A 461373-nucleotide genomic window follows, 5' to 3' on the forward strand; every position below is an offset into this window, starting at 1 on the left:
CTTTTCTTTACTCTTTTCATATATTTCTTTCATGGTTGTGTCGCAAGTCCTCAGCTATATTATCCGTCCCCTCATTCCTTTAATAGGAAGCATTGTTGATTGGAGCGGAGAGCGGCGACTCCAGCGGGAATAGCGCGAGCTGAAGACCCTGGACTGAGCGTAGCGAAGGAAGCGGCTGAAGCCGTGCCCGCGGAAAGCGTCCGCTCGCAGCGGAGATTAACATTTCTAGCTTTATCTCTTAAAGGAAAAAAGACTGTAGGCAAAACACCAAAATTCATGGTGTTTGTCTACAGTCTGAAGGACTCTACTATGTAGCAGTCCTTTTGAGGCTCTCATTAATCACGGAACGTATGATATGTAGGGAGCTCCATTCACCCATGGAGAAGCGAGTGATGGGATATTTCTTCGGAAAAATAATATGGGTTATTTCTTCTTCACGTTTACCCTCCGCATGAAGCTGCAAAATACGGTCCTGTATCTCTAATAAATAATGTAACTTTCTTTCGAGTTGTCTTCTACCCTTCTCTAAGTAGCCTGCATGGCAGCAATAAACTTCATCAAAATCATACATAAGAACTCGCTGTAGGGACTCTATTAATGTCGGGATGCTTTCCTCTCGAAGTACGACCTTCGTTCGTTCCTGGCAATAGAGATCTCCTGTAAACAATTGCCCGGTCTGTCGATTAAGAAATGCTAAATGGTCCTCGGCGTGTCCAGGTGTAGGAATGACGTCCCATGTGGCGGATTTGGAAGTAAACGTCTCGCCAATCGGCTCTGCTTTAAACGGCTGCCTCTTCCCCCAAAATAGCCTGCGATAGAGAGGATAGTCGGCTTTCTTTTCGCAACAATCTATATAAAGCTCGTTCATATAGATTGTTTTACCTTGATTTTGTAGATAAGAAGCACAGCCAGTATGATCCTCATGATAATGAGTAATCATTACTTGATTTACTTCCTGCTGGAGAAAAAATGGTTTAAATTCCTTTTCGAGAGATTGTGACCCTGTATCTATTAAAACGCCATCCACTACAAAACAATGGACATTTAGTTTAACACTCTGAAAGGATACCTTCCCGTTTCCCATTACCACACCATTTTTAGTGGAAACATCAAATTCCTTTTTAAAAAGCATACGTTCTCCCCTTTTAAAAATTTTCTTTAGAAAAGAATACCATAAAATGAATGACTATTCACTATTTTAAAACTTCCCTAAGTACTGGTGCTTAGCTATTCATTATATAAAGTATAAGATAATTATTTATTCTGTTTTACAGGATTAGGGAAATACTTTGAGATATCTTAAGTACTTTACTGGACAAATGAGAAGTTACGTTATATACTGAGTTCAATAGTTAAATTGCTTCATCAAAACATTGAATTCACATATTACAAAAAGTGATCGTGAAATGTTTGTCGATACTCTTTGTAATATGTGAATTTTTTTATCTGTTGAAAGATTTATATTATTTAATTTATTTTATGGAGGTTTTTTACATGACACAAGGTACAGTAAAATGGTTTAACGCAGAAAAAGGTTTCGGATTTATCGAGGTTGAAGGCGGAAGCGACGTATTCGCTCATTTCTCAGCTATTCAAGGTGAAGGATTCAAATCTCTTGACGAAGGTCAAAAAGTTGAATTTGATATCGAAGAAGGTAACCGCGGACCACAAGCAGTTAACATCGTAAAACTTTAATTCTTCGGAATTAACTTGATAAAAGCCGTACACTCGAAGTAATTCGAATGTACGGCTTTTTATTTTTGATATTTATTACTACCTGGTAGCTGTTTGATAGCATTCCAAGCATCGATTGCATCCTGACGTGTTTTTTCTTTATTGTTAGGATCGGCAAAAAAGTCTTGAGTGAAACGGTTATATTCAAATTGAGGTGCAATCTCTCTTTTATAGGTTGGATCTTTTTTACGTTCTTCTTCCTCTTTCCAAGCATTCACTGCATCACGGTATGTTTTTCCAACGTTATTTTTAAAATAGTCCTGAATATAGGTAGAAAAATGAAATTTTGGTCCAATGGTTTGCTGAAAAAATGCTCTTACTTGTTGGCTACAGCGATGTCCCTCATTTATAACAGTATCTAAAGACAGCACTGCATCTGCTTTAACCTGTTTAGTCCTCCTGACTGGTTGAAGTATTTCACCTGAGCGCAGAAAAACCTCTATTCGATTGGCGATTTCTATTTTAGAGCCAGAGGGACTAATACTGTGTTCTCTACAAAACTTTTGAAGTTCTTCCTTTAACCAATAGTACTGTTGAAATTCCTCTATGCTTAAATTTTTTGTTAGATTAGGTCTCATTTTTTGTTCCTCCAAGTAATTGTTCCATTTTCTTGTCTGCACGGAGCAACACTTCTTTTATTTGTATAATCTGTTCTTCTTTTTGTATCATTTCCCGATATTTTTCTTGAAATAAATTTCTTAGCAATTGTAATTTATCTGTTTCTACCTCAGTTAATTCACTATCTTTATCTACATGTTCAGTCCACTCAAAGAGTAATTTTATTTCATTTAATGTAAAACCATTCTGTTTTAGCTTAATAATTACTTGGATAGACAGTATATCCTCTTCTGTGTAATCTCGGTGATAGCACTCTATGTTTGGCTTTAATAGTTTTATCTTTTCATAATACCGAATAGTATCCTTGCTAACCCCGGTCTGGGAAGCAAATTCTCCAATTTTCACAATATCACCCCTATTACAATTAGCATATGAAAAACAAACCGAAAACCATGGTGACTATAGCTGATCCTTCCCTTTGTCTGAATTCCTTCCCAGATTGCTAGCAAATGTAGACTTATAAAACAGACTACTATTAAATACAACGTCCAGTTTGGAATGAACGAGCTTACAACCAATGCAAGCGAAGTTAACACAAATAATAAGGATCGTATAGAAAAGCCCTTTTCCTTCCATTGTACCACTCCAGCTACTAATGTTAATAATCCATACATACAAACTAAACTATGAACAACTATTTCCATCTCCACCACCTCCTCTTTGACTTTAAATCGTGGAGTTAACTCCATGTCAACAATGTTTTTAAGCTACTTTAGACTATTTTTATTAAATTTTTATCAATAAATTCCTTTTAGTAATAATTTTTCATTAGCCTACTTCAAATGACATTACTAATAGTCGATAAATACGAAGTGATTATATTTATTGGAAAGAAGGCAGCTTATGAGTATCGGCAAAAAGTTAAACATCGCATTTATCACTATTCTAGTTTTGTTATTAATCTCTACTGGAACATTTATGCTTACATCTGCTAATGTGGAAAGTAAAGTGGATGAGGCTCTCGACTATAGAGTCACTCAATTACGAATAATCGACGAGATTCGTTTTGGGATTGGAATGCAGGGTCAATATTCACAGGAACTGTTAATTGATAATTCTCCAGAGACGAAGGAGCAGTTAGAATACTATATCCAGTATGTCGACAACAAAATTGCTGAAATTGCATCTCTTGCCCACTCCAAAACTATGAAGGAATATGTTGAAGAGATTTACGTTTATAAAAATGAATTCAATGAGGCATCTGGAATATACTTGGAGTATGCTAAAACAGGTAGCATGAGCTCTGGAACAAGAATTTTAAAGGATCGTATTACTCCTGCAAATGCTGGTATTTTAGATGTTGCAAAAAAAATGCTCGATTATCAGGATAAGGAACTGAATAAAATATCGGAAGATACGGATAACGCTATGATTCTGTCTAACATTGTAGCAATTGTTATGTTAGTCATTATTCTGATAAACGGTTGTTTTGTTATGTGGTTCACTCGTAAGCAAATCTCTAATCCGTTAAAAGAAATGGTGAGCGTGTCCGAAACCATTGCGACTGGAGATTTATCGGTGGATGATTTGAAATACGTATCTAAGGATGAAATAGGAAAGCTCTCTTCTGCTACTAATCAAATGAAAAACAATCTTCAAACGTTACTCAAACGCATACATGAGAATTCGGAGCATTTAAGCGCAGCTGCTGAGGAGCTGTCTGCTAGCACAGAAGAGGTAACCGCCTCTACAAATGAGATGGCCAATCGTGCTAATGACACTCTAGAATCTTCCGCTTCTGCTGCCCAGTCAGCCAACGAAAGTTCGCGCGCTATGGATGAAACTGCAACGGGAGTTCAAAGAATTGCCGAATCAACACAGAGCTTACATGACAATTCGAACGAGACGTATCAAGCAGCACTCGCTGGAGGTAAAATTATTCAACAGGCTAGCGAGCAGATGAATACGATTAACCATTCTTCCGAGATGATGAATGATTTAGTACAAAAGCTTAGCAAACAAACAATTGAAATTGAAAATATCACTAATGTGATTACGAATATCACAGAGCAGACTAATCTCTTAGCTCTAAACGCTGCAATCGAAGCAGCAAGAGCAGGAGAACATGGAAAAGGATTTGCAGTTGTTGCTGATGAGGTTCGCAAGCTTGCAGAAGAATCTAGACAATCCGCAAATCAAATAGTGAATTTGATTAAGGAGATAAAATTAGATACAAGCAATGTAGAGAAAGCTGCTGAGGACTCCCTCACTTCTGTTACAGAAGGTGTAAAAATTATTGGAGAAGCAGGCCAAGCTTTTGAGGAAATTGTCACTGCTGTAGAGCAGATGAACATTCAAATTGAGGAAATTTCAGCTACTTCTGAGGAAATTTCAGCTTCTGCAGAACAGGTTTCCGCCTCTGCAATGGAAATCGCTAACGGAGCAGCAAATGCTTCCTCTAACGTAGAAAGTATTGCAGCAGCTATCGAGGAGCAAACAGCTAGTATGGAGCAAGTCAGTGGTGTGGCGGTTGAGCTGTCACAGAATGCTCAGGACTTACAAGAAGAAATAAATAAATTCAAACTAGCATAAAAATATCTCCATTTTACTCTTTTTCGCAAGCTACAGACCTACAGACCTATAGTCCATTCAATACCGAATAATTTTTAGGAGGATGATCGCACTTCATGATCGTCCTCCTATTTTAATATTTATCGATCACCTCAATTAAAAGTGAGCGCCTATAGCAATACATTTTTATAAAAAAACAGCTACCAAAGTTTATGACTCTGGCAGCTGTTTTGAGGGATAAGAAAAGCATATAGACAGGCGGGGAGGTAGACAGCTAAGGCCATTCCAAATGACGTGTAAGCGACGCGACAGGGCCAGCTTTTTCACTCCCCCACCAGAAAGCGCCCGCTTAAAGCGGAAATATCTTAAAACCATCTTTTAAGAATCACTTATATCTATTCTTCCTCATTAATAATCACTTGTTTCCCTCTAGCCTTTAATATAAGAGGGACTAACAACCAAGCAGCTGCCGCAATTATGAAAACTAATGATAATGGTTTCGTAAAGAAGATACTAAAGTCTCCGTTAGAAATGGTCAGTGCACGGCGCATGTTATTTTCGATCATAGGACCTAACACAAGTGCAAGCACTAATGGGGCAACTGGGAAATCATTTTTAGATAAGAGATACCCAAGTATTCCACAGCCTAATAATAAAAACAAATCGAAGGTTGTGTACTGTACAGCGTACACTCCGAAAAATGAAATGGCTATAATCATTGGTAGCAAATATTTTTTAGGTGTTTCAATAATTTTTGCAAACACTCTAACTAATGGCATATTCAACACAAGCAGCATCAAATTCCCAATGAACATACTAGCAATCAAACCCCATGCAACCTCTGGATGCTCATCAAATAATAACGGGCCTGGCTGAATATTATACATAATAAGTGCTCCCATAAGGATCGCTGTTGTTCCAGATCCAGGTATACCTAGTGTCAAAAGTGGAATCATCGCTCCACCTGAAGCTGCATTGTTTGCTGATTCTGGACCAGCCACTCCTGCAATATTCCCCTTCCCGAAAGTTTCAGGCTTTTTGCTAAATTTCTTCTCTGTAGTGTAGGAAAAGAAGGATGCAAGTGTAGCCCCTGCTCCTGGTAAGACTCCAATAAAGAAGCCAAGTAAAGAACCTCGGACAATAGGTACAGAGCTGTCCTTGATATCCTGTTTAGTGGGTAGTATGCGGTTTATCTTTGCTATATTACCCGTCTCTTCATCTTTCTCCAATATCGTTTTAAATACCTCACCTAGTGCAAATAATCCTACAGCGATTGTTAAAAACTCTAGGCCAGAATAAAGAATCGGTTGGTCATATGTAAAGCGAGCAATACCGGAAACTGCATCAATACCAATCGTTCCTAGCATGAGTCCTAAAACAGTCATTATTAATGCCTTGGTCATAGACTTTCCTGCGAGCCCACTAACGGCAGCTAGCCCCAGCAGCATTAAAGAAAAGTACTCAGCTGGTCCGAATTTAATGGCGACATTAGAAAGAGGCTCGGCTAGCAGCACTAGACCGAGAAGGGCAACAATTCCTGCCACGAATGATCCGATAGCAGCGATGGATAAAGCAGCTCCTGCTCTGCCCTGCTGTGCCATTTGGTATCCGTCTAATGTAGTTACAACGGATGAGGACTCTCCCGGTGTATTCAATAATATAGATGTCGTTGAACCCCCATACATAGCACCATAATAAACCCCTGCTAACAATATAATAGAGCTAGCTGCTGCAGCTTCTGTTGGCATCCCCGACGTGATAGTTGCAGTTACCGGAATTAGGAGAGCCACACCGCTCATAGGTCCAATCCCAGGTAAAACGCCAACAGCGGTTCCAATAATTACACCTACAAATGCAAATAATATATTTTGCCATTGGAAGGCAACACTAAATCCATCCATTAAAAACTGTAATGTACTCATCGCTTGATGTCTCCCTCCTTATAGCAGTGGAAATCCTGGTAACGAACCTCCGAGCAGCTCTGAGAATAAGTAATAAACCCCGACTGAAAATACGGCAGATATGATGACCGAGTAAATAACTTTTCCACGTTCAACTGTTTGAAAAGCAACAAGCAGAAAGAGAAAAGTAGAAATAACATAACCAATCTTTTCGAGTAAAAAGGCGTAAAGTAAGGCACTAACAAAAATTATGATAAATTTCTTATATTGAAGCTTTTCTTTGCCAGATTCCTCTGATTTATATTTAAACGTTTCATATATTAAGCGAATACTAAGAAGCATTAATATAATTCCAAGCCACATCGGAAAGATTTTTGGTCCTACTGAGGAGCCATATGCGCTATCAGAAATTTTTTGACTCTCCACCAAAAAAATTATTCCTACCAATAAAAAGCCAATACCAGCAAAGCGGTCAAAGCTTTTATTCATCTATCTATCCCTCCCACCAAAAGGAAAAGGCGACTTTACTAGTCGCCTCACCTGATTATTTCTGCATACCAAGAGCTGTTAGCAATTCTACAATTACTTCATCTTGCTCTTCTAAATAAGCGGTAAAGTCTTCTGAGTTACGATATTCACTAGCCCAGCCGTTTCTCTCAAGCTCTGCTTTCCACTCGTCTGTCTCCGTCATCTTTTCCAGCTTTTCTGACCAATAGGTTACAGCACCTTCAGACATTTCCTTAGGGCCAAAAATTCCACGCCAAATAGTGAATTCTGCATCAATTCCGGATTCCTTGAATGTTGGAACTTCAGCAAGCTCTCCCTCTAATCGTTCACTAGAGCTAACTGCCAAAACTCTCACATCTCCAGACTTCACATAAGTTGCGATAGTAGAAGCATCTGTAGCTATCACATCAGCATTTCCACCAAGAAGGGCAGCAACTGCTTCTCCCCCTCCGTCATAGGACACATACTTTACAGACTTAGGGTCGATTCCCGCTTCATGTGCTGGTAGTACTCCAACTAAATGATCCATAGAGCCCGGTGCTGACCCTCCAGCTAAAGTAACTGCTTTCGGATCTGCTTTAATAGCGTCTAGCACGTCTTGAAGTGATTCAAACTTAGAATCATTTTTTACTACGATTGCGCCATAATCACGAGTAAGCTGTGCTAAAGGAGTAGTATCCTTGTAGCCATATGGACTATTCCCTTCAGCCTTGTTGTTATTAATAAGAATTGGTGGTGATTTAACCATTAGGACATGATCATTTTTTACTTCTTTCGTAGCGAATTCTGCCATGTATACAGCTCCACCACCACCTGGTTTATTCTCCACTGTAATTGGCTTCTCCACCAATTTTGTATCGTTTAATGTTTTTGCAATGGCACGTGCTGTAAGATCCCAGCCACCACCTGCTCCAGAAGGAGCAACAAGTGTAATGTTATTCTTTGGATACTCCGATGCTTTAACACCTCCATCATCCGATGAACACGCTGCAAGACCTAATGTAAGTGTTGCGACTAAAGCGATAGGAGCAAATTTTTTCATCCACATCTAACTTTCCCTCCTTATAACCTATTTTATGAGAGCGTTTTCATACGCTTTCTATTAATTTATCAAAACATTTTATATATTCAATGTTTGTGGTTATAAGTTCAATAAGGAACATAAAAATCATTTTGTTCATATTGTTCACGACTGATTTATAAAGTATCTTCTCTCTGGTCTTCCTACTGAACCGTAAATAAGCTCTGTATAAACGATTCGTTCCGATACTAAATACTCTAGATATCGCCGTGCAGTTGAGCGACTAACACCAATATCCATTCCAAGTCCCTCTGCTGTAATCCCATCCTTAATTTGTTTAATATGATTGACTACCTTTTCCTTTGTAATTGGATCTATCCCTTTAGGAGGTATTGCTTCCTTTTCTAACGTACCGTTAGTTGTACTGTTTCCCCAAAGAGATTTGATGATGCTTTCCTGGACTTGGCCTTCTTCTTCTAGAATGTCTCTTTTTGCCTTGTACGCAAGTAAGCTTTCTTTAAATCTTTCAAAGGTAAGTGGCTTTAAGATATAGTCTGCTACACCGCTTCGGAATGCTTTTTTTACAATATTAGATTCAGAGGCAGCTGTGATGAAGATAATGTCTGTTTCTGGACTATATTCCTGAATGACTTTTAGTAGCTCTGTCCCTTTCGTATCAGGTAGGTACACATCTAGTAAAATCAGATCCGGCTTATATGAAATAATCCAATCCTTCGCCTCTTCTCCCGTGAAGGCTGCACCAATCATTTGGAATCCTTCAATTTTCTCTATAAATCTACGATGAATATCAGAAATTCGTCTGTCATCCTCTATGATTAAAACTTCAATTTCCTTTGTCATGCAAGTAACCTCCTTTTGGTATAGACACGATAAACAATGCCCCACCCAAATCTCCTCGTTCAATGGAAATCTTTCCAGCTAAATCATTTAAACTATCCTTTACCTTAACCAATCCGTATCCATGATCTCCCTCACTTTTTGTGGATATCTTTTCAGTTAGTACAATATCTAATAGCCCATTCGGCATTCCATCTCCAGAATCCTCGACTTCTATAATAATTTCTTCTCCATTATCAAAAATATATATCCGAACATTTCGTCCTGCTTCTGGTTTAGATTCGACCGCCTCAAAGGCATTTGTCACTAAATTTCCTATAATAGAGACAAATAAATGCTTTTGTAAATGACTTGGAATCTTTTCTAAGTAACTATCCTCATCTAAGATAAAGCGCACCTTCAACTCCTTGGCACGATTTAAAAAGCCAATCACAATTCCCCCTAAAAAAGGGTCCTGCAGTCTTCTAGTCATAAATTGAATAAGCGACTGATGCTCTGCTGTCTCTAACTGTATTAACTCAATCGCATCCTCGTAGGAATGAAGCTGTATTAAGCCAGAAATTGTGTAAAGAAAATTGTGATACTCATGAGTTTGTGCTCTTAGGGCTTCTGTGTACTGCTTTACCTGTGAAAGCTCCTCCGACAGCTTGTCTATGTCAGATTGAAGACGAAAGCTTGAAACTGCTCCTATAATTTCCTCACCGACACGTATTGGAATTCGATTAACAATAGCCTTTTTCCCTTTAATCTCCATAGGTCGGTCTAAATGCTGCTCCCCAGTCTCCATAACCTGCAGGAGGTATGTATTAGGGATAACCTCCCAAATGTTCCTCCCAACCAATTGGGCTTCCGTAGGTAAAGAGAGAACTTCATGAGCTGCCGTATTAATCATGGTAATGATTCCCTTAGCATCGACCATTATGACTCCCTCCCGTATCGACTCTATTAAAGCATTTCGCTCCATGAACAAGTTAGCAATTTCCGAGGGTTCTAGATTAAAGAGCTCCTTTTTAATAGTCCGTGCCAAAATACTAGAGCCAATAATTCCAATGGCTATTGCAATCAAAACAATATATGCAATATTATCAATATACCTTGCAAAGATAAGACTCATGTCTTCCTTTAAAAACCCTACCGAAATAATCCCGACTATTTCCCCTTGTTCATCCAAAACAGGAGCCTTTCCTCTTAACGCAGATCCCAATGTCCCAGTCGCCTCGGAAACGTAGGATTTCCCATAAACTAATGCTTGCTCATTGTCATCGCCAACCATTTTTTCTCCTATTCTGTCCTCTACTGGGTGGGCGTAACGATAGCCTTCCTCGTCTCCAATAACAATATATTCCGCTCCGGTTAAACCCTGAATCTCTAGAGCTATTGGCTGTAGGAGCTCAGTAGGATTTTCTGACTGAAAGCCCGCCAAAATATCCGGTCGCTCCGCTGTCGTCTTGGCTATACTGAGTGCCCTTTCTCCAATTTCATCTTCTATTGCATGAGACATTGTAAAATAAAGAGAGACACCGATAATAATTGCAACTAATGACACAAAGATTGCACCAAACCCAAATATTCTTTTTTGCAATGAACGTTTCTGCTTCTTCATCTCATCCCCACCATATATTCGATAAATAAATGACAACTGTTACTGTTAGGCAGCTAACAACGGTTGAAAACAATACTATTTGTGCTGCTAGGTTTGGCTCCACATCATATTCTAGTGCCAAGGTTGAACTGTTTCTAGAAGTCGGAAAAGCGCTTGCGATAAACAAAGACTGAGCAACGACTCCATCCAATTCCATTAAAGTGATTAATCCAAAGGCAAGCAATGGGCCTATTATTAAGCGACCAAATGTGCTAAACAAAATGAGCTTGTTGAAAATAGTCTTTATATTGAGCTGCGCCAATTGTGCGCCCAGTGTAATAAGCGCAATTGATATAAATGCATTAGCTAAATAGTCGATTGGAATTCTCAATGATATAGGAATGCCAATATTCCAGTAATTCATCAATGCCCCTATTATCAGCGCATGTACCAATGGGAGACGAAATAAACTTTTCAATATGTCCAGTCCAGATTTTGTAGTAGATATCAAATTATAAAGTCCATATGTATAGGTCATGATATTTTGAAAGATAACAATAATGATTTGAATAGAAGTTCCCAGTGGATTGGCATAGAAAAGCATTTGACTGACCGGAATCCCATAGTTTCCAGAATTGATCAGCACGATACTATTACTAAAAATAGCTGACTGCTTCTTCTCTAGCTTTAAAAGTTTTCCAAGCAGCCAGCTAACCACCATTAAGCAAGCACTAAAAATAAGCAGATATAGCGTAATGCTTCCTAATATTTCTGCATTAACTTCAGTCTCATAAATGTTAATAAACACAGCGGCTGGCATTAGACAATAGGTGATTAGGTTAGATAACGCTTTCAGGTTAAACGAAAACTTCCATTGTAGCCATGCACCAATCATCAACATGATTAAAATAGGTGCTACTACCTGTAAAAAAACCATACTTAAATATTCCATATCCCCTTCTCCTTTCATAATTTTTCCCCCGTAAAATTTTTAGATGTTATTTAACTTTTTAAATTTTCTGCTATATCATTATATAGAAAAACCACCAGTTAATGGTGGTTCTCCTGTATTTCATTAATTTTTTCAATAAAGCTAATCATTTTCCACAGCATTTTTTATATTTTTTACCGCTGCCACACGGACATGGATCATTTCTACCTATTTTTTCGCTTACTACTGGTTGGGAAGCCTGTGCTTGTTGCTCTTGTTCAAACTCTATGGCGTTTTGCTCCGCAATTTGCTTCCATTCTCCCAACGAATCATGTGAACGTCCCATTACTGTATAGAAAGCGTAAAGTGTTTGTTCTAAATCAATCATACCGCCATGGTAGCCATTACTAAGGTAATCCTCTATTAAAGGAAATGCTTGCTCTGTTAAGTGAGCTGTTATAGACTCAATAACAGTCTCTTTTCCAGTCTCATCTAACTTATCATAGCTTTTTATTAGTACTTCTATTGCTTTGTCCGTTTTCGTTTCTTTTAAAATACTGGTCGCATAAATACACGTTTCATTCTTCATCGCATAGGGAGCAACTGCTTCCACTACATCATCTAATTGAAAGCTACTAAGTGCAACTGCCACTTCTTCTAATAGAATATCTTCTTCTCTATCTAATAGGGTAGCAAGCGAAGGTATATATTCATTTAACTGTAGGATACCAACTGCTCTTACAGCTAAAATGCCAGCGACCGAGAAATGCTTTTCTCCTATCTCTTGCTCCAGAATTTTCTTCACTTCTTGAGGGCCATAGCTGTCCTTCTCAATCATTCGTCCAAGTATCTTTTTAGATTTTTGAAATTCTAGCGCGTTGAATCCATCACGGTTAACATTCCCAACAACCTCCTCATACGTTTTCCAAAGCGCATCCTTGCTTGCCTCCAATAATAATTGATTGAATTCAATGTACTCCGTTCCAATATAAGGAGTAAGCTGATCTGCTTTGTCCACCAGAACCTGAGAAGGTAGATTCATGACATATTGAAGGACTAAATGTCTCTTCGACTTTGTTACCTTTTGGAGGAGCTTCATCAGAATCGGGAACGTTTCTTCTGTTACATTATTCTCCTGTCCCCAGACTAGAATGGAATCCCTTTCTTGTACGTCAGCATTTAGGGAATTCGTTAGTTGTTCATTTACCGTCTCACTTGGCGTAAATGGAAATTCATTCAGTACATACGATGCAAATTCTCTGACCAGTCTTTCCTCATGATTAATCATGGGAGTTACTTTGTTTAAGAATGCTTGATTCATTTGAATTCCTCCTTTAATACTCTCAATATACTTCCTTTTAGTAGACAATTGCAACTTGCCTATAAATTTATGTAAGTTACCTCCTCCAACTTACCACTTACCGAAATACAGAAGAATGCAAAGCAGAATCATCATACACTTGGTTTATAAATAAAACGGGAGGGATTATTTTGCATATTATTGAAGTTCAAAATTTGAAAAAATCTTATGGGGATAAGGAGGTACTAAAAGGTTTAGATTTTCAAGCTGCAACGGGGGAAATCATCGGGGTGATTGGAAAAAATGGAGCAGGTAAATCTACTTTTTTAGAAATTCTCATGACTATCAAGCAATTTGATGCTGGAAGTGTCCTAGTACTAGAAGAAAATATCCGTACCATTTCCATGCAGCGCTTAGAAGAGCTTCGAAAACAAATTGCGGTTGTTCTTCAACCGACTCAATTTTATCGTACGTTAAAGGTAGAGGAATTATTAAAGCTATTTAAGTCCTATTATAGGTCCTCCATTGATATAGAAAAAATTATGGGAGACTTTAAATTAGAGCCACATCGCAAAAAATATTTTGATAAATTATCTGGTGGCTGGAAACAAATTGTTAGCCTAGCTATTGCATTTTTGTCCGAGCCCAAGCTGCTTATTTTAGATGAGCCAACCACTGGTTTAGATCCACATATGCGTAATATGCTGTGGTCCTATATAACTCAATACAATGAACGCACCGGAGGCACCGTCATTTTGACTACCCACAATATGGATGAGGTAGAGCTGTACTGTGACAAGGTATTGCTAATCAACAATGGTACAAACGATGTTTTTGCTACAACCGATGAAATTTTAGCTTTAGGCCACCGCTCCATCAATGACTTTTACCTTCAGAAAGTATCTATCTAAGGGGGGGACTTATCATGTTAGCTACACAATTAAAATATGATTTACTTATGTTTTCTAGAGAAATTTTTTACCTTGTCTTTGCCATTGTTATACCACCAATCACGTATATCTTTATGGGCCTATTATATGGTGAAATGACGTATGATCATGGATTAAATTATGCACAATCTTATACACCATCCTTTATTTTACTTATAACATTCACCGTTGTCTTTTTTGCTTTTGGGTTTGATCAGGTCACTCATCGAACAACTGGTGTTGAAAAACGAATTCGCCTATCTCCTGTACCCAAAAATATTTTACTAACTTCAAGCATTTTACGGGCGATTATTATTACAACCATAGGCTACCTTATGATATTTGGCATTGGATTAGTTATGTATGATTTGTCCTTTGATTTAATGAACGTTCTTGCTTCCTATGGTTTTTTTATACTTATGAACGTTGCATTATTAATCATGGCGGATGCTATTTACTCCTTTTTCAAGAATATGAACAGTGCTCTTGTATTTTCTATCGTTATCATGCAAGTTGTCATTTTTACCGGGGGTTTTGCACAGCCGATTAACTTAATGCCAAAGTTTGTGCAGGTAATTGCAGAGCTAAACCCTCTCTATCATATGAATAACATGTTTAAGGCAGTGTGGAATGGTCAGCTTTCTTTGTCTAATGAAGCACTGATTTCTCTTAGCTATATTGGAGGGATTCTGATTATATCTATCCTCGTTATTCGTTTCATGCACAAGCGGAAAATCTAAAGACAATTATTATTTGAAGGTTTACACTATTGATAAGAGAGGTGCTGTAAATGAAAGTATCGTTAACTATTGATAGTGAATTTAAAGAGACGAAAGTCAAAATTGAAACGCCTAAGCTAAGTGAATCAGTGCAGGAATTATTAGAGTTTATAAAAGGCAGAGAAACTGAATTTTTAGTTGGTAAAATAGGTGAAATGCAGCATATTCTAAAGCCAGAGGATATTCATTATTTTCATACAGAAAAGGAGGCTGTTATTGCAGTAACCTCAACTGGATCGTATAGATTGAAGGAAAAGTTATATGAGCTAGAGGAAATCTTACCATCAAGCAAATTTATACGTTTATCTAAATCTGTAATAGCTAACCTCTATGAACTCAATCGTTTTGAGGCTTCTTTCAATGGGACGCTATGTGTTTACTTTAAATCTGGAGCAAAAGAATATGTCTCTAGAACGTACGTCAATCATATTAAGGAGGCCCTAAAGATGAACAGGAGGAAAAGCGAATGAAAACTTTTTTGTTTAGAAGCATGATTGGTATCTTTTTCGGTGCATTTATAGCTGTCCTATTAACAAATGGTGTCGTTCTCTTTAGTGACAGAGAAACATTAAACGGGCCGCTATTCTTGAAAAATTCATTAGGTTCTATATTTTGCGGTTGGTTATTCACAGTAACTCCACTCTACTTCGAGAATATGCGTTTTACAATGATGCAAGCAACTGTCCTCCATTTTCTAACTGTTTTTGTAGCATATTTTATCTTTGCCTTCTTTATAGGCTGGATTCCTTTTACCTTGTTAAGTTTTGGAACTGCACTTGCCATTTTCGTTGTTGTTTATACCTTACATTGGCTAGCCTTCTACTACTATTTCCGTATACAAGCAAAAAAACTAAACAAAGAACTAAACTCTATATAAGAAAAGTGTAGGAAATCTGTGGAGGTAGTTCGCAGATTCCTATTTCCTAACACAAGAATAATAGGTTATGAGGAAAACTCGCAACCTATTATTTATGTATTGGTACATATCCTGTTTTTTCAACTAGTTCCTGCCCTTGCGGAGAAAGAATCCATTCGATGAGTTCATCTACATAGGGATTTTTAGTATTGGTTGTTATTACATAAAACTCTGATGCAATTGGATATTGGTTGTTTCGAATATTCTCTTTCGTAGGTGCTATCCCGTTTATGTTTAATAGTTTAATCTGGTCGTTTTTCACCATTTCATTCGAATAATAACGAAAGGTGTAACCAATAGCATTTTTATAATTTTTATATTGGGCTACCTCTTCAATAATTCCATCCATGGCATTCACAATATCCTCAGTCGGAGCTTCCATTAAAGGAGTTTCTCCCATTAAATTTTGTAAAGCTGTTTGACTCCCACTACCCTCAGGTCGTTGGAATGCTCGTATAGAATCGTCACTTCCTCCAACATTCTGCCAATTTTTAATGCTCCCTGAGTAAATATCCTGGATTTGCTTAATACTGAGCCCGTCTACTTCATTTTTTTGGTGGACAAAAAACACAAATGCTTCTCTCCCAATCGGTGTAAGTTTAAGCTCTACACCATTACGCTTTGCGTGATTGATTTGCTCCTGAGAAGGCTGCGCAACAAAAATCATATCTACCTTACCTTGGATTAAATTATTGTATGCATCGGGAGTTGTATTCACCATGACTTCACTGGAACCTGGCTCATATGTTTTTTCTGGGTAAACCGCCTGAGCAAAAGAAGCATACAAAGGATATAAAGCAGTCGCTCCGTCCATCTTAGGTAGATTATCTGTAATTTTGAGCGACGCCTCTTCTTCTAGCGTTGCAATCTTTAAAGGCTCAATGAATGGCTGATACTCCCAAATATCTAATTCTGCCCCCACTGTTGGAATACTATTCTCGTACATCTTTTTAACAGGAGTAATTGCACTAATTGCTAGAGCTATTCCCATGATTCCTAAAAACCATTTTGTCCTTTTTTTAGTAGTAAAAAAATTAAACAATCGGAAAATGAAAAATAAGTACAGGGCAATTGCTCCAGTTATTAATGTCGCTATATAATAAATGTTTCCAGTCAATGCAAGTACTACGAGAATGAAAAATGTTATCATGCTTAAGCCTATTAAACTAAAAAATGCATAGAATATTTTTGCTCTTAGTGACTCTTTTCGTTCATCCATTCTATTACCCCCTAATACTTTGCAGAAGTTGTCAGCATAGGCTCATACATCATTATCGCGTGATTTTGCGTAATGAACTCATCATCAATTAACCCACCCTGCAAATCATATACTCTTCTATAAATACTGTTGTGTCTAACATAGCCTCCCCAATATTCCTTCGAAATTAAATGGTCCTTCTCGTACACCTCATATCTACTAGTAGCAGGGTTGTCTGCTCTCCATTCTCCTACTAAATGGGTATCCGTTAGATATAATATTAATTGATAGGGCTGACTTGTTTCATTCGTAATCTGCAGATCCAAGTAATTGTATGCACAGGTAGCCCCGCTTCCAAATGGTTGACTGCGATTAGAATCGGGGAATACATCATAACTATGGCGATATCGCTCCGTTACCTTAAGCGGTGTATGCAATGTAATCCAATAGATCAGGTTTGATAATTGGCACAGGCCACCTCCGACTCCTACCGTTACCTTTCCATAGTGTAAAATCATGCCTTCGACGTAACCCTTTCTCTTACTCGTATTTCCGATTAATCGCCAATATGAGAGCGTTTCTCCAGGTTGAACGATGACACCACTTATTTGCTTAGCAGCAATTTTAAGATTCCTAATCTTGTTATGCTGTAGCCACATTTCTACATCTTGTAATTCGCGGAGTAGAAGCGTTTGATGAGAGGCAATAACCTTTGGCTTTCTATTCTCTACCTTCTCTAAAGCATATTTTTTCTTTCCAGCATACCAATCAACATAACGCTTCATACGAAAATACTTTTTTCCAAAGTAAATGCGTAATTGACTTCTATCTATCGGCTTCAGTGATTCCACTACTTGTCCCTCCTGTTCTGAATTAGACATATAGCTCAATAATAGACCAACTTTTCAGAAATAAGAAGCATCACTTTGATAATATTGACAAAATAGGAGTTAACTCCCTTGTAATAGAGGAGCATAAATTAGACAAGTTATTTGACATAAAAAAACACTACCCATACAGGTAGTGGCTTAGTTCATCTTATTCGTTAATAAATAAATCAAATACATCCTTGAAGTCTTTTTTCAAGTATTTGTCTTTTTGCTCTAGCATCCAATTCGAAGAGAATTGAGTAATTGCTTCGAATGAAGACAATGGAGTAGTATCTTTACTTTCCATTTTGCCGACGGACTGAGCCGCATAGCCTAAGCTGTTTTGAGCAATTTCATATTTCTTTTTGTTGTCTATCGTTTGAATTGAAATGGTATGGATTGCCTTATACAAATCTTTAATTTCTGTCGCAAACTTTTTGTGAATATCAATGCTTAATGGAACATTACCAATCGTGAATTTAATCTCCATATCAAGATCAATGGTGCCTGCAGTTTCGAGCGCTACATCAGTAATCGGATTGTACGCATAGTCATAGCGGCGTAATGTTCTTTTCTTGCTAATAGCATTTTCCCCGTCTACATGAATCAGAGCTTTGTTGGTAAAGCAATATTCATCAGATTTTGTTTTAATGAGAAAATAAACTATCTCACCTGCTTCGTGCATGACAAAGTCATCCGATTCTGTCTTATCAAAATCTGCTTTAGACACAACAACTCCGATATCTGAAATTCCTAAAGCATCTGACGCAAGCTTTTTAAACATATAATTGACCTCCTTAAGTTTCCTTCATCTTATAATATTCCCTATTTCCCGTAAAGAAAAGTGGTAATAATTATTATTTTTTGATAATATTAATTTCTACATAGTATGAAAGGAATGTGATACATGAAAAGAATCACAAAGGCGCTAACTCTATCCCTTCTGGTAGGACTTGCTCTTGCAGGCTGTACTGACAAAGAGGTAAAAGAGGACGCTGATAAAGTAAAAGATGGTTTAATCGATAATATTTCAGATGAGTATTTATCATCAGTTGATGTAAATTATGCCTACGAATTTACTAAAAGCTTAGAAGAATTTAAAACAAATGAAAAGCTTGGATACCGAACTGCTGGTTCTGTGGCTGAACTAAAAACCGGTGAAAAAATTGGACAAGAGATGGAGAAAATAGGCCTTACCGAAGTAACGAAGGATGAGTTTTCTTTAGATACTTGGACATTTGAAAAAGCCGATTTAACGTTCACCGATGAAAACGGGAAGGAACATTTAGCTGTTCTTGGTGGGTATCAGGTTAATTTCAATACAAATGGTATGAAGGAATATGATATTGTTTACGGTGGAAAAGCAACTGCAGAGGATTTAGAAGGCCTCGACATCGAAGGCAAGCTCGTTTTAATAGATATTAATCAGCGTGAGGAATGGTGGATAAATTATCCTGCTTATCAAGCCCATGTAAAAGGTGCTGCAGGTGTTATAGCCGTACAAGAAGCTGGTTATGGCGAAGCATCCCCAGATGCACTGAATGCTCAGGATATTTGTGGACCAGATGATGCCCCTGCATTTTCAATGTCCCAAACTGATGGAAATAATCTTAAAAAAGCATTGGAAGCTAGTGAGACTGGCTCCATTAAAGTAAAATTTGATGCAAAATCTACTGTTGAAATGGATGGTAAATCCTATAACTACTACGGAAAAATAGTAGGAAAGGATCCCGAGTCCTATATTATCCTATCTGCCCATTATGACTCCTACTTCACAGGTTTTCAGGATGACAATGCAGCAATTGGATTGATGATGGGTGTTGCAAAAGGGTTAGTCGACAGTGGCTATCAGCCGGAAAAAACAATTATCTTTAATGCCTTGGCAGCTGAGGAATGGGGAGTTTCTAACTCTCGTTATGACTGGTCAACTGGAGCATACAATCAAATCTTTAAAATCCATCCAGAATGGGTTGGAAAAGCATTTGCCAATATGAATTTTGAATTACCTGCTTATGAGCATACTACACAGGATGAAATTCGAGCTACTTACGAATTGAATAATTATCTTACAGAGTTCTCTAAAGATGTTCCTACTGTAGAAGGAGTTTATAAAGACGGAATTTCTGTTGTATCTCCATTACGTACTTGGTCAGATGATTTTTCCTTTAATATTGCTGGCGTCCCTGCCCTACGTAATGATTTCCAAGATAGCAATTATATGCGTACTCATTACCATTCTCAGTTCGATACAGAGGAGCAGTATAATGAGGATGCATTTAAATTCCACTTAAACTTGTATGGACTTTTAACCATGCATTATGACAAAACTGCTGTTGTACCTTTAGATTTTACAACCCGTCTAAACGCTATGAAAGAAACATTAGATGAAAATATCTTTGAACAAGCTGAGGTATCTTCGGACAAGCTAATAGAAGAAATTGATCACGTACTTAAAGTGGCAAAAAACGTAAATAAGAAGGTGGCAAAGATTAATGAAGATTACTTAAATGCCCTTTCTAAGGATGATCATGCCACTGCTAAAAAGCTTTATAATCAAAGCCGTCAGCTCAACAGTGACTTGCTATCTGCATTTAAGCATACAGAGGACAGCTTCACTCGCCTTACTTGGGAGGATGCAGTTATATTCCCATTTGAGCATCCGCAAAACAACATTAATAACTTAACTCTATCAATTGAAGCATTAAAGGATGGAGATATCGCTACACCATTAGATGAATACCTTTGGAATATTGATAATAATTGGTATGCCTATGACTTCGACCAAGAAGTATTTGATTACTTCACAGCCTACGTCCTAGATGCGCCAGCCGATAAGCTAATGTGGGGAGAGGGACGAATCGTTGGACACGAAAATCTGTACACATTAATCCACTCTCTTAAAGAAAAAAGGGATACAGAAAATCCAGACCTATCAGAAGAAATTGCAGTTCTGGATCGAGTATTAAAATCTCAAAAAGCATTATTGAAAACAACTACTTCTGAGCAAATTGCTGACTTGCGAGAGCTTGGCAGACAGCTTGAACAATTGAAATAAGGTAAGTAAAAGGGGCACAAGACTACAATTAGTCTTGTGCCCCTTCTTTTTTGACCCTGTGAGTCAGCTCAGCACAAATCAGTCGGTTCTACTCCTGGTGTCTCATCTAGCTTTAATTTATTTTACGGATAGCTTCTCCTTTTAGAAAAGCTGCAATGTCCTCAACTGCTTCTTTAAAGTAGGTACTGTAGTTAATCTCACTCACATAGCCTAAATGCGGAGTTGCTAGCACATTATTTAGTGTGCGGTATGAGTGATTTTCTGGTAGTGGCTCTTCATCGAATACATCTAAGCCTGCTCCTGCAATCCACTTTTCACGTAAGGCTTTTATTAACATTTCCTGGTCTACAATAGCAGCGCGAGAAGTATTGATCAGATAGGCGGTACTTTTCATCTGCTGTAATTCCTGTTTTCCTATTAGCCCTCTTGTTCGGTCGCTTAATACTAAATGAACAGAGACAAAATCACTTGTTACTAGAAGCTCTTCCTTTGAATTTGCAAGACGAACACCATATTGGTCGGTTTGCTCCTTCGTTAAGTTTTGGCTCCATGCGATAACATTCATCCCAAATGCCTTTGCAATTATAGCCATACGACTACCGATTTTACCTAATCCAAGCAATCCTAAAGTTCTACCGTGTAGATCTGTTCCTACGGTGCTCTGCCATGCACCATTTTCTCTTAATGATCTATTCTCCTCTGTAACTTTTCTGGCAAGGTTTAAGATTAGAGCCCATGTCAGCTCAGTCGGTGGCTCTGAAGAGCTCGCTGTTCCACATACAGTTACTCCATGTGCAGCTGCAGCTGCTAAATCTATAGAAGCGTTCCTCATTCCTGAGGTTATTAAGAGCTTTAGCTTGGGTAACTTTTCAAAAAGTGATGCTGTAAAGGGGGTCCGCTCTCGCATGATAACAATAATTTCACAATGGTTAATTGCTTTTAATAGTTCCTCTTCCTTTTCAAAATGCTGAGAGAAGGATTGTACATCTACCTGCTCCTTCACAGTTGACCAGTCGGCCATTTCCATAGCTACATGCTGGTAGTCATCTAAAATTGCACAATGTAATTTCATATAACCTCTCCTTTCCTATTACTTTATATAATCAATTACTATTTGCACTATCAACAAAACTGTTACTACCCGTAGAAGTGGCGTTATGTGCTTAGATTTTAATTTGCGCGCTAGCCTTACTCCTAGCTGCGCTCCAATAATTGCTCCTAACATAAGCGCTAGAGTAACTGGCCACAAAATTTTCCCAGTGGATATATACGTAATAGAGGCTCCAAAACAGCTAGCAAATACACCGATTCTAGCTAGCCCTACCGCTCGGATATAGGCAATTTTCTCACTAGCATACAAGTATAATGCCAGTGTACTACTTCCGGGTCCGAACATTCCATCATACATTCCAATCCCCACTAAGGAAGGAATCGTTTTTTTATTCAGCTGGAAGGTTGAAGTTCCATCAAAATTACCTTTTCCCATAAAGGAGTTAATAAATGCAAAGCTTAATAACACAATCGCAAGGATCATCAACGTCTCTCCGCTTAGGAACGACGCAGTGAGTCCCCCTAATATTCCTCCCCCTAAACAAAATATTAATACAGAAAGTGCTTCCTTCGCTGACACTTCCTTTTTAGAAAAAATGACCAGAAAACTTGATAAAGAGCTAACTGTATTTGATACCTTGTTCGCACCGATTGCTGAATGTATCGGTAAGCCCATAAGCAGCATCAATGGCAGACTGATAAGTCCTCCGCCCCCTACTAGCGTTCCTACCGTATTCCCTGCTATTCCAATTATAAAAAAAATTAGAAATTCCATTGTCTAGCCTTCTTTCTTAACTCTTCTGTAAATTCAGCATACCCTCCCTCTTATGATAAGTAAATTCGATAGAATCTATCGATTATCATTTGTAAAACTTATTGTCTTAGGCAGGATTATGCTTTTCTTTAATAGAAGTACTAACTGGAGGAGGTTTTTATATGAAAAGACTCATACTATTATCACTTATTTTATTCGGATGCTCTCAGGAGGCAATTGAACCTGAAAAAGAAATTGCAGAAAAAGTTGCGACCAATTTAGATATTCCATGGTCAATCAACCAGCAGGATGGCATCTTTTATATATCTGAGAGAGTTGGTACCATAGCTGTTATTGATGGAGCAACTGTTACTCACGAGGAGGTCTTGCTTTCGGATAAGCTATCCTCCGCTTCCGAGGCAGGGCTACTTGGCTTTGTACTTAAACCAGACTTTCAAGAAACTAAGGAGGCTTTTGCCTACTATACGTACGACCTAAATGGTGAATCTTTTAATCGTGTAGTTACTTTAAAGCGAGAAAACAAGAAATGGAATGAAATAGAAATACACATCGATAAAATAAAGACTGGTAATATCCATCATGGCGGAAGACTAGAAATAGGACCTGATGGAAAACTCTATGTAACTATTGGTGATGCAGGTGACCCTAATAATTCTCAGGATGACACATCAATGAACGGAAAAATTGTACGAATGGAGGACAATGGCTCTTTCAAAATTTTCTCCACTGGTCATCGCAATCCTCAGGGACTTGCATGGCATGAAAATGGTACACTTTTCGAGGCAGAGCATGGCCAATCAGCTAACGATGAGATTAATATAATTGAACAGGGCAAGAATTATGGCTATCCCATTATTGAAGGGAATGAGACAAAGGATGGCTTTGTGACCCCAATCATTACTTCGGGCAGTAGTGAGACATGGGCACCTTCCGGCATCACCTTTCACAAGGGCAAGCTATATGTAGCCTCTCTTCGCGGAGAAGCAGTAAAGGTGATGAATGTAGAAACGGGCAATGTAGAACAGTCCATCACTGGCTTTGGACGTGTACGTGATGTCTTTTCAGATGGTGAAGCACTCTATTTTGTCACTAATAATACAGATGGTCGTGGTAATCCAAGCGAGGACGATGATATTTTATATAAGCTAAAATAGGAAAATTGCACGAATAGATAAATAAATTTAACAAAGCATATATTTTTAAAACATAAAAAAAGCATCTGGTCCAGATGCTTTTCTTCTATTTATATATTTCGTTTATATCTTAAGGAAATGGCTTGATCCTCTGGCTTGCTCTCATAGGATTGCTGCTCATGCTGAAATTTAAATCCTCGTGCCTCATAAAAAGGAATTCCAAGCATATTGTCTTTCGTTACCGACACCCATTGTTCATGTGCACCGTATTTACTTCGTTGAACATCTGTTAGATAGCTCAGCAGCCTTGTTCCAATTCCTTTGTTCCTTTTCTCTGGATCCAAGTAAAGGACATATACCTCTGAAATTCCTTTATCATCTACTCCACCGCCAATTGCACCAACGATTTCATTGTTGAGAAGCGCTACAAAGTATCCATTCCAATCACGATTAGTTTCCCCAATTTCCTTTTGGATTCTCTCTACCGTGTAAAACTTTTGAATAACACCTTCTATGTACTCCTTAGAATATAAATCATTATATGTGTTCCATTGTGCAGCTACACATACATCAACTATCCCCTGCTCATCCCCTTGCTGAGCTTTACGTACTAGTAATTTATTTACCTTAAGACACATAGCTATTTGAAATCCTGAACGCCCTAAGTATCTGCGCCCCTCATCTATGAATCCATTCTTTAAATAGACAGCCTGGGCAGCCTTATTGGCTTCGTTGACCCCGAGCACAATTTGCTTTATATCTGGGAAATGCTCTTTTACAAATGAAGGCAGAAGCTTAATAGAGGCTTTAGCTATTCCTCTCCCTTGATAATTGGGATGAATGGAATATCCTCTTAGTAAAATACTTTCTGGTATATCGGTGTAATGTAGCTTGTCATCTCCTATGTCTAATACAAAAAAGCCCGCTACTTGTTCCCCTTCTAATATAACTATTGGAGTGTAGGTAGGATTTGTTTCACTTTTTTTCAACATTTCTATTGGATGACCTGTGAAGGCTAGGTGTTCCTCAGACAATGTGTAATTGTCCAATGCCTCTCGATAGTTTGGTTCATATTTTGCTAATGCAATCATGTTTCTCCCTCCCCTTTTTATTAGCATAACATAAATTTTCTGCTAGACTAGATGTTATTAAGGAGGATGGTTAACGTGAAAATTTCCATAATTGGTGGCGGTATTGGAGGACTTTGTGCAGCAGTGACTCTCCAAAATCAAGGTCAAGAAGTACAAGTTTTTGAGTCTGCTAAAGCCTTTCAACCGGTTGGAGCAGGAATAGGAATCGGCTCCAATGCTTTGCAGGCTCTAATGGGAATCGGTGTAGGAGAAGAAATTTTCAATAACGGCTACGTGCTGCATACACAAGTTTTTCAAGATGTGCATGGAAAAACGTTAAACACCATCGACTTCTCCGTCCTAAAAAAAATGTATGGACAAGAGAATATCACCATACACCGTGCTGACCTCCACCGAACCTTTTTAGAGGCTCTCAAACCAAATACCATTCAGTATAATAAAAAATGCATTCACATTCGACAAGATGAAAATGGGATTACAGCTTTTTTCGAAGACGGATCTACAGCTGAAGCAGAGCTTCTAATAGCAGCTGATGGTATTTATTCTCCTATCCGCCAACAGCTTTTACCTAATACCACACCCAGATATTCTGGCTATACTTGTTGGAGAGGTATAACAGAGAACAAAGGAAGGGTAGAAGAATACACTTCCAAAGAGCTTTGGTCCACAAGAGGCAGGTTCGGCATGGCACCAATGAGAGGCGGGCTTATTTATTGGTTTGCTTGTATTAACACCACTCCTAGAAATCCTGCCTATCAACAGCTAAAGCCTCAAGAAGTGGCAACTATCTTCACTCATTTTCCTAGCGTAGCATCCGATATTATTGCTACTACTCCTGCGGAAAATCTTCTCCATCATGACATTTACGATATTAAGCCTCTTCAAAATTTTGTGTTTGATCGAGTTGTCTTATTAGGAGATGCTGCCCACGCAACCACACCGAATATGGGACAAGGCGCTGGACAGGCAATCGAAGACTCAATTGTACTAGGAAACGGATTTAAACAATTCAAAGATGTAAATAAAGTATTGGCACATTATGAGAAGAAGCGAGTAGCCCGTACAGCTAAAGTAATTCGCCTCTCTAGACAAATTGGGGAAACTGCTCAAATTTCCTCACGTCCTATCGCCGCTGCTCGAGACTTTCTATTCCCTCTTCTCCCATCTAAAGCATTACTATGGCGTCTCAAGTTTTTATTTGATGTGAGGCTATAAAAAAAAGCGCCTGCATTAAGCAGGCACTTATTATTTATTACTTATTTTTTCTAAAATTTCAATGAGGCGATCGTTTTGTCTCTCTATATTTTTTAATCTCTTTTCAATTGTACTAGAAGAGATTAAAACGATTAATAATAGTGCAATGCCTATAAATAAACCCAAATTATTCCACTCCTAATTAATAAATTTGCAAACCTAATGGATCATCTATTTCTATATGTTTCGGAACCTTTAGGTGAATATATGTGACGCCTCTTACATTTTCATACGAAAACACTTCATTACTATCATCCGGGAGAATCGTTAAACTGTTAGAAAACTTATTAAATTCGACTTTTTGTCCCGTTATCTCCTTCGCAACTAGGTGGTTCCCAGACCAATATATCATATGAAGAGGTATTTTTTCTTCCATAGGTATGCCAAATATAAGGGTGTTAGTTCTATAAACTTTACCTTCTACGACTTGATCGCTAGAGTCCGTCCATTCCACCACAAACCTAGTCGAGTAAGTGTCAATTCCTTCATATCCAATAGATAGATTCGTTCCACTTAATTCCTGTGTCCACTCTTCAATCAGAAATTTTTCAGTAAGACTATTTGTCTCAGAGTTTTTTAAAGCTTCTTCTAATGCTTTATTTTCTGCTTCTAGATCTTGAACCTCTTCCTTTTTTAGAAGATTTGAATGATTACTTGGGATAAGCTCAAAAACAAGCGTTGCCATTAAGAGAATCACAATATAAGTAAAAATAATATACTTCTTAAGCTTAAAGGAGCCATTGAAGGACCTTTTACGCTTTTTAAACAGTTGTATTAAAATTAAAGCTACTACTATTATTAAAACAATTGGGAGAAAGGCTACTAGGAATACAAACATGCTACTCATGCTCTTACCTCCCATCTATTTGCGGCTACAAGTGAAATGATAAAGAAGATTACAGTTACACCAAGTACTTTTAGCATAAAGCTCCACAAGTCTCCATTTACTATAAAGAAATATTGTATAATATTTTGCCCCAAGGAGGTAATCACTAGCCCTACAAAGAGTAAAGGAAGTAATATTATAAATCTCTTATGCTTTTGGACTAATGCTCCAAGCAAGTACCCAAAAGAGGTCAACATCCAAATAAGGATGAACAATAAAAGAAGAGTCATGACTGTTTCCCCTGGCTCGTTCAATATTCCTGGGCTTTTTATAAACTCTACTTTACTAAACACTACTTGGTATAAACGCAACAGGTAGGTCGATAAAAAGGTAGTGACCGCTGCAATTATACTTACAATCATCAGTACAATTATATTGGCTATATTACTGCTTAGTCGAGTAGAGACAAACGAAAAATCATCATAACGATACGCCTTAGTAGTGATTAAATTCCCGACAAATACGGCCCATATTGCTACAAATACAAAGACACCATCAAGTGTAAAAATGTTAAAACTGATTTCTGTGCCATTAAAGCTGGTTCCGCTCGTTCCAGTACTACTAGTAAGTAGCAGTGCTAACACTTGGATGAATATTAATGAAAGAAAAGATCCAATAAAAGCCTGTAGCTTAAATTTCACCTGTGCTTTCACTACGCTTGCTAAACTGACATTACTTAAAAACATCATCAATACCCTCCTTAGTATCACTAGTCACGTACATGCACACATCGCTTGCCGACAATGACTGAATACTAGCACCTTCTGCACAAGCCTTTTCAATGGTAGAAGTGTTTTTCACTACTACGTATTTTCTCTCACTATCAATCTGCTTTGAGTAATAAATTTCTTCCCCTGCTGTCCATTTATCTAAATCAGCTGTCGTCCATTGAAGTCCCACAGCATAATCTCTTATTTCATCAAGTGATTGATGTAATATTACCTTCCCTTGATGAACCAATAAAATATCCTCTAACAAGTGCTCTATTTCCGCTAAGTGGTGACTAGAGATCAAGATGGAACGTGGATGTGCTATATAATCCTTCAGTAATGCTCGGTAGAAATCAGTCCTCACTGCTTCATCCATCCCATTCATCGGTTCATCCAGCATAGTTAGCTCACAGTGCGTAGAAAGTCCAAAAATCAGATTAAATGTAGCAGATGCCCCTTTGGACAAATTAGAATACTTAAGCTTTGGATTTATTTTAAAATAATTTAGTAAGCGTTTGGCAAGCTCAGCATCCCATTTTTTATAAAAGGTTGGTGCTAGGTTTAAAATTTCTTCTAGATTCAGAGAGTCTGGAAAAGTCATCTGATCATCTACTAATATACTGTTCGCAGATACTAATAAGTCATTATAGGGATTTCTCCCAAAGACACATACTTCCCCTGAGCTAGGCATGATAAAACCAGTTAATATTTTCAATAATGTTGTTTTACCTGCCCCATTGCGACCGATAAGGCCTGTAATTTTCTGATCACTTAGCTCGAAGGTTATATCCTCTAAAGCATTCATATTACTATATTTTTTTTTGACTTCTCGACATTCAATTGTCTTCATCAATTTTCCCCCTCGCATTTATGAATCAGTTGAATTAACTCCTCTTTTGTCACTGACAACCTTTTAGCTTCTAATACCAGATCTGTTACCATTTTTGTAAGTGTCTCATTTCTTCGTTTATCTAGAATCATCGTCTTGGCTTCTGTCGCAACAAACATCCCAAGTCCCCTTTTCTTATATAACGTATTTTCCTCTACTAATATTGTAAGTCCCTTAGCTGCAGTCGCAGGATTAATATTAAATAGTTCTGCCAGCTGATATTGGGAATATACCTTTTCGTCACTTTTAAACCGCTCGGCTATTATTTCATTCTCTAGCCATTCCGCAATTTGTACATAGATGGGCTTTGCACTATCCGTATTTAAAATCATTGCGGTAAATCCCCTCTCAATTGAAGTTAGTACATTAGTGTTGTAATGTAGTATATAATAATTAAACGAAATTGTCTATAAAATTTAGGCAATAAAAACCACACCTTTAAGATGTGGTTTTTTATTTGATTTGAAAGAATGTATTTCCGAAAAAAACCATAAAGGTTATAATGAGTAGAAAAACGACCTTATAAAAAGGTATCCCTGATATTCATTTGTCTACTCTAACTCCAGATCAAAATTTAAATTAACTGGTTCAGCCGGCATACTATCAGGAGTATTTAAGTTTGTTGTAGGAGTTTTATCATCCACTTCTTCAAAAGCAAACTCGTCCATCCATATACTCCCTGAGCCTTGCAATAAAACACCGAAGTAAATCACTCCTGCATTTGGAGGTACATCTAGTACAACGCTATAATGATTCCATCCAGTGGTCCCTTTAATAGGACGATTGCTCATATTATCAAATTGAAGTGTGTCGCCGTCCTTGGCGTCAATCCGCATCCAAAGACCAGCAAACCCATCTATATTCATAGACTTTATAAAACAAGATAGCTTTAATCGTTTACCGCAGTATTTACTTGCCTGAAACTGTTGCATGACAGTGCCGAATTCTTCATCTTTTGTAGCCATTACAGAACGCAAATAGCCTGAAGCATTTCCCTTATGCACCTCTTGAAAATCTCTACCCATTTCATAGCTCTGTGGGTTCGTACCACTTATAAACCAACCTTTCATAACCTCTACCTCCTTTGGATTTTCTAGTAAGGTACGCATGAGCATTCTATACTCCCCTGGTGGCAACCCATGTGCCTTACGAAAGGCTCTAGTAAATGCTTCCTGCGATTCAAATTGATAAGTAAACGCAATGTCTAGAATACGTTCATTTGTATATATCAATCGCTGTGCTGCTATCGTAAGTCTTCTGTTACGAACATATTCATGTAACGACATTCCAACCTTTTGCTGAAACAATCGATGAAAATGATAAAAAGAATAGCCAGTAACTTGTACTACTTCCTCGTTACGAACTGGTTCCTCTAGTTTATTTTCCAACCAGTTAATTGTTTGTTGAATTATATTCATTCGCTCATGCACCTCCTATTAATTACAGTTTATATGGTAGAAGTTAGGATGTTTTGATATTTTTTGCGGATTTTTCGTTGGAAAGGTAAATTATAGACATAAAATAACGGCAGTTAGGAAGAATCTCTGGATTTATGACCGTTCGTGGAGATTTATGACCGGATAGAAAAATTTATGACCGGATAGAGTCATTTTATAACCGGATAGATTTTTTTCTGACCGGATAAATTATTTTATGACCGTTCAATATTTCCTCTTCTTATCAGTTACTCTATCCTCGTCAAATCCTTTCAATTTGATTTTTTGCAAACATATTATTCCAATTAAATTTATGCCTAAAATAATACTAAATCAGATACGCTTTTACTTAAAGGATTAAATTATTTTCTTTCTGTCATATTTCGTTCCTATTTCCCGGGAAATGTCATTTCAAGGAAATAATCGATAATTTTGTTCGACATAATAAATACCCCTCTTAAAATGATGACGAAAGATGCACTTATAAAGATTTCATTTAATTTAGCATTGGAGAAACAATAGCATCATGGACATTCCTTCTTTGGAAGAGAAGCTTACTTTCGACTTTACTTCTTTAATAATAACAAACAAAAAAGCCGTCACCGATTTCTCGGTAACGACTTCCTATAGTGCCCAGCGACGTCCTACTCTTGCAGGGGTAACCCCCAACTACCATCGGCGCGGCTGCGAAACCAGATGGACGGCAGATTTCTTCGTCAGCCGCAGTCGATCGGTTCTCGCGTATGCTATACGCTCCGAGCCTCTCTTCCTTGCTTCCTCGAACTCTTTGCCCCTCTGCTTTCTCGCACACTTGCTTAGATAGAAATGGTTAGTGCCTTCGACGCTTCTAATTTCTTTATAGAACAAACAAAAAAGCCGCCACCGATTTCTCGGTAACGACTTTTTCCAATGCCCAGCGACGTCCTACTCTTGCAGGGGGAGACCCCCAACTACCATCGGCGCTGAAGAGCTTAACTTCCGTGTTCGGTATGGGAACGGGTGTGACCTCTTCGCCATCATCACTAGACTTGTCGGCTTTCAATACAAGTTGTATGGAAACCCTACTGAGTTGTTCACTCAAAACTGGATAAAAGACATCATTAATGGAAACAAACAATTTGGTTAAGTCCTCGATCGATTAGTATTCGTCAGCTGCACGTGTCGCCACGCTTCCACCCCGAACCTATCTACCTCATCGTCTTTGAGGGATCTTACTTACTTGCGTAATGGGAAATCTCATCTTGAGGGGGGCTTCGTGCTTAGATGCTTTCAGCACTTATCCCGTCCACACATAGCTACCCAGCGATGCCCTTGGCAGAACAACTGGTACACCAGCGGTGTGTCCATCCCGGTCCTCTCGTACTAAGGACAGCTCCTCTCAAATTTCCTACGCCCACGACGGATAGGGACCGAACTGTCTCACGACGTTCTGAACCCAGCTCGCGTACCGCTTTAATGGGCGAACAGCCCAACCCTTGGGACCGACTACAGCCCCAGGATGCGATGAGCCGACATCGAGGTGCCAAACCTCCCCGTCGATGTGGACTCTTGGGGGAGATAAGCCTGTTATCCCCGGGGTAGCTTTTATCCGTTGAGCGATGGCCCTTCCATGCGGAACCACCGGATCACTAAGCCCGTCTTTCGACCCTGCTCGACTTGTAGGTCTCGCAGTCAAGCTCCCTTCTGCCTTTACACTCTTCGAATGATTTCCAACCATTCTGAGGGAACCTTTGGGCGCCTCCGTTACACTTTAGGAGGCGACCGCCCCAGTCAAACTGCCCGCCTGACACTGTCTCCTACCCGGGTTACGGGTATGGGTTAGAATTTCAATACAACCAGGGTAGTATCCCACCGACGCCTCCTCCGAAGCTGGCGCTCCGGGCTCTAAGGCTCCTACCTATCCTGTACAAGTTGCACCAAAATTCAATATCAAGCTACAGTAAAGCTCCACGGGGTCTTTCCGTCCTGTCGCGGGTAACCTGCATCTTCACAGGTACTATAATTTCACCGAGTCTCTCGTTGAGACAGTGCCCAGATCGTTACGCCTTTCGTGCGGGTCGGAACTTACCCGACAAGGAATTTCGCTACCTTAGGACCGTTATAGTTACGGCCGCCGTTTACTGGGGCTTCAATTCGCACCTTCGCTTGCGCTAAGCACTCCTCTTAACCTTCCAGCACCGGGCAGGCGTCAGCCCCTATACTTCACCTTACGGTTTTGCAGAGACCTGTGTTTTTGCTAAACAGTCGCCTGGGCCTATTCACTGCGGCTCTTCTAGGCTATACACCCAAAAGAGCACCCCTTCTCCCGAAGTTACGGGGTCATTTTGCCGAGTTCCTTAACGAGAGTTCTCTCGCTCACCTTAGGATTCTCTCCTCGACTACCTGTGTCGGTTTGCGGTACGGGCACCTCCCACCTCGTTAGAGGCTTTTCTTGGCAGTGTGAAATCAGGAACTTCGGACTAAGTCCTCGCCATCACAGCTCAATGTTACAGAGTGCGGATTTGCCTACACTCACACCTCACTGCTTGGACGTGCATAACCAACAGCACGCTTACCCTATCCTACTGCGTCCCCCCATCACTCAAACGGTGGGGTGGTGGTACAGGAATATCAACCTGTTGTCCATCGTCTACGCCTATCGGCCTCGACTTAGGTCCCGACTAACCCTGAGCGGACGAGCCTTCCTCAGGAAACCTTAGTCATACGGTGGATGGGATTCTCACCCATCTTTCGCTACTCATACCGGCATTCTCACTTCTAAGCGCTCCACCAGTCCTTCCGGTCTGACTTCAACGCCCTTAGAACGCTCTCCTACCACTGATACCAAAGGTATCAATCCACAGCTTCGGTGATTTGTTTAGCCCCGATACATTTTCGGCGCAGCGTCACTCGACCAGTGAGCTATTACGCACTCTTTAAATGATGGCTGCTTCTAAGCCAACATCCTGGTTGTCTAAGCAACGCCACATCCTTTTCCACTTAACAAATACTTTGGGACCTTAGCTGGTGGTCTGGGCTGTTTCCCTCTTGACTACGGATCTTATCACTCGCAGTCTGACTCCCAAACATAAATCATTGGCATTCGGAGTTTGTCTGAATTCGGTAACCCGGGATGGGCCCCTAGTCCAAACAGTGCTCTACCTCCAAGATTCTAACGTTTGAGGCTAGCCCTAAAGCTATTTCGGAGAGAACCAGCTATCTCCAGGTTCGATTGGAATTTCTCCGCTACCCACACCTCATCCCCGCACTTTTCAACGTGCGTGGGTTCGGACCTCCAGTAAGTGTTACCTTACCTTCATCCTGGACATGGGTAGATCACCTGGTTTCGGGTCTACGACCACATACTCATTCGCCCTATTCAGACTCGCTTTCGCTGCGGCTCCGTCTTCTCAACTTAACCTCGCATGTAATCGTAACTCGCCGGTTCATTCTACAAAAGGCACGCCATCACCCGTTAACGGGCTTTGACTATTTGTAGGCACACGGTTTCAGGGTCTATTTCACTCCCCTTCCGGGGTGCTTTTCACCTTTCCCTCACGGTACTGGTTCACTATCGGTCACTAGGTAGTATTTAGCCTTGGGAGATGGTCCTCCCGGATTCCGACGGAATTTCACGTGTTCCGCCGTACTCAGGATACACTCTGGAGGGAATGAATTTTGGACTACGGGGCTTTTACCCTATCCTGCGGACCTTTCCAGGTCGCTTCATCTAACTCATTCTTTTGTAACTCCGTATAGAGTGTCCTACAACCCCAAGAGGCAAGCCTCTTGGTTTGGGCTCTTCCCGTTTCGCTCGCCGCTACTCAGGGAATCGAATTTTCTTTCTCTTCCTCCAGGTACTTAGATGTTTCAGTTCCCTGGGTGTGTCTCAGATGCGCTATGTATTCACGCAAATGTACTGCCCCATTACGGGCAGTGGGTTTCCCCATTCGGAAATCTCCGGATCGAAGCTCACTTACAGCTCCCCGAAGCATATCGGTGTTAGTGCCGTCCTTCGTCGACTCCTAGTGCCAAGGCATCCACCGTGCGCCCTTATTAACTTAACCTAAAAGTTAAAAGTACTACACTTGCAATCACGTAAGTGATCACAATTTGAATATCTTGCGTTTGTTTCTTTTTTTGATGTCGTTTTATCCAGTTTTCAAAGAACAATTTAAATGTTCATCATAAAAATGAACACTCAAAACTGAACTGCAAAACGTTAAGATACAGATAAAGATCTGTATTCCGAATATATCCTTAGAAAGGAGGTGATCCAGCCGCACCTTCCGATACGGCTACCTTGTTACGACTTCACCCCAATCATCTGTCCCACCTTCGGCGGCTGGCTCCCAAAAGGGTTACCCCACCGACTTCGGGTGTTACAAACTCTCGTGGTGTGACGGGCGGTGTGTACAAGGCCCGGGAACGTATTCACCGTGGCATGCTGATCCACGATTACTAGCGATTCCGGCTTCATGTAGGCGAGTTGCAGCCTACAATCCGAACTGAGAACGGTTTTATGGGATTAGCTCACCCTCGCGGGGTTGCGACCCTCTGTACCGTCCATTGTAGCACGTGTGTAGCCCAGGTCATAAGGGGCATGATGATTTGACGTCATCCCCACCTTCCTCCGGTTTATCACCGGCAGTCACCTTAGAGTGCCCAACTGAATGCTGGCAACTAAGATCAAGGGTTGCGCTCGTTGCGGGACTTAACCCAACATCTCACGACACGAGCTGACGACAACCATGCACCACCTGTCACCGCTGTCCCCGAAGGGAAAAGCCTATCTCTAGGCCGGTCAGCGGGATGTCAAGACCTGGTAAGGTTCTTCGCGTTGCTTCGAATTAAACCACATGCTCCACCGCTTGTGCGGGCCCCCGTCAATTCCTTTGAGTTTCAGTCTTGCGACCGTACTCCCCAGGCGGAGTGCTTAATGCGTTAGCTGCAGCACTAAGGGGCGGAAACCCCCTAACACTTAGCACTCATCGTTTACGGCGTGGACTACCAGGGTATCTAATCCTGTTTGCTCCCCACGCTTTCGCGCCTCAGCGTCAGTTACAGACCAGAAAGCCGCCTTCGCCACTGGTGTTCCTCCAAATCTCTACGCATTTCACCGCTACACTTGGAATTCCGCTTTCCTCTTCTGCACTCAAGTCCCCCAGTTTCCAATGACCCTCCACGGTTGAGCCGTGGGCTTTCACATCAGACTTAAAGGACCGCCTGCGCGCGCTTTACGCCCAATAATTCCGGACAACGCTTGCCACCTACGTATTACCGCGGCTGCTGGCACGTAGTTAGCCGTGGCTTTCTAATGAGGTACCGTCAAGGTACGAGCAGTTACTCTCGTACTTGTTCTTCCCTCACAACAGAGTTTTACGATCCGAAAACCTTCTTCACTCACGCGGCGTTGCTCCATCAGACTTTCGTCCATTGTGGAAGATTCCCTACTGCTGCCTCCCGTAGGAGTCTGGGCCGTGTCTCAGTCCCAGTGTGGCCGATCACCCTCTCAGGTCGGCTACGCATCGTCGCCTTGGTGAGCCGTTACCTCACCAACTAGCTAATGCGCCGCGGGCCCATCCTGTAGTGACAGCCGAGACCGTCTTTTAACATTTCCTCATGTGAGGTAATGGATTATTCGGTATTAGCCCCGGTTTCCCGGAGTTATCCCAATCTACAGGGCAGGTTGCCCACGTGTTACTCACCCGTCCGCCGCTAAATCAGAAGAAGCAAGCTTCTTCATCATTCGCTCGACTTGCATGTATTAGGCACGCCGCCAGCGTTCGTCCTGAGCCAGGATCAAACTCTCCATAATAGAGAACTTAAAAAGCTCATTTTGTTTTGCTGGCATCATCATTAAATGATGTCAAAAATTGTTTTGCGTCAATACAACTTAAGTTGTTTGATGCTATATGTCTTAACGTTTTGCATGTTCAGTTTTCAATGTTCATGTTTTGCTATAGTTAAATTGGAGCGGGTGAAGAGAATCGAACTCTCATCATCAGCTTGGAAGGCTGAGGTTTTACCACTAAACTACACCCGCATATATAATTTATTAAATAATTGTTTTATTGGCGCGCCCGGCAGGAGTCGAACCCACAACCTTCTGATCCGTAGTCAGACGCTCTATCCAATTGAGCTACGGGCGCTTAGTAAGAGACATTGCTTGGTGCGGCCGAGAGGACTTGAACCTCCACGGGGTTATCCCCCACTAGGCCCTCAACCTAGCGCGTCTGCCGTTCCGCCACGACCGCTTAGTTATAAAATGGGACGAACTCTATTATAACTCACTCGCAAGAGTCTGTCAACAATTATTGTAATAATGATGAGCCATGAAGGACTCGAACCTTCGACCCTCTGATTAAAAGTCAGATGCTCTACCAACTGAGCTAATGGCTCACGAAACGAAATGGCTGGGGTACCTGGATTCGAACCAGGGCATGACGGAATCAAAATCCGTTGCCTTACCGCTTGGCTATACCCCAACATGGCGGTCCCGACCGGGATCGAACCGGCGATCTCCTGCGTGACAGGCAGGCATGTTAACCGCTACACCACGGGACCTATGTATCTTTTATTAAATTTAAATGGTGACCCCTACGGGATTCGAACCCGTGTTACCGCCGTGAAAGGGCGGTGTCTTAACCGCTTGACCAAGGGGCCTATGTAAGTTATATGGCTCCGAAGGTAGGACTCGAACCTACGACCGATCGGTTAACAGCCGATTGCTCTACCACTGAGCTACTTCGGAATAATTTTTGTCGTTTTGTTTTACTCGACTTTTTCTATTATAGAGAGGGTTTGGACAAACGTCAACACTTTTCATCAAATTTCTTATATTTTTTTTGAAGAGCTTAAAACTAAGTCGCCAAAACACTTGCCACACTTGAATTTGTGAGTATTTACTCGAATTTTCCGTCTATATAACAACCCACATTTTGAGCATTTATACATGTAAACTTTAGTACGTGGTTGCCTTTTAGGCTCTACTAAAGTGGAACAAAATCTGGGGGAATCTGTTTGTTTTAGAAGCTGGCGAAAATCTGCATCTCGATGTTTGTAGCCTTTTGCTTCTATATGTAAATGATAATGACATAACTCATGCTTGATCACTCCTATTAATTCTTTCATTCCATGCTTTTCTAGAACAAGAGGATTTATTTCAATTATATGAGTTCTTAACATATACCTGCCTCCAGTACTGCGGAGTCTTTTATTAAAACAGGCTTTATGTCGAAATTCTTTCCCAAAAATCTCTTTTGAGATTTTACTTACTAATTCACTCAATTGTTCATCTGTCATATTACCTCTCCTAAATAAAAGAGTTTGTCCAATGATTCTCATCATTGGACACTCTTATTATTACACTTGTTGTTCCGGCGGAAGCATAGTTAATGCGATTCTACCTTTGTTAGCATCGAACTGTTCTACCCAAACTGTAACGATATCTCCAAGGGAAACTACATCTAGGGGATGTTTTACAAATCCTTTTTTAAGCTTGGATATATGTACAAGTCCGTCCTGTTTAACACCAATATCTACAAAGGCTCCAAAGTCTACTACGTTACGAACAGTTCCTTGAAGCTCCATTCCAGCCTTTAAATCCTCTAACTTCAAGACATCTTTCTTTAGTATAGGCTGTGGGAAAGCTTCGCGTGGATCACGTGCAGGCTTAATAAGTGCATCTAAAATATCCTTCAAAGTAATTTCGCCGATTCCTAATTCCTTACTAGTTTCTTCTATAGAAATGTTATTTAATGCTTCTTCTGCTACCTTAGAACCTATTTGGCCTTTCTTCAATCCTACAATTTCTAGGACCTGTTCAGCTGCCTTATAGCTTTCTGGGTGAATTCCTGTTGCATCAAAAGGATTTTTTGCATCTGGTACACGCAGGAAACCAATTGCCTGCTCATATGTTTTGGCTCCAAGACGCGGAATTTTTTTAAGCTGAGCTCTTGAAGTAAAGCGCCCTTGTTCATTGCGCATATTCACCACATTTTCAGCAACCGTTTTAGAAAGACCAGAAACATATTGCAGTAAGGAGGCTGACGCTGTGTTTACATTGACCCCTACCTGGTTAACAGCAGTTTCTACTATAAAAGAAAGTGATTCCGAGAGTTTTTTTTGTGAAACATCATGCTGGTATTGCCCTACCCCTACTGCCTTTGGATCTATTTTTACTAACTCCGCTAAAGGATCTTGAAGTCTTCTGGCAATAGAGACTGCACTTCGTTGCTCCACTTGAAGGTCTGGAAACTCATTTCGCGCTGTTTCGGAAGCTGAATAAACAGAAGCACCTGCTTCGTTGACAATAACATATGCTACTTCACCCTCTACTTCTTTCAGGCAATCTACTATAAATTGCTCTGTTTCACGAGAAGCTGTACCATTTCCTATTGCAATTAAAGTAATTGGATATTTTTTAAGATAAGAAAGTACCTTTCTTTTCGAGCCTTCCACATCCATTTTTGGTGCATGTGGATAAATAGCCGATACCTCTAGTAATTTACCTGTATCGTCTACAACTGCTAGTTTGCAACCTGTTCGGTATGCAGGATCCACTCCTAGAACAACTTTCCCCTTTAACGGAGGCTGAAGCAATAAGTTTCGTAGATTCTCAGAGAAAATATGAATAGCTTGTGTTTCTGCTTTTTCAGTAAGTTCTGCTCTGATTTCTCTTTCTACTGAAGGCTGTATTAACCGTTTATAGGAATCCTCGATTGCTTGCTTTACCTGCTCTGTAGCACTGCTAGATATATTATTAGGAATCCATTGAGTTTCCATTACTCTTAAAATCTTTTCAAGTGGTACCTGGAGACCAACTTTTAATACATCCTCTTTTTCTCCACGATTCAATGCAAGAATACGGTGAGGCACAATTTTCTTCACTGGTTCATCATATTCATAGTACATTTCATAGACATTTTTTTCATCAAGCTCTGCTTTCTTTAGCGCAGTAACAATTTTCCCGTCCATACGGGATAGATTTCGAATCTGTTCGCGTATTTTCGCATCATCAGCAAATTGTTCTGCGAGAATGTCACGAGCCCCTTGGAGTGCATCCTCCGTCGTCAATACTTCTAGCTCTTCATTAATATAGGCTTGTGCTAAATCATAGATAGATGCTTTAGGGAAGGTTAATAGTTCATCTGCTAAAGGCTCAAGTCCTTTCTCCTTTGCTATCGTCGCCTTTGTTCTTCGTTTTTGTTTATAAGGGCGATATAAATCCTCTACTCGCTGAAGCACCGTAGCATTTTGAATGGAAGTAGTAAGCTCTTCCGTCAGCTTTCCTTGTTCATCTATTAAACGCAGTACTTCCTCTTTGCGTTGTTCAAGCTGTTGTATATATTGATACCGATCTTCTACTGCTTTTATTTGGACCTCATCTAAAGATCCTGTTTGTTCTTTACGATAACGAGCTATAAAAGGAACGGTGTTTCCTTCTTCTAAAAGTTTTATTACTTGTTCGGCTTGCGTATTTTTTATGCCAGTTTCTTTAGAAACAAGCTGAAGCATTTTCTTTAGTTCCAACACAAATTCACCCTTTCCATATACCCTTTATTTTAACATATTTAGCTCTGCCCCCTAAATGAAGACAGTAAAAAAACTTACCCTTGTATTATGAGAGTAAGCTTCCTACAATAAACGTGGCATCATCACCATGCTCTATTTCCTTATATACAGTTTCGTACAAACATTTTGCAGAGCCAGATTCCTTAATAGTAGACTTCGGGCTATTCATCACAACACCATCTGAGTGAAGAAGAAATAGATCATCTTTTGCGCAGGCATACGTTTGGGTATTAATTTTTTGCTTTCTTCCAGAAAGATAGCCCATCACTGGCAAAGGATAAATCATCTTTCCTGTTGCTCTCTGATACATGTAAAATTTGATATTGCCAACACAGCTATAAGAGATAGTTTGTGTTTTGTAATCTATTTTCACAAGAGCAACCGCTGCTCCTCGTTTTTGAACCATCAACTCATTGCATTTCAACAATAAATTATCCAACGTCTCCTCAGGGTATTGTTCTAAAATTGCAGGTATCACATCTGCAGATTCCTTTGCTACAGGACCGTTACCTAGTCCGTCAGCAATGGCACAGAGCATAAAGTTCTCATGCTTTGATACATAGTATGTATCTCCAGATTCTGCGTTTCCTGATTTTGCTTCCTGAAATACTAGCAACTCAACTTTTTCATCTGAGTAATTTATCAATTTACTAAACCACCTGACGATAATATTGCCTCTTGCAATTTTTTTATAGCCTTACGTTGTATTCTCGATACATGCATTTGAGAGATGCCAAGACGATCTCCAGCTTCCTTCTGACTCAGTTGCTCCATGTATGTAAGTTTAATAATTTCTTTTTCTCTTTCAGATAAAACATTGAAAGCTTCGGCTACAAGTAAGCGCTGGTCTGTTTTTTCAAATTCTCCATCGGTTTGGCCAATCACATCAAATAATGTAATAGTACTTCCATCTGCATCCGATTCTAAAGAATGGTCCATAGATAAGGCTTGATAGCTTTTCCCCATCTCCATCGCCTCTAATACATCCTCTACCTCTACATCAAGATAATCCGCGATTTCTGGCACAAGTGGGGATCTTTGGAATTCTGTTGTTAACACTTCAACAGCTGATCTTATACGCGGACCTAATTCTTTAATTCTTCTTGGTACATGTACTGCCCATGTTTTATCTCTTAGAAACCGCTTAATCTCCCCAATTATAGTTGGGATAGCAAAAGCCTCAAAGTTCTTACCGAATGAAGGATCATATCTTCTAATAGCCCCTAGAAGGCCAAGCATACCTACTTGTACTATATCCTCATGATGAGATTTACCATTAGAATATTTACGGGCAATAGACTCAACCAAACGCTCGTAGTTTAATACTAGATTGGTTTGAGCCTCTTCGCTTTCTGTGCTTTGATATTCTTTTATCCATTCTAGAATCTGTTCTTTTGACTCCTTAGGAAGAGATGTGTTCGACATTTTCATCCACCTGCTTTACTCCGACATGCTTCGTCATAAATACAGTTACACCCTCTTGGTGATGGACCTTCACCTCATCCATTAAAGTTTCAATTAGATATAGGCCAAGGCCACCTTCACGTAAGAACGATCCCTCCTCCAAATCATGGTAAGGTCCCACTTGCGCTTTTGTTTCCTCAAAATTAAAACTTTTCCCATGGTCAGCAATCATAATTTCTATTTTGTCATTATATAAAGCGCAGCCAATTACTACTTCGCCATCCTCATCCTCTGTGTAAGCATGTTGAACTGCGTTAGTAATTGCTTCACTTGTTACAATTTTTAAATCTTCAATATCATCATAAGAAAAGCCCATACGATTCGCTAATCCAGAAATTGTAAGACGTGCTACACTAACATATTGAGGCTTTGCTGGTAAACGAATCTCAACATAATCAAACGGTTTCATCTATTTTCACCTCTTCGCTCGCTTGGATGTCCATGATATCTCCTAAACCGGTTATGTCGAACAATCGTTTTAGTCGAGATGATAGCCCTGTTAATTCCATGTGAACGTTGGACTCTTTAGCACTTTTATAAAATCCTACGAATACGCCTAAACCAGTACTATCCATGTAAGTTACGTCTGTTAAGTCTAACTCTACACGTAAGTTTTCCTTTAAATTAATTTCTGATAGCTTTTCTCTTAAAAGAGGTGCTGTAAAAGCATCAATTTCACCTTTTATAATTCCTTTGACGCGTTTATCTTCTTCGTATAATTCTACTGATATATTCATTATCAATTATCCCCCGTTTTCGCTATATATAGTGTATCTATACCACGTTTGAGCCAACGCTAAACATGTTCACAGTGATTTTTTGAAAATGACAAGAGTAAAATCATCACGCTGTTCAAATTCCTGCAATTCTTCTAGCTTATGGAATACATACTCAACCATTTCTTGAGCTGGTTTATCCTTAACGCTTTCTATAATACTCAGGATTATTTTTTGGTCGATAAAGCCTTCCTTTGAACGACATTCGGTTACTCCGTCAGTCATCATCACGATAAAGTCATCTTTTTCAAGAACTATTGAATGTTGCTCATATCTTACATTAGGAATAACCCCTAGCAACAGACCTTTTGCCTGAAGTTCTTTAAACTCGCCTGATTTAGCACAATAAAAAAGAGGTGGCTCGTGCCCAGCTGAAGCATAAGTGAATTCACTTAAAGCTGAATCATATGTGCCATAAAACATGGATATAAACATTGAATCGCTAACACTTTTCTCAACAATTCGGTTAATAATATCCAATACTACGACAGGATCTGTTTCTGGACCATCTAAACTATCCATTCCATATTTAATCATGGACATGCATAGAGCCGCTGGTATCCCTTTTCCGATAACATCAGCAACAGCGATTCCTATTGCATTCTCGTTACTCAAAAAGTGAGTGTAATCCCCGTTCATCTCTTTAGCAGGAACAGAAATAATCCCAATGTCCAAGCCATTCATATTTGGAATTTTAGTTTTTAGCAATGTTTGTTGGACATTTGTAGCCAAATCCATTTCCATTTTAAAATTTTGTTGTTTCTCAATTAGGGTTTGGTGCTCTTTTAAAGCTAAGCCATATCTAATCATCACTTCAATTAAAAAATCAAACGAGTGTAAAACTTCCTCCGGTAAGCCTGGTATAATCTCTTCAAGAGAGGCTTTATGTATACTAATAACTTCCTCCGGAGAGATGCTTTTTTGAATAAGCTGTCTACTAACGTTTTGACCTTCATATAAATTATGCTCTGTTTGACTTAATGTATACTGTTTTAAAATTTCCTTATACTGCTTTTTAAACTCTTGAGGCACTTATTTTACCCCCTATCTCAACCACTTTGTGGCAATGATTGTTGTACCATCTCCGACTACAGTCTCAATTTTAAAGTCGTCCATTAGACGCTTTACCCCTGGCAATCCTGCTCCTAGGCCTCCAGATGTAGTATATCCGTCTTCCATTACTTTACGGACATCAGAAATACCTGGCCCTTCGTCAGAAGCTATAACCAAAATGCCTTTGAGATTTCCTTCTACAATCTGTTTTATTTCTATATTACCTTTTCCTGCATATAAATATATATTTCTAGCGAGCTCGCTAATAGCAGTTGTAATTCTAGCTTGGTCTACTGTGCCAAAACCAGCATCTTTTGCTTCGTTTCTTCCAAGCTGCCTAGCAGCAACTATATCCCACTCACTTATTATGTCAACAGAAGACTTCATATTCATAATGGATTAGTCCTCCAATTCTCGTTCAAGTTTTTCCAATCCATTTTCTAAGTCTAAAGCTGTTGCTACATTTTCAAGTCTTATTCCTAGCTCAATTAATGTTATAGCAACAGCTGGCTGTATTCCTGTTATTACTACCTTAGCTCCCATTAAGCCTGACATATTGATAACGTCTCCTAAAACTTTAGCGATAAACGAATCAATAAAGTCTATTGGCGTTAAATCCAAAACTACTCCTCTAGCAGCAGTGGTATGAAGCTTGTCCAATAAATCCTCTTGAAATGCTAATGCTGTCTGATCGTCCAGTTCCCATTGAATAGATACAATTAAACAATCTCTTAACTTTAAGATTGGAATTCTCGTCATCATTATGAGTTCACCTCTACTATCGCTCGATTTGTTAGTGCTAACGCCTGTTCAACTCCACGTTGTAACGTACTAGTTGTCGTAAAGTCATTAAGATTAATGCCAAGTGTAACGATTGTTTGTGCAATTTCTGGACGAATACCTACTAAGAAACATTTAGCTCCAACAAGGCGAACTGCATCAGCTGCTTGAATAATATGATGAGCGACCATTGTATCAACTACAGGAACTCCAGTTATATCTAACAATACAACCTCTGCACGGTGTTTCACTACACCTTGCAGTAAGTTTTCCATTATAAGCTTTGCACGTTCCGTGTCAATTGTTCCGACTAAAGGCATTACAGATATTTTCTCAAAAACAGGGATAAGGGATGCTGAAAGCTCTTGTAAAGCAATTTTTTGTAGATTCACTGTCTTTTCCCATACTTTCGCGTAGGCTTCAACGATCGTATGAGTAACAGGTGTTAACCAGTTATTTAAAATAGTACGGTAAGATTTGTAATTACTTTCATTTAAGTGTCCTGCAATTTCCATATTTTCGTAAATAACCTCTGTAAAGTTATTTAATGCTTTTAACACAAAGGATATGGACCAGCCGTAACGAACAATTTGAACAGAAAAGTCATTTAGCTTTCCAGTATAAGTTTCATGATCCTCTGTAAGACTTGAAATCATTAACTCCCCAAATTCACGAGCAGTATGATCAATTACTTGTTCTGACATTATTTGAAAAAAACGATCGTCTTTTTCATCTTCCATTTTCTCTTTCCATTTTTCTAATATTTCATCGATGTCATCGTGAATGTACGTAGCTATTTGTTTGTTCATTTGGGTATACCCAACTCCTCACAAAATTAATGGTAATTATATTGTAACGAATCTTAAAGAAATTTACATCTTTTATAATTTCCGAAAGATTCTTTTTCACATTTAGTTGATAGAGAAACACTATTATATCTTCAACAATGATTCTACCCGTTATGCAGAATACAGTAACATATATTTTGGGGAAATCCATTTAACATTAAATGGATTAAAATATTTAGATGAAGAATAAATGGAATAAATCTAGAAACAAAAAAACACAATGCGTATTTGTCGGCTACACATTGCGTTTTGTCTATGTATTTAAAATTTTACGATTCCTAAGCTGATGCCTAGTGCATGATCGACTTCTTCCATCACATCTTCATCTAAGTGTGTGATTTTATCCGTAAGCCTTGACTTATCAATAGTTCGTAACTGTTCTAATAATATAACTGAATCACGTTCAAAATCATACTCTTTTGCACTGATTTCTACATGTGTCGGCAATTTCGCTTTTTGTATCTGAGCGGTAATCGCTGCCACAATTACAGTCGGACTAAACCGATTTCCGATATCATTTTGTATCACCAGTACGGGCCTAGTTCCACCTTGTTCAGACCCGACTACTGGTGATAAATCTGCAAAAAAAACGTCCCCACGTTTTACGATCAAGTTTTCATCCTCCACTTACGAGTCGCTCTGTCGTATGTTGGGCTTCATATTCCGCATGTAGACATTCCATACATATGGATAAGTTAATATGAGACATCTCAACATAACCTTTCATCATCGCTTCTCTTATAAGATTTGCCTGGCCTTTCTTCATATATTCATTTGCATGTACACGAGCAACGCTTTCCCTACCAGTTAATGATTTAGAAGTTTGCACTCCCTCACTAACCATTTGCATTGGAATCTCTATAAGCGCTTCTTTTTTCTTTTTATCACTTACCACAGCAAACACCTCCGACAAAACATTTCCCTATCTGACAATATACTTCATCTTACCATTACTAGAGGTGAAATAAAAGACATAATAAGAAATGGTTAGACAAATTATGCATGAAGAACTACGTTTTGTCGACATTTTACTTGTGATAAATTCTAGGTATTCTAGTAGATAGAGTACAGCATACCTCATATGGAATTGTTTGAAGCGTAGTTGCCCATTCTTCAACCTTAATTTCCTCATTTCCTTGTCTTCCCAGTAAAACAACTTTCTCTCCTATATCCACCGGTCCATTTAAACGAATCATACATTGATCCATACAAATTTTCCCTACAATAGGCACCCTTTTTCCTTCTACTAATACTTTTTGTGTGTGGAGTTTTCGAAGCAAGCCATCGGCATACCCGATTGGCAATGTGCCAATCCATTCTTCTGTTTCCGCTGTATAGGCAGCCCCGTAACCAATAGAGTCTCCCTTATTAACCTTTTTGATGTGCACAATTTCTGTATGCAAGGAAAGAGATTTCTCCAAAGAGAAAGGTAGATGATCATTTAAATAGGGGGAAGGGGCTATTCCATACATTGAAATCCCAAAGCGAACGGCATCCCAACTTTGACTTGGATGCTGTAGAGCAGCGGCGCTATTGGAAGTATGAATCATTTTAGGCTTTTCTTTAAATACTTCTAAAAAGCTTTCAAACCTACTCACTTGTTTTTCAAAATACTCCGTATTCACATCATCTGCAGTTGCAAAATGTGTGTAAACTCCCGTTATTTCTAGAGAATTTGGCTCCTCATTTAAAAACTTTAAAGCTGTCAGGAGGTCCTGGGTGCTTGAAAAACCAATCCTCCCCATACCACTATCAATTTTTATATGCACTTTAACTGGTTTTTCGTTTCCCTTAGTGGCAAAAAACCAGTCAAGTGAATATGCTGTTAAAGTAATATTTTGGGCACTTGCTTCAGGTAAAAAGGAAACTGGTACGGCCCCTAAGACGAGAATCTCTTCTTTTATATCAAAATCTCTTAAATGCAAAGCTTCCTCTGGAGTTGCTACAGCTAGCATGGATACACCTGCTTGAATGGCAGCACGAGCAACCTCAATATCGCCATGTCCATAAGCGTTTGCTTTTACTACTGCAATTACCTCTGTTGAAGAAGGCAGCATCTCTTTGAGTCGAGCAATATTTGTTTGTATTGACTGTAAATTAACTTCTACAAAAGTCGGTCTATATAATTTTTGTGACATTGCTGAACCTCTTCTTCCAATTCTTTATCATAATTATGCTCCTCAGAAGAAGAGGTCGTCAACTAATAATCATTTTAATTCAGAAACTGTCATAGATGCTGCAACCTCGATCATTTCCTCTTTCGTTAAGCTAGATGAAGCAATGAAGAAGGACATACCATCTTGTTCCCAACTGATGGAATGATCAGTTACTGCTCCAATAGCAACACCTAAATCTACTGGATCTCCAGGTGCAAACACAGGGATAGAGGAAGATACATTTGGATCGCTTAATTCTTGAATCACAGTGAAGCCTTTATCTCCACCAAAAGTTAAAACTACACGTTTTTGGTCTTCTAATTTAATCACTTTTTCCTCTACTAGAGGGGTGTTTTCCCATTTAACTACTGGATAATGTGTTTCGAACTCCTTGCTTTCTAACTCAGCAGACGTTTCAACCTTTTCTCCCTCTTCCATTGCAGCTGGTGTTTGTTCAATTTTATAATCTCCAGCAGCACGAGTCTTACCTAGAGAGACTTTGTTAAACTTAATATGAATCTGCTCTTCTTTGTTCTCATTTAATATAGAAACGTCTGTTGGTAACAACGTCTTTTTATCTATATAGATTTTTTGAGAAGGAAGCATATTTTTGTGATTATTAGTTGTTTTTGCTTCAAATACATATTTGTCTCCTTCTTCTTTAAAAGTAGCAGATTTATCTTTTTTAATATCCTCTGCCAACGAACCAATTAGATAAGCTTGGCTATTTTCTGAAGGCCACTTACTTTGGAATTTATAAGTTTTGTTAAGGGCTGGTGTTACGACGAAAACTCCCTCAGCGTTACGAACGATCATTTGAGTATTTTCTGCGTTAGCATCGGAGACCTTTACACGATAAAACTCAGGTTTAGTATGCCAAACTTCTACATCATAAACTCTTGGTTCTGCACCCGTTAGAATACTCATTTCTGCGGTAAGCTCATATCCTTTTGCGTCACTCCATTTGTTACTTAGTTTTTTCACTACGTCTTCCTTCGATTCAGCTCCACATGCAGATAGTACCAGGATCATTGCAAATAAAACTACCAGTTTAGCCACTAGGCTCTTCAATTTTGTCCACCCTTTCTATTATCACTGCCTTCGTTCATTGTATGTAGGTGGACGACCGGTTATGATTGAAGAATTACTTGTGCGGCAGCATAATCTTTTGTGTGAGTGATTGAAACAAAGCCATTTAGAGGCTTTTCCTTAAAATATAGTACAGGTTTACCATTACTTTCTTTTAAAATTTCTATATCCTGAAAGCTACAACTTTTTCCTATTCCAGTGCCTAAAGCCTTGGAAAATGCTTCTTTTGCTGCAAATCTCCCTGCTACAAATTCTAATTGCCTTGAGGATGATAAAGTCTCCATTATTTCTATTTCTTTTTTCGTTAAAACTCGTGGAATAAATTTAGAGGTTTTTAATAAAATGGACTCTATTTTTTTTATTTCTGTTATATCTAACCCTATACCGATAATCATAATTGTTCTTCCTTTCAAATATGGCCTTTTCAAGATATACTATATAGTAAGAAATCCGAGGTGACAGTATGTTTTCAAGAAGAGAAAGTTTTAAAGAATACATAAAATTATATCCTGTTGTATCTACATTATTGGCTATAAATATTATTATTTTCCTGTTAACTATTATACCGGTTTATGGAATATATTTGCGTTATTTTGGAATGGGTGTCAACCTCCTCATTGCAGAAGGAGAGTATTGGAGACTGATCACTCCAATGTTCCTGCATTCAGGTTTTGCTCACCTACTATTTAATATGTTCTCTTTATATATATTTGGCCCGGAATTAGAGCAGCTTTCAGGAAAGGCAAGATTTTTAACAATTTACTTCCTTTCTGGTTTTATCGGAAATGTGGCCACTTATTTGATTCATGACTGGAACTACGCAAGTCTTGGTGCCAGTGGGGCAATCTATGGAATTTTAGGCGCGTTTGCGGCATTAGTCCATTACACGAAGCACTTGTTACCACAGCTTAGACAAATCATTATTCCAATCATCGTTATCGGTGTCATACTCTCGTTCCTACAGCCGAATGTAGGTGTGACCGCACATATTGGTGGATTAATCACTGGTTTTATCCTAGGAATGGTTTTCTTTCATCCTAAGCGAATTGGCTCTTGGAAGAAGAAAAAGAAAAATCCGTATACAGTAGTATAGTAAATCATAAAAAATCTCATAAGATGAAATGAAAAGAACAGCCCTTATTCGGACTGTTCTTTTTCTATGATTGTTTTAGATTTTCGTGTTGGTTCATACCAGTTTAATAGTTTTTCCGAATCCACTTTTTCTATGTGGGGAATCACTGTTTCTGCCCCTCCAACTCCAGATTTAATGGTCACCACTATAGATGCAACATCTGATTTCTTTTGAAAATATGTTGTTCGAGCAGTCATAGACTGAATTCGTCTCTTTTCCATCCAAACGGTCACTCTACTAAATAATCGATATTGAGCGACTAACTGTGTTTCCTCTATATAAAAGCCGGCAGTTTTCTTTTGCCAAACTCCTAAGCCAAAACTAGCAGGTATTAATAGCAGAGATAATAATCCATATGGATAAAAGAAGTAAATGACTGCAGCGGCTATAGGTATAATCCACAGCAAGTCTAAGCGATAGAAAAACTTTCTAGATTTGTTTGGAACTCTTTGAAAGCTAGGCTGTAGCTGAAATTCCGGAAAAATCTCTTCTAAAATAGGATTTATTTCTGTTTTTTTTATTAATGGAAGCAGACGAATCGTTTCGTCTTTTTCTGCCATTGATCCTCCCGCGCTATCTACAGTTACCGTGGCATATCCAGTGAGCTGACGAAGGGGATTTTCTATTAAGCGTATTCCTTGTATGCGCGTTAAAGGAATGGTGATTTTCTTTTTCTCTAGAAGCCCTCTAGTAATAATAATCTCCTCATCCTCTATTCTAATTGTAAAATCATAATAGTTGATGAAAGTTAGCAAGACAGAAACTGCCCATGCAACGAGTAAAACAGAGAAAACAACTAATGCTACCATGAGTACACCAAATTTAATGAAAATCATAATCTCATTATAAATTCTCTCGTAAGGTATCAATTCAGAGAACTGGGATGCAAATACTGCAAGACCAGAAAAGAATACACCTACTCCACCTGAGGTACTTGCTAGAACCAACAGTTCCTTTGTAGACATACGAAAGATTGGCTTTTTTTCTTCCTTCATGGTTTCTGTAATCTCTATTCCCTCTTCTAGAATTGGAGTTTCTTGACTTTTAGCCAGCATTATCTCTTTTTTTATTTGTTCTGCAGCTTCCTTACTAATCGCAGTGAGCTCAGCGTCGGCCTCCTTTGTTGGCCCTCCTCCTGCAGTTTCTACTTTTACCTTAACCAATCCAAAAGGTCTATGGAAAATACCTTCTGTATAGTTGAGGCTTTGAATGCGGTCAAAAGGGATATAACGCTTTTTCTTTACAAAAAGTCCATATTCTATTCTGAGTTCTCCATCTTCAAACCAATAGCGGAATCTCTTCCACTTGATAATTCCACTCACTAACATGAATAAAAGTACTATTGCATAAATTCCATATGTGAAAAGTCCAGACCAAAAGTTTGAATCGTCTCCAAAACCATTCACCACCAATAAAACGATTAATGGAAGAATCATTTCCTTTAACACTTTTACAAAATTAATCAAGGCTGAAATCGGATGAAGCTTATACTTTTCTTTAGACATCTTCTTCCGCCACCCTTGCAAGCACTGATATTCTTCCGCGCAATTCATCTGCTTCCTCCGTTATTAACGCGGGGATAGTGTGACTTGTTGCTGCTGTAGAAATTGTGATAGAAGCTAAACCATACTTTCGTAAAATTGGTCCTTGCTCAGTATCTACATGTTGCACCCTAACCATTGGTACCAGTGTTCTCTTTACTACAAACAATCCGTGCTGCAGCTCGATTTCCTGATCTCTTACTTCGTATCTCCATCTACTCCATCTTACCTTTGGAAATAAGTAAATTAATAAATATCCGACAAGCAATACTACTGCTCCTGCCACTATGTATAGCCATATATAATTTCCGGTAAAGTAGTTGATAACTCCTGTCCCTATCCCTAATAACAAAACAATTAGGGTCTGGATTATGCCATAAATTCTCCAAACTCTTAAACCTTTTACGGAAATTCGGTTAATCGGTTCTCTTCGCATTCTTATGCACCTCTTCTCTTGTCATTGTATACGAAAGTGAAAGGGAAATGTTTCATTTTATCATACATTGAGTTCATAATTTTTCTTTATTTATAAATACAAGATAAAGCATTAATGAATTCTGCTTTTATCAAATGACGCGTTTCGTGGTATTAGGATGTTGCAATACTGCTTATGTATAAAAAAAGGTGAATCCAATAAATTGGATTCACCTTTATATTTTTTAGAATTAGCCTTCGTTACGTGGTGAACGAGTTCTTGTGCTACGTTGAGTAGAACCGTCACGTGGTCCGCTGCTACGACGGCCGCTTGGACGTGAACTGCCACCTGTACGAGAAGATCCGCGATCACTTCCACGACTTGATGAACTACGTCCTCCGCCGCTACGGTTACCTTTGTATCCGCCGCCACCGCTGCGTCCGCCACCACTGCGCTCTCTACGAGCAGGTAATGGGCGTTCTTCAGAAAGTGAGATTGGTGTATCGTCTGGCTCTTTTGTCATTGATTTAATTGCTGCTGCAACTACATCAATAGCTTCGTGCTTTTCAAGCATTTCTGCTGCAAGTGTACGATAGTCACCTAAGTCATTTTTGTTAATAATTTCAGTAAGAGCTTCAATTGCTACACGTTGCTGTCCAACTAATGCTTCATCTGAGCTTGGTGGACGAAGAGCTGTCATACGCTTTTTCGTAGTGTCTTCTACAATGCGCAGGTAGCCCATTTCTCTTGGAGTAACAAATGTTACGGCAATACCACTTTTACCAGCACGACCTGTACGACCGATACGGTGAACATAGCTTTCTGGATCTTGTGGAATATCAAAGTTATAAACGTGAGTAACGCCTGAGATATCTAATCCACGAGCAGCTACATCTGTTGCAACAAGTATGTCAATTTTGTTTGATTTGAACTGCTTCAATACAGACATACGCTTCGCTTGGCTTAAATCTCCGTGAATTCCTTCAGCTAAGTAGCCACGAATACTTAAGGCATTTGCAAGCTCGTCTACACGACGTTTAGTGCGTCCAAAAATAATTGCAAGCTCTGGTTGGTGAACGTTCAAGATTCTTGAAAGGAAATCAAATTTTTCACGCTCTGTAGCTTTTACATAGAACTGCTCAATATTTTCAACAGTCATTTCTTTTGATTTAATCTTTACTTCAACTGGATCTTTCATGAATTTATCAGCAATTTTACGAATTGGTCCCGGCATAGTCGCAGAGAACAATAAAGTTTGACGATTGTCTGGAACACTTTCTAAAATTGTATTGATATCATCAATGAAGCCCATGTTTAACATTTCATCAGCTTCGTCCAAGATTAATGTTTCTACTTGATCAAGCTTTAAAGTACGACGGTTAATATGGTCAAGGATACGACCAGGTGTACCAACGATTACTTGTGGCTTGTTTTTAAGTGCACGGATTTGACGGCCAATTTCTTGTCCTCCGTATACAGAAAGTAAACGAACTTTTTTATCATAGCCCAATTTATATAGCTCTTCAGAAACTTGAATTGCAAGTTCACGTGTTGGAGCAATGATTAAAGATTGGATATTAGGGTTTTTAGGGTCAATTTTTTCAATCATCGGAATACCGAAAGCGGCAGTTTTACCAGTACCTGTTTGTGCTTGGCCAATAATATCGCGGCCTTCCATAGCATGAGTAATAGTACCTTCTTGGATTGGTGTAGCTTCTTCAAATCCCATTCGTTGTACGGATTTTAGTGTAGAAGCGCTAATATTTAATTCTGAAAAATTTGTCAAAATTTTAATCTCCTTTTTGTTCTGTTTTGACAAATGGTTACATTTTCAGATGAAATTGGCAAATTCGAGCCTATACGAGGAACGTTTCCGTTACTTAAAATTCTCTGTGGTTTTAGATCAGAGGGGTCTTATATAAAGGGAAAGCCCGGTCTTTTGCCGAGCGGTTCGTTAATTCTTGCGTAAACAAACCGTTATGTTCAAAAAAAAGTACTCTTCAATAAACGCTGAAGAGTCTTCACACAAAATGTATCCATTGTTCTAAACGTAGTATAGCATGCAATTTTGCTAGTTGCAATGAATTCGAATTTATATCCAGTAGTTAACAAATCTTTTCCTGCACTTCTTCCCTTAAAAATGCAAGAGCTTGTGGAAACCAATTCTGACAATCATCGCTATAGCAAATATGATGCTTTCCGCTATCCGAAAAGATTAGCTGCTTGTTTGTAGATTTAATGTGGTCAAATAAGAAGGGCGCTGCCGTATAAGGAACTATACCATCCTTTTTCCCTTGGACTAGACATACAGGGATAGTAATTTGCTCATAATAGGGTTCTACCATCTTAACCAGGCGTACAAATTCTAAAGCTGCTGGAATAGGGGTTGCACGTAGCTTTTTACTATAGATTTGGAAAAGTGTATTTTCTTCAGACTTACCTTCCACTATTTTTTTTGCTACGTCCCCTATATCATGTAACAGCTGTGCTGGATTTATGTATTTTGCGGCAGCACTTAATAAAACCATTTTATCAATTTTATAGCGCAGAGCTAAATAAATGGCAATAATTCCGCCCATAGAAAAGCCAACTACATACACACGATCTACTTCCTTTTGAAGCATACGCAGTGCCTGTTCGGCAGCCATCATCCACGATTCGGCGGTTAAGCTTTTTAATTCTAAAATTTCTCCATGACCAGGAAGAGTAGGAACTACAATTTGCCAGTCTGTATTTGCTTCCAAGTAGTCCACGAAAGGCTGCACCTCGTATGGACCTCCAGTAAAACCATGTATGCAAAGTATTCCTGTTTTCATGTAAGACCTACTCTCCTATAGCTACTATTTTTGAAAGGGTTCAATAACCTTTTCTAATCTCATTCCCCTTGAACCCTTCACTAAAACAATAGAATCCTTCTTAATGTTTGAATTTAAAAAAGATATAAGCGATTCATAATCATCTTCCACCCATTTTAGCTGTTGTTCACTGAATTTATCTGCCAGCTGGTCATATAACCATTTCATACGTGGACCAAATAAACAAATACCAGAGAATACCTCATTGGAAATCGAATGACTAATTTCTTCATGGAATGATTTTTCATTTGGACCAAGCTCTAGCATATCCCCTAGCACTAACCACTTATCTGGTTTAATAGTCGATTTTTCTAGAAAGTGAATGGCAGCTTTCATAGAAGTTGGCGCCGCATTATAGGCATCGTTTATAAAGATACTGCCATTCTTTGCTTCGATGACCTGCATTCGCATATCTGTTAGTACGATTTGCTTTAATGCCTCACGCATTTGCTGGGCAGACAGTCCAATTTCCTTCCCAATCAGTATAGCTGCCAAGGTGTTTTTCACCTGATGCTCCCCAAGAACAGGTATAGTCATTTCTTCGTTTAGCTCACCACTTACCATAAAACTACTTCCCTGTTCTGTAAAAGTCACCTGTTCAATACGTAAATCATTTAACTCATCAGTGCCAAAGGATTTAGTGTTTAGATCGGGAACATTTGATATGAATGGTTTCAAAAGCGGTTCATCACCATCATAAACAAGTAGTCCGTCCTTGGCTAAACCAGAAATAATTTCAAATTTTGCTTTTGCAATACCTTCACGAGAACCTAGATCTTGCATATGTGCCTCTCCGATGTTAGTTATAACTGCGTATGTCGGTTTTGCCATATTAGAAAGGAACTCTATTTCTCCGAAAGAGCTCATACCCATCTCAAGTACTGCATACTCGGTATCTTCCTCTAAAGAAAGAATAGTAAGAGGAAGACCTAGCTCATTGTTAAAATTTCCTTCTGTTTTCTTCACTCGGAAGTAAGGGGTAAGCATACCTGCTAGCAAGTCCTTTGTGGAAGTTTTACCGTTAGAGCCCGTGATTCCTATAAATACCGTAGAAAGCTCAGACCGATAAGCTCGAGCCATCTGCTGAAGTGCCTCTTCACTACTTTCTACAAAGAGTAAGGGAACATCCTTCGGAGGATTCGGCTCATCCTTTAACCAAAATGCTGCAGCTGCTCCATTTTCAAATGCAGCCTCTACAAATTTATGACCATTCACATTCTCACCACGAAAGGGAATAAATAAATCTCCTGGTCTTAATGTGCGTGTATTAATAGATACCCCTGTAACTACAGGGTTACTAGTTGGCTGTTCTAATCCTAACCACTTTGCAATTTGTGCTAATGTCTTTTTCAACTTAGTCACTCTCCGTCCTTTGAATGCTCAAGCTGCTGTTTTTCCTCATAGCGTTCGATAGCTAGTGATATTAACTCCTCGATTAGGTCTGAGTATGATAAGCCAGAAGCCATCCAAAGCTTTGGATACATGCTAATTGGTGTGAAGCCAGGCATCGTGTTCACTTCATTGATTAATACCTCTTCTGTATCCGTAACAAAGAAATCTGCGCGAACCAATCCAGAGCAGTCTAACACTTTGAATGCACGAATTGCAGCATCCTCTAATGATTTTTGCAATCTATCCGATACTTTTGCTGGAATAGCATAGTTTGTAGTGCCATCTATATATTTTGCAGAGTAATCATAGAAGTCTTTCGTTGGTAATACTTCTCCAGCAACCGAACATCTTGGCGTGTCATTTCCTAAAACACTCATTTCTATTTCACGAGCTACAATACCTTGTTCTACTAGGATTTTACGATCATATTTAAAAGCAAGGTCGATTGCCTTTATTAGTTCCTCACGATTATTTGCTTTCGTTATCCCAACACTAGAGCCTAGATTAGCTGGCTTGACAAATAATGGCCACTTCAAGCTGCTCTCAATCTTTTCAAGTAATAACGCTTGATTGTTTTTCCACTCTTTACGGATGAAATGTACAAAAGGAACCTGCTTTAAACCTGCTTGTGCAAAAAGTTGCTTCATAACTACTTTATCCATTCCAGCAGCTGAAGCTAATACTCCATTTCCCACATATGGCAAGTTCAATACTTCTAGTAATCCCTGAACGGTACCATCCTCTCCATTTGGGCCGTGAAGCAACGGGAATATCACATCTAATCCTTCATTACCAGTCGATGCATCAAGCTCTTGTGAAGAGTTCTCCGCCGGCAGGAAGCTAGTTATGTCATTCGCTTTCCCTGTATCATCCCCAAATTGAAGTGTTTCTACTGTTTCCACAGGACCTAATAGCTTTTGACCCTTTCTCCATTCTCCTTCCTTTGAGATAAAGACGGGGTATACTTCATATTTATCAAAATCAATTGCTTGAGAAACTGCTCTTGCTGTTAATAAAGAAACCTCATGTTCTGCAGATTTCCCACCATATAATAATCCTAATTTCAATTTCATCACTTGTTACCTCCACGTTTTGGATATTTCTATTTTATCACTTCTAATATTAATACATGAACCATTAGCCAAAAAGTTTAAGACCTACGACTCCAAATATAATACAGCTTAAAAAGAATAATTTCAGACGGCTCTTCTTTTCGTTAAAGAAGTACATACCGACTAACACACTTCCCGCTGCTCCTATTCCAGTCCACACTGCATATCCTGTACCCACAGAAATATCCCTTAAAGCCAACGATAGTAAAAAGAAACTTAAAGAAGCAGAAATAATGGTAAGGGCTGTAAATTTTTTGTTTGTAAAGCCATTGGAGAGCTTCATGCAAATAACAAAGGCCACCTCAAATAATCCCGCAGCAATTAGTGTAATCCATTCCATTATTCCACCTCCTCGGTATCACTTAGCTTCAGACCTATAATGCCGAAGAGTAATATACATAAAAACACAATTTTCCCTATACTAACTGGTTCATTAAACCAAAGAATTCCGACAATCGCCGTGCCGGCAGCTCCTATTCCGGTAAATATAGCATATGCAGTTCCTATTGGAATCGTCTTCATCGCCCTCGCGAATAAAAAAAAGCTTATTATAAGAAATAATATTGTGATGATGGACGGGACTAGCTCTGTGAAGCCATGCGCTTCCTTTAAACCGATCGCCCATATGATTTCAGTTAATCCTGCAATTACTAGTAGAATCCAAGCCAATCTCAATCACCTCATATACATAATAAACGCTTTTGCAACGAAATGTAGCAAAAGCGTTCCCTTATACTTCTATTATGAAATCATATGGTCTTTTTATATGGTGCTTAATATCCTCTAGCACCTCATCCGGGAAAATATTTTCCGGTAAGCAACGTATCTCAATCCCATAATTGGTTTTATCACTTCGGAATAAAGACATAATTACTCCGTCCTCATAAAAGTCTGTATACCTCTCCACTGTGGTAGAGGAAAGCTCTGGCAATATAACGTTATTCTTTTTTCTCCAAAATGCAGTAGATTTTGTTTTATCTTTAATCTGTTGGTTAAACCAGTCAGCAATTAAATAATAAAAATCTTCATGATCTCTAAAGTATATTTTAGTAATATGCTGATCCTCATCAGTCATATAAACAAATCGATTTTGAAGATGATGATAGAATGGTGAGCGAAAAGCTTCCTTCTTGTGAGCTATATATAAAAGTTCAGCTTGTTCCTGTGGCGTTAGCATATTTAATTTTCGTTCATCCGAGAAATCTAATAAACACAGCGAAAAGGACTTTTCAGCCATTTCCTTTAAAAAGTGTGCATATTGATTTTTTCCTATGAACTCCATTTGCGTATGCATATTAAAAGAAGAATCTTCATATCGATGCTTTAACAATAATAGGAAGGGCAAATCAGTAAACTTCAAAAATTGTTGAACTGAAATCCCACTAAATAATGCAAAATGCTCTATCTCATTTGTATGAACATATAGATGAGCTAAATAATCATCTATATCTCTCTCTTTTTTAGCCACTGAATTCACTCCTCATATAAGATATATATTAGCATAATTTCATTTAAACGAAACAACTGTTTTTGTAATATCGTCTATATTACTCACAAGCAAAAAGCGAGTATTTAGGCTATAATAGAAAAAGTGTGTTTCCCTCGATTTAAGAGAGGGAAAATGTAACAAAAATTTGTAATTAGAAAGAAATCTAGGTGATTTTTATGGAAAATAAAAAAGGCTTCGCTGATCGCTTCGATTGGACATTAGCTTTTATCATATTATTATTTTTAATTGTTAGCTTGTTAGCTATTTCTTCAGCTCAGACTACAGGTCAATATGCAAGCTATAACTTTGTATCGAAGCAGCTTTTTTGGTATTTAGTTGGTTGCGTTATTATTGGATTAGTTATGTTTTTTGAGCCTGAGCAATATAAAAAGATGGCTTGGTATATATTCGGAATAGGAGTTTTCCTATTAGCCCTTCTCGCTATACTTCCAGACAGCTTGTCATTAGTAGAACCGCGGAATGGAGCAAAAAGCTGGTTTCATTTACCGATAGGAGACATTCAGCCAGCCGAATTTATGAAGACCTTTTATATTTTAGGATTAGCTCGCCTTATAACCTATCATCATGAACAGTATGCGATGAAAACAATTAAAACAGACTTTATTTTGTTGGGGAAAATAGGAATAACCTTAATAATACCTTTAGCTTTTATCATGCTTCAGCCCGATTTAGGTACATCCTTAGTTTTCTTAGCCATTACCGCTGCGTTAATCGTCGTAGCAGGAATCTCATGGAAAATTATTTTACCTTTATTTTTAGGTGGAGCTAGCATTGGCGGATTTTTGTTGTGGATGGCCTTGTATGCGCAGGATTTCCTTGCCAAGCATTTCAACTTCGAACCTTACCAATTTGCTCGTATCTATTCTTGGATAGATCCATATTCATATGCTTCTAATGAAGGAATGCATCTAATAAGCGCATTGAATGCTATTGGATCAGGAGAAGTTTTCGGTAAAGGATATGGTGGTCGGGTAGTATATGTACCTGAAAATCATACAGACTTTATCTTTGCCGTTATCGGAGAAGAATATGGCTTTGTCGGTGCCAGTGTCGTAATCAGTCTTTACTTTTTACTTATCTATCATCTAACGAAAATTACTTTACAGCTTAAGGATATGTACAGCACGTATGTGTGTGCAGGAATTATTGCGATGATTACTTTCCATGTTTTCGAGAATATCGGCATGACAATTCAACTGCTACCTATAACTGGGATACCTTTACCATTTATAAGCTATGGTGGTAGTTCGCTTATGGGTAATATGCTCGCCATTGGTTTAGTATTTAGTATGAAGTTCCATCATAAAACTTATATGTTCGCTAAAAACGAGGATGAATAAATTACAGAGGAGGCTCGCTGCATACTGCGGTGTTAGCCTCCTCTTTCCACATAAAAAAAGAGACTTGAGCGTTCGTTTTAAACGAATTTACAAGTCTCTCTTTTTTTAGGAGTGCACATGTGGACTTTGTGCTGGTGGTGATAAAGCCTTAAGCATTTCAAGTCTAGATTTTGTCATTGTAACAGTCACACCAAGTTTCGATAGATTACTTACAATTTTCTTTAAATCAACTTCCTTAGCCAATCCACCTCAGTCCCTTCCAATTATTATTACGAATTTATATTTAAAAAGTTTCTTTTATTTTTATTTATTCTTACCTTATCATACCACTTTTTACATAGTCTAAACCTTTCATTTTTATTACATATTTTACGCAATTGTAAACCATCCTAACCTTTAAAGGAGTGATATCGATGATTGTACAAGATGTAATGAGCAAGCAAGTGATTACGTGTAGTCCCCAAGATTACGTGAACGAAGTTGCCGAGCAAATGCGTTCATTGGATATCGGTTGTTTACCCGTAGTAAGCAAAAACAAACTCGTTGGGATGATAACTGACCGCGATATTGTAACCCGAGCTGTTGCTAAAGACGTTAAATGTAAAGTGGAAGAAGTCATGACTAAATCAGTCATTTCTGTTTCACCACAGGATACTACAGTAGATGCTTCTAATGTGATGGGTGAAAATCAGGTTCGTCGACTCCCCGTTGTGGAGGATGGGACTTTAGTAGGCTTTGTATCCCTTGCAGATTTAGCCTTTCCTTTTCCTCATATTCAAGAAGTTTCCGAAGCTATACAAAGTATATCCGAACCAAGAAGTTATTAAACAGGTGGAGCTATCCTTGTAAAAATAGGGTAGCTTTTTTGATAATACCGCATTTTCTCTGCACCATTTCGAGATGAAAAATCCTGAAGAAAGATGTAATATAAAGGATATGGTTTGAGAAAGCAGGTTTTACAATGAAAAAATCTCTCTTTATATTAATGTCAGTCCAATTTTTGGTCTATCTTGGTTTCGGGCTTATTATCCCCGTATTACCTGAGGTTATACTCCAAGAAAACTACAACGAGGTGCATGTAGGAGGATTACTGACAGTCTACGCTTTGGCGTCCTTTTTCACAGCTCCTTTATGGGGAATGCTATCTGACCGAATTGGACGTAAAATGCTCATTTTAATAGGTTTAGTTGGTTTTAGTTTAAGCTTTTGGTTATTTTCCTTATTTTTTGATTCATTGTTCATGCTCTACCTCTCTCGTGTAGTAGGTGGATTATTTTCAGGGGCGCTTTATACAGCAGTAACTGGTTTTATAGCAGATTTATCGGATGAAGAAAATCGTAATAAGTATATGGGATTCATGGGAATGTCTATTGGATTAGGGTTTATCTTTGGACCAGCAATTGGAGGAGTTTTAGGACATATAAGCTTAGAAACTCCGTTTATCGTCTCCGCTATTCTATTGTTAGTTATTTTTGTTTATGCTTTGATAATTTTAAAAGAACCTACACGTACTGGTGAAGCTAACAAACGCGCGTTACTTCCTAAGGGAGCTTTAAGTTTGTGGTCCTATCGCATTAAATACTTATTCCTATTCTCCTTCATGGTTACTTTCCTGCTAGCAGGCTTAGAGGCAACCTTTCAGTTATTTCAAATTGAAAGAGTCTCTATAACACCTTTACAAATTGGCTATCTATTCATGTTCAGTGGATTTGTCGATGCAGCAATTCAAGGAGGAGTCGTTCGACGGATCAAGAATGGAACGGAGACAACCTGGTTGATATATGCACAAATCGTTACGGCTATCGGATTAGTTATGACAGTGTTTACAACTAATATTTTTTGGGCAGGGTTTTCCCTTTGCGTATTCACCGCAGGTAACGCCCTTGCAAGAACTACTATTGTATCGCTGACCTCTAAGGAATCTGGTGGTCGATATGGAACAGCAGCTGGAATGACTTACTCAATGGATAATCTGGGACGCATTATCGGTCCGCTTTTATTCGCATGGTTATTCACTAAACAGCCGGATAATATTTATGTTTTATCTGGTATTCTCGCGATTCTAGCAATTGGTTTAATTTTTGGTTATCGCAAATCAACTAAAACATTAAAAAGAACAGTATAGGAAAATGCCAAGGAGTTATTTCCCTTGGCATTTTTTATTTTAAAAGAAGCTGATTCTATTTATGTGAGAAAACACTACTAATGAAGAGCGAATAATGATTTCCGGCGAGCGAAAGCCATCATCGAAACTCGCGACCAGTTAATAATGGCTTATCTTCCTCACTCTCCCACAGGAGTCGCCGCCTGCCGTTCCAATCAACAGACTTACAAATATTCGTGTTTCCCAGCTTCGCACCTTGCCCATATCACGGCTGTCAATTTCTTACTCCGGCTGAGGTTCTGGAGAAGCGTCTTCTCTACCTTTCGAAAGCTCAGGATGTGCTAATTTAATGACGGTCGGTCTTGCAAGCACTAATACAATCGCTATTAGGAGGATGCTTGACACGATTAAGATAAGCTCTGCCGCTAGCACATCATACAGAAACCCAAAGATAACCATCCCAAGTGGCATTAACGCCATGGATCCTGTTTCTAAAATAGAAAATACTCTCCCTTTGTAATCGTCATCAATCGTTTTTTGCATCATGACCATTATTGGCGTATTGGTGACAATCATAGAAACCCCGAAAGCAAATAGAACTATGATGTAAAATAGAGTGGTCACAAAATATGACATATTAACCAATAGTGGCGTAGCAATGGCCCCTAATAAAATTCCAGTTGCAACTATACTCCACTTCGATACAAGAAATGGATATTTTAACTCCTTTGTGCTGGAGAAGTAAATAGACATTAGCAGCATTCCAATGGCAAAGGCCATTTCTGTATAACCAAAATGGACAGGGTCAAGCTTTAATTTTTCGATTAGAATAAACGAATATCCCACTTGAAATGCTCCAAACAAAAAGTTAACGATCAATGAGATGAAAATCATAATTTTTAATATAGGCTGCTTCATAAGATAAGAAAATCCTTCTTTGATGCTTTGTAACATGGATTCCTTTGGTGCCCCTTCTACTACTTCTTTTCTTGTAGCAAATAATTTAAAGTTCATCGTGGATTCTAAAATCACAGCTATAATAGACGCAGCTAAATAAATTTGTAGAAAAACCGGCATAGACACTGTACCGTATAATATACCTCCTACCGCTGGACTTCCGATTGCTGCAAAGGAAATCGACATTTGGTTTAGAGACATTGCTTTTTGAATTCTTGATTCATCTACTAACCCTGTCATAGAAGAACTAAATGTTACTCCAGAAAACGTGGATGTTATGGATAAAATAACCGTTGTCGTGTAAATTGCAAACAATGATAACTCAGTTGTTAAACTGACGATTAATAATCCACCTATTGCAAGTGATGCAGCGATTTGAGCACCAATTATAATGGCCTTTCTAGAATATTTATCGGCTGCATAGCCTGCAAATGGAGCCAACAGAGTTCTTGGTAAAATACTACAGATTAGATTGGCTGCAAAGCTAGTTGCAGATCCGGTTAACTGCAGAATGTAAAAACTGATAGCAAATGCATATACTTGTGCACCAAAAGTCGATAGGAGCTTGCTAATGGTAAATGTCCACAAATGATACGTCGCTTTTTTTAACTTTAATACCTCTTCCATAACTATTTCCCCTTTGTTTAGCCTTTTCAATTTCACCCTAAATAGTTCTGAAAAACTAAAAGTTTAATTTTATTAAACAAATAATATCATATTCATTCTTCCATTACAACAAAAAGTTTAATATAATTAAACTAACGATAAATGAGGTGAAGCTATGCAGACGCTTGGAGAGCGAATACGTACATTAAGAAAACAACAAAAGATGACTCTAGAGGCTCTTGCAGGTACTGAGTTAACAAAAGGAATGCTCAGTCTAATTGAAAATAATAAGGCAAAGCCTTCCATGGAAAGCCTACAATACATTGCGAATCAATTGAATGTGGAAGTATCTGAGTTATTAGAAGAAGTAAGTGGTCATGAATTACGAGAAGTTTTAGAGAAGGCTGAAATACTTTTCAATACAAACTATGATGTTCTATCCGATGAATATGAGCAATTAATACATTTAGTCGAGCCTTATTTGCCCAAGCTAGGTCAGGGATATGAATCTGCTCGTTTACTAGAAATGTATAGCCGCTGTAAACACCAAGCACACAAAAAAGACTGGGAAGAACCGTTGAACCAGGCTGCAGAAATATATGAAAAGTTAAATATCACTGCTAGGAGAGCTAAAATTGGAATCGTACGAACGGCAGTTAAATTCCAAGAACATAAATATCAGGAAGCCTTAAACATCCTTCAAGAAGAACGTGCTGATTTAGAGAAAAAAGGAATTTGGATGGACCCCGTCTCTCGACTTGACTTTGACTATGTAGAAACAGCGCTTTACTACGCAATAGGCGACCATGAATCCGCATTAAAGCTTATGGATCAAGCAATTGAGTATTCTAAAGAAAATAAAACATTTTACCACTTAGATGACCTTTATAGAATCGCGGCAGCCCATGCCATGATGAGCAGGGATGAGGAAAAAATAGAATACTATTTAAAAAAAATAGAAGCTTATGGAGTTTTTGCAGACGACATAGATGCAGAACGTTTCTCCTTTTTTGTAAAAACCCATTACCTGAATTCTTATAAGAAGCAATATGAAGAAGCAGACAAATTATTTAAAACGTATAATTTAGAAAAAGACAAGTTGTTTACTCACTACTTTCTATTAGAAAGAGGAAAAACCTTTTACGGTTTAAAACAATTTGAAGAAGCAATCGAACAACTGGAGCAGGTAGTAATACAGGATGTTATTAACCATCCTATTGATTTATCAATTTTTTATGAAAAGGATGCTTATCTAGCCTTATGCTATACAGCAATTGGTCAAACAGAGAAAGCAAAAGCATTTGCCCAAAAAGCACTCGATCTTATAAAAGAAATGCCTGACACTCCTTACAAAACTTTCATACAGGAAACTTACAAACAAATCGTAACAGATTAAAAAATTACTCCTATCCTCCTGTTGTGCTATGCGACAAATAAAGAAAAAGGCCGGCTTTCATAGAGAAGAGCCGGCCTTTTCATTGAACGGTCATAATTTTTTTTATGCAATCATAACTCCACTCTATCCGACAATAAATTTTTCTACCCGGTCATAACTCCGTGCTATCCGGTCATAAATTTTTCTATCCGGTCATAACCCACGCTATCCGGTCATAAATTTTTCTATCCGGTCATAACTCCACGCTATCCGGTCATAAACACACCCAAAAGAGTCATATCTGAATAAAACATCTCAATTCAGGCTGCTTTGTTGTTCACTATCATGATATAAACGATAATTAGCGAACCATTTTACAAACTTAGTCCAAGCAAGCTCGAAATCAGGCTGGATACAAGAGATTTGTATAAGTCCCTTTTCCTTTAGATAATCACTTCTGTAGTGCAGGTCGAAGCCGGACATTCTAGCATCCTCGGCAAGGTATGGGAATTCCTTTTCCTGGATAGTGAAAATCATTGGATAGTTATGATTTGTAAAAAGTTCTATGTCGAGCCTTTCTATTTCTTCCTCGATAAACATCCAGCGTTTATGTAATAGCTTATATCTTTGTCCATTATCATAGGCCATTAATGCATTTTCTAGGCTAAGGATGAATTGAGATGGCATTGTAAAAGGAATAGCAGAATTTGTTGTTAAACCTATGTCCAAGTAAGTTGGAATTCGCTCACAGGATACTATTTCTGAGTTAGCAAATACAAATGACAAGCCACTCATAGAACCTATCGCTTTTCCACTAACTCCAGTTGCCAAATATACCCCTTCCATTGAAAACGGTAGAGAACCAAATGAACTCACACAATCTGCACACAGCAACACGTTATAGCGTTTACAGATTACTTGTAGTTCATCTAAATTATTTAGCATTCCTGTGGAAGTTTCACCATGAGCCATGAGTAACCAACTATAATTGCCGGAAGATAGTTTTCTTTCAATTGTTTCTAGATGATAGGTCTGTCCCCATTCATAGCTCAACACATTATATTCTAGTCCCCATCGCATCGCCTGCTTTTCAAGACGCTCTCCAAAAGCCCCGTTCGTCAAAATCAAGCCTTTTTCATCTAATACCTTCAATTGAGCTATCATCGCTTCATTCGCTAATGTACCACTGCCCACTAGTAAATGAGCATGTTTAGTGCCACTCATTTGACAAAGTCTGCTTTTCACACGTTCGAGCATAACTTCATATTCATGAGAACGGTGAGTAATTGGATCTTCTTGAAAAGCCATTTGGATTGGTGCAGTTAGATGAACTGGGCCAGGATAAAAGGAATGCCTTTTCTGCTTAAAGCGCGCAGCTACCGAATTATCAAAACGCTCTCTTGTCAAAACCATTGGTACATAGAGAGCACCCTCCGCTCCTACTGGGTCAGCAAACGGTTCGAAGCCTAATTGGTTGTAAAGCTTTTGCTCCCTTACCGTACCAGATATAACAGCCGCACCATACCCATTCTCATATGCATAGTCAGATAACGCCCTAGCTAAATAATAAAACACACGCCCATTGCGATGTTTTTTATCTACTGCCAGTAAACGAACCTCGCAAAGCATTCCTTGAAGCGCATCTTCCGGCAGAATATTCTCCACCGGTCCTAGCTTCTTGTCTAAAGAAAATGGTCGCTCCGCTCTAAAGGCGACCATTCCAGCAAGCTCTTGATCTTTTAACACAATCACGTACACATTTTCATGATGAAATGGATCAACTCTCATCCCACTTGGATTTGGTTCATGCTGTGGAATCTCTTCTACAAATGTTTCATAATTTAATCTAGCTATAGCTTCAAATTCTTTTTCTGATCTTGCTATTTTACACCAGTACATACCCATCCTCCTTTTTACTCAATTGAATGGCCACGTTCTGATTTCTTTTCTAAAAGATATATTGCTCCCGATATTAACGTAGCCGCAAGTAGTAGCATCATCCATAAGTACGTCGAAACAGCACCTAAGGTTTCCCCATATATGGTAATTCTTTTTAATGCTTCCATTGCATAGTAGATTGGAGAGAGCCATTTCATGGCCAAAAGACCTTCCGATTGTACTATTTCAAGGGGCCAATAAGCACCTCCTATCATGGCAAAGGCAACTGCCAGTAACGAGATAATTACTCCGCTTTGGCTAACTGTTTTGACGAGAGAAATGATTAGCAATGATACAGCTAAAACTAATAATACATAAATACTCGTTATAAGAATTACTTCCAAAAGTGCTCCGTACATATTGGTTCCTACCACAAATCGAAAAACCAAAATAACTAAAAGCATTTGCAGAAGCCCAATTATAAAGCTAAAGGATAAATGCCCAAAATACAATTGGAATCTACTAATAGATGCTAGCTTTAAGCGATTCCATACGCCAGTTCGCTTATCCTCCAATATAAATTGAACATTAGTAGAAATCGTGTAAAACACAAAAAAGAGCATATATCCGAATAGACTTTGAAGTGCTCCGTCATATCGAAAAACCTGTGCTTCATCCATCGCACTTGTGTTCATCTGAAAGGCTTCTTGTTTACTTAGATTCTCTTTTACCTCGAGCCATTTAAGTTCTCCACCAATCTCTATTATTTTTTGTTGGAAGGCATTTTCGCTATATGCAGATTCGATAGCAAGCGAGATTTCCCTTACAGAGTCTGTCTCAGTACCCGTCAGAACTGTATAGGCTGTTTGAGTCAGATGGACGCCGATTAAGTCTGGATCTTGTTCCACTTTTTCATAAAGAACATCCTTTGTTACCTCTTTTATAGAATACTCCTCAAATGTATTTAACTCGTCTAAAACTTCCTTACTTGTAGATGTATCATCTAAAGCAATTAAGATCGGTGTTTGGCTCCCTAATCCTCCACTAAGAACGTAGGCAAGCACTAAGGTCATGAGTGTCATCATTATAAGTACTAATGGTTTTCTTTTTAAATTCTGAAGCCTTGCAATCCAAATTCCCTTCACGAATTAGCACCTCTTCTCGGAAATAGAATTATGGAAAGTAATACACATATAAAAATTCCAATATAAAGTACATTCAGATGAATCCATATTCCGCTAAGCTTTTCCCCAGATTGAATAGAGAGTATTGCTTTCATCTTTGCACCATTGGGTGTATAACTCCCTATGTTCGCTAGTGTTTCCGATATATCGCTTATTTTGAAAAAGGAACCGCCTAAGAAGGAGAAAATAGTAATGACCAATCCATTAAATACATTAGCAACTCCTTCTGTTCCAGTCTTAAATTGAAGGGTAGTGAGTAGAGCGGAAAGTCCCCCAATAAACAAACTAAAGCTTAGAACAATAACGGCCATCGATGGCCAGCCAATCCAATCAATACCTAATGCCAAACTGCCATACAGTAAGACTAAAGCTTGCTGTATAAGCGCCACAATTGTTCCAGTGATTAAAATAGATAGTACATATAAGGTGCGAGATACTCCTGCCAAAATAATTCGATCATACACCTTCCACTGTACTTCCTGTAAAGCAAAGCCCGCCAGAAAAGATGGTATATAAAGTGCAAACATCACAAGCATTCCGATTGAATAATATATAGAGGACGGAACTGTTCGCTCGCCCTTTGGCAATACGTGTTCTATTTTTATTACTTGCTCCGTTGCTCCCATAACTTTATTTGGAGGTATTCCAGCTTTCGTAAGGGCTAAGGACTGGCTATATCCTCTTTGCCACTCCTCAATAATTGATTGGACAATGGAGGCTCTGATTTCACTGTTTTGGTTTAAAAACAATTCAAATTTCGGTTCTTCACCCGTGTTGAAATAAGCATATTTTATATACTCTAATCGAAAATTTGCAGGAAAAGATAAAATGCCATCGATTTGTTCATTCTTTCGAAGGCTTCCTAGGTCTTCAGCTTTTCCGTTTTCTACCTTTAGATATTTTTCTATTTCTGTGGAAGAAAGAATCGAGTTTTGTAAAACAAAAATAGGATCATTTTCTTCCAATGTTTGAAGAAGAGAATCTTGCGCCGGTCCTGCTAACCCCTCATTCTCTAAAAATAATTTTATTTCCTCACTTTCCTGCTCCCAGCTGGATGAATCAACTATTACTAAATCTGCTTGAATAGCCACCTCTGCTGTACGGTTCATAACGCCTGCCAGAGCAGAGGATAAAATAGTGATGAGAACAATCGGCATTACCAATAAAATAATAAGTGGTTGCTTATTTCGAACAAGCATTTTTAGCTGCTTACTAATTAGGCTCAATAACATTCCTATCTTCCTCCTAATCTCTCAATGCTCTGCCTGTTAAATGTAAAAAGACATCCTCGAGAGAAGGCACCTTAACTATAGCTGAAGTAATGGTCACCCCATTCTCAGCAGCAATTGCAAAAATACGCGGTAGTGGTTCTTCCTCTTTGGCTAAGGCAAGTAAGAGAGATTCCTCCTCGCGGTATACGGTAGCTGCAGGAAAATGCTTCTGAAGTGACTCTTCAAATAAAACTGGCAATGTATGACCCTTTAGTTCAATTGTTTGGTTTCCGGAGACAAGAGATTTTAGTTCTTCCTTTGTTCCAAATGCAATAATTTCTCCTTCATCCATGATGTAAATTCGATCACAAAGTAACTCAACCTCTTCGATATAGTGACTTGTGTAAAGCAAAGTCATACCTTCCTCTACTAGTCGTTTGACTGTATTTAAGATATAGGCTCTAGATTGAGGATCAATTCCAACGGTAGGTTCATCCATGATTAACAACGATGGGAGGTGTAGCAGAGCAGCCCCGATATTGAGTCTACGTTTCATCCCTCCTGAAAAAGTCTTGACTTGATCCTTCTCCCTCTCCTTCAACCCTATTTTAACTAGAACATCTTCTACTCTGTGCTCTAGAATTTGACCTTTAAGACCATATATCCGTCCAAAAAATTTCAGGTTTTCCTTAGCAGTAAGCTCCGGATATAAAGAAATTTCCTGAGGAACTACTCCTAATGTTTTACGAAGTGCTTCTGGATTATCCTTAATGGAAACATTATTCCACAGTACATCTCCACTAGTTGGTTGAACTAAAGAAGACAACATAGATATAGTTGTAGATTTCCCTGCTCCATTTGGACCTAATAACCCTACTGATTCTCCTGCACCGAGCTCCAAATTTATCTTTTTAACAACTTCCTTTGTTTTAAATTTCTTTTGAAGGTTTCTCGCCTGTAGCATAATCCCATCTCCTTAAGTCAAAATCCCTATTTAATTATATCAAATAATTCAAACTTCTTTTCCTGGAAATTCACTAATATTAATCACTTATGCTTATGGGTTTACTAAATATGTTACATTTCTTCTTTCTTTTAACTAAATCGGATATACTAGAGAAGAAAGACATGTATGATTTGGGGGTGCAATTTTGGCTGCAAGTATTTATGGGTTTATCGTTTCTGGAATACTAATTTTGAATATCTCGCTAGCGATTGCCTTAATATTTTTAGAGAGACGAGATGCTTCCTCCACCTGGGCTTGGATATTAGTTCTCTTCTTTATCCCCATTCTAGGATTTGGAATATATTTATTGTTCGGGAGAAAGCTGCGACGTAAAACACTTTTCCGTTGGGAAGGAAAAAATAAAATCGGCATTGACAAACTAATTGATTTTCAAATGGAAGCCATTGAGGATGAATCATTTGATTTTCGTTTAGATGACGCCAGCCATTACAAGGAATTAATCGTTATGCATCTGCATAACAATCATGCTGTTCTGACACAAGACAACAAATTGGAGATTTACTCGGATGGGCGAGAAAAATTTGATGCACTTTTAGAGGACATGAACAATGCGAAAGACCATATTCATATCCAATATTATATTTTCCGTTTGGATAATTTAGGACGAGAAATATATAATGTCTTATTGGCTAAAGCCAAGCAAGGCGTAAAAGTACGTATACTATATGATGACACAGGATCTCGATCATTAAGAAAGAGGCATTTTAAAGAATTAGTTGAGCTAGGTGGTCGCGTCGAGTCCTTTTTCCCTTCTATTCTTCCTCTGATTAATCCACGAATGAACTATCGTAATCACCGTAAAATAGTTGTAATTGATGGGCGTATTGGGTATATCGGTGGCTTCAATGTGGGAGATGAATATTTAGGAAAGAAAAAGAAATTTGGTTACTGGAGGGACACTCATCTTCGGATAGAAGGAAGCTCAGTACATCCATTGCAAACTCGCTTTATATTGGACTGGAACCAAGCCTCTGCAGATCATGATATTGAATACTCAGATCATTTTTTCCCTGCTATTCCTATGAAGGGCTCTGTTGGACTACAAATCGTATCCAGTGGACCAGACTCGGAATGGGAACAAATTAAAAATGGATATCTTAAACTAATAATGATGGCTAAAAAGTATATATATATCCAAACTCCTTATTTCATTCCGGATGCAAGCTTTATGGACACTCTTCGTATCGCCTGTCTATCAGGAATTGACGTACGGATTATGATTCCTAATAAGCCTGACCATATGTTTGTATATTGGGCAACTTATTCATATGTAGGAGAGCTTATCAGAGCAGGTGCTAAGATATACATTTATGAAAATGGCTTCTTGCATACAAAAATGATTGTCATTGATGACGAAGCCTCTACTGTAGGTACCGCCAATATTGATGTTAGAAGTTTTAAGTTAAATTTCGAGGTGAATGCATTTATCTATGATCGAGAAACTTCCCATCAGTTAGCAGAGCTATTCGAAGAAGACATGAAGCTCTCTACCGAATTGACTTGGGAACTTTACGAACAACGCACATCTTTAATTAAGTTTAAGGAATCACTTTCTCGATTGATTTCTCCTATTTTATAGGATGAACAATTAGCTACCAACATTAAATACGAGATCCCAATGAATAACTGGAATCTCGTATTTTTATATACCTAAATATTCTTCTAAAGTAGTGTTAGCTTCGTATATTTTTGTTGCATGATCTACGCCAACATATCGGAAATGCCATGGCTCAAACATATAGCCAGTAATTTTCTCTTTTCCATTAGGATAACGCATGATAAAACCATATTTGTGAGCATTAGCTGCCAACCATTGGCCGGCTGGTGTCTCTCCAAAACTTTCTCTGGCAAAATGTTGCTCAAAATGTAGTTCACCTATATCAAACGCAAGACCGGTTTGGTGCTCAGAATATCCAGGACGGGCACTATATCGGTCCGCTGCATCTACTCCGTCATTGCTCACATATCTATCATAAAGCTGCTGTTGATAGTCAAATGATCGATATGTACTAAATGCTACTAATTCGTAATCAGATAGCTTTGCTTCTGCTGCCAATGCCTCAAAGGCTTCTCTAGCTTCTGCACTTTCTCCTGGTGCAAAAGTAGAAGGTAAAGGGTACCTCTTACTTGCTATTAATATTCCATCTACATAAGTAGGCTCTGCAGGTAGAGTTTCATTGCCCACGTAGCCTTTTGCACCCGAACGATCCACTTCTTCTGCAGGTTCCTCAACTACGGGCTCTTCCATTGGTGGTTCTTCCACTTCATCTATTGACTCTGTTGGTTCCTCTACTATTTCTACCTCTTTATCTTCCTTAGTTGGAATTCCTAATGATTCTAAGCTCTTATTTATATTCCAATCATTTATACCAATCCATGCAACGACACTAACAACTATTAAACCCGCGACTATACCCGAAACAATTTTCGGCCATTTTTTCTTTTTCTTTTGCTTCATAAAGCTAAATCTAGATTGCATCCCTTGCTCTTCCTTCTTTCCAATTTACGATACTATTAGTTTAACATTTTTTAATGAACTAATCCCTAATCAATTCAAAATGCATTATAATATATTAGATAAATATACGAAAGCAATGAGGTCGGCTATGAAATCCCAAAAATGGTTATCTATCAACTTCTTTACTTTTTTCTTTACGTGGGGCGTGTTTATGCCGTATTGGACAGGCTATCTAACAAATGCAAAAGGTTTAAGTGTTACCTCTGCAAGTATTGTAATGGGAGCAGGGATGCTAGCAAGAGCCTTCTCCACCTTTGTTTTATTTCCCAAAGCAACGGGTCTTTTTAGCATGCAGAGAGTTCTACGATTGCTTGCACTGTTCTCTTTTGCAGCTATAGTTTTATACATACCTTTTAATTCTTTTTATTCTCTCTTAGCCATTACTGTTACTTTTAGCTTAATATATCCAAATCTTTTACCTGCCATGGAGAGCAGTGCCTCCATACTTATGCAGAAGGACAAAATCCACTACGGGAAGAGTCGTTCCTTTGGATCTGTGGGATTCATGGTCGCCTTATTATTTATAGGTGGAGTAACCGCTATTTGGGACGAGCAAGCGATACTATGGACGATGTTAGGAGCACTTGCCGTCATTATGATAACTTATTCCAAGCCAATGCCTGCTTCTTTGAGCGAATTACCTCACCAGGTAACTAAAGACAACACAGGCAATTGGAAAAACCTATTTACCTCTAAGCAATTTATCGTTATTTTAATCTTAACTATTCTTATTCAAGGCTCACATGCCTCTTATAATAATTATGGATTTATCTATCTGCAGGATATTGGAGTAAACAGCCTTTATATTGGGATTGTTTTAAACGTTGCAGTAATCTTTGAAATTGTATTCTTTCTATTTGCAGACAAGCTATTTTCCAATAAAAAAGTATCCTGGATGCTATTGTTAGCCGGAATTGGCGCAACGGTCAGATGGATTAGTATTTACCTATTTCCTTCCGTCTGGATATTCATCCTAACTCAAGTTCTACATTCCGTTTCATTTGGTATTGCCCATTACGCTTTTATCCAATATATTTCTCGAACGCTGGACAAAAGCCTTATACCTGCAGCCCAAGGAATTTATGCCGCATTATCTATGAGTCTAAGCAGTGCATTCCTAACTTTCGTTGGCGGTTACTTATATGATGTTGAGCCAAGACTTGCATTTTTAGGAATGGCCTTCTGTACAATTCCAGCTATCGTAATACTTCTCCTATCTAGAAAAAAATATGCCTACTAACTACGTATAATTCCATAAAAAAACATTACCTACGAAAGGTAATGTTTTTTAATTTATTATTAAAACTAAGACTAGTACAAAAAGGATGGTGAAAACTATTGCCATCGTTCTCATCCACTTTGCTTCACGGATATGCCCTTTTTCCTTAAAAACAATTGCCCGATAGCCATTACTTAAAATAAAAATAACTGTCATGAATAAAACAGCGAGATTAATGTTCCCTTTAATAATAAATACTAAAGATGCGATACTCGCAGCAACAATCAAAATACCAAATATCCAATTTCGTTTCATTTTATCACCTCATAACTTAGTAAAACGCAAACGCCTATGTCTGCCCCGACTAGCAAATGGAGAAAAGCGAGGAGGCAGTTTCTAGCCAAAAAAAAGAAGCTCTTTTTGCAAAAAGCTTCTCCTTGTTTTATACAGACTTTTCTGCTTTTTCAGGATGATTTGAGTAGAATTTACGTCCTAAATATGTTTGGAATATCAACAAAATCCCACCAACAGCCCAATATAACGGTAGCGCTGCCATAGAACTAAATGAGATAAACATAATCATAATAGGTGAAATATAAACCATCATTTTCATTTGCTGCTGTTGTTGCTCTGGAACTGTCCATAGAGACACTTTTGCTTGTGCAAAGTACACCGCTCCTGCAATAAGTGTCATAGCAATATCAGGAGATCCCAGGTTATACCATAAGAATTCATGAGACTTAATATCTGCAGAATACAATATTGCAAAATAGAGTCCCATAACGATTGGCATTTGAATAATCATTGGCAAGCAACCCATATTTAAAGGATTAACGCCATGTTTACGATATAAGCCCATCATTTCTTGTTGTAGAGCCATTTGCTCTTCTTTTGACTTAGTTTCTTTTAGTTTCTTTTGGATTGAATCCATTTCTGGTTTTAGCTTGTCCATTTTTTCTTTCATACCTTGTTGATTCTTATAATTTTTAAGCATTAAAGGCATGAGAGCTAAACGAATAATAATGGTAATAGCAATAATTGCTAACCCATAGCTACCGTTAAAAATGTCCCCAAAAAATTCTATTAAAAATTCAAAAGGTCGAACAAATATATTGTAAAAAGTTCCTTCTTTGTTTTCTACTCCTGAACAACCACTCAGTAAAACTGCTGCAAAAACAAGAATAGAGAGTAAACTAATTTTCTTCTTCATCGTTTCACCTACAATTTTCAAACTATAAAGAGTATACCCTCTATGAAGCTATTTTTCAAATATTACTTAGATGAAAAATCAATAAGTTTTGGGCTCTTTTGGAAAATTATACTTAAAGTTCGGGTGTTCCTGATGATCCCTAAATTGTTTCGGAGTAAGCCCTGTATACTTTTTAAAGATACGAGTAAAATAGCTTTGATTACAAAAGTGAAAAGAATTCGAAATTTCCGAGATAGCTTTGTTTGTATGGCGCAAAAAGTATTGACATTCTTCTACTTTACGAATATTTAAATATTCTACTAATGTTACTCCAGTATGTTCTCTAAAAATTCTAGATAGATGGCTAGTGCTAATATTAAATTGCTTTGCAATGTCTTCTACAGTTAAGTTTGTTTCTATTTCGTCATTAATATAGAGAATGACCTTGTTTACCGTTTGGTGACCAAAAGAAGGCTTCTTTCTTTCTGTTATAACCATTACAAAGAACTCAACGAGTTCATCGGCACATTGTAAAAATTGTGCATCACTCATTTTGGTATCAATAATTTCCACACTCGCATTATTAAACGCCATAACTTTATCTAATGGAACCTGGCTTTCATACAACTTTCTAGCCATGACAGCTGATAATTGTATGTAGTAGTATTTTACGTTTTGAATCATTTGTTTATTATTAGTCGCTATAATTAAATCAATAATCTCTCTCAGCACTGTTTTTGCTCGTTCAATCTCGAAAGAATACATATCTAAGAATAACTTTTTTTCTAATTCAAAAAATTGATCGAGACCTTTAACTCTATTAGTAATACCCATTTCCTTGGCATAGGCTTTTGTGAAGTAATCTAAGAATATTTTTTCTGTATTATCCATAAGAACCTCATCTTTCTAATCAGTTTTATAGTTCTTTAGTAACCTTATGTTTATAGGGATGTAGAATCATTTTATAACATTTAATTGTAAAAAACTAGCCTTTTTCATTTATTTAGATTTTTTTAGGCAAAAGCATATTTAAATGCTTTGGAAGAACCTGGATATCAAGAGGAGTACAGTCTCCCTGATCACCATCTACATTGCAAAATAACGTTCGGTTCGAGTCAATGTGTAATCTTTCTGTTTTAAAAGTTTCTACACCTTCGTCTTTACCTAATGTGCCTAGCATTACTTTAGCACCCATACGCGCAATTGAAGTAAAGCCTGCCTGTTTAATAATAAAAACATGTAGCTTCCCATCATTAATTTTAGCAGAATTAACCAGATCCTCGAATCCACCTACAGAATTGGTTAGAGCAACTAAAACTAATATAGAAGTACCCTTCCAAGTACCCTGATCATGCTCTATAGTCATTTTCACTTCTTCATTGGAGAGTAAGGCTTTTGCGCCAGCTACTAAGTAGGCCATAGAACCATATCTGGTTTTTTGCTCAACCGGAGTATCTGCAACCTTACTTGCAATATCTCCTATTGCTACCACGTTCACAAAATATTTATCCCCGATACGTCCTACGTCTACTTGTTCTGTATTAGTCATTTTTAACGCTTCAATTGCTATATCTGGCTCAAGAGGAATACCTAAAGCTCTAGCAAAATCATTTACAGTTCCAAGCGGAACAAAAGAAAACAATGGTCGATTTTCTTGTTCTGCGAGACCGTTCACTACCTCGCTAATAGTCCCGTCCCCGCCCATAGCCAAAAGAAAATCCATCTTTCTTTCACAGGCTAATTTAGCGAAATGGGTAGCATCATCTTGCTTCTGAGTTTCCTTTTCCATAACCTCATATCCTAAATTAGTTAAAACCTCTATTGCTCTATCCTTAAATTGACTAGCTTCTTCTCTTCCGGAAGAAGGATTATAAATTAACATGGCCTTTTTCACTTTTGCATCCTCCTTTAGAATATAATCGTCTCTTTTTCGTACCCTAAATATCCTACCTTGAAACTGCATAAGTATTAAAAAAATGCTAAATCAATAATATAGACGATATAGAAATGAGATTAGTTTTATTTGAGTAAATAATGGAAATACCTGCTCCCCTTATTACTCTCTAACTTAACAGGTATTTTTTAGAAATTATACAGTAATATCTATATATGTAAAATAAAAAAGGTGCCCGAAGGCACCTTTTTAGAAAAGTTTATTTTTCTCCCGCTTTAGCATCATTGTCGGGAGTAGTTTTTATATCATCTTTTACTTGTTCTTCCTCATTATAATACTGAACGCTTGTCATCGCACCCTCATCCACCATTCTGTTATCTTCTTCATGATATGGATTTGGGTTACCTGTATTTTCATTACTAGTATCTTGCTGCTTTTGAGCTTCCATAAAGGAATTTACTTTATTTTTCGTATTATTAAATGCTTCCATTGCTTTATCACGATTTTCCTTTTTCCTAAAGTAAGCATAAGCCCCTGCTGCAAGCCCTGCTAACAAAAGAGATTTATTTTTTGCCATCTCTATTACCTCCAATATTCTTATTGATAAACTATATATACCCTAATACATACAATATAACCCTTTTTTAATTTGTAGACCTCATCATATACACATGTGGTATACCGTCTTCCTCGAACTCATTCGAGATAGTATGAAATCCTACTGAATAATAGAATTTTTGCAAATGACTCTGTGCACAGATTCTAATGCTTGGAACATTCCAAGTCCTCTCTGCTTTCTCAATAGCTTCTAACATAAGAATACGAGCTAAGCCTCTTCCTCTAGCATGCTCCTTCACAATAACTCTTCCAATAGAGCATTCTTCATATTTATGTCCACCAGGGATAATACGGCAATAAGCAATAATTTCATTGTTCTCTTTATAACTTAGATGAAGGGCATGCTGATCATAGTTATCTAGCTCTGGATATGGACAATTTTGTTCGACGACAAAAACTTCTACACGAAGCTTTAGTATTTCATATAAATAATTAATATCTAATTCACTAAATTTCTTCAAATCCCAGGACATGTTTGCCTCCTATGTAAAAATGTTTATTTTCAATATTTTTCTATTTAATTATAGAAGATTGACAGAAATTTTGTTATGATTACAAAAAGCTGAAGAGGTGATTTCAAATGATAAGGGCGACTACGTTAAAAGATATTACTACTATTCAACAGATCGCTAGGATCAGTTGGAATGATACTTATAAAGATATAATACCAGAAAATGTTCAGGAAATATTTTTGGAAAAAGCTTACTCTCCTATGATGCTAGCCAAACGAATAGAAAAAACAATTTTTTTAGTTGCGGAATATAAAGATGAAACTATCGGCTTTGCTAACTTCACTTATGTTGATGAAGATGGTGATGCTGAGCTCACCGCAATTTATGTGCTTCCCGAGTTCCAAAAAATGGGATACGGTAGAAAGCTGTTAGAAGCAGGTGTGAATCATATGTCTGTGGGAAAACAATTATTTGTTTATGTAGAGAGCAAAAATGAAAGCGCTCGTATTTTTTATGAACGGTATGGATTTGAATGTCTAGAAGAATTTGATGAGTATTTCGAGGGTCACCCTCTATCTACCGCAAAATATTTATATCCATTAAAAACACCGGCCTATTAGGCCGGTGTTTTTTTAATAAGTTTGTTCAGTTGAATATTCTTCTTCAAATTTAACTGGTGTTTTGCGTACGAAGCACATAATTGCAGCAACATATAAAACGATGGATGTTAATGAGATAATTCCTGCAAAAACTCCCCCTACAATAAACATGATTCCTGCTAATTTTGGCTTTTTGTTTTTCGAAACGAATACAATTCCTAAAATATTAAATACTAAGCTAATAACAAACGTTATAACAGCCGCCCAGCCAAAAACGCCAAACAAGTCTACAAATACTTCCATAAATTCCGTAGCTGCAGCAGCTTCTTCAGCAGTTAGTGCTGGATCGCTATAAATGTCTTCTTCAAAGACTTGTGTGAACCCTTCCTCCTGCATTACCGAACTACCATTAATGACAATCAATGAAACTAGTATAATTGCTATTACATTAAAAACAGCTCCAACTACGCCTAAAACAACTTCTCCTGTACGTGAAATCATTTTTTTACCCCCTATTATTAATTGATATAGCTATTTTACGAAAACATAGCCAAAAGGTTTCATCAATCTCTGATTTCCCTGCAATATTTTTTATAAACCTGTTTGAGTCTACTAATAACAGGGTAATTTAATAATAAGACCAAAATAGAAAGGAAGATTTACATGGAAAAGAAACTTATCTTTAATCAAACCGACTTCTTATATACACTGGCAGGTGCATCAGCATTAACTGGAATTCTAGTTCTGTTTACTTCTATTTAATCATTAAAACGTAAAAGGCAATCCACTTTATATTAAAGAGGATTGCCTTTTATTATGCCTTTATATCATCATATTCGTTAGATTTAGCAAATGCATCTACTACGTATGAGCAAACTGGCTCCATTTTCAATTCATTTTCTCTTGCATAGGAAGCGGCGCTGTCTAATAACTTTTTCGCAATCCCCTGGCCTCTTAGCTTACTCGAAACATAGGTATGGTCCATAACCATTACATCACCTAGTAATGTCCATGTAATTTCTCCAAGTCTTTCCCCATCTTCTATTACTTGATAGGCAAATACATCATTGCCAAGTTCTTTATATTGAAAATCCATTAACACACACTCCTTTTTTAGAATCTTAACATAACAATCATTTAATTGACAACGGACGGAGCTTCGCTTCAATTTCTTTTCGCTTCGGCTCTAAAAATGGTGGTAGGGCTAACTTTTCACCAAGCTTTGCTAAATCCTCATCTGTATCAAATCCCGGCTCGTCAGTAGAAAGCTCAAACAACACTCCATTTGGTTCTCTAAAATAAATAGCTTTGAAGTAGTGACGATCGACGAGACCAGACGTTGTAAATCCGTTTGCTCTTAACATTTCCTCCCATTTAGGATAATCCTCCATGTTTGGAATACGGAAAGCCACATGATGTACACTACCTCTACCAGGTCTTTCCCTCGGTAAGTCTTTTCGAGTTTCAATATGCACCTCGCCAGCTGGTCCTCCATCCCCAGTTGAATAAACCTTAATATCTGGAGCATCTGTAACAACTGAAGGATAGGAGCCGATAAAAACAAAGCCTAATATATGCTCTAAAACCTGTTCAGTAGCACTTGGATCCTTTAACGTTAAAGTAACAGGACCTAAACCAACGATAGCATTTTCTGCAGAAATCTCTTCTTTTATCCAAGGCTTTCCAAAAGGAATACCCTTACCATCATCTACAACTAACATCATTCTAGACCCTTCAAAGTCTTCAAAATAGAGTGTTTTTCTGCCAAACCTTTCGACTATCTTATCATGAGGAACTCCGAAATCATGCAATCTTCTTTCCCAAAATTGTAGAGCTTCTTCACTCTTCACTCTAAAACCCGTATTACTAATACTCGACACTCCAGGATATGTTCTGCCAGCCATTGGTATGTCAAAGTAGGTCATGTCTGTACCAGGAGTACCTTCTGCATCTGCATAAAATAGATGGTATGTGGATGGGCTATCCTGATTTACACTCTTTTTCACTAACCGCATTCCCAATATTCTCGTAAAGAAATCATGATTCTTATTTATATCTGCAGTAATAGCGGATACATGATGAATTCCTGCTAATTTCATTTGATTTTCCTCCACTCATTTATCTCGAATTCGAGATAAATTATTTTATTTTATCTTATCAAATAATCTTCTCCACTTCAAATAATTTATCCTCGCTATTAACAAAAGAAAATCTACCTGAATTTACAGGTAGATTTATCATTTAACTAAAGATAGATCGAATGGAATCGATTAGATTGTTAAAGAAATCTTTAACACTTTGCCAAAATCCTTCATTATCTTTTATTTGGTTAAATTTATCTTCGATTGTTTTACTAAAATCATTTAACTGATCAGACCATTTACTAAAATCTATATCTAGTTGACGAATTCGATCCATCAAATCAATCAGTAGTTGACGATCCTTATCGGAAAGTTCAATTTTAAGCTTAGATAGCTGTTCTGAAACAATTTTTTCAACTTCTTCACGGGATGCTGGGTTTTGCTCAGCAATTTGCTTTTTAATTTCTGTTAAAAGCTCTGTTACCTTTTCTTCATCTACCCCACCTTGTTTTGACAGGATAGTTGCGACAGATAGCTCATCGTTTGCTACATCTGTACGTTCCGGGTCTAGTTCTCCTCCTGTAACCTCATATGCTTTATAAATACCTACCAGGGCGGAGTGTCCTGTTACAGGCTTAGGAGCTGCAATATCTACTACCGCGTCTTCTATTCCCGCAGTAAGCATAGCGTTAGCATACATATCTGCCGTAACTTCAGTAATGTTATCTGGAGTTACGATGTTAATAATTAGACCTGATCCAGCATCTTTTCGGGTAATTTTAGCAGAAGAGAACATTCTAGCCGATGCGTCTCCATCATTTAGATAGGTTGCTAGGTCCTTACCTGTAACTACAATTTCTTGTATATCTGATTTATCTGTAACTTTTAAACTCTCTTTTACACTATTTTTTTGATCGTCAGTTAGGTTACCTCCATAAACAACAATAGGCGCCCCAAACTTTTCATTTACAACTTCAGTTTCAGTTTCCCCATTTGTATCAGCTAAAGCTACAATAGGACTTACTAGTACTCCAATGACAAGTAAAAATGCTAAGTACACTTGTACCATTTTTTTCATTCCATTAAAACCCCTTTCTATTGGTTGGTACTATCATTAGTACGTGAAAAGGAGTAAAAAGTTCCGATGGTCATCGATGCTTCTTACTCCTTTTTATCTAATCTTATTGCTTTAACTCAGTCCATCCGTCCTGTTGGTTAATTTTTTTCTCTTTCATCAGCTTCCCTAAAGCACGCTTGAAGGCAGCCTTACTCATCGAAAACATTTCTTGAATTTCCTCAGGTGTAGATTTGTCTGTGAATGGCATTTTCCCACCGACATCATTTAAATAGCGATAAATTGATTCGGCGTCGTCGCCCATACGTTCATGCTTTCTAGGGAGAAGAGAGCCGTTGAGAGACCCATCATCCTTCGTATCAATAATACGCACGGTTAAGTCTTGTCCTAATCTAGGTTCCTCAACTCGCTCTGATTCATGAACGAAAATACGATAATTTTCGGGAACGCTAAGCAAGAAGGTTCCTACAGGAAGTAGTCTGTACGGTCTTGCCAGTAAATTTTTGTTTAAAAGTGTGGTTGGCGCATCTATATATAATTCCTCTACACGATCCTCCGTGGCAAGACGGCCAAATAATTCGCCCTCACGATCTGTTCGAAGTGTCATATATAAATGGTCTCCTTGAGTTGGCCATAACTCTTTGATCTTTGGCAAATCCTCGGCTTTCACTTGCACTTCTTTAGAAGTACCAATGTCTACAAAGGCTCCTTCTTTATCTGAAACTTTTATAACTCTTGCCCATCCGTAAGTTCCCTTTTGTATGGTAGGGAGTTGTGTAGTAGCAGAAAGATTACCTCTTCTATCTACGAACAAAAATACCTCTAGTGTATCGTCGACTTGTAATTCTTCTGGAGCCTCGGAAGCATTTAAAGATATCTCCATATCCTTGTGCTGAAGAATCCATTTCGATCCTTCCCTCATTTTCACTTGTAATTTTACTATTTCTCCTGATGCTAATTCTGTCAAAGTTACCGCTCTCCTTCTGACCATATATGAAATTGGTCGTTACCTTTTGTTTTAGTATATCTAGTGCACTATCTACTCGTTCTAATAAAAAATTTTTGCACTTTTTAGGCGTCAATTAGTATACTTTTCGATTCATTGTGCTTCCGAATCATTTGCTACTTCCCTTATAACCGATTCATCCTCATTATAAACAACTAGGCATATCCTTCTTATAGTAATCACTTGTTGGGATATTCTGTACTTTAGAATTTTTTTATTTAATTATAGTTACCATTATTATGCCCATTTTTTTTTGCATACTTGCTTAAAATTTTCGCCAAGTGACCTATGTACAATAGAAGTTTGACTCAGCTAATAATATGTATTTATACATTGGGAAAAAATTTCTGAGAGATTCTTTTCACAATTTCCCTAGTCTCATCCATTTGATTAGTCATAGCATTGTCAACCTTAAGAATATCAACGTATTTCTAGCAACTCCTGCCAAAAACTATATAGCAAGACTTTGCATGACATTCTATTCTATTCCATTCCTACAAATACTTACTCACTTAAGTCTTTTCTTAACTCTAAAAGTTGTGTCTGTATAGAGGCATTATCTTCTAAGAGTAAGACCAAATCTGCAATTCGATCAATGGAGTTCCAGCTAAGATGATGTTCGATTCCTTCCACATCCGCATAGATATTTTCTTCCTCCACTCCTATAAGGCGTAAAAATTCCTCTAACAGTTCGTGTCGTTTCACTAGCTTCTTTCCTAGCTTCATTCCTTTAGTCGTTAAAGTAAGCCCACGATATTTTTCATATATTAAAAAGCCATCCTTATCCAATTTTTGCACCATTTTGGTTACGGAAGATGGCAGTACAGATAATGCTTCTGCAATGTCAGACACACGTGCATAGCCTTTCTGCTCGATTAGTATATAAATTTGTTCGATATGGTCTTCCATGCTTGGTGTTGGCATATTTATCTTCCTTTCATCACTTCTTATATTTTACTACAACAGACCTACCATCTCAATTCATGTTAGTATTGCCCTAGCTTTTACAATAGTTTCACTTTATGAACATTATAATAGCAGCAAAAATTGGATAATAGCATCATGCAAGCGTAGATATAAATTCTAAGTTCTTTTTTAGAATTCTCCGAGCAATAAAGTATAAAAGAACCTTATCGAATGACAAGGCTCCTTTTCTATCTATGAGGATATTTTCCAACGACATGAATGGAATGGATGATTCTTTTATTAATCCACTCTAAATTTTCTAAAGTATTCATACGTTCAAAAACAGCCTTTCTTCCTTTTTCGGTTGTAACATAGTGGGTTGGAAGAGTATTTAAGCTTAGGGCAATTATATCTAATTCACATTGAGGACACTTACAGAAAGTTTGATACTCTGTTCCTCTCATCAGCACTCTCACAAGGCTTTGAACGATTTCTTCCATTACATTTGTTAACAATTCTATCCTTCTTTCATTATTCAAAAATATCAAAAATGTTTAACCCTTAGTATATAGGGGTAACTTTCTAATAATAACACGTATCAACAATTTTAAGAAGAAAGGATGACTAATAATGGGTAAAATTTTATGGGGTATAGTAGTAGTTCTTATCGTACTATGGTTGTTAGGACTACTTCTTGACTTTGGCGGAGGATTAATCCACACGCTATTAATTATTGCAGGTATTATTTTCGTTATTCAACTTGTCACTGGTAGACGAGCTGTCTGACAAAAGGGGTTGCCATTAGGCAACCCCTTTACTTTTGGTTTTAGCATAAATACACGTATCTCTTAAACTCTTACCATCAGCAGACAAAGAATCATGATGGAGAGTCCCCTCTAGAGTATAGCCAAGTCTTTCAGCAACAGATCGACTTCGGACATTCTCACTATCACAACGAATCTCAACTCGATTAGCTTTTAGCTCCTCAAAGGCAAAGGTTGTAATGCGTTCGACTGCCTCTGTCATCAAGCCTTTACCCTCAAATTTACTATCAATCCAATAGCCAATTTCAAATTTTCGGACATCCCAGTCTATACGATGGAGTCCAGAACATCCTACGAATTCTCCTGTTTCCTTTAAAAATAAATGAAGTCGTAGATCCTTTCGCGTGATGAAATCTGCTACTGCTTGACGAAGATTTCGCACTCTTTGTTCAATGGATTCCTTTTCTTGTGCCCAAGGCATCCAGTCTTTTAAAGCATCTTGAGAAGCAACTACCGCTCTTTGCACTGCTTCTGCATCCTCAACTTTAGGAGCTCGGATGATTAATCGCTCCGTATAAAATTCCTCTGGAAAAACTAATTCCTCTTTTACTTTTTCAATTATATGAAAGTCATCATCCCACTTAACCGGGGTTGAGGTACCCTTCATAAAATCGTCTCTCGTCATTCCATATGTAACAGCATCGTAGTATGAACTTTCTTTTGGAGAAAACCATGCTTGTCGGAGCTGTGCCTCTTTGACAAAGCCTGCACGCTCAAACGTTTTTCGCATTGCAAAATTATCTTGGCGTGTATGACCTTCTAAGCGAATTTTACCCTCCGGTAGATTAAAAACATATTCCGTAATCTTTTTTAGCGCAAGTGGGCCATACCCTCTACCTCGAGCCTCGTCTGCAATACGCAAATCGAAAAGAGGAATATCATCCTGCAGATCATAAATCTTCACAATGCCCACTTTTTCATCTTCGTCATTCTCAACCCAGAAGGTTTTCACTTCATCTGATTGATAACCGCCCTCTTCAATTGTTTTTTCAATCAACTCTCGTACAGGGTGCGAATTTCCGTGATATGGCCATGTATTCGTTGTCATGAAATGGATCAGCTGCTCCTGCTCCTCCATTGTCCATTCTGTAAGCTTCATTGATAACCCTCCGAACCTAATGAATAAATATATTCTGTTCTAAATATTCTCTCCCTGTCCTGTAGTCTGGACAGGGATTTATCAAACAATATGTTGAAAGTGTTATTTCCAAGGGCTGTTATCTTGACTGAATGTAGTTAATAACCGTAAGGAATTTAGAACTACCAGTAATGTAGCACCCATATCAGCAAAGATGGCAATCCATAATGTTAACCATCCCGGAATGATAAGAAGTAGCGCAATAATCTTTAACCCTAATGCAAACATAATATTTTCTTTAATAATATGCAATGCTTTTCTGCTTAAACGTATTGTATATGGTAATTTTTCTAAGTCGTCAGCCATCAAAGCTATGTCAGCAGTCTCTAAAGCTGCATCTGTACCAGCCCCACCCATAGCTATTCCGACATTTGCAGCTGCTAAGGCCGGAGAATCATTGACACCATCTCCTACCATGGCCACTGCTCCGTATTTTTCTTTTAAGCTTTGAATGGCAGTTAGCTTTTGCTCTGGCATTAGACCTGCATTTACATCAGTCATTCCCAATCTACTAGCAATGGCAGTAGCTGTTTTTGGGTCATCACCCGTTAGCATAACAGTATGCTTAATCCCATTATTTTTTAAGCTTTGTAACACTTTTTTGCTAGTGGATCTTATTGGATCTGCAATGGCAATAAAGCCTCTATAATTCCCTTCTTCTGTTGCAAGAATTACTGTATTTCCTTCCGTTTGTAGCTTTTCAACTGCTTGCAGAACCTCTTCTGAAATAGAACTAATGGTTTTTATCCAGGTAACGCTCCCTACAGACCATTTTATACCATTAATAACTGCTTCGGCACCTTTTCCAGTTATTGATTGAAACTCTTCTACTTCTATCGGATGAATATGCTCCTTAGCCCCATACTGAACAATAGCTTGAGCAAGCGGGTGCTGTGAATAGGCCTCTATAGACATTATATTTCGTATAAAATCTTTCTCAGAAGCTGCCTGTACATAGGTTACTTCTGGATAGCCTTTTGTAAGAGTGCCGGTTTTATCAAATGCAATTGCCTCGATACGACCAATCTCCTCCAAATGAATACCACCCTTTATCAAAACTCCCTGCTTTGCTGCGTTTCCAATAGCTGTTACGATAGCAACTGGAGTAGATACGACCAAAGCACAAGGACATCCTACAACTAAGACAGCTAGCCCCTGGTAAATCCAAGTCTGCCAGTCTTCACCTAGAAGTGGCGGTATAATTGCTACTAAAAAAGCAATACCAATAATGGCTGGTGTGTAATACTTCGCAAACTTGTCTACAAAACGTTGAGAAGGAGATTTTTCTGCCTGTGCCTCTTCCACTAAATGAATGATTTTAGCAATTGTAGTATCCTCTACACGCTTTGTCACTTGTATTTCCAAGGATCCCTCTTCGTTTAACGTCCCGGCGAAAACCTCCTCGCCTTTCTTTTTGACTACGGGTACAGATTCTCCAGTAATGGATGCTTGGTTAACTGTCGAGCTGCCTTTTAAAACAATGCCGTCCATTGCAATTTTTTGTCCCGGCTTCACGACAAGTACGTCTCCAATTTGAATAAACTCCGTATCTAATTCAATTAACTCATTGCTACGTCTTACGGTTGCTGTAGGCGGGGCAATGTCCATCAATTCACTAATAGATTGTCTAGCCTTGTTCATGGAGTATGCCTCTAATGCCTCACTCACTGCAAACAAGAATACTACAACTGCGCCTTCTCTCCATTCGCCAATTATAGCTGCACCTATAATAGCAATCGTCATAAGTGTCTTCATATCGAAATAGAAGCGAGAAAGGTTAATAAGACCACCCTTAAACAACTCAAATCCACCAATTAAGATAGATAAAACAAATAAGGAGAGAGCTGCAGGATGAGACTCCTCATAAACAAAGGAAGCAATGATTCCTCCTATTAGAAAAACAAATGAAATCATTGTCACAACGTTTTCATGCCGTTTAAAAAATGGGGTCTTTTCTATTTTTCTTTGCTTAACAGGCACGACTTTAATTCCATCAAATGCACCTGCTTTTTCTATATCACCAACGGATACATCGCCTATGATAGAAACTTTAGAAGCACCAAAGTTAACAATCGCTTCCTGCACAGTTGGAAGACTCTTAATATTTTTTTCGAATTTCATAGCACAGTTGGCGCATGATAGGTTTTCTAAGCGGTACTCTTTTTTATCTAAGTTGTTCAATTGAACCCAGCTCCTCTTCAACCGAATGCTCATATGCGATTTTAACTAATTCATTCACGTGATGATCAGCTAAAGAATAATAAACTAATTTTCCCTTGCGACGAGATTTTGCTAGAGATAGATCTCTGAGAAAACGAAGATGATGGGAAGCTGTTGCCACTGATGATCCAATTATTTCACTCACATCACATACACATAGTTCTTCTTCAATTGTTAATGCGTATGCAATCTTAAGCCTTGTTTCGTCAGCTAATGCTTTAAAGAGAGGTACAACCTTTGTTAAATCCGGAAGCTGTTGCTTCACCTCTCCTACTATTTTTTCATTTACTTTTGTTACCTCACATATATCCTTTGATTGCATATGGGCACCTCATTCAAATAGTCGTTTGATTATTACCCTCATTATATGTTCAGATAATTCGAAAAGCAACTATATTCAAATACAAATTTGAATGTAATTTGATTTTGTAAGGATATTGAACAATCCTTCAGATTATGACTAACAAATCGGGAAGAAAGTAAAATTTTTATAAAGTAACTTTTAGATTGCGGATTTCCGCTTTAGGCGAACGCTTTCCGCGGGAGGAGCATTAAGCCATCACCGTCGCATTCGCTCCGTTTGTGATGTCTTAGCTGTCTCCCTAATCCCGTCGGAGTCGTCGCCTGCCGCTACAATCATAGGCTGTGTCGGAATGGTATGTTTCATATAAATGCAGGTGCTCTGAATATTTTTCACTAAAAAAGGAACCGAGAGAAAAATTCTCGGTTCCCTAGCTGTCTTTCCATCTTCTAATTAGCTTTTAATATCAATTCAAAGCCTTCATCTATATCTCCATCAATTACCGTGGTGTGATAATTACCATCTGCCCAGTCTCTTACCTGGCTGTGATACCAATCAGATTTAACATGACCAACTTGGCCCGGACCTACAATATGGTACGCCTCTGAAAGGTCAGACAAATCGGCAACAAACCTCCAAGAGGCACCGTGATCTACACTACCATCTTCACCATAGCCTGCAGCTTGAACGGTAATATTAGACCCTCCAATAGGCACCGGCTTAGGATTTAAGAAATAGGCAAGTATTGGAGAGGCACTTGAGATTGGGTGATCGAAGGTTAATTGGTGGAAATCTCCCCATTTCCATTTGTCTTCATTTTCACCAAAATCCTCTTCTATCTCTTTCACAGTAATCACAAAGGAATCGTAGACCCATTTATCAATCCCACCATACTCTTCTAACCAAGCACTGGCTTCGTTTTGATAACCCTTTCTTAATAATTGATCAGAAATATTACCCTTGCCCGGTAACATTGCATAGACGTCCTCGGGCATTTGCCCTTCAAATAAAGTTTTTGGAAGCTGTTTCATCCATTTGTGGAAAACTAATGGGGCGGACTGATCTTTATCGTCCACTTGGTCCCAATTCTTTAACATGACTAATACATCCTTGTATTGCTCATTGCTATCTTGTTTTTCCACCGACTCTACCATCGAAGCTAAAAATTCCCTTGCATATAAGTTTTCTTGGTCCATCTGAAGGTCCATCATATCTTCTTTAGTAACGTCATCCTTGCCCTCAAGCACTTCGGCAATTCTTTCGTAGCGATAGGATTGAGCCCAAAAATCAGTTATATGATATGGATAAGAGTCATCTACTACCTCATTATTCGCTGTTGCGATAAAACCTTTCTCCGGGTTTACAACCGTGGGTAACTCATTGTAAGGAACATATCCAGTCCATCCGAATTCATTTGAATCTCCTGGAACCGGTAGCTGTCCATCCCCTGTTTTACGTAATGGAATTCTACCATTTGCTTTATAAGCAATTGTTCCGTCCTTCGCAGCAAATACAAAGTTTTGTGCAGGGGCATGAAAATCTTCTAGTGCATTCTCAAACTCATCCCAATTAGATGACTTATTCATCCTCAATATTGCCTGTAATTCTAAAGTAGGCTCTAGCGCTGTCCACTGCATAGAGAATAGACCTGAAGCTTCCTCCTCCTTGAACAGCACATCAGAGATGATTGGTCCATGCCGAGTCACTACAACCTCAAATGGCACATCCTCTTCTCCCTTTACTTTTATGTTCGTTTTCCGTATATCTGCTTTCTCCCATTTACCTTCATACATAAATTCCGTACGATTGTCAGGGTTCGGTGTTTCTATATATAAGTCCTGTACATCTGGACCTACATTCGTAACTCCCCATGCAACCTCTTCGTTATGGCCCAATATAATACCAGGGATTCCTGCAAAAATTACTCCGCTCACATTTTGGTTTGGTGATTCTAAATGCATTTGGTACCATATGGATGGTGTGCTAAGCCCTAAATGTGGGTCATCCGCTAAAAGCGGCATTCCGCTAGCAGTCTTCTCACCACTTACTACCCAGTTATTACTGCCATTAAATTCATTCGGCAGTACAGTAGCATCAAAACGGCCACTAACAGTAACTGGGTTCTTCAGATTTGCTTCAATAATAGATGGTGAATCCTCAGGATAAGTTATAAAAAGCTCTTCTGCTTTCTCTTGCTCGAACTCATTGATTGCCCAATGCCTGATTGCTAAGCTTGACCAGTTACCACCTAAATCATAAGCCATAAACTTTCCAATTGTTAAGGAATCAACCGGAGACCATTCTCTCGGCTCATAGCCTAGTAATTTAAATTCATAACTAAGCTTGCCCTCTTTTATCGCATAATCAATGAATTCATTTACTCCTTCTGAATACCAATCCAGCACTTGCTTTGCCTCATCACTATAGCCTGCATAGGATTTTTCTGCTGCATCTCGTAGGCTAAAAGTCAAAAAGAATTTATCTGTATCCAACGCGCCTTTGCCCACTACCTCAGCAAGCTGACCACTTGCCTGTCGTCTAGCTAAATCCATTTGAAACAAACGATCTTGCGCCTGAACAAATCCTTGAGCGCGATAAAGATCTGCATCGCTCTGCGCTTTAAGATGAGGAACCCCATCCTGATCCCTTGTTACCTTCACTTCTTCATCCAACACATCTACAGCCAGCTCACCACGAATAATAGGTTTAGTGTTAGACAAAAAAACATTTAAACCAACCACCCCCACAATTACAATAGTTACTAGAATCCCAATTATCCAGACAGCTACCTTCCAACCCTTTTTCAAATAATTACCCCCTTTATCTATCTATGACATAATTCGACGAAATGCATTTAACCCCTGCTCATCCGTTCAATTTCTTATAAAATAATCTAATGTAAGTCTCTAAATGAAAATAAAACAGGTTCTATGAATTATGTATATTCATAGAACCTGTTTTATATTATTTACTGTTCTCACCAACGATTTTAACTTCTAGTTCTAGTTCCACCCCGAAGTTGTCACGCACCGCTTTTTGAACCATTTCGATTGTATTAATATAATCTGTTGCTGTTGCATTGTTTTTGTTGACGATAAAACCTGCATGCTTGGTAGATACTTCTGCTCCACCAAACCCTTTACCCTGCATCCCGCTATCTTGAATTAGCTTACCTGCAAAATATCCTGGTGGTCTTTTGAAGACACTTCCTGCAGAAGGATACTCTAATGGTTGTTTAGATTCGCGTTGAAAGGTTAAATCAGCGATTTTTGCATTTACTTCCTCTGGATTTCCTTGTTTCAGCTCAAATTCCGCCGATAACACATAGTAGCCCTCTTTCGTAATGATGCTTTTACGATACTCTAACTCCAGCTCATCTTTTGAAAGAATAAGTTTTTCTCCGCTAGGTGTAAGAACGGTACATTGCAAGATTATATCCTTGATTTCTCCGCCATAAGCTCCAGCATTCATAGCCATTGCTCCACCAACTGTTCCCGGAATACCGCACGCAAATTCTAATCCTGCTAATGATTCCTTCGCAGCTGCTTTAGAAACATCAATAATAGCAGCACCACTTTCAGCATATACATGATTAGCTTCAATAATGATTTTATTCAGCTTTTCTAAGGAAAGAACAATGCCACGTACTCCCCCATCTCTTACAACCATATTAGAACCATTGCCTAACAATAACAGAGGAATTTTATTTTTATGAGTGTAATCAACTATGAAAGCTGCTTCATCCTCATTTTCAGGTGTAACAAATAAGTCAGCCATGCCACCCATACGTGTCATCGTGTGTACATGAAGTGATTCATCTATTTTTACATTATTTGGGTCTAGCTTTGTAATTAAGTCTTGGTACCATACTTGTTTGTTCAAAAAAGACAATCCTTTCTTCTTTAACCTGTCACCTTACATAGTATGCGTTTTCCTATATAAATTTTCAAGTTTATTATTATAACCAATCCTTGGACCAATTTTCAATCCCAGTTATAACATTTTTAAGGGCCATTCCTTTGTCAGTTAGGTTATATTCTACTCGAACTGGCACCTCAGAAAAAAGAGTTCTCTGAACAATACCTTCTCTCTCAAGCTCTTTTAATCGTTCAGACAACAAACGTCCACTAATAGGAAGAGAAGACTCTATTTCATTAAATCTTTTAGAGCCATCTAATAATTGATAAATAATTAAAGTTGTCCATCTTTTACCTAACAACTCCATAGCCTTGGAAAGTCGCGGACACAATGATAATTCTTTCATATAATTCACCTCTATCACTACGCATTATACGCCTTTTCATATTTTTTGTAAAACCAAAGTAATTAAATTACTTGACGTAATCATATTATTAAATTATAGTTACTTACATAAAGTAACTTGTAGCAAGTTGCTCACGACTCTCAAATATAAAATATTTGAGTCCACATCCATCTTTTAGATGATGGAGCCATAAAAATAGATTTATAGGAGGAAATGAAAATGACAAAATTTAACTTGGACGCAGCACATTCTAGTATCGATTTTTCTGTAAAACACATGATGGTTTCTAAGGTAAAAGGAAGCTTTACTAACTTCACTGCTGATTTAGAAGGAACTGCTGAAGACTTAACAGGTGCAGAAATTAATTTTAATATTGACGTTAATTCCATTAATACTAATCATGAGGATCGTGATAATCATTTACGATCAGAAGATTTCTTCGATGCTGAAAAGTATCCAAATATTAAATTTGTAGCAACAGATATTAAAACTACTGACGTAGGCGAATACGATGTAACAGGTGACATTACGATTAAAGACGTAACTAAGCCAGTTACATTCGAGGTTGAGTATGGTGGTAAAGGCAAAAATCCTTGGGGGCAAGAAGTAGTTGCTTTCTCGGCAGAGACTAAGATAAACCGCAAAGACTTTGGCTTAGTTTGGAACCAAGCACTTGAAACAGGCGGCGTATTAGTTGGAGAAGATATTAAAATTACAGTAGAGTTAGAACTGAATCCTGCTGAATAAAAAAATTTATGAAAAAAGGGCATTCCATAAGAAATGGAAATGCCTTTTTTTATATTTCTCAATGAAAACACTTACATAATTTTATTAATAAATTAATTATTCTGAAATATATTATATACTTTATTCCGATAAAGTTTTATGTTAATGTATTGATTATTCTTTATTGTCAGAAAGGACGGAAAATTATGCCGCAAATGCTTGCTTTAGTTATAGTTATTGCTATTTTATTTATTGGAGAATTGGTCTCCACTCGAACAAAGGCCTGGATCCCCTCTGTTTTTGTTTCAGCCGTCCTTTTCATCATTGGCTATTGGACCTTTTTCCCTAAGGAAATCGTATCTATAGCAGGAGTACCACCTGTAGTTGCAACTATGATGATTTACCTGCTAATCACTAATATGGGAACACTTCTTTCTCTTCAACAGCTAAAGGAACAATGGAAAACTATTTTAATATCATTAGCTGGTATTTTAGGTATAATTGTCGCTCTATTCACGATTGGAATTCTATTGTTTGATTTTGAAACTGTTGTGGTAGCTATCCCTCCATTAGTTGGTGGCGTTGTATCTGCATTAATCATGTCAGAAGGTGCGGCAAATGCAGGACTTACAACTTTGTCTGTATTTGCAATCGTTATCTACGTTATGCAGGGATTTGCAGGGTATCCCCTCACCTCAATTGTTCTCAAAAAAGAAGGAAAGGATCTACTTAACAAGTTCCGTCAAGGAAAATTAACTATTGCTGGGCAACTAGAAAATTCAACTGAGGATTCAAAAGAAGAACTTAAAATGTTTAAAAATTTACCTACCAAATACAATTCAGATTACTTCAAGCTATTTAGATTAGCGTTTGTCGGGTTCCTTGCATATGGAGTTTCTACTCTTTTAAATCCTATTGTAGAAATTAGTCCCTTTGTTCTCTGCTTATTATTTGGCATTATTGCTGGAAGTGTCGGATTCTTAGAACGTAACGTACTTCAAAAGGCAAATAGCTTTGGTATTTGTATTCTTGTTTTAATGCTATTTGTTTTCGATGCTTTAAAAAATGCTACACCTTCCATGATCATGGAAATTCTTTATCCTTTGGTGGGGACAATCGTTCTAGGTGTAATTGGAATGTACATATTCTCCTTTATCATCGGGAAAATTTTAAAGGTAAGCAAAAACATGGCATTTGCTGTTTCTTTAACTGCTTTATACGGTTTCCCTGCTGATTACATCATTACAAATGAAGTTATAAAGGCTTTAACAGAGGACGAGAAGGAAAAGGAAGTTTTAACTAGTCACATGCTTCCTCCAATGCTAGTAGGAGGATTCATCAGTGTAACTGTTGTATCTGTTATTCTAGCTGGTATTTTCGTAGGATTTTTATAAGGAGTGATAGAATGATAGCCAATCAGCAAAGAATTGAACAGCATATTAACCTATTAAGTGAATATACAGCAACTCCTGGAGCTGGAGTGACTAGACTTACATATTCAAAGGATGACTTAGATGCTAGAAACTATATTAAAGATAAAATGAAAGAATATAACCTCTCTGTATCGGAGGATGGCTTAGGTAACATATTTGGTAAATTAGTAGGCTCTAACCCTGAAGCCCCCTCTGTTTTAGTTGGCTCTCATTTCGACTCCGTGCCAAACGGAGGGGCTTATGACGGAGCTGCTGGTGTAATAGTAGGATTAGAGGTCGCAGCTCTTTATCAGGAACAGCAAATCCAACCAGTTAACTCGCTTGAGATTATTGCCATGGTTGAGGAGGAAGGAACTCGCTATGGTGGAGGATTAATGGGCTCAAGGGGAATGATGGGATTATTGTCAGAGGAAGATTTTCAAGCCCTCGTTGATAAAGACGGTATTTCTATAAAAGAAGCTATGACTAGTATTGGCTTGGATTGTACAAAGGAAAAATACCGTGACCCAAAATCAATTAAAGCCTTCTTGGAACTACATATTGAGCAAGGCCCTATTCTGGAGGAAAAAAATATATCCATTGGAGTAGTTGATGCAGTCGTGGGGCTGACCCAGCTAGAAGTCACTGTCCAAGGCATGGCCGGCCATGCAGGTACTACCCCTATGGACAGAAGGGCAGATGCATTAGTAATAGCAGCCGAAATAATATCAACATTTCCAAAGCTAGCTGAGGAAATTGGACATGGAACAGTTATTACAACAGGTCAGCTAGAAGTTTTCCCTAACGGTTCCAATGTGATTCCAAACAAAGTGATTTTTTCAGTAGACATTCGTTCTGGAGATGAAAAAAATGTTCAGTACTCGATTAGTAAAGTGAGGCAACTGATTGAATCTAAGACCACCCCAACCATACGAACTACTATAGAGCAGTTGCTTTATACTACTCCAAAAATGATGGACGAAAATATTGGTACTATTTTAACTGAAACCTGCGAGAAACTTGACATTCCCTATTGTCATATCAACAGTGGTGCAGGACATGATGCTATGATTTTCTCCGATTACACAGCTTGTGGAATGATTTTCATCCCTAGCAGAGATGGATTAAGCCATTGCCCAGAGGAATGGTCCGATGTAAACGATCTTGCTAAAGGGGCAACTATTTTATATGAAACAGCATTACGACTAACGGAGGGACAGCATGATAAACAATCAAATTAAAGAATCTATAAAAAACAATAGTAAGGAACTAGTCCAATTACGCAGAACATTGCATAGTGAGCCTGAATTGTCATTTGAAGAGTTTAAAACGACGGAATTTGTTTGTGATTATTTAGAAAAACTAGGAATCTCCTATCGAAAAACCAATCCGACTGGTGTTATAGCAGAGATTAAAGGAAATCCCGCTGGAAAGACAGTGGCTCTTCGAGGTGACATGGATGCATTATCCATCCAGCAGCTAAATGACGTCCCTTACGCTTCTAAGACAGATGGAAAAATGCATGCTTGTGGACACGATGCTCATACGTCCATGCTATTAATCGCTGCCAAGGCTTTATCAGTGGTGAAGGATCAGCTGCCAGGGAATGTTCGGTTATTTTTTCAACCTGCCGAAGAGGTCGCTCAGGGTGCTAAAGCTATGGTAGCACAGGGTGCTATGGAAGGCGTGGACAATGTTTTCGGTATACATATCTGGTCACAAATGCCGACCAACAAAGTATCCTGCACACCTGGCCCTTCGTTTGCAGCAGCAGATCTTTTCACAGTTAAATTTAAAGGACGCGGTGGACATGGGGCGATACCTGAGGCATGTATTGATGCTGCTCTTGTAGCTTCTTCCTTTGTGATGAATGTTCAGACAGTCGTATCGCGGACAATCGACCCGCAAAGCCCGGCAGTACTAACAATTGGAAAGATGGTGGTTGGTACGAGGTTCAATGTAATTGCAGAAAATGCAGAGATTGAGGGAACTGTTCGTACCTTCCATCCCGAAACTCGTGATTTTATTGAAAAATCCCTTACCCAGTATGCTGAAAACGTGGCGGCTATTTACGGAGCGACAGCAGAGGTAGAATACACACGTGGAACTGATGCGGTAGATAACGAGGAAGAAAGCGCAAAACTTGTTCAACAGGTTGCGGCTGAAGCATTTGGCCCTGATTCAGTTTATAACGAAAAGCCTACTATGGGCGGAGAGGATTTCTCAGCATTTTTAACAAAGGCACCTGGAAGCTTTGCCCTTGTAGGAAGTGGAAATCCAGAAAAGGATACAGAATGGGCCCACCACCACGGAAACTTTAATATCGATGAGGATGCACTTGCAACAGGAGCAGAGCTTTATGCTCAATACGCTTGGGCCTACCTAAATAAATAGAAAATCTTGAAAAGCTATTCTAATGGTCGATACACACCTAATAGAATAGCTTTTCCTTTTTTTGAAATTACTTTACTAATTGGAAACTATTTTCTTTATTTTTCGTATATACTAGGGAAAAAGAAATAGGAGGAAATAACATGGAAGACTTTTTTGGACTTTTTATTGGATTCGTTGCTGTAGTGATGGTTTTTTCAATCCCTTTAACCGCAATTTGGACAACCCATTTACGCAAAATGCAATCTATGAAATCTAAAGTAATCAAGGACGAAATTGAACTAGAAAAATTAAGATATGACAATTTCCTATTAGAAACGGAAAAAATGCGATTAGAATTGCAAAACAAACAAGCTAGTCTGTTAGAAATGTCTGCGGATCCGCTAGTTGTAGAACTACAAAAGAGACCTAAAGCAGAGACTAAGGCATTATAAGTATCGTGCAACTCACTGTTTGCACGATTTTTTTCTTTAAAAATTTACAAAGAAGAAAGGAGTGTTTAGGATGTCCTCATCCACTAAAAACTTTTTTCAATTACTGAAGAGTTTAAAATGGCCAATCAAAATGGCTATTTTAGCAATAGTCCTTTCCTTATTGAGCACTGTCATTAGTCTAGTTGTACCTTTAGTAACTAAAACCTTGGTTGATTCTTTAACCTCTGCTTCCTTCAACTGGACACTTATTCTCATATTATTGGGTGTATTTATATTGCAGGCGGTATTCGGAGGGTTCTCCTATTATCTCTTATCTTACATTGGTGAGTTTGTAGTTGCTGATTTAAGAAGGAAACTGTGGAGTAAGGTTCTCCATCTACCCGTCCCTTATTATGATCGCCATGAAAGCGGTGAGACAATGAGTCGTATCACACAGGACACGACCACATTAAAATCATTGGTTACCGACCATTTAGTCAATTTTGTGTCAGGCATAATAACGATAATTGGTTCAGTTATTATTTTATTTTTCATCGATTGGAAAATGACACTGATTATGCTGATTAGCGTACCATTAAGCATGGCAATTATGATTCCTCTTGGCTCCAAGATGCATAAGGTAGCTAAGGCTACTCAAAAAGAAATGGCCTCTTTTTCTGGATTGCTTGGCAGAGTACTTTCTGAGATAAGACTCGTTAAATCATATCGTGCAGAACGTACCGAAACAGCTAGTGGCGGAGAAGCCATTCATAGCTTATATCGATTCGGTTTAAAGGAAGCAAAAATCCAGGCATTCATATCCCCTTTAATGACACTTATAATGATGGGAATTTTAGTGGTCATATTAGGCTATGGAGGCTTACAGGTCTCTAATGGCAATCTCTCCGCTGGAGATCTTGTTGCTATTATCTTCTATCTTGTCCAAATTATATTTCCTTTTGCTCAAATGGCCACTTTCTTTACCTCCTTTCAGAAGGCGGTTGGAGCAACAGAACGTATTCAAGAGATATTTAAAATGGAAAGTGAGCCTATTGAACAAGAGGCAAACAAACCATTGGAGGATGGTGTTATAACATTCCTGGATGTTCATTTTTCGTATGGAGAAGACAAAAAAGTCATTAACGGAGTTTCGTTTGAAGCTAAACCAGGTACAGTTACCGCCTTTGTAGGTCCAAGTGGTGGAGGTAAAACAACTATATTTTCTTTACTTGAAAGGTTTTATGAGCCAAACGATGGTGTTATCTATTTTAACAACTCTCCTATCCAAGAACTTTCTTTAAGAGATTGGCGTTCGAAGATGGCTTACGTCTCACAGGAGAGTCCTTTAATGAGTGGAACGATTTTGTCCAATATGACTTATGGAATGACCGATATTCCCTCCATGGAAAAAATTAAAGCTGCAGCAGAATCGGCAAATGCCTCTTCCTTTATCGAAGAGTTACCAGACAAATACGATACATTGGTAGGCGAACGAGGTATGAAGCTTTCAGGTGGACAAAGACAACGAATTGCTATTGCGAGAGCCCTTTTACATGATCCTAAGATACTACTGTTGGATGAGGCTACCTCAAACTTAGATAGTGGATCAGAAACTTTTGTTCAAGAAGCTTTAGAACGGCTGATGAAAGGTCGCACCACTCTAATCATCGCTCACCGTTTAGCTACTATTATCCATGCAGATCAAATATTCTTCTTAGAACAAGGGAAAATTACAGGCAAAGGTACACACGAGGAATTAATAAATCACCATGAGTTGTATAGAGAATTCACTCAAGGCCAAGGGTTGTCTTGATAATCACATAAACACCATCAGTAATATTTTTAGTAGATTGTGAATAAAATTACTTAACCCTCAAAATTCACCTAAAAAAACAAAATTATAATGTAAATATTTTACTTTGAAGTCTCTAAACTACTATCTTAGTAAAGAAACACTGTAGTAAAATTAATTCAATTTAAATCCAATTAATAACAAAATTTAAAAGAAACATAACTATTTTATGAAAGTAAACGAAGAAAACCTCACTTTTTTGACCTATTTCGCTGTTCACTTTCATAATAATTCAATTCTATACTTTTTTCAGTTTTTTTATGCTATCTTTATTATAGTATCTGATTTTGTTTCCTATTAAGATCCTACTCGAGGGGGGTTGAATTAGGTGAATATAGGGCAGCTAATCAAATTAGAACGCCAAAGACAAAATATGAAGCAGGAGTATCTAGCTTCAGGTATTTGCGTTCCTTCTTACTTAAGTAGAATAGAAAATGGGTTAGTTATCCCTAGTGAGGATATACAGCAACACTTATTAAAACGATTAAACGTGCCTTTAGATGCATTAAATAATGATGGTGATGAAGCAAAATTATCGTACTTCAAATCACTTTTTAAATCAGTCATAAACTCTCGAGATAAACAAAAAGCAAAAAGTCTATATCAAGATGTCCATATTTACATAGAGGAACATCCATTTGAACCTAATAGACTTACTCTTCTAGTAATGGAAACAAGACTGATGCTTATGTTACCTAATTGCGCTAACGAAATTCATACAAATTTAGCAATCTTAGAAGAATTTAAAAAAGAAATGGATACTGAACAACTTTTTTATCTTTCAACAATTCAAGGTATTATAGCTTATCAAAACAATCAATTTCGACAGGCATCAGAGACACTGACACAAATTTTTACCCTTATCAAAAGCTATCGCATGGAAGATTGGGAAATGGCAGAATTGTATTATATTACTAGCTTAGCGGTCCTTTCTGAGTCAAGATATATATTAGCAATTGACTATGTAAAATCAGCCTTATCCTACTTTAATCAAGAAATACTAATTGAACGATCTATAGAGTGTTTAATTATCCTTGGTATAGCCCAAAAACATACTGGAGTCATTAAAGAAGCTGTTTTAACTTTTGAAAAAGCTAAAGACATCAGCTCTAAAATTGAATCTTCGAAGTTTAAAAGAAAATTAGAACATAATCTTGGTGCATGCCACTCTCTCTTAAAAAACCACAAGCAAGCCTTAATACATTTCCAAAATAGCTTAAATGAAAATTCAAACCCAGATGATAATATAGTAACAATTTTAACTATATTGAAAGAATATAATAAGACTTCTGATATAGAAAACGCTATTAAATGGTTGGAAAAAGGACTTAAATTGGTTGAATTATTGTCCGAAAAGAATAAAATATTTTATTATAATCATTTTGTAGTGTATAGAACTATTTTATATAAAGAAAAAGATTATATTAATACTTTTAAATCTATTTTAAAATATTTTGAAACAAATCAAGAATATAAATACTGTTTTATTTATGCTAATGTTTTTGCAAAAAAACTTGCTGAAGACAAACAATATAAATTAGCTACTGTATACTATCAGACTGCTTTTAATTATCAACTTAAACAATTAAATATTACCAGTTGGGAGGAATTATCATGAAAAAATTTATCATTGGTGTATTGTGCCTTTTAGGCCTTTTTACTGCAACAGTTTCCATCACTGCAGAAGTTGCAGTAGACGTTAAACCAGAAATCACTTCAATCAAACCTGGATTTAAGGCACTATAATATAACTTAAAGGTCCCCAGTTCTCTGAACTGGGGACCTTTTTTGATAATCTATTCAATAGGTTCTATCTAATTGTACTGCTTCGTCTAAAATAATATGGTGACTGTAGACTTCCGCAAATTCTAATGATTCTTCGATTTTATCAACCATTTCGAAAACATCAAGAATCATCACTAATTTTATTACTGTCTTTTCTCCAAAGGCATTGGTATAAGTGACGTCTTTAAAATGTTCCTTTACTAAACGATCTACATCTTCGAATCGAGGTGCTCGAACGATGTTTATCGTTTCTTCAAATGTTTTATTAGGCATAGATTCAGGCGAGGAAATATGTTCAAATAATAGTTTGACTGAAAACGTTCTCTCCATTTTTTTCACCTCTATTCCTTTTTTTTCTTATCTTAATTATTGTATATTTTTATGTTAAAAGCCATATCTTTAAGTTGTGAAAGTACCTTCTGAAAATAGCACTTAAACGTGAAAAATTATCGCTACTTTCATACTAATATTCCTTTCTTTTTTTATATAATTCGACTTATATTTTACTTTACCACCCTAAAGTTGCTAGTACTAAATTACTTTTATTTTAAAAAAGTCCTCTGAGGCCATTGACAATCCCCAGAGAACTTTTCCTTTTATATATTAAATTGACTTTCATATAGCTCAAAATAAAAGCCTTTTTTCAGCAATAATTCCTGGTGAGTCCCTGATTCAATAAGCTCACCTTGATGAATTACTAAGATTCTGTCTGCATTTTCAATTGTTTTTAGCCTATGCGCTATTACAAAGCTAGTTCGTCCTTCTGATAATCTATTTAGTCCACGTTGTATTTCAATCTCTGTTTTCGTATCTATACTAGAAGTAGCCTCATCTAATATTAGTATATCGGAATCAGCCAAAATCACTCGAGCGATAGCCAGTAGCTGTCTTTGGCCTTGGCTTAAGCTCGATCCACCTGATGTAATGAGTGTTTCATACTGCTCCGGCAAATGCTTGATAAACCCATGTGCTGATGCTAGCTTAGCAGCCTCAACTACTTCGTCATCAGAAGCATCTAATCGCCCATATCGGATATTCTCCATAATCGTACCTGAAAACAAGAATGTATCCTGAAGCACAATCCCGATTTTTTCACGTAGCTTGTTAACTTTATAGTCTTGTATATCAATTCCATCTATCTCAATTTTTCCAGAATCAATACCGTAAAAGCGCATTAGTAAATTTATAATGGTTGTTTTACCAGAACCAGTCGGACCAACTAGCGCAATCTTCTCTCCTGCTTTTGCTTGGAAGCTAATGTTCCTTAAGATAGATTCTCCCTTTTCATAGGAGAAATTCACATGAGAAAATTCTACAGTACCCTTCAATGATTCTATTTCTATGGCATTTGTCTTATCCACCATGTCTGGGGATTCATCCATAATCTCAAATACCCTCTCTGCCCCAGCAATTGCGGATTGAAAAGTATTTAGTAAGTTAGATAATTGGTTAATCGGACGGAAGAACTGTCGGGAATAGGTAACAAAAGCTGCAATGATCCCAACGGTAGCCATTTCCTGAACAGTCATAAGCGCACCAACCCCAATAATAAGGGCCAACCCAAGATTATTTATAAAGTTATTAATAGGCCCAAGAAAACCTGATACTGTATCCGCAGCCATTGCTGATCCTCTCAAACGCTCATTCACTACGGAAAATTTATTAAATGTATTTTCTTCTTGACCAAACAGGGTAATTACCTCATTACCTGAAATTGACTCCTCGATGAAACCATTTAACTCTCCTAAATCACGCTGTCTCTTAATGAAGTTACTACTGCTATATTTTATTATTTTCTTCGTTGTAAATATGATAAGCGGTATGATTAGTAGTGCTACTATAGCTAATAACCAGTTCAAAGCAAACATAGCAATCGTAACGCCGGCTACCATCAGAACAGATGAAAATATTTGAATAACGCTTTGACTCAATGCATTATTAAGACTCTCTATATCATTCGTGACTCGACTCATGAGATCTCCATGTGTCCGTTTATCAAAAAAGCGCAATGATAACGTTTGGAACTTGTTAAACAAATCTTGTCGAAGTGTTTGAATAGTTTTTAGCGATACACGTACCATTAAAAATGTTTGGAGCCATGTGAAAACGGAAGAAGCAATGTATACTATTCCTAAAAATATTAAGAATCGAATAGTGCCATCTAAATCCTTTGGAATAATATAATCATCGATAATTACCCCTATCAAATATGGGGCCAGCAAATTCAGCAAGGTCGAAATAATGACAAGGCCACTGGCTGCTATCAATGCTATTTTTTGCTTTTCCATATAGCGCCATATTCGTTTGATCGTACCCTTGCTATCCTTTGCTTTAACAACTGGTCCTCCGAATCCTCTCGGCCCTCTCGCTCGGCCCATGGCATTTGGTGGTGGAGTAGATGCTTTATTCATCTGATAGAACCCCCTTCCCACTTTGTGTCTCATAAATATCTCTATACACCTGGCTCGTTTGAAGAAGCTCTTCATGCGTACCAGCTGCTTCAATCATTCCATCATCTATCACTAGTATTTGGTCGGCATCCATAATGGAAGATACCTTTGAAGAAATGATAAAAACTGTTGTTTCTCCATAGTGATCTCTTAACGTTTTTTGAATAGCAGCTTCCGATAATGCATCTACAGCTGAAGTTGAATCATCAAAAACAAGTATTTTAGGATGGCGGATGAATGCTCGAGCCATAGAAAGACGCTGTTTTTGCCCACCAGATAGATTGGTTGCACCCTGCATGAGTTCATGATTGAATCCTTTATCCAATCTCTCGATAAACTCATATGCTGCCGCTGAACGAGCAGCTAACTCCATTTCATCTGGATTTGCATTTTCTTTCCCATAGCTTAAATTTTCCTCAATCGTACCAGAGAACAAGGTTGCTTTTTGAGGAACAAAACCTATTAAAGTTCGCAATTCCTCCAGCGAGTAATCCTTTAAATCTTTTCCACTTATTCGAATGGTACCCGTGTCTGGATCATATAACCGGGATATAAGTTTTACTAATGTAGACTTACCACTTCCTGTTGAACCAATAATACCGATTGTATCTCCAGCGCCAGCATAGAAGGAAATGTTTTTTAAGACATACTCTCCATTTTTACTATAGCTAAAGTTAACTTGGTCAAATTCTACCGAACCCTTTATGTCGCTAGTATGTATTGGATTTAATGGTTCTTGAATATCTACTACCGTTTCTAACACTTGTTGAATACGATTAGCAGAAGTAAAGGAACGGGTGATTTGCATTAATACATGGCTACTAGATATAAGGCCATTCATAATAATGTTAAGGTAATTGATAAAAGCAAGTATGACCCCAACCTGCATAGTCCCTTCATCGACTTTTATAGCACCCATCCACATACCAAAAACGACCCCAACATTAACTACAAATAACATTACGGGCATAAGGGATAGAATGACTTGTTCCGCCGCCATGTTTCTTTTTGTTAAAGTGTCATTAACATCCTTAAAGGAATCCATTTCATAATTCTTCCGATTGAATGCCTTAATTACTCGAATTCCAGAGAAGGTCTCCTGCAGCTTAGTATTCACCTTATCCATAGCTTTTTGGACCTTTACGAAGAGCTTTCCAGTTTTAGAAGAAAAGAAATAAATGAATGCCATCAAAATAGGAATGGTTACAAGTAAGACCGGGAATAACTCTCTTGCTGTGACCCATACGATAATAACGGAGCCTATGAACAAAAGTGGGCCCCTTACAAATACGCGAAGTGTCATCATTAAAGCTTGTTGGACAGAAGTGACATCATTTGTCACAATCGTGATTAACTTTCCTGCCCTATATGTGTCAGTATTTCTGCTAGAAAACTGCTGTGTTTTTCGAAAAACATCTCTTCGAATATCTGCAGCAAAATTGACTGCAGCCTTAGAGCTATAAACCGTACACCCAGCTCCACCTATTAAACCTACAAATGCAGTGACGAGCATCAATAATCCCATCTGGATAACATAAGCATTGTCACTCTGTGCAATCCCGTTATCTATGATATGCTGCATAATTGTAGGTTGAAGTAAGTCCATTGCCACTTCTATACACATTAGGAGAGGGGCTAATATGGCAAAAAGAGTATATGGCTTTAAATATTGAAGTAGCTTTTGTAGAGACTTCATGTTTCCTCTCCTTTCTTTTGTATTTCTTTTTGTAATTGTTTTGTCGTATCTTGAATAAATTCAATAAGCCTGGAAGTACTATCTTTATCCTTCCTTGAGGCTTTAATCGCCTTTCTTAGTTCATTTTCCCATTGATCGATCACTTCTTTTAGTTGGGTTGCTTCCTCTGAATTTTGCCATTCCCATCTAGCCTTCCAGTCTTCCCAAAAATCACTCTTTTTTTTATTGGAATGTTCGGTTAGGCGAGTTCTGCCTCTGACCCCTAGAGAATATATCTTCTTACCTGTATCAGGTAGTAACTCAATCATTTCCTGCTCCATCAACTCCTGTAATGCAGGATAGACTGTTCCGGCACTTGCCGAATAAAAGCCACCAGAGCGATATTCTAATTCCTTCATTATTTGATATCCATGCTTCGGCTCTTCATCAAGCAAATGAAGGATAGCCAGCTGCACGAAACCTCTTCTCCTTTTCATATCATTCACACCCTTCATGTATATCGATAATTTTAATCGATATACTTTAGGAAGACAATAGGTGAAAGTTAAAAAGACAAAAAAAGCCGAGAAAGTATGGTTCCTCTTTCTCGACTTTTAAGCTAGTTTCCGACGCTCTTAGAAACAGCTAATTTAATTTTTCTAATGGTTCAAACGCAGGTCCCTCTAACACTTCACCCTTGTAATTAAAACGGGAACCATGACATGGACAATCCCACGAGCTTTCTGCATTGTTAAAAGCTACATCACATCCCATGTGTGTACATACAGGCTTTACTAAATACACTTTTCCATCCTGGTCCTTGTAGGCTCCTACCTTTTTCCCGTCTACTTTTACAATATCTCCTGTGCCTTCTTTTAAATCCTCTAGCTGAAGATCTACTTTTTCTGTCTTGCCTTTAACAAACTCCTTCGCTACACTAGCGTTGGCTTTTGTAAATTTAGTAATATCTTCTTTTTTCATTTTAGATCTTGTAGGTGAAAAAAATTCTGAGAACCCATTTTCTTTCGATAATACGTTATCTACCATAATTTTAGCGGCGACTATACTATTAGTCATTCCCCATTTGCGATATCCTGTTGCAACTAATACATTTGGCTTGCTTGAAGTCATTGCACCTATATATGGAACCTTGTCTAATGACTCCAAATCCTGTGCAGACCATCGATAATTGTACTGTTCAAAATTAAATTTTTCACGTCCGAAAGCTGCTAATGCCTCATAGTTCGCAGTGGTGTCTCCCTCATTTCTACCGGTTACGTGACCTTCACCTCCTAAAAGAATATATCTTCTACCGTCAGAACCAAGCGTAGAGCGTATCGATCTAGTTGGTTGTTCTACGTTAATGTACATCCCTTTTGGAAACTTTTTATCGGCAGGAGCAGCTACTACGTAGGATCTATTTGATTCTAAACGTGTAAAATACAAACCGTTTTCATCATTAAAAGGAAAGTGACTGCAAACGAGAATTTTTTTCGCCTTAATCTTGTGACCATCAACCGTTTCTACTACATTTTCTAAATTAAGGTCTTTGGCTCGTGTCTCCTCAAAAAAATGGACACCATTCTCGATAGAAAAGTCCACTAATGCCTTTGCAAACTTTACTGGATGAAATTGCCCTTGATTTTCTAGTTTGAGGGCTTCCTTTACTTCATAAGGAAGCTCTGTTTCTTTTGTTAATGAAGCAGGACCAATCCCTATCTTCTGATAGGCATCCATTTCTTTTCTTACAATTTCTACCCCTTTTTCGGTATCCGCATATATGTAAGCAGGTACTTTTTCATAATCACATTTAATATTTAAATCGGAAACAGTTTGTTCTATGAAATTAAGTGCCTCATTTTGTGCAGTATAATATAGTCGTGCTTTCTCAACATCAAAAGTATCAATAAGCTGTTGATAAACATGTCCATGCTGGGTTGTTACCTTAGCGGTAGTAAAACCTGTTGTACCATTTAAAATTTTACTTCCCTCAATAACAGCTACTGATTTTCCACTCTTGCTTAATAGATATGCTGCTGTTACTCCTGTTAAACCTGCTCCCACAATCAGCACATCAACTTCTATATTTTCATTTAGTTTTGGAAAAAACGGAAGATCATTGGTAGATAGCCAATAGGACTCTGAGTTCCCGGGTAAAATTGTTTTTGTCATCATTTTTCCTCCTTGTTACTAGTTTCTATCTATTCAGCAAACTTTATTCAACTAAAACGAATATAAAATGGAAAGAGATGTTTATTTAGTTGTTTTTTATACTGCTTGTAGGTCTTTTACGTTCTCATTTTGGTCAATGCTAGATAAAGGTAAAGGTACATTAATTCTCTTAAACTTTTTGTACCCGCACATACTAGAACAAAACGTGTCGTTAAGATAGTTGATAAGGAATGTAGAATGTTACTTGCTACTTCCCTAGCTTGTACGATACAAAAAAGCCTGCTTCCCTTAAGGAAAAGCAGACTTATTCTTTATCTATCTTCCTCTTCCCAGCATTCTGTGTTTTTCAGACCTGGAATTGTTTTTGCATAAAATGTTGGATCCTGTCCTTTTTTTCGTTGCCTTGTAAAGTCATCCAATACTTTAAAGGCTACTTTACCTAAAAGTATAATGACTACTATATTCATTGTGGCCATTAAACCCATAAATAAATCTGCTAGGGTCCAAACAAGCTGAACGTGTGCAAGGGAGCCGAACATTACCATTCCTAATACAAGAAAACGATAGGCAGTAAGCCAGCCCTTGCCAGCATTCATAAATTCTATATTAGTTTCTCCGTAGTAATAGTTCCCCATAACAGAGCTATAGGCAAAGAAAATAATTGCTATGGCCACAAAATAAGGAGCCCATTCACCTACATGTACTGCCAAGGAATTTTGAGTCAGGATGACACCGTCATCCTCCCCAGTACTATAGAGCCCAGCTAAAATGATAATAAATGCGGTTGCTGAACAGATAATAATGGTATCGAAGAATACCCCTAAACTTTGAACAAGCCCTTGTTTTGCCGGATGAGATACACTTGCTGTCGCTGCAGCATTTGGTACACTACCCATACCTGCTTCATTCGAAAATAATCCTCGTCTAACCCCTTGCATGATTGCAGCACCAATTGTTCCTCCTACTGCTTCCTCTAGGCCAAACGCATGTGTAATAATTAGTTTGAATACTGCTGGAATTTCTGAAATATTAGTAATAACTACAAAAAGTGTTATAGCCAAATAGAATACTGCCATTACAGGTACCACTATTTGGGTGACACTGACAATTCTATGTACTCCGCCAAAAATTATAATTGCTGTTAGTAACACTAATACTATCCCGATAATGTATGGAGGAATGTTAAATACATCCCCTACTGAAGCAGCTATTGTATTAGACTGCACTGCATTAAATATGAAGCCAAAACACAAGATTAATAGGATACTAAAAACTATTCCAAGTTTACGACTACCTAATGCCTTTTCAATATAATAAGCAGGACCACCTCGGAAGCTATCTCCATCCCTTACCTTATATACTTGCGCTAAAGTACTTTCTATAAAAGCCGTAGCCATTCCGATAATAGCTATGACCCACATCCAAAAAACAGCCCCAGGTCCTCCTATACCAATTGCTAAAGCTACCCCGGTAATATTACCAGTACCTACGCGGGATGCTGTGCTAATTGTAAATGCCTGAAAGGGAGAAACTCCACTTTTATCTTCTTTTTTTTCTGTGATTAAGCGAAACATCTCACCAAATAAACGAAATTGCACAAACCTCGTACTAATTGTAAAATACAACCCTGCTCCAATGAGCAAAGCAATCAATATATAAGTCCATAACACATTGTTTAATCCATCCACAATGGTTTCAATCCAACTCATATTTCTTACCTCCAATTTTTATACTCTATGGTATATACCCTATTCGAACTATAAATAACAATTATCCTTCGATTAATTTATTTTCTTCCTAAAATGATTTGTTACCTAGAAGAAAATAATTATAAAAAAAACTTCCTAGTAAATTTACTAGGAAGTTTTTATATTTTAATTTATTCAGCTAAAGCCTCTGTTAACGCTGGTACTACTTGCTTCTTACGAGATACCACGCCTTTTAAAAGCGCAACATTATTAACAAATGTTACATTAAATGCAGTCTCTGCTTTTAGCGCCATTTTACCTAAAGCTAAAGCAACAGAGTCGTTATTTAATATGTCTGTTACAACGAAGAAGAAGAGGTCTAATTCTTTTTCTTGAATTTCAAGGTTAATTAATTCCTCTAATTGTCCCTGACGTCCCATCACATCATTTACATCGACAGCGTTCACTTGAGCAATGATTACTTTATGCTCTCCCATACTAAATTCTTTTGCATCCAGGGAAAGTAGGTCTTCTAGGCTCTTATCGCTAAGGTCAGCCCCTGCTTTTAGCATAGCTAGTCCATACTCCTCAACGTTTACTCCTGCCATTTTTTCTAGCTCGCGTGCAGCTGTAATATCTTCTTCTGTGCATGTTGGTGATTTAAATAATAATGTGTCCGAAACGATAGCTGATAACATCAATCCTGCAATATTAGATGGAATATCGACACCTTTTTCTTTAAATATTTTATTGATTATCGTAGCTGTACACCCTACTGGCTCTGCACGATAATATAAAGGATCTGCCGTTTCAAAATTAGCAATACGATGATGATCAATAACCTCTGTAATTTGAACTTCTTCTATTCCAATAGCACTTTGCTGTTTTTCATTGTGATCTACTAGAATTACTTTTGTTGCTTCAGTTTCTACATTTTTTATCAATCGTGGAGCTTCAAACCCAAACTTTTCAAGCGCATATTTAGTTTCGTTATTTAATTCACCTAAACGAACTGCCTCTGCCTCTACCCCAATAGCATTCTTTAAATAAGCGTATACAATCGCAGAAGTAATTGTGTCTGTATCTGGATTTTGATGTCCAAAAACTAATACTTTTTCCATAAGTAATCCTCCTAAAAATCTATTTCCGAACTTATTTTATCATATATCTTGTCTATCATTAAAAAGTAAATTTGCTAATACATCCTTGTTATTGAGAAAGTCCGCTAATGTATATTCATCTAGTACCATTAGATACGCCTTGAGGGCTCTATTTAGTGCTCTACGTAACCCGCAAGCTGGAGTAATCACACACCGGTTTGCCTGACAGTCAAAGCATTCTACTAGATGGAAATCATCCTCCGTCTTCCTTACAACTTGTCCTATATTAATATCCTCTGGCCTCATAGCCAAACGGATACCTCCACCTCTGCCACGAATCGTTTCGATATATCCAAGTTTTCCTAAGTCATAGGTCACTTTCATTAAATGGTTTTTAGAAATACCATATGCTTCTGAAATATCTTTAATAGTTGAAAGTTCCCCTTTGTCTTTAGCTCCTAAATAGATCAATACTCTAAGGGAAAAGTCTGTATACATTGTCATTCTCATACTAACACCGCCATTCACTCCATTATACCTACTATGACAAACTCGTGAAAGAAATGTGACTGTTTATTTACAAAAAATAAAAGAAGTATTTTAGATATTGCTTTTAATTTTTAAGAGGAGTATGGTGAACTTATAAAAACAAAGCGCTAATATTTCAATTGATTAAACATTGATAGCGCTAAATACTAAAAGGATGTGCAAACGCATATGTTATCACAAAAAACTATTGATATAGTCAAATCTACCGTTCCAGTCCTAGAAGTTCACGGAGTAGCAATTACTACTACATTCTATCGAAATCTTTTTGAAGCCCATCCAGAGCTATTAAATATTTTCAACCACGCAAACCAAGAAAAAGGTCGCCAGCAAAATGCTCTAGCTAATACTGTTTATGCTGCAGCTGTTCACATTGATAACTTAGCTGCCATTATCCCAGTAGTTAAACAAATTGGGCAAAAGCATGTCAGCCTAGGGATTAAGCCTGAACACTATCCAATTGTCGGGCAATATTTATTGAAAGCGATTAAAGAAGTTTTAGGTGATGCGGCTACTGATGAAATTATTAACGCATGGGCTGAAGCATATGGAGTTATAGCTGATGCTTTTATAGGAATTGAAGAAGAAATGTACGTAGCGGCCGAAACTCAAGAAGGAGGCTGGAGATTTTTTAAAGACTTTATCATTATAGACAAAGTAAAGGAAAGCAATAACATTACATCATTCTATTTACAGCCTGCAGATGGGTCTGTCTTACCTTCATATGAGCCTGGTCAGTATATTACAGTTCGTGTAAATATCCCAGGTGAACAATATTTGTTAAATAGACAATATAGTTTGTCCCAAGCCGCTGACTTGAAATCATTCCGAATTTCAGTAAAAAAAGAAGATGAAAACAATCCCGAAGGTAAAGTATCAGTACATCTGCATCAAAATTTAAATATCGGAGATAAGGTAGAGGTAAGCGCTCCTGCTGGGGAGTTTACACTTAGTAAAGAAAGAAATACTCCAGTTACTTTCATCAGCGGAGGTGTTGGAATCACACCTATGATGAGTATGCTTGAAACAGTTGCCAAAAGTCAGCCAGAACGTGCAGTTTCCTTTATCTATAGTGCTCGTACGAAAAATTTACATCCCTTTGACCAAGATATTCGCTCTTTAATGGAATCTTTGGAAAATGGCACTTATAAAACTCTCTATTCAGAAGAAGGAGATGGATATATAACGAAAGAAATCATTCAAGAGTATGCGCATCTAGATGGAGATGTGTATGTATGTGGTCCTGTCGGTTTTATGGAAGCGATGATTAATCATTTACTCGATATTGGCTTAGCAAAAGATAATATTCACTATGAGTTCTTTGGACCTGCGCTAAATTTAAATTTAAAAGAAGTTTAATAAAACCAATATGAAAAGGTGCTACTCCCTAGTGAAGTAGCACCTTTTTTAGGTATTATTTTACCAATTAACATGCTTTTAGATATATGCTTAGTCAAAAAGGAGTGCTATAATTAGCCTATATTTATTTTAAAAATAGAAATGGGTGATAAATTTATAATGGTTAAACAATTTGAAAGTAAGTATATTCCCCTATCTAACTACTTTAAAAAGTGTATTAAAAAAGAATTTATTCTTACATATGAAGAAATTGAGGCTATCATCGGTCAAGCGCTACCAAATGCAGCTTACTTAAGTAGTAGTTGGTGGAAAAAAACAAAACCCCCTGCTTTACACTATTTTGCATGGATAGATAACGGATATTCTGTTAAGGACGTTGAGCTAGGAAAGTCGGTCATTTTTCATTCGAGCAAAGAGATAGAAGATGAAGAGGATGACAAAGAACAAGATATATTAGTTATTCGAGAAGCAGAGCTGGAAGATGCTCGACCATTCATCAATCTCCAGGAAGCTATTTTTTCTGAAACAGACTTCATGCTATATGGAGAATCTGACTTTCAAATGACCGTTCAGCAAATAAGAAAAAGGATGACCTCTTGGAAAACCTCGTCTAATTCTATTCTTTTTCTGGCCATTATGAATGGACAGATTGCAGGCTTTATATTACTTCAAGGTACGCATGCTCCACGAGCAAGACATCGCGCCTCCTTGGTAGTAGGAGTAAAAAAGCAATTTTCTAGAAAAGGTATTGCTACTTCTCTTATTAATAGGGCGTTTCTGTGGGCAAAGGAAGTAGGAGTTACTAAGCTGGAGCTCTCCGTTATCAAAGAGAATGCTATTGCCCACAAACTCTATCAAAAGGCAGGCTTTGAAAAGGAAGGAACAAGAAAAAACTCCTTACTGATTAACGGCCAATACGTAGATGAATACTATATGGGTAGAATAATAGAATAAGAAAAGCATGTCTCCTAGTGAGTGATCTCCGCTCTAGGCGGACGCGTTCCGCGGGGGAGCGATAAACCATCACCGTCGTTTGTGATGTCTTATCTGCCTCCCTTATCCCGCAGGAGTCGCCGCATTCCGCTACAATCAAATATGGAATGATAAAGTAATTTGGCTAAATTAACTTAATCTAAATTATATAGTCTGTCAGAGGTAAGGAAACTCTGAAAAAATTGTAACTAAAAAAGCCGACCACATTTGTGATCGGTCTTTTACTTACTCTTTTTTTAACGCATTTTCGATACATATGGGTTGTCAGTTTCCCAAAAGCGATAAGGATAATGTACTGCTTCTCCACTATTATCTATACCAATTCTTGGACCGGTAGAGATAGATATAGCCTTCTCTCCCTCTGTCATATACAAGGGCTTTTTGCTCCAATGATGCCCGTAATACTCCATTGTAATCGCCATTGCCTTCGTTAACTTTCCAGGGCCATTCGTCCATTGCTTCATCGGAAGATCACGCCGATTTTCCTTCATCTGTTCTAACCCTTCTACAGGCTCTACAGCGCGTATTAAAATCGCATGAGGGGTGCCTAACGGGGCTGCCACCACATTAATCAGCGTATGGGTATGCATTTGATAAGTATAAATATGGCCTGGCTCTCCGAACATTACTTCCGTTCGCTTAGTTCTACGATTACCGAAGCTATGAGCTGCTTGATCCTCTGCCCCCATATACGCTTCGGTTTCAACTATCTTACCAATCAGAAGACCACTTTCATGCTCATGAACTATATACTTTCCTATTAAATCCCTTGCCAATTCTAAAGTAGGTTGATGAAAAAAAGATGGCTCGATTGGCTTCATATTAGATAAACCCCATTTTTTTCGCTTCGAATGTTAGTTCTTCTCGGAATTTAGGGTGAGCAATTGCTATTAATTGCTCTGCTCGCTTAGAAATTGGCTGACCGAACATACTAGCTACACCGTATTCCGTTACAATCATATCGATATCGTTTTTAGAAGTCGTTACTATGGAGCCCGGTGACAGTGAAAGCTTAATACGAGAAATTTCATCATTCTTTGCGGTGGATGTCATACATACAAAGCCTTTTCCCTCTTTGGAAAACCTTACACCTCTTGCAAAATCAGCTTGTCCTCCAGAAGATGAATAATATTTGCCAGCTACAGTTTCAGAGGCACATTGCCCATAAAGGTCAACCTCGGTAGTTGCATTTATAGAGACAATTCGTTCCTCCTTAGCAATTTCCCTTGGATCGTTGACTACACTAACTGGTAGGAATTCTACCGAAGGATTGTTATCTAGGAAGTCGTATAGCTTCTTGGATCCATGAGCAAAGGTCGCCACTATTTTTCCTTTATTCGTGAACTTCTGTGTACCATCAATTGCACCAGCTTCCACTAAATCGACTATACCATCTACAAACATTTCTGTATGAATTCCTAAATGTCGATGATTTTTAAGTAAGCTGACAACTGCATTCGGTATAGAACCAATCCCGATTTGTAAGGTGTCCCCATTACTAATCATTTCTGTAACATACTCAGCAATTTTAATATCCTTTTCTACAATTGGCGGAGCTACATCTTCGAACAAAGGACGATCATTCTCTACATAACCAAGTATTTGACTAATGTGGATTTGATTTTGACCAAATGTTCGAGGCATATGCTTGTTAACCTCTAATATGAAAGGTACCGACCCAATAAATTCGCTCACTATATCCGCCTGGGTCCCGAGTGAAAAATAACCGAATTCGTCCATAGGAGATGCAACAGCCATTATCATGGAAAGATTAGTAGATGTTTTTAAAATCCTCGGCATCTCATGAAAGTTGTTTGGTACTAGGTCTACCAGGCCCTGATGAAAGTTCTTTCTTGTTGCTCCACTCAAAAAGTAGGAAACATGCTTTAACTTATCAGGAAAAGCCCCTTCCATATAGGGACGTTGCTTTAATGACAGTAGCTGATGCACCTTCACGTTTATTAAATCATTTGCATTCTCTTCTAATATATCTAAAAGTTTATGTGGTTCTCCGTTAGTTAAAGGCAGAATAATATCTGCATTTGGAGGAATAAACTCGATTATTTGCCTGTCACTTAATATTTTGTCTTTCATTAGTATGCACCCCTATTATATTTTCATTTGTTGTCCGAGCAGTGTCTAAAAAGGCCTTTACTTCCTTAGGGTTCCTTAAGATACATATGTCTCTTTGAGTGGACGCATCTTCTAAGACATTTAATATTGCAGGTCGCACTTTCTTAGGGAAGCTCCATACAAATCGGAGAAATTCCCAATCTAGCTTTTCATTGCATCCTAAAGCCATATCGTCTCTAGTCTTCCCTCGATGCATCCATACTCGCTTTAATACTCGATACGTACAGAGTGTTCGTTGGAAATCCAAAAATATGATTAAATCAGCATACTCTGTTCTCCACTCAAGCGTAGACTTAAAGTTCCCATCCATTATCCACTGTTCTTCTTCCAGCTTATCTTTTACTATTTCTATAAACTCATCTTTTGGAGTAGGAACCCACCCCTCGTTCCAATAAAGGGAATCTAAATGAATTAATGGCAAATTCCACTTTTTTGCTAACTGTTTAGAAAAAGTCGACTTACCCGCTCCACTAGAACCAATTATTAATACCTTTTTATGTCTAGATCGTTCCATTTATAATTCCCCTTTCCTGAGTCATATTTATTGTACTATGTTTTAACTCGGAGACAAATAAAAAGCTGCTCCCTAGGGAGCAGCTTTACTCTTATTCTAATTCTATTTGTTTTGTCTCAGTACCTAAGAATATAACTGCGATTACTCCAATAACGATAGCGATACAAAAAATACCGAATATCCAGCCAATTTCATAGCCTGCAGTCACTAATGTACCAACTAGCAATGGTCCAAGAATACCTCCTATACGACCGACTGAAGCAGCCATCCCCGATCCAGTTGCTCGAATAACTGTAGGATATTGTTCAGGAGAGTATGCATATAAAGCTCCCCAAGCACCTAAGTTAAAGAAGGATAGCAGCATTCCTGATGCGATTAAGATAGCAGTCGACTCTGCTGAACCAAAAACAAATGCACTTGCTGCAGTACCTAATAAGTAAGTAACCAATACAAATTTACGTCCTGCTTTTTCAATGAGCCACGCGGCAGAAAAATAACCAGGCAATTGAGCCAAAGTCATAATGAGTACATATTCAAAGCTTTGGATAAGTGAAAAACCCTTCATGACCATTACACTTGGAAGCCACAAAAACATACCATAGTAGGAGAACACCACCGTAAACCATACAATCCATAGCATTAAAGTTGCCTTAGCAAACTTCTTTGACCAGACATCTTTCATATTTTGGATTATTGATCTAGTCTCCGTATTCTTTGATGTAAATTGTGGTGAATCAGGTAACTTCAAACGCAGATAAATAGCATAAAAGGCTGGTAAAGCAGTTATCAATAGTGCAACTCTCCAGCCATATTCAGGAATTATAAAATAGGCAATTACTGCTGAAACAATCCAACCTGCTGCCCAGAAGCTTTCAAGAAGAACAACTACACGTCCTCTCTCCTTTGCTGCTACACTTTCTGATACTAGAGTAGATGCTACAGGTAGTTCTCCACCAAGCCCCATACCTACAAGAAAACGTAATGCCATAAATGCAAATAACGTGGTAGTTAAAGCAGATAGCCCACTAGCTACTGAGAACAAAATTAATGTAATCATAAATATTTTCTTACGGCCTACCTTGTCAGCAAATACTCCAAATACAAGAGCACCTACAGCCATCCCAATGGAGTTTACACTACCTATCCATCCCATCTCGTTTGGTGTTAATGCCCATTCACTTGCCAATGCAGCAATAACGAATGAGAGAATTCCCACATCCATTGCATCAAACATCCACGCAAGTCCTGCTATACCAAGCAATTTATTTTTAGATAATGGTTTTTCTACCTTCTTTGTATTTTTTTCTAGAACTGCTGTCATAATTATCCCCTGTCTTTACACCTGTAATGTTTTTTGTTTACATCAATAGTATACTTATAGAACTGTAAACTTACAACAGAAATTTTCCCTTGTATTTTTCGATTATTTAGAGTAAAATGTCCTTTATATAAATACAGTTGTTTATCTAAGGAGAACAGAAGGGCGGAAATCACATGGCTTGGCAAGGACTAATTGAACAATATAAAGAATTCTTACCTGTAACTGAAAACACACCAAAACTTACATTATTAGAGGGCAATACCCCTCTCATTAAATTAGAAAACCTGTCCAATGAACTAGGCATTGAATTATATGCGAAAATTGAAGGAGCAAATCCAACAGGATCCTTCAAAGATAGAGGAATGGTCTTTGCGGTAGCTAAAGCGAAGGAGGAAGGTAGTAAGGCAGTTATATGTGCTTCTACAGGAAACACTTCTGCTGCAGCTGCAGCTTATGCAGCCCGAGCTGGGATGCGTGCAGTAATTGTAATTCCTGAGGGCAAGGTAGCTGCGGGGAAGCTTGCTCAAGCTTATATGTATGGAGCAGAGGTCATTCAAATAGAAGGCAACTTCGATGTGGCGTTAGAAATGGTTCGTGCTATTAGCGAATCCTCACCTATTACTCTCGTAAACTCTGTAAATCCTTATAGAATAGAAGGACAAAAAACAGCATCATTTGAAATTTGTGATGTACTAGGCTCTGCCCCAGATTACTTAGCCATTCCAGTTGGGAACGCTGGCAATATCACAGCATATTGGAAAGGCTTCAAAGAATATAATGAGAAAAAACAAACTGGTCTACCTAAAATATATGGATTCGAAGCAGAAGGGGCAGCGGCTATCGTTCAAGGTAAGCCGATTGAATTCCCTGAAACAATTGCTACAGCCATCCGAATCGGTAATCCAGCTAGCTGGGATTACGCAGTAGCTGCCCGTGATGAGTCACAAGGACTGATTGAAGCTGTATCAGACGATGAAATGCTTGATGCATATAAACTAATCGCTAGTAGAGAGGGCATTTTTGCAGAGCCAGCATCCTGTGCTTCTATCGCCGGCGTTATAAGATCAGTCAAAGAAGGCAAGATAATACCCGGTAGCAAGGTCGTTGCAGTTCTAACTGGAAATGGATTAAAAGATCCACAGACTGCAATAGATGTAAAAGTGGCACCACCACATAAAATTGAAAGTAATGCCCCTGCACTAAGCGCATTTATAGAGGGGGTGCTTGCATAATGACATGGTCTATTTCCATACCTTCAAGCACTGCAAACTTAGGTCCAGGTTTTGACTCGATAGGTATTGCATTAGACAAATATCTAGAACTAGAGGTGGAGCTTGCCTCCCAACTTTCAATCGAAAACTTGACTGAAAATCTGCCTTTTGTCCCTAATCCGGCTGATCATTTAATTGTACAGTCCGCGGTAAAAACGGCGGCTATGCATGGACTAGAATTACCTGCTTGTACATTGAAGTTAAAAAGTGAGATTCCTCTGGCCCGCGGTATGGGTAGTAGTGCATCCGCTATCGTTGCAGGTATAGAGCTAGCCAATCAATTGCTTGAACTCAAACTGACTGCTCACGATAAGCTAAAAATTGCTACGATGATGGAGGGTCATCCCGATAATGCCGCTGCCTCTATTTTTGGAGGATTTACTATCTCTTCTAGTACAGATAACGGTGAAATCCACGTATTTCATTCGTATCACATAGAAGCTAGCTTTGTTTTATCTATTCCTCAATTTGAATTGAAGACAGAAAAAGCTAGAAATGTCTTGCCTGATCATTACACACGATCAATCGCAGCTCAGGCTAGCGCCTCCGCCAATTTATTGGTAGCCGCATTTCTATCACAGTCTTTTGAACAGGCAGGTATCTATATGGAAGAGGATTTGTTTCATGAGCCATATCGCTTAGGTCTTATCCCACAAAGCAAGGAGCTAAAGATTGCAGCTAAAAAAGCTGGAGCATTTGGTACTTGTATTAGTGGGGCTGGTCCAACTCTATTATCACTTGTCCAAAAGGGCAAGGAACAGGAGTTTATCTCCCAAATGAAAGATAAATTCCCAAGCTTTGATCTTGTTCCAGTTTCTATCAACAAGACAGGAATCATTGCAACTAAAAACAGGATAAACCCGAGCTCCTCCTATGCCTACTCCGACACACAAATAGGGAAAAGCGAGATATCAGATTCACAGCTATCTCCCATTTGATCTCTAAAGCTTCGGGAATGACTTGTTTCTATCATATAGGAAGAATTTAAGAGAGGATGGTCAGTGACCCAAGTCACGACCATCCTCCTTTTGCGTTAATAATAGGTTTTTTGCCAATCCGTGATTAACCTTACAGCTTCCACATTAATGATTGGAGCAGCAAGACGGCGACTCCTGAGGGAGGAAGGAGACAGATAAGACATCGCATCCGACGCGTTAGCGGCGGCGATGGCTTATCACTCCCCCGCGGAAAGCGCCCGACTAGAGCGGAAATCAACCATTAATTGTTCATGTAATTCCTGTGAATTTTTTTGAGTTAATTTATCCCTACTAGTGTGCCGTGTTTGATTGAAGCAGCAGGCGGCGACTCCTGCGGGAGGAGGGAGACAGATAAGACATCGCATCCGACGCGTTAGCGACGGCGATGGCTTATCGCTCCCCCCGCGGAAAGCGTCCGACTAGAGCGGAAATCAACCTATAATTCATACATTCCCTGTTAAGGATATATTCATCTAACCATACAATTTATATACTTTCTCGCATTTCTAAGTAACCGACAAGTAAAAGAGCTCAAAAAAGCAGTGCACTCCCCTCTTATTAAGGAGAACTGCACTGCCTTCTCTTTATGCCATTAACACTAAACTTAAAGCCATCACAAGCATCCCAGCCACTACTCCATACATAGAAGAATGAGTCTCATCGTATTTCTTAGCTGCTGGCAGTAGTTCATCCAATGATATAAACACCATGATACCTGCTACTGCTGCAAAAATTACTCCGAACATAATCCCATTTAAAAATGGCATCAATATTAAAAAGGCAACTAAAGCGCCTACTGGTTCTGCAAGCCCTGATAAAAACGACAATTTAAATGCTTTCATTCTACTGCCCGTAGCATAAAATATAGGAACAGCTACCGCAATCCCCTCTGGAATATTATGAATAGCTACCGCAATAGCAATTGCTATACCAAGATTAGGATCCTGTAATGCTGAAGCAAAAGTGGCAATCCCCTCTGGAAAATTATGAATACCAATAGCAAGTGCAGTGAACATACCCATTTTCATTAAACGAGCATCTTCTGCATTAGCTGGCTTGAGTTTCATATCCTCAACACTTTTTACTTCATGCGGATTTTCATGTGAAGGAATCAATCGGTCTATTAAGGCTATGAAAATCATTCCTCCGAAAAAACCTGCTAATGTAGCCCAATAGCCATTAGTAGATCCTAGTTCTTCTACTAAGGAGTCTTTTGCCTTAACGAAAATCTCCACGAGCGAAACATAGATCATTACTCCCGCTGAAAATCCAAGAGCTACAGATAAGAATTTTTTGTTTGTTCTACTAGTAAGTAAAGACAACAAACTCCCTATCCCAGTAGCAAGGCCAGCAAACAAAGTAAGTAATAATGCAAAAACTACATTTCCATCCATTGACCCATCTTCTTTCTCTCTAATATAAACTTATTATACTTAAAAAGTTTCCTTCAAGCAACTTTATTCAACAAAAGAAGATATCATAATATTTGGCTTTTAATATATTCACCGATTTTTATCCAATCTTCTTCTAAAAAATCTCGATTAGATGGACGATAGAATACTGAAGCAGGATGATAGGTTGGGATAATGGTATAGGTTTCAGTGGACCACACAAATTCTGATGAGTTTAGCGACTGTAGAAATTGAACAGGCTTTTGTAGTAATTGCCCATGTAATTTAGAAACCGTTGCTTCTCTTCCTAGTAATCGCTGTAATCCTACATTTCCTAAAGTAACAATTAGTAAGGGTGAAATATTTGTTATTTCGTAGTCCAAAATAGGGGCATGTGCAATAATTTCTTTTTGAGTAGGCGGTCGATTATATTTTTTTCTTACTGCTTCTCCGTTTCTTTCCTTTTTCTCTCTCCAAACGAAGGGACGACTTCTTACGGCACTTGTCATATATACGTCTTCCCTTGTTAAACCTATACTGGCTAGGGATTTTTTCAATTCCTCACCTGCTCTTCCGATAAAAGGAATACCCTGAATGGCTTCATTTTCTCCAGGCGCCTCTCCAATTAGCATAAGAGTAGGCTTTCTTGGACCTTTCCCTTTTACAAAACCCTCAACCGGATAACCCTCTATTCTTTTTATGCATAAATCCATTAAATGGTTCGGTATCTCAAACAAAAAATTTCCTCCTTACAAAAAATCCCCTCCGTTAATTGGAAAGGATTTATAATTTATTCTTTTTACTTTTTCTGTTACGTTTTCTAAGCTCGTACCAAATAGCAACTAGTATAAACCATGTATACCCTGCCATCCACCCAGCAAACACGTCTGATGCATAGTGACGTGATTCCGCTATTCGCGAAAGACCTATCATAATGGTCATTAATATGGCTCCTGACCAAATAGTTAACGAAATTTTTTTGTTTGTCTGATGCTCAGTAGCTAAAGAAGCAATTGTAAACAAATAGAGCAAGCCTACCATCGCATGTCCAGATGGAAAGCTAAACGTTTCTAATTGATTGGATACATCAGGACGTTCTCGCTGAATCACTTTTTTTAGTAGTTGGTTTAAAGCATTCCCTACCCCAACTGTAAACAAAACAAATAACATGCCACGATAATTATGGGATCGAATCCACAACAATAATATGATTAATAGTGCGATAAGCAATATAAATTTTGTATCTCCAAAATAGTGAAATGCCGTGATGAATTGACTGCCACCAAGTAGGTTAGACATTTTGTGGTCTAATGACACCACTTCATCTTTTGTAATGTTTAAATACAGCATTGCAAACCCTAGTAATGTAACAAGTCCAAGTGGATAGAACCATTTCTTCACAGTATCCCTCCTATTAGTTATAAAAATTATAAGCTAGATAACTTATAAGTACAAAGAATTAGAGAATTACAGTTTATAAAAATATGTAGTGAGCAATATAAAAGGACTTTTCTAGTCCCTTCATTCAATACCTAATGAAATAGGTAAATTATTATCTAACCTTGGAACAGACTATTCTATGTGATAAAACTTTATGAAGGATGGTCATGACTCATTTCAAGGCCATCCTTCATAAAGTTATATATGCTTTAAAATATTTAGAAACGCTCTTCTGTTAAATCTGTGTTAATAGATACTGCTGCTTTATTTCCATCTGCAGCCGCAATCATTAGTGATGAGGGAATAGGCTTTCTTGTTTCTCCAGCCACATAAACATTTTTTTGAGATGCACGACATCGAGGATCTGTCATTACCCTTCCCTTTTCATCTATTTCGCACCCTAATTTTTCTGCAAAATAATTTGGACGATAATATGTGGGCGCAACAAATCCCTGAGTTCTATTTATAATTTCTCCAGATTCTAACTTTACTCCCTTTAGATAACCCGCTTCTCCTATAAGCTCATCTATTTTCTCAATCTTTATTTCAATATTATGTTTAGCCAACTCTTGCATACCTTCGTGAGATAATTCTTTTCCATTGGTTAGAACCATCAAGTCATTTGACCAATTATAAATTAGCTTAACCATATGAAGAACGTGTTCTTCTTTCTCCGCTAAAATTAAAAGAGGCTTATCGCGCAATTCCCATCCATCACAATACGGACAGCTAAATAGACTTTTTCCATAAAAGCTTCGAATACTTTCAATTGTAAACATTTCTTGGATGCCAGTAGCTAGTAAGAGCTTCTCTGAAACGTATTCTTCATTATCTCTTGTTCTAACGATAAAATTACCTTCTTTTCCTTCTCTTCCAATTTCAATAATCGTTTTATTGAAATAAGAGACATTCGGATAGTTCTCTAGCTCTTTAAGTCCTATACCTTTGAATTCATGAGGTTTTATCCCATCCCGAGTGATAAATCCATGCGATTCATGGGTCACTCTGTTTCGATTTGTTCCATCGTCAAACAAGGCAACTTTTCTTCTTGCTCTTCCTAACGTTAAACCTGCACCCAGCCCCGCTGGACCGCCTCCAATAATAATACAATCATACATGCTTAGTGCCTCCTTACATTAGACCAGCAACCATCCAATTTGCTTTAAGTAATTTTCTTCATTAGTGTTCCCTATTTTTTTCTTTTACTAACATTACTTTTCTAAGTAAGTAATTAAAATATTCAAGCATACATGCAATATAATCTTTTTTTACAAAAAAACACGAGGAATTTCTCCTCGCGCTCAGTAGTTAAGTCTAACTGTTCTATACCTAATACAGTTACCAGATATTCTTCTGGAACAGGTAAACGATTTTTTGCATTCTTTATCGCATTTAACTTGTGCACCAAAGTAGTTCTCTATTTCTTTATAAATTTATTACTAAACAAAAAGTCTGCATGTAATTGTCATATACCTAACAATTACATGCAGACTTGAAAAATTTAAATTAGATTAGATAGCTACAGCATTATCAATAACTTCTTGTGGAATCTCGATTTTATCGACTCCATTAAAGTTAGAGAAATCTGTCTTTAAATCTTGTTTCATATTAATAGACTCGCCTTCTGCTTCCATGTCCATATCTACAATTACATCGTATTTAGTAGTTTGGAAGCTTTCTTTATCAATATGAATTAAATAGTTAATTGAGTTAATTTTAACGTCTAGTTGAACATCTTCTCCAGCCTGTGCCATGCTTTGCATTGTTTCATCTATTTGTGCTTGTACTAAGTCGTTAAATTTGTCCCCTGATGCATCAAGTGTCAAAATATAATTTTTATCATCTTGCTCAAATTTAAAGTCTTTTAAATATTCTTCAATTTCAGCTAGTGAATTAGCAGGATTTGCAGAATTTGTTTGTGCCATGACGTCACCCATTGCTTCTTGTGGTAACTTCATCCACTGCTGCGTTGTTCCTTCATACATATACAAATCAGTATCATTGAAGTATATTTCTGTATCCATTGTTTCGTTCATAGAACCATCTTCAGACTTCATAGAAGTAGTTCCTTTTTGATAAATCTGCATAGGTTCTATTATTAAATTCATGTCCATAGCAGTGCTAATATCTACATTCATCTCTTCGCTCGGTATATGCATCTTTTGTGCTAAGTCTACTTTAGCAGAGACACTTTTCAATTCCTCAGACACTGCCATTGATTTGTTATACACTTCTTCTAAAGTCATCTCACTAGTTTCTTTTACGTTCTTGTTTGCTGGTGTGGCAGTTTCATTACACGCGGCTAAACCAAAAGTAAGTGTAGTAACTGCTAAAAGCGTTTTCCATTTTTTCACTTTATTCCCATCCCTTCTTTGTTTCACAACATAACTTACGAACAAATTAACGAAAGGTTTCACTTTTTAAGAAAATTAACGAATACCGCGCATGTATTTTTGGATTAGTGGTGTCATTACATATAGGATTAACCCCAATCCTATCGCTATTGCACCAATTACTCCAAAGTACATAATCTCCGTTTCAGGCTTATACAATTTAACAACCTGAGCATTGATTGCTTGTGCCGAAGCATTTGTCATAAACCATAAGCTCATTGTTTGAGCAGCAAAGGCTGCCGGTGCTAGCTTTGTAGTTGCAGACAAACCAACAGGTGAAAGAAGTAATTCACCAAGTACTACTAAGAAGAAGCTTAGAACTAGCCACATCGGGTTAGCTAACGTATCAGTACCATTAAAGTAAGCAGGGAAAATCATCACAACAAAAGACAAACCTGCAAAGAATAATCCATATGCAAACTTACGAGGAGTAGACGGCTGTCTATTTCCAAGTTTCACCCATAGCCAAGCAAAGAGTGGAGCGAGTGCAATGATGAATAATGGATTCAACGATTGGAACCAGGCTGGTGAAATTTCAAAAGAGCCAAGTGTTAAATCTACTCGCTCATCAGCATATTGGGCTAAAATATTGGAACCCTGTTCTTGAATTGCCCAGAACATCATAGCTGCTACGAAAAGTGGAATATAAGCAAGTAAACGAGACTTTTCGTCTGCTGTTGACTTATCACTTCTATACATAACTATGAAGTATAGGGTTGGTATAAGAATACCCAATATGGAAATAGTCATTGTGAAAACATCAATCGTCATAATACCAGCTTGGATTAAATAGAAACCAAGGGCGGCAATAATCACAACACCAATTGCTAATCTAGTAAAGAATTTTTTCTTTCCTTCACTAGAAAGTGGGTTTGGTACATAAGAGCCTGCCAAACCTAAATATTTTTTCTTCGTAGTTAAAAAGACTACTAAACCTATTGCCATACCTACTGCTGCAAGTCCAAATCCTAAATGGAAATTGTACTCTAAACCAATTGTTCCTACGATTAATGGTGCAACGAACGCTCCCATGTTAATACCCATGTAGAACAAGCTGAATCCTGAGTCTCTACGAGCATCATCCGCTGAATACAAATCACCAACTATAGTAGAAATATTAGTTTTCAATAGACCTGTACCAATGATGATAAACGCCATCGATAAAAATAAGGTAGTTAATCCTCCAGGAAATGCCAGTATTATATGACCAATCATGATTAATACTCCGCCATAGAACACTGTTCTAGTAGTACCGAATAACCTATCAGCTATCCAACCACCGATAATCCCAGACATATATACTAATGAACCATAAACGGCCATAATAGAGTTAGCTGTTGATCGTTCTAGCCCTAAACCGCCTTGGGTCACTTCGTAGTACATATAATAGATTAAAATCGCTCTCATACCGTAGTATGAAAAACGCTCCCAAAACTCCGTGAAAAATAAGGATAGAAGACCCTTAGGTTGGCCAAAAAACCCTGTTTGAGGTACAGATTTTACTATTTCTTCTTTCGATAACATCTTATTACGCCTCGTTTCTACAAAAAATATAATTAAATATTCCCTAATTTTTCAAAAAAGAAACATTATAATATTTCGACAACTGAAATTATTAGTTATAATAGTCGTTATGACAATGAAAAGGGAGTTACGAGATGCTTAAAAATTTTTTTTCATTTTACAAACCACATAAACGATTATTTATTATTGATTTCAGCAGTGCCGTTTTTGTTGCAATTTTAGAACTAGCATTCCCAGTAGCTGTGCAATGGTTTATAGACGATCTTCTTCCTACCGGTAATTGGGCTACAATTGTTCGAGTTAGTATTGTGCTCTTATTCGTTTACATTATTAGTACCGTTCTCCAATATGTCGTGAGTTATTTGGGGCATAAGCTAGGTATTAATATTGAGACTGATATGAGACAAAAACTGTTTAACCACGTGCAACGACAATCATTTCGATTTTTTGATAACACCAAAACGGGCCACATTATGAGTAGAATCACAAATGACCTATTTGATATAGGAGAACTAGCACATCACGGACCAGAAGACCTATTTATCGCTATTATGACGATTATAGGTGCCTTCACTATTATGTTCAACATAAATCCTGAGCTGGCTGTTATCGCTATTATTATGGTTCCTTTTTTATCCATCGTTGCAACCTATGGAAATATAATGATGAATAAAGCATGGAAGAATATGTACGGCAAAATCGCTGACGTAAATGCAAGAGTGGAAGACAGCGTTTCCGGAGCCCGTGTGGTCCAATCCTTTACAAATGAAAATTTTGAAATTTCAAGATTCAAAGAGGACAATTCACAATTCCGATTAGCAAAGCTAGCAGCTTACAAAGTCATGGCAGGTACTCATTCTAGCATTTATATGATGACAAGGCTAGTAACTTTAGTTGTACTAGTAGTAGGAGCCTGGTTCTCTTACCAAGATTACATAACCTCTGGAGAGCTAGTAAGTTTTATTTTATATGTAAATGTACTAATTAAGCCAGTGGATAAAATTACCGCTTTATTGGAATTATATCCAAAAGGAATGGCTGGTTTTAAACGCTTCCTAGAATTAATAGAGCAAGAGCCAGAAATTGTAGACAAGCCAAATGCCCTTCAAGTCCAGCATTTAAAAGGAGATATTTCCTTTGACCATGTTAGCTTCCGATATGATGATCACCAATCTGTGTTAAAAGACATTAATCTATCTATTCAAGCTGGTGAAACAGTTGCGTTTGTAGGACCTTCTGGAGCAGGGAAAACAACCATTTGTTCCTTAATCCCTAGATTTTATGATGTAAATGAAGGAGCAATTTCCATTGATGGGCTAAATATTCAAGATTTAGCACTTCACTCCCTTCGTTCCCAAATTGGAATTGTACAGCAGGATGTCTTTTTGTTCACTGGCACCATTCGTGAAAATATCGCTTACGGCAAAAGAGACGCTACCGATGAGGAAATTCATAGTGCTGCTAAAAAAGCTCATTTAGAAAGCTTAATAGCTTCACTCCCTGATGGATATGAGACGCAAATTGGTGAACGAGGTCTGAAGCTATCTGGTGGACAGAAGCAAAGACTTGCAATTGCTCGTATGTTTTTAAAGAATCCACCTATTCTAATTTTGGATGAAGCAACATCCGCTCTCGACACAGAAACAGAGAAAATTATACAACATTCCTTAATGGAACTCGCGGAAAATCGAACTACACTTATAATTGCCCACCGTTTGGCAACAATTCGTGATGCAGATCGGGTAATTGTAGTGACAGAAGAAGGAATTGCCGAGGATGGTTCATATAATGAGCTTGTGGCTAAAGATGGAATATTCGCTAGACTTCATAATATACAATTTCAACAAATTTAGTTTATTTTAGCAGAACATAAATTAATGTTATGTTCTGCTTTTTTATGGATTGACTTGATAATAAACACATGTAACTGTTAGTATATTTTTTCTCAAAAGTAATGAATGTCTACTTTAAACAGCTTTAAATCTAAAAACAAATGCATGTTGGAGCGACGGTGATAGCTAATCGCTCCCCCGCGGAATGCGTCCGGCTAGAGCGGAAATCACTTAGTAATTGTTTACTCATTTATATAAATGGGAATTAATATATTTTCTTCCCTTTCAAAAAAGCTGCCAGTTATGGCAGCTTTTCCTTTTTATAATTGATATACATATTCTTCAAAGCGATTATAATCTGATTTTTTGAGCTCTACATGCACTAAGGTCCCTTCTTCCTCATAGGAGGTAGATTTGACCGAAGCGTTCTCATTTAGATAGGAGACAATATCTCCACGGTCAAAGGGTATTAACAAGTTACATTGAACGTAGTCTGAGAAAATATATTTCTTAATAATCTCTAGCAGCTCATCTAGACCTTTTCCCTCTTTGGCAGATATCCAGATATTATTTCCCGATATATATGGATACTTCAACTCTGCCAAGTCTGATTTGTTATAAACATAGATAGTTGGTACGTCCTCCACCCCGACATCCAGTAAGGTATGATTTGTGACATCCATCATATATCGGTGTTCCTCGTTCGATACATCCACTACATGAAGCAATAGATTTGCATCTCTTGCCTCCTCCAAAGTTGAACGGAAGGCTTTTACTAGATGATGGGGTAATTTGCTGACAAACCCAACTGTGTCAGTGAGTAAAAATTCTTTTTGATCCGATAATTTTATTTGTCTCACGGATGTTTCCAAAGTAGCAAATAGCATATCTTTTTCAAAAACTTGTTTAGATTGCTCTTGCCCAACTTTATTTAATAGCTGATTCATGATAGTCGACTTTCCAGCATTAGTATAACCGACTAAGGAAACTACTGGAATATTGTTTTTCTTACGTTGCTTTCTTTGTGTTTCCCGCTGGTCCTTAATTAGTTCTAATTCTTTTTTTAGCTTCGATATTTGGTCTTCAATTTTACGACGATCCAGTTCTAGCTTGGTTTCACCAGCACCACGGTTCTTGAATCCTCCACCAGTTCCTCCACCTTGACGACCAAGAGACGCCCTAAGACCAACTAATCGCGGAAGCATATATTGAAGCTGTGCAAGCTCTACCTGCATTTGTGCTTCATTAGACTTTGCACGTCGAGCAAAAATATCCAAAATCAGCATGGTACGATCTATTACCTTGCATTCTAAATCCCGTTCTAAATTTCTAATTTGAGATGGAGAAAGCTCATCATTAAAAATGACTAAGTTAGCATCCATTGCGTCAAAAAGATTTTTAATCTCCTCTACCTTTCCTGTTCCTACATAATGGGAGGATGTAACTCGTTCTAGATTTTGCGTCATTTCACCGACTACTTCCACATTTAAAGCTTCGGCTAAGTTATAAAGCTCCTCTAGTTCATAATCAAAATGCTCGTCCTTTTGTAGCTTTACTGCCACTACTATGGCTTTTTCCACTAACTCTTCCATTCAAAATCCTCCTCATAATTTAAAACGATATTCTCCTTGTTCGTAAATAATAGCTTCTTGTCTGGAGTCGCCTTTGATTTGCACACGTATTAGCCTTTCTTTTGTTCCATCTTCAAGTTGTTTAAATACTAATTTCGTATTTGGTAGCAATAGTGTTTGATCATCATATTGCTCTACATTCAAGTATTTTTCCCATTTTTTTATTATTTCCCTAGGTTTTTTAACATGAAACTCACAACTTTCAATGGACAGCTGAAGATTGCTTTCCACAATTGTTCCATCTTTTTTTAGCAACTCATACCTATCCTCATCTGTTTCCTGCCATTCAATGAAAAAAGGCATTGGTAATTGGTCGCTTACTTCCTCTCGGATAAACAGCATCTTCCATTTACGTCCAAATCCACTGGTTGTCTTTCTCTCAGCATATAAGACTCCGGAGGTTTCTATACCTTTCTCTTCAAGTTCTTGTTTCAATACGTCAATTTTAGATGTCCGAATGCAAATGGTCCCAAATCCCGGACTTTTCTTTAAATCATGTAACATCAAACTGATTAAAGGATGATCTGTATTTTGAGCAATATGCTCATCTTCAATTGACAGCCATTCTATATAACTATTTTTTGTATAAAGAAGCGCATTATACGTTCCCCAGTTTATATGTTGCCCTCCAACTACAGCATGAAGCCCTTGCTGTTGCCAATCCTCAGCTATTTCTAATGGATTTTTTTCTACAAAATGAACTATATGGTCTAGATACATGCTTTCACCTCTTATCCTAAAATTATGTTCCATTTCCTTCATTTTAGTATACAGGGAAAACAGAAAAAAGCACCGATTGTAATCTCGGTGCTTAAAGAGTAAACAATCTCTTAATATAAGGATGCTCTATGACGCTTTTGTTAAGCTTTATACTTTTTTGTCGATTTCCCAGGAAATAAACCTTTTATACCTCCACTCTCTTTTTCGACATTTCTCTGAGCAGAAACTTTTGAATTTTCCCAGAAGCGGTCATTGGGTATGCATCAATGAATTCAATATACTTCGGTATTTTATGATAAGATATTTTCCCCTTACAATATTCCCTTAAAGCCTCCGGAGTAAGATTTTCACCAGACTTTAAAATAACCCATGCCATAAGTTCCTCACCATATCTTTGGTCTGGGACTCCTACTACCTGTACATCTTGTATAGATGGGTGCTGATAAAGAAATTCCTCTACTTCTTTAGGATAGATATTTTCACCACCTCGAATTACCATATCTTTAATTCTACCCGTTATGTCGATATAACCCTCATCATCCATTACCGCAATGTCACCAGTGTGCAGCCACCCATTGTCATCAATTGTCGAATTTGTAGCCTCTTCATTTTTGTAATAGCCCTGCATGACTAAATATCCTCTTGTGCAGAGCTCGCCAGGCACTCCTGCGGGGATATCTTCTCCAGTTGCTGGGTCAATAATTTTCACTTCTACTCCCGGATGAGCCTTACCAACAGAAGATACGCGTTTTTCAATTGCATCGTCTGTTTTAGTTTGCGTAATAACTGGAGATGTTTCGGTTTGTCCGTAAGCAATGGTTATTTCGGAAGCACCCATGTCTTCTATCACTTTTTTCATGACCTCAATTGGACAAATCGAGCCAGCCATGATTCCAGTACGTAAGGAAGACAGATCAAATTGTTTAAAATCTGGGTGGTTTAACTCCGCTATGAACATCGTAGGTACTCCGTGCAAGGCAGTGCATTTCTCATCCTGTACCATTTTCAATACTTTCCCTGCATCAAACTGTTCAATTATAACCATCGTTGTGCCATGCGTTACCGAAGCAATCGTACCCATTACACATCCAAAGCAATGAAAGAAAGGAACAGGAATACATAAACGATCATGTTCTGTAAGATGTATGTAGTCCCCAACGAGTTGACCGTTATTAACAATGTTTTTATGGGACAGCATTACTCCCTTTGGAAATCCAGTAGTACCGGATGTATATTGAATATTAATCACGTCATCATTGTGAAGCGCTTCCAAATACTCATCTAAAGCCTCATCAGACACTTTATTTGCAAATGCAACAAACTCTGACCATTTATATATCCCTGGATAGTCATTTTCACTCATTACGATTACTCTCTTAAAATGAGGGAGCTTTTCAGATTGGATGTTTCCTTTTTCAGACGTAATAATTTCAGGACAAATTGCTCGAATAATATCGAGATAAGAAGTAGATTTAAAGGATTCACATAAAATAAGGGTAGTAGAATCAGATTGCTGCAAGAGATATTCAAGTTCTTTCTCCTGATAGTTAGTATTGACGGTTACTAAAACGGCTCCCATTTTGCCAGTGGCAAATTGGCTTAGTAGCCACTCTCTTTTATTGTCTGACCAAATGGCTATATGTTCCCCTTTTTGAATACCCATTCCAATGAAGGCTTTTGCAAGCTCATCTGTTTCAGCATCAAACTCTTTATACGTTTTACGAATCCCATGCTCTGGGTACACATAGGCCTCTCTATTAGGAAACAAACTCGCTGCTTCCTTAACAATCTCTCCAATCGTTTTTTCATTTAACAAACCAATCTCCCCTTTCGATTGACTACTTATTATTTATATTATCATAAAATTCTGATAGTATAAAAGAGTATTAAGTGTTTTCTCTCGTCTCATAAAGGAACTTCTTTACCTACGTAATATCTCGTTGTGATACACTATTTTCAAGTATCTTACGAAAAAGAAGGCGATATTAATGGAATTCCTAGAAATGAAAGAAAAGGTATTAGACCAAATTTTATCTAAACAGCTTATTCAGGCGACTGTTAGTCAACCAAGGGCTAAATCAAATGAAATTAAACGTGTAAAATTAAAACCTATTGAGATAAAAAATATGTATCATATCCAATTAGAATACCAGTACGAACGTATTTTAAAGCACGAAAATATTCTATTAGAAGAGTTTCCTGCTATATGGGAGAAGTTACTGGAGGATTTCCGTCAATTCCATGCTGATTTTCTTGAGGAAAAGTTTCAAATACAACTCTCTAAGAAAAATAAAGTTATGTTTAAAGCTGAAAAAACAGCTTCTGTTAAACAAGTGAATTTGTCTCATAACCGCAAAAAAAATTATTTGTTAGACGAGCACACACCTTATCCTTTTTTAATTCGTTTAGGGGTACAAACTGCTGAAGGAAAAGTGAAAAAACAAAAGTATGATAAATTTAAACAAATTAATCGCTTTATTGAATTCATTGATGATACCCTTGTTTACTTACCAAAGGATAAAACGGTTAGAATCCTCGATTTTGGCTCTGGTAAATCCTATTTAACGTTTGCGCTATACCACTACTTAAAAATTGAAAAGGGCTTAGACATTCGTGTCACCGGGCTTGACTTGAAGAAGGAAGTCATTGAGGAATGTTCGCAAATAGCTAAAGACTTAGACTATGATCAGCTTGAATTTTTAGTAGGAGATATAAATGATTACAACGAAGAAACTGCCGTAGATATGGTTGTCACCTTACATGCCTGTGATGTAGCGACAGATATGGCACTAGCGCGTGCAGTCAAATGGAATGCGAGTGTCATATTAAGTGTTCCTTGTTGTCAGCACGAATTGAACAAACAGCTCGAAGCACCTAATTTAGATATCATGTTGAAGCATGGTCTCATTAAAGAACGCTTTTCAGCACTAGCAACAGATTCTATTCGAGCGGAAATCTTAAATATGGTAGGATATGAGGCTCAATTAGTGGAATTTATAGATTTAGAAAACACACCAAAGAATATTTTAATACGTGCTTATAGAACAGGACATAAGCCAACCTCTAAACAAATGGAAGCCTATCAACAATTTAAACAGATGCTAAATGCTCAGCCATTTTTAGAAAATGAATTAAAGGAATACTTGAAGACGAACTAACCACTTCATTTCAAGGAGAGAAAATAGTGAAAGATCCTACTTACCAAAAAGTTGCCTATGGCATCGTTATGGCTATTGCAGTGATTATTGTCCATTTCTTAAATGTAAGAATTTATCCACTCCACCCGATTCTGTCTTTTGTCATGGCCATTTTAATAATATACGCAGGCATTACAGCAGTTAAAAAATCAGGGAAATTTGAGCAGACGATTTCAAGAATGAGATATAATTTATTAAATATGATTGTAGTATTTGTACTATTCATCGCATATTTTACTATTGCCGCATCCTAACACGAAATGCGCAAGCGCCTATGTTTGCCCCGACAAGCAAATGGGGGAATGCAAGGTGGCTGCTCTTCGGCCACCGCTGCTTTACTCCATTTGACCTCGAGGGGCAAGGCGCTGGAGCTAGACAAACACGAAATGCGCAAGCGCCTATGGCTGCCCCGACAAGCAAATGGGGCAATGTGCTGGAACTGGAACAAAAAAGTGAACAGATACCGTAATGGTACCTGTTCACTCTTTTTTGTCTTATAGTTCTTGTCTTAAGGCTTGAATTACGTCAATTTTAGTTGCTTTCTTAGCTGGTCTCCAGCCGGAAATCATTGCTACGCCTATACTTATGAAAGAAGCAATTGCAACAAGCTGCCAAGGAATTAATGAAAAAGTAAGTGCCATGCCCTCAATACTCTCTTCCTCTAATGCCATTCCAACTACGATTGGCAGTACCCAATTTGCTAAAAAGCTTACTGCATAAGAGATAATGACCGCCAGCACAGTCCCTATAATTCCAATCCAGGCACTTTCCATCAGGAAAAGGCGTCTAACTAGTTTAGGACTTGCTCCTATTGCTTTCATAACACCAATTTCTCTTGTTCTCTCCGTTACTGCCATTGTCATAGTATTGAAGATACCAATAGATGAAATTAAAACTGCGATAGTACCGATAAATATAAGACCTATTTTAAATACCATGAAAAACACGTCTAACTGCTCTAGCTGTTCAGATACAGAGTAAACGCTGTAACCCATTTCTTTTAACTCTTCCGTCACTGCTTTCACATGCTCTAGGCTTGCCGTATAAATGGTAGTTCTAGTATATAAAAAGTTCTCTGGTATCTCTCCAACATTCGTCTTATATGCTGCTACTAACTCGTCCATCCAACTATTGTCTATAAGTATATTTTGGTCCACTATCCAGTCTCTTGCTGGTTGAGCTGCAACCCCTACAATCGTAAACGTCCATTGCTCTGGGAATACTTCCTCTTGATCATATGGCTGTAAGGATAAGGTGACTTCCTTGCCTAGAATGGAGCCCTCATATCCTTTGGGCATATCACCTTCTTCTCCTCCCTTTTCTTCCCATGTTGATCGCTCTTGTTCGGTCCATAAATTTTCTGCAAAATGATAACCAACTACAATTTCCTTATCATTTGTAGGCATTCTACCTTCAGATAGTTTAAGATTTGATTTTTTTTCTTCCTCAAAGTCTGTCATCAGGGCATTCCCGTATATTGTTCTATCATCTAGTTGAAACAAGTTTTGTGTTTCTATACTGGTTCTTTGAACAACTGCACCAATAGACTCTATATTTTTTATTTCCTCATAGTCAATGCCATCTTCCTTTTCATATACTTCTATCTCCGTGATAGCTTGGTCCTGGAGAATTTCAGTACGCATCATATCCTGTACCCCAAACCCGATTGATGCTAACACGATTAAAAATGCGCACCCCATTGTCGCTGCAAGTACAGTCATAAATACTCTTAGTTTATTTTTCTTAATATGCTGGCTCACAAATTCTAATTGATCTTTAAATAACATGAGACATGTCCTCCTTTTTCAACTCTCCATCGTGCATCTTAAATTTACGGTGAGCAATGCTTGCTACTTCATCGTCATGTGTAATAATGACAAAAGTTACCCCCATAGTCTGATTTAAGTCCTGGATGAGCAGCAGGATGTCTTGTTCTGTTTCTGAATCCAGGCTACCTGTTGGTTCATCTGCCAATAAAATAGGCGGGTTGGTTATCAAGGCACGAGCAATACTTACTCGTTGCTGCTGACCACCGGACAACTCATTAGGATAATGATCAGACACAGATTCCAACCCAACCTTTTTCATAAGTTGGAGGACACTAACTTTGCGTTTTTTAGGTGATACCCCCTTCAGCTTTAAAGGAAGCTCAATATTTTCGAAAGCAGTCAATCCTGGCATAAGTTGAAAGCTTTGAAAAATAAAGCCAAAATTGTTTAAACGAAATTCTGCTCTTTCTGTTTCATTTAATGCAGCCGTTTCTTGCCCATTAATAATAATGGATCCTTGTTCTGGACTCATAAATCCTGCTATTGTGTTTAATAAGGTAGATTTACCAGAACCACTCTTTCCTACAACCGCTACTATTTCTCCCTCTTGCACATTAAAGGTTAGCCCTTTTAGTACCGGTACCTTCTTTTCCTTTCCTTTCTTTCCTATTAAAAATGTATGATTAACATTATTTACGTGTATCATGCCTATTCCCCTTTCATATTTTGCTATACACTCATTCTAGCCAGCCTTTCTTAACATTTAAGAAGGATAAAGATGAAGAATTTCTTAAGATTGTATATAACTTTATGTAGATAGGGTATTTTCGACACAATCCCATGTCACTTATAAGCAAATAACAGATAGTAACGATAAAGTAATGGCCATCTGATTTTGTGGAAACCGACGACCGATTGTTAGAAAGTAATACTGCATCAACAAGCAAACACTCCCTTTTCTCATTTTCAGGGGACTTTCAAGATAAGTCTTTAAGGGGTCAATGTGCTAAGACAAAAAAACTGCTCCCCTCTCACTGTTAATGAGATAGGAGCAGTACTATTTTAAGATGGCATAGGTGTGTCTGTTGGTTTTGCATAGCCTTCTTTATATGCTTCGTCTATGGCTTCGCGAATTTCAGTAAGTGACTTACCTTCTTGAACCATTTTGATAGACGTAACGGCTGTTTCTAAACAAGCGGCACAGCGTGTACCATGGTCATCCCAGACTACTTCGCCATTTTCTTTAATTTTATCGACGAAACAGTTGAAATTGCTTTTATGGCCAGCACTATCGCCACATCCGCAGTAGCAAGGCATCCATTTAAGGACATCATTTGCTTTTGCAGCTGCCTGATAGATTAGTTGCATATCTTCAGATTGTTCATTCAAAAACTCTGGAAGCACGTCTGTAGACGACGTGGTTTCTTGAATATCGCCGTTATCTAAATGAGTCACATGGTCGTGCTCCATGTGTTCTTTCTCTTCTTTACTCTCTTCTTTTTGACTGCATGCGGCAAGAACCAATATAGAACAACATAATATAAATAGAATTTTTTTCATATTAACCTCGATTAAATCATTTTTTCTGGTCGTACAATTTCATCAAACTTGTCAGCAGTTAAAAGCTCTAGCTCAATTGCTGCTTCTTTTAAAGTAGTGCCATTTTTGTGGGCATGCTTAGCAATTTTCGCAGCATTCTCATATCCAATGTATGGATTTAAAGCAGTTACAAGCATTAAAGAATTGTTTACGTGATGTTTAATTGTTTCTAAGTTCGGTTCGATTCCAACTGCACAGTTGTTATTAAAGCTAATGATTGCATCACTTAATAATCGCACAGATTGTAGGAAATTGTGAATGATTACAGGTTTAAATACATTTAACTGGTAGTTACCTTGACTCGCCGCAAAACTGATGGATGTATCATTCCCCATAACTTGAGCAACAACCATAGTCATCGCTTCACTTTGAGTTGGGTTAACTTTACCAGGCATAATAGAGCTTCCTGGTTCATTTTCAGGAATTGAGATTTCCCCAATACCAGAACGGGGACCACTTGCAAGTAAGCGGACATCATTAGCAATTTTCATTAGGTCCGCTGCAAGAGCCTTAACTGCACCATGTACATAAACAACATCATCATAGCTTGTTAAAGCGTGGAATTTATTTTTTGCTGAAGTAAATTCAATTCCTAGTGCCTTGGATATTTCGGCTGCCACTAGGTCACCAAAACCTTTTGGGGCGTTCAAGCCAGTACCTACCGCTGTCCCTCCAACAGCAAGCTCTTTCATATCTGCCACAGCTGTTGTAATCATTTTAGAAGATTTCTCTAGCATTCTGTGCCAGCCACTAAATTCTTGACCGAGGGAAAGGGGTGTTGCATCTTGTAAATGTGTACGTCCAATTTTAACAATATCCATGAACTGTTCAGATTTTTTACCTAACGTCTCTTGTAGAACATCAATTGCAGGTAAAAGATCTTTTTCGACAGCAAGAACACCTGCAATATGAAGTGCAGTTGGGAATGTATCATTTGAGCTTTGTGATTTGTTTACATCATCATTAGGGTGAAGTCTCTCTTCACTACCTTTTTCTTCTAATAGTTGATTGCCTCGATTGGCAATCACTTCGTTAACGTTCATATTAGACTGTGTACCACTACCAGTTTGCCAAACAACTAATGGGAAGTGATTGTCTAATTTTCCTGCAAGTATTTCATCTGCTGCTGCTGCTATAGCATCTTTCTTTACTTCTGATAAATTACCAAGAGAGTGGCTAACGATTGCTGCAGATTTTTTTAATAGAGCTAGTCCATGTACGACACCAATCGGCATTTTTTCTGTGCCAATTTTAAAGTTTTCTTTAGATCTTTGTGTTTGTGCTCCCCAAAGACTGTCTTGTGGAACTTTAATTTCTCCCATAGAATCATGCTCAATACGATAAGACATTTTTTCTCGCTCCTTTTCTTTACCATTGATTATTGTGTTCTTCTAACATTTTAAGAAATTCATCTAGAACCTTTGGGTTAAATTGAGTTCCCCTACCATCCTTCATTTCCTGAATGGCTTCTTCAAAGGTCATTGCACCCCGATAGACCCGGTTAGTTGTCATTGCATCAAACGCATCTACAACCGAAACTATAGATGATTCCAAGGAAATTTCATTACCCAGCAGTCCATAGGGATACCCTTTTCCATCATACCTCTCATGATGCTCTTCGACAATAAAAGCAGCTTCACGAATACGTGGAATTTCATGATTCCTCATTATTTCTGCCCCTAATGTCGTATGCATTTTTATAATTTTCCATTCTTCCTCTGTAAGCTTTCCAGCCTTATTAAGGATTTCAATGGGAATTGCTAATTTGCCTATATCATGAAAATAGGAGCCTAAACTTAATCTATCCACCCCTTCACCATTTGGCCTCATTCTTTTCCAAAGCTCGATGGAGTAATCTCTAATTCTTGCACAATGGTGATAAGTATATCCATCCACCTCCTGAATGCGCAGAGCATCCCGATGAATTATACTTCTTTCTGAAAAATTTCTTTCAAAATAGTTAGATGTCATTTCGATTAAAATCTCAACTATATCCTTTGCATGACACGTTATGAGTGCATCATAAAATTTTGGTTCAATTACATCACCAGGGCTCAAAATTACTTGTTCGTCACACCAATTTATTTTTAATCTACCAGTTATGATAGTATATTTCTCTATATAATTCTTAGTATTATTTTGTTTACTGTATATCCATGAGGTACTTGCAGGCGTCAGTGTATAAAGGGCATATGAAATATTATTAGAACTACCAATATAAGTAGTCACCGTTTTGTCTGTGATTACTTTTGGTAGACTTTGCTTTTCTTTAATATCTTGAAGTTGCTCTCTTGTAAGTATCATTATTCCTCCGGAGTCCAACAAAATTCGACATTCTTAACCTCAATTATACAATTAGTTACCTACAAAGGAAATATATACATAAAAAAAGAAGGTTCTCCAGTCATTGAGAACCTTCTTTTAAATACTAATATTGTTAGAAATATTATTTAACTTCTTGAACTTCACGTACTTCCTGTTCATCCTTGGATTTTTTTACTTCCTGAGTTAATTGTTCAATGCTTGGGCGAATATTTCCTTTCCCCGCATAACTCTCGAGCATCTCCTTCACATCGATTCCGGAGGAAGCCTTTAAAGTTTCTTGAAGTGTAGACATCAAATTAGTAGCGTAAGAGGTAACCTTGTTAGCACCGCCGCCTTCTCCACCACCAGTGTCTACTACAGTTATTTTATCAATATTCGAAAGTGGGCTAGCAATTTGTTTTGCATATTCAGGCAACATATCTACAACCATATCCAAAACTGCGGCCTGACCGTACAGATCAAACGCTTCAGCAATTTTTCGTTTTGCTTCCGCCTCTGCAAGACCTTTAAGTCGAATAATATCTGCCTCAGACTCCCCTTGTGCACGCTGAGCGTCTGCTTTAGCTAAACCATCCAAACGAACTTTTTCCGCATCTGCTTTTGCCTTTGCTTCAATTCGATATTTTTCTGCATCGGCTTCGGCAATTTCACGTGATTTGGATGCAGCTGCATTTTGTTCGATAGCATAGCGATCTGCATCCGCTTTTTTCTTAACCTCTGAATCATATTGCTTTTCACGACGTAGTATCTCTTTTTCTTCCAACTCAATTTGCTTTTGACGTTCGATAATTTGAATTTGCATTTCCTGCTCGGTTACTTCCTGCTTAGACCTAGCTGTTTCTAACTCGTAGGCTTGGTCTGCACGTGCCTTCGCAATATCTTGCTCACGTCTATATTCAGCAACCTTTAACTGGTTGTCTTTTTCCGCCTCTGCTATTTCTGTCGCTCGCTCAATTTCTGCCTTTTGAGCATCCTTGGAAGCCTCTGCTCGCTTGATGCGCGTCTCTTTTTCTGCCTCAGCTGTTGCGATATCCGCATCACGCTTAACTTGTGCGATTCTTGGTTTCCCTAGTGAATCCAGGTAGCCATTTTTATCGCGAACATCTTTAATCGTAAATGAAACAATGACTAATCCCATTTTCGCTAAATCTTGTGAAGCTACCCGTTGTACTTCCTGAGAGAACTTATCTCTATTTTTGTAAATTTCTTCTACTGTCATAGACCCTAGAATAGAACGTAAATGACCTTCCAGTACTTCTTTTGCTTCATTTTCTCTATCCTGCTTTGATTTCCCTAAAAACTGCTCAGCTGCTGTAGCAATTTCTGAAATTGAACCACCAATTTTTATAATAGCTGTCCCGTCAGCCATAACTGGAACTCCTTGTTCAGTATAAACTTCTGGGGTGGTTACTTCCAATTTGCTTGATAAAAGACTAAGTGGCTCGCCTTGCTGGAATACTGGAAATACAAATGTACCTCCACCGCGAATAATTTTAATGCGATTACCCGAATCATCTGTATGGACGTTTTTCGAACCCAAATAGCTGCCTGTAACTATTAGTGCCTCATCTGGCCCAACTGTTCTATATTTTGTTACGTAGACTGCCAACATTATTAATAGAACAAATACAACTACTCCTATAACTATTAACATTTCCATTCCCACTATAATTCCCCCTTTTTATTTTATAAAAGGCACATATTCTTTGACTAAAAAAGTGCCATCTTTCACTTCAATTATTAAAACCTGTTTATCATAATTTATTTCTTCATTGTCAAAACCTGTTGCTCTTTTTGCAATTAAACCGTTAACTGTCTCAATAATGATTTCACCATACCCATTTGAGGGTATAGGAACAATAACCTTTGCGACTTGCCCTTGTAAAGATTCGTTTGTATAGGCTGTGGATACTTCTGCAGAAGCAAGGGGTAAAAGGACAAAAAAGTAAAGCAAAAAGGTTAAAAGGACTGATATGACAACAGAAACAGCGATTATTACAATTTCACTCCAATTAGTTAGCTTCATAAGAATGAATCCAGCAGCACAAATAAATAATAGGAAGGAGAGTACCGTTGTCGGATTAAAAAATCCCATTTCCAAGCCATCTATTGCATCTGCAAATAACACATAAAGAATAGTAAGAAGACCAATTACAATTAAGCCGTATAAGAAAATTTGATCTATTTTTCTCACCCCTTTACCAGTTTATTGATTGCTTACTAGTTATACGTATCTAATACAAAGAAGTTTCAAAATTTAACAATAATTGATTGGTTATTTTTACAAGTTATTACCGTCAAAGTTCGTCAAAATTAGGCTTTTTCGCCTTTTATTCCCCCTTTATCTACACTGAAATGTTACAGAATTGTAAATTTCGCAAATTTCAAGTAAAAAGTGTGTAGATTTTGCATTTTTTTTGGTATGCTATTTGAGGTAAATTCATAGCAACAATACATTCTCAAAGTCTAGGAGGCTTTTATGATTAGTTCAAAAAAACCAGATCCTTTTTTCTTGTCCCTGTTAAAAATTGCAGAAAATGTACGTGAAGCCACTCATTACGCAGATGATTTCCGTATTAATAATGCTTCAGATTTAAAAGAAATTAGCTTACACCTTAAGAATTACGAAACAGCTGGGGATACATTAATTCATGAATTAATCGTTATGTTGAACAAATCCTTCATGACACCGATTGAACGTGAAGATATTCTGGAATTAGCAATCCGAATGGACGATATTTTAGATGGAATCGACAATTTCACTGCGCATCTGGAGATGTTTACTTTAGTTGAAATCGATGATTCAATGCGTACCTTCTTAGGGTATATCGTTAAGAGTACTGACGAAATTGTTAAAGCGATGGAGCTTTTAGCTCAGAAAAAATTACTTAAAATGCATGAGCATTCCATTCTCATTAAAGATTATGAGCGCAAATGTGATGAGGTACTTCGCTCTTCCATTAAGCAATTGTTCTTAAACGAAAAAAATCCAATTCGCATTATTCAATTTAAAGATATATATGAACAATTAGAAGATATCGCAGATTATTGTCAAAACGTAGCTAATACGCTTGAAACAATTATTATGCGTAACGCGTAGGAGTTTCAGTAATGGATACTATTTTTATACTAACAATACTAGTTGTATTTTTTGCACTTGCCTTTGATTTTATTAATGGTTTCCATGATACCGCAAACGCAATTGCTACTTCAGTTTCTACAAGAGCTTTAAAGCCTAGAGTTGCTGTTTTAATGGCAGCTATTATGAATTTTGTAGGAGCTTTAACTTTTACAGGAGTTGCTAAAACAATTACAAAAGATATAGTCGATCCTTTTACTCTTCAAAACGGATCGTTAATCATTTTAGCGGCTCTTCTTTCAGCGATTATTTGGAACTTAGTTACTTGGTATTATGGAATTCCATCTAGTTCGTCCCATACTTTAATAGGTTCTATTGCTGGAGCAGCTATTTCTGCTGCTGGGTTTGGGGTTTTGAACTATAATGGTTTTACCAATATCTTAATCGCATTAGTTTTATCCCCATTCCTTGCTTTAGCAATCGGATTTTTAATGATGTCTCTATTTAAAGTCATTTTTAAAAAGGGAAGCTTGTATGGGACAAACAAAAGATTTCGGATTTTTCAAATTGGTACAGCGGCATTACAATCGTTTACTCATGGTACAAATGATGCCCAAAAAGCAATGGGTATTATAACAATGGCTCTAATTGCTGCCCAATGGCAGGCTACAGATGATATCCAACTTTGGGTTCGTATTGCTGCAGCAACCGCAATGGGTCTTGGTACTTCTATCGGAGGATACAAAATCATCAAAACAGTTGGTGGTAAAATCATGAAGATTCGTCCTATTAACGGGGCGGCAGCTGACTTATCATCTGCTATGATTATTTTTGGTGCAACAACTATTCATTTGCCAGTGTCTACAACACACGTTATTTCATCCGCTATTATGGGGGTTGGAGCAGCACAACGTGTGAAAGGCGTTAAATGGGGAGTTGCTAAAAAAATTGTATTAACTTGGATTATCACTTTACCTATTTCTGCTCTAGTAGCAGCTATCATCTTCCAAATCTTAAATTTATTCTTTTAAATAATTAAAACCTCGTAATTGAATACGAGGTTTTTTCTTTTACTCTTTTATGATTACTCCTAACGATTTGGCAAAGCCTATCGCTTGCTCCATGGACACAGTGCATCCCTTAAGGTCCTCCATTGATACTATTAGATTTTCATAAGTTGAGGTACTTAAGTCAATTCCATTCAATGAGGTATCTGTAAAGTTTGCCTCGTTTAGTTCACAGTTTTCTAGCTCTACCTGTTGAAAGGTTGAATCTACAAAATCTGCATGATTCAATATGCACTTAGTAAAAGACACCTTTTTTAACTTAGAAAAACTTAAATTTAAGTAGTTTGCGAGGTTCTCCACCAGCCTGACATCTGTTAGTCTGCCGTCAGTAATGTTAGCTCCAAAAAGCTTACACTCGATAAATTCCACTCTGTGGAATAGTGCTTGGTCCATTACTACATTAGATAGATCACACTTTTCAAAAATACAATCAATAAACTCTACCTGGTAAAAATGTAAGCTCTCAAATGATGCTTGCTGGAAATGAATTTGATCAAAAACGACTCTTTCCTCCCACTCGGTAATCCCCTCCAGTGAGCTAATAGTTCCGTTAGATATATAGTAATCCTCCTCTAAAGCATCTTTTATGTTAATAGCCTCTAATTCTTCTCTACATTTTGGAGCTGTAATTTTCAAGGTTACTCCTCCTTCAAAAGTTTACTCTTATCATAGCATTATATTAGCAGTTGAACTTACTTTCTATTACAATAAAAAGGAAACTCTACCACTTTGATCTTACTGTTTAAATTGTAAGCTATATATTATTTGGCTTTACCTAAGGAGGAAATATATGAAGTTTTTAGCTAACCTAGTGACACGTCACTATAAAGTCACTTTGGGAATATGGATCATCCTGTTTGCCGCTCTCGCCTTTTTTGCCCTACGTCTTCCGGGTTTATTGGAGGGCGACGGTTTTAATATTGATGGAGAACATCAGAAAGTAATGGATGAGCTTACGGAAACCTTTGACCTTCCAGCAGAGACGCTCTTTGTTGTATTTGAAAAAACATCGGAACAACAAATCGAGGAAACGTTAAATGATATAGAAGATTTGAAGATTGTAAAGGACATTCAATCACCATTAGAGGATCCTTCTCTACATAAGGAAAATGTATCCTATGCAATGCTGCATTTTAACAATGATACTGAAAGTATGTCTGAAGTAGTAGATGAAATTCGTCAATCTATCGGCAACCAAGAGGGCATCACCTTAACCGGTGCAGCTGCCATCAATAAAGATATTAATACCGCAAGTCAAAAGGATTTAGCTAGTGCCGAAGCCATAGGTCTTCCAATTGCCCTAGTCGTTCTGCTCCTTGCATTTGGAAGTGTAGTAGCTGCTTTGGTTCCAATTGCTATTGGTATTGTAACGGTAGTTTCCGCACTTGGAGTCCTGACATTCTTTGGTGGATCCCTAGACTTATCTATTTTCGTTTTGAACATAGTCCCAATGCTAGGGCTAGCACTTAGTATTGATTTTGCATTATTGCTCATCAATCGTTATAAGGAAGAGCTCGCCGAAAATTCTGTTATAGAAGCAGTACAAATTTCTGTAAAAACAGCGGGTCGCTCTATTATTTTTTCTGCTCTTTGTGTATTTATTGGCTTAGGAGCAATGTTTGTTTTAGAAGTAGAAATCTTTCAAAATATTGCTCTTGGTGGAATGTTAGTTGTTGCTTTAGCAGTTTTAGGCTCGATTACACTCCTACCTGCCTTACTCATGGTATTAGGGGAGCGCATCAATAAATGGACCCTTCTTCGTGTGAAGCCTGGTGCTACTACTAAATGGAGAAATTTTGCCTCCTTCGTTATGAAGCGACCGGTCACCTTAATAATTGTTGCTTTGGTATTGCTAGGAATTGGTATAATTCCAGTTAAAGAGATGACGTTAACAATTCCATCTGTCGATTCTCTTCCAGAGGACTATGATTCGCGACAAGCGTATGAATTGATGGAGGATGAGTTTGATATGGGGGACCAGTCTACGATTTATGTAATTGCTGATCGTCCAGATGGTTGGGAAAGTACAGATGGACTAAATTCTATTAAGGATTTAGAAAAGCAATTGTTGAACGATCCTGATGTAAAATCGGTAGATACGATTTTCACAGCCAGTGAGATATCGACAGTCGAACAATGGGAGCAAAGCATGACGGTTCCTGAAGTTTCTAGTCAGCTTACTCCACTAGTAGAGACATTTATACAAGAAAACAAATTAATGATTCCTGTCACATTAGGGCTTAATGGCTCATCCGATGAAGCACAGGATTGGGCAAGGGAATGGGCCGACAAAGATATTGGTACAGATATTTTAATAGGCGGTCAACCGAAGTTCAACCAAGAAATATTCGATGAAATATTTGATAAGGTTGGGATTCTCCTAGCGATAATACTTGGCTCTACCTTTGTCATATTAACTGTTGCATTCCGTTCAGTGCTAATTCCTTTAAAAGCTATCATCATGAATGTTATTGGTTTGGCTTCGACGTTTGGCATACTGGTTTATATATTTCAATATGGTCATTTTGGTTTAGAGGAAACGACTATTGCTTTAATTATTCCGGTAATTGTCTTCAGTCTAGTGTTTGGGCTAAGTATGGATTATGAGGTATTCTTGATATCACGCATTCAAGAGGAGTACTTGAAGCATCACAACAATACTAAGGCAACAGTAGATGGATTGACCTCTACTAGCAAAATTATTACCTCTGCTGCATTAATCATGATTGTCATTACTGGAGCATTTGCCTTCACAGAAGTAATGCCTGTTAAGCAAATCGGTATCGGTATAGCTATTGCAGTGGCTATAGATGCTTCCATCATACGCTTGCTTCTAGTACCAAGCCTGATGAAGCTCTTTGGTAATTGGAACTGGTGGTTGCCTTTTAGAAAAGGACCTTACAAAGCAAAGAACTTTCATTAAGTTGTAGTTACAAACTAATAGTAAAACATCATGGTTTAAGTGAATGATGCAATTGCCATTTCTTAAATAAACACGAAACAATAAAAAAAGCCTAGTAGATATTCTTAATCTACTAGGCCTTTTTATGCTTTATCGTGAGCTGAACAATTCTTCTTTATAAGTTCTTTTTATACCATTCCTTAGCGGCTTGCACTTCGTCTTGCGTCAATTGGTGACCATATTCATGCCAATATAGTTCTACGTTTGCTCCTGAATCCTGCAATATATCTCTCAGTTCTTGGGATTCTGTTGCTGGACACATAAAATCATTCTTCCCTGCCCCGATGAACACAGGCGTACCAGGCATAGTTGGAACCTCTACTCCGTGTCGTGGCACCATTGGGTGATGGAGAATCGCACCCTTGAAGACATCTTTATATTCAAACAAAAGGTTTCCTGCAATATTGGCTCCATTTGAATAACCAATTACAACTACTTTATCACGGTCAAATTTGTAATTATTAGCCGCTTCGTCGATGAAGTTTTTTAACTCCTCTGTACGGGCTTGTAAGTCCTCAAGATCAAATACGCCTTCCGCAAGACGTTTAAAAAATCGCGGCATTCCATTTTCTAATACATTCCCACGTACACTCAGAATATTCGCAGAGCTGTCTATTTCCTTTCCTAATCCCACTAGGTCATGCTCATTTCCACCTGTACCATGCAGTAATAATAAGGTCGGTTTCGAAGAATCCTCACCTTGCATATATAAATGCTTCATAACAATAGCTCCTCTTTTATCTCGAATTTGAGATAATTATAGCCAAGTTGTAATCTCACGTCAAATAATGTGTTTTACTGCACTTTTAATAGTTCCATCAGCTTCGTCGGTTCATCTACACGGATGGCGAATTGTGTCACCCTTTTTTCCTTGCCCATGAACATAGTCGCCTCTACAGGCTCCTGTAAGTGTATTATTGCCTGAGGCTCTAGTGGTTCAAAATCACGATACATAAATTGAAGGACATTTTTATCTGGTAAGGCTGCACCCCACTCTACTTCTTTTATCAGATGAAGAGGGACAATTATTCGGGCACTAAGTCCTTGTGTCACATACAATTTTTCGTTTTTTATCTCCGCTGGGTGTAGTCGAGTCACTTGAATATCAGCTAAGAAATAGAAAACACTATAAATATTTAAAGCTAATAGGACCAATGACAAAATAACAGATTTATCATGTAGCCACCAATGAAGACCAATTGTTTCAATAACAATTGCATGAATAAGCATTATATTAAAAGCTATATAGCTTGTTTTTTTATGCAGGGTAATTACATTCGGATGACTCGGGGCCTCCTTTTTCCAAGTAAAAATTGCATAATAAAACATTAAAAATTCTGAAATGATAATACGGATAAGAATATTTTTTGTAACTACTTCCTTAACAGAAGGTATCAAGCTATATAGTGCCGAAGTCTTCATATCAATCATATGTGATCTAATCTTTGAGATTTTGTAAATGACTAGAAAAACTAGGCTTAACTCTGCCAAAATTAACAATACTTCAAAAGCAATACCAATATAAAGCAACCCCGAAAACGGAGCAAATAATTCAAAAGGTATAAAAAATCTAGCTATGAACACACCACCAACCATAAGACCGATTACTTGTTTGATAGAAATTTTAAAGGTGGCATAGACTAATAAAGGTGATACAATAGCTAAATCAATAAGAGACCCTATTGCTACGCCACTGTGAAGTTGAAGTGAAAAGAAGTCCTGCACTTGTGGGCGATACAATAGAAAATTAGATAGAAGCACGAGCAAAAGAAAGGCTAATGCTATATTGGCGGCCTGTGTTTTTCGATAAATCATCTCTATTCCCCCTGTACGATTATAATTTCATTATAACTTTCCTTATACTCGCAGTTCTACTATAATTAGTAAATTATTCAGAAAAGGAGCACGACTTTGTGAACATTAATCCAAAGCAATTAAAAGATAGAATTCTTGTTTCCCAAGGGAAAGCAATAGCTGATTTTATTCTTCGAAATGCAAAGGTGGCAGATGTCTATTCTTTAGAATGGAGATTAGCAGATATTGTAGTATCCAGCGGAAATATAGTAGCTGTTGATACAACAAACACTTTTGAAGCGAAGTCTGAGGAAGATGCAAAAGGTAAATATGTCATTCCAGGTCTAATAGATGCTCATATACACATTGAATCTTCTATGGTAACTCCATCTGCATTTAGTGATATTCTCCTTCCGCGCGGCGTTACAACAGTTATTACTGATCCACATGAGATAGCTAATGTCTCAGGAGCTGAAGGGATCCAATTTATGCTAGATGATGCTCAAAAAAGTGAAATGGATATTTTTATGATGCTGCCCTCTAGTGTTCCATCTACTCCTTTCGAGAATTCCGGAGCTATCTTAAAAGCTGAAGACTTACAACCATTTTTAAGCAAAGAAAAGGTTCTAGGCTTAGCTGAAGTAATGGACTTTCCTGCAGTGCTTTCCGGTGAGCCTGATATGCTAGACAAGCTTATAATGGCCCTCGAAGCCAATGTCCAAATAGATGGTCACGGAGCTGGGCTTAAATCAAATCAAATTAGGGGCTACCGAGTGGCAGGAATCCAAACTGATCATGAATGTGTAACTGCCGAGGAAGCATTGGATAGGATTTCACAGGGCATGTATGTTTTGATAAGAGAAGGGTCTGCTGCCAAAAACTTAAAAGATGTTCTACCTGCTGTAAATGCGCACAACGCTCGTCGATTTATGTTTTGTACTGATGACAAACATTTGGATGAGCTAATAAAAGAAGGAAGTATTGACCATTCCATCCGTCTAGCTATTAACGAAGGTATGGAGCCCTTACAGGCAATTCAACTAGCAACCTTAAATGCAGCAGAATGCTATAAACTGCACAACAAAGGGGCAATAGCTCCAGGTTTTAACGCCGACTTTTTTATGATAGATAATCTAGAATCATTTCGTGCAGTTTCTGTATGGAAGAATGGGCAAAAAATTGCAGAAAATAACGAGATTTTAAAAAAAGAACCTTTCCAAAACTACCTTTCCAAAGAAATTACAGAGACCGTTCACCTACCTAGACTTTCTGTTTCTGATTTTTCCATTCCTATTACGAACAATGGAACGGCCAATGTAATAGAAATAATGCCCAATCAAATCACTACTCGCAAAAAAATTGTCAAAGTTCCTGTTTCCGATGGTCTGTTTACTCCTTGTACAGAGAAAGATTTACTTAAACTTGCAGTGATTGAACGTCATCAAGCAACTGGAAATATTGGTCTCGGAATTGTAAACGGATTTGGCCTTCAGAAGGGGGCAATAGCAACTACTGTTGCTCATGATTCCCATAACATGATTGTACTTGGGACAAATGATGAGGATATGCTTGCAGCCTGTAAGTACTTGGAAAGTATACAGGGAGGATTTGTAATTATGGATGAAGGAAAGGTAATGGCTTCCCTCGCCTTGCCTATAGCAGGGCTGATGTCAGATAAACCTGCAAATCAAACCGTCGAGGAGTTAGAGGCTTTACACGGTGCACTACACTTAATACATCCTCATTTAGACTTTCATTTGTTTTTAACTTTATCGTTCGTAAGCCTACCAGTCATACCAGAATTAAAGCTCACTGACACAGGACTTTTTGATGTCGTGAATTTCAAGCACATACCCATACAGGCATAATGCAAAATAAAAGAGCTCCCTTAATACAACTATATCTTAACCATTATTACAGCATATAGGATTGAATCGTCCGTCTAAAGTAGAAATCAACCTTCTATTGTTGATGCTTTTCCTGTAACTTTGTATTTAGTTATTTATCCAAGCGACTTTCTCATTTCTATACAACTTATGATTGAAGCGACAGACGGCGACTCCGGTGGAATGAGGGAGACAGATAAGACATCACAAACCGCCCAAGCGACGGTGATGGCATATCGCTCACCCACGGAAAGCGCCCTTCTAAAGCGGAATCAGCCTTCTATGGATGCTTTTCCTGTAATTTAGTATTGAGTTATTTATCCAAGCAACTTTCTCATTTCTATACAACTTATGATTGAAGCGACAGGCGGCGACTCCGGTGGGATGAGGGAGACAGATAAGACATCGCAAACGACGCGTAAGCAACGGTGATGGCATATCGCTCACCCACGGAAAGCTCCCGTCTAAAGCGGAATCAGCCTTCTCTTGCTGATTTTGAGTTAGAAAAAAAATCTCCATAGCGATAATCACTAAGGAGATTTGTATTCATTCATCTAACTTTTCAATTGTTTTAGCTTCACCTGAAGCTGGATGAGATTCTTGTAAAGACTCATATCCAACTTTAACTAGGTCATATAACTCGAAATCGTTGCGCTGAGCCATCGAAATTCTAAACCAAGTGGCATTTGTCCCAGCTTCTATCGCTTCTTCTACCGTTAACTGTGTTGCTTCCTCTTCAGTTAAATCTCCTACAACAAGGATACCGCTATCCTCCGTATCAATAATAATTCCAGTAGTATAGCCTATCGGCTGTGTTTGTGTAGGATTATTCTCGAAAAAGTTCATGATGAAGTAAAATGTAGCTCCGATAGCTACGAGTAAAATCGCTATAATAATTGCTACAGTCGATTTTCCCTTCATATGAAAACCTCCTTATCTTTTTCCACGTCGGAAGCCTTCTTCTAAAAGATAAGCTTTTGCTTCATCATAGGAGCCAAAACTTTCTTCTAGGTTGTATCCATGATAAATATTCCAAAGAGTATCCTCTTGTAAAAGAGTCAATTTAGAGCTTTCTTTGTTTGTCCACTCCTCTTCTACTTCTTCATCAAAGGCTTCTTCCTCCTCCGTTGCCAAGTAGTCAATAGAGTCTTTAATCATTTTACGAAGCTCATCTGCTGATACTTCTCGAATATTCACTAATCCTTTTTCTTTTGCTTCATATTGAGGAAGATCTCCAACATAAACAAAACCATTTCCGTTTGGATGTAAATGGTAGATTACTGTAGTTTTATCGTATAAGCTCTCTTCATAATGGTAGTTAACTCGCTTCATGGATACTTCCTTACGAGTTAGTTCCGGAAATTCTTGAATAATTGCTTCTTTTTCTTCAAATGTTAGCATATGATTCCTCTTTCTTTTCTTATCATTAGTATATTATTATACCATAAACTCTATCCTCTTCGCGTCCACCACTCTGCTACTATAACAAAACAAATGACAACAGCAATTGCTACTGCAAAAAACCAGTCTGGTAAGCTGCCCAAGTTATAATCCTCCTAGCACATCCACATATCTTACAATTGTGAATACTATTTTCTAAACCAGTTGAGGAAAATAACTTCTCCCCATCTTTCCTAGTGTCACTCTACCCTTTTTAGCATAATGCTTCTAACTATACATCTTTTTAAAGATCCTTATCTCTGTTGCTAAATTACCTTCGTACCTCGTAAGTTTAATCCTGCCTCTTTCGAATAGATATTACCGCTCCAATGTGATAAACTAAGGGACAGACAATAAGAGGACGTGAGAGAAATGATTAAAATCGAATTACCAAAACCAACTGTAACAATTACTCAACGTAAGCAAGCACTAAATGAAGGAGAAGTTGAAATACCATCAATCTACGGATTTATCGACTTCCACCAAATTCCTAGAGATAAAGGCGGCATTTTTATGTTTTATAACAAAAATGATGAGCTATTATTCGTAGGAAAAGCACGTAAAATTCGTCAACGCATTAAAAAACACTTTGAAGATAATGTTTCTCCAATGATTAAGCATCGTGAAGAAGTGTATAAAATTAGTGTTTGTGTAGTTGAAGAGCCAATGGATCGTGAAATATATGAAACATATGCGATCAATACATTAAAAGCAAAATATAACATCGATAAAGTATTTTACAAATAAAAATCTCATGCCTCCTAATAGAGGCATGGGATTTTTATTTGGATTCTTCAAAAAGACTGGTACTATGTTTTGGCTGCACTCGTGCTTTTGGGTCTATGAAGGCTTTAATATGACTGATTGCATTAGGGACTTCTCCAAATCCAACAGCTATTAGCTTTACTTTCCCAGCATGTGTACACACATCACCCGCAGCATATATTCCTTCTACACTTGTTTCCATCTTTTCATTAACTACTACTGAGTTCTTTTCCATCTCGAGGCCCCAGCTTTTGAGTGGTCCAAGCGAGGCAACATTTCCGTAGTTGACTAGCACATGATCTACCGGGATGTTTTCCTCTACCTTGTCCTTACTTACCACTACAACTTCTTGAACACGTTCTCCATCGCCTATTAATTCTTTGATTGCATACGAGGTTTTAACAACTACCTTTGAATTATCTAACTGCTGAACAGATTTTTCATGCGCCGTAAATTGCTCTCGTCGATGACAAATGGTCACACTGGAAGCTATGTCCTCTAGCATTAACGACCAATCTAATGCGGAATCCCCGCCACCCAAAACTAATACGTTGGAATTTTGAAAGTCATTTAAATCCCTGACTTTATAATGAAGGTTTTTTCCTTCATATTCCTTGGCTCCAGGCACAGTTAATTTCCGTGGTTGGAAAGAACCAACCCCTGATGTCAGGAGAATTGTTTTTGAATAATGAACCCCTTTATCCGTTTTCAATATAAAATACTCATCCTGCTTTTCAAGCTCGTTCGCAGTTTCCTCTAAACATATTGTAGGATTGCTGTAGGCAGCCTGTTCAACTAAATTAGCTACTAAATCTTTTGCCAAGATTTTAGGCAAACCCCCAATATCATATATATACTTATCCGGATAAAGTTCCATCAATTGACCGCCTAGCTCTGGAAGGCTGTCAATAATCTTAACCTTTAAATCACGGAGTCCAGCATAAAAGGAAGCAAATAAACCTGTAGGTCCTCCCCCTATAATTGTTACATCAAAAACTTCTTGCTTCATGTAATCAATCACCTCATCAATCTATTATTTACTTTTATAAAAAACGGCTTCGTACTTCTGGAGAAGGAAGCATACAACTATCCTTTTGACCAAACCATTTATATCTATTCTTTGCGATAAATTTGTAAATACTATTTCTAATTGGTCTTGGAACAAATATAAAAATATACATGTATCTCCATATTCCTTCTAAATTTCTACATACCCTTAGCGCACCATCAGAAAATTTATAGACTTTCCCGTCTTCTATGAGGATAAAACTGTCTATATTATGTGAAATACTGTATTGTTCTTTTAATTTCATTCCGGCATCGCTTTGAAGCGCAGCAAATTGAAAATAACCTTTAGAGTCTCTTTTGATTATAAATTGAACACTGGAATCACAAAAATTACACACACCATCAAACATTACGATAGCTTCTGTCATTTTAAATTCCTCCTTGCCTCTAGTGTATCAGAAAGAATTCAGGCTGTTAAATGAGAGTGGTTGATATTTCTTAAGACTTTTGACTGATGCTAAAAAAGACATTATTTCAACTTTCTACATAAAGTAAATACTAAAAAATAAAAATGATGCCCAATACCGTATTGGAATTGGCATCATTTTTATCATTTATCCTGCGGTGTATCTGATGATCCAAAGGCTTCCACATCTTCAAAGCTATTTTCAAAATCCCTGATTTCTCTTGCTTCTTTATCTACTGGATGATCAGTATCAGCATTTAGTCTATCCTCTTCTACAGGTCGAAGATCATTTACCTCTTGCTGCGCATGATCTACACAGGTTAGAGTTGTCGGAACAGCTTCTAATCGTTCAATAGGGATTTGCTTGTCACATACACTACATTTTCCATAAGTACCCTCATCTAAAGCCTGTAAGGCATCTTTAATATCTTCTATCTCTTCTTCTGCATGCTTTCGCAGAGCCAATCTCGTATGTTGGTCAGTTAAATCAGTGGCATTATCAGCAGGATGATTGTCGTAATTAGACAACTCTGTTGTTTCAAATTCCTCATCATTATTTAAGCTTTCCTCTAGTTCGTTAAACCGATCAAGTAAATTTTCTTTTAACTTTTCATATTTCGCCATATCAATTCCTCCTTAACGTTAGTATTAGGATTACCCCAATGAAGGGAAAATAAAACTAATTAGAATTCTTGGAAGTTTCCACTACATGAATTTCGGCTATTTAGGTAATATAGAAGAAAGGAGTGATTAACAATGGGTATCCATCGTTTTTTTATGAGCATGAATGACTTAGAAAGAATCATTCGAGCACCAGGCAGGTTTAAATACGAGGAACATAACGTTGCTGCACATTCATGGAAGGTAGCTCAGTATGCTATGTTCTTTGGAACCATTGAAGAAAATAATGGTGCAGTGATTAACTGGAAATCCCTGTACGAAAAAACCATTAACCATGACTTTGCAGAGATTTTTATCGGAGATATTAAAACTCCAGTCAAACACGCTTCCCCGGAATTAAAGCAAATGCTTTCCCATGTCGAAGAAAAGATGATGGAAAAGTTTATATTAGATGAGATACCTGAAGAATTCCGTCCCGTCTTTTTCGACAGAATGAAAGAAGGTAAGGACGAAACAATAGAGGGTCGTCTACTAGAACTGGCAGATAAAATGGACCAGGTATACGAAGCCTTTACAGAACTCCAACATGGAAATACCGATCCTGAATTTATTAAGATGTACGAGACAGCCTTACGAAAAATATTACATTTGCCATTAGAAAAGAGTGTGGCCTACTTTAAAGAAATAATGCTTCAGGACATTATGGCAGAGGAATCTGTAATTGACGTTAAAAGTATTACGCTAAAAATTTTAGTAGAATAAGGAAATCTTTCAATAAAAACTGCGATATATTGTATAATATAGTGTATAATATGATTCAACTAGGAAAATATAAGGAGGCTGTCTCATGCCTATACCAGTCGATCATACTAAACCAGTTCGTACTACAGCGAAACTTCATGCATTTAATCAGCTTCAACAATGGATTATAGATGGTACTCTACAACCGGACGAAAAGTTAAACGATATAGAGCTAGCCCAAGCTTTAGGAGTTAGCCGGACACCCATTAGAGAATCTCTTCAGTTACTGGAATCGCAGGGCTTTGTAACGATGCAACCAGGCAGAGCAACACAGGTTACGCCAGTGGAGCCAGAAGATATCTATAACCTGCTTCCTCCATTGTCTGTATTACAAGCACTTGCAGCTGAACTAGCAACACCTAATATGGATGAAGAAACATTAAACCTGTTAGAACAAAAAAACAATGAATTTGCAGAAGCTCTGCATGCACAGAATTTTACAAAAGCATTAAAATTAGATGAGGAATTTCATCAGCTGATTGTGGATCGTGCTAATAATCCATACATATTCTCTATGGTAGAAATGCTTCAAGCACATGTTCGTAGACTTTACTATTATGAAAAAATTAACTTAAGGGAATATTCCATTGAACAGCATAAGGAATTAATACGATTATTCAAGGAAAAGGATATTCCAAAGCTAGCTGAAGTAATGCGTGCTAACTGGATTTATACCATTGAAAAATTCTAAAATTAAATAGTAAATAAGGGTGCACGTGATAGAGAATGCTACTTCCTATAAGATTTCACACTTAACTACAAAAGCCTATCGACAAAATTAGTCGATAGGCTTTTGAATATTAACTATTTAATGGTACTGGTCTCTTCCCATTTATTCGAGCTATAACACCTGTTATAAGAGTAATAATCACGAAAGGAACTATCCAACCAAGACCTACATCGTAAAATGGTAATACATTGTCATAGAAATCTAGGATGGATTCTAACCAACCAAAGTATTCGATTTCTAAAGAATCACATAGTGCTTTTAAGCCGTCAATTATGCTTATTAGGAATGTACAAATCATAACCGCTACGTACACAAATCGTGCATGATAAAACAACGGCGACAAGAAAGCTAGCAATATCAAAACAATAGCCAATGGATATAAAAGCATTAGTACAGGTACTGAGTAAGTGATAATATTCGATAAACCAAAATTAGCAATCACACATGTAAATACACTAAAAATGACTACAAATGCTTTATAGCTAATGGAAGGAATTAACGTATGAAAGTACTCTGCACAAGCAGTAGTTAATCCAATGCTTGTTGTTAGACATGCTAGAATAATTACAATTGCTAATAGAATAGCTCCAAAGGATCCAAAGTAATGCTCCGAGGCAGCGCTTAAAACTGGTCCACCATTTTCCATTATTCCGAACAAATCAACAGAAGTAGCTCCTAAGTAACCAATACCAGCGTATATTATTCCTAAAAAGAAGATAGCTATAGCACCAGACTTGGCAGTGGCCGCTAAGATGCCCTTCTTAGAAGTTACACCCATAGAGCGAACTGCATTTATCACAATAATACCGAATACTAATGAAGCTAACGCGTCCATTGTATTGTATCCTTCTGTGAATCCTGTCATAAAAGCATTATCAATGTAACTGCCCTGTGGCGTACTAAATTCACCCATAGGTTTAAAGATTACAAACCCCAATAAGATTAAGAGCCCTATTAAAATCCCTGGTGAAAGGTATTTCCCTACATTATCTACAATCTTGGATGGGTTCAAGGAAAGCCATAAAGTAAGACCAAAGAAAACGACAGTAAATATCAATAAACCGATTTGTGTATATTCTGAATTTACAAAAGGCATAATCCCAATTTCATATGAAACAGCTCCGGTTCTCGGTAAAGCGAAGAAAGGTCCAATTGTTAAATATAGCAAAGAAGTAAAAATCACAGCAAAAGTCGGATGTACTCTACTAGATAGTTCCTGTAAGTTTTTACTTCCTGAGAAGCCCATTGCTAAAGTTCCTAAGAATGGAAGACCGATACCAGTTATTAAAAAGCCTATTATAGCAAACCATAAGCTTGTACCTGCGTTTTGACCCAGACTTGCTGGAAAAATTAAGTTACCTGCTCCAAAAAACAAAGCAAATAACATTACTCCAATAACCAAATAACTTGAAAAAGATAATTTATTGTCCATTGTACTTGCCCCCTGTGATATAAAAAAATAATCATTACTTTTTATTTTGTTCTAGTTGTATTAAATACATGTGCTAAATGATTATTCATCATCACTTAATTGCTAATAACAATCATGATAATACTATGAATTTATACAGAATGCAATATATTATATAAAATTAATAGAACATTTATTTAATTTAAAACATAAAAAAATAGCTAGCTAATAAAAAATTTATTAGCTAGCTATTTTTCGCGTTTTCATCTTCTTCTTCAAATAGGATTTCCGTTAAAGAATTGTCGGAAGAATTATCTGCTAATTCTACATTTGACCGATAAGCAGCTCTTGTTAAAAGGTGACCCGCAACAGGAGCAGTTAAAAAAACAAATAGTATTCCTAATATCAAACGTACACTTACGAAGCCATCATGTACCCAGAAATAGATAAACGCACCTGAAAGGGTTAGTAATACTGCAACCGTAGAGCTTTTAGTTGCAGCATGTGAGCGAGTATAAACATCGGGAAGTCTAACAATTCCAATAGCGCTAATAACACTCATTATGCTTCCTAAAAGGACAATTACAGCAGCGATTAGCTCAATTATCTGACTTACGCTCAATGATAACCCCCCTTTCAATATATCGGGCAATAGCAATTGTACTGATAAAAGCTAAAATTCCTAAAATAAGAATTGCCTCCAGAAATGCCTTTGTCTTAAGTACAATAGAAACTATGGCTATTATAGATATTAGGTTAACTCCTATCATATCTAATGCTACTGCTCTATCTGGCATTGAAGGACCCTTTATAATTCGAAAAAGTGCGATTCCTATGGAGATTGCAAACAAAGAAAGTGAAAGTACTAATATTTTTTCTACCATTAGCGAGTCACCTCCATAATTGCTTTTTCGAACTTAGTTAAGGAACGCAAAACATCTGCTTTTGAAGCTTCCATATCCATCGCATGAATATAAAAGGTATCTCCCTCTGGATTTACTTCCATTACGACAGAACCAGGAGTTAAAGTAAGCAATAACGCAAGCGTCGTAATTTCCCATTCACTAGACAACTTCGTTCTATAAGTAAATATCCCTGGCTTAATCTTTAGCTTAGGACTTAATATTTGTTTACTAATAACTATACTAGATGTAGCCAATTCTCTGATAAAGATAAATATCAATTTAATAATTGCAAATAGACGCTTTAAATAAAATTGTGTTCCAAAAAATCTATGCATAAGGAATACAATCCCGATTCCTACGAAGAACCCACTTACAAAAGTTTGTAATTGTAACTCCTCAGTGTCCATGAGCAGAGTCCACAAAAACGCTATAAATAAATTAAGTAGAAATTGTGCTGGCATTGTTAATCACCTCTCCCATTACTCTTCTCCGCCTAATATCGCATCAATATATATGGCAGGATTAGACAGCGTATTTGCTGCATCAGTAACATATCCGGAAATTACCTCTGCTCCTAGTCCTAGCGCAAGCGTTCCAATACCTAATAGGAAAATTGGAAAAATCATACTAAACTTCATAGGAGTTTCATCCTCTAAGCTGATGATTGTTTCACCGAAAATAGAGTTTAAGAATATACGAAGTAAAGAATACAGAACTACTATACTGGAGAGGAATGCCAAAGCCAATAAAATATATGATCCTGACTCAATCGCCCCTTGTCCTACTAAAATTTTCCCTACGAAACCACTAAGTGGTGGAATCCCAGCTAAAGAACAAGTAACAACAAAGAACAGCCAACCAAGTAAAGGATAGTTTTTTATTAATCCACTAATTTCATTAATCTTTGTTTTCCCTGTTAAAGAAATCATCGTACCCACCAATAAAAATAGCATTGCTTTAGCAATCATGTCGTGCACTATATAATAAATTGATCCCTCAATGGCTACAGGAGTTCCTATCGCTAAACCTACAAGCATAAATCCTACTGCAATCACTACATTATAGGAGGCTATTAATCGTAAATCCTTATAAGCGATTGCTCCCATACAGCCTACGACGAGTGTAATTCCGGCCATAACACCAATAATCGTGTGAGTTACTAGCGTATCGTGATAAAAAATAATCGTAAAGGTACGGAACAATGCATAGATACCTACCTTTGTTAAAAGAGCTCCAAATAAGGCAGCGATTGCCATAGGAGGCGCACTATATGAACCTGGCAACCAAAAGAATAGTAGAAGCCCTGCTTTTATACTAAATACGACTAAAAATAGTATACCTATAGTTGTTAGCAAGGGATCTTGCCCTGCTTCAGCTACTCTTTCTGAAAGGTGTGCCATATTGAGCGTTCCAAGAGAACCATATAAATAGGCAAGCGCTAGTAGGAAGAACCATGAAGCAATTACATTAATCACCACATATTTAATAGATTCTCTTAGCTGGCGTTTTGTACCACCCAATGTTATTAGCACATAAGATGCCAGAAGCGTAACTTCGAAACACACAAATAGGTTAAACATATCACCAGTTAAAAACGATCCGTTTACTCCAGCTAATAGGAACAACACAAACGGATAAAAGTACATCTTCTCGTGTCTTTCTCCAATGGAAGAGAAAGCATACATAACACAAAGTGCAGTTACAATGCTTGCAGTAAGCACTAGTAGCACTGAAAACGAATCAGCAACAAATAGAATTCCAAACGGAGGCTTCCACCCACCAAAATCCAATCGAAGAATTCCTTCTAATTGAATCTTATTTAAGATAAATACACTAATCCCGGTGATTGATAACACCGTCAATAAAGTAATGATACGTTGCAGCTTAATATATCGATTAAAGAATACTAATAATACTCCTATCATTATAGGAATTATTAAAGGCAAGACAATTATATTATTCATCATTTGTTCCTCTCAATGCATCCAGGTCATCTGTGCCAATATCCTGATACGCTCGGTATGCAAGAACAAGTATGAAAGCTGTTACTGCAAAGCTTATTACAATAGCAGTTAATATCAAGGCTTGTGGCAACGCATCTGTATAAGGACCATCTGCTTCCTTTAACAAAGGCACATTCCCTCTTTTTAAATCTCCCATAGTCAATATGAGTAAATGAGCTGCATGTGATAACACCGCAGTCCCTAAAATTACTCGAATAATATTACGTGAAAGGATTAGATAAGTAGCAACGGCAACTAAAATACCGATCAATATAACCATAATTGTTTCCATTAGCTATCATCCTCACTTATGCTTAAAATTATTGTAACTAGCACCCCAACTACCGTTAAAGCCACTCCTGCTTCAAAGATTGTGACGGTTGTAAGCTCTGTTTTACCGAAAATAGGCAAATCAAAATAGGCAAATGATTGTGACATAAATGGCACCCCAAATATCAATGAACCAAAACCGGTTGCTGTTGCTAATAGCACTCCCACAGCAGCTACTAGCTTAAAGTCTAAGGGAAGACTATTATGAACCTTTTCTATGCCATTCGATAAGTACAGCAGAACAAATGCTGAGGCTAATACTAAGCCTCCGATGAAGCCTCCTCCCGGCGTGTTATGACCTGAAAGAAATAAATAAACCCCAAAGGTTAAAATAATAAACACACCTATTTTAGCAACATTTCGAAGAATAACATCATTAATTTTCACTATCGGTATCCTCCTTTTTTGCTCTAAGCTTAATCATGGTATATACACCTAAGCCAGCTATAAAGAGAACGACTACTTCTAACATAGTATCAAAGCCACGGAAATCCCCTAATATAGCATTAACAATATTAGTTCCTCCAGCTAAATTATAAGCATCTTCAAATAGGTAAGAAATCCTTTCAAACTGGTCATAATTTAACACAGACAAACCAACTAAAACTACTACTAGCCCTACCCCGATTGATATAATGGCATTCATGTTCTTGGTTTTCAAGGATACTTTTTCTTTTTTCCAATCTGGTAAATGAGAGAACGCCAATAGGAAAAGTGCAGTGGTTACTGACTCAACTACCAATTGTGTCAATGCGAGATCAGGAGCTCTGAATATTACAAAGAAAATAGCTACGGTATAACCTAAAACTCCATTGAGTAAAGTTGCAGTAATTCTCGATTTAGCACGTAGCATGGCCAAGCTAGCAATTACCATAATAATCACCAAAATAATCTCATATGCACTAAACTTAGCACTTGGGGTTGTATCAACTGAAAATGCTCCTGAAATTATTAAATAGCCACCAACTGTCACAATAAAGAATATATAAATATATAGAAGATAGTCTCTTAAATAACCTGTCATATAACTTTTCGTTGTAACTGTAGACTGCTTCTCTGAAAAATTTAAAAAGTTGGTATATAAAGCATTAAAGGAATATTTCTGTGGTAATATGCTATAAATTGGTCTCCAATATTTTAAAATCTTAAAAAGAAGAAAACCGACAACTATTACTCCAACTGTCATCTGTAGCTCCGTATTAAAACCATGCCATGCGTAAATAGAGGGTGTTAGTTTCTCCGGATCACCAAAAGTTGGATAGATACTAGCCATTGCTGGCTTCAATATATAATTCCCTAATATATTTGGAAAGAAAAATATACCTACAACAAAAACGCTTAATATGATTGGCGATATAAGCATACCAATCGGTGCTTCATGAATCGGTTTATCCAGTTTTTCCGGCTGTGCATCACCCAGAAAGGTTTTAAAGATGAAAATCATACAATATACAAACGTTAGCACACTCCCTATCCATGCGATGACCGGGAAAATAATACCCCAATTTTGCAAGGAGAAGACATCTGCCTCCATTATATAAACGGTAGCCGTAAAAAACATTTCCTTACTTAAAAATCCATTAAATGGCGGCAATCCTGCCATTGATAAGCTACCAATTGTCCCTACTGTAAAAGTAATCGGCATTAAAGTCATTAACCCGCCTAATCTTCGAATATCCCGTGTTCCAAGCTCGTGGTCAAGGATACCAACAACCATAAACAGAGCACCCTTAAATGTGGAATGATTAATCATATGGAATAGTGCTGCAAAGGTGGCCTGAGTATAAATAACCGAATCCTCAGAGTAACCATATTGTAATGCAACTGAACCAAGACCTAGTAAACTCATAATTAGGCCAAGCTGACTAACTGTGGAGAAAGCAAGTAATGCCTTTAAATCTGTTTGCTTAACTGCATTAAAGGACCCCCAGAACATGGTGATCATCCCAACAATACTAACTGTCCAAAACCATATTTGGTCTACTCCAAATATTGGTGTAAAACGCGCCACCAAATATATTCCTGCTTTAACCATAGTTGCTGAATGTAAGTAAGCACTAACTGGTGTCGGCGCTTCCATCGCATCTGGTAACCATATGTGGAATGGAAACTGAGCAGATTTAGTGAATGCACCCAACAGGATTAAAATCATGGCAGGTACGAATAAATGATGATTCGTAATTTCCAATACCATCGGAATGATTTCTCGAATACTGAAGGTGCCAGTCATTGTATGCAGCATGATAAATCCTACTAGCATTGCTATACCACCGCTGACAGTAATAAGCATAGCCTTTTGAGCCCCACGTCTAGAAGCATTACGATGGCTCCAGAAGGCTATTAATAAGAAAGAGGAAACACTCGTTAGTTCCCAAAACACATATAAAACCATCAGGTTATCAGAAAACACTACACCTAGCATGGCTCCCATAAATAACAAGAGGTAACAATAAAAATGATGTAAAGATTCCTTAGTGGAAAGATAAAAAATAGAATATAGTATAACTAAACTACCTACACCAGTAATAAGTAAACCTAATATTATACTTAGACCATCTAAATAAGTAGTGAAGTTTATATCTAATGAGGGGATCCAGCTATATGTGTGAGAGTATGTTTTTCCACTTGCAATTGAGGGAATATAGCTTGCAAGCATTGCAAACAAGATGGTCGGTACTAGCAACACAAACCAACCAATATGTATTTTTTTAAAATTCCTATAAAAAATCGGTATAATTGCGGCTACTATAAAAGGTAAAATAATAGCAAAGTTAACAGAAAACAAATTGTAACCTCCTATTTCCATATATTGAGGGTATTTTCTATATAGAAAGATTTATTTCATTTGAAAGAGAGACTTGACTATAAGGGTAACTAGTTGCATAATAGGATTCCATATGGGGTTCCAATAAGAGCATTAGTTGAAACAGGGGTGTTTACCATTGCTGAATTTAAGCTAACTTGTTTGGTGTGATTTATAACGAAATGAGTGGCTACAAAACGTATAGACAAGGACAGTTAATAGTCCTATTTATAGAGGGTATGTCCAATGCATAAGAGGTTAGGAGCAAAACAATCCTCTATGCAAATTTTAATAGTGAATCAAAGACAATTTTTTTAAAACATTTAGAGCATATGGTAAATCTTTAGAACTCCTTAAAAATAATTAATAGTATTTTCATGATTTTCCTAAGTAAATTATACACTAAATGATGCATCTCTGCACTTCTGGTGTTTACAATAGCTTATAATTTGCAATATTTTATACATGTTACTAGAATAGATGAGACTATAATAAATGAGGTGTAGACAACCGTGAAACGCGTAAAAGGTAGAATGGACGAAAGTATACTTGTCTGCGTATACTATGGACCAAATGGTGAACGACTCATTAGAAGAGGACACAAGATGGCAAGTATTATGGACTGTCCACTCTATATCTTAACTGTGGATCCACTTCCGTACGATGCTTTCGATGCGGAAAAATCAGGATACGTAGAGCAGTGGAGATCTTTAGCAGATGAACTAGACGTGGAAGAATTTATCATCCGTGATAATGAAAAGCGTCCTTCTCCTAAAGTGATTAAGGAAGTAGCACATCAATTTAATATCACCCAGATTATTATCGGACAAACAGCTCAGAGCAGATGGGAAGAAATTACGAAAGGCTCCTTTATGAATGTACTATTAAAGGAAATCCCATTTGTAGATTTCCATGTGGTTTCGGTGGAACGTGCGATAAAAGAAGAAGAAGAAGGAATATTTGAAAAAGGTGTAAGAGCCTATTTGGTGAATGATGGAGATACTTATAAAGTATCCTTTACCTGTGCAAAGAATATGTGTCAGGAAGGAATTTTCTTTAAAGAAATTGGTACAGATTTTGATAATGGGATATTCAAATTTATGCATAATAACAAAATGCAGCAAGTTCATATCCAAGACAATCTAGTAACTGATCCATCTCAAGTTCCAGCTGATTGTAGACTAAAAGCAAGATAATATATAAGAGCAATCCTTTATGGATTGCTCTTTTTTTGTAAATATGAAAGCTCGGCGCTGCTCCTGCGTAAGCTCGCTACAAACAAGAGCGTTTGGAATGACTAAGGAACTGTCCCTTCACTTTTCTCCATTTAACTGACACAGGCGCTTGCGCTTTTCTTATGCCGCAACCTTCCCATCCTTTGGTAGAGCAAAAGCTACTAATCCTAATATAGGAAGAAGCGACACAACCACCATAGTTGAATACACTCCTATGTAATCCATAAGAATACCAATAACTACTGCTCCTATAGCTCCCATTCCAAACGCCAATCCAACCGTAAGACCAGCCATTGTTCCAATTTTGTTCGGAACTAGCTCTTGTGCGTAAACAACTGTCACGGAAAAACTGAGCATGATTGAAAATCCAATAGCAGTTAGTAGTATTAAAATAGCCCAAACAGGCACATAAGGTAATACAAGACACAATGGTATTGGTACAATGGTTGAAATGACAATCACTTTTTTTCTTCCAATCCTATCAGCCATCGGACCTCCAAAAAACGTCCCCACTGCCCCCATAGCTAAAAACAAGAAAATAATTAGTTGGCCTTTATCTGTTACGAAGTTATAGTTTTCCGTCAAATGAAAAATATAAAAGCTAGTAATATTCGTAACATAAAAAGAGCGCACAAAAATAATTATCATTAAAAGCCCTAGTGCAATCCCTACCTGTTTCTTAGTCAATACAGGCAAAGAAGATATAAATGCTTTTTTCTTAGCACCTAAACCCGCTTCTCTTAGTTGTTCCTTATACCATCTAGAAATTTTACTCAATATAAAAATACCTATCGCAGCAACGATTAAAAATAACGCAGCTCCTCTTTGTCCAAGCGGAAGTAGTATGAATCCACTAATAAGAGGGGCTAAAGCTTGTCCAGAATTCCCTCCAACCTGATAAATCGATTGAGATAGTCCTCTTTTATTCCCCGCTGCCATATAAGAAACCCTAGACCCCTCCGGATGGAATACTGCTGATCCCAAGCCTAAAAATATAACAGCTACGAGTATTATCCAGTAATCTGGTGCAAAAGCTAATCCTGCCACACCGATAAAAGAACTTACCATTCCTAGAGGAAGAGCATATGGCATTGGCTTTTTATCACTTATAAAGCCAACCACTGGCTGTAGTATAGAAGCAACTATATTAAGGGAAAATGTTATAAATCCTAACTGAGTAAAGGTTAATCCAAGTTCACCTCTAAATATTGGAAACATAGCTGGGACAACAGATTGTAAAGTGTCATTAAAAAGATGACATATTCCCATAGCCACCATAATAGGATAGACAGGATTCCCCTGCCTATTCAGAGTTTCTGTTTGCGACAATTTACCACACCTCCCTATAAAAATAGTTTTTGGATCAATTTTATAATTGCTATCTATATGAAAAACACGAACAAAAAAAGAATATAAATGATTTCCACTTTAATCGGTCATTTCTCATTTAGCTGGTATCGTCGCAGCTTTTACAATCAAAAAGTTATAAATATTCATGTTTAATAGTAAGTGCAATTTATGAAAATAACCCAATTTAGTTATTATATCGCAAAATCATTGAATTTATAAAATTTTCCTAAAAGAGAATAGTTAGATGCTAGTGGGTCACAATACATAGAAGTATATTAAAAGGAGTATTGATCACAATGGCTGATATAAGTTTTTGGGAAATGATTTGGAGAACTACCATCTCATTTGCAGTTTTGCTTTTTTTAGCACGCATAATGGGAAAGAAGCAGATAAGCCAATTAACTTTCTTTCATTACATTACAGGAATAACTATAGGATCTATCGCTTCGGAAATTGCTTCACAAAAAGAAACTCCCTTTGTGGACGGAATTATATCACTAATATGGTGGGCAGTACTTACAATCCTTATGACATATCTTTCACAGCTTTCCCCTAAGTTGCGTCTGCTTTTAGATGATGAGCCAACAATTATCATTAAAGATGGAAGAATATCTCTAAAATCCTTAAAATCTTCTCGCATGAACATGGATGATGTAATGATGTTATTAAGAGAACAATCCATCTTTTCTATAGACGATGTCCAGTATGCAGTATTAGAAACAAATGGAGAGCTAAGTGTGTTTAAAAAACCTGCAGAACAAAATGCAACAAAACAAGATGTGAAGGCAGACGTTTCCATGCCCACTTATATTCCAACCGAAATTATATCAGACGGTAAAATTGTACGGAAAAATCTAAAAGAATTGAAACTAGACGAAGAATGGGTAATGAAGAAGTTGCGCAAGCACGGGGTTCAGTCAGTCGATGAGGTATACTTTGCACAATTACAAACAAATGGATCCCTTTCGGTTAACCTAAAAAATAATAGTCTATAAAATAACCATGAAGACAACAAAAGGTATGGGGAATTTTTCCCCATACCTTTTTACTTCCTTTTAAATAGGAAGCTTTTGCTATTTTAAAATATTATTTGTTAATTCTTCAGCTAAATTATTTAGTTCATTTACATTAATAGAAGAAAGTTGATCGTTGCTTAGTTGATATTTCTCCTTTAACTGAAGAATACGTTCCACGCTCCGATCAATTTGTTCTACCTTTATTTCTTCATTTTGTACGGCCTCTAAAATAGCTTGAATGGCTCTTTGCACTTTTTCATAGTCATGTGCGATTAATACAATATCATTACCAGCCTTGACAGCTTCAACTGCCGCCTCTCCTATTTCATAATTATCCAAAATGGCCTTCATCGTCATATCATCCGTCATGACGACTCCTTCATATTTCAGCTGCTCTCGTAGTATTTTCGTAATGACCACATTTGAAATGGATGATGGCTTATTAGCATCTATTTCTGGTAATAATATATGACCAATCATGACCACATCTGCTCCACTTTTTAAAGCATTTTGAAAGGGAATGAATTCTAAAGCCTGAAGCTCTTTCATATTCTTACTTACTATTGGAAGTTCAATATGAGAATCTACTTCTGTATCCCCGTGACCAGGAAAATGCTTAATAACTGAAATAACATTTTCACTTTGCAAGCCCTTCATAGTAGAAATACCAAGCTCACTCACCAATTTAGGGTCACTTCCAAAAGAACGATCTCCAATAACAGGATTATTAGGATTACTGTCAACATCAAGTACAGGTGCAAAATCCAAATTAAATCCAAACGCATTCAGCTGCTTGCCTAATAATTCTCCCAATTGAAATGCTAATGCTGGATTGTCCTTTTTACCAATTTGTTTATTGGTCGGAAGATTGTTGAGCTCTGGAATCCTTGTCACTCTTCCTCCCTCTTGGTCTATCCCTAAAAACAGCGGATATTGCTGTTGCATATTCTCAGCCTTAATGGAATTTAGTAATGTCACTATCTGATTTTCATTTACCAGGTTATCTTTAAAGAAAATGATTCCTCCAACCTTATCCTCACGAATCATTTCCCTACTTTTCTCCGATAATTCTACTCCTTCAATTCCTCCAAAAATCATTTGGCCCACTTTTTCTTCTAAGGACATACTATCCACTGGGGAAGTTGTCACCGGTGAGTCTACCTCCTTTAAGTCCGTATAAACCGAAATATGATGAACGTTAGGATTCGGATCATTTTCCGTAGGCTTTGGTAGGATCCATTTTAATTGTATATTCGGGAGAATTTCATAAACTAAAATAGTTTCTTCTTTCCCTTCATCCTGATAGCTACGTATAATATCTGGCTCTCCTGCAACCGAATGGATGTCTTCCAATTGAACCTCTTGTATATATGTCGAGTTAGTTCGGATATCAAAAACAGTTCCTGAATGATGTCCAACAGTTGCGTTTCGAGATAGATAGGTGTCATAAATATCATTCGAAAGATTGCTGCTCTCATCAGGTACTCCCCATAGCTCGTACAATTGTTCTGTATCTGTTTCGCCAACTATAAAGGGTACATTTATAACCTGTCCTTTTTCAGCTAGCTCAAAAACAAGCGAAACAACTGCCTGTCCTTCGTTAGCTGCTTCTTCTTCACTTATAAACTCTTTTGATTTCTCTTCTTTGTTAGTTGTTAAGACCGCTTCTATTATAGTAAACATAAAAATTACTACTATGATAATTCCAATTTTTTTAATCATTTTAAAGGCCCCCGAATGATCGTCTACCCTATTGTATTTCAATTAGTACCGACACTATACCTTTTTTTGTATTTTAATTTTAATAATCAATCATTTTCAAATGTCCTAACTAAATTATTTAAACCAATTTGCACAACAAATAATTAACTTAATACAGAACGAATCATAATCTCGAATTCAAGCAACGTATCTCTACGTTACTCACTCTGTACTTAATTTCCACAAAAAAATCCCCAAACGGGGATTGGAAATTATGCCTGTGATTTATGGCGGAATGGACATTTCCCTTGAATTGGCTCACTATCATCACCAATAAAGGATTGCTTCCATTCGTTATGTGTCGGGTCGCCGAAGTGGCCTATGTCTGGATGCTTAGGTAGCTGATCCCACACTTCTACACGTTTACGAACTTTTTCACGTGACATAATGCCACCTTTTTCAGTTCCTTCTAACCCTTCAAAAATTTTGCGAGGTTGGAATCCAAGAACCATCGCATTTCCTAGATGACGTGTCTTTCGCTTCTTGTATGCAGGAGCATTTCCAAACACAAAAATTGGCTCACCATTGAATCGGAAATCCCATAAATAGTGCTCTGGGTCGCGTGGACTGTCTTCGGGCCATTCTACTTCATCAACTTCATGTAAGTATTGGAGGATATCCCAAAACTGCTTTCGGTAATCTTCAATAGAACCCTCTTGCTCAAAAGGCTCCACAAATACAAAAAGACCGTGTCTCTTGTAATTTGGTAATTTAAATAAATTTAGAAATTCTTCTACTGCAGAAGGTAGATTACTCCAGTCATCTTGATTGATATAAGCATAGCGGAGCTCGCCTTTTAATTCGCCACTCATTCCAAAAAAACATGGAAACGTTTTATCTGTTACTGTGTTATGAAAGGTTTCGTATTCTTTATAAAGCCAACTAGGCAAGTCAGTTCTAGTATGAAAATCTTCTTTTGTTAATAATGCTTGTTCCTTTGTAATCATACGATCTCCTCCACCATCTTCATTCTTACATCTATTATGTCTATTCTTTACTTTAACTAATGTACATATTCTTTACCCCATTCTAAAATTCTTGAAACAACTAGGTACAAAAGGAAATAAATTTCACAAATAGGTTATGAAATGAAAAATTAAGGGAATACAAAAGTAATGAGTGAAGAAAATGGAGGATTACTTATGGTGAAAATAATTCAAGATAAATCTCAAATACATTGTAAAAGTGAATATGGAACGCTTCAAAAAGTAGTCTTATGTGAACCACAATTCATGGAAATTAGAGAAGTGATTAATGACGTACAAAAAAAATATATAAATGATAATATAGACCGTTCACTTGCCATTTCGCAACATCAAAAGTTTGAACAGACTTTAAGGAATGCAGGGGTGGAAGTGATAAAACTACAACCAAGCAAAGACCACCCTGAACAGGTCTTCACTAGAGATATTGGGTTTACTTTGGGCAACCGTTTATTTATATCCGAAATGGCGAATCCTATTCGTCAAGGCGAAGAGAAAGTATTGGCAACTTGGATGAATGAACATGACATTTCGTATAAGAAGCTTTCCACGCATTCCATTGAAGGTGGCGATGTAATCGTGGATGGCAATCGTGTGTTTATTGGCATTAGCCATCGTACATGTAAGGATGCTGTTCAAGCTTTACAAAAAGAATTGCCGGATTTTGAAATTATACCTATCCCTTTTAATCCAAAATATTTGCATCTAGACTGTGTGTTCAATATCCTTTCCTCAAAAGATGCATTAATTTATCCTGATGCGCTCGATCCTAAAATTGTAGAAAATTTATCGAGCATGTATCATTTAATCGAAGTGAGCGAAAGTGAGCAATTCTCAATGGGTACGAATGTGTTGTCTATAGGGCAAAACCGAGTGCTAAGTTTGCCAACAAATCAGGATGTTAATAACCAGCTGAGACAGCATGGTTATCAAGTATTGGAAATCGAATTCTCAGAAATCATTAAATCAGGTGGATCGTTCCGATGCTGTTCAATGCCTATTCTGCGCGGATAAGAAAAGAGTAATTGGCATCTTAAGTAAGTATTCTATTGGTAAATGAGCTTGGAAATGTAATTCCAAGCTCATTTTTTAATTTGAATCAGTATAATCATTCCAGGCACTTAGAGTAACTCAATCGAATATTAGACAAAATTAAAAGACCTCGGTTTCACACCGAAGTCATCTTTATTGCTACTATGTCATTTACTGAACTGATACATCATTTAAAGATAGCGTTTTGGCTAATCGATTAATTCGGAATTATCTCATACGCAAGCTTTCGAATAATGAACTCATGCTCCGGATAATTCTCTAAAAGTTCATCCCGAGTGAAAAGCTCAAAATCTTCATATTCAAATCCAGGAGCAACCATGCAGCCCACTAAAGAAAACTCTCCGCCCTCTAAAACTGAGGAGCCGAAGATAGAATTTTTAGGAACGATTGCTTGTGGCATTTCTCCGTTGGCTATATCTAACCCAAGCTTATATTCATGGTAGTTTCCTTTTGGGTCAATTACATGAACAACTAATGGGTCTCCACCATGAAAATACCATAACTCATCTGACTTTAAACGATGAAAGTGGGAGATATCTTTCTCTCCAAGTAAAAAATAAATGCTTGTATATAGATTTCTAGATGACCCAGATACATCTAGAGTTTCTGTCGAGGCAAATGAAGACTTAAAGTAACCACCCTCTGGATGAGGTTCTAAGCCTAAAAACTCAATATAATAGGAAGCATCCTTTTTCATTATACTTCCCTCTTCTCTAAATGCTTCATACAATTAAATAGATGACAGTGGTTTGCCTCGTCTTGCAGCTCAACCATGGTCAAAGAGGTATTTCCTATGTCTGTAGAGAATTCTCCATCCGGAATAAGCGCATATAAAATTCTTGCAAGAAATCCTCCGTGGCTAACAACTAAAATCTTTTTACCTTGGTGTGCTTTTTTTATGTCCTCAATGAAGGACATCCCTCTAGAGATAATAACTTCTTCCTTCTCGAAGCCCATTTCCTGCTCTCTCCAATTTGGTCCCCATTTCGCAACTCGTTCATTTTCGGTAGTTCCCTCTATTATACCGCCACCAATTTCACCTAAGCGCTTATCTACTCGAAAATCAATACTAGGCTGCTTTTCTGCTATAATTTCTGCAGTCCGCTTTGCCCGAATAAGATGGCTAGTGTATATGATATCCCACTGTTCCTTCTCCATCCGCTCAGCAACTCGCTCTGCCATTTGTATCCCTTCATCATCTAAAGGTACGTCTGTTGTACCCTGTGCTCGTCCTTCTTTGTTCCAGGCGGTAACACCATGTCTAATAAATCCTATTGTAGTCATTTAAAATCCCCCTTTGTTCAAAGATAAAATAGAATTTCCTTTTCGTAAAGTAATTGTCCATAAGCCTTGTAAAAATGTCTGAGTAGATTTAAATAATATCACTTGACCTTTACGCTACGTGAACCCTTAGACTATTTATAACAGGAGGTGAAGAAATGGAATACACGATTCAAAAGCTTGGGGAACTTGCAGGAATTAGTACTCGTACTTTACGCTATTACGATGAAATCGACTTACTGAAACCAGCCCGATTCAGTGAGGTAGGCTACAGAATTTATAGTTCAGCCGAAGTAAGCCGACTCCAACAAATATTGTTCTATCGAGAGTTGGGGATAAACTTAGTACGAATAAAAGAAATCATCTCTTCTCCAAGCTTTGACAGTACTTCTGCATTAAAGCAGCACAAAGAAAAACTACTTCAAAAAAGGGTCCAGCTTGATTTGTTAATAAATAATGTGGATAAATCGATTCAAGAAAAAGAAAGGGGACTTAAAATGACAGATAATGAAAAATTTGAAGGCTTTAAACAACAGCTTGTGGACAACAATGAGGATAAGTATGGTGAAGAAATTCGAAATAAATACGGAAATCAAACAGTAGATCAATCCAACTCTAAGCTAAAAGATATGACACAGGAACAATATGAGGAGATAGTTAAATTAGAACAAGAAGTATTAGATAGTTTAAAAGAAGCTATGACAGCTGGCGATCCAACAAGTGACCTGGGACAAAAGACAGCAAGCCTGCATAAGCAGTGGATAAGTTTCTATTGGCCAAAATATTCGAAGGAAGCTCACGCGGGTCTAGCCGAAATGTATGTGGCAGACGAACGTTTTGCAGCTTATTATAATAAAGTTCAGGCTGGGGCAGCTCAATTTTTACGAGATGCTATTCGTGAATATACTAAAAACTAGAAGGCTTGCCTTCTAGTTTTTTAAAAGTTGCTCAAGTATGTGGATATCATCGGGATAAGCTAGTGGCAATCTCTTAATATCGTCCAATGACTTCCAAGCAATTTCGTGGATAAATTCATCTGGATCATGGATTGTCAATTCTCCACTAACAAAGTTCACCACAAAGTATTCTACATAATACGAAATACCATAATCACTTAGTAAACCATTCTTTTGATGTACCTTTTCACTCGGATGAACAGTTAAACCTGTTTCCTCCCAAAATTCTCGGACACAGCATTCTTCAAATGTTTCTCCCTCTTCCAACGTACCTGATGGAACTGTCCACAGCTTATCCTCTCCTGGTGCAGCCTGTAAAACCATCAACACTTCATTTCGCTCATTAAAACAAATACCAGCTGCCCCTTGCCACTTGAACATATTTCCCATTCCCCTCTTCTGCCACATATCATTTTGCTTTAATTATACCGCACCCCAAAAAATCGGTGAAGTAGCGGGATACACCCGCAAGTATGGGAAAGAGTCCCTAAGTTAATGATTAACCTATATTTCTAGAGGATTCGCACGTAAACAGTAGTAGAAAGTGTCACCTAAATCAAAGATGCACACCCCTATTTACTAAGTTTTCGCCCCTAAACCACATACAAATGTATCCTAAAGTCGCCGAATTCGCCCATAATCAGTAAAAAATGGCACCTAAATCGAAGATGTGCCCATATTTACTATGTTTTCGCCCCTAAACCACATACAAATGTCTCCTAAAGTGTCGGTATCCGCTCCTAAACTACCTGATTTTCACCCGTAAATGAAAGAAAAAGCAATCCAATAATTTATTTTTTTCACAGTACCTTGCAATGTATAATAGCATGTGATATATTACTTTCAACGGTACTGTTTATTGAATAGTAGCTAAGGGAGTGAAAGAAAAGTGAATATACAGTTTAAAAAGGGTGTTTTAAATCTGTGCGTCCTTGTCTTGTTGGATAAACAAGATCGATATGGTTACGAGCTGGTACAAAAAATATCTGATCAAATATCAATTTCTGAAGGCTCGGTTTACCCACTCCTTAGACGGTTAACTAAGGAAGGCTACTTCACAACTTATTTACAGGAATCAACGGAAGGTCCCCCACGTAAATATTACAAGCTGACGGACCTCGGTAGAACATATCTTCATGAGCAATTAAATGAATGGAAAAGCTTTACGGATGGTGTAAATAATCTAATCGAAGAGGGTGTAAATAATGACTGAGCAACAATTTATTAAGGAATTGGAACTTGCATTACATCAAATGACTACTGACGAGCGCAGTGAAATTATTTCGGATATTCGAGAATATTTCTCTAATGCACGGGAAGATGGAAAAACGGACAGCGAAATATCTGCCTCACTTGGTTCACCAAAGATTATTGCGCAGGAGCTTCTTGAGAATTATGTTCCAGAGAAATCCCAGCCAAAAGCGTTTACAAGCGATAAGTTGATACGCATTCCGGAGCCTAACTTTTCTAATGTGTTAGTAGATCTTGATTATGGTTCTCTAAACGTTTTTCCGTCTGAAACGGATGAAACTACTGTAGAACTGATTGGGGATAATGAAAAGCTTTCCTTTGTAGTCGAAGTGATAAATGATACTCTCTCCATTAATTTGAAATCTAAAAAAATGAGCTTCTTTACTTTTATCTTTCAGGTGAAAGAACTAAAAGTAAATGTCGCTCTACCAAAAAAACTTTATTCAACTATTATTATGAAAACTGATGATGGTCGTATTCGAGTAGAGAAATTGCTTGGTAAAAATGTGAAGATTACTTCTGACAACGGCTCCATTGCACTTCAAGAAATAGCTGCTACTATTATGGAGGTTAACACAGACAATGGTCGAATTGAGTTAGATCGAGTACAGGCTGACAAGCTAACTACTACGACCGACAATGGCAGAATTGAACTCCGCAATGTGGATACAGAGAAAACTTGTGCAGAAACAGACAATGGCCGCATAACGATGCAATATGTAAGTGGGGATATCCTGGGGAAAACCGACAATGGACGAATCGAACTGTTAACAACTAGCATTGATCGAATGATTGATCTAAAAACAGACAATGGCAGTATCATGATTGAAACCGAATCCGAGCCTAAAGATGTATCTATTTACGCTAAAGTGGACTGGGGTAAAATAGACATTTTTGGAGAACGTAATTCCAAAACTGTTTACGGTGCAGGAACGAATCAAGTAAAGTTAACCTCTGACAATGGCAGATTAACTGTAGCAAAACGGATAATATCCGGGATTACTAACTAATGGTACCTAACTTAACCTAGCACAAGATCCAAACACCTTTTTTCCTCTTTTCTCATAGACTAGGTAAGGACTATAACAAAAGGGGAAATGTATGAATAATACCGAAAACTACAACCAACAGATGTATGCCCAACAGGCTTATCAGCAATCGTTAACATTAATAGCCGAAGCCGTACAAGGAGAAAAGGAAGATCAAGTTTTTTATGACTACCTAATCTCCTTAGCTCCTAATCAAGAACAAATAGAAATAATCACGTCTATCCGAAACGATGAGATAAAGCATAATCAGTGGTTCAGAGAAATGTATAAAGCATTGACTGGTAATGATGTGGTGGTTACGACAGAAGAGCAATTCGTTTCTCCTGCCAATTATGAGGCCGGTATTAAGAAAGCTTTTTTCGGAGAGTTAAAAGCAATGGAAAAATACAGAGTAATACGAGCAGGACTACCCTACCGCGAATACAGAGATATTGTTTTCGAAATTTTGACAGACGAAATGAAACATGCTCAACTATATAATTATATTTTAACGGAAAATATTTCAAAAAATGTACCGGAAAGCATGCTAGAAAATACTTCAGCAAATACTTCTTGGAACAAGCCTGAGCCTGTTGGCTTCCCTGACCAGTGGATTCAATATACACAATACCTTGTAAATGAAGCTCTCAGTGATGTGGAAAGAGGCGTTAATTTAAAGCATATTCTCCAGGAATTTATACTCATGGGTGTCCTCGTTGGTAAAGGATATACCCCAGAGCAAGCATATGAAACAGTAGAGAATTGGGAACTCTCAGGCGAATCTCAGTTACTCTACCAAAGTAAAAATATTAAGTAACACAACGCTGCGTATAATACGCGGCTTTTTTTTATGCCCAATTATTGTAATTCTCATGTTACTCTAAAATAAATATTTCATTTTTTGAGAAAAATTTAAAATTTGTGCGTTATATAGAGTGTAAAAGCTTTTACAAATACCAAAAGGAGCTATTGTAGATGAAATCAACTGAATCTAATTTTATCCACAGGCTAAAATCAGAAAAAGAAGACGCACTGGAATATGTTGTGGATAATTACTTACCATTAATAAAAGGCGTTTCCTACAAGGTTCTTTCTCCTCTAAAAAATGATGGGATGATAGATGAATGCATAAACGATATCTTTTTATCTATTTGGCATCATGCAAAGGATTTTAATGGCGACACAACTGATTTTAAAAAATGGATTTGTATAATCGCTAAATTCAAAGCTATCGATTACTACCGAAAAGCAACTCGTAATATGGAGGTTTCTAGTGAACAGATGGAACTTCAGCCAGCTGACTCTATAGAAAAAAGTTTGATTCTAACAGAAAATCGAAATGAACTAATGCAATTAATCCATAAACTAGATCCAATCGATCAACAGATCTTCATCATGCGTTTTTTTCTTGGCGAAAGTACAGAAGCCATCGCTAAGAAGCTAGGGAAAACAAAAGCATCTGTTGATAATCGTATATACAGAGGAAAAAAGAGGCTAAATGGACAGGTTAAGAAATTTCTTCTAGGAGGTAGCTATGTATGAAAGATCTTTACAAGCAATTTAATAATATTGAAATAGATGTAGACGAATTTGAAGAGATGGAAGTAAGCGAATTTGAGCGAGCGAAGGTAAAAAAAGAATTAAAAAATAAAATCAACACATCTAAACAAAGGAAAAGTAAAAAGTTTTTAGCTGCCGCTTCCCTTGCCGTAGGACTGAGCGTCTCAGCTATAGTAGGACTATCTTTCACTGCCTACGCGGACAATATCCCAGTAATCAGCAATATTTATAAATTCTTTTATGAAACTAGTGGTGTCAAAGGAGATTTTTACGCGGGGTACGCAGATGTGTCTACTCCTATTAATTTAACCGCAACAAGCAATGGAATTAATATAACAGTAAATGATGCCATTTATGATGGTGAATCTATGATTGTCACCTATACTATTGATGCCAATAGAGATTTAGGATATCCAGTAGTAATTAGGGGAATTCCACACCTTCAAAATTCTCCGAAAACGGGAAGTCATGAAGCAAGTAAAGTATCAGAGAGCGAAAACAAATATGTAGGTATTTTCACTATGAAAATGGACGAAGAGGATACCTCTTTACCAATAGAATGGAACATAGATTATTTACGTCCAGGAAGAACCATTAATAATGACCCTATTGAAGGTGATTGGAAATTTAACTTTACTTTAAATAAGGCAGATATATCTATCTATAATATAGATAAAAAGCTTGAACAAGACGATCTTACAATCCATCTTCAAAAGCTTACGATATCTCCAAATTCGTTTCACTTTCTTTATGAACAAATTCCCTCCGATAAATTGCAAGAAGAATGGGATAGTATCGCAGTCGACTTAATAGTACGTGATGATTTAGGTAATCTTTATTCGCTGGAAGAGCAAAGTGGAAGTGGTGGTTCTTCTTTAAAGAATAACGAGAATAATATTAAATGGGGCGCTATATATGAGAAAATTAACCCTGAGGCTACTCAACTCATAATAACTCCTGACGTAGAATTATATGATTATGATATCATTAGATATAGCGAGGGTGGTTCAATTATTGGTCGTGGCCGCTCCTATAATAGCACCGCGGATCAAAAACAATACAAAATGGATGACATAATCATCGATTTAAAATAAACGAATTCTTGTTTAACCTTAGCTAAGCCCATTAAAAATGAGCTTAGCTTTTTTCCTTTATAAAGGCAATATCTACTTAATACAAAGGTAATTTAATAGAAACAGTTGCTCCGCCGTCTTCGTTATTAAAAGCTTGGATAGTTCCATCGTGTTTATCAATAATTGTCTTTGCTATATACAGACCAAGGCCAGCATGTCCGTTTCTGCGGCTTTCTCCAGTTATACCTTGATAAAAGGATTCGAATACTTTCGCTTCCTTTCCTTTTTCAAACCCTTGGCCATTATCCACCATTTTTATATATAACCAGTCATCCGTCATAAGTACATTTAGGCTAATCTCTCCTTTTTGTACGAATCTAAGACTATTGGTGAAGAGATTATCCAGTACCTGCGATATTCTATTGGAATCAGCGAAAATATCGATTTTCTTACTTCTTTCGTCTTTAAGATTACCTGTAAATACAACTTGTTCTTTCATACACCAGTGTTCATATTCCTCCATCTTCCCCTGTAAGAAATAAATGGGATCAAATTCTTTTTTGTCTAACTGAAAAAAATCGTTTTCTAGAAGAGTCGTTTGATTTAAGTCGTAAACTAGCTTAACTGCACGCTGAATATTTGACTTAATCACAATTAGGTATCTATCAAAACGATCAATTCCTTTTTTCTTTGCTTCTTCTAAGCCTTCTACATGACCCTGGATAATAGTAAGTGGTGTTCGTAAATCGTGTGCCAGGGCAGCAACAGCCTCCTTACGTTCTTTTTGAAGCTTCCACTCACGTTGTAGAGAATCACTCAGCTCGCTTTGCATATTTTCAAAAGCTTCTATTAAAAGCTGTATTTCTCTTATTTTTTCATACTTATTTATGTTGAAATTTAAATCCTTTTTACGTACAAAGCTTGTCGCAATCATTAGTTGCTCTAGAGGTAATTTTATCTCTCTGCTAAGTCTTCGTACAAATATAATAGTGAATAAAATAATATAGAAAAAAGGTGTAAGCAGAATTAATGGGATTCCCACTTTTAGCAACAGAGTATCAGAGGATTCGATTGGTGTAACCTTCAGTTGATAATAAAGCATAACTACTCCTTGCAAGTTTTCGTTGGCATCAATTATAGGGATATATTTAACAAAGTAATTTTTCTCACTGTAATCCACAATATTTAATCTTTCATATAGTTGTTTGACATCTATGTCTAATTGATCCTCATGGCTGCCGTATTTATATGTACCCGTTATATCGATAACCTTATATTTAAAACCTTCGGATGGAATAATCATATCTAACTTGTTTTTTTGAGAAACTTCTAAGATTGAGTCTTTTTCTAATCGAATTTTCGATTCTATTTTAGGAATCATTTGTTCATAAAAGCTGGCCTCACGCATTTTTGATTCTCCGATATATATCAAAACACTCCATGTAAGAATTGTACTTAGAAGGCTGCATAATAAAATGTAGACAATTAATCGATGAAGTCTCTTATTAAGAGTTGTTGTTTTTACCCCCATCTATAGCCTACTCCCCATACAGTTTGTATATATGTATTGTCCTCCTTGATTGCTTGAAATTTTGCTCTTATTTTCTTTATATGTTCGGTAACTGTGGAATCCTCTCCATTAGCTTCTAATCCCCATACTCGCTCATAAATATGTGATTTAGAAAAAACTTGTCCTTTATTCTCTGCAAGTAACCAAACAATATCAAACTGTTTGTTTGTTAAGTCTATATTCACTCCATTTATATGGATCATTCTACCTTTGTAATCAATGGTTACTTCCCCATATTGTTTTACTTCATAAGCATAGCTTTCGATTCTTCTTTTTTCTCTTCTTATATGCGCATATACTCTAGCTTTAAGCTCCGTAAGACTAAATGGTTTAATGAGATAGTCATCCCCTCCAACTAACAAGCCTTTAATTCTATTAGATTCCTCCTGACAAGCACTAAGAAAAATAATAGGACCAGAGAGATTGGATCTTATTTTTTCACATACCTCAAATCCATCTATCCCATCCATCATTACATCGAGTAAAACTAAGTGTGGATTCTGTTTAGCTAATTGAATAGCATCGTATCCATTGTGAGCAGTTAAGATTTCATAACCCTCGTCCTCCAGAGAATCCTTCATAAAAGAAACTATATCCACTTCATCGTCCACAATTAGGATTTTTTCTTTGAGCAATATGGCACACCTCCCCTTTTACTCATACTATTTCATACTTATAACAAAAGTATAAACTTTTTACTTATTATTTTATTATATTTCATTTCTATTCTTATTCTTATAACAAGTTAAGGAGGAATTAGTTTGAAAAGAATTGAAGTTATTGATGCTTTAAGAGGTTTTGCATTATTAGGGATTTTGTTAGTGAATATACATTTTTTTAACGAATCACTTCAAGCAATTAGTTTGGGAGGAGTTCCTATAGAAGGTAAGCTCAACGAGTCGATTGACTTTTTTACTGCACTTTTAGTTGAAGGAAAGTTTATGCTACTATTTTCTTTTCTCTTTGGGTATGGCGCCACCATTTTGTACATGAAATCTACTACACAAGGGATAAAATTTACCCCTTTATACTTAAAAAGGATGTTTGCCTTATTCATCTTCGGATTGATCCATGGCTTGTTGCTTTGGTATGGCGATATTTTAACCACTTACGCAATAGTTGGCATTGTACTGTTATTTTTCTTAAAACGAAAGTCTAAGACAATACTTATTTGGTCTCTTGTATTACTTTCTATTGTCCCACTTCTACTTGGTATATCTACCGGATTGACCTCTGGAACAGGGAACTATTCTTCTATTGATTTTTCCGAAGAGATTAAATTATCTCAAGAAATAGATAAGCAAATTTATGCGGAAGGAACTTTTTCTGAAATAGTAGCAAAACGTTCTATGGACTTTGTTATGAGCTTTTTCAATATGATATTATTTTTCCCCCAAATTTTAGGGATATTTTTACTTGGAGTATTTTTTGGAAAAAAAAGTATATTAGAGAACCTTCATGAGAAAAAGCATTCTTTCCTTGTTATTGGACTAATTGCCACATTGTCTGGAGTTATCTTAGAGTTACCTATGTTATTGGCAAACTCCTCGAATCTTATGTTGGAAATGATAGGTGTATTTATAGCAGGTCCATTACTGATGCTAGGCTATCTTTGTTTCTTCTGTCTTGCTTTCCTAAAATATAAAGAACAACTATTATTCTTTTCTTACATTGGAAAGCTTGGTTTTAGTATGTATATTTTACAATCCGTGATTTGTAGCCTCTTATTTTATAGCTATGGTCTGGGCTTATTTGGAGAAATTCAGCTTTGGCAAACCACTATCATCGCTATATCCATTTATATATTTCAGTTTTTACTTAGCTATCTTTGGATTAAACATTTAAAGTTTCAATCAGGTCCCTTAGAATTTATTTGGAGGTTATTTTACAGAGGTAAAGGGTTCCAACATAAGGCTAACAAGTAAGAAGCTTTGGAGAAATTCCCACTGTCAGCAAGACAGTGGGGTTTTTCTACATCTGCTCCGGAGCATCTATCCCAAGTAAACTTAACCCTTCCTTTAAAACTATGGCAACCGCATAACAAAGCGTCAGCTTCGATTGCTTTGTTTCATTATCAACTAATATTTTTGTATTCGCATAATATTTATTGAAATGGCGAGATAGCGTTAGGCAATATTTTGCGATAAGTGATGGATCTGCCTGTTCAAAGGATTTCTGGATAACCTGTGGAAAGCCTTGAAGTGTCATTATCGTTGGCCATGCAGGTTCGCCTAGTCCTTCAAAACTCATGTCATTAATCTCAAACTTACCTTTTTGAAGGAGTGAGTTTATGCGTGCGTGAGTGTACTGAATATAGGGTCCAGTCTCACCCTCGAAGTTAAGCATTTGCTCCAGAGAAAATTCTACGTCATTCATACGATGATTTTTTAAATCATGGAAGATGACAGCCCCTACTCCAACTGATTTAGCAACCTCCTCTTTGTGAAGAAGTGAAGGATTTTTCTCCTCAATACTTTTTTTCGCCTCCTCGATAGATTCATTTAAGACTTCTTTTAATAAGATCACTTTTCCTTTACGAGTCGACATCTTCTTACCATCCTTAAGCATCATCCCAAAAGGTACATGCTGACAGTCCTTTGCCCACGCATAGCCCATTTTTTGAAGCACACTGAAAAGCTGTTTAAAGTGAAGTGATTGTTCGTTGCCGACTACATAAAATGCTTTAGTAAAGGCATAGTTATTTTGACGATACAAGGCTGCAGCTAAATCTCTCGTTGCGTATAGAGTAGCTCCATCGGTTTTTTTGATCAAACATGGTGGCATATTCTCTAACTCGACTACTAACGCCCCGTCAGATTCCACGAGCAAACCCTTTTCTTCTATTTCTTTGACGACCGGTTCCATTTTGTCATTATAGAATGCTTCTCCATTAAAGGAATCAAACTGAATTCCTAGTAATTCATAGATATATTGAAATTCTTTAAGAGAGGCTTCCTTGAACCATTTCCAAAGCTGTAGTGCCTCTTCGTTACCCTGCTCTAGACTCTTGAAGGCAGCTCTTGCCTCAACATTGAGCTCTTCATCCACTTCAGCCTTTTCATGGAATTTTACATAGATTTTCAATAATTCCACTATTGGGGAGGCTTCAATTTTTTCTTTGTCTCCCCATAGCTTATAAGCAACGATCAGCTTTCCAAATTGAGTTCCCCAATCACCTAAATGATTAATACGAACAGCTTTGTAGCCATTTTTCTCAGAAATATTGGCAAGAGCATTTCCGATTACAGTTGAACGTAAATGTCCCATAGAGAATGGCTTAGCAATATTTGGTGAGGAAAGGTCTATAGTAACTTGTTCGTCTTTCATTGGTAGCTGGCCATAATTGTTTTGATTTTTAAGTATTTCCCCTAACACTTCTTTCGCAATAGTTTTCTGGTCATAAAAGATGTTCAAATAGCCCCCTACTGCCTCTACATTAGCAATAAGTGAACTCTTCACCTGTTTTGCCAATTCAGAAGCGATAAGCTGTGGTGATTTTTTATATAATTTCGCTAACGTAAAACAAGGAAATGCTAAATCTCCTAATTCAATGTTCTTTGGTTTTTCTAAAAGCATTTGTATTTCTTTCACTGTTAACTTACTTTCTATCTCAGTCTCAATCGAAATAGCAATTTGCTTTAATAGTTCCATATATATTCACCCTCCATTTTGTTTTTCCATATAAAAAAGCTCTCATCTCTATGAAGAGACGAGAGCTGAAATTCCCGTGGTACCACTCTAGTTGTCACATATTGTGACCGCTTTAACGTTATTAACGAGGACTTCCCCGATCTTTTCTACTCTAGTTCAAAAAGCTTCTCCAAAGTGCGTTTCTCTGAAAAGTCCTGTATCAGGCTCTCACTACCCCTGACTCGCTAATCATTATCTCATCAGATACTCTCTTTATCATCGAATTGTGTATGAATTTTCACTAATTTTAATGGAATCAAATACTAAAGTCAATATGTGAATAAATGTCTCCTTATCTATCTAACATTTACTATCTCATTTATTCCCCAGCTTTAAATGAACTGAATCCATCAACTTTTGATAACCAATTTCTTGATATATTTTGTTGGATGTGGGATTTAACATATCGGTATATAAAACACAGAAGTCATATTCCTTTAAAAGCTCCTTGCTGCAGGCTGCTACCATTGTTCTTGCATAACCTTTGCGTCGCTTTTCTTTAGGAGTAAATACCATAGAAACAGTCACTCCATGAGTTGATGGTCTAGCCTTCTTCATCATAGACACAATCTCTCCATCGTCCTCCCATAAGAAAACCTCCTGTCCATTCAACATAGCAGTCACTCTCTGGGCTATTTCCTCTTTAACAGTACTAGGAAGTCCAGTATCTTCTTCAAATTGGCTATACCATGATTCTATTAATGGAGCATCATCGTTATTAGCAAATCTCCAAGATCCTGGGCTATTTTCTAGCGTATCATCCACTTTATTTAATCGATATAATCCCTGGTCCATTAATAGTGAATTTGCTTGTCCCGTTTTCTCTTCCCATTTTGACGCGAAGCGAATAGCCCATTCCTTTACACTTATGATCGAATTTATATGTATACCACGTTGTAAAATCTCTTCAATACATAAATCGATTGACGCTTCGATTTTATTTAAATCGACAAAAATAACATTAAGTGGATGTGGTGGAGTCATCTGGAAAAGTGCCAATAACTCTCCATCCTCCTCAATAGTAGCCATCAGTGGATCCTCATATCCTCCCACTCTAATTCTTTCAAGCACACCTAAAAATAAGCTAAATTTGTCCTCGTTTTGCTTTAAAAAAGGTTTTGCAATATCGTAAAACTTCTCTGCACTTTCATAGATTTGAAATCTCATTTTTACATCCCCTTTGTAACGTTTTATGTTAATATAACGTAAAACGTTGCATGATGGGAGATATTTATGAAAATTATTTCTATTCGGGATATTCATATTGGGGAAGGACTACCAAAAATTATTGTTCCACTAGTCGGAAAAAATAAAGAAGCCCTTTTTAAGGAGCTACAATTAGTTAAGGATGCTTCTCCTGATGTAGTCGAATGGAGAGTAGATTTATTAATGGAAGTTGAAAGCTTAGAATCTGTCAAAGACACCCTTTCATACATACGAGGTTATTTATATCCTACCCCCCTTTTGTTTACTTTTAGAAGTCACAAGGAAGGCGGCAATAAAGTTATTGAACCTGATTATTATAAGCAACTTTTACGTGAAGTGATCCAGACAAAGGAAATAGATTTAATTGATATTGAGCTTTTCTCAGAGGAAGTTGAGGAGCTAGTTTCTTTAGCTAAGGATAATCATATTTCTGTGGTGATGTCCAACCATGATTTTAATGGAACTCCCTCAAAAGAGGTAATAATAGAACGCTTAACAGCTATGCAAAGACTAGGTGCAGATATTCCTAAAATTGCTGTTATGCCTAATAGTCCAGCCGATGTTATTACCCTCCTGGATGCTACCTATACGATGTATTCTACATATGCGGATCGTCCGATTATTACAATGTCTATGGCTAAATCAGGTATTATCAGTCGTTTATCTGGAGAAATTTTCGGTTCAGCAGCTACCTTTGGTTCAGTAGTATCAGCTTCCGCTCCAGGACAAATTGAAGCAAAAGAATTAAAGAAAGTGTTAGGACTTTTACATAACGCATAGTAATAACTGCTCCCAATCATTATTCGGGGGGCAGTTTTAATGTTTAAGGCTGAGGAAATTCGCATTCTAATTGGCAAAATTAAACATTATAATTATTAAAAACAAAAGATATACATAAATGAGCTAGGAAATATATATCCCAGCTCATTGTATTTTCACTAAATAGATCATTAGTTAAAGTAAAATAATTTACTTTAGAATTACCTTACTTTAAACCTGTTTCCTTTTCATATAGCTTGATATGATCACCACTCACGCCGTACACAACGCCATTATTTTTCCACCCGTATTTTTCATAATAGCCTTCAAGATCTGTGGACAAATAAAGCTTATCATATCCTTTTCTTGCTGCTTCTTTCAGGCTGTGTTGTAGCAGCATTGAGCCTATTTCTCTACCTCTATATTCTTCTTTCACGAATAAGCAGGCAAGCCATGGGCAAAGGTCTTGGCGACTATTAAGGTCATTTCTTAATAACGCATAAGTTCCAATGATCTCCTCCTCTTCAATCATCACATAAAATCTTGGAATATCTGAAAAACAACAAGAATGAATCATAGCATCTTCATAAAATTTATAATTGTGCTCATTTCCCCATTCTTTCCAAAATACTTGAATTGCTTTTTCGAATAGGTTATTCCTTTCCTGTAACTCAATAATTTGCATTATCTTTCCCCCAATCTAGCATAACCTGCTACGTTCGTCGAAACACACCTCTATTAAGTAATGATACGCTTAGAGCTTTCTTATTTTTCTGTGGATAAAATCCTCTCTAGTCGTATCATATCCACACAAGGAATGCCGTTTTCCACAATCTCTTCGGGATAATTAATTTTAAAAAAATCCTTATCCACAGAAATAATTCTGAATCCACACTTTTGATAGAGTGCAAGCTGATTTATGCTGGAGTTTCCTGTACCTACTTCTATTTTTTGATAACCAAGCTCTTTTGATTTCTGTATGGCATCGAGAACTAATTCTTTTCCTATTCCTTTTCCTTGATGTTGTTCATGTACAGCTATATTTTTAAGCTCCACAGTCTGGTTATTCAAAGGCACTAAGACATATACGCCAATTATTTTATTTCCTGCTTTCGTTATATAGCATTGACCCTTATCTAAATAAGCTTTAACTAATTCCTCTGCGGGATCTGCTAACAACAACAAATCCATTGGAAAATCGCTGTCTATTTTGTATACATTCATTTACTTTCCCCCCTGGAATATTTCTCTATATAAATTGTACCAAAAGAAAAGCCGTCCTTCTCTATATGAGCGGACGACATATTCTTTAAGACTCTGGAACAAGAATTTCTAAAATATCCTCAGACACATAGGTTTTCTTGTTGTGCAGAACGGGTGTCTCTTGAAATTCTCTTATACTTCTGTTGTATCCATACTTCAGCTCTCCCCTAGTAATGGAAAATGAGCTATTGCCAAGCTTTAAGTACACACTATTACGTTTTGGATGGGACATTACTTCATATCCTAAATACTGAGCCACCTTACGTATAGGAATCATCTTAACTCCATTTTGAATTAAATGGTCATTCTCTATTATTTTGTTGAGCTCTTTTTGAACAGGTTCAATATATTCTAGTGCAATAATTTTTGATGGAGTCGTAAGTTTTTGATTGTTCTTAGGTGAACTATAAAATACGATTAACTCCTTGTTTGTTAAATCGTTCTTGGAAATTTTCTTTCCCTTTTCATCCACCAATTCTGTTTTGTTGGTAATTTGAAGTTTCAGCTCTTTATCTAGACTAACAAATTGCTTATCGAATTTTGACACTTTCACTAGGCCACTCTTTTCTTCATGAGCAACAATGATTTCTGGAGAGATTCTTGGTGGATAAATTAAAATCATTGGTTTATTTTTATCGTAATAGGCATCAATTTTCATCCCCTTTTTAAAGGAATCAATAGAAATCGCTTTTGTAGAAGCGCTATTAAGAGCTATTACATCTTTATTTAATACTAAAATAGAAATCTGAGGCTCTTTCTCATTCGTTTCTACAGTTAAGGTTACTTCTTTATTATTTTTAGAAACTTCCTTAATAGTACCGGAGAATTTCATAAAGTTGCTGGCATCTTTTTCTTCTAAAACAACTACTTTGTTCGGTATTGTTTGAGCAGGAATACTTCTTGTCGAGGTTTTATAAAAGACAATCAGCTCATTACCCATTAAATTTTTTTGATCGATACTTTCTCCATCCTTATTAACAACAAGCGTTTCCTTAGAGAGATTCAGCTTTAATTGGTTGTCCTCACTTGTTAACTTTTCATCGAAGACTCCAACCTTTGTATAGCCTACATTTTGGTCATCATGAGCAATTATTAACTCTGGCGAAATTTGGGCTGGATAGATCATAGTCCTAGCTTTTGTTTTATCATAGTAGGCTTCTATTCTTTGCCCTTTGACAAATTCTTTTTTTTCTATTTCCTTGGCTGTGCCGCTATTATATAAAAGCGTCTCGTTTGTGATTGTAAAAACAGTGACAATCGGTTCTTTTTGCTCTGTTTCAACAGTAAGTATGACATTGTCTTCCTTATTTACGACTTCTTTAACGATACCAGTAAATCTCTCCAGTTTAGAGTTTTCTTTAACCATGGTATCCTCTCCCTCCTTCGCCAAAACAAATGTAGGTGTGAGAAGAAGACAGATTGCTATAAAGCTGAACGAAAGATAGTGTAATTTTTTCATTTCTGATCATCCCCTTTGTTTTCATCAGTGAATTAGACGGAACACCATGATAAACGTTTCAAAATTTTTTGAAACATTTATTATTCTAATGCGTATAAAGTAGTACGAAAAAATACTTAGGAATGGAGCTTAAACATGGCGTTAGTAATTAATGAAGTAACCAAACGTTATCAAGATTTTACTGCAGTTGACCATCTCTCCTTCACCATAGAAAAAGGTGAAATATTTGGTTTAATCGGTCAAAATGGTGCCGGTAAAACTACGACCTTTCGGATGATACTAGATTTACAGGAAACTACGGAAGGAACCATCACATGGGATGGTACAAATATCAATAATATTAATAGAGATCTTTTAGGTTATTTACCCGAGGAGAGAGGTATTTTCCCTGCTATGAAAGTGGAGGATCAGCTTTACTTCTTTGGAGAGCTTCGTGGTAAATCCCGTAAGGAGCTAAAAAAAGAAGTGGATTACTGGATTGATCGTTTTGAATTAGAGGACAAACGAAAAGCGAAAGCTGAAACACTGTCCAAAGGAAACCAGCAAAAGGTGCAATTGATCGCAAGCTTCATTCACCAGCCAGCATTTCTTATACTAGACGAACCATTTAGTGGACTGGATCCAGTAAATAAGGATTTGTTGAAGGGTGCCATTTTAGAGCTAAAAGACAAGGGCACAACTATATTATTTTCTAGCCATCAGATGGAAAATGTAGAAGAGCTTTGTGATCATTTATGTCTTTTAAAACGTGGTGTCTCTTTGTATGCTGGAAGCCTGCTAGACTTAAAGAAACAATATGGAAAAACAAAACTTACTATTCGTACGGAGCTTTCAAAGGAGACACTTGAAAGCATGGAGGGCGTTAAGTATGTCCATGTTGGAAAAGACCAGTATATCCTTACACTAGCAGATGAAAAATATGCGCAAGCAATCTTTGACTCTATTTTTGATGGCAAGTATATTGAGAAATTTAGCTTAGATTATTTGTCATTAGATGAAATCTTCAAGGATAAGGTAGGTGGCAAGAATGTCTAAATTTTGGTTGTTAGTCAAACAGTTATATACTCAAAAAATAAAAGCAAAATCTTTTATAATCATGCTTGCCATCTATGTTGGTGTTATTTCCATCGTAATGTTTTGGTCAGATATAAAGGCTGCATTCTTTGAAAGTGAAGCATTAGAAATTGCAGTTATAAATGAGACAGAGGCTGATATAGAGGCTTTATTCCAATCTAATAATGATTTAGCATTTTCGTTCCCTACTTCTCCAAATGATGAGGTAGAAAAAGAAGTCATTGACGGAGACTATGCAGCTGCCATTTTTATCAAAGATGAAGAGAATTCTCTTAACGCGGAAATAGCAACATATGAGCCATTAGCATTTACTGATCAGCTCAGTCTATCTTCCACTCTTCAATATGCTGGGAAATTGTATGAGGTACAGCAGCTGAACCTCACAGCCGAAGAAGCAGATAAAATTCTACAGTCCGAAACCATCATTACAATGAAAAATTTAGATGAAGCCTCTGCTGGGGGCAAGAGTGAGGATGAGAAGGCGGTAGGAATCGTCGCTTCTATGCTCATCGGCTCCTTAATTTATGGTTTCTTAATATCCTTTTTATCTATGATAACAACAGATGTGGCTTCTGAAAAAGGTTCTCGTGTTTTAGAGGTTCTTCTTGCAAGTGTTAAACCATCTACTCATTTAATAGCTAAATTAACAGGTACATTTCTCTTGGCAATTACACAAATTGGAGCTTTGATAATTTTGTTAGCAGTTATTTTTATGACAGTTGATGGAGGCTCTAAAATAGATAGTTTACAGCCTATGATTGAGGAGCTTTCCTATTCTTATATTGGTTATGCCCTGGCATTTTTAATCATGACCATTGTGCTAAATTTAATCATTGGTGCATTATTAGGCTCACTCGTATCTAAAGTAGAGGAAGCTGGTCAGGCAGTTATGCCAATGACTATCATCGGAATCATAGGATTTTATGTATTAATTTTCGGAGCGCAAAGTCCAGACACCATGCTAGTAAAGGTATTCTCTTACATACCATTTACATCGGGTATGGTAATGCCATTACGCATTGGTGCAACTGACATCGGGGCATTTGAGCCGATGCTAGCTTTACTAATACTAACCGTTACCTCTATCGTAGCATTCATCATCAGCCTGTCCTTCTATAAACGAAGCGTTCTTACTTATAGCTCAGGCGGTATTATCCAAAAGATTAAAACTGTATTAAAGGTAACAACATAATCCTAAATGAAAGTACCACGAACCTCACATGTTCGTGGTACTTTTACTTATTTCGGTCACTTATCTCTCGTCACTTTTTCAGCACTTTTTTGCATATACTATGGGGGTGAAAGAAGGGATGCGAATTATATGTGTGGAATAACCGGATGGGTTGATTTTAGAAAAGATTTACGGGGGTATTCTCCTGTTGTGGAGAAAATGGCAGAGAGTTTAAAAAAGCGGGGACCAGATGATCATAATGTGTGGAGTGCGGTCCATGCTCTCTTCGGTCATCGAAGATTGACTGTTGTTGATCCCGTTGGAGGCAAACAGCCAATGAGCAAAAGCTATCAATCTAGGAATTATACGCTTTGCTATAATGGAGAGCTTTATAATACGGAAGATTTACGAAAGGAATTATTAAGTAGAGGGCATTCATTCTCAGGGCATTCAGATACAGAGGTATTATTAACCTCTTATATTGAATGGAAGGAAAAGTGTGTTGATTACTTCAATGGAATTTTTGCTTTTGCCATTTGGGATGAAGAAGAGCAAAAGGTTTTTATAGCAAGAGACCGCTTAGGAGTAAAGCCATTGTTTTTTACGGAAAGAAATGATGGATTGCTATTCGGATCTGAATTAAAGGCATTGCTTGCACACCCAGGTGTTCCAACAGAGATTGATCAGAATGGATTATCAGAGATTATTGGGCTTGGGCCTTCCCGCACTCCTGGATTCGGTGTATATAAAGGGATAAAGGAGCTTAGACCAGCACATGCATTAACTTTTTCGAAAAACGGCCTGCGTATGTGGCGGTATTGGAACGTGGAAAGTAAAGAGCATACCGACACATTAGAGGAAACGGTAGAAAAAGTACGTTACTTAGTAACAGATGCGGTAGAAAGACAGCTTGTATCCGATGTGCCTTTATGTACATTCCTTTCGGGAGGAATAGATTCTAGTGCTATTTCTGCAATTGCTGCAAATGCTTATAAAAGAGATGGAATACCCCCTCTTCATACTTACTCGATTGATTATGAAAACAATAATGTCCACTTCAAGGGAAATGAATTTCAGCCTAGCGAGGACTTCCCTTTCATCCAAAAAGTCTCTAGCTCTCTTCATACTACTCACCACTTTTCAGTCATTACACAGGATGATCTAGCTCAATTTTTAACGGAGGCAGTCCATGTACGTGATTTACCTGGAATGGCAGATATAGACTCCTCTTTACTATGGTTCTGTAAAGAAATAAAAAAGGATTTTACCGTAGGATTGTCCGGAGAATGTGCGGATGAGATATTTGGGGGCTATCCTTGGTTTCATAAGGTTGGAAATGCAGAAACAGGCTTCCCTTGGATTCGATCCAAGCATGAAAGACACTCCTTGCTAAACGATAGCTGGCAACAAAAATTGAAAATAGAAGATTATGTACAAAACGCATATGATATAAGCGTAGCAGAAACACCTCAGCTGATTGGCGAGTCCTCCTTAGAAGCAGAACGAAGAAATCTCTTTTATATGAATATGATTTGGTTTATGTCCACACTTTTGGAACGAAAAGACCGGATGAGCATGGGAGCAAGCTTAGAAGTGCGTGTCCCCTTTGCAGACCATCGTCTTGTAGAGTATGCGTGGAATATTCCGTGGGATTTTAAAATGGTTGGAAACCAAGAAAAAGGCATTCTTAGAAAGGCATTAGAGGGAATTCTTCCAAACGAAGTGCTCTATCGTAAAAAGAGCCCTTATCCAAAAACCCATAATCCGGTCTATGCAGCAAAGGTTCAGCTCATGCTGAAGGAGCAACTGCTAGATAAGAATTCTATATTGCATGAACTATTTGACCCTAGAAGTCTTCAAACATTAATCGAATCTAATGGAGAGGCCTTTAAGATTCCTTGGTTTGGACAATTAATGACTGGTCCCCAGCTATTAGCTTACTTAGCTCAAACGCATATTTGGTTTAAAGATTATAATGTTCAATTGGTGGATTAATAAATGTTAGAGGGTGGCGGTGACAAATCACTTTCACCCTCTTTATTGTTCAGCTATTTTTTTACTCCAATATACAATAGGTGAGAAGATATCCCTAAAATATAAGGGTCATTGGCTTTTTCAATCAGCAGGTCAATTAGCTTTTTGTATTCCTGCTCACCTTTGTCTTTCCAGTAGTTCCAATTTTCCTTATTCAATATTGAAGCGACATTTGAGCCTATTAATTCTAAGCTTTCAAATCCATGTGCTTCCATGAACGGCTTTATCTCTTCGATATTAAAATAATACGCTCCTGTAAAACGCCCAGCTTCTTGGTGATTAAAGCTGCCTGTGTCGTTAAATTGTTGAATGCTTTTCATCTGGTTATTTGGCTTCCAATTTTCAGGGTACATGAGAGAAGTAAGTATGTGCTTAATCCTAGGCATAAACGCAATAAAAACAAGCCCATTCTTTTTGGTTACTCTATGTAATTCACGTATTGCTTTTATCCGGTCGGCTTCTTCCTGTAAATGATACATAGGTCCAAGCATAAGAGCCGCATCAAACTGCTCATCTTTGATCTCGGATAAGTCTCTTGCATCTGCTACAAGAAAATCTGAGAAGTGATTTTCCAGATGAAATTCTTCTGCTTTTTCTTTCGCTATCTCTACTAGTTTCGGTGTAAGGTCAGTTAGGGTTACACTATAGCCCTCCATTGCTAGCTTGATTGAATATTTCCCCGGTCCCGCCCCGTTATCGAGTACATTCCCAGCAGGAGGAAGATATCTCTTTATGTAATGCCAATTCACTTGAAATTCAATTGGTTCTCTTTCAAGTCTACCCCACTCATCAAATTGGTTGTAATAACTAATAATGTCACTCATAACAAGCACCTACATTCTTCATCAATTTTAATATTAGTTCTATTTGCGATAGGATAATTCCTGCTAGATGAAATAACTTATACTGTTTTCAATTATTAAATAGAAATAGTTTACCCGGCAAGTATGAATATAGATGGCAAATTTCCGCTCTCGGCGGGCGCTTTCCGTGGGGTGAGCGATAAGCCACCACCGTCGCTAGCGCGCACGTTGTGATGTCTTATCTGTCTCACTCATCCCACTGCAGTCGCCGCCTGTCGCTCCAATTATTAGATTGAGAGTAATTAGAGGGGAATAACTTATACTGTTATATTCAGCCATCAAATAGAATCAGATGAAGCGAAAAGCATGTGTAATAGATAGTATGATTTTGCTAAAATTACCTCCATTTTCAAAAAAATTCAATCCTACTCTAAAGGCAATAAATCAGAAGACTTTATTGTTTCTTAGAAAAAAAAGACAGAGATTCATCATCTCTGTCCAGTCTATTTGCTTGTAAGTGTTCTGAAGTATTTGTCTACAAAAGGAACGAGATAGTCTAAAACCTTTTCACTTGGATTCATCTTCGCATGGTGAAGTCCAAAAGGAGAATCGACACCAGCCCAGAATAACATGCCTGGTATGTCCTTTAAGAAATAGCCAAAATCCTCGCCTGTCATCGCGGCCTCACAGTGGATGGCGTTGGTTGCTTCATGCTGCTCTGCAAAAGCTAGAAAATCATTGGCGATAACCTCATTGTTATATACCTGATAATAAGAAGACCCATAATCGATTTTCACGTCACAATCAAATGCTATTTCAGTGGCATGGCAGAATGCTTCTATTTTTTCTTTAATGAGTGTCATTGTAGAAGCATCCATTGTCCGAATAGTTCCCTCTAAACGAGCATGACCAGAAATAATATTTTGGACAGTTCCCGATGAAAACTTTCCAATAGTTAAAACTGCAGGCTTCATTGGATTGACTACTCGGCTAACGATAGACTGCAACTGTAGCAAAAGAGTCGCGGCCGCAATCGACATATCCTTTGCTTGGTGTGGATAGGCAGCATGGCCCTCCTTCCCTACTAAGTCTATATAGAGCTCAGAGGTATTGGCAAATAGTAAGCCAGGGCGAGTAGCTATCGTACCAACTGGATATTCTGGAGCTACGTGATAAGCAAATATCTTGTCTGGCATAAGCTCGGGCTGTTCTTCCTTTAGCCAATGTAACATCGGAAGAGCACCACCTGGACTTTCCTCTGCTGGTTGAAACAAGAACACCATATGATCGTTTAATGGTGACTCTACTATTTTTTGAAGCAAACCGAGCGCAACGGTCATATGCATATCGTGCCCGCAGGCATGCATTCTACCAGGGTGCTCAGATGAAAAGGCAACATCGGTAGCCTCCGTGATTGGGAGACCGTCAATATCAGTCCTCCAGCCAATCGTTTGAGTTGGCTGGAGTCCTTCTACTTTCACGACAATTCCTGTCTTCCATGTAACAATCGTTAATCGATCCTGTGGAAGCGAATGGATTTGCTCCAATAAGTAAACCTGCGTTTTCACCTCTTTAAATCCAAGCTCCGGTATACGATGCAAATCGCGACGAATATCAAGTAAGGTTTTCATGTGTCACCTTCTTAAATTTGACGTAGTTCTTGCATAATTTCTGTTTTAGATTTTGTTTGTGCATCGATATCTTTAATTACCTTAGCTGGTGTGCCCGCAACTACTGTATATGGCGGTACATCTTTTGTTACAACTGCTCCAGCCGCAACAACTGCTCCTTTGCCAACTCGGCACCCCTCTAAAACTACAGCATTAGCACCGATTAATACGTCGTCTTCAATTATTACTGGAGTTGCAGAAGGTGGCTCAATAACACCTGCAAGCACTGCTCCAGCTCCAATGTGACAGTTATCTCCCACTGTTGCACGACCACCAAGGATTGCTCCCATGTCGATCATTGTACCTTTACCAATGACTGCGCCAATGTTGATTACAGCACCTAGCATGATAATTGCATTATCACCAATGCTCACTTGATCACGAATAACTGCACCTGGCTCAATTCTTGCATTAATACCTTTTAAATCTAATAAAGGTATTGCAGAGTTTCTGCTTTCATTTTCAACTACTATATCTTCAATTTGTGCTTTATATTCATCTAATGTCGGTTGAATTTCAGACCATTCTCCAAATAGAATAAGAGAATTCCCTTGTCCAAAAACCTTTGTATTTTCTCCGAAAGAAAGTTGGTCAATCCCAGTTCCTTTTATGTATACCTTCACTTGCGTAGATTTTTTTGCGTGTTGAATGTAAGAAATAATCTCATGTGCATCTAACTGTTTCATGTTCTCATTACCTCCTCAAATATGTGCTTATTGTACAGTAATTTTTATTAAAAATCACGAATTTAAATACATTTTCAAATAATTAATTATCTTATCTACATATTAAAAGGGATTGTTGCAGGATTATTACAGGTGCCTGGCACCTGTAATAATCCTGCAACCCTTTATAAAAAATCAGAAAATACTGATATTTGGTTGTAAAATTATAGATTAAAAGTATAATATTAATAATCATCTATTTGATATGCCAACTGGCTTATTTTTTTACAACATAATGGAAGCGCTATCATTTGGGTGAAAAATAAACCTTGGGGGAGAGAAATTGATAAAAAAGAGTCTTAGTCTTGTCTTGTTAATGGTTTTGGCACTTTTGGTTGCAGCGTGTAGTGGAGGGAAGCCAAATATTGCTATCGGCCCTCCAGCTAGTGAGACTAGCTCCGTCTCTAAGCTAATTTTAGATGCCTATGGAATTACTGATGATGATTACAAAGCTTATCAGGAGGGCTTTGGCGATGCTGCTGATGGTGTGCAGGATGGAAATATTGATATTTCTATAGGTATCCTTGGGCTCCCGGCTGCAAGTATCGAAAGCTTGCAAAATTCTGCAGGAGATGTTGTGATGATGAGCTTATCTGATGATGCAATCTCTTATATTGAAGAGAATAGCGGATATAGACGTCACACTATTCCTAAGGATACGTATGACTTTTTAGATTCAGATGTGGAAACTGTGACTGCCTACGCTATTTTAATGGGAAGTACAGATACGATCGATGATGAGCTTGGTTATGAGCTAGCAAAGATAATGATTGAAAACGCAAGTGAAAATACACATGCTCAAGCAAAGCAGATGATTTTAGAAAACGCACTAAACGGGGCTGAGGGGCTTCCTATTCATCCTGGCGCAAAGCGTTATTATGAGGAACAGGGTCTCACTATTGACAACCCAGTAGCAGAGCTTACTGCTGACAAAAGCAACCGCAAGAATGATTTTATACTCGGAACTGGAAGTCAAGGCGGCACTTATTATCCACTAGGGGGAGAGATGGCAAGTATTTGGAATAAACATATCGAAGGATTTAACTTAACAAACACAGAAACTGGCGCATCTGTAGAAAACCTATCTAGTATTCGAGATGGAAACATGGATTTAGGTATGTCTGTACATGTACCAGCATTACAAGCAGTCAATGGCGAGGCAGCATTTGAAGGACATGAAGTTCCAAACGCCGCATTTATTGGTCATATTTATCCAGAGGTTATTCAAATTGTTACGCGTAAAAGCTCTGACATTAAAAGCTTGGACGATGTGAAATAAAATCGAGGTATAAAATCCAATTAAAAATGAGGTGAGACAATGAAAGATCAGCAACCAATAAATGCACAAGATATACTAGAGAAATATGATAAGGAAAATCAGTTTCGATCAAATATTGGAAAATGGGCATGGGTTGTTACCTTTTTAGGGGTGGCCTTAACCGTATTCCATTTATACACGGCCTATTTTGGAACCCTGCCAACTCAAAAACAAGGTGCCGTTCATGTAGGAACTGCTCTCGGTGTCATTTTTCTATTGTACCCATTAAAAAGAGACCTACTTAAAACACAAAAGAAAATACCTTGGTATGACATCGTGCTTGCCTTTACCGCCATGTATGTAACCTATCATAAAATAATCTTTTTTGATTCTATTCTACAGAGCAGAATTTCCGGATATAGCATACCTGACATAATCATCTCCGTCCTTGGGATTCTTCTTGTCCTAGAAGCGACCAGAAGAACGGTTGGCTTACCAATCGTCATAGTGGCTTTAGTAGCCATACTTTATGCTATCTTCGGAAATTTTGTCCCTACTCAAATCCTTTCCCATCCTGGATTTTCTTTAGAGCGAACCGCTACTGCACTTTGGTACAAAGAAAGTGGAATATTCGGCACCCCTGTTCAAATTTCAGCAAAGTTTATATTCCTCTTCCTATTCTTTGGCGTAATGCTCGTACAAACAAATGTAGGGAAGTTCTTCAATGATTTAGCCTTTTCTTTAACCGGAAGATATACAGGAGGTACTGCAAAAACAGCTGTTGTAGCAAGTGCATTGCAAGGGACTATATCAGGTAGCTCCGTTGGTAATACAGTCGCAACAGGGTCCTTTACTATCCCTATGATGAAAAAAGCAGGTTTTAAGCCTGAATTTGCTGGCGCAACCGAAGCTGCTGCATCTACCGGAGGACAAATTATGCCTCCAATGATGGGCGCCGCGGCCTTTATCATGATGGAAATTTTGGGTGTATCGTATGGAACTATTATGATGGCGGCGATTATACCAGCGATATTGTATTTCACAGGTATCTTTATCGGCACTCATTTTGAAGCAAAAAAACTGAAAATACTTGGGCTCCCAAAGTCTCAATTGCCTTCTTTTAGAAAGACTATGAAACGAAATTGGTATATGCTTTTACCTCTCTTCGTTATTACTGGGACGATAATTTATGGTTTTACCCCACAACGTGCTGCACTTTTTGGAATAGTCGCTGCATTTTTAGTAAGCTTAATACGCAAAGAAACAAGGATGTCCTTTAAGCAAACTATAAATGTATTAGAACAAGGTACAAGAGTCGCTCTACCGGTTATAGCAGCCGTTGCCACAGCTGGTGTCATAGCTGGAATTGTTAGTATGACTGGCCTTGGCTCCAAATTTGCTGCTGGAGTTATAGCTCTATCAAACGGATATCTCATTCTCGCTCTAATATTTACCATGATTGCTTGTATTGTATTGGGGATGGGATTACCCACTACAGCAAACTATGTAGTCACAGCTACTATTGCCGCTCCAGTTTTAATAAATGAATTCGGAGTAGCTCCAATTGCTGCCCATATGTTTGTATTCTATTTTGGTATAGTCGCAGATATCACTCCACCTGTCTGTCTTGCAGCTTATGCCGGGGCAGGTATTGCAGGAGCAAACCCTTTTAAAACAGGTATGAACGCCGTCAAACTAGCCATCGCTGCCTTTATCGTTCCGTTTATCTTTATCTATAATCCAATCTTAGTAATGGTAGATGTAGAACCAGTAATGCTTATCATCTCTGTTACTGCTTCCTTAGTAGGAATGGTAGCTGTCAGCAGTTCCATGATTGGCTATTTTATAAGGTACTCTAAGGTCTGGGAACGATTCATCTTATTTGTGGCTGGGTTAATGCTTATTGTTCCAGAAATTTTAAGTAGTGTACTTGGGATTGTACTCATACTAGGAATTTGGTTCATACAAAAAAGAAGAACAGACGATGAGCTTGGAATAGAGGGCCCTAGGTCGAGTCAAGCATTGTATTAATTACCTCTTTAATTTTCAGAAGAATATGTTATATTATATAGTAACTAATATCGAAGGGACGATGGGTGGACAATGATTTTATAATCTTATTTCTCGCTTAATATTACTGCTTCATGCAGAAAAATATTTTTAGCTTTGACGGAAATAGGATTAGTCTGCCCATTTTTCAAATTGAGATAATAAATTACTACAGGCATATATATTTGTAGTTATTTTTTGTCGTACACTAAATGGCCAGTAAAATCCTTCCGTCTAAATCGGAGGGATTTTTTTTATCTCTCCAAGGGAGGTAATACAATGACTTTACAAGGAAGATTAACGAACATCAGCATAACCCATGGTGACAAAGAGATCATTAACAATATAAAAACCGATATACATTTAGGGGCTGTAATAGGAATTGTCGGTAGAAATGGTGAAGGAAAATCTTCTCTTCTTTCCATTCTTTCAGGTGAAAGCTCTCCCACTTCCGGACAAATCGAATGGATAGGGACTACTCCCACCATCAGCTATTTCAAGCAAGAAGATGAGCATTTCCATTCAAATGTAGAGGAAAAAGATGAACGGACCTATATCAGTAAGTGGTCTGTCCCTAATAATCGTCCTTACGATGCATTAAGTGGCGGAGAAAAAATGAAAAAAAGACTGTCTAAGGATTTTGCAGAAAGTTCTCAGTTACTTTTACTTGATGAGCCTACTAATCATTTAGATCAAAGTAGTCTATCCTTCTTAAAAGAAGAAATAGCTACCTATTCTGGAACGATTATATTAGTATCACATGATCGATACTTTTTAGATGAAGTATCAAATTATATTTGGGAAATTGAAAATAAAAACCTAACCGTCTATACAGGAAATTATTCTACCTATCGTAAAAGAAAAGAAGAAAAACTTATCACTCATCAAAGAGAATATGATGCACAACAATCAAAAATCCGACAAGTTGAAAAGCAAATGGAAGTATTGAAAAATTGGTCCAACAAAGCACATGAAGAATCGACAAAAAAAGACGGTGCAAAAGAGTATTTTCGTATGAAGGCTAAGAAAAAGGATGTTCAAATTCGCTCCAAGCAAAAACGACTAGAGCTAGAGCTTTCCAAATATCAAGTAGAACGTCCAGTAGAGGAAAAGGAAATCAATTTCTCTATTGAAGGTAATAAGAAAAAAGGGAAACGCGTTATAGAAGCTAAAAATTTAAGCAAATCTTTTAACGAAGAAATTCTATTTCAAAAAGCTTCCTTTACTATCCAAGCTAAAGAACGTGTTGGAATCCTCGGATCAAATGGTAGTGGTAAAACAACCTTTTTCCGAATGCTGACTGGAGAAGAAACATTTGAAGGTGAGCTTTGGAAAACCGAATCAATGAACATCGGCTTTTTACGCCAAACAGTATTCGATCTTCCAGAAGATCAAACCCCCTCTGACTTTTTTGCAACTACCGATTATGATACAAGGGGTGTAATTCAAACCTTAATGAACAATTTGGGCTTCTCTAAGGATCATTGGTTAAGACCAATTTCTACAATGAGTATGGGAGAAAGAGTAAAACTAAAGTTAATGGAGTTCATGGTAGATCAAAAGGATGTACTCATTTTAGATGAGCCTACGAACCATCTCGATTTGCCTTCTCGAGAACAGCTAGAAAGGACACTGTCTACGTATCCCGGTACTATTTTACTCGTAACCCATGACCGTTATTTTTTAGAAAGGCTAACAAACAAGCTTCTTATATTTGATAAAAATAGAATTCAAAAGCTTGAGATGAATTATACTGATTGGCTTAGTAGAAGCGAAGAAAACGACAATAACAAGTTACTTCTAGCTCTAGAAACAGAGCGACAAGCTGTACTAGGTCAATTAAGCTATCTTCCATCTAAAGATTCCAAGTACATGGAATTAGATGAACAATTTAAAATGCTAACCCAAAAGATAAATCAACTAAAAAATAAGTAAACAAAATGGCTGCTCAAAATCCCAGAGCAGCCATTTGTCGTTAGGAGCATAAAAATGTCGATTTCCCGGGAAATAGGTCAACGGATTCAATTTTTTTACATTCTATTAGAATCAACATATAATATAATAAATCCAATCAGAAAAGTATGTTTTATCATGAAGACAATTCCGAAGCCTCTCGTTATGGTCAATCAATGGACAATTGTAATCTCTGTCGTCATCGCGCTTATCACTCAATCAGCATGGATTCTGCTCATTCCGTTAATTGCCAATTTATCTAGTTTATTATTTGGTTTTCATCCCATTTTAGTTGTAGCCAAAAGATTTCTAAAGAAGCCTAGTAAGAAATATATTCAAGAAGATTATGCTCAGCTAAGGTTTAATCAATGGTTGGCAGTTGGCTTTTTACTTATAGCTAGTATTAGCTTCTTTTTGAAGTGGAGTATTTCATTTAATATTGCAACTGTTATGGTCGGTTTAGCTGCATTTATTGCTATACTAGGATTTTGTATAGGCTGCTTCTTTCGTTTCCAATACCAGCAATGGAAGTATCGAAGAAATAACTCTGCAACACATTAAGATTTTCTACAACTAGAAAAGAGAAGAACTGTTTGTAATCATAGTTCTCCCTTGTTTTTTCAATCTTTTCTTTTTAAGGCTCTAAACTATAGCAATAAGTAATTATATGGCTGCTCAAATCATTTAGAGCGGCCATTCTTAAGTCATTATATAAGGTTTTCCCCATTGCACTAGTCACCGTAATAGGTTCTGGTGTTTCTCCTTCATTTAATCGTTCTTCCTCTCCCTTACCGAAAAATACACTACAACTGTAAATACAGCTACAAATAAAATTCCAATTATAAAAAACGGTGAATCGGGATCCCAAAATGCATATCTGTTCCCCCCATATGGACCTCCTCGCTCAGCCACTCTATAAGTCCCTGAGGAAACTTCTACTGCAATTGCCTCCTTACTACTAACTTCCTTTACTTCATAATATTTAGTTCCTCTTGGGTAAGCATTAGAAAAATTCCCTGAGTAAGACCCTTCTAGATCGGAGTATTTTGTAACATGACCAATTTCCTTACCAATTTCATTGACCTCTTCATCTTGCAGAACATAAACATATCCATCCCATACTACGAAGGGATATGCCCAGTCAGCCATTGTTTTGATAGGGCTTGCTATGAATAAAATAACTAAACATGTAGCAAAAAAACTTCTCATCCTATTCCCCCTTTCTACATTTGACGCATCACAAAACAAACAGTTTCTTGAGTCCTAATTTATATATAAAAGTATTGTTTATAATTAGCCTATAGCAAAAAACTAACATCTATTATTCATGTTTTTTAAGTAGATAGATTACTTTCTACTCAAAAAAAATCCCATCTACAGCTTCCTGTAAATGAGACTTTTACTTTCCTATATTTATGCTAAATCTACATTATGATAAACCTGCTGAACATCCTCTAAATCTTCGATAGCATCAATCATTTTTTCAAATTGGGCTTGTGCATCTGCATCTAACGCAATATCGTTTTGTGCAAGCATTGTTAGTTCAGAAATTGTAAATTCTTCAACTCCCGCAGCTCTTAAAGCTTCTTGCACCACATGGAATTGGTCAGGCTCAGCGTAAACGATGACTGCATCTTCTTCTTCTAAAATGTCACGAGCATCTACGTCTGCTTCCATCAGGATTTCCAACACCTCATCGGCAGTTTTGCCTTCTAAACCTATAACTGCTGTTGCATCAAACATATAAGACACAGAACCACTAACTCCCATGTTGCCGCCATTTTTACCAAATGCAGCACGAACATCAGAAGCAGTACGGTTTACGTTATTTGTTAATGCATCTACAATAACCATTGATCCTCCTGGACCAAATCCTTCATAGCGAAGCTCATCATAGCTTTCCTCTGATCCACCTTTTGCTTTTTCAATCGCTTTATCAATAATATGCTTTGGCACACTGTAAGTTTTTGCACGCTCTAATACGACCTTTAAAGCTTGGTTAGAGACAGGATCTGGCTCACCTTGTCTTGCTGCAACATATATTTCACGACCAAATTTAGCATAGATACGGCTAGTATTAGCATCTTTGGAAGCTTTCTTTTCCTTAATATTATTCCACTTACGACCCATAAAAGTCCCACTCTCTTTCACATATTGTTTTCGTACTCTAGAATTCTACTGTGTTATTATACATTAGAACCAGTATAAGTAGCAAAAATAAATACATTAACTTCCATTCAATTCTCGTTCGGATACAATTTTTGTAAAAAAATGATAGATTGAGAAATTATTTCTTTAAGAACTTCTATATTGATATCCTCTACTTTATTGATATAAACACATGCCTTACCTGAAGTATGTTTTCCTAATCTACTTAACAATTCCGTGCGATCTGAATCTCCGGTAGCAAAATACAAACTAATCTTTGCCTTTCTTGGTGAAAACCCAACAAGAGGAGCATCCCCTTCATGACCGGATGCATATTTGTAATGGTAAGAACCAAATCCAATAATACTTGGCCCCCACATTTTCGCTTGATAGCCAGTAGATTCTTCAAAAATCTCTAGAAGTGTATATGCATCCTCCCTTTTCTTTAAGCTATCGACTCCTTCTATAAACTCTGTCACATCCTGATTAGTTTCTAAGGTCTTCGGTTTATATTTAGACATTTAAACGCTCCCTTATATCAAGTTAGAAAAAAAGCCTCTCCATGATTGGACAAGACTCTTTCCTTATTTTTGTTTATCATTAGATTTTATTGTGAAGTATAATCCCACGTTATTTCTAGATATCTAAAATTCAGTTCACATAAAAAGCAGGAACAAGAGGGGGATTTCCGCTTTAGTCGAACGCTTTCCGCGGGGTGAGCGATAAGCTATCCCACTGGAGTCGCTAACCTGCCACTCCCATCTTAAGTTGGTTATCCTTCTTCTATAATGTTACGAACAGCGTTCCTTAAGTTTATAGTAACAGTTTGCAAGCTTTCTAGATTATTTCGTTCGAAAGGTTGCTCTTGATAGAACTCTGCAAACTGTTGTCCCTCATATCTAGGGACAACGTGCATATGATAATGAGTCAATTCACTAAACACTCCACCATTTTGGCAAATCGTAATCCCATCTGGTGCGTATAATTGTTTAATGGCCTTGGAGATAAGTCTGGAAGCATCCATTATAGAATAGGCAACCTCTACATCTAAGTCATCCACATCCTCATAATGTCTTTTGGGAAGTATAAGTACGTGCCCATTATTAAAAGGTTCATGATCTAGAAAACATGTGATATGGTCATTTTCAAAAATAACGAAAACATTTTGTTCCTTATTAGCTAACATACAACCTAAGCATTCAGTCATGTAAAATCCTCCCTATAGCATTTTTTCTAACACGATTTTATGCTTCCCCTTATCACTAGTGAAAGTTTCCTTTATATCAAAACCAAACTTTATATTTAAGATAAGCATCTCTCTTTTTTCATTGCGCGAAATAGTACGAGCCTTTGTATAACCCATGGATTTTACTAGTTCATGCTGTCTACTCATCAGCTCTTTTGCTATCCCTTTTCCTCGGTAGTCCTTGTGAACCCCACCAAGCCAGCTATAGAATGTACGATTTCCGTAATCATATCCAATTTTAAATCCAATCACTCGTTCATGATCTTTAGCTACGAATACTATCAAATTACTTTTTTCTTTCAACTTTTCAGTTTCCAACTCGGAACCCTCGAATACATGCTTATGAAGCTCCAAGACTCCTGAAAGTGTTTGAGTATCGGGAACACCTTGAAAATACATATAATCCATTCCAATTTCCTCCTATGATTGAAGCAGCTCTTTATGGTCACTCTTTACTTTGTTTAGTAGTGCTTCACAGCCTTCTACTACCAAATCGTAGGTTTCCTGAAAATCACCTGTGAAATAAGGGTCTGGCACATCTTTTTTGTGAATGGTTAAATCTAAAAATCGAATAATTTTTGGATGATTCGGTTGACCAAGCATCTTACGTATATCTCTAATATTATTTTCATCCATCCCAACGATATAGTCAAATTCTTCAAAATCTTCCTCTTTAAGTTGGCGTCCAGCCATGCCCTTCGTTGAAATGTTATATTCTTTTAGCTTAGCTATTGTCCCTTTATGTGGTGGATTTCCAATATGCCATCCACTTGTTGCCGCTGAATCTACTTGTATATATTGTTCTAATTTTTCATTTTGAATTAGATGCTTAAATACAGCCTCTGCCATAGGAGAACGACAAATGTTGCCAAGGCAGACAAACAAAACATTAACCATTTTTATCATCCTTTCTAAGCCTTCTGTTTTTGAAATACTTCAATTACTTTCTCTACATTTCTTCATACTTTTTTAATACCTGTTTAATTCACTTGCTAAATCAATCAGATTTTCTTTGTTATAAAAGCACCAATACCAATTAACATAAATAAAATCATCATGTAAACAATGAGCATTCCAGTTTCAATTGTCTCCACACCAATTGCAAATAAGATCAACAATATAACACCACTCCCAAACAGGACAAAATACAGGACAGTAGAGAAATACTTTTTCATCATTACAGCTGTACGCTCGTCCATATCAGGAATTTTGCCATTCTTTTTTTGACGCAACCATCCAAATAGAAAAAAGCCTATAAAGCCCCCTAATGATCCAACTACCATCGGTAAAAACAGTCCCCAATCAAAAATGCCTTCCTCTTTACCTGCAATATACACCCCTAAAAAGGCACCAACAATGATACATCCACTAATAATTCCGTACAGTAAAATTCTATAGCTTTTTGTCATTTTCATCCCCCTCAAGATAAAATAATTCTTCTATGGGTACTTCAAAGTAACGCACTAGTTTAAGTGCCAGCACTAAGCTGGGATTGTATTTATTGTTCTCAATCGCAGTAATCGTTTGTCGGGTAATTTGTAAATCACCAGCCATTTGTACCTGTGTGATTCCCTTTTTTAAACGTATCTCTCTTATATGATTAATGACCTTTGTCATCTGTTTCCTCCTTGCAACCAATGTAAATATATCTTTACATAAGGATAATCTAAAACCATATTCATGTAAAGAAATCTTTACATGAAATTTAAATAACTTATGAACGTCAATTATTGTTATAATTTTCAAAAAGGTACAGGAAGGGAGTTCAAATGAGAAATAGAGGAGCCACTATTATTTTAGAGAAGGATAGAGTTGCACTAATTAAAAGGACAAAGCCACATACTACCTATTATGTATTTCCAGGTGGTGGTATTGAGACCGGGGAAACCCCTGAGGAAGCTGCTATTCGAGAGACATATGAGGAGATAGGCGTGCATGTTAAAATCCAACGTCTTTTAAAAGTATTACCCTATAGCGGAAAGCAATATTATTATTTAGCTGAAATTATTGGCGGTACCTTTGGTGCAGGTACCGGGGATGAATATAAAAATCCTTCTATAAAAAAAGGAAGCTATGAACCCATTTGGATTAACCTTAAGGACCTAACCTCCTTAGATGTTCGTCCTAAAGAAATAGTAGAAGCAATCTTGGCAGATTAAACAGTCCAAGGAAAGCACAAAAAGACAGGAGTATTTAACGTAAGTATTTAAGGATAAATGTAAGGAGTGTTAACCATTGGGATGGGTAGAATCTATTCAACAAGCAAAGTTATTCAACTATATATTACTTAACTAAAAAAACACCCAATTATTTCAATTGGACGTTTTTGTATCATAGTTAGTATAAGAGGATAATCTTTTATCGTTTATCCTCAGCAATAATCATTTGTCCTGTAATAGGATGCTTAAACTGTACCTTGAATGCATGTATTTCATACGTTTTTGTAGGTGATTGCAGGGCATTCGGTTCATGATGAACAACCTGAAATTTACACAAAGATATTAGAAGTATTTATAAAGACTGTGCAAGTTTCTTAGAAATCCAAAAGAGTAGTTGAAAATTTGAGGATGAATCCATATATTAAAAAACTGCTACCTTCTTTTGATGGAAAGAAGATAGCAGTTTTTAAGTTGTTGGCTAATTCTATGAATAGAAATTATTTGTTATAGTTAAGCAGATATTATTTGTTTATTTAGAAGCGTCTCGTTTTTAAACTAAAGATCCGCCAGTTTTTAAGTATTTTTCAATACCTTCTGCAGCGCGATATGCTAGTGCTCCAACTGTGCCAGTTGGGTTGTAACCTGAGTTTTGAGCAAAAGCACTTGCACCTGGTACAAATACGTTTTCACAATCCCACATTTGTAGATAGCTGTTTAAAGCACTTGTTTCTGGATCAGAGCCCATAATTACTCCACCAGTATTGTGAGTAGATTGGTAGTTACGAATATCGTAATCTCCGACTTCGCCACCATTAATTTTGATATCTTTTGCACCCATTTTTTTCATGATCTCAGCTGATTTTTCGCCCATAAATTTCATTAGTTGACGATCTTGATCTTTCCAATTAAACGTCATACGGAGTAATGGATCACCGAATGCATCTTTATAAGTTGGATCTAGATCGATGTAATTATCTTGCCAAGGAAGGGAAGCCCCTTGTGCTTTAACAATAAGAGCACGGTTTGCATTTGTAACAGAAGCGTCTTTAAATTCTTTCCCCCAAGTTGGAACACCTGCTGGAACCTGATTGTTTGCAATAGGACGATCCCCTAATTGGGTAATTTGAATTGTCGCACCATGTAAGAAATCTAAGTCAGTGTGATCAAAGAAGTCTCCGTTGAAGTCATCAATTTGGGCTCCTAGAGATCCTGCACCACCGTATAAATTGAACTCTTCATCGAAGAAACCTACAGCAGTCCCCAGAATTGTTTGGTATGCATAGTTTCTACCAATGACTCCTGTACCAGTAACTGGATCATATGGACGGCCAAGTTGAGAGTTTAATAAAAGTTTAATATTATTCATTTGATAGGCTGATACTACAACTACATCTGCCTCTTGGATAAACTCTTCACCAGTACGTATATCTACGTATAATACGCCAGTAGCTTTTCCATTTGTGTGTAGAACTTTACGTACAACAGAATGAGTACGTACTTCGAAGTTACCAGTTTCTTTAGCTACAGGTAATACTGTAACTACTGGTGATGCTTTTGCTCCATATTCGCAACCAAAACGCTCACAAAAACCGCAATATTGACAAGCGCCACGAGAAATGCCATCTGGATTAGTATAAGATTGCGATAGATTATTAGAAGGCAGATGGTATGGATGATATCCAAGATCTTTCGCTGCACTTTTGAATAATTTTATAGCAGGTGTTTCCAACATCGGCGGGTTAGGGTATTTTATTTGTGGAGAACCAGGTAGTGGATTCGCCTCACCGCTAATACCAGTCATAGCGTCAAATTTATCGAAGTATGGTTCTAACTCTTCGTATGTTATACCCCAGTCTTGAAGCATCATCCCTTTAGGGATTTTACCTTTTCCGTAACGTTTAACAGTTTCTGAATAGATCTCGAAATCGTATGGCAGGAAGCGGTAAGTTTGACCATTCCAATGCTCTCCTGAACCACCTGTTCCTTCTCCTATCAGGAAGCTACCCCATTCACGGTAAGGTAATGCTCGTTGTGTCATATTGTGACGGAATGTAATTGTTTCTTTAGAAAGATCTTGCATCATTTCTTTACGCTCTGCGTAACGTAGTTCATCGTGAGCCATAAAGTAATCTTCAGTTGAACGTTCTTTACCACGTTCGATACCTACTACTTTGTATCCTTTTTTTGTAAGTTCTGCTGCGATAATACCGCCTACCCAACCTACCCCTACTAATACTATATCTGTTTTTGGTAATTTAGTTGCCAAAGTTGTTCACCCTTTCTATTGGTGTATATTAGTGTTGATGCTGAGAGTTTAAGCTCATAGGATCTATTTTCACGAATTCATCTTTTTCTAATACATTAGTATAACTCGATTGATGTCCAGGGAAATTCTTCATTTTCCAACCAGCCATATCTTTGTTACCGCCGTACATAGGGTCAGCATATACTCCTTCAATTGTTACTTTTCTAAGTAAAGAGAAGAAAAAGGATGAACTAACAGCTCCATTTAATTTAACTTTATCAGCTTCAAAATCTTTTAAGATTTCGATTTGTTGTTCTTCTGTTAAACTGGCGAATTTAGGTTTATCATCAGATTTCTTTGCAGCCTCTGCATTTAAAGCTGTAATTCCAAGATTAAACACTTGCTGACGATTCAAATGTGTTTGGTACCCTTGTTGTGGAACTGCTTCTGCTGGGAAGAAAGGACCGGTCATATATTCTTTTGAGTTCAGGCCAAAGCTCCCTGCTAGTTGGTGATCGATATAATATGCAACAAGTAATTCTTTCGCACCGGGTCCTACCTCAGTTTTAGGGAAAATTTGCTCTGCTGCAGCATCTATCGTATCAAATTGTGCTTTGTCAAAATACATCAGTGCCTGGTTGAAGTTAACCCCAGTAGCTGCTGAATGAACCCCAGTCTCGTTAGTTTTAGTTGTTGAGTCTTTACCTAGTAAAGAACCGAGTGCTCCACCTAGTACAACTCCACCAACTGTTAATCCAGAATTTTTGATAAAAGTACGTCTAGATGAACGTTTATCTAAGTATGGAGCCTTTTTTTCCTGTTCTGACATAATATAACCTCCAACGTAAATTAGTAAAAAATAGCTTAAATTGTTTATTCAGGTAAACAATGAGTCGAAAATATTCTTATTAATGAAAAACTGCATGCCAGTTATAAACTAATGAGAATAGGATAGTATAAACCAATAAAAATGAGATAAAGTATATATATTTTTTTCCAGTCCAGCAAAGAACAATAATAGCTAGTCCAATACTTGAACCTATTAACGCGAACCAAGGAAACTCATTATTATAGTAAAAGAGGCCAAGAGCTAAATCTGCTACTATAAATAAAGCGAAAATTACTTGATTCAACAGTTTTAATTCTTCTAAGTTATATTGCGTCACTTTTATTCTCCTTTAACATAGTTCACTCAACTATGAAAATGTAATTTTTATACATAACAAAACAACCGTTTAACAGTTTACTCCTTTTATTTCTTCAATACTACATATTTATTTCGGATTACAAAATATAATTTTATTCTGAAAAAACATTAAATTCACATAAAAATTGCAAATTAATAGTAAAAACTCTTCTATTATCGGTATAAAATAACTAGTGTTTTGTGGTTGAAAAACGCTAAAGGACTAGTTGTATAAACAAAGTTATAGAAAGTTATAGAAGGGAAAAAGAGAGTTTTATATCGAAGAGACTTTTCCAACTCACACAATTTGATCATTATTAATACCAAAGTATTTACAAATTTAAACGTAGGAGTATAATGTGTTATTGATACAAAACAACCAATTTTTTTTAGATTAACTACTATTGCAAAAACCACGTGAAAATATATAGAAACAGTATGGGAGAGATTATAATGCCAAATATTGGAATACCAGGTTTAATCATTATATTAATTATTGCTTTAATCGTGTTCGGTCCTAAAAAATTACCTCAATTGGGTAGAGCAGTTGGAGAGACGTTAAAAGAATTTAAAAACTCAACTAAAGATATAGTAGACGATGTTGCAGAAGAATTTAGAATAGAAGACAAAGAAACAGAAACTAAAAAAAATATCTAATGCAAAAAGCCACCTGTTTCTATAATTGGTGGCTTTTTGTATCTGTTAATACACGTTGCTAGATTAATCTATAAGAATCTATACAAGAGCTTGTTGTTTCATTATTTCTTTAAATAACGAAGAAATAAAAGGTGCTCTTGGTGTTTGTGTGATGGGAGAAAATTTTAAAGTCGACAGTATGATGGATTATTGGATAGGGGTCAGTTATATAGGCGACACACTAGAAAATCTGGTGACATTAGAAATACCAGCATCAAAGTGGGTAATCTTTGAGGTTCACGGAGCGATGCCCAATGCTATGCAAAATACATGGTAACAAATTTACTCAGAATGGTTTCCCTCTAACTCCTACAAACAGGCAGGAACACCAGAGATGGAAGTGTATACAGATGATGACCCATCTGATTCAAACTGTTATTCAGAAATTTGGATTCCTGTAATATAAAAAAGTTGAACTAGTTCAGTTTACTAAACGATTGTAAATGAAATCATGCTACGAAGGGTAACTAGCCTTTGTAGCATTTTATATATATGCGCCTTCATATTCCACTTCTGTTACAATCATTTCCTCTTCTGAGTAAGCCTTAAGTAATTCCCTTGCTATATACGATGGTGCTCCTAATGATTCAACTATTGCTTTCTCAGTTTGTCCCTCTCTTAACAAATCACAAAAATACTTTTGGAAATCTCTAACTATTGCTTGGCGTTCCTTTGTATTCAACATATAAAGCTCTTTTTCTAACGTCTCAATATAAATATTCGCTGTCATGTCTCTCTCTCCCTCGGTACTATTCATTAGATAGTACTATACCATAACACTATTATTCATTGCAAGGTACCAGTTTTAAAACAAAAGAAGTTGGTCTCCTCAAAACGAGACCAACTTCTACTTTATTCAAATATCTCTGGATAAACGGTTTTAGCTACTAGTTCTACAGCTTCACCAATTCGTGGTCCTGGGCGAGACATAATGTCCTGATCTAATTGGAAAATGGCGTTGTTTTGCACTGCCTCCAACTGATTCCAGCCTGGACGAGCCTTAATCTCACCAATTGGATCTTCTACATAATTTACGGTAGTCAAGATAATCGGAGGATTTTTCTTAATGACATCTTCCTCAGATAATTTAATCCATCCCTCTTGGTCTCCAAAAATATTTACAACTGTAGCTTTACTCAAAACTTCTTGTTGGAAAGTATTTTTTCCTGTTGTAAAAATTTCTGGAGATGGGCTTATTTCAAAGTAGACGTGTTTCTGATCGCTTACACCTGATACTTTGTCCTGAACACTTTGAATAGTAGTTTTAATAGAGTCAACAAGATCGGTTCCTTTATCCTCTACTCCCATTACTGCGGCCAACTGTTCAATATCTCCATAGACGTCTTCAAATGATAGCGCCGATTGAATGACAAAAACATCTAACCCCGCGTCTTCCAACACTTTAAGCTCTTCCTCAGATCCAGTTGTATAAGCAATTACAACATCTGGATTTATCTCTAAAATACGTTCTGCGTTGAACTTCATAGAATCGGAAACTCGTTCAATTTCTAGTGCCTCTTCTGGATAGGTATCGTATTCTGTAGCTCCAACAATTTTATCTCCTACACCAAGGGCAAACAGGATTTCTGTGTTACTTGGTTGTAGAGACACAATCGTTTCCGGAACTTCTTCGAATGTAACTTCTTTCCCCATATCATCCGTTACAGTATATTCTTTTACTTCTTGTACAGAATCTGTTTCAACAGCTGTATTTTTTTCAGCCTCTTGGCAGCCTACAAGCAAGATAGAAAGTATTAGTACCGCTAACCAATTCCTTAATTGTTTATTCATTTGTTAATCCTCCACTTTTTTCTTTTTTCTCATCGGATATGATTTACTGACAAATTGAATCTCTTCTACTCCATGATGCTTATTTACATATACCGCCATTGCAAACAATACATTTGCTAATAGCTGTGTGTAATCAAACAAAATCTCTGGTACTTCTCTTTCTAATGAAACTTTATGTAAAGCCCTTACAGATTTTTTTGCTTCACTACGACACACGTGTAATTCACATGCAGCTGTTGAGCCTTGTGGAAGTACGAATATATCTACTCTTCCTTCCACTTCACTTACGTAGAAATCATACATATCACTTAGAATTTGTAAATCCTTTTCATTGATTGCTAGCTTCCCTCTAACAGAACCATTTACGTGATATGCCATCGGTGCCAGATACATTAAATCCTCGTAAACTCTTGGAATATCTTTTGTTAAAGATGCGGCCAATCCAATACGTGTGGTCAATGAGTCTGTTCGAATCTCAAAGTCTACTGTAGACGGCTTTTCTCTCATAAATGGATAACAAATATATCGCATGTCTTTTTTCAATGCTCTGCCCCCTTTCCAAGTTATTTGTGAATTTTCGGCAATACAATACTCGACTTCTTACAGCACAAAAAAACGCCACCCTAAAAAAGGGCGGCGCAATACCTATTTATCGTTAGAAATTTAATCGAAAATAGAAACGTGCCGTACAACCCCTTAACTTCCGAAGAGTATTTATACGTTCAAGAAAAGGCCGGTCTCCTGGCTCATGCATCATTTTACTCTAAGAACCTTCCCATTGGCTTTTAGCCAACAGTGGTATTTTTCTTATTTCATCAGCATTTACAGTTGCGGATACAGCTTCGGTTTTTCACCGAATTCCCTAATTAAGCTGACAAGTCAGCACCTTTTCCCTGCAAAAATTATTCACTTATCGTAAGTGTACCATAGCCTTTCAATTGGTGATAGAAGCTTGTGAAACAACCAGCTTTTTACTCTTTTATTAGCTATAAAGTCTGCAATTATTTTGTTTCTCATTCAATTTATGCTACTGTTTTTATATGAAAAAATTTATTCCACTTTTACTTTTACTTGTCTTTGTATTTATAGCCTCCGGGCAGACTTCCGAGCAACAGTCTTTGGTAGCCGTGCTTAAAGAATGGCTTCCAAACAAGCCATTGGAGTCTTTTTTATCATTATTTCATATTCCTTATTGGGGATTCTATGTCTCTGTCGAGGAACGTGGCTACTATGCATTTGTCGAATTCTTAATAAGAAAAGGAGTCCACTTTTTTTATTTTGGTTTGATTAGTTTAGCTATTTATATTGCTTTGCCGAAGAGGAAGTATCGAAAACTTACTGCAATAATGATTACCTTTCTTCTAGCAGTCGCAGATGAATTCCATCAATCCTTTACGAGTGGACGATCTGCCCTTTTTCAGGATGTTCTATTAGATACAGGCGGGGCTATTTTTGTCATGCTTCTGCTAACGTTTGTTCAATGGTTGAAGCATAGAAAAAACGCTAACCTTTAGAAGGAAGCGTTCTTTCCCTATCTATTTACATCTTTTTCTCAACAAGAAAACAATCCCTAGCGTGACTACTGAAAAAACAGTAAGTATTTGATTAAACGGAAGGACAGGCTTGAATTTAACTTCCTCCGCAGTGATTTCATATATTCCAACCGGTTTTATCGAAAAGGCACCACCGCCTCCTTCTCCTTGACCTGTAGAATTTTCTTCATCTGAAATCGTGTTACCTCCACCTCCGCCTCCACCTACAAAATAATTAACTTTGGCAACAGGTAAGATCCTTTTGTTCTCCAATACAATTGGTTCTCCGTATATAAGAGACACATCTTTTTCTCTGGAAAACTTTTCGAAAATGGAACGGACTGGGGATTGAAACAATGGTAGCTTTCCCCCTTGTTTTTCTAGGTTACTTGATTTTTCCTCCATTAAATTATCTCCTTTAATTTAGAATAAGTGTCATGTGATGTTCTTCGTAATAGACGTCTCTATCCTTTAAAGCCATTTCTTCTACTCCAAATACCTTAAAACCTAATTGTAAATATAAATTTTTTGCGGATTCATTATTCGACACAACAGATAGATTAATCTTTTCTATTTCATTAGTTTCTATTGCCTGGTTAATGGCTCGCTCCATTAGGGCCTTTCCTACACCTTTTCTTCTTCCCTTTGAGCTTACATACATTGCAAAAATATTTGCTCTATGCTTCATTTTTAAGGAACTCTCTTGTGCTAGAGTAACCATACCAATTAATTTATCTTCTTCAAACGCACCGAACGTGTAATTGCCATTTACCTTAAAATTACCTTTTACTCGTTCAATTGGATTTTCTCTTTGAAGAGCTTCTTCATAGCTTGTTCCAAACGCTTCTGGACTGTTTTGCAGAGCCTCTAGCCTTAGTTCCCAATAAGCAATGGCATCTACATCTGTTAATCTTCTAATATCCATTCCTAAACCTCCAAAAAATAACCTTCATTACATATTTCGTGTGTGTATAATATAAAATCTTTGCAGGTTTCTGCACGAGAGCTTTCTGTGTCGAATAGTGAGGGGAGCTGCTCTGATGACCGAATCCTCATCCCTTCTTTTAGTAAAGTATGCCATCGAAAAGGTAATATAACTAATCCCTTTTCTAGTGCTTCTTTTTTTGAAATGATTTGTTGGAACTTTAGAGAATAAAGAATTCTACAAATAGTAGTTGTAACAAACTCCACCATATCATCAGGCACTGAATTAGGTATTTCTTTTGATTTCTTATACCAATATTCGTTGATGTTATATTTTAACGTTCCTAAGACATCCTCCCATTTAGTAGAAATGTTTAACTCATGAATTGGTCTTCCTTGTAATGCAATCCCATGTTTCTTTAAAATCCACCAAGTAACATGATTGATATCCCAATGACCAATTTTTACTTCACCATCTGAGCAATAAGGATACGGCAGGAGAATATCATTTGTTTTACCCAGGTCAGCTGTTTGAATATACATTCCATCCATCCGAGCCCCTAATTTCTCTTTAGATATTTGAAAATGGATCTCTTTTATAATTTCTACTTCTTGTTCATTTGCCGATCTTTTTAATAAAACGATAAAGTCTACATCACTCTTCTTTTCATCAAAAGCTCCTAACGCAATAGAACCATACATATAAACACCTTCAATAAAGGCACTTGGTAAGGAGGCATTTAATGCCTGTAAATATTTTTGCATTATGTCATGAACAGGATGCGGCAATACATATCCCACTGTTGTTTCCTCCTTCTAAATATGTTCAAAATATGTCCCAGGTTCCGAAATTTCGACAAAACATGACAAGTAACACTATTCCAATAAATAAGACTAGGTTACATTAGCGCTAACAAATTAATTTTTAGTGAGGAGATTATCAAACTGTGAATAAAAAAGTTGCTTGGATAACTGATACTGCTGCTTTATTGGAACAATCATTTATAGAAAAACATAATATACATGTCTTGCCATTAAATATTGTTTTTGAAGAGGGTGCATTCAAAGAAACAATTGATATGACACACGATGAATTCTACGACAAATTAAGAACCGCCAAAGTTCATCCTAAAACATCTCAGCCTCCGATTGGTGAGATGGTACAATTGTATAAAGACTTGAAAGCACAAGGATACGAATGTGCTATTGCTGTCCACACTTCCAGTGAGTTGTCAGGAACCTACAACAGTTCACAAACCGCCTCTAAAATGGCAAATTTTAAAGTGTATTCAATAGACTCTAAGATAGGCTCTTATCCGATGGTCAAAATGCTCGAAGTCGGAAAAAGCATGGTAGAGGCAGGCCATGACGTAGCGGAAGTCGTGAATCATATTGAAAACATGACATTAAACTCCGAATTGTCCTTTATTCCATCTAGCTTAACTCAGCTCCATAAAAGTGGCCGTGTATCTGGCACTAAAGCCTTTCTGAGTAATCTATTAAATATAAAAGTGGTCATTTCCTTTGATAACGGAAAAGTTGTTATGAAAGCAAAAGTACGTGCTGATAAAAGAGCTAAGAATTATGTAATGGACTTACTTCGAAATGATATGAAAAAAGCTGAAATTCCAGAAGTCGCAGTGATTAATTGCAACAATATAAAAGATGCTAAAACCTGGAGAGAAGAAATTCTGCAGGAATTCCCTAAGCTAAAGGTAATTGTTATCCCGTTGAGCGCCTGTGTAGGAGTTCACGCAGGGGAAGGTACAACTGGACTAAGCTGGGTAAAATATTAATATATAAAGTGGAGGGTTTGCTGCTATTTCGCAAACTCTTCTTTTAATAAGGAGCAAATAGCAGCATCACAAAACCGGCCTTTTTCAAATGCTGATTTTCTTAATGTCCCCTCGTATACAAATCCTGCCTTTTCTAAAGTTCTTCTCGAAGCAATATTCTCCGGGTCATATAGTGCTTCAATTCTATGCAGATCCATTTTTTCAAAACCATGTTTTAAAATTGGCTCTAAAACCTCTGTCATTACTCCAGTTCTCCAAAACTCTGGCGTAACCTCAAAACCGATTTCCGCCTTAAAATGTTCTTTTTCCCAATTATGATAGCCGCAGCTTCCTATAATCTTATTGTCTTTCTTAGTTGCTATTCCCCAACGTAACCCCTCATTTTTATGGTACCTTTTTTGCCAGTTATCAATTATTTTTCTTGCTTCGCTAATATCCTTTAAGACATCTAAATCATAATATTTCATGACCTCGTCCTGTGAAAAATAATGGAATACCTCTTGCGCATCGCTTGCTTCTATTTGGCGCAATAAAAATCGTTCTGTTTCCATCCTCGGAAACCTCTTCTTACGTAGATCATAGCCCAATAATATAAAGAATTGAGCAATCGCAAGAATTCCTACTAATGCGCTAACAAAGATGCTAATCCAAACATGTGCAGAAAATTTCACATCGCCTAGAGGCCCTACTTTTGGCTGATACATGTCGTATACACCATAAATATTACCTCCTAATAAAACAATTCCTGCAAACAATACAAGCCATTTCATCTTGCTATACCCCCTCTTTAGCATTTATTCGAGATAGAAGCTTTAAAATCCTTTTCTCTGCGAAACTTGGGAGCTTAACTGCTCTAGGTGACCCCGTTTACGACAATCCCCACGGTTTTTACGACAATCTGGCCATGCTTTACGACAATAACGCGGCAGTTTACTACAATCTACGCATTTCTCACTCGTTTTGACCCCGTTTACGACAATCCTCACTATTATTACTACAATCTAGACATGCTTTACGACAATGTCGCGGTAGTTTACTACAATCCACGCATTTCTCACTCGTTTTGACCCCGTTTACGACAATCCTCACTATTATTACTACAATCTAGACATGCTTTACGACAATGTCGCGGTAGTTTACTACAATCCACGCATTTCTCACTCGTATTCACCAGATTTACGACAATCTCCACGGTTTTTACGACAATCCCGCCATGCTTTACGACAATGCCGCGGTAGTTTACTACAATCCACGCATTACTCATTCGTTTTGACCCCGTTTACGACAATCCCCACGGTTTTTACGACAATCCCGCCATGCTTTACGACAATGTCGCGGTAGTTTACTACAATCCACGCATTGCTTACTCGTTTTGACCAGATTTGCGACAATCCTCACTATTATTACTACAATCTAGACATGTTTTACTACATCCAGGCATTACTTACTCGCTTTGACCAACTTCGCGATTTATTGTCCTAGCTGCTGTTCAATAAAAGCTTCCACTTTCATTTCACCAAGACTTCCAGCTTTATGCTTCCTAACGGAAACAATCTGCTTCTCCATTTCTTGGTCTCCGATAATCAGCATGTAAGGATGCTTTTGCATTGCCGCCTCTCTTATTTTTAGTCCTATTTTTTCTACACGGTCATCTATCTCCACTCGGTATCCCTTCTGCTCTAGCTGTTGCTTTACATCTTCTGCATAAGCGACATGTGCATCTGCAATGGGTAAGACTTTTACTTGTACTGGTGCTAGCCAGAGAGGGAAACTGCCTTGAAAGTGTTCTAATAAAATAGCCATAAAACGTTCTATAGAGCCATAGATGGCACGATGAATCATGATAGGCTGACGCAATTGGTTATTCTCATCGACATACTGACAATTGAATTTTTCAGGCATTTGAAAATCAAGTTGTACTGTTCCACACTGCCAACTTCGTCCAAGCGAATCAAGTATATGAAAGTCGATCTTAGGACCATAAAAGGCTCCATCTCCTTCGTTTACTTGATAATCGACTTGTTTGCTTTTTAGTACAGATTCTAGTGCTTCTTCTGCCTGATCCCATGCCTCTACGGAGCCCATAAAATCTTCCGGACGAGTCGATAGCTCTACCTTATAGCTAAAGCCAAACTCCTTATAGAATTCATCTACTAGATCTATCACCTTAGCAAGCTCACTCTCAATCTGATCTTCCAGAACAAATAAATGTGCATCATCCTGAGTAAATGCTCTAACACGTAATAGTCCATTCAGTGACCCCGAAAGCTCATGGCGATGTACTAATCCTAGCTCAGCATATCGTATAGGCAGCTCTCGATACCCTCTTCTTTTACTATTAAAAATTAATACTGCTCCAGGACAATTCATTGGCTTTATAGCATATTTTTGTTCATCTACATCTGCAAAATACATATTTTCATGGTAATGGTCCCAGTGACCTGATTTTTCCCAGAGTTCCTGCTTCATCATAATAGGAGTTTTTATCTCCTGGTAGCCTGCTCGCTGATGCTTCTCTCTCCAAATTTTTTCAAGCTCATTTCGTAAAATCATTCCTTTCGGCAAATAAAATGGCATACCCGGCGCTTCCTCCATGGACATAAATAATTCTAATTGCTGACCCAATTTTTGGTGACTTAATCTTTCCTCTGCTTTTACTGACATAATAAATTCCTCCTATTTTTTAAATAAAATCAAAAAGACCACACCCGTCCCGGTCAAGGGACGAGTGTGGTCGTGGTTCCACCCTATTTTGTCGTACTTAATAAAAATACGACTCTCATAAAAGATAACGGTTTCCCGATTACGGATACTAGCAGTAATAGCGTTCCCCCTAATAGCTCTAAGGTGGTAAACCATTCTACTTTCTCGCAGGGCTTTCAGCCGGTGACCCTGCTCTCTAAATAGAAAATATTGAATGATTCGTGTCCTTTTCACAGCTCAAATATAAAATTACTCATGCAAAAAACCACACCCGTCCTGGTAAAGGGACGAGTGTGGTCGTGGTTCCACCCTAATTTTGCAATTCTTAAAGTGAATTGCCTCAAAATGAAGATAACGGTTCCCCGATTATGGATACTTACTGTTCACCATAATAGCTCCAAGGTGGTAAATCATTCGTTTTTCCTACAGGGATTTCAGCCGACGACCCTGCTCTCTAATAAGAAATTATCTAAATGACTCATGTCCTTTTCTTTGCCTAAAAAAGTTAAATTGATTTTTAATAGTATATTCAACAAGTTTTGAATAGTCAACTATTTTTTTAAACCATACTTCTACCCATTACAACGGTATGATAATATTCCCCTTCAGCTAGCATTTTATCGTTTTTTAAAATTCCTTCTACTTCGAAACCATATTTTTGATATAGGGCAATTGCCTTCTCGTTCGTATGTAATACGCTTAACGCAATCTTTTTAATATCATTGGCATCTGCCCAAGCAATAGATTCCTTTAAAAAATTTGTTCCAATTCTTAATCCCCAGTATTCTTTCAAGACGCAGACTCCAAACTCTACTTTATGGGCAAATCGTTTTAAATCGCTTCCCTCACACCTTGAGAATCCAACAATCTGATGATTCACTTCAGCTACTAAAAAAAGATTTTTATCAGATTGGGAATCATTTTCTATTAATTCTTTAAATCCTTCTTTATCTATAAACGCTTCCCCTTGTTCTCTATCTAGGTTTTGTGTTTCTCCATCTATTTGCAGCCTTACCTTAGACAGTTGGTCGGCATCTAATTGACTCGCAGATCTGACTGTATAGGAGATACCCCTAATATTAAATCCCTTTGACTCTATTAGCATTTCCTGTTTCCCACTTTTCTTTATTTATTCTTATCAAAATTCCTTTTAGCCAGCTGCTGTATAGGATCCCAAACCCCGTTAAACGGAGGGGCATACGCTAAGTCCAAATCTAATAAGTCAGGAAGCTTCATGCTATGGTATAGCGCAGTAGCTAAAACATCGGTACGCTTATCTACCCCATGTCCACCCACGATCTGTCCACCTAGAAGCAACTGATCTTCTTTACGATAAAGCAATTTAATCGTCATTAACTCTTTACCAGGATAATACCCTGCAATATCTGTTGCCTCCAGCGTACTTGTTTCAAAGGGAATGTCTAATTCCTTTACTTCTTTTTCTGATAGTCCTGTTCTACCAATTGACAATTCGAAGAACTTCATAATAGAGGTGCCGACAATACCTTTAAAAGGTATTTTATTACCAACCATATTGAACCCAGCTAGTCTGCCTTGTTTATTGGCAGTAGTACCCAAAGGGATATAATCGTTTTTTTGTTTGATACGATTATAATGTGTAGCACAATCACCTGCAGCGTATATATATGGGATGCTTGTTTCCATATATTCGTTTACGATAATAGCTCCATTTGAAAGAGTTTCTATTCCCGTATTCTTTAGGAAAAAGGTTGAAGGTTTTATTCCAATTGCTATCAACACTAAATCTGTCGAATAAGTCCCTTTGTCAGTCACTACAGATTGTACTCGTCCCTTCCCAGTAAATGATCGAACTTCCTCATTTAGTTTAAGCTCCACTTGTTTTTCCTTTGCTTTTTGATGTAGCATATCTGCCATCTCAGGATCAAGGATTGGCATTAACTGTTCTCCTCGTTGGATAATTCGAACCTCTTTACCAATTTCCTTTATATTTTCTGCCATTTCTAAGCCGATATATCCTCCACCTATGATGGTTACATGTTCTACTTCTTTTAAATCGGCTATTAACGCCTCCGTTTGAGGAATTGTTTTAAACGTATGTATCCCATCTAATTGTGTACCCTCCCAGTCAGGTACAACTGAACTAGCCCCTGTAGCTACTAATAGACGATCATATTTAATCTCAAAGCTTTCTCCGCTTCCTAAGACATTACCAGTAACTGTTTGGTTTACAGGGTTTACTTTGGTCACTTCATGTCCAATTTTTGCATCTATCTTGTATTTGGTCCGGAACATCTCCACACTGCGTGCTATAACATCTGTTGTTGAAAACACCTTTTTACCAACAACGTAAGGTAACCCACATTGACCGTACGAATAAATATTTCCTTTTTCAAGTGTGGTAATTTGAGCGTCTGGATCATTACGGACAATCTCCATAGCAGCACTCATCCCCGCTGCATCCCCACCAATGATTACATAATGCATACACTTTTCCTCCTTTTAGTACCTCTAGTACTTCTCTTTTCAATAATGGTATTCCTTCTTATGTAAGCAATGCCCTTATATACGCCATTTAAATACAAAATTTTATGTATTTCTCTTTTTTTTAGTAAAGTGAAATGTAATTTATTTTAAAAAGGTATGCCCTTTATCATCGGACATACCTTTTCATTAATTACTATTGTTACTATAACTTTATTAAACAGCTCGATCCCAGAAGCGGTGTTTCGCCACTGCATCAATGAAAGTGTCAACAAAGTGTGTTTTGTCATTTGCAAATACACCAATTTGACCTACAAGTCCCATCTCTTCTAAAATTTCGTCTCCACTAAAAGTAGATCCAATAGGTTTATAGTGTGTAAACGCTTCTTGTACAAACAACATAGCATTCTTCTTAAACGTTGGAGTTTTTCCATCTCCACTAGCCACATAAATTGCGTCAAATAAAACAGAATCCTCGGTTAAGAATGTATGATCGACAGGTAAGCTTGTACCATTTGCTCCAGTCACACTGCCATGATGATCACTAACAATTAGCGGGAGAGCTCCTTTTGCTTTTATGCCATCTATAATGCTCAATAGCTCCTCATCGAAGCCATCGCCTACTAGTATAGCTATTTTTCTAGTATCTGGCTTCATCACTGTATTTAGCTGGCTTAACGCTGGCGAGGATTTAGTTACTGTATTGGCAGCTGTCCCTTGAACAACCATACCAAGATTTTCTGCTACCTTGCTCGCCATTTCTAAATCTACATGAGCAAACATTTCTAATACTTGCGCACGGACAGACTTCTCTACACATTTACCAAGTTCAAAGCTAAATGCATCAATGATGTGTTCCTTTTCAGGTTGACTCATACTATTCCAGAACATCGTTGCCTGAGAGAAATGATCCTTAAAGCTTTCACTACGAGCTCTTACTTTGTGTGCATCTATTTTTTCTTGATAGTGTGTATATCCACCTTCGGCCTCACTAACTGGTGTTGGAGTATTGTTAGCTAGTGAGTTTTTATGATAGCTAACTTGTCCAACGTTTATCGTTTGTCGACCATATCCATCTCGCTGATTGTTATGGAACGGACAAACTGGACGGTTAATAGGTAGCTCGTGGAAATTAGGTCCACCTAGTCTGATAAGCTGTGTATCTGTATAAGAGAACAATCTTCCTTGTAAAAGAGGGTCATTTGTAAAATCAATTCCTGGCACAACATTACCAGGGTGGAATGCAACCTGTTCCGTTTCTGCAAATACATTATCTACATTACGATTTAATGTCATTTTTCCAATTCTCTTAACCGGCACATCCTCCTCCGGCCAAATTTTAGTAGGATCTAATATATCAAAGTCAAAGGCAAACTCGTCCTCTTCTGCAATAATTTGTACACCAAACTCGTATTCTGGATAGTCACCCATTTCTATAGATTGATAGAGGTCACGGCGGTGGAAATCCGGATCCTTACCATTAATTTTTTGGGCTTCATCCCATACTACTGAGTGAGTTCCTAGCAATGGCTTCCAATGGAATTTTACAAAATGAGCTTTTCCTTCTTCATTTACGAATCGGAAAGTATGTACGCCAAAACCTTCCATCATACGATAACTACGTGGAATTGCTCGGTCCGACATTGCCCACATAATCATATGTGCAGATTCCTGATTGTTCGCTATAAAATCCCAAAATGTATCATGTGCTGTAGCCGCTTGAGGCATCTCGTTATGAGGCTCTGGCTTCATGGCATGGACTAGATCCGGGAACTTAATAGCGTCTTGGATGAAGAAGACAGGAATATTATTGGCTACTAAATCGTAGTTTCCTTCTTCAGTATAGAACTTGGTTGAGAATCCTCGAGCATCACGTGCTAGCTCACCAGAGCCACGCGATCCTGCTACTGTCGAAAACCTTACAAATACAGGGGTCTTAGAGCCAGGTGTTTGTAAGAACTTCGCTTTTGTATAAGGCTTCATGGATTCATAAAGTTCAAATTCTCCATGAGCACCGTACCCTCTTGCATGCACGATTCGCTCTGGGATTCGTTCATGATCAAAGTGTGTCATTTTTTCTCTAAAATGAAAGTCCTCCATAAGAGTAGGACCACGCTCACCAGCTTTTAAAGAAAATTCATCCTCTGAAACTTTTAAACCATGATTAGTTGTCATAGCTTTGTCTTTATCTACAACACGAAATTGTTCTAATTGTTCATTCTTACTATTTTCATTTATCTTTTTATCCAAGTTTACTCCTCCTCTTATCTAATTCGACTCTATTAGTGTAAATACCCGAAATTGTATTTAGAAAACTTCTTTTTTATAATCTTTATTAATAAGTAATAACTTTATAAGTTTTAAATATTTATGAAATTTCGCTAGCCATCGACTTTTAAGCTATTCTCTCTCCCCGATTTCTAGCAATGTTGACGGCTTATCGCTCACCCTCTAAAAAGCGTTCGCCTAAAGCGGAAATCAGCTATTATGAGTCGGACTTTTCATGTGTTTATAGCTTTTAAGATAGAATATTAAACAACTAATTTATATAGTTGAGTCAACCTTCATCTGCACTTACCCCCATTTACAACACACTTGGGATTGTAGCGACAGGCGACGACTCCGGCGGGAGCAAGGAGACAGATAAGCCATCACAAACGACGCGCAAGCGACGGTGATGGCTTATCGCTCCCCCGCTAAAATGCGTTCGCCTAAAGCGGAAATCAGCTATTATGAGTCATGCTTTTCATGAAATTGTATTTTATCGAGGGCAATGTGCGAGAATCTGGACAAATAAAAAAACTGTAGTTGAATAATACCAACTACAGTTCAATAAATTATTTATCCCATAATATTATATCCAGAATCTACGTACACAATTTCCCCTGTGACACCTCTAGATAGGTTGCTAAGAAGAGCCACTGTCATATCGCCAACTTCTTCTTGTGTTACATTTCTTTGTAAAGGAGCAGTTTCTTCTATTTTGTGTAAAATTGTGTTGAAGGAAGATATACCTTTTGCTGCTAAAGTTCGAATTGCCCCTGCCGAAATCGCATTGACTCGAACATTTTGCTTACCTAAATCTAGTGCAAGATATTTTACCGAAGCCTCTAATGATGCTTTAGCTATTCCCATAACGTTGTATCCTTCTAAAACACGTTCTGCTCCTAAGTATGTCATCGTTACAATTGATCCGCCCTCTGTCATAAAAGGTGCTGCTTCTCTTGCTGCAGCTATTAAGGAATACGCACTAGTGTCTTGCGCAAATGCATAACCCTCTCTAGACGTTTTAATGAAATCATCCTTTAAATCTTCCGCATGGGCGAATGCAACAGAGTGTACAACTCCATGAATGACTCCTACTTCCTTGCCTATCATTTCGAATGCTGACTTAACGCTTTCATCACTATTAACATCGCATTCTACTACTAGCTTAGCTTCCAAGTCGTTAGCACTTAATAATTTTTGAATTTTACCTAATGATCTCTCTTTACGATAAGTAAAAATAACATTAGCCCCTACTTCATATAAGGATTTTGCAACTCCCCAAGCGAGACTTCGCTCATTTGCCACACCCATTACGACAATGTTTTTATTTTTTAATTGTATTAAGTCCTTCATAAGAACCTCCCGTTTTCACCTGTTATTAGTACCTGTTACTAACTTTAATCATACCATACGCAGCTAATTTTGTACTATGGATTTTGTTTTTTTGTCGGAGTGGTTTATTATTATTTTCATAAAGATATCGGGCGTAGGAGGAAATAACTTGAAGTTATTAATAATTGAGGACGATATTCGTTTGGCCGAAAGTATTCGAGACCTAGTGAGTGACACCTTTGAAGCCCGTATGGCTCACAACGGTGAAGATGGTTTGTTCATGGCTGAGCAAGGAATCGAAGATGTTCTAATTTTGGATATCATGATGCCAGATATGAACGGCTATGAAGTATTAGCAGCTCTAAGAGAAAAAAACATTATGACCCCCGTTCTTATGCTTACTGCGAAGGATGGAATCTCCGATAAGGTCAAGGGCTTTCATCTTGGTGCAGATGATTATTTAGTTAAACCCTTTCATAGGGACGAACTACTGGTCAGACTGAATGCTCTTGTTAGAAGATCTAATAAACAAGTCAGAGACCACACCCTTTCTTTTCAGGATTTACAATTAAATTTAATAAATAAGATGACCTCCATTAATGGAGAGTCTGTGCAACTAAACGGTCGTCAATTTGATGTACTGGAGTTTTTAGTAAAGAACCAGGGAACCATTGTGACAAAGGAACAATTATTCGACCGAGTGTGGGGCTTCGATTCAGAGACATCTCAAACGGTAGTAGAGGTTTATGTTAGCCACATTAGAAAAAAACTTAAGCCTTTTGGTTATGATCAATACTTTAAAACCTTTCGGGGCCTTGGATATATGTTAAGTATTGGTGAAAAAAATGTATAGAAAAAACATACTGAAGAAACAACAAAATAAATTAGTGTTACTTAATTTTATTGCATTCAGTCTAATCTTCTCCATTTTTTCTTTCATCATTTATCAGCTAGTCGAAGAGACATTGTATTCCTCCGTAGACAATGAATTATTACGAGCCAAAGAGATGAGTGAACGTCCAAACAACAGAATGCCAGTTCCATTCAACCCACGAATGATTGTGCTGCTTCGAGATGCAGAAGGCGCAATATTAAATGAGGAACAAATTGGGACAAGGTTTATCAATGAATTTTCTGAGGACCTCCCTTTCTCTCTTGAGACTATAGAGACGATACAGACAACAAAATTAGCAAATGACTATGTGTTTCGTTCCTTAATGTATCCAAATAGTAATGGAAGCTATACTGAATTATTAATAAGTGTGGAAGCTGAACAAAGTATAGTTAATAACTTTATAAAGATTCTATTTATCTGTACCATCATTTTTGTTTTACTTTCGATAACAGCAAGTTATTTTTTAGCCAAAAGATCGATGAACCCCATTATTAATTCTTGGGGCAAGCAATCTGAGTTTGTAGAGAATGCCTCCCATGAGCTTCGTACACCTTTAACTATTGTACAAAGCAAGTTGGAGCACCTGCTAACTAAGCCTGAAGATACAATTATGAATCAATTTGAAAGTATTGGCCTAAGCTTATCGGAGATTCGCAGGATGAATATAATGACCACCCATCTCCTCACTTTAGCTAGAGCAGATTCGTTGGAGCAGCAACTACAAAAAGAGACAGTAAACTTAGGTAATTTAGTTAATGAAGTTATTCATCCCTTCTACGAATTAGCAGAGCTAGAACAAAAAGAAATTATTACCCAAATACACAGCAAACGAACAATTTCTATTGATAAAAACCGAATTCATCAACTTCTTGTCATTCTTTTAGACAATGCCCTTAAGTACACAAGACCGCAAGACAAGATTCACGTGGTATTAAGAGAAGATCCAGAGTACCTAACCATAGATGTGAGTGATACGGGTATTGGTATAAGGGAAGAAAATATAAAGCGAGTGTTTGATCGGTTTTACAGAGAGGATAAAGCTAGAATTAAGGAAACAGGTGGCACCGGACTAGGATTATCTATCGCACAATGGATAGTAGAAAGTCATAACGGTACAATTAGAGTTTCTTCCAAACCATCTAGCGGAACTACCTTTCAAGTAAAGCTTCCATATAAATAATTTTTACGCCTCAAATTCAAAATAAGAATTTGAGGCTTTTTTTTATATGAAATTATTTAGATTTTAAAACTAGTTTAAGGTTTCTTTAAGGTTTGCTTTTTATACTTTGTACAGATAGGAAAGGAGGATGACATATGAACGGTAGACATGAATTGAAGCATGAAATGACAAAGGCAGATTGCTATCTCCTTAAACATAAACTCCAGCATGTCATGTCTAAGGATTCACATGCGGGACCAGATGGAAAGTACTTCATTCGAAGCATCTATTTTGATAATTTTTCAAATAAGATTCTTACAGAGAAGAAGGAGGGCTTTTACCGAAGACAGAAATTCAGAGTAAGGTTGTACAACCATAAATTCGATTACTTAAATTTAGAAAAAAAATCGAAGATCAATAACATGACATATAAAGAAAAATGCCAAATCACCCCTGAAGAGTATGAAAGAATCCGTCTTGGTGACATCGATTGGTTGCAAGCAGATGAACGAAAATTATTGAACGAGCTTCATCTACATATGACGCTTTATCAAATAAGACCAGTCAGTATCATTGATTACACGAGGGAAGTCTTCATTAAAGAAGAAGGCAACGTCCGTATTACATTTGACAGTGATGTAAAAACAAGTTTTCATAACACGGACCTATTAAATCCCCATACACCAATGATAGACGTGTTAGATTATGGAACAGTCATAGTCGAGGTTAAATATGATGGATTCTTGCCGGATGTTATAAAAAAATTACTACAGGTTAGTGATAGACAGGCTAGTGCTTTTTCTAAATACCAATTAGGCCGAATGTTTGGCTAATTTATTATTTAATAATGGAGGAAATTGAAATGAATAATAATACAACTACATTTTCAGATATTTTCAAGTCTAGCTTTTTAGACCAAACTGCTAGTTTTTCACTTGTCGATTCCTTGATAGGATTGCTCGTTTCGTTTGTCATTGGATTGTTTATATATGTTATCTACAAAAAAACATTTTCAGGCGTCATTTACTCTCACTCTTTTAATATTGCATTGATTGCCATCACAATGATTACTTCTCTTATCATTATGGGTATTTCCACAAATGTCCTATTGTCTCTTGGTATGGTTGGGGCTTTATCAATTGTTCGTTTTCGTACGCCAATTAAGGACCCAATGGATTTAATATATCTTTTCTGGGCAATTGTTGTAGGAATTTTATGTGGTGCAGGCTTTATCCCACTTGTTATTTTAGGCTCTGTCTTGATTGGAGTCGTGTTAGTATTGTTTGTCAATAAGATATCTATTGAAGACCCATACTTATTAGTAGTAAAGTACGACAATATTCATACAGAAAAGACATTAGAAAAATTAGTTGGCAATTTATCGAAAAAGCATTCTGTAAAATCTAAGTCAGCTGTTGGAAAGCAATACTTTGAAATAACATATGAGGTTCAGTTGAAAAAAGAAGAACAAAATATCGTTAATATCATTGCAGATGTAGAAGGAGTTTCTTCGGCTGTAATGCTTAGCTATGATGGCAATTTCACAGCATAAAAAGGAGGATACAACATGAAGAAATCACATGTATTCTTAGTGTTTATCATCCTAATATGCCTCTTTCTAAGCTTTCTATATTTATATCCGAAATTAGGATTGGAGTCTGCTGATAGAGGTTATCAATACATGAATACAGTTTTCAATCAGGAACAAGTCACTAACGTTGACATAGAAATGGCTGACAGTGATTTTGATTCAATGATTAAAAATGCATCGGATGAAGAAATATTCGAGGCAAACGTCACTGTTAATGGGACTACTGTAAATAACGTAGGGATTCGTACGAAAGGAAATCTATCACTTCGTTCCGTCGTACAAATGGATGATTCCGAAAGATATAGCTTTAAGATTGATTTCGATTACTATGACAGCACGAAAAGCTTAGACGGATTAAAAAAATTAAATTTAAATAATAATTACAGTGACGCATCGCAAATGCGTGAATACATGTCCTATAAATTAATGGAGCAATTTGGAATCGCCACTCCAGGCTACTCCTACATGTACGTCTCCATCAATGGTGAAGAGCGAGGGTTATACCTCGGAGTTGAAGCAATAGAAGAAACATTCCTAGCACGTAATTTCGATAAAGGCTCAGACTCCTTATATAAACCTGATGGTGCAGGAAGCGACCTTCAGTATATTTCGGAGAACTATGAGGATTATTCTGGCATCGGGGCAAAGACATCTATTAGCGATCAGGATGAGAAAGAGTTTCTGAAATTTATCAGTGCTATTAATGAGGAAGGTTCCAACTTAGGATCCGTATTAGATATCGATGAGATGCTTCGATACTTTGCTGCCAATACAGCCCTTGTTAATATGGATAGCTACCAAGGAAATATGAAGCACAACTACTATCTATACGAAGAGGAAGGGATTTTCTCTATATTGCCTTGGGATTATAATATGTCCTTTGGAGGCTTTGGTGCTGGAGGAGCCCCTGGTGGTGGCGGAAAAACTGGATTCCTGGGTCAAGGAAATGAACGAGCGGAAGCTGACGAAAACCACTCCTCTCCTGCTGTCGCCCCCGAAACAAATGAAGCTACTCTGCCACAAGGTGCAGAAGACACAAACTCAAACCTGGAGAATAGACCACAAAATCGTGGACAAATGGGCATGGGAATGATGGGTGGTAATGCTGTTTCAGAAGAAAACATTAACTTAAGCATTTATGAGCCCGTTAGCGGAGTTACAATGGAGGATCGTCCTCTTGTTAATGCGCTTCTAACTGATGAAGAGAACATTACTATATATGAAGATTATTTAAATGAGATAGCAACTACCTTTTTAGACAAGGATTCATTTACTTCTATGGTAGATGAAATTCATACAATGATTAAACCATACGTAGAGAAAGATCCTACAGCTTTTTTCAGCGTGGATGAATTCGAGGAAGACGTATATGGTGAAACAGGAATTATAGAATTTGCAAGCCAAAGAAGTGATTCTATATTAGCTCAGCTATCAGGTGAATTAGTCGTTCAAAATAACACCACCTCCCTTGAACAAGCTAATCCTTCCGAGGAAGGAAATCTAGCATCCGAAGGGATGGAGCCTCCTAATGGTGGGCAAATGCCAGAAGGTTTTGAAGCGCCGGAGGGGATGGAGCCTCCTAATGGTGGGCAAAAGTCTAATAATGCTATGTCTGGATTTGGTCGAAAAGGATCTTCAGAGAGCCAGTCAACAGGCTACTCCAATGTATTTGTAATAACTTCCGCAGCTGGGATTGTTATACTCTTAGCTTTAATCTTTATAGTGAATCGTTTTAAACGTAGAAGATCATAACTAAAATAAAGCTTCTCTCGAGTTTGGAGAGAAGCTTTATTTATTATATCGGAATAATAAGAAAGCATACAAACCGATGAAAATAGATAAATACTTATATTTGTAATTATGCCCTCCTCTCTATTAATAATATCTTTCCTCCATTCAATAACATTTTAATATTAGGATTGTTTATTACTAGTCCCCCTCTATAAACCGCTATACTATGCCAATATAACCAATTAATTATTTTTTCTGAATATAAAAACTTTTTAAAATGAGTAGATTTTATGACAAATAAGAGTAAAATTGAGGACGGTTATTTTTTTAGATTATTAAGTGATAATTTTTATAAAAGAAAGAGGAAAAGATGTGTCAGCTTACAATTTAGCAGAATTAAAAATATTAAACCAAGTACTTTTTGCATTATTTATAGTAGCAGATTTAGCACTTGCTTTATTTTTCTATAACTCTTCATTTCCTTGGTTTGCTTTACTAGGCTCTGGAGTCGGGCTAGCAATTATAGTTCTTTGTTGGACTGGTAAAAAACATGGATATTTTATAGGTTCCCTTTTAGTGTTTACAGTTTTATTTTCGTTAGTATACAACTGGAGTAATCTTATTCACTAATGAAAGTAGTTAACAAATTTTTTTATCCAGATATTTACTTAAGTAAATAGTTACATGAATTTTCAATCATTTTATGTTGGAGGTATTTATATGTCAGAACAGGAAACAAAAAATCAATTTCTAGAAAAACGTTCTTCTAGACGTAAATTTATAAAGAATTCAGGATTAACAGTAGGTGGAGTAGTTTTAGGTGGTGCTCTTGGGAGTCTATTAGGAAAAGACTCCACTGAAGTAACTAAAGAATCTCATGTTGCATCTAAATCTTCTACAAACTACAATCAAGCACTTATGTATTTTGATCAAGCTCAATTCGCTACAATCGAAGCGGCGACAGAACAAATCTTCCCAAAAACGGATGCAGGCCCTGGAGCAAAAGAATTACTGGTTACTTACTACATCGATCATCAATTGGCGGGAAACTGGGGACTTAACGCTAAGGAATACATGAGCGGTCCTTTCTATCCTGCGGAGGCTACAGCTTTATTTGGACATCAAACTCACTTAAATAGACAACAAATATTTGACTTAGGTATTGAAGCATTAAATGCAGAAGCAAAAAAACAATATGATAAAAAATTTGCTGAGGTTAGTGATGAAGAGCAAATAGCTATTCTAACAGCTATGGAAGCTGGAGAAATTACTTTAAATGGCGCAGTTAGTTCTAGTTATTTCTTTAAACTACTGAAAAGTGCAACCATCGAGGGTGTTTATTCAGATCCTTTATACGGCGGAAACAAGGATATGCAAGGCTGGAAAATGAAAAACTTCCCTGGCCATCAAATGAGCTATACAGACATTATTGAAAAAGAAGAGTTCGTCACTTTCGAACCTAAGAGTTTAAATTCACAACACAATCATTAATTTAAGGGAGTAAATAATTATGGCTAAAAAATTACCAAAAACAGATATAGTTTTAGTTGGAGTCGGCTGGACTGGAGGTATAGTCGCTGCCGAATTAACTAAAAAAGGTTACAAGGTAGTAGGTTTAGAACGAGGAAAATCTCGTTCTACCGAAGACTATATGATGGTGCATGATGAGTTAAGATATCAACAAAGAAATGAAATGATGCAAGACCTTTCGAAGGAAACTGTAACAGTACGTCATAATCCTTCACAAAGAGCATTGCCTTATCGCCAACACGGTTCATTTTTAATCGGTGATGGTGTGGGTGGTTCCGGGGAACACTGGAATGGTTTAACTTACCGTTTCTTTCCATATGACTTCGAAATTTATACAAAAACGGTAGAACGTTACGGAAAAGATAAAATTCCTGCAGATATGCCACTTCAAGACTGGGGTATCACTTATGATGAGCTAGTACCTTATTTTGAGAAGTTCGAGGCAATGGCAGGTATTTCAGGTGAAGAAAACCCACATCCAGATGTTCCAAAGGTAAAATATCCAACTGTACCATTAAAAGAAACGCCATCTATGAAAATGTTCAGAGAAGCTGCAAAGGGATTAGGATATCATCCTTATATTGCACCAGCTGCCACTCTTTCTGAAAGCTATACTAATCCTGATGGAATATCACGTGGCGCTTGTCAATATTGTGGTTTCTGCGAAAGATTCGGATGTGAGTATGGATCTAAAGCATCTCCTGTAGTAACAGTGTTACCAGTAGCAAAAGAAACTGGTAATTTTGAAGTCCGTACGTTCTCTGTTGTTCGTCGAGTACTTCATACGAACGGAAAAGCAACTGGAGTATTATACGTTGATACCCGCACTGGAGAAGAGTATATACAAGAGGCTGATGTAGTCGTGGTTTCTGCATATGCACTAAACAACATTAAAATCTTATTGAACTCTAAACTTGGTCGTCCTTACAATCCTGAAACTGGTACTGGAGTTATTGGAAAAAACTATGCATACCAAATGACTTCTGCTGCTTCTACTGGTTTCTTTAAAGATAGAGAATTTAACCTTTATGCAGGTACAGGTTCACTTGCTGGAGTAATAGACGATTTCAATGGCGATAATTTTGACCACACTGATTTGGACTTCATTCATGGCGGTAACATTGCACTAGGGCATTATGGTAAACGTCCTATTTCAAATAATACTGTACCAAAAGATACTCCAGGCTGGGGTAAAGAATATAAAGATGCGAGTATTTTCTGGGCAAATCGCAGTTTATCAGTAGGTTCCCAAGGCTCTGTAATGCCTCATAAAGATAACTATATTGACTTGGATCCAACTTATAAGGATGCATTTGGTGATCCACTTATTCGTATGACGTTTAACTATCATGATAATGAAAAAAATCAGCAAAAATATATTAAAGAAGTAACAGCTAAGATTCTTGAAGAAATGGGAGCAGAAATGATTTCAGTTCCTGGAGATCAAGGAGATTGGGATACTACCAAATATCAAACTACGCACAACACTGGCGGAGTAATTATGGGCGCAAATCCTGAGACAAGTGCCCTAAACAACTACCTACAAATGTGGGATTGTGAAAATGTCTTCGTACCAGGGGCATCCGCATTCCCTCATAACTCAGGAATGAACCCTACAGGTACAGTCGGAGCATTAGCTTACCGTACAGCAGAAGGTATTGAAAAATATTTAAAAACAGGCGGATTATTAGTCTAATAATATAATATTTTTTTCTTAATAGAATTAGCCAACCACTTAAAAAGCTACTTGTTTTCCCTTATAGGAAAGCAAGTAGCTTTTTTAATTAATCACTTCTTCTAGTGAATTGGCTAAGCTTATATTTTTAAGATTTTTGCAGGCAAAATATTGCATAGAGCCTGGACCACCTATATAAAATTTAGTTTCCTTATGCTGTTCAGCAAACTGATCCAAACTTGCTAGTAATTTAGGATTTCGTTCAAAGGGAATGCTTGTCGAAGCAGACATTAATACTTTTTGTGGCTTTAGTTTCTCAACCATCGACTCAATTGCTCCAGGTGCAGGTGATGCGCCTATTAATACCGACTTCCACCCCTTCATCATAAATTGCAACAACAGAATATGAACGGGTATTTCATGTGTTTCATGAGGAAGACAGCATCCTAACACTAGAGGCGCATCATCCCTGTAATGAAAATTACGACGAATTTGTACTAGAAAATCGCGGACCATCATACTAGAGACAGCTTCCTGGTATTCATCCCATTCTTCCTTTTCCCAACGATTTCCCACTTCATGGAGAAAGGGCAATACGACCTTATTCAAAAAATTATCTAATCCATAGTGAAAGTACGCTTGCTGTAAAGCATAATTAAGTTCTATCTCGTCACAAGCAGTCCCGTACTCTAACAGCTTAAAAACGAAATCATTAAACTCCGGATAAGATTCTTCCTGTGCAAAGGGTAGCTCACTTTCCATTTGAACTATCTCATCTTCCTCCAAAACCTGTGCCACAGCTTGCTTTAATGAGTATCCCTTTTCTGATAAAGTCTTAACTTTTAATAGTTTTTTTACATCCTCTTCACTGTAAATCCGGTAACCGTTGTCTAATCGTTCAGGCTGTATAAGTTCATAGCGCTCTTCCCATTTTCGGATAACTTGCTTAGACAAACCTGTTACATTGGACACCTGCTGAATATTATAATTCCCACTTGGGCGAGATTGCATCATTCATATTCATCCTTTCAGCCTCATTATAAAAGCTGCTATTGCTCATTATAGCTAACCAACAGTATAACATTCAACCGTTAACATTATACAACAATTCTACGAAAAAGAAAATTCCTTCTGTCTTTATTGTATAAACACCATTATACAATAGCTTTTTATATAAGCCTTTTATCTCCTACAAGAATTATTTTTTGTATAACTTTTAATGAAATAAATTATACAAACATTTGACAAAGAGTGTACTTCCTGTTAATAATAGGTGTATAAGATAACCCACTTACACTCATACATTAAAGTTGTTCACAAGGAGAGATTAAATTGGTATTACCTTTTACAAGAAAACGAGTTAAAGAACCAGAGGATAAAACAACTTTAAAAGAACCGGTTATACAACTGGATCGTTATCCAGAATTACAGAAGCAAATGAAACTTATTGGATTGACGACAGAAGACTTAAGGCAAATTATTACGTTTCAGCCATATGTGGAAAAGGGTATTAACGATATTGTCTCTGTTTTTTATCAGCAAGTCCTTTCAGTTCCTTCCTTACGAAAAATTATTGAAGATAGAACTCAAGTTGATCGTTTAAAGAAAACCGTTGGTAGTTATATTATTGAAATGTTTAGTGGTGAATTCACCGAGAATACCATTGAGAGAAAACGAAAACTTGCTCAAATGCACTTCAAAATTGGATTAGAGCCTAAATGGTACATGGGAACCTTCCACCAAATCCAATCTATTATCATTTCTTTAGTAAACGAGGAAATAAAAGTGCTTGATGAGAAAGAAAAAACTTCACTTACTATTTCCAAGCTCATTAACTTAGAAATGCAAATTGTTCTAGAGGAATATGAAAAAGAAAATGTGAAGCTGCGCCAGCAACAGTATGACATTGTTAAAACAGAGTTGAAAAGCAAAATTTCCTCTATAAGTGAAGACTTAGCTAACTTAACTGAGGAGACCACCACTTCTATTGAACACGTAGAATCGAATACATCTAGAATTCGTGAAAGTGTTCAGGCTAATATAGATAGCGTAAAACAAATTCAGTCAGACGCTAATGATGGCAACAAGCTAATAGAGCTTCTTCAAACTCAAATGGAGCTTGTCACTGGTAATACAGAAGAAATGGCTATGATTATTGGAGATTTAAAACAATCCTCCGATGAAATTTTTCAAATTGTCGGCTTAGTAAAGCAAATAGCTGAACAAACAAATCTTCTTGCATTAAACGCCTCTATTGAGGCCGCACGTGCCGGTGAGCATGGAAAAGGCTTTGCCGTTGTAGCACAAGAGGTAAAAAAACTAGCAGAGCAATCCAAAAGTTCTGTAGAAGAAATTACATACCTTGTTCAAACCTCTACTAAGCTAACAAACAAAGCGGTTTCTACCATTTCTGATATGGAAAAGAGCGTTGAATTAGGATTGGAAAGCTCAATGGATACTAACCGTAAATTCAACAAAATTCTTCTATCAATAGATGAAAATAATAACCATATAGACCAAGTAGAAATACAAGTCTCTAACCTCGTACAAGTAATTAGAGACATATCAAACGATACAAAGACAGTTGCCGTTACTGCAGACAGTCTCTATCAAACAGCAGTACAGCTTTAAAAATTTAGATAGGAAGTGAAAGAATGTTTTTAGCATGGAATGAAATTAAAAAAAATAAACTACGCTTTTTCCTAATCGTAGGTGTCCTAATGCTAGTTGCATATCTTGTGTTTTTTCTTTCAGGTCTCGCTACTGGATTAGCAAACCTGAATAGAGAGGCAGTAGATAAATGGAATGCAACAGCCATTGTATTAACCGAAGAATCGGATAAAAGTCTTCCTCAATCATTTATTAGCACTGAAGAGCTAGATAATATCGAAGCAAAAGATAAGGCAATTCTGGGACAAATAAGTGCTATCGCAACAAATGGGGATACTAAACAAAATGTATCTATATTCGGCATAGATAAGGAAGAGTTTCTAATGCCCAGCGTTAGCGAAGGAGAAGAATTCTCTAGCGAAAATGAAGTAGTAGCAAGCGACAATTTAAAAGATGAGGGATTTAAAATCGGGGATGAACTAGAGCTGTCCTCTTCTGATGAAACATTAACTATAGTCGGCTTTACAGAAAGCTCTCGCTTTAATGGAGCGCCCGTACTTTATGGTGAGCTAGCAACTTTTCATAAAGTAAAATTTGGAGAAGCTGCTGAAGCCAACGAAGATAAGATTAATGGGGTAGTAGTTTCAGACGACAGTCTATCCTCTATTGAAACTTCCAACAAAGATTTACAAGTTACTGAAATTGAAAACTTTATTGAGAATCTGCCTGGTTATACCGAGCAGTCACTTACCTTAAACTTTATGATTTATTTTCTATTTGGTATTTCCTCTGTAATCGTTGCAATTTTCTTGTACGTATTAACAGTACAAAAAATAAGTATGTTTGGTGTAATGAAGGCACAAGGAATTTCGAATGGTTATCTATCTGTATCAGTAATTGCTCAAACCTTCCTCCTAGCATTCATAGGGGTTCTTGTAGGGTTTGGATTAACAATTTTAACAGGACAGTTTTTACCAAGTGCAGTTCCTGTTTCCTTTGATCTGACAACAATGTTAATCTACGGAGCAGTATTAATTGTTGTTGCAATTTTAGGTGCAGTGTTTTCAGTGTTAACCATTGTAAAAATAGATCCACTAAAAGCGATTGGAGGATAAGAAAATGGCAATTTTAAAGTTAGACAAAGTAAAGAAAACATTTGGTTCCGGTCATAAACAGGTAGATGCTTTAAAGGAAACAGATTTTGTAGCAGACAAAGGAGAACTGATTGCAGTTATAGGCCCTTCAGGTTCAGGCAAGAGTACCTTCCTTACAATTGCCGGGGGCCTGCAATCCCCTTCTAGCGGAGAAATTATAGTAAACAATCAAAACCTTTCTAATCTAAATGAAAAAAAGCGTTCCAAGGTCAGACTTAGGGAGATAGGCTTTATCCTCCAAGCCTCCAATCTAGTCCCGTTCCTTACAGTAGATAAACAAATGAAGCTGCTCGATAATGTTAAAAAGGACAATATGACAAAAGAAGAGCTAGAGGCTTTATATGAAAACTTAGGAATTACTGAATTACGAAAAAAATATCCTTCAGATCTATCTGGAGGAGAACGTCAGCGAGTTGCTATTGCCAAGGCGCTTTATAGCAAGCCTTCTATACTATTAGCTGATGAACCAACAGCTTCTTTAGATTCTGACCGTGCCTACGAAGTCATGAAGCTATTAAAAAAAGAAACAGAAAACAATGGTACTACTACTATAGTGGTTACCCATGACACTCGTTTGATCGAATACTGCGATAAAGTATATGTCATGACAGATGGTGTATTAGAGGAAAAGAGCAAGAAAGAGGTAGAAAAAACAGATCCTCTTTCTCACTAGCATCTCCGATATGGAAAAAAGAGGACTGTGGTTTAACCACAGTCCTCTTTTTAGAAAAATTGTGCTATATTCTTTTAAAACTTTACATCCTTCCTCTCTAAATAAAATAAATAAAATGAGTAGCATTTTGGATGGGTAGACATAGAAGCTAATAACCTTGGTTTCTTCTAGTATAAAATGATTATTAGGAGAACATTAAATTTTAAGTGTCTAGTTATAACACTGCTTAATTCGACTATATTCTACCTTAATTGAGTAACAACACATCCTATTTAAGCAAAAACCTTTATTCCGTAACAGTAATTTTTCAATGTTTTTTCACAATATTAATATAATTTGTGTTATGATGATACATAAAAATTTATTAATTGTTTGTAAGGGAGTGCGCTTATTAATGAATATCCAACCGTCTACTAAAATGTCCTTATTTGAGCCCGCGATTTTTGGAGAGTTAAAAGCAGCCGCAGCTAGGAAAAGAGATGCAGGCTTTGAGTTATATGACCTAAGCTTAGGAAGTCCCGATATACCACCAAGTGAGGCAGCTAGGAAAGTATTGTCTGACTTGAGCTACTCAGCTGATTCTTATGGATATACATTAAGTGGAACTAAACGTTTTTATGAGGCAGTAGCTAATTACTATGAACGTCGCTATAACGTTTTACTAGATCCAACTACAGATATTGTTCAAACAATGGGCTCTCAAGAAGGTTTAGTGCACCTCCCCCTTGCCTTTTGCAATGAGGGAGATATTATTCTTACTACTAACCCCGGTTATGTGGCATATGACGCTGGTATCAAACTAGCAGGAGCAGTGCCTTACTATATGGATTTGTTAGAAGAGAATGACTATTTACCTGATTTAGGAGCAATTCCTACAGAAATTGCTCAAAAAGCCAAGCTTATGATATTAAATTTACCTGGAAATCCAGTCCCCGCTATGCCAAACAAGGAATTTTTCCGCCAGGTAGTTGCTTTTGCTAACACTTATAATGTCATTATTCTACATGATGCAGCATACTCTGAATTTTACTTTACTGGCGACTCTCCTAGCAGCTTCCTTTCTACACCTGGGGCTCTTGAAGTAGGTATGGAGATTAACTCCCTATCTAAAAGCTTTAGTCTAGCAGGGACTCGCATTGCTTATATAGCAGGAAATACTAAGATGATTGAGATTATGAAGCAATTAAAATCTAATCTTGATTTTGGGATTTACGGCCCAATTCAGGAAGCAGGAATTGTGGCATTAGATCACGCAGAGGAAATTACCGACGCTTTACGAAAAACATTTTCAGAGAGACACAAGGTTCTAATGGATGGTTTAAAGAATCTCGGTTGGACAGTAGCTCCCTCTAATGGTGGAATGTTTGTCTGGGCCAAGTACCCTTACGAAATAGATGATAAGGAATTCGTATTTGAAGTCATCGCTCAAACTGGGGTAGTAATGGTACCCGGGACAGTCTTTGGATCAGCTGGAGCAGGCTACGTTAGAGTAGCATTAGTACAAGATACAGAAATACTTAAAAAAGCTGTCGAACAATTAAAGAAATTACATTTTCCTTCATTAGTTCGATAACATTCTTATTATTACAAAAAAACCATCGACACTTTGCTGTCGATGGTTTTTTAGTAAGAAGTACTTTCGTTAATATAATACATATTTTTCCCTGCTTTTTTAGCTGTGTACATTGCGTCATCTACCATTTTAAGTAAAGAGGAAGCTGTAAAAGTAGCTTCTTTAATATGTACCACACCAATGCTACTCGTTATAGAAATGAGTGACCCTTCTATTAACCAGGGTTCTTTTATAGCTTTTTGAATTCGTTTTACCTTTTCTATAATTAGTGGGATTTCCTTAATATTCGGTAGCAAGATGATGAACTCATCTCCCCCTAATCGTGCAACAAAGTCTGAATCGTCTAGGGAGTATTTTAGACGTTTTGCAAATTCATGAATCACTTCGTCCCCTGTCTCATGCCCAAACGTATCATTAATATACTTAAAGTTATCAATATCTAGCATGACGACCGCAAACTCTTCTAATCCTGCTTTTATCTTAGCCAGCGCCTCAGATAACTGATTCCTAAAGAATCGCCTGTTGGGAAGGCTTGTTAAAGAATCATGGTACGCAAAGTATTCTAACTGACTTTCATTCTCTTTTTGCAAAGAAATATCACGAGCTATTAGCACCATATGTCGAAAGTTATGAAAAGCATCGTAGACTGGATTACCATTAATTTCAGTCCATATCCATCCTCTTTCCCCATGCATCGCCTTTAACTCTATAGTAAAAGAGCTTCCTTCTGAAACTGAATGCTGAAACTTCTGCTCTAGTAAGGAAACATAATCAGGATGAATATTAAAAAACGGTGCCTTTTTATTAATTTTTGTATTATCAAATCCAAAGACTTTTTTACTGGAAGGAGAAACATACAGATACTCTTTGTCATGATTCATCAAAATGACAACATCCTGTACATTTTCAGCTATTATTCGGAAATTCTTTTCACTTTGGATATACTGACCTAATAGTTTGTCTATTTCACGCATGTCTTTAACGATTGCAAATATGCCTAATATTTCTTCTCTATTTTTAATCGGTGCAAAATGGATTAAGCAGCTTATTTTTTCACCTGTTTGTTGAAGTAAGCGAATGCGATGGCTTTTTAAATCACCTGTAAAAGCCAGGCTAAATGCATCAGAAATCTTTTCTCTGTATTTGTAATCCAACAGCTCTGTGAAATTTTCACCTTTTAATTCTTTTACAGTTCTACCACTCACAGCTTGAATCATTGGATTACCATCTTGAATAACTCCTTCAAGGTCTAAAGAAAATATAGCATCTCCGTTATAGTCAAATAATGAACGGTATTCAGATTTTGTTTCTTCTAATAATTGTAGATTTTCTTCAAACTCTATCTTTACGCTTTTCTCTTCCGTAATATTTTTCGCAATTGCAACAATATGGGTACATTCATTATTAGAATTTAATATTGGAGTGAGTGTTGTTTCCGCATATCCATTTTCAGGAGAAAAATGAGGAACTCTGATCTCAAATTTAATAATCTTTTTAGTGGTATAGGCTTCGGCAAAATGATTTTCTAAGATTTCTGCAATCTCTTCAGGTAAAACTTCGCGAAAACTTTTTCCGACAGCATATTTCCCTATAATGCTATTCGCTGCATTGTTAACAAACTCATAAAGGAATCTTTGTTCTTCCTCGACCCGCATAATAAAAACTACTTCTTGAATCCCTTCTGTTAATGCTTTTACTAAAGAAAGCTTAGAAGATTCATACATTTACCACACCACCATTACAAAATATTGGTTGTCTTAATTTAAGCATAGATATAAGTGCTTGGAAACCTAAACCTTTAACCTTTCTACCAATCCATAGAATTTGTACTATATAAAAAGGCTAAAAAGCCAAACAATTAAACTGTTTGGCTTTCCAAATCGGAGTTATCCTTTTTTTTATGAACAAGTGCATACTTTTCCCATTTTCTACTTTTCCATCTAAAGAACATGATAATACCACGAAGCCACTCATCTGCTGCTATAGCCAACCAAATACCTGGTAGTCCTAAATCTAATACAAAAACAAATAAATATCCTAACGGCACACTCATCATGACCATAGACAAGGCTCCCATGATTACTGGGAAGGTCGCGTCTCCTGCTGCACGCAATGAATTTATAATTACGATATTTAACGTTCGACCCGTTTCGAGAATGATACTTAATACAAGAACCGATGCTCCAATTTTAATAATTTGCTCATTATCCGTAAATAAGCCCATTAGTGGATAGCGGAATATGATTACAAGGGCAACCATTGCCAACGTAAAAATGAATGCTCTTTTTACACTATACCAAACTGATTTATAGGCTTCCTCTTTCTCATCTGCACCCACAAATCGCCCGACAATAATCGCAGTTCCCATACCAATTGCGACAGCAAATAAATAAGTGAACATAGATATATTAACGGCATACTGCCTTGCAGCCAAAGACTCAGTCCCTAAATAAGTTGCATAATACAAGAAGATAATTTGACATCCTTGGTATAAAATTTGTTCAAAGGCAGAAGGGAGTCCAATCTTGAGGATTTTCTTGATGTATTCTTTCGAAATAGTAAAGTAATAACTTACTTGAACACGATATTCCATTACTTGATATAATAGCCAAAAGAAAACAACTAGTGCTATAAACCGACTTATAACAGATGATATTGCTGCACCCTGAACTCCAAGCTCAGGAAAACCAAACTTACCAAAGATTAAAGCATAATTACCTACTACGTGGAAGATATTCATCCCTAACGATACAAACATAGTTTGCTTTGTATAACCATGTACACGAATAATGGCCGCTAAAGCATTAATAAGTGCCTGAAGAAAAATCCCTCCACCAACAATCATTAAATACTGATTAGCAAAAGCAAGTACCTCCCCATCTAGGTTCATGGCAGCCATAATATTTTTTGAAAATATGACAAATCCTATGCTTAAAAGTATCCCTACTCCTAAATTTAAAGTTACCGCTAAACCTGAAATTTTAGATGCCTCCACATATCTTCTGGATCCTAGATATTGTGAGACTACGATAGCAGCACCATTGCCTACTACCTCTAATATTAATATCGCAATATGGATATATTGATTGGCTGCTCCTACACCAGAAACCGCATTATCAGACACAGCACTAAGCATAAATGTATCTGCTGTACCCATTAACATAAACAAAAATACTTCTAAAAAGATCGGCCAAGTTAAGTGAAATAAGCTTAGCTTTTCTCCTAAATCCTTCTTCTTTCTAATCGCCAATTTTATTCCTTCTTTACATATACATTTTTTCACCAAAAGAATCTTACCACAGAAACTTCCATTCTACTATAAGATAATTTTCACAACATATAGATTCTTTTATTCATTCAATTATCAAATCAACTTTTACCAATTAAACACAGACAGCTCTTCTTTGTTGATTGTAATGGCAGGCGGCGACTCCGGCGGGATGATTGAGTCAGATTAGACACCACAACTCATTGGACCTTTCTTGGTTGTTTGTATTTTTCATAAAACTGGAATTATAATATTATTTTACTTATTAAACTATTGCAAAAAATGCAAGATTAAAGAGGATAAGTATGGGTAGAAATAGAATATAATACTCGTGCAAATCTAAAATAGGAGGTCTATTGCAAATGTCTCACTTTATCTCCCGTATCGCCACCGTAGAAATTCCTGTCAGTAATTTAGAACGCTCTATGGATTTTTATATGTCTGTTCTTGGAGTTCATGTTGAATCTAAAGGAGACAAGGCCGCCATGCTTTCCTTTCATACAAAAGGAGTTCCTACAATGTATTTAGTAGAAACAAAGGAAGTTAGACCTTTGTTTTTTACTAATACACACTCAAATGTGGTCCATAGCGTAATTGATTTCTATACGCCTCTGCTAAAAGACTTTTATCATTGGCTAAAGAAAAATAAAGTGGAGGTTGGTCCACTGAATGTTAACGAGGAAGGCTTGGGAGGATTTGGTTTTAAAGATCCTGATGGGAATAATTTAAGTGCAAGCAATATTGAACATTTTGGTCAGTAATTGCCATAATAATATAAAATACGTCTAACTCCGCAGAGATAGACGTATATTATACTTAATGGATAGATGGGTGCTCGATACCTATGTTTTCGTGGATATATTGCTTGAGAGCCGGCTCGGATAACTCTATCTCGTTGATTTGTAAACTATCCTTCACGTATGCAAGCTTATTTCTTTCAGTAGCATATGATTGAATGTGTAGTGTATTGTCGATATACAATATTCCTTCATTTGTAATCATTTTATCCTCTTTGCTTAATAGACCTTTCTTTGTAAGCTCCTCTTGCACAACGGAAAGACGGTCCCCCAATCCATCCTTTAATACTTTTGCTAAGCTAATCTCAGATCCTTTTTCAAGAAAATTACATACATAATAGGCCAGTAATGTCTGTTCCTTTACCGTTAATCTCTCCATATTATTTCCCCATTTCGACTCTTTTTATCTTTTATTCCTTTTTCTCCTTATCCTTAAACATAAAGGACCTAAATCTTTTATGATTAGGTCCTTTATGTTTATTCATTTAATAATTTTTTTATGTCTTCATCAAATTCGGTTGGATTGTCAGTTGGCGCATATCTTTTAACAATGTTACCATCTTTGTCGATTAAAAACTTTGTAAAATTCCATTTTATTTTTTTGGAAAGTAATCCTTTGCTGTTTGTCGTTAAGTAATCAAATAATGGATGAGCTTCACTGCCATTTACTTTCACCATCTCGTGCATTGGAAAGGTCACCCCATAGCTCATGCGACAAGCCTGTTCTGCATCGGCTCCATTTCCTGGTTCTTGAAAAAATTGATTGGAAGGAAAACCGAGTACAACCAGTCCTTCATCTTTGTACTTTTTATAGAGACTTTCTAAGCTATCAAATTGGTTACTAAGTCCACACTTCGTTGCAGTGTTAACAATTAGCATGGGTTTGCCCTTGTACTCACTTAAATCGTATTCTGTTCCATCTGCTTTTTGTACTTTAATGTCATAAATACTCATTTTCATCATTCCTCCATTTTTGATAAAAAAGCATTTAGTTCTTTTAATTGAGACATGAGTGTAATAGCATTCACGTCTAAGATATTACAGCTTGTAATTTTCTTTATAATAGATAGCTCAATTTCTTTTTCTGCATTTTTAGCCTTCTCCGTTAAAGAGATAATAGAAGCTCGTTTGTCCTCCATGGATTGTTTCTTTTCTAACCATCCGCGTTCCATCATTCGATTGATGATAGGATTCAACGTACCAATCCCAAGCTCTAAACGATTTCCAATATCCTTCGACTGCAAATGATCCTCTTCCCATAAAGCCAATAATACTAAATATTGAGGAAACGTTAATTGATAAGGTTCTAGGGTTTTAGCATATAACTTAGCAAAATTACTAGAGGCCTTGTATACCTCAAAACACAGCTGTTGCTCTAATTTAGAGGGTTTTTCTTTACCCATGTCCTACTCTCCTAACAATAAATACATCGTACACGATGCATTTATATAATATCCCATTTTATAGAAAAAGTAAAAGAATTTAATTTCTAAATGTTCGTATTAGTAAAATCCTCATCAAAAAAACTTTGCAATTGCTCAAAAAAAGAGCTCTGCAAAGTTTAATAAATCAACCGCCAATATATAAAGTACATTGGCTAATCGCAATAAAAAAAGCTGGATTTTGAATAGGAGAGTCATCGGATATTTCAAGCTCAATCAAGAACTCCTCTTCAAGCTTTGCTCTCCATCTAGCAATTTCCTTACCCTCCCAAAGATAGCGTGTCCAATCTTCTAGTTCCTTATCAATCACTATATTTAGGTCCTTCCCTATTATTAAAAGGTCTGCGACTAGCTCCTTCCATTTGTCGTATGTAATCGTGTAATGCTCTTTTGTTTCATAGTCATAAGCCTGATAATAAACTCTTCCCTTTTTCGATACTTTCTTACATGTGAAAATGATTTGGTCATTTAAATCATATATATCGTAACGAAGGAAATATCGATATTCCATAGCTCTATCCAGCAATCTCTTCAAATTATTAGAATAATACCGTTGAAAAGTGCATACTTTTTCTCCATTTGTTTTATAGACTATAGATTTAGGGGTAATATCAATTGCTAATGGTTGTGTGTAGTGATAAATGGGCATTTGTTTTCTCCTTTTAAAGCTTTAAAGCATTAATTTTAATATATCATCTTTTAAACTGTATCAAAATATTTTAAGCTTCTGCTTATTACTATTATATGTAAATTAGTGTATAATTTTGTTATTTTAAAAAGTGAACTATCAAGTTTTAAACTAGGGGGGATTAAAGGTATGGCAGAAAAAAATAATACTCAAACTTGGGCAATCTTGTTGTTTTCTATTGGAGTTTTTATGGCTGCCCTCGACAATGGGATAATCAGTGCTGCTTTGACAACCATCAACAGTTCTTTTGATGTTACTCCAAACTGGGGGGCTTGGGGAATAACTCTTTATACTCTTGGTTTAGCGGTTAGCGTACCAATTGTAGGTAAGCTTTCTGACCGTTATGGGCGAAAGCGTCTTTTCATTGTAGAAATTGCTATTTTCGGTATTGGGTCCTTATTAGTTGCATTAAGTCCTAACTTTACCTTTTATTTAATAGCACGTTTCATTCAAGCCTTAGGTGGCGGTGGTATCTTTATTATCGGAAGCTCTCACATTTTAAGTACACTTCCCGTTGAAAAACAAGGAAAAGCCTTGGGAATGCTAGGTGGAATGAACGGTATCGCTGCCGTATTGGGACCAAACCTAGGTAGCGTGTTATTAGACCTTACAGGAAGTTGGCATTTTTTATTCCTCATTAATGTTCCCATTGCAATCGCCCTTGTCATACTTGGCTTTTTAAAACTAGAGGAAACAAAGGATGCAACCGGAGGAAAATTAGACTTACTCGGAACTATATTACTTTCAATGGCAATCCTAGGTATTATGTATGTATGGATTGACGAATATTGAAGGAGTCAACTTCTTTAAGAGCTTACTAGACTTAAAGGTGTATGGATATGTTCTAGCAGGTATTATTCTCTTACTAGTGCTATTATTTCACGAAAGTCGATTAGAAAAACGTGGTGGTGATCCCATTCTTCCATTACGTTTACTATCAAAGTCTTCTTACTTATTAACTCTATTAATTGGTGCGTTCTCAGGGGCACTCTTGGCGGGCATGATTTTTATCCCTGCGTTTTCAGAGCAAGTACTTGGGATTGCCCAAGAAAATGCTGGATATTGGTTGACCCCTCTTGCCCTTGCAGCTGGTATGGGTGCAGCAATGGGTGGTATGTTTGTCGATAAAAAAGGTCCTATTTTTGCTGTATTATTATCAGGTATTATATCAGCAATTGGCTTTCTACTGTTCCCTATGTGGATTGAAGCAAAATGGCAATTCATCATCGCATCCTCTGTAGCAGGATTTGGGATGGGAATTATTCTTGGAGCTCCACTGAATATATTGGCAACGGAGAAGCTAGAATCTGATAAGGGAACTGCATTAGCCACTCTTTCCTTAAGCAGACAAATTGGGATGACCATTGCTCCGACTATTTACGCGGGATTTATCGCTAGAGGTTTCAATCAAATACCAACCATTTTTCAAAATGACTTTCCAAAAATCTTGCAGGATAATATACGAGAGGCAAATATTAGTGAAGCAGGTCTGATGGAATTTCAGTCACTTTCTGCTCAAGTGACATCTGCTGGGGAAATTATTTCCCAGGAAACTATGTCACAGGCTTTAACTCAGATACAAGACCAAGAACTTTTAGAGGTTATCCAAACAAGCGTCAATCAAGTCACCACTGTTGCTGCACAGGATGGCTACGGGGGACTATTTTATTCCGCAGTTGTTATTGCGAGTTTAATTATAATAACTACACTTATACTAATACCCATCCGGAAACGTAGCTTACAGGGATAAATAAAAAAAGATGGCCATGACTTATACATGGCCACCTTTTTTAATGAAGCTGATCGAGTCCCCGATTTGTTTCTCCTAATAAAGTGAATTAAAGGTTAAATGGATTGGTCGATTCGAGCAAGTAGAATTGATTTCCGCTTTAGGCAGGCGCTTTCCGCGGGGGGAGCGATAAGCCATCCCCGTCGCTAACGCGCGCGTATGGGATGTCTTATCTGTCTCCCTCCTCCCGCTGGAGTCGCCACCTGTCGCTACAATCAACAAATAATATATATAATATATATAATATATAAATGAAAAACAATTACTTATTAAGTTTAACTCTATTTAAAGGTCGTTCAGCTTGAAGAAAAACAGACTAACCTCGAGGTTTGACTAAGCTTCTATTCCTCCTGGTCCTTGTTGCTTATTTGGTTTTATTAAGGTATAAATGATACCTCCGAAAATTAGTAGGATTCCTAGGGACTGTAGAAGTGTTGGTCGGAAATCTAAGATTAGCGTGTCGAGCAATATAGCCACTACAGGGTCTATAAAGACTAGTGCTGAAATAACACCAGTAGTTAATTTTCTTAAGCTATCAAAAAATAAATAATAAACAAATCCAGTATGTATCAGGCCAGTGCCAATTATATATAGCCAGTTGGTTGTCGTTAATCCTTGAAATAAAGTGAAATTCAGAAAAGGCAGTAGGATTAGTATACCTATAGATGTTTGTACAAAGGTCATCGCATAGGCACTTAACTGATTAACGCCCTTACCTAGAAGCATCGTCATAGCATAACAAAAAGCAGAGAGAAGCGCCCAGACGAAGCCCGACCCAAGAAAATCGGAAATAGATTGGACCGTATTAATCCCTACAATCAGCATGCTTCCAAGGAAGCAAATCAGGACAGCTATAAGAGAGTTCCAAGTCATCCTCTCTTTTAAAAATAATGTTCCTAGTAGCAATACAAAGATGGGAGCCAAATTATATATAGTAATAGCAATCGTGATAGATGTCACCTCAAATGCTTTGAAAAGAAACACCCAATTTAAAACTAAGAAAATCCCACATAAAAGAATTTGCACTATCTCTTTCTTTTCCCATATCTCCGTCTTATGCTGACCAGTAATTACCCATAACGCCCCGAGAAAAAGAGTGGCACAGATGCAGCGTACAAATACTAATTCTATGGCTGGTATACCGGTCTTCCCTGTAAAGAAACCGATAGAACCAAAAATGGCCATAGACAATGTCATTTTTAGCATTGCCGCTTTGTTCATACAAGATCAACCTTTCCTTGCTTTATTTACTTTCTTATATCCACTTATTTGTTGCATGAGGAAGAAAAATACGCCAACCAATACTATTAACCCGCCAATTATCTGCCATGCAACTATACGTTCACCTAAAATAATTACAGCTAAAATAGTTGCTCCAACAGGCTCCCCAAGAATGCTCATCGATATAGTAGTTGCATTGACATAGTTTAACAGCCAATTATTTATCAAATGCGAAATAGTAGGAACAACGGCCAATAAAACAAAAATCCCCCACTCCTTTGCATCATAACCTGTGAATGTAACCGAAGTGATGACATTATAGAAAACTAATGCAACGGCTGCAAAGCTAAACACGCAGAAGCTATAAATCCAATGAGAGACTTTTTTTACAGCACTTTGTCCAATCAGCAAATATCCTACTACTGCAATGACACTTAAAAACGAAAGAATATCTCCTAGTATGGCACTTTTACTAAGTCCGAAATCTCCCCAACCTACCATTACAGCTCCTATAACTGCAATACCCATAGTCAGCAACGCACTAGAGGTTGTTCTTTCTTTAAAAAGAATCATTCCACCGATTAGGGCGATAATTGGTTGTAGCGCTAGGATAATAGTAGAGCTAGCCACAGTAGTTAGCTTCAAAGAACCGAACCAAAGGGCAAAATGCAATGCAAGAAACATTCCAGAGAAAAACAACAAATACCATTCTCTTTTAGAAATTTTCTTAAATTCATTTCTCTTTAACCAGACAACAGGCAACAGCAATAAGCTCGCCAGAATCATTCGGTACATACTTAAAATAGTTGCAGGTGCGCTTGACCATTTAACAAAAATTGCAGCAAACGAAATAGCTACAATCGAAACAATTAACGGTAACACAATCGACTTAGATGTTTTTTCTTGATTCACAATCTTACCCCATTTATTTTCTTTTCTTATATCCTTTATTATCCTACAATTTATTACTTTATCAATAAAAGAAAAACATTCATTTAAATAAGTGCCTATTCAGCTTATTTTCTGCAAACTTTAGTACAGGCCTATTATTACGGGATATATATAATTGTTTCATATAAATAAGCAAAAAAATAATCCCCTTATCTGGGGATTATCCTAGCCTGTCTCTTTTCCATTTTCTATATTTATTTAACATGCCTTTCCCACCAGTGCTCACAAGTAAAGCAATAGCTAAACCAATTCCACTTAATGCAGTAACAAGAGAAATCCATTCAAAGAACGAATATCCAGGTACTTTAGACCAATCCGTGAATCCCTTCCAGTCCTCTATTACTAAGTTCATACCATAAATTCCGGAAATAGTTGTATAGATAGTTAGCATGAACAATAACATATTATGACGATTGTTTGTTTGATTTTCCTGAGCACGGTATAAATCATCTAGCGTCTTCTTAACTTCTATAAAAAGATGATTCAAGTTAAAGGTTTCTCTGAGTAAATGGGTAAGTTCCTTCCCCTCCTGCCTGGCTGAAACCTGTCCAAAGTAATATCTTGAATAGAATTTTGAAATAAGCTCAATAAGCTCCTTTACATAATCTTTGTCCTTAGACCAGCTGACCTCACTATGCTCGAACGATAGCTTTAATAGCATAATTTTATAGTAATAATGCAGCAATAAATTGTAATACATAGTCCCCATAAATTCTTCCATATCTTTTCTATAAGTTTGTTCTTCGTTATTTGTTACTGTCGCCTGTACGTTCTCAGAAGTAATAGTATATGTATTAGGCGCATAACGATCATATAGACGCTCTTTTACAAAACGTTCTATATAATCGGAGTTAGTACTTGAAATATATGGCTCACCCTCTACTCTTCCATCAACCTGAGCCACACGATATAAATGCTCCTGTAAAATTTCTTCGTCCTTTTTAACAACTAAAAAGATGGAGGACATCATTCTTGCATCTTCAAAAAATGGAAGACTTCCGTAATACCCTTCTAAATGCTCGTTTCTTATGATAAATGGCTTAACAGATGGACATAAATAATCCAATACTAATTGATTAGTTGTTTCAAAAACATAAGAATCGTTAGATATTTTAACTCCCTTTTCCTCCTCCAGCTTAGGCTCCAAAACCCTAAAATGAGAAAGGAAATGCAAAAAGTCTGAAAGAGTTTCTTGATCTTCCCCTAAAGTACGGATTGTAATAACTCCAATACCAAATGGACAAAGAGTAATATCTACACTATTAATAGCAAAATTACTTTTTTGTGCTCTTAGCTTCCAAACAAATTTCTCGTTAATTTCTTTGGAATATCTCAAAAACCCTCTATTCTTTGTTGTTTTTGGAAACAGTTTATCTTCAATATAAGGCAAGAAAAATTGACTGAGACGTTCATGACGAATCTTTACTCCTTCTCCATAGTAGCCTGTTTGGAGTTCCTTATTATTAAGCTCAAAAAATCTAAAGTGATGTCTTTCTAAAGTTTCCATCAATTTCTGTCTCTGTTTCTCATGAAAGGAGAAAGGAAACATATAGGTAACATACGATTTGTTTATCTCTAATTCCTTTATGTTATTCATCCTTAATCCTCCTCCAATACCTAACCTTAAGATACCACCAACTGCTTTATTTAAACCAAAAAGCAACTTTACCAAAAAGGGTAAAGTTGCTTTTGTTAACTTAATTAAAAGTTATTGTTATTTTCGTTATTATTGTTTTTGTTATTGTTGTTATTATTGTTATTACGATTGTTGTTACGGTTGTTTCTGTCGTTGTTGTTATTATTGTTATTATTATTTAAATTTTCGAAGTTGAATTCATCACCGAATTCGTTGTTTTGATTGTTATTGTTGTTGTTATTACGATTATTGTTATTACGGTTGTTGTTTGCCATTTTCTTTACCTCCCCTCTTACCTTTTTAGAATGGGCAAGTAGGGATGAAATATACGTTTTTCTTTTACTTTTTCTGAAAATCCTCTTTACTAAACGCTCTTGCAAATTCCAATTGTGTATCTGTTCGTTGGTAATATCCTGCTTTGTCTCTTGGATTCATTATTCTAGGCTCCCAAATATGCAGCTTAATGTATTGATGTAAATACATCTCACCGACCATCAATAGAAGAGAAATTATAAAAGCAGCTCTGCCTACTGGCACAGAAGGGTCGAATAAGTAAATGCCCATTAACCAAACTAACCCAAGTGCAAGTATAAAGTCACCTATTGTCGCTAATATATTACCTAGCCTAGGCATTAAGAATATATCTCCTATAAAACCTAAAACCGTCAAAACGATGCTTATAATGAAGACTCCCAATAGATTAGCCCCATAATACCCGCCCAGTACGATCCAAATGATAGCAGTCGTCATAATTAACTTAATGAGAAACGTTTTGAAATACAACTATTCCACAGCCTTTCATTTAAGTAGATTTTTGACTATATGTTTTAGGATCCTTCGCTTGTTTTGCTATTAATTCATTTAATTCATTGTAGGATAAACCAGAATTGGCGTTTTTCCTCTTTACTTCTTCAATATCAGTTCCAACCACTGTATATTTTGCGTTATTCCCCTTCATATTAGCTCCTCTTTTCCATTTATAGGTTTAGGATTAATTATCTCAACTTTAGGACGAGTTTGTTTAAACCAATGGTAATAAAGAATGATAATTAATCCTATCTCAATAGCGTCCCCACCGTAATACATAATCATGCCTCCTATTTCCGCTTCTACTTTGGAAATACCAACCGGAGGATTTGCATAAATAAATTTGGACAGGATTGCATGACCAGCTAGAGCAAATATAAAGACTACAGAACGGTAAATATAGCTTTTTCTATGCGGTGTTGGGTCAATATAAAGGATAGAAATTGTAAAAAGATATCCAGCTAGGAAAATGTGTATATGAATGACGATATGGAGCAATATATTTTCATGCATCAGTTCAAATAAACGTGTAGTGTATAATAACCAAAGCCCACCAATATTTAATATAGAGGTAACAATAGGATTTTGAAAAAAGTGAACAAATTTCGTTCGCAGTAAGCTAGTTATTTTTCTTGAAGCCTTTACAGGTAGGGTTCTTAGTAACAGTGTCATTGGTGCTGCTAATGCTATCAATAACGGGGATAGCATCCCTAAAAACAAATGACCAATCATATGCACTACAAAGTCCGTATGCGCCCGCTCTGCAAGTGGCCCTGTTACTGATAGAAGAGCAAGAATAATTCCCGTGATCAATAACAATGTTCGACGTCTCGGCCATCGTTTTTTACTTTTATTGGATTTATATACAGCGACTAAATATAAAAGCAGGAGAAGTACAAAAGGAGCTCCAAGTATTATTTGAGCAAAATCTAAACTAGTTTGATGAGGATGATCATGCAATACTATTCACCTCTACTTTTTTTACTCGTTTGCTTTAACAGAACTATACCTACTACAATCATTAAAACTGCCGTTATATTCCACACTAAGTCGTAAGGTAAAATATCCACGTTATATCGAATTTGATGTAAGCCCATGAGCTTGTGTTGAATGGTACCATCATACAGTTGAAAAACACCTGCCCCCAAGAATATCCCTCCTAGCCATCTTTTTGGCCAAAATGCTTGGCGGCGATGAAGATCTGCCATAAGAAAAGCTGAGCCCACGGTAGCAAAGAAACTAAAAGCGTGAAATATGCCATCTGAGACAAGTCCAATGTCTGTGGTAGATTTATCATAAAAGTGATGCCAATGTAAAAGTTGATGGAAAATTACTTCGTCTATAAAGGCAACTACCCCTAATCCAAATAGTATTCCCGTCCACATATTCTTGATAGAATAATGCCTTTGATTTTCCTTATTAAGCGCATTACTTTTTAGCGTGGCCATAGCGTCCTCCTTTTAGTTTGAAAAGTTTAATTTAGTTTAAGTTTTTCCCTGAAAAGTAGTTCTTAAACAAACTGCTTGTCAAAGCTCACTCAGTTTCCCTTCAAGTGTCTTGAACATTAAGCCGCATACTTTTTGTCACACCAAAAAAGATGTGAATGCTATTTCATTCACATCTTTGCTTTTATTTAACTTAAACTACCTACAAACTTTAACTCTTCAACGCTTACTTGATCTTGTTTTCCTTCTAAAATCATTTCGACATCATTTAGAGTTTGCTCTATTGAAACAGCTTTTCCTGGACCCGTGAATTTTTCGGCAACATAGAATGGCTGAGTAAAATATGCCTCTAACCTTTCTCCGCGTTCATATGTTGCTAGTTCACCTTCTGGAAGCTTTTGAATTCCATGCACAGCGACAATAGAACGTAATTCTCTATAGCGTCTCAGTAGCTTTTGTGCACGCTGTCTTAAACCAAAATGACGTTGGTCAACATCTGTCCCCTCCATTACGGATGAGGTCGAATAGATAGGATGTAGAGCAGGATACATATGACGAGTTGCAAGATCTGCATCTAGCTGCCACACTGTTTCCAAAGGTCCAAAAGGCATCTCTTCATCTACTACTTCTCCTGATAAATCCACTAAAATTGTTGTAATTCCATCTATATTCTCTGAAATAATTTTTTCCTGTAAATCCAATAGTTCTCCAGAGATAATATAGCTTCTATCTGTGATAAAGATAATATCTCCTGTTAATTCTGAAAGTTTTTCATATGCGTCATCAACAGAAGTAGTTATATAATCCGCTAGCTCTTTTGTCCCTTCTAGCTCACTATGCTCTTTTTGTGGTAATAAAAACACAGAAGTGTGATTACTTTCCTTAAAACGATGCATTAGCTCTGCTAGTATTACTAGCTGTCCCATCCCCGGTCTAGCTACTATTCCAATTGTCCCTTCCTTTACTAGTGGTGCAAAAAAGTCCAATGCTTTAATTTGTGTCTCAATCATATGTTTCTTCTCCCCCCGTATGATCAATTCATCTACCGTGCAATTAGCCAATGAAGCTAAACCAACAAGTGTTTTAACCTCCGCCTTCCCCAAATCAATCTTCCCTGTACATAAATTAGAAACCGTAGCAGGACGAATCCCAATGGATTTAGCAGCTGTCGTCAAGTTAGGCACTTTTCTTCTAAGCAAAGCGACATTCAATCTTATCTCTTCCATATCATCCCTCCTCGATTACTTTATATGGTAAACTAAATTACTCTTAAAAGCAATTATTTTATTTTTGAAAGTAATTATTTTTACTCCAAAATAAAATGAGTACCAGGTTGATCAACAAATTCAGTTGTTGATCAACCTGGTACTCGCTATCTCATTATATTTGTATTTGAACAAGCGATTTGTTTAGCATATATAAAATGGTCTCATTAAATAGCGAAGGACAAATACGAGACATTTCATCTATTGTCTTATATTGGATTTCAGCGAAATGTGGATGCTTTTCAATTCCACGAAGAATACTTCTCATGGCATCTGCTGCCTTTGGATTCATTAATATATCGGAAAATGTACTATTTATCGAAAACACACCATTTGGGATTTTCACCTCTTCCACTGTAACATTTTGTACACTCGGCATTGCAAACCAATCCGTGATAGAATAAACATCCACAATCACAAGCTCTGCCTCTATAGCCTTAACTTCAGCTTTAGGCTGTTCCGTTTTTTCTGATATAGCAGCCTCACCGGTACCGTCCTTCTCAGGGGTTACAACAGGAGGAGTGGGTTGCGGTAAATTTTCTTTACCTTCGTTACTTGGAGCTGGTGTTGTTTGAATTGGACTAGAAGCTTCTCCTGGAGGTATAACTGGAACTGGCAACAACTTTAACTCCGATGCCTGACCATCCATTTGAGCCTTGGCTTGAGCAACGATTGTGTCGATATTTGCTAGGATAGCAGCTTCCTGTTCCGAATTGTCTATTTTCAAACTAGATTTTAAATCTTGTGCGTATGACTGCAATGCAGCAATACGGCTCTCTTTTTGAGTTTTGGTGAAATTTACTAAGTCTTGTTGAGCTTTAGTCATTTCTTTCTCTAAATCTTCTCCAAGTCCTCTCATCAGTCGATCTGTTTCAGAAGCGACAGCACCTTCAATGTCTTTTACAGACTCATTTTGCTTCTCATTGAACCAATTGGTTAATAACGTTTGTACATCTAAATCCGCTAAAGCTTTATTTAGCCCTGTTCCAAATGTAAGAACTAAAAATAGAGCCGCTACTATTAAAACACTTTTTCTAATTCGTCTCTTTTTCTTATACTTCTCTACTCTACTCACCATGTTGATGCCTCCATTTTGAAGAATAAGAACCTCTTGAGAAAGAGGTTCCTATAGTTTGTTATCAAATCCCGTCAACTAGTGCTGCCATATCAGCTTTAGCATCCTGTTCAAATTTCTTTGCAGCTGCCTCAATTAAGTCTGTTTGCTCTTGTGCTGAAAAGTTAGCCATTCCTTGAGCCCAAAGAAGGAAGTCTTTAACCTCTTGATCTACTACTTTCTTAAGATCAGCAGTTTTAGCCTCTACATTGCTATTCAAATTACCCTGCAAATTAGATTTAGCTGCTTCAATTGCTGCTTCTAAATCGTCAATTGCTCTTTCTGTAGTAGCTTCGAGTTCCGTATTTAATGTAGCTAGAGCCGTTTTTCCTTTTTCTGACGTGTGTGCATCCATATCAGATTGCGCTTGTCTTGCTGCCTGTACACCAAGATCATGGAGTTTTTTCTTTTCCGCCTCAAAAATTTTATTGAATTCTGTGTTAGTATAATTTACTAATTCTTTTCTTTTATTTTCTAAAGCATCTTTGTGCTCTTTTAGGTCTTTATCAATATTAGCATTCGCTGTAGCAGTTGAAGTTTTACGCTCATTCTCAATTGTAGTGGTAGTTCCAGCCTTCATCGCATTATATTTTGGCAATGTCTCAGCTACCTTTGTTCCTACATAGCCATTTACATTAGTACTTAAATCAGCTTTTGATTGGTTAAATTGCCCTGTAAACCAACCACCTAGTTTAGTTCCAGCATCTGAAGCTCCAAATGCTGCTCCTGCTCCTGCTCCTGCAAATAATGTTACTGCGATTGTTCCTACCATTACTTTACCTTTAACTGATTTCAATAATTTCATTTTAATATCTCCTTTAGTTTTTATAGTTTTTTGTGAATATATAAATTAACAGGATTATGTCAATCTGCTTACTTTTCGTTAATTAGCTCTTTTACACGCGCTTCTAACTTCAATTTAGAAGCCACCTCTAGTTCTGCCGCTTTATTGTTAATAGCTGCTTGATGAGTTGCAACTAATTGCTCTGTTTTAGCAGTAATCAAACCAATTATCCTTGTAATCTCATCGTCTACTGCTTTATTAATTTTCTCAACTGTTGCATCACTCTTCGAATCTAGCAGACCTTGTAAATAGGATTTAGTAGCACGAATTTCTGTTTCCAAATCCGTTATTGCAGCATTTGTAGTTTTATCAATTTCTTTATTTACATATGCTAACGCTGCTTGGCCCTCTTTTCCTGTATGACTTTTCAAATCATATTCAGCCAAATTCTTTGCCCCAAGACTTGTAATTTTTAAAGCTGCATTAGCGTCTTTTTCAATTTCCATAAATTGGCTATCTATATTATTTTGTATTTCTACTTTTTTAGCATTCACGGAGTCAATATATTTTTTACTTTCTGCTTTAATCCCATCCGTTGCATTAGTAGTAGCGATATCTCTCGTAGAATTTATATCTGTGCTGGCTTCTTGCTTCAAGCCTGTAGTAGCACTCTTTAATTCTCCGAACTTATTTATAGAATGCTTCGCTGTCTCGAAAGCAACCTCAGTAGTGGCTTTTCTAAATTGCGAATCATACCAGCTTTTAATACCAGCTCCAGCGTCTGTTGCCCCAAAAGCTACCCCAGTACTTGATAAGAATGCTACTGCAACCGCTACTGCTACTACTTTTCGTTTTATTGTTTTTTTCATTGATAGACTTCCTTTTCTATAGATACTATTTTTTGTTTTATACAATACTTACAATTCATTTAGTAGGTCTTCTAAAATAACTTCTACTTCTGCATTTATTTCTTCTTTCATTTTCTGTTCATCAGGATAATTATCAAAGTTTGCATTTTCCAGATCAACAACACTTGCTTGCAATTCTTCTTGTATTGATTTTTCTTGCTCTGCCAATCGAGAGTTGGTTTTATCTATTTCTTCATTTACAAAGAAAGTGATTGAACTAGTAACATTCTCTTTCGTTTCTTGTAAGAAATTATTAACTTCTCTCCCAATCTCTTTGAGACCAGAAATGGTAACTTCTTTAAAAATCTCACTTTCCTTCTTGAAAGCATGTCCATACCATTTTGAGAAGCTAGCCTCTGGAATGCCACTAGCGTAAATAGTACTGGAACCAAGTAATACAGAAAATATTAAAATAAATCCTATTGCTCTTTTTTTCATAGTTGGCACTCCTTTCTAGTAGCGCTTAACTACATGATTCAAATTGCTCTTACATAATTCTTTATAACTATCATCTCTCTTCCTTATAGGTAATAAGATTATTTTTTACACCACTTCTAGTTAACTTATAATTATTTCGTAACAGAAGATAACCATAATTATACTTTCATTGTATTTCGTTTCAATAGATTCTCTGAAACTTCTGACTTTTCTACAAAGATAGTCATTTTAAGTTGTTTTACGACCTATAAAACAGGTAAAAAGATACCCTTTTTCTCTATTTTTATTTATTTTTTTCACTTTATGTGAGCCTAAAGTTTTATTAGGAGTATAAAAAAACGCATGCTACTTCATAGCATGCGTTACCTTTTACCTTCTATAATGTAATGATAATCAAGGGATAGCTAGGTATTTGTTTAATCACTTCCAGTATTTTCATTCATTTATCTTTTTATAATAAAACACAGTAGCGTGGAATTCTCCTCCCGCTGACTCAGCGTAATCAGGAATTTTACCCGCTTGGATATAATCAAGTGATGTATATAGTTTGTTTGATGGGTCACCTTCTCTTGTATCCAGCACCAATAAAGTCCTTCCTTCTCTCAGAGCTCTATTTTCAGCCTTAAACATTAACTGACGCCCTATACCGCTTCGTCTGTAGTGTGGGTGAGTCATAAGTTTAGCTATTTCGGCACGGTGTTGGCCATTTTGCTTGCTACAAAGATGTAATTGAATACTACCTATTATACGGTTGTTCCTCTTCGCCACAAATAACAGTACATCTGGTCTCAAGACATCCTCCCAATATCCCATTGCATTTGCTAACTCTAGTGGAGGTAAAAAGCCAATGGAAGCACCGTCTTCAACGACTTGTATTAGCAACTCAGACAGCTCTTCCATATGTTCTTCGGTAGATGTTAATTGCTCTATTTTCACCTCATTAAACATAACAATCCTCCTAATTAGATATACATCTTTAGATATTTACTCATTCTCCAGAAGACTCTTCTTTCCCTTTTATTAAATTTAGAAAAGAAAAGCGAGGATACAGCTTTTGAGAACCTATTTTTCCGATTTGGAACTTACCCATAAATATCTTATCTTACCTATCAAAAACTCCTCCCTATTTGGGAAGAGCTACTTTTTTTATCTATAAGTATCGTGTGTCGGTGTAAATAGATCTTCCTCTGCATTTCTTACAACAGAAAAATTGTCTACATTATAATGTCCATGTAGAGTTTTATTATGATGTTTAATAATTTGCTCTGCCGAAAGAACAGGAGAGTCAGCGGTCGAATGTCCATCGCCAACTAAAGTAACGTCCAAGCCATTTACCGTTGCAGTTCTAACAGCCGTATCTATACAATGCTCTGTTGAACATCCCGCAATGACTACATGTTGAATATTCTCTTTCGCTAAGTATTCTTTTAGTCCAGTACCATAGAATGCATTAGTTGCCTTTTTATTAAAAAAAGTGACTTCAGTAGGTATGTCTATTGCTTGGTGCACTTCAAACCCTGCCCCTTTACCTTCTGCAATATCCAAGTCTCTAACAAAAATAATTTGAGCATCTGCATCCAAAGCTTTTGATATTACAAGATTAATGTTTTCTATTAGCAGTTCCTTTTGAAAAACACTTTTCTCCTGCTCATTTCCCTCTATTAAATCTTGCTGTGCATCGATCACTAATAATGCTTGCTTCATACTATTTCTCCCCATTCTTGATTATAATGTTTGCCTGTTCTATTGGATTTACTTCTTTTAAATAATATTCTTCTCCTTTCCAATATCTCCTTTCGTATTTATTTATTCTTTCCTTCAAGTCACCAGTATAGGATTCTCTTATTAAAATCCGTTCATTTCGAAGCTCTCTCGGACAATCCAAGTAAATAACATAGTCTAAAAAGGAACGCCATTCCTTACGCTGAAGAAATATTCCTTCTATCAAAACAACCGTACAATTCTCTATAGATTCCTCTTTCAAATAGCATCGATCTTCATGCGCATTATAAAACTTAAGCTGAAGTAATTTTTCTTTCTGATGAACAGCCGTAAACAGTTTCTCTTGAATCTCTGAAGCATTCCATTGTAAATGATAGTATTCATGCCATTCGGGCTTTCCAGTATTGTATCGACGTATTCGTTCTTCTATTAGATCATCTAGATGAATTACTACTATTCGATGTCCTGCTCTCTCTATCTCCTTTACTAACTCGTTCGTAAAGGTAGTCTTTCCTGCTCCACTTAACCCATCTATGCCCAAAAGAAAAGGGCGGCTTAAGCTCTTTATCTCAGAAATAACCATTTTTATATCAAACATGACTTGTAGCCTCTCTTTCCAACAGCTTGAAAATAGTGTCCGTGACTACAGTAGGATCCTCCAAGTGGATGGAATGCCCCTTATCCGTTTGAATATGCTCTGTTTTCGATGTCAGTTTCGCTAATAGAAGTTGTTGCTCCTTCCATTGTTTAGTGGAATTGTTGGAGCTAATGACAACTACCGGAATATCCTTATGAATAGCTGCTGAGTCTTTTAGTTGTTGCGCTGAAATAGGGCTATCCTTATATTCTTGATATATCGTTTGGTACGCACCTAGAGTATACCCAGTGTAATTTAAATAACGCTGGTATTCACCAGTTAAAAATTTTCGTCCTACCTTTTGATTTAATAATCTCGGGAAGCCAGTTAAGGAAATAACATATCCGAATGTAACCTTATGTTTAAACCCTTTGTTTTGATTGCCAGGCATATATTGGTTCTCATGTACGGAATCAACAAGGATTAAACCTTTTACTTGTTCAGGGTGCATACTTGCAAACAACCTCATGATTAGCCCACCATAGGAATGACCTACTAACAAATAAGGTGGAGCAAGGTCTACCTTTACTAATATTTCCTTTAACTCTTCTACGTGATCAAGAGCCGTGCGATACTTTTTAGTCGATTGGCTCCATCCGTAACTCCCTCTATCATAGGATAAGACTTTGGCACGCTTCGAAATTTCCGGCTGAATTTGGCACCAATCAATAGAGAGAGAACCTAATCCCGCCTCCAAAATAACAGTGACTGGCCCCTCACCTGATTTAATAATGTGCACACTTGAGTTTTCTGTTTTAACTATTTTCCCCGGAGGAGTCATTTTATTTTTTTGGTTCATCGATAGATTCCAAAGGGATAAGGGAAATAAAACTATCCCTAGTATATTTCTTATAAAAGCAGCAGCTGTCATTAATCGTCAGCCTTTCTTCACTGTGGATTAATTTTTCGTTTCTAATTCTTCCAAACAGGCATCTGATTCAATTTTACATAATCCTAGTAGCAGTTATATATAAAGCGAGAACCTCAAAAATTCTACTTTCACTTCTATAATCCTAGCGCTTTGTCCAGAAAGCCTTTGTATAGGCGAGCTTCAAACCAATCCGTTCCATGTTCCTATGACTAACACTCCCAAAGGCAGCCTCACTAGTAATGTATTTTGCCCCTTTTTCGATAGCTTTCTCTATTCGCTTGTGCAGCAAGGCATGTTGCACTCCCAAATTTCGATAATCTGGTAGAGTAGCAGCTGCTGCCAACGTGGCAAGCTCCCCCTCCACATACATAACTCCTATGCCAATCGGAACATTATGTCGAAGCGCTAAGTAAAACTCCCAGCCCGGTACATCATATAAAACTTGGTTGTTTTGCTTTATGCCATCTTGTATAGAAGCAGGTAAACCAAAGGCCTCTACATAAATCGCAGCAAACAAGTCAAATTCGTCCTTCTGAAGAGGACGTACCACTATAGAAGATGGATTGCTAAAGCTATCTATATTGTCAGCAACTCTAAAAAAAGAAGCGTGAAAGCCGGATTGATAAAACCCTTTTTCTGAAAGCCTGAGAAACAATGACTCGGAACTATTTTGTGGAGTAACCTCTATTCGAAACGAAATAGCATGATCCTTATAAAAGTGAAAAATTTCATCTAAGTAATCTAAATCCTGATCATTAATACCCCTAACCGTGTTAAAGGCTGGTCCTGGAATATGTTTTACTGCAAAGGCATGAGTATTACCTCTCACCAATATCCGTGCTCCCATAGGATTTCTAGGTAACGATTGAATAGTATTTATTCTAGATGTTAGTGTCTGTATTTCCGAAAATTCTGGTATCCTGAATTCCATTTTTTTCTCCTTTATTTTTTATTTATACCGCAAGCTCTCTAACTGTTTTATATAGAAGTAGAATTATAGTGAAAATTGTCTTTAATATATCTATCTCTAACAATTATCTTATACTTTAGAATATTTTACACTATTATTCATTCATGCTAGAATATAATTCATATAATAACAATTACAACCAATACAAAGGGGCGTTTGTCATGAACACAAAGAGGTATAGAAGAAGAAATACGATGGCTTTTACAGTGCTAGCTTATTTCACGTTATTTGCAGGGGTTGTTATGTTTAGTATTGGTCTTTATAATGCAGATAATTTGCAGCTTAATGAAAAAGGATATTATATTGCAGTAATGATTTTAGTGGCTGTTGGTGCTATTCTTACTCAAAAAGTAACGCGCGATAATGCAGAGGACAACGATATCATCGCGGAGCAAGAACAGGAGCGTCAAATGAGCAACATCCGAATTCCTTCTAGTTCTTCTAGCAATAAAGAAGCTTAAAAAATACTACACGAAAGAAATCCTGCCTTTAATTAGACAGGATTTCTTTTAGTTCCACTTGTTGTAATATGTTGTTTTCTATCAAAAAGATGTCAGGGTTTTTCATTTGAAGCCATTGATCAAAACCAAAGGTATTATCGTACTGATTGAAGAGAAGAGCAAGGATATTTCCATGAGATACAATTGCTACGTTAGTCACGTCATCCCTTCCTATCACTTCATTGATGACCTCTTTTATACGATTTAGCGCTTCGTCACTAGACTCTCCTCCAGGAAAGCTAAGATCTTTATGTAAAAAGGTACGTTTCAGTTTCTCTAGCCAATCATCCATAGGCTCTTTACTAAGCACACGCTCGCTTAACCCTTCATGAATATGGAGAGGCAAGCCAGTATCCTGAGAAAATGGCAGTATCGTTTGTATCGCCCGTTCATAAGGGCTAGAAATGAGATAGTCAATTTGGAAAGCCTTTAAAATTTCCACAAGGTTTTTTGCACTTTCCAACCCATCTTTTGTTAAAGCAGCAGTCGGCTCCTGTCCCTCTGCCTTACAATGTCTAATAAAATAAATTCTCTTGTTATTCATATGTCATTCCCCCTCCTTAATATTTCTATTAGACCATCCTAATTTCCTCTACCTCTATGCATATCTTCGAAAATTGCCTACAATGAAAGTTGGAAAAGGAGGATGAATGATGAAAAAAGGTTACTTAGCAAATGGATTATTTGGTCTAGGGGATCGCCTAGTAAACGAACTTGTTGCAAAGGAGATTCGTGCCTCACTACCGGGCGTTGACTTATATGTGCCACAAGAAAACGCAGCCATCAATGACAAAATGGCCTATGCAGATAGCTTGCTTATTGCAAGTGCAGATATCGAGGCATTAAAGGAAAGTGACTTTTTAGTTGCGGTGATTGATGGAGTGGAAATAGATTCTGGAGTTGCAGCAGAGATTGGAGCGTTCTCAATGTTAGATCGCCCTATTTATGCTCTTTATACTGATACACGCCAGCAAGGTAGAGAGAACACGAAAAAAATTGAAGCTTTAATAGCAGATGGAACAGAAAATCAATTTATGTATCGCAATCTGTTTGTCATCGGATTGATCAAGCAAAATGGGGTCATTGTAAGCTCGATCGAGGAGCTAGGCAGAGCATTGAGAAACTGATACATATATAGTTCTAATATTCATTTCCATGAGATTGAACTTTTTATAAAAAATCCTGTGCTTCCACACAGGATTTTTTATTTTACTTCACTAGCTTCCAGTTGACCATTTCTTCACTAGTTCCTACTTTTTTCATATCCAGCTTCTCTAGCACTCTCATAGAACCATAATTATCAAGGAGTGTTTCCGCGATGATCACTTCCACTAAGCCAGTTGCAAAAGCCCACTGCATAATTGCACCCACTGCCTCTGTCGCATATCCCTTGTTCCAATGTTCCTTTAAAAAGCCATAGCCTACCTCAACTTGGTTATCTGCATCTGGTTTCCCTTTAAAACCGATATCCCCAATAACTTTGCCATTTCTTCTCTCTACTACCAACCATGTACCCCACCCCAATGATGTAGCATCTGCTTTTAGCATTTCTAATGACATGGAAATCTGTGGACCGTTGTCATAACTCTGCTCCACTGCTATTTGAGCAGATCCTTGTGTACAGGGGATAATTTCTAATCTCTCAGTTTCTAATTTCATTTTGACTCTCCTTAGTTTAGATATTTCACCTCTAACAAAGTAAATATACAAAACATAGAACTATCCCCTCTCTGCATTAAAGTAACAATATTATAGCACAAAATATTTTTTCATTTTTCTAAAATTGACATATAATTGAATTGGACATAAAAAATAATCATTACAAAAAACACGAATGAAATATTATTCTCTATGTTGATTGTAGCGACAGGCGGCGACTCCTGTGGGATCAGTGAGACAGATGAGACATCACAAACGCGCGCGACAGCGCCGGTGATGGCTTATCGCTCACCCCACGGAAAGCGTCCGACTAAAGCGGAAATCGGCATCTATAGTTCCTGCCTTTATAAATGGAATATAACTAATAGCTTAAATAGCTAAGTTAGATTATCATCTGACTTTCTTAGTTCCACACCACCTCTGATTGTAGCGACAGGTGGCGACTCCTGTGGGATCAGTGAGACAGATAAGACATCACAACGTGCGCGACAGCGCCGGTGATGGCTTATCGCTCACCCCACGGAAAGCGTCCGACTAAAGCGGAAATTATTATACTTTATATATATCCCGAATGTTCTTTCTCTTTGTACGTGCGTGATTGATAATGAAATTATCTCAACATATTTTATTAGTAATGAAGGGAGTGGTTTAAATGAAAAACAATTTAATGTCTCTTATCAAACAAACAGATGAAAACATAACTAAAAATGAAAAGAGGAAACAGAATGTATCAAGATCAAGAGTTAATGATCCGACCAATTAAATACAATGATTTACCTAGACTTTGGGAATTAATGTGTAAGGACGAGAAGCCAGAGTGGAAAGAATGGGATGCTCCTTACTATGAATATAAACCAACTCCTTATGATGTATTTATGGAAAAAGCAGATACCTATGTAGACAGCGAAAGGTTCTGGGGTATCGAGGTAGATGGAATATTACGTGGTATCGTGTCATATTATTGGGAACATGAACCTTCTAAATGGCTTGAAATGGGTATTGGTTTCCATGAGGCACCAAGCTGGGGTAAGGGACTTGGCACACGTGCTTTAAAACTTTGGATGAATCACCTGTTTACCACAATGCCACTTGTCCGAGTAGGCTATACCACCTGGTCAGGTAATGAACGGATGATTCGGGTTGGAGAAAAGCTTGGTATGACAATGGAGGCGCGAATTCGCAAAGTACGCTTATATAATGGTGTTTACTATGACTCCATTCGAATGGGTATTTTAAGAGAAGAATGGGAAAAGACACAAGCAACAATTTTATAGCCCATCATAAAGTACTAAAAAAACACTTGACAGTTATCAGAATTAATTGTAAATTCTCTATAATAAGTTAATGCGATGAAGAGAAAAAGTAAAATGGGTAGATTTCTCCATAGAGAGCTTCGGTAGCTGAAAAGAAGCAGAAAACACCATTTGAACAATGGCCTCTGAGCACTACATTGAACGTGCAGTTAGTTACCTGCGCCTGAGATGCTAGCGGGATTGGTACCCGTTATCCACACCACAGTCTAGGATCCATCTTAATAGGATTCTGCACTAGCTGAGGCTGCTTATGTGAGTAAGCAGTGAACAAAGGTGGTAACACGAGTATCTCGTCCTTTTCAATCCAATGATTGAGGAGGGCGAGTTTTTTAATTCGCTCTCCTCCACAAAAATAATAAGGAGAGTGTTTAAACATGACAGAGGGATTATTAGTATTTCAATCAGATTTTGGTATTAACGACGGGGCAGTAAGCGCTATGCATGGGGTAGCCAATAGCGTGAAGCGTGGGCTGCCGTTATTCGATTTAACTCATCAGATTCCTCAGTACAATATTTGGGAGGCATCCTATCGTCTCCTACAAACCATCAACTATTGGCCAAGTGACACAGTGTTCGTTTCCATAGTAGACCCAGGCGTTGGATCAGATCGAAGAAGTGTAGTTGTGAAAACAGTGAAGGATCAGTATATTGTCACTCCAGACAATGGGACATTAACGCACGTTAACCGATTTATTGGTATTAAAGAAGTAAGAGAAATTGATGAAAGCAAGAATCGCCTACCAAAATCTGGAGAATCACATACATTTCATGGTAGAGATATATTTGCTTATACAGGAGCGCGTTTAGCAGCAGGAGAAATAAGTTTGGAGGATATTGGACCATCTATCCCCCTTTCTCTTATCGTGGAGCTACCACTTAAGGAAACAATTATTGAAGATAACTGCATTACGGGTGTTATTGACGTCATTGATCGACCGTTCGGCAATCTCTGGACCAATATTCGCCGACTTCAATTTAAACAGCTGGACGTTACCTATGGAGACGCCTTTGAAGTCTCTCTCACCATAGACGGAGAACTTGTTTATGAGGGAATAGTCACCTATGGTCGCTCCTTCGCTGCGGCAGGGATCGGAGAAGCTCTCATGTACGTGAATTCTCTGGATAATATCGGAATTGCATTAAACCAAGGTTCCTTTGCCGATACCTACCAAGTTCTCACTGGTTCTAGCACAGAAATAACTATTCGAAAAGCTGCTATTGCAATCAATTAACAAGGATGACTGGTTTTAAAATATAAATACGGGGAGAAATGAAGAATGAAAAAGTCTATCTTTTCAACAAAGACTGTTGTAGCGATAGGTATTGGAACGGCGGTGTTCTTGATACTAGCCAAATTTGCAGCAGTCCCTACAGGAATACCGAACACAACGATTCAAACATCCTATGGTTTTCTAGCACTTATTTCAGCTATTTTTGGACCAATAGCAGGTTTATTTGTCGGGTTATTTGGTCATGCTTTAAACGACCTTACTTCTTACGGTTCTATTTGGTGGAGCTGGGTCATTTCATCCGCAATTGTAGGATTAGGTATCGGGTTATATTTTAAAAGGTTTTCTTTTGAGGATGGAGAATTTGGTAAAAAGCATATTATTTTATTTAATATCGTTCAAATCATAGTTCAGGCTATTGCATGGGCTTTAGTAGCTCCATTACTAGATATTATCATTTATGCAGAGCCTGCAAACAAGGTATTTACACAAGGAATCGTAGCCGCTATTTCTAATATTGGTACTGTTGCAATACTTGGCACACTCTTGCTTACTGCTTATGCAAAGACAAGAACCAAAAAAGGAAGCCTGAGCTACGAGGAATAAGTAGATAAGGAGATTCACATGAAAAAGCCAGTCATCGAGTTTAAACACTTTAACTTTCAATATAATAGTCAATCCGAGCCTACTTTACATGACATTAATTTAACAATTTATGAAGGAGAAAAAGTAGCAATCGTTGGACCATCTGGCTCCGGAAAGAGCACGCTCGTTCATTGCTTGAACGGGCTTGTTCCTTTTGCTTATAAAGGTGAAATTACAGGAAATCTTACCATTCAAGAAAAAGAAACAAGGGAACTTGATCTATTTACTATCTCGCAGGAAGTAGGGACTGTTCTACAGGACACAGATGGACAGTTTATCGGCCTTACAGTTGGAGAGGATATAGCCTTTGCTTTGGAAAATAATTCAGTTCCTATGCAAAAGATGCATGAACGTGTTCAAAAAGCCGCTGCACTAGTAAAAATGTCTGAGCACTTAAACTCTCGAATTCATGAACTTTCCGGCGGGCAAAAACAGCGCGTCGCTCTTGCTGGTGTTTTAGTAAATGACGTTAATATTCTTTTGTTTGATGAACCTCTTGCCAACCTTGATCCGGCATCTGGAAAGGATGCAATGAAGCTGATTCACCAGCTTCAAGTGGATTCTAATAAAACGATTATTATTGTCGAGCATAGACTAGAGGATGTTTTGTCTGAGCCTATCGACCGTATTATATTAATGAATCACGGTCGTATTATAGCGGATGGTACCCCTAATGAGCTTCTGACAGGGTCATTATTGACGGATAACTGGATACGAGAGCCACTCTATATTAAAGCTTTGAAATATGCCGGCTGTGAACTGAATGATCAGATTAACTTAACTCAGGTAGACTCCATCGTGAATGATTCCTTTCATCAAAAACTAAAAGCATTTAGTGATGCAAGATGCTCGCCTATTCAGTTAGGTTTTAAAAATGAGCCTGTACTGACATTAGATAATATTAGCTTCCACTATGGGAACGGCCTAGACATTATTAAAAATGTTTCCTTTCAATTACATAAAGGTGAAATGATCAGTCTTATTGGAGCAAATGGAACCGGTAAGTCTACACTCTCCTCTCTTATCTGTGGATTTGAACGTCCTACAGAAGGTACTATTTATTTTGAAGGATTCAATGCGATTAACGACTCTATAATGGAACGTGCACATCGCGTAGGCTTTGTTCTGCAAAACCCCAATCATATGTTTTCAAAACAAAATGTCCTTGATGAGGTTGCATTTGGGCTTGCTCAATTCGAGTTATCCGATAAAGAGACGAGAAGACGTGTGGAGGAGACATTAAAAATTTGTGGTTTGTACCCATTGAGAAATTGGCCAATTGCTGCTTTAAGCTATGGGCAGAAAAAACGTTTATCCATTGCCTCTATCCTTGTAATGGAACCTCCAATTATTTTATTGGATGAACCAACTGCGGGGCAGGATTACAAGCATACTACAGAGTTAATGATGTTCTTAGAAAATTTAGCGAAAAATGGTACAGCAATTATACTAATCACCCATGATATGCACCTAATGACGGAATACACAGATCGAGCCATTATCCTATCAAACGGAAGAATTTTAGTCGATGATTCCCCTGCACATATTTTATCTAACCCTACCTTAATCCAGGAGGCAAACTTAAAAGAATCCTCCTTATACGAAATTGCAAAACAGCTCAAGAGGGAGCATCCCTCTGATTTTGTAGAGCAATTTATACAATACGATCGGGAGGTGCGCTTTAATGGGCAACGAACTGCTAAGCTATCTTGACCGTGATTCTATTATCCATCGCCTGACAGGTTCCACCAAGCTGATATGTTTTCTGCTTTGGTCCACTGCGGCTATGTTAACCTATGACACAAGAGTGTTAATGGTGTTGCTACTTGGGAGCTTTATATTGTTTTATGTATCCGATATTAAATTAAAGGATATCAGCTTTGTCCTCGGTTTCATCTTAGTCTTTTTATTGTTAAACAATATAGCTATATTTTTGTTTGCCCCCCAGCATGGGACAACTATTTACGGCACTTCCCATCCACTCACAGGATCTCTGGGACGTTACTCACTAACGCAGGAGCAATTATTTTATCAGCTTAATATTACATTGAAGTATTTTGCCGTCATCCCTCCCGCTCTTTTGTTCTTAGTCACTACACATCCAAGTGAGTTCGCAGCCTCATTAAACCGAATTGGTGTAAGCTATCGTCTTGCCTACTCTGTTTCTATTGCCCTTCGCTATATCCCAGATATACAAAGGGATTTTAAAACAATTTCTCGTTCGAAGCAGGCACGCGGTGTGGACATGTCTCGCAACGAAAGATTATATACCCGTATTAAAAATGCTGGATCTATTATAATGCCGCTTATTTTCTCTAGCCTAGAGCGAATAGAAACTGTCAGTAACACAATGGATCTGCGAGGTTTTGGGAAATTTAAAACAAGATCATGGTTCAGTTTAAAAGAGTTCAGAAGAAGAGATTTAATAGCTATTCTGTTATCTTTCATGCTATTTTTATTAATGGTTTTATTTATTTTTATAAATAATGGACGATTTTATAATCCATTTATATAAAATCCGATTGAAAAGGGCCACCTCTTAAAGGTAGCCCTTTTTCTTTATTATTTTATCTGAAAAATAAGTATTGACTGTATATGAAAATTATATTAATATTATAACAATTTAACGGTTTAGAATAACATTTATTTGTTATTCAAATATAATGTATTGCTGTAGTCCATTAAGGACTTTTTATTTTTTCTTTTTCAACAATATATTTCATGCGATATATTATATAATTAGGGGGATTCACTATGAAACAGGCAACTAAGACGTACTTAATCAATCGAATGTATAAAGGCTCACAAGGACTTGCAAATGCTGTACTTGTAACATTAGGAATTGGACTACTTATCGAGACTATTGGTACGTTTACAGGCTGGGATGGTTTTACAGCTATTGGAAAAACAGCTCAATTGATGCTTGCTCCCGCAATAGGGGCAGGTATAGCTTATCAGCTCGGTGGTAATACATTAGTTATTTTTAGTGCTATGGCTTGTAGTACTATAGGGGCCAATGCTTTAATACTCCAAGATGGAATTTGGGTTCTGACAACAGGGCAACCGATTAGTGCAGTATTAGCAGCAATTGTTGCTATATGGGTCGGAAAACGTATTGCAGGGAAAACAAAACTGGATATGCTAGCCATTCCTTTTGCAGCAATTCTTATAGGCGGGGTTATCGGGGTCGGCTTGGCCGCTGTAACTACTCCTCTTTTAGAACAATTAAGTCGATTTATAGCAAGCTCTGTATCAGGATCACCTCTGGTTGGATCCATTGTTATTGCTCTCGTTTGGAGTATTTTTCTTATGTCGCCTGCTTCCTCCGCAGCAATTGCCATTGCCTTACAGCTGGATCCAGTTTCAAGTGCTGCAGCATTAATAGGATGTACAGCTCAATTTGCAGGATGGACAGCTATGTCCTTTAAAGAAAATGATTTAGGAGCCAACATTGCACAATCATTCCTAACTCCTAAAGTACAAGTTCCAAATTTGGTGAAAAATCCATGCTTAGTAATAGGTCCGTTTCTATCCTCTGTGATTTGCGCTCCAATTGCTATTTTATTATTTAATTTTGAGGTACCTTACACATTAGCTGGACTCGGGCTAAATTCATTTATTGCTCCACTAAATGTTCTAGCAAACCAAGGAATTGGAGTATTGCTGATGTATATAGTATTAGGAGTAATTTTACCTGCAGTTATTTCTTTGACCGCTTATCATTTGTTAAAAGCACGAGGATTAGCTAAAACTGGAGATTTACATATGGAAGTTCAGTAATAGAAAAAGGTCATGACCACTTGTCATGACTTTTTTTATTTATGGTAGGAAAGAAAAATATTTTCGTTAGAAAGTGGTCTCCTCTCTTTCTCCCGTTTTAAGTCATTTTCCTTCTATATGCCTCCTCCATTACGGAGTTTAACTTTTCACTTCTTTTAGAAATATACGTTGTCCAAAATTTTTCCCCTATATTAGCAAGCTCTTCAGGGGTGTAATGATCCTTTTCAAATTTCCCCCAACATCCGTCCGCAGTTAGCTTGTCCCAGAAAATATAATCGGCAAATTTGTTGTTTTCTGTAGGAACGTCCGATCCCATGGATTCTAATTTTACTAACTCAGGACAAAGCCACATGGCTGTACAAACAGATAGCAGACCTCCATGAGTCTCATTAAGTCCTTCTATCCCCGCTTCCTTCAGGGCCTCTTCCCATGCTAAATGTCGATGAGTAGTAATGACGAGCAACTCTGGATATTTAAAATTAATATACTTTACGAATGCTGATTCCCAGTAGGCTCCTCCATGACCATTACAAATCACAAATTTTTTAAAACCTTGTCTATGTAAATTTGTAATTATCTCTTCAATCATAGCTGTCAAAATGTTAGGACTAACAGTAACAGTTCCTATACAGTTGGCATGTTCTTCAGAGGTGTTAAAAGGTATAGTTGGCAACACATACGCCTGTAAAGCTTCTCCAAAGGAATTAGCATAGACTTCTGCTATTAATGTATCTAAGTGCATGGGCAAATATGGGCCAAACTGCTCCGTTGCCCCAAGCGATATGATTGCTGTTTCTGTACCGCTGTCCTTGATCTCTTTAGTTGAATTTTTATAACTTAACATGGGTTTCTCCTTTTAATCTATTTTATGTATAAGCAGAGCAACTGATAAACCATGACAAATGACACGATTGCTGTAATGATAGCTTATCAATTACCCCACTGAACGTAAGCCAATAGGAAAATCAATTTATGAAGTATTTTTGTTCTTTTCTATATGTTCATACCTTTTATTTCATTACTTATTTGAGTTGACTAAATTTAACAACATAAACGTATTATACGATTTTTTAAACTAGAAAAGGAACTAGAGATTAATTGTATTACCACTTGCTATTGCTAGCAGGTATCATCTACAAAAGATTACTGATTATACCTCTATCCGTATAGATCGTTACTGGCGATTCAATTGATTTTTTGTGTGAAAAAAACCACGTTCTTCCTACTGGTCCAAGCAGGATATATGCTCCATCTTCTTGTTCGCCCATGAAGTTCAAATAATCTACCTCGTCTACTATTTTTCCATCTTGGGGAGGTATACCTAAATGTAATATTTGCTCAGCACTATTAAGGATGTTCTTTGTTGTTAAACCAATTTCACTAATTTCAATAACGTTTCGTGTGGAAAAATGTGTGGATTCCGATGATGGGGCAATACCATCTCTTGCTATATATTCTACTATATTCCCTGCAGGATCCTCAAAATAGCAGGATGTCGCTTTAAATCTACCGGCAAATTCTACCTCATCCTCCCCATCCTCTGTCGATAAAGTAACACGTTCTTGAAGCCACGATTTGGCCTTTTGAAACATATTAGCATGGATATTAAATGCAAAGTGGTAGTAATAATTCCTCGCTTCCAAATCCTTTATTAGTTTAAGTACACTATTTCCGACCTGAAATGTAGCCTCTGTCTCATTCCAGGACTTTAAAGGAAGCTCCAATGTATGCTGATAAAAAGCGACTGTTTCTTCATAGTTAGATATCCACAAGTCAATTTGCATTATCTTCATTTCTATCCTCCTCCCTGTAATTTCTACTATCAATATATACAATTCGTAAAAGAGACAACTCGGCCAATAGCATGAATAGGTTAAATTTCAATCAATAGTCTCATAGCTCCTTTTTAACTTTTTCTAGTTGAATATGGTAAAATTAAGTCACATTAAATAATGCAAGATAAGGGGGTATTTCATGAACATTTCCGTTAATTACTCAGAGGACTATCAGGGTGTGGTTTCAGCTGAACTACATGAAAAATTACAGGCTATTCATGAGGGTATTCAAACAAAAACGAGTACGGGATCAGATTTTCTAGGCTGGGTGAATTGGCCAAGCTCCCTAACTCCAGAGTTCCTTCAAGATATTAAAGTAACAGCAGATCGAATACGCTCAAACTCTGAGGTATTAGTTGTAATTGGAATCGGAGGATCCTATCTTGGTTCAAAGGCAGTGCTTGAGGCACTTTCTACTCCCTTCCAAAAGGATGACCATTTAGAGGTCATCTTCGCAGGACAATTGGTAAGTGGGTCTTATTTAAAGCAATTGATTGCCTACCTAGACTCTAAGGAAGTAACTCTAAACGTTATTTCTAAGTCTGGCACAACAACTGAGCCAGCTATAGCTTTCCGTTTTCTCCGCCAATACATGGAGGAACGTTATGGAGAGGAATCAGCATCTCGTATCATTGTGACTACGGATGAGGAAAAAGGCGCTTTATTATCACTTGCTAAGGAAAAGGGCTATAAACGATATGTGGTACCAGGTGACATTGGTGGCCGCTATTCTGTTTTTACAGCGGTTGGTCTACTACCAATCGCAGCAGCTGGGCATGATATTGAGCAATTGATAGCTGGAGCTAAAAAAGCAGAAGAGGAGTTACAAGTATTTGATATTAAATCAAATGCTGCAGTTAAATATGCTGTAATACGAAAGCATTTATATGATAAGGGTTATCCAGTAGAAATCATGGCAACCTTTGATGAAAAGCTGACGTATGTCCAAGAATGGTGGAAGCAGTTATTTGGTGAGAGTGAAGGAAAAGAAGGAAAAGGTATTTTCCCAGCCTCTGTTCTATATTCAACGGATCTGCATTCCTTAGGACAATACATCCAAGATGGTAAACGTATGCTGTTTGAAACGTTTCTAATGGTAGAAAAAGCATCAGATGACCTGACTGTCTTTGAGGCAGAAGATAATCGTGATGAACTAAATTACTTAAGCGGCTTGACTTTACACGACTTCAACAAAGCATGTCACGTAGCAACAGCATCTGCTCATTTAGCCGGAGGCGTTCCTCAAATAACGTTAATGATGGAACAACTGGACGAAAAGCATATCGGTCACTTATTATACTTTTACATGATGGCTTGTGCTTATAGTGCTTACTTGCTAGATATTAATCCTTTTGATCAGCCAGGTGTAGAAGACTATAAACGCAATATCTTTAAAATCCTTAAAAAGCCTGGATATTAAAAATGTAGCCCCTGTTTGGGGCTACATTTTTATTTTTTGGGTCGTGTTTTGCGTTTTTTTCGCTATTCCACCCGAATATTGATACCGATCGATTATTGGGTAAAACCGACCGCTTGTCAATTTTTCACTATAAAGCAAACCGTTTTTATACTACAAGCATTGCAGCTCCAAGCATGCCTGCTTCGTTACCGAAGGCTGCTCGTTTAATTTCTACTGGTTTTATCAATAATGGCTTAACTTTTTCTAGAAGCAAGTCCCACCATTCATCAGCTGATTCCGAAACGCCTCCACCGATCACAATACAATCCATATCTAGAACCGCTTGAAGGGTAGAAATGATAATAGCAAAGTCTGCTAAAAAGCGATCTCTTGCAAGCTTCGCACTTTCTATATTTTGAGAGGCCAACTTAAATAAAGTATGTGGTTTCGCCAATTCACCTGTTGTCGGGTCTACCACATCTTCTTCTTTGATTAACCTCTTTAGTGCAGTTCCCGACACATATTGTTCACTGCAGCCCGGTCTACCACAACCACAAACTAACCCATTTGGATATAAGATCAAATGACCGATTTCTCCTGATCCACCGTTTGCACCATTCATAACTTGTCCATCAAAAACAAAGCCCCCGCCTAACCCGGTGCCTACTGTAATACAGACAACCCTAGAAAATCCCTGTCCTGCGCCAATACGTGCTTCTGCAAGAGCTGCACAATTAGCATCGTTATTCAATTCTACTCGCAGTCCCGTAGCAGCTTCTAATAGAGGTTTGGCAGGTGTACCTTCCCAACCTGGAAGCTCCTTCTCAAACGTCACGGTCCCAGTATCCGCATCTACAATTCCTCTAGTCCCAATACCAACCCCTGTGATGTCTGGAAACTCAGCCTTGACCTTTAAAACTTGTTCCTCTAAATAAGGGTATAATGGCAGCTCGGTTGGTACTGTAATATCTGCTAACACTTCGCCAGCTTCATTGACAACACCCATCCGTATCTTTGTTCCACCAATATCTACTCCAAGTACCTTCTTCACTTTATAATCTCCTCTCAAAAGCTAATACCAATGCCTCATAGGGACGTACATTCATCCCTTGTTCTCCCAATTCTTGAGAGTCATAGTTAGCTATTATTACTTTTCCATCTAGTCCATCCACTTCACAGCTTGTCCATTCAAGCTTCTCCGTATTATCAGAGAAATTCGTGATGACAAGCCATTCTTCCTTCTCAGTTTTTCGCTTATACACAAAAAGGCTTGGATTATTGGGTAATAGCAAATGGAAGCTACCATACGTGATGATGTCGTGTTCTTTTCTCAACTCAATAAGCTTCTGATACGTATAAAAAACAGACGTTTTATCATCTAATGCCTGATCTACATTAATCTCGTTAGTATTTGGGTTCATTTGAATCCAGGGAATCCCCGTTGTAAATCCGCCATCCTTCGTCCACTGTATAGGGGTACGAGCGTTATCTCTTCCTTTTGCATAAATACCCCTCATAATATCTTTCTCTAAAACTCCCTGTTCTATTTTACTGTTATACATATTAATAGTTTCAATATCCTTGTAATCTTCTATTCTATCAAATTTTACGTTAGTCATACCTAGCTCTTCCCCTTGATAAATATAAGGGGTTCCCTGAAGCATATGGAGACAGATAGCCAACATTTTTGCAGAAGTTACTCGAAATTCCTGATCGTTACCAAAACGAGAAACTATGCGAGGCTGATCATGATTATTCCAATATAAACTATTCCATCCTACCTCATGAAGTGCATGTTGCCACTTTTGGAAGTTTTGCTTCAATGCTACTAAATCTAGTGGCTTCACGTCCCACTTTTCAAAAGGTCCACTATCGATATCCATGTGCTCAAAGGTGAATACCATATTCACCTCTTTGTTCGCTGGATTTGTATAGAGCTGCGCATCCTTTGGTGTAGCTCCTGGCATCTCCCCAACTGTTAGCACATCATAGTTTTGGAGTACTCGTTCATTCATTTCTTTTAAATGAGTATGAATTTTAGGTCCATTTATAAAATATGGACTTCCGTCTCCATACGCCTGACCCGGATTCACTTTTCCATCCGGCAGACCTTCCACTTTGGAAATGAAATTAATTACATCCATTCGGAATCCACCTATTCCTTTATCCAACCAATAGGTCATCATCTCATATATATCGTCACGAAGAGCCTTATTCTCCCAGTTTAAATCTGGTTGTTTTTTTGAAAATAAATGTAAGTAATAAGACTCTGTTACCTCATCCTTTTCCCATGCAGAGCCTGAAAACACAGAGCCCCAGTTATTTGGTGGCTGATCGTTTTTTCCCTCTTTCCAAATATAATAGTCTCGATACTTAGAGTCCTTCGAGGATTTCGATTCCACAAACCAGGCGTGTTCATCGGAGGTATGGTTTACGACAAGATCCATTACGATACGTAATCCTCTTGCATCTGCTTCCTGTATTAATCTATCAAAGTCTTCCATTGTTCCAAACTCATCCAATATAGTACGGTAATCTCTAATGTCATAGCCATTGTCGTCATTCGGAGAATCAAAAACAGGGCTCAACCAAATAACATCTACGCCAAGTCTCTGTAAATAATCTAATTTAGATATAATCCCTGGTAAATCTCCAATCCCATCTCCATTAGAGTCCATAAAACTCCGCGGATAGATTTGGTAGACCACACTTCGTTTCCACCAAGGCTCTTTATTTATTTTCATGCTTCTCCGACCCCCATCAGAAATATTTGATATATTCATTATAATGCAAACGCTTGCATAAAGTGATATCTTTTTTGAAAAACTTCAATCTATCTTTCTATCTTTTTTATTAAATATCTTAATAACAACATTTTATAAAGAAAAAACCCTTCCACTTGGAAAGGGTGCAAATCAACTCTTTTTTACAAATTCGGATTTTAACTTCATAGCTCCGAATCCATCAATTTTACAATCAATATTATGGTCTCCGTCTACTAGGCGAATGCTCTTTACCTTGGTACCAATTTTTAATGTAGAGGAGCTTCCTTTTACTTTTAAATCTTTAATAACGGTTACAGAATCTCCATCTTGGAGGATATTGCCGTTAGCATCCTTTACTTCTAACTCGTCTACTACTTCTGCTCTTTCTTCTATCAATGACCATTCATGTGCACATTCAGGACAAACTAAAAGAGAGCCATCCTCATATGTATATTCAGAACTACACTTCGGGCAATTCGGCAAAGCTGTCGTCATTATATTACCTCCATTTACTCTTCATTTTAATATAGTAATCTAAGCCATTCAACACATTTCAATATGAGGAAGGTTTATCCAGATTTCTTTGTGGGTAACTAACTATTAACCTTCCTAATTAAAATATATTCAAAAATACGGCGAGAGGAGGAATGGGACATGGATGAAGAAAAACGAGTAGAAGTACATCGTGAAGAACGAACAGATTCTGGGATGGTAGGAGCAACTTTCATCAAGTATGCTGCTTACTTAATAATATTCTTTGGTATCCTTTGGTTCCTAATCTCTTACGTATTTCCAATGTTTTAATTGGTATTAAGATCCACGTCTGACCACATGCGGACGTGGATTTTCCCTTTTAAAAATCCCTTTACCTCTCACCCTTCTTATATTTCAACTACATTTGCCTTACTTAAAAGTTCTATTGCACATTCCACGTTGCCTGCACCTTCACTTTATTTTTAGGAGCTAAAGTTATTTACTTTCATATAAAAAAAGAAGCCCTATTAATAAGGACTTCTTTATACGGTTATTCTGTCTCTGGGAAGAATGCTTGTTCTGTGTATATATCCACCAATGTTGGCCCTTTTGTTTGAAGGGCTTGACTTAGTAACTCTTCTAAATTTTCATCACTCTCAACTCGAAACCCTTTCCATCCACAGGCTTCTGCCACCTGAACAAAATTTGGGTTGGTAAGTTGTGTACCTAGCTCTTCATTGCCGGACGCTTGAATTTTATCACTTTCCATTTGAAGTGCTCCATTATTAAAAACGACTACCGTGATATCTAGCCCATAGCGAGTAGCAGTCAATAGGTCGGCTAACGTCATTTCAAGACCGCCATCACCCACCACAGCTACCACTTGTTTTTCTGGTTGCTCCAGCTTTACAGCCATTGCTGCTGGAAGCCCAAAGCCCATGGAACGCCAATAGCCTGAAAAGAGTACCTTTTGGTTGGTTTGTCGGAAGTTCCTGTTCATCCAGACTGTTACATCTCCTGTATCTAAAGTGATGACCGCATCGTCTGCCACCGTTTGTTCTAGACCTCTAGCTATTCGAGATGGATGGACTGGCGCCCCTTCTATTTGGCCTTCCTGTTCATTTTGATCTGCCCATTTTTCTTTTATTGTCTCTATACGATTAAGCCACTCATCATTTTTTTTGTGTCCATTCACACTTTGTTGCAGTAAAGGAACAACTTGCTCGGCTCTTCCCTTTATCCCAAAATCTGCAGCAACTCTCTTCTTGGCATGCTCTAGATTTAGATCAATGTGAATGATGGTCGCATTTTCAGGAACATATCCCTCTGGCCACCAGGTTGCACCTACTATTAAAACAACATCAGCTTCCTTAAAAACTTTTGGCGCATGAGGATTTCCACCTTCCCCAATTCCCTGAAGAAGATGAGGCGTAGAATCTTTAAAGATTCCTTTACCTCCTAGACTTATTAAAATTCCTGCTCCCCAGGTCATAGCAAGCTCTTCTAAATCCCCAGCGGCCTTTCTTGCTCCTGCACCAGCTAAGATCATTGGCTGTCGAGCCTGCTTCATCACCTTTGATACCTCTTCTAAATCGTTCAGTTCAAAGGAACCTGTCCCCTCTAAAATACGAGGGAGCTGTCGTGCCCTTGCTTTAGTTTCTTTTTCAAATAAATCCTTAGGAACTGATATATGTGTAACGGTACTCTGTTGAAGAGAAATTTCAGCTGCCTTCTGAAGCAAATCTACAATAGCACTTTCACTGTTTAGATTTGCAGAATAGGTCGCGAATGGCTTGAACAACTCCTGCTGATCGACATACTGCTGAAAGTCCGTTCCCATATCTTTTTGAGCAGCCTGTCCAGTTAAGGCTAAGACAGGAGCCTTGTCTGAGTATGCGTCACCTAGCCCATTTAAAAGATTTGCCGCTCCTGGTCCCATTGTGGATGTACATACTGCCAATCTTCCTGTCAATTTTGCTTCCGCCGAAGCCATGAAAGCCGCTACTGATTCATGCTTTACTGCGATAAACTCGATTTTATCCTGTTTGGCCATCGCATCTAACAATCCAATAATGGTATCACCTGTCACACCATAAATGCGCTTAACCCCTAGAAGCGACAGCTGGTCTAATATAACCTCTGCGACGTTTTTACTCATAGAAATCCTCTCCTTTAAAAAAAGTTTGTTACCAATTAAATTCCCTTATACAAATGGGTTAAACAAATTACTTTTAGAAGAGGGAATTATAATACTTACTATTAACATTCTTGTATAGTAAACGTTTGGCAATTACTGAGCAGACAAAGAGGGGTTTTCTAGAAAATATGCTATATTAACTCTATAAAAAGGAAGGTTGGGTGAGATCATGAAAATTGAAGTATGGTCTGATTTTGTTTGTCCATTTTGTTATATAGGAAAGCGTCGTTTAGAGCAAGCTTTAGAGGAATTTGACCACAAAAACAAGGTAGAGGTTAGCTATAAAAGCTTTGAGCTTCAGCCTCATCTACCAAGTGATAAAAATGTAACTATTCATGAAATGCTTGCCAAAAAGATGAATACGACACCTGAGCAGGCTAAAGCGATGAATCAACAAATTATTGCTAGTGCAGCAACAGTAGGGTTAGCTTACCAATTTGACGAGATGAAACAAACAAATACGCTAGATGCACATCGTTTAGTTAAATATGCGGAAACAAAAGGAAAAGGTAGCGAGTTAACAGAACGCCTTTTAAGCGCACATTTCTTGGAATCTCAATTTCTTGGAGAGCAGGAAACTCTTTTAAGCTTAGCTACTGATGTAGGCTTAAATCGTGAGGAAGCAAGCAAAGTACTTTCTGGCTCCGAATATTTAGATGATGTCCGTATGGATCAACAGGAAGGCCAACAGCTTGGTGTTCAAGGTGTACCTTTCTTTGTTTTCAACCGAAAATATGCTATTTCTGGAGCACAACCACATGAAGCTTTTGTCCAAACACTGAAAAAGGTATGGGAAGAAGAGAATCAGTCCTCTCCTCTGCAACATATCCATTCGGATTCGGAAGCAACTTGTACCGACGATGGCTGTGAAATAACCGAGACAAATAAAGAGGCTTAAATCTTGAAAGTTCAAGAATTAGCATAGTAGGATAGAAATCGTTAAAACATGAAAAACCATCAAAAAGGCCATAAGCTGAGTAATACTCAGCTTATGGCCTTTTTTTATTTTATTTCTAATAGAACTTTATAGATTTCACTTATCGTTGGTAGCTTTAGTAATTTTCGTTCACTGTAAATATTAATCAGTTCCTTTTGAATAATCTCCCCAGCAAATTGCTCTCGATTCTCAGCCTTAAACATATTACGTAACAATTTAGGGATTTTGTATTTCGACTTAAATATATCTAAAAGCTTCTGTAGCTCCAACTCATTCAATAAATGATCATAGACGTGCTGCTCCAGCTCTACTTCAAATATATCTAGCATTTCTTTTGCATCATCTTCAATAAAACGATCTAAAATTCTACCGGCAATTTTAGAGGTGAGGATACTACCAATGATTAAACCAACTATACCACCGACCAAAGCGCCCGTGCTTGTGCTTCCCCAAGGAACGAGAACGCCGATGCTGGCACCGATTGCCATACCACCTATACTACCCGCTACATTTGCCGCTGTTTTCGTTATATTCTTAAATAATTGGGTTTTAGACATTTCGCCCTTAACAGCACGTGAAATATCTAATGTTGAAAGCACACCAGTTACAAGCGCTCCCGTAACTACGTTGGCATTGAGCAACAAAATTGTTTTTTTGGCTGCTAGAGAACTGATCATTGCCTTGTGAGTGAACTTCCCCGCAGCTTTCTTTGCTACAACCTTCGCTCCATTTTTTTGAATGGCACCTCTAACCCCACCCCCTAATTCAAAGGCATCATCTAGCTCAATATCCTGCATATCATTTGCCAGTATCTCATCCACTACGGCCTCTCCTACTATATTTAAGCCTGTGTAGACGGCATTTTCTACTGCTTCCTCACGCGTAGCACCATTCCAAGCACTTTGTGCAAAAGCGATAGCAGCACTCATTCCTAAGGACTCATTCTGTAGCTGAACACGTCCGCTTTCCTCCAAGATTAGTCCCTCTATTAAGCCCGCCTCTGCTATATAGCGTACTTGCCTATATGTAAAAGCACCTTGCTTCACGGTATCTTTCGCAAGTTCCGAGTTTTGCAAACGTACTGTTAGCTGAGCCACAACCTCATCGTATTGATCAAAAGGTACCTCTAATTTAATAGCACCCAGTTGGTTAACATATAGTAACTGCTCATCTGACAGACTTGACTCAACCGTTTCTTTCACCGTAGAGCAATAAATATTTTGTAAAAAATGCTCATTCTTAATATATTCAATATTTTCCACTTTCGTCTTGCCTCCACTAGTTTCCTCTAACAAATAAGGAAACCATAGATCGAAGGAGTTGTACAGATAAAAAGAAATAACAACACTAATTTGTCACACGTTTTTGTGAAAGGTTATAGCGATGGGGATAACTTTATATTTGTTGTTTAAGAATGGATAATCTGTGTATAAGTGCATAACTTTTGGAGTAAGATGTTAATTTTACTCTGATGAAGATATTTAGCATGGGATATGTGAGTAACTTTGTGGAGAACACCTAAGTTTAGATGTATTTAATACAATATAAACTTTACACTGGGGAAAAGTTGTTTATAAATATAAATACATAAGATAAGAGCATGGACTGTTCCCATTTACCATATCTAAATTGAAATACCTTCTTGCTCAAAAAAAGAGATACTCTTGTATCTCTTACAGCATTTTGTTGGTTTGTTGTTTTTTTTGCTTATGTAGAATATGGGCAGTTCCCCATTCATGCATCGCATTTAAAATTGGTTCTAAGCTTTTTCCATATTCGGTAATGGAATACTCTACCTTTGGAGGGACTTGAGGGTATACCTTTCTCGCAATAATATCCTCTTTCTCTAGTTCACGTAACTGGTTGGTTAACATCTTCTGTGTAATACCTGGTACTTTTCGTTTTAAATCACTAAATCTCTGAGTACCTTCCTGTAATAACGTCAATAAGATGATAGGTTTCCATTTTCCTACCAATATCCCAAGTGCATCGTCTACTCTACATAGTTCAGGCTGTAAGTCCATATTGCACACCACCTTAAGTATCTTTAAGTATACTATACCACTTTTAAGTGCGTACTTACCCTAATTTAAAAGATGCGTCATACTCATAATATAAGCTCATCTCTACTTCAAACTTTAAAACAAAGAATAAACACTAAGAGAGGTTGAAGATACATGCAAAACTATAGAATAGACCCAAGCAAAGGCTTAGAATTTGGACTTTATACGCTGGGTGACCACATTCCCAATCCACATACCGGTGAGCGTATTTCCTCTGCTCAACGTATTCAAGAAATAATAGAGATAGCAAAGTTAGCAGAGCAAGCTGGGCTAGACTTTTTTAGTGTAGGAGAAAGTCATCAGGAGTACTTTACAACACAAGCACATTCTGTTGTATTGGCTGCAATTGCACAAGCCACAAGCAAGATTAAAATCGCTAGTTCCTCAACAATAATAAGTACGTCAGATCCAGTACGAGTTTATGAGGATTTTGCAACGATTGACTTAATATCTAAAGGACGCGCAGAGATTATTGCTGGACGAGCTTCTAGAGTTGGTCTTTTCGATTTATTAGGCTACAACGTAAGAGATTATGAGGAGTTATTTGAGGAAAAATTTGAGCTGCTTCTTAAAATCAATGAAGAAGATATAGTGAATTGGAATGGTGAATTTCGTGCACCATTAAGGAACGCCCAGGTTCTGCCGCGTCCTGATAACGGCTTCATCCCAATTTGGCGAGCAGTTGGCGGACCACCAGCAAGTGCTATTAAAGCGGGTTATGCAGGCGTACCAATGTTTATCGCAACGTTAGGCGGTCCTGCAACCAGCTTTAAGATTTCCATAGATGCATACCGAGATGCCGCTAAGGAAAATGGTCATGATCCGGCAACACTTCCAGTTGCAACAGCAGGGTTCTTTTATGCTGCCGAAACGACTCAGCAGGCACAACGAGAAATTTATCCATATTTGAATCAGGGGCTACAGTTGATAAACGGGCATGGGTATCCTAAGCAACAATTTGCACAAGGCGCCGATCCTCGTAATGTGATGAATATTGGTAGCCCTCAACAAATTATTGAGAAAATTCTCTATCAGCATGAAGTTTTCGGACATCAGCGCTATATTGCACAAATGGATTTCGGAGGAGTCCCTTATGAGTATTTAGTGAAAAATATTGAATTAATTGGTAATGAAATCCTGCCTGCCATAAAAAAATATACCTCTAAATAGGAGTGTCTTAAGATGAAAATTGTTGGATTATCTGGATCCAGAGTTGGATCTAAAACCCGAACGGCTATGAATTATACAATTAAAGAAATATCAGAGAAGTATCCTGAGGTAGAGATAACTTTAATCGATTTAGCAGATTATGATATTCAATTTAGTGATGGTCGAAATTTTTTAGAGTATGAAGGGGATACAGGATTCGTAACGACAAAGATTATGGAGGCAGATGCCATCATTATAGGTACGCCTATCTTTCAGGCTTCTATCCCTGCCACTCTTAAGAATATCTTTGACTTACTCCCTGTTAGTGCATTTAGAGATAAAATCGTGAGCATGATTGTTACTGCTGGTTCTGCTAAGCATTACTTAATAGTTGAACAACAATTAAAGCCAATCTTGGCTTATATGAAAGCACAAATAGTTCAGACGTATGTCTTCATAGAAGAAAAAGACTTTCACCGCAAGGAAATTGTAAATGATGATGTGATTTTTCGGATTCAACGTTTAGTAGAAGATACCTTTGTCTTAACAGAGACCTACAAGGCAATCAAAGAGAAGAAGGAGGCAGAATACGACTTTTAACGAATCGTCTATACTACACTTTTAGAAGAATAATGGTTGTGTTTAAAGTCTAAGAGGAGCATCTCAACATATTGAGAGCTCCTCTTTCTGCCATTTATTTTAGCTTTGGCATCCTAACCTCTAGTTGGCCATTTTGGTAATTCACTGACAAGCCTTCCTTAGAAACAGGGCTCGGTAGTGACACGGAACGATGGAAACTGCTCATGTACTGTGCATTTCGATCGATTGTATGTGCAAAATGGTTAATAACACCATTAATCGTTAACATATTATTTATGACATCAATCTTTATATCACTATTTTTCTCCAGACCTGGCATATCACATATGGCGACCACTTCATGTTCTGTTTCTTGGACATTCATACGCAAACTTCCGATTGGCAGTTCTTTAAAAAGAGGAATTTCCGCAAAAAAGCGTTCTATTTCTTTAAATATATTATTTGTTAGCTGATTAAATGGATCAGATGGCAGTAATGACATTGATTTGCCTCCTTATTTATTTCATGGTGATTATTTCGAGCAATTGGTTTGTACAATAACCATAAATAGTCTCACCATTTGTATATGCAAATCCATTACGTCCATCTAGGCGAACCATCTAATCGAATGAAGAGAAGTTATTCTTGCCTCACCCTTCATTCCCCTAATTTCTAGCTCTCATAAACTCTCATTAGAAGAATATTAACAATAGTATACCGACGATGAAGCAATAATAAGTAAAATAATGCAGCCTTCCATTTTTCATAATTCCCATAAACCATCTCATAGCAAAATAGGACATGATAAATGTACTTATAAATGCTGCTAGATAAGGAACTGCCAGATCTGCCTTGTTAGGCTCATTGATAAAATCTGATAGACCAAGCACAACTCCTCCCAAGCTTATCGGAATATAGAGCATAAAGGAGAATCGTAACGCGGTCTCCTGTTTCATCCCAACTGCAATGGAAGAAATAATGGTAGCTCCTGACCTACTAATACCTGGTGTTAAAGCAACAGCTTGGCCAAGACCGACAATCCAAGCATCCTTAGTTGTTAGATCTTTCTCCCCTTTTGTCCCCTTCATATTACGAATGGTCCATAAAGCTAAACCCGTAATGAAAAGCATGATTGCGATTACCGTCATACTGATACTTTCAGCTATCCAATCACTCAATAAAACTCCTAATACGCCTGCGGGAATGGTTCCTATAACGATAAAAAGTACAAATCGAAAATCACTTTTGTAACGTGTGTCTTTCTTTTTTACATAATAAATTGAGTTCGTTGCTAGCCTCATAATATCATGTCTATAAATTAATAGAATGGCTAGCAAAGAGGCTGTATTCGTTAGTATTGCAAAGGTGAAGCCTTGCTCTCCAAGTCCTAATAGCTCACTTGCAATCATCACATGTCCACTGGATGAAACCGGGATTGGCTCTGTAAAGCCTTGAACAAGACCAATAACAATCATTTTTAAAGTAAATAGTAAATCTTCCATTTTACCCCCTATAAAACGTTTTATAATTTATACAGACGCCTTAAAATATAGATTGTTTCCATTGTATGCTAGGTAACACAAGGAAAGTAATATTGATTACAAAATAAAAAACTCTCTAGAAGCTATCTAGAGAGTTTTTATGATTAATAAGCGCTCCAGCCACCATCAGCTGTTACTACAATACCATTGATAAGTGAAGATTCGTCAGAAGCCAGGAACAGAGCAATATTGGATATATCAGTAACCTGCCCAGCTCTAGTCATCATTCCGACACCACGTGTAGATTGCTTCATACCGAATGGGTCGATATTATTCATAGCAGCTGAGAATCCTGTTTCAACGTGACCTGGTGCAATTGCATTAGAACGAATACCAAGTGGACCATAATGAGAAGCTACATTTTTAGTCATTCCCACAACTGCGTGCTTCGCCGCAGTATAAGTTAGACCACCGCGTCCTCCCATTACGCCTGCTAAAGATGCCATATTAACAATCGTACCGCTCCCGTTCTTTTCAAAATGAGGGAGTACTTGTCGTATACAACGCATAACTCCCGTTACATTAATATTCATCACTCGATTCCATACATCGTCCTCAACATTAGCAGCAGCCTGCATATTGTCTCCAACACCTGCATTATTCACTAAAATATCAATGCGTCCAAAATGTTCAATTGTAGAGGAAACCATTTTTTGAACATCTTCCTCGTTAGCAATATTCACTTTTACGCCAAAAGCAGAATAACCCGATTCCGTTAATTCACTTACAGTAAATTGCAGAGCTTCTTCGTTGAAGTCAGCAATCACTACACTAGCTCCTTCTTTTGCATAAGCAGTTGCTATTTCCTTGCCAATTCCTGCTCCGCTTCCTGTAATTATGGCAACTTTGTTCTGTAATCTATTCATCTTTAATCTTCCTTTCTATATTACATTTTTGGTACAGGTTGTCCTGATAACAAATTTACTACATTTCACGTGAGTAGTATATCTAAAAACAGTTACTCCATTATCTCCATTCATTAACTAGCTTTAAACCCAGTAACCTGAATCTGTTTTATATTTATACAAAAAAGTTTTTTGTAGACTGCCTACACAATATAAAAAAATAAAAATAAAGTACTATATATGTTATAATTCGTAATACATTAGTGTATTATATACAGTATAGAAAAAGAGGTGAGTACAATTGGTTAATTTGTTGGATTCATACATGACTGAGCTTAGAAGAGGAACTCTTCCTTTAGCCGTCCTAAGTCAATTGCGAAAGCCCCAGTACGGATATTCTTTAGTTCAAGGATTAGAAAGTGCAGGGGTTTCTATTGAACAAAGTACACTATATCCTTTACTTCGTCGTTTAGAGAAACAAAATCTTTTAACAAGCAGCTGGGATACAACAGAAAGCAGACCAAGAAAGTATTATGTATTAAGTGATTATGGCATAGAAGTTTTTGAACAATTAAAAGGAGAGTGGGAGAAAATGACATTAGAATTGAAGTCACTTCTAGAGGGGGATGAACGCAGTGAATTTGATTGATGCTTATGTATATGAGGTAACACGAAGGCTTCCAAAGAAATCACGAGATGATATTGCAATGGAGCTTAGATTTTCAATTGAAGATATGCTTCCAGAGAACTACACCGAAAAGGAAGTTAAAGAAGCATTAGCTAAAATGGATGACCCTGCTGTTTTAGCAGCAAGCTATCGTGACAAGCCAATGTATTTAATCGGTCCTAAGGTTTACGATGCTTATATAGAGACACTAAAAATGATTTTTCCTTGGGCGATCCTTATATGTATCATCGTAAGTGTTGTTGCAAGCATTGGACTGTTCAATGGAGAAGATGCAGTATTAACGGTAATAATTAATACTTTTACAGACATTATCGTCAATGTCATATACGTTATTTCACAAATATTTATCTGGGTCACTATAGTATTTGTCATTGTAGAAAGAGTTGGTCTATCCAAAAATGACCTACCTTTAACGAAGAAAGGTACTCCTTGGACTCCTGAGGATTTAAAGAATGTTCAAATCATCCCAGCAAAAAAAATTATATCTACCGGAGAAATAGTGTTTAGTATCATGTGGACTGTAATCTGGGCAGTAATTTATTGGAACGCTGATCACCTCGTTGGAATATACAGATCAACTGAAGGTACCGGCTTACAGCTAGTAATGCCTATTTTTGACCATCAGATGTTACTATCCTATTGGCCTTTAGTAGTAGCATTTATTGTGCTGGAGATTGGGTTGGCTCTTTACAAGTGGAACGTTGGTCAATGGACAAAGAATGTTGCTATAGTAAATGGAATCATCCATACGATGAGTATTATTACTTTTATCATCATTACAAGTAATGCTAATTTATATAACGAGGCTACGATTCCTTATATGGCAAAAGTTTTAGAAATGAACATCCCCTCGTTGCTATCTGTAATTGAAATAATATGGATTATCATTGTGGTATCTGTAGTCATTTCTACAATTATGGAGCTAGTAGACAGCTATAAAAAGGCTAAAATTTAAAAATTAATACTCTTCCTCCAAGCAAATAATGTTTGGAGGATTAACTATTTTCTCGAACACTTATACTTTATGACCATTTTAGAAGTATACGTTCTTCTCCTTCCCAAACAAGACCAATTTCCCTCGTTCTGCACACCATTGAACATTCTTATTCAATCTTAAATGTGTCTTAAATGTGAACGCCATGAAATTTAGTAGAAAAAAAACACTTACACCACTCGAAATTATTTTGTTATAGTAACAACTAGACCGGTCGAAGCAAAAGGAAAAATGGTAAAAAGAAATGTTAAAATCGCTTATAGTCGACATATAGTGATTACTTTTTTTATTTGAAGAGGGAATATGAATAGAGCTCTCTAACTATTATTTCAAATTTTTAATACATCGTATAGATAAGAGTATGTGTTGTTTCTAGCTAGCTGTACAGTAATGGTGAATAACATATTTCTCTAAAATGGAACGGAAAGTACAAACAGCGAGTTTCAATAGAATTGCATTTTCATGAATGAATTCGATATAGCTCCTGTCAATTATACTTAAGTTTACAAAACAAAGAAGTATTCCCCTACAGATTATGTCTAGGGGGATTATCTATTTTTAGAGGGAGTTTCAAACAAAGATGAATAAACAGATCAAGACAGGACCGATAATGGCTGCTCTTTTAGTTGCAGGATTTGTCGGGCTTTTTAGTGAAACGGCATTAAATATTGCTTTAGGAGACTTAAGTTCATTATTTGATGTTAAACCAACAACCATCCAATGGTTAGCCACGGGCTACTTTTTAACTTTAGGTATTTTAGTGCCAGTAACGGGTATTCTGATGCAAAAATTCACAACGCGACAAATGTTCCTTACTTCTATTTCTTTATCAATTATCGGAACAATTCTAGCCGCTCTATCACCGACATTTAGCATTTTATTGGTTGGACGTATTATTCAAGCAGCAGGATTAGCGATTAATTTACCACTAACTCAAAATGTAATCTTCACCATCTTCCCTCCTAACAAACGTGGTGCTGCAATGGGTGTTATGGGCTTAGTTATGTTAGCAGGACCAGCTTTAGGGCCAACAATCGCTGGACTTATTTTAGATACATTATCATGGGAGTGGATCTTCTGGGTAACCCTTCCTTTCTTAGTGTTCTCTGCCGTATTCGGCTATCTATTCTTGCCTAACGTTAACGAAATACGTAAAGTTTCTATCGATATTCTATCTGTAATTCTTTCAACTATTGGATTTGGTGGAGTTGTTTATGGAGTGAGTGTCGCTGGAGAGCATGGTTGGACAAGTACAATTGTTATTACCTCGATTATTGTCGGGATTATTGCATTAATACTTTTCTCCATACGTCAAATGAAAATGGAAAATCCAATGCTGAATTTAAAAGCATTTAAATACCCTCTTTTCATCCTTGGAGTAGTAATGAGTTTTATCACATTCTTTAATATGCTGTCATTACTAGTTGTTTTACCGATGTATATGCAAATGGGATTATTAATGCTTGCCTTCACTACTGGCCTTGTTTTATTGCCGGGTAGCTTATTAAATTGTATTTTAGCACCTACAATTGGACGTATGTTTGATAAGTTTGGTCCAAAAGCTGTTATAACACCAGGTACTATTTTTGTTGTCATTGGATATATTCTTTATGCTTCATTTGGTACTGATACGGCTACTTGGTTAATAGTTGTCACACATATTATCATGATGCTTGGTATTGGTATGGTACTAGCTTCTACGCAAACAAATACACTAAATTCTTTACCAAGAGAATATTATCCAGACGGCATTGCATTGACTCAAACTGTTCAGCAGGTAGCGGGGGCAATGGGTATCGCTATTATGGTTTCTCTGTTATCAGCAAAACAAGACAGTTACTTATCAACTGTTAATGATAACTTAGCAGAAGCAACTGCTTCCGGGTCATCATTCGTATTCACTCTTGGGTTGATCTTAGCAATCGTAAACCTTGTTCTTTCTCTATTCATGAAAAAGCCAGGAGAAGTAAAGCTAAAAGCTTAATAGAAAAAGCTGAAAACTCCCGTAAAATGAACTTTTTACGGGAGTTTTTAATATTTATATATAAAATACAGATAATCAAAGTATATATTTTGTCTTTCATTAGAGCTTTTTCATCCATCAAACCATTCTGCTCCATGTAAGATACTTCCTTCATCTCCGCAGATGATAGATCTACATTCGTTCGGGATTGTCTAATATGTTCTTGGAATACCTAGTCGTATCACATGTCGTATTACGTTATCGCCCAATTTGAAACCAAAGAGGCAGCAGAAACGTTTGCCTTTGCTCAAAAGGACACACAAATGGAGGTCGTCGAAAGAGACCGTCATGACAACCAACACAGATACGAGGACGTACAAGTCGTTGTTGACGCCTATGCGGACTTGACAGATGAACAGCGCAATCAGATTCATGTGGCAAAAATCGTCGAACAGCTATCGGACTTCGATTATTCCGACTACAACGAATACATCGAATCGCTGATTGACACCCAACTTAACCCAAAATATAACGCTTCGGCATAGCGCCGTGGGGGTTCTTTTTTTTATAAACGTGTAGAGAAGGAATAATCGCAAAAAACAGGAGCATACTGAACAGCACAAGATGAAAAATCATCTTGATGATGCACACAAAGGAGACATAAATAATGGCTACCTCTAACTCAAACCAACTCGTTGTTCCCGGTGCAAAGCAAGCGCTAGATAGCATGAAGGCAGAAATTGCATCAGAATTCGGTGTAACACTCGGCGCAGTCGCATCGTCTCGTCAAAACGGCTCTGTGGGTGGAGAAATAACGAAACGTTTAGTGCGTCAAGCACAAACGCAACTACGCGGTAAATAAGAAGACTCACGCCCCGTTTATGACGGGGCTTTTTTTGTTTTTATGTAAATATGTGGTTTAAAAATCCGATAAATAGTCTGTGTCCAAGTGATTAAGACCTACTTTTTTTTAAAAGTGGAGTGGTTTTTTTCTCCCACCTAAAGATGACCTGATGCGATACTTTGTACCGCCATGTCCGATAAAAGGCATGAATATAAATAAACCAAAAATTAAAAGATGAATGAGGACGATAAAAATGATGGGATTATCGAGAGTATTATTTACCAGTATTTTAGCAATTATTATGGTGCTGACTATTGGTGTCAGTGCAGATGTGAAAGTGAACGCGGAATCCCATGATATCAATACGTTAGGAAAAGAAATATCAGAAAAGGCTAAACTTGGACTTGAACTTGGCATTTCAGATAGTAATAAAGACAAAGTTGTACTTGTAGAAACTGCGGATGAGATTGAAAGACTACAAGATGCATTGAACCTCGGAGCCGGTAAAATTGTTGTATTACCATATGGTAGTTCGTTTAAGGTGAGCGGATTAAAAGTTCCTGATAATACAACTATTATTGGTTATGGTTCTAAAATTTATAATGATAAAAAGCACACGACACTGCTAACGATAGGTAGCGGGGTGAAGATATACGGTTTAGAAATACAGGGCGCAGGCAACAAAGATGCTGGTGTAAAGGGTATCGGAATAAACATTAATGGCGCGAATTCAGCGAATTATGCTAAAAATATTGTTATTCATGATAGCTTTATTCATGACATCGGTTTTTATGGCATTAAAGCCGAATTTGCAGACAATGTGACTGTTACAAATACAAAAATTGAGGACATCGGCTATGCAGGCATTGGCGGATTCTCTGTTAGTAATTTCAACGTAGATAAGAGCCATGTTAAAGCTATTGCTCCGGGAACCAACGGAAATGCATATGGTGTGTTCTTTTCTAGGCGAGGTTCTAAGAGTGACCTGATACAATATCCACGAAGCAAAGACAGCTCGGTAACAAATAGCACCATAGAAGATATCCCATTATGGGAAGCGTTAGACACGCATGGTGGAGAAAATATTACGTTTAACCATAATAAAATAAGAAACGCGAAAGTCGGTATAGCGTTTGTTAATGCGACAGGTGATGGCAAAAAAGGAATATTTGGTACACAGCGCTCAACGGCAAAAGGTAACCAAATCGAAGGAATCGGCAAAGGTTGTGGCATTATTGTTGCCGGATCAACGTCAGATTATGCCAGTGGTTTTACGATAAGCGGTAACCAATTAACAAATGCAGGGAAAGAAGGAAGCAGTATCTCGGGTGCAATCTGTGCCAAGTTTACGAAAGATTTAATAATAAAAGAAAATACCTTGAAGAATAGCTTCGCTAATGGTATTAGTATCAACACCCATAATAATCAGTTTTTAATTACTAAAAATAAAATTCAGGATGTACAGGACAAGAAGTACGTAGTACCTGCTGCTATTGCAATACGCTCTACTAATAACGAAGGAACCATCTCACAAAACGTCCTAACTGGTGATGGTAAGTTATCAAACAAATATGTATCTGTCCGTGGGATTAACATATCCACTAAAATTAATGTAAAGCTGAAAATTGGCACGAATACAAATACCTTTAAACTACCTATTGCTGGTGGAACTGGTAGTCATGTTACGTATGTAAAATAATAAAACAAATAGCCAATTGATACATGAAGGTTTCACCGAAGAACAAGAGACGCACAGTGCAAATAGCGTCGGACTATAATAAACCAAAAATTAAAAGGTAAAAGAGGTGAATACAATGATGCTTAACCTAAATATCAGAGACATCAAATTAGAGAACAAAAAGAACAATCGCCACACAAAACATAGACGTGTTGCGCGTCCGGGACTCAAAATGGGAGTCAATTTTCAAACAAGTATTCCGATGATCGTGTGGACTTTCATCCGAAACAGCGTGTGGCACATGACGCCTGCACTATTCCTTCACGGCTTACTGTTCGTTATCCACAGCATTGCGAAAGAGTTAATCGACGGTTACACGGTTCCAAACCGTGGCATTCTATTGCTATTCACCGTCTACGCCATCTGTTTATTCTTCACTATACGCAAAATCAGTGACCATATGGCATACTTCAACGTCAAAACATTGGTGACGCACTACAATATCAACCAGAAGACAATTGCTATTATCAATCTATCGGCGAACCCGAAGCATGACAAAGCATTCATCATGATGGATCACTACCGTACACGAGTCAACCGATTCAGCCTGTTCCCTAGCGTGAAAGAGCTGGCAGTTGAGGACCAAATGTACAAAAATGCATACAAATCAGGCAGCCAAGCCATGAAAACCAATGCAGAGGCGCGCAGACTTCGTTTAGACCTAGAAGCAAAGCACGCGGAGCATATCGCTGCGAAACGAATTGCAGACTGGAAACAGTCCGAGTTCGGCGGCTTAAACGAGTACTATGAACTGGTGAAAAAGTACAGCCATCGCACGATTCCAGCAGTAAGAGACATCATCAGCGATGTGAAAAATTAAGTCATCGCACACAAAAAACCTCACTATTCGATATAGTGAGGTTTTACATATTAATGCTTTGCATGATCCACTGCCTGGTGTAGTAAATTCATCACATGATCATCATCACTTGAATAATACAAGGTAGTCCCCTCACGTCTAAATTTTACTAAGCGTAAATTTTTTAAAAATCGTAGCTGGTGAGAAACGGTTGTTTGCCCTAAATTTAATGCCTCTGCGATTTCGTTTACTGAATGTTCCTCACAGCATAAAAAATTTAATATACGAATACGAGTGGGATCACTTAATGCTTTAAAAGTCTGAGATACGACGAATAGCGTTTCATCGTCTAACTCATGCTGTAATTTTTCCTCCATTTCATACCCTCCTATTTATGATTAATGATGATGGTGGTGATGTGCACCTGTGTCCTCAGCTTTAGTTGTACAAAGAATGGAACAATCATGCTTATGGAATTCTGTTTCCAATTGAATAGTGACATGCTGTATATTTTGATGGGCTAGATCATGCTCTATTTTCTGCAGTAGTTTTTCACCCTCAGCAACTGTCATGTCTTCACTAACTACCGCATGGCAAGAAAGTGCATTCAGTCCACTAGTAATGGACCAAGTGTGTAAATCATGAACCCCTTTTATCTCAGAGTTTTGCTCAATCGTTTGAACAATAACATTCATATCTACGTTTTGTGGCGTTCCTTCCATTAGAACATGAAGAGAAGCTTTTGTTACAAAGTATCCACTTCTTAAAACAAGTGCTGCTACAATCACACTTGCTAATGGATCAGCCCATCCCCAACCAAAGAACATGATAAGTAAGGCAGCTATAATAGCACCGACCGAGCCTAGCATATCGCTGATAACATGTAGAAATGCTCCTCGCATATTTAAGTTGTCTTCCGTGTCACCGCCTCGCATCATAAACCATGCTACAAAAATATTAACTGCTAATCCAATACAACTAATAATTAGCATTCCGGTTGTAGCTACCTCCGGAGGATTGGCAAATCTAACAATTGCCTCGTAAAAGATAAAGAATGCGATTGCCATTAGAGTAATGCCGTTTAACACAGCTGCTAAAATCTCAAAACGCTTATAGCCATACGTTTTGTTCATATTTGCTGCTTTTTCTCCAAAAGTAAAAGCTAATAAAGCAATAGCCAAAGAAACTGCATCGCTTAGCATATGTCCCGCATCCGACAGCAGGGCCAAGCTATTGGTCAGATATCCTCCTACTGCCTCAATAATCATATAGGTGAAGATAACAAAGAATGAAATGAGCAATACCTTTTTGTTGGAACTATGTGTGTGATTATGTTGATCGGCCATAATAAATCCTCTCCTTCCCCTTAATATAAACAATAAAACTAATATATGATTATATATTCATATATACATAGTATACTATCTTCAATATTTTGTAAACGGGTTGAATTAATCAAAGAAGAAAATTTAATTATGGGATAAATCTCCTTTCTAGAGTGACGCATTCGTAGGGTGAGCCATAAACCATCACCGTTGCTGAAGCCAAATAAAACCAAGGAGTTGCCAAAAAAAAGAAACCTTTACTAATGAAGTATCTGCTCCTTTGCTTTATCGGTATTTCATTTTGCGCCTATATTGGCCTCTCCCTTTTGTTATCAAATATCTGCTCAGCAAAAAAAGTAATAGAGAATATAAGGTTACACCGGCTATAAACAATAAGGCAGGTGCATTGAGGCTGACTTCCTTCAACCCACTATGTTCGTTCCTATGTGCTTCTTCTGCTTTAAACATTGACCATACACATGAAATAGTAAAGTTGTATAGCACAAATAATAACGTATTCTTAAGGGTTATACTTGTTAAAGCGTTGTTGCGTCTCTTATTTTTTGTACTGAAAACTGTCGATAAATATATAAATAAACCGCCATAAACTAAAGAAATAATCAGTATTTCTGAAATACTCATAAGGAAATCTCCAATTTAGTTTGTAATTTCTTTATTATTGTTTTTAATAACGAATGTAAGTGAAATAACAACAGCTAAGATACCTAATAATAAAGAGGTATTAAAAAGCATTTTTAAACCCGTCGTTGGTGAACCTGATACTAAACTACACAGGACCAAGGACATAATCCCAACACAAGCTAAAAAATAATAAAATGGCCGAGTATTACCCTTAAATAAAACGAAACCAATAAGGATAAGTAAGTACGTTCCACTTACAAGCATAGCCAAAGGGTAGGCAGGAGCGAATTTAGCAGCATATATAAAATAATCTATTGTCAAAATATCATTCGCATGGTTTACAGATCCATTGATCCACTTCGAAAAAATAGCAGTATGCTTCCATTCCCATGTAGAGTGTATAAGCGTACTCCCTTCATACCAAGCTGCGATTGTAGAAAATACTAAAACCATTATAGCTAAACCTGCTTGAATCAATTGTTTCAAAAACTTCTCACCTCCATTTTAATCTATATTAACATTATTTCCCTTATAATGAATAAAAAAACTGCCCAATAAGTCTAAACAGCTTTTTATCCAAGTATTATAAAATTTTTGGCTTACTAATCACTACTTCTTGTTAGTTGCGATATACCAACCACAATTGCTAAAATTACAAAACCAACTAGAACAACCGTATTTGTTATTGGTTCGGTAATCCTTGGAATAGAGTCTTGAAAAATCTTTAAAAGTATTACAAATTATATCACTATGGAATAAATAAAGCCATTCTTCTCCAATTCATACGCCCGCTTAGTTGTAATAACGCTAATGTCTAAATCCTTTGCAAGCTGTCGCATAGAAGGTAGGGACTGCCCTTTCTTTAATTCACCTGTAAGGATTAGTTTTTTAATCTGCAAGTAAATTTGCTCGTAAATTGGTTCCTTTGAATTGTTTGAAATAATAATTTGTATGCAAAAAACCATAAATGTATTTCATAAGAAAAAGGGTTATTCAGCCATTTCCATAGCTGAATAACCCTTATTTTATATTTCATTTCTTTCAATTCTTTTAATTAACTCCTCGAGCCAATACGTAGTATGCTCTTTTTTACTTGAAAAATATTCTCCAAGATACTTTACTAAATGCTCTTTTTCTTCCGATAACTGTACTTTAATTTCCAAATCCTTAATATGAGCCCAATGTTCTTTGATTCTAGCTAGTTTTTGATAAAGTAACTCAATCACTTTTTCTCGATCCACGTATTCAATGTTCGCTAACGCAATAACCATTCCGCTAATTGTATCGGCATTCCCAAATAATTGATAAATCTTTTGTGGTAAGGCTTCTCTACCTTTATCAGTAATAGCAAATACTTGTTTATCTGGTCGATGTTCTTCCTTAATAATTTCTACTGGCTCTATTAGCCCTTGCTTTACTAACGATTCAAAGTGATAGTACAGTTTGCTTTCTGTAACTCCGCCTAATTGGTCAAAGGGGATAGGCTCTGAAAGCTCTTTTTTTAATTTATATGGATAGTTATTATCCTGCATTAATTTACCCAAAATATATATTTGAATTGCCATATAGTACCGCTCCTTTGGCAAGAATTATATTCATTGTAGCAAAATCATACAGTAATTTCAGTATTATTTATAACATCCTTTGTATCCTCTACCAAAGAAGCTTCTAATGGAACTTTTTTATGGACGAAGGCAACAAGCAAAATATTAATTAGCATTGCCCCTAAACCTACTGCAACCATACCCCATACAAAAGGCGCTGGACTAATACTACTATACATATTAGCAAAGTATGCTTGGACAGAGTAATACATAGGCGAAATATAACTTACCCATTCATACGGACCATACATCATGTCTCTTGTAATTGTAGCGCCATTAGCAATTGTTTGTACAAGAAGCACTGGTATGTTGAGAATCATACCACCCTCTCCAACTAGGAATATAAACATTGCTGTAAAATTGAAGGCAACCATGTAGTTTAAAACTTGCTGTCCGAAAAGACTTAAGAATAGTTCTCCACTTGGTTCATTTACTAGATAAGCAATACCCATTGATGCTAATCCTGCTAATACTGCGATTATTAACGCAGTCAATTGCACATATACGAATAAACGAGTTTTACTCGCTTTCCCACGACTTTCGTTAAAGGAAGCTACTAATTGCATTGCTGCAATCATTGCACCTACATAACCAGCCATCGTTAAGAACATAGGTAACATATTGTTATGCATACCATCTGGAATGTCATTTATAGTCACTACGTTTCCAACATAAGAAGTTTCAATCATTTTTGCCATATCAGCAGCTTGCTCCTCCGGCACATTAAAGTTCATTAATACTCCCTGTGCTGTTTGCTGCGAAAATTGAGCGCTTAACTGATTGTTTATTTGCGTAACAATAGATGTCATAGAGGATGAAACAACCGTTGCTCCTGCTTCATTTACTGTGAAATCAATACTGGATGATACTTCACCGTTTTCCATATCTGCTGAAAATGTTTTTGGAATGTGCACTACTAGAGTAATTTCATTCTCCTCTAATTGTTCTAATGCTCTTTTATTGGTTAGATCTGTTTTAACCTCTTCAAAAGGTAAATTTTCTTTTAGCTGATCGGCAATCATCGTACCGTATTCCCCAGCATCATCATTAACAATCGCTATAGGTAGTTTATCGATATTACCTGGAATAGCCGTATACCCAGGTAAAAAGATACCTAGCATTGCAACTGCATAAAATATCCCCATAAAAATAGAAGCAATAGCTCCCTTTGTTTTCAAAAATTGTGTAAACTTCATGTGTTTAATTTTCCTTCTTTCAAATAAAATTAATTTCATATATACTTCAAATAAAGTACTTTGATTAAAGTACTTTAATTATATAACTTTGTTAGTATAATCCTTTATTTTTAGATAGGCAAATGAAAAAGCTCTCTTTTACATATTCTTGCGATAAACTTGTCCAAAATAAGACGAAATCAACATATCACAGCATAATGTAGATAATGTCTTAAATTAAATTAACTATATAAAGAGCTGAAGGATAATCGTTCTTAGTAGTAAGACCCCAGTTTCTCAACTCCGGGTTATGCCTCCAATAGCTGAATGGTGTATCAAAGATATAAAAAAAATAAGAGCCCTGCCTGAACAAAATTTGTTCAGGCAGGGCTCTCTCTATTTTCGTATTAATTAGGCACTTACTACTTTATTTGCTTTGTTTTGATGCATTTTTTTCATAACAAATCTTGCAATAGGCTGTGCAACAATCAATTCAATCCAAAATGCGATAGCGAAGTTTCTCGGCCAAATATGAAGAAAGTTTTTAAAAGGATCTAGAGTAACTTCACCCATGCCAATCCATGTGCCGATTATAGATAAACAGATAGACAAAACGGTTACATTTAATACAGTATTCAATAAAATACGAGCATTAAAGCCATCAGTTTGTCCAACAAACTTTGGCATTATTTTACCTACAAGTGGTCCTGCAACTAGTCTAACTAATAATACTACGACGACCCACATAATAGGAATAATCTTTAGTGTATCTATATAAACTTCTTTGCTAAATTCACGTTCCAACCCCATAATAATTGGAGCAATCGTGTTGACGGAAATAATTGAAATGATTAATAAAAACAAAATACCTTCTTTTGCATTTTGAGGTAGACGATCCTCTCTGTATTGCATAAATTTCATCTCCATACTGTAATATTTCAGATGGCAGATACCTGCGAACAAAAAAATTTGTGCAAAAACGGCACAAAAAAAGCAAGACCATACAGATGGCCCTACTTATTGCTGCACACTGATATTTATATCATAACACAATTTTTAAAGCTAAGGAGAACTATTTATCCTTTTTTTAACAAATTAAATGATTCAGTTAATATGAGTTATAAAATAGTTGATGGTAAAGTATATTTTCTTTCTTCTTATTATAGTTCCATTAAAAGTCTAATTCTATAAAGCATACTGCCATATATTATAGATAGGTTACTCTGTTAGGAGGTGAGCATATGCCACTTTTTTCACCAGTTCCGGGAAGATCTTTTCCCCCAAGAAATAGACAAGTATTTGGCCCTCCATATCAGGAGCAACAGTTTGGTCCTCCTTATCAGGGACAACAATTTGGCCCCCCTTATCAGGGACAACAATTTGGCCCCCCTTATCAGGGACAACAATTTGGCCCCCCTTATCAAGGGCAACAGTTTGGTCCTCCTTATCAAGGACAGCAGTTTGGCCCTCCTTATAATAATAGAGGGAACCAATCTTCTCCAGGTGTTTTAGGAAACCTACCAAATCACATCAACACACTTATGGGTCATGCAGGTACGATACGGAATGGTTATACTATGATGAGACAATTAGGGTCTGTTATAGGTTTGTTTAGATAATCAAAAGCCGATGTTCTTTTACATATGGGACATCGGCTTTTTCTAATAATACTACTCCCATGCAAAAATTATGAGAGGCTAGTAAAGTAAACCAATAAAATTTGATTAGTTTAAAAATGATTGAGAATACAGAGATCGGATTAATTTGGCGTCAATCGTTACATTCACTGTTGTTTGATTTCTCCTCTAATAGAGCTTGGTAGACTTATGTTCTGGTTAATAAAATCTAGTAATTTTACTGTATAAGGCTTACAATTTTCACCTACTCCAAACGTGATGCTTAAATCTTGTGGGGAATAGATAACTGTGTGTAATGTACCAAAATATTGTTTGTAATAATTAAAAAAGAGTGGAGATTTTCCGTCATTAAATTGATGGTACAACTGATTTTTAGATAGTGCTTTTGTTAATAGTTCATTTAAGTACGTTTTACGCAAAATAGAACTCTGTATATCTTTTCTATTTTTTCCTTTTAATCTATGCGCTTCAAAATGATTAGTACAAGTGATTTGTTTATCAATATTGATATGTATGTTGTTAGAAGCAGCTTCTACAACAACCCCTTTTCCACTACTATCTGTCATTGAATAATTATAACAATAGGCATGAGGAATTTTTTCTATCAGTTCAATTGCTTCCTCTACGTTTTTACAGTTATCCAAGAGAATACGGACTATTGTAGTGGCCATAAAACCTTCTTTACGTTCTTCATTGTTTACAAAATGTAATCCTACAACTAGACCTTTTTCATTCATCCCATCGAGCCTACCAATGATTTGTTGACTAAAACCAACGGATGCATACCCATCTTTTGGTTTCATAAAAACTAATCTTGAGTCATAAAAGTCTGGACTAAAATCGTAATTCCGGACATACATGCCATTACTAACAAAAGAAGTGCAGCCCATTGTTAGGAATTCCATATCGTATCCACTATATAATCGAATTGCATTAGGAATATTCATTCGAGCACCTTTTGCAAGTCCTTTGATTTCTTCTAAAATACTTGGGGAGATTTGCTCCAGCCATTTTTCACTTTTCTCGTATTTTGAATGTGCTGTCATCTTCTTTAACATTTCTTGATTTTCAGATGCTACCGAAGTAAGTAATTCCTCACCTTGCTGTACACCAATTTTGAAATAGCTTCCTTGCAATTTTACTAACTTCAATATTAGCTCTTCATTGGACAATTACTTCCTCTCCTCTTCCTCTAAATGAAATACAGGCAAAATAATTTCCATTTCCATAAAATCATTTCCGTAATAGCATTCCATTATAGAACCAACTGGAATCCACTCATTTTCATTTGCGTATCCCAATAATTTCAAATATCCAGATTTAACCAGCTTAATAGACTCTTTAAATGGAAGTGCAAGTACAATACAAGGCTGCATAATTTCTATTTTAAAAGGTGTCTCTATTTGCTCTAAATCTACTTTGGAGTCTATTACAAAACCAATTCTTACCTTTAAAAAATGATCTCCAGATAAATACCTTAAATAACAATTCTCAAATGTAATGTTTCTCCGTTTTAACAGCTTTGCTTTCGCTTTAATATGCTCACCAAATTCACCAATTTCGCCCTCACTATCAAACCAAATAATTACTTCTTCAGATTTCTCCTTTAAATAAATTGGCTCATTTAAGGAATTGCTATCTAAAAAACGATAGCTAACATCTAATAATTTTCTTTGCTTCTCAAGATTGCTCTTCCATACAGTTACCATCTCGTGCTTTCGAAAATTATCTTTTTCTAGGAGATATCTTTGAATATCTTTTAGAGGCACATTTATAAGTCGCAAGCTGGCTATTAACTTTAACATTTCTATCTGATCATCTTCATATACTCTGTAGCCGCTCATATTTCTATTGGAACGAATTAAATCTTTTGTTTCATAAAATCTGATTGCGCTTGGGGAAATACCGGTCTTTTTAGATAATTCTTTAATAGTAATAGAATGCTTCAAATAATTACCTCCTTAAATACATCATAAACCTTAAAGTAACTTGAACCTCAAGAAAAATAAATGACAGAATTCCTCGTAATTCACATCTTACAATCCTTTACATTTTTCTAATTAATTCAAGTATAAAAGAAATGAAATATGACACGCATTTTTATGTATTTAAATTTTTGCATATGCTAACTTTTATTGTAGATGCTAAAAAAAATCGACTAGCTCACTTAAGAGGAAGTCGACTTTTTTAGAAAAGAGATACAAAATGGGAATGTATCATTATAACCTAATTGATTCTTTTTAAAGATCGTGTAGAAAACTGACAAATAAAATGACCCACGACCAAAAGTCGTGTAGTCAAAGCTGAAACACTACCTTATTCTCCACCATGCTTAATAAATAAAGCTTGCTCCTACAATAATAAGTAGGATAAACAGTACTACAAGCAAAACGAAGCCCGATCCACTATTACCGTAACCGCCGCCACCTTGACCTTCATATCCAGACATCATATATACCCCCTTTCCTACTGATACTTACAGAATATGAAAAAGTAAGCATGTGGATAAGGTAATATAACACGTATCAAATAAATAATTTATTGAGCACTGATAATAAATTGTTTATTGCCCGTTAGCAATAGGTAAGCTTTTGAAGCTATCTTGGATTTTAACTGGCTCTTTCTTTTTTTATATGCACATTTATTTTTCCTTCTTTTTATTTTGGAAATAAAAAAACAACGTTTAGATAAAATTACCCAACGGAGTAAAACCAGTTAACCTTTTCAATATCAATTTGTGATGACTTGTCTGTCTCACTCATCCCACAAGAGGCGCAATTGCTTTACTTTTTGATTTAAAGGAAGGAGCCGCCATTATATGTTCCCTATTTGTTTCCATAGATAGGGAACATTTTGCATTTGAAAGGACAATATAAAAAGTAGCGAACACTCAAGTTCTATACATAAGATTGATTTGATCAGCAATATATGCTGAATCTAAATGTAAGCCATATTTTAACCACCACATAATGACGCCGACAATAGAAGCAGTTTTAATATCTTTGTCTACAAAGGTTTTTCTTCCTATATTTTTAGATTGATTTCTCCGGGTTACAATCAAATCCTTCATCAAAAAAAGTAAATGTTTTTCAACTTGTTCAAACTGCACTAACGCAAGTATATGATTTCTTTGCTCACGCAGATAATCCAATAGCTGTATTAAGTTCTCTTTTCTATTCCTATCAAAAACGGCAGTCAAATTTTCTATTTTGTCTGTTAGCACTTGTAAAATGTCATATGTTAAATGTTCCTTTAATTCATTAATATTTTGATAGTGTAAATAAAAGGTGGTTCGGTTTAAATTTGCTCTCTTCGTTAATTCTTGAATAGAAATTTGGTGTAGAGAGTGACCTTCTTGTAACAGTTCAAGTAGGGTAGCTTTAAGCATTTCCTGTGTACGAATGGCACGAGGATCTTCTTTAAAAGACATTTAAATCATTCCTTTTATATATTAAATTTCTACTAATCGACAGAAATGACTTGATTGTATATGGACGTTTTAATTCTTCTGCTATGATATTTTTCAGACACTATGTCGATAATATGTATTATATGGGAAGGAAATTAATATGCAAAATGAAATATCAAATAGTACTAAAAAGTTACTAATTATTATAATGATAACTGGAACCTTTTTTTCTACATTAAATCAAACATTGTTAAATGTTGCATTTAGTGATTTAATGGTTGTTTTTGATGTAAGCACGGCAACGATTCAATGGTTAGCAACAGGATTTATGCTTGTAAATGGTGTGTTAGTACCTATCACAGCTTACTTAATGAAACGTTTTTCCACACGTCAGTTATTTATTAGCTCAATGCTATTTTTACTAATAGGCTCTATTATCTCAGCATGTGCAAATAATTTCGGCATACTATTAACAGGTAGAATGGTTCAAGCAGTAGGTGCTGGAATTATCATTCCTTTAATGATGACTGTAATTGTTTATTTATATCCGGCTGAAAAACGCGGAGCAATGATGGGGAAGATTGGCTTTGCAATTATTTTTGCACCAGCAATTGCACCAACATTAGCAGGCTTTATTTTAGAGTACTTATCTTGGCGATGGTTATTTATCATCATGGTTCCATTCGCAGCATTGATTATTATTCTAGCAAGTAAATATTTAATTAATGTAGCTGAAACATCAAAAGTAAAGCTCGACATAATCAGTGTTATATATTCAACTGTTGGCTTTGGACTTGTACTTTTTGGCTTTAGTAGTGCAGGCAGCAAAGGATGGGATGATCTTATCGTCATTACATCAATTATTGCCGGTTTGCTTGTAACAATATTATTCTGTCATCGACAAATAAAGGCTACTGAACCTTTATTGAATTTAAATGTATTCAGATTTAAAATTTTTACGATGACGTCGATAGTCAATATTGCGATTACAATATTAATGTATGCCGATTTAATATTACTGCCGATTTATTTGCAAGATGGCCGAGGTTTTACAGCAAATGAAGCAGGATTATTATTATTACCTGGCGCCATTATCAATGCTATGCTTTCCCCAGTAACCGGTAAGCTATTCGATAAATTTGGAGCAAAACCTTTATTCATTCTAGGAACAGGTTTAATCGCTTTATCCATGCTTGCAGTGATTGATTTATCACCAGAAACAACAACAGCATATATTTTAGTTCGTACAATTTTATTACGTATTGGTTTGGCGTTTATTACGATGCCGTTAAACACAGCCGCGTTAAATTCATTACCAAAAGAATTAGCCTCTCACGGATCTGCGATCAATAATACAGTTCGCCAACTGGCTTGAGCGATTGGTACAGCAGTTATCATGACAATTTATTCTATTCAATTATTGAATGTCTCTTTAGAATCTACGACAGGTTATATTGGTGCAACAAGTAACACATACTTATATATGTTTGTTATCTCTATGATAGCGTTCATTATCACATGGTTTACCCCGAAAAAGACAAATTAAAATAATTTTAATACACTTCGATAGAGGCTGGGACAAAACCCACCTTAGAAAACCAAAAGCCCCGGTAATTTTACGATAAAATTACCGGGGCTTTTTTGTCTTCTCCAAAATCTTTGTTCTCCGCTATGACGGACGGGGCACGGGTCGAGCCTGTAGTCTCTCCCCCGTGCTTGTCCCCTAGGAGTCGCCGCCTTCGCTCCGAACAAATAGAAGGAGCCTATTTTGAGAAAACTCAATAAAAAAGGCTCCTAATACTTATTGTATAATAATATCTATATCTTAATATTACATCTCTAAATCTGTGAATGCGTAAGGTAATAATTCTCTTAAGGTCAATTCTAATATATCTTTCTTTTCATTAGTTAAATAAACTGGCATTTCAGGTAAACAAAATTCAGCTAAAACTTGTCTGCAAATGCTACATGGTGGAAGAACATCAACCGTATCGCCTGCTACAGCTATAGCTTGGAAATCACCTTTTTTATAACCATTCGCTACTGCAGTAAATATAGCTGTTCTCTCAGCACAATTAGTTGCACCTAATGAAACGTTTTCCACGTTTACTCCATTAATTACAGTACCATCTTTTAATAATAATGCTACTCCAACCGGGAATTTGGAATACGGTACATATGCTTTTACTTTCATGTTACGTGCACTTTCCATTAACATTTCTTTATTCATTTTATCCATCCTCTTTCAAATAAGAATGAACTTTTCACAGTCCCCTTTACGCCAACGTTTGTTGGCAGGACTTCTAATATAATATTTCTACAATGTTTTTGTCAATGTCGTTAGTTATTATAGTAATCATATATCTATGAAACTGGAAATTTAAATGTATTTTTTTCTATATAAACTGTGTCATTAGAATTTTTGATAATGATATCAAAATGCTTACTGTACGGATGCATAAACACTTCGTACTGAATTCTTCTTTCATCATGAGATTGTGTTAAGTAATTCAGATCGGCACCCCTTTCAACAATATCACGGCCCGACCTTCTCATTAATTCTGTTTCACCATCTGTATAGAAGTAAATTTTTAAATCAAATAAATCTGGATTAATAAATCCTACACTCATTCCTTCTACAATCGTAATTTTGTTTTTCGAAGATATTAGCTCGCTTTTCATATAATCTGTATCAATCGTATATAAATCTAAACCATCTCTAACCATTTGAATATCTCTTTCTAAAGAAATTAAATGATGAGCTGATGGATGGCATGCCGTCATTTTATACCGATGATTTTCGTTTTGGTATGTATAGTCGATAATGGCATGTTTTCGAATGTTTGAGGTAATAATATATGGATCTGTATTAATATAATTCACTTCATTTTCATTTAGTAGGCTTATTAATCTATTGGCAAACGTTGTTTTTCCCGCAGCACCATGTCCTGAAACACCAATAATAATTTGTTCATTCGTCATTCTAACCCAATATATAATTTCTTGTAATAGCTTATCCATCATTATCTCCTTTTATTAATGAGCTGTATTTCACAACGATCTGCTCACCTTAGGAAAGTAAATCTCAGTCATTCCTTTTGGCTGTAAAGAATCATTAAATGTTTCGAGCCTAGCTTTTCCTATATCGAGATCGTATTTCTTTTGATTATCCTGGGAACTAAAATACCGCCAGAAAGAACAAATATGTTTTTCTTCAAATCTAAAAACTACATATTCTTCCGCGGACAGGCTTAAAGATACCATCCCTTCCGGTACTTCTTCGATTTTATTAACCATTAATCCTACAGTCATTTTTGATCCATTGTCATGTATCACCATAAAGGTGTTACTAGTCAATGTTTGTTCCATTATTTCGTTTTTTCTCGCTTCAACTCTTGCAAAGAGTTCCTGTTCTTCTTCATAAGACTGTGGTAATTGTTTTTGTAGTCCAATTAAAAATATTTTTTTGAATTGCTCCGTACGAATTGTCCAAAGTGCTTCCATGTCTATAGTATTTTGTTCCATCGTACACATCACCTTTCTTCTATTTTTCTCTACTTTTATTTGTTTGTTACTGTTTTAATACGGCATGGCAATATAAAAAAATCGTTCGCTTATATGAATTATAAGCAAGCGAGTTTAACATTTCCATATTTAAACATTAATTTATAAACTTAATCTTTGCTAAAAACTTAAACAAAATGAATATGATTGGATAGGTTATCAACTATAAGTTGTTCTCATTATGAGTTATATTTTTAGTCCTATTGAAGTTATACTACCGGCTATCCTAGTTTAAGATTAGTTTTTGAAAGAGGTTTTTAGGGTAAATTCAATTGAAGAAGATAAACAAAAAAGAAGAGAGGGATTACGCTGAAAAAGCTAATAATACTACCTTTTATTTTTGTAATGATGACTGCTTGTGGAAATGAAGATAATAAAGCTTTACAAAAGGATGATCCTGAACAAATAGTAGACGATGTTGAAATAAATAATGGTCAGTCAGAAGAGCTAGGAACAGAATATAAAGAACCAGTTAAATCGAATGAAAACGTAACAAGTGATAGTAATGCTAGAAATACAAATTTCGAAAGTATTATCCCGAGTGACTGGGACATTCAGTTACCAACAGATTTCCCTGTGACAAAAGGAAAACATTTAACGGCTATTGCTTCTTCAAAACAGAATGTTGTAACTTTTGAATTTTATCAAACAGACAAACAACTAGAGATGAACGATCCTAAGATAAAAGAAAGTGGGCAATTAGTTGGGCAGTTAGTAATTACTAAACATGCCACGGCAAAATCCGCAGGTGAAGAAATAGATAAAACGGTTTTCAGTGATGGGGAAGCTGTTGATTTAGGGCATGGTATAACTGGGTATCAAGATGCAGGAGCAGGCTCAATATTTACAAGTTGGAATGAAGGGCGCTGGGCCATTATTGCACGTTCAACAACAGAAAAATCAGAGGAAAGCTTAACGATAGCAAAAGAAACTGTGGAATTTTTGGAAACACATATGATGCCAATTCCAGAGCAATATGGCCATCTGCATATTGATGCAAATGATCAAGGTAGCCTTGCAACATGGCAAAAAGAAAAATTTGTCTATACGCTAACAAATTTTGGTGACAACACGCTTAATTGGCTTATAACTTTTGAATAAATACAACAGAAATCCTAGTTGGTTGAAAGATTCACTTTTTCGGTATAAATACAATAGAATCCACCACAAGGCATGGGTTATATGGGGAAGAAGAAAGTGATTACAACGATTTTCATCAATAAAAAGAACTCATTCTTCTCAATATTAATCCTTCTTTTAGGACAAGCCACTCATTAGAAAAAACCTGTTCAGTTACAACATAGTTGCTAACTCCAAAATTCAATATTCTCTCTCTTAATATGTCTGAAGAGTGCTTCACCTTCTGAATTGCCGATATTCACCTAACAACTAAAAAAGCCAAGGAAGCTGTGATTTCCTTGGCTAACCATTACATTTATTTCCTTAACAGCTAAATATTCTGGAACATTATAGCTGTTATAGTAATTCCAAACGGATTCTGCATCCTCTTTGAAGTCTGCTTCACAATTTGTCACACTGGAAATACGATAAGACCCTGAAGATAGAGCCTATATAATTAGGGCGTTTGATCATTTATGTGAGAGCAACGCATCAAGATATTTTTCTCTAGTTGTTCTGGATCCTCGCTTTCAACCACTATTTTGTCAAATTCAAATCCTTTCAAACCAAGGATAGCTACTTTATTTGCGTCATGATAGGATAAGAAATATTTCTTTTTATCAATAATGAAAATCCCAGCTTTATAGCCAATTGTAGTAATACCTGTTCTTTTTACAGCTGTCAAAGGAAACTTGAAATTACTAATTTGTACTTCTTCAACCGAATTGTAAGGAATTTCTATCTTTTTTCTTAATGTAGTAACCATTGTCTTGCCTGATATATTCAATATTAAAGAAGTATCACCAAATTCAATTTGAACACTCACCTTTTATCACCTCCTTTACAATGTCAGAATCGTTTCTCCACACATCTTTAAAGTTCAATATGTCAAAATATTTTAATAATACATACGATTTAATAACCACTTGGTTTCATCATACTGTTCCGTTGGTTCAAGTGAAAATTTTTGCAATCAGCTATTTTAATATAATTATCCAATAAAAAAACACCACTCAGTAAACTAGAGAGGTGATTTAAATATCAGTTGCCAACTATGATCTAACTGGATGTCCAGTTACATTATACTCGGTATCTCAAAAATTCAATAACAGCAACAAAATACGGGTTTTTCGTAATATTTAATTTTAGTTGGTAACCCATCTAATTGCACCATAAGGTTTTTACATTATAGTTAGTAACTCAATGTTATGGTTTTAACTTTAAAGTACGCATTAATATTATTAATTATTTCGGCTAGCGAATATTTAACTAAGCACCCGTTAGTTGAAGAGTGCTTATTTGACTTTCTTGGCAATATACATAATATGTTCTGCTAAACCCAGCATATCTTCGCGTTCGCATACTTGCTCTGCTAAGTCTAGCCACGCAGACACCACTTCAGGCGGTCGGCTAAGGAGTTCTGCCTCACGTAGATATAAAAAACTTTCGAATTAAGCAAATGTAGTTTTTCAAGACTAAACTGTTCGAAAAATGGAAGTACATCTTTAGGACGAATAAAGAAATTATCGGTAAACCCGTGACCTTTAAAATTCACATCATCCAGCATGATATTTAGTTGTGATTTTTGCTCGTCAGATGGGGAGAAAATCACCAATAGCGAGTCAAATAGCAACCGATTTTGCATATGTTTTAGACATTGATTAACAATAAAATAAGCTAGAAAAAACGCACAGATTTTTGTGCCTGTGCGTTTTATTACTTACCATATTTCTTAATAAATCACGTATCACTTGTTCAACCATCGTGCCCGTTTGTAGCACGATAAATCGCTTCTAATTTGTAGTGTTTATTAATGCTCCCATTAATTCAGTGAGGTTGCGTAGGTAGCTAACAACACGGAAACTATTAAGGGCAAGAATTAATAATGAGATGGCGATTATAAACTTTAATACCTTTTCCATATGATACTCCTTTTGAAAATAAAAATGTTAAAGAAATCCTCTGCAAAATGGCTCCATTTATTGAATAATACGTCCTCTTATATTATCTATTTTAGCACAAATTTTCTTATTCCCTTAAACATTTTAATCACTTCAGATTTACCATTCCTTATTGAACTTAACTGCTGCGTTAGTTTAAGTGAAACCCTTCACAATTTATAGCTATTTTAACATAGGTACCCAACAAAAAATCACCTCTCAGTTAAACTAGAGAGGTGATTTTGACGTTCTTTTATAAATATTAGTAACCTACTTTAATGTTAAGTTACCAACTATGTTGTAACTGGACATTTACATAACCTAAAAATTTATTTAACCCTATTACTCAACCGTAACAGATTTTGCCAAGTTTCTTGGTTTATCCACGTCACAGTCTCTGTGTAGAGCAGCGTAGTAGCTGATTAGCTGTAATGGGATTACGGCTACTAGTGGAGCTAAGAATTCGTGTACTTTAGGAAGTACGAAGCGGTCGCCTTCTTCCTCATGGCCCTCCATTGCGATAATACATGGGTTAGCGCCACGTGCCACTACTTCTTTTACGTTACCACGAACATTTAAGCTTACAGCCTTCTGTGTTGCTAAAGCGATTACTGGTGTGCCGTCTTCGATAAGGGCGATTGTACCATGCTTTAATTCTCCGCCAGCGAAGCCTTCTGCTTGTATATAAGAGATTTCCTTGAGCTTTAAAGCACCTTCTAAGCTTACATAGAAGTCCACATTTCTTCCGATGAAGAAAGCGTTTCTTGTAGTAGAAAGGTATTCTGCTGCAATCTCTTCTAGCTCTTCTTTAGTGTCTACAATCGCTTGAACCGCATTTGCTACAATTCCAAGCTCCTTCACAACATCAAAGTCTAACTCTTTGCCTTGTGACTTAGCAAATACAGAGGCAGTTACCATAAGTACTGCTACTTGTGCCACATAAGCTTTTGTAGAGGCTACAGCTATTTCTGGACCAGCATGAAGTAATAACGTGTGGTCTGCTTCACGGGAAAGCGTAGAGCCTGGTACGTTAGTTACGGTTAGTGTTGGATAACCTTTTTCTTTGATTTTCACTAATACTTGGCGGCTATCTGCTGTTTCGCCAGATTGCGTGATGAAGATAAATAAAGGTTTTTTTGAAAGTAGAGGCATATTGTATCCAAATTCACTAGAGATATGCACCTCTACTGGAATACCAGCAATTTTCTCGAAGTATTCTTTACCGATTAAACCAGCGTGATAGCTAGTTCCCGCTGCAATAATGTACAAGCGGTCTGCTTCTTTTAGAGCATCTAAAATTGCAGAGTCAATAGTAAGCTCACCTTGTTCATTTTGATATGCTTGTATAATTTTACGAAGAACAGCTGGCTGCTCATCAATCTCTTTTAACATATAGTGAGGGTAAGTCCCTTTTTCAATATCACTCATGTCTAGCTCTGCTTTGTAAGGAGCACGCTCTACCTTTGTACCATCAAGTGTTTGGATTTCCACTGATTCCTTGCGCACGATTACGATTTCTTGGTCATGAAGCTCTACGTATTGCTCTGTTACTTGTAGCATAGCCATTGCGTCAGAAGCAACTACGTTAAATCCTTCTCCTACACCTACAAGAAGTGGAGATTTGTTTTTAGCTACATAGATCGTGTTTTCATCTTCATTGTCTATCAATGCGATTGCATAAGAACCATGGATTAAGTGTAATGTTTTTCTTAGCGCATCCACCGTAGATAGACCGTCTTTTGAGAAACGTTCGATTAACTGAACGATAACCTCCGTATCTGTATCAGAAGCCATTTCAACGTCTGCTAAATAAGCTTTTTTCAGTAAATGATAGTTTTCGATTACACCATTATGCACTAGTGTAAAGCGTTTTGTTGTACTTTGATGAGGGTGAGCATTTTCTTGGTTTGGAACACCGTGAGTTGCCCAGCGAGTATGACCAATTCCTAGATTTGCACTTACATCTCCATCTACCGCTTCACGTAAATCTGCGATACGTCCTTTTTCCTTAAATACCATTACTCCGTCTTCATTTAAAACTGCAATTCCCGCAGAATCATATCCACGGTACTCTAATTTTTCTAAGCCTTTTAATAAAATTTCTTTCGCATCGTTTTCACCGATATATCCTACAATTCCACACATAATTTATATTCCTCCGTTATCATTCATGTCAAAATAAGCATATTGAAAAGCTTGCCTTAGCGATAAAACGCCTGTGGAAACACACATAATCTATGCGATACCACTATTGCGCTTATCCTAAACATCTTTCACATACACATACCTATTAAGCTAAGAATGCCTTCTTTTCCCTTTTGTCATTCAATCACTTGAATGGTTTATGAAAAAGAATTACAACCGGGCAAATACGGTCGGGAGGCATCCGCCGAAATATCGATAACCTCCACCTCGTCTGCTGAAGATTCGTTTCGTCCAATTTCTTCAGCTCAGGCGCTATAATTGTTTTCCTGCTTTTAACGCGTTACCTATCCTTCCTTTCTACGCGGTTACCAGTATTCTAATATAATGTAACTCCATCATTATATCTTCTCATTATATGTGAGTCAATCGAAACCACAAGGCCAAAAGTACCAAGAAATGTATAAATGAAGAAAGAGACCTATCGCTAATGGTCTCTTTTACTCATACAATAACTGCTCCGTAAGCAAGCGCTATTATGATAACAAATGCAGGATGTAGTTCTACCTTCTCTAAAAGCAAATAGCTTCCTACTATTAAGATAAGAGTTGATATTATACCAATCCCATCTAATGATTCTTGTGCAAACTGGATAGTCATTACACCTAGTAATACAGCGATTACTGGTCTTATCAGCTTTGTAAGGTTTTTGACTTCCGGCGCTTCTTTATATTTTAATAGAACAGCCATCATACTAATCATGAGTATTAAGGAGGGTGCGACAGTCGCAAAAAGAGCAATAGTTGCCCCTAATATTCCGCCCTCTGCATATCCAATATAGCCTGCCATTTTTGTAGCTATTGGTCCAGGTAATGAGTTTCCAAGGGCTACAACCTCACTAAATTCCTGAGTTGTCATCCACTCATAGTTTTCAACTACCTCATGCTCTATCAATGGAATAGAGGCAGGGCCACCGCCATAGCCCAATATACCTGGAATAAAAAATGCTAAAAACAATTGCCAGTAAATCACTTACTTCCCCTCCTTTTTAATAGAGGGAAAAAAGCGATTGCCATACAAACTACTATGATAATTGCTGGATGTATATGTATAAGCTCCATAAGCAATGCAGCAACAGCTATTATTAAACATGCCTGCCACCATCCAAAGGATTCTCCAGTTTTTTTGATAAAGTCCCAGGTCATTAATGCTAACATAACTGCGACAACTGGAATAACTGCAGCTGTCATATTTTGAACTCTTGGTGAGTCCTTAAATGACTGCAGAAATCCTAGCAGAAGAATCATCAGTATTACTGTAGGAATGACCGAAGCGATGAGTGCATTGACACAACCCCAAAAGCCAGCAATGCGATATCCGATGTAGCCTGCCATCTTGGTTGCTATTGGACCTGGCATTGTATTTGCCAGTGCTAATGTATCACCGAATTCCTCATCATCCATCCAATTATACTTCTTAACAACTTCCTGATGAACTAGGGGTATCGAGGAAGGTCCACCTCCGAATCCAAGCATACCAACTCGGAAGAATGCCCAACTTATATCTCTTTGAAGTACCGGCTTAGGACGCACAGAGCTTTTCTCCAAAGGCTGACGTTCTACCACGCTGCGATAGCTCCATCCGTTCGAGATTCTGTTCCCCCTTGTAGAACGCCCGTATCTGCATTTCTCCAAATAATCTGCCCACGTCCAAAGCTTCCTCCATCAGTTGCCACTTGGATATCATGCCCTTTTCTCACCAAACTTTGTACCAAATAGTTAGGGAACTCTGGCTCAACATGTACCGTTTTACCCTTCATCCACTGCCAACGAGGAATATCAAGCGTTGCTTGTGGATTTAACATATAATCTATAGTACTAGTCACTACTTGAAAATGCCCCTGTGGCTGCATATAGCCTCCCATTATGCCAAATGGCCCTACTGCTTCTCCCTCTTTCGTTAAGAATCCAGGGATAATGGTGTGGTAAGTTTTTTTACCTGGCTTCAATACGTTAGGATGTGATTCATCTAAAGAGAAGTCATGTCCTCTGTTTTGGAGAGCAATTCCTGTCCCTGGAATGACAACACCTGACCCAAAGCCCATGTAATTACTTTGAATATAAGAAACCATATTTCCTTCTTCATCGGCAGTTGCCAGATAAACCGTCCCGCCCTTTGGTAATTCATACGGCTCTGGATCTGCTGCTTCATCTTGAATTACCTCTTTGCGTTTCTCGGCATACTCCTCTGACAATAAATGCTCGAATTTTACTGGCATTGCTTCGGGATCTGTTATAAATGCCTGTCCATCTGTGAAAGCTAATTTCATCGATTCAATTTGCTGATGAATGGTGTGTGCACTTTGCCACTGAGGTTTATCCATCCTTTTAAATACATTTAATGCCATTAAAGCAACCATTCCTTGGCCGTTTGGTGGAATTTCCCAAACATCATAGCCCCGATAATCCACAGAAATGGGATCTACCCACTCAGGCTGATAGGATTCCAAATCACTTTTAGAAAGATATCCTCCATGCTTCTTCATGAAACCATCAATTTGTTCAGCAATTTCTCCTTCATAAAAAGCTCTTGCTTTCGTTTCTCCGATTGCTCGGAGAGTGCTCGCATGACCTGGGGATTTCCACACTTCTCCAATTTCAGGAGGACGTCCATCTGGAGCAAACGTTTCAAACCATGCGTTATACTCCTCGGTCGTAAAGCTTGCTTTAAACTTTTTGTATGCCACCTTCCAATATTTCCCTAGTATTGGTGTCAGAGGATAACCTTCCTCCGCGTACTGTATAGCAGGCTCTAGTACCTCCTTTAACGGTAGCTTGCCAAACCTTTCAGATAAGGCTGCCCATGCTGCTGGAACTCCGGGTACAGTTACTGGAACTACTCCATACACAGGAACTTTTTCTAAACCTTGTGCTCTTAGCTTCTCTGCTGAAATGGATTGTGGCGCGGGGCCAGATGCATTCAAACCATGAAGCTTGTCCTTTGTCCATATTAAAGCAAAAGCATCTCCTCCGATTCCATTAGAGGTAGGTTCCAAAACTGTTAATGCAGCGGCAGTTGCAATAGCTGCATCAATTGCATTTCCACCTTTTTTTAATATATCTAAGCCGGCCTGCGCTGCTAAAGGCTGTGATGTTGCTACCATTCCTTTTTTAGCAAATACGGTACTTCTCTTACCTGGAAATGGGTGATATAAGTAATCCATGATGTGATTCCCCTTTATAAGCTTTAAATTTTAGTCCCTGCAAAGTGACAGGCAGCAAAGTGACCTTCCTTTACCTGCTCCCATGCAGGCATATCTTTTTTACAAATATCTTGTGCTATCGGGCAACGTGTATGAAACGGACAGCCCGATGGAGGATTGGCTGGGTTAGGAAGGTCCCCTTGAAGTCGAATACGTTTCGAACTTCGATTTACCGAAGGACGTGGAATAGCGGACAGCAACGCCTGAGTATAAGGATGCGTTGGATTTTTAAATAAGTCCTCTACTGTACCAAGTTCTACCGTATTACCTAAATACATAACTAGCACTCGGTCGCAAAAATAGCGAACTACTCCTAGATCATGAGAGATGAATAAATAAGACAGCTGGTATTTTTGTTGAAGAGTTTTTAATAGTTTTAAAACTTGAGCTTGAACAGATACATCTAAAGCAGAAACAGCTTCATCACATATAACAAAGGAAGGATTTAAGGCGATAGCTCTAGCTATCCCAATCCTTTGACGCTGCCCACCACTAAATTCGTGAGGATAACGTTCGTAATGCTCCTCTCTAAGCCCTACTTCATTTAGGAGGTCTATTACAGCATTACGCCTTTCTATTTTGGATAAGTTCGTATGCATAACAAAGACCTCTTCTAATGCATGCCCAATTCTCTGTCTAGGATTTAGGGATGCAAAAGGGTCCTGAAAAATCATCTGCATTTCCTTAACAAACTTTAACTTCTCTTTTCTCTTAAGGTTTTGAATTTCTTTTTCCTTAAATATTACTTTTCCAGCTGTCAGTTCCTCTAATCCTAAGATGGCTCTACCTAAGGTAGATTTGCCACAACCTGATTCTCCAACTACCCCAAGGCTTTCTCCTTCATATAACTTAAGGTTTACCTCTTGAACTGCCTGCACATGACCTTGAACTCTCTTTAATATCCCGCCTTTAATAGGGAAATACTTTTTAACTCCATTTAATTCAAGGAGGACCTTCTGATCAGTTTTGGGTGACAAGTTGACCATTTTTTACTTCCTCCTCTTCGTATAACCAGCAACTTACCATGTGGCCCTGCTCGTCATTTATCTCTGGTGGTGCCAGCTCTTTACACTTTGCGGTGGCAAACTTACAACGTGGGTGAAATCTGCAACCTTGAATTTTCTCCTGCAGACTTGGAAGAGAGCCAGGAATAGGCTCTAATTCAAAATCAGGATCGTCTACATTTGGCACAGAGTTTAAAAGTCCTTGAGTATACGGGTGTTTTGGATTTTTGAAGATATCTTCTACCATGCCTTCCTCAACCTTCTTGCCTGCATACATCACCATAACCTTATCCGCTACCTCAGCTACTACTCCCATGTCATGTGTAATGAGCATGATGCCCATATTTAGCTTTTCCTTTAACTCATTGATGAGGTCTAATATTTGGGCTTGTATTGTCACGTCTAATGCTGTTGTAGGTTCGTCCGCAATAAGTAAACCAGGATGGCATGAGAGAGCAATTGCAATCATAACCCGCTGTCTCATTCCTCCGCTCAGCTCATGGGGATACTGACTCATCCGTTTTTCAGGATAAGGGATTCCTACTTGGTTTAGCAGATCAATACCTTGTTTGTGTGCCTCCGATTTAGATAATCCATGATGAAGCATTAAAGGCTCTCTCAATTGGTATCCCACTGTCAATACTGGATTGAGTGCTGTCATCGGCTCTTGGAAAATCATCGAGATCTTATTGCCCCGCATCTTTCTCAATTCTTCGTATGGAAGGCTTTGAATTTCTTTTCCCTCATACTTGACTTGACCTGCAGCGATTTTACCATTGCTTGGCAAAAGACCAATGACTGACAAGGATGTAATACTCTTACCACAGCCGGACTCACCAACGATGCACAGTGTTTCTCCTTTTGAAACAGAAAAGGAGACATCTCGCACGGCTTGAACATTACCGTCTGCCGTGCGAAATTCAGTTACTAAATTGTTCACTTCTAATAATGTCTCCCTCATCAGATATACCTACTTTCCAGTTACATTTTTTAATGTCCATTTACCAGTGGAATCTAGGTTCAATCCTGTGTAGGTGTTATCCAAAGCCGATGTAACAACTCCGTGATACATAACTACTACAGCATTTTCTTCTAGCATTAATTTGTTTGCTTGGTCTAATAATTTTGCGCGCTCTTCTTGATCAACTGTTGTGCGTGATTGCATTACTAAGTCGTCAAATGCTGCATTGCTATATTGTGCTCTGTTAGATGAGCCTACATTGTCACTATGGAAGTTCGGGTAAAATAATTCAGAACCATCTCCCGTTACATTTGACCAGCTTAAGAATGTTAAGTCATATTCGCCTGCACGAGCTGAGTCTAAGTATGTTGCCCATTCCATAGACTCGATTTCAACTTTAAATCCTGCCTCTACTAGTTGAGCTTGTACTATTTCAGCCATTAATGTTGTATTAGCACGGTTAGCTGTTAATAATTTTAGTGGTTGATCACCGTATCCATTTTTCTCCACTAATTCCTTTGCATGATCCAAATCGTAAGGAGTTCCAGCATTCTCTGCTGACTTATCATATCCAAATACCTTTGGTCCAACTACGCTATCACTTCTAACACCTAATCCATTCAATTTAGAGACAAACGCATCGCGATCTATTGCTGAAGCAACTGCTTCTCGGAATTCCGGATCTTGATTCATTTCTTTTAAGTGGTTAAATGCAAAGTAATAGACTGGAGAGCCATCTATTTTTTGAATGTCAATGTTGTCCATCGATTCTAAACGATTGATTTGTTCTGTTGGAAGGTTATCGATAAATTGAACCTCACCTGTTTGTAGCATAGAAATTGCTGTAGAAACCTCAGGAACCACCTTGAACACTACTTTCTTTAAATCAGGTGCTCCGTTCCAATATTCTTCGTTTGCTTCTAGCTCCAACTGGTCTCCAGGTGTCCAACTAACAAATTTAAATGGTCCTGTACCTACTGGCTCTTTCATCAAATCTTGTTTTTGGTCAGCGCTCGGGCTTACGATTGCCGAGTTTGTATGAGAGAGTGCTGCTAAGAACGCTCCATAAGGATATTTCGTTGTAATTTTCACTGTGTATTCATCTTCCACTGTGATTTCTTCCACTGATTCTAAAAGAGAAGCACGTGGCGCGCCAGTTGCTGGGTCGCGTAATTTATCAAAAGTATACTTAACAGCTTCAGCGTTAAATGGAGTTCCATCATGGAATTGTACGCCTTCTTTTAGTTTAAAGATCCATGTATTTTCATCAGGATTTTCATAGGATTCTGCTAATTTTGGTTCAATTTCCAATGTTTCTGAGTTACGTTGAAAAAGTGTTTCATAAACCTGTTCAATAACATTTGCAGAAGGAGAATCGTTGGTCATGATTGGTGACAAGCCAACAGCATCTGTTGTAGTTGCATAAGTAAAGGTTTTACCACTAATATCGCTTCCGGAACCACCGTTTTCTTTTGGTGCTGATGAGGATTCTCCTCCAGAACAAGCTGCTAGCACGATTGAAACAACAAATAATAAAATAAATAACCATTTTTTCTTCATTTTCATATTCTCCTCTACTTCTTTTTATTGGATGTCCATATTTGGATCTAATGCATCTCTTAATCCGTCTCCTAGTACGTTAAAGGCAAACACGGTTAACATAATTGCTATTCCAGGAATAATTGTTAAATGAGGTGACGTCCACATATAACTTTGCCCTTGTGAAATCATTGCTCCCCATTCTGGTGTAGGAGGCTGTGCCCCTAATCCTAAGTAACTGAGAGAAGCTGTTGAGAGGATAGCTGTTCCCATTCTCATTGTGGCAAACACGATGATCGGTGCCATGGCGTTGGGTAGAATATGACGAATCATAATCCTTAAATCAGACGCTCCTAATGATTTTAGAGCCATAATGTACTCTTTTTGTTTAATAGAAAGTACCGAACCTCTGACTATGCGCGCGCAGCTTGGTATTGACCAAATACTAATGGCTATCGCCACATTGACCAAGCTAGTACCTAAGATAGCTATGATTAACATAGCAAGCAGAATTCCAGGGAAGGAGAAGAGCAAATCTACTATTCTCATAATGATTCCATCTAGCTTTTTATAATAGCCACCGAGCAACCCAAGAGTAATTCCTCCAAGCAACCCAAGACTAACGGCTGCGATTCCCACTAATAGAGAAATCCTTGATCCATAAACAATACGAGACCAAACATCTCGCCCATAATTATCTGTCCCTAACCAATGTCCGTCTGAAAAGACTGGAAGTTCACTTGCTACAAGGTTTTGCTTTGATGGGTCATATGTTGCTAACCATGGAGCAAAGACAGACATGATAATCAGCCCTAAGATAATAGCAAAACCTAAGACTGCCAATTTATTTTTAAAGAGGCGCTTCATCGTCGTAACTATTACCTTATCCTTCTTTCTTGTTGCAGTTGGAAGTTTATTATTAACTGAAATGGTGTTAGACATATGATCCCTCCTTCTTAGTCATAGCTTATCCTTGGGTCTATGAATGTGTAGACAATATCAACAAGGAGATTCACGACCACGAATAATGTTGCAACTAGTAAAACGGAAGCCTGTACCATTGGGAAATCCCTTTGTGCAATAGCATCCACCATCAACCTTCCAACTCCGTTGATTGCAAACACTTTTTCCGTAATAATTGTTCCTCCGAGTAAGCCACCAAAGTTAACACCAATGACCGTCACTACTGGAATCATTGCGTTTTTTAGAGTATGTACCCAAATGACTGACCTTTCTTTTACACCTTTTGCTCTGGCCGTTCTTACATAATCGGCTTTAGCTACCTCTAGCACGGAGGATCTTGTCATCCTCGAAATCATTGCTGCTGCACTAGTGCCAAGTGTGATTGCAGGAAGGATCATCTGCTTAAAGCCTTCTAACGTGTAAAAAGGTGCTGATAAACCACCTACTGGAAGCCATTGTAAATTTACAGCAAATACTAATATCAACAATGCTCCCAACCAAAAGTTCGGTATGGATATTCCTGCAAGTGCTAGAGTAGTAGATGTCATATCGAGCCATGAGTTTTGCTTTAAGGCTGATATCAATCCGGCAACCACCCCTATTATGATGGCGACAATCATACTCGCAATGGCTAACTTAAAAGTATTTGGTAGCCTGATAGCTATTGCCTCAGAAACTGATTGTTTAGATTGATAGGAGTAACCAAAATCTCCTTGAACCGCATTTTTTACATATCGACCGTACTGAACTAGGAAAGGATCATTTAGTCCCAAGTTTTCTCTTATGGACTCCAAATCCGATTCGGTTGCTGTCGGCCCACCTACCATAGTGGCAGGATCCCCAGGCGCTATGTACATAGATGAAAATACTAGAAATGATATACCGAAAAGCAAGAAAAGAAGCTGTATACCACGCCTTACTATTAAAGAAATCACAATCCCACCAACCTTTTCTACACTTGTTAATCATTTCTTGGTTTTTGGTTAACAAATGACTGAATTTTAATAGTTTTGATTATAATACAACAATTCACAAAAATCTATATGAATTTTCAAATAAATTTATTTATTTCATTTATTCTTTACTTTTAGACTTAATAAATAATTTATCCATTACTTTTCGAATAGAATATCTCCTATTTTATTACTTTATGTATTATTATTGTTTTGTACAAAAGTAAACGCTTCCATTCTTTTTGTCCATGCAAAAAGGCATCCTCTAAAGGATGCCTTTTATAATTTTAAGCCACTACGACTTTTAAATCTTCTCAATAAAATATGGCTTTCAACTCTCGTAATACCTTCTAATGCATACAACTCTTCATTGATAAATTTTTCTAGACTAATGAAGTCATCAACTAACACATGCATATGTAAGGTGGAAGGTCCTGTCATTTGGTAGCAACTCGCTACACTTGGGTTGTTTGCTAATTTCTCTGCAACTTCCACTAATGATGAAGGCTCACAATCCACTTCAAAAAAGCCGGATACCCCTTTACCTACTTTTTCAGAATTGATCACTACAGTGAATCTTTCAATAATTCCTTCCTTCTGTAGTTGATGAACCCTCTCCCTTACAGCAACTCTAGAAAGATTTAATTCCTTCCCAATGTCTACATATGATAATCGACCATTAGCTGTTAACAGTTCTAGAATTCGCTTGTCTACCGCATCAATTCCCATTGTATATCTCCCTCCCATCTAATATAATAGATGATTAACTTTACTTTAGAAAGCAAAAATATCATTATAACGACATAATGTAAAGAAAAATACAGTTTACTCTTTACATTGAAAAAATCTATATATCTTTTGCATATACATAATGCGTGGTTGAACCAAATAGAAAATTTTAGAACACATAATTAAAGGCAAGAATGTGTTGATTTAACAGCATTCTTGCCTTTTCTAGTTCTATAGTTTTGTTTTTGGAAAGACTAATTGAAGAGCCTTCCTATTTACATTAAGCTAACAGCTTCACGATTTCACGGTTAAATGCCGGAATATCGTCAGGCGTTCGACTTGTTACTAGCTGGTTTTGACAAACGAATACTTCTTCGTCATGGAACTTAACGCCAGCATTCTCTAGATCCACTTGAATGGATTTATAACCAGTTGCATCGCGACCATTTAATGTTTTCGCAGTAATTAAAAGTTGTGGTCCGTGACAGATTGCAAATACTGGTTTCTTAGCATCCATAAAGTATTTTGCAAATTGTACGAAGCGATCATCCGCACGTAAAATATCTGGAGAAAAACCGCCAGGAATGAACAGTGCATCGAATTCCTCTGGTTTTACATCATCAATCCCATAGTCAATCGTTACATTTACTTCTCCGTTTTTACCTGTTACTTGTTTTCCAGCCTCTTCTTCAATTGCAAACACCTCGTGCCCAGCTTCGTTTAGTGCTTGTGCTGGTTTGGCGTATTCTGAGTCCTCAAACATATTTGTGATTAATGTTGCTACTTTAGCCATTTCCTCACTCCTCAATTGTTTGTTCTCTCTTATAATTCCACACTTTAAGGTGCATTAAACATTTTTGATAAAAATAATAGTTGAGGATAGACTAATTGTCTAATTCCTTTTAGAATTCTCCCTACCTTTGTTGGGTAACCTATCTGAAAGGAATTGAGAACATCAGAAAACAACTGCTATGTACTATGACTCTTTACATACAAAAAAATCCTCGACCATTAGGAACTAACAGTCGAGGATGCAAAATATTTATATTGAATGATTTCTATTTATTCTACTAGGCCCATTTCAGCTTTTACAACTTCTACGATACGGCTCACATAGTTTTCACAGTCTTCCTCGGAGGAAGCTTCTACCATTACACGCACTAATGGCTCTGTTCCAGATGGACGCACTAATACACGGCCGTTTCCAGCCATTTCAGTCTCTACTTCGTTAATAATTGCTGCTACTTTTTCATTTTCTGTTACAGCATGCTTATCTGTTACACGAACATTAACTAGTTTTTGTGGGTATATCTTCATCTCAGCTGCAAGCTCTGAAAGTTTTTTACCAGTTACCTTCATGATGTTCACTAACTGCAAACCAGTCAGCAATCCATCGCCTGTTGTATTGTAATCTAGGAAAATAATATGTCCTGATTGTTCTCCACCCAAGTTATATCCATTTTTCTTCATTTCTTCCACAACATAGCGATCTCCTACAGCAGTTTTAACGCTAGTCATTTCATTTGCCTCTAGCGCCTTGTAGAAGCCCATATTACTCATAACAGTAGAAACTACCGTCTGGTTATTTAAACGTCCTTGGGAATTTAAATACTTGGCACAGATGTACATAATTTGGTCGCCATCAACTATGTTACCTTTTTCGTCCACTGCAATAAGTCTGTCTCCATCACCATCAAATGCTAAACCAACAGCTGCTCCCTTTTCCAAAACAAATTTCGCTAGGCCGTCTGGATGAGTAGAGCCTACTCCATCATTAATATTTAAGCCATTAGGAGAAACGCCCATCGTTGATAGGTCAGCATCTAAATCAGCAAATACATGAGTCCCTAAAGAGGATGTAGCCCCATTCGCACAATCTAAAGCAACATGGATACCGACGAAATCTTCATCGATCGTTTGCTTCAAGTATTGAATGTATTTTTGTCCGCCTTCGAAGTAATCGGAAACCGATCCAACTCCCCCACCAGTAGGTCTAGGAAGTTCGTCCTTCTCTGCATCAAGCAGTTGCTCAATCTCTTCTTCTTGTTCATCGGAAAGTTTAAAGCCGTCTGAACCAAAGAATTTGATGCCGTTATCTTCCACAGGGTTGTGGGAAGCAGAAATCATGACACCTGCATCTGCACTCATTACTCTAGTCAAATAAGCTACACCTGGTGTACTAATTACACCTAAGCGCATTACTTCTACCCCAACCGATAAAAGACCTGCAACAAGGGCGCCTTCTAGCATATGACCAGAAATACGTGTGTCTCTTCCGATCAATACCTTTGCTCGTTCCTTTGACTCTTTTGTTAATATATAACCGCCAAAACGACCTAATTTAAATGCAAGTTCTGGTGTTAGTTCAGAGTTTGCTACACCTCTTACGCCATCTGTCCCAAAATATTTTCCCATTTTGATCTACTCTCCTTAATTACCTGTTATCCTGCTTTTATGCTTCTATTATCGTTAGTTTTGCTTCGGATTCAGATGTTTGCCATTCTATATTCGAAGGGCCATCAATTTGAATAGGGAGAATCGCTTCTCCAACTTCTGAATTTTGTGCATCAACATATATGGATATATCCCCTGATTGCACTTTCTCTAATGCTTCAGCTGTTCCCTTTCCCACTAAAACGACAACCCCATCTGCAGGAACATTAAACTTACTCTCTAATTCCTCAGGTAAACCCTTTATAGCGATTTTCATACCTGGAAAGGATTTTTCTATTATTTCACTGGATGCAGATGTATCCTCTTCTTTCACCGTTTCTTCTGCCTCTGTTGTAGAAGGGGCTTCGGTGACATCAACCTTTACTTCAATTTTTTCTTGAGATATCCTTGTGATTCCTTCAGGTTGAGTCAGCTTCACATCAAATGTACCGGCTTTCTCAATTTTACTCACATCTACATCGACATTCAACCTATCAATTTTATCCACCGTTGCTCGTGGGCCATATATCCGAACGGTTTCTGTGTCTTTAGATATATTATTGATTGTTAACCCAGCCTTAGGTGTTCCTTTTCTCACAATCGAAATTGGTACTTCTTTACTGTATTCTTCCACAGTCAATTTAACTTGCACGGTCCTTGGTTCAACAGATACATCTAATTTGTTCAGGTCTAAGTCCAGGACTCTGACACTTGCTTGCTGTTCAAAGGACTTATTGATACCTTTTTCACTTGAGATAGTTGCTTTTACATAACCTATGCTTTGAATGATACTTTTTGCACCTGTAATCGTAACTGTTTTTGGTTCCACACTAGAAGATTTTAATACATAGTTCTCTGCTAATAAGTTTTCGTTCATATCTAGGTCGACTTTAAACTCTTGTGTGATACGCTCCTCTATTACAACATTTACATAAACAGGATCAGTACGAACCTTTAACTTTTCGGAGAAATTCTCATTCGAAATGGCAACTCTATGTTCTCCAATTGGAAGTTCTCTTAAATCTACAAATAGTTTATAATCCTTCATGATTTTTGCTGATGTTACGAGCTGAGTAGGGCCTTCTATATTGACGTCTACCGTATCAGGTACTCCAGTCACAACTAAATTTTCATCATCATAATAAATCTCTACCGGTACTTCTCTTATCATATCTATCGTTTTGCTGCTTGAGTTCTGATTGTCAGATTCAATGTCAGATTTCACGGATACAAACAGCAGTATGGCAAAGGTAAGTGTGATAATTCGCAAAAGCCATGGATTATTCATCATTCTATCCATTTTGTTTCCCCCTCCATAGCCACTTAGAAGGTGTTGCTTGCTCCTCTGATGGACCAAACCAAAGTCTTGTTAAATGATTTTTAAATTCATCTATAGAAAGATTTCGATGTAGGTCTCCATTAGATGTAAGACTAACTGCACCTGTTTCCTCCGATACCACAATTGTTATCGCATCTGTGACTTCACTGAGTCCTATTGCAGCTCGGTGCCTTGTTCCAAGTTCTTTAGAGATAAAAGGACTTTCAGAAAGCGGCAAATAACAACCAGCAGAGGCTATCTTATTCTTTTGAACAATAACAGCGCCATCATGTAGTGGTGTATTTGGAATAAAGATGTTAATCATCAACTCAGAAGTTAAGTGGGAATTTAGAGTTATTCCTGTCTCTATATATTCCGTTAATCCAGTCTCTCTTTCTATAGAAATCAAGGCTCCTATACGTCTTTTCGCCATATAGCTAACCGACTTGGTCATTGCTTCTATTAAACGAGTTTGCTCTTCTTCTTCATGCAGTGAGCTTCTAGAGAACAATTTACCTCTACCTATTTGTTCTAACGCTCTTCTAATTTCAGGTTGGAATATTATAATGATAGCTAAGAAACCAAATTCAATTACTTGGTTTAACATCCAGCCTAGAGTATCCAGGCCTAGAAAGTCTGTTACTACCTTTGCAATGACTATTACAAAAATACCTTTTAACAATTGAACTGCTTTTGTTCCTTTAATAAGAGTTATTAATTTATATATAACAAACCATACGAATAAAACGTCTAAAATATTGACGATTACATTCACTGGCATCAAGTCCGTAAATTGTTCCATAAACGACATTGGGCATCCCCCACTTTTCCTCGCGAATCCATATAAAGTAAGTATAACATACATGTAGTATAGATTTCTCTTTCTAACTCTAACGAAAAAAGTCTATCCAAAGTTTCCTGGATAGACTTTTTATTCGTTTGTCTTTTCATTTTTAAAGAATGAAGCTATATCTTTAGTACTATCTTTTATGGTATACCATAGCCAATCGAATACTTGATTTATTTCCTCCGTTTTACCTGTAACATTTGCGGTAGAAGCCATATATTTAGAGCCGTCAATAATGGAACCATTAATAACTGTTAGATTACCATCCAGTTCACCATCTACTCTAACATCCCCATTTTTAACTACCAAGTCGCCTTTAACGACTTGTCCTTCAGGGATTATAACCGTTTCTCCCTCGACGATTACATGCTCTTGCTTAGTAAACGAAAATTGCTGATCGTTATTATAATTTGAGAAAAGTGCACTACTCATTAACAAAAGAAACATTGCAGCTGCAGTCATAACCGGATGTTGTCTGAACCATCTGCTTACTCCAGTATGTGATTTCTCTTTTGGAAGTCTAGACATAACGGAAAGAGTAAAATCATTTGGTGCCTCTATATGAGCAGCACCCTTCACAAAAGCCACCACATCGCTCAGCTCGTGCATATGATTACGACATTCCGGGCATGATTGCAAGTGTGATTTGAGCTCCAGCTCGTGTTCACGACTAATTTCACCATCTAGATATTCATGCATATAGTGAACAATTCGTTCTGGACACGCACTCATCATGATTCCTCCTATTATAGATTAGGTTGTTTACTTAATTGTTTTCGAAGTGCTTCCCGACCTCTATGAATTCTTGTTTTCACTGTACCCAATGGGAGGTCTAAAATTTCACTAATTTCCTGTAAAGATAATTCCTCCATATATTTAAGTACAATTGCGGATCGATACTTATCAGGAAGCCTGCTAATCTCATATTGAATTCTTTCTTGTAGCTCTAGCTTCATCAGTTCTTCTTCAGGAAGTTCCTCAGACGCTGCAATTTGGGAATACATATCTAGACCTTCCGTACCCTTTACTTCTGCATCTAAATAATAATCAGGCTTTTTTTTACGTATACGGTCGATACATAAGTTTGTTGCTATACGATAAAGCCATGTTGAAAATTTTCTTTTTTGATCAAACGTGTGAATATTAATATAGGCTCGCACAAATGCTTCCTGTGCAATGTCCTCAGCCTCGTGACGATTGCCAAGCATTCGATAGCAAACTTGGAAAAGCCTATTTTGGTAAAGGTCGACAATCTCCGCGAATGCGTCTTTATCTCCTTTTAACACTTGTTTTATTCTCTTGTTAACTAACGCATCCATCGTGTGATTTTCCCCTCCGCTCTATGCGGCTGTCTCTACCTATACGTTTAAGGATTCAACAGGTTTCATTTTTTTATGTTATTTTTAATTTTATCAAACATTTCCAGCTTTGTGTTGATTTAAAAAAAAGAAAAAGCAGACCATTTGCCTGCTTTTCAAAAAAATACTTAAAACAATTATATTAAACTTTCTCCAAATAATGAGCCCATAAGTGCGACTGCCGCATCAGCTGTTCTATTTTTTTCATCCAGGATAGGGTTTACTTCCACAAACTCCGCTGAAGTAATTAAATGGGAAGAATACAGCATTTCCATAGCTAAATGACTTTCACGATAGCTTATTCCACCTGGTACTGGTGTCCCAACTCCAGGAGTATAAAGTGGATCTAGTCCATCTAAATCTAATGATAAATGAACTCCGTCTACTTTACGTTCTAGGAAATAAGCCATTGTTTGATTCATAACCTCTGTCATCCCGAGTTTATCTATTTCATGCATGGAGAAAACTTTAATACCTTTTTCTTTAATCAGTTCTCTTTCCCCTGGGTCAACTGAACGTGCTCCGATGATTACAATGTTCTCCGGTTTAATCTTTGGCGCAAAGTCACGGATATTCACTAAATCATCATGACCTAGGCCGATACTTACTGCTAGCGGCATTCCGTGAATATTACCTGATGGAGATGTTTCAGCTGTGTTTAAGTCAGCATGAGCATCATACCAAATAACACCTAGATTTTCATATTGATCCGAGAGCCCTGCTAATGTACCAATTGCAATGCTATGGTCTCCTCCAAGGACAAGTGGAAATTCTCCTTCTGTCACAACGGAATGGACTTTGTTAGCTAAAGCTGTATTTGCTTCTATCACTTGTTCTAAATTTCGAAGAGTTGTATTAGGTGACTTTTCTTCTCTAGTTTGACTGATTAAAATGTCTCCTTCATCTTTCACCGTATGCCCAAGAGCTTTTAAACGCTCAACGACACCAGCATATCGTATGGCACTAGGTCCCATGTCGACTCCTCTTCTATTTTGCCCAAGATCCATAGGAACACCGATAATTGATACATTTAATTTATTCATTATTTTATACCCCCTTCAGTTCATACATCCATTGTAAATCCTAAGGGTCAGTTGGCTCAACCGAGCAATTTTATGTATATTTATTCAATAAAAACTTTAGTTGTTTTTTAACCTCTGCCCACTCATAATCCACAATGGAGTATACCACTGTATTTCTAACTGTTCCATCAGACCTGATGCGTTCATTTCTTAACACACCTTCTCTGATACCCCCAATCCTTTCAATTGCTTGTTGAGATGGCAAATTTAGCTCATCAGTTTTAAACTGTACGCGGATCATACCAAGATCTTCAAAGCAATAATTGAGCAGCAAAAGTTTACATGTCGTGTTCACATGTGTACGTTGATATTGTTTTCCATAGAAAGTAGAACCGATTTCACAAGCATGATTAACTCGATCTATGTTATAAATGCGAGTAGTACCCATTATTTTTTTGGTAGTAGTGTGTTCTACTACATAAGCAATAGCATTTTTTTGGTCATTCATCTGCTCAATACCAGCTTGTAGCCATTGCCTTAACTGCTGCTCATCCTCTATCTTATTTAGCATATATTTAAATACGCTAGGCTCGTATAGCTCCCATAGCATAGATATATCCGATTCGGTTAATAACCTTAACGTAACGTCTTTATGAGTTAATTTTTCCACCGATTACACACCCTTTGTTCTTTTTTCTAATCATAACGCTTTTAGAGTATGATGAATATATTTTTTGAATCAAAAAAACTCTTCCCATATTAAATGGAAAGAGTTTTATAGATGGAGCCTAGCGGGATCGAACCGCTGACCTCCTGCGTGCAAGGCAGGCGCTCTCCCAGCTGAGCTAAGGCCCCACAATTTATGCTGAGTTGTAATGGCTGGGGTACCTGGATTCGAACCAGGGCATGACGGAATCAAAATCCGTTGCCTTACCGCTTGGCTATACCCCAATAACTGGTGGAGGGGGACGGATTCGAACCGCCGAACCCTAAGGAGCGGATTTACAGTCCGCCGCGTTTAGCCACTTCGCTACCCCTCCAGGCTAATCATAAAACATAAATGGTGGAGGATGACGGGCTCGAACCGCCGACCCTCTGCTTGTAAGGCAGATGCTCTCCCAGCTGAGCTAATCCTCCGTTGCTGTGTCCTAATTAAAAACCGGACAATAAATATTTTAGCATAAAGCTATCTTCAAAACAAGCACTTTTTTATGTATGTTTTCCCTGCTTTTAGTAATGAGAAAAGCTTCCAACCGGATTTGAACCGGTGACCTCTTCCTTACCATGGAAGCACTCTACCTACTGAGCTATGGAAGCATAAAAATGGCTCCGAAGGTAGGACTCGAACCTACGACCGATCGGTTAACAGCCGATTGCTCTACCACTGAGCTACTTCGGAACGTTCTTATCATTTAAAGTACAAATATAATTATAACAAGTATACTTTAAATTTCAAGCTTAATTTAGATATTTTCCCAATGAAATATTTAAAATGTAATATTATAGAATTTAAGGAGTTAAAGTAAAATATTTAGTTTAAATATGTGTCCTTTTTCTATATTTGGAATTATTTCATTGGAATTGCTTCACCATGTTATATTGGCCTTTAAATATTTAATTATACAGGGAAAGTTAGTTTAATTGATCCTTCTGAAATGGATAGTGTGTTTCCTGATGGCTTCGGACTGGTCTTTTACTTATAAGATAACCGAGGAGTTTTTTGAGAGGGATTGTCATGACTTACGTCACGACAATCCCTCTCTTTTTCGGTCATCCTATTGCATCGACAGTCCTGCGCCAACCTACAACACTCGAAACGTTTTTAATGCAGCTTTTGATAATAAGGGAATTGTTGTCCTTCCTACGAGTAGAGCGGCTACCGAAGATACAATTTCGGGAGCCATCCTATTTCTTTATAAGTGGAGAACTTTTTATCTTTTTATTAACAAGGCTATGTTAAAGAGAAAGGTTGATTTAAAATTCACAAAAAGTGAGCTAGGAAGTGTATCTTCAAGCTCATGCATTTACTGTCCATTTTACTAAAGTGATTATAAGTTAAAATAGGAAATAATGACTTCACCAAAGGGTTGAAATCAAGCGAATTATTACTCTTGGTATAAACATTATGATGTTCCAGACCACTTCAAATATTATAGAACCACCAATCTCACCTAAAATTTCTTTAAAAAACCCATCCTGCTTTTCTTTTTTTTTCTTTGCCATCCAACATCTCCGAATCCTCTAATTTATACCTTCGGTAACGAAACTGCCGCGTTAGTGTAACGTGAACACCTTCATAATTTTTTTCTATTTTAGCAAAAATATTCAGTATTGATTAAATTAATTTTAATATATGTTGGGCAACCTTCACCATACCATTTTTCGATAAATTAACTTTTTTCTTCATCAGAGCCATTAGCAATATAAGAAACACTTAACATTATTAATGAATAGCATCTTTTTATTTAGATGCTTTTGAGCTGCGAAACCAGGTGGACGGCAGATTTCTTCGTCAGCCGCAGTCGTTCGGTTCTCGCGTATGCTATACGCTCCGAGCCTCTCTTCCTTGCTTCCTTGAACTCTTTGCCCCTCTGCTTTCTCGCACACTTGCTTAGATAGAATTGGTTAGTGCCTTCGGCACTTCTAATTTCTTTATAACAAACAAAAAGCCGCCACCGATTACTCGGTAACGACTTCCTATAGTGCCCAGCGACGTCCTACTCTTGCAGGGGGACCCCCAACTACCATCGGCGCAGGCTGCGAAACCAGATGGACGGCAGATTTCTTCGTCAGCCGCAGTCGTTCGGTTCTCGCGTATGCTATACGCTCCGAGCCTCTCTTCCTTGCTTCCTCGAACTCTTTACCCCTCTGCTTTCTCGCACACTTGCTTAGATAATGATGATTGCCTTCGGCCTTTTTCTCTTAATACAAAAAAGCCGCCACCGATTACTCGGTAACGACTTCCTATAGTGCCCAGCGACGTCCTACTCTTGCAGGGGGAGACCCCCAACTACCATCGGCGCTGAAGAGCTTAACTTCCGTGTTCGGTATGGGAACGGGTGTGACCTCTTCGCCATCATCACTAGACTTTGAGTTGTTCACTCAAAACTGGATAAAAGACATCATTAATGGAAACAAACAATTTGGTTAAGTCCTCGATCGATTAGTATTCGTCAGCTGCACGTGTCGCCACGCTTCCACCCCGAACCTATCTACCTCATCGTCTTTGAGGGATCTTACTTACTTGCGTAATGGGAAATCTCATCTTGAGGGGGGCTTCGTGCTTAGATGCTTTCAGCACTTATCCCGTCCACACATAGCTACCCAGCGATGCCCTTGGCAGAACAACTGGTACACCAGCGGTGTGTCCATCCCGGTCCTCTCGTACTAAGGACAGCTCCTCTCAAATTTCCTACGCCCACGACGGATAGGGACCGAACTGTCTCACGACGTTCTGAACCCAGCTCGCGTACCGCTTTAATGGGCGAACAGCCCAACCCTTGGGACCGACTACAGCCCCAGGATGCGATGAGCCGACATCGAGGTGCCAAACCTCCCCGTCGATGTGGACTCTTGGGGGAGATAAGCCTGTTATCCCCGGGGTAGCTTTTATCCGTTGAGCGATGGCCCTTCCATGCGGAACCACCGGATCACTAAGCCCGTCTTTCGACCCTGCTCGACTTGTAGGTCTCGCAGTCAAGCTCCCTTCTGCCTTTACACTCTTCGAATGATTTCCAACCATTCTGAGGGAACCTTTGGGCGCCTCCGTTACACTTTAGGAGGCGACCGCCCCAGTCAAACTGCCCGCCTGACACTGTCTCCTACCCGGGTTACGGGTATGGGTTAGAATTTCAATACAACCAGGGTAGTATCCCACCGACGCCTCCTCCGAAGCTGGCGCTCCGGGCTCTAAGGCTCCTACCTATCCTGTACAAGTTGCACCAAAATTCAATATCAAGCTACAGTAAAGCTCCACGGGGTCTTTCCGTCCTGTCGCGGGTAACCTGCATCTTCACAGGTACTATAATTTCACCGAGTCTCTCGTTGAGACAGTGCCCAGATCGTTACGCCTTTCGTGCGGGTCGGAACTTACCCGACAAGGAATTTCGCTACCTTAGGACCGTTATAGTTACGGCCGCCGTTTACTGGGGCTTCAATTCGCACCTTCGCTTGCGCTAAGCACTCCTCTTAACCTTCCAGCACCGGGCAGGCGTCAGCCCCTATACTTCACCTTACGGTTTTGCAGAGACCTGTGTTTTTGCTAAACAGTCGCCTGGGCCTATTCACTGCGGCTCTTCTAGGCTATACACCCAAAAGAGCACCCCTTCTCCCGAAGTTACGGGGTCATTTTGCCGAGTTCCTTAACGAGAGTTCTCTCGCTCACCTTAGGATTCTCTCCTCGACTACCTGTGTCGGTTTGCGGTACGGGCACCTCCCACCTCGTTAGAGGCTTTTCTTGGCAGTGTGAAATCAGGAACTTCGGACTAAGTCCTCGCCATCACAGCTCAATGTTACAGAGTGCGGATTTGCCTACACTCACACCTCACTGCTTGGACGTGCATAACCAACAGCACGCTTACCCTATCCTACTGCGTCCCCCCATCACTCAAACGGTGGGGTGGTGGTACAGGAATATCAACCTGTTGTCCATCGTCTACGCCTATCGGCCTCGACTTAGGTCCCGACTAACCCTGAGCGGACGAGCCTTCCTCAGGAAACCTTAGTCATACGGTGGATGGGATTCTCACCCATCTTTCGCTACTCATACCGGCATTCTCACTTCTAAGCGCTCCACCAGTCCTTCCGGTCTGACTTCAACGCCCTTAGAACGCTCTCCTACCACTGATACCAAAGGTATCAATCCACAGCTTCGGTGATTTGTTTAGCCCCGATACATTTTCGGCGCAGCGTCACTCGACCAGTGAGCTATTACGCACTCTTTAAATGATGGCTGCTTCTAAGCCAACATCCTGGTTGTCTAAGCAACGCCACATCCTTTTCCACTTAACAAATACTTTGGGACCTTAGCTGGTGGTCTGGGCTGTTTCCCTCTTGACTACGGATCTTATCACTCGCAGTCTGACTCCCAAACATAAATCATTGGCATTCGGAGTTTGTCTGAATTCGGTAACCCGGGATGGGCCCCTAGTCCAAACAGTGCTCTACCTCCAAGATTCTAACGTTTGAGGCTAGCCCTAAAGCTATTTCGGAGAGAACCAGCTATCTCCAGGTTCGATTGGAATTTCTCCGCTACCCACACCTCATCCCCGCACTTTTCAACGTGCGTGGGTTCGGACCTCCAGTAAGTGTTACCTTACCTTCATCCTGGACATGGGTAGATCACCTGGTTTCGGGTCTACGACCACATACTCATTCGCCCTATTCAGACTCGCTTTCGCTGCGGCTCCGTCTTCTCAACTTAACCTCGCATGTAATCGTAACTCGCCGGTTCATTCTACAAAAGGCACGCCATCACCCGTTAACGGGCTTTGACTATTTGTAGGCACACGGTTTCAGGGTCTATTTCACTCCCCTTCCGGGGTGCTTTTCACCTTTCCCTCACGGTACTGGTTCACTATCGGTCACTAGGTAGTATTTAGCCTTGGGAGATGGTCCTCCCGGATTCCGACGGAATTTCACGTGTTCCGCCGTACTCAGGATACACTCTGGAGGGAATGAATTTTGGACTACGGGGCTTTTACCCTATCCTGCGGACCTTTCCAGGTCGCTTCATCTAACTCATTCTTTTGTAACTCCGTATAGAGTGTCCTACAACCCCAAGAGGCAAGCCTCTTGGTTTGGGCTCTTCCCGTTTCGCTCGCCGCTACTCAGGGAATCGAATTTTCTTTCTCTTCCTCCAGGTACTTAGATGTTTCAGTTCCCTGGGTGTGTCTCAGATGCGCTATGTATTCACGCAAATGTACTGCCCCATTACGGGCAGTGGGTTTCCCCATTCGGAAATCTCCGGATCGAAGCTCACTTACAGCTCCCCGAAGCATATCGGTGTTAGTGCCGTCCTTCGTCGACTCCTAGTGCCAAGGCATCCACCGTGCGCCCTTATTAACTTAACCTAAAAGTTAAAAGTACTACACTTGCAATCACGTAAGTGATCACAATTTGAATATCTTGCGTTTGTTTCTTTTTTGATGTCGTTTTATCCAGTTTTCAAAGAACAAAGGGCTTGTCCCTTTGCGACGAGTAATCGCAGGAGCAAGTATAAATGCTCATCATAAAAATGAACATTCAAAACTGAACTGCAAAACGTTAAGATACAGATAAAAATCTGTATTCCGAATATATCCTTAGAAAGGAGGTGATCCAGCCGCACCTTCCGATACGGCTACCTTGTTACGACTTCACCCCAATCATCTGTCCCACCTTCGGCGGCTGGCTCCCAAAAGGGTTACCCCACCGACTTCGGGTGTTACAAACTCTCGTGGTGTGACGGGCGGTGTGTACAAGGCCCGGGAACGTATTCACCGTGGCATGCTGATCCACGATTACTAGCGATTCCGGCTTCATGTAGGCGAGTTGCAGCCTACAATCCGAACTGAGAACGGTTTTATGGGATTAGCTCACCCTCGCGGGGTTGCGACCCTCTGTACCGTCCATTGTAGCACGTGTGTAGCCCAGGTCATAAGGGGCATGATGATTTGACGTCATCCCCACCTTCCTCCGGTTTATCACCGGCAGTCACCTTAGAGTGCCCAACTGAATGCTGGCAACTAAGATCAAGGGTTGCGCTCGTTGCGGGACTTAACCCAACATCTCACGACACGAGCTGACGACAACCATGCACCACCTGTCACCGCTGTCCCCGAAGGGAAAAGCCTATCTCTAGGCCGGTCAGCGGGATGTCAAGACCTGGTAAGGTTCTTCGCGTTGCTTCGAATTAAACCACATGCTCCACCGCTTGTGCGGGCCCCCGTCAATTCCTTTGAGTTTCAGTCTTGCGACCGTACTCCCCAGGCGGAGTGCTTAATGCGTTAGCTGCAGCACTAAGGGGCGGAAACCCCCTAACACTTAGCACTCATCGTTTACGGCGTGGACTACCAGGGTATCTAATCCTGTTTGCTCCCCACGCTTTCGCGCCTCAGCGTCAGTTACAGACCAGAAAGCCGCCTTCGCCACTGGTGTTCCTCCAAATCTCTACGCATTTCACCGCTACACTTGGAATTCCGCTTTCCTCTTCTGCACTCAAGTCCCCCAGTTTCCAATGACCCTCCACGGTTGAGCCGTGGGCTTTCACATCAGACTTAAAGGACCGCCTGCGCGCGCTTTACGCCCAATAATTCCGGACAACGCTTGCCACCTACGTATTACCGCGGCTGCTGGCACGTAGTTAGCCGTGGCTTTCTAATGAGGTACCGTCAAGGTACGAGCAGTTACTCTCGTACTTGTTCTTCCCTCACAACAGAGTTTTACGATCCGAAAACCTTCTTCACTCACGCGGCGTTGCTCCATCAGACTTTCGTCCATTGTGGAAGATTCCCTACTGCTGCCTCCCGTAGGAGTCTGGGCCGTGTCTCAGTCCCAGTGTGGCCGATCACCCTCTCAGGTCGGCTACGCATCGTCGCCTTGGTGAGCCGTTACCTCACCAACTAGCTAATGCGCCGCGGGCCCATCCTGTAGTGACAGCCGAAACCGTCTTTTAACATTCCCCCATGTGAGGAAATGGATTATTCGGTATTAGCCCCGGTTTCCCGGAGTTATCCCAATCTACAGGGCAGGTTGCCCACGTGTTACTCACCCGTCCGCCGCTAAATCAGAAGAAGCAAGCTTCTTCATCATTCGCTCGACTTGCATGTATTAGGCACGCCGCCAGCGTTCGTCCTGAGCCAGGATCAAACTCTCCATAATAGAGAACTTAAAAAGCTCATTTTGTTTTGCTGGCATCATCATTAAATGATGTCAAAATTGTTTTGCATCAACATAACCGAAGTTATTTGATGCTTTATGTCTTAACGTTTTGCATGTTCAGTTTTCAATGTTCATATAATGTATTTTGTCGTTTTGTTTTGGCGACCTTTGTATCTTACCATCGTTTAAACATGAATGTCAACACTTAATCATAAAATTTATTAAAACAAATTGAAAAGGTGTGTGTTTCTTTGAAAACAAAGCTTTTAATAACCATCTCCTCTGTACTGTTATTCATGCTTTTACTCTTTATGCCCAATACTTATTCTACTCTTCTTCCCGTCTTTCAAGTGACAGAAAAACCAAGCGTTATCTCCAAGGGTACCTATGGAAACACTGTCACTATAGATCTGACATTTGGCAGAGAGGATGTAGAAGCATTAGTAAAAGATTTAAAAGCACCTTATCCTCATTTTTTTATTAGCATTGAATGGATCGAGCGCTCTGAGCCGATTGTTAAATTGATGCAAGACAAAAAAATTCCTATTAGCCTGTTAGGGAAAGAGGGTTTACAGTATACCGAGGACCGCAGTCTCTTTAAAAAAGAAGTAGATAGATTTGAAAAAGCGATTGGTGAGAAGCCTAATTGGTTTAGAACTTCTGATTATGAGTTTCCAATGGAGCTTCAGAAGGATGCTTGGAAGGAGGAAATAAATCTGCTGGGATCTTCTTTAGTTTTAGGAGATAGCATTCCTAAGCTTGGGAAAGGAGATATACTTACCGTTCCCTTACACCAAGAGGAACGAATCGACACGGTCCAACTTGCAAAATATTTAAAATCTCAACCTTTTGTTACTATTGAACAAAATATATTTAATTTAAAAATGAAAACAAAAAGCATTCCTGATTAAAGAAAACTGCTCCGACTAATTAGTCAGAGCAGTTTTCTTATTTACCCTTCACAGCTGTTGCTGCTTCTCTTCTCGCTTTTCTGCGAGCTTCAAGTTTTAAACGATCTTCATCAGATTTAGCGTTGTACTTCGGTAAGGCCAACAATTGGTATGCATTAACTGCAAGTATGGGAAACAATAATAAAGTAACCCAGCTATCTACTTTGTCAGCATTAACCATTAAGACTGGAAGCCACTCTAACGTGGAAACTACTATCATAAAGAATACAGCCGAAATTAGCGCATGCTTTTTTGTTTTATTTGCTTTTATTATACCCACAACTACAGCCGTTATTATTAAAATGGCCAACAAGATTCCGTATAACCAAACTTGTCCCGTCGTTTCAGCATTTGGACGAAAGCGGAACATTATCAAATCGAATATCACAAACGCAATAATTAATAATTGTACCCAATTCCATAGTGTTAGAGTTCTAAATATATTTACGCCCATTTGATGAATGGTTAAATAAGCGAAGAATCCCATTTGGGCAATTACACTAATAGTGAAACCCATTACTACCATAAAAACAAATGCAGCAATAAATTCACTCCATTGTCCTGCTTCAAAATATTTTGCAAAGGCATCATCCCAACGGATGAACAAACCTAAAACTCCTGTAATGAGGCCGCCGATAATCATTGAATTAAGAAAGAATTTAAACCAATTTCGAATTGTCACAGCAAGATTTCCTCCATCTACTCTATTTCCTCTTACGATTGTATCAACGATTTGGGAAAAAATCTATTTCTTCATAAATGCAATACATATTTCTATTTTAAATGTGAACAATAATTGAAAGGATGGTGAGGCTTAAATGAAATATTTTGCCCTATTATTATTGAGTATTGGGCTCCTAGCTGGTTGTAGTGAATCTTCTAGCACTCCTTCATATGAAGAAAACAAAAAGATGTTAATCGATGCATTGCAGACTGAGGATGGTAAGAAAGCTATACGCACCCTTTTAGAGGATCCTCAATTTCAAGAAATGCTTGTAATAGACAGTGAACAAGTAAAAAAATCGGTCGAAGAGACTATGCTTTCTAAGCAAGCAGAGGAGTTTTGGAAGGAACTTTATCAGGACCCTAAATTTTCTGAGACTATGGCAAAGAGTATGCTGAAACAACAAGAAGATTTGATGAAAAAAATGATGAAGGATTCAGAATACCTTAAGGACTTAGAGAGTTTCTTTAGTTCTGCTGAGATGAAAAAGGAATTAGAAAAAACACTAAAATCAAGTGATATGCGTAAAGAGATCCAAAAGGTTGTAGAAGAAACTATTCAAAGTCCAACGCTACAAACAAAATGGCAGAAGCTAGTAGAAGAAGCGGGCGCCTCAAAAGAGGAAAGTGGCGGTGGCTCTAAGAAAGAGGAAAGCAAGAAAGAGGAAGAAAAATAAGGCCGCTCCTATTAGGAAACGGCCTTTTTTTTTATGCTTTTTCTATAATTTTTTCAGCGATATCCAAATATATTTTGCCCGTCTCATGGGTTTCAGAATATACGGAAGGAGCAAAATCGATATCATTCCAGTCAGGCTGACCAAGAGGAATCTGACCTAGAAGCTCTGTACGAAGTTCTTCGGCAAGTTTAGGGCCTCCGCCTTTACCAAAAACGAACTCCTTCTCACCAGTAGACTTAGATTCGTACCATGACATATTTTCAATAACTCCTAAAATCTCGTGATCCGTTTGTAAAGCCATAGCACCCGCACGAGCTGCTACGAAAGCTGCTGTTGGATGTGGTGTAGTGACAACGATTTCTTTAGAGGCAGGCAGCATTTGATGAATGTCTAATGCCACGTCTCCTGTACCTGGTGGTAAATCTAAAAGCAAGAAGTCTAACTCTCCCCACTCTACATCTTTAAAGAATTGGTCCAAAACTTTCCCTAACATTGGTCCGCGCCAAACAACAGGAGTGTTGTTTTCAACAAAGAATCCCATTGATATTACCTTGACTCCTTTGCGCTCTACTGGAATAATACGATCTTCTTTGATTTGAGGAACGTCTTTTACTCCCATCATATCCGGTACGCTAAAGCCGTAAATATCTGCGTCTACTAAAGCAACCTTTTTCCCTAATCGAGCAAGAGCCACAGCCAAGTTCACGGATACCGTAGATTTACCTACGCCTCCTTTACCAGATGCGATAGAGATAATCTTCACTTTACTGTTTGGAGAAAGAATATCCTCGCTATCGCTCTCTTTTCCTTTTCCGCGGAACTGCTCTAATACTTCCTTAGGAAGCTCTTCAAAACGAATACCAACCGTGTTGGCACCAGCATTTTTCAATATTTCTACTACTTTAGTTTGTAACTGCATTTGCTCCGCTGAGTTAATCTTTGCAATTGCCAATTTGACACTAACATGATTTTTCTCTTCCTTTATCGAAACTTGAGAGATACCATTCGTTTCTTCAAGAGTTCTATGTAAAAACGGATCGTTTAATTCCCCAAGTAATGTACGAACTTGTTTCTCATTAATCATTGTGCAGACACTCCCCTTTAGTTAACTATTCGCAATATAGTATACCATATACGAGGGTCTACCATCCCTTCATCGGCTCAATAAACGCTTTCTTCTACGAATAATCTAATTCCATCTGCGATAGCATTTACCATATCATTTTGATATTTGTCCGATGTAAGCAATTCTCTTTCATCTGTATTGCTTATGAAACCAGTTTCCACTAAAACTGCTGGTGCTTTTGCTTTCTTCAAGATATAGACTTGCTTGATAGCGAGTGCCTCTCTTTCAGTATTGCCAATATTGCTTTTAATGGATGATTGGATGGATTTAGCTAGTAGCTGTCCGCCCTCATGTCCCTCTGCGTGATAAAAAACTTGAGCGCCTCTCCATCTTTCCTCAGGAACAGCGTTGACATGCATACTAATGACCATATCCGGCTCAGAGTTATTCATAATCTCTTCTCTTAGCAATAAATCTGCACGTTTTCTCGCACGAGTTGTCGGGTAATCCTCATCAGGTAAATGCTCTGCCACAGCATCCCCCTCTTTTGTGCGTGTCATAACAACCGTTGCCCCTTGAGACTTTAAAATTTTTTCTAGTTTAAGAGACATAGATAGAGTTATATCTCTTTCCACTACTTCCCCATAACTCGCCCCGCCATCTATCCCTCCATGCCCTGGGTCGATGACAACCTTTACCCCACTTAATGGTTCTGGCAGGAAAAAACCAATATCACTTGCTCTTGTGCTGTAAGTTACCGCTAGTAGAGTGACAAAAAACAAAACACCGATTATAAGCCATTTTTTCAGGTTAATCGCTCCTTTTTCACTCATTATACGTAAGAGGGACAAAGAGTATGATTAGATTCTCGGCTTCATTTTAGAACTTATAAAAAATGATGGGACAGATAAAATAGTAATGAAAGATATGATAAAGAATACTGCTGCTCCACTTCCTACATTATCTAATAATATTCCTCCCAAACTTGGGCCTATAATTCTTCCAACAGATTTTACACCTGTAAGAGCAAAATAAGTCCCTTTTTCATGATCCTCACACATACTATCAATATGTATATCTACCATTGTAAAAACCAGTACTTCTCCTGCTGTAAAGATAATCATCGCTACAATTAACACAATAATATTTGGACTTTGCCCGAAAATTAGTAATCCAATAGATAACATTCCACTTCCAATCATTAGTGATGAAGTGGTACTGATCCGCTCTCCTAGCTTATAAACAAAGTATTGTATGATTAAAACCGTTATTGCATTTGTCGTAATCAACCATGAAAAATATGTAACTGCAAGCTCCGCGTCAAATGTCTTACCTAAGTACTGACTAAAAGTCGAATCAAACTGACTATATCCAAAGGTTATAAAAATCAAGGCAAGCACAAAAATACTGAAAGCATAATCTTTTTTAAATACATGGAAAGACTGAAAAATAGATGATTTGGAAGAACTAGCTGCAGGTTTCTCCATCGGATACTTCTTGAATAACACCATAAACGTAATAATATTTACTAGAAAGATAAAACCGACACCGAAAAATATATTCTCAAGCCCGAACCGCTGAAAATAGACGGAAGTGAGCGGTGCTACAGCAGCAGAGATATTAATCAAAAAATATCGTATATTAAAGATTAATCTTCTATTCTCTGGTTCTGTGTAAAGACTTAATAACACACGATAGGTTGGCTCAACTATTGATTGACTCATCCCTAGTAAAACCGCAAAAACAATAAACCCTGCATATTGATCGATAAATGGAAAATAAATATAGCAGGCTAGATATCCGCTTAAACCAGTTAAGATAACTTTGTTTTTTGGAAATTTATCAATATAGGGACCTACAAAAAAACTCATGAGAAGACCAGAAAAAGCCAAGGTGGATAATATAGCTCCTATCTGCACACCCGAATAGTCAAACTCATTTAACAAAAACAAAGTAAGATAGGGAATTACCAAAAACGTCCCAAACCTCGCTAAAAAAATGCTTACCAAAATGGTAGAAGTAACTACATTAAATTTCTTTCTCATCTCAACCCTACTTCTCTCTATTTTTCATATACATATAAGCAAACCTGCTTATCGCTTAATATTATTTCTCTTTCTAGCTGCATACCTATTTTTTCTGCTACCTTTCTAGACGCTAAATTTGGCTTTTGAATAAGCGATATAAACCTTCCCACTCCTAGCTGGTTTAGACCTCTTTGTAACAAAGTCTCCGCAGCCTCACTTGCGTAATGATTTCCCCAGTACTCTCTAGCAATCCAATAGCCAATTTCTAATTCCACTTGTCCCTCAATTAATTGTGGAACAATACCAGCATGGCCAATTGTCACTCCATCTTTCTTACGTACCAATAACTTTAACCCATACTCGTTGTTTTGCTCATAATGTTGAAAAATCCACTGTAAAAAATTTAAGGTTTCCTTACGATTCCTTGTCTTCCCGTTCCCTATAAATTCTGTCATTCTTTCGTCTGAAAGCATGGAATATAAAAAGTCTAAGTCAGCCTCTGTATAGAAACGAAAATCTAATCTTTCTGAAGAAAACATTCTCCCACCCCACTTTATGTATAATTGCTTACTTAATATACACTTACGCAATTTATGCTACAATCCCTTTTTCGGTAGAAGATAAATAATTCTTAATAATTTGTCATTAAATAAGATGACCAGGTAATTATTTTTTTCAAAAAATAATAAGGTAGATTAGAGTCTAAGACCCAATCTACCTTTAGCTAACCCATTCTTTTTGCTAAGTAATACTGTTTACTATCCTTCGTAGGAAAATCATCTACGATACCAATTACTTCATAACCAAACTTTTGATAAAAATCAGGTGCTTGAAAGCTAAAGGTATCTAATTGTATAAGCCTACAGTTATGCTCTATCGCAAACTCTTCTATTTTAGTTAGCAATTCTTTTCCGTAACCTTGACCTCTCAAAGACTCATCCACCCATAGGAAATCAATATGAAGATGATACCAAAAAATTGTACCCGTAATTCCTCCGAGAATCTTTTGGTTTTCATCACGCAGTACGAAACTGATTTGTTTTTTCGGGTGTTTCACCTCCTCAGGAATATTAGCCATATTATGCTCAATAACCTTTTGTCGTATATAATCACTATCCACCTGATTCCATTGCTGTGTTATTTTCAAGCCCGACACTCTCCTATCCCTATTTTTTCCTTTACTATTATAACTTAAATACCTTTTAATACCATCTGTTATTTTTTAGTTAGTTACGTTAGTATATACGGCATTTCAATTAGTTTTTTGAAATAAAAGAATCCCTTCTTTGACATCTAGAAAGGATTAATAACTAAAAGTGAGAATGTTTGAATAAAAATAAAAAAACTCCCAACCATAAAGGTTGAGAGTCTTTGTAATCTTGTAAGATTAACGTTTTGAGAACTGAGGTGCACGACGAGCGCCTTTAAGTCCTGGTTTTTTACGTTCTTTCATACGTGGGTCACGTGTTAAGAATCCTGCAGATTTTAAAGCTGGACGGAAATCAGGATCTACTGTAAGTAGAGCACGTGCAATACCGTGACGGATTGCTCCTGCTTGACCTGTGAATCCACCACCATTAACGTTTACATGAACATCATAGCTACCTAGAGTTTGAGTAGTTACTAATGGTTGTTTAATGATTTCACGTAAAGTTTCGTATGGTACGTAATCTTCTACGTCACGTTTGTTGATAACGATTTTTCCTTCGCCTGGTACTAAACGTACGCGTGCTACTGAGCTTTTACGGCGACCAGTGCCGATATATTGAACTTGTGCCAAGTGTATGTCCTCCTCTTAATTATTATCCGCGAAGCTCATAAGCTTCTGGTTGTTGTGCTGCATGTGGATGTTCTGCTCCAGCGTAAACGTGAAGTTTTCCGAACATTTGACGACCTAAAGTGTTTTTAGGAAGCATTCCTTTGATCGCTAATTCGATCATTTTTGTTGGGTACTTAGTACGCATTTCTAAAGCAGTACGTTGTTTAAGTCCACCAGCAAATTGAGTGTGACGGTAGTAAATTTTGTCATTTAACTTGTTCCCAGTTAAATGAATTTTTTCTGCATTGATGATGATCACGTGATCACCAGTGTCAACGTTCGGTGTGAAAGTTGGTTTGTTTTTTCCACGTAAAATAGCTGCTACTTCAGAAGCAAGACGACCAAGAGTTTGGCCTTCAGCGTCGATAACTAACCATTTACGTTCTACTTCGTGACCTTTAGCCATGAATGTTGTACGCATGTATTTTGTCCTCCTAATTCAATCATAATCGATCTATAATTTTCTATATCCTCATACCAATAAGTTTCGGGGCTTATATTGTGGGGTTAATGAAAATACCATACATCATCATAACCCACACACTGTTAATAGTCAAGTATTTTTCCATAAACACCTGGAAAAGTTGCTACATCATGAATACTCTACTTTTTCTAGATATAAACCGTGTGCTGGCGCGGTTTTACCAGCATTTTTTCTATCGCAAGATTGAAGAATTCCTGGTAGCTCGTCCACATTTTTTTTTCCTATTGCAACTTCCCATAAAGTACCTGCAATAATTCGAACCATGTTATATAAAAAACCATTACCGCTGATAACCATATGCAGCTGATTAGAGTCTTCTTTCCATTCAAAATCTATTGACCTTACTGTTCTGACAAAGTCTTTTATACTAGTTTTAGATGCACAGAAGCTAGAGAAATCATGCGTCCCTAAAAGGTGTACGGAAGCTTCCTTCATCAAATTTACGTTAGGCTTATATCTATCCACATGGACAGTATAATTACGCTCAAATGGGCTCTGAATCTCATTTAGCGTCCATTTGTATCGATAAGTTTTGCCCTCCGCATGATATCTTGCATGAAAGTCTGCAGCAACTTCTTCTACGGAATGTATTCGGATATCCTTTGGAAGTTGAACATTTAAAGCAGTTCTCCAGCGATCCATAGGTAAGTTGAAGTGACTATCAAAATGAATTACCTGACCTGTCGCATGCACCCCTGCATCCGTACGACCACTTGCTACTACCTTCACTAGTTCACCTTTATGGATTGTTTGTAGAACTCGTTCAAGCTCTAGCTGTACTGTTCTTTTTCCCGGTTGAACCTGATAACCAGAAAATTGACTTCCATCATAGCTGATGATAGCTCTTAAACGCATACCGTTACCTCCCATTACTGTCTAAAATAAACAAGTATAACTGCTAAAAGGACAAGTACAACTAGAATTGCCGTATCCTTTTTCCTCCACTCTAGCTTGCGATATCTTGTTCTACCTTCGCCACCTTTATAGCCGCGAACCTCCATAGCTGTCGCCAAATCCTCAGCTCGTTTAAAAGCACTCACAAATAGCGGAATCAGCAACGGCACAATAGCATTCATTCGCTCTTTCATACTTCCTGAAGTCATATCCGACCCTCTGGCCATCTGCGCTTTCATAATCTTATCAGTTTCATCCATAAGTGTTGGGATGAACCTTAAGGAGATTGACATCATAAGCGCTAATTCATGCACTGGGAGTTTCCATTTCTTTAAGGGGTTCAGAAGTATCTCTAAAGCATCAGTAATCGATATAGGCGTTGTAGTGAGCGTTAAAATGGATGTTAGTATAACGAGTACGAAGAAACGGATAGATATGAATATCCCCTGCTTCAAACCCTCCTCATAAATTTTTATAAACTTCCATTCAAAAATAAGAGCGCCCTCTCGAGTGAAAATTATATGCAATAAGAATGTAAAGATTATCAAAAAAACGACAGGTTTTAAACCATTGATTAGAAAGTATAATCTTATTTTTGACATACGGATTATTAAAAAAGTAAATAACACCAATATTCCATATGTGATCCAATTATTCGCGATGAAAACCACGGCGATAAATAAGAAAACAAAGATTAATTTAGCTCTGGCATCTAAGCGGTGAATTAATGAATCCCCAGGTATGTAACGACCAAAAATCATTTTTTCTAACATTCGTCCTCACACCCCTTTTTTAACAGGTGCGCCATTTCTTTCGCCAATACTTCCTCTGTTAAACAGAGAATCGGTAGCCTTCTGCCCATCATTTGTTCTAATTTCCTTTGAAACTTTACTGTTTGTGGCAGCTCCAACTGATAATCTTTTAAACGAGTTTCATTTTCAAAAACCTCTTCCGGAGTGCCTTGCAACACACATTTCCCTCTATACATGATTGCTATTCGATCTGCGTATCTAGCTGCATCTTCCATGCTGTGCGTCACGAGGATAGTCGTTATTCCCTTCTCTTGATGAATGCGATAAAAGAGGTCCATGATTTCCTTACGACCCCTTGGATCTAAACCAGCGGTCGGCTCATCCAGTACTAGGACTTCTGGGTTCATAGCTAGAACTCCTGCTATAGCGACGCGTCTCATTTGGCCACCAGATAAGTCAAATGGAGATTTTTCCATGACCTCTTCAGGTAATCCTAGTAGCTTAACCAATTCTACTGCACGTGCCTTAGCTTCAGCCTCTGGTACACCATAGTTCATAGGACCAAACATAATGTCCTTGAGTACTGTTTCGTCAAACAACTGATGCTCTGGAAATTGAAACACTATGCCTACTTTTTGGCGCACTGCACGTAATTGTTTATTTTTCTTTTTACCTTGGACCTCTATCTCTCCTATCCTAACGGTACCTTCCGTAGGCTTTAATAAGGCATTCAAATGCTGCAACACAGTAGACTTTCCTGAGCCAGTGTGCCCTATAATAGCTTGATAAGAGCCAGAAGGTATATTCAAATCCACATCAAACAAGGCTTTTTTTTCAAAAGGGGTATCTTTTGCATAAGCATAGCTTACTTGTTGAAGTGTGATGTCCATAAATCGTTCACCAACTCTTCTTCTGACATATGTTCTGCGATTAGGGATATCCCTTGAGCTTTTATAAGCTTGGACATTTTCATCGCAAATGGCAAATCTAAACCTAAGTCCACTAATTCTTGCCCACGCTCGAAAATACCTTTTGGAGTATCCTCTACATATTTCTCACCCTGATTCATCATAATAACTCTATCTGCAAGCAAGGTTTCCTCTAAATCATGCGTTATGGAGATAACCGTCAGATCCGTTTCTTCTCTTAGCTGACGAACCGTTGACAGCACCTCTTCCTTCCCTTGCGGATCTAGCATGGAGGTTGCTTCATCTAACAATAAAATGCGTGGCTGCATCGCAATAGCACCCGCTATAGCCACCCTTTGCTTTTGGCCACCTGACAGATGATGTGGCTCGCTATTCATAAAATCCTGCATATTGACCTTTGCTAATGATCGTCGTACTCGTTCTACCATTTCCTCAAAGGGGATCCCATTATTCTCTAGGGCAAATGCTACATCGTCCTGGACAGTAGCCCCAACGAATTGGTTATCGGGGTTTTGAAATACCATGCCCATTTTCGATCTAGTTTCCCAAAGATTTTCCATCGTTAACGGCTCACCAAAAATACGCACCTTTCCCTTCTGAGGAAATAGAAGACCATTCATTAATCGGGCTAACGTGGATTTACCAGATCCATTGTGACCTACAATAGCAACCCATTCGCTTTCACCTATAGAAAATGACACATTATGTATTGCGGGTTTGATATTAGTATTTTCTTCGGAATAGGTATATGTTACATCCTGTAAGGAAATAATTTCTGCTTTCATGCCCTTAACCTCCCTTAACTAAACTCTGCTCAGCTTAACTCCATATTAACAAATTTATAGACAAATTAAAAAAGCGCGCACCTCATTTGGAGAAATGCGCTCTTCTATAACTTATTTCTAGACTGGTTGCTCAAGACCAGTCAGAAAATGAGGTGCGTAGAGCTAGACGAGACGCTACTAATGAAAGTCCGCTCATCATAACACTCAGCTTTTATAATGTCGTATAAATCTGTTTGAAAAAAGAAGAGGGTGGTAGCAACACCAACATCCCTCTTCAGCTTTGAATTTTAATTTAGCAATCGAATAAACGACTGATCCATTAAATTAAACTAACTCAATTACTACAACTGGTGCTCCGTCTCCGCGACGAGGTCCAACTTTCATAATACGAGTATAACCGCCTTGACGATCTGCATAACGTGGTGCTACATCATCAAACAATTTTTGCAAAGCAAAAGTTGTTGATTCTTCGCCTTCTTCATCAGTAGTAGTAACTACTTCACGACGAATGTATGCAGCTGCTTGACGACGAGCGTGCAAGTCTCCGCGTTTACCTAAAGTGATCATTTTTTCAACAACAGAACGTAATTCTTTTGCACGTGCTTCAGTTGTTTGAAGACGCTCATGAATAATTAGGTCAGTTGTTAAGTCACGTAACATCGCCTTACGTTGAGAACTTGTACGTCCAAGTTTTCTGTAACCCATGGATGTTTCCCTCCTTTGGTGAATAGTTCATATCTAGCTATATCAAAAATCGCTTAGTCTTCTTTACGTAATCCTAAGCCAAGCTCATCTAACTTAGCTCTTACTTCTTCTAAAGATTTACGTCCAAGGTTTCTTACTTTCATCATATCGTCTTCTGACTTGCTAGCAAGTTCAAGTACTGTATTAATACCTGCACGCTTCAAGCAGTTATAAGAACGAACAGAAAGATCAAGTTCTTCAATAGTCATCTCTAAAACTTTTTCTTTTTGATCTTCTTCTTTTTCGACCATGATTTCCGCAGTTTGTGCCTCATCTGTCATCCCTACAAAAATGTTCAAGTGCTCTGTTAGTATTTTTGCTCCAAGCGAAATCGCCTCTTTTGGACCGGTGCTGCCATCTGTCCACACATCAAGAGTTAATTTATCGTAGTTAGACATTTGTCCAACACGAGTGTTTTCCACTTGAAAATTAACGCGTGAAACTGGAGTATAAATAGAGTCGATCGGGATTACGCCGATAGGAAGATCCTCACGTTTGTTTTGATCAGCAGGAGTGTAGCCACGGCCTCGCCCTGCGTACATACGCATACGGAAATGACCATTTTTGCCGATTGTAGCAATATAAAGCTCCGGATTTAAAATCTCCACGTCACTGTCATGAGTAATGTCAGCTGCTGTAATAGTTCCTTCTCCTTTTACATCTATCTCTATGACTTTTTCTTCATCAGAGTAGATTTTAAGAGCTAGTTTTTTCACATTCATAATAATAGATGCTACATCTTCCACTACGCCTTCAATAGTTGAAAACTCGTGTAAAACGCCATCAATTTGAATAGAAGTAACTGCGGCTCCTGGTAAAGAAGACAGAAGGATACGACGTAAAGAATTGCCCAAAGTATTTCCATAGCCACGTTCAAGCGGTTCTACAACAAATTTACCAAACTTGGCATTTTCGCTGATTTCTACACTTTCAATCTTTGGTTTTTCAATTTCGATCATTCCAATTTACCCTCCCTCAAAACATCGAATGTATAGGTTCTTTCCATCATGAATTCGATCGTTTAACTGATTGCTGTGTTGCACAACCTCAGTCTGTACAATAAATGATGTTCTCAAACATATTGAGGATCACCTATTAAACGCGACGACGTTTTGGTGGACGGCAACCATTATGTGGTACTGGTGTTACGTCTTTAATTGCTGTAACTTCTAGACCTGCAGCTTGAAGTGCGCGGATTGCCGCTTCACGACCAGCACCAGGACCTTTAACAGTTACTTCTAAAGTTTTTAAACCATGTTCCATTGAAGTTTTAGCAGCAGTTTCAGCAGCCATTTGTGCAGCGAATGGAGTAGATTTACGAGAACCTCTGAATCCAAGAGCTCCAGCACTTGACCAAGAAAGTGCGTTACCTTGCATGTCTGTTATAGTCACAATAGTGTTGTTAAATGTTGAGCGAATGTGAGCAATACCGGATTCGATATTCTTTTTCACACGACGCTTACGTGTTTGTTGTTTACGTGCCATGTTAAGAAGAAACCTCCTTTACCGATTATTTTTTCTTGTTAGCTACTGTTTTACGTGGACCTTTACGAGTACGTGCATTGTTCTTCGTATTTTGTCCGCGTACTGGTAAGCCGCGACGATGACGGATTCCTCGGAATGAACCGATTTCCATCAGACGTTTAATGTTTAGTGATACTTCACGACGAAGGTCACCTTCTACTTTGTATACACCGATTTGTTCACGGATTTTGTTTAGCTCGTCTTCAGTAAGATCACGAACGCGAGTCTCTTCAGAGATACCAGCTTCCGCTAATACTTTTTGTGACGTAGTTTTACCAATTCCGAAAATGTATGTTAATGCAATAACAACGCGTTTATCGCGTGGAATGTCAACACCAGCAATACGTGCCATATGTGTCGTGCACCTCCTTCTTATTATCCTTGTCTTTGTTTGTGTTTAGGATTTTCACAGATTACCATTACTTTACCGCGTCGGCGAATTACTTTACATTTTTCGCAGATCGGCTTCACAGATGGTCTCACTTTCATCTAACCCAACCTCCTTAGTAGTCCGGAGTGCAAAAGATTATTTAAAACGGTACGTGATACGACCGCGAGTTAAATCGTAAGGAGAAAGTTCAATTGTGACTTTATCTCCAGGTAAAATGCGGATAAAGTGCATACGAATTTTACCCGATACATGCGCAAGTATCGTATGACCGTTTTCTAATTCTACCTTAAACATCGCGTTTGGCAAAGTCTCAACAACTGTTCCTTCGACTTCAATTACATCATCTTTCGCCATCAACCCTGTCTCCCTTCTATATACAAATCAGGTTCTCATCAATATTCAAACGTAATTTGCTGTAGTATAGCCTCAAAATGAACGAAACTATTCGTTTTAAGCATATGTTTGGAAATCATGAGAGATGTTCGAAAGACACTCGTAAGGTTTCGTTTTAACGCAATCCACCGAGTAGACTGACTGGTAGAAACCTGTCTCCCTCATGTCAACATGTTCGTACGAATGTGTTGGATGAGTTCCATAGTACCCGTTCGATTAATGCTTTCCACGAAACCCATTATACCCTTTCAGAAATCAAAATGCACGTGGACTAGGGGGTCCTCGCTGTTAACACATTTCAAGTTCATCCAGTTCGTATACCGGGCGCAATATGCTTTTGCAGCTCTCGAAAAAAACGTTTACGTTCTTTGCATACTACCCGGATATTCAGTCGTCTGCGACGGGCACCGGGCTCTTAGATGCGGTTGCCCTGTAACAGAGCATCGATGTCAGCGAAGACTACTTTAATATCTTGCTGGCCATCTAAATTACTTAAAACACCTTTGTTCTGATAAAAATCAAGCAAAGGTTGTGTTTGCTTCATATTTACTTCCAGACGGTTTGTCACCGTTTCGGGATTATCGTCCGCACGCTGATAAAGCTCTCCTCCATCTTTGTCACAAACACCATCTTTAGCAGGTGGGTTGAAAACAAGATGATAAGCAGTGCCGCACTCTTTACAAATACGACGACCTGTTAGACGTTTAATCAATTCTTCTTGTTCTACTTGAATATTAAGCACATGCTCAATAGATTTCCCTAGATCCGAAAGTAAAGCATCTAAAGCTTCAGCTTGAGGAACTGTACGTGGGAAACCATCTAATAGGAATCCTTGATCGCAATCTGGTTTACTTAATCTTTCACGAACAATACCAATCGTAACTTCATCGGGTACTAATGCACCTTGATCCATAAACGATTTTGCTTTTAAACCAAGCTCCGTGCCTTCTTTAATAGCTGCACGAAACATGTCGCCTGTAGAAATATGAGGGATTGCGTACTTCTCAACAATTTTATCTGCTTGTGTACCTTTACCGGCACCAGGCAGACCCATTAAAACGATATTCATACGGAAATGCCCCCCAGGACTATTTGTTGATTTTTAGGAACTCTAACCGTTCCTAAAAACCGACATTATTTCATAAAGCCTTTATAGTGACGTTTAACTAATTGCGATTCTAATTGTTTCATTGTTTCAAGGGCTACCCCAACAATGATTAGCAGACTTGTTCCGCCAATTTGTATAGATTGTGGTAAACCAGCAAACTTTACAAATAATAATGGCATAATAGAGATTACTGCTAAGAAAATAGCACCTACAAATGTTAAACGGTATAAGACGCTTGTTAAGTAATTTTGTGTGTTTATCCCCGGACGGATACCTGGAATATACGCACCTTGCTTTTTCAAGTTGTCTGCTACATTTTCCGGGTTCACCTGAATGAACGCATAGAAATATGTAAAGGCAGCTATCAAAGCAACATAAATGATCATACCTACTGGCTGAGTGTAATCTAACATATTTCTAATAAATTCTGTCGTTTTGTTCTCACCAAAGAACAAAATGATAGACTGCGGAGCCATAAGGAACGCAGATGCAAAGATTACTGGGATAACTCCCGCAGCATTAACTTTTAAAGGTAAATGTGTTTGTTGACCTCCAGTTTGAGAAGAGCCCGCAACACGTTTTGCATATTGAATAGGAATTTTACGCAACGCTTGTTGAACGTAAATAACTCCTACTGTAACAGCAATGATTGCCAATAAAAGCAAGATAATAATCACGATGTTGATGAATAAAGCATCACCAGCATCTTGAATTTGTTGAGCATACAATTGGTTTATACCGTTTGGAATAGCTGCAACAATCCCTGCGAAGATAATCACGGAAATACCATTACCCACGCCTTTAGAGGTGATTTGCTCACCTAACCACATTAAGAATGCAGTACCTGCAGTTAATACGATTGCGATGGTTAAGTAGGTCATGATTCCTTCATCTTTTATCAAAGAACCGCTATACATTTGGTTAAACCCATATGACATAGCAATCGCTTGTATAAAAGCTAAAACAATTGTGAAGTAACGAGTAAATTGAGCAAGCTTCCGTCTTCCGACTTCACCTTGTTTTGCCCACTCTGTAAACTTCGGAACAACGTCCATTTGTAACAACTGAACGATGATTGATGCTGTAATATATGGCATGATACCCATTGCTAAAATAGAGAAGTTAGCAAGTGCTCCACCACCAAATGTATTTAAGAAACCAATCAAACCTAATTCATCGGTTTGCTTTAACGCATCTGCATTAACGTGAGGTACTGGAACAAATGTCCCAATACGAAACACGATTAGCATCAATAAGGTAAAAATGATTTTATTTCGAATATCTCTCACACGCATAAAGTTGGAGATTGTCTGAAACATTAAACCACCTCAGTTTGTCCGCCAGCATTCTCGATTGCTTCTTTTGCTGTCGCAGAGAATTTGTGAGCTTTTACTGATAGTTTCTTCTCAAGAGTTCCATTACCTAAGATCTTAATACCAGATTTTTCACTACTCACAACACCTGTTTCAATTAATAGAGCAGGTGTAACTTCTGTGCCTTCTTCGAAACGATTTAATGTGTCAAGGTTCACAATTGCATATTCTTTACGGTTGATGTTAGTAAATCCACGTTTTGGTAAACGACGGAATAAAGGGTTTTGACCCCCTTCAAATCCTGGACGTACTCCTCCGCCTGAACGAGAATTCTGACCTTTATGACCTCTACCTGCAGTTTTACCGTTACCAGAACCGATACCACGACCTACGCGGTTACGTGTAGAGCGAGATCCTTCTGCTGGTTTTAACTCATGAAGTTTCATATGGTGGCACCTCCTTATTCTTAAAATAAACCTTAAATTTCTTTCAAAGTTACTAAGTGAGCTACTTTGCCAACCATTCCGCGGATAGCGGCGTTGTCTTGGTGCTCAACTGTTTGATGAAGTTTACGTAATCCAAGAGCTTCTGCTGTTTTGCGTTGATTTGGTTTTGCACCAATCAAGCTTTTAGTAAGGGTGATTTCTAATTTAGTTGCCATTGTAATTTCCCCCCTTATCCTAACAGTTCTTCTACTGATTTACCACGTAATTTAGCAACGTCCTCAGCACGTTTTAGTTGATTTAAACCTTGTACTGTAGCACGAACCATGTTAATTGGTGTGTTAGATCCAAGTGATTTCGAAAGAATATCAGTAATACCAGCTAATTCAAGAACCGCACGAACCGGTCCTCCAGCGATAACTCCAGTACCTGGTGCTGCTGGTTTAACTAGAATAGATCCAGCTCCAAAGCGACCAATTACTTGGTGAGGAGTAGTTCCGCCAACTCTTGGTACTTCAATTAGGTTTTTCTTCGCATCTTCAACTGCTTTACGGATAGCATCTGGAACCTCTTGAGCTTTCCCAGTACCAAATCCTACATGTCCGTTTTTGTCTCCAACTACTACTAATGCAGTAAAACGGAAACGACGTCCACCTTTTACAACTTTAGCAACACGATTAATTGTTACTACGCGTTCTTCAAGTTCAAGTTTGTTTGGGTCAATACCACGCATGAAATATGTCCCTCCTTCTTCTTAAAATTCTAAGCCGTTTTCACGTGCAGCTTCAGCTAACGCTTTAACACGTCCATGATATAAGTAACCGCCACGGTCGAATACAACAGATTTAATGTTCTTTTCAGTAGCGCGTTTAGCGATTGTTTCTCCGATCAATTTAGCAGCTTCAACGTTTCCAGCTGTGCCATTGAAATCTTTGTCCATAGTTGATGCACTTACGATTGTTACACCTTGTGCATCATCAATAAGTTGAGCGTATAAGTGTTTATTAGAACGGAATACATTTAAACGAGGACGTTCAGTAGTACCCGTGATTTTTGTACGAACACGTGCATGACGTTTCTTACGAACTTGATTTTTGTCTTGTTTCGTAATCACAGTAGTCACTCCTTTCTAATGCGCAATGCATTATTTACCTGTTTTACCTTCTTTGCGGCGTACAACTTCACCTTCATAGCGAATACCTTTACCTTTATAAGGCTCAGGTGGGCGAACTTGACGGATGTTAGATGCTAATGCACCAACGCGTTCTTTGTTAATACCGCGAACGATAACTTTTGTATTAGAAGGAACTTCAACTTCAAGTCCATCTTCAGGAGTGAATTCAACTGGATGAGAGTACCCTACGTTAAGTACAAGTTTCTTACCTTGTAATTGTGCACGGTAACCAACCCCAACTAATTCAAGTCCACGTGCAAATCCTTCAGAAACACCAGTAATCATGTTTGCTAATAAAGCACGAGTTGTGCCATGGATTGTACGGTGTTCTTTAGAATCTGAAGGACGAACTAAAGTAATAACATTACCTTCTTGTTCAATCTTGATATCTTGGTTAAAAGAATTTGTTAATTCACCTTTTGGTCCTTTAACGACTACTGAGTTATCAGCGCTAACTGTAACAGTAACGTTAGCAGGAACCTCTATTGGTTTTTTACCTACTCGAGACATTTTGTTGCACCTCCATTCGTTTGTTGATTATTACCAAACGTAAGCTACGATTTCTCCGCCAACTTGTTTAGCGCGAGCTTCTTTATCTGTTAATAAACCATTTGAAGTAGAAACTAAAGCAATTCCTAAACCGTTCAATACTTTAGGCACTTCGTTTGTTTTAGCGTAAACGCGTAGACCAGGTTTTGAAATACGTTTCAAACCAGTGATAACGCGCTCGTCGTTTTGACCATATTTTAAGAAGATACGGATGATTCCTTGTTTGCTATCTTCTACATATTCAACGTCACGGATGAAACCTTCGCGTTTTAAAATTTCAGCGATTTCCTTTTTCAAGTTTGAAGCAGGAATTTCTAATTTCTCGTGACGAACCATGTTAGCATTACGAATGCGTGTTAGCATATCTGCAATTGGATCTGACATTGTCATTACATTTACCTCCTTCCCAGTTATAGGGGATTACCAGCTTGCTTTTTTAACGCCAGGAATTTGTCCCTTGTATGCAAGTTCACGGAAACAAATACGGCAAAGCTTAAATTTACGATATACAGAGTGCGGACGTCCACAACGCTCACAGCGTGTGTATTCTTGCACTTTGAACTTTGGCGTACGTTGTTGTTTAACGATCATTGATTTTTTAGCCACGTTTTCGCCTCCCTTATTTTACTTTTGGAATGGCATACCGAACTGTGTTAATAACTCACGAGCTTCTTCGTCAGAGTTCGCAGTTGTTACAATTACGATGTCCATACCGCGTACTTTCGAAACTTTATCATAATCGATTTCAGGGAAGATTAATTGCTCTTTTACTCCTAAAGTGTAGTTACCGCGACCGTCAAATGCTTTTTTAGAAACACCACGGAAGTCACGTACACGTGGAAGAGAGATAGAGATTAATTTATCCAAAAAGTCATACATACGCTCTCCGCGTAATGTAACTTTTGCACCGATTGGCATACCTTCACGTAGACGGAATCCAGCGATCGATTTTTTAGCTTTCGTAACTACAGGTTTTTGACCTGAAATAATTTGTAATTCTTCAACAGCAGCATCAAGTGCTTTTGTATTAGATACAGCATCACCCACACCCATGTTGATAACAATTTTATCAACTTTAGGAACTTGCATTACTGAACTATATTCAAACTTGCTCATTAGAGCAGGAGAAACTTCCTTAAGATACTTTTCTTTTAGGCGGTTCATGTGTGTACCTCCTTTCTCTTTACTTATTTAATAATTTCACCAGATTTTTTCGCAACACGAACTTTTTTGCCATCTTCTACTTTATAACCTACGCGAGTCGGCTCGCCAGTTTTTGGGTCGATTAACATAACATTCGATACGTGAATTGCAGCCTCACGGCTCTCAATTCCTCCTTGCGGATTAGCTTGGTTTGGCTTCATGTGTTTTTTGATGATGTTGACACCTTCAACTAAAACACGGTCTTTCTTCGGATAAGCTGTAAGGATAACGCCTGTTTTCCCTTTGTCTTTACCCGAGATCACCATTACTTTGTCGCCTTTTTTAACATGCATTCTTGTCGCACCTCCTTGATTGGCACTTTCATGATAATTAAAGAACTTCTGGAGCTAAAGATACGATTTTCATGAAGTTGCTGTCACGTAGTTCACGCGCAACAGGTCCGAAAATACGAGTTCCACGCGGTCCTTTATCGTCTTTGATAATAACGCATGCATTCTCATCAAATTTGATATAAGTTCCGTCTTTACGGCGTACGCCGCTTTTAGTGCGAACGATAACTGCTTTAACTACGTCACCCTTCTTGACAACGCCACCTGGTGTTGCTTTCTTAACTGTACATACGACGATATCGCCGATATTAGCAGTCTTACGTCCAGTACCACCAAGTACTTTTATTGTTAAAACTTCACGTGCACCTGAGTTGTCTGCAACTTTCATACGAGTTTCTTGTTGGATCACTTAGGTTACCTCCCTCCGGAATTAATTAGTTCCGAAATTTATTATTAGATAATAACCGCTTTTTCTACAACTTCCAGTAAACGGAAACGTTTTGTAGCTGATAGCGGACGAGTTTCCATGATACGGACGATATCGCCGATTTGGGCTTCGTTTTGCTCATCATGAGCCTTAAATTTCTTAGAATATTTTACACGCTTACCGTATAATTTGTGTTTTTTATGAGTCTCAACTAAAACAGTAATAGTTTTTTCCATTTTGTCAGAAACTACACGGCCAGTGTATACTTTGCGTTGATTACGCTCAGTCATGCCTGAAAACCTCCTTTATCAGTTGTTTGCACTGATTTCTCTTTCGCGAATCACAGTTTTCATACGTGCAATCGCCTTACGAACTTCACGAATGCGAGCTGTGTTTTCTAATTGACCAGTCGCCAATTGGAAGCGAAGGTTGAAAAGCTCTTCTTTCAGTGATTTTACCTTTTGTTCAATTTCTGCAGTAGTAAGTTCACGGATGTCATTAGCTTTCATTAGATTCACCACCAATTTCTTGACGTTTAACTATCTTACATTTAATAGGAAGCTTATGAGATGCTAAGCGTAAAGCTTCGCGAGCTACCTCTTCAGATACGCCAGCAATTTCAAACATAATTTTCCCTGGTTTAACTACAGCTACCCAACCTTCAGGAGCACCTTTACCGGATCCCATACGAACCTCTAGAGGCTTTTTCGTATAAGGTTTATGTGGGAAGATTTTAATCCATACTTTACCGCCACGTTTCATGTAACGTGTCATTGCAATACGAGCTGATTCAATTTGACGACTTGTAATCCAGCTAGCTTCAGTTGCTTGTAAACCAAACTCACCGAATGCTATTTCTTTACCGCCTTTTGCTTCACCACGCATTTTCCCACGGTGTTCGCGACGATATTTAACGCGTTTAGGCATTAACATATTATTTGCCTCCTTCCTCAGAGTTCTTCTTAACTGGAAGGACTTCACCACGATAGATCCATACTTTAACGCCTAACTTACCGTAAGTAGTGTCAGCTTCAGCATGTGCATAATCGATATCTGCACGTAATGTATGAAGTGGTACAGTTCCTTCGCTGTAATGTTCAGCACGCGCAATGTCAGCGCCGCCTAAGCGTCCAGATACTTGAGTTTTAATACCTTTAGCGCCAGCACGCATTGTGCGTTGAATTGCTTGTTTTTGAGCACGACGGAAAGATACGCGGCCTTCTAATTGGCGTGCAATACTTTCAGCTACTAATTTAGCATCAAGGTCAGCTCTTTTAATTTCTACGATGTTGATGTGTACACGCTTGCCAGTGATATCGTTCAAGTGTTTACGAAGTGCTTCGACTTCAGTACCACCTTTACCGATTACCATTCCTGGTTTCGCAGTGTGAATAGTGATGTTAACACGTTTAGCAGCACGTTCGATTTCTACAGTAGAAACTGAAGCATCTTTTAAACGAGTTTCGATATACTTACGAATTTTTAAATCTTCATGAAGTAAGTTTGCATAGTCTTTACCAGCGTACCATTTTGACTCCCAGTCACGAATGATCCCAACTCGCATTCCTATTGGATGAACTTTTTGACCCACGAATTATCCCTCCTTCTTCTCAGATACCACTACAGTAATGTGGCTTGTACGTTTGTTGATAGCACTTGCACGACCCATCGCACGTGGACGGAAACGTTTCAATGTTGGACCTTCATCAACAAATACTTCAGAAACAACTAGGTTGTTAATATCTAAATCATAATTGTGCTCAGCGTTTGCAATAGCAGATTTTAATACTTTCTCAACAACAGGAGATGCTGCTTTAGGAGTAAGTTGTAAAATTGCAACTGCTTCACCGACTTGCTTACCTCTGATTAAATCAACGACTAATCTTACCTTACGAGGAGCAATGCGCACTGTTTTAGCAATAGCTTTTGCTTGTGACATTTGAATGACCTCCTCTCAAATTAGCGTCTTGTTTTCTTATCATCTGCACCATGACTTTTATAAGCGCGTGTTGGTGCAAACTCGCCTAGTTTATGACCTACCATATCTTCAGTCACGTATACCGGTACATGTTTACGTCCGTCATATACTGCGATTGTTAATCCGATAAAAGTAGGGAAAATTGTTGAACGGCGAGACCAAGTCTTAATCACTTGTTTTTTCTCAGAGTCCTTTTGTGCATCGACCTTTTTCAATAAATGATCGTCTGCGAAAGGTCCTTTTTTCAAGCTACGACCCATGCTGAAACCTCCCTCTGTGATTGCACCACGGCTCGTTCTTTGAACCGTAGTAAAACCACTTTATTTTTTACGACGACGAATAATAAGTTTGTCGGATTTGTTTTTCTTGCTACGAGTTTTGTATCCAAGAGTTGGTTTACCCCATGGAGACATTGGAGACTTACGTCCGATTGGAGTACGTCCTTCACCACCACCGTGTGGATGGTCGTTAGGGTTCATTACAGATCCACGTACAGTTGGGCGTTTACCTAACCAACGATTACGACCTGCTTTACCGATGTTTACAAGTTCATGTTGTTCATTTCCTACTTCACCAACAGTAGCGCGGCAAACACCTAGGATTAAACGAACTTCACCAGATTGTAAACGTACGATAACGTACTTACCTTCTTTACCTAATAATTGAGCAGATGTACCAGCAGAACGAACTAACTGACCACCTTTACCAGGTTTCATTTCGATGTTATGGATAGTAGTACCCATTGGAATGTTTTGCAATGGAAGTGCGTTACCTACTTTAATATCAGCTTCTGGACCTGACACGATTGTCATTCCAACTTCTAAGCCTTTAGGAGCTAGGATATAGCGTTTTTCCCCATCAGCATAATTTAGTAATGCGATGTTTGCAGAACGGTTTGGATCATATTCAATAGTAGCAACACGTGCTGGAATACCGTCTTTGTTTCGTTTGAAATCAATTACGCGGTATTGGCGTTTGTGTCCACCACCATGATGACGAACAGTAATTTTACCTTGATTGTTACGGCCGCCTTTACGCTTAACAGGAGCAAGAAGTGATTTCTCAGGCTTGTTCGTTGTGATTTCAGCGTAGTCAAGTGAAGTCATGTTACGACGTCCGTTTGTCGTTGGTTTATACTTTCTAATCGCCATTTTATTCCCTCCTTCTTGATTATTAATTCCTTGTTAAAGGATTAAATTTCGAATAACTCAATTTCTTTGCTGTCTGTAGTTAATGTAACAATCGCTTTACGACGTTTGTTAGTATAACCGCCAAATTTACCTACGCGTTTGAATTTACCTTTGTAGTTCATGATGTTAACTTTTTCAACATCTACTCCAAAGATTTCTTCAACTGCATATTTAACTTGTGTTTTGTTAGCGCGAGTGTCCACTTCGAAAGTGTACTTTTTATCTGCCATTACTTCAGAAGAACGCTCGGTAATGACCGGACGTTTAATAATATCACGTGCTTCCATTAACCAAGCACCTCCTCTACTTTTTCTACTGCAGCTTTAGTCATCACTAATTTATCGTGACCAACTAAATCTAATACGTTAATGCCTGTTGCAGACACAACTGTGATTCCAGGGATGTTACGAGCAGCTAATGCTACGTTTTCATCTAAATCAGCAGTTACTACTAACGCTTTTTTATTGATTGAAAGGTTAGATAACACTTTCACAAATTCTTTTGTTTTTGGAGCATCAAATGCTAACCCTTCAAGTACTACGATGCTTTCTTCACGCACTTTAGATGAAAGAGCTGAAAGAAGAGCTAAACGACGTACTTTCTTAGGTAATTTATAGCTATAGCTACGTGGAACTGGACCAAATACAGTACCACCGCCACGCCATTGTGGAGAGCGGATCGAACCTTGACGAGCACGACCTGTTCCTTTTTGCTTCCATGGTTTACGACCACCACCAGCTACTTCAGAACGATTTTTCACTTTGTGATTACCTTGACGAAGTGAAGCACGTTGAGAAATGATAGCTTCAAATAGCACAGATTCGTTTGGTTCAATTCCGAAAACTTTATCGTTTAACTCGATTTCCCCAACAGAAGATCCTGCTTGATTGAATAAAGATACTTTTGTCATTCCTGTTTCCTCCTTTCTTCAGAGAATTATTTCGATTTAATAGCAGCCTTAACAACTACTAATGATTTACGAGAACCAGGAACATTACCTTTTACTAATAATAGGTTACGTTCAGCATCCACTCTTACGATTTGTAAGTTTTGGATTGTTACTGTGTGTCCACCCATTTGACCAGGTAATTTCTTTTGTTTGAATACACGGTTCGGAGCAACTGGCCCCATTGAACCTGGACGACGGTGATAACGAGATCCATGGGCCATTGGTCCACGAGATTGTCCGTGGCGTTTAATAACACCTTGGAAACCTTTACCTTTAGTAATACCTGTTACATCAATTACATCGCCTTCTGCAAAACTTTCTACGTTGACTTCTTGACCAACCTCGTAATTAGCTGTATCCAAGCCGCGGAATTCGCGGATGAAGCGCTTAGGAGCGGTGCTAGCTTTAGCTACGTGTCCTTTAGCAGGTTTGTTAGAAAGCTTTTCGCGCTTATCTTCAAAACCTAACTGAATCGCTTCGTAACCGTCTGTTTCTGCAGTTTTCTTTTGAAGTACTACGTTTGGAGTAGCTTCAATAACTGTTACAGGGATTAAGTCACCGTTCTCAGCAAATACTTGCGTCATACCGATTTTTCTACCTAAGATTCCTTTGGTCATCCGTCACACCTCCTATAATAATTAGTTGTTTTTTATCTTTTACCATTAAAGTTTGATTTCAATATCAACGCCAGATGGTAAATCAAGCTTCATTAACGCATCAACAGTTTGTGGTGTTGGGTTAACGATATCGATAAGACGTTTATGCGTACGCATTTCGAATTGCTCACGAGAATCTTTATACTTATGAACAGCACGAAGAATCGTATACACAGATCTTTCAGTCGGAAGTGGAATCGGACCCGATACACTTGCACCTGAACGTTTAGCAGTTTCTACAATTTTCTCAGCAGATTGATCCAGGATTCTGTGATCATACGCTTTTAAACGAATACGAATTTTTTGTTTTGCCATTATTTTCCCTCCTTTTCGCCTATTTTCTAGACATTCTCCACGAAAATTTTCCGTACACTCGCCATGGCAAAGCGGCCGGGTGTGTCGGTAACCTCTCGTTTCATCGCAGTCAAAGACCAACATTCAACATTATATACAATAAAAAAAGAATATGCAAGTCTTTTTCTTGAATTCTTTTTATATGCTTCAACTATTTATATATTCATTTAAACTATGCGTTTTTTTAGCCGTTTTCTAGTATATAAAATTCTTATTTAAATTACAAATGAAATGAATGGTAGAAATTCCTCCGATAAGAAAAGTGATAGCTCCATTGTCTTCCTCGATAATTATTGAGAAATGTCATCTATTATTATCTTTCCCTATATAAAAAGAGCCCCAGAGGAGCTCTTTCTCTATAGTACATATACTACTGCAAGCCAGCCAAAAATGATTAACGGTATATTGTAGCAAATGAATGTCGGTACTACTGTATCCCAAATATGATTATGTTGTCCGTCAACGCTTAAACCAGCTGTTGGTCCAAGTGTGGAATCAGATGCCGGCGAACCCGCATCCCCCAATGCACCTGCAGTCCCTATTAAAGCTATAGTAGCTAAGGGGCTTAATCCTAACTCTAATGCTAAAGGAACAAAGATCGCCGCTATTATTGGAATGGTGGCAAAGGAAGAGCCAATTCCCAAAGTTACGATTAAACCAATTACTAACATAATCAACACAGCCAAGCTGACATTACCCTTTAATAATTCTGCAGATGCCTCTACTAAACTTTCTACATGACCAGTTGAACTGATGACAGCTGCAAATCCGTTTGCTGTGATCATAACAAACCCTACGAATGCCATCATACGCATACCTTCTGTTAATAGCTGGTCAGCTTCCTTCCATTTTAAAGCACCTGTTACATAAAGTATTGTGATTCCAGCTAGAGCCCCTGCTATCATTGAGTCGGTTGCGATTTGTGCATACAATGCCGCAATCAACGAAATAATTGTGAAGAACACGCTGCTTTTTTTAACGTTTAGTTGCAATCCTTCTACTTTAACTTCTTCTAGACGGTATTGTCTTGGCTTTCTATATAAAACAAACGCCATAACAAGCCCTACAATCATTCCTAAGGCTGGTATTGCCATCGCGCGAGGAATATCCTCTAAAGCAACTGTAAGACCAGATAGCTCCATCTGTGTTGCCACAATTTGTTGATAAATCGCCCCGAAACCATATGGTAAGAACATATAAGGGGTAATTAACCCAAATGCCAAAATACATGCAATCAATCTACGGTCTATTTGGAGCATATTTAATACTTTTAAAATAGGTGGAACTAATAATGGAATAAATGCGATATGAATCGGTATTAAGTTCTGAGAGAAAATAGCCATCATCAATAGCAACAAGAATACTAATACCTTAGCTAAACCCGTCTTTTGGGAATCCCCTTCCCTTCTGACAACCTTGAGAATCGCCGCCACTAATAACTCTGGTATGCCTGTCTTCGATATGGCAACCGCAAAGCCTCCTAAGAGCCCATAGCTAAGCGCTATTGTTGCTCCTGCACCTAATCCTCCAGTAAACGCTTCTATCGTTTCTGTGACCGATAAGCCGGCTGTAAGCCCACCTACCAATGCACCTATGATTAATGAGAACACTACATTTATACGAAGTAAACTCAGAATTAACATAACAGCAACTGCTATCAATACTGCATTCATTTAAAACACTCACTTTCACACACTAGATTGCTAATATGATAGAAGTTTATAGTTAATCCATTTAAAAGTCAATAAGAAAAACTCTTTGTTATAAAACAAAGAGTTTTCTGTATACAGACTATAGTGATTCATTGACTACTTTTTTATAGTATCCGACCGTAAGGATAGCAAATACAGAGTAAAGAATAATATAGACTCCCATCGTTATGAGTAAAGGAGCTACTAGTTCTGTACCAAATAACATCCAGCCCGATTTAACAGCAAAATAGCTATGCGCTAAACCAATGATTAAAGGAAATCCAAAGTTGAATAATTGCTTTCGATAGATTCCTCTCATTAGTTCATTTGTTGTAAATCCGATTTTACGAAGAATAGTATAAGATTCTCTTTCTTCATCGGCCTCCGACATTTGTTTGAAGTATAAAATACTACCTGTAGTCACTAGGAAGGCTAATCCAAGAAAACCTGTAATAAATATTACTAGACCAAACATATCTAGCGTAGAAGAGCGATACATTTCCTGCGAGTCAACCTGAAAGTGTTCACTGTAACCATCACTATTTGTTGCTTCATTATAACCGTCATTCGTAGTAGACTCGTAAATAGACTGTGCTTCTTTTTGATTGGAGGAATCTTTTATATTAATACCTACTTGTTTTTCCCAAATAGTATTTTGACCAATTATACTATCCTTAGCGAGCTGTTCAAACTGCTGATCCGTTACTATAAAAGATACTCCTGCACCCGTAAGTGTATAAACAAGAGGAGACTCTTCCTTGACTTCTTTTATATGTAAAGAGATATCAGCTTCAGAAGTCGTTATGCTTACCGGTTTATCACTCTCTATCTTTACAAATTCAGACATCATACTACTATAGCCACTCACATAGCCCTCACCCTCCTCTAAAGAAAGCTGTGGCCATATTTTTTGTGCATCACTAAGTTTCAGCAGTTGATAGAATCCTTTGGTATTCATCTCCATACCAGCTGGAATTCCTGCTTCGTAGAGCTCAGCAGTCTCCACTTCTGCATTCAGTAAATCGATTTCGGTTTGATTATAACTAATTCCCTTGTTATCTAGTTCCTCTAAAAATGCTTCACCATGTTCATTTAACAATATAAAATCAAAAGGAACATTCCGTTCTGCCATAGATCCTGCTGAATAGTAAGAGATATAAGATAAACAAAGTATTGCTAAAGCAGTTGCCGATATAACAGTAATTGTCGTTAAGGACATCGCATTTGCTTTCATTCTGTGCATGATTGGTGTTAATGAAAGAACATCTTCAATTGATAAATGACCTTTTTTTCGCTTTCTTGCTAAGTTCATAAGAAATGCAACTGAAAAACGGAAGACTAAGAATGTACCAAAAATGGTCGAACCTAAGATCGATAGCATTTTAATGAGTAGCATATTTGCGTTCTCCGAATATACCTCAAACAAGGAGGTAGATAAATAGTAACCATATCCAATCATTAATAATCCTAAAAGTCCAAGGAACATTTGGAAACCACTAAATTTCTTTATTTTCTCCTCTGCAATAGCGGTAGAATGGAAAAGCGTAATTAAAGAAACTCTTCTAATAGTAAACGTCGTTTGTATCAGGACTACTATGAGCAACACTAAAAATACTAAAACTGTCATTTGTAAAGCCTCTACTGAAAAGGTAAGGTCTACTAAAACATCCTTTTCCAGCACCTTCAATAAAATCATTGCAAATATCCGAGACGTTAGGAATCCAATGATTACCCCTAAACTAAGAGCACCAATCCAAAGTATAGTGTTTTCCAATGCTAACAATCTTGTTACTAAACTTTTCGACATACCAATAAGCTGATATAAACCTATTTCCTTACTTCTTCTCTTCATAAATAAGCGATTAGCATACAAAACAAAGAAAACAACTACAAATAACAACAAGTAAGAAGCGGCCTTTAAGCCTGCAGTAACTTTAACGCCTACCGATATTTCCACTATGCTTGGATTATATTGAAGCGTGACGAAAGAAAAATAAAGTGTGACACTAAAGATTAAAGCAAAGAAGTATAAGTAGTAATGCTTAATATTCTTTTTCATACTACGGAAAACTAGCTGACTAAGCGTCATAACCATCACCACCAAGCACACCTTGCGTATTCATAATCTCCTGAAAGAACTGTCCGCGATTATTTTCCCCTTTATATAGCTCTGTATATAGCTGACCATCCTTTAAAAACAATACACGCGAGCAAAAACTTGCTGCCACCGGATCATGTGTCACCATCATGATAGTAACTTTCTTATCCTTATTAATTTTTTCCATATTAGTAAGTAATGCGCTTGCTGCTTTAGAATCTAGTGCCCCTGTAGGTTCATCCGCAAATACAATGGTTGGATTCCCAATTAAAGCTCTTCCTGCAGAAGTTCTTTGTTTTTGCCCCCCTGATATCTCATTTGGATACTTATGAATAATATCTTCTATTCCTAGAGTCCTTATAATTTCTTGAAAACGATCTTCAGCCTCTTTTTTCGTTACCTTACTAATCGATAAAGGGAGCAGAATATTTTCTTTTACAGTTAGCGTATCCAATAAATTATAATCTTGAAAAATGAAACCTAATTGTTCTCTTCTAAAATTAGATAACTGTTTTTCCTTCATTCTACGCAAGTTATTTCCTGCTATTTCAATAACCCCTTCTGTCGCTTGATCTATAGAAGCTAGTACATTAAGAAGCGTAGTTTTTCCGGAACCGGATGGTCCCATTATTCCTACAAACTCACCTTCTTGAACCTCTAAATCAATTCCCTTTAAAACTTCCTGCGCTGTAGATTTTTTTCCATATACTTTTTTTATTTTACGACCGCTTAATATGATCATGGATTTTCCTCCTATACCTTATTAACCTTATTTTAAAATGTTTTCTTCCTTTAATCGTTCGATTAACATGACGAATAAATAAAGTAGATGACAATTTTGTCACCTACCTAAGATGTTGGACATTTCATTTTTCAAGGGAAATTGAAGTATAAAGGAGGTTCCTTCATTAACCTTAGATTGAACACTAATTTTTATACCTAGTTTGTCTGCAGCATTTTTGGCTAGGTATAGCCCCATTCCTGTTGAGGCATTCGTTTCACGTCCCGTTGTACCTGTGAAGGCCCTGTTAAATATTCGTGGTAAATCTGCTTGTCTAATACCACAACCAAAGTCTTGAATTGTTAGAAGTTGATGACCGACTGAATCTTTATGTAAAAACAATCGAATAATGCTGTTCTCTTCACTGTACTTAACACCATTTGATATTATTTGTCTTAATATAAATGCCAACCACTTTTGATCAGTTAGGACAGTTTTTTGAAGATCATCTATGTCAAAACCAATATTCTTTTGAATACACCATCCCTGCAGTTCTTTTATCTCCTGATATACTACCTTTTTTAAGTTTACCTGCTCAATAATATAATCCTTTTCCAATGAGGATAGTCTCGTGTGATGCAGCTGCTGATCTAGCAATAGATGAATTCTAAGCCATTCTAATTCTAGCTTTCTTTGCATTTTAGAATCCTCTAAGGAGTCAATCATTAGCTTCATACTTGTTAATGGAGTTTTCACTTCATGAATCCATGAAACAATTTGGTCATCTTCCTCTAAGTGTTTAACCTTTAAATCATTTAGTTCGTCTATTCCTATCCTAAAGCACTCCTCTAATACCTCAGTTACTTTCTTTTCAAAGCTAGAACCACCTTCTGGAAACACTTCTTGGAGTCGATCAAACCTTGATTCCACTCCAAGGTTCACTTGTAGACTTTTTATATACTGTGTTTCTTTTCTAAATCGCCATACTAGAAACAATAAAAAAGCAATTGCATTTATCATATTTATATAAAATAAGGAGACATCCTTAAAGGCAACATCAAGGGTTAATATAATGTTCAACCAAACCTGGAGGGTAAGAAAGAATATAATCCACGATATTCTTTCTTTGATAAATGTCAGCAACATGTTTATCCCTCCTTTGAAATGGCCATATAACCTAATCCTTTTTTGGTTTGGATGACATCAGTCAAACCAATCTCTTCTAATTTTAAACGCAGACGATTCACGTTAACGGATAAAGTATTATCATTAACAAATCTCTCGTCATCCCATAATTTTCTCATTAATTCATCGCGCGATACAATCTTGTCTACAGATTGCAATAAAACCCGCAAAATAAATAATTCGTTTTTAGTTAATTCTACCGAGAGGTCGTTCCTTAAGAGAACACCTTTCGAAAAATCTACTGTCGCTCCGTTCCACCTTGTCATTTCATTTTGCTCTTCCCCATAATCATAGGTTCTTCGAAGTATTGCCTGAACCTTCGCAAGTAAAACATCCATATGAAAGGGTTTTTGTATGAAATCATCTGCACCAATTTGCATTGCCATAATCATATCCATTGGATGATCCCGAGAAGATAGAAATATAATCGGTACTTTAGAAACTGCCCTTATTTGCCTACACCAATGAAATCCATCATAAGCCGGAAGCTGAATATCTACTATAACTAACTGTGGAACTTCTTGTATGAAATCATCCATTACATGCTGAAATGTTGATGGGCCTGTAACTTCTAATGCCCATTGTTTAAAACGATCCTGTATCATCTCGAATATTGACATGTCATCTTCAATTAAAAATACTTTTACGCTCAATGGAACCACCCCTTTAAAATTAGTTTACCATTTTTAAGCACAAAAAAATCCACCTCGTCGTCACGAGATGGATTTTATAATTTAATTATAGATTACTTAGTGATAGTAGCAACTACACCAGCGCCTACAGTACGTCCACCCTCACGGATAGAGAATTTAGTACCTTCTTCGATAGCGATTGGAGAGATTAGAGATACAGTCATTTCGATGTTATCTCCAGGCATAACCATTTCTACGCCTTCTGGTAAGTTACAAACACCAGTTACATCAGTTGTACGGAAGTAGAACTGAGGACGGTAGTTTGAGAAGAATGGAGTATGACGTCCACCCTCTTCTTTAGAAAGAACATAAACTTCAGCTTTGAAGTCTGTGTGTGGAGTGATTGAACCTGGTTTAGCTAAAACTTGACCACGTTGGATCTCTTCACGAGAAACCCCACGAAGAAGAGCACCGATGTTGTCTCCAGCTTCTGCATAGTCAAGAAGTTTACGGAACATTTCAACTCCAGTTACAGTAGTTGATTTTGCTTCTTCAGTAATACCGATGATGTCTACAACGTCACCGATTTTAACTTGTCCACGCTCAACACGTCCTGTAGCAACTGTACCACGACCAGTGATTGAGAATACATCCTCAACTGGCATCATGAATGGTTTGTCAGTTTGACGTTCTGGTGTTGGGATATAGCTATCTACAGCGTCCATTAATTCAACGATTTTTTCTTCCCATTCTGGCTCTCCTTCAAGAGCTTTAAGAGCAGAACCTTTGATTACTGGAATGTCGTCGCCTGGGAAATCGTATTCAGAAAGAAGGTCACGAACTTCCATTTCAACTAATTCAAGTAATTCTTCGTCGTCTACCATATCACATTTGTTCATGAATACAACTAGGTATGGAACACCTACTTGTTTAGATAAAAGAATGTGTTCACGAGTTTGTGGCATTGGGCCATCAGCAGCAGATACTACTAGGATCCCGCCGTCCATTTGAGCTGCACCTGTGATCATGTTTTTAACATAGTCAGCATGTCCTGGGCAGTCTACGTGAGCGTAGTGACGAGTTTCTGTTTCATATTCAACGTGAGAAGTGTTGATTGTGATTCCGCGCTCTTTTTCTTCAGGAGCGTTATCGATGTCAGCGTATGATTTAGCTACTCCACCCATTTTTTTAGAAAGAACTGTAGCGATTGCAGCAGTTAAAGTTGTTTTACCATGGTCAACGTGTCCGATTGTACCAACGTTAGCATGTGTTTTGGAACGGTCAAATTTTTCTTTAGCCATTAGAGAAATCCTCCTCAGTAATTGTTTGTTTTTTTTATGATAAAAGATAGGGACAAGTAGTCCCTATATTTCATACACTACAAGAAAGTTATACTTGAATCAAGATGAAAATTCAATTATTCACCTTTGTGTTTTTTGATAATTTCTTCAGCAATTGATTTTGGAACATCTTCATAGTGATCAAATACCATCGAGAATACTCCACGACCTTGTGTATTTGAACGTAATGATGTTGCATATCCAAACATTTCAGCAAGTGGAACCATTGCACGTACTACCTGTGCGTTACCACGAGCGTCCATACCTTCAACGCGTCCACGACGAGATGTGATATCACCCATGATGTCTCCTAAATATTCTTCAGGAATAACAACTTCTACCTTCATGATTGGTTCAAGAAGTGCTGGGTTTACTTTAGAAACAGCATTTTTCAATGCCATAGATGCTGCGATTTTAAATGCCATCTCATTCGAGTCAACATCATGATATGATCCGTCGAATAATTTAGCTTTAATATCGATTAATGGGAATCCAGCGATTACACCGTTGTCAAGTGAGTCACGAAGACCTGCTTCAACAGCTGGGATATATTCACGTGGTACAACCCCACCAACGATAGCATTTTCAAACTCAAAGCCTTTTCCTTCTTCGTTTGGAGAGAACTCGATCCAAACGTGTCCGAATTGACCACGTCCACCAGATTGGCGAACGAATTTACCTTCAACTTGTGCCGATGAACGGAAAGTTTCACGGTAAGATACTTGTGGAGCACCTACGTTAGCTTCTACTTTGAATTCACGACGCATACGGTCTACTAGAATATCAAGGTGAAGTTCACCCATACCAGCGATGATTACTTGACCAGTTTCTTGGTCAGTATGTACGCGGAATGTTGGATCTTCTTCAGCTAATTTTTGTAGGGCTTGACCCATTTTATCTTGGTCAGCTTTAGTTTTTGGTTCAACAGATAGTGAGATAACTGGCTCTGGGAATTCCATAGATTCTAGAATTACTAGAGATTTTTCATCACATAATGTATCACCAGTTGTTGTATCTTTTAAGCCTACTGCTGCAGCGATATCTCCAGCGTAAACTTGTGAGATCTCTTCACGAGAGTTAGCATGCATTTGTAGGATACGACCTACACGCTCACGCTTACCTTTAGTAGAGTTTTGAACGTATGAACCAGATTGAAGAGTACCAGAATACACGCGGAAGAAAGTTAATTTTCCAACGTAAGGGTCAGTCATAACTTTAAACGCTAATGCAGAGAATGGTTCAGAATCGTCAGAGTGACGTTCTACTTCTTCTTCGCTATCAGGATCGATACCTTTCATAGCTGGAATATCAAGTGGTGATGGAAGGTAAGCAACTACTGCATCAAGAACTTTTTGAACACCTTTGTTTTTGAAAGCAGTACCACATACTACTGGATAGAATTCTACGTTAAGGGTACCTTTACGGATACCAGCAACTAATTCTTCAGTTGTAATTTCTTCTCCACCAAGATATTTTTCCATTAAATCTTCATCAAGCTCAGCTACCGCTTCAACTAATTTTTCACGGTATTCTTCAGCTTGTGCTTTATATTCTTCTGGAATTTCAACTTCTTGGATATCAGTACCTAAGTCGTTTCCGTATACAGTAGCTTTCATTGTCACTAGGTCAATGATACCGCTGAATTCATCTTCAGCACCAATTGGTAACTGAATTGGATGAGCGTTAGCTTGTAGACGGTCACGAAGAGTTCCTACAGAATATAAGAAGTCCGCACCTGTTTTATCCATTTTGTTTACAAAAACAATACGTGGTACGCCATAAGTTGTAGCTTGACGCCATACTGTTTCAGTTTGTGGTTCAACACCAGATTGAGCATCTAGTACTGTAACCGCACCATCAAGTACACGAAGTGAACGTTCAACTTCAACTGTGAAGTCTACGTGTCCAGGTGTATCGATAATGTTTACACGGTGATTATCCCAAGCAGCTGTTGTCGCAGCAGAAGTGATAGTGATACCACGTTCTTGCTCTTGCTCCATCCAGTCCATTTGTGAAGCACCCTCATGAGTTTCCCCAATTTTGTGGATTTTACCAGTGTAGTATAGAATACGCTCCGTAGTAGTCGTTTTACCAGCATCGATGTGAGCCATGATACCGATATTACGTGTTTTTTCTAAGGAGAACTCTCTAGCCATATTGTATTTCTCCTTCCAATTTCGGATTAGAGTATGATTGTATTAAAATCTTACCAACGATAGTGAGCAAATGCTTTGTTAGCTTCCGCCATTTTATGCATATCTTCACGTTTCTTAACAGAAGCACCTGTGTTGTTAGATGCATCAAGAATTTCATTAGCTAAACGCTCTTCCATAGTTTTTTCTCCACGAAGACGTGAATAGTTTACTAGGTAGCGAAGACCTAAAGTATAACGACGGTCAGGACGTACTTCAACCGGTACTTGGTAGTTAGCACCACCAACACGACGAGCACGAACTTCAAGAACTGGCATAATGTTGCTTAATGCAGCTTCAAATACTTCTAATGCATCTTTACCAGAACGTTCTTTTACAAGATCAAACGCTCCGTATAGAATTTTTTGAGAAGTACCTCTTTTACCATCAATCATCATTTTATTGATTAAACGAGTTACTAGTTTCGAATTATAAATTGGATCTGGTAACACGTCACGTTTGGAAACAGGACCTTTACGAGGCATGTGTTTTCCTCCTTTCGACGAATGTCAAATTATTAAATAAATTATTTTTTAACTTTAGGGCGTTTTGCACCGTATAATGAACGGCTTTGCATACGACCATTAACTCCAGCTGTATCAAGAGCACCACGTACGATATGGTAACGTACCCCTGGTAAATCTTTTACACGTCCTCCGCGGATAAGTACAACACTATGTTCTTGTAGGTTGTGACCTTCTCCTGGAATATAAGCAGTAACCTCTAACGTATTTGTTAAACGTACACGCGCATATTTACGAAGTGCTGAGTTTGGTTTTTTCGGCGTCATAGTACCAACACGAGTACAAACCCCACGCTTTTGAGGCGAGTTAAGATTTGTAGCTGATTTTTTAAAGCTGTTATAGCCTTTTCCTAATGCTGGAGACTTAGATTTAGTGATGTTGGATTTACGAGGCTTACGGACCAATTGGTTAATTGTAGGCATCGATTATTCCTCCCTTCATTTGTTCTTTTAATACCACACATCCAGGTGGTTCATTTTTTGGGTAAAAACAAAGTCTTTGTGTATTACACAAAAACTGTTACACAGTAATCGCCACAACGGCAGCGCTTAAACGCAAACCACAGGCTCTACCAAGCTCTAATTTAGACTCGACATAGGTTATTGGAACATCATTTTCTTGTGCTATCTGACGTGCTAATTCAATGATTCTCAATTCTACATCCAGTGCAATATATAATTCTTTGACAAGCCCTTTTTTCATTGCTTTTACTGCTTGCTTTGTACCAATGATCGTTTTGTCTGCTTGTTTTACTTTTTCATAAGACATTTACATATCCTCCAAAGCTACAAGTCCGATAACTATCAACCTTAAATATATTATCATTCCTTGAAAAAGGTGTCAAGGCTTAACAATAAAATATTAGGGAGAAATATAAATAGTTCTCCCTAATATAAGTTATTCTGCGTTTACTGTTTCTTTTTCAGCATCGGCTTCGTTTGTAGTTATTTGAATTTGACGGTAACGTTGCATACCAGTACCAGCAGGAACTAGTTTCCCAATAATTACGTTTTCTTTCAATCCAAGTAGCTCATCACGTTTTCCTTTAATCGCTGCATCAGTTAAGACACGAGTCGTTTCTTGGAAGGATGCCGCTGATAAGAATGATTCTGTTTCAAGAGAAGCTTTTGTGATACCAAGGATAACTGGGCGACAAGTTGCAGGGATTTTACCTTGTAAAACTGCTTCTTTATTCGCTTCAGCAAATTGGTGGATATCTAAAAGTGAACCAGGTAGCAAGTCAGTTTCTCCTGCTTCAATTACGCGCACTTTGCGAAGCATTTGGCGAACCATTACTTCGATATGTTTATCCCCAATTTCTACCCCTTGCATACGATAAACTTTTTGTACTTCTTTTAATAAGTACTCTTGAACAGTAGAAACATCTTTTACTTTTAACAATTCTTTAGGGTCTACAGAACCTTCCGTTAATACCTGACCACGTTGAATAACGTCATTTGCTATTACTTTTAGACGTGCATTGTATGGAGCTAGATATTTACGTGTTTCTACATTACCTTGAATTGTAATTTCTTTTTGTCCTTCTCTAATTTCGTCGATTTCAGTAACGGTACCAGAAATCTCAGAAATAACCGCTTGCCCTTTTGGATTACGAGCTTCAAAAATCTCTTGAATACGTGGAAGACCTTGTGTAATATCATCACCGGCAACCCCACCTGTATGGAATGTACGCATTGTTAACTGTGTACCAGGTTCTCCGATAGACTGAGCTGCGATAATACCTACCGCTTCCCCTACTTCTACCGTATCTCCAGTTGCTAAGTTCAAGCCGTAACATTTTTTACATACACCATGTTTTGTATTACAAGTAAATGCTGAGCGGATAGTCAATTGAGTAATTCCAGCTTCTTCGATAAGACGTGCAATATCTTGAGTAATCAAGCCATCTCTTTCTAATATTACTTTTCCTGTTTCCGGATGGAAGATTGTTTTCTTCGTGTGACGTCCAACAATACGTTCGCCAAACTCTTCAATTACTTCCGTACCTTCCATAAGAGAGCCTATTAGTAAGCCACGGTCTGTTCCACAGTCATCTTCACGTACGATTACATCTTGAGCTACGTCAACAAGTCGACGAGTCAGGTAACCTGAATCGGCTGTTTTAAGAGCTGTATCGGCAAGACCTTTACGAGCACCATGTGTTGAGATGAAGTATTCAAGTACTGTTAACCCTTCACGGAACGATGATTTAATCGGGAGTTCGATAATTCGTCCAGCCGGATTGGCCATCAGCCCACGCATACCAGCAAGCTGAGTGAAGTTGGACGCGTTACCACGGGCACCAGAGTCACTCATCATGAAGATTGGGTTCATGTTATCAAGTGATTTCATCAGTTTTTCTTGAATAACTTCTTTCGCTCTACTCCAGTGTCCAATAACGCTTGCATAACGTTCTTCCTCTGTTATTAGACCGCGACGGAATTGTTTCATTACTTTATCTACTTTACCTTGTGCTTCTTCAAGAATTTCACCTTTATCTGGAAGTACGACGATATCAGAGATACCGATTGTAATACCAGCTTTAGTTGAATATTTAAATCCAAGTGATTTCATACGGTCAAGCATTTTAGATGTTTCTGTAATATGGAAACGTTTAAATACTTCTGCGATGATATTTCCAAGGATTTTCTTCTTGAATGGTTGAACAAGATCCGTAGATTCAATATGTTTTTTCACGTCTGTCGTAGTAGAGATGAAATATTTTTCAGGTGTTTCTATTTGTAAATTGTAATCCGTTGGTTCGTTAATATACGGGAACGTTTCAGGAAGTATTTCGTTGAAGATTACTTTACCTACAGTAGTCAACAACAACATCTTGTTTTGTTCTTCCGTAAATGTTGGATTTTTCAATGAAGATGCAGCTATGGCAATACGAGTATGCAAATGTACATGACCTGTATTATATGCAATTAGCACTTCTTCTGGACCGTAGAATGTAGAACCTTCTCCCGTTGCGCCTTTACGCTCAAGTGTTAAGTAATAGTTACCTAGTACCATATCTTGAGATGGCGTAACAACTGGTTTTCCATCTTTCGGGTTCAAAATGTTTTGTGCAGCAAGCATTAGTAGACGTGCTTCCGCTTGGGCTTCTGCTGATAAAGGTACGTGAACAGCCATTTGGTCACCATCAAAGTCAGCGTTATATGCTGTACATACAAGAGGGTGAAGACGAATTGCACGACCTTCTACTAATGTTGGTTCAAACGCTTGGATACCTAAACGGTGAAGAGTAGGTGCGCGGTTTAGTAAAACCGGATGCTCCTTGATTACATCTTCTAATACATCCCAAACTTCTGGATGCATACGTTCAATTTTGCGTTTTGCACTCTTAATGTTATGCGCCAAACCACGTTCAACTAGTTCTTTCATAACAAATGGTTTGAATAATTCAATTGCCATTTCTTTTGGAAGACCACATTGGTACATTTTTAGGTTTGGTCCTACTACGATAACGGAACGACCAGAATAGTCTACACGTTTACCAAGTAAGTTTTGACGGAAACGACCTTGTTTCCCTTTAAGCATATGTGAGAGTGACTTTAATGGACGGTTACCTGGTCCTGTTACTGGACGGCCACGACGACCATTATCAATCAATGCATCAACTGCTTCTTGAAGCATACGTTTTTCGTTTTGAACAATGATGCTAGGAGCACCTAAGTCCAATAGACGTTTTAAACGGTTATTACGGTTGATTACACGACGGTATAAATCATTTAAATCAGATGTAGCAAAGCGTCCGCCGTCTAATTGAACCATTGGACGTAATTCTGGTGGAATAACCGGAAGTACATCTAAGATCATCCAATCAGGCTTGTTGCCAGAGTTACGGAAAGATTCTACTACTTCTAAACGTTTAATCGCGCGTGTACGACGTTGACCTTGTGCTGTTTTTAACTCTTCTTTTAAGTTCTCAGTTTCACTTTCTAGATCTATTTCTTGTAATAGACGCTTAATAGCCTCTGCACCCATAGCAGCTTGGAACTTACTACCAAACTTATCTCGGTATGCACGGTATTCTTTTTCAGAAAGTAATTGTTTCTTTTCAAGAGGTGTATCCGCTGGTTCAATTACAACGTAAGAAGCAAAATAAATTACTTCCTCTAGTGATCTTGGAGACATATCCAAAATCAGCCCCATACGGCTTGGAATACCTTTGAAATACCAAATATGTGATACAGGAGCTGCCAATTCAATGTGACCCATACGCTCACGACGTACTTTCGAACGCGTAACCTCTACTCCACATCGATCACAAACTACGCCTTTATAGCGAACACGTTTGTATTTACCACAATGACATTCCCAGTCTTTTGTAGGACCGAAAATACGCTCACAGAATAACCCATCTTTTTCAGGTTTTAGTGTACGATAGTTAATTGTTTCAGGTTTTTTTACTTCTCCATAAGACCATGAACGGATTTTATCTGGTGAAGCTAAACCAATTTTCATATACTCAAAATTATTAACGTCTATCAAGGAGCCTACCTCCCTTTAGTCTTGAGTCTTTAGAAAGACCTTCCAAGTAGCTCTGCATAATGCAATTTAATACGGAAATACGGACAGGCATCACCTGTCCGATTTTTTATCTAATCAATTATTCCTGCTTGACCTTACTCTAAGTTTCCAACTGGCTCTTCTTCATTAGCTAGTGGTAATAAACCAAGTGCATCAGCTGCCGGAATATCGTCATCTTCATCTAAATCACGAAGTTCAATTTCTTCTTCGTCAATTGTTAACATCTTAACGTCCATACCTAAACTTTGTAGTTCTTTAATCAATACTTTGAATGATTCAGGAACGCCTGGCTCAGGAACACTTTCACCTTTTACGATGGCTTCATATGTTTTCACACGTCCAACCACGTCATCGGATTTAACCGTTAAGATTTCTTGTAATGTATAAGCAGCACCATATGCTTCTAGTGCCCATACTTCCATCTCACCAAAACGTTGTCCACCGAATTGCGCTTTACCACCAAGAGGCTGTTGCGTAACAAGAGAATAAGGTCCTGTTGAACGAGCATGAAGCTTGTCATCAACCATGTGGGCAAGTTTGATCATATACATAACCCCTACTGAAACGCGGTTATCAAATGGTTCACCTGAACGACCATCATAAAGTGTCGTTTTACCATCACGGTTCAAGCCTGCTTCTTCCATCGTGTTCCATACATCTTCCTCGTTGGCACCATCAAATACAGGTGAAGCCATGTGAACACCAAGAAGTCTAGAAGCCATACCTAAGTGAAGCTCTAGTACTTGCCCAATATTCATACGAGAAGGTACCCCTAGTGGATTTAACATAATGTCCACTGGTGTTCCGTCTGGAAGGAAAGGCATATCTTCTTCCGGAAGAATACGAGAGATTACCCCTTTGTTACCATGTCGTCCGGCCATTTTATCCCCTACAGAGATTTTACGTTTTTGAACGATATAAGCACGTACTAGTTGGTTAACACCAGGTGATAGTTCATCCCCATCTTCACGATTGAAGACTTTTACATCTAATACAATTCCGCCTGCACCATGAGGTACACGTAGAGATGTATCGCGAACTTCACGAGCTTTTTCTCCGAAAATAGCGTGTAGTAGACGTTCTTCAGCAGTAAGTTCTGTAACTCCTTTAGGCGTTACTTTACCTACTAAAATATCTCCGTCTCTAACTTCAGCACCGACACGGATAATTCCACGGTCATCTAAGTTACGTAAAGCATCTTCTCCGACGTTAGGAATGTCTCTCGTAATTTCCTCTGGCCCAAGTTTCGTATCACGTGATTCTGATTCGTATTCTTCAATATGCACAGAAGTATAGACATCATCTTTCACAAGACGCTCACTCATGATTACAGCATCCTCGTAGTTATATCCATCCCATGTCATGAAGGCAACTAGTACGTTACGTCCTAGCGCAAGCTCTCCTTGTTCCATAGATGGACCGTCTGCAAGGATATCTAAAGGTTTAACACGGTCTCCAACCTTAACGATTGGACGTTGGTTAATAGATGTACCATGGTTAGAACGTTCGAATTTGTGAACTTTATAAGTTGTTAAATCACCTTTAACTTCTTTTCCATCCACTTCTTCAATGCGACGAACGCGAATCTCTTTCGCTTCTACATGTTCTACGATCCCGTGATACTTAGCAATAACAGCGGCACCTGAATCACGTGCATTGACATGCTCCATACCAGTTCCGACAAACGGAGCTTCTGGGTTTAAAAGAGGAACAGCTTGACGTTGCATGTTCGCTCCCATTAGGGCACGGTTAGAGTCATCGTTTTCTAAGAATGGAATACATGCTGTAGCAGCAGAAACTACTTGTTTCGGTGATACGTCCATGTAGTCAATTTGATCTCTTCTAAATACCGTGTTGTCACCACGGAAACGGCCAACTACTTCTTCGTTTACGAATGCACCGTCGTCAGAAAGTGGAGAGTTAGCTTGCGCAACAACATAGTTGTCCTCTTCATCTGCTGTTAGGTAATCGATACGTGAAGTTACAAGACCAGTTTCAGGGTCAACTCGACGGTAAGGAGTTTCGATAAATCCAAATTTATTTACTTTCGCAAAACTGGAAAGTGAGTTAATTAAACCAATGTTAGGTCCCTCAGGAGTTTCAATCGGACACATACGACCATAGTGAGAGTAGTGAACGTCACGAACCTCGAAGCCTGCACGCTCACGCGTTAAACCACCGGGTCCTAAAGCAGAAAGACGACGTTTATGAGTTAACTCTGCAAGTGGATTTGTTTGGTCCATGAACTGAGATAATTGAGAACTACCAAAGAATTCCTTGATAGATGCAATTACTGGACGAATATTTATCAGCTGTTGTGGAACAATTGCTTGTGTATCGTTTATTGACATACGCTCACGAACTACACGCTCCATACGAGAAAGACCAATACGGAATTGGTTTTGTAATAACTCTCCAACTGAACGTAAACGACGGTTACCTAGATGGTCAATATCATCCGTGTTTCCAACGTTGAATAATAGGTTAAAGAAATAACCAATAGAAGACACGATATCTGCTGGCGTAATGTTTTTAACTTCGGTTTCCACATACGCATTACTAATTACATTTATCTCTTTTTGCTCGTCATCATTTGGTGCATAAATTTTAATCGACTGAACCGTAATATCGTCTTCTAAAACTCCTCCAACTTGAGAGAATGTTTTAAATCCAATTCCATTTTCCAAATGAGGGATCAGTCTGTCTAATACACGACGATCGATCAGTGTACCAGCTTCAACTAAAATTTCACCTGTTTCTGGATCCACTAACGTTTCCGCTACTGTTTGGTTAAACAAACGATTTTTTATGTGTAATTTTTTGTTCATTTTGTAACGACCAACATTTGCTAAATCATAGCGTTTTGGGTCAAAGAAGCGAGAGTATAGCAGGCTCTTTGCACTTTCCACAGTTGGTGGCTCGCCTGGACGTAAGCGCTCATAGATTTCTAATAACGCTTTTTCAGTAGTTTCTGTGTTGTCCTTTTCTAGCGTGTTACGTAAATACTCATTGTCACCGAGTAAATCAATGATTTCTTGATCTGAACCGAATCCTAAAGCGCGAAGTAAAACAGTTACTGGTAATTTACGAGTTCTGTCAATTCGAACGTACACTACGTCCTTTGCATCAATCTCGTATTCAAGCCATGCACCACGGTTTGGAATAACAGTAGCACCAAAACCTTTTTTACCATTTTTGTCTGTTTTGTCATGGAAGTAAACACTTGGTGAACGGACTAACTGAGATACGATTACTCGCTCAGCACCATTAATAACGAAAGTACCAGTTTCTGTCATGAGTGGGAAATCACCCATAAAGACATCTTGTTCTTTCACTTCATCCGTTTCTTTGTTGTGGAGACGTACTTTTACGCGAAGTGGTGCTGCGTATGTTGCGTCACGTTCTTTAGATTCATCGACTGAATATTTTGGATCATTCAAACTATAGTCGACAAACTCCAATGATAGATTGCCTGTAAAATCCTCGATAGGTGAAATATCCTTAAACATTTCACGCAAACCTTCTTCAAGGAACCATTCATAAGATGCTGTTTGAATCTCAATAAGATTCGGTAATTCTAGCACCTCACTAATACGCGCAAAACTTCTACGCTGGCGGTGTTGTCCGTACTGAACTAGTTGACCTGTCAACTCATTCACCCCTCAATAAAGCGATAATAGGTCTTTTCGATATAGACATTTTGGTGTATGATATCGAAAGACAAAAAGAAAACGAGTTCTTAATAAGAGCTCATTTTTGATTCACCAAACTTTTTCTCGGCCAGTATACCCATAAAGTATAGCTTTTATACAAAAGGGCATAAGTCCTCAAAATAATATTTTTGCATTTTATTATAATATCATAGCGATTTTGTCAAGTCAATCTTTTGTACCCTTTATAATCCAATAACCTTTTTCTTTGTTCACAACTTCCACTTGACCAAAAATCTCTTCTAAAAAACTAAAAGTAGATGGTGCCCCTTGTTTCTTTTGAATGACAACCCACAATTCTCCCCTTGAAACTAATTTATCAAAGGAATCTTTATAGAAACGAAATATAGTCTCTTTTCCAGCGCGAATGGGTGGATTAGTTATAATAGCCGCAAAGTTTGCAGTTTCCACTGCTGACAACCCATCACTTTCATAGATTCGCACATTTTGTACCCCGTTAGCAGCCGCATTTTTTACTGCAAGTTGGATTGCACGCGTGTTAACATCTACTAAATGAACTGTTCTTTCTTCATTTGCTTTTGCAATGGCAAGCCCAATCGGACCATAGCCACAACCAACATCCAAGAAGTCTCCCTCTTGATCTGGCGCTTTGAAAGTATCGATTAATACACGGGAGCCAAAATCTACTTCGCTCTTACTAAAAACACCAGCATCTGTTTCAAATCGAAAATTATGGCCTAGCAATTTAAAGTTCCAATGTTGAGGCTTACTTTCCGTTTGAGGTTTTCTAGAATAATAATGTTCAGACACCGTTTAACCCTCCATCATACATACGAAGAAAAGCTCGTCGTTTAAAGACGAGCTTTTTCCCCGAGTTGTACCAAAAATTACTTAACTTCTACGTTTGCTCCAACTTCTTCAAGTTGTGCTTTCATAGCTTCTGCATCTTCTTTAGATACGCCTTCTTTAAGTGCTTTTGGAGCGTTGTCAACTACTTCTTTAGCTTCTTTCAAGCCAAGACCAGTGATTTCGCGAACTACTTTGATTACTTTAATTTTTTGGTCTCCTGCAGATGCAAGGATAACGTCAAATTCAGTTTTTTCTTCAGCAGCAGCAGCACCGCCACCAGCAGCTACAGCTACAGGTGCAGCAGCAGTAACACCAAATTCTTCTTCAATTGCTTTTACTAAGTCGTTTAATTCAAGAACTGTCATTGATTTGATAGCTTCTAAGATTTGCTCGTTGTTCATTTTATTTTCCTCCTATTATTGGATATGTTTTAGGCTATTAGCCGATTTTTGTGCAAAGTTCATAAGGAATTATGCGCCTTGCTCTTCTTTTTGTTCTGCAACAGCTTTTGTTGCAAGTGCGAAATTGCGCACTGGAGCTTGAAGTACAGATAAAAGCATAGATAGTAGTCCTTCGCGTGATGGAAGTTCTGCTAAAGCTTTTACATCTTCTGCTGAAGATACGTTTCCTTCGATGATCCCTGCTTTAATTTCTAATTGTTCGTTCTTTTTAGCAAAATCATTAATGATTTTTGCAGGAGCAACTACGTCTTCGTTAGAGAATGCAACAGCATTTGGTCCAACTAAGAATTCGTTAATTGCATCAACTCCAGCGATTTCAGTCGCACGACGTGTAAGTGAGTTTTTATAAACTTTGAACTCAACGCCAGCTTCACGAAGTTGTTTACGTAATTCTGTAACTTGAGCAACATTTAAACCACGGTAGTCTACTACAACTACTGAAGCAGCAGCTTTAAATTTCTCTGCAATGTCGTCTACAATCACTTTTTTCGTTTCAATTGCTTTGCTCATCTTGGCACCTCCTATAAGAATTGGGCCATTTATACCGACAAAAGAAAAGCCTCTGATCTACGGATAGACACAGAGGCAGAAAGTCATCATCTAATTAGAATCTGAATTTACGTGTCCTCGGTAGGATATTAAGCGACAAGTCGCTCCTACTGTCTTCGGTACAAATGTATATTTCACAACAAAAGTCATCTTAACAGATAGACTATTAGGTTGTCAATTATTATTTTACTGATGAAGCATCAACTTTAATAGCTGGACCCATAGTAGTTGTAACATTTACAGACTTCATGTAAATACCTTTTGAAGCAGCAGGCTTAGCTTTTTGAACTACTTCAAATACAGACATAAAGTTTTCTACTAATTTGTCGTCTTCGAAAGAAACTTTTCCGATTGGAGCGTGAATGATCCCTGCTTTGTCAGCACGGTATTCTACTTTACCAGCTTTGATTTCTTCGATAGCTTTAGTTACATCAAATGTAACAGTACCAGTTTTAGGGTTTGGCATTAAACCTTTTGGTCCAAGTACGCGACCGATTTTACCAACTTCACCCATCATGTCAGGAGTAGCTACGATTACATCGAAGTCAAACCATCCTTGTTGGATTTTGTTGATGTATTCCACATCACCTGCATAGTCTGCACCAGCAGCTTCAGCTTCTTTAAGTTTTTCACCTTTAGCGAAAACTAATACGCGTTGAGTTTTACCAGTTCCGTTTGGAAGAACTACTGCCCCACGGATTTGTTGGTCGTTTTTACGAGTATCGATTCCTAGACGGAAAGCAACTTCAACTGTTGCGTCGAAATTAACTGTGCTAGTTTTTTTAGCAAGCTCGATTGCTTCTTTAGCTGAATACAATGTATTTTTGTCAACTAATTTAGCAGCTTCTTGTAACTTTTTACCTTTGTTAGCCATTTAAAATGTCCTCCTTGATAGTGGTTTTAGCGGAATAAACCTCCCACGTGTAAAGGTTGCAGTTATTCTTAGGAACAACTACAACCTTCCAAAAAAACAATTGCGTCATATCAAAATCACATTAAGTATTAGTCTTCGATCGTAATACCCATGCTACGTGCTGTACCTTCAACCATCAACATAGCTGTTTCAACAGATGCAGCGTTTAGATCTGGCATTTTTTGTTCAGCGATTTCGCGAACTTTATCACGTTTAACTGTCGCCACTTTAACGCGGTTTGGTTCACCTGATCCAGATTGAATTCCTGCTGCTACTTTAAGTAACACTGCTGCCGGCGGAGTTTTTGTAATGAAAGTAAATGAACGGTCTTCAAATACAGAAATTTCAACCGGAATGATTAGACCTGCTTGATCAGCAGTACGTGCGTTGAACTCCTTACAGAATCCCATGATGTTAACACCCGCTTGTCCTAATGCAGGACCAACCGGTGGCGCTGGATTTGCTTTACCAGCAGGAATTTGTAATTTTACAACTTTAATCACTTTTTTAGCCACGAGACACACCTCCTTAAGTCCGTGATGTGGTAATTGGGTTGCCCCTCCCACTCAAATATCTGTCTCTCAGCTCTGCGCTGATAACATTTAGAAAATTCATGCAGACTTTTTTTCAGTCTGACCTTTGAAATGATACCACTTATCCATTTTTTTAGCAAGTAATAAATTATACTTTGATTACTTGTTCGAAATCTAGTTCCATATTTGTTTCGCGCCCAAACATATCGATAGAAACAGTCACTTTGCCTTTTTCGGCTTCAATAGCTTCTACTTTACCTTGGAAATGCGCAAATGGTCCTTCTAATACTTCTACCAATTCTCCGATTGAGAAGTCTACTTCAACTTTGCGATCATTCATACCCATTTGTTTTAACATGGATTGAACTTCTTCTGGAGCAAGAGGAGTTGGTTTTGTACCGCCACCTGATGAACCAAGGAAGCCAGTAACACCAGGTGTGTTTCTCACTACATACCAAGCATCGTCTGTCATGATTAACTCAACAAAAACATATCCTGGGAATGTTTTTCTAGTTACTACGCGTTTTTTCCCATCTTTGAAATCTGTTTCTTCTTGTTCAGGGATGAACACTCGGAATATCTTATCAGACATCCCCATTGTTTCTACGCGTTTTTCTAAATTTGCTTTTACTTTATTTTCATACCCAGAGTACGTATGAACAACATACCAATTTTTTTCCATAGTGTCGGGACTTAAGCGTCCTTCCCTCCTTTTCTAAGACAAATGAAAAAACCCGTTCGTTGACTAAGACGGGCTATTTTCAAATATTTACATGCTACAAACCTATAACTCCAAGTACCAACGGAACAATTCAGAAATTCCTAAGTCTACTACTGCAAAGAATACAGCCATAACCACTACTGTTGCAAGCACAATGATTGTATAGCGTGTTAACTCTTTACGTTTTGGCCAGCTTACTTTTCTCATTTCTGATACTACGTTTTTAAAAAAACCACCAATATTAGCCATTTTAGCTAAACCTCCACATGGAAAATCTATCTTACTTCTATACTCATATCGTTTGTTTGTGTACTGTATGAGCATTACAATGCGTGCAATACTTTTTTCTTTCTATGCGAACAGAACCGGTATCTTTAGATGCAGGGACTGTATAATTGCGGTTACCACATTCTACGCAACTCAAGACAATTTTCTTAGTCATTTTCTCACCTTTTCGGCGTATAAGTCTTTTTCAAGATTATCACCTTCGCCATACCATGTCAACAAAATCCCAAATTATGCATAATTACTTCCAATTTCCATATAACGCTCCAGTTTACGTTTTACTCGCTGTAACGCGTTGTCTATAGATTTAACGTGACGATTCAATTCTTCAGAAATTTCTTGGTAGGACTGCCCATCTAAATACAAGGCAAGCACTTGCTGCTCTAGTTCACTTAATATCTCTCCCATTTTACCTTCAATGTAATCATAATTCTCTCTATTTATGATTAATTCTTCAGGATCGTCTACAACTGAGCCAGCAATCATATCCATTAGTGTTCGATCTGATTCTTCATCATAGATAGGCTTGTCCAAGGAAATATAAGAATTAAGCGGGATATGTTTTTGCCTAGTAGCTGTTTTAATAGCAGTAATAATCTGTCTAGTTATACAGAGTTCAGCAAAAGCTCGAAAAGATGAAAGCTTCTCTTCTCTAAAATCTCGAATCGCCTTATATAAACCAATCATTCCTTCTTGCAGAATATCTTCTCTATCAGCACCTATTAAAAAATAGGATCTACCTTTCATTCTTACAAATGATCGGTATTTCGTTATCAAATAATCTAGCGCTTCAGTGTTTCCTTGATGAACCATCTCTACAAGCTCTTCATCTAGTAAACTATCCAATTGTTGTAGATCCAGCTCTGTTTTTTCCAATGAAGTCACCTCAGCTAAATTAGACATATTTACCATCAGTATACAGGAAGCAAATTTATAGCGTCAATGAGTCATTTCATTCCTCTTCGCCATTTTTCGAAAATTTCCGCTACTTCCTCCGATAAAATAATTGTCGAAGTTGGCTTATTCTCTTGGATATTCTTCACTTTTTTCGTAATATTCGAGGAAATAGAAAGCATTTCAATTTCTAGTTCTCTAGCAGATTTTCTTAGCGCACCTTGTCCAAATATGACCCTTTGTTCTGTCATATCAGAGGTGGCTACATAGATTTGCACTCGCCTTCCACTTAGCTCTCGGGTTAGCTTTTCAATCCGTTCGTCTGCTGTTTCATTTTCTCTCGTATAGATAATTTCAACATCATACTGCATCTTTTTGTTTTCTATACCCGGTACTAAGTGAGCATCAAACACAACTATTACTCGAATACCGGTAAATGCTTTATACTCCGCCATTTGCTCGATTAGTCTATCTCTAGCATCTAGTAATTTATCTTTTTTTAGTTTTCTTAACTCGCTCCATGCGCCGATGATGTTATAACCATCGACAAGTAGAATTTGCATAATCCTATCCTTTGAGCGGGTTTCTTACGCGCAATACTTCATAAAGAAGTATCGACGCAGCAACTGACGCATTCAAGCTAGTTACATGACCAACCATCGGCAAATGGTAAAGAAAGTCGCATTTATCTTTTAACAATCGGCTCATCCCTTTTCCTTCACTGCCAATTATTAGAGCTAGTGGCAGTGTGGCATCCATATTTCTATAGTCTGTAGATTTGGCAGCATCTGTACCTGCAATCCATACCCCACGCTCCTTGAGCTCGTCCACTGTTTGCGCCAAATTTCCTGCACGATAAACCGGTATATGCTCAATAGCACCTGTAGATGCTTTTGCTACGACTGCAGTCAAACCAACCGCTCTTCGCTTCGGAATGATAATACCATGCGCTCCTACCGCATCTGCAGTTCGCATAATGGACCCTAGGTTATGTGGATCTTCAATTTCATCCAAAATAATAAAGAGAGGATCCTCTTTTTTACTCGCAGCTAGATTAAACAAATCGTCTAATTCCGCATATTTATAGGCAGCAACAGATGCAACAATTCCTTGATGATTTGCATCGGTTAAATTATCCAGTTTTTTCTTTGGTACGAACTGAACAATAATGCCAGCCTCCTTTGCCAGTTGAATAATTTCCGTCACTCCACTTTTTTGGATGCCTTCCGCTATCCACACTTTGTTCATATCTCTTCCTGAACGTAATGCCTCTACTACAGGGTTTTTACCAGCAATAATTTCTCCTGTTTGTTCTGTTTGATCAGCCATTATTTTTTCTCTCCTTTCTGTCCATCAATAAAGTCAATGGAAAAATCCAGGACCTCTTGCAGGCGTTCTGCTTGCTCACTTAAGTATAAGCTTCCAATAACTGCTTCAAACGCGGTACTATAATGATACGTTAAAACGTCTGTATTTTTAGGGACAGTTCCAGATTTGGCATTTCTGCCTCTTCTTAAAACAGCCTCCTCTTCCTCTGTCAAAAATTTAGTGTTTAACATTTCTTTCACTATCATCGCTTGCGCCTTGGCAGATACATACTTTGTTCCTTCCTTATGCAGGATATTCGGTCTTACACGCCCCGAGCGGATGAGGTGTTCGCGCACAACTTGCTCGAACACCGCATCTCCCATATAAGCTAAGGCCAAGGAATTAAGTTGCTTTACGTCAGATACTTTAAAGTTTAACAAAAGGTCACCCTCTCTTCCATCGGATACCTTGGGCAGTATCTTCCAAAATAATATTCATTTCTTTTAGTTGATCTCTAATTTCATCTGCACGAACAAAATTGCGATCTTTTCTCGCTTGATTTCGTTCTTCGATAAGAGCATCGATTTCCTCATCCAGGACCTCTGACTCCTTAGAAAGGGTAATTCCAAGAACTGCTGTTAAGGAATCTAAAATCGAAATAAATTGCTTTAGCACTGATTCAGATGTTTGCTTCTCTAACAAATATGTGTTCGCTAATTTAGATAGCTCAAATAATGCAGCTATTCCATTTGCCGTATTAAAATCGTCATCCATCGCTACTTCAAATTGCTGTTTTACTTCCTCTATTTTGTGCATCCACACGTCATGCTGATCACCTAAATCCGCTGTTGTTTTTAAGCGATGAAGAACATTTTCATACGAGGTACGGATACGTTCCAAACCTGCCTCCGCTTGCTCCACAAGTTCCTGTGAGTAATTAATAGGGTTACGATAATGAACACTAAGCATAAAGAAACGCAATATTTGTGGGTCAATTTGCTTGCGGATATCATTCACCAATACGAAGTTGCCGAGCGATTTAGACATTTTTTCGTTGTCTATATTGATATAACCGTTATGCATCCAATATCTTGCAAATGTCTTGCCGGTTCTAGCCTCTGATTGGGCAATCTCATTTTCATGGTGAGGGAAAGTTAAATCCTGCCCTCCTGCGTGAATATCAATCGTGTCTCCTAAAATTTCACGAGCCATAACAGAACATTCAATATGCCATCCCGGACGACCTTGACCCCATGGGCTTTCCCAGAATATCTCACCCGGCTTTGCAGCTTTCCAAAGAGCAAAATCTAATGCATCCTCTTTCTTTTCACCTCTCTGAATACGAGCCCCTACTTTTAAGTCATCCACCGATTGATGGGAGAGCTTTCCGTAACCCTCGAACTTTCTTGTACGATAATAGACATCACCTTGTGATTCATAAGCATAGCCTTTTTCTACTAATACCTTTATAAAATCAATGATTTCCACCATGTGATCCGTTACACGAGGATGGGAATCTGCTTTTGAGCATCCTAAAGCTTCTACATCTGCAAAATATGCATCGATAAAGCGACTAGTCAATTCGGATACATCTTCTCCAAGTTCATTTGCAGCTTTAATAATTTTGTCATCTACATCTGTAAAGTTTGATACGAATGTTACGTCATATCCACGATACTGTAAATATTTGCGTACAGTATCATATACAATAACTGGTCGAGCATTTCCAATGTGAATATAGTTATATACCGTTGGACCACATACATACATTTTTACCTTTCCTTCTTCTATTGGCACAAAAGGCTCTTTTTCACGTTTTAATGAATTAAATATTTGAATTGTCATGACGATTAGCTCTCTCCTTTTCCTCTGTCAGTCGATCAATTTCTTGCTGCAGCAACACAATCTTACCTTCCATCTCCTTACAGCGATCAGTGAACGGATCCGGTAAATCTTGATGGTCTAAGTTTCTCTTTACCTTTTTGCCATCCTGAATAACGACTACCCCTGGTATTCCAACTACCGTCGAGTTCTCTGGAACATCCTTTAAGACTACAGAGCCTGCTCCAACCTTACTGTTGTTGCCAATTGTAATGGAACCCAATACTTTAGCTCCAGTAGCTACTAAGACATTATTTTTAAGTGTAGGGTGTCTTTTTCCTTTTTCTTTTCCCGTCCCACCTAAAGTTACTCCTTGATATATGGTACAATCGTCACCTATTTCACATGTTTCTCCAATAACAACACCTGAACCATGATCAATAAAGAAACGTCTGCCAATTACTGCTCCAGGATGGATTTCTACACCTGTAAAGAATCTGCTTATTTGGGATATTAGCCTTGCAAGAAAGTACCATTTCTTTTTATAAAAGGCATGGGCTATCCGATGACTCCAGATTGCATGTAAACCGGCATATGTTAAAACAACCTCTAGCTTGCTGGTTGCGGCTGGGTCCTGCTCAAATACCACTTCTATATCTTCTTTCATACGCTCAAACATTAAAATCACTCCTTTTTTCCACAAAAAAAGTCTCTGTCTATAAATATAGACAGAGACGCTCATTCGCGCGGTTCCACTCTGATTGGAAAGATACACATACTCTTTCCCGCTTCACATCTTTAACGCAGATGATACGTCCAGCCTACTCATAGTTCGGCATGGCGCTCTGAGGTGCATTTCCATAACTCATTGGTTCAGACCACTTTCAGCCGGTGATGGTCCTCTCTAAAGAACTTGCGTTACGTACTTCTCCTCTTCTTAGCTTTCTTTTTTTCGTTCATGAATTGTACACTCATTTTCACACCTTGCAGTGGAAAAGTCAATTTTATTGTTTTGCGTATTTAGAAACTCTAGCGATTACTTTTTCTTTCCCTATTAAGCTGATCGCATCTGCTAATTCTGGACCATGCGTCTGACCAGTTGTTACGACACGGATAGGCATAAATAGGTTTTTCCCTTTATGTCCAGTTTCTTTTTGGACCGCTTTAATAGACGCTTTAATCTCAGCTGCCTCAAATGTATCTAAGCTCTCTAATTGTGCTTTAAATGCCGTCATGACTTCCGGAACTTGTTCGCCAGTCAAAACTTCTAGAGCTTCTTCATTATATGCAACGTCGTCGTTGAAGAACAATGATGACAATTCAATAATTTCTGCTCCAAAACTCATTTGATCGTGATAGAGGGCTATTAAATTAGTTGCCCATAGTTGTTGCTCCTCTGACAATTCTGCAGGAAGAAGACCCTCTTTTTGCAGATGTGGCAAGGCAAGCTCTACTACTTTTTCAAGTGGTAGCTGTTTAATATATTGATTATTCATCCATGTTAATTTTTGCTTATCAAACATAGATGGTGATTTTGAAAGACGAGTAACGTCAAATAGCTTGATGAATTCTTCCTTAGAGAAAATCTCTTCCTCTCCTTCAGGAGACCATCCTAATAGAGCAAAGAAGTTAAACATAGCTTCTGGAAGATAACCCAGGTCTTTATATTGTGCAACAAATTGAATAATCGATTCATCACGTTTTGATAATTTTTTACGACTCTCATTAATGATTAAAGTCATATGACCATATTGTGGATACTCCCAGCCAAATACATCAAACACCATTAATTGTTTTGGAGTATTTGATAAATGCTCTTCTCCTCGGAATACATGTGAAATTTCCATTAAGTGATCATCTAATACTACTGCGTAGTTATACGTTGGGATGCCATTAGCTTTTACAAGTACCCAGTCTCCAACGTCTTTCGATTCAAAGGAAACAGATCCACGAACTAAATCTTCAAACGTATACGTTACATTTTCAGGCACACGCATACGGATAGTATAAGGCATTCCAGCCGCTTCCTTCTCTTGCACTTCTTCTTTAGATAAATGTCTGCATTTTCCGTTATACATCGGTGCAGCCACGCCATTTTCTTTTTGTTGCTCACGGTCAGCTTCTAATTCCTCTGAAGTACAGAAGCATTTATAAGCATGTCCTTTTTCTAGCATTTCTTCCGCATATTTTGTGTAAATATCTAAACGCTCCATTTGTCGATAAGGCGCATAAGGTCCACCGATATCTACAGATTCGTCGTATTCCATTCCTAACCACTTTAAGTTATCCAGCTGCGATAATTCTCCGCCTTCAATATTACGCTCAATATCTGTGTCTTCTATACGGACAATAAATTTCCCGTTATGGTGGCGAGCAAATAAATAATTGAATAATGCTGTACGTGCCCCTCCAATATGGAGATTTCCTGTAGGACTTGGTGCATAGCGTACGCGAACTTCTTGTGTCATTATAAATCCTCCTAGTTATCTTGCGTTTAAATTAAACCTTCGTCTGGAAAGTGGAATCAATCAGTTTTTAAGGCAAGGCATATCTTTACTTTTGCCTGTCTGCTAAAGTAGTAAACTTTATCTATTCTACCACTGCCAGTAGTTTTTTTAAAGTTAGTCTTTTTTCAATAAAAGGATGGTAGCTAAAGATGCAATTCCTTCCTCTCGTCCAGTAAATCCTAACTTTTCAGTAGTCGTCGCCTTCACGTTGACTTGTGACACATCAGCTTGCAAAAGCTCTGCAACTTTGGCGCGGATTTCCTCAATGTAAGGAGCCATTTTAGGCTTCTGAGCAATAATAGTGCAATCTACATTTCCAAGCTTGTAGCCTCGCGCATCTACTAGCTTCCATATATGCTCGAGTAATTTAGCGGAATCTGCATCTTTAAAATCGGGATCGGTGTCAGGGAAATGTCTGCCAATATCTCCCTCTCCAATAGCTCCTAGCGCTGCATCTGTAATTGTATGAAGCAATACATCCGCATCCGAGTGACCAATTAGCCCTCTTTCATAGGGTATCGTGATTCCTCCTATTATTAATGGGCGATTGTCTGCAAATTCATGTACGTCAAAGCCTTGTCCAATTCTTAACAATTTATTGTTCCTCCTGCTTTCGTTTATTTAAAATTACTTCTCCAAAAAGTAAATCCTCTTGAGTGGTAACCTTTACGTTATCATAGGTGCTCTCCACGATGTGAACCTTTTCACCTTGTCTTTCTACCAACATGGCCTCGTCTGTTCCTAAAAAGGACTCTAGCTCTGCCATTCTTTCGGCTTTTTCCAATATGTTATATTGAAAAGCCTGTGGAGTCTGGATGATCCATAGGCTCTCTCGTTCAACCGTTTCCTGTATTATACCATTTTGAACTTTTTTCATCGTATCTTTGGCACGAACTGCTGCTACAGCGGCTCCAAATTTTTCTGCGGCCTGTACTAGACGATGGATAACGTCTTGATGGATGAAAGGTCTAGCAGCGTCATGTACTAACACAACTTCTTTAGAGGGGCTTGCCTTCAAGCCTGCATACACACTGTGCTGCCTTTCTGCTCCTCCTTCAGTTATTGCCGCAACCTTTTGAATAGAATACTGCAGAAGAAGCTGCTCTATATATGATTGTTCATCTTTTTTTACCGCTAAAACAATATGAGCACATTGGGGATCTCGTTCAAATACGCGGAGGGTATGTATTAGTACAGGTATATTTTTTAATTCTATAAAAAGCTTGTTATGCTCTGCTCCCATTCTTTTGCCACTTCCCGCAGCTGGTAAGATTACTGTGTAAGCCATTTCGTTTTCCTCCTCCGTTACAAAGAAAAAGGGTATGCTCCTAAAAGGAAACACCCCTTACTACTTATTTCGTTTCCTGTGGTTTCGCAAAGATCATTCGTCCTGCCGATGTTTGAAGGACACTTGTCACTTCCACATTAATCGCTTGTCCGATGAACGCTTTACCACCTTCAACTACAATCATCGTGCCATCATCTAAATAAGCTACACCTTGATTATGCTCTTTTCCATCTTTAATCACAACAACATGCATTATTTCCCCGGGAATAACTACGGGTTTGACAGCATTAGCTAAGTCATTAATATTCAATACCCGCACTTGATGCAATTCACATACTTTGTTTAGATTAAAATCATTGGTTACTACTACGCCACCCATTTTTTTGGCTAGACGCATTAGCTTTAAGTCGACCTCTTGAACATCATCAAAGTCTTCCTCCACTATTAAAACCGCAGTGCTTCTTTCATCCTTCAATTTGTTTAAAACATCTAGACCTCTTCGTCCTCTTGTTCTTTTTAACGTATCAGAAGAATCTGCGATATGCTGAAGCTCCGTTAAAACAAATTGAGGAACTACTAGCACACCTTCCATAAAGCCCGTTTCCGATATATCTGCTATTCTTCCATCAATAATGACACTCGTGTCTAGCAGCTTATAGGTACCCAACGGAAGTTCCTTGGCTTCCTCCTCAGCTGTTTTTTTCTTCAAAGAAGGTAGTTTAGAGGACGGGGTGAACACATGTAGCAATTCGTCTCTCTTTTTGTATCCTACCTGGAAACCTAGATATCCTAAAATAATGGTTAAGAGAACAGGGGCAACCGAACGAATGACTGGTAGCTCAATAGTTGATACAGCCGAGCCAAGGAAGAAAGCTACCACTAACCCGATTACCATCCCTAGTGTCCCAAATAACAAATCTCCGATTGGGGCCTTTAAAAGCCTTTCTTCCATCCATTTGATAAAATGTATTAAGTAATCTGTTAAAAATAGGGCAGCCACATACAGCATGATTGCTCCGATTATTACGGAAACATATAAATTATTAATCAAAGGGTTGTCGGATAAATTGATTAGTTCATATAAGTGCGGTAAGAATAGCAACCCTAATGTTCCACCTATCAATACAAAAGCAATTTGGATAATCCACTTTAACAAATTTTCCACCTCCATTTAAATTTTATTATACTTCCTGTTTTCCCTATACGTCTAATAAGTCGCAAGGAAGAAGGTTATCCCTTGCCCGCTAAACTAACATGAAAATGTCAGATTGACACTCTAACGTGTACAACCAAAGCAAAGGATTACCTATCTGTTACTTTTAAATCTATGAGTACACCCAGTTAAAACAAGAGTTAGACTTGAATACGTTACAGCATCTTATTTCTTTTTATGAAAAGGCTTCTTTCATCACCTGGTTTACAGAGTCTACTCCAATAACCTGCAGACCCTTCGGATAATCCCAGCCCCCCATATTAGATGCAGGGATAATTGCTCGTTTAAAGCCTAGCTTAGCTGCCTCTTGCACTCTTTGTTCAATCCTAGATACTCTTCTTACTTCTCCTGTTAATCCTACCTCACCTATAAAACAGTCGGTTGGAGCAGCACCCGTATCTCTAAAACTAGATACGATACTTACTAGGACGGCTAAATCGATGGCAGGTTCGTCTAATTTTACTCCACCAGCAACTTTTATGTACGCATCCTGTGTTTGAAGTAGCAGTCCCATGCGCTTTTCTAGCACGGCCATTAATAAAGAAATTCGATTTTGATCAATCCCCGTGGCCATCCTTTTTGGATAATTAAAGCTCGATTGTGTCACAAGCGCTTGAATCTCTACTAAAATCGGTCTTGTCCCTTCCATTGAGGCAACAATGGCAGATCCAGCCGCTCCATGAGAACGCTCCTGTAAAAATAATTCAGATGGGTTCAGTACTTCCCTTAAACCCTGTTGCACCATCTCAAAAATAGCAATCTCATTGGTAGAACCAAATCTATTTTTTTGTGATCGCAATATGCGATGATTATGATGACGTTCTCCCTCAAAGTATAAAACAGTATCTACCATATGCTCGAGTATTCTTGGACCAGCAATTTGCCCTTCCTTAGTTACATGTCCCACCAAGAAGATGGCAATATTTTTAGTCTTCGCAATCCGCATTAGCTCAGCTGTACTTTCACGCACTTGGGATACACTTCCTGGGGCACTTGTTACCTCTGGATGATGAACCGTTTGGATAGAATCCACTATTACAAACCGTGGGCTTACTTGATCAATCGTTCCATTGATCAATTCTAAATTGGTTTCCGAATAAATATAAAGTTCATTTGAAGTGACTCCTAGACGTTCCGCTCGGAGTTTTGTCTGGCGGATTGATTCTTCTCCTGATATATAGAGTACTCTTTCTCCTTTATTCGCAAGAAGGGCAGAAACTTGTAAAAGAAGCGTTGATTTACCTATACCTGGATCTCCCCCGATTAAAACTAGGGAGCCTGGCACAATTCCTCCACCTAATACACGATTCAATTCTACTAAATCAGTTTGTACACGTGGTTCCTCGACTGTTTCAATCGATATGATTGGGGTTGCTTTTTGAGTGACTCCAGACGAATGCTGAAAAGAATGTCTAGGTCCCTTAGAAACTACCTCTACCTCTTCCACCATGGTGTTCCATTCTCCACACCCCGGACATCTCCCCATCCATTTAGCAGCCTCGTAACCGCAAGAGTTACACATAAATTTTGTTTTCTTTTTAGCCATATGAACCTCCTATTAAGAAAAGCACAAGCGCCTATGTCTGCCACGACAAGCAAATGGAGAAAAGCTTAGGAGCAGCTTTTTTCCATTTGACCTCAAGGGGCTAGGCGCTGGAGCTAGATAAGCGCTTTACAAAAAACTATAAACTTTCTTAACCTGTAAAAAAGGCATTCCGGTAATCTCGGAATGCCTATATTATTAACTTTCTGTGACAGGTTCTGTTGTACGAACAACAAATTCGTCATTTTCTACATCAAATACTACACGCTGACCAGTTAAAACTTCCCCTTTCAACAATTCCTCTGAAAGGCGATCCTCCACATGTTTTTGTAGTGCACGGCGTAACGGACGTGCTCCGTATGTTGGATCGTAACCTTCGGTAGTAATTTTGTCTTGGGCAGCTTCCGTAAGCACTAGCTCTATTCCTTGTTCTTTTAGACGCTTCGCTAGCTGTTCTGTCATTAACGTCACTATTTGTTTTAAGTGTTCTTTTTCTAATGAGTGGAACACAATCATTTCATCCAAACGGTTTAAGAATTCTGGGCGGAATGCTTTTTTCAATTCTTCAAGCATTTTACCTTTCATATCTTTGTAATCCGTTTTCCCAGCCTCTTGTAGATTAAATCCTACATGCTTATTGTATTTAAGTGCGTCCGCACCAACATTTGACGTCATAATTACTACTGTATTACGGAAGTCTACCGTACGTCCTTTAGAATCTGTTAAACGACCATCTTCTAATACTTGTAGAAGGATGTTGAAGACATCTGGATGTGCTTTTTCGATTTCATCTAAAAGGATAACCGAATACGGCTTGCGACGAACTTTTTCAGTTAATTGACCACCATCATCGAAACCTACATATCCAGGAGGTGAACCTACTAAACGAGAAGTAGAGTGTTTTTCCATGTACTCAGACATGTCTACTCGAATCATTGCATCCTCGTCCCCGAACATTACCTCTGCCAATGCGCGAGCTAGTTCTGTTTTACCTACTCCAGTAGGACCTAAGAAGATAAACGAACCGATTGGACGCTTAGGATCTTTTAGCCCTGCGCGAGCACGACGGATCGCACGAGAAATAGCATCTACAGCTTCTTTTTGACCAATAACTCGTTCATGTAATTTGTCTTCTAGTTTTAATAATTTCTCAGATTCTGTTTGAGCAAGCTTGGAAACAGGGATTCCCGTCCACATAGAGACAACAGCAGCAATATCCTCTACAGTAACTTCTGATTCTTCTTTGCCTTGTTTTTCTTTCCAAGTGTTTTTCATTGTTTCTAATTTATCTTTTATCTTCTGTTCTTTATCACGGAAAGATGCTGCTTTTTCAAATTCCTGGCTTTGAACAGCTGCATTTTTCTCAGAACGAACAGCTTCTAATTTAGCTTCTAATTCTTTTAAATTAGGAGGAGTTGTATAGGAACGAAGTCGTACCTTAGAACCAGCCTCATCTATTAAGTCTATCGCTTTATCAGGCAAGAAACGGTCTGAAATGTAACGGTCTGACATTTTAACGGCTGCTTCTACTGCCTCATCTGTAATTTTCACTCGGTGATGTGCTTCATAGCGGTCACGTAATCCATAGATAATTTGTACCGCTTCTTCAGCAGAAGGCTCGTCAACTTGAATCGGCTGGAAGCGACGTTCCAGTGCAGCATCTTTTTCAATATATTTGCGATACTCATCTAACGTAGTGGCACCGATACATTGTATTTCTCCACGAGCCAGAGCAGGCTTCAAAATATTAGAGGCATCGATTGCACCTTCTGCTCCACCAGCACCGATTAATGTATGAAGTTCGTCGATGAATAGAATGACATTCCCCGCTTGGCGAATTTCATCCATTACTTTTTTCAAGCGGTCTTCGAATTCTCCACGATATTTAGTACCAGCAACAACCGTACCCATGTCTAAAGTCATAACACGTTTATCTCTTAATATTTCCGGTACCTCATTTTGAACAATTTGTTGAGCAAGACCTTCTGCAATTGCAGTTTTACCAACACCTGGTTCTCCTATAAGAACTGGATTGTTTTTCGTACGACGAGCCAAAATTTCTATAACGCGTGTAATTTCCTTGCTACGGCCGATGACTGGATCTAGCGTACCTTCTCTTGCAATTTGAGTTAAATCCCTTGCTAATCCGTCTAACGTTGGAGTGCTAGCTGGAGCGACCCCATTGGAATTGCTGTTACTATGGGATTGATCGGAGCTTCCCAATAATTGAAGCACCTGCTGGCGCGCTTTGTTTAAGCTTACACCTGCATTGTTTAACACTCTTGCAGCTACACCTTCTCCTTCACGGATTAACGCGAGAAGTAAATGCTCTGTTCCAATATAAGAATGACCAAGCTTTCTAGACTCATCCACTGAAAGTTCAATCACTTTCTTAGCGCGAGGCGTATAGTGAACAATAGGGCCGACTTCCTCTGCCCCAGTTCCAACTAGCTCCTCAATACCTGCTTCTATTACTTTTGGATCTACTTCAATTGCTTCTAAAGCTTTTGCCGCAATACCACTTCCCTCACGAATAAGTCCAAGTAATATATGTTCTGTTCCTATAGATTCATGCTTTAAGCGAATAGCCTCTTCTTGAGCTAATTGTAAAACTTTTTGCGATCTTTGCGTAAATCGATTAAACATCATGCAGGTTCCTCTCCTTTTGTTTTCTCTTTTTCTCCTTTTTGCAAACGTTCCCTTAACAGCTTAGCTCGAAACATATCACGCTCCGAAGCATTTAAAGTTGTACCAGCATACTTTTGTAAAAATCCTGGCTGCATAAAAACCATACATTCATTTAAGATAGACATATCCACATCTTGAATAAGTCCAATATCTATCCCTAAGCGTACATCGGATAGGCATCTTGCTGCCTCCTCCGTTGTCATAAGACGAGCATAGGATAAGGTTCCTAACGAACGATAAAGACGATCCTCTAGTGTATTGGGAGAATGCTTTAATAGTGCATCTCGTGCTTCTCTTTCTTTTTGAATAATTTGTTCCGTAATGCTTTGAAGATCAGCTAGTATATCCTCCTCAGTCTTACCAAGTGTCGTTTGATTTGATACCTGATAAACATTGCCGAGCGCTTCACTACCCTCTCCATATATCCCTCTTACAACCATTCCAAGTCGAGAAATAATGGTTACTATTCGATTCATTTGTTTTGTTTTCGTTAATGCAGGTAAATGCATCATAACTGATGCCCTAAGTCCAGTGCCCGTATTAGTAGGGCAACTTGTTAAATATCCAAACTGTTCATCGAATGCGTAAGGTAATTCTTTTTCCAATAAGCTATCTATATTATCTGCCCGTTTATAAGCCTCTTCAATTTGGAGGCCTGGAAAAAGGCACTGGATCCTAATATGGTCCTCTTCATTTACCATGAGACTAACAGATTCATCCTCCGATAAAAGGACGGAGCCTGTATCCGGAGAATTTGCCAATTTGGGACTGATCAAATGCTTTTCTACTAACACTTGGCGTCCGAGCTCAGATACATCTTTTATCTGAATGGAGGAAAATTTCATTTGCAATGCTTCATCAGCAGCATCCAACAAAGTGGCTGAAACAGATTGGTCAATTTTATGCGCTTCGTCCTCTGTAAATGCAAGAGGGAAGCGAAATCCATTCAGATTTCTAGCCAATCGGATCCTTGTGCTCATCACAATGTCAGAATGCTCTCCTTCCCCTTCCATCCAACTAGATCTGGAATTATCTAAAAAGTTATCAACCGACATAGTGGTCGCCACCTCCTTCGACAAGCTGTTTTTCTAGTTCTTTTACTTCATCTCTCAGCTTAGCGGCATCCTCAAATTGTTCATGCTCGACAGCATCCTTCATTTGTGTACGTATTGCTTCAATTCTTTTCTTTAAAGCTATTTTTTCACCAAGTACCCCTGGTGCTTTTCCAATATGTGTCGTATTGCCATTATGCAGACGTTTTAAAACTTGGGGTAAATGAGGACGAAAGCTTTCATAACAAGAAGCGCATCCAAACTTACCTTCCTCTAAGAACCTCTCAATAGACCAGCCACATTCATTACATTCAAGTGTTTTCTGTTGTTTTTGTTGAACCATCTGCTGATCCGCGTGGTTAAACCAATTAGATAGAAGCTGATGGAGAGATAATGGGTCTTGTTTATATTCAACATAAAACGGGTGTAGGCTATTTGCACAAACCTCACAATAATGTCGTTCAAAGTGTTCTCCGTTATGCACCTGTGTAACCGTCACTTTGGCCGGTCTTTGCTTACAATTTTCACAAATCACTTTTCAACACCCCGTTCATTTTTCACTTTTTTCATATTTTAACGTTAATAGCATCGCACAAAGTATTCGTGCTCTTAGATCGTCTCTTGCAGGCAGTGGGATGGCTAAAGTCGTTCTGGCTAAGGCTGCTAAAATAATTTTTGCTTCTCGCTTAGTTATCACTTCTTCATCCAATAATCTAAATACAATATCTTCTGTCGCGGACTCAGACGCCCCGGCTTCCAGACTTTGTATTATATGCTCAATCAATTCAGCTTTTGTATGGGCCCGAACGCGGAGGATTCGAATATACCCACCACCACCTCGCTTACTTTCCACCAAATAACCACGGTCCTGTGTAAATCGAGTGTTTATAACATAATTTATTTGCGAGGGGACACAGTGAAATTTTTCAGCGATTTCACTTCTCTTTATTTCAATCTGCCCTCTACTTTCTTCTTCGATAATTGACTTCAAATAACCTTCAATAATGTCAGATATATTTCTCATCTTCTCTCACCTCTTCTCATTAAAACTGACTTTGACTATATTTGACTATATTATATAGCGAAATTTTTGTATGTGCAATTGATATGCCTAACATAAAAACAACAAAAAAACTACCAACATTTATTGTCAGTAGTTTTAGGTTGTATCAAAATGGAAACTTATATTCTTATATTTGTGAATTGTATTTGAGTTGTGTAATAAAAAAATTAGGCTCTACTTCAATGTCCTTTATTTTGGAAAAGTTGTGTCTTTCGTACAAAGTAAGCGCCGGTTTATTTTTTGCACCAGTAGTTACTATAACACTTACACTATTAGGAGCGAGGTCCAATACGTATTTTAACAGCTCAGTAGCTATTCCCTTCCTGAAATGATTAGGGTGGACAATTAGCCTACAGATATCCATTTCATCTCCATTAATTTCATATGAAATAAAACCAAGCAGTTGTTCCTTTTCATACTTTCCTATATAAATTTCTTTAGAAGCTTTAATATCCTCTGTAGTTTCCTTAAGCTGCGGAATGCCATCAAAACCGATAATCTCCGCTTCCTTTCGATAAGCCGGAAGCTGTACTTCAAGCATTTCTTCTGCTACAGATTGATTGTGATGATCAAGTAATAAAATCATTGAGTACCTCGTTAAACTTTTCTTTTTTTATTGTTTTTTTGGGCTTTAGATAATTGCTTCCATTTATCTCGCTCTGTTTTTTGTGCAGCCAAGTCGTTTTTACGTTCCATATGGGCTAGTTCACGTAATAATTTTACATAGCTCCTATAACGATCCTCTTTTAGCACACCAGAACGAATAGCCTCCTGAATCGTACAGCCAGGCTCTTGTTTATGCTGACAGTCTCTAAATCGACACTGCATTGCAAGCTCTTCTATATCTTGGAAGCTGTTGCTAATCCCCTCGCTTGAATCCCATAGCTGAAATTCTCTCATCCCTGGTGTATCTATCAATAGCCCTCCTCCAGGTAACAAAGAAAGCTCTCTATGAGTTGTTGTGTGACGCCCCTTACTATCATCCTCTCGAATGTCACTAACCGCCATCACTTCTTCTCCTGATAGAGCATTTATCAAGGAGGATTTACCTACACCTGAAGAGCCAAGTAATGCACCTGTCTTCCCTTCGCCAAGAAGAGCGGCCAAGTCTTCTATTCCTTCTCCTGTAACACTAGAAACAGCAAAGATTTCGACGCCAAATGCAATAGATTCGACTTCATTGATATAATAATCCAATTGCTCACAAGCATCTTTTTTCGTTAGAACAACTACTGGTGTCGCCCCCGAATCCCAAGCTGAGAGTAAGTAACGCTCTAACCTTCTAACATTGAAGTCTTGGTTGAGTGACATCACTAAAAACACATAATCTACATTCACTGCAACCAATTGAATTTCCATAGTTGTACCAGCCACTTTTCTTGAGAATTGCGATTGTCTCGGTAAAACCTGTTGAATAATCCCTTTCTCTTCTCCTGGCATTTGCTCTAAAACAACCCAATCTCCTACTGCCGGAAAAGCTTCTCGATTGTTGTCAAATTTAAACTTACCTGAAAGGGAGCATAGCCACTCTCCATCATTTGTGACTACTCGATATAAATGTTTATGCTCGAGTAAAACTCGGCCTACTAATCCTTTGCTCGTCATCTTTTCTTCCCATTTACTATTCCATCCATACTTTTCGATTAAATTCAATTTAAATTTCCTCCTAATTTTCCCTAAAAATATTTTAATCGCCATTTTTTATTCGGCGAAATACTGGGCAACAAAAAAACCATGATTGCACGAATCAGCAATCATGGTTTCCCGATCATTAGTAAAGAAATTTCAAAAAGTATGGAGAAATAAGCTCGATTGTCTGTTTACAATCAAACCAATACCTATTCAGCCTACATTTAGAAAATTACAGAGTGGGACATCATGAACTTACTGATTCGTTTTGTGTTATATACAATAGCCATAATGCCTCACTCCTTTCCTTAAGTTAAATTCAGAATACTACAAGTTTTTGAAATATGCAATAGGCAATTACGCCGTTACATCACGTTTTGTAAATGACCAGTAGCTTGTTACTAGGAATATTAACAGATACACGACAATTATTATAATAGAAAAACTTAAGGTCATGCTTTCTATTAGCGGTGTATTTGTTCCGATAAATTGACTTAAATTTGTATTGGCAAATATAATGTATTTCGGAAATTCAAAGTCCAGCATTGCAAGAATTTGAGTTACTTGTACTCCTGCAAACATTAGGAAAATAGATATTCCAATTGCTAATGAGCTAGAGCGGAACACTGAGCCAATCATAAAAGCTAAGGATCCAATTACAAATACATTTACTAAAGACAGAGCAGTTAAAAGCAATAATCTGCCCCAGTACGAAACCTCCACTACCTTGCCATCGACTAGCTCTAACTGCGTACCTGGAATATTATCAAAGAAAATGTATCCAAAGATTATTCCCGAAACAAGAAGAACTATCGACATCATAATTGCAAATAGACCAACTGTGATTAGTTTAGACGTTAGAATTTTCCATCGCTTCATTGGTCTCGTTAGTAACATTTTAATTGTTCCTTGGGAAAATTCAGAAGCTACTATTCCACCAGCCACTACTACCGTAAATAATGTGACAACGGACATCATATTTGGAAGACCGCTGATAAACCCTTGTGCACTATCATCAACGATAGGAGACAAATTATTATCAGTTCTATATTTAGTTAGTTCAGGACCCTCAGAAATGGCAGTCATCTCTTCTACAGTAATAGTTTCTCCTTCACTACTCTGTGAAATATCTATTGAATAGACCCATTTTACAAGACCAGCCGAAGCAAGCATTAACAACACGAGCAATATAGTCATTACCCATGTTGATTTTTTAGTCCAAAGCTTTAACCACTCATTTCGTACGAGATTCAGCAATTTGCCCACCTCCTGTAATTTCTAAGAATTGATCTTCTAATGTTTTTCTATGTGGTGTTACGGAATAGATTTGTAAATCATTTGTAATCATTTCTGCAACAAAAGCAGGAACTTCTTCTTTGTTTAGAGGGATTACATAGCCAGTTCCTAAAGACTCAAAGGTGATTTCCTTATAATTAAAGAAATCTACTACCTTTTCTTGATTTGATGCTTCAATGTAATAATGAGATTTTTGCTGTTCATTTACCTCTTTAATAGATAAGAGCTTCCCATTTTGAATCACTGCAATTCTATCGCACATTAACTCTATCTCAGCGAGCAGATGACTTGAAACAAAGATAGACACACCTTGCTCTACTGCTATTTTTCTTAAATACATACGAAATTCACGAATACCTGCAGGATCTAGTCCATTGGTAGGCTCATCTAAAATGAGAAATTTAGGCTTATGTAAGATAGCCTGCGCTAAACCTAGACGCTGTCTCATTCCTAGAGAATAAGTAGATACCTTTTCGTTAATACGCTTTTGAAGTCCTACCTGAGCAATCACTTCGTCAATGCGTTCCTTGGTTATATTCTTATTCATTCGTGCAAAATGAACTAAATTCTTATACCCACTCATATATTTATACATTTCAGGGTTTTCTACAATCACCCCGACCTTGCTCATGGACTCCTCAAAATTCTCTGAAATAGGCTTCCCCTCTATAAATACCTCTCCTGATGTCGGCTCCATAAGACCTGTCATCATTCGAATAGTGGTTGTTTTCCCAGCTCCATTCGGCCCTAAAAATCCTGTTATTTGTCCAGGATATAAATCTAATGTAAGATCATCAATAATTTTCTTTTTCCCGATTACTTTAGTAAGATTTTGTAGTCTTACTATTGGTTTTCTCTCCATTTAATTCACCTTCCTTATCAATAATTTTGTTCTTATTAAGGTATACGTCTATAAACTAAATAAGTTCTATAAAATTCCATTTATATTTTTCTTGGAAATTTAATACGACTTTGCTGCTTCTAACTCGTTCTCTCTTTGTTCTTGGAATAAGTTGGTCATCCAAGACGTAATATCTTTTCTTTGTGATTCTCTTATATCTTCGACCAACTCATGAGCAATAACCGAGCCCTCACGCATCACGACAATTTCATCTAAAATTGGTTCCATATCCTTCAGCTCGTGAGTAGATAAAATTATAGACTGTGTCTCTATATCTATAAACTGTATAAACCCTCTTATTATAGACTGTCTTACCATTGGGTCTAAGCCAGAAAGAGGCTCATCTAGCAGATAATAATCTACCTCTCTCCCTAGTGTAGCGGCAATTTTTGCTCGCCCTCGATTTCCCTTTGATAATTTTTTTAAAGGGGCATGTATATCTAGCTGTAAAAAATCAGCTACGATACAAGCCTTATCATAACTAAAATCATCGAACTGAGAATCATAGAATCGAAATAGCTGTTTCACTGTGAAATATGGAAAAACGTCATCCGCGTCTGGTAAATATGCTATTTTTTTAGCTACGAGATATGACACAGGCTCTCCATCAATTTGAATGGACCCACTTTTAGTAAGCAATACCCCTGCCATCAGCTTTAAAAGTGTAGATTTCCCACTTCCATTTTCACCGACTAAACCAATTATTTTACCTTTAGCAAAAGAAATTGTTACATCATTTACCGCTATTTTGCCTCCATACCTCTTAGTTAACCCATTTATATCAATCAATTCAACTCACCTCTTTTACGGGAGGATAATTGGACAATAATCTCCTCTTCTGTAAATCCAAATGACTCCATTTGATGAAGAAATGTAGTTACTAGCGTCTGCTTCATTTCTTCTCTTAGCTCTTCTAATCTTTGCATATCCTCAGTCACGAACGTCCCCTGCCCTCGTTTGGTCTCTGTTAGGTGCAACAACTCCAACTCCTTATAGACACGTTGCATTGTATTGGCATTAACACCGAATTCTAGTGCATATTCTCTTACCGAAGGTAAACGATCTCCAGGCTTCACGTTTCCCTTTAATAAATCCCCAAAAATTTTCTCCATGATTTGTTGATAGATGGGCTTATCCGGAAGAAAATCAATCATAGGTGTATCCTCTCACTTTCCTTTGTAAAACAAATGTTGAGATTATAAATAAGCATGTAAAAACAACAAATTCCAATATAATTTGTCCTACGTAAAAGTGATCCGTAACCTCTAAAAACATATAAAAATCTTTGGAGCTAATTTCTCCTACATTCATCTCAGGTAGGTTTACTTTCCAATAGCTAGTTAGTGTTTCATATAGCTTACTTTCTGTAAATTTTGCGTAGTTATGGAATGCAAAGAAAAAGAAGACGATAGATACTATATTAGATAATGCTTTATTGATTGGTCTTAAAAGTCGGCCAATCACCCAAGTAAACAAGATTCCGATTGTAAAAGTAAGTGCTGCAAAAGCTGAAGTAAATAAAAAATATACCTCTAATTTCATAATCCATACCATACTAATATTCTCTAAGGGTTGGAAAAGCCAATAACCAATCATTGCAGTTATTATGACAACTAAAAGTGATATAAAGGTGAATACAAAAAATGCAAATAGCTTTGCCCCAAGCAGCTTATACATAGATGCATTTGAATGAAACCACATGTCCGAACGTTTCATATCCTTTTCTAAGCTTGCAAAGAATAAAATAGGCATTCCTATAATGTGCCCCAAAACCCAAATCGATGATAAAACAAGCAGTACATTCCCTAAACTAAAATCTATTCCGAAGATTACCTTTAACAAATATGGGCCCATTAGTACTACCAGTACGTTAATAAGTAATCCAATTAAAAGCAAGGATTTATACGCCATCCATTCTTTCCAAATCAAGCCTTTCCATTGACTCATATTTCATCCTCACCATCCTAGTGTATTAGTTACATAATACACTAGGATTTAACATAGAGTCAAACAAATTTTCAATTTAATTCCTTTCATGGGAATAGCGTATGAAAGGTTGAAAGAATGAAAGGCAGATTCCGTCAACCATAGCCCTTTCTATTTGATATCAAGGGATAATGTTTGTAAAGCTAGATCACCACTTTGAAAAAAATAGAAAAGCTCCAGCACCTTTTTATATTTCTAAAAAAGTAAAACTTGGAACAAGTATGGTGGTTTTCCGCTTTATACGGACGCTTTCCGCGTAGGAAGCGATAAGTCATCACCCCACTGGAGTCGTCCCCTGTCGCTTCAATCCACAACATTATAAATGTTGGATGAAGAACAAACTCCTATATATAAAATTAAATTTTTCTTTAAAAGATCTTTTTGATCTGCTCAACTTCGCTAAACTTAAAGGTCTATAGCTTGTGGGTAATAATTTATATAGTTCTCAGTAAATAAAAAACACCAATCCAATGTTAATTAGACTGGTGGTTTTTAAAATATCAATTATAAAGATGACATGCTACAAAGTGACCCGGCTCTTGCTCTTGCCAAATCGGCTTTTTCTCTGAACATATTGCCATAGCGTGCGGGCAGCGAGTGCGGAATACACAGCCTGACGGTGGATTGATCGGACTTGGCAACTCACCTTGAAGGATAATTCGTTGACGAGATTCTTCGATATCCGGATCTGGAATTGGGATAGCGGACAACAATGCCTGAGTGTAAGGATGTAATGGGCTATCGTATAATTGGCTACTTGTTGTCAGCTCAACCATATGCCCTAAATACATTACACCGATACGATCAGAAATATATTTAACCATAGACAAGTCATGCGCTATAAATAAGTAGGTCAAGCCTTTTTCTTTTTGAAGGCGCTGTAATAATTTTACTACCTGGGCTTGTACCGAAACATCCAATGCTGATATTGGTTCATCTGCTATGATAAATTCCGGATCTAAAGCAAGGGCTCGAGCAATTCCAATACGTTGTCTCTGCCCTCCAGAGAATTCATGGGGATATCGATTGGCATGATCACGATTAAGACCAACATCCTCTAACAATTCATAAACCCTTTCTTTTACCTCTTTTTTAGAGTTATATAGTTTATGAATTTCCATAGGCTCAGCGATAATTTCTAAAACAGTAGACCTTGGATTTAAGGATGCATAGGGATCTTGGAATATCATTTGCATTTTCTTTAAATAATTTTTGCGTTCTTTATCGTTCATTTCATGTACATTTTTCTCTTCGAACAGCACATCTCCCTCTGTTCGGTTATACAAACCTAAAATAGTGCGACCAGCAGTAGATTTTCCACAGCCTGATTCCCCAACTAGGCCAAATGTTTCTCCCTTGAAAATTTCAAAGCTAATACCGTCAACTGCTCTTAATGTACTGCCCTGACCTACCTCAAAATGACGTTTTAAATCCTTTACAGATAATAGAACATTCTCCGTCATATGTTTCCCCCCTAACCGTCATATCTTCTTACTGCACATATCTCTTTTTCTAATTTTGAGCCTTCTAATACTAAAATCTCCACCGACTTACCTGTCGAAGGCGAATGTAATAATTGGCCGTTCCCATAGTAAAACCCAACATGTCGCACGGGTCCAGTTCCTTCATCATTTGCAAAAAACAACAAATCTCCTCTTTTCCATAAAGAGGGGTCAGCCTTCGACACTTCTTTTCCTTTTATGGCCTGATCACTTGCGTCACGAGGGATCAAATAGCCACACGCCTTTAACATATTGTATGAAAAACCAGAACAATCATAGCCGTATGGGGACATTCCTCCCCATAAATAAGGTAAATCTAAATATAATTCTCCCAGCTTCACCGCTTCCTCTGGTGGAAGTTTTGGTAGTTGCTCAATAGACTCTGCAAATTGTACATTTTCTTTTCGGAGCAATGTCTCTCCATTTGGAGCTTGAACCTTATAATAGCTACTTGTTTCCGATATAACAGGAAGGATTGCATTAAATGGTAGAACAAGTAGGGGTTTCTCTTCCATATCCCATAGCTGAGTTTTACTATCCTTCACTCGGACAATGCCTTTATTTTCGACCTCAGTTACTTCTTTTAATTGGACTAAAGGCACCCAACCAGGATATCCTCTTACATCTTTTTTAGATGGTTGCCACACTGCGATAATTTTAGCCCAACCGTCACTTATCTCATCCACAATAACCGGCTCACCATAGAGGAGTTGGGTTTGAACACGATTTTCATCACATAAAGCAAGACGTTCCTTGTATGGAAGAGCTTCTAGCCACTCTCCTAACTGAACAGGATTTGAAATTCCTGGACTGTCTACTTCTCTAGCAGAAGCAGGCTCTGTCCAAACAGTTGCTACCTTTACTGCACAAATCCAATGATTACTTACTAACGTCATTGCTTCTCCCCCTCCGTTTTTATGCTCTCAATCCCTAATCCATAGCCTTCTGAAAATGTCATGCTGCTAGCTTGATAGATTACACCACCAGTGACTATGTCCTCTGCAAGCATTAATGGAGCATCGAAATCATAGAATTGAACATTTGGTTGGCTTGCTGCGAAATGAGCAGCTGCTGTTATGCCTAATTTAGTTTCGATCATGCTGCCTACCATACATATAACTCCACTTGCCTCTGCTAATGCATTAATCTTTATAGCTTGATGAATACCGCCAGATTTCATTAATTTAATATTAATCATGTCAGCAGCACGCATGTCTAACACACGTTTGGCATCATATACAGAGAAAACACTTTCATCCGCCATAATAGGAGTGATTGTTCTTTCAGTTACGTATTTTAAGCCCTCTATATCATCTGAAGATACTGGTTGCTCAACAAATTCAATATTTAGCCCTGCGTCTTCCATTGTTCCGATAGCACGGACTGCTTCTTTTGCATTCCAGCCCTGATTGGCATCTAATCTAATTTTAATTTCTTTCCCTACTCGCTTCCTAATAGCCTGAATACGATTAATGTCTTCTTGAATTGTACCTATTCCAACTTTCACCTTTAACGTTTGAAAACCTTGACCAACATAACGATAGGCATCCTCTGCCATCTCAATAGGATCATTAACGCTTACTGTAAAATCAGTAATCAGCTTGTTTCGATATCCTCCTAAGTACTGGTATAGTGGTAGTTTCGCATATTGACCCAAGAGATCAAAGATAGCCATATCAACAGCAGCTTTAGCACTCGAATTTCTGACAATAGCTTTATGAATTCTTTGAAAGATTAACTCTTTCTCTAATAAAGAAAGCCCAATTACTTGTGGGGATATTACTTCGTTTATAGCGTAACGAATACTTTCCAAAGAATCACCAGTAATTACATGTGTTGGAGGAGCCTCCCCAAAGCCCACTCTTCCTTCCTCGGTAGTTACCTTCACGACTATGGAATAAGCAGTAGTGACCGTACGAAGTGCGGTTTTAAAAGGTTTTGTCAGTGGCACTGCCACATAAAATGTCTCAATAGATTGTATTTTCACTCGTGACTCCCCCTTACTCAACTCCAGGTAATATTGCTAGCGTCAAATTCTCCGTATTCAGTACCGCTTCCACTCCTAAAGGAATTGCAAAGTGCGGCTGACAATGACCAATCAGAAAACCTTTTAATGCTGGCTTCCCTAAATCCCCTAAATAATGATTAAAAACTTCATCCATCGTTAATGATTTTTTTCCTCTCTTAGGCTCCGCATCACAGAAATCTCCAATGACAAACCCAGCTGCCGCGTTTAGCTTACCCGCTAACCTTAGTTGATTGAGCATACCGTCCACCTTGTAAGGCTCTTCTCCAATATCCTCTATTAATAACAGCTTCCCTTGAGTATCAACTTCATATTTAGTCCCTATCCCACTTGCAAGAAGTGATAAATTACCGCCTACAAGTTCTCCTCTAGCGACTCCAGGCGAAACAACTGATAGAGGAGATATATCCTCTGTATAATGTAGCTCCATTGGCTGGAATAATTGAAGAAACATTTTTTTAGATAAATCACTAAATGTACTTTTTCCAACGTCTGACGCTAACATAGGGCCATGAAATGTAACGATATCAGAGTATAAATTCATGCTAGTATGTAAATATGTAATGTCTGAGTAACCCCAGAAAACTTTAGGGTTTTCATTCATTAGTTGATAATCTATTTGGTCAGCATACCTTGCTGTACCATAGCCTCCACAAGCACATATAATACCGTCTATATTTGGGTCCGCGAACATCTCATGTAAATCTTCTAGTCGCTCTTCGTCTGTGCCCGCTAGATACCCATTAACTTGTTCTACACTTTTTCCCATCCTATAAGATAATCCTAATTCCTCTAAAAACGATAGGGAGCGATTCAGTTGATCTATATTAGGTGGACTAGCTGGAGCAATAACCCCAATTGTGTCCCCTTTTTTTAATCGTTTTGGTCTTATTTTCATATGTATAATCTCCTTTGTTTATAAAGAAAAGGGGCGGCACTCGTAAAAGTGCCGCATCTTTTTTTAGGGAATAAATCTTTATTTATTCTTTATCTGCCCATTTTAAATCCATGTATCCAACTGGATGTCTAACAATTCCTTTGACATTGGACTTCTCAAGCGTGACTTGGTTGTAATAGTGAATAGGAACAACCGGCATTTCTTCCATAAGGAATTTATCAGCTTGAATCAGCATATCCCAACGTTTTTGCGGGTCTGTTTCATTTTTGATATCCGCTATTAATTTATCAAATTCTGGGTTAGACCAAGTAGTACGGTTCATAGAAGAACCAGTAATAAAGCTTTCTAATGCATTAACAGGGTCTGCATAGTCAAATAAGAACGAAGAGCGTGATAACATATATTTAAACTCTTTTTGTTCTGAAGCAAACACGCTTGCCTCTACATTTTGTAGGGCTATTTCCACTCCAAGAACTTCTTTGAACTTACTTTGAAGTGCTTCTGCAATTTTCTTATGAGTATCACTAGTTGAATAAGTTAAGGTTACTGTTGGAAGTTCATTGTATCCTTCCTCTTTCATACCTTCTTCTAAAAGTGCTTTTGCTTTTTCAGCATCATGTTGAATGAGCTTTCCAGCAGTCTCTCTAAATTCCTTGCCATCTGGACCAATAAATCCGTAAGGAACAAATCCTTCTGCTGCTTTTTCACCATTTTTTGTTACGAATTCTACTATTTCTTGTTGGTCAACAGCCATACCGAACGCCTGGCGAATTTTTTTGTTTGTAAAAGGTTCCATAGAAACGTTGAAACGATAGAAATACAGACCTGCTTGGTCTTCATTTTTTAACTCCGGATCGTTCAACAATTGATCTGCAAGTTCAGATGGTACACCTGAAACGTCTAAATCACCAGTTTTATACATTTGATACTCCGTATTAGAATCATCAATCATTGCCCACTCAACCTTGTCTAGCTTAACAGTATCTGCATCCCAATAGTTCTCATTTTTCTCAAAAGTAAAGCTTACATCGTGATCCCAGCTAGCTAATTTAAATGGACCATTTCCTACAAATGATTCTGCTTCTGTAAACCATTCAGGGTTTTCTGTAGCTGCCTTCTCATTTACAGGGAAGAAGCTTGGATTTGTAATAATATTTAAGAATGTCTCTGTTGGCGCAGCAAGTTTAACTTCAAATACTTTCTCGCTAACTGCTTTAATAGCAACCGTGTCAGCTGCTCCTTCTCCATTATTGTAAGCTTCTGCCCCTTCAATGAAGTAAGCTAAGAATGCTGCTGGAGAAGCAGTTTCTGGATTTAACATATGCAACCAGCCATAAACAAAATCACCTGCTACGACAGGATCTCCATTTGACCATTTTGCATTCTCACGAATTGTAAATGTATATGTTAAACCATCCTCTGATACGTCAATCTTTTCAGCTGTAGCTTCTTCTGCTTGATGGTCCTTATTTAGTCTTACAAGGCCTTCCATCAAATTGTTTAATGCGCTCCAAGATACCGCATCAAACCCTACTGATGGATCAAATGACGTAGGTTCGTTTCCGTTGTTTAGCTTAAGCACTTTTTCCGTTTCCGCTACAGGTTCTTCTTTTCCTTCACCTTCTGTCTTTGTAGTCGGCTCTGTCTCAGTCGGTGTTTTCCCAGCCTCTTCATTGGCTGTACACGCGCTTAACACAAGAACAAACAAAGCCATAATTAATAATGAAAGCCATTTCTTCATCCTATTTTCCCCCTTTGTTTTCTATATGTGAATGCACTTGCGCGCCCTCATCCTGTTTTACTTTTGTACTTGTAATACTTTTGCTCTCTCATCCTGAAGCCAACAATCTACTGCATGAGCATCTGATAGCTTACTAGTGTATGGATAAACATGATCACACACTTCCATTGCAAATTTGCAACGAGCAGTAAATGGACAGCCAGTTGGTGGAGCGAAAAGATCCGGTGGTGTTCCATCTATTGGTTGTAGCTCCTCCTCCATTAAATCTAACCGTGGAACAGAATTGAGAAGCCCTTGTGTATAGGGGTGCTGTGGAGTGTAAAAAATTTCTCTTTTATCACCTATCTCCACAATTTTACCAGCGTACATTACCGCAATGCGGTCTGCAATTTTAGCCACAACACCCAAATCATGTGTGATTAAAATAATGGAAATATCCGTTTTCCTTTGAATTTCCTCAAAAAGTTCCAATATTTGTGCTTGTATAGTTACGTCTAAAGCGGTCGTTGGCTCATCTGCTATAAGGAGTTCTGGATCACAAATTAAAGCAATTGCAATAACAATACGCTGCCTCATCCCTCCTGAAAATTGGTGAGGATATTGCTTTAACCGTTCTATTGGATTTGGTATGCCTACTAGGTTAAGCATTTCAATTGCCTTTAATTTTGCTTCATGCTTCCCAATTTTTTTATGGGTGCGCAAACCTTCCGTTAACTGCTCACCAATAGTGAGCGTTGGGTTTAACGCAGTCATAGGGTCTTGAAAAATCATAGATATGTCTATACCTTGGATTTTTCTTAGTTCAGATTTGCTGAGCTTTGTTAACGCCTTCCCTTTAAACAAAATACTACCATTCTTAATCCTTCCGGCTGGTTCAGGTATCAATCCCATAATTGCATTAGAGGTGACACTTTTCCCACAGCCAGATTCGCCTACGATTGCCAACGTCTCACCCTTGTAAAGATCAAAATTGACCCCTCTTACTGCTTCTACTTCTCCACCATATGTTTTAAAGGAAACTTGTAGGTTATTAACCTGTAAAATTTTCTCGTCTGTAATTTTTTTTCTTTCTTTTTTACCATTCCGACTCACTAGTGAGTCATCAGATTGTAAAGATACTGCTACCTCATCCACTTTCCCTCGAGCAAGTTCCTTTGCATGATCTAATTGATGTTCATTCATCCATTCTTACCTCCTAAGCTTTGGATCAAGGGCATCTTGTAAGCCGTCCCCTAATACGTTAAATGCAAACATCGTCACAGAGATAAAGAATGCAGGGAAAAACAGTCTCCACCAATGACCAGATAAAATTACAGGTAGTGCATCGTTTGCCATTACCCCCCAACTGGCAGCTGGTGCAGATACGCCTAACCCTAAAAAGCTAAGAAATGCTTCGGCGAATATAGCACTCGGAACCGTAAGAGTCATTTGTACTATAATCGGCCCCATTGTGTTTGGTAACAAATTTTTACGAATGATTCTAGAGCTTTTTGCACCAAAGGATTTGGATGCAGTTACAAATTCGTAGTTTTTAATCTGTAAAACTTGGCCCCGTACGATCCTAGCCATACCTACCCAGCCGGTTACAGTTAACGCAACGATAATAGTTGTAAGGCTTGGCCCCATAACTACCATCAATAAAATAACTACCAATAAATGCGGTAGACCATAAAGCACTTCAATGATGCGCATCATTATCGCATCGGCTCTTCCACCCTTATAACCACTAAAACCACCATAAATTACACCTATAAAGAAGTCGATCAATGCAGCCATTACCCCTACAAATAAGGAAACTCGTGCACCATACCACGTCCTTGTAAAAACATCTCGTCCTGCTTCATCTGTTCCAAACCAGTGCTCTGCCGATGGTCCTTGATTTTGCATTGGATAATTCATCTCATCCATAGAATATGGGGAAAAAATTGGTCCAAAAATAGCAAACAGAGTTAAAAGGATTAAAAAGAAAAGACCACCCATTGCCAGCTTATTTTTCTTTAACCTTCTCCAAGCATCCTTCCAATAGGATAAGGAAGGTCTTACAACGGATTCCGCCTCTCCGTCTGACTTTTCTTTAGGACGGAACCATTCATCCTTTATTTCCACCGGGGATACTATCTCTTGCGTTTTAGTCATTATGCATCCCCCTCTTTACGATGTAATTTAATACGTGGATCTAGTACTCCGTAAACAATATCTACTAAAAAGAGCATAAATACTAAGAATGCGCTATAAAATACTGTAGTTCCCATAATTACGGGATAGTCTCGATTGTTAATGCTTTCCACAAAATATTTTCCCATTCCCGGAATAGCAAAAATGCGTTCGATTACAAAAGTACCTGTCAAAATACCTGCCAGCATTGTACCCATAATCGTTACAACAGGCATTAAGGCATTCCTTAAGGCATGTCGAAAAACAATTCTAGCTGGTGAAAGTCCTTTAGCTCTAGCCATTTTGATATAATCCTGTGTTAACACTTCTAGCATGCTGGAACGCGTTAAACGAGCAATAATTGCTGTAGGACCTGTGGCTAATGCTAGAGTTGGAAGAATCATATGCAACGGACTACTCCAAGTAGCTGGAGGCAACAGTTCCCAATTTACCGCCACCTGTTGAATCAACAAAGTGGCCAAAACAAAGTTAGGAACTGATATACCAATAACAGCAAAGGTCATTGCTAAATAATCAATAATACCGTTATGCCGGAGGGCTGCCAATGTACCTAAAAGAACACCTGACAATAATGCAACTAAAATAGTCGACATACCCAGTTCAAAGGAAATTGGAAATCCCCTTGCCAACAGTTCGTTTACCGATTCATTTGGTTTCTTAATGGATGGTCCAAAATCAAACGTTACAATCGATTTTAAATAGTTTAAATACTGCACATACATCGGTTGATCTAGCTTATAAAACTTTTCTAAGTTTGCTTGAATAGTAGGATTAGAAGTTCTTTCTCCATCAAATGGAGAGCCCGGTATCGTGTGCATTAATGCAAATGTTAGAGTTGCAATGATGAGGATTGTTGCAATCATCATTAAAAAACGCTTAATAATATACTTTGTCACGGAAGGCTTCCTCCTAACAGAATTTGGTTTGCATTGCTAGCTCTACCATGACAAGCATTGCACGATATGCTTCTAGAATGTCTTTTGCTTCAAATTTTACAATTGTTGTTCCTTCTATGATTTCACATCCTGGCATTAGTGCTGCCCACTCCGCTTGTCCATAATTAGTAAATTCAATTTTTAAAACAGGTTGTTCTGGTGGTATAAGTGGTAGTATTTCATCTCTTTTCTTAATAGCCTCTGCCACTTTTTCTTTAAGAAGAGCTTGCGACTTTTGAGGGTGTAGGGTTTTAACAGCAGACCTAGATATAGATTGTTTTACCGCAGCTGTTATAATACCTGGAATGAGAGCCTCCGCCTCTCTACAAGCTCCGTCATCTCCAGCAACCATAATGACAGGAACTCCATAATAACCAGCCACGTATGCATTAAGACCAAGCTCTCCTATCACTACATCATTGATGTACATATTTCGAACTCCAAAAATCATAGAATGACTCATGACACCTGGTTGTCCAGCTCTAGAATGGTATCCAGCAAAAACTGCTCCTATGTAGCTTTCATCTAAAGATTGAACCATAGAATATGGCTTTAAATCTCCGGTTATCAAAGATGCCTCTGGATGTAACTCCTCCACTAAAAGATTATTCATTTTGGAATGACTATCATTAACCAGTACCTCTTTAACACCTGTAGAAAGAGCCCCTTCTACAATAGCATTGGCTTCCTGTGTCATTATTCGTCTCGCTCTTTCGTAATTATGCTTGTTCGATTCCACAAATGTGTAATCCGGCAGGCCTGTTATGCCCTCCATATCAACTGATATAAATAACTTCATCTCTTCTTCCCCCAACCTTCAACTCTATTTTTCTATTGGTAAACATCACTTTATCAAAATATACGGAAAATTACAACATCTCGTTTTTGCTATCAATTGGCGGATTTATATAAAATAAAAAAGCAAATGCACCTCATATTAAGGGCATTTGCAATATTCGATAAATATAGACACTAAGCTGGTTAAGTCGACGCTACACTTCTATAGCTTTTAACGGAATCTAGAGAAAAATCCTCGATGGGATCCCCCTTGGGATGGGTTGTTAACAGGGTATGCTTGTTGAACTCCTGGTACTACTACGGTTTCATTTGACTCTGTAACGAAATATTGAGGAACATTTACGATGTGCTCTCTATTGACATTTACAATTGGTTGAATGACTGGCTGCATTCTTGGTACGAAAGAGTCACTAACACGATATTGTGGTGGACAAACAATCGGTTCCGCTGCTGGTAATTGTCGTCGGCAACCACATGATTGACCCCAACCTTTTGTTTGGCCGCACGAATGACACATATGGTGATTATTCATTATTTTCACCTCCTCTTGCACTTATACTAATAGATGCAAGAAAGTGGCAGACAACCTAGACAAACACCTCAATGCCCAATAAAAAAAGAATGCCTTTTTTTAAAGACATTCTTTTTTTACTATGCTTAAGGTAAAATGGCAAAGGACCTTACGGGAAATCCAGATGCTTTTTCAGGTTTTGGTACTATATTAAAAATCACTGAACCTTTGGCAGGGATCTTATCCAAGTTCGTTAACAGTTCGATTTGATATGTATCCCTTTCTAGCACGTAGTATTCTCCTAGTAATGTTCCGTTTCTTTGATAATCAATTGCCGAGTCAGTGTCAAATGTTTCATGACCAATAGCTTTAATTTTTCTTTGCTCAAACAAAAATTTTAATGCTTTTATTCCCCATCCTGGAGCTCGATTATTCCCCTCCATATCCTTATTATTAAACGCTTCTACATCTGGCCAGCGCTTGCTCCAATCTGTTCTAAGCGCTACAAACGCACCCTCTTCAATTTCCCCATGCTCTTCTTCAAACGATATAATATCTTCTTTTGTTAAAGTATAATTATTGTCCTCCTTCGCTTCCTGAGACTTGTCAATTACCACTAAAGGAAGGACCAGTTCTTTTAATTCTAGTTCCTCTAAATAACGAGTGTCTCTTACAAAGTGAATTGGAGCATCAATATGTGTTCCATACTGACCTGCAAATGTAAAAGCTTGGGCAAAAAAACCGTCATCATGGTTAAACAATGTTTTTATTTCTGCAGCATCAAATGCTGAAAAATGTGGGGAGTTGGGACCGAAAGTATGTGTAAGATCTACCCATTGTTTTTCTTTTAATACTTTTAAAGCCTGCAGCAGTTCTAATGACATTTGTTCATTTCTCCTTTATGTAAGATTGTTGAAACAAAACTACACCCCTATTTAAATAAGAAGAGGTTTACACATCCATGTTATAATCTCGCTTCTTCTTTAAGACCTATGACCCCTAGAATTTAGCAATATGTAGGCTTTTTATAACTATTAATATATATTGGTTAAAATTAGATTAAATTTAATCAGCTAAGCTGTCAATAAAATAGTTATTTTATTCAAATAATTTAAACTTTTTATATTTCATACAAAATAACTAGTTTAAATGTTTAATTATATTAAAAAATGGCTATAAATATAAACAATACGATGATTTTGGGTATATGGGTTGATTAAACAACTTTATCTTAGTATAGTATTACACTTAACTTAGTTGATTTTAAAAGGAGGAAACATGAAGAATATTTCAAAAGTATTTTATATTACAATAGGCCTTATCATTTTGGCCGTCGGGTATGGAGCCCTAGCTCCCGAGAGTTTTGAGGCTATTACTACTCGTGCTAAAACATTTGTTTCCACAACATTTGGTTGGTATTACATGCTACTCATGTCCGTTATGGTATTAATTAGCATCTTTTTTATCTTCAGTCCCTACGGGAAAATACGATTAGGGAAGGATACCGATCGACCAGATTTCAGTTTAATATCTTGGCTTGCCATGCTATTTTCAGCAGGTATGGGAATCGGACTTGTCTTCTACGGAGCCGCTGAACCTCTATCTCACTTCGCAACTAGTCCTGCCACTGAAGACCCTAATACGAATGCTGCATTTAAAGAAGCCTTACGACAATCCTTTTTCCATTGGGGATTCCATGTATGGGCTATGTATGGAGTAGTTGCCTTATCTCTTGCTTACTTCCAGTTCCGCAAAGGGGAACCGGGATTAATTTCATCAACGCTGAAGCCAATCTTCGGCAAAAAAATGGAAGGTCCTTGGGGCGTCCTTGTCGATGTGCTAGCTGTTTTTGCTACAGCATTTGGAGTAGCAACTTCCCTTGGCTTCGGCGCTGTTCAAATTAACGGAGGTCTTAACTATTTATTTGGTGTTGAAATGGGCATCTTCTCACAATTTGTCATTATTGCGGTTGTTACTGTCTTATTCATAGGATCTGCATGGTCTGGCCTAAGTAAGGGCATTAAATATCTTTCCAATCTTAACTTAGTCCTAGCTATTGCTCTTTTAGTTTTTGTAATTGTTTTAGGACCAACCTTACTAATCTTGAACATGTTCACGGATTCATTTGGTGGTTACTTATCAAATATTGTTCAAATGAGCTTCAGTACTGCTCCACTAGATTCTTCCAACAGAGAATGGTTAGATATGTGGACAATATTCTACTGGGCTTGGTGGATTTCGTGGGCACCATTTGTTAGTATGTTCATTGCCCGCGTTTCTAAAGGAAGAACCATTCGTGAATTTATGCTCGGAGTACTAGTCGTACCCACTCTTTTGAGCGCCATTTGGTTCTCATCTTTTGGTACAACAGCGATTGATTTACAAAAGAAAGGCCTTGCAGATTTAGCAAGTCTTCCGACAGAATTGACTATTTTTGAAATGTTTAATACAATGCCATTCTCTTTAATCATTTCTCTATTTGCAATTTTGTTAATCGCATCTTTCTTTATCACATCTGCAGACTCTGCAACATTTGTTCTCGGTATGCAGTCGACCAATGGTTCACTAACGCCACCTAATAGCGTTAAACTTACATGGGGCGTTATTCAATCAACCGTTGCACTTATTTTATTGTCGGTTAATGGACTCACCGCCTTACAAAACACTATCATTATAGCGGCTCTGCCATTTTCTTTCATAATGATACTTATGATCATATCACTATTTAAATCACTAAATGATGAAGCTAAGTTAATAAAGAAAAAATAAACAAAAAAAAATGCCAGGATTATTCCTTGGCATTTTTTGTTTTAATTTATTTTTTAAGGGATATTATGAGATAATATACAAAGAACTGGTTGAAAGTGTGGTTTACTCATGATAAAGACGATAGGTAGAACAACTAGCCAAGAAATAATTATGGATTTTCCATTAGAATACATACAAACGAATCAACTAGAATGGTATTGGGTCGATATTGGCGAGCCTACCAAGGAAGAAGAGAAGCTCTTAAGTACTTTCTTCCACTTTCACCCTCTCGCTATTGAAGACTGTTTATTAATGCTTCAACGTCCAAAAATGGATCACTATGAGCAACACGAATTTTTTGTCCTTCATACCTTTAATGAGAAACTGATGGAGGCAGAGGAGTTAAATTTATTCGTTGGTAAGGACTTTGTAGTTACTTTTCATTTCCCACCGATGAGAGAGTTAAATGATGCGAGAGAGCGTATTAAGCTATATTCTAATGGTTGGGATAGAGGAACCATGCTCGTCACTTATAATATTGTGGATAAAGTGGTAGACACTTACTTTCCAATTGTTTACCATATCGAAGATTATTTGAATGAAGTAGATGATAAGTTATCAATGGATATGAATCACTTGTCTATGGATCAGGTATTTGACCTACGTAGTGACTTATTGCGTTTACGAAGAACCATCATTCCTATGCGAGATCTGCTATACCGGGTGATGTATTCAGAACGCATTAATTTAAATCAGATGGAACGGGCATATTTCGATGACATTTATGATCATCTTCTAAAACTAACAGAGATGGTAGAAGCAAATCGAGAGCTAACCGCAGATATAAGGGATAGCTATGATTCGATCAATGCTAGTCGGATGAATCGAATTATGATGATACTAACCATTGTATCTACTGTATTCATCCCTTTAACGTTTATCGTCGGAGTGTATGGCATGAACTTTTCCAATATGCCTGAATTGGAGTGGAAGTATGGTTACTTTACCGTGGTTGCTTTAATGATAGTTATTGCGACTGGAATGATTGCTTGGTTCAAATACAAGGGCTGGTTTAATCTGTTTAGAAATTAAAAATTATTTGAGGTGATTGCGTGATTGAAATTAAAGGTACACATAATAATGCGGTGGTTTATACGGATACAATAGAAGACACAGCCAAATCTCAGGTAGAGCAGCTTTGTAGTCTACCATTTCTCCAAGATACTAAAATTAGAATGATGCCCGATTTACATGCCGGAAAAGGTTGCACAGTCGGCACTACTATGACTATTACCGATAAAGTGGTTCCAAACTTTGTAGGCGTCGATTTAGGCTGTGGAATGATATGTGCAAAGCTCGATACAACGAAAGAAAAAGTGGATTTTGCAAAGCTCGATAAGACTATTAAAAAAAATGTACCGAGCGGAACTCGCATTCGACAAAAAGAGCATCGAAATACTATAGAAATTCCTTTTGAAGAGGTATCTGCTCCTATCAATGAGCAACGCGCACGGCTGAGTCTTGGTACACTTGGAGGAGGCAACCACTTTATAGAACTCAATGAAGGCGAAGACGGTAGTATCTATCTAGTGATTCACTCTGGAAGTAGAAACTTAGGAAAACAGATTGCTGAGCATTATCAACAAGTAGCATCTGATGCTTTAGGTAATAGCGTATCAAGGGACCTTGCTTATGTAGAGGGAGACAATATGAAGGATTATTTATACGATCTTTCTATTGCCCAGAAGTACGCGGCTTTTAACCGCAAAACAATGGTTGACGTTATTTGTAGAGGGATGAATTGGAGTGTCCAATCCGAGTTTGACACCATTCATAACTATATTGATTTAGACAACATGATTTTGCGAAAGGGAGCAATATCTGCACAGAATGGTGAAATAGTTATTATTCCAATGAATATGCGCGATGGTTCACTTATCTGTCGTGGAAAGGGAAATCCCGAATGGAATTATTCTGGCCCCCATGGAGCAGGTCGCCTCATGAGTAGGTCTCAAGCAAGAAAACAAGTAGCTTTGGAGGACTTCCAAGCTTCTATGGAAGGAATTTGGAGCACCTCTGTCGTTTCAAGCACTGTAGACGAGTCTCCTTTTGCATATAAGGCTATGAAGGATATCCTTGCGCATATTGATGAAACCGTAGATGTATTGGAAGTTATTAAACCGATTTATAACTATAAGGCGCACTAAGAACGCCAGAGAGGTTGATCATGATAATTTCATGTTCAACCTCTCTTTTTACTTATGGCCATCAAGATTGGTTTGCTGTCCAATAATAGAACAAAGCAGTAAAGGTTAGCTTTTCTATATTTGAAAGTCCTTCTGCAAGTGAAACATGAACATTCATCCCTTGTAGCTCAAAAGCCGGGTGGGTAGCATAAGGAAACATACCAAAACGATAGGATGCTAATCTTTTGCCATTAAAGTCGTTTATATCTATATCTCCATACATACTTTTTGCTTCCATTTGATGTGTTTTTTCACGATTTGAATCAAACACAATTGCTCTGTTTTTTACTGAAAAAATTGGAAGTACTGCCGTTGAAAGATGTACTTGGTTATGATCATATACTTCTATTTGCATAAATTTGAGTTTGTTCGCAATAGTAAACTTGCTAACCAATTGACCGTCCATCGTTACAACATCATAAGTAACCGGTAATAACATTCCCTTTCGGATAAATGGAAATGCATTAAGCCTTCTTACAACTGGCTGCTCCTCCGTAGGACTGATGCTATAAAGTCTCTCACCAGTATGAGACACTAAATAGCTCCTCGGAATAATGGAAACATCGCTTTGGTAGTTTAATTCCTTTAATGGAAATTCGGAAGAAAATTGTTGTGTATTTGTCTCTTGCTCTATTGGTAATTTGTTGGCTGCTTGCTGGAACATGAAGGCTACGCTAAATAATATAATTAGTGTCCACCCCATCGTTATATGCAGTTCAAAATCCTTTAATAGGGAGTCTCTAAAGATTATAACTAACGATATGTACATGACTAAACCAATTAGGCATCCCATTTTGGCATATTGGGCGGTACGTTCATATATGTGCTTCATCTTAATCACCTCTATTATTTTACGATAATCTCTTTAAATAGTTTCAAGAAAAGCGCAAGCGTCCTTTAAGTTCAAAACAGTGAGGACAGACTTATTCTCTATCATTATCGTAAAAATTTTGGAGATGATGGTCTTTTACCCTCCTACCACCGCATTTAGTAGCTTTTGGTGTATCTAACTATTGTCTATTATAAAAAACCGTACTCTTAAAAAGCTTTTCTACTTTATCCATTTTATACACATGAAATCACTTTGTTGATTGTAGCGGCAGGCGGCGACTCCAGTGGGATGAGTGAGACAGATAAGACATCACAACGACGCGCAAGCGACGGTGATGGTTTATCGCTCACCCCGCGGAACGCGTCCGCCTAAAGTGGAGATCAACCATTTATTATTCAAAATGAATTTTATATTCTTCCATTCAAAAATCCCTCCAGAAAAATTATATCCTGGAGGGGTTTTACTAATGCTCTAGAGCACGTTTAAACAATTTTTTTAGGAATTGCCAGAGGACATAAAGACCGATCGCTAAAAACAATACGAGTAGTATTGTTTCTACTGCTGAAGGTAGACTAAATGGCTCTATAAAAATTTGAAGCAACACCAACAAATATACAATACCTGCAATTCCTGCAATAATAACAACTCCCATTATCGCAAGCTGTGAGTAGGAGAGCTGTTTTATCTGGTGACGATGTATGAATAATTCTAATACGATTACCAGTAGAATGACGGTAAATGTAATAGTTACCTCATGTAAGTAAATGGAATTTATTAAATAGATAGCAAGAAATAAAATCATTAGGTACTTATAATTTTCATCGACTAGCTTTAGCATACAGCCACCCACCTGCTCTTAGTATTTCATATTTAACCGTTGTCTTCGATGCTCACGTCTTGCTGGACCCGTTTCGTATAAACGTTTTTCATCTTCCGTTTCAGGATGTATGCCCGGCACCGGAACTGGTTTACCTTCTTCATCTACAGCTACCATTGTTACAAATGACTCCGTTGTCAGCTTCTCTGCACCTGTCAGGAGATTCATGGAAGTCACTCGTACATACACCTCCATGGAAGTGCGTCCTGTCGAAGATACAATTGCATCTAGTTCAATTACATCTCCAACTTTCGCTGAAGATAAAAAGTCTACTGAGTCAATAGAAGCAGTAACTACAGCACCTTTTGCATGCTTCATAGCGGTGATTGCTGCTATTTCGTCTATAAACGCCAAAACTTTTCCACCAAATATTGTTTCATGGTGGTTAGTGTCTGGAGGTAAGATTAAATGGGTTTGAATGGTTCTTGATTGACTCATTGGATTTGTATTCACAATAATCTCTCCTTGATGATTAACTTCCATAAGATCTTAAGTATTACTTAAAATCTTATTAACTTAGTATAACATTTCTTCTTTAATTTGAGTTGGATGAAGACGCGATACTGGTAGCTGCAATGGAAGAAATCATCATTGCCTGTTGCGCTTGAATAAGCATTTCAAGAGAAGTAGCCATGGATATAGCGGCTGTTTCATACACATTCTTCGAAGATTTCAAGGACAAACCAAATGCAATAGGGAGTGCGGATTCCTTATACCATGAGAATAGCTTCATACTAGTCAATGCTCTATAAGATTCTACAATGTCCATGAGCTCACTTTCGTTCAATTTTAATGCAGCCATAAAACCGATTATTGGATACTGTGGAGTAGAGACTTTAATCTTTACACTTTTCATTCCATCTCTAATAACTACGACCCTTGACACCGCTTCTGGATCGAAATGTAAATTCGTATATGTTAGAACCTGGGACATCCACTGCAATTCATTTCCAGGGTAGAATTTATGATTTTTTAACTCCTCATAGTATCTATTCATCGTTTCTGCGCGTACAGCAGTATCCCCTTCCAGCTTACCTAGGAACATAGCGTACGGGTAATCATCACTAGCTGTCAAAAAGCGATGATGGACTTTCATAGCTGCCATCAGATCTTTTGCTCGACTAATCTCATAATCCCATTGTTCTTTTTCATCCGACATCATTAAGGCAGCGAGATATGAGTAATTGTTCATCTTAAACGAATTTTTCTTTAGTTCCTCGACTTTTACTAGCAACAGATCTACCGCTTCCTCCGGCTCTAATCCACTAACATCCAGTGTTGCAGTAAATAGTGGCTGAAGCTGCGAACGTAAAGGAGAGAACATACTCACTCGTTTCTTAATAATTTCGGATATTTCCTTGAACCTTTTCTTATCGATTTCCTTATCCAATGCCGCGTAATATCCTGCAAGGGACAATATTATTCTTTTGTCTATACTCCACCCCAAAAGCTCTTTCAGTTCATTATAAGTTGCCTCTATTTTTTGTACATCTAACAATTTCCTCACTCCTTTACTTTTTTACTGTTTAATATCCATAAAGGTTTCACTAATTTGTTATACTATTACCACTAAGAAAAGTAGGTGTTGAATATGCGTATTAATAAATACTTAAGTGAGTCTGGGATAGTATCAAGACGTGGAGCGGATAAGTGGATTGCAGATGGCAAAGTAACTATTAACGGGAAATTGGCCGAACTCGGTAGCCAAGTGGAGGACGGTGATGATGTCCGAGTCGACGATAAGCCGGTGGTTGTCGAACAGCCTCTAGTATATCTCGTTTTAAATAAACCCGTTGGAATCACAAGTACAACGGAACGCCACATAAAAGGAAATATTGTAGACTTTGTTAACCACCCTCTTCGCATCTTTCATATTGGACGTTTAGATAAGGATTCAGATGGTCTGATTTTGTTAACAAACGATGGAGATATAGTAAATGAAATATTACGTTCAGAAAACAAACATGAAAAAGAGTATATCGTTACAGTTAACGAAAAAATTACTGATACATTCATTGAAAAAATGGCTTCAGGAGTAAATATTCTTGGGACTAAAACATTGCCGTGTAAAGTTAGAAAGATGGGTCCTAACACATTTAATATTATATTGACTCAAGGTTTGAATCGGCAGATTAGAAGAATGTGCTCTGCACTAGGATTTACCGTAAAGAGACTTCAACGTGTGCGTATAATGAATATCTCGATTGAAGGACTTACCATTGGAGAATGGCGTGAACTGACAGAGCAGGAACGAAAAAAATTATTTACCCAATTAAATTACGCCCCAAAACGATAGTATTAGAAAAGCAGTCCTACATTTAATGTATGGACTGCTTTTAAATTAGGAATTACCAGCTACACGTTTTTCTAATGGCTGATATAATTTCTTTTTATCTACATCTGGTAGGATGGTTTCTAACTGTTCCAGTGCAATTTTTGCACCGTAGTCCATTCCCTGACAGCCACCTAAAAGTACTAAATCTCCTTCGGAAACTTCTCTTAGACTAGAACTGATGGCTTCTGGAAGTTCCTCATATAGACGAACAGTAATACCTGCTTCATCCATTACTTCTTTGAATACGGCAAGCTCTTGGTCGGAAACAACATCCTTTTGAGTAACATGGGAACGACTTAAAGTAGCAATTACCTCATCAATACCTAATCTTGGTGCCCACTTGGCAATTGCCTCCGCATTTTCTCTATTAACAATTACTCCTCTGTCCCCACGAATAGCATAGACGAGGGAAATACGATTAAAATCCATTTTTTCTAACGTGCCAAGTGTTATATCTATATTTCCGCTGTTTGCAAAGTGATCATCGATTATTTTAAAATCGTCTTCAAAAATGATTTCAAAACGTCTCTCCACCCCTACAAACTCAAATAAGCTCTTTTGAATCGTCTTAACAGGAACTCCACATAACAATCCTGCAACAATACTTACCATTGAGTTATAAACAGAATGATATCCAGGTGTAGAAAGTTCAATAGAGAATTGTTGACGAGGAATTACAACATCTTCTGCCACTAAATCTCTTTGAATCTCTACCGTAAATTTCGCTCGTCCAGTTGATAAGTCTAAATCCTTACATATTACATCTGCTGACTGTTCTTCTATTCCAATTGTAATAACTGAAGCTTTCGTTTTATTTACTAGTGAGGCTGAATACGCATCATCTAAATTTAAAATTGCTATTTTGTCTGCACCAGCGTCACGTATTAAACTTGATTTGTGCTCAAAATACTTTTCAAAGGATGAATGTAAATCAATATGCTCTCTACTTATATTATTTAACGTCACTATGTCAAAATCGACACAGCCTACACGATTTAACTCCAATGCAGAGGACGAAACCTCCATTGTAGCGTGAGTTACACCTTCGTCTACCATCTTAGCGTAAAATCTCTGTAAATCGAGAGATTCTGGTGTGGTTAGTTCTGAAGGCTCTGCATAATCACCAATTTTAACTACTACAGTTCCCATTAAACCTGTTTTAAGACCATGATTCTCTAAAATAGCATTAGTCATAAAGGAAGTAGATGTCTTTCCATTAGTAGCGGTAATACCTATTGTTTTAAGCTTACGTGTTGGATGACCGTAGTAAGCAGATGCAAGTGCAGCTAAAGCTTTACGTGCATCCTCCACTTTGTATTGTGGTACTTCTAAAGCGTCTATAAAATCCTCTACTACGAGTGCCACCGCACCATTTTCTACAGCTTGTCCAGCAAATTTATGGCCGTCCGCCTTAAAGCCTTTTATACAAACGAATACTTGTCCTTCCTCCACCTTACGTGAATTATAAGCAAGTCCTGTAATATTAATATTTTTAGCATTTTTGACGTCAATTATAGATAGTTGATTCATCAAATTTGTTAGTTCCATCAAAATAGCCACCTTTTATTTGTAAAATCTTCTCTGTCAATTTTACATCAATTCAAATAAGAAGGAAACTAAAAGGGAAACCAAGATTCCGGAAAAGACGTTACCAAAATAGTCCTTCAATTGAATCAATTTCATAATTGGTGTTTATACGGACAAATAAAACTGTCACCCGCATGCTATTACAATTGGGAAAGTGCCATTTACGAAATTACTTCAACTATAAAAATAAAAAGGTCGTAAGATTTTCTTCTTACGACCTCACTTTTTATTCTACTTCGCTATAATGTTCTACACAAAAAGCAAGCACAACTGACTCTTCACTTTCCTCTAAACCGTAATCTAATACTTTTCCATCTTTACGATCAAGGAAATGATATTGTACAATCTTTGACTCCGTATCTAAAACAGCTAAAATAACTCGTAAGTCTAATGAGCTTGCCTCTTCAAATAATTCGTCGTCCTCCGGAACCTCAAAGCCTAGTAAAAATTCATATCGGTCACCTGCAATAATTCCTGTTGGATCCTTTATCTTTTCAACCTCATAAGATGTTATATTCAAAAAGTCCACCTCCGTCTATAGTTTATCATTTTTACAGAGCATTTTCTTATTTAGTTAGCTATAATAGAGAGATTAAAATAGAGAAGGAGAATCACCATGCTTAATCCAGAAAAAATAATTTATATTCTTGTTCCCGTCTTTCTTCTCCTATTGGTGTTTGGGGATGGACTTAATAATATCGTCTATTCTATCTTATCGTTTCTTTTAGGAATATCGATGCTCTATCTAGCATTTACGCTGTTACGTAAACAACGTGAGGAGCGAAAGAATCGTAAATAAGGATTAAAGCTCTTGTGTTTGCTCAATCACTTTCAGCATAGCAAAAGCACCCTTAGACTTATTGGAGCAGACTGCAAGTTTAATTTGTTGAGCTGGATAGTAGGCTGAATGAAAGCTAACACCAGGGTCATATCCCATCACATGATACTTGTTAATATTGTTCCCACTTTTCTTTATCCATACTCCGTATCCGTAGTAATCATCATCTTGTTCCTGTACATGTGGATAAAGCAAGGCAGATGTGGTTTCCTCACTTAAAAATTTATTATCTAAAAGGGCCTCCCAGAAAAGAACCATATCCGCTGCTGTGATAAATGCTCCGCCATCTGCGCCCCCTTGGACAGGTATAGAATATATATTCGTTTTCCATGTCCCATCTGCTTTGTCTATATAGCCTAAGGCTGTATTTTTAGGTAGTGCATCCATTGCAAAATACCCTGAGCTTTTCATTCCTGCTTTTTCAAATATATTTTTTTCTATATATTGTTGAAAGGACAATCCTGAAGCCTGTTCTATTATTAATCCAAGTAAAATATATCCTGCGTTATTGTAATGAAATCTTTCTCCTGGGTTGAATTTCATCTTCCCTTCCTGAAAAAATGGTAAGAAATCCTCCAGCTTACGCATATGATACATCGGCTTATCTATCCATAGTTCCTCAAAGTCTTCCATAATTTCTTCATCAAAATAGTCTGGTATTCCAGAAGTATGTGTTAGCAGATGATGAATAGTTATTGATTCATCAAAATAAGGGAAATTATAAGACAAGCAATCCTTTAACTTTTGGTCAAAATACAATTTCCCTGCCTCTACTAACTGACTAACAGCTACTGCAGTAAAAATCTTACAGCCTGAAGCAATACCATATCTAGTGTCTGCTATGTTAGACAATTCCTCCGAACGATTGGCGTAACCAAAACTACATTCTGCTAGTGTAGACTTCCCTTGTTTTACGAAAATACTCCCTGAAAACTGAGACTCTCTTTGAGCTAAGATAATTTGTTGATCTATTGAGTTCTTCATTTTATTTCCCCCATATGAATCTTCTATTTTTTAACAATCTTCACTACTTCATTTAAGACTAAAGGAAGTAGGCTTAGTCCAATAACAATTAACCAATCTCTAGCTTGTAACGACTGTACACTAAATAATTCAGAGATAGGCCCAACAGAAACAATGACCACCTGCAGTGCCACACCTAACAGTGTGGAATAGACTAACAGTTTGTTTTTAAATAATCCTGCTTTAAAAACGGATTGGTTCATAGAACGAAAGTTAAAAGAATGAATAAGCTGAGAAAAGCTTAAAGTGATAAATGCCATGGTTTGAGCATGTGTAAGCAATTCCTCCGAGACATTACTTGTGACTCCTTTTAGACCAATTAAGAAGGCTGCTAAAGTAATAATACCTATTAAAAGTCCGTTCAATAATAAGAACGGAAGCATCCCGCGAAATAATTGTTCCTTTTTAGGTCTTGGCTTTTCCTTCATCACTCCTGGTTCCTCAGGATCCATACCAAGAGCTAGAGCTGGGAAAGTATCCGTTACTAAGTTTACCCATAAAATATGGATAGAACGTAGTGGTGTCGGCCAGCCGGCAATAATTGCAAAAAACAATGCAATAATTTCCCCTAAATTACAGGACAATAAGAAAATAATGGACTTTTTAATATTTTTATAAATATTTCGTCCTTCTTCAACTGCCTTAACAATGGAGGCAAAATTGTCGTCCGTTAGTACCATGTCTGAGGCACCTTTTGCAACATCCGTTCCAGTAATCCCCATAGCCACTCCTATATCGGCCTCTTTTAAGGATGGTGCATCATTCACTCCATCACCCGTCATCGAAACAGTGTTACCTGCTGCCTTCATCGCTTGCACAATTTTAACCTTATGTTCTGGAGAAACTCGTGCAAATACATTAATCTTCTTACATGTCTCTATTAGTTTCTCTTGCTCTAAGGAGTCTAACTCTATTCCTTCCATGACCTCAGAATCTGATGAAGCTATTCCAAGATCCTTTGCAATAGCAAATGCTGTGTCTTTATGATCTCCCGTAATCATTACTGTGCGAATACCTGCACTTTTACAAAGAGCAATTGAGTCCTTTACCTCTAACCTTGGAGGATCAATCATACCTACGAACCCTACGAAAATCAGGTCCTTTTCTGCCTGTTCAACAGCTACATCATTTTCCAACTTGTATGCTGCTGCCAGCACTCGAAGTGCTGAGCTAGACATAGAATGGGAGGCATTTAAAATACTTTTTTTATCCGCCTCTGTTAATATTTTAACTTCTCCATCCATCCAGATTCTATTACAACGACCAAGTAAGCGATCAATTGCCCCTTTTGTCATATAATAGTAGCCATCTTCAGATTTATGGATCGTTGTCATTAGCTTGCGTTCAGAATCAAATGGAATTTCCGCAACTCTTTGAAGCTCAGCCTCTAACAGTGTTTTTTCTAATCCATGATTTACTCCTGCTACAATTAACGCAATTTCTGTTGGATCTCCTGTTTCTGCATCCTTTGTATAAGTAGCATCATTACATAAAACAAAAATTTTCATTAAATGCTCATGTCCAGCACCAGCTCGCCCTAAATCTGCTATCTCTTGAATCTCTCCATTCAAGAAAAATTTAGTTACAGTCATTTTGTTTTGTGTAAGCGTACCTGTTTTGTCAGAACAAATAACGTTAACAGACCCCAAGGCCTCAACGGCTGGGAGTTTACGAATGATTACATTTTGTTTAATCATTCTTTGCACGCCAATTGCCAACACAATTGAAACAATTGCAGGCATCCCCTCTGGAATTGCTGCAACTGCAAGACTGATTGCGATCATGAACATTTCTAGTAAATCTCTTCCTTGAATCATGCCGATTAAAAAGATAAGTAAGGAAATACCTATTGCAGCAAAACCTAGATACTTACCTACCTGTGCTAAGCTTTTTTGTAATGGAGTCTGTTCATCGCCTGTATGTAACATCCCTGCTATTTTACCAATTTGTGTATTCATACCTGTTCCTACTACCACACCTGTTCCCCTACCTGCAGTGACAAGTGTAGACATGAATAACATATTTTTTTGGTCTCCCAGCGGAATAGTCTTTTCCTCCACATTAAGTGTTGTATATGCATCTTTTTCCACTGGAACAGATTCTCCAGTTAATGCCGCTTCCTCTACCTTAAGATTAGCGGATTCAATTAATCGGATATCACACGGTATATACGATCCTGCTCCTACCACCACTATATCCCCAGAGACTACTTCAATGGAGTCAATCTCTTTAGTTTGACCATCTCTTTTCACTACCGCTCTCGGAGTGGACATATTTTTTAGCGCTTCCAATGCTTCCTCTGCTTTTGACTCTTGTATGACTCCAACAATGGCATTGATAATAACTACTATCCCAATAATAATGGCGTCAGTTATTTCTCCTACAAAAGCAGATACAAATGCAGCAATAATAAGAACATAAATAAGCACATTATTAATTTGGGCAAAAATTCTTTCTGGCCATGACTTCCTTTTAGCAGTTGCCAATCGATTTGGACCATTTTTTTCTAACCTTTGCCTGGCTTCCTCGGTTGTTAGTCCACCTTGTACATTCACTTGCAACTCTTTTGCTATCTCTTCAGAAGATTTTTTATACCACATGGATATTCTCTCCTCCTCTTTAAGGATATCTTACCTTAATAAATACATTATAATGTAAAAAATAATAGTTATAGCAGAATTTTTAGAATGCTTTAGAATTTTAAATGTTTTATTTGTGACAATAGAATATAAAGAGGAGTAATTGCAGGGTCTAAATAAAGAACTCATAGATCTTTTGAGGAAGAAATATTAAATCTATTTTCCTCTAAAACGACCCTTGAATATATTAAGAAAAAGCCACTGTAACACACAGAAGTGTTATCAGTCGCTTATATTATTCCTCCGATAATTCTCCAGTTTCTAGGACAGTAATGCTTTTACCATTAGTTAGCTGGATGCTTATTGGGGATGTAACGCTCATTCTTTTAGAGAAATACCATCTGCGCTTTGGGGGAACTAATAATATAAATGTATCCTTTCTGCCTAAGAAATTCAGTTCCTCCGGCTCAATGCTGACATGGCCGGATACAGAAATACCTAACGCTTGAAGCTGTTCGCCGACCTCTTTTACAAAAGGTGTCGTTATACTTACTTCACTTACATTTAGTAAAGATTCAATGGTGAAATCACTCCATTTATCCACATGTCTTCTAGCGATAAACTCAATCACATTCCCTGCCGGGTCCTCAAAGTAAAATGCGTCTGCATCAAACCGAGCATAATAAATGTCTTCCAACCCATCCTCTCTATTTAGCAATACTCTTTCTTTTGCCCATAGCTTAGCAAGTGTGTATTGGTTGCCTGGAATGTTAATGGCAAAATGATATAGCGAAGCGTGTTCTGATTCTTTAAAAACAAGCTTAGACTCACCAATATCCATTTGAAAATAATGGTCTCCTGCTTCGGTAATTTGGAACTCTAATACATTTTCGTAAAAGCCGCGCAGTTCCTGTAACCTGTTTGTATACATTGTTACTATTTTAAACATCCTCGCACCCCTCTTATTTAACGTCTACTAATTCAAAGCGCTCACAAACTAACAATAGATCTTCTTCAAACTTTAAGCCTATTTTGTTTAATTCATCAGTAAAAAAATTTATGTGCGTTTTTTTCCAATAATCATAACTTCTGTCACCTTCACCCTCTGCGTAGGCAAACTCCTTTGAAACCTTATTCATCGGTTCAATACTGACATCAGAAGTTCTTATAATACACACCGGTTCATCCCTTGCATTTAAGATAATACTATAATCACCGACCTTTGGAAGTGGCTCCTTTTCAATCTCATATAGTATATGTGCCGAACAGGTAGCAGATTTCACTTTGTCTACTACAAGTCTTGCTAATGTATCAGCATCATCTCCAAATTGCCAAGCAGATACTTCTGGCTCTTCCTCATTGTCTTTCCAAAAAAAGTTCCAATATTCTCTTGATGCTATATTCATTTTTGCATACCTCTTTTATTTAATATTTCGTTAATTTTAGTATAGGGAAGGATTTTTAAAATTACTATTGATATTTTTGCCCGTTCTCTTTAAAATACATAAATTAACCATTTGAATATGAAAAATGAAGGATTTTAAAAGAAGCGGGATATATACAGTATTAGAGGAAGAACTATCCTCATAAAACAAGGGAGCTAATGAAATGACTAAAAAATTATATTACGAAGATCCTTATCTAACTACCTTTACTGCCAATATCGTAAAACAAGAACCGGAATATGTGGTTATTTCAGAAACAGCTTTCTATCCTACAGGTGGTGGGCAGCCATGTGATTTAGGTAGATTAAACGGTATTTCAGTGATCAATGTAGAAGTGGTAAATGATGAAATCAGACATTTTCTTGCCGAACCGCTAGATCCGGATATTACAAAAATTGAAGGAAAGATTGAATGGTCAAGACGTTTCGACCATATGCAGCAGCATGCTGGTCAACACATATTATCTGCAGCGTTCGCCGAGCTTTTCCAGCTGCAAACAGTAAGCTTCCACCTAGGCAAAGAAAGTGTCACTATAGATTTAGATGTACCCGAGATTTCTGCTGAGCAATTACAAGAAGTAGAGGATTTAGCCAATCAAATTATCCTAGAAAACCGTCCTATTGAGACAAAGTGGGTTACGGAGGAGGAGCTAGCTCAATATAATTTACGTAAGGCGACAAGTGTAAAGGAAGATATTCGATTAGTCATTATCCCTGATTATGATTACAATGCTTGCGGGGGGATCCATCCCTCTACTACCGGACAAGTGAGCTCGATCAAAATTCTACAAACTGAGAAACAAAAGCGCCAAGTTCGTGTAGAATTTGTTTGTGGACAAAGGGTTATAACTCAGTTTCATCGTAAGCATTCCATCCTGCTCAATCTGATTAGCACTCTTAGCACACCTGAGGAAAAACTGGAGGACGCAGCAAATAGCATCCTATTCACAAATAAATCACTAGAAAAACAAATAACTGAATTAAACAACAAAATCCTTCAATATGAAGCGAAAGATTTATTAAATGAGTCTAATAATGAAGTTATAGGTGTCACCTTTGAAAATAGAACTATCCAGGATCTTCAAAAGCTAGCTCGCTTCCTCGTGGAGGAGTCACCTAACACATTGTGTATTTTTGTATCACATAATGATGAAAAGCTTCAAGTTGTGGTGGCCAAGGGGAAAAACAGAGAAGAAAATATGAAATTATGGATTCAGCAAATAATACTTCCTATAAACGGCAAAGGTGGTGGCAACGAAATGATTGCTCAGGGAGGTGGAGAGGCATTACTTTCTAGTGCCGACCTTTTAAACAACGCTTTAACCCATGTTAGGTAATACCGTGCCAATTAACTCCTTCCTACATATACTAATTTGACTAAGTAGAAGGAGGGCTTTAATTTGACAAATCAATTTAATTTTCCAGGTGGATTTCCGGGAGGACCCGGAGGACCACCTGGCGGGCAGGGCATTCCAGGCTTCCCTGGGATACCTGGGATGCCTGGGATGCCAGGTTTCCCTAATAGACCTCCTGGCGGTCAAGGGAGCCCCGGTAGACCTCCTGGGCAAAATACTCAAGGAGGTGCTCCAACTAGCCCTCCTCCCTCGTTTGTTCCCCAACAAAGACAGGATGTAGGCGTTTTTGCAGTTGACCCTGGTGCTATAAGAAGCTGCCTATTTCGCAACACGTATATTTGGTTGAACAACGGTAGAAGCTTTTGGATTTTCCCAACGTATGTGGGAAGAAACTCTGTATCTGGTTTCCGCTGGAACGGTTTTCGCTGGACCTTCTACGGAACTGATCTTGGAAGAATTACATCCTTTCAATGTTTTTAAAAGAAGCCGAGTTTTCTCGGCTTTTTCTAATGCTATTAAGTGTATAGGTTAAAATAATGTCATTTTCTTCTAATTCACTTTACAAATTTTGTCCTACGAATTAAAATATAAACTTAGCTAGTTAAATATATTTCCAGATAAGGAGTCATTAAGATGACAAATCCACTTATTCATGAGCTTTTTCAAAAGACTCGTTTTTTATCCTATGAAAGTAACAAAACGCTAAAGGATTATAGTCTTTATTCCTCCCAATGGTCGGTCTTAAACTGTGTTTATAAACATACTGAGATGACATTGACTCAAATTTGGAAGTATTTAAATGTAGAAGCACCTACTATTACCCGCACAGTCAATCGATTAGCCACTTTAGGCTGGTTAGACATAAAGACTGGAAAAGATCGTCGCGAAAAAATAGTTAGGCTCTCAACTAAAGCTCTACAGGAATTCCCTAATATCGAAAGCTCCATGAATGCTTTTGAAAACGAAATGCTTTCTGCCCTTTCTAAAGAAGAGCAAGAGCTTTTTATGGGATTGCTAAAAAAAATTAACAAGGAGTAATGTTTTTTGAGTAACAAGGAACCAATATGGACCAAACCTTTTATCAGTTTGTTCAGTACAAACTTCTCCATATTTATCATTTTCTATGGCTTAGTAACCGTCCTTCCTCTTTACGCTACAGATGTATTAGAGCGTTCGGATGAAGAGGCTGGCTTACTAATGACCATCTTTTTATTATCTGCAATCATTATGCGTCCATTTACCGGTAAGCTTTTAGATATAGCTGGCAAGAGAAAAATGCTCTGGATTAGCTTAATTTTATACTTGATATGTACAGTGTTGTATTACTTCATAGAGCCCTTTACTATCTTACTTGCTTTACGATTTGTACAAGGTATCTGGTTTAGTATCGCCACAACTGCAAGTGGCTCTCTGGCAGCAGATAATATTCCACCATCTAGACGCGGTGCAGGTTTAGGGTACTTTACTATGTCTACTAACTTAGCGGTAGTAGTTGGCCCTTTCATAGCACTAACGATTGTACAATATTTCTCCTATGATATATTCTTTATTGCTATGAGTGTACTTCTACTGATTGGTGCTTTATCAGCATTATCTATTCCAGCAGAAAAACAGCCAGCAGTACCACCTGTAAAAACAAGAATGACACTAAATGATTTATTTGAGAAGAGATCTTTACCAATAGCATTAATCGGTAGCTTGATTGCTTTTTCATATGCAAGTATTCTTTCTTATTTATCTATTTACTCACAGCAAAAAGGTGTACTGCATCTAACAAGTAGCTTCTTTGCCGTATTTGCTATCGTGATGCTTGTTACTCGACCGTTCACCGGAAGAATTTTTGACGAAAAAGGGCCTAGATACATAATAATACCTGGATTAATATCCTTTATGTTTGGACTAATTTTATTGGCATATATGGATAGCCCTTTTACATTTTTATTATCTGGTGCTTTTATTGGTCTAGGATACGGAGCAGTTGTGCCTAGCTTCCAAACGCTAGCTATTCAATCTACTACTCATGAACGGAGCGGATATGCAACTGCTACCTTCTTTACATTGTTTGATACAGGCATCGCTATAGGGTCTTTTGTTCTCGGCATTGTCGCATCTAAGCTGGGTTACCAAGGTCTCTATCTATTATCTAGCGGTATTGTTGTTTTGACATTGATTGTATTCTTAATGCGAATGAAACAATTGAGAGCTAACCTTTATAAATAAAATTGTTTTACTTCATTTGGACATGCATTCCTTTACTATATAACTATACTAATAATCGAATCTAATATTCTAAATACAAAGCACAATGCAGAATAAACAACTGCATTGTGCTTTTAATTTAAATAGATGTATATAAACCCTATATTTGGTAAGACTTATGTGGAATTATAATTATAAAATTAGGAGGGGCATAGGTGTATAAACATATTGTAGGCACTATAGTACTAACTAGTGTTTTATTAGCTGGATGTAGCTTTTCTTCAGTTGATGCCAACTTAAGTGAAAAGGTTGATGTTTCATTGATTAATACAGAAGGTAAACAAGTAGGAACTGCCACCCTTTCAGAAACCTCCAAGGGTACCCATATCTTGTTAAAAGCAGAGGGGCTTACTCCTGGAGTAAAGGCCATCCATTTTCATGAGACAGCCAGTTGTGAGAAACCAACATTTGAATCAGCGGGAAGCCATTTTAACCCCGCTGAAAAAGAACATGGTTTTCAAAATCCAAAAGGATACCATGCAGGGGATTTACCAAATATTGAGGTAGATAAGGATGGAACTATAGAATTAGAAACAATCTCACCTGCAGTAGTATTAACGCAAGGGAAAAGTAATTCTTTGTTAGACGCTGATGGTAGTGCTATTGTTATTCATGAAAGTGCTGATGATTATAAAACCGACCCTGCAGGGAATTCTGGCAAAAGAATCGTATGTGGAGAAATTAAGAAATAAGTTGGAGTGTGAAACGCGTGAGAAAAGTAGGCTGGTTTCTTCTTTTGTTAGTAGCCATTTTCTTCTCAAGACCGTTGTGGGAAGAATATACAACTGAATATGTTGATCTCTCTTTTCTTCAGCCTGTAGATGAATGGATAGATTCTATGGAGGTTGGTCAGTATCTTAATGAGGCAAAGGCATACTGGCAAGAGATGAAATCTAATCCTACATCATCACCAACTGAAACAAACATCCCTCTTTCTGATACAGGCATTGAGCTAGATAAGATTAAGATGGGTATGAAAAAAAGTGAGATTGAAACGATATACGGTAAGGCCCAAAGAGTTAGCTTAAACGAATATGGCTTAGTTTGGCATACTCATCATGAAAACTACCAAAACTTTATGATGATCTCTTATGACTCACAAAATAAAGTAAATGCCATGTTCACCAATCAACCTTCTAACTCTATGTTTTTAGGATTGACTATGGATAGCAACAGAGATCAAGTTGTTGCAGCTTTAGGTGAGCCTATTAAACGTTTGAAAAAAGGTAACATTGTCTACCTCCTGCCAGACTCTGGTGAGTATGATCTGTTTTTGATAAATAACAGCTATATTACATTTTTTTATGATATACATGAGAGCAGTACGATTACAGCGATTCAAATTGTAGAAGAATCTGTAGAAAAAAACCATAAAGCAACCTTTGGCGAACCTTCTGAGGAACTCAAAAAAGGATTTGAATATCAGCTTTTCGATTTAACAAATGCAGCACGTGCCATTCGAGGTTTACCTATCCTTACATACGATGAACCAGTAAGTGATACGGCACGAAAGCATAGTGAAGATATGGCTATTCATAATTATTTTAGTCATGATAACTTACAGGGTCTCACCCCCTTTGAACGAATGGAGCAGGATGGTCTTAGCTTTACCTATGCTGGTGAGAATTTAGCATATGGACAAAGCAGCAGCATCTTTGCACATGAGGGACTAATGAACTCACTTGGTCATCGCAAAAATATTTTAAGCCCGAACTATAGGAACCTAGGAGTAGGTACTGCATTTAATGATACAGCTACTCCCTACTACACGGAAAACTTTTTTACAAAATAAAAAGCAATGAAAGAGGATCTCGACTAATTTCGAGATCCTCTTCTTTTAATACTCATTTTAAGTTAAATCCTTTGCTCGCTAAAAATTTCTTCATATGAGGTCTCCGAGGGCTTTCTAAGAAATCTGACATTTGACTTGTCCAAGTAGATACTTTTTGATTTGACCCACGGCTCAAGTAATATTCCTTCATCGTTTCATCGTATACTTTTAAAAGTTCAGCGTACTTATCAGAATCATAATCATTTTCATGTAAAATAGCCTCTACTGGTAATCTTGGCTTTACCTCGTTATGTTGATCTGGTACCCCTAAGGTGATTGCAAAAAGTGGGAATACTCCCTCTGGCAGATTAAATATAGTGCTTATTTCATCAGGGGCATTTCTAACCCCACCAATATAACAAATCCCATAGCCCTTGTCTTCAGCTGCAATAACAAGATTTTGAGCGAACAATGCAACGTCTACCGCTCCTACTAACACGTTTTCAGTAGTATCGATTGTTATTTTCTTCTCTTGTATTTCCCCTGCTGCTTGCAATCGATTAAAGTCTGCACACATTAATAGAGCTGCTCCCGCAGTGCTAAATTGTGTAGGATTTTTGGATAGTCTACCTAGCTCTTCTCTTTTCCCCTCATCCGAGACCCATATAACACTATAGGCTTGCACAAAGTGAGAGCTTGCTGCATGCTGTGCTGTTTCTATAAGCTCTGCAACTTCTTCTCTTGATAGCTGGTAGTCCTTATATTTTCTTACGGAAGCATGTGCTCGTAACAGTTCTTTCACCATCTGATTTCCTTCTTTCTTTGTGTGTTGTAATTTTAGTATAGCTTAATTTATTTTAGGAATGAAACAAAGCAAACTATAGCATTGAAAAGATAGCTTAAGCGTCTTAACACAAATAAAATGGAGAGAGTAAGATCGAGCTCTCCTATTTAGTAAATCAAATAAAATAAGCACAGAAAGAGGGATATCCATTTCTGTGCTTACTATTATTATTTTCTACTACTAAGCTGGCTGTTTTCTTCAGAGGTAAATGCCCTAGACCTTGTTAAGAAACGTTTGCCCTCCACCCCTTCGAGTGAAAACATTCCTCCTCTTCCTTCTACCACATCTATGATGAGTTGTGTGTGCTGCCAGTAGTCAAACTGATTTTTATGCATATAAAACGGTACATCGCCGATATATCCAAGGAGTGTGTCCTGATCTCCTACAATTAGCTCTCCATTTGGATAACACATAGGAGAGGAACCATCACAACATCCTCCTGATTGATGAAACATCAATGGACCGTGCTTACTTTTTAATAATTCAATTAGCTCTAGTGCAGTAGCTGTTGCGATAACTCGTTCAACGATATACACGCACCCTCTCTTATTTTTGCTTAAAAGAACCCTAATTTGTTTTCACTATAGCTCACTAATAGATTTTTTGTTTGTTGATAATGACTGAGCATCATCAAGTGGTTTTCTCGTCCTATTCCAGACATTTTATAGCCACCGAAAGCCGCATGGGCAGGATACTGATGATAGCAATTTGTCCATACGCGCCCTGCTTGAATGGCACGTCCAAAGCGATACGCAATATTCATATTGCGTGTCCATATTCCAGAACCTAAGCCATATAAGGTGTCATTTGCTATTTCCAATGCCTCTTCTTTCGTTTTAAAAGTGGTAACGGATACCACTGGTCCAAAAATCTCTTCCTGGAATATACGCATTTTGTTATGACCTTTGAAGACAGTTGGCTTGATGTAATACCCTTCTGCCAAATCACCCTCTAATGTATTACGTTCTCCACCGATTAAGCATTCTGCACCCTCTTGTTTTCCAATATCTAAATAGGAAAGGATTTTTTCCATTTGTTCAGTAGAAGCCTGGGCTCCCATCATTACATTCGGATCAAGAGGATTCCCTATATTAATAGATTCCACTCGGGCTAGTACCCTCTCCATAAATTTATCGTAAATAGACTCTTGAATAAGCACCCTAGAAGGACATGTACATACCTCGCCTTGGTTAAGGGCAAACAATACAAAGCCTTCTATCGCTTTATCTAAAAATGCATCATCTTCATCCATTATGTCCTCAAAGAAGATATTTGGTGATTTACCTCCAAGCTCTAAAGTTACTGGAATAAGATTTTGAGAAGCATACTGCATGATTAAACGACCAGTAGTAGTTTCACCAGTAAAAGCAATCTTACTAATTCTAGGACTAGACGCTAAAGGTTTACCTGCCTCCAAGCCAAATCCGTTTACGATATTTACTACTCCCGGAGGAATTAAGTCCTCAATTAACTCCATTAGCACCATTATAGATACTGGCGTTTGCTCTGCTGGTTTTAGCACCACGCAGTTACCTGCCGCTAATGCAGGAGCAAGCTTCCATACCGCCATTAGAATTGGAAAGTTCCAAGGGATAATTTGTCCAACTACACCAAGTGGCTCATGGAAATGATAAGCAACCGTATCGTTGTCAATTTGACTCAATTTGCCTTCTTGTGCTCTTATTACACCTGCGAAGTATCGGAAATGGTCAATAGCTAAGGGTAAATCTGCATTTAACGTTTCTCTTACAGCTTTACCATTGTCCCATGTTTCTGCAACAGCCAGCATCTCTAAGTTCTCTTCTAAACGGTTCGCAATTTTGTTTAAAATGTTCGAGCGTTCTGTGACTGAGGTCATACCCCATGCATCCTTAGCAGCATGAGCAGCATCTAATGCCAATTCAATATCTTCCGCAGTGGAGCGCGCAACTTGGGTAAACACTTTCCCTGTCACCGGGGTAACATTCTCAAAGTACTGTCCGTTTACTGGTGGCGTCCACTCTCCGTTAATATAATTTTCATACTTGTCCTTAAAGGAAACCTTTGCCCCATCTGTATTTGGAAATGCATAAACCAACTTATATTCCTCCCTTTTTTATTAGCGCATTTAAATAGTATGCAAAAAAATAATTATGTATGCGCTTACAAAATATGTTTTTTATCACACGAGCTTTCTGAAAAGATAGGTTTATTGAACTCCCTTCCTTCTATTAAAGCTAACCTAAAGTTATATTAACAGACTTTAATAAATTTTTAAAATATTTAGATAACGATAGTGTTAAATAGTATTTTTTAGATTATTTTATTAATATATTGGATTACCCTTTTAATTATTTGAATTTTTTTATAAAATAGAAGAATGGCTATTTTTTTAGAAAAGAGGAGATTAAATTGAGTGAAGTAGCGATTGAGCTAGCAAAGTTAAAAGTGCCCCACAGAAGAACCCCCAAAAAAGTTGTTGCTGGACGAATGATTATGATAGCTATTGGAGCTATCTTGATGGCGGTCGGCCTAGAACTTTTCTTAGTCCCCAATCAAATTCTCGATGGTGGAGTTGTAGGAGTTTCAATCATCATTTCACACTTAACAGGAGTTAGATTAGGAATTTTTATCTTCATATTAAACATCCCATTCTTTTTCCTAGGCTACAAACAAATCGGGAAAACCTTTGCCCTTTCTACCCTTTTCGGTATTACTATACTGTCTCTCTGCACCTCTTATTTGCATCATATCGATCCCTTTACAAAGGATTTACTGTTATCTACAGTATTTGGAGGCATCGTTCTTGGTGTTGGTGTAGGATTAGTTATACGTAACGGAGGATCATTGGATGGTTCCGAAATACTAGCTATTTTATTTAATAAGTCCCTACCCTTTTCCGTTGGGGAAATTATTATGATTATCAATCTTGTGATATTCTCCATAGCAGGATTTGTCTTCAATTGGGAGCAAGCTATGTATTCTTTTTTAGCCTACTTTGTAGCATTTAAAACGATTGATATAGTTATACAAGGTTTGGATGAATCTAAGTCCGTCTTCATCATTAGTGAAAAGGTAGAGGATATTGGAGACACTGTAATGGACCGTCTCGGCCGTGGAGTAACCTATCTACATGGAGAAGGCGCTTATACAGGAGACAGTAAGAAGGTAATCTTTACCGTTGTCACTCGATTAGAGGAGGCCAAGCTAAAATCTATTGTGGAAGAGATAGATTCCCATGCCTTTTTAGCAGTAGGTAACATCGCCGAGGTTCAAGGCGGTAGATTTAAGAAAAAAGACATTCATTAATGAAAAGCTAAAGAGACATTTCTTATTGTTTCGGTATGCTTGAGTAAAGACTTATCAATATCAATACTAAGGAAATCTTGAGAGGATATCCGTGACTTGAGTCACGAATACCCTCTTTTTCAATAATCTAAGGACGTTTGTCTGTCCATTGCCCTTCTTCTATGTCCAGACTCCTTAACCGGTGCTACATATGTGTGATTGGAGCGACAGGCGGCGACTCCAGCAGGATGAGTGAGACAGATAAGACATCACATACGGCGCGCATGCGACGGTGATGGCTTATCGATCACCCCGCGGAACGCGTCCGGCGAAAGCGGAAATCAGCAATCTATCATTCATGCTTTTCATGTATGTTTATGGGATGGATACAAATAACCACTCATTGTCTTTAAATTTAAAACCCGTATCCAACAATAGGATACGGGTTCTCTCTTATGCTAATGATTCTTCTTTGTCTAACATAGTTCCTGTTTCTGCAAACTTTGTATGGAAAGAGAATGCCTTCTCCAATACATGTGGAGTTTGTCCGCCTCTAGAAAGCGCCTCCACAAAATAACTACTTAGCTGATCTCTGTACATCGGATGCACACAATTATTAATGATTAATGACGCTCGCTCACGAGGTGCTAAACCACGTAGGTCTGCATAGCCTTGTTCTGTCACTACTACATCTACATCATGCTCCGTGTGATCCACATGTGAAACAAATGGAACGATACTAGAGACATTACCGCCTTTAGCAATAGACTTTGTTACAAAAATAGCTACCTTGGCGTTTCGTGCAAAATCTCCAGAACCACCAATACCATTCATCATTTTTGTTCCGCAAACGTGAGTGGAGTTAACATTTCCATATATATCAAACTCTAATGCTGTATTAATCGAGATTAGACCAAGACGACGAATTACTTCAGGATGATTCGTGATCTCCTGTGGTCTTAGTACTAGCTTGTCACGATACTGATCGAAGTTGCCAAATACCTGTTCCATCTTTTCATCTGATAGAGTAATCGAGCACCCAGAAGCAAAATCTACCTTACCCGCATCTATCAAATCAAAAACAGAGTCTTGTAATACTTCTGAGTATACTTCAAGGTTCTTAAACTCCGAATCAATCATTCCATGTAACACCGCATTTGCTACCGAGCCTATACCTGCTTGAATAGGCGCTAGCTTTTCTGTTAATCTTCCAGCTTTTACTTCCTCACGAAGGAAAGCTAGTAAATGGTCTGCCATTTCCTTTGTTTCCTCATCAGGAGGAACAATTGTAGACGGAGAGTCCGTATACTTAGTAAAAACTATCCCCTTAACCTTAGAAGCATCAAAAGGAATACCGATTGTTCCAATACGTTCATCTACAGAGCTTACAGGAATTGGCTTTCTATTCTCTCCTTGTGGTGCCGGTTCGTAAACATCATGTAAGCCTTCAAATTCTTCTAGTTGTGCTACGTTTATTTCAATAACAATATTATTTGCATGGGTAACGAAGGTCGCAGAATTACCTACTGAAGTAGTTGGTATAATCATCCCATCCTCAGTAATTGAAACCGCTTCCACAATAGCGAAGTCGACTGTCGGTAAAACTCCATTACGAATTAATTCGGATGTATGAGACAAGTGCTGATCAACAAATAGATGATCACCTGCATTAATGTGCTTTCTCATAGTTGCATCCGCCTGGAATGGTAAACGTTTGTTGATGATTCCTGCTTCTGATAGAAGCTTATCTATATCAGAACCTACAGAGGCCCCCGTAAAAATATTCACTTTAAATGTTTCTTTTTTCGCTCTCTCTACTAATGCTAATGGAACCGCCTTAGCATCACCCGCACGTGTAAATCCACTTAAACCCAATGTCATTCCATCTTGGATCCAGGAAGCAGCTTCTTCTGCGCTTACTATTAAGTCGTGTAGTTTTGAATTTTTTACACGATTAAGATTTTTTAACATACAGACACATCCCCCTCGTTCGTTGCCTTGTCTAATTATTTTATCGTGTATCGTCACAAATTTGATAAAAACAGTCGAAGACACTTTTAAAGCGGATAAAACAGAAAAAACAATGACTAAAACAGAGAAAATTTTTTAAAAAATTCATATTTGACCGTCTCAGAAAAAGGAACAAATAAAAAAAGCTTGAATAAAAAGAGATTATCCCCTTATCCGAGCTTTGTAATTTAAAATCCCAATAATTTCCTAAAATAGCTAGAGTATGATTGACTGACAGATACCTTCTCTCCCGTATGCATAGCTAATACAAAGGTTGAATGAGTATCTGGGTATATTTCTTTAATCTGATGAACATTGACGATAAAAGAGCGGTGGCAGCGAATAAAGGACTCTCTTGGCAGTCTGTATTCAAAGTCCTGTAAAGAACCTGCATGGGTGCCAGTAAAATCTTTCGTCACGATATGTGTCTTTCGATCTCTTGCTTCCAAATAGATAACATCTGAAAAAGGGACAGGCATCCAACCATCTAGCGTTTTGATGGTGATAACGGATTTCCCATCAGTTAAAGCAGGATAGATGGCTAATACAGTTCCCTCCACCTCACCATTATGCTGCAAGGGTACAGCCATTCCATGATAAGGAACGCCAAACATTTCTCGGTTGATAAACTCAGAGACCTTTTGGTTACTATGCAACGCTTTATACGCTAGTGTTCCTTCTTTTATAGGGTCACCTGGTTTTATCTTTAAGTCTATGCGTGTGCTTGGTCTATAGTATATGTATTTTTCTTTATCCGAGACGGCTATCGATATCTCATCAGAAAATAATTGACCAACTACATCTAAAAGTCCACCTAGAGAGAGCTCTTGCATCCTTTCCTCCCCTTTCTAATACTTTTCACTCACAAACTAAAATTTCTCGCTCAAACTGTTGTTTTGTTGTAGTACAACGATCCTTTATATGAAGTCCAATTGATTTTAATCGATCGTCCATAGATTCAATCGTCACAATCACTACCCGCTTAGCAATTCTTTTCGCGTGCGTTAATATGGTCAATTGTTCTTCCCATGAAGCATGAGTATATAGATTATATGGTAAATCGATGATTGCAACGTCATAGGTTTCCTCAATATCTTGAATCGCACTCTTTTTCACATCGCCTGTTAATCCAAAGTATTCTAGATTTTCTCTTGAGCCTATACAAACTAGCGGGTTAATATCTCTTCCTACAATATCAATTCCCATAGACCGAGCCTCTACCAGCACCGTTCCAATACCACAGCAAGGATCGATTGCTCGAATACTAGCTGGATGAGGAACAGCAATATTAGCTACAGCTCTCGCTACTCTCGTACTAAGTGCAGTAGAATATTCTCTCGGTTTTTTTATATGATTAAACCAGATGGGCTCACTTTTTTTATATGTCCCAAAATACCAGCGCTTTTCATAGGGAACAACAGCAAACAGTTGATCTGGATTATGAAGATCAAAATCCCCCATCATTTCAGAGCCAATAGCTCGTTCAATTTGAAGACGCTCATTGTTTTGAATCTTATCGTCTCCTTGCCTATCATTTATCTTGAGAAAGACCACCTTGTTTGTCTCCCCCTCTTTACCAAATAGATGGGCAGTAGTAATAATTTCTTCTATAGTATCTCCCTCTGCTAATATGTCGATTCTTCCCTTCATAAAAGGGCTTCGACTAGGATCTATCCTTATATCACTTCTCAGTATTTTCTTTTCTGTATCATATCCAAAAAAAGAGCGCATCTCTAGATGACAAAGAGAGCGTTCTGCATCGTTGTATGCAAATGTATAAATAAATGACGGATACTCGTTTGAATTTTTCAACGTATTACCTCCAATAATATTTCCATTATAACATGGGTCACTTTTCAAAGTCTGTTATCATAACCCGATAGTTAATTAGCATAAAAAGGAAGTATAATAGTATTAGGTTAATTATTTTCAGAACTATTTGTATATTTTTTAAAAAGGGGATAGGAGAATGAATTTTGATGTAATTGTGGTTGGAGCAGGATTAGCTGGGCTGGTTGCCACGACCGAACTAACCGATGCTGGGAAGCGGGTTTTGCTATTAGACCAAGAACCAGAAAGCTCTCTAGGCGGACAAGCCTGGTGGTCATTTGGAGGGCTCTTTCTTGTAGACTCACCTGAGCAAAGAAGAATGGGCATTAAGGATTCCTATGAGCTTGCTTGGCAGGACTGGTTAGGAACGGCAGGGTTTGATGGCGATAATGAGGAAGAATACTGGGCAAAAAAATGGGCAGAGGCTTATGTACGTTTTGCCTATGAAGAAAAAAGAGCCTGGTTGCATGAAAAAGGGGTTCGATTCTTTCCGGTAGTCGGATGGGCAGAGCGAGGAGGATATTTAGCAGATGGGCATGGCAATTCAGTTCCTCGGTTCCATATTGTTTGGGGCACTGGTCCCGGCATCATCTCTCCTTTTGAAAAACGTGTGCGAGAAGCAATTTCAGAGGGGTTAGTTACTTATAAGCCACGTCATCGAGTAGATAGTCTACTTACTAATAATAATGGAGTGACTGGTGTAGGCGGATCTATTTTAGTGGCAAGTAACGTAGAAAGAGGACAAGCCAGTTCAAGAGAAGTGATTGATCAGTTTGAGTTCTTTTCTAAAGCCGTGGTAGTTACAAGTGGAGGTATTGGAGCTAACCATGACCTGGTTCGTCAAAATTGGCCAAATCGCCTTGGACCCCCTCCTCTTAACATGATTTCAGGTGTTCCAGAGTATGTAGACGGCCGAATGATGGAAATTGCAGAAAAAGCCGGTGGTCGTTTGGTCAATAAGGATCGAATGTGGCACTACACTGAAGGTATTAAGAATTGGGATCCAATATGGAAGGAACATGGAATCCGTATCCTGCCTGGTCCCTCATCCATTTGGTTGGATGCAGAGGGCAATCGCTTTCCCGCGCCAAACTTCCCTGGCTTCGATACATTAGGTACATTAAAGGCCATTCAAGATACTGGATATGATTACTCTTGGTTTATCCTCACAGAAAAAATAATTGAAAAAGAATTTGCATTATCTGGCTCAGAGCAAAATCCTGACCTTACTAAAAAAAGCATCAAACAAGTGCTAAAACGTATTTTACCTGGCCCAACTGCTCCAGTTAAAGCTTTCATGGATAAGGGAGAAGACTTTGTCGTCGCTTCAAATTTAAAAGAACTTGTCGAAGGAATGAATAAAATTACCGGCAATAGCTTGTTAAATTACGAAAGTATAGAAAAGCAGATTATAGCTCGTGACCGGGAGATGGATAATAAGTTTACAAAGGATCTTCAAATCACTGCCTTAAGAGGATCTCGTCATTACATTGGAGACAGGCTTATTCGTGTAGCAGCTCCTCATAAAATATTGGACAGTAAAAATGGTCCCTTGATTGCTGTTCGTTTGAATATTCTAACCCGTAAAACATTAGGTGGGCTCCAAACAGATTTAGGCGGTCGTGTCCTAAATTCAGAAGGATATCCTGTTCCTGGCCTCTATGCCGCTGGTGAGGTCACAGGCTTTGGTGGCGGAGGAATGCATGGATATCGTTCTTTGGAGGGAACCTTTTTAGGAGGCTGTCTTTTCACAGGAAGAGAAACAGGGAGAGCTTTAGCCAAAGAACTATCCGAATGAACATATAAAAAACTTTGACCATCAATCAGTCAAAGTTTTTTCCTTTTATACAGTTTCTTTTTCTTTTAAGAATATTAATATACACACGAAGGAATAGTTATTCTCTATTCTCCTTTACACAAGTACTGATATATTTCATAGCCTATTTGAGAAAGAATCCTTTTGGCGAGAACGTCATCCTCCTTCTCCGAAAGCACGGTTGCAACTAATTTTCTATCTCCTACAAAAAATATTCCCACATCATGTCGAGTACCCGGTATCCAACCTCCTTTATTTGCGAATTCCCAAGCAGGCATCCCATTATCAAAGTTAGAGTATGGAGAAGGAAGCTTCTCTGGTAAACAATCTCTCATCTGTTGTTTTTTCATGATTTCTATCATCTGCTTGCTTGCTTGTTCACTAACAATCTCTCCTTGAGCTATTTTAGTCAGCAAGATACCAACATCTTTTGCAGCAATACGATTTGTGCCATGTGGATTTGGCTTACTCAACATAAGCTTGTTATAAAATGTACTATGTTCCATACCAGCTTCTTTCATCGTCTGTTTAATATTTTCTACTCCAACTAAATCTATTAAAAGATTCGTTGCTGTATTGTCGCTTTGAATAATCATCAGAAGTATGATATCTGATAGTGGTAGTGAAGTACCTGGAGTTAAATGCTGAAGAACTCCAGAGCCCCCCACATACTCATCCTTATCCAGTATTATCAAATCAGATAATGATAGTTCAAGACGTTCCACCGCTCGAAAAACTGCAACCATTATTGGTACCTTAATCACACTCGCTGCGTAAAACAGCTCTTGTTCATTGTATTCCCACTTATCTCCTGTATTTAAATCCTCTAATACAATTCCCCAAGTTCCCTTGGAAGGTTTAATCAACTTTTGAACCTTACTTATAAGCTCCTCCATTATCCATCCCCCTCTAGTCAATCTCTTTCTTTTATTATAGACTATTATATATTATATTTTTTGAAAATTTAAATTTTATGGAGAGTATTTTACAATGACGCAACTATTACAAAAGGTAATTGACTATATAGATGATCATATTAAGGAAGATATAAGTACTGATACCCTATCAAAGCTTATCGGTTATTCTCCCTTTCATTTTTCTCGTATTTTTCATCAAACTATTGGTTATACACCGATGGATTATGTACAAAAAAGGAAGCTACAATATGCTTTGGTAGATTTGATAATGGGGAAAAGAATTATTGATATAGCATTTGAGTATGGATTTGAAACACATGCCGGCTTTACTAAATCATTTAAGCGCTGCTTCGGTAGTCCCCCAAGCCTATATAAGATGCATTGTCCCATTTCGTTACCCCAAAGGCTTTGCTTAGAAAGTCTTCTACAAAAGAAAACAGGGGGAATAGTTCTTCAGCCTAAGATTCTTTCTATGTCTCCTTTTACAGTCGCAGGAAAAACTTTTGAAACACGCTTAAGGAATATAGCCTATACAAGAGATGCTCCTGCCTTTTGGGATCAAAGAATATCTTCCGAAGAATCTATTGAGACCACTCTATATAATCTCCTGTCCCCTAAAAAGCATGGTGAATACTGCTTTAATCTTAGTGGACCTGAGCTAGAAGATCATTTCACATATTTATTTGCGGTAAATTTTGACGAGGGAACAACGATCCCAGAGGGAATTCTTAAGTTTCATGTCAAAGCTTCTACATATGCGGTATTTAAAACACCTATGGTTCCAAAAGAGCAATTTGTTTCCTCTATCAAAGGAACTTGGCAATATATTTTAGAGGACTGGCTACCAGACTCTCATTATGAAGTAGATGAAGATAGCTATGATTTTGAATACTATGATGAACACTGCCATGATTGGGAGTACGACAAAATCTACATGGAGATATACCTTCCGGTTAAGGAGAAACAATAAATATAGAACAAGTTTATTTTCCGATTTAGGAGGTTGCTTTTAGCCGGAGAAAATCCAGCTCAAACAAGCATATGTAGAATTTCTTTCTATTTGCTAAATAGAACTGGTTATCAATACTCCATCAGGTTTCCTCCATACAAAAAAGACCATGAACATAGTATTGTGTTCATGGTAGCTAAAATTTCTATACCTGCTGGTCTTTATATTGTTATTCCCGACCCTTAGCTTTCTTCAAAAGTATGTGATATAAAAACAGGACTGGACTTAAAATTACGGCACTAACAATGATGGCAGTCCTAATGGCAAAGGTTGTGGCAATATATCCAATAACAGGCCCACCACTTATTTGTCCAATGGCATCCACTTGACCTTTGACTGAGAAAAACGTTGCTCGAGTCGAGGAATCTGGAATGATTTTATTTAACCAAATATCCTCCAATGGGTACATTACTTTTCGACTCACTTGAATTAAGACATAGCAAATAAACAAGCCAATGAAATACTTCGAAACTGCAAAGCCGATTAATGCTACCACTATACTGAAGCTACCAATAAAAAGACCGATATATATCGTTCGCAGATCCTGATAAATTGTACTTTTATTTAGAAAGTGAAGTATTGCAAATGACACGAGTACTATCACCAGCTGAATACCACCAGTCAATAACACTAGCTGTTCATTTGGCAAACTGGTTATTCTAGCCATCTCCAGTAGATGGGTAAGCCACAAACGATCAAAGCCCTCGCTATAAAAACCTATAAACAGAGCAATTAGAAATAGCATTCGCAGGATAAAGCTTGCTTTTGAATAATGAATGATTTTCCCTAAACTCTCTTTCATTGTCTCCAATGTATTAATTCTTTCAGTTATTTTTATTGGTTTAAAATGATTCTCTTTCATAAAAATTATAAGAAAAATAGCCAAGCCTATCATACATACGCCTCCCATAATAATAGGAAGATTAATCATGTAGTAACCGGTTAAAATACTTAACGGAATGGCAATTAATTGACCCAAATTTCCAGCCTTAGCTCCCCTCATATATGCTAAAGAGGCCTTCTCTTCTCCTATTTCATCTGCAATCCAAGCTTGCTGTGATCCGCTTGTAAAGGTATAGCCTATCCCCCATGCCACCTGGGCCAATAAAACCGTTATAAAATAAGGAAACAAACCCTCCAATAAAAAACCCGTCCCTATCAAAAAATAACCAATAATAATGGACAGCTTCCGGCTTTTTAAGTCAGATATGACGCCTGTTGGAATTTCAAAAAGAAATACGGTTAGCTCTAACACAGTTCCCACTAAAACAAGCTGCAACGGATCCAGCTTAACAACGCTTACTTGGTACAACAGATTGACTGTAAATATATAAGTAAAAAATAATTGCGATAGAAAGCAAATATGAATATACAGCCGATACGAATCTTTCATTCTAATCATTTCCCTCACCTCTCTATTGATTATAAAAAGGGAAACCATCGGCCGCTTATCCAAATTTGCTATAATGAATACCTTTCTTTATGTTATAGTGAAAGAACAATTAAATAATGTGTAGATTTAGGTGTTCTTTTGTTAGCAAGAGAACTTAAAAGGGAAGTTCGGTGAAAGACCGACGCTGTCCCGCAACTGTAAATGGGAGCGATTCTTTATAAACCACTGTAAGGTTACTACGGGAAGGAAAGAAGAGCGATGAACATGAGCCAGGAGACCTGCCTATTTCAAGTACACACCACAAGCCTACGCGGATAGGGGGTGTTAAGTGCAGCTATGTACAAGCAATAGCTTGAAAATACTGTCGTACGAAAAACATAATAAAATCACTGGAGCTATTGGGCTCCTGTTTTCAGCGTGGATTTTATTGAGTTTCCAAGCGTACTGACCATTAAATCATACTAACTAGCATCTTCTTTTTTATAAAAGAGGATGCTTTTTTATGTTAAAGGCGAAAGGATTTTGAAAATGAGAAAAGAGAATTTTATTGAACAATATAAACAAGTATTAATGACAAATTATGTTGCAAGTACATCAATATCTCTACAGTCTATCTATGATGAAATGAAAAAAGAAATTGAACTTAGTTCAACCTGGAGTATGAACGAAAAAAATATTTTTCTTCAAAATCTCATTGATGCCCATCATCAGATTAAAAATGAAATTTCAGGGAAATTGGAGGAATAAGTAAGGCGCATTCGCACGCTTCCAAAATGGTTTTGCCAATATTAACTTTGAAAAAAAGAATATATCTAAATTCTAGCTCCATGAACCCAGTGTTCAATTTATTTGGTTCGTCCAACAATCATCATTCATTGTATCTATTTATCAAACCAAAAGGCTCTCTTCTAGGAGTGGCAGGCGGAGACTACAGTGGAGGATCGCAAGCCACGGGTACCGCTCGCCGCGCCGAACGCATCCGCCTAAAGCTAAATCAAGCATGTCCCGAGTCATTTCAATACAAGTAGGATCTTAATTAAGGATATAAAAAACGAACCAAATGAGATTAATCATGTGGTTCGTTTTTTTGATTTAAAGGTCTTGGTAATCCCTTTGATATTTCCCGCCGTCTTTAACTTCTGAATGGTACAAAGCTTTAAGAGCAAAGCTTTTTTCTAGGTCATGCTCCTTCATTACTTCCTTCAATCTTTTTGCTAAGTCAGGACTAAATTTTACTAGCTCTTCCATTTTAGATTTTGAATATTGCATATCGTTACCTCCCTACTATCATTGTTCATACAGTATAGCACTTGTATAAAATACATACGAAAAAATAAAGGTTTTTCGAGTATCTCCTTTTTGGAATTCTTTCTAAACAAAATGCCCCTCACTTGCGTATTCTGCCCCAGATTTTCTTAACAACATATAGTCACCTTTTTTTCATTTTTACATAAAGTACTTTGACAATTCAAAAAAGAAGTGTTAACCTATTGAACAAATATTTCCTTAAGGAAATTTATTATCATAAAAGAAAATAATATTTTTTTAGTCTAAAAGTTTCCTTAAGGAAATACTTTATAACAAAGGAAAAGGAGTGTGCTAAGTGAAAAAGATCTTATTTTTATTTATTGTGGCTGTTTTATTGGTTGGCTGTGGTAACAATAACGCAGGGGGTTCTGGGGAAGAAAAACCACTTGTCGTTACAACTACAGGGCAAATTGCAGATGCCGTAAGGATAATTGCTGGAGATTCTGTGGAGGTAAAATCCTTAATGGGCCCTGGTGTAGATCCACATCTTTATAAGGCTACTCAAGGCGATTTACAAGTATTAGAGGATGCAGATATTATTTTTTATAATGGTCTAGCTCTTGAGGGGAAAATGAGTGATATTTTTGAAAAAATGAAGAAGGACAAATCTGTAGTGGCTATTGGAGAAGTAGTTCCGAAAGATAGAATCTTAAATGACGAGGCTCATCCAGAATTATTTGATCCACATATTTGGTTCGACATTGAGGTTTGGAAATTGGCTACACACGAAATCACAAAATCACTTACGGAGGAATTTTCCACTGATGGAGATCAGTTTGCAGAAAACGAAAGAAAGTTCTTTGAGGAACTAGATGAGCTAAATGGTTGGACGAAGGAACGCATTAGCGAAATCCCCGAAGAGCAACGGGTTCTTGTTACCGCTCATGACGCCTTTAATTACTTTGGTGAAAGCAATGGGATGGAAGTTCGAGGATTACAAGGTCTTAGTACAGATGCTGAATACGGTCTAAAGGATATACAGAATATCGTTAATTTCTTAGTAGAACAAAATATTAAAGCGGTCTTTATCGAATCCAGTGTGTCAGACAAAGCCATGAATGCTGTAATTGAAGGTGCGAAGGAAAAGGGACACACCATACAAATTGGAGGAGAACTGTACTCGGATGCAATGGGAGCTGAAGGTACAGAAGAAGGAACTTATATCGGAATGTATAAGCATAATGTCAATACGATTGTTGATTCACTAAAATAGGAGGTAGCAAAATGAATGCATTACAGGTAAAGAGCTTATCTGTTGCTTACGAGGAAAAAGTTGTGTTGAGCAACATCAGTCTAACCATTCCGAAGGGACTAATCACAGGGATTATTGGACCAAACGGAGCAGGGAAATCTACATTGATTAAAGCCGTGCTAAATCAGCTTCCAAATAAAACCGGCTCTGTTGCAATATTAGAGCGTCCGCTGAATCCAAAGGATCATATTGTTGGATATGTTCCTCAGCGTAATGCCGTAGATTGGGACTTTCCAACAAATGCATTAGACGTAGTATTAATGGGCCGATATGGACATATCGGCGTGATGAGAAGACCTTCTTTAAGAGACAAACAAATAGCGCTGAATTGCTTAAGAAACGTAGGAATGGAAGCATTTGCAGAACAATCAATAGGGCAGCTTTCCGGAGGGCAACAACAGCGTGTGTTTTTGGCTAGAGCTCTGGCACAGGAAGCGGAGGTTTACTTCATGGATGAACCATTTGTTGGAGTAGACGCTGCAACTGAAAGAACAATCATTTCCATCTTGAAGGAGTTAAAATCACAAGGAAAATCAGTGTTCGTCGTTCATCATGACTTACAGACAGCAGCTGATTATTTTGATTGGATTGTGTTATTAAATAAAACAACTATAGCTTCTGGTCCTACCGAGGTTACCTTTACACCAGATAACCTACAAGAAGCATACGGTGGTAAGCTATTTTTTATGGATCAAGCTAAGTCAGGAAAAAATGACTTATGAAAGAGGTGACTATTAATGTTATCCGGTAATCTTCTTTGGGTTCTCACTGGAGCTATTCTTTTAGGGGTAGCAGCCGGTTTAAACGGTACATTTGCTTTTCTTCAAAAGCAAAGCTTAGTAGGAGATGCAGCCGCTCATGCTGCACTTCCTGGTATTGCCCTTGCTTATTTAATTTTTGAGAAAAAGGATTTGCCTATCCTCATGATAGGCGCTGCTATCACTGCTGCACTTTCTGTATATATGATTCAATGGATTGTGAATCATTCTAAGCTGAAGGCTGATGCCGCTATTGGATTAATATTATCCGTCTTTTTTGGAATAGGCATTGTATTAATAACAATTGTTAACCAAAGTGGCACTGGTAATCAAAGTGGTTTAAATGACTTTATCTTTGGTAAGGCAGCAACGATGGCAAAAAGTGATCTTATTTGGCTATCTGGCAGCGCCGTATTAATAATCCTTATGTGCTTGTTGTTCTTCAAGGAATGGAAGCTTATGATTTTTGATCCCATCTTTGCAAAGGGGATTGGATTACCTGTGGAGCGTTTACGTACGTTGTTGACCGCATTGACTGTTTTGACAATTGTTACCGGTATTCAGGCAGTAGGGGTTATTTTAATGGCAGCCATGCTTATAATACCTGCAGCCGCTGCAAGATTTTGGTCCAGTCACCTTGGGATAATTTTGGTCACGAGTGCCTTTTTTGGGGCTTTATCGGGAGCTCTCGGCACTATGATTAGCTCTCTACGTACTGGCTTGTCCACTGGGCCAATAATCGTTTTAGTAGCCGCAGCTTTGTTTTTAATATCTTACTTTCTCGCTCCAACAAGAGGGTTACTTTCTAAAATACGTAAAAAGCGTTCATTTAAGCGGCAGCGCATAGCCCAAGAGGTGACAAGCAATGAATGAATTTTGGGTTCTTTTAACTGGCTCCCTTGTCGGAATTACTTGTGGCCTAACGGGGGTCTTTCTAATCCTCAGAAAAACTGCCATGATAGCGGATGCCATTAGTCATACAGTGCTGTTTGGAATTGTAGTTGCCTTCATGGTTACACAATCTTTAAATGGCGTTTGGATGCTAATAGGTGCGGCTCTCGCAGGGCTACTGACCACTTTTCTAGTACAGGTGCTTCAATCAGGAGGATTGCAGGAAGACGCGGCTATAGGGGTAGTATTTACTTCACTTTTTGCCTTAGGGGTATTATTAATTACCTTGTTTGCAGGAAACGTTCATTTGGATGTGGAGCATGTACTAATGGGTGAAATAGCATTTGTTCCTTGGGATACTTGGAGTATTTTAGGGTTTGAAATGCCAAAAGCGGTTTGGATGCTATTATTTGTACTATTCCTTAATATTGCTTTTCTAGTTTTATTTTATAAAGAAATTAAACTCTCTACCTTTGATCCTGTGTTCGCTTTATCCATTGGGTTACCTATAATGGGGATGCATTACTCTTACATGACACTTGTCTCCCTTACGACTGTCGCTGCGTTTGATAGCGTGGGGGCAGTATTGGTTGTTGCTATGCTCATCGGACCTGCTGCTACTGCTTATCTAATGAGCAAGAGCGTTCGCGGGATGATTATATGGAGTATGACTTTTGGTATTACAGCAGTTATATCTGGATACTATTTGGCAAAGCTTTGGAACACCTCTATTGCAGGTATGATGGCCGCTATGATTGGCGTTCTATTTATGTTCGTCTTTCTGTTTAAGCCTCATGACGGTTGGGTTTGGAAAGCTGTTAATCGAATGAGGGCAAATGGCTCCAAGGTTCTTTCTAGATAGCACACTCTCACCTTTTGTTTATCCTCCCTTTTGCTATAATACAAGGAAGGACGTAAACAAAAGGTGATATTATGCATAAAACTATAGGAATTCTAGCACACGTCGATGCGGGAAAGACCACTTTTTCAGAACAGCTACTCTTTCATACGAAAACAATTAGACAACGAGGTAGGGTCGACCATAAGGATTCCTTTCTTGATAGTCACTCCATAGAAAAAAACAGAGGTATTACCATTTTTGCTGACCAAGGGGTTTTTTCCTATAATAATTCTACTTATTATATTATCGATACACCGGGTCATGTAGATTTTTCTCCTGAAATGGAGCGAGCTATCCAAGTCATGGACTACGCAATCATCATAATAAGTGCCGTTGATGGAATTGAAGGGCATACAGAAACAGTTTGGCAGCTGCTTCGAAAACATAAAATACCTACCTTCTTCTTTATCAACAAAATTGATTACGATGATACTAATCCTGATGCTGTTTTACAGGAGATTTTTGCTAACTTATCGGAGGATGCTTGTCACATAACTAATAGCTATACTGAAGAATTAATTGAATTTATCGCTGAGCGAGATGAAGTTCTTTTGGAAGCTTACATGGAAAATGGATTTGATGAACTACTTTGGACAAAGAAGTTCAAGCAAATGATTGAGGAATGTATCGTATTCCCTTGTGCGTATGGCTCAGCCTTAAAAGATATTGGGGTGTTGGATTTTTTAGAATCTCTCGACAAGCTTACAGACACACACTACAACATCGACCGAGCTTTTACAGCCCAAGTATATAAGATACGGCATGACGAGAGCGGGAATCGTGTAACCTTTCTAAAGGTCTTAAGTGGAAAGATGAGAGTAAGGGATGAAGTGAAAATTGGAAGTGAGCATGAGAAAATAACACAGCTGCGTCAATATAACGGCAGCAAGTTTAAAACAATTGATGAAGCTAATGCCGGTGAACTAGTTGCTGTAACAGGATTAACTGCTGCTTCTATTGGAGATACAATTGGTGCTAATCAAAGTAAGACCCATTTCGATTTGATACCCACTTTAAAGTCAAAGGTAATGTTTGACGATTCCATCCATGTAAAAGAGGTACTAAGATCCTTTAGGCTACTAGATGCTGAAGACCCCTCCTTACGGGTTTATTGGGATGAGTATTTTCAAGAGATTCATGTGCACGTTATGGGTGTTATCCAGCTCGAGGTACTAGTACAAATTGTGAAGGAGCGCTTCCACTATAATGTAACGTTTGGAGAGCCGAAAATTCTTTATAAGGAAACAATCGAAGCACCCGTGAGAGGCTATGGGCACTTTGAACCCTTAAAACATTACGCCGAGGTTCACCTTCTGATCGAACCTATAGGGAGAGGATCTGGGCTGACTTTCGATAATATTTGTCACGCCAATGATTTGTCTATAGGTAACCAGAATCTTGTGAAGCACCACCTTTTAGAGAAGGATCATCATGGAATACTTACGGGCTCTGCACTGACCGATGTTAAAATCACTTTACTGACCGGAAGAGGTCATAATGAACATACCTCTGGTGGCGATTTTAGAGAAGCAACCTACCGAGCCTTACGACAAGGATTAGAAAAGGCTCAAAATATCCTTCTGGAACCTTTTTATGACTACAAAATCAAAGTGGATATGAATTTAATCGGAAGAGTTTTGTCGGATGTTCAGCAAGCTCACGGGACATTTGAGTCTCCAGAAAATACTGGTGATAAGGTTATTATAAAGGGAAGGGTTCCTGTAGCTACTTTTATGAACTACAGCACTACTTTCGCCTCCTTTACTCACGGAAAAGGAACGCTTAGCCTTTTATTTGGTGGCTATGACCGATGCCATAACCAAGAGGCAGTAATAGAAAGAATTGGGTATAACAAAGAGGCAGATCCGGAATACACCTCCACCTCTATCTTTTGTGCAAAGGGCACCGGATATAAGGTTCCTTGGCAGGAGGCAGAAAAAGCGATGCATTGTCTCTAAGAATTCGATACATCTAAAACTACCAGACATCTTTGAAGAAGCTACCCACAGATTTAATACACAAAAGAGGAAGAATCTTAAAAACAGATTCTTCCTCTTCTTTATATTTCATAGCGATAAATCATAAAACGTTCATTGTGATTTTGTTCGTAAAGCTCTGGTATTCGTATTTCTCTCCAAAGAGTGAAAGCAGTTGCCTCCTCCAAAAACTGAAGATATTCCGGGGTTGGGTAGTAGAGAATAATATCAACTGTTCGCTCCACTTCCTCTAATGACACTAAAATATTATGAACAACCTTTTGAAATATAGGAGTAGAGAAGGGATTAAAAAAATAGAAGCAGTCTTCCTGTGAGTCTATTTTGTATTCCTCGGCCAAGCAGCATTCAAATCTAATGGAAGCTCGAGTTGGCTTAGCTTTTTCCATATACTTCATGAGGTTTTCCATTGACTCCTGATAAAGCTGTCCATTCATCTCTATTCCAGTTACAGAAACGTTATAAAAATAATGGACATAAAAAGGAAATCTACCTTTTCCACAGCCGAAATCTACCATTCTATTAGTAGCCTTCCAATCATACAATTCAAATAATTTTTGTAATGCGCTATATGGGGTTGCCTCATAACGATTATAATGGGAGGACTGATATTGCCATTCTCTCATTCCAGCTGTCTGTATTCTTAATAATCGCTCATAGTCTGACTCGTTCATCCCAACCTCCTTGATTTTTTTTATTCACCAAAAACTTGATGCTGAACCCAATCGTTTTTTTGACTGTTAGCCTCTTCAAGCAAAGACACCTTAAAAGGTTCTCCCTTTGAGACAATCGTCCCTATAAATGAAGGATTTTCAATACGGATCATCACTTTATCCTGAACCACTCTTTTCGTGATTTGTAGCCTAGCAATTCCACCGATATTGGTACTATCAAATTGTTGAGCACTAAAAAAATTACCTAGTGAGTAGAAGACATGGGTATCTCCTTTGCTAGTGGATATTTTTTCATAGGGCTGAACAACATGAGGATGGTGACCAAAAATAATGTCTACCCCCGCATCAGCCAACCATTGCGCCAGCTCTTTTTGAGTTTCATTGTTCTTTAGGGCATACTCTTCTCCCCAATGAATGCTCATTACTACAACATCCACCTTTTCCTCTAAAGCTTGAATGTCTTGTTTCATTTGTTCACGATCAATTATATTTACTAAGTATTCTTTACCCTCAGGGATTCGATGGCCATTTAATCCATAAGTATAATTTAAAAAACCTAATCTTACATCCTTTACCTCAAATATTCTATCGGTTTGTTGGTCTTCTAATGATTTATAGGCTCCCATATAAGGCATCTCGTTTGCTTTCATTGACTCAATAGCAGCTAATAAACCAGCTTCCTTTTGATCTAGCGTATGGTTATTTGCGCAGGATAATAAATCGACTCCAGCGGCTTTGAGATCCCTAACGATATGAGCAGGACTAGAGAAATTAGGGAATCCAGACAAACCGAATGACGTACCTGCTGGTATGGACTCCTGATTTGCTAGCAAGAAGTCTACTCCTTGCATCTCTTTTTCTACCTCCTGAAAGGAAGGTAAGAAGCTAGAATATTCATAGAGGGGACTGTGCAATAAAATATCTCCTACCATACCAATCTCTATCTGACTCTCTTTATACTCTTGCTGAAAATTGGTTACGTGTTTACCTTGAAAGTCTTCTTTAAAGGGATTAGTTATTTGCGCATTGAAAAAAGATAAAACAGTGATAAATACTAATAGAAATGGGAGTAAAATTTTCATGAAGTAGACCTCCTTCTATCATCTTTATCTATTTCGTTGTCGAATATACACATAGAAAAATCCCCCAGCACCTAACAATCGTAAACACGAATTAATTGTCATTGCTGACTCCATTCCAACCATCTCTAATAAAATAATACCCACTTGAGGAGCAACAAACGCAACTAATGCCAATAAAACATTATATGTTGTAATACAATACGTTCTAGACTGTTCCGGTGACTTTTCTAAAAGTAAATTAAATAAAATGAGCACAGTTCCTGAAAGAAAAAAGCCTGACGTTGTTTGAATCATAGTTAAGTAATATAGGTTGGTAGACAGCACGACGAGAAAAGGAGTAGTAGCCATACCTATTGCCGCCCATATAAACATCCGCAAATTGCTATATTTATCTGCCCAGCGTTTCCATAAAGGAAATGTAAAAAACTGCATTAGCATACTACCTACCGAAAACATACTAACCCAGAAAATAGTAGCACCTGCTATTCGCACATTATATATATTAAACAAGCCCCAAGCCATCTGCCAGGCAAAGTTAAAAAACAGTGCCGCTCCTAAAAAAGATACGTAATTGGAGTCTCGAAAAATAGACCAATCCATCGATTTCTTCTTTAGAAGACTCTCTTCTACACGAACAGGTTCTTCCTTATGTTTCATGATAAAATACACTTCTAAAATTCCAAATAACAGGGCTACTAAAAACAAAATTTGATATGCCCCTGTACTAGCAGAAGCCTCCCTCATTACGATACCGATAAATAAAGTAGCTATAAGTCCTACTAATGTCAGTAATCTATTACGGTCACTAAAAAATTGTCCTCTTCGCTCCTCTGCAATCATCCCACTGATGAACGTCTGCCAGCCGATATTGGCAACCGTATTGGGCACGCTGATTAAGGCGATAATAATTAGAAAGGACCACGCCTGCATAGAATGAGACGGTAAATAAATGACTAATACAATAAATATGAAACATAATCGTGCAAGCA

At 37.8% G+C, this 461373-nt stretch carries 465 protein-coding genes, 14 tRNA genes, 6 rRNA genes, 5 pseudogenes, 2 riboswitches and 6 other annotated features (1 of these 498 only partly in view); of the genes and pseudogenes, 123 read left to right on the forward strand and 367 right to left on the reverse strand.

Annotated features, from left to right (window positions below):
* Positions 1-307 precede the first annotated feature (307 nt).
* Positions 308-1132 (reverse strand): MBL fold metallo-hydrolase, encoded by an 825-nt coding sequence (locus MHB55_RS18595; protein WP_154312230.1) that lies wholly within the window; start codon positions 1130-1132, stop codon positions 308-310.
* 362 nt (positions 1133-1494) lie between these two features.
* Between MHB55_RS18595 and MHB55_RS18600 the strand changes: the two genes are divergently transcribed.
* Complete coding sequence (locus tag MHB55_RS18600) at positions 1495-1695, forward strand: cold-shock protein (RefSeq protein WP_144541707.1); 201 nt, start codon at positions 1495-1497, stop codon at positions 1693-1695.
* A 59-nt stretch (positions 1696-1754) separates the two neighbouring features.
* Here the strand turns inward: MHB55_RS18600 and MHB55_RS18605 are convergent, their stop codons facing one another.
* Genes MHB55_RS18605 through MHB55_RS18615 form a run of 3 tightly spaced genes read right to left on the reverse strand, consistent with a single transcriptional unit; the run spans position 1755 to position 2996 of the window.
* Complete coding sequence (locus tag MHB55_RS18605; RefSeq protein ID WP_144541705.1) at positions 1755-2312, reverse strand: DUF6434 domain-containing protein; 558 nt, start codon at positions 2310-2312, stop codon at positions 1755-1757.
* The gene (locus tag MHB55_RS18610) at positions 2302-2697 is read right to left on the reverse strand and encodes a MerR family transcriptional regulator (RefSeq protein WP_191697946.1); all 396 of its coding nucleotides are present in this window, start codon (positions 2695-2697) and stop codon (positions 2302-2304) included. Before MHB55_RS18610 ends, MHB55_RS18605 begins: the two co-directional genes overlap by 11 nt.
* Positions 2694-2996, reverse strand: a complete 303-nt coding sequence (locus tag MHB55_RS18615) for a hypothetical protein (RefSeq protein WP_191697945.1) — start codon at positions 2994-2996, stop codon at positions 2694-2696. The genes MHB55_RS18610 and MHB55_RS18615 overlap by 4 nt, the downstream gene beginning before the upstream one ends.
* Before the next feature lie 199 nt (positions 2997-3195).
* Between MHB55_RS18615 and MHB55_RS18620 the strand changes: the two genes are divergently transcribed.
* Positions 3196-4884 carry a methyl-accepting chemotaxis protein gene (locus MHB55_RS18620; protein WP_191697944.1) on the forward strand — a complete coding sequence of 563 codons (1689 nt, stop codon included), beginning with the start codon at positions 3196-3198 and terminating at the stop codon, positions 4882-4884.
* A 374-nt stretch (positions 4885-5258) separates the two neighbouring features.
* Here the strand turns inward: MHB55_RS18620 and MHB55_RS18625 are convergent, their stop codons facing one another.
* The 7 genes from MHB55_RS18625 to MHB55_RS18655 all read right to left on the reverse strand — a co-directional run bounded on the left by MHB55_RS18625 (position 5259) and on the right by MHB55_RS18655 (position 12984).
* A complete protein-coding gene (locus MHB55_RS18625) occupies positions 5259-6785 on the reverse strand; it encodes a tripartite tricarboxylate transporter permease (RefSeq protein ID WP_144541697.1) in 1527 nt (508 codons plus the stop codon).
* An 18-nt stretch (positions 6786-6803) separates the two neighbouring features.
* Entirely contained in the window at positions 6804-7253 is a 450-nt protein-coding gene (locus tag MHB55_RS18630; protein WP_144541695.1) for a tripartite tricarboxylate transporter TctB family protein, read from the reverse strand.
* Positions 7254-7308: 55 nt separating this feature from the next.
* Entirely contained in the window at positions 7309-8319 is a 1011-nt protein-coding gene (locus tag MHB55_RS18635) for a Bug family tripartite tricarboxylate transporter substrate binding protein (protein ID WP_144541693.1), read from the reverse strand.
* Between the two features lie 138 nt (positions 8320-8457).
* Entirely contained in the window at positions 8458-9153 is a 696-nt protein-coding gene (locus MHB55_RS18640) for a response regulator (RefSeq protein ID WP_144541691.1), read from the reverse strand.
* A complete protein-coding gene (locus MHB55_RS18645; RefSeq protein ID WP_340863814.1) occupies positions 9137-10753 on the reverse strand; it encodes a sensor histidine kinase in 1617 nt (538 codons plus the stop codon). Before MHB55_RS18645 ends, MHB55_RS18640 begins: the two co-directional genes overlap by 17 nt.
* Before the next feature lies 1 nt (position 10754).
* Positions 10755-11684 carry an AEC family transporter gene (locus MHB55_RS18650; RefSeq protein WP_340863815.1) on the reverse strand — a complete coding sequence of 310 codons (930 nt, stop codon included), beginning with the start codon at positions 11682-11684 and terminating at the stop codon, positions 10755-10757.
* Positions 11685-11829: 145 nt separating this feature from the next.
* Positions 11830-12984 carry a YecA family protein gene (locus MHB55_RS18655; RefSeq protein ID WP_340863816.1) on the reverse strand — a complete coding sequence of 385 codons (1155 nt, stop codon included), beginning with the start codon at positions 12982-12984 and terminating at the stop codon, positions 11830-11832.
* A gap of 170 nt (positions 12985-13154) precedes the next feature.
* On the opposite strand from MHB55_RS18655, the gene MHB55_RS18660 reads away from it, so the two are divergent.
* The 4 genes from MHB55_RS18660 to MHB55_RS18675 are packed head-to-tail and all read left to right on the forward strand — an operon-like array spanning position 13155 to position 15548.
* Positions 13155-13874, forward strand: a complete 720-nt coding sequence (locus tag MHB55_RS18660; RefSeq protein WP_144541683.1) for an ABC transporter ATP-binding protein — start codon at positions 13155-13157, stop codon at positions 13872-13874.
* A gap of 14 nt (positions 13875-13888) precedes the next feature.
* A complete protein-coding gene (locus MHB55_RS18665; protein WP_340863817.1) occupies positions 13889-14632 on the forward strand; it encodes an ABC transporter permease in 744 nt (247 codons plus the stop codon).
* Positions 14633-14682: 50 nt separating this feature from the next.
* Complete coding sequence (locus MHB55_RS18670) at positions 14683-15141, forward strand: LytTR family DNA-binding domain-containing protein (RefSeq protein ID WP_151112526.1); 459 nt, start codon at positions 14683-14685, stop codon at positions 15139-15141.
* The gene (locus tag MHB55_RS18675) at positions 15138-15548 is read left to right on the forward strand and encodes a DUF3021 domain-containing protein (protein WP_144541676.1); all 411 of its coding nucleotides are present in this window, start codon (positions 15138-15140) and stop codon (positions 15546-15548) included. Before MHB55_RS18670 ends, MHB55_RS18675 begins: the two co-directional genes overlap by 4 nt.
* Positions 15549-15636: 88 nt before the next feature.
* On the opposite strand, the gene MHB55_RS18680 is transcribed toward MHB55_RS18675, so the two are convergent.
* From MHB55_RS18680 to MHB55_RS18690, 3 genes are all read right to left on the reverse strand, one after another.
* Positions 15637-16806 (reverse strand): PstS family phosphate ABC transporter substrate-binding protein, encoded by a 1170-nt coding sequence (locus tag MHB55_RS18680; RefSeq protein WP_225216185.1) that lies wholly within the window; start codon positions 16804-16806, stop codon positions 15637-15639.
* 11 nt (positions 16807-16817) lie between these two features.
* Positions 16818-17666, reverse strand: a complete 849-nt coding sequence (locus tag MHB55_RS18685; protein ID WP_144541674.1) for a VanW family protein — start codon at positions 17664-17666, stop codon at positions 16818-16820.
* A 157-nt stretch (positions 17667-17823) separates the two neighbouring features.
* Positions 17824-18438, reverse strand: coding sequence for a PH domain-containing protein (locus MHB55_RS18690; RefSeq protein WP_144541672.1), 615 nt, complete (start codon positions 18436-18438; stop codon positions 17824-17826).
* Between the two features lie 123 nt (positions 18439-18561).
* Between MHB55_RS18690 and MHB55_RS18695 the strand changes: the two genes are divergently transcribed.
* Entirely contained in the window at positions 18562-20709 is a 2148-nt protein-coding gene (locus MHB55_RS18695) for a M28 family peptidase (RefSeq protein WP_191697937.1), read from the forward strand.
* A gap of 112 nt (positions 20710-20821) precedes the next feature.
* Here MHB55_RS18695 and MHB55_RS18700 read toward each other — a convergent pair whose 3' ends face one another.
* Both MHB55_RS18700 and MHB55_RS18705 read right to left on the reverse strand, forming a co-directional pair.
* Entirely contained in the window at positions 20822-21781 is a 960-nt protein-coding gene (locus MHB55_RS18700) for a D-2-hydroxyacid dehydrogenase family protein (protein WP_191697936.1), read from the reverse strand.
* An 18-nt stretch (positions 21782-21799) separates the two neighbouring features.
* Positions 21800-22534, reverse strand: coding sequence for a sulfite exporter TauE/SafE family protein (locus tag MHB55_RS18705; RefSeq protein WP_144541666.1), 735 nt, complete (start codon positions 22532-22534; stop codon positions 21800-21802).
* 161 nt (positions 22535-22695) lie between these two features.
* Here MHB55_RS18705 and MHB55_RS18710 point away from each other — a divergent pair, with 161 nt between their 5' ends.
* On the forward strand, positions 22696-23688 hold the full coding sequence (locus MHB55_RS18710; protein WP_144541664.1) for a PQQ-dependent sugar dehydrogenase: 993 nt from the start codon (positions 22696-22698) through the stop codon (positions 23686-23688).
* Positions 23689-23777: 89 nt separating this feature from the next.
* On the opposite strand, the gene MHB55_RS18715 is transcribed toward MHB55_RS18710, so the two are convergent.
* Positions 23778-24758 carry a GNAT family N-acetyltransferase gene (locus tag MHB55_RS18715; RefSeq protein WP_229653998.1) on the reverse strand — a complete coding sequence of 327 codons (981 nt, stop codon included), beginning with the start codon at positions 24756-24758 and terminating at the stop codon, positions 23778-23780.
* A 75-nt stretch (positions 24759-24833) separates the two neighbouring features.
* Between MHB55_RS18715 and MHB55_RS18720 the strand changes: the two genes are divergently transcribed.
* Positions 24834-25973, forward strand: a complete 1140-nt coding sequence (locus MHB55_RS18720) for an FAD-dependent monooxygenase (protein ID WP_340863818.1) — start codon at positions 24834-24836, stop codon at positions 25971-25973.
* Between the two features lie 30 nt (positions 25974-26003).
* Here MHB55_RS18720 and MHB55_RS18725 read toward each other — a convergent pair whose 3' ends face one another.
* The 32 genes from MHB55_RS18725 to acpS form a co-directional block, all read right to left on the reverse strand.
* Positions 26004-26138, reverse strand: coding sequence for a hypothetical protein (locus MHB55_RS18725; RefSeq protein WP_255475362.1), 135 nt, complete (start codon positions 26136-26138; stop codon positions 26004-26006).
* Positions 26139-26154: 16 nt separating this feature from the next.
* Positions 26155-26859, reverse strand: a complete 705-nt coding sequence (locus MHB55_RS18730; RefSeq protein WP_154312218.1) for a hypothetical protein — start codon at positions 26857-26859, stop codon at positions 26155-26157.
* A complete protein-coding gene (locus MHB55_RS18735; protein ID WP_340863819.1) occupies positions 26856-27587 on the reverse strand; it encodes a hypothetical protein in 732 nt (243 codons plus the stop codon). Before MHB55_RS18735 ends, MHB55_RS18730 begins: the two co-directional genes overlap by 4 nt.
* Positions 27571-28413, reverse strand: coding sequence for an ATP-binding cassette domain-containing protein (locus MHB55_RS18740; protein WP_370455762.1), 843 nt, complete (start codon positions 28411-28413; stop codon positions 27571-27573). Before MHB55_RS18740 ends, MHB55_RS18735 begins: the two co-directional genes overlap by 17 nt.
* Positions 28414-28457: 44 nt before the next feature.
* The gene (locus MHB55_RS18745) at positions 28458-28829 is read right to left on the reverse strand and encodes a GntR family transcriptional regulator (RefSeq protein WP_340863820.1); all 372 of its coding nucleotides are present in this window, start codon (positions 28827-28829) and stop codon (positions 28458-28460) included.
* 219 nt (positions 28830-29048) lie between these two features.
* Positions 29049-29915 (reverse strand): helix-turn-helix transcriptional regulator, encoded by an 867-nt coding sequence (locus MHB55_RS18750; RefSeq protein ID WP_340863821.1) that lies wholly within the window; start codon positions 29913-29915, stop codon positions 29049-29051.
* A gap of 929 nt (positions 29916-30844) precedes the next feature.
* Positions 30845-30960: ribosomal RNA gene (gene rrf, locus MHB55_RS18755) — 5S ribosomal RNA — on the reverse strand.
* Positions 30961-31051: 91 nt separating this feature from the next.
* Positions 31052-33979 (reverse strand): 23S ribosomal RNA (locus tag MHB55_RS18760).
* Positions 33980-34176: 197 nt separating this feature from the next.
* Positions 34177-35730, reverse strand: a 16S ribosomal RNA gene (locus tag MHB55_RS18765).
* The 16S, 23S and 5S rRNA genes sit together here with 8 tRNA genes alongside, the layout of an rRNA operon.
* A 154-nt stretch (positions 35731-35884) precedes the next feature.
* Positions 35885-35958 (reverse strand) — tRNA-Gly (locus MHB55_RS18770).
* A gap of 29 nt (positions 35959-35987) precedes the next feature.
* A tRNA-Arg gene (locus tag MHB55_RS18775) sits at positions 35988-36064 on the reverse strand.
* Positions 36065-36082: 18 nt separating this feature from the next.
* Positions 36083-36169: transfer RNA gene (locus tag MHB55_RS18780), tRNA-Leu, on the reverse strand.
* 72 nt (positions 36170-36241) lie between these two features.
* Positions 36242-36314, reverse strand: a tRNA-Lys gene (locus MHB55_RS18785).
* Between the two features lie 11 nt (positions 36315-36325).
* Positions 36326-36400, reverse strand: a tRNA-Gln gene (locus MHB55_RS18790).
* A 3-nt stretch (positions 36401-36403) separates the two neighbouring features.
* Positions 36404-36479 (reverse strand) — tRNA-Asp (locus MHB55_RS18795).
* A gap of 24 nt (positions 36480-36503) precedes the next feature.
* A tRNA-Glu gene (locus tag MHB55_RS18800) sits at positions 36504-36578 on the reverse strand.
* A 13-nt stretch (positions 36579-36591) separates the two neighbouring features.
* Positions 36592-36666: transfer RNA gene (locus tag MHB55_RS18805), tRNA-Asn, on the reverse strand.
* Positions 36667-36749: 83 nt separating this feature from the next.
* Positions 36750-37217, reverse strand: coding sequence for a SprT family protein (locus MHB55_RS18810; RefSeq protein WP_151112502.1), 468 nt, complete (start codon positions 37215-37217; stop codon positions 36750-36752).
* 60 nt (positions 37218-37277) lie between these two features.
* Positions 37278-39446, reverse strand: coding sequence for a Tex family protein (locus tag MHB55_RS18815; RefSeq protein ID WP_340863822.1), 2169 nt, complete (start codon positions 39444-39446; stop codon positions 37278-37280).
* 88 nt (positions 39447-39534) lie between these two features.
* Complete coding sequence (locus MHB55_RS18820; RefSeq protein WP_340863823.1) at positions 39535-40134, reverse strand: PP2C family serine/threonine-protein phosphatase; 600 nt, start codon at positions 40132-40134, stop codon at positions 39535-39537.
* On the reverse strand, positions 40131-40913 hold the full coding sequence (sigB, locus tag MHB55_RS18825) for an RNA polymerase sigma factor SigB (protein ID WP_144539628.1): 783 nt from the start codon (positions 40911-40913) through the stop codon (positions 40131-40133). Before sigB ends, MHB55_RS18820 begins: the two co-directional genes overlap by 4 nt.
* Entirely contained in the window at positions 40891-41361 is a 471-nt protein-coding gene (gene rsbW, locus MHB55_RS18830; protein WP_340863824.1) for an anti-sigma B factor RsbW, read from the reverse strand. Before rsbW ends, sigB begins: the two co-directional genes overlap by 23 nt.
* The gene (locus MHB55_RS18835) at positions 41348-41689 is read right to left on the reverse strand and encodes an STAS domain-containing protein (protein WP_144539624.1); all 342 of its coding nucleotides are present in this window, start codon (positions 41687-41689) and stop codon (positions 41348-41350) included. Before MHB55_RS18835 ends, rsbW begins: the two co-directional genes overlap by 14 nt.
* A 69-nt stretch (positions 41690-41758) precedes the next feature.
* The gene (locus tag MHB55_RS18840; RefSeq protein ID WP_144539622.1) at positions 41759-42760 is read right to left on the reverse strand and encodes a PP2C family protein-serine/threonine phosphatase; all 1002 of its coding nucleotides are present in this window, start codon (positions 42758-42760) and stop codon (positions 41759-41761) included.
* 12 nt (positions 42761-42772) lie between these two features.
* Positions 42773-43174 carry an anti-sigma regulatory factor gene (locus MHB55_RS18845; RefSeq protein WP_144539620.1) on the reverse strand — a complete coding sequence of 134 codons (402 nt, stop codon included), beginning with the start codon at positions 43172-43174 and terminating at the stop codon, positions 42773-42775.
* A gap of 6 nt (positions 43175-43180) precedes the next feature.
* Positions 43181-43543 (reverse strand): STAS domain-containing protein, encoded by a 363-nt coding sequence (locus tag MHB55_RS18850; protein WP_144539618.1) that lies wholly within the window; start codon positions 43541-43543, stop codon positions 43181-43183.
* The gene (locus tag MHB55_RS18855; protein WP_151112498.1) at positions 43543-44370 is read right to left on the reverse strand and encodes an STAS domain-containing protein; all 828 of its coding nucleotides are present in this window, start codon (positions 44368-44370) and stop codon (positions 43543-43545) included. The genes MHB55_RS18850 and MHB55_RS18855 overlap by 1 nt, the downstream gene beginning before the upstream one ends.
* A gap of 300 nt (positions 44371-44670) precedes the next feature.
* Positions 44671-45021 (reverse strand): type II toxin-antitoxin system PemK/MazF family toxin, encoded by a 351-nt coding sequence (locus tag MHB55_RS18860; protein ID WP_340863825.1) that lies wholly within the window; start codon positions 45019-45021, stop codon positions 44671-44673.
* Between the two features lie 4 nt (positions 45022-45025).
* On the reverse strand, positions 45026-45304 hold the full coding sequence (locus tag MHB55_RS18865; protein ID WP_225321630.1) for a transcriptional regulator: 279 nt from the start codon (positions 45302-45304) through the stop codon (positions 45026-45028).
* 133 nt (positions 45305-45437) lie between these two features.
* Complete coding sequence (gene alr, locus MHB55_RS18870) at positions 45438-46547, reverse strand: alanine racemase (RefSeq protein ID WP_340863826.1); 1110 nt, start codon at positions 46545-46547, stop codon at positions 45438-45440.
* A 69-nt stretch (positions 46548-46616) separates the two neighbouring features.
* The gene (locus MHB55_RS18875; protein WP_144539607.1) at positions 46617-47636 is read right to left on the reverse strand and encodes a LolA family protein; all 1020 of its coding nucleotides are present in this window, start codon (positions 47634-47636) and stop codon (positions 46617-46619) included.
* 59 nt (positions 47637-47695) lie between these two features.
* Entirely contained in the window at positions 47696-48049 is a 354-nt protein-coding gene (gene acpS, locus MHB55_RS18880; RefSeq protein ID WP_144539605.1) for a holo-ACP synthase, read from the reverse strand.
* Between the two features lie 68 nt (positions 48050-48117).
* On the opposite strand from acpS, the gene MHB55_RS18885 reads away from it, so the two are divergent.
* Complete coding sequence (locus MHB55_RS18885; RefSeq protein WP_340863827.1) at positions 48118-48747, forward strand: rhomboid family intramembrane serine protease; 630 nt, start codon at positions 48118-48120, stop codon at positions 48745-48747.
* 44 nt (positions 48748-48791) lie between these two features.
* On the opposite strand, the gene MHB55_RS18890 is transcribed toward MHB55_RS18885, so the two are convergent.
* From MHB55_RS18890 to MHB55_RS18930, 9 genes are all read right to left on the reverse strand, one after another.
* Positions 48792-50291 carry a PH domain-containing protein gene (locus MHB55_RS18890; RefSeq protein ID WP_340863828.1) on the reverse strand — a complete coding sequence of 500 codons (1500 nt, stop codon included), beginning with the start codon at positions 50289-50291 and terminating at the stop codon, positions 48792-48794.
* Entirely contained in the window at positions 50284-50763 is a 480-nt protein-coding gene (locus MHB55_RS18895; RefSeq protein WP_340863829.1) for a PH domain-containing protein, read from the reverse strand. Before MHB55_RS18895 ends, MHB55_RS18890 begins: the two co-directional genes overlap by 8 nt.
* A 229-nt stretch (positions 50764-50992) precedes the next feature.
* Complete coding sequence (locus MHB55_RS18900; RefSeq protein WP_144539597.1) at positions 50993-52528, reverse strand: DEAD/DEAH box helicase; 1536 nt, start codon at positions 52526-52528, stop codon at positions 50993-50995.
* Positions 52529-52847: 319 nt separating this feature from the next.
* Positions 52848-53558 carry an alpha/beta hydrolase gene (locus MHB55_RS18905; RefSeq protein ID WP_144539595.1) on the reverse strand — a complete coding sequence of 237 codons (711 nt, stop codon included), beginning with the start codon at positions 53556-53558 and terminating at the stop codon, positions 52848-52850.
* Between the two features lie 24 nt (positions 53559-53582).
* Positions 53583-54950 (reverse strand): UDP-N-acetylmuramoyl-tripeptide--D-alanyl-D-alanine ligase, encoded by a 1368-nt coding sequence (locus MHB55_RS18910; protein ID WP_151112492.1) that lies wholly within the window; start codon positions 54948-54950, stop codon positions 53583-53585.
* A gap of 5 nt (positions 54951-54955) precedes the next feature.
* Positions 54956-56062: a D-alanine--D-alanine ligase gene (locus MHB55_RS18915; protein WP_151112490.1), complete on the reverse strand. Its 1107-nt coding sequence runs from the start codon at positions 56060-56062 to the stop codon at positions 54956-54958.
* 64 nt (positions 56063-56126) lie between these two features.
* Entirely contained in the window at positions 56127-56441 is a 315-nt protein-coding gene (locus MHB55_RS18920; protein WP_144539589.1) for a DMT family transporter, read from the reverse strand.
* The gene (gene sugE / locus MHB55_RS18925) at positions 56441-56770 is read right to left on the reverse strand and encodes a quaternary ammonium compound efflux SMR transporter SugE (RefSeq protein WP_144539587.1); all 330 of its coding nucleotides are present in this window, start codon (positions 56768-56770) and stop codon (positions 56441-56443) included. Before sugE ends, MHB55_RS18920 begins: the two co-directional genes overlap by 1 nt.
* A 61-nt stretch (positions 56771-56831) precedes the next feature.
* Positions 56832-57569: a hypothetical protein gene (locus MHB55_RS18930; protein WP_144539585.1), complete on the reverse strand. Its 738-nt coding sequence runs from the start codon at positions 57567-57569 to the stop codon at positions 56832-56834.
* Between the two features lie 197 nt (positions 57570-57766).
* Between MHB55_RS18930 and MHB55_RS18935 the strand changes: the two genes are divergently transcribed.
* On the forward strand, positions 57767-58951 hold the full coding sequence (locus MHB55_RS18935) for an FtsW/RodA/SpoVE family cell cycle protein (RefSeq protein ID WP_144539583.1): 1185 nt from the start codon (positions 57767-57769) through the stop codon (positions 58949-58951).
* A gap of 105 nt (positions 58952-59056) precedes the next feature.
* Here MHB55_RS18935 and MHB55_RS18940 read toward each other — a convergent pair whose 3' ends face one another.
* Positions 59057-59194, reverse strand: a complete 138-nt coding sequence (locus MHB55_RS18940; protein WP_186318209.1) for an Lmo0850 family protein — start codon at positions 59192-59194, stop codon at positions 59057-59059.
* Positions 59195-59364: 170 nt separating this feature from the next.
* Between MHB55_RS18940 and MHB55_RS18945 the strand changes: the two genes are divergently transcribed.
* Both MHB55_RS18945 and MHB55_RS18950 read left to right on the forward strand, forming a co-directional pair.
* Positions 59365-59778 (forward strand): CBS domain-containing protein, encoded by a 414-nt coding sequence (locus MHB55_RS18945; RefSeq protein ID WP_191697903.1) that lies wholly within the window; start codon positions 59365-59367, stop codon positions 59776-59778.
* A gap of 134 nt (positions 59779-59912) precedes the next feature.
* Positions 59913-61076 carry an MFS transporter gene (locus MHB55_RS18950; RefSeq protein ID WP_151112488.1) on the forward strand — a complete coding sequence of 388 codons (1164 nt, stop codon included), beginning with the start codon at positions 59913-59915 and terminating at the stop codon, positions 61074-61076.
* 261 nt (positions 61077-61337) lie between these two features.
* On the opposite strand, the gene MHB55_RS18955 is transcribed toward MHB55_RS18950, so the two are convergent.
* Positions 61338-62639: an MFS transporter gene (locus MHB55_RS18955; RefSeq protein ID WP_340863830.1), complete on the reverse strand. Its 1302-nt coding sequence runs from the start codon at positions 62637-62639 to the stop codon at positions 61338-61340.
* Between the two features lie 154 nt (positions 62640-62793).
* On the opposite strand from MHB55_RS18955, the gene MHB55_RS18960 reads away from it, so the two are divergent.
* Positions 62794-64014 carry a helix-turn-helix domain-containing protein gene (locus MHB55_RS18960; protein WP_151112484.1) on the forward strand — a complete coding sequence of 407 codons (1221 nt, stop codon included), beginning with the start codon at positions 62794-62796 and terminating at the stop codon, positions 64012-64014.
* 294 nt (positions 64015-64308) lie between these two features.
* Here MHB55_RS18960 and MHB55_RS18965 read toward each other — a convergent pair whose 3' ends face one another.
* The 4 genes from MHB55_RS18965 to MHB55_RS18980 are packed head-to-tail and all read right to left on the reverse strand — an operon-like array spanning position 64309 to position 69230.
* The gene (locus MHB55_RS18965) at positions 64309-65892 is read right to left on the reverse strand and encodes an aminotransferase class V-fold PLP-dependent enzyme (protein ID WP_151112482.1); all 1584 of its coding nucleotides are present in this window, start codon (positions 65890-65892) and stop codon (positions 64309-64311) included.
* 14 nt (positions 65893-65906) lie between these two features.
* Positions 65907-67016, reverse strand: a complete 1110-nt coding sequence (locus tag MHB55_RS18970; protein WP_340863831.1) for an ABC transporter permease — start codon at positions 67014-67016, stop codon at positions 65907-65909.
* Positions 67013-68287, reverse strand: coding sequence for an ABC transporter permease (locus tag MHB55_RS18975; RefSeq protein WP_340863832.1), 1275 nt, complete (start codon positions 68285-68287; stop codon positions 67013-67015). Before MHB55_RS18975 ends, MHB55_RS18970 begins: the two co-directional genes overlap by 4 nt.
* Before the next feature lie 13 nt (positions 68288-68300).
* Complete coding sequence (locus MHB55_RS18980; protein WP_340863833.1) at positions 68301-69230, reverse strand: ABC transporter ATP-binding protein; 930 nt, start codon at positions 69228-69230, stop codon at positions 68301-68303.
* Positions 69231-69417: 187 nt separating this feature from the next.
* On the opposite strand from MHB55_RS18980, the gene cls reads away from it, so the two are divergent.
* Positions 69418-70872 (forward strand): cardiolipin synthase, encoded by a 1455-nt coding sequence (gene cls, locus MHB55_RS18985; RefSeq protein ID WP_151112474.1) that lies wholly within the window; start codon positions 69418-69420, stop codon positions 70870-70872.
* A 63-nt stretch (positions 70873-70935) separates the two neighbouring features.
* On the opposite strand, the gene MHB55_RS18990 is transcribed toward cls, so the two are convergent.
* A complete protein-coding gene (locus tag MHB55_RS18990) occupies positions 70936-71772 on the reverse strand; it encodes a M15 family metallopeptidase (protein ID WP_151112472.1) in 837 nt (278 codons plus the stop codon).
* A 127-nt stretch (positions 71773-71899) separates the two neighbouring features.
* Here MHB55_RS18990 and MHB55_RS18995 point away from each other — a divergent pair, with 127 nt between their 5' ends.
* Positions 71900-73051: an MFS transporter gene (locus tag MHB55_RS18995; protein WP_340844943.1), complete on the forward strand. Its 1152-nt coding sequence runs from the start codon at positions 71900-71902 to the stop codon at positions 73049-73051.
* 48 nt (positions 73052-73099) lie between these two features.
* Here the strand turns inward: MHB55_RS18995 and MHB55_RS19000 are convergent, their stop codons facing one another.
* The 6 genes from MHB55_RS19000 to MHB55_RS19025 all read right to left on the reverse strand — a co-directional run bounded on the left by MHB55_RS19000 (position 73100) and on the right by MHB55_RS19025 (position 77204).
* The gene (locus MHB55_RS19000) at positions 73100-73345 is read right to left on the reverse strand and encodes a hypothetical protein (protein WP_144539561.1); all 246 of its coding nucleotides are present in this window, start codon (positions 73343-73345) and stop codon (positions 73100-73102) included.
* A 127-nt stretch (positions 73346-73472) separates the two neighbouring features.
* Entirely contained in the window at positions 73473-74240 is a 768-nt protein-coding gene (yidC, locus tag MHB55_RS19005; protein WP_144539559.1) for a membrane protein insertase YidC, read from the reverse strand.
* 78 nt (positions 74241-74318) lie between these two features.
* The gene (locus tag MHB55_RS19010; RefSeq protein ID WP_144539557.1) at positions 74319-75110 is read right to left on the reverse strand and encodes an AraC family transcriptional regulator; all 792 of its coding nucleotides are present in this window, start codon (positions 75108-75110) and stop codon (positions 74319-74321) included.
* Positions 75111-75222: 112 nt separating this feature from the next.
* A complete protein-coding gene (locus tag MHB55_RS19015; RefSeq protein WP_340863834.1) occupies positions 75223-76113 on the reverse strand; it encodes a diacylglycerol/lipid kinase family protein in 891 nt (296 codons plus the stop codon).
* A 259-nt stretch (positions 76114-76372) separates the two neighbouring features.
* A complete protein-coding gene (locus MHB55_RS19020; RefSeq protein ID WP_151112466.1) occupies positions 76373-76690 on the reverse strand; it encodes a hypothetical protein in 318 nt (105 codons plus the stop codon).
* Positions 76691-76757: 67 nt separating this feature from the next.
* Entirely contained in the window at positions 76758-77204 is a 447-nt protein-coding gene (locus tag MHB55_RS19025) for a GNAT family N-acetyltransferase (protein ID WP_154312203.1), read from the reverse strand.
* Positions 77205-77311: 107 nt separating this feature from the next.
* Between MHB55_RS19025 and MHB55_RS19030 the strand changes: the two genes are divergently transcribed.
* Positions 77312-77803, forward strand: a complete 492-nt coding sequence (locus MHB55_RS19030) for a GNAT family N-acetyltransferase (protein ID WP_151112464.1) — start codon at positions 77312-77314, stop codon at positions 77801-77803.
* A 12-nt stretch (positions 77804-77815) separates the two neighbouring features.
* Here the strand turns inward: MHB55_RS19030 and MHB55_RS19035 are convergent, their stop codons facing one another.
* The 7 genes from MHB55_RS19035 to MHB55_RS19065 form a co-directional block, all read right to left on the reverse strand.
* Positions 77816-78283 (reverse strand): DUF4064 domain-containing protein, encoded by a 468-nt coding sequence (locus MHB55_RS19035; RefSeq protein WP_225216164.1) that lies wholly within the window; start codon positions 78281-78283, stop codon positions 77816-77818.
* A gap of 313 nt (positions 78284-78596) precedes the next feature.
* Positions 78597-78878: a GNAT family N-acetyltransferase gene (locus MHB55_RS19040; protein WP_144539547.1), complete on the reverse strand. Its 282-nt coding sequence runs from the start codon at positions 78876-78878 to the stop codon at positions 78597-78599.
* Between the two features lie 37 nt (positions 78879-78915).
* Positions 78916-79881 carry a ring-cleaving dioxygenase gene (locus MHB55_RS19045; RefSeq protein WP_191697897.1) on the reverse strand — a complete coding sequence of 322 codons (966 nt, stop codon included), beginning with the start codon at positions 79879-79881 and terminating at the stop codon, positions 78916-78918.
* A 142-nt stretch (positions 79882-80023) separates the two neighbouring features.
* Positions 80024-80941 carry a DUF1002 domain-containing protein gene (locus MHB55_RS19050; RefSeq protein WP_186318208.1) on the reverse strand — a complete coding sequence of 306 codons (918 nt, stop codon included), beginning with the start codon at positions 80939-80941 and terminating at the stop codon, positions 80024-80026.
* A 103-nt stretch (positions 80942-81044) separates the two neighbouring features.
* A complete protein-coding gene (locus MHB55_RS19055) occupies positions 81045-81905 on the reverse strand; it encodes a S1-like domain-containing RNA-binding protein (protein WP_144539543.1) in 861 nt (286 codons plus the stop codon).
* Between the two features lie 543 nt (positions 81906-82448).
* Entirely contained in the window at positions 82449-82868 is a 420-nt protein-coding gene (gene mntR / locus MHB55_RS19060) for a transcriptional regulator MntR (protein WP_144539541.1), read from the reverse strand.
* Between the two features lie 230 nt (positions 82869-83098).
* Positions 83099-83365 (reverse strand): late competence development ComFB family protein, encoded by a 267-nt coding sequence (locus tag MHB55_RS19065; protein WP_313955903.1) that lies wholly within the window; start codon positions 83363-83365, stop codon positions 83099-83101.
* 115 nt (positions 83366-83480) lie between these two features.
* Between MHB55_RS19065 and MHB55_RS19070 the strand changes: the two genes are divergently transcribed.
* Entirely contained in the window at positions 83481-83636 is a 156-nt protein-coding gene (locus MHB55_RS19070; RefSeq protein WP_144539539.1) for a lmo0937 family membrane protein, read from the forward strand.
* A 15-nt stretch (positions 83637-83651) separates the two neighbouring features.
* Here MHB55_RS19070 and MHB55_RS19075 read toward each other — a convergent pair whose 3' ends face one another.
* The 6 genes from MHB55_RS19075 to MHB55_RS19100 all read right to left on the reverse strand — a co-directional run bounded on the left by MHB55_RS19075 (position 83652) and on the right by MHB55_RS19100 (position 91597).
* On the reverse strand, positions 83652-84773 hold the full coding sequence (locus MHB55_RS19075; RefSeq protein ID WP_191697895.1) for a GNAT family N-acetyltransferase: 1122 nt from the start codon (positions 84771-84773) through the stop codon (positions 83652-83654).
* A gap of 102 nt (positions 84774-84875) precedes the next feature.
* Complete coding sequence (locus tag MHB55_RS19080; RefSeq protein WP_340863835.1) at positions 84876-86993, reverse strand: heavy metal translocating P-type ATPase; 2118 nt, start codon at positions 86991-86993, stop codon at positions 84876-84878.
* Positions 86977-87354 carry a metalloregulator ArsR/SmtB family transcription factor gene (locus tag MHB55_RS19085; RefSeq protein WP_144539533.1) on the reverse strand — a complete coding sequence of 126 codons (378 nt, stop codon included), beginning with the start codon at positions 87352-87354 and terminating at the stop codon, positions 86977-86979. The genes MHB55_RS19080 and MHB55_RS19085 overlap by 17 nt, the downstream gene beginning before the upstream one ends.
* Positions 87355-87782: 428 nt before the next feature.
* Complete coding sequence (locus tag MHB55_RS19090; protein WP_340863836.1) at positions 87783-90140, reverse strand: penicillin acylase family protein; 2358 nt, start codon at positions 90138-90140, stop codon at positions 87783-87785.
* Between the two features lie 157 nt (positions 90141-90297).
* On the reverse strand, positions 90298-91215 hold the full coding sequence (gene murB, locus MHB55_RS19095; RefSeq protein WP_151112449.1) for a UDP-N-acetylmuramate dehydrogenase: 918 nt from the start codon (positions 91213-91215) through the stop codon (positions 90298-90300).
* A 76-nt stretch (positions 91216-91291) separates the two neighbouring features.
* Entirely contained in the window at positions 91292-91597 is a 306-nt protein-coding gene (locus MHB55_RS19100; RefSeq protein ID WP_144539527.1) for a winged helix-turn-helix transcriptional regulator, read from the reverse strand.
* A gap of 219 nt (positions 91598-91816) precedes the next feature.
* Here MHB55_RS19100 and MHB55_RS19105 point away from each other — a divergent pair, with 219 nt between their 5' ends.
* From MHB55_RS19105 to MHB55_RS19140, 8 genes are all read left to right on the forward strand, one after another.
* The gene (locus MHB55_RS19105) at positions 91817-92344 is read left to right on the forward strand and encodes a YceI family protein (protein ID WP_151112447.1); all 528 of its coding nucleotides are present in this window, start codon (positions 91817-91819) and stop codon (positions 92342-92344) included.
* A gap of 185 nt (positions 92345-92529) precedes the next feature.
* Entirely contained in the window at positions 92530-93717 is a 1188-nt protein-coding gene (locus MHB55_RS19110; protein WP_340863837.1) for a hypothetical protein, read from the forward strand.
* Positions 93718-93728: 11 nt separating this feature from the next.
* On the forward strand, positions 93729-94976 hold the full coding sequence (locus MHB55_RS19115; RefSeq protein ID WP_151112444.1) for a Zn-dependent hydrolase: 1248 nt from the start codon (positions 93729-93731) through the stop codon (positions 94974-94976).
* The gene (locus MHB55_RS19120; protein WP_151112442.1) at positions 94957-96129 is read left to right on the forward strand and encodes an amidohydrolase; all 1173 of its coding nucleotides are present in this window, start codon (positions 94957-94959) and stop codon (positions 96127-96129) included. The genes MHB55_RS19115 and MHB55_RS19120 overlap by 20 nt, the downstream gene beginning before the upstream one ends.
* Before the next feature lie 140 nt (positions 96130-96269).
* On the forward strand, positions 96270-96560 hold the full coding sequence (locus tag MHB55_RS19125; protein ID WP_151112440.1) for a hypothetical protein: 291 nt from the start codon (positions 96270-96272) through the stop codon (positions 96558-96560).
* 70 nt (positions 96561-96630) lie between these two features.
* Positions 96631-98352 carry an ABC transporter ATP-binding protein gene (locus MHB55_RS19130; protein WP_151112438.1) on the forward strand — a complete coding sequence of 574 codons (1722 nt, stop codon included), beginning with the start codon at positions 96631-96633 and terminating at the stop codon, positions 98350-98352.
* A 367-nt stretch (positions 98353-98719) separates the two neighbouring features.
* Positions 98720-100009 (forward strand): helix-turn-helix domain-containing protein, encoded by a 1290-nt coding sequence (locus MHB55_RS19135; RefSeq protein ID WP_340863838.1) that lies wholly within the window; start codon positions 98720-98722, stop codon positions 100007-100009.
* On the forward strand, positions 100006-100137 hold the full coding sequence (locus tag MHB55_RS19140; RefSeq protein ID WP_340863839.1) for a hypothetical protein: 132 nt from the start codon (positions 100006-100008) through the stop codon (positions 100135-100137). Before MHB55_RS19135 ends, MHB55_RS19140 begins: the two co-directional genes overlap by 4 nt.
* Before the next feature lie 54 nt (positions 100138-100191).
* Here the strand turns inward: MHB55_RS19140 and MHB55_RS19145 are convergent, their stop codons facing one another.
* The 8 genes from MHB55_RS19145 to MHB55_RS19180 all read right to left on the reverse strand — a co-directional run bounded on the left by MHB55_RS19145 (position 100192) and on the right by MHB55_RS19180 (position 109771).
* Positions 100192-100506 carry a DUF4288 domain-containing protein gene (locus MHB55_RS19145; protein ID WP_144539510.1) on the reverse strand — a complete coding sequence of 105 codons (315 nt, stop codon included), beginning with the start codon at positions 100504-100506 and terminating at the stop codon, positions 100192-100194.
* A gap of 266 nt (positions 100507-100772) precedes the next feature.
* Positions 100773-102554 carry an ABC transporter ATP-binding protein gene (locus MHB55_RS19150; protein ID WP_340863986.1) on the reverse strand — a complete coding sequence of 594 codons (1782 nt, stop codon included), beginning with the start codon at positions 102552-102554 and terminating at the stop codon, positions 100773-100775.
* A 25-nt stretch (positions 102555-102579) separates the two neighbouring features.
* Positions 102580-104322, reverse strand: coding sequence for an ABC transporter ATP-binding protein (locus tag MHB55_RS19155; RefSeq protein ID WP_340863840.1), 1743 nt, complete (start codon positions 104320-104322; stop codon positions 102580-102582).
* Positions 104319-104798 (reverse strand): PadR family transcriptional regulator, encoded by a 480-nt coding sequence (locus MHB55_RS19160; protein ID WP_340863841.1) that lies wholly within the window; start codon positions 104796-104798, stop codon positions 104319-104321. The genes MHB55_RS19155 and MHB55_RS19160 overlap by 4 nt, the downstream gene beginning before the upstream one ends.
* A 148-nt stretch (positions 104799-104946) precedes the next feature.
* Positions 104947-106473, reverse strand: a complete 1527-nt coding sequence (locus MHB55_RS19165) for an FAD-dependent oxidoreductase (RefSeq protein ID WP_340863842.1) — start codon at positions 106471-106473, stop codon at positions 104947-104949.
* 311 nt (positions 106474-106784) lie between these two features.
* Complete coding sequence (locus MHB55_RS19170) at positions 106785-108182, reverse strand: alanine/glycine:cation symporter family protein (RefSeq protein ID WP_151112423.1); 1398 nt, start codon at positions 108180-108182, stop codon at positions 106785-106787.
* 170 nt (positions 108183-108352) lie between these two features.
* A complete protein-coding gene (locus MHB55_RS19175; protein WP_144539498.1) occupies positions 108353-109282 on the reverse strand; it encodes a manganese-dependent inorganic pyrophosphatase in 930 nt (309 codons plus the stop codon).
* A gap of 39 nt (positions 109283-109321) precedes the next feature.
* Complete coding sequence (locus MHB55_RS19180; RefSeq protein WP_144539496.1) at positions 109322-109771, reverse strand: Rrf2 family transcriptional regulator; 450 nt, start codon at positions 109769-109771, stop codon at positions 109322-109324.
* A gap of 207 nt (positions 109772-109978) precedes the next feature.
* Between MHB55_RS19180 and hmpA the strand changes: the two genes are divergently transcribed.
* Both hmpA and MHB55_RS19190 read left to right on the forward strand, forming a co-directional pair.
* On the forward strand, positions 109979-111166 hold the full coding sequence (hmpA, locus tag MHB55_RS19185; protein WP_340863843.1) for an NO-inducible flavohemoprotein: 1188 nt from the start codon (positions 109979-109981) through the stop codon (positions 111164-111166).
* A 159-nt stretch (positions 111167-111325) separates the two neighbouring features.
* The gene (locus tag MHB55_RS19190) at positions 111326-112120 is read left to right on the forward strand and encodes a GNAT family N-acetyltransferase (protein WP_340844955.1); all 795 of its coding nucleotides are present in this window, start codon (positions 111326-111328) and stop codon (positions 112118-112120) included.
* A 275-nt stretch (positions 112121-112395) separates the two neighbouring features.
* On the opposite strand, the gene MHB55_RS19195 is transcribed toward MHB55_RS19190, so the two are convergent.
* The 4 genes from MHB55_RS19195 to MHB55_RS19210 form a co-directional block, all read right to left on the reverse strand.
* A complete protein-coding gene (locus MHB55_RS19195) occupies positions 112396-112980 on the reverse strand; it encodes a DNA-3-methyladenine glycosylase (RefSeq protein ID WP_340863844.1) in 585 nt (194 codons plus the stop codon).
* A gap of 1 nt (position 112981) precedes the next feature.
* Positions 112982-114253 (reverse strand): acetyl-CoA hydrolase/transferase family protein, encoded by a 1272-nt coding sequence (locus MHB55_RS19200; protein ID WP_144539489.1) that lies wholly within the window; start codon positions 114251-114253, stop codon positions 112982-112984.
* Positions 114231-114806, reverse strand: a complete 576-nt coding sequence (locus MHB55_RS19205) for a DNA topology modulation protein (RefSeq protein WP_151112411.1) — start codon at positions 114804-114806, stop codon at positions 114231-114233. Before MHB55_RS19205 ends, MHB55_RS19200 begins: the two co-directional genes overlap by 23 nt.
* Before the next feature lie 91 nt (positions 114807-114897).
* Positions 114898-116127: an MFS transporter gene (locus MHB55_RS19210; protein ID WP_144539485.1), complete on the reverse strand. Its 1230-nt coding sequence runs from the start codon at positions 116125-116127 to the stop codon at positions 114898-114900.
* A gap of 173 nt (positions 116128-116300) precedes the next feature.
* On the opposite strand from MHB55_RS19210, the gene thrC reads away from it, so the two are divergent.
* Together thrC and thrB are read left to right on the forward strand one after the other, a co-directional pair.
* On the forward strand, positions 116301-117359 hold the full coding sequence (gene thrC, locus MHB55_RS19215; protein WP_151112409.1) for a threonine synthase: 1059 nt from the start codon (positions 116301-116303) through the stop codon (positions 117357-117359).
* A complete protein-coding gene (gene thrB, locus MHB55_RS19220) occupies positions 117359-118336 on the forward strand; it encodes a homoserine kinase (protein ID WP_191697879.1) in 978 nt (325 codons plus the stop codon). The genes thrC and thrB overlap by 1 nt, the downstream gene beginning before the upstream one ends.
* A gap of 623 nt (positions 118337-118959) precedes the next feature.
* Here thrB and zupT read toward each other — a convergent pair.
* The 6 genes from zupT to MHB55_RS19250 form a co-directional block, all read right to left on the reverse strand.
* A complete protein-coding gene (zupT, locus tag MHB55_RS19225) occupies positions 118960-119769 on the reverse strand; it encodes a zinc transporter ZupT (RefSeq protein WP_144539479.1) in 810 nt (269 codons plus the stop codon).
* Positions 119770-119852: 83 nt separating this feature from the next.
* Positions 119853-120479, reverse strand: coding sequence for a uracil-DNA glycosylase (locus MHB55_RS19230; protein ID WP_151113835.1), 627 nt, complete (start codon positions 120477-120479; stop codon positions 119853-119855).
* Positions 120480-120549: 70 nt separating this feature from the next.
* Positions 120550-121167 carry a phosphatase PAP2 family protein gene (locus MHB55_RS19235; protein WP_340863845.1) on the reverse strand — a complete coding sequence of 206 codons (618 nt, stop codon included), beginning with the start codon at positions 121165-121167 and terminating at the stop codon, positions 120550-120552.
* Between the two features lie 257 nt (positions 121168-121424).
* Positions 121425-122324 carry an NAD(P)/FAD-dependent oxidoreductase gene (locus tag MHB55_RS19240; protein ID WP_154312181.1) on the reverse strand — a complete coding sequence of 300 codons (900 nt, stop codon included), beginning with the start codon at positions 122322-122324 and terminating at the stop codon, positions 121425-121427.
* A 393-nt stretch (positions 122325-122717) separates the two neighbouring features.
* On the reverse strand, positions 122718-123560 hold the full coding sequence (locus MHB55_RS19245; RefSeq protein WP_154312180.1) for a DUF6612 family protein: 843 nt from the start codon (positions 123558-123560) through the stop codon (positions 122718-122720).
* A gap of 75 nt (positions 123561-123635) precedes the next feature.
* Positions 123636-125123: a peptide MFS transporter gene (locus MHB55_RS19250; RefSeq protein WP_144539471.1), complete on the reverse strand. Its 1488-nt coding sequence runs from the start codon at positions 125121-125123 to the stop codon at positions 123636-123638.
* Positions 125124-125257: 134 nt separating this feature from the next.
* Between MHB55_RS19250 and MHB55_RS19255 the strand changes: the two genes are divergently transcribed.
* On the forward strand, positions 125258-126976 hold the full coding sequence (locus MHB55_RS19255) for an ABC transporter ATP-binding protein (RefSeq protein WP_340863846.1): 1719 nt from the start codon (positions 125258-125260) through the stop codon (positions 126974-126976).
* A 299-nt stretch (positions 126977-127275) separates the two neighbouring features.
* Here MHB55_RS19255 and hflX read toward each other — a convergent pair whose 3' ends face one another.
* The 3 genes from hflX to MHB55_RS19270 form a co-directional block, all read right to left on the reverse strand.
* Complete coding sequence (gene hflX, locus MHB55_RS19260) at positions 127276-128547, reverse strand: GTPase HflX (protein ID WP_340863847.1); 1272 nt, start codon at positions 128545-128547, stop codon at positions 127276-127278.
* A gap of 12 nt (positions 128548-128559) precedes the next feature.
* Positions 128560-129306, reverse strand: a complete 747-nt coding sequence (locus tag MHB55_RS19265; protein WP_340863848.1) for a VOC family protein — start codon at positions 129304-129306, stop codon at positions 128560-128562.
* A 184-nt stretch (positions 129307-129490) separates the two neighbouring features.
* On the reverse strand, positions 129491-131128 hold the full coding sequence (locus MHB55_RS19270; protein WP_340863987.1) for an AMP-binding protein: 1638 nt from the start codon (positions 131126-131128) through the stop codon (positions 129491-129493).
* Positions 131129-131294: 166 nt separating this feature from the next.
* On the opposite strand from MHB55_RS19270, the gene MHB55_RS19275 reads away from it, so the two are divergent.
* A complete protein-coding gene (locus tag MHB55_RS19275; protein ID WP_340863849.1) occupies positions 131295-132464 on the forward strand; it encodes a class I SAM-dependent methyltransferase in 1170 nt (389 codons plus the stop codon).
* A 26-nt stretch (positions 132465-132490) separates the two neighbouring features.
* Entirely contained in the window at positions 132491-132757 is a 267-nt protein-coding gene (locus tag MHB55_RS19280; protein ID WP_154312175.1) for a hypothetical protein, read from the forward strand.
* Positions 132758-132997: 240 nt separating this feature from the next.
* Here MHB55_RS19280 and MHB55_RS19285 read toward each other — a convergent pair whose 3' ends face one another.
* From MHB55_RS19285 to MHB55_RS19315, 7 genes are all read right to left on the reverse strand, one after another.
* Positions 132998-134290 carry an ABC transporter permease gene (locus tag MHB55_RS19285; RefSeq protein WP_144539458.1) on the reverse strand — a complete coding sequence of 431 codons (1293 nt, stop codon included), beginning with the start codon at positions 134288-134290 and terminating at the stop codon, positions 132998-133000.
* The gene (locus MHB55_RS19290; RefSeq protein ID WP_144539457.1) at positions 134280-134978 is read right to left on the reverse strand and encodes an ABC transporter ATP-binding protein; all 699 of its coding nucleotides are present in this window, start codon (positions 134976-134978) and stop codon (positions 134280-134282) included. The genes MHB55_RS19285 and MHB55_RS19290 overlap by 11 nt, the downstream gene beginning before the upstream one ends.
* Before the next feature lie 356 nt (positions 134979-135334).
* Positions 135335-135832, reverse strand: coding sequence for a PCYCGC motif-containing (lipo)protein (locus MHB55_RS19295; protein WP_144539455.1), 498 nt, complete (start codon positions 135830-135832; stop codon positions 135335-135337).
* 11 nt (positions 135833-135843) lie between these two features.
* Positions 135844-137220, reverse strand: coding sequence for a class II fumarate hydratase (fumC, locus tag MHB55_RS19300; RefSeq protein WP_144539453.1), 1377 nt, complete (start codon positions 137218-137220; stop codon positions 135844-135846).
* A gap of 19 nt (positions 137221-137239) precedes the next feature.
* A complete protein-coding gene (locus tag MHB55_RS19305; protein ID WP_144539451.1) occupies positions 137240-138175 on the reverse strand; it encodes an HD-GYP domain-containing protein in 936 nt (311 codons plus the stop codon).
* Between the two features lie 142 nt (positions 138176-138317).
* Complete coding sequence (locus MHB55_RS19310; RefSeq protein ID WP_144539650.1) at positions 138318-139856, reverse strand: flotillin family protein; 1539 nt, start codon at positions 139854-139856, stop codon at positions 138318-138320.
* 21 nt (positions 139857-139877) lie between these two features.
* Entirely contained in the window at positions 139878-140390 is a 513-nt protein-coding gene (locus MHB55_RS19315; protein WP_144539449.1) for a hypothetical protein, read from the reverse strand.
* Between the two features lie 285 nt (positions 140391-140675).
* Here MHB55_RS19315 and MHB55_RS19320 point away from each other — a divergent pair, with 285 nt between their 5' ends.
* Positions 140676-141296 carry a DUF47 domain-containing protein gene (locus MHB55_RS19320; protein ID WP_144539447.1) on the forward strand — a complete coding sequence of 207 codons (621 nt, stop codon included), beginning with the start codon at positions 140676-140678 and terminating at the stop codon, positions 141294-141296.
* Positions 141297-141307: 11 nt separating this feature from the next.
* Positions 141308-142306 carry an inorganic phosphate transporter gene (locus tag MHB55_RS19325; RefSeq protein ID WP_144539445.1) on the forward strand — a complete coding sequence of 333 codons (999 nt, stop codon included), beginning with the start codon at positions 141308-141310 and terminating at the stop codon, positions 142304-142306.
* Between the two features lie 39 nt (positions 142307-142345).
* On the opposite strand, the gene MHB55_RS19330 is transcribed toward MHB55_RS19325, so the two are convergent.
* A complete protein-coding gene (locus tag MHB55_RS19330) occupies positions 142346-142978 on the reverse strand; it encodes a pentapeptide repeat-containing protein (RefSeq protein WP_144539443.1) in 633 nt (210 codons plus the stop codon).
* Positions 142979-143132: 154 nt separating this feature from the next.
* Here MHB55_RS19330 and MHB55_RS19335 point away from each other — a divergent pair, with 154 nt between their 5' ends.
* A complete protein-coding gene (locus MHB55_RS19335) occupies positions 143133-145265 on the forward strand; it encodes an MMPL family transporter (RefSeq protein WP_340863850.1) in 2133 nt (710 codons plus the stop codon).
* A 154-nt stretch (positions 145266-145419) separates the two neighbouring features.
* Here MHB55_RS19335 and MHB55_RS19340 read toward each other — a convergent pair whose 3' ends face one another.
* Positions 145420-146025 (reverse strand): alpha/beta hydrolase, encoded by a 606-nt coding sequence (locus MHB55_RS19340; protein ID WP_340863851.1) that lies wholly within the window; start codon positions 146023-146025, stop codon positions 145420-145422.
* 74 nt (positions 146026-146099) lie between these two features.
* Positions 146100-147119, reverse strand: coding sequence for a beta-carotene 15,15'-monooxygenase (locus MHB55_RS19345; protein ID WP_340863852.1), 1020 nt, complete (start codon positions 147117-147119; stop codon positions 146100-146102).
* 98 nt (positions 147120-147217) lie between these two features.
* On the opposite strand from MHB55_RS19345, the gene ade reads away from it, so the two are divergent.
* Positions 147218-148966, forward strand: coding sequence for an adenine deaminase (gene ade, locus MHB55_RS19350; protein WP_340863853.1), 1749 nt, complete (start codon positions 147218-147220; stop codon positions 148964-148966).
* Positions 148967-149530: 564 nt separating this feature from the next.
* Here the strand turns inward: ade and MHB55_RS19355 are convergent.
* Both MHB55_RS19355 and MHB55_RS19360 read right to left on the reverse strand, forming a co-directional pair.
* The gene (locus MHB55_RS19355; RefSeq protein ID WP_144539433.1) at positions 149531-149905 is read right to left on the reverse strand and encodes a DUF3221 domain-containing protein; all 375 of its coding nucleotides are present in this window, start codon (positions 149903-149905) and stop codon (positions 149531-149533) included.
* Positions 149906-149917: 12 nt separating this feature from the next.
* Positions 149918-150385, reverse strand: coding sequence for a hypothetical protein (locus tag MHB55_RS19360; RefSeq protein WP_144539431.1), 468 nt, complete (start codon positions 150383-150385; stop codon positions 149918-149920).
* Between the two features lie 411 nt (positions 150386-150796).
* Here MHB55_RS19360 and MHB55_RS19365 point away from each other — a divergent pair, with 411 nt between their 5' ends.
* Positions 150797-151171, forward strand: a complete 375-nt coding sequence (locus MHB55_RS19365) for a nucleotide excision repair endonuclease (RefSeq protein ID WP_144539429.1) — start codon at positions 150797-150799, stop codon at positions 151169-151171.
* A gap of 34 nt (positions 151172-151205) precedes the next feature.
* Here MHB55_RS19365 and MHB55_RS19370 read toward each other — a convergent pair whose 3' ends face one another.
* From MHB55_RS19370 to MHB55_RS19380, 3 genes are all read right to left on the reverse strand, one after another.
* Positions 151206-152198, reverse strand: coding sequence for an NAD(P)/FAD-dependent oxidoreductase (locus tag MHB55_RS19370; RefSeq protein ID WP_144539427.1), 993 nt, complete (start codon positions 152196-152198; stop codon positions 151206-151208).
* A gap of 34 nt (positions 152199-152232) precedes the next feature.
* Complete coding sequence (locus MHB55_RS19375; RefSeq protein WP_340863854.1) at positions 152233-152625, reverse strand: thiol-disulfide oxidoreductase DCC family protein; 393 nt, start codon at positions 152623-152625, stop codon at positions 152233-152235.
* Between the two features lie 182 nt (positions 152626-152807).
* Positions 152808-153287: a TraR/DksA C4-type zinc finger protein gene (locus tag MHB55_RS19380; protein ID WP_144539423.1), complete on the reverse strand. Its 480-nt coding sequence runs from the start codon at positions 153285-153287 to the stop codon at positions 152808-152810.
* 132 nt (positions 153288-153419) lie between these two features.
* Here MHB55_RS19380 and MHB55_RS19385 point away from each other — a divergent pair, with 132 nt between their 5' ends.
* Positions 153420-154046 (forward strand): YfbR-like 5'-deoxynucleotidase, encoded by a 627-nt coding sequence (locus tag MHB55_RS19385; protein ID WP_144539421.1) that lies wholly within the window; start codon positions 153420-153422, stop codon positions 154044-154046.
* 85 nt (positions 154047-154131) lie between these two features.
* Complete coding sequence (locus MHB55_RS19390; RefSeq protein WP_144539419.1) at positions 154132-154776, forward strand: GntR family transcriptional regulator; 645 nt, start codon at positions 154132-154134, stop codon at positions 154774-154776.
* Between the two features lie 109 nt (positions 154777-154885).
* Here the strand turns inward: MHB55_RS19390 and brnQ are convergent, their stop codons facing one another.
* From brnQ to MHB55_RS19430, 8 genes are all read right to left on the reverse strand, one after another.
* On the reverse strand, positions 154886-156247 hold the full coding sequence (gene brnQ, locus MHB55_RS19395) for a branched-chain amino acid transport system II carrier protein (protein ID WP_340863855.1): 1362 nt from the start codon (positions 156245-156247) through the stop codon (positions 154886-154888).
* 223 nt (positions 156248-156470) lie between these two features.
* Positions 156471-156848, reverse strand: a complete 378-nt coding sequence (locus tag MHB55_RS19400; protein WP_144539414.1) for a Na+/H+ antiporter subunit G — start codon at positions 156846-156848, stop codon at positions 156471-156473.
* Positions 156826-157110 carry a Na(+)/H(+) antiporter subunit F1 gene (locus tag MHB55_RS19405; RefSeq protein ID WP_144539412.1) on the reverse strand — a complete coding sequence of 95 codons (285 nt, stop codon included), beginning with the start codon at positions 157108-157110 and terminating at the stop codon, positions 156826-156828. Before MHB55_RS19405 ends, MHB55_RS19400 begins: the two co-directional genes overlap by 23 nt.
* A complete protein-coding gene (locus MHB55_RS19410; protein ID WP_144539410.1) occupies positions 157110-157592 on the reverse strand; it encodes a Na+/H+ antiporter subunit E in 483 nt (160 codons plus the stop codon). The genes MHB55_RS19405 and MHB55_RS19410 overlap by 1 nt, the downstream gene beginning before the upstream one ends.
* An 18-nt stretch (positions 157593-157610) precedes the next feature.
* Positions 157611-159095 carry a Na+/H+ antiporter subunit D gene (locus MHB55_RS19415; protein ID WP_144539408.1) on the reverse strand — a complete coding sequence of 495 codons (1485 nt, stop codon included), beginning with the start codon at positions 159093-159095 and terminating at the stop codon, positions 157611-157613.
* Positions 159088-159426 (reverse strand): Na(+)/H(+) antiporter subunit C, encoded by a 339-nt coding sequence (locus tag MHB55_RS19420; RefSeq protein ID WP_144539406.1) that lies wholly within the window; start codon positions 159424-159426, stop codon positions 159088-159090. Before MHB55_RS19420 ends, MHB55_RS19415 begins: the two co-directional genes overlap by 8 nt.
* Positions 159426-159851 carry a Na(+)/H(+) antiporter subunit B gene (locus MHB55_RS19425; protein WP_144539404.1) on the reverse strand — a complete coding sequence of 142 codons (426 nt, stop codon included), beginning with the start codon at positions 159849-159851 and terminating at the stop codon, positions 159426-159428. Before MHB55_RS19425 ends, MHB55_RS19420 begins: the two co-directional genes overlap by 1 nt.
* A complete protein-coding gene (locus tag MHB55_RS19430) occupies positions 159841-162249 on the reverse strand; it encodes a Na+/H+ antiporter subunit A (RefSeq protein WP_186318205.1) in 2409 nt (802 codons plus the stop codon). Before MHB55_RS19430 ends, MHB55_RS19425 begins: the two co-directional genes overlap by 11 nt.
* Positions 162250-162779: 530 nt before the next feature.
* Between MHB55_RS19430 and MHB55_RS19435 the strand changes: the two genes are divergently transcribed.
* On the forward strand, positions 162780-163463 hold the full coding sequence (locus MHB55_RS19435) for a histidine kinase (protein ID WP_144539400.1): 684 nt from the start codon (positions 162780-162782) through the stop codon (positions 163461-163463).
* 159 nt (positions 163464-163622) lie between these two features.
* On the opposite strand, the gene MHB55_RS19440 is transcribed toward MHB55_RS19435, so the two are convergent.
* Positions 163623-164780 (reverse strand): MFS transporter, encoded by a 1158-nt coding sequence (locus tag MHB55_RS19440; RefSeq protein WP_191697570.1) that lies wholly within the window; start codon positions 164778-164780, stop codon positions 163623-163625.
* 368 nt (positions 164781-165148) lie between these two features.
* On the opposite strand from MHB55_RS19440, the gene MHB55_RS19445 reads away from it, so the two are divergent.
* The gene (locus MHB55_RS19445) at positions 165149-165847 is read left to right on the forward strand and encodes a YetF domain-containing protein (RefSeq protein ID WP_225216097.1); all 699 of its coding nucleotides are present in this window, start codon (positions 165149-165151) and stop codon (positions 165845-165847) included.
* A 78-nt stretch (positions 165848-165925) separates the two neighbouring features.
* Here MHB55_RS19445 and nagZ read toward each other — a convergent pair whose 3' ends face one another.
* Both nagZ and MHB55_RS19455 read right to left on the reverse strand, forming a co-directional pair.
* A complete protein-coding gene (gene nagZ, locus MHB55_RS19450) occupies positions 165926-167590 on the reverse strand; it encodes a beta-N-acetylhexosaminidase (RefSeq protein ID WP_340863856.1) in 1665 nt (554 codons plus the stop codon).
* A gap of 251 nt (positions 167591-167841) precedes the next feature.
* The gene (locus MHB55_RS19455) at positions 167842-168576 is read right to left on the reverse strand and encodes a YqcI/YcgG family protein (protein ID WP_144539397.1); all 735 of its coding nucleotides are present in this window, start codon (positions 168574-168576) and stop codon (positions 167842-167844) included.
* Positions 168577-168771: 195 nt separating this feature from the next.
* Between MHB55_RS19455 and MHB55_RS19460 the strand changes: the two genes are divergently transcribed.
* Positions 168772-169626: a dimethylarginine dimethylaminohydrolase family protein gene (locus tag MHB55_RS19460; protein ID WP_144539395.1), complete on the forward strand. Its 855-nt coding sequence runs from the start codon at positions 168772-168774 to the stop codon at positions 169624-169626.
* Positions 169627-169861: 235 nt separating this feature from the next.
* Here the strand turns inward: MHB55_RS19460 and MHB55_RS19465 are convergent, their stop codons facing one another.
* Both MHB55_RS19465 and MHB55_RS19470 read right to left on the reverse strand, forming a co-directional pair.
* Positions 169862-170362 (reverse strand): cupin domain-containing protein, encoded by a 501-nt coding sequence (locus MHB55_RS19465; protein WP_144539393.1) that lies wholly within the window; start codon positions 170360-170362, stop codon positions 169862-169864.
* Entirely contained in the window at positions 170362-170949 is a 588-nt protein-coding gene (locus tag MHB55_RS19470) for a histidine phosphatase family protein (RefSeq protein WP_144539391.1), read from the reverse strand. Before MHB55_RS19470 ends, MHB55_RS19465 begins: the two co-directional genes overlap by 1 nt.
* Positions 170950-171104: 155 nt before the next feature.
* Here MHB55_RS19470 and MHB55_RS19475 point away from each other — a divergent pair, with 155 nt between their 5' ends.
* Positions 171105-171863, forward strand: a complete 759-nt coding sequence (locus MHB55_RS19475; RefSeq protein ID WP_144539389.1) for a MerR family transcriptional regulator — start codon at positions 171105-171107, stop codon at positions 171861-171863.
* A gap of 12 nt (positions 171864-171875) precedes the next feature.
* On the opposite strand, the gene MHB55_RS19480 is transcribed toward MHB55_RS19475, so the two are convergent.
* Positions 171876-172283 carry an NUDIX hydrolase gene (locus tag MHB55_RS19480; RefSeq protein WP_144539387.1) on the reverse strand — a complete coding sequence of 136 codons (408 nt, stop codon included), beginning with the start codon at positions 172281-172283 and terminating at the stop codon, positions 171876-171878.
* A gap of 508 nt (positions 172284-172791) precedes the next feature.
* On the opposite strand from MHB55_RS19480, the gene MHB55_RS19485 reads away from it, so the two are divergent.
* The 5 genes from MHB55_RS19485 (at position 172792) to MHB55_RS19505 (ending at position 176835) form a co-directional block, all read left to right on the forward strand.
* A complete protein-coding gene (locus tag MHB55_RS19485) occupies positions 172792-173115 on the forward strand; it encodes a PadR family transcriptional regulator (RefSeq protein WP_144539385.1) in 324 nt (107 codons plus the stop codon).
* Entirely contained in the window at positions 173108-174163 is a 1056-nt protein-coding gene (locus MHB55_RS19490) for a DUF4097 family beta strand repeat-containing protein (protein WP_340863857.1), read from the forward strand. The genes MHB55_RS19485 and MHB55_RS19490 overlap by 8 nt, the downstream gene beginning before the upstream one ends.
* 91 nt (positions 174164-174254) lie before the next feature.
* Positions 174255-174998, forward strand: coding sequence for a ferritin-like domain-containing protein (locus MHB55_RS19495; protein WP_340863858.1), 744 nt, complete (start codon positions 174255-174257; stop codon positions 174996-174998).
* Between the two features lie 158 nt (positions 174999-175156).
* The gene (locus tag MHB55_RS19500) at positions 175157-175723 is read left to right on the forward strand and encodes a sigma-70 family RNA polymerase sigma factor (protein WP_144539379.1); all 567 of its coding nucleotides are present in this window, start codon (positions 175157-175159) and stop codon (positions 175721-175723) included.
* Positions 175720-176835: a DUF4179 domain-containing protein gene (locus MHB55_RS19505; RefSeq protein WP_340863859.1), complete on the forward strand. Its 1116-nt coding sequence runs from the start codon at positions 175720-175722 to the stop codon at positions 176833-176835. The genes MHB55_RS19500 and MHB55_RS19505 overlap by 4 nt, the downstream gene beginning before the upstream one ends.
* A gap of 76 nt (positions 176836-176911) precedes the next feature.
* On the opposite strand, the gene MHB55_RS19510 is transcribed toward MHB55_RS19505, so the two are convergent.
* Together MHB55_RS19510 and MHB55_RS19515 are read right to left on the reverse strand one after the other, a co-directional pair.
* A complete protein-coding gene (locus MHB55_RS19510) occupies positions 176912-178222 on the reverse strand; it encodes a sensor histidine kinase (RefSeq protein WP_340863860.1) in 1311 nt (436 codons plus the stop codon).
* A gap of 113 nt (positions 178223-178335) precedes the next feature.
* Positions 178336-179019: a response regulator transcription factor gene (locus MHB55_RS19515; protein ID WP_225216098.1), complete on the reverse strand. Its 684-nt coding sequence runs from the start codon at positions 179017-179019 to the stop codon at positions 178336-178338.
* A 126-nt stretch (positions 179020-179145) separates the two neighbouring features.
* On the opposite strand from MHB55_RS19515, the gene MHB55_RS19520 reads away from it, so the two are divergent.
* Positions 179146-180309, forward strand: coding sequence for a DUF418 domain-containing protein (locus MHB55_RS19520; RefSeq protein WP_340863861.1), 1164 nt, complete (start codon positions 179146-179148; stop codon positions 180307-180309).
* 46 nt (positions 180310-180355) lie between these two features.
* Here MHB55_RS19520 and argS read toward each other — a convergent pair whose 3' ends face one another.
* Both argS and MHB55_RS19530 read right to left on the reverse strand, forming a co-directional pair.
* Positions 180356-182035 carry an arginine--tRNA ligase gene (gene argS, locus MHB55_RS19525; RefSeq protein ID WP_340863862.1) on the reverse strand — a complete coding sequence of 560 codons (1680 nt, stop codon included), beginning with the start codon at positions 182033-182035 and terminating at the stop codon, positions 180356-180358.
* A 51-nt stretch (positions 182036-182086) separates the two neighbouring features.
* Positions 182087-182303 (reverse strand) — a binding site (T-box leader).
* Between the two features lie 86 nt (positions 182304-182389).
* Positions 182390-183241, reverse strand: coding sequence for a GNAT family N-acetyltransferase (locus tag MHB55_RS19530; protein WP_340863863.1), 852 nt, complete (start codon positions 183239-183241; stop codon positions 182390-182392).
* 66 nt (positions 183242-183307) lie between these two features.
* Between MHB55_RS19530 and aroD the strand changes: the two genes are divergently transcribed.
* A complete protein-coding gene (gene aroD, locus MHB55_RS19535) occupies positions 183308-184060 on the forward strand; it encodes a type I 3-dehydroquinate dehydratase (RefSeq protein WP_340863864.1) in 753 nt (250 codons plus the stop codon).
* A 205-nt stretch (positions 184061-184265) separates the two neighbouring features.
* Here the strand turns inward: aroD and MHB55_RS19540 are convergent, their stop codons facing one another.
* The 3 genes from MHB55_RS19540 to MHB55_RS19550 all read right to left on the reverse strand — a co-directional run bounded on the left by MHB55_RS19540 (position 184266) and on the right by MHB55_RS19550 (position 186761).
* Positions 184266-184724 (reverse strand): GNAT family N-acetyltransferase, encoded by a 459-nt coding sequence (locus MHB55_RS19540; RefSeq protein ID WP_154312155.1) that lies wholly within the window; start codon positions 184722-184724, stop codon positions 184266-184268.
* Between the two features lie 80 nt (positions 184725-184804).
* Positions 184805-185263 carry a GNAT family N-acetyltransferase gene (locus MHB55_RS19545; protein WP_340863865.1) on the reverse strand — a complete coding sequence of 153 codons (459 nt, stop codon included), beginning with the start codon at positions 185261-185263 and terminating at the stop codon, positions 184805-184807.
* A gap of 85 nt (positions 185264-185348) precedes the next feature.
* Positions 185349-186761: a stalk domain-containing protein gene (locus MHB55_RS19550; protein ID WP_340863866.1), complete on the reverse strand. Its 1413-nt coding sequence runs from the start codon at positions 186759-186761 to the stop codon at positions 185349-185351.
* A gap of 135 nt (positions 186762-186896) precedes the next feature.
* On the opposite strand from MHB55_RS19550, the gene MHB55_RS19555 reads away from it, so the two are divergent.
* From MHB55_RS19555 to asnB, 3 genes are all read left to right on the forward strand, one after another.
* A complete protein-coding gene (locus MHB55_RS19555; RefSeq protein WP_151112334.1) occupies positions 186897-187796 on the forward strand; it encodes an ABC transporter ATP-binding protein in 900 nt (299 codons plus the stop codon).
* Positions 187789-189027 (forward strand): ABC transporter permease, encoded by a 1239-nt coding sequence (locus MHB55_RS19560; RefSeq protein ID WP_144539355.1) that lies wholly within the window; start codon positions 187789-187791, stop codon positions 189025-189027. Before MHB55_RS19555 ends, MHB55_RS19560 begins: the two co-directional genes overlap by 8 nt.
* Positions 189028-189156: 129 nt before the next feature.
* Positions 189157-191001 carry an asparagine synthase (glutamine-hydrolyzing) gene (gene asnB / locus MHB55_RS19565; protein ID WP_340863867.1) on the forward strand — a complete coding sequence of 615 codons (1845 nt, stop codon included), beginning with the start codon at positions 189157-189159 and terminating at the stop codon, positions 190999-191001.
* Positions 191002-191054: 53 nt separating this feature from the next.
* Here asnB and MHB55_RS19570 read toward each other — a convergent pair whose 3' ends face one another.
* The 3 genes from MHB55_RS19570 to dapD form a co-directional block, all read right to left on the reverse strand.
* Positions 191055-191864 (reverse strand): methyltransferase domain-containing protein, encoded by an 810-nt coding sequence (locus MHB55_RS19570; RefSeq protein WP_144539351.1) that lies wholly within the window; start codon positions 191862-191864, stop codon positions 191055-191057.
* Between the two features lie 482 nt (positions 191865-192346).
* The gene (locus MHB55_RS19575) at positions 192347-193474 is read right to left on the reverse strand and encodes an amidohydrolase (RefSeq protein ID WP_144539349.1); all 1128 of its coding nucleotides are present in this window, start codon (positions 193472-193474) and stop codon (positions 192347-192349) included.
* An 11-nt stretch (positions 193475-193485) separates the two neighbouring features.
* The gene (dapD, locus tag MHB55_RS19580) at positions 193486-194199 is read right to left on the reverse strand and encodes a 2,3,4,5-tetrahydropyridine-2,6-dicarboxylate N-acetyltransferase (protein WP_144539347.1); all 714 of its coding nucleotides are present in this window, start codon (positions 194197-194199) and stop codon (positions 193486-193488) included.
* Positions 194200-194521: 322 nt separating this feature from the next.
* Between dapD and MHB55_RS19585 the strand changes: the two genes are divergently transcribed.
* From MHB55_RS19585 to MHB55_RS19600, 4 genes are all read left to right on the forward strand, one after another.
* A complete protein-coding gene (locus tag MHB55_RS19585; protein ID WP_340863868.1) occupies positions 194522-195517 on the forward strand; it encodes a TAXI family TRAP transporter solute-binding subunit in 996 nt (331 codons plus the stop codon).
* A gap of 39 nt (positions 195518-195556) precedes the next feature.
* Positions 195557-197527, forward strand: coding sequence for a TRAP transporter permease (locus tag MHB55_RS19590; protein WP_340863869.1), 1971 nt, complete (start codon positions 195557-195559; stop codon positions 197525-197527).
* 297 nt (positions 197528-197824) lie between these two features.
* Complete coding sequence (abc-f, locus tag MHB55_RS19595; RefSeq protein WP_340863870.1) at positions 197825-199480, forward strand: ribosomal protection-like ABC-F family protein; 1656 nt, start codon at positions 197825-197827, stop codon at positions 199478-199480.
* A gap of 156 nt (positions 199481-199636) precedes the next feature.
* Positions 199637-200059: a DUF4395 domain-containing protein gene (locus MHB55_RS19600; RefSeq protein ID WP_151112322.1), complete on the forward strand. Its 423-nt coding sequence runs from the start codon at positions 199637-199639 to the stop codon at positions 200057-200059.
* A gap of 207 nt (positions 200060-200266) precedes the next feature.
* On the opposite strand, the gene MHB55_RS19605 is transcribed toward MHB55_RS19600, so the two are convergent.
* The 8 genes from MHB55_RS19605 to MHB55_RS19640 all read right to left on the reverse strand — a co-directional run bounded on the left by MHB55_RS19605 (position 200267) and on the right by MHB55_RS19640 (position 204509).
* Positions 200267-200707 carry a hypothetical protein gene (locus MHB55_RS19605; protein ID WP_186318203.1) on the reverse strand — a complete coding sequence of 147 codons (441 nt, stop codon included), beginning with the start codon at positions 200705-200707 and terminating at the stop codon, positions 200267-200269.
* A 204-nt stretch (positions 200708-200911) separates the two neighbouring features.
* Complete coding sequence (locus MHB55_RS19610; protein ID WP_144539341.1) at positions 200912-201628, reverse strand: YebC/PmpR family DNA-binding transcriptional regulator; 717 nt, start codon at positions 201626-201628, stop codon at positions 200912-200914.
* A gap of 107 nt (positions 201629-201735) precedes the next feature.
* Positions 201736-202167 carry a DUF1801 domain-containing protein gene (locus MHB55_RS19615; RefSeq protein WP_340863871.1) on the reverse strand — a complete coding sequence of 144 codons (432 nt, stop codon included), beginning with the start codon at positions 202165-202167 and terminating at the stop codon, positions 201736-201738.
* 251 nt (positions 202168-202418) lie between these two features.
* Complete coding sequence (locus MHB55_RS19620) at positions 202419-202853, reverse strand: HIT family protein (protein ID WP_151112318.1); 435 nt, start codon at positions 202851-202853, stop codon at positions 202419-202421.
* Between the two features lie 12 nt (positions 202854-202865).
* Complete coding sequence (locus MHB55_RS19625; protein WP_151112316.1) at positions 202866-203300, reverse strand: GNAT family N-acetyltransferase; 435 nt, start codon at positions 203298-203300, stop codon at positions 202866-202868.
* Positions 203301-203312: 12 nt separating this feature from the next.
* Complete coding sequence (locus MHB55_RS19630; protein ID WP_340863988.1) at positions 203313-203789, reverse strand: low molecular weight protein-tyrosine-phosphatase; 477 nt, start codon at positions 203787-203789, stop codon at positions 203313-203315.
* Between the two features lie 104 nt (positions 203790-203893).
* Complete coding sequence (locus tag MHB55_RS19635; protein WP_151112314.1) at positions 203894-204301, reverse strand: hypothetical protein; 408 nt, start codon at positions 204299-204301, stop codon at positions 203894-203896.
* Positions 204285-204509 (reverse strand): helix-turn-helix transcriptional regulator, encoded by a 225-nt coding sequence (locus tag MHB55_RS19640; protein WP_340863872.1) that lies wholly within the window; start codon positions 204507-204509, stop codon positions 204285-204287. Before MHB55_RS19640 ends, MHB55_RS19635 begins: the two co-directional genes overlap by 17 nt.
* A gap of 152 nt (positions 204510-204661) precedes the next feature.
* Here MHB55_RS19640 and MHB55_RS19645 point away from each other — a divergent pair, with 152 nt between their 5' ends.
* Entirely contained in the window at positions 204662-205051 is a 390-nt protein-coding gene (locus tag MHB55_RS19645; RefSeq protein ID WP_144539327.1) for an NUDIX hydrolase, read from the forward strand.
* A 550-nt stretch (positions 205052-205601) separates the two neighbouring features.
* On the opposite strand, the gene MHB55_RS19650 is transcribed toward MHB55_RS19645, so the two are convergent.
* From MHB55_RS19650 to MHB55_RS19660, 3 genes are all read right to left on the reverse strand, one after another.
* Positions 205602-207317 (reverse strand): GMC family oxidoreductase, encoded by a 1716-nt coding sequence (locus tag MHB55_RS19650; protein ID WP_154312145.1) that lies wholly within the window; start codon positions 207315-207317, stop codon positions 205602-205604.
* 28 nt (positions 207318-207345) lie between these two features.
* Positions 207346-208125: a gluconate 2-dehydrogenase subunit 3 family protein gene (locus tag MHB55_RS19655; protein WP_154312144.1), complete on the reverse strand. Its 780-nt coding sequence runs from the start codon at positions 208123-208125 to the stop codon at positions 207346-207348.
* A gap of 79 nt (positions 208126-208204) precedes the next feature.
* Positions 208205-208462 (reverse strand): hypothetical protein, encoded by a 258-nt coding sequence (locus MHB55_RS19660; RefSeq protein ID WP_144539321.1) that lies wholly within the window; start codon positions 208460-208462, stop codon positions 208205-208207.
* Between the two features lie 470 nt (positions 208463-208932).
* Here MHB55_RS19660 and tatA point away from each other — a divergent pair, with 470 nt between their 5' ends.
* Together tatA and MHB55_RS19670 are read left to right on the forward strand one after the other, a co-directional pair.
* Positions 208933-209139, forward strand: coding sequence for a twin-arginine translocase TatA/TatE family subunit (tatA, locus tag MHB55_RS19665; RefSeq protein WP_093536286.1), 207 nt, complete (start codon positions 208933-208935; stop codon positions 209137-209139).
* 124 nt (positions 209140-209263) lie between these two features.
* Positions 209264-209584, forward strand: a pseudogene (locus tag MHB55_RS19670) (GyrI-like domain-containing protein).
* Between the two features lie 78 nt (positions 209585-209662).
* Here MHB55_RS19670 and MHB55_RS19675 read toward each other — a convergent pair.
* The 3 genes from MHB55_RS19675 to MHB55_RS19685 form a co-directional block, all read right to left on the reverse strand.
* Positions 209663-209908 carry an HAAS signaling domain-containing protein gene (locus tag MHB55_RS19675; protein WP_186318202.1) on the reverse strand — a complete coding sequence of 82 codons (246 nt, stop codon included), beginning with the start codon at positions 209906-209908 and terminating at the stop codon, positions 209663-209665.
* A gap of 122 nt (positions 209909-210030) precedes the next feature.
* Positions 210031-210969, reverse strand: a complete 939-nt coding sequence (locus MHB55_RS19680; protein ID WP_154312142.1) for an ABC transporter substrate-binding protein — start codon at positions 210967-210969, stop codon at positions 210031-210033.
* Positions 210970-210972: 3 nt separating this feature from the next.
* Positions 210973-211512 (reverse strand): hypothetical protein, encoded by a 540-nt coding sequence (locus MHB55_RS19685; RefSeq protein WP_144539315.1) that lies wholly within the window; start codon positions 211510-211512, stop codon positions 210973-210975.
* A gap of 171 nt (positions 211513-211683) precedes the next feature.
* A riboswitch (cobalamin riboswitch) is annotated at positions 211684-211874 on the reverse strand.
* 135 nt (positions 211875-212009) lie between these two features.
* On the opposite strand from MHB55_RS19685, the gene MHB55_RS19690 reads away from it, so the two are divergent.
* Positions 212010-212483 carry a VanZ family protein gene (locus MHB55_RS19690; RefSeq protein WP_154312141.1) on the forward strand — a complete coding sequence of 158 codons (474 nt, stop codon included), beginning with the start codon at positions 212010-212012 and terminating at the stop codon, positions 212481-212483.
* Positions 212484-212504: 21 nt separating this feature from the next.
* On the opposite strand, the gene MHB55_RS19695 is transcribed toward MHB55_RS19690, so the two are convergent.
* The 3 genes from MHB55_RS19695 to MHB55_RS19705 are packed head-to-tail and all read right to left on the reverse strand — an operon-like array spanning position 212505 to position 214226.
* A complete protein-coding gene (locus MHB55_RS19695) occupies positions 212505-212906 on the reverse strand; it encodes a spore germination protein GerW family protein (RefSeq protein WP_340863873.1) in 402 nt (133 codons plus the stop codon).
* A gap of 13 nt (positions 212907-212919) precedes the next feature.
* A complete protein-coding gene (locus tag MHB55_RS19700) occupies positions 212920-213426 on the reverse strand; it encodes a GNAT family N-acetyltransferase (RefSeq protein ID WP_340863874.1) in 507 nt (168 codons plus the stop codon).
* Between the two features lie 2 nt (positions 213427-213428).
* Entirely contained in the window at positions 213429-214226 is a 798-nt protein-coding gene (locus MHB55_RS19705) for a nucleotidyltransferase domain-containing protein (RefSeq protein ID WP_154312138.1), read from the reverse strand.
* A 146-nt stretch (positions 214227-214372) separates the two neighbouring features.
* On the opposite strand from MHB55_RS19705, the gene MHB55_RS19710 reads away from it, so the two are divergent.
* On the forward strand, positions 214373-215221 hold the full coding sequence (locus MHB55_RS19710) for a DegV family protein (RefSeq protein WP_154312137.1): 849 nt from the start codon (positions 214373-214375) through the stop codon (positions 215219-215221).
* A 23-nt stretch (positions 215222-215244) separates the two neighbouring features.
* On the opposite strand, the gene MHB55_RS19715 is transcribed toward MHB55_RS19710, so the two are convergent.
* The 8 genes from MHB55_RS19715 to fabI form a co-directional block, all read right to left on the reverse strand.
* A complete protein-coding gene (locus MHB55_RS19715) occupies positions 215245-215991 on the reverse strand; it encodes a GNAT family N-acetyltransferase (RefSeq protein WP_340863875.1) in 747 nt (248 codons plus the stop codon).
* Between the two features lie 284 nt (positions 215992-216275).
* Positions 216276-216485, reverse strand: a complete 210-nt coding sequence (locus tag MHB55_RS19720; protein WP_151112292.1) for a hypothetical protein — start codon at positions 216483-216485, stop codon at positions 216276-216278.
* Positions 216478-216612 carry a hypothetical protein gene (locus MHB55_RS19725; RefSeq protein ID WP_255475361.1) on the reverse strand — a complete coding sequence of 45 codons (135 nt, stop codon included), beginning with the start codon at positions 216610-216612 and terminating at the stop codon, positions 216478-216480. Before MHB55_RS19725 ends, MHB55_RS19720 begins: the two co-directional genes overlap by 8 nt.
* 79 nt (positions 216613-216691) lie before the next feature.
* Positions 216692-217885 carry a threonine--tRNA ligase gene (gene thrS / locus MHB55_RS19730; protein ID WP_340863876.1) on the reverse strand — a complete coding sequence of 398 codons (1194 nt, stop codon included), beginning with the start codon at positions 217883-217885 and terminating at the stop codon, positions 216692-216694.
* A 53-nt stretch (positions 217886-217938) separates the two neighbouring features.
* Positions 217939-218167: a binding site (T-box leader), on the reverse strand.
* Between the two features lie 37 nt (positions 218168-218204).
* Positions 218205-218426, reverse strand: a binding site (T-box leader).
* Positions 218427-218483: 57 nt separating this feature from the next.
* Positions 218484-219029, reverse strand: coding sequence for a GNAT family N-acetyltransferase (locus MHB55_RS19735; RefSeq protein ID WP_340863877.1), 546 nt, complete (start codon positions 219027-219029; stop codon positions 218484-218486).
* A gap of 20 nt (positions 219030-219049) precedes the next feature.
* On the reverse strand, positions 219050-220390 hold the full coding sequence (locus tag MHB55_RS19740; protein WP_144539299.1) for a CoA-disulfide reductase: 1341 nt from the start codon (positions 220388-220390) through the stop codon (positions 219050-219052).
* A 213-nt stretch (positions 220391-220603) separates the two neighbouring features.
* A complete protein-coding gene (locus tag MHB55_RS19745) occupies positions 220604-222637 on the reverse strand; it encodes a catalase (RefSeq protein WP_144539297.1) in 2034 nt (677 codons plus the stop codon).
* A gap of 591 nt (positions 222638-223228) precedes the next feature.
* Complete coding sequence (gene fabI, locus MHB55_RS19750; RefSeq protein WP_144539295.1) at positions 223229-224008, reverse strand: enoyl-ACP reductase FabI; 780 nt, start codon at positions 224006-224008, stop codon at positions 223229-223231.
* Positions 224009-224156: 148 nt separating this feature from the next.
* On the opposite strand from fabI, the gene MHB55_RS19755 reads away from it, so the two are divergent.
* From MHB55_RS19755 to MHB55_RS19790, 8 genes are all read left to right on the forward strand, one after another.
* Complete coding sequence (locus tag MHB55_RS19755; RefSeq protein WP_340863878.1) at positions 224157-224840, forward strand: response regulator transcription factor; 684 nt, start codon at positions 224157-224159, stop codon at positions 224838-224840.
* Positions 224833-226062 carry a sensor histidine kinase gene (locus MHB55_RS19760; RefSeq protein ID WP_191697540.1) on the forward strand — a complete coding sequence of 410 codons (1230 nt, stop codon included), beginning with the start codon at positions 224833-224835 and terminating at the stop codon, positions 226060-226062. The genes MHB55_RS19755 and MHB55_RS19760 overlap by 8 nt, the downstream gene beginning before the upstream one ends.
* A 134-nt stretch (positions 226063-226196) precedes the next feature.
* On the forward strand, positions 226197-226874 hold the full coding sequence (locus MHB55_RS19765; RefSeq protein ID WP_340863879.1) for a polyphosphate polymerase domain-containing protein: 678 nt from the start codon (positions 226197-226199) through the stop codon (positions 226872-226874).
* 29 nt (positions 226875-226903) lie between these two features.
* A complete protein-coding gene (locus tag MHB55_RS19770) occupies positions 226904-227593 on the forward strand; it encodes a DUF4956 domain-containing protein (protein WP_144539287.1) in 690 nt (229 codons plus the stop codon).
* A 15-nt stretch (positions 227594-227608) separates the two neighbouring features.
* Positions 227609-229384, forward strand: a complete 1776-nt coding sequence (locus tag MHB55_RS19775; RefSeq protein ID WP_340863880.1) for a CotH kinase family protein — start codon at positions 227609-227611, stop codon at positions 229382-229384.
* 351 nt (positions 229385-229735) lie between these two features.
* Complete coding sequence (locus MHB55_RS19780; protein ID WP_151112278.1) at positions 229736-229993, forward strand: hypothetical protein; 258 nt, start codon at positions 229736-229738, stop codon at positions 229991-229993.
* Between the two features lie 90 nt (positions 229994-230083).
* Positions 230084-230854, forward strand: a complete 771-nt coding sequence (locus MHB55_RS19785) for a gluconate 2-dehydrogenase subunit 3 family protein (protein WP_144539281.1) — start codon at positions 230084-230086, stop codon at positions 230852-230854.
* Between the two features lie 19 nt (positions 230855-230873).
* A complete protein-coding gene (locus tag MHB55_RS19790) occupies positions 230874-232589 on the forward strand; it encodes a GMC family oxidoreductase (RefSeq protein WP_144539279.1) in 1716 nt (571 codons plus the stop codon).
* 84 nt (positions 232590-232673) lie between these two features.
* Here the strand turns inward: MHB55_RS19790 and MHB55_RS19795 are convergent, their stop codons facing one another.
* On the reverse strand, positions 232674-233582 hold the full coding sequence (locus tag MHB55_RS19795) for a MerR family transcriptional regulator (RefSeq protein WP_340863881.1): 909 nt from the start codon (positions 233580-233582) through the stop codon (positions 232674-232676).
* A gap of 318 nt (positions 233583-233900) precedes the next feature.
* Between MHB55_RS19795 and MHB55_RS22315 the strand changes: the two are divergent.
* The 5 genes and pseudogenes from MHB55_RS22315 to MHB55_RS19815 form a co-directional block, all read left to right on the forward strand.
* Positions 233901-234434: pseudogene (locus MHB55_RS22315) on the forward strand (protoglobin domain-containing protein); the annotation flags it as partial.
* A complete protein-coding gene (locus MHB55_RS22320) occupies positions 234411-235199 on the forward strand; it encodes a methyl-accepting chemotaxis protein (RefSeq protein ID WP_445322767.1) in 789 nt (262 codons plus the stop codon). The pseudogene MHB55_RS22315 and the gene MHB55_RS22320, both read left to right, overlap by 24 nt.
* A 23-nt stretch (positions 235200-235222) precedes the next feature.
* Complete coding sequence (locus MHB55_RS19805) at positions 235223-236293, forward strand: ABC transporter permease (protein WP_151112274.1); 1071 nt, start codon at positions 235223-235225, stop codon at positions 236291-236293.
* 4 nt (positions 236294-236297) lie between these two features.
* The gene (locus MHB55_RS19810) at positions 236298-237005 is read left to right on the forward strand and encodes an ABC transporter ATP-binding protein (RefSeq protein WP_144539275.1); all 708 of its coding nucleotides are present in this window, start codon (positions 236298-236300) and stop codon (positions 237003-237005) included.
* 394 nt (positions 237006-237399) lie between these two features.
* Positions 237400-238578 carry an aminotransferase class I/II-fold pyridoxal phosphate-dependent enzyme gene (locus MHB55_RS19815; protein ID WP_144539274.1) on the forward strand — a complete coding sequence of 393 codons (1179 nt, stop codon included), beginning with the start codon at positions 237400-237402 and terminating at the stop codon, positions 238576-238578.
* A gap of 50 nt (positions 238579-238628) precedes the next feature.
* Here MHB55_RS19815 and MHB55_RS19820 read toward each other — a convergent pair whose 3' ends face one another.
* Positions 238629-240302 carry a diguanylate cyclase domain-containing protein gene (locus MHB55_RS19820; protein ID WP_340863882.1) on the reverse strand — a complete coding sequence of 558 codons (1674 nt, stop codon included), beginning with the start codon at positions 240300-240302 and terminating at the stop codon, positions 238629-238631.
* Positions 240303-240436: 134 nt separating this feature from the next.
* On the reverse strand, positions 240437-241864 hold the full coding sequence (locus MHB55_RS19825; protein ID WP_445678240.1) for an MATE family efflux transporter: 1428 nt from the start codon (positions 241862-241864) through the stop codon (positions 240437-240439).
* A gap of 344 nt (positions 241865-242208) precedes the next feature.
* Between MHB55_RS19825 and MHB55_RS19830 the strand changes: the two genes are divergently transcribed.
* A complete protein-coding gene (locus tag MHB55_RS19830; protein WP_144539270.1) occupies positions 242209-242607 on the forward strand; it encodes a VOC family protein in 399 nt (132 codons plus the stop codon).
* 55 nt (positions 242608-242662) lie between these two features.
* Here the strand turns inward: MHB55_RS19830 and MHB55_RS19835 are convergent, their stop codons facing one another.
* From MHB55_RS19835 to MHB55_RS19850, 4 genes are all read right to left on the reverse strand, one after another.
* A complete protein-coding gene (locus tag MHB55_RS19835) occupies positions 242663-243022 on the reverse strand; it encodes a hypothetical protein (RefSeq protein ID WP_154312128.1) in 360 nt (119 codons plus the stop codon).
* Positions 243023-243120: 98 nt separating this feature from the next.
* Positions 243121-243597: a glutathione peroxidase gene (locus tag MHB55_RS19840; RefSeq protein ID WP_144539266.1), complete on the reverse strand. Its 477-nt coding sequence runs from the start codon at positions 243595-243597 to the stop codon at positions 243121-243123.
* 5 nt (positions 243598-243602) lie between these two features.
* Positions 243603-244046 (reverse strand): MarR family winged helix-turn-helix transcriptional regulator, encoded by a 444-nt coding sequence (locus tag MHB55_RS19845; protein WP_154312127.1) that lies wholly within the window; start codon positions 244044-244046, stop codon positions 243603-243605.
* A gap of 166 nt (positions 244047-244212) precedes the next feature.
* A complete protein-coding gene (locus MHB55_RS19850; RefSeq protein ID WP_144539262.1) occupies positions 244213-244734 on the reverse strand; it encodes a tubby C-terminal domain-like protein in 522 nt (173 codons plus the stop codon).
* Between the two features lie 168 nt (positions 244735-244902).
* Here MHB55_RS19850 and MHB55_RS19855 point away from each other — a divergent pair.
* Positions 244903-246523 (forward strand): annotated as a pseudogene (locus MHB55_RS19855) (MFS transporter).
* Positions 246524-246895: 372 nt separating this feature from the next.
* On the opposite strand, the gene MHB55_RS19860 reads toward MHB55_RS19855, so the two are convergent.
* From MHB55_RS19860 to MHB55_RS19945, 18 genes are all read right to left on the reverse strand, one after another.
* On the reverse strand, positions 246896-247783 hold the full coding sequence (locus tag MHB55_RS19860) for a DMT family transporter (protein WP_340863883.1): 888 nt from the start codon (positions 247781-247783) through the stop codon (positions 246896-246898).
* 6 nt (positions 247784-247789) lie between these two features.
* Positions 247790-248695 (reverse strand): DMT family transporter, encoded by a 906-nt coding sequence (locus tag MHB55_RS19865; protein WP_144539256.1) that lies wholly within the window; start codon positions 248693-248695, stop codon positions 247790-247792.
* A 199-nt stretch (positions 248696-248894) separates the two neighbouring features.
* Complete coding sequence (locus MHB55_RS19870; RefSeq protein ID WP_340863884.1) at positions 248895-250331, reverse strand: hypothetical protein; 1437 nt, start codon at positions 250329-250331, stop codon at positions 248895-248897.
* A gap of 104 nt (positions 250332-250435) precedes the next feature.
* Positions 250436-250645, reverse strand: a complete 210-nt coding sequence (locus MHB55_RS19875; protein ID WP_340863885.1) for a hypothetical protein — start codon at positions 250643-250645, stop codon at positions 250436-250438.
* Positions 250646-250709: 64 nt separating this feature from the next.
* The gene (locus MHB55_RS19880; protein WP_154312121.1) at positions 250710-251153 is read right to left on the reverse strand and encodes a DUF2512 family protein; all 444 of its coding nucleotides are present in this window, start codon (positions 251151-251153) and stop codon (positions 250710-250712) included.
* A 19-nt stretch (positions 251154-251172) separates the two neighbouring features.
* Positions 251173-251328 (reverse strand): hypothetical protein, encoded by a 156-nt coding sequence (locus MHB55_RS19885; RefSeq protein ID WP_186318199.1) that lies wholly within the window; start codon positions 251326-251328, stop codon positions 251173-251175.
* A complete protein-coding gene (locus MHB55_RS19890; protein ID WP_186318198.1) occupies positions 251325-252137 on the reverse strand; it encodes a cytochrome c oxidase assembly protein in 813 nt (270 codons plus the stop codon). Before MHB55_RS19890 ends, MHB55_RS19885 begins: the two co-directional genes overlap by 4 nt.
* A 2-nt stretch (positions 252138-252139) precedes the next feature.
* Positions 252140-252625 (reverse strand): DUF2243 domain-containing protein, encoded by a 486-nt coding sequence (locus MHB55_RS19895; protein ID WP_340863886.1) that lies wholly within the window; start codon positions 252623-252625, stop codon positions 252140-252142.
* 185 nt (positions 252626-252810) lie between these two features.
* Entirely contained in the window at positions 252811-253848 is a 1038-nt protein-coding gene (locus MHB55_RS19900; RefSeq protein WP_144539246.1) for an ATP synthase beta subunit C-terminal domain-containing protein, read from the reverse strand.
* 154 nt (positions 253849-254002) lie between these two features.
* The gene (locus tag MHB55_RS19905) at positions 254003-254965 is read right to left on the reverse strand and encodes a hypothetical protein (protein ID WP_340863887.1); all 963 of its coding nucleotides are present in this window, start codon (positions 254963-254965) and stop codon (positions 254003-254005) included.
* 61 nt (positions 254966-255026) lie between these two features.
* A complete protein-coding gene (locus MHB55_RS19910) occupies positions 255027-255806 on the reverse strand; it encodes a hypothetical protein (RefSeq protein WP_340863888.1) in 780 nt (259 codons plus the stop codon).
* Positions 255807-255874: 68 nt separating this feature from the next.
* The gene (locus MHB55_RS19915) at positions 255875-256654 is read right to left on the reverse strand and encodes a hypothetical protein (RefSeq protein ID WP_340863889.1); all 780 of its coding nucleotides are present in this window, start codon (positions 256652-256654) and stop codon (positions 255875-255877) included.
* 48 nt (positions 256655-256702) lie between these two features.
* Complete coding sequence (locus MHB55_RS19920; protein ID WP_144539231.1) at positions 256703-257131, reverse strand: hypothetical protein; 429 nt, start codon at positions 257129-257131, stop codon at positions 256703-256705.
* A 435-nt stretch (positions 257132-257566) separates the two neighbouring features.
* Positions 257567-258079, reverse strand: coding sequence for a GNAT family N-acetyltransferase (locus MHB55_RS19925; RefSeq protein WP_144539229.1), 513 nt, complete (start codon positions 258077-258079; stop codon positions 257567-257569).
* A 198-nt stretch (positions 258080-258277) separates the two neighbouring features.
* Positions 258278-258835 (reverse strand): cysteine hydrolase family protein, encoded by a 558-nt coding sequence (locus MHB55_RS19930; RefSeq protein WP_144539227.1) that lies wholly within the window; start codon positions 258833-258835, stop codon positions 258278-258280.
* Position 258836: 1 nt separating this feature from the next.
* Complete coding sequence (locus MHB55_RS19935) at positions 258837-259451, reverse strand: kinase (protein WP_144539225.1); 615 nt, start codon at positions 259449-259451, stop codon at positions 258837-258839.
* The gene (locus tag MHB55_RS19940; protein WP_186318197.1) at positions 259444-260289 is read right to left on the reverse strand and encodes an alpha/beta fold hydrolase; all 846 of its coding nucleotides are present in this window, start codon (positions 260287-260289) and stop codon (positions 259444-259446) included. The genes MHB55_RS19935 and MHB55_RS19940 overlap by 8 nt, the downstream gene beginning before the upstream one ends.
* 214 nt (positions 260290-260503) lie before the next feature.
* On the reverse strand, positions 260504-261292 hold the full coding sequence (locus MHB55_RS19945) for a GNAT family N-acetyltransferase (RefSeq protein WP_229653994.1): 789 nt from the start codon (positions 261290-261292) through the stop codon (positions 260504-260506).
* Positions 261293-261492: 200 nt separating this feature from the next.
* On the opposite strand from MHB55_RS19945, the gene MHB55_RS19950 reads away from it, so the two are divergent.
* Complete coding sequence (locus MHB55_RS19950) at positions 261493-261792, forward strand: YiaA/YiaB family inner membrane protein (RefSeq protein ID WP_144539219.1); 300 nt, start codon at positions 261493-261495, stop codon at positions 261790-261792.
* A gap of 28 nt (positions 261793-261820) precedes the next feature.
* On the opposite strand, the gene MHB55_RS19955 is transcribed toward MHB55_RS19950, so the two are convergent.
* Positions 261821-262375: a histidine phosphatase family protein gene (locus tag MHB55_RS19955; RefSeq protein WP_340863890.1), complete on the reverse strand. Its 555-nt coding sequence runs from the start codon at positions 262373-262375 to the stop codon at positions 261821-261823.
* A 109-nt stretch (positions 262376-262484) separates the two neighbouring features.
* On the opposite strand from MHB55_RS19955, the gene MHB55_RS19960 reads away from it, so the two are divergent.
* Entirely contained in the window at positions 262485-262958 is a 474-nt protein-coding gene (locus tag MHB55_RS19960; RefSeq protein ID WP_144539215.1) for a nucleoside 2-deoxyribosyltransferase, read from the forward strand.
* An 82-nt stretch (positions 262959-263040) separates the two neighbouring features.
* Here the strand turns inward: MHB55_RS19960 and MHB55_RS19965 are convergent, their stop codons facing one another.
* Positions 263041-263490, reverse strand: coding sequence for a GNAT family N-acetyltransferase (locus MHB55_RS19965; protein ID WP_144539213.1), 450 nt, complete (start codon positions 263488-263490; stop codon positions 263041-263043).
* A 725-nt stretch (positions 263491-264215) separates the two neighbouring features.
* Between MHB55_RS19965 and MHB55_RS19970 the strand changes: the two genes are divergently transcribed.
* The 6 genes from MHB55_RS19970 to MHB55_RS19995 all read left to right on the forward strand — a co-directional run bounded on the left by MHB55_RS19970 (position 264216) and on the right by MHB55_RS19995 (position 270457).
* Positions 264216-264764, forward strand: coding sequence for a GNAT family N-acetyltransferase (locus MHB55_RS19970; RefSeq protein WP_144539209.1), 549 nt, complete (start codon positions 264216-264218; stop codon positions 264762-264764).
* 66 nt (positions 264765-264830) lie between these two features.
* Positions 264831-265104: a binding site (T-box leader), on the forward strand.
* Positions 265105-265177: 73 nt separating this feature from the next.
* Positions 265178-266035, forward strand: coding sequence for an SAM hydrolase/SAM-dependent halogenase family protein (locus tag MHB55_RS19975; RefSeq protein ID WP_154312108.1), 858 nt, complete (start codon positions 265178-265180; stop codon positions 266033-266035).
* Between the two features lie 45 nt (positions 266036-266080).
* The gene (locus MHB55_RS19980; protein ID WP_144539205.1) at positions 266081-266638 is read left to right on the forward strand and encodes an ECF-type riboflavin transporter substrate-binding protein; all 558 of its coding nucleotides are present in this window, start codon (positions 266081-266083) and stop codon (positions 266636-266638) included.
* A gap of 18 nt (positions 266639-266656) precedes the next feature.
* The gene (locus tag MHB55_RS19985; protein ID WP_340863891.1) at positions 266657-268390 is read left to right on the forward strand and encodes an ABC transporter ATP-binding protein; all 1734 of its coding nucleotides are present in this window, start codon (positions 266657-266659) and stop codon (positions 268388-268390) included.
* A complete protein-coding gene (locus MHB55_RS19990) occupies positions 268362-269192 on the forward strand; it encodes an energy-coupling factor transporter transmembrane component T family protein (RefSeq protein ID WP_144539201.1) in 831 nt (276 codons plus the stop codon). The genes MHB55_RS19985 and MHB55_RS19990 overlap by 29 nt, the downstream gene beginning before the upstream one ends.
* A 239-nt stretch (positions 269193-269431) precedes the next feature.
* Entirely contained in the window at positions 269432-270457 is a 1026-nt protein-coding gene (locus MHB55_RS19995) for a PTS transporter subunit IIC (protein WP_340863892.1), read from the forward strand.
* Positions 270458-270554: 97 nt separating this feature from the next.
* On the opposite strand, the gene MHB55_RS20000 is transcribed toward MHB55_RS19995, so the two are convergent.
* Both MHB55_RS20000 and MHB55_RS20005 read right to left on the reverse strand, forming a co-directional pair.
* Positions 270555-271301, reverse strand: a complete 747-nt coding sequence (locus MHB55_RS20000; protein WP_191697552.1) for a creatininase family protein — start codon at positions 271299-271301, stop codon at positions 270555-270557.
* 289 nt (positions 271302-271590) lie between these two features.
* Positions 271591-272250 carry a hypothetical protein gene (locus MHB55_RS20005; RefSeq protein ID WP_144539197.1) on the reverse strand — a complete coding sequence of 220 codons (660 nt, stop codon included), beginning with the start codon at positions 272248-272250 and terminating at the stop codon, positions 271591-271593.
* Between the two features lie 181 nt (positions 272251-272431).
* On the opposite strand from MHB55_RS20005, the gene MHB55_RS20010 reads away from it, so the two are divergent.
* The gene (locus MHB55_RS20010; protein ID WP_340863893.1) at positions 272432-273712 is read left to right on the forward strand and encodes a glucose-6-phosphate isomerase; all 1281 of its coding nucleotides are present in this window, start codon (positions 272432-272434) and stop codon (positions 273710-273712) included.
* 145 nt (positions 273713-273857) lie between these two features.
* Here the strand turns inward: MHB55_RS20010 and MHB55_RS20015 are convergent, their stop codons facing one another.
* The 3 genes from MHB55_RS20015 to MHB55_RS20025 form a co-directional block, all read right to left on the reverse strand.
* Positions 273858-274742: an ROK family protein gene (locus MHB55_RS20015; protein WP_151112225.1), complete on the reverse strand. Its 885-nt coding sequence runs from the start codon at positions 274740-274742 to the stop codon at positions 273858-273860.
* Between the two features lies 1 nt (position 274743).
* Positions 274744-276435 (reverse strand): glycoside hydrolase family 13 protein, encoded by a 1692-nt coding sequence (locus tag MHB55_RS20020; protein ID WP_340863894.1) that lies wholly within the window; start codon positions 276433-276435, stop codon positions 274744-274746.
* Between the two features lie 171 nt (positions 276436-276606).
* The gene (locus tag MHB55_RS20025) at positions 276607-276951 is read right to left on the reverse strand and encodes a zinc ribbon domain-containing protein YjdM (RefSeq protein ID WP_151112221.1); all 345 of its coding nucleotides are present in this window, start codon (positions 276949-276951) and stop codon (positions 276607-276609) included.
* A 159-nt stretch (positions 276952-277110) separates the two neighbouring features.
* Here MHB55_RS20025 and MHB55_RS20030 point away from each other — a divergent pair, with 159 nt between their 5' ends.
* Positions 277111-277260, forward strand: coding sequence for a hypothetical protein (locus tag MHB55_RS20030; RefSeq protein ID WP_186318196.1), 150 nt, complete (start codon positions 277111-277113; stop codon positions 277258-277260).
* 220 nt (positions 277261-277480) lie between these two features.
* Here MHB55_RS20030 and MHB55_RS20035 read toward each other — a convergent pair whose 3' ends face one another.
* Entirely contained in the window at positions 277481-279088 is a 1608-nt protein-coding gene (locus tag MHB55_RS20035) for a thiamine pyrophosphate-binding protein (RefSeq protein WP_151112219.1), read from the reverse strand.
* Positions 279089-279296: 208 nt separating this feature from the next.
* Here MHB55_RS20035 and MHB55_RS20040 point away from each other — a divergent pair, with 208 nt between their 5' ends.
* The gene (locus MHB55_RS20040; RefSeq protein WP_144539188.1) at positions 279297-280025 is read left to right on the forward strand and encodes a DsbA family oxidoreductase; all 729 of its coding nucleotides are present in this window, start codon (positions 279297-279299) and stop codon (positions 280023-280025) included.
* Between the two features lie 104 nt (positions 280026-280129).
* Here the strand turns inward: MHB55_RS20040 and MHB55_RS20045 are convergent, their stop codons facing one another.
* Both MHB55_RS20045 and MHB55_RS20050 read right to left on the reverse strand, forming a co-directional pair.
* The gene (locus tag MHB55_RS20045) at positions 280130-281326 is read right to left on the reverse strand and encodes a hypothetical protein (protein WP_154312105.1); all 1197 of its coding nucleotides are present in this window, start codon (positions 281324-281326) and stop codon (positions 280130-280132) included.
* A gap of 411 nt (positions 281327-281737) precedes the next feature.
* Positions 281738-282088 carry a winged helix-turn-helix transcriptional regulator gene (locus MHB55_RS20050; protein ID WP_144541184.1) on the reverse strand — a complete coding sequence of 117 codons (351 nt, stop codon included), beginning with the start codon at positions 282086-282088 and terminating at the stop codon, positions 281738-281740.
* 153 nt (positions 282089-282241) lie between these two features.
* Here MHB55_RS20050 and MHB55_RS20055 point away from each other — a divergent pair, with 153 nt between their 5' ends.
* Together MHB55_RS20055 and MHB55_RS20060 are read left to right on the forward strand one after the other, a co-directional pair.
* Complete coding sequence (locus MHB55_RS20055) at positions 282242-283297, forward strand: LLM class flavin-dependent oxidoreductase (protein ID WP_154312104.1); 1056 nt, start codon at positions 282242-282244, stop codon at positions 283295-283297.
* Positions 283298-283309: 12 nt separating this feature from the next.
* Positions 283310-283876, forward strand: coding sequence for an NADPH-dependent FMN reductase (locus MHB55_RS20060; protein WP_154312103.1), 567 nt, complete (start codon positions 283310-283312; stop codon positions 283874-283876).
* A 94-nt stretch (positions 283877-283970) separates the two neighbouring features.
* Here the strand turns inward: MHB55_RS20060 and MHB55_RS20065 are convergent, their stop codons facing one another.
* The 3 genes from MHB55_RS20065 to MHB55_RS20075 all read right to left on the reverse strand — a co-directional run bounded on the left by MHB55_RS20065 (position 283971) and on the right by MHB55_RS20075 (position 286262).
* Positions 283971-284357: an Hsp20/alpha crystallin family protein gene (locus tag MHB55_RS20065; protein WP_191697556.1), complete on the reverse strand. Its 387-nt coding sequence runs from the start codon at positions 284355-284357 to the stop codon at positions 283971-283973.
* Between the two features lie 190 nt (positions 284358-284547).
* Positions 284548-285357: an undecaprenyl-diphosphate phosphatase gene (locus tag MHB55_RS20070; RefSeq protein ID WP_191697557.1), complete on the reverse strand. Its 810-nt coding sequence runs from the start codon at positions 285355-285357 to the stop codon at positions 284548-284550.
* A gap of 143 nt (positions 285358-285500) precedes the next feature.
* Positions 285501-286262, reverse strand: coding sequence for a glucose 1-dehydrogenase (locus MHB55_RS20075; RefSeq protein ID WP_340863895.1), 762 nt, complete (start codon positions 286260-286262; stop codon positions 285501-285503).
* Positions 286263-286542: 280 nt separating this feature from the next.
* Here MHB55_RS20075 and MHB55_RS20080 point away from each other — a divergent pair, with 280 nt between their 5' ends.
* The 7 genes from MHB55_RS20080 to MHB55_RS20110 all read left to right on the forward strand — a co-directional run bounded on the left by MHB55_RS20080 (position 286543) and on the right by MHB55_RS20110 (position 293288).
* Positions 286543-286890: a PadR family transcriptional regulator gene (locus tag MHB55_RS20080; protein WP_144541174.1), complete on the forward strand. Its 348-nt coding sequence runs from the start codon at positions 286543-286545 to the stop codon at positions 286888-286890.
* Complete coding sequence (locus tag MHB55_RS20085) at positions 286877-287884, forward strand: HAAS signaling domain-containing protein (RefSeq protein ID WP_340863896.1); 1008 nt, start codon at positions 286877-286879, stop codon at positions 287882-287884. Before MHB55_RS20080 ends, MHB55_RS20085 begins: the two co-directional genes overlap by 14 nt.
* Before the next feature lie 619 nt (positions 287885-288503).
* Entirely contained in the window at positions 288504-289907 is a 1404-nt protein-coding gene (locus MHB55_RS20090; RefSeq protein WP_144541171.1) for a DHA2 family efflux MFS transporter permease subunit, read from the forward strand.
* A 224-nt stretch (positions 289908-290131) separates the two neighbouring features.
* Complete coding sequence (locus MHB55_RS20095; protein WP_154312100.1) at positions 290132-290431, forward strand: hypothetical protein; 300 nt, start codon at positions 290132-290134, stop codon at positions 290429-290431.
* Between the two features lie 122 nt (positions 290432-290553).
* Positions 290554-290748 (forward strand): alpha/beta-type small acid-soluble spore protein, encoded by a 195-nt coding sequence (locus MHB55_RS20100; RefSeq protein ID WP_154312099.1) that lies wholly within the window; start codon positions 290554-290556, stop codon positions 290746-290748.
* A gap of 238 nt (positions 290749-290986) precedes the next feature.
* Entirely contained in the window at positions 290987-292429 is a 1443-nt protein-coding gene (locus MHB55_RS20105) for a right-handed parallel beta-helix repeat-containing protein (RefSeq protein ID WP_340863897.1), read from the forward strand.
* A gap of 115 nt (positions 292430-292544) precedes the next feature.
* Positions 292545-293288, forward strand: a complete 744-nt coding sequence (locus MHB55_RS20110; protein WP_191697560.1) for a hypothetical protein — start codon at positions 292545-292547, stop codon at positions 293286-293288.
* Between the two features lie 50 nt (positions 293289-293338).
* Here MHB55_RS20110 and MHB55_RS20115 read toward each other — a convergent pair whose 3' ends face one another.
* From MHB55_RS20115 to MHB55_RS20150, 8 genes and pseudogenes are all read right to left on the reverse strand, one after another.
* A complete protein-coding gene (locus tag MHB55_RS20115; protein ID WP_144541161.1) occupies positions 293339-293644 on the reverse strand; it encodes an ArsR/SmtB family transcription factor in 306 nt (101 codons plus the stop codon).
* A gap of 21 nt (positions 293645-293665) precedes the next feature.
* Positions 293666-294613: a cation diffusion facilitator family transporter gene (locus tag MHB55_RS20120; protein ID WP_144541159.1), complete on the reverse strand. Its 948-nt coding sequence runs from the start codon at positions 294611-294613 to the stop codon at positions 293666-293668.
* Between the two features lie 264 nt (positions 294614-294877).
* Positions 294878-295234: a peptide ABC transporter permease gene (locus MHB55_RS20125; RefSeq protein ID WP_191697561.1), complete on the reverse strand. Its 357-nt coding sequence runs from the start codon at positions 295232-295234 to the stop codon at positions 294878-294880.
* Positions 295235-295249: 15 nt separating this feature from the next.
* Complete coding sequence (locus tag MHB55_RS20130) at positions 295250-295720, reverse strand: YjdJ family protein (RefSeq protein WP_144541155.1); 471 nt, start codon at positions 295718-295720, stop codon at positions 295250-295252.
* 260 nt (positions 295721-295980) lie between these two features.
* Positions 295981-296187, reverse strand: a pseudogene (locus MHB55_RS20135) (GntR family transcriptional regulator); the annotation flags it as partial.
* Between the two features lie 72 nt (positions 296188-296259).
* The gene (locus MHB55_RS20140) at positions 296260-296799 is read right to left on the reverse strand and encodes a PadR family transcriptional regulator (protein ID WP_151112185.1); all 540 of its coding nucleotides are present in this window, start codon (positions 296797-296799) and stop codon (positions 296260-296262) included.
* Between the two features lie 44 nt (positions 296800-296843).
* Positions 296844-298034 carry a YhgE/Pip domain-containing protein gene (locus MHB55_RS20145; RefSeq protein ID WP_340863898.1) on the reverse strand — a complete coding sequence of 397 codons (1191 nt, stop codon included), beginning with the start codon at positions 298032-298034 and terminating at the stop codon, positions 296844-296846.
* A 390-nt stretch (positions 298035-298424) separates the two neighbouring features.
* Positions 298425-298925 (reverse strand): hypothetical protein, encoded by a 501-nt coding sequence (locus tag MHB55_RS20150; RefSeq protein ID WP_154312094.1) that lies wholly within the window; start codon positions 298923-298925, stop codon positions 298425-298427.
* A gap of 329 nt (positions 298926-299254) precedes the next feature.
* Between MHB55_RS20150 and MHB55_RS20155 the strand changes: the two genes are divergently transcribed.
* The gene (locus MHB55_RS20155; protein WP_340845015.1) at positions 299255-299632 is read left to right on the forward strand and encodes a hypothetical protein; all 378 of its coding nucleotides are present in this window, start codon (positions 299255-299257) and stop codon (positions 299630-299632) included.
* Between the two features lie 164 nt (positions 299633-299796).
* Here MHB55_RS20155 and MHB55_RS20160 read toward each other — a convergent pair whose 3' ends face one another.
* The 4 genes from MHB55_RS20160 to MHB55_RS20175 all read right to left on the reverse strand — a co-directional run bounded on the left by MHB55_RS20160 (position 299797) and on the right by MHB55_RS20175 (position 303080).
* Positions 299797-300822, reverse strand: coding sequence for a C45 family autoproteolytic acyltransferase/hydolase (locus MHB55_RS20160; protein ID WP_154312093.1), 1026 nt, complete (start codon positions 300820-300822; stop codon positions 299797-299799).
* Positions 300823-301599 carry a MerR family transcriptional regulator gene (locus MHB55_RS20165; RefSeq protein ID WP_154312092.1) on the reverse strand — a complete coding sequence of 259 codons (777 nt, stop codon included), beginning with the start codon at positions 301597-301599 and terminating at the stop codon, positions 300823-300825.
* A 383-nt stretch (positions 301600-301982) separates the two neighbouring features.
* Positions 301983-302099, reverse strand: a complete 117-nt coding sequence (locus MHB55_RS20170) for a YjcZ family sporulation protein (protein WP_144541142.1) — start codon at positions 302097-302099, stop codon at positions 301983-301985.
* A gap of 441 nt (positions 302100-302540) precedes the next feature.
* Positions 302541-303080 (reverse strand): TetR/AcrR family transcriptional regulator, encoded by a 540-nt coding sequence (locus tag MHB55_RS20175; RefSeq protein ID WP_144541140.1) that lies wholly within the window; start codon positions 303078-303080, stop codon positions 302541-302543.
* A 139-nt stretch (positions 303081-303219) separates the two neighbouring features.
* Between MHB55_RS20175 and MHB55_RS20180 the strand changes: the two are divergent.
* A pseudogene (locus tag MHB55_RS20180) lies at positions 303220-304605 on the forward strand (DHA2 family efflux MFS transporter permease subunit).
* A 285-nt stretch (positions 304606-304890) separates the two neighbouring features.
* Here the strand turns inward: MHB55_RS20180 and MHB55_RS20185 are convergent.
* The 3 genes from MHB55_RS20185 to MHB55_RS20195 form a co-directional block, all read right to left on the reverse strand.
* Positions 304891-305289 (reverse strand): cytidine deaminase, encoded by a 399-nt coding sequence (locus MHB55_RS20185; RefSeq protein WP_340863990.1) that lies wholly within the window; start codon positions 305287-305289, stop codon positions 304891-304893.
* Between the two features lie 134 nt (positions 305290-305423).
* Positions 305424-306080: a uridine kinase family protein gene (locus tag MHB55_RS20190; protein WP_154312091.1), complete on the reverse strand. Its 657-nt coding sequence runs from the start codon at positions 306078-306080 to the stop codon at positions 305424-305426.
* A 30-nt stretch (positions 306081-306110) separates the two neighbouring features.
* A complete protein-coding gene (locus MHB55_RS20195) occupies positions 306111-306584 on the reverse strand; it encodes a GyrI-like domain-containing protein (RefSeq protein ID WP_144541132.1) in 474 nt (157 codons plus the stop codon).
* Between the two features lie 384 nt (positions 306585-306968).
* On the opposite strand from MHB55_RS20195, the gene MHB55_RS20200 reads away from it, so the two are divergent.
* The gene (locus MHB55_RS20200; protein ID WP_144541130.1) at positions 306969-307724 is read left to right on the forward strand and encodes a hypothetical protein; all 756 of its coding nucleotides are present in this window, start codon (positions 306969-306971) and stop codon (positions 307722-307724) included.
* 475 nt (positions 307725-308199) lie between these two features.
* On the opposite strand, the gene MHB55_RS20205 is transcribed toward MHB55_RS20200, so the two are convergent.
* From MHB55_RS20205 to MHB55_RS20345, 29 genes are all read right to left on the reverse strand, one after another.
* The gene (locus MHB55_RS20205) at positions 308200-308568 is read right to left on the reverse strand and encodes a PH domain-containing protein (protein ID WP_144541128.1); all 369 of its coding nucleotides are present in this window, start codon (positions 308566-308568) and stop codon (positions 308200-308202) included.
* Positions 308569-310024: 1456 nt separating this feature from the next.
* Positions 310025-311827 carry a glutamine--fructose-6-phosphate transaminase (isomerizing) gene (gene glmS, locus MHB55_RS20210; protein WP_154312089.1) on the reverse strand — a complete coding sequence of 601 codons (1803 nt, stop codon included), beginning with the start codon at positions 311825-311827 and terminating at the stop codon, positions 310025-310027.
* A 501-nt stretch (positions 311828-312328) separates the two neighbouring features.
* Positions 312329-312856, reverse strand: coding sequence for a chromate transporter (locus tag MHB55_RS20215; protein ID WP_154312088.1), 528 nt, complete (start codon positions 312854-312856; stop codon positions 312329-312331).
* On the reverse strand, positions 312853-313359 hold the full coding sequence (locus MHB55_RS20220; RefSeq protein ID WP_229654139.1) for a chromate transporter: 507 nt from the start codon (positions 313357-313359) through the stop codon (positions 312853-312855). Before MHB55_RS20220 ends, MHB55_RS20215 begins: the two co-directional genes overlap by 4 nt.
* A gap of 83 nt (positions 313360-313442) precedes the next feature.
* Positions 313443-315047: a gamma-glutamyltransferase family protein gene (locus tag MHB55_RS20225; RefSeq protein WP_154312087.1), complete on the reverse strand. Its 1605-nt coding sequence runs from the start codon at positions 315045-315047 to the stop codon at positions 313443-313445.
* Between the two features lie 23 nt (positions 315048-315070).
* Positions 315071-316072, reverse strand: a complete 1002-nt coding sequence (locus tag MHB55_RS20230) for an ABC transporter ATP-binding protein (RefSeq protein WP_154312086.1) — start codon at positions 316070-316072, stop codon at positions 315071-315073.
* Positions 316047-317051, reverse strand: a complete 1005-nt coding sequence (locus tag MHB55_RS20235; protein WP_144541076.1) for an ABC transporter ATP-binding protein — start codon at positions 317049-317051, stop codon at positions 316047-316049. The genes MHB55_RS20230 and MHB55_RS20235 overlap by 26 nt, the downstream gene beginning before the upstream one ends.
* A gap of 9 nt (positions 317052-317060) precedes the next feature.
* Positions 317061-318611, reverse strand: a complete 1551-nt coding sequence (locus MHB55_RS20240) for a glutathione ABC transporter substrate-binding protein (RefSeq protein WP_191697567.1) — start codon at positions 318609-318611, stop codon at positions 317061-317063.
* Positions 318612-318635: 24 nt separating this feature from the next.
* A complete protein-coding gene (locus tag MHB55_RS20245; RefSeq protein ID WP_144541072.1) occupies positions 318636-319532 on the reverse strand; it encodes an ABC transporter permease in 897 nt (298 codons plus the stop codon).
* 14 nt (positions 319533-319546) lie between these two features.
* Positions 319547-320488 carry a nickel ABC transporter permease gene (gene nikB, locus MHB55_RS20250; RefSeq protein ID WP_144541070.1) on the reverse strand — a complete coding sequence of 314 codons (942 nt, stop codon included), beginning with the start codon at positions 320486-320488 and terminating at the stop codon, positions 319547-319549.
* A 297-nt stretch (positions 320489-320785) separates the two neighbouring features.
* The gene (locus MHB55_RS20255) at positions 320786-321235 is read right to left on the reverse strand and encodes an Lrp/AsnC family transcriptional regulator (protein WP_144541068.1); all 450 of its coding nucleotides are present in this window, start codon (positions 321233-321235) and stop codon (positions 320786-320788) included.
* A 280-nt stretch (positions 321236-321515) separates the two neighbouring features.
* Positions 321516-322028: a type 1 glutamine amidotransferase domain-containing protein gene (locus MHB55_RS20260; protein ID WP_144541066.1), complete on the reverse strand. Its 513-nt coding sequence runs from the start codon at positions 322026-322028 to the stop codon at positions 321516-321518.
* Positions 322029-322297: 269 nt separating this feature from the next.
* The gene (gene glmM, locus MHB55_RS20265; RefSeq protein WP_151112078.1) at positions 322298-323650 is read right to left on the reverse strand and encodes a phosphoglucosamine mutase; all 1353 of its coding nucleotides are present in this window, start codon (positions 323648-323650) and stop codon (positions 322298-322300) included.
* 37 nt (positions 323651-323687) lie between these two features.
* Positions 323688-324968 (reverse strand): CdaR family protein, encoded by a 1281-nt coding sequence (locus MHB55_RS20270; RefSeq protein WP_340863899.1) that lies wholly within the window; start codon positions 324966-324968, stop codon positions 323688-323690.
* Positions 324961-325797, reverse strand: coding sequence for a diadenylate cyclase CdaA (gene cdaA / locus MHB55_RS20275; protein ID WP_144541060.1), 837 nt, complete (start codon positions 325795-325797; stop codon positions 324961-324963). Before cdaA ends, MHB55_RS20270 begins: the two co-directional genes overlap by 8 nt.
* 120 nt (positions 325798-325917) lie before the next feature.
* On the reverse strand, positions 325918-326565 hold the full coding sequence (locus MHB55_RS20280) for an anti-sigma factor (protein WP_340863900.1): 648 nt from the start codon (positions 326563-326565) through the stop codon (positions 325918-325920).
* 14 nt (positions 326566-326579) lie between these two features.
* Positions 326580-327152, reverse strand: coding sequence for an RNA polymerase sigma factor SigW (gene sigW / locus MHB55_RS20285; RefSeq protein WP_144541056.1), 573 nt, complete (start codon positions 327150-327152; stop codon positions 326580-326582).
* Between the two features lie 176 nt (positions 327153-327328).
* Positions 327329-328234, reverse strand: coding sequence for an arginase (rocF, locus tag MHB55_RS20290; RefSeq protein ID WP_191697569.1), 906 nt, complete (start codon positions 328232-328234; stop codon positions 327329-327331).
* A gap of 70 nt (positions 328235-328304) precedes the next feature.
* Entirely contained in the window at positions 328305-328883 is a 579-nt protein-coding gene (locus MHB55_RS20295) for a GNAT family N-acetyltransferase (protein WP_225321622.1), read from the reverse strand.
* A 112-nt stretch (positions 328884-328995) separates the two neighbouring features.
* Positions 328996-329068, reverse strand: a tRNA-Ala gene (locus MHB55_RS20300).
* A 21-nt stretch (positions 329069-329089) separates the two neighbouring features.
* Positions 329090-329164: transfer RNA gene (locus tag MHB55_RS20305), tRNA-Gln, on the reverse strand.
* Positions 329165-329169: 5 nt separating this feature from the next.
* Positions 329170-329253, reverse strand: a tRNA-Tyr gene (locus MHB55_RS20310).
* 21 nt (positions 329254-329274) lie between these two features.
* Positions 329275-329350 (reverse strand) — tRNA-Val (locus MHB55_RS20315).
* Between the two features lie 107 nt (positions 329351-329457).
* Positions 329458-329530, reverse strand: a tRNA-Thr gene (locus tag MHB55_RS20320).
* A 7-nt stretch (positions 329531-329537) separates the two neighbouring features.
* Positions 329538-329612, reverse strand: a tRNA-Asn gene (locus tag MHB55_RS20325).
* Between the two features lie 677 nt (positions 329613-330289).
* Positions 330290-330436: a hypothetical protein gene (locus MHB55_RS20330; protein ID WP_154312078.1), complete on the reverse strand. Its 147-nt coding sequence runs from the start codon at positions 330434-330436 to the stop codon at positions 330290-330292.
* A 748-nt stretch (positions 330437-331184) separates the two neighbouring features.
* Positions 331185-331300: ribosomal RNA gene (gene rrf, locus MHB55_RS20335) — 5S ribosomal RNA — on the reverse strand.
* Positions 331301-331356: 56 nt separating this feature from the next.
* Positions 331357-334284 (reverse strand): 23S ribosomal RNA (locus MHB55_RS20340).
* Between the two features lie 235 nt (positions 334285-334519).
* A 16S ribosomal RNA gene (locus MHB55_RS20345) occupies positions 334520-336073 on the reverse strand.
* A 251-nt stretch (positions 336074-336324) separates the two neighbouring features.
* Between MHB55_RS20345 and MHB55_RS20350 the strand changes: the two genes are divergently transcribed.
* Positions 336325-336984 (forward strand): hypothetical protein, encoded by a 660-nt coding sequence (locus tag MHB55_RS20350; protein WP_154312077.1) that lies wholly within the window; start codon positions 336325-336327, stop codon positions 336982-336984.
* A gap of 37 nt (positions 336985-337021) precedes the next feature.
* On the opposite strand, the gene MHB55_RS20355 is transcribed toward MHB55_RS20350, so the two are convergent.
* The gene (locus MHB55_RS20355) at positions 337022-337705 is read right to left on the reverse strand and encodes a KinB-signaling pathway activation protein (RefSeq protein ID WP_144541036.1); all 684 of its coding nucleotides are present in this window, start codon (positions 337703-337705) and stop codon (positions 337022-337024) included.
* A 136-nt stretch (positions 337706-337841) separates the two neighbouring features.
* Between MHB55_RS20355 and gerD the strand changes: the two genes are divergently transcribed.
* Entirely contained in the window at positions 337842-338423 is a 582-nt protein-coding gene (gene gerD / locus MHB55_RS20360; RefSeq protein ID WP_154312076.1) for a spore germination lipoprotein GerD, read from the forward strand.
* 31 nt (positions 338424-338454) lie between these two features.
* Here gerD and MHB55_RS20365 read toward each other — a convergent pair whose 3' ends face one another.
* The 93 genes from MHB55_RS20365 to MHB55_RS20825 form a co-directional block, all read right to left on the reverse strand.
* Entirely contained in the window at positions 338455-339507 is a 1053-nt protein-coding gene (locus tag MHB55_RS20365; RefSeq protein ID WP_144541032.1) for an Mrp/NBP35 family ATP-binding protein, read from the reverse strand.
* Positions 339508-339584: 77 nt separating this feature from the next.
* Positions 339585-340298 carry an N-acetylmuramoyl-L-alanine amidase gene (locus MHB55_RS20370; protein WP_144541050.1) on the reverse strand — a complete coding sequence of 238 codons (714 nt, stop codon included), beginning with the start codon at positions 340296-340298 and terminating at the stop codon, positions 339585-339587.
* Between the two features lie 51 nt (positions 340299-340349).
* Positions 340350-341534 (reverse strand): MFS transporter, encoded by a 1185-nt coding sequence (locus MHB55_RS20375; protein ID WP_154312075.1) that lies wholly within the window; start codon positions 341532-341534, stop codon positions 340350-340352.
* Positions 341535-341551: 17 nt separating this feature from the next.
* A complete protein-coding gene (locus tag MHB55_RS20380; protein WP_340863901.1) occupies positions 341552-342055 on the reverse strand; it encodes a GNAT family N-acetyltransferase in 504 nt (167 codons plus the stop codon).
* A gap of 185 nt (positions 342056-342240) precedes the next feature.
* The gene (locus MHB55_RS20385) at positions 342241-342663 is read right to left on the reverse strand and encodes a GNAT family N-acetyltransferase (protein WP_144541026.1); all 423 of its coding nucleotides are present in this window, start codon (positions 342661-342663) and stop codon (positions 342241-342243) included.
* Between the two features lie 240 nt (positions 342664-342903).
* On the reverse strand, positions 342904-343296 hold the full coding sequence (gene rpsI, locus MHB55_RS20390) for a 30S ribosomal protein S9 (protein ID WP_144512714.1): 393 nt from the start codon (positions 343294-343296) through the stop codon (positions 342904-342906).
* Between the two features lie 22 nt (positions 343297-343318).
* A complete protein-coding gene (gene rplM / locus MHB55_RS20395; protein WP_144541024.1) occupies positions 343319-343756 on the reverse strand; it encodes a 50S ribosomal protein L13 in 438 nt (145 codons plus the stop codon).
* 171 nt (positions 343757-343927) lie between these two features.
* Complete coding sequence (gene truA, locus MHB55_RS20400; protein ID WP_144541022.1) at positions 343928-344674, reverse strand: tRNA pseudouridine(38-40) synthase TruA; 747 nt, start codon at positions 344672-344674, stop codon at positions 343928-343930.
* A gap of 14 nt (positions 344675-344688) precedes the next feature.
* Complete coding sequence (locus tag MHB55_RS20405; protein ID WP_144541020.1) at positions 344689-345486, reverse strand: energy-coupling factor transporter transmembrane component T family protein; 798 nt, start codon at positions 345484-345486, stop codon at positions 344689-344691.
* Complete coding sequence (locus MHB55_RS20410; RefSeq protein ID WP_144541018.1) at positions 345480-346355, reverse strand: energy-coupling factor ABC transporter ATP-binding protein; 876 nt, start codon at positions 346353-346355, stop codon at positions 345480-345482. The genes MHB55_RS20405 and MHB55_RS20410 overlap by 7 nt, the downstream gene beginning before the upstream one ends.
* On the reverse strand, positions 346331-347179 hold the full coding sequence (locus tag MHB55_RS20415) for an energy-coupling factor ABC transporter ATP-binding protein (RefSeq protein WP_340863902.1): 849 nt from the start codon (positions 347177-347179) through the stop codon (positions 346331-346333). The genes MHB55_RS20410 and MHB55_RS20415 overlap by 25 nt, the downstream gene beginning before the upstream one ends.
* A gap of 324 nt (positions 347180-347503) precedes the next feature.
* Positions 347504-347884, reverse strand: a complete 381-nt coding sequence (gene rplQ / locus MHB55_RS20420; protein ID WP_144541014.1) for a 50S ribosomal protein L17 — start codon at positions 347882-347884, stop codon at positions 347504-347506.
* A gap of 53 nt (positions 347885-347937) precedes the next feature.
* Positions 347938-348882: a DNA-directed RNA polymerase subunit alpha gene (locus tag MHB55_RS20425; protein WP_144541012.1), complete on the reverse strand. Its 945-nt coding sequence runs from the start codon at positions 348880-348882 to the stop codon at positions 347938-347940.
* A gap of 136 nt (positions 348883-349018) precedes the next feature.
* Positions 349019-349408: a 30S ribosomal protein S11 gene (gene rpsK, locus MHB55_RS20430; protein ID WP_053591340.1), complete on the reverse strand. Its 390-nt coding sequence runs from the start codon at positions 349406-349408 to the stop codon at positions 349019-349021.
* 25 nt (positions 349409-349433) lie between these two features.
* Positions 349434-349799, reverse strand: coding sequence for a 30S ribosomal protein S13 (gene rpsM, locus MHB55_RS20435; protein WP_090567879.1), 366 nt, complete (start codon positions 349797-349799; stop codon positions 349434-349436).
* A gap of 23 nt (positions 349800-349822) precedes the next feature.
* Positions 349823-349936, reverse strand: a complete 114-nt coding sequence (gene rpmJ, locus MHB55_RS20440; protein ID WP_003247619.1) for a 50S ribosomal protein L36 — start codon at positions 349934-349936, stop codon at positions 349823-349825.
* Positions 349937-349973: 37 nt separating this feature from the next.
* Entirely contained in the window at positions 349974-350192 is a 219-nt protein-coding gene (gene infA, locus MHB55_RS20445; RefSeq protein WP_016429904.1) for a translation initiation factor IF-1, read from the reverse strand.
* Positions 350193-350646: 454 nt separating this feature from the next.
* Positions 350647-351300, reverse strand: coding sequence for an adenylate kinase (locus MHB55_RS20450; protein ID WP_144541010.1), 654 nt, complete (start codon positions 351298-351300; stop codon positions 350647-350649).
* Between the two features lie 65 nt (positions 351301-351365).
* Positions 351366-352658 (reverse strand): preprotein translocase subunit SecY, encoded by a 1293-nt coding sequence (secY, locus tag MHB55_RS20455; protein ID WP_144541008.1) that lies wholly within the window; start codon positions 352656-352658, stop codon positions 351366-351368.
* Positions 352658-353098, reverse strand: a complete 441-nt coding sequence (gene rplO / locus MHB55_RS20460) for a 50S ribosomal protein L15 (RefSeq protein WP_144541006.1) — start codon at positions 353096-353098, stop codon at positions 352658-352660. The genes secY and rplO overlap by 1 nt, the downstream gene beginning before the upstream one ends.
* Positions 353099-353130: 32 nt before the next feature.
* Complete coding sequence (gene rpmD / locus MHB55_RS20465; RefSeq protein ID WP_144541003.1) at positions 353131-353313, reverse strand: 50S ribosomal protein L30; 183 nt, start codon at positions 353311-353313, stop codon at positions 353131-353133.
* A gap of 14 nt (positions 353314-353327) precedes the next feature.
* Positions 353328-353828, reverse strand: a complete 501-nt coding sequence (rpsE, locus tag MHB55_RS20470; protein ID WP_144541001.1) for a 30S ribosomal protein S5 — start codon at positions 353826-353828, stop codon at positions 353328-353330.
* A 21-nt stretch (positions 353829-353849) separates the two neighbouring features.
* Positions 353850-354209, reverse strand: coding sequence for a 50S ribosomal protein L18 (rplR, locus tag MHB55_RS20475; protein ID WP_144540999.1), 360 nt, complete (start codon positions 354207-354209; stop codon positions 353850-353852).
* Between the two features lie 30 nt (positions 354210-354239).
* Positions 354240-354779 carry a 50S ribosomal protein L6 gene (rplF, locus tag MHB55_RS20480; RefSeq protein ID WP_144540997.1) on the reverse strand — a complete coding sequence of 180 codons (540 nt, stop codon included), beginning with the start codon at positions 354777-354779 and terminating at the stop codon, positions 354240-354242.
* 30 nt (positions 354780-354809) lie between these two features.
* Positions 354810-355208: a 30S ribosomal protein S8 gene (gene rpsH / locus MHB55_RS20485; protein ID WP_144540995.1), complete on the reverse strand. Its 399-nt coding sequence runs from the start codon at positions 355206-355208 to the stop codon at positions 354810-354812.
* Between the two features lie 30 nt (positions 355209-355238).
* Positions 355239-355424 (reverse strand): 30S ribosomal protein S14, encoded by a 186-nt coding sequence (gene rpsN / locus MHB55_RS20490; protein WP_053591330.1) that lies wholly within the window; start codon positions 355422-355424, stop codon positions 355239-355241.
* A gap of 18 nt (positions 355425-355442) precedes the next feature.
* Positions 355443-355982 (reverse strand): 50S ribosomal protein L5, encoded by a 540-nt coding sequence (gene rplE, locus MHB55_RS20495; RefSeq protein WP_144540993.1) that lies wholly within the window; start codon positions 355980-355982, stop codon positions 355443-355445.
* A gap of 23 nt (positions 355983-356005) precedes the next feature.
* Complete coding sequence (gene rplX, locus MHB55_RS20500) at positions 356006-356314, reverse strand: 50S ribosomal protein L24 (protein WP_144540991.1); 309 nt, start codon at positions 356312-356314, stop codon at positions 356006-356008.
* Positions 356315-356351: 37 nt separating this feature from the next.
* Positions 356352-356720, reverse strand: a complete 369-nt coding sequence (gene rplN / locus MHB55_RS20505) for a 50S ribosomal protein L14 (protein WP_053591327.1) — start codon at positions 356718-356720, stop codon at positions 356352-356354.
* Between the two features lie 44 nt (positions 356721-356764).
* Positions 356765-357028 carry a 30S ribosomal protein S17 gene (gene rpsQ / locus MHB55_RS20510; RefSeq protein WP_144540989.1) on the reverse strand — a complete coding sequence of 88 codons (264 nt, stop codon included), beginning with the start codon at positions 357026-357028 and terminating at the stop codon, positions 356765-356767.
* A gap of 18 nt (positions 357029-357046) precedes the next feature.
* Positions 357047-357247, reverse strand: a complete 201-nt coding sequence (gene rpmC / locus MHB55_RS20515) for a 50S ribosomal protein L29 (protein WP_053591325.1) — start codon at positions 357245-357247, stop codon at positions 357047-357049.
* Positions 357237-357671, reverse strand: a complete 435-nt coding sequence (gene rplP, locus MHB55_RS20520) for a 50S ribosomal protein L16 (protein ID WP_144540987.1) — start codon at positions 357669-357671, stop codon at positions 357237-357239. The genes rpmC and rplP overlap by 11 nt, the downstream gene beginning before the upstream one ends.
* Before the next feature lies 1 nt (position 357672).
* Complete coding sequence (gene rpsC, locus MHB55_RS20525; protein WP_144540985.1) at positions 357673-358329, reverse strand: 30S ribosomal protein S3; 657 nt, start codon at positions 358327-358329, stop codon at positions 357673-357675.
* Positions 358330-358332: 3 nt separating this feature from the next.
* Positions 358333-358677, reverse strand: a complete 345-nt coding sequence (rplV, locus tag MHB55_RS20530) for a 50S ribosomal protein L22 (RefSeq protein ID WP_144540983.1) — start codon at positions 358675-358677, stop codon at positions 358333-358335.
* Between the two features lie 20 nt (positions 358678-358697).
* Entirely contained in the window at positions 358698-358976 is a 279-nt protein-coding gene (rpsS, locus tag MHB55_RS20535; RefSeq protein WP_090567829.1) for a 30S ribosomal protein S19, read from the reverse strand.
* Positions 358977-359036: 60 nt separating this feature from the next.
* On the reverse strand, positions 359037-359867 hold the full coding sequence (rplB, locus tag MHB55_RS20540; protein ID WP_144540982.1) for a 50S ribosomal protein L2: 831 nt from the start codon (positions 359865-359867) through the stop codon (positions 359037-359039).
* A 41-nt stretch (positions 359868-359908) separates the two neighbouring features.
* Positions 359909-360193 (reverse strand): 50S ribosomal protein L23, encoded by a 285-nt coding sequence (rplW, locus tag MHB55_RS20545; RefSeq protein ID WP_144540980.1) that lies wholly within the window; start codon positions 360191-360193, stop codon positions 359909-359911.
* Positions 360193-360816 carry a 50S ribosomal protein L4 gene (gene rplD, locus MHB55_RS20550; RefSeq protein ID WP_144540978.1) on the reverse strand — a complete coding sequence of 208 codons (624 nt, stop codon included), beginning with the start codon at positions 360814-360816 and terminating at the stop codon, positions 360193-360195. Before rplD ends, rplW begins: the two co-directional genes overlap by 1 nt.
* Before the next feature lie 26 nt (positions 360817-360842).
* Positions 360843-361472: a 50S ribosomal protein L3 gene (gene rplC, locus MHB55_RS20555; protein ID WP_144540976.1), complete on the reverse strand. Its 630-nt coding sequence runs from the start codon at positions 361470-361472 to the stop codon at positions 360843-360845.
* 45 nt (positions 361473-361517) lie between these two features.
* Entirely contained in the window at positions 361518-361826 is a 309-nt protein-coding gene (rpsJ, locus tag MHB55_RS20560) for a 30S ribosomal protein S10 (protein WP_042478628.1), read from the reverse strand.
* A 395-nt stretch (positions 361827-362221) separates the two neighbouring features.
* Complete coding sequence (locus MHB55_RS20565; protein WP_340863903.1) at positions 362222-363538, reverse strand: Na+/H+ antiporter family protein; 1317 nt, start codon at positions 363536-363538, stop codon at positions 362222-362224.
* A gap of 118 nt (positions 363539-363656) precedes the next feature.
* Positions 363657-365645, reverse strand: a complete 1989-nt coding sequence (locus tag MHB55_RS20570; protein WP_340863904.1) for an FtsX-like permease family protein — start codon at positions 365643-365645, stop codon at positions 363657-363659.
* Positions 365635-366396 (reverse strand): ABC transporter ATP-binding protein, encoded by a 762-nt coding sequence (locus tag MHB55_RS20575; protein ID WP_144540970.1) that lies wholly within the window; start codon positions 366394-366396, stop codon positions 365635-365637. Before MHB55_RS20575 ends, MHB55_RS20570 begins: the two co-directional genes overlap by 11 nt.
* 99 nt (positions 366397-366495) lie before the next feature.
* Complete coding sequence (locus MHB55_RS20580) at positions 366496-367521, reverse strand: sensor histidine kinase (RefSeq protein ID WP_154312069.1); 1026 nt, start codon at positions 367519-367521, stop codon at positions 366496-366498.
* Positions 367522-367523: 2 nt separating this feature from the next.
* Positions 367524-368213, reverse strand: a complete 690-nt coding sequence (locus tag MHB55_RS20585) for a response regulator transcription factor (RefSeq protein WP_340863905.1) — start codon at positions 368211-368213, stop codon at positions 367524-367526.
* Positions 368214-368305: 92 nt separating this feature from the next.
* Positions 368306-369493 carry an elongation factor Tu gene (gene tuf / locus MHB55_RS20590; protein ID WP_144540964.1) on the reverse strand — a complete coding sequence of 396 codons (1188 nt, stop codon included), beginning with the start codon at positions 369491-369493 and terminating at the stop codon, positions 368306-368308.
* A gap of 116 nt (positions 369494-369609) precedes the next feature.
* A complete protein-coding gene (fusA, locus tag MHB55_RS20595; protein WP_154312067.1) occupies positions 369610-371688 on the reverse strand; it encodes an elongation factor G in 2079 nt (692 codons plus the stop codon).
* A 50-nt stretch (positions 371689-371738) separates the two neighbouring features.
* Positions 371739-372209 carry a 30S ribosomal protein S7 gene (rpsG, locus tag MHB55_RS20600; RefSeq protein ID WP_144540960.1) on the reverse strand — a complete coding sequence of 157 codons (471 nt, stop codon included), beginning with the start codon at positions 372207-372209 and terminating at the stop codon, positions 371739-371741.
* A 41-nt stretch (positions 372210-372250) separates the two neighbouring features.
* Entirely contained in the window at positions 372251-372670 is a 420-nt protein-coding gene (rpsL, locus tag MHB55_RS20605; protein WP_144540957.1) for a 30S ribosomal protein S12, read from the reverse strand.
* A gap of 97 nt (positions 372671-372767) precedes the next feature.
* Positions 372768-373016: a ribosomal L7Ae/L30e/S12e/Gadd45 family protein gene (locus MHB55_RS20610; protein ID WP_151112048.1), complete on the reverse strand. Its 249-nt coding sequence runs from the start codon at positions 373014-373016 to the stop codon at positions 372768-372770.
* A 129-nt stretch (positions 373017-373145) separates the two neighbouring features.
* Entirely contained in the window at positions 373146-376748 is a 3603-nt protein-coding gene (gene rpoC, locus MHB55_RS20615) for a DNA-directed RNA polymerase subunit beta' (RefSeq protein ID WP_154312066.1), read from the reverse strand.
* Positions 376749-376882: 134 nt separating this feature from the next.
* Positions 376883-380437 (reverse strand): DNA-directed RNA polymerase subunit beta, encoded by a 3555-nt coding sequence (gene rpoB, locus MHB55_RS20620; protein ID WP_144540951.1) that lies wholly within the window; start codon positions 380435-380437, stop codon positions 376883-376885.
* 228 nt (positions 380438-380665) lie between these two features.
* The gene (locus tag MHB55_RS20625; RefSeq protein WP_340863906.1) at positions 380666-381268 is read right to left on the reverse strand and encodes a class I SAM-dependent methyltransferase; all 603 of its coding nucleotides are present in this window, start codon (positions 381266-381268) and stop codon (positions 380666-380668) included.
* 77 nt (positions 381269-381345) lie between these two features.
* Positions 381346-381708 (reverse strand): 50S ribosomal protein L7/L12, encoded by a 363-nt coding sequence (gene rplL, locus MHB55_RS20630; protein WP_144540947.1) that lies wholly within the window; start codon positions 381706-381708, stop codon positions 381346-381348.
* A gap of 69 nt (positions 381709-381777) precedes the next feature.
* On the reverse strand, positions 381778-382278 hold the full coding sequence (gene rplJ, locus MHB55_RS20635; protein WP_144540945.1) for a 50S ribosomal protein L10: 501 nt from the start codon (positions 382276-382278) through the stop codon (positions 381778-381780).
* Between the two features lie 33 nt (positions 382279-382311).
* Positions 382312-382455 (reverse strand) — a sequence feature (ribosomal protein L10 leader region).
* A 43-nt stretch (positions 382456-382498) separates the two neighbouring features.
* On the reverse strand, positions 382499-383191 hold the full coding sequence (gene rplA, locus MHB55_RS20640) for a 50S ribosomal protein L1 (protein WP_144540943.1): 693 nt from the start codon (positions 383189-383191) through the stop codon (positions 382499-382501).
* Between the two features lie 128 nt (positions 383192-383319).
* The gene (rplK, locus tag MHB55_RS20645) at positions 383320-383745 is read right to left on the reverse strand and encodes a 50S ribosomal protein L11 (protein ID WP_144541048.1); all 426 of its coding nucleotides are present in this window, start codon (positions 383743-383745) and stop codon (positions 383320-383322) included.
* Between the two features lie 166 nt (positions 383746-383911).
* Positions 383912-384445 carry a transcription termination/antitermination protein NusG gene (gene nusG / locus MHB55_RS20650; protein WP_144540941.1) on the reverse strand — a complete coding sequence of 178 codons (534 nt, stop codon included), beginning with the start codon at positions 384443-384445 and terminating at the stop codon, positions 383912-383914.
* Between the two features lie 102 nt (positions 384446-384547).
* Positions 384548-384733 carry a preprotein translocase subunit SecE gene (secE, locus tag MHB55_RS20655; protein ID WP_144540939.1) on the reverse strand — a complete coding sequence of 62 codons (186 nt, stop codon included), beginning with the start codon at positions 384731-384733 and terminating at the stop codon, positions 384548-384550.
* A 43-nt stretch (positions 384734-384776) separates the two neighbouring features.
* Positions 384777-384926 (reverse strand): 50S ribosomal protein L33, encoded by a 150-nt coding sequence (gene rpmG / locus MHB55_RS20660; protein WP_144540937.1) that lies wholly within the window; start codon positions 384924-384926, stop codon positions 384777-384779.
* A 74-nt stretch (positions 384927-385000) separates the two neighbouring features.
* Positions 385001-385672, reverse strand: a complete 672-nt coding sequence (gene sigH, locus MHB55_RS20665; protein WP_144541046.1) for an RNA polymerase sporulation sigma factor SigH — start codon at positions 385670-385672, stop codon at positions 385001-385003.
* A gap of 44 nt (positions 385673-385716) precedes the next feature.
* Entirely contained in the window at positions 385717-386226 is a 510-nt protein-coding gene (locus MHB55_RS20670; protein ID WP_144540935.1) for an NYN domain-containing protein, read from the reverse strand.
* A 4-nt stretch (positions 386227-386230) separates the two neighbouring features.
* Positions 386231-386992 (reverse strand): 23S rRNA (guanosine(2251)-2'-O)-methyltransferase RlmB, encoded by a 762-nt coding sequence (gene rlmB / locus MHB55_RS20675; RefSeq protein WP_151112042.1) that lies wholly within the window; start codon positions 386990-386992, stop codon positions 386231-386233.
* Entirely contained in the window at positions 386992-387354 is a 363-nt protein-coding gene (locus tag MHB55_RS20680) for a Mini-ribonuclease 3 (protein ID WP_144541044.1), read from the reverse strand. The genes rlmB and MHB55_RS20680 overlap by 1 nt, the downstream gene beginning before the upstream one ends.
* Positions 387355-387415: 61 nt before the next feature.
* Complete coding sequence (gene cysS, locus MHB55_RS20685) at positions 387416-388816, reverse strand: cysteine--tRNA ligase (RefSeq protein WP_144540931.1); 1401 nt, start codon at positions 388814-388816, stop codon at positions 387416-387418.
* A complete protein-coding gene (gene cysE, locus MHB55_RS20690; RefSeq protein WP_154312064.1) occupies positions 388797-389471 on the reverse strand; it encodes a serine O-acetyltransferase in 675 nt (224 codons plus the stop codon). The genes cysS and cysE overlap by 20 nt, the downstream gene beginning before the upstream one ends.
* 48 nt (positions 389472-389519) lie before the next feature.
* Positions 389520-389740 (reverse strand) — a binding site (T-box leader).
* 56 nt (positions 389741-389796) lie between these two features.
* Positions 389797-391260 carry a glutamate--tRNA ligase gene (gene gltX / locus MHB55_RS20695; protein WP_144540927.1) on the reverse strand — a complete coding sequence of 488 codons (1464 nt, stop codon included), beginning with the start codon at positions 391258-391260 and terminating at the stop codon, positions 389797-389799.
* A gap of 153 nt (positions 391261-391413) precedes the next feature.
* A complete protein-coding gene (gene ispF, locus MHB55_RS20700) occupies positions 391414-391893 on the reverse strand; it encodes a 2-C-methyl-D-erythritol 2,4-cyclodiphosphate synthase (protein WP_144540925.1) in 480 nt (159 codons plus the stop codon).
* Between the two features lies 1 nt (position 391894).
* A complete protein-coding gene (ispD, locus tag MHB55_RS20705) occupies positions 391895-392587 on the reverse strand; it encodes a 2-C-methyl-D-erythritol 4-phosphate cytidylyltransferase (RefSeq protein WP_151112034.1) in 693 nt (230 codons plus the stop codon).
* A gap of 64 nt (positions 392588-392651) precedes the next feature.
* On the reverse strand, positions 392652-393743 hold the full coding sequence (locus tag MHB55_RS20710; RefSeq protein WP_144540921.1) for a PIN/TRAM domain-containing protein: 1092 nt from the start codon (positions 393741-393743) through the stop codon (positions 392652-392654).
* A 232-nt stretch (positions 393744-393975) separates the two neighbouring features.
* The gene (radA, locus tag MHB55_RS20715) at positions 393976-395346 is read right to left on the reverse strand and encodes a DNA repair protein RadA (protein ID WP_340863907.1); all 1371 of its coding nucleotides are present in this window, start codon (positions 395344-395346) and stop codon (positions 393976-393978) included.
* A gap of 195 nt (positions 395347-395541) precedes the next feature.
* Entirely contained in the window at positions 395542-397992 is a 2451-nt protein-coding gene (locus MHB55_RS20720) for an AAA family ATPase (RefSeq protein WP_144540917.1), read from the reverse strand.
* On the reverse strand, positions 397989-399086 hold the full coding sequence (locus MHB55_RS20725; RefSeq protein WP_340863908.1) for a protein arginine kinase: 1098 nt from the start codon (positions 399084-399086) through the stop codon (positions 397989-397991). Before MHB55_RS20725 ends, MHB55_RS20720 begins: the two co-directional genes overlap by 4 nt.
* Complete coding sequence (locus MHB55_RS20730; RefSeq protein WP_144540914.1) at positions 399076-399618, reverse strand: UvrB/UvrC motif-containing protein; 543 nt, start codon at positions 399616-399618, stop codon at positions 399076-399078. Before MHB55_RS20730 ends, MHB55_RS20725 begins: the two co-directional genes overlap by 11 nt.
* A gap of 15 nt (positions 399619-399633) precedes the next feature.
* Positions 399634-400107 carry a CtsR family transcriptional regulator gene (locus MHB55_RS20735; protein WP_144540913.1) on the reverse strand — a complete coding sequence of 158 codons (474 nt, stop codon included), beginning with the start codon at positions 400105-400107 and terminating at the stop codon, positions 399634-399636.
* 166 nt (positions 400108-400273) lie between these two features.
* The gene (locus MHB55_RS20740) at positions 400274-400732 is read right to left on the reverse strand and encodes a GNAT family N-acetyltransferase (RefSeq protein WP_340863909.1); all 459 of its coding nucleotides are present in this window, start codon (positions 400730-400732) and stop codon (positions 400274-400276) included.
* Between the two features lie 11 nt (positions 400733-400743).
* Positions 400744-401751, reverse strand: a complete 1008-nt coding sequence (gene rsgA / locus MHB55_RS20745) for a ribosome small subunit-dependent GTPase A (RefSeq protein WP_445678255.1) — start codon at positions 401749-401751, stop codon at positions 400744-400746.
* Positions 401752-402132: 381 nt separating this feature from the next.
* Positions 402133-403032 (reverse strand): ABC transporter permease, encoded by a 900-nt coding sequence (locus MHB55_RS20750; RefSeq protein WP_144540909.1) that lies wholly within the window; start codon positions 403030-403032, stop codon positions 402133-402135.
* Positions 403010-403933 carry an ABC transporter ATP-binding protein gene (locus MHB55_RS20755; protein WP_144540906.1) on the reverse strand — a complete coding sequence of 308 codons (924 nt, stop codon included), beginning with the start codon at positions 403931-403933 and terminating at the stop codon, positions 403010-403012. The genes MHB55_RS20750 and MHB55_RS20755 overlap by 23 nt, the downstream gene beginning before the upstream one ends.
* Before the next feature lie 99 nt (positions 403934-404032).
* Positions 404033-404761: an ATP-binding cassette domain-containing protein gene (locus tag MHB55_RS20760; protein ID WP_144540904.1), complete on the reverse strand. Its 729-nt coding sequence runs from the start codon at positions 404759-404761 to the stop codon at positions 404033-404035.
* Complete coding sequence (locus MHB55_RS20765; protein ID WP_144540902.1) at positions 404758-405126, reverse strand: GntR family transcriptional regulator; 369 nt, start codon at positions 405124-405126, stop codon at positions 404758-404760. The genes MHB55_RS20760 and MHB55_RS20765 overlap by 4 nt, the downstream gene beginning before the upstream one ends.
* On the reverse strand, positions 405119-405919 hold the full coding sequence (locus MHB55_RS20770; protein WP_340863911.1) for a hypothetical protein: 801 nt from the start codon (positions 405917-405919) through the stop codon (positions 405119-405121). Before MHB55_RS20770 ends, MHB55_RS20765 begins: the two co-directional genes overlap by 8 nt.
* Before the next feature lie 539 nt (positions 405920-406458).
* A complete protein-coding gene (locus MHB55_RS20775) occupies positions 406459-407421 on the reverse strand; it encodes an ABC transporter ATP-binding protein (protein ID WP_151112020.1) in 963 nt (320 codons plus the stop codon).
* A gap of 11 nt (positions 407422-407432) precedes the next feature.
* On the reverse strand, positions 407433-408356 hold the full coding sequence (locus MHB55_RS20780; protein WP_340863912.1) for a C40 family peptidase: 924 nt from the start codon (positions 408354-408356) through the stop codon (positions 407433-407435).
* Positions 408353-409447 carry a mandelate racemase/muconate lactonizing enzyme family protein gene (locus MHB55_RS20785; RefSeq protein WP_154312059.1) on the reverse strand — a complete coding sequence of 365 codons (1095 nt, stop codon included), beginning with the start codon at positions 409445-409447 and terminating at the stop codon, positions 408353-408355. Before MHB55_RS20785 ends, MHB55_RS20780 begins: the two co-directional genes overlap by 4 nt.
* A 13-nt stretch (positions 409448-409460) precedes the next feature.
* A complete protein-coding gene (locus MHB55_RS20790) occupies positions 409461-410384 on the reverse strand; it encodes a S66 peptidase family protein (protein WP_340863913.1) in 924 nt (307 codons plus the stop codon).
* 82 nt (positions 410385-410466) lie between these two features.
* Positions 410467-412125 (reverse strand): peptide ABC transporter substrate-binding protein, encoded by a 1659-nt coding sequence (locus MHB55_RS20795; protein WP_340863914.1) that lies wholly within the window; start codon positions 412123-412125, stop codon positions 410467-410469.
* Positions 412126-412182: 57 nt separating this feature from the next.
* Entirely contained in the window at positions 412183-413307 is a 1125-nt protein-coding gene (locus MHB55_RS20800; protein ID WP_144540889.1) for an ABC transporter ATP-binding protein, read from the reverse strand.
* A 6-nt stretch (positions 413308-413313) separates the two neighbouring features.
* Positions 413314-414261 carry an ABC transporter permease gene (locus tag MHB55_RS20805; RefSeq protein WP_154312055.1) on the reverse strand — a complete coding sequence of 316 codons (948 nt, stop codon included), beginning with the start codon at positions 414259-414261 and terminating at the stop codon, positions 413314-413316.
* Positions 414261-415196, reverse strand: a complete 936-nt coding sequence (locus MHB55_RS20810; protein WP_154312054.1) for an ABC transporter permease — start codon at positions 415194-415196, stop codon at positions 414261-414263. The genes MHB55_RS20805 and MHB55_RS20810 overlap by 1 nt, the downstream gene beginning before the upstream one ends.
* Positions 415197-415209: 13 nt before the next feature.
* Positions 415210-416034, reverse strand: coding sequence for a M55 family metallopeptidase (locus MHB55_RS20815; RefSeq protein WP_340863915.1), 825 nt, complete (start codon positions 416032-416034; stop codon positions 415210-415212).
* 210 nt (positions 416035-416244) lie between these two features.
* Positions 416245-416565 carry a hypothetical protein gene (locus MHB55_RS20820; protein WP_151112014.1) on the reverse strand — a complete coding sequence of 107 codons (321 nt, stop codon included), beginning with the start codon at positions 416563-416565 and terminating at the stop codon, positions 416245-416247.
* Positions 416566-416690: 125 nt separating this feature from the next.
* Positions 416691-417428, reverse strand: a complete 738-nt coding sequence (locus tag MHB55_RS20825) for a cyclase family protein (protein ID WP_340863916.1) — start codon at positions 417426-417428, stop codon at positions 416691-416693.
* A 394-nt stretch (positions 417429-417822) separates the two neighbouring features.
* On the opposite strand from MHB55_RS20825, the gene MHB55_RS20830 reads away from it, so the two are divergent.
* The 3 genes from MHB55_RS20830 (at position 417823) to MHB55_RS20840 (ending at position 421499) form a co-directional block, all read left to right on the forward strand.
* The gene (locus MHB55_RS20830; protein ID WP_151112010.1) at positions 417823-419313 is read left to right on the forward strand and encodes a glycine betaine uptake BCCT transporter; all 1491 of its coding nucleotides are present in this window, start codon (positions 417823-417825) and stop codon (positions 419311-419313) included.
* Between the two features lie 108 nt (positions 419314-419421).
* Positions 419422-420384: a magnesium/cobalt transporter CorA gene (corA, locus tag MHB55_RS20835; protein ID WP_144540875.1), complete on the forward strand. Its 963-nt coding sequence runs from the start codon at positions 419422-419424 to the stop codon at positions 420382-420384.
* A gap of 20 nt (positions 420385-420404) precedes the next feature.
* Positions 420405-421499: an RtcB family protein gene (locus MHB55_RS20840; RefSeq protein WP_191697376.1), complete on the forward strand. Its 1095-nt coding sequence runs from the start codon at positions 420405-420407 to the stop codon at positions 421497-421499.
* A 61-nt stretch (positions 421500-421560) separates the two neighbouring features.
* On the opposite strand, the gene MHB55_RS20845 is transcribed toward MHB55_RS20840, so the two are convergent.
* The 4 genes from MHB55_RS20845 to MHB55_RS20860 form a co-directional block, all read right to left on the reverse strand.
* Positions 421561-422370 carry a hypothetical protein gene (locus MHB55_RS20845; RefSeq protein WP_340863917.1) on the reverse strand — a complete coding sequence of 270 codons (810 nt, stop codon included), beginning with the start codon at positions 422368-422370 and terminating at the stop codon, positions 421561-421563.
* 463 nt (positions 422371-422833) lie between these two features.
* Complete coding sequence (locus MHB55_RS20850; RefSeq protein WP_151112008.1) at positions 422834-423208, reverse strand: hypothetical protein; 375 nt, start codon at positions 423206-423208, stop codon at positions 422834-422836.
* Between the two features lie 18 nt (positions 423209-423226).
* Entirely contained in the window at positions 423227-423730 is a 504-nt protein-coding gene (locus MHB55_RS20855) for an acyl-CoA thioesterase (protein ID WP_144540869.1), read from the reverse strand.
* 52 nt (positions 423731-423782) lie between these two features.
* Complete coding sequence (locus tag MHB55_RS20860; RefSeq protein WP_191697374.1) at positions 423783-424745, reverse strand: DUF4003 family protein; 963 nt, start codon at positions 424743-424745, stop codon at positions 423783-423785.
* 93 nt (positions 424746-424838) lie between these two features.
* Between MHB55_RS20860 and rluF the strand changes: the two genes are divergently transcribed.
* On the forward strand, positions 424839-425543 hold the full coding sequence (gene rluF / locus MHB55_RS20865; RefSeq protein ID WP_340863918.1) for a 23S rRNA pseudouridine(2604) synthase RluF: 705 nt from the start codon (positions 424839-424841) through the stop codon (positions 425541-425543).
* A 45-nt stretch (positions 425544-425588) separates the two neighbouring features.
* Here rluF and MHB55_RS20870 read toward each other — a convergent pair whose 3' ends face one another.
* Together MHB55_RS20870 and MHB55_RS20875 are read right to left on the reverse strand one after the other, a co-directional pair.
* Positions 425589-427130, reverse strand: a complete 1542-nt coding sequence (locus tag MHB55_RS20870; protein WP_340863919.1) for a Mur ligase family protein — start codon at positions 427128-427130, stop codon at positions 425589-425591.
* A gap of 265 nt (positions 427131-427395) precedes the next feature.
* Entirely contained in the window at positions 427396-427689 is a 294-nt protein-coding gene (locus MHB55_RS20875; RefSeq protein ID WP_154312049.1) for a DUF6509 family protein, read from the reverse strand.
* A 96-nt stretch (positions 427690-427785) separates the two neighbouring features.
* On the opposite strand from MHB55_RS20875, the gene MHB55_RS20880 reads away from it, so the two are divergent.
* Positions 427786-427968 (forward strand): hypothetical protein, encoded by a 183-nt coding sequence (locus tag MHB55_RS20880; protein ID WP_144540072.1) that lies wholly within the window; start codon positions 427786-427788, stop codon positions 427966-427968.
* Between the two features lie 3 nt (positions 427969-427971).
* On the opposite strand, the gene MHB55_RS20885 is transcribed toward MHB55_RS20880, so the two are convergent.
* The 4 genes from MHB55_RS20885 to MHB55_RS20900 all read right to left on the reverse strand — a co-directional run bounded on the left by MHB55_RS20885 (position 427972) and on the right by MHB55_RS20900 (position 433015).
* Positions 427972-428991, reverse strand: a complete 1020-nt coding sequence (locus MHB55_RS20885) for a serine hydrolase domain-containing protein (RefSeq protein ID WP_340863920.1) — start codon at positions 428989-428991, stop codon at positions 427972-427974.
* 23 nt (positions 428992-429014) lie between these two features.
* Positions 429015-431636 (reverse strand): cation-translocating P-type ATPase, encoded by a 2622-nt coding sequence (locus MHB55_RS20890; protein ID WP_340863991.1) that lies wholly within the window; start codon positions 431634-431636, stop codon positions 429015-429017.
* A gap of 268 nt (positions 431637-431904) precedes the next feature.
* A complete protein-coding gene (locus MHB55_RS20895) occupies positions 431905-432558 on the reverse strand; it encodes a glyoxalase (protein WP_151111998.1) in 654 nt (217 codons plus the stop codon).
* 13 nt (positions 432559-432571) lie between these two features.
* The gene (locus tag MHB55_RS20900) at positions 432572-433015 is read right to left on the reverse strand and encodes an ASCH domain-containing protein (RefSeq protein ID WP_151111996.1); all 444 of its coding nucleotides are present in this window, start codon (positions 433013-433015) and stop codon (positions 432572-432574) included.
* A gap of 202 nt (positions 433016-433217) precedes the next feature.
* Here MHB55_RS20900 and MHB55_RS20905 point away from each other — a divergent pair, with 202 nt between their 5' ends.
* The 6 genes from MHB55_RS20905 to MHB55_RS20930 all read left to right on the forward strand — a co-directional run bounded on the left by MHB55_RS20905 (position 433218) and on the right by MHB55_RS20930 (position 438459).
* On the forward strand, positions 433218-434390 hold the full coding sequence (locus MHB55_RS20905) for an alanyl-tRNA editing protein (RefSeq protein WP_154312046.1): 1173 nt from the start codon (positions 433218-433220) through the stop codon (positions 434388-434390).
* 63 nt (positions 434391-434453) lie between these two features.
* The gene (locus MHB55_RS20910) at positions 434454-434888 is read left to right on the forward strand and encodes a hypothetical protein (protein ID WP_191697370.1); all 435 of its coding nucleotides are present in this window, start codon (positions 434454-434456) and stop codon (positions 434886-434888) included.
* Between the two features lie 153 nt (positions 434889-435041).
* The gene (locus MHB55_RS20915) at positions 435042-435446 is read left to right on the forward strand and encodes a MarR family winged helix-turn-helix transcriptional regulator (protein ID WP_144540086.1); all 405 of its coding nucleotides are present in this window, start codon (positions 435042-435044) and stop codon (positions 435444-435446) included.
* Positions 435447-435452: 6 nt separating this feature from the next.
* A complete protein-coding gene (locus MHB55_RS20920; protein ID WP_144540088.1) occupies positions 435453-436628 on the forward strand; it encodes an MFS transporter in 1176 nt (391 codons plus the stop codon).
* A 194-nt stretch (positions 436629-436822) separates the two neighbouring features.
* Positions 436823-437359, forward strand: coding sequence for a superoxide dismutase family protein (locus MHB55_RS20925; RefSeq protein ID WP_340845111.1), 537 nt, complete (start codon positions 436823-436825; stop codon positions 437357-437359).
* 17 nt (positions 437360-437376) lie between these two features.
* On the forward strand, positions 437377-438459 hold the full coding sequence (locus tag MHB55_RS20930; RefSeq protein WP_154312043.1) for a CAP domain-containing protein: 1083 nt from the start codon (positions 437377-437379) through the stop codon (positions 438457-438459).
* A 52-nt stretch (positions 438460-438511) separates the two neighbouring features.
* Here MHB55_RS20930 and nfsA read toward each other — a convergent pair whose 3' ends face one another.
* The 3 genes from nfsA to adh form a co-directional block, all read right to left on the reverse strand.
* Positions 438512-439243 carry an oxygen-insensitive NADPH nitroreductase gene (gene nfsA, locus MHB55_RS20935; RefSeq protein ID WP_340863921.1) on the reverse strand — a complete coding sequence of 244 codons (732 nt, stop codon included), beginning with the start codon at positions 439241-439243 and terminating at the stop codon, positions 438512-438514.
* 206 nt (positions 439244-439449) lie between these two features.
* Positions 439450-439812: a DUF779 domain-containing protein gene (locus MHB55_RS20940; RefSeq protein WP_144540310.1), complete on the reverse strand. Its 363-nt coding sequence runs from the start codon at positions 439810-439812 to the stop codon at positions 439450-439452.
* A gap of 26 nt (positions 439813-439838) precedes the next feature.
* On the reverse strand, positions 439839-441359 hold the full coding sequence (gene adh / locus MHB55_RS20945; RefSeq protein WP_144540096.1) for an aldehyde dehydrogenase: 1521 nt from the start codon (positions 441357-441359) through the stop codon (positions 439839-439841).
* A 392-nt stretch (positions 441360-441751) separates the two neighbouring features.
* Between adh and MHB55_RS20950 the strand changes: the two genes are divergently transcribed.
* A complete protein-coding gene (locus MHB55_RS20950; protein ID WP_144540312.1) occupies positions 441752-442570 on the forward strand; it encodes a YitT family protein in 819 nt (272 codons plus the stop codon).
* A 432-nt stretch (positions 442571-443002) separates the two neighbouring features.
* Here MHB55_RS20950 and MHB55_RS20955 read toward each other — a convergent pair whose 3' ends face one another.
* From MHB55_RS20955 to MHB55_RS20965, 3 genes are all read right to left on the reverse strand, one after another.
* Positions 443003-444520 (reverse strand): acetyl-CoA hydrolase/transferase family protein, encoded by a 1518-nt coding sequence (locus MHB55_RS20955; RefSeq protein ID WP_151111986.1) that lies wholly within the window; start codon positions 444518-444520, stop codon positions 443003-443005.
* Positions 444521-444747: 227 nt separating this feature from the next.
* Positions 444748-445392, reverse strand: coding sequence for a LytTR family DNA-binding domain-containing protein (locus tag MHB55_RS20960; RefSeq protein WP_144540100.1), 645 nt, complete (start codon positions 445390-445392; stop codon positions 444748-444750).
* 25 nt (positions 445393-445417) lie between these two features.
* The gene (locus MHB55_RS20965) at positions 445418-446371 is read right to left on the reverse strand and encodes a TRM11 family SAM-dependent methyltransferase (RefSeq protein ID WP_144540102.1); all 954 of its coding nucleotides are present in this window, start codon (positions 446369-446371) and stop codon (positions 445418-445420) included.
* Positions 446372-446528: 157 nt separating this feature from the next.
* Here MHB55_RS20965 and MHB55_RS20970 point away from each other — a divergent pair, with 157 nt between their 5' ends.
* Positions 446529-448187 (forward strand): FAD-binding dehydrogenase, encoded by a 1659-nt coding sequence (locus tag MHB55_RS20970; RefSeq protein ID WP_144540104.1) that lies wholly within the window; start codon positions 446529-446531, stop codon positions 448185-448187.
* A 104-nt stretch (positions 448188-448291) separates the two neighbouring features.
* Here MHB55_RS20970 and MHB55_RS20975 read toward each other — a convergent pair whose 3' ends face one another.
* A complete protein-coding gene (locus tag MHB55_RS20975) occupies positions 448292-449101 on the reverse strand; it encodes a serine hydrolase (RefSeq protein ID WP_144540106.1) in 810 nt (269 codons plus the stop codon).
* A gap of 94 nt (positions 449102-449195) precedes the next feature.
* On the opposite strand from MHB55_RS20975, the gene MHB55_RS20980 reads away from it, so the two are divergent.
* Positions 449196-450092, forward strand: coding sequence for an AraC family transcriptional regulator (locus MHB55_RS20980; protein ID WP_340863922.1), 897 nt, complete (start codon positions 449196-449198; stop codon positions 450090-450092).
* 208 nt (positions 450093-450300) lie between these two features.
* Here MHB55_RS20980 and MHB55_RS20985 read toward each other — a convergent pair whose 3' ends face one another.
* Entirely contained in the window at positions 450301-451533 is a 1233-nt protein-coding gene (locus MHB55_RS20985) for an MFS transporter (protein WP_186318230.1), read from the reverse strand.
* 102 nt (positions 451534-451635) lie between these two features.
* Positions 451636-451824: riboswitch (cobalamin riboswitch) on the forward strand.
* 228 nt (positions 451825-452052) lie between these two features.
* Between MHB55_RS20985 and MHB55_RS20990 the strand changes: the two genes are divergently transcribed.
* Entirely contained in the window at positions 452053-452271 is a 219-nt protein-coding gene (locus MHB55_RS20990; protein ID WP_144540112.1) for a hypothetical protein, read from the forward strand.
* 345 nt (positions 452272-452616) lie between these two features.
* Here MHB55_RS20990 and MHB55_RS20995 read toward each other — a convergent pair whose 3' ends face one another.
* On the reverse strand, positions 452617-452793 hold the full coding sequence (locus tag MHB55_RS20995) for a hypothetical protein (RefSeq protein WP_169361273.1): 177 nt from the start codon (positions 452791-452793) through the stop codon (positions 452617-452619).
* A gap of 334 nt (positions 452794-453127) precedes the next feature.
* Here MHB55_RS20995 and MHB55_RS21000 point away from each other — a divergent pair, with 334 nt between their 5' ends.
* From MHB55_RS21000 to MHB55_RS21020, 5 genes are all read left to right on the forward strand, one after another.
* A complete protein-coding gene (locus MHB55_RS21000; RefSeq protein WP_151111977.1) occupies positions 453128-454045 on the forward strand; it encodes a metal ABC transporter solute-binding protein, Zn/Mn family in 918 nt (305 codons plus the stop codon).
* Positions 454046-454056: 11 nt separating this feature from the next.
* Positions 454057-454806 carry a metal ABC transporter ATP-binding protein gene (locus MHB55_RS21005; protein WP_144540116.1) on the forward strand — a complete coding sequence of 250 codons (750 nt, stop codon included), beginning with the start codon at positions 454057-454059 and terminating at the stop codon, positions 454804-454806.
* A gap of 15 nt (positions 454807-454821) precedes the next feature.
* The gene (locus tag MHB55_RS21010; RefSeq protein WP_340863923.1) at positions 454822-455715 is read left to right on the forward strand and encodes a metal ABC transporter permease; all 894 of its coding nucleotides are present in this window, start codon (positions 454822-454824) and stop codon (positions 455713-455715) included.
* On the forward strand, positions 455708-456595 hold the full coding sequence (locus MHB55_RS21015; protein ID WP_340863924.1) for a metal ABC transporter permease: 888 nt from the start codon (positions 455708-455710) through the stop codon (positions 456593-456595). Before MHB55_RS21010 ends, MHB55_RS21015 begins: the two co-directional genes overlap by 8 nt.
* A gap of 71 nt (positions 456596-456666) precedes the next feature.
* Positions 456667-458592: a translation factor GTPase family protein gene (locus tag MHB55_RS21020; protein ID WP_340863925.1), complete on the forward strand. Its 1926-nt coding sequence runs from the start codon at positions 456667-456669 to the stop codon at positions 458590-458592.
* A gap of 101 nt (positions 458593-458693) precedes the next feature.
* Here MHB55_RS21020 and MHB55_RS21025 read toward each other — a convergent pair whose 3' ends face one another.
* The 3 genes in view from MHB55_RS21025 to MHB55_RS21035 are tightly spaced (at most 24 nt apart) and all read right to left on the reverse strand, a layout consistent with a single transcriptional unit that may run on beyond the window.
* Complete coding sequence (locus MHB55_RS21025) at positions 458694-459302, reverse strand: SAM-dependent methyltransferase (protein WP_340863926.1); 609 nt, start codon at positions 459300-459302, stop codon at positions 458694-458696.
* 20 nt (positions 459303-459322) lie between these two features.
* Positions 459323-460384, reverse strand: coding sequence for a CapA family protein (locus tag MHB55_RS21030; protein ID WP_340863927.1), 1062 nt, complete (start codon positions 460382-460384; stop codon positions 459323-459325).
* 24 nt (positions 460385-460408) lie between these two features.
* A protein-coding gene (locus tag MHB55_RS21035) for an MFS transporter (RefSeq protein WP_340863928.1) crosses the window boundary here: on the reverse strand, positions 460409-461373 show its 3' portion. The gene runs 235 nt beyond the window's last position; only the last 965 of its 1200 coding nucleotides appear in the window; the start codon falls outside the window, past its right edge; the stop codon is at positions 460409-460411.

This window comes from Psychrobacillus sp. FSL K6-1267, assembly GCF_038003265.1.
Classification (GTDB): domain Bacteria; phylum Bacillota; class Bacilli; order Bacillales_A; family Planococcaceae; genus Psychrobacillus; species Psychrobacillus faecigallinarum.

Coding starts and splice junctions, on each gene's coding strand:
- MHB55_RS18595 (WP_154312230.1), bottom strand. CDS start 1,132: ATGCTTTTTAAAAAGGAATTTGATGTTTCCACTAAAAATGGTGTGGTA.
- MHB55_RS18600 (WP_144541707.1), top strand. CDS start 1,495: ATGACACAAGGTACAGTAAAATGGTTTAACGCAGAAAAAGGTTTCGGA.
- MHB55_RS18605 (WP_144541705.1), bottom strand. CDS start 2,312: ATGAGACCTAATCTAACAAAAAATTTAAGCATAGAGGAATTTCAACAG.
- MHB55_RS18615 (WP_191697945.1), bottom strand. CDS start 2,996: ATGGAAATAGTTGTTCATAGTTTAGTTTGTATGTATGGATTATTAACA.
- MHB55_RS18620 (WP_191697944.1), top strand. CDS start 3,196: ATGAGTATCGGCAAAAAGTTAAACATCGCATTTATCACTATTCTAGTT.
- MHB55_RS18625 (WP_144541697.1), bottom strand. CDS start 6,785: ATGAGTACATTACAGTTTTTAATGGATGGATTTAGTGTTGCCTTCCAA.
- MHB55_RS18630 (WP_144541695.1), bottom strand. CDS start 7,253: ATGAATAAAAGCTTTGACCGCTTTGCTGGTATTGGCTTTTTATTGGTA.
- MHB55_RS18635 (WP_144541693.1), bottom strand. CDS start 8,319: ATGTGGATGAAAAAATTTGCTCCTATCGCTTTAGTCGCAACACTTACA.
- MHB55_RS18640 (WP_144541691.1), bottom strand. CDS start 9,153: ATGACAAAGGAAATTGAAGTTTTAATCATAGAGGATGACAGACGAATT.
- MHB55_RS18645 (WP_340863814.1), bottom strand. CDS start 10,753: ATGAAGAAGCAGAAACGTTCATTGCAAAAAAGAATATTTGGGTTTGGT.
- MHB55_RS18650 (WP_340863815.1), bottom strand. CDS start 11,684: ATGGAATATTTAAGTATGGTTTTTTTACAGGTAGTAGCACCTATTTTA.
- MHB55_RS18655 (WP_340863816.1), bottom strand. CDS start 12,984: ATGAATCAAGCATTCTTAAACAAAGTAACTCCCATGATTAATCATGAG.
- MHB55_RS18665 (WP_340863817.1), top strand. CDS start 13,889: ATGTTAGCTACACAATTAAAATATGATTTACTTATGTTTTCTAGAGAA.
- MHB55_RS18670 (WP_151112526.1), top strand. CDS start 14,683: ATGAAAGTATCGTTAACTATTGATAGTGAATTTAAAGAGACGAAAGTC.
- MHB55_RS18675 (WP_144541676.1), top strand. CDS start 15,138: ATGAAAACTTTTTTGTTTAGAAGCATGATTGGTATCTTTTTCGGTGCA.
- MHB55_RS18680 (WP_225216185.1), bottom strand. CDS start 16,806: ATGGATGAACGAAAAGAGTCACTAAGAGCAAAAATATTCTATGCATTT.
- MHB55_RS18685 (WP_144541674.1), bottom strand. CDS start 17,666: ATGTCTAATTCAGAACAGGAGGGACAAGTAGTGGAATCACTGAAGCCG.
- MHB55_RS18690 (WP_144541672.1), bottom strand. CDS start 18,438: ATGTTTAAAAAGCTTGCGTCAGATGCTTTAGGAATTTCAGATATCGGA.
- MHB55_RS18695 (WP_191697937.1), top strand. CDS start 18,562: ATGAAAAGAATCACAAAGGCGCTAACTCTATCCCTTCTGGTAGGACTT.
- MHB55_RS18700 (WP_191697936.1), bottom strand. CDS start 21,781: ATGAAATTACATTGTGCAATTTTAGATGACTACCAGCATGTAGCTATG.
- MHB55_RS18705 (WP_144541666.1), bottom strand. CDS start 22,534: ATGGAATTTCTAATTTTTTTTATAATTGGAATAGCAGGGAATACGGTA.
- MHB55_RS18710 (WP_144541664.1), top strand. CDS start 22,696: ATGAAAAGACTCATACTATTATCACTTATTTTATTCGGATGCTCTCAG.
- MHB55_RS18715 (WP_229653998.1), bottom strand. CDS start 24,758: ATGATTGCATTAGCAAAATATGAACCAAACTATCGAGAGGCATTGGAC.
- MHB55_RS18730 (WP_154312218.1), bottom strand. CDS start 26,859: ATGAGTAGCATGTTTGTATTCCTAGTAGCCTTTCTCCCAATTGTTTTA.
- MHB55_RS18735 (WP_340863819.1), bottom strand. CDS start 27,587: ATGATGTTTTTAAGTAATGTCAGTTTAGCAAGCGTAGTGAAAGCACAG.
- MHB55_RS18740 (WP_370455762.1), bottom strand. CDS start 28,413: ATGAATGCTTTAGAGGATATAACCTTCGAGCTAAGTGATCAGAAAATT.
- MHB55_RS18745 (WP_340863820.1), bottom strand. CDS start 28,829: ATGATTTTAAATACGGATAGTGCAAAGCCCATCTATGTACAAATTGCG.
- MHB55_RS18750 (WP_340863821.1), bottom strand. CDS start 29,915: ATGAATATAATTCAACAAACAATTAACTGGTTGGAAAATAAACTAGAG.
- MHB55_RS18810 (WP_151112502.1), bottom strand. CDS start 37,217: ATGACAGATGAACAATTGAGTGAATTAGTAAGTAAAATCTCAAAAGAG.
- sigB (WP_144539628.1), bottom strand. CDS start 40,913: ATGTCGAACACATCTCTTCCTAAGGAGTCAAAAGAACAGATTCTAGAA.
- rsbW (WP_340863824.1), bottom strand. CDS start 41,361: ATGAAACCGTTTGATTATGTTGAGATTCGTTTACCAGCAAAGCCTCAA.
- MHB55_RS18835 (WP_144539624.1), bottom strand. CDS start 41,689: ATGAATATATCAGTAGAATTATACGAAGAAGATAAACGCGTCAAAGGA.
- MHB55_RS18845 (WP_144539620.1), bottom strand. CDS start 43,174: ATGAATATGAAGTCTTCTGTTGACATAATAAGTGAGTGGGATATAGTT.
- MHB55_RS18850 (WP_144539618.1), bottom strand. CDS start 43,543: ATGATGACGAGAATTCCAATCTTAAAGTTAAGAGATTGTTTAATTGTA.
- MHB55_RS18855 (WP_151112498.1), bottom strand. CDS start 44,370: ATGAACAAACAAATAGCTACGTACATTCACGATGACATCGATGAAATA.
- alr (WP_340863826.1), bottom strand. CDS start 46,547: ATGTCACAAAAATTATATAGACCGACTTTTGTAGAAGTTAATTTACAG.
- acpS (WP_144539605.1), bottom strand. CDS start 48,049: ATGATTATCGGTATAGGGTTAGATATAACAGAAATAAAAAAAATAGAG.
- MHB55_RS18885 (WP_340863827.1), top strand. CDS start 48,118: ATGTTTTCAAGAAGAGAAAGTTTTAAAGAATACATAAAATTATATCCT.
- MHB55_RS18890 (WP_340863828.1), bottom strand. CDS start 50,291: ATGTCTAAAGAAAAGTATAAGCTTCATCCGATTTCAGCCTTGATTAAT.
- MHB55_RS18895 (WP_340863829.1), bottom strand. CDS start 50,763: ATGCGAAGAGAACCGATTAACCGAATTTCCGTAAAAGGTTTAAGAGTT.
- MHB55_RS18905 (WP_144539595.1), bottom strand. CDS start 53,558: ATGAAAACAGGAATACTTTGCATACATGGTTTTACTGGAGGTCCATAC.
- MHB55_RS18915 (WP_151112490.1), bottom strand. CDS start 56,062: ATGAAATTGAAATTAGGATTATTATATGGTGGGAAATCTGCAGAACAT.
- MHB55_RS18920 (WP_144539589.1), bottom strand. CDS start 56,441: ATGGAATGGATTACACTAATTGCTGCGGGATTATTTGAGGTGGCCTTT.
- MHB55_RS18935 (WP_144539583.1), top strand. CDS start 57,767: ATGGAAAATAAAAAAGGCTTCGCTGATCGCTTCGATTGGACATTAGCT.
- MHB55_RS18945 (WP_191697903.1), top strand. CDS start 59,365: ATGATTGTACAAGATGTAATGAGCAAGCAAGTGATTACGTGTAGTCCC.
- MHB55_RS18950 (WP_151112488.1), top strand. CDS start 59,913: ATGAAAAAATCTCTCTTTATATTAATGTCAGTCCAATTTTTGGTCTAT.
- MHB55_RS18955 (WP_340863830.1), bottom strand. CDS start 62,639: ATGGAAGAGGTATTAAAGTTAAAAAAAGCGACGTATCATTTGTGGACA.
- MHB55_RS18960 (WP_151112484.1), top strand. CDS start 62,794: ATGCAGACGCTTGGAGAGCGAATACGTACATTAAGAAAACAACAAAAG.
- MHB55_RS18965 (WP_151112482.1), bottom strand. CDS start 65,892: ATGTACTGGTGTAAAATAGCAAGATCAGAAAAAGAATTTGAAGCTATA.
- MHB55_RS18975 (WP_340863832.1), bottom strand. CDS start 68,287: ATGTTATTGAGCCTAATTAGTAAGCAGCTAAAAATGCTTGTTCGAAAT.
- MHB55_RS18980 (WP_340863833.1), bottom strand. CDS start 69,230: ATGCTACAGGCGAGAAACCTTCAAAAGAAATTTAAAACAAAGGAAGTT.
- MHB55_RS18990 (WP_151112472.1), bottom strand. CDS start 71,772: ATGCAATCTAGATTTAGCTTTATGAAGCAAAAGAAAAAGAAAAAATGG.
- MHB55_RS18995 (WP_340844943.1), top strand. CDS start 71,900: ATGAAATCCCAAAAATGGTTATCTATCAACTTCTTTACTTTTTTCTTT.
- MHB55_RS19000 (WP_144539561.1), bottom strand. CDS start 73,345: ATGAAACGAAATTGGATATTTGGTATTTTGATTGTTGCTGCGAGTATC.
- yidC (WP_144539559.1), bottom strand. CDS start 74,240: ATGAAGAAGAAAATTAGTTTACTCTCTATTCTTGTTTTTGCAGCAGTT.
- MHB55_RS19010 (WP_144539557.1), bottom strand. CDS start 75,110: ATGGATAATACAGAAAAAATATTCTTAGATTACTTCACAAAAGCCTAT.
- MHB55_RS19020 (WP_151112466.1), bottom strand. CDS start 76,690: ATGGCAAAAAATAAATCTCTTTTGTTAGCAGGGCTTGCAGCAGGGGCT.
- MHB55_RS19025 (WP_154312203.1), bottom strand. CDS start 77,204: ATGTCCTGGGATTTGAAGAAATTTAGTGAATTAGATATTAATTATTTA.
- MHB55_RS19030 (WP_151112464.1), top strand. CDS start 77,312: ATGATAAGGGCGACTACGTTAAAAGATATTACTACTATTCAACAGATC.
- MHB55_RS19035 (WP_225216164.1), bottom strand. CDS start 78,283: ATGATTTCACGTACAGGAGAAGTTGTTTTAGGCGTAGTTGGAGCTGTT.
- MHB55_RS19040 (WP_144539547.1), bottom strand. CDS start 78,878: ATGGATTTTCAATATAAAGAACTTGGCAATGATGTATTTGCCTATCAA.
- MHB55_RS19045 (WP_191697897.1), bottom strand. CDS start 79,881: ATGAAATTAGCAGGAATTCATCATGTATCCGCTATTACTGCAGATATA.
- MHB55_RS19050 (WP_186318208.1), bottom strand. CDS start 80,941: ATGAAAAAAATGGTACAAGTGTACTTAGCATTTTTACTTGTCATTGGA.
- mntR (WP_144539541.1), bottom strand. CDS start 82,868: ATGCCAACACCAAGCATGGAAGACCATATCGAACAAATTTATATACTA.
- MHB55_RS19070 (WP_144539539.1), top strand. CDS start 83,481: ATGGGTAAAATTTTATGGGGTATAGTAGTAGTTCTTATCGTACTATGG.
- MHB55_RS19075 (WP_191697895.1), bottom strand. CDS start 84,773: ATGAAGCTTACAGAATGGACAATGGAGGAGCAGGAGCAGCTGATCCAT.
- MHB55_RS19085 (WP_144539533.1), bottom strand. CDS start 87,354: ATGCAATCAAAGGATATATGTGAGGTAACAAAAGTAAATGAAAAAATA.
- MHB55_RS19100 (WP_144539527.1), bottom strand. CDS start 91,597: ATGAAAGAATTATCATTGTGTCCGCGACTTTCCAAGGCTATGGAGTTG.
- MHB55_RS19105 (WP_151112447.1), top strand. CDS start 91,817: ATGACAAAATTTAACTTGGACGCAGCACATTCTAGTATCGATTTTTCT.
- MHB55_RS19110 (WP_340863837.1), top strand. CDS start 92,530: ATGCCGCAAATGCTTGCTTTAGTTATAGTTATTGCTATTTTATTTATT.
- MHB55_RS19115 (WP_151112444.1), top strand. CDS start 93,729: ATGATAGCCAATCAGCAAAGAATTGAACAGCATATTAACCTATTAAGT.
- MHB55_RS19120 (WP_151112442.1), top strand. CDS start 94,957: ATGATAAACAATCAAATTAAAGAATCTATAAAAAACAATAGTAAGGAA.
- MHB55_RS19125 (WP_151112440.1), top strand. CDS start 96,270: ATGGAAGACTTTTTTGGACTTTTTATTGGATTCGTTGCTGTAGTGATG.
- MHB55_RS19130 (WP_151112438.1), top strand. CDS start 96,631: ATGTCCTCATCCACTAAAAACTTTTTTCAATTACTGAAGAGTTTAAAA.
- MHB55_RS19140 (WP_340863839.1), top strand. CDS start 100,006: ATGAAAAAATTTATCATTGGTGTATTGTGCCTTTTAGGCCTTTTTACT.
- MHB55_RS19145 (WP_144539510.1), bottom strand. CDS start 100,506: ATGGAGAGAACGTTTTCAGTCAAACTATTATTTGAACATATTTCCTCG.
- MHB55_RS19150 (WP_340863986.1), bottom strand. CDS start 102,554: ATGGGCCGAGCGAGAGGGCCGAGAGGATTCGGAGGACCAGTTGTTAAA.
- MHB55_RS19155 (WP_340863840.1), bottom strand. CDS start 104,322: ATGAAGTCTCTACAAAAGCTACTTCAATATTTAAAGCCATATACTCTT.
- MHB55_RS19160 (WP_340863841.1), bottom strand. CDS start 104,798: ATGAAAAGGAGAAGAGGTTTCGTGCAGCTGGCTATCCTTCATTTGCTT.
- MHB55_RS19165 (WP_340863842.1), bottom strand. CDS start 106,473: ATGACAAAAACAATTTTACCCGGGAACTCAGAGTCCTATTGGCTATCT.
- MHB55_RS19170 (WP_151112423.1), bottom strand. CDS start 108,182: ATGAGTTGGATTGAAACCATTGTGGATGGATTAAACAATGTGTTATGG.
- MHB55_RS19175 (WP_144539498.1), bottom strand. CDS start 109,282: ATGGAAAAAGTATTAGTTTTTGGACATCAAAATCCAGATACAGACACA.
- MHB55_RS19180 (WP_144539496.1), bottom strand. CDS start 109,771: ATGAGAATGACAATGTATACAGACTTTTCCCTTAGAGTATTGATCTAT.
- hmpA (WP_340863843.1), top strand. CDS start 109,979: ATGTTATCACAAAAAACTATTGATATAGTCAAATCTACCGTTCCAGTC.
- MHB55_RS19190 (WP_340844955.1), top strand. CDS start 111,326: ATGGTTAAACAATTTGAAAGTAAGTATATTCCCCTATCTAACTACTTT.
- MHB55_RS19195 (WP_340863844.1), bottom strand. CDS start 112,980: ATGAAGCCAATCGAGCCATCTTTTTTTCATCAACCTACTTTAGAATTG.
- MHB55_RS19200 (WP_144539489.1), bottom strand. CDS start 114,253: ATGAAAGACAAAATATTAAGTGACAGGCAAATAATCGAGTTTATTCCT.
- MHB55_RS19205 (WP_151112411.1), bottom strand. CDS start 114,806: ATGGAACGATCTAGACATAAAAAGGTATTAATAATTGGTTCTAGTGGA.
- MHB55_RS19210 (WP_144539485.1), bottom strand. CDS start 116,127: ATGACAGCAGTTCTAGAAAAAAATACAAAGAAGGTAGAAAAACCATTA.
- thrC (WP_151112409.1), top strand. CDS start 116,301: ATGGCTTGGCAAGGACTAATTGAACAATATAAAGAATTCTTACCTGTA.
- thrB (WP_191697879.1), top strand. CDS start 117,359: ATGACATGGTCTATTTCCATACCTTCAAGCACTGCAAACTTAGGTCCA.
- zupT (WP_144539479.1), bottom strand. CDS start 119,769: ATGGATGGAAATGTAGTTTTTGCATTATTACTTACTTTGTTTGCTGGC.
- MHB55_RS19230 (WP_151113835.1), bottom strand. CDS start 120,479: ATGGATTTATGCATAAAAAGAATAGAGGGTTATCCGGTTGAGGGTTTT.
- MHB55_RS19240 (WP_154312181.1), bottom strand. CDS start 122,324: ATGTATGATTGTATTATTATTGGAGGCGGTCCAGCGGGGCTGGGTGCA.
- MHB55_RS19250 (WP_144539471.1), bottom strand. CDS start 125,123: ATGTTATCGAAAGAAGAAATAGTAAAATCTGTACCTCAAACAGGGTTT.
- MHB55_RS19255 (WP_340863846.1), top strand. CDS start 125,258: ATGCTTAAAAATTTTTTTTCATTTTACAAACCACATAAACGATTATTT.
- hflX (WP_340863847.1), bottom strand. CDS start 128,547: ATGGAAGAGTTAGTGGAAAAAGCCATAGTAGTGGCAGTAAAGCTACAA.
- MHB55_RS19265 (WP_340863848.1), bottom strand. CDS start 129,306: ATGTATCTAGACCATATAGTTCATTTTGTAGAAAAAAATCCATTAGAA.
- MHB55_RS19275 (WP_340863849.1), top strand. CDS start 131,295: ATGGAATTCCTAGAAATGAAAGAAAAGGTATTAGACCAAATTTTATCT.
- MHB55_RS19285 (WP_144539458.1), bottom strand. CDS start 134,290: ATGTTATTTAAAGATCAATTAGAATTTGTGAGCCAGCATATTAAGAAA.
- MHB55_RS19290 (WP_144539457.1), bottom strand. CDS start 134,978: ATGATACACGTAAATAATGTTAATCATACATTTTTAATAGGAAAGAAA.
- MHB55_RS19295 (WP_144539455.1), bottom strand. CDS start 135,832: ATGAAAAAAATTCTATTTATATTATGTTGTTCTATATTGGTTCTTGCC.
- fumC (WP_144539453.1), bottom strand. CDS start 137,220: ATGTCTTATCGTATTGAGCATGATTCTATGGGAGAAATTAAAGTTCCA.
- MHB55_RS19305 (WP_144539451.1), bottom strand. CDS start 138,175: ATGATACTTACAAGAGAGCAACTTCAAGATATTAAAGAAAAGCAAAGT.
- MHB55_RS19310 (WP_144539650.1), bottom strand. CDS start 139,856: ATGGAAATGTTAATAGTTATAGGAGTAGTTGTATTTGTTCTATTAATA.
- MHB55_RS19320 (WP_144539447.1), top strand. CDS start 140,676: ATGATTAGTTCAAAAAAACCAGATCCTTTTTTCTTGTCCCTGTTAAAA.
- MHB55_RS19325 (WP_144539445.1), top strand. CDS start 141,308: ATGGATACTATTTTTATACTAACAATACTAGTTGTATTTTTTGCACTT.
- MHB55_RS19335 (WP_340863850.1), top strand. CDS start 143,133: ATGAAGTTTTTAGCTAACCTAGTGACACGTCACTATAAAGTCACTTTG.
- MHB55_RS19340 (WP_340863851.1), bottom strand. CDS start 146,025: ATGAAGCATTTATATATGCAAGGTGAGGATTCTTCGAAACCGACCTTA.
- MHB55_RS19345 (WP_340863852.1), bottom strand. CDS start 147,119: ATGATTTATCGAAAAACACAGGCCGCCAATATAGCATTAGCCTTTCTT.
- MHB55_RS19355 (WP_144539433.1), bottom strand. CDS start 149,905: ATGAAGGGAAAATCGACTGTAGCAATTATTATAGCGATTTTACTCGTA.
- MHB55_RS19360 (WP_144539431.1), bottom strand. CDS start 150,385: ATGCTAACATTTGAAGAAAAAGAAGCAATTATTCAAGAATTTCCGGAA.
- MHB55_RS19365 (WP_144539429.1), top strand. CDS start 150,797: ATGATTAAAATCGAATTACCAAAACCAACTGTAACAATTACTCAACGT.
- MHB55_RS19370 (WP_144539427.1), bottom strand. CDS start 152,198: ATGAAGCAAGAAGTTTTTGATGTAACAATTATAGGGGGAGGACCTACA.
- MHB55_RS19375 (WP_340863854.1), bottom strand. CDS start 152,625: ATGACAGAAGCTATCGTAATGTTTGATGGTGTGTGTAATTTTTGTGAT.
- MHB55_RS19380 (WP_144539423.1), bottom strand. CDS start 153,287: ATGGCGAAATATGAAAAGTTAAAAGAAAATTTACTTGATCGGTTTAAC.
- MHB55_RS19385 (WP_144539421.1), top strand. CDS start 153,420: ATGGGTATCCATCGTTTTTTTATGAGCATGAATGACTTAGAAAGAATC.
- MHB55_RS19390 (WP_144539419.1), top strand. CDS start 154,132: ATGCCTATACCAGTCGATCATACTAAACCAGTTCGTACTACAGCGAAA.
- brnQ (WP_340863855.1), bottom strand. CDS start 156,247: ATGGACAATAAATTATCTTTTTCAAGTTATTTGGTTATTGGAGTAATG.
- MHB55_RS19405 (WP_144539412.1), bottom strand. CDS start 157,110: ATGGTAGAAAAAATATTAGTACTTTCACTTTCTTTGTTTGCAATCTCC.
- MHB55_RS19410 (WP_144539410.1), bottom strand. CDS start 157,592: ATGCCAGCACAATTTCTACTTAATTTATTTATAGCGTTTTTGTGGACT.
- MHB55_RS19415 (WP_144539408.1), bottom strand. CDS start 159,095: ATGAATAATATAATTGTCTTGCCTTTAATAATTCCTATAATGATAGGA.
- MHB55_RS19420 (WP_144539406.1), bottom strand. CDS start 159,426: ATGGAAACAATTATGGTTATATTGATCGGTATTTTAGTTGCCGTTGCT.
- MHB55_RS19440 (WP_191697570.1), bottom strand. CDS start 164,780: ATGGTGGCTATGGGAATATGTCATCTTTTTAATGACACTTTACAATCT.
- MHB55_RS19445 (WP_225216097.1), top strand. CDS start 165,149: ATGGCTGATATAAGTTTTTGGGAAATGATTTGGAGAACTACCATCTCA.
- nagZ (WP_340863856.1), bottom strand. CDS start 167,590: ATGATTAAAAAAATTGGAATTATCATAGTAGTAATTTTTATGTTTACT.
- MHB55_RS19455 (WP_144539397.1), bottom strand. CDS start 168,576: ATGATTACAAAGGAACAAGCATTATTAACAAAAGAAGATTTTCATACT.
- MHB55_RS19460 (WP_144539395.1), top strand. CDS start 168,772: ATGGTGAAAATAATTCAAGATAAATCTCAAATACATTGTAAAAGTGAA.
- MHB55_RS19465 (WP_144539393.1), bottom strand. CDS start 170,362: ATGAAAAAGGATGCTTCCTATTATATTGAGTTTTTAGGCTTAGAACCT.
- MHB55_RS19470 (WP_144539391.1), bottom strand. CDS start 170,949: ATGACTACAATAGGATTTATTAGACATGGTGTTACCGCCTGGAACAAA.
- MHB55_RS19475 (WP_144539389.1), top strand. CDS start 171,105: ATGGAATACACGATTCAAAAGCTTGGGGAACTTGCAGGAATTAGTACT.
- MHB55_RS19480 (WP_144539387.1), bottom strand. CDS start 172,283: ATGTTCAAGTGGCAAGGGGCAGCTGGTATTTGTTTTAATGAGCGAAAT.
- MHB55_RS19490 (WP_340863857.1), top strand. CDS start 173,108: ATGACTGAGCAACAATTTATTAAGGAATTGGAACTTGCATTACATCAA.
- MHB55_RS19495 (WP_340863858.1), top strand. CDS start 174,255: ATGAATAATACCGAAAACTACAACCAACAGATGTATGCCCAACAGGCT.
- MHB55_RS19500 (WP_144539379.1), top strand. CDS start 175,157: ATGAAATCAACTGAATCTAATTTTATCCACAGGCTAAAATCAGAAAAA.
- MHB55_RS19505 (WP_340863859.1), top strand. CDS start 175,720: ATGAAAGATCTTTACAAGCAATTTAATAATATTGAAATAGATGTAGAC.
- MHB55_RS19510 (WP_340863860.1), bottom strand. CDS start 178,222: ATGCGTGAGGCCAGCTTTTATGAACAAATGATTCCTAAAATAGAATCG.
- argS (WP_340863862.1), bottom strand. CDS start 182,035: ATGGAACTATTAAAGCAAATTGCTATTTCGATTGAGACTGAGATAGAA.
- MHB55_RS19530 (WP_340863863.1), bottom strand. CDS start 183,241: ATGAGATTTCAAATCTATGAAAGTGCAGAGAAGTTTTACGATATTGCA.
- aroD (WP_340863864.1), top strand. CDS start 183,308: ATGAAAATTATTTCTATTCGGGATATTCATATTGGGGAAGGACTACCA.
- MHB55_RS19540 (WP_154312155.1), bottom strand. CDS start 184,724: ATGCAAATTATTGAGTTACAGGAAAGGAATAACCTATTCGAAAAAGCA.
- MHB55_RS19545 (WP_340863865.1), bottom strand. CDS start 185,263: ATGAATGTATACAAAATAGACAGCGATTTTCCAATGGATTTGTTGTTG.
- MHB55_RS19550 (WP_340863866.1), bottom strand. CDS start 186,761: ATGAAAAAATTACACTATCTTTCGTTCAGCTTTATAGCAATCTGTCTT.
- MHB55_RS19555 (WP_151112334.1), top strand. CDS start 186,897: ATGGCGTTAGTAATTAATGAAGTAACCAAACGTTATCAAGATTTTACT.
- MHB55_RS19560 (WP_144539355.1), top strand. CDS start 187,789: ATGTCTAAATTTTGGTTGTTAGTCAAACAGTTATATACTCAAAAAATA.
- asnB (WP_340863867.1), top strand. CDS start 189,157: ATGTGTGGAATAACCGGATGGGTTGATTTTAGAAAAGATTTACGGGGG.
- MHB55_RS19570 (WP_144539351.1), bottom strand. CDS start 191,864: ATGAGTGACATTATTAGTTATTACAACCAATTTGATGAGTGGGGTAGA.
- MHB55_RS19575 (WP_144539349.1), bottom strand. CDS start 193,474: ATGAAAACCTTACTTGATATTCGTCGCGATTTGCATCGTATACCGGAG.
- dapD (WP_144539347.1), bottom strand. CDS start 194,199: ATGAAACAGTTAGATGCACATGAGATTATTTCTTACATTCAACACGCA.
- MHB55_RS19590 (WP_340863869.1), top strand. CDS start 195,557: ATGAAAGATCAGCAACCAATAAATGCACAAGATATACTAGAGAAATAT.
- abc-f (WP_340863870.1), top strand. CDS start 197,825: ATGACTTTACAAGGAAGATTAACGAACATCAGCATAACCCATGGTGAC.
- MHB55_RS19600 (WP_151112322.1), top strand. CDS start 199,637: ATGAAGACAATTCCGAAGCCTCTCGTTATGGTCAATCAATGGACAATT.
- MHB55_RS19605 (WP_186318203.1), bottom strand. CDS start 200,707: ATGAGAAGTTTTTTTGCTACATGTTTAGTTATTTTATTCATAGCAAGC.
- MHB55_RS19610 (WP_144539341.1), bottom strand. CDS start 201,628: ATGGGTCGTAAGTGGAATAATATTAAGGAAAAGAAAGCTTCCAAAGAT.
- MHB55_RS19615 (WP_340863871.1), bottom strand. CDS start 202,167: ATGTCTAAATATAAACCGAAGACCTTAGAAACTAATCAGGATGTGACA.
- MHB55_RS19620 (WP_151112318.1), bottom strand. CDS start 202,853: ATGACTGAATGCTTAGGTTGTATGTTAGCTAATAAGGAACAAAATGTT.
- MHB55_RS19625 (WP_151112316.1), bottom strand. CDS start 203,300: ATGGATTATATGTATTTTCAAGGTGTTCCCGATACTCAAACACTTTCA.
- MHB55_RS19630 (WP_340863988.1), bottom strand. CDS start 203,789: ATGGTTAATGTTTTGTTTGTCTGCCTTGGCAACATTTGTCGTTCTCCT.
- MHB55_RS19635 (WP_151112314.1), bottom strand. CDS start 204,301: ATGACAAAAAGCTATAGAATTTTACTGTACGGAATTATTAGTGGATGT.
- MHB55_RS19640 (WP_340863872.1), bottom strand. CDS start 204,509: ATGACAAAGGTCATTAATCATATAAGAGAGATACGTTTAAAAAAGGGA.
- MHB55_RS19645 (WP_144539327.1), top strand. CDS start 204,662: ATGAGAAATAGAGGAGCCACTATTATTTTAGAGAAGGATAGAGTTGCA.
- MHB55_RS19655 (WP_154312144.1), bottom strand. CDS start 208,125: ATGTCAGAACAGGAAAAAAAGGCTCCATACTTAGATAAACGTTCATCT.
- MHB55_RS19675 (WP_186318202.1), bottom strand. CDS start 209,908: ATGACAGCGAATATTTATATTGAGACGTTAGAAAAAGAGCTTTATATG.
- MHB55_RS19680 (WP_154312142.1), bottom strand. CDS start 210,969: ATGAATAAACAATTAAGGAATTGGTTAGCGGTACTAATACTTTCTATC.
- MHB55_RS19690 (WP_154312141.1), top strand. CDS start 212,010: ATGAAAAAATTTATTCCACTTTTACTTTTACTTGTCTTTGTATTTATA.
- MHB55_RS19695 (WP_340863873.1), bottom strand. CDS start 212,906: ATGGAGGAAAAATCAAGTAACCTAGAAAAACAAGGGGGAAAGCTACCA.
- MHB55_RS19700 (WP_340863874.1), bottom strand. CDS start 213,426: ATGGATATTAGAAGATTAACAGATGTAGATGCCATTGCTTATTGGGAA.
- MHB55_RS19715 (WP_340863875.1), bottom strand. CDS start 215,991: ATGAAATGGCTTGTATTGTTTGCAGGAATTGTTTTATTAGGAGGTAAT.
- MHB55_RS19720 (WP_151112292.1), bottom strand. CDS start 216,485: ATGAGTAATGCGTGGATTGTAGTAAACTACCGCGGCATTGTCGTAAAG.
- thrS (WP_340863876.1), bottom strand. CDS start 217,885: ATGTCAGTAAAAGCAGAGGAAAGATTAAGTCACCAAAAATTGGGTCAG.
- MHB55_RS19735 (WP_340863877.1), bottom strand. CDS start 219,029: ATGCTAATAGAGTCAAAGGGATTTAATATTAGGGGTATCTCCTATACA.
- MHB55_RS19740 (WP_144539299.1), bottom strand. CDS start 220,390: ATGCATTATGTAATCATTGGTGGGGATGCAGCGGGGATGAGTGCTGCT.
- fabI (WP_144539295.1), bottom strand. CDS start 224,008: ATGAAGGACTTAATACAATTAAAAAATAAAAACATTGTCGTAATGGGT.
- MHB55_RS19760 (WP_191697540.1), top strand. CDS start 224,833: ATGTATAGAAAAAACATACTGAAGAAACAACAAAATAAATTAGTGTTA.
- MHB55_RS19765 (WP_340863879.1), top strand. CDS start 226,197: ATGAACGGTAGACATGAATTGAAGCATGAAATGACAAAGGCAGATTGC.
- MHB55_RS19770 (WP_144539287.1), top strand. CDS start 226,904: ATGAATAATAATACAACTACATTTTCAGATATTTTCAAGTCTAGCTTT.
- MHB55_RS19775 (WP_340863880.1), top strand. CDS start 227,609: ATGAAGAAATCACATGTATTCTTAGTGTTTATCATCCTAATATGCCTC.
- MHB55_RS19785 (WP_144539281.1), top strand. CDS start 230,084: ATGTCAGAACAGGAAACAAAAAATCAATTTCTAGAAAAACGTTCTTCT.
- MHB55_RS19790 (WP_144539279.1), top strand. CDS start 230,874: ATGGCTAAAAAATTACCAAAAACAGATATAGTTTTAGTTGGAGTCGGC.
- MHB55_RS19795 (WP_340863881.1), bottom strand. CDS start 233,582: ATGATGCAATCTCGCCCAAGTGGGAATTATAATATTCAGCAGGTGTCC.
- MHB55_RS22320 (WP_445322767.1), top strand. CDS start 234,411: ATGCAAATTGTTCTAGAGGAATATGAAAAAGAAAATGTGAAGCTGCGC.
- MHB55_RS19805 (WP_151112274.1), top strand. CDS start 235,223: ATGTTTTTAGCATGGAATGAAATTAAAAAAAATAAACTACGCTTTTTC.
- MHB55_RS19810 (WP_144539275.1), top strand. CDS start 236,298: ATGGCAATTTTAAAGTTAGACAAAGTAAAGAAAACATTTGGTTCCGGT.
- MHB55_RS19815 (WP_144539274.1), top strand. CDS start 237,400: ATGAATATCCAACCGTCTACTAAAATGTCCTTATTTGAGCCCGCGATT.
- MHB55_RS19820 (WP_340863882.1), bottom strand. CDS start 240,302: ATGTATGAATCTTCTAAGCTTTCTTTAGTAAAAGCATTAACAGAAGGG.
- MHB55_RS19830 (WP_144539270.1), top strand. CDS start 242,209: ATGTCTCACTTTATCTCCCGTATCGCCACCGTAGAAATTCCTGTCAGT.
- MHB55_RS19835 (WP_154312128.1), bottom strand. CDS start 243,022: ATGGAGAGATTAACGGTAAAGGAACAGACATTACTGGCCTATTATGTA.
- MHB55_RS19840 (WP_144539266.1), bottom strand. CDS start 243,597: ATGAGTATTTATGACATTAAAGTACAAAAAGCAGATGGAACAGAATAC.
- MHB55_RS19845 (WP_154312127.1), bottom strand. CDS start 244,046: ATGGGTAAAGAAAAACCCTCTAAATTAGAGCAACAGCTGTGTTTTGAG.
- MHB55_RS19850 (WP_144539262.1), bottom strand. CDS start 244,734: ATGCCCATTTATCACTACACACAACCATTAGCAATTGATATTACCCCT.
- MHB55_RS19860 (WP_340863883.1), bottom strand. CDS start 247,783: ATGAACAAAGCGGCAATGCTAAAAATGACATTGTCTATGGCCATTTTT.
- MHB55_RS19870 (WP_340863884.1), bottom strand. CDS start 250,331: ATGAATAACATAAAGGAATTAGAGATAAACAAATCGTATGTTACCTAT.
- MHB55_RS19875 (WP_340863885.1), bottom strand. CDS start 250,645: ATGGCAAACAACAACCGTAATAACAATAATCGTAATAACAACAACAAT.
- MHB55_RS19885 (WP_186318199.1), bottom strand. CDS start 251,328: ATGAAGGGGAATAACGCAAAATATACAGTGGTTGGAACTGATATTGAA.
- MHB55_RS19895 (WP_340863886.1), bottom strand. CDS start 252,625: ATGGCCACGCTAAAAAGTAATGCGCTTAATAAGGAAAATCAAAGGCAT.
- MHB55_RS19900 (WP_144539246.1), bottom strand. CDS start 253,848: ATGGAAGAGATAAGATTGAATGTCGCTTTGCTTAGAAGAAAAGTGCCT.
- MHB55_RS19905 (WP_340863887.1), bottom strand. CDS start 254,965: ATGGTGAGTAGAGTAGAGAAGTATAAGAAAAAGAGACGAATTAGAAAA.
- MHB55_RS19910 (WP_340863888.1), bottom strand. CDS start 255,806: ATGAAATTATTGAAATCAGTTAAAGGTAAAGTAATGGTAGGAACAATC.
- MHB55_RS19915 (WP_340863889.1), bottom strand. CDS start 256,654: ATGAAAAAAACAATAAAACGAAAAGTAGTAGCAGTAGCGGTTGCAGTA.
- MHB55_RS19920 (WP_144539231.1), bottom strand. CDS start 257,131: ATGAAAAAAAGAGCAATAGGATTTATTTTAATATTTTCTGTATTACTT.
- MHB55_RS19925 (WP_144539229.1), bottom strand. CDS start 258,079: ATGTTTAATGAGGTGAAAATAGAGCAATTAACATCTACCGAAGAACAT.
- MHB55_RS19930 (WP_144539227.1), bottom strand. CDS start 258,835: ATGAAGCAAGCATTATTAGTGATCGATGCACAGCAAGATTTAATAGAG.
- MHB55_RS19935 (WP_144539225.1), bottom strand. CDS start 259,451: ATGTTTGATATAAAAATGGTTATTTCTGAGATAAAGAGCTTAAGCCGC.
- MHB55_RS19940 (WP_186318197.1), bottom strand. CDS start 260,289: ATGAACCAAAAAAATAAAATGACTCCTCCGGGGAAAATAGTTAAAACA.
- MHB55_RS19945 (WP_229653994.1), bottom strand. CDS start 261,292: ATGGAATTCAGGATACCAGAATTTTCGGAAATACAGACACTAACATCT.
- MHB55_RS19950 (WP_144539219.1), top strand. CDS start 261,493: ATGAACACAAAGAGGTATAGAAGAAGAAATACGATGGCTTTTACAGTG.
- MHB55_RS19955 (WP_340863890.1), bottom strand. CDS start 262,375: ATGAATAACAAGAGAATTTATTTTATTAGACATTGTAAGGCAGAGGGA.
- MHB55_RS19960 (WP_144539215.1), top strand. CDS start 262,485: ATGAAAAAAGGTTACTTAGCAAATGGATTATTTGGTCTAGGGGATCGC.
- MHB55_RS19965 (WP_144539213.1), bottom strand. CDS start 263,490: ATGAAATTAGAAACTGAGAGATTAGAAATTATCCCCTGTACACAAGGA.
- MHB55_RS19970 (WP_144539209.1), top strand. CDS start 264,216: ATGTATCAAGATCAAGAGTTAATGATCCGACCAATTAAATACAATGAT.
- MHB55_RS19975 (WP_154312108.1), top strand. CDS start 265,178: ATGACAGAGGGATTATTAGTATTTCAATCAGATTTTGGTATTAACGAC.
- MHB55_RS19980 (WP_144539205.1), top strand. CDS start 266,081: ATGAAAAAGTCTATCTTTTCAACAAAGACTGTTGTAGCGATAGGTATT.
- MHB55_RS19985 (WP_340863891.1), top strand. CDS start 266,657: ATGAAAAAGCCAGTCATCGAGTTTAAACACTTTAACTTTCAATATAAT.
- MHB55_RS19990 (WP_144539201.1), top strand. CDS start 268,362: ATGGGCAACGAACTGCTAAGCTATCTTGACCGTGATTCTATTATCCAT.
- MHB55_RS19995 (WP_340863892.1), top strand. CDS start 269,432: ATGAAACAGGCAACTAAGACGTACTTAATCAATCGAATGTATAAAGGC.
- MHB55_RS20000 (WP_191697552.1), bottom strand. CDS start 271,301: ATGTTAAGTTATAAAAATTCAACTAAAGAGATCAAGGACAGCGGTACA.
- MHB55_RS20005 (WP_144539197.1), bottom strand. CDS start 272,250: ATGAAGATAATGCAAATTGACTTGTGGATATCTAACTATGAAGAAACA.
- MHB55_RS20010 (WP_340863893.1), top strand. CDS start 272,432: ATGAACATTTCCGTTAATTACTCAGAGGACTATCAGGGTGTGGTTTCA.
- MHB55_RS20020 (WP_340863894.1), bottom strand. CDS start 276,435: ATGAAAATAAATAAAGAGCCTTGGTGGAAACGAAGTGTGGTCTACCAA.
- MHB55_RS20025 (WP_151112221.1), bottom strand. CDS start 276,951: ATGACGACAGCTTTGCCGAATTGCCCGAAGTGTAGTTCTGAATATACA.
- MHB55_RS20030 (WP_186318196.1), top strand. CDS start 277,111: ATGGATGAAGAAAAACGAGTAGAAGTACATCGTGAAGAACGAACAGAT.
- MHB55_RS20035 (WP_151112219.1), bottom strand. CDS start 279,088: ATGAGTAAAAACGTCGCAGAGGTTATATTAGACCAGCTGTCGCTTCTA.
- MHB55_RS20040 (WP_144539188.1), top strand. CDS start 279,297: ATGAAAATTGAAGTATGGTCTGATTTTGTTTGTCCATTTTGTTATATA.
- MHB55_RS20050 (WP_144541184.1), bottom strand. CDS start 282,088: ATGGACTTACAGCCTGAACTATGTAGAGTAGACGATGCACTTGGGATA.
- MHB55_RS20055 (WP_154312104.1), top strand. CDS start 282,242: ATGCAAAACTATAGAATAGACCCAAGCAAAGGCTTAGAATTTGGACTT.
- MHB55_RS20060 (WP_154312103.1), top strand. CDS start 283,310: ATGAAAATTGTTGGATTATCTGGATCCAGAGTTGGATCTAAAACCCGA.
- MHB55_RS20065 (WP_191697556.1), bottom strand. CDS start 284,357: ATGTCATTACTGCCATCTGATCCATTTAATCAGCTAACAAATAATATA.
- MHB55_RS20070 (WP_191697557.1), bottom strand. CDS start 285,357: ATGGAAGATTTACTATTTACTTTAAAAATGATTGTTATTGGTCTTGTT.
- MHB55_RS20075 (WP_340863895.1), bottom strand. CDS start 286,262: ATGAATAGATTACAGAACAAAGTTGCCATAATTACAGGAAGCGGAGCA.
- MHB55_RS20090 (WP_144541171.1), top strand. CDS start 288,504: ATGAATAAACAGATCAAGACAGGACCGATAATGGCTGCTCTTTTAGTT.
- MHB55_RS20095 (WP_154312100.1), top strand. CDS start 290,132: ATGTCGTATTACGTTATCGCCCAATTTGAAACCAAAGAGGCAGCAGAA.
- MHB55_RS20100 (WP_154312099.1), top strand. CDS start 290,554: ATGGCTACCTCTAACTCAAACCAACTCGTTGTTCCCGGTGCAAAGCAA.
- MHB55_RS20105 (WP_340863897.1), top strand. CDS start 290,987: ATGGGATTATCGAGAGTATTATTTACCAGTATTTTAGCAATTATTATG.
- MHB55_RS20110 (WP_191697560.1), top strand. CDS start 292,545: ATGATGCTTAACCTAAATATCAGAGACATCAAATTAGAGAACAAAAAG.
- MHB55_RS20115 (WP_144541161.1), bottom strand. CDS start 293,644: ATGGAGGAAAAATTACAGCATGAGTTAGACGATGAAACGCTATTCGTC.
- MHB55_RS20120 (WP_144541159.1), bottom strand. CDS start 294,613: ATGGCCGATCAACATAATCACACACATAGTTCCAACAAAAAGGTATTG.
- MHB55_RS20125 (WP_191697561.1), bottom strand. CDS start 295,234: ATGAGTATTTCAGAAATACTGATTATTTCTTTAGTTTATGGCGGTTTA.
- MHB55_RS20140 (WP_151112185.1), bottom strand. CDS start 296,799: ATGGCAATTCAAATATATATTTTGGGTAAATTAATGCAGGATAATAAC.
- MHB55_RS20145 (WP_340863898.1), bottom strand. CDS start 298,034: ATGAAGTTTACACAATTTTTGAAAACAAAGGGAGCTATTGCTTCTATT.
- MHB55_RS20150 (WP_154312094.1), bottom strand. CDS start 298,925: ATGCAATACAGAGAGGATCGTCTACCTCAAAATGCAAAAGAAGGTATT.
- MHB55_RS20155 (WP_340845015.1), top strand. CDS start 299,255: ATGCCACTTTTTTCACCAGTTCCGGGAAGATCTTTTCCCCCAAGAAAT.
- MHB55_RS20170 (WP_144541142.1), bottom strand. CDS start 302,099: ATGTCTGGATATGAAGGTCAAGGTGGCGGCGGTTACGGTAATAGTGGA.
- MHB55_RS20175 (WP_144541140.1), bottom strand. CDS start 303,080: ATGTCTTTTAAAGAAGATCCTCGTGCCATTCGTACACAGGAAATGCTT.
- MHB55_RS20185 (WP_340863990.1), bottom strand. CDS start 305,289: ATGAATAAAGAAATGTTAATGGAAAGTGCACGTAACATGAAAGTAAAA.
- MHB55_RS20190 (WP_154312091.1), bottom strand. CDS start 306,080: ATGGATAAGCTATTACAAGAAATTATATATTGGGTTAGAATGACGAAT.
- MHB55_RS20195 (WP_144541132.1), bottom strand. CDS start 306,584: ATGGAACAAAATACTATAGACATGGAAGCACTTTGGACAATTCGTACG.
- MHB55_RS20200 (WP_144541130.1), top strand. CDS start 306,969: ATGATGACTGCTTGTGGAAATGAAGATAATAAAGCTTTACAAAAGGAT.
- glmS (WP_154312089.1), bottom strand. CDS start 311,827: ATGTGTGGAATTGTAGGATATATCGGTGAAAACGATGCGAAAGAAATT.
- MHB55_RS20220 (WP_229654139.1), bottom strand. CDS start 313,359: ATGCTTGGATTCGGAGGTGGACCTTCCTCGATACCCCTAGTTCATCAG.
- MHB55_RS20225 (WP_154312087.1), bottom strand. CDS start 315,047: ATGGATTACTTATATCACCCATTTCCAGGTAAGAGAAGTACCGTATTT.
- MHB55_RS20230 (WP_154312086.1), bottom strand. CDS start 316,072: ATGGTCAACTTGTCACCCAAAACTGATCAGAAGGTCCTCCTTGAATTA.
- MHB55_RS20235 (WP_144541076.1), bottom strand. CDS start 317,051: ATGAGGGAGACATTATTAGAAGTGAACAATTTAGTAACTGAATTTCGC.
- MHB55_RS20240 (WP_191697567.1), bottom strand. CDS start 318,611: ATGAAGAAAAAATGGTTATTTATTTTATTATTTGTTGTTTCAATCGTG.
- MHB55_RS20245 (WP_144541072.1), bottom strand. CDS start 319,532: ATGTCTAACACCATTTCAGTTAATAATAAACTTCCAACTGCAACAAGA.
- MHB55_RS20255 (WP_144541068.1), bottom strand. CDS start 321,235: ATGGGAATTGATGCGGTAGACAAGCGAATTCTAGAACTGTTAACAGCT.
- MHB55_RS20260 (WP_144541066.1), bottom strand. CDS start 322,028: ATGGCTAAAGTAGCAACATTAATCACAAATATGTTTGAGGACTCAGAA.
- glmM (WP_151112078.1), bottom strand. CDS start 323,650: ATGGGAAAATATTTTGGGACAGATGGCGTAAGAGGTGTAGCAAACTCT.
- MHB55_RS20270 (WP_340863899.1), bottom strand. CDS start 324,968: ATGGATAGAATGATGAATAATCCATGGCTTTTGCGAATTATCACACTT.
- cdaA (WP_144541060.1), bottom strand. CDS start 325,797: ATGTCGTTTATGGAACAATTTACGGACTTGATGCCAGTGAATGTAATC.
- MHB55_RS20280 (WP_340863900.1), bottom strand. CDS start 326,565: ATGAGTGCGTGTCCAGAACGAATTGTTCACTATATGCATGAATATCTA.
- sigW (WP_144541056.1), bottom strand. CDS start 327,152: ATGGATGCGTTAGTTAACAAGAGAATAAAACAAGTGTTAAAAGGAGAT.
- rocF (WP_191697569.1), bottom strand. CDS start 328,234: ATGAATAAATTAAATGTATCAATTATCGGTGTTCCTATGGATCTTGGG.
- MHB55_RS20330 (WP_154312078.1), bottom strand. CDS start 330,436: ATGGCAAAGAAAAAAAAAGAAAAGCAGGATGGGTTTTTTAAAGAAATT.
- gerD (WP_154312076.1), top strand. CDS start 337,842: ATGAAATATTTTGCCCTATTATTATTGAGTATTGGGCTCCTAGCTGGT.
- MHB55_RS20365 (WP_144541032.1), bottom strand. CDS start 339,507: ATGATTAATGAGAAACAAGTTCGTACATTACTTGGGGAATTAAACGAT.
- MHB55_RS20375 (WP_154312075.1), bottom strand. CDS start 341,534: ATGAGAAAGAAATTTAATGTAGTTACTTCTACCATTTTGGTAAGCATT.
- MHB55_RS20380 (WP_340863901.1), bottom strand. CDS start 342,055: ATGTTTTCTTCAGAAAGATTAGATTTTCGTTTCTATACAGAGGCTGAC.
- rplM (WP_144541024.1), bottom strand. CDS start 343,756: ATGCGTACAACATTCATGGCTAAAGGTCACGAAGTAGAACGTAAATGG.
- truA (WP_144541022.1), bottom strand. CDS start 344,674: ATGCGTTTAAGAGCTATCATCAGCTATGATGGAAGTCAATTTTCTGGT.
- MHB55_RS20405 (WP_144541020.1), bottom strand. CDS start 345,486: ATGTTAGAAAAAATGATTTTTGGTCGTTACATACCTGGGGATTCATTA.
- MHB55_RS20410 (WP_144541018.1), bottom strand. CDS start 346,355: ATGGACATCACACTTCAACAAGTAAGCTATGCTTATGCAAAAGATACC.
- MHB55_RS20415 (WP_340863902.1), bottom strand. CDS start 347,179: ATGAAAGCAGAAATTATTTCCTTACAGGATGTAACATATACCTATTCC.
- rplQ (WP_144541014.1), bottom strand. CDS start 347,884: ATGGGTTACAGAAAACTTGGACGTACAAGTTCTCAACGTAAGGCGATG.
- MHB55_RS20425 (WP_144541012.1), bottom strand. CDS start 348,882: ATGATCGAAATTGAAAAACCAAAGATTGAAAGTGTAGAAATCAGCGAA.
- rpsK (WP_053591340.1), bottom strand. CDS start 349,408: ATGGCACGTAAACAACAAACACGTAAGCGTCGTGTGAAAAAGAATATC.
- rpsM (WP_090567879.1), bottom strand. CDS start 349,799: ATGGCACGTATTGCTGGTGTTGACATTCCACGCGATAAACGCGTTGTT.
- rpmJ (WP_003247619.1), bottom strand. CDS start 349,936: ATGAAAGTGAGACCATCTGTGAAGCCGATCTGCGAAAAATGTAAAGTA.
- infA (WP_016429904.1), bottom strand. CDS start 350,192: ATGGCGAAAGATGATGTAATTGAAGTCGAAGGAACAGTTGTTGAGACT.
- MHB55_RS20450 (WP_144541010.1), bottom strand. CDS start 351,300: ATGAATATCGTTTTAATGGGTCTGCCTGGTGCCGGTAAAGGTACACAA.
- secY (WP_144541008.1), bottom strand. CDS start 352,658: ATGTTTCAGACAATCTCCAACTTTATGCGTGTGAGAGATATTCGAAAT.
- rplO (WP_144541006.1), bottom strand. CDS start 353,098: ATGAAACTTCATGAGTTAAAACCAGCAGAAGGATCTCGCTCTACACGT.
- rpmD (WP_144541003.1), bottom strand. CDS start 353,313: ATGGCAACTAAATTAGAAATCACCCTTACTAAAAGCTTGATTGGTGCA.
- rpsE (WP_144541001.1), bottom strand. CDS start 353,828: ATGCGTGGTATTGACCCAAACAAACTTGAACTTGAAGAACGCGTAGTA.
- rplF (WP_144540997.1), bottom strand. CDS start 354,779: ATGTCTCGAGTAGGTAAAAAACCAATAGAGGTTCCTGCTAACGTTACT.
- rpsH (WP_144540995.1), bottom strand. CDS start 355,208: ATGACAATGTCAGATCCAATTGCAGATATGCTAACACGCATTCGTAAT.
- rplE (WP_144540993.1), bottom strand. CDS start 355,982: ATGAACCGCCTAAAAGAAAAGTATCTTAAGGAAGTTTCTCCTGCTCTA.
- rplX (WP_144540991.1), bottom strand. CDS start 356,314: ATGCATGTTAAAAAAGGCGACAAAGTAATGGTGATCTCGGGTAAAGAC.
- rpsQ (WP_144540989.1), bottom strand. CDS start 357,028: ATGACTGAGCGTAATCAACGCAAAGTATACACTGGCCGTGTAGTTTCT.
- rpmC (WP_053591325.1), bottom strand. CDS start 357,247: ATGAAAGCTAATGACATCCGTGAACTTACTACTGCAGAAATTGAACAA.
- rplP (WP_144540987.1), bottom strand. CDS start 357,671: ATGTTAATGCCTAAACGCGTTAAATATCGTCGCGAACACCGTGGGAAA.
- rplV (WP_144540983.1), bottom strand. CDS start 358,677: ATGTCACAAGCAAAAGCTATTGCTAAAACAGTGCGCATTGCTCCTCGT.
- rpsS (WP_090567829.1), bottom strand. CDS start 358,976: ATGGGTCGTAGCTTGAAAAAAGGACCTTTCGCAGACGATCATTTATTG.
- rplB (WP_144540982.1), bottom strand. CDS start 359,867: ATGGCGATTAGAAAGTATAAACCAACGACAAACGGACGTCGTAACATG.
- rplW (WP_144540980.1), bottom strand. CDS start 360,193: ATGGAAGCACGTGATATTATTAAACGTCCGGTCATTACCGAGCGTTCT.
- rplD (WP_144540978.1), bottom strand. CDS start 360,816: ATGACAAAAGTATCTTTATTCAATCAAGCAGGATCTTCTGTTGGGGAA.
- rplC (WP_144540976.1), bottom strand. CDS start 361,472: ATGACCAAAGGAATCTTAGGTAGAAAAATCGGTATGACGCAAGTATTT.
- rpsJ (WP_042478628.1), bottom strand. CDS start 361,826: ATGGCAAAACAAAAAATTCGTATTCGTTTAAAAGCGTATGATCACAGA.
- MHB55_RS20565 (WP_340863903.1), bottom strand. CDS start 363,538: ATGAATGCAGTATTGATAGCAGTTGCTGTTATGTTAATTCTGAGTTTA.
- MHB55_RS20570 (WP_340863904.1), bottom strand. CDS start 365,645: ATGACGCTTAGTCAGCTAGTTTTCCGTAGTATGAAAAAGAATATTAAG.
- MHB55_RS20575 (WP_144540970.1), bottom strand. CDS start 366,396: ATGATCATATTAAGCGGTCGTAAAATAAAAAAAGTATATGGAAAAAAA.
- MHB55_RS20580 (WP_154312069.1), bottom strand. CDS start 367,521: ATGTTGCTGACATTTATCAAAGAAAGAATATCGTGGATTATATTCTTT.
- tuf (WP_144540964.1), bottom strand. CDS start 369,493: ATGGCTAAAGAAAAATTTGACCGTTCCAAAACACATGCTAACGTTGGT.
- fusA (WP_154312067.1), bottom strand. CDS start 371,688: ATGGCTAGAGAGTTCTCCTTAGAAAAAACACGTAATATCGGTATCATG.
- rpsG (WP_144540960.1), bottom strand. CDS start 372,209: ATGCCTCGTAAAGGTCCTGTTTCCAAACGTGACGTGTTACCAGATCCA.
- rpsL (WP_144540957.1), bottom strand. CDS start 372,670: ATGCCTACAATTAACCAATTGGTCCGTAAGCCTCGTAAATCCAACATC.
- MHB55_RS20610 (WP_151112048.1), bottom strand. CDS start 373,016: ATGTCTTATGAAAAAGTAAAACAAGCAGACAAAACGATCATTGGTACA.
- rplL (WP_144540947.1), bottom strand. CDS start 381,708: ATGAACAACGAGCAAATCTTAGAAGCTATCAAATCAATGACAGTTCTT.
- rplJ (WP_144540945.1), bottom strand. CDS start 382,278: ATGAGCAAAGCAATTGAAACGAAAAAAGTGATTGTAGACGACATTGCA.
- rplA (WP_144540943.1), bottom strand. CDS start 383,191: ATGGCTAACAAAGGTAAAAAGTTACAAGAAGCTGCTAAATTAGTTGAC.
- nusG (WP_144540941.1), bottom strand. CDS start 384,445: ATGGAAAAAAATTGGTATGTTGTTCATACGTACTCTGGGTATGAAAAT.
- secE (WP_144540939.1), bottom strand. CDS start 384,733: ATGGCTAATATTGGTGGTTTTTTTAAAAACGTAGTATCAGAAATGAGA.
- rpmG (WP_144540937.1), bottom strand. CDS start 384,926: ATGACTAAGAAAATTGTCTTGAGTTGCGTAGAATGTGGTAACCGCAAT.
- sigH (WP_144541046.1), bottom strand. CDS start 385,672: ATGTCTAATTTAGCTGAGGTGACTTCATTGGAAAAAACAGAGCTGGAT.
- MHB55_RS20670 (WP_144540935.1), bottom strand. CDS start 386,226: ATGCAAATTCTACTTGTCGATGGTTATAACATCATCGGCGCATGGAGC.
- rlmB (WP_151112042.1), bottom strand. CDS start 386,992: ATGGCTGATCAAACAGAACAAACAGGAGAAATTATTGCTGGTAAAAAC.
- MHB55_RS20680 (WP_144541044.1), bottom strand. CDS start 387,354: ATGGGAGATGCGGTGTTCGAGCAAGTTGTGCGCGAACACCTCATCCGC.
- cysS (WP_144540931.1), bottom strand. CDS start 388,816: ATGACAATTCAAATATTTAATTCATTAAAACGTGAAAAAGAGCCTTTT.
- cysE (WP_154312064.1), bottom strand. CDS start 389,471: ATGTTTGAGCGTATGAAAGAAGATATAGAAGTGGTATTTGAGCAGGAC.
- gltX (WP_144540927.1), bottom strand. CDS start 391,260: ATGACACAAGAAGTTCGCGTACGCTATGCACCAAGTCCTACAGGAAAT.
- ispD (WP_151112034.1), bottom strand. CDS start 392,587: ATGGCTTACACAGTAATCTTACCAGCTGCGGGAAGTGGCAAAAGAATG.
- radA (WP_340863907.1), bottom strand. CDS start 395,346: ATGGCTAAAAAGAAAACAAAATTTATGTGTAACTCTTGCGGTTACGAG.
- MHB55_RS20720 (WP_144540917.1), bottom strand. CDS start 397,992: ATGATGTTTAATCGATTTACGCAAAGATCGCAAAAAGTTTTACAATTA.
- MHB55_RS20725 (WP_340863908.1), bottom strand. CDS start 399,086: ATGTCGGTTGATAACTTTTTAGATAATTCCAGATCTAGTTGGATGGAA.
- MHB55_RS20735 (WP_144540913.1), bottom strand. CDS start 400,107: ATGAGAAATATATCTGACATTATTGAAGGTTATTTGAAGTCAATTATC.
- MHB55_RS20740 (WP_340863909.1), bottom strand. CDS start 400,732: ATGATTTTATTACTTGATCATCACAATCAATCTGTAGCAGAAGAAATG.
- rsgA (WP_445678255.1), bottom strand. CDS start 401,751: ATGACGAGCAAAGGATTAGTAGGCCGAGTTTTACTCGAGCATAAACAT.
- MHB55_RS20755 (WP_144540906.1), bottom strand. CDS start 403,933: ATGGAGAGAAAACCAATAGTAAGACTACAAAATCTTACTAAAGTAATC.
- MHB55_RS20765 (WP_144540902.1), bottom strand. CDS start 405,126: ATGATTGATTTTCTTCCGGATAAGCCCATCTATCAACAAATCATGGAG.
- MHB55_RS20770 (WP_340863911.1), bottom strand. CDS start 405,919: ATGAGTCAATGGAAAGGCTTGATTTGGAAAGAATGGATGGCGTATAAA.
- MHB55_RS20775 (WP_151112020.1), bottom strand. CDS start 407,421: ATGACGGAGAATGTTCTATTATCTGTAAAGGATTTAAAACGTCATTTT.
- MHB55_RS20780 (WP_340863912.1), bottom strand. CDS start 408,356: ATGACGTTAGTAAGTAATCATTGGATTTGTGCAGTAAAGGTAGCAACT.
- MHB55_RS20790 (WP_340863913.1), bottom strand. CDS start 410,384: ATGAAAATAAGACCAAAACGATTAAAAAAAGGGGACACAATTGGGGTT.
- MHB55_RS20795 (WP_340863914.1), bottom strand. CDS start 412,125: ATGAAGAAATGGCTTTCATTATTAATTATGGCTTTGTTTGTTCTTGTG.
- MHB55_RS20800 (WP_144540889.1), bottom strand. CDS start 413,307: ATGAATGAACATCAATTAGATCATGCAAAGGAACTTGCTCGAGGGAAA.
- MHB55_RS20805 (WP_154312055.1), bottom strand. CDS start 414,261: ATGACTAAAACGCAAGAGATAGTATCCCCGGTGGAAATAAAGGATGAA.
- MHB55_RS20815 (WP_340863915.1), bottom strand. CDS start 416,034: ATGAAGTTATTTATATCAGTTGATATGGAGGGCATAACAGGCCTGCCG.
- MHB55_RS20820 (WP_151112014.1), bottom strand. CDS start 416,565: ATGAATAATCACCATATGTGTCATTCGTGCGGCCAAACAAAAGGTTGG.
- MHB55_RS20825 (WP_340863916.1), bottom strand. CDS start 417,428: ATGTCATTAGAACTGCTGCAGGCTTTAAAAGTATTAAAAGAAAAACAA.
- MHB55_RS20830 (WP_151112010.1), top strand. CDS start 417,823: ATGAAGAATATTTCAAAAGTATTTTATATTACAATAGGCCTTATCATT.
- corA (WP_144540875.1), top strand. CDS start 419,422: ATGATAAAGACGATAGGTAGAACAACTAGCCAAGAAATAATTATGGAT.
- MHB55_RS20845 (WP_340863917.1), bottom strand. CDS start 422,370: ATGAAGCACATATATGAACGTACCGCCCAATATGCCAAAATGGGATGC.
- MHB55_RS20850 (WP_151112008.1), bottom strand. CDS start 423,208: ATGCTAAAGCTAGTCGATGAAAATTATAAGTACCTAATGATTTTATTT.
- MHB55_RS20855 (WP_144540869.1), bottom strand. CDS start 423,730: ATGGAAGTTAATCATCAAGGAGAGATTATTGTGAATACAAATCCAATG.
- rluF (WP_340863918.1), top strand. CDS start 424,839: ATGCGTATTAATAAATACTTAAGTGAGTCTGGGATAGTATCAAGACGT.
- MHB55_RS20870 (WP_340863919.1), bottom strand. CDS start 427,130: ATGGAACTAACAAATTTGATGAATCAACTATCTATAATTGACGTCAAA.
- MHB55_RS20880 (WP_144540072.1), top strand. CDS start 427,786: ATGCTTAATCCAGAAAAAATAATTTATATTCTTGTTCCCGTCTTTCTT.
- MHB55_RS20885 (WP_340863920.1), bottom strand. CDS start 428,991: ATGAAGAACTCAATAGATCAACAAATTATCTTAGCTCAAAGAGAGTCT.
- MHB55_RS20895 (WP_151111998.1), bottom strand. CDS start 432,558: ATGTTTAAAATAGTAACAATGTATACAAACAGGTTACAGGAACTGCGC.
- MHB55_RS20900 (WP_151111996.1), bottom strand. CDS start 433,015: ATGAATATAGCATCAAGAGAATATTGGAACTTTTTTTGGAAAGACAAT.
- MHB55_RS20905 (WP_154312046.1), top strand. CDS start 433,218: ATGACTAAAAAATTATATTACGAAGATCCTTATCTAACTACCTTTACT.
- MHB55_RS20915 (WP_144540086.1), top strand. CDS start 435,042: ATGACAAATCCACTTATTCATGAGCTTTTTCAAAAGACTCGTTTTTTA.
- nfsA (WP_340863921.1), bottom strand. CDS start 439,243: ATGGTGAAAGAACTGTTACGAGCACATGCTTCCGTAAGAAAATATAAG.
- MHB55_RS20950 (WP_144540312.1), top strand. CDS start 441,752: ATGATTATGATAGCTATTGGAGCTATCTTGATGGCGGTCGGCCTAGAA.
- MHB55_RS20955 (WP_151111986.1), bottom strand. CDS start 444,520: ATGTTAAAAAATCTTAATCGTGTAAAAAATTCAAAACTACACGACTTA.
- MHB55_RS20960 (WP_144540100.1), bottom strand. CDS start 445,392: ATGCAAGAGCTCTCTCTAGGTGGACTTTTAGATGTAGTTGGTCAATTA.
- MHB55_RS20970 (WP_144540104.1), top strand. CDS start 446,529: ATGAATTTTGATGTAATTGTGGTTGGAGCAGGATTAGCTGGGCTGGTT.
- MHB55_RS20975 (WP_144540106.1), bottom strand. CDS start 449,101: ATGGAGGAGCTTATAAGTAAGGTTCAAAAGTTGATTAAACCTTCCAAG.
- MHB55_RS20980 (WP_340863922.1), top strand. CDS start 449,196: ATGACGCAACTATTACAAAAGGTAATTGACTATATAGATGATCATATT.
- MHB55_RS20985 (WP_186318230.1), bottom strand. CDS start 451,533: ATGATTAGAATGAAAGATTCGTATCGGCTGTATATTCATATTTGCTTT.
- MHB55_RS20990 (WP_144540112.1), top strand. CDS start 452,053: ATGAGAAAAGAGAATTTTATTGAACAATATAAACAAGTATTAATGACA.
- MHB55_RS20995 (WP_169361273.1), bottom strand. CDS start 452,793: ATGCAATATTCAAAATCTAAAATGGAAGAGCTAGTAAAATTTAGTCCT.
- MHB55_RS21005 (WP_144540116.1), top strand. CDS start 454,057: ATGAATGCATTACAGGTAAAGAGCTTATCTGTTGCTTACGAGGAAAAA.
- MHB55_RS21010 (WP_340863923.1), top strand. CDS start 454,822: ATGTTATCCGGTAATCTTCTTTGGGTTCTCACTGGAGCTATTCTTTTA.
- MHB55_RS21015 (WP_340863924.1), top strand. CDS start 455,708: ATGAATGAATTTTGGGTTCTTTTAACTGGCTCCCTTGTCGGAATTACT.
- MHB55_RS21020 (WP_340863925.1), top strand. CDS start 456,667: ATGCATAAAACTATAGGAATTCTAGCACACGTCGATGCGGGAAAGACC.
- MHB55_RS21025 (WP_340863926.1), bottom strand. CDS start 459,302: ATGAACGAGTCAGACTATGAGCGATTATTAAGAATACAGACAGCTGGA.
- MHB55_RS21030 (WP_340863927.1), bottom strand. CDS start 460,384: ATGAAAATTTTACTCCCATTTCTATTAGTATTTATCACTGTTTTATCT.